Origin of the sequence: Phreatobacter stygius (assembly GCF_005144885.1) — a bacterium.
GTDB lineage: Bacteria > Pseudomonadota > Alphaproteobacteria > Rhizobiales > Phreatobacteraceae > Phreatobacter > Phreatobacter stygius.
In genome coordinates this window covers 6,051,459-6,498,608 of the sequence record NZ_CP039690.1, presented here as the reverse complement: position 1 = coordinate 6,498,608, position 447,150 = coordinate 6,051,459, and the positions used below count along the sequence as shown (strand labels likewise).

447 protein-coding genes, 3 tRNA genes, 7 pseudogenes and 1 riboswitch (1 of these 458 cut by a window edge) are annotated in these 447,150 nt (G+C 66.5%); of the genes and pseudogenes, 232 read left to right on the top strand and 225 right to left on the bottom strand.

What is annotated here, in order from left to right; genetic code table 11:
• The 12 genes from urtB to E8M01_RS30750 form a co-directional block, all read left to right on the top strand.
• A protein-coding gene (urtB, locus tag E8M01_RS30805) for an urea ABC transporter permease subunit UrtB (RefSeq protein WP_136963652.1) crosses the window boundary here: on the top strand, positions 1-816 show its 3' portion. It extends 54 nt beyond the left edge of the window; 816 of the gene's 870 nt are visible here — the last part of the coding sequence; its start codon lies beyond the left edge, outside the window; its stop codon occupies positions 814-816.
• A gap of 15 nt (positions 817-831) precedes the next feature.
• Positions 832-1,974 (top strand): urea ABC transporter permease subunit UrtC, encoded by a 1,143-nt coding sequence (urtC, locus tag E8M01_RS30800; RefSeq protein ID WP_136963651.1) that lies wholly within the window; start codon positions 832-834, stop codon positions 1,972-1,974.
• Positions 1,971-2,723 carry an urea ABC transporter ATP-binding protein UrtD gene (gene urtD / locus E8M01_RS30795; RefSeq protein ID WP_136963650.1) on the top strand — a complete coding sequence of 251 codons (753 nt, stop codon included), beginning with the start codon at positions 1,971-1,973 and terminating at the stop codon, positions 2,721-2,723. Before urtC ends, urtD begins: the two co-directional genes overlap by 4 nt.
• The gene (gene urtE, locus E8M01_RS30790; protein ID WP_136963649.1) at positions 2,716-3,411 is read left to right on the top strand and encodes an urea ABC transporter ATP-binding subunit UrtE; all 696 of its coding nucleotides are present in this window, start codon (positions 2,716-2,718) and stop codon (positions 3,409-3,411) included. The genes urtD and urtE overlap by 8 nt, the downstream gene beginning before the upstream one ends.
• A gap of 55 nt (positions 3,412-3,466) precedes the next feature.
• Entirely contained in the window at positions 3,467-4,504 is a 1,038-nt protein-coding gene (locus tag E8M01_RS30785) for an aliphatic amidase (protein WP_136963648.1), read from the top strand.
• Positions 4,505-4,584: 80 nt separating this feature from the next.
• Positions 4,585-5,394, top strand: coding sequence for a CbbQ/NirQ/NorQ/GpvN family protein (locus tag E8M01_RS30780; protein ID WP_246088492.1), 810 nt, complete (start codon positions 4,585-4,587; stop codon positions 5,392-5,394).
• A complete protein-coding gene (locus E8M01_RS30775; protein ID WP_136963646.1) occupies positions 5,391-7,658 on the top strand; it encodes a nitric oxide reductase activation protein NorD in 2,268 nt (755 codons plus the stop codon). The genes E8M01_RS30780 and E8M01_RS30775 overlap by 4 nt, the downstream gene beginning before the upstream one ends.
• Positions 7,659-7,716: 58 nt before the next feature.
• Complete coding sequence (locus E8M01_RS30770) at positions 7,717-9,048, top strand: purine-cytosine permease family protein (RefSeq protein ID WP_136963645.1); 1,332 nt, start codon at positions 7,717-7,719, stop codon at positions 9,046-9,048.
• Between the two features lie 60 nt (positions 9,049-9,108).
• Positions 9,109-10,128: an alpha/beta fold hydrolase gene (locus E8M01_RS30765; protein WP_136963644.1), complete on the top strand. Its 1,020-nt coding sequence runs from the start codon at positions 9,109-9,111 to the stop codon at positions 10,126-10,128.
• A gap of 194 nt (positions 10,129-10,322) precedes the next feature.
• Complete coding sequence (gene rimO / locus E8M01_RS30760) at positions 10,323-11,633, top strand: 30S ribosomal protein S12 methylthiotransferase RimO (protein ID WP_136963643.1); 1,311 nt, start codon at positions 10,323-10,325, stop codon at positions 11,631-11,633.
• Between the two features lie 203 nt (positions 11,634-11,836).
• Positions 11,837-12,511 (top strand): L,D-transpeptidase, encoded by a 675-nt coding sequence (locus E8M01_RS30755; protein ID WP_136963642.1) that lies wholly within the window; start codon positions 11,837-11,839, stop codon positions 12,509-12,511.
• A gap of 79 nt (positions 12,512-12,590) precedes the next feature.
• Positions 12,591-13,982 carry an amidase gene (locus tag E8M01_RS30750; protein ID WP_136963641.1) on the top strand — a complete coding sequence of 464 codons (1,392 nt, stop codon included), beginning with the start codon at positions 12,591-12,593 and terminating at the stop codon, positions 13,980-13,982.
• 99 nt (positions 13,983-14,081) lie between these two features.
• Here E8M01_RS30750 and lpdA read toward each other — a convergent pair whose 3' ends face one another.
• From lpdA to E8M01_RS30700, 10 genes are all read right to left on the bottom strand, one after another.
• Positions 14,082-15,521 carry a dihydrolipoyl dehydrogenase gene (lpdA, locus tag E8M01_RS30745; RefSeq protein WP_136963640.1) on the bottom strand — a complete coding sequence of 480 codons (1,440 nt, stop codon included), beginning with the start codon at positions 15,519-15,521 and terminating at the stop codon, positions 14,082-14,084.
• A 26-nt stretch (positions 15,522-15,547) separates the two neighbouring features.
• On the bottom strand, positions 15,548-16,042 hold the full coding sequence (locus tag E8M01_RS30740; protein WP_136963639.1) for a hypothetical protein: 495 nt from the start codon (positions 16,040-16,042) through the stop codon (positions 15,548-15,550).
• Entirely contained in the window at positions 16,042-16,467 is a 426-nt protein-coding gene (locus E8M01_RS30735) for a hypothetical protein (RefSeq protein ID WP_136963638.1), read from the bottom strand. The genes E8M01_RS30740 and E8M01_RS30735 overlap by 1 nt, the downstream gene beginning before the upstream one ends.
• 104 nt (positions 16,468-16,571) lie before the next feature.
• Positions 16,572-17,939 (bottom strand): pyruvate dehydrogenase complex dihydrolipoamide acetyltransferase, encoded by a 1,368-nt coding sequence (locus E8M01_RS30730; protein WP_136963637.1) that lies wholly within the window; start codon positions 17,937-17,939, stop codon positions 16,572-16,574.
• Between the two features lie 23 nt (positions 17,940-17,962).
• Complete coding sequence (locus E8M01_RS30725) at positions 17,963-18,256, bottom strand: DUF5076 domain-containing protein (RefSeq protein WP_136963636.1); 294 nt, start codon at positions 18,254-18,256, stop codon at positions 17,963-17,965.
• A gap of 13 nt (positions 18,257-18,269) precedes the next feature.
• A complete protein-coding gene (locus E8M01_RS30720; RefSeq protein ID WP_136963635.1) occupies positions 18,270-19,661 on the bottom strand; it encodes a pyruvate dehydrogenase complex E1 component subunit beta in 1,392 nt (463 codons plus the stop codon).
• A 30-nt stretch (positions 19,662-19,691) separates the two neighbouring features.
• A complete protein-coding gene (locus E8M01_RS30715; protein WP_136963634.1) occupies positions 19,692-19,985 on the bottom strand; it encodes a hypothetical protein in 294 nt (97 codons plus the stop codon).
• On the bottom strand, positions 19,982-21,031 hold the full coding sequence (pdhA, locus tag E8M01_RS30710; protein ID WP_136963633.1) for a pyruvate dehydrogenase (acetyl-transferring) E1 component subunit alpha: 1,050 nt from the start codon (positions 21,029-21,031) through the stop codon (positions 19,982-19,984). The genes E8M01_RS30715 and pdhA overlap by 4 nt, the downstream gene beginning before the upstream one ends.
• A gap of 194 nt (positions 21,032-21,225) precedes the next feature.
• Positions 21,226-21,543: an FtsB family cell division protein gene (locus E8M01_RS30705; RefSeq protein WP_136963632.1), complete on the bottom strand. Its 318-nt coding sequence runs from the start codon at positions 21,541-21,543 to the stop codon at positions 21,226-21,228.
• 34 nt (positions 21,544-21,577) lie between these two features.
• Positions 21,578-22,495 carry a DMT family transporter gene (locus E8M01_RS30700; RefSeq protein WP_136963631.1) on the bottom strand — a complete coding sequence of 306 codons (918 nt, stop codon included), beginning with the start codon at positions 22,493-22,495 and terminating at the stop codon, positions 21,578-21,580.
• Positions 22,496-22,749: 254 nt separating this feature from the next.
• On the opposite strand from E8M01_RS30700, the gene E8M01_RS30695 reads away from it, so the two are divergent.
• A complete protein-coding gene (locus tag E8M01_RS30695) occupies positions 22,750-23,409 on the top strand; it encodes a YbjN domain-containing protein (protein ID WP_170182140.1) in 660 nt (219 codons plus the stop codon).
• 99 nt (positions 23,410-23,508) lie between these two features.
• Here E8M01_RS30695 and eno read toward each other — a convergent pair whose 3' ends face one another.
• Positions 23,509-24,792, bottom strand: coding sequence for a phosphopyruvate hydratase (eno, locus tag E8M01_RS30690; protein WP_136963629.1), 1,284 nt, complete (start codon positions 24,790-24,792; stop codon positions 23,509-23,511).
• 128 nt (positions 24,793-24,920) lie between these two features.
• Between eno and queF the strand changes: the two genes are divergently transcribed.
• From queF to rpmG, 11 genes are all read left to right on the top strand, one after another.
• Positions 24,921-25,367, top strand: a complete 447-nt coding sequence (queF, locus tag E8M01_RS30685; protein WP_136963628.1) for a preQ(1) synthase — start codon at positions 24,921-24,923, stop codon at positions 25,365-25,367.
• 49 nt (positions 25,368-25,416) lie between these two features.
• Entirely contained in the window at positions 25,417-26,286 is an 870-nt protein-coding gene (locus E8M01_RS30680; RefSeq protein ID WP_136963627.1) for a hypothetical protein, read from the top strand.
• A gap of 51 nt (positions 26,287-26,337) precedes the next feature.
• Positions 26,338-27,999 (top strand): dicarboxylate--CoA ligase PimA, encoded by a 1,662-nt coding sequence (gene pimA / locus E8M01_RS30675; protein ID WP_136963626.1) that lies wholly within the window; start codon positions 26,338-26,340, stop codon positions 27,997-27,999.
• Between the two features lie 167 nt (positions 28,000-28,166).
• Entirely contained in the window at positions 28,167-29,144 is a 978-nt protein-coding gene (locus E8M01_RS30670) for a DMT family transporter (protein ID WP_136963625.1), read from the top strand.
• A gap of 83 nt (positions 29,145-29,227) precedes the next feature.
• Positions 29,228-30,817 carry an OpgD/OpgG family glucan biosynthesis protein gene (locus tag E8M01_RS30665; RefSeq protein ID WP_246088491.1) on the top strand — a complete coding sequence of 530 codons (1,590 nt, stop codon included), beginning with the start codon at positions 29,228-29,230 and terminating at the stop codon, positions 30,815-30,817.
• A complete protein-coding gene (mdoH, locus tag E8M01_RS30660) occupies positions 30,793-32,973 on the top strand; it encodes a glucans biosynthesis glucosyltransferase MdoH (protein WP_246088490.1) in 2,181 nt (726 codons plus the stop codon). The genes E8M01_RS30665 and mdoH overlap by 25 nt, the downstream gene beginning before the upstream one ends.
• A 173-nt stretch (positions 32,974-33,146) precedes the next feature.
• Positions 33,147-33,371 (top strand): hypothetical protein, encoded by a 225-nt coding sequence (locus tag E8M01_RS30655; protein ID WP_136963624.1) that lies wholly within the window; start codon positions 33,147-33,149, stop codon positions 33,369-33,371.
• A 53-nt stretch (positions 33,372-33,424) separates the two neighbouring features.
• A complete protein-coding gene (locus E8M01_RS30650) occupies positions 33,425-35,230 on the top strand; it encodes a NirA family protein (RefSeq protein WP_136963623.1) in 1,806 nt (601 codons plus the stop codon).
• On the top strand, positions 35,227-36,867 hold the full coding sequence (locus E8M01_RS30645; RefSeq protein WP_136963622.1) for a sulfite reductase subunit alpha: 1,641 nt from the start codon (positions 35,227-35,229) through the stop codon (positions 36,865-36,867). Before E8M01_RS30650 ends, E8M01_RS30645 begins: the two co-directional genes overlap by 4 nt.
• Positions 36,868-36,875: 8 nt before the next feature.
• Positions 36,876-38,375, top strand: a complete 1,500-nt coding sequence (gene cysG, locus E8M01_RS30640; RefSeq protein WP_246088489.1) for a siroheme synthase CysG — start codon at positions 36,876-36,878, stop codon at positions 38,373-38,375.
• A 109-nt stretch (positions 38,376-38,484) separates the two neighbouring features.
• A complete protein-coding gene (gene rpmG / locus E8M01_RS30635) occupies positions 38,485-38,652 on the top strand; it encodes a 50S ribosomal protein L33 (RefSeq protein WP_136963621.1) in 168 nt (55 codons plus the stop codon).
• 428 nt (positions 38,653-39,080) lie between these two features.
• Here the strand turns inward: rpmG and E8M01_RS30630 are convergent, their stop codons facing one another.
• Together E8M01_RS30630 and E8M01_RS30625 are read right to left on the bottom strand one after the other, a co-directional pair.
• The gene (locus E8M01_RS30630; protein WP_136963620.1) at positions 39,081-40,454 is read right to left on the bottom strand and encodes a PleD family two-component system response regulator; all 1,374 of its coding nucleotides are present in this window, start codon (positions 40,452-40,454) and stop codon (positions 39,081-39,083) included.
• Positions 40,455-40,473: 19 nt separating this feature from the next.
• The gene (locus E8M01_RS30625) at positions 40,474-40,845 is read right to left on the bottom strand and encodes a response regulator (protein ID WP_136963619.1); all 372 of its coding nucleotides are present in this window, start codon (positions 40,843-40,845) and stop codon (positions 40,474-40,476) included.
• 94 nt (positions 40,846-40,939) lie between these two features.
• On the opposite strand from E8M01_RS30625, the gene E8M01_RS30620 reads away from it, so the two are divergent.
• From E8M01_RS30620 to E8M01_RS30595, 6 genes are all read left to right on the top strand, one after another.
• Positions 40,940-41,242 carry a DUF3572 domain-containing protein gene (locus tag E8M01_RS30620; RefSeq protein WP_136963618.1) on the top strand — a complete coding sequence of 101 codons (303 nt, stop codon included), beginning with the start codon at positions 40,940-40,942 and terminating at the stop codon, positions 41,240-41,242.
• 81 nt (positions 41,243-41,323) lie between these two features.
• Positions 41,324-42,586, top strand: a complete 1,263-nt coding sequence (locus E8M01_RS30615; protein ID WP_136963617.1) for a DNA polymerase IV — start codon at positions 41,324-41,326, stop codon at positions 42,584-42,586.
• 563 nt (positions 42,587-43,149) lie between these two features.
• Positions 43,150-44,184, top strand: a complete 1,035-nt coding sequence (locus E8M01_RS30610; protein WP_136964911.1) for an alpha/beta hydrolase — start codon at positions 43,150-43,152, stop codon at positions 44,182-44,184.
• Between the two features lie 81 nt (positions 44,185-44,265).
• Entirely contained in the window at positions 44,266-45,360 is a 1,095-nt protein-coding gene (locus tag E8M01_RS30605; RefSeq protein WP_246088488.1) for an alpha/beta hydrolase, read from the top strand.
• Between the two features lie 152 nt (positions 45,361-45,512).
• The gene (locus tag E8M01_RS30600; protein ID WP_246088869.1) at positions 45,513-45,878 is read left to right on the top strand and encodes a carboxymuconolactone decarboxylase family protein; all 366 of its coding nucleotides are present in this window, start codon (positions 45,513-45,515) and stop codon (positions 45,876-45,878) included.
• Between the two features lie 77 nt (positions 45,879-45,955).
• On the top strand, positions 45,956-46,426 hold the full coding sequence (locus E8M01_RS30595; RefSeq protein ID WP_136963615.1) for a (R)-mandelonitrile lyase: 471 nt from the start codon (positions 45,956-45,958) through the stop codon (positions 46,424-46,426).
• Positions 46,427-46,577: 151 nt separating this feature from the next.
• Here the strand turns inward: E8M01_RS30595 and E8M01_RS30590 are convergent, their stop codons facing one another.
• Together E8M01_RS30590 and E8M01_RS30585 are read right to left on the bottom strand one after the other, a co-directional pair.
• Positions 46,578-47,474: a LysR family transcriptional regulator gene (locus tag E8M01_RS30590; protein ID WP_136963614.1), complete on the bottom strand. Its 897-nt coding sequence runs from the start codon at positions 47,472-47,474 to the stop codon at positions 46,578-46,580.
• 201 nt (positions 47,475-47,675) lie between these two features.
• The gene (locus E8M01_RS30585; RefSeq protein WP_170182138.1) at positions 47,676-48,506 is read right to left on the bottom strand and encodes a cell envelope integrity EipB family protein; all 831 of its coding nucleotides are present in this window, start codon (positions 48,504-48,506) and stop codon (positions 47,676-47,678) included.
• Between the two features lie 164 nt (positions 48,507-48,670).
• On the opposite strand from E8M01_RS30585, the gene E8M01_RS30580 reads away from it, so the two are divergent.
• The 3 genes from E8M01_RS30580 to E8M01_RS30570 are packed head-to-tail and all read left to right on the top strand — an operon-like array spanning position 48,671 to position 51,074.
• Entirely contained in the window at positions 48,671-49,129 is a 459-nt protein-coding gene (locus tag E8M01_RS30580) for a RidA family protein (RefSeq protein WP_136963612.1), read from the top strand.
• Positions 49,129-49,881 (top strand): glycerophosphodiester phosphodiesterase family protein, encoded by a 753-nt coding sequence (locus E8M01_RS30575; RefSeq protein WP_136963611.1) that lies wholly within the window; start codon positions 49,129-49,131, stop codon positions 49,879-49,881. Before E8M01_RS30580 ends, E8M01_RS30575 begins: the two co-directional genes overlap by 1 nt.
• An 11-nt stretch (positions 49,882-49,892) precedes the next feature.
• Positions 49,893-51,074 (top strand): GNAT family N-acetyltransferase, encoded by a 1,182-nt coding sequence (locus E8M01_RS30570; RefSeq protein WP_136963610.1) that lies wholly within the window; start codon positions 49,893-49,895, stop codon positions 51,072-51,074.
• 113 nt (positions 51,075-51,187) lie between these two features.
• Here the strand turns inward: E8M01_RS30570 and E8M01_RS30565 are convergent, their stop codons facing one another.
• Positions 51,188-51,679, bottom strand: coding sequence for a hypothetical protein (locus E8M01_RS30565; protein ID WP_136963609.1), 492 nt, complete (start codon positions 51,677-51,679; stop codon positions 51,188-51,190).
• Here E8M01_RS30565 and E8M01_RS30560 point away from each other — a divergent pair.
• From E8M01_RS30560 to E8M01_RS30545, 4 genes are all read left to right on the top strand, one after another.
• The gene (locus tag E8M01_RS30560) at positions 51,664-51,948 is read left to right on the top strand and encodes a hypothetical protein (RefSeq protein WP_136963608.1); all 285 of its coding nucleotides are present in this window, start codon (positions 51,664-51,666) and stop codon (positions 51,946-51,948) included. The genes E8M01_RS30565 and E8M01_RS30560 overlap by 16 nt on opposite strands.
• A 166-nt stretch (positions 51,949-52,114) precedes the next feature.
• Positions 52,115-52,387: a hypothetical protein gene (locus E8M01_RS30555; RefSeq protein WP_136963607.1), complete on the top strand. Its 273-nt coding sequence runs from the start codon at positions 52,115-52,117 to the stop codon at positions 52,385-52,387.
• A gap of 162 nt (positions 52,388-52,549) precedes the next feature.
• On the top strand, positions 52,550-52,879 hold the full coding sequence (locus tag E8M01_RS30550) for a hypothetical protein (protein WP_136963606.1): 330 nt from the start codon (positions 52,550-52,552) through the stop codon (positions 52,877-52,879).
• A gap of 78 nt (positions 52,880-52,957) precedes the next feature.
• Entirely contained in the window at positions 52,958-53,389 is a 432-nt protein-coding gene (locus tag E8M01_RS30545) for an HIT family protein (protein ID WP_136963605.1), read from the top strand.
• Between the two features lie 23 nt (positions 53,390-53,412).
• On the opposite strand, the gene E8M01_RS30540 is transcribed toward E8M01_RS30545, so the two are convergent.
• From E8M01_RS30540 to E8M01_RS30510, 7 genes and pseudogenes are all read right to left on the bottom strand, one after another.
• The gene (locus E8M01_RS30540; protein ID WP_136963604.1) at positions 53,413-53,763 is read right to left on the bottom strand and encodes an AzlD domain-containing protein; all 351 of its coding nucleotides are present in this window, start codon (positions 53,761-53,763) and stop codon (positions 53,413-53,415) included.
• Positions 53,760-54,503, bottom strand: coding sequence for an AzlC family ABC transporter permease (locus tag E8M01_RS30535; RefSeq protein WP_136963603.1), 744 nt, complete (start codon positions 54,501-54,503; stop codon positions 53,760-53,762). Before E8M01_RS30535 ends, E8M01_RS30540 begins: the two co-directional genes overlap by 4 nt.
• Positions 54,504-54,686: 183 nt before the next feature.
• Positions 54,687-57,164, bottom strand: a complete 2,478-nt coding sequence (gene clpA / locus E8M01_RS30530) for an ATP-dependent Clp protease ATP-binding subunit ClpA (protein ID WP_136963602.1) — start codon at positions 57,162-57,164, stop codon at positions 54,687-54,689.
• A 50-nt stretch (positions 57,165-57,214) separates the two neighbouring features.
• Positions 57,215-57,550, bottom strand: coding sequence for an ATP-dependent Clp protease adapter ClpS (gene clpS, locus E8M01_RS30525; RefSeq protein WP_136964909.1), 336 nt, complete (start codon positions 57,548-57,550; stop codon positions 57,215-57,217).
• 210 nt (positions 57,551-57,760) lie between these two features.
• Positions 57,761-58,348 (bottom strand): dihydrofolate reductase family protein, encoded by a 588-nt coding sequence (locus E8M01_RS30520; RefSeq protein WP_136963601.1) that lies wholly within the window; start codon positions 58,346-58,348, stop codon positions 57,761-57,763.
• Between the two features lies 1 nt (position 58,349).
• A pseudogene (gene mfd / locus E8M01_RS30515) lies at positions 58,350-61,867 on the bottom strand (transcription-repair coupling factor).
• On the bottom strand, positions 61,867-62,166 hold the full coding sequence (locus tag E8M01_RS30510) for an FAD assembly factor SdhE (protein WP_136963600.1): 300 nt from the start codon (positions 62,164-62,166) through the stop codon (positions 61,867-61,869). The pseudogene mfd and the gene E8M01_RS30510 overlap by 1 nt, the downstream one beginning before the upstream one ends.
• A 123-nt stretch (positions 62,167-62,289) precedes the next feature.
• Between E8M01_RS30510 and recG the strand changes: the two genes are divergently transcribed.
• The 5 genes from recG (at position 62,290) to E8M01_RS30485 (ending at position 67,276) form a co-directional block, all read left to right on the top strand.
• Positions 62,290-64,389 carry an ATP-dependent DNA helicase RecG gene (recG, locus tag E8M01_RS30505; protein WP_136963599.1) on the top strand — a complete coding sequence of 700 codons (2,100 nt, stop codon included), beginning with the start codon at positions 62,290-62,292 and terminating at the stop codon, positions 64,387-64,389.
• A gap of 6 nt (positions 64,390-64,395) precedes the next feature.
• Positions 64,396-64,758, top strand: a complete 363-nt coding sequence (locus tag E8M01_RS30500; RefSeq protein ID WP_211596677.1) for a YbaN family protein — start codon at positions 64,396-64,398, stop codon at positions 64,756-64,758.
• Positions 64,755-65,645, top strand: a complete 891-nt coding sequence (locus tag E8M01_RS30495; RefSeq protein ID WP_136963598.1) for a PfkB family carbohydrate kinase — start codon at positions 64,755-64,757, stop codon at positions 65,643-65,645. The genes E8M01_RS30500 and E8M01_RS30495 overlap by 4 nt, the downstream gene beginning before the upstream one ends.
• Positions 65,646-65,686: 41 nt before the next feature.
• Positions 65,687-66,430 (top strand): hypothetical protein, encoded by a 744-nt coding sequence (locus E8M01_RS30490; protein ID WP_136963597.1) that lies wholly within the window; start codon positions 65,687-65,689, stop codon positions 66,428-66,430.
• Positions 66,431-66,529: 99 nt separating this feature from the next.
• Positions 66,530-67,276 carry an SDR family oxidoreductase gene (locus E8M01_RS30485; RefSeq protein WP_136963596.1) on the top strand — a complete coding sequence of 249 codons (747 nt, stop codon included), beginning with the start codon at positions 66,530-66,532 and terminating at the stop codon, positions 67,274-67,276.
• 35 nt (positions 67,277-67,311) lie between these two features.
• Here E8M01_RS30485 and E8M01_RS30480 read toward each other — a convergent pair.
• Positions 67,312-67,386, bottom strand: a tRNA-Lys gene (locus E8M01_RS30480).
• Between the two features lie 380 nt (positions 67,387-67,766).
• On the opposite strand from E8M01_RS30480, the gene E8M01_RS30475 reads away from it, so the two are divergent.
• On the top strand, positions 67,767-68,726 hold the full coding sequence (locus E8M01_RS30475) for an MBL fold metallo-hydrolase (protein WP_170182137.1): 960 nt from the start codon (positions 67,767-67,769) through the stop codon (positions 68,724-68,726).
• 20 nt (positions 68,727-68,746) lie between these two features.
• Here E8M01_RS30475 and E8M01_RS30470 read toward each other — a convergent pair whose 3' ends face one another.
• From E8M01_RS30470 to E8M01_RS30460, 3 genes are read right to left on the bottom strand one after another with little or no spacing between them, the layout of a single operon-like run.
• A complete protein-coding gene (locus tag E8M01_RS30470) occupies positions 68,747-69,868 on the bottom strand; it encodes a YeeE/YedE family protein (protein WP_136963594.1) in 1,122 nt (373 codons plus the stop codon).
• Positions 69,869-69,916: 48 nt separating this feature from the next.
• Entirely contained in the window at positions 69,917-70,291 is a 375-nt protein-coding gene (locus tag E8M01_RS30465) for an ArsR/SmtB family transcription factor (RefSeq protein ID WP_136963593.1), read from the bottom strand.
• Positions 70,291-70,614, bottom strand: coding sequence for a thioredoxin fold domain-containing protein (locus E8M01_RS30460; protein WP_342778644.1), 324 nt, complete (start codon positions 70,612-70,614; stop codon positions 70,291-70,293). Before E8M01_RS30460 ends, E8M01_RS30465 begins: the two co-directional genes overlap by 1 nt.
• A 149-nt stretch (positions 70,615-70,763) precedes the next feature.
• Between E8M01_RS30460 and E8M01_RS30455 the strand changes: the two genes are divergently transcribed.
• Positions 70,764-71,504, top strand: a complete 741-nt coding sequence (locus tag E8M01_RS30455; RefSeq protein ID WP_246088486.1) for a cytochrome c biogenesis CcdA family protein — start codon at positions 70,764-70,766, stop codon at positions 71,502-71,504.
• Between the two features lie 53 nt (positions 71,505-71,557).
• Here the strand turns inward: E8M01_RS30455 and soxX are convergent, their stop codons facing one another.
• Positions 71,558-72,217 carry a sulfur oxidation c-type cytochrome SoxX gene (soxX, locus tag E8M01_RS30450; RefSeq protein ID WP_136963591.1) on the bottom strand — a complete coding sequence of 220 codons (660 nt, stop codon included), beginning with the start codon at positions 72,215-72,217 and terminating at the stop codon, positions 71,558-71,560.
• Positions 72,218-72,228: 11 nt separating this feature from the next.
• On the bottom strand, positions 72,229-73,041 hold the full coding sequence (gene soxA / locus E8M01_RS30445) for a sulfur oxidation c-type cytochrome SoxA (protein ID WP_136964907.1): 813 nt from the start codon (positions 73,039-73,041) through the stop codon (positions 72,229-72,231).
• A gap of 205 nt (positions 73,042-73,246) precedes the next feature.
• Here soxA and soxY point away from each other — a divergent pair, with 205 nt between their 5' ends.
• The 11 genes from soxY (at position 73,247) to E8M01_RS30390 (ending at position 81,647) form a co-directional block, all read left to right on the top strand.
• Positions 73,247-73,711: a thiosulfate oxidation carrier protein SoxY gene (gene soxY / locus E8M01_RS30440; RefSeq protein WP_136963590.1), complete on the top strand. Its 465-nt coding sequence runs from the start codon at positions 73,247-73,249 to the stop codon at positions 73,709-73,711.
• 85 nt (positions 73,712-73,796) lie between these two features.
• On the top strand, positions 73,797-74,069 hold the full coding sequence (gene soxZ / locus E8M01_RS30435) for a thiosulfate oxidation carrier complex protein SoxZ (protein ID WP_136964906.1): 273 nt from the start codon (positions 73,797-73,799) through the stop codon (positions 74,067-74,069).
• Positions 74,070-74,249: 180 nt separating this feature from the next.
• Positions 74,250-75,947: a thiosulfohydrolase SoxB gene (gene soxB, locus E8M01_RS30430; RefSeq protein ID WP_136963589.1), complete on the top strand. Its 1,698-nt coding sequence runs from the start codon at positions 74,250-74,252 to the stop codon at positions 75,945-75,947.
• Positions 75,948-75,976: 29 nt separating this feature from the next.
• A complete protein-coding gene (gene soxC, locus E8M01_RS30425; protein WP_136963588.1) occupies positions 75,977-77,266 on the top strand; it encodes a sulfite dehydrogenase in 1,290 nt (429 codons plus the stop codon).
• On the top strand, positions 77,250-77,960 hold the full coding sequence (locus E8M01_RS30420; protein WP_136963587.1) for a c-type cytochrome: 711 nt from the start codon (positions 77,250-77,252) through the stop codon (positions 77,958-77,960). Before soxC ends, E8M01_RS30420 begins: the two co-directional genes overlap by 17 nt.
• Positions 77,957-78,304: a c-type cytochrome gene (locus E8M01_RS30415; RefSeq protein WP_136963586.1), complete on the top strand. Its 348-nt coding sequence runs from the start codon at positions 77,957-77,959 to the stop codon at positions 78,302-78,304. The genes E8M01_RS30420 and E8M01_RS30415 overlap by 4 nt, the downstream gene beginning before the upstream one ends.
• A 48-nt stretch (positions 78,305-78,352) precedes the next feature.
• Positions 78,353-78,868 carry a DsrE family protein gene (locus E8M01_RS30410; protein WP_136963585.1) on the top strand — a complete coding sequence of 172 codons (516 nt, stop codon included), beginning with the start codon at positions 78,353-78,355 and terminating at the stop codon, positions 78,866-78,868.
• Between the two features lie 59 nt (positions 78,869-78,927).
• Positions 78,928-80,202, top strand: coding sequence for an NAD(P)/FAD-dependent oxidoreductase (locus E8M01_RS30405; RefSeq protein ID WP_136963584.1), 1,275 nt, complete (start codon positions 78,928-78,930; stop codon positions 80,200-80,202).
• 85 nt (positions 80,203-80,287) lie between these two features.
• The gene (locus tag E8M01_RS30400; RefSeq protein WP_342778643.1) at positions 80,288-80,698 is read left to right on the top strand and encodes a c-type cytochrome; all 411 of its coding nucleotides are present in this window, start codon (positions 80,288-80,290) and stop codon (positions 80,696-80,698) included.
• 78 nt (positions 80,699-80,776) lie between these two features.
• Complete coding sequence (locus tag E8M01_RS30395; RefSeq protein ID WP_136963582.1) at positions 80,777-81,037, top strand: ribbon-helix-helix domain-containing protein; 261 nt, start codon at positions 80,777-80,779, stop codon at positions 81,035-81,037.
• Positions 81,030-81,647 carry a DUF2585 domain-containing protein gene (locus tag E8M01_RS30390; RefSeq protein ID WP_425467686.1) on the top strand — a complete coding sequence of 206 codons (618 nt, stop codon included), beginning with the start codon at positions 81,030-81,032 and terminating at the stop codon, positions 81,645-81,647. The genes E8M01_RS30395 and E8M01_RS30390 overlap by 8 nt, the downstream gene beginning before the upstream one ends.
• A 10-nt stretch (positions 81,648-81,657) precedes the next feature.
• Here E8M01_RS30390 and E8M01_RS30385 read toward each other — a convergent pair whose 3' ends face one another.
• Positions 81,658-82,317, bottom strand: a complete 660-nt coding sequence (locus tag E8M01_RS30385; RefSeq protein ID WP_136963581.1) for a TetR/AcrR family transcriptional regulator — start codon at positions 82,315-82,317, stop codon at positions 81,658-81,660.
• Between the two features lie 139 nt (positions 82,318-82,456).
• Here E8M01_RS30385 and E8M01_RS30380 point away from each other — a divergent pair, with 139 nt between their 5' ends.
• A complete protein-coding gene (locus E8M01_RS30380) occupies positions 82,457-83,701 on the top strand; it encodes an HlyD family secretion protein (protein ID WP_136963580.1) in 1,245 nt (414 codons plus the stop codon).
• Positions 83,698-85,299, top strand: a complete 1,602-nt coding sequence (locus tag E8M01_RS30375; protein WP_136963579.1) for a DHA2 family efflux MFS transporter permease subunit — start codon at positions 83,698-83,700, stop codon at positions 85,297-85,299. Before E8M01_RS30380 ends, E8M01_RS30375 begins: the two co-directional genes overlap by 4 nt.
• Positions 85,300-85,686: 387 nt before the next feature.
• Here the strand turns inward: E8M01_RS30375 and E8M01_RS30370 are convergent, their stop codons facing one another.
• On the bottom strand, positions 85,687-86,739 hold the full coding sequence (locus E8M01_RS30370; RefSeq protein ID WP_136963578.1) for an Ldh family oxidoreductase: 1,053 nt from the start codon (positions 86,737-86,739) through the stop codon (positions 85,687-85,689).
• A 159-nt stretch (positions 86,740-86,898) separates the two neighbouring features.
• Here E8M01_RS30370 and E8M01_RS30365 point away from each other — a divergent pair, with 159 nt between their 5' ends.
• The 5 genes from E8M01_RS30365 (at position 86,899) to E8M01_RS30345 (ending at position 91,472) form a co-directional block, all read left to right on the top strand.
• The gene (locus tag E8M01_RS30365) at positions 86,899-87,768 is read left to right on the top strand and encodes a fumarate hydratase (RefSeq protein ID WP_136963577.1); all 870 of its coding nucleotides are present in this window, start codon (positions 86,899-86,901) and stop codon (positions 87,766-87,768) included.
• A gap of 2 nt (positions 87,769-87,770) precedes the next feature.
• Positions 87,771-88,391, top strand: a complete 621-nt coding sequence (locus E8M01_RS30360) for a fumarate hydratase C-terminal domain-containing protein (protein WP_246088485.1) — start codon at positions 87,771-87,773, stop codon at positions 88,389-88,391.
• A gap of 31 nt (positions 88,392-88,422) precedes the next feature.
• Positions 88,423-89,406 (top strand): NAD(P)H-quinone oxidoreductase, encoded by a 984-nt coding sequence (locus E8M01_RS30355; protein WP_136963576.1) that lies wholly within the window; start codon positions 88,423-88,425, stop codon positions 89,404-89,406.
• 196 nt (positions 89,407-89,602) lie between these two features.
• Entirely contained in the window at positions 89,603-90,394 is a 792-nt protein-coding gene (locus E8M01_RS30350; RefSeq protein WP_170182136.1) for a DNA-binding transcriptional regulator, read from the top strand.
• Between the two features lie 94 nt (positions 90,395-90,488).
• Complete coding sequence (locus E8M01_RS30345; protein ID WP_136963574.1) at positions 90,489-91,472, top strand: Bug family tripartite tricarboxylate transporter substrate binding protein; 984 nt, start codon at positions 90,489-90,491, stop codon at positions 91,470-91,472.
• A gap of 329 nt (positions 91,473-91,801) precedes the next feature.
• On the opposite strand, the gene E8M01_RS30340 is transcribed toward E8M01_RS30345, so the two are convergent.
• From E8M01_RS30340 to E8M01_RS30330, 3 genes are read right to left on the bottom strand one after another with little or no spacing between them, the layout of a single operon-like run.
• Positions 91,802-92,734, bottom strand: coding sequence for a DUF6282 family protein (locus E8M01_RS30340; RefSeq protein WP_246088484.1), 933 nt, complete (start codon positions 92,732-92,734; stop codon positions 91,802-91,804).
• A 17-nt stretch (positions 92,735-92,751) separates the two neighbouring features.
• Complete coding sequence (locus E8M01_RS30335; protein WP_136963573.1) at positions 92,752-93,663, bottom strand: cupin domain-containing protein; 912 nt, start codon at positions 93,661-93,663, stop codon at positions 92,752-92,754.
• A 46-nt stretch (positions 93,664-93,709) separates the two neighbouring features.
• Positions 93,710-94,492 carry an HpcH/HpaI aldolase family protein gene (locus E8M01_RS30330; RefSeq protein WP_136963572.1) on the bottom strand — a complete coding sequence of 261 codons (783 nt, stop codon included), beginning with the start codon at positions 94,490-94,492 and terminating at the stop codon, positions 93,710-93,712.
• A gap of 195 nt (positions 94,493-94,687) precedes the next feature.
• On the opposite strand from E8M01_RS30330, the gene E8M01_RS30325 reads away from it, so the two are divergent.
• Entirely contained in the window at positions 94,688-95,686 is a 999-nt protein-coding gene (locus E8M01_RS30325) for a Bug family tripartite tricarboxylate transporter substrate binding protein (protein ID WP_136963571.1), read from the top strand.
• A 75-nt stretch (positions 95,687-95,761) separates the two neighbouring features.
• Complete coding sequence (locus E8M01_RS30320; protein WP_136963570.1) at positions 95,762-96,274, top strand: DUF2937 family protein; 513 nt, start codon at positions 95,762-95,764, stop codon at positions 96,272-96,274.
• 2 nt (positions 96,275-96,276) lie between these two features.
• Here the strand turns inward: E8M01_RS30320 and E8M01_RS30315 are convergent, their stop codons facing one another.
• Positions 96,277-97,194 carry a LysR family transcriptional regulator gene (locus E8M01_RS30315; protein ID WP_136963569.1) on the bottom strand — a complete coding sequence of 306 codons (918 nt, stop codon included), beginning with the start codon at positions 97,192-97,194 and terminating at the stop codon, positions 96,277-96,279.
• Between the two features lie 148 nt (positions 97,195-97,342).
• Between E8M01_RS30315 and E8M01_RS30310 the strand changes: the two genes are divergently transcribed.
• A complete protein-coding gene (locus E8M01_RS30310; protein ID WP_136963568.1) occupies positions 97,343-97,783 on the top strand; it encodes a DoxX family protein in 441 nt (146 codons plus the stop codon).
• 47 nt (positions 97,784-97,830) lie between these two features.
• On the opposite strand, the gene E8M01_RS30305 is transcribed toward E8M01_RS30310, so the two are convergent.
• Positions 97,831-98,868, bottom strand: coding sequence for a LacI family DNA-binding transcriptional regulator (locus E8M01_RS30305; protein WP_136963567.1), 1,038 nt, complete (start codon positions 98,866-98,868; stop codon positions 97,831-97,833).
• A 133-nt stretch (positions 98,869-99,001) separates the two neighbouring features.
• Between E8M01_RS30305 and E8M01_RS30300 the strand changes: the two genes are divergently transcribed.
• Together E8M01_RS30300 and map are read left to right on the top strand one after the other, a co-directional pair.
• The gene (locus E8M01_RS30300) at positions 99,002-99,907 is read left to right on the top strand and encodes an NAD(P)-dependent oxidoreductase (RefSeq protein ID WP_136963566.1); all 906 of its coding nucleotides are present in this window, start codon (positions 99,002-99,004) and stop codon (positions 99,905-99,907) included.
• A 100-nt stretch (positions 99,908-100,007) separates the two neighbouring features.
• Positions 100,008-100,808 (top strand): type I methionyl aminopeptidase, encoded by an 801-nt coding sequence (gene map, locus E8M01_RS30295; protein ID WP_136964902.1) that lies wholly within the window; start codon positions 100,008-100,010, stop codon positions 100,806-100,808.
• Positions 100,809-100,827: 19 nt separating this feature from the next.
• Here the strand turns inward: map and E8M01_RS30290 are convergent, their stop codons facing one another.
• Positions 100,828-101,262: a hypothetical protein gene (locus tag E8M01_RS30290; RefSeq protein WP_136963565.1), complete on the bottom strand. Its 435-nt coding sequence runs from the start codon at positions 101,260-101,262 to the stop codon at positions 100,828-100,830.
• 174 nt (positions 101,263-101,436) lie between these two features.
• Between E8M01_RS30290 and E8M01_RS30285 the strand changes: the two genes are divergently transcribed.
• Positions 101,437-102,489, top strand: a complete 1,053-nt coding sequence (locus E8M01_RS30285; RefSeq protein ID WP_136963564.1) for an acyltransferase family protein — start codon at positions 101,437-101,439, stop codon at positions 102,487-102,489.
• 3 nt (positions 102,490-102,492) lie between these two features.
• On the opposite strand, the gene E8M01_RS30280 is transcribed toward E8M01_RS30285, so the two are convergent.
• Entirely contained in the window at positions 102,493-103,545 is a 1,053-nt protein-coding gene (locus E8M01_RS30280) for an acyltransferase family protein (RefSeq protein WP_136963563.1), read from the bottom strand.
• Positions 103,546-103,922: 377 nt separating this feature from the next.
• On the opposite strand from E8M01_RS30280, the gene E8M01_RS30275 reads away from it, so the two are divergent.
• The 3 genes from E8M01_RS30275 to E8M01_RS30265 are packed head-to-tail and all read left to right on the top strand — an operon-like array spanning position 103,923 to position 107,981.
• Complete coding sequence (locus E8M01_RS30275) at positions 103,923-105,254, top strand: O-antigen ligase family protein (RefSeq protein WP_136963562.1); 1,332 nt, start codon at positions 103,923-103,925, stop codon at positions 105,252-105,254.
• 4 nt (positions 105,255-105,258) lie between these two features.
• Positions 105,259-106,329, top strand: a complete 1,071-nt coding sequence (locus E8M01_RS30270) for an endo-1,4-beta-xylanase (protein ID WP_136963561.1) — start codon at positions 105,259-105,261, stop codon at positions 106,327-106,329.
• A gap of 47 nt (positions 106,330-106,376) precedes the next feature.
• Positions 106,377-107,981 carry a hypothetical protein gene (locus E8M01_RS30265; protein ID WP_136963560.1) on the top strand — a complete coding sequence of 535 codons (1,605 nt, stop codon included), beginning with the start codon at positions 106,377-106,379 and terminating at the stop codon, positions 107,979-107,981.
• Positions 107,982-107,997: 16 nt separating this feature from the next.
• Here the strand turns inward: E8M01_RS30265 and E8M01_RS30260 are convergent, their stop codons facing one another.
• From E8M01_RS30260 to E8M01_RS30245, 4 genes are all read right to left on the bottom strand, one after another.
• A complete protein-coding gene (locus E8M01_RS30260; protein WP_136963559.1) occupies positions 107,998-108,411 on the bottom strand; it encodes a GtrA family protein in 414 nt (137 codons plus the stop codon).
• A complete protein-coding gene (locus tag E8M01_RS30255) occupies positions 108,399-109,940 on the bottom strand; it encodes a UbiA family prenyltransferase (protein WP_170182135.1) in 1,542 nt (513 codons plus the stop codon). Before E8M01_RS30255 ends, E8M01_RS30260 begins: the two co-directional genes overlap by 13 nt.
• Before the next feature lie 159 nt (positions 109,941-110,099).
• Positions 110,100-111,224: a hypothetical protein gene (locus E8M01_RS30250; protein WP_136963557.1), complete on the bottom strand. Its 1,125-nt coding sequence runs from the start codon at positions 111,222-111,224 to the stop codon at positions 110,100-110,102.
• Positions 111,225-111,382: 158 nt separating this feature from the next.
• Positions 111,383-111,467: transfer RNA gene (locus E8M01_RS30245), tRNA-Tyr, on the bottom strand.
• A 142-nt stretch (positions 111,468-111,609) separates the two neighbouring features.
• Here E8M01_RS30245 and rlmB point away from each other — a divergent pair.
• Positions 111,610-112,443 (top strand): 23S rRNA (guanosine(2251)-2'-O)-methyltransferase RlmB, encoded by an 834-nt coding sequence (gene rlmB / locus E8M01_RS30240; RefSeq protein WP_136963556.1) that lies wholly within the window; start codon positions 111,610-111,612, stop codon positions 112,441-112,443.
• A 79-nt stretch (positions 112,444-112,522) separates the two neighbouring features.
• Here the strand turns inward: rlmB and E8M01_RS30235 are convergent, their stop codons facing one another.
• Entirely contained in the window at positions 112,523-112,981 is a 459-nt protein-coding gene (locus E8M01_RS30235; protein ID WP_136963555.1) for a hypothetical protein, read from the bottom strand.
• Between the two features lie 363 nt (positions 112,982-113,344).
• Between E8M01_RS30235 and E8M01_RS30230 the strand changes: the two genes are divergently transcribed.
• The 16 genes from E8M01_RS30230 to E8M01_RS30155 all read left to right on the top strand — a co-directional run bounded on the left by E8M01_RS30230 (position 113,345) and on the right by E8M01_RS30155 (position 125,969).
• On the top strand, positions 113,345-115,012 hold the full coding sequence (locus E8M01_RS30230) for an MFS transporter (protein ID WP_215908828.1): 1,668 nt from the start codon (positions 113,345-113,347) through the stop codon (positions 115,010-115,012).
• A gap of 328 nt (positions 115,013-115,340) precedes the next feature.
• On the top strand, positions 115,341-115,556 hold the full coding sequence (locus tag E8M01_RS30225) for a hypothetical protein (protein ID WP_136963554.1): 216 nt from the start codon (positions 115,341-115,343) through the stop codon (positions 115,554-115,556).
• 292 nt (positions 115,557-115,848) lie between these two features.
• Positions 115,849-116,073: a hypothetical protein gene (locus E8M01_RS30220; protein ID WP_136963052.1), complete on the top strand. Its 225-nt coding sequence runs from the start codon at positions 115,849-115,851 to the stop codon at positions 116,071-116,073.
• A gap of 89 nt (positions 116,074-116,162) precedes the next feature.
• Entirely contained in the window at positions 116,163-116,384 is a 222-nt protein-coding gene (locus tag E8M01_RS30215; RefSeq protein WP_136963553.1) for a hypothetical protein, read from the top strand.
• Positions 116,385-116,705: 321 nt separating this feature from the next.
• A complete protein-coding gene (locus E8M01_RS30210) occupies positions 116,706-116,948 on the top strand; it encodes a hypothetical protein (protein WP_136963552.1) in 243 nt (80 codons plus the stop codon).
• Positions 116,949-117,273: 325 nt separating this feature from the next.
• On the top strand, positions 117,274-117,501 hold the full coding sequence (locus E8M01_RS30205) for a hypothetical protein (RefSeq protein WP_136963551.1): 228 nt from the start codon (positions 117,274-117,276) through the stop codon (positions 117,499-117,501).
• An 89-nt stretch (positions 117,502-117,590) separates the two neighbouring features.
• On the top strand, positions 117,591-117,842 hold the full coding sequence (locus E8M01_RS30200; RefSeq protein WP_136963550.1) for a hypothetical protein: 252 nt from the start codon (positions 117,591-117,593) through the stop codon (positions 117,840-117,842).
• A 590-nt stretch (positions 117,843-118,432) separates the two neighbouring features.
• The gene (locus E8M01_RS30195) at positions 118,433-118,660 is read left to right on the top strand and encodes a hypothetical protein (RefSeq protein WP_136963549.1); all 228 of its coding nucleotides are present in this window, start codon (positions 118,433-118,435) and stop codon (positions 118,658-118,660) included.
• Positions 118,661-118,749: 89 nt separating this feature from the next.
• Entirely contained in the window at positions 118,750-119,001 is a 252-nt protein-coding gene (locus E8M01_RS30190; RefSeq protein WP_136963548.1) for a hypothetical protein, read from the top strand.
• Positions 119,002-119,201: 200 nt separating this feature from the next.
• Positions 119,202-119,277 (top strand) — tRNA-Thr (locus tag E8M01_RS30185).
• Between the two features lie 218 nt (positions 119,278-119,495).
• Positions 119,496-120,398: an MBL fold metallo-hydrolase gene (locus E8M01_RS30180; protein ID WP_246088483.1), complete on the top strand. Its 903-nt coding sequence runs from the start codon at positions 119,496-119,498 to the stop codon at positions 120,396-120,398.
• Positions 120,399-120,521: 123 nt separating this feature from the next.
• Positions 120,522-120,768, top strand: a riboswitch (cobalamin riboswitch).
• Between the two features lie 135 nt (positions 120,769-120,903).
• On the top strand, positions 120,904-122,940 hold the full coding sequence (locus E8M01_RS30175; protein ID WP_136963546.1) for a TonB-dependent receptor plug domain-containing protein: 2,037 nt from the start codon (positions 120,904-120,906) through the stop codon (positions 122,938-122,940).
• A 149-nt stretch (positions 122,941-123,089) separates the two neighbouring features.
• A complete protein-coding gene (locus E8M01_RS30170; RefSeq protein ID WP_211596676.1) occupies positions 123,090-123,836 on the top strand; it encodes an SDR family oxidoreductase in 747 nt (248 codons plus the stop codon).
• A gap of 152 nt (positions 123,837-123,988) precedes the next feature.
• Entirely contained in the window at positions 123,989-124,771 is a 783-nt protein-coding gene (locus E8M01_RS30165) for an NAD kinase (protein WP_136963545.1), read from the top strand.
• A gap of 71 nt (positions 124,772-124,842) precedes the next feature.
• Positions 124,843-125,388, top strand: a complete 546-nt coding sequence (locus tag E8M01_RS30160) for a response regulator (protein WP_136963544.1) — start codon at positions 124,843-124,845, stop codon at positions 125,386-125,388.
• Between the two features lie 11 nt (positions 125,389-125,399).
• Positions 125,400-125,969 carry an Hpt domain-containing protein gene (locus E8M01_RS30155; protein ID WP_136963543.1) on the top strand — a complete coding sequence of 190 codons (570 nt, stop codon included), beginning with the start codon at positions 125,400-125,402 and terminating at the stop codon, positions 125,967-125,969.
• Between the two features lie 36 nt (positions 125,970-126,005).
• Here E8M01_RS30155 and E8M01_RS36030 read toward each other — a convergent pair whose 3' ends face one another.
• From E8M01_RS36030 to E8M01_RS30140, 3 genes are all read right to left on the bottom strand, one after another.
• Complete coding sequence (locus tag E8M01_RS36030; RefSeq protein ID WP_425467756.1) at positions 126,006-126,164, bottom strand: YjiS-like domain-containing protein; 159 nt, start codon at positions 126,162-126,164, stop codon at positions 126,006-126,008.
• 395 nt (positions 126,165-126,559) lie between these two features.
• Positions 126,560-127,744: a DUF2336 domain-containing protein gene (locus tag E8M01_RS30145; protein ID WP_136963541.1), complete on the bottom strand. Its 1,185-nt coding sequence runs from the start codon at positions 127,742-127,744 to the stop codon at positions 126,560-126,562.
• 117 nt (positions 127,745-127,861) lie between these two features.
• Positions 127,862-128,875, bottom strand: a complete 1,014-nt coding sequence (locus E8M01_RS30140; protein ID WP_136963540.1) for a lytic transglycosylase domain-containing protein — start codon at positions 128,873-128,875, stop codon at positions 127,862-127,864.
• A gap of 159 nt (positions 128,876-129,034) precedes the next feature.
• On the opposite strand from E8M01_RS30140, the gene E8M01_RS30135 reads away from it, so the two are divergent.
• Together E8M01_RS30135 and E8M01_RS30130 are read left to right on the top strand one after the other, a co-directional pair.
• On the top strand, positions 129,035-129,529 hold the full coding sequence (locus E8M01_RS30135; protein ID WP_136963539.1) for a MaoC family dehydratase: 495 nt from the start codon (positions 129,035-129,037) through the stop codon (positions 129,527-129,529).
• A gap of 3 nt (positions 129,530-129,532) precedes the next feature.
• Positions 129,533-130,402 (top strand): HpcH/HpaI aldolase/citrate lyase family protein, encoded by an 870-nt coding sequence (locus E8M01_RS30130; RefSeq protein WP_136963538.1) that lies wholly within the window; start codon positions 129,533-129,535, stop codon positions 130,400-130,402.
• 281 nt (positions 130,403-130,683) lie between these two features.
• On the opposite strand, the gene E8M01_RS30125 is transcribed toward E8M01_RS30130, so the two are convergent.
• Both E8M01_RS30125 and E8M01_RS30120 read right to left on the bottom strand, forming a co-directional pair.
• Entirely contained in the window at positions 130,684-131,316 is a 633-nt protein-coding gene (locus tag E8M01_RS30125) for a flavin reductase family protein (RefSeq protein WP_136963537.1), read from the bottom strand.
• 4 nt (positions 131,317-131,320) lie between these two features.
• Positions 131,321-131,899: a nitroreductase family protein gene (locus E8M01_RS30120; protein ID WP_136963536.1), complete on the bottom strand. Its 579-nt coding sequence runs from the start codon at positions 131,897-131,899 to the stop codon at positions 131,321-131,323.
• A 473-nt stretch (positions 131,900-132,372) separates the two neighbouring features.
• Between E8M01_RS30120 and E8M01_RS30115 the strand changes: the two genes are divergently transcribed.
• Positions 132,373-133,149, top strand: a complete 777-nt coding sequence (locus E8M01_RS30115) for a hypothetical protein (protein WP_136963535.1) — start codon at positions 132,373-132,375, stop codon at positions 133,147-133,149.
• A gap of 593 nt (positions 133,150-133,742) precedes the next feature.
• Here the strand turns inward: E8M01_RS30115 and thrS are convergent.
• A complete protein-coding gene (thrS, locus tag E8M01_RS30110; protein ID WP_136963534.1) occupies positions 133,743-135,710 on the bottom strand; it encodes a threonine--tRNA ligase in 1,968 nt (655 codons plus the stop codon).
• Positions 135,711-135,961: 251 nt separating this feature from the next.
• On the opposite strand from thrS, the gene E8M01_RS30105 reads away from it, so the two are divergent.
• Complete coding sequence (locus E8M01_RS30105) at positions 135,962-136,687, top strand: hypothetical protein (RefSeq protein ID WP_136963533.1); 726 nt, start codon at positions 135,962-135,964, stop codon at positions 136,685-136,687.
• A 106-nt stretch (positions 136,688-136,793) separates the two neighbouring features.
• Here E8M01_RS30105 and yidD read toward each other — a convergent pair whose 3' ends face one another.
• Positions 136,794-137,165, bottom strand: coding sequence for a membrane protein insertion efficiency factor YidD (gene yidD / locus E8M01_RS30100; protein WP_136963532.1), 372 nt, complete (start codon positions 137,163-137,165; stop codon positions 136,794-136,796).
• Between the two features lie 44 nt (positions 137,166-137,209).
• Complete coding sequence (locus E8M01_RS30095; protein ID WP_136963531.1) at positions 137,210-137,659, bottom strand: iron-sulfur cluster assembly scaffold protein; 450 nt, start codon at positions 137,657-137,659, stop codon at positions 137,210-137,212.
• 274 nt (positions 137,660-137,933) lie between these two features.
• Here E8M01_RS30095 and folE point away from each other — a divergent pair, with 274 nt between their 5' ends.
• A complete protein-coding gene (gene folE, locus E8M01_RS30090; protein ID WP_136963530.1) occupies positions 137,934-138,566 on the top strand; it encodes a GTP cyclohydrolase I FolE in 633 nt (210 codons plus the stop codon).
• A gap of 130 nt (positions 138,567-138,696) precedes the next feature.
• Here the strand turns inward: folE and E8M01_RS30085 are convergent, their stop codons facing one another.
• Complete coding sequence (locus tag E8M01_RS30085) at positions 138,697-139,395, bottom strand: metal-dependent hydrolase (RefSeq protein WP_136963529.1); 699 nt, start codon at positions 139,393-139,395, stop codon at positions 138,697-138,699.
• A 92-nt stretch (positions 139,396-139,487) separates the two neighbouring features.
• Here E8M01_RS30085 and ruvX point away from each other — a divergent pair, with 92 nt between their 5' ends.
• Entirely contained in the window at positions 139,488-139,976 is a 489-nt protein-coding gene (ruvX, locus tag E8M01_RS30080) for a Holliday junction resolvase RuvX (RefSeq protein WP_136963528.1), read from the top strand.
• Between the two features lie 83 nt (positions 139,977-140,059).
• Here the strand turns inward: ruvX and E8M01_RS30075 are convergent, their stop codons facing one another.
• Complete coding sequence (locus E8M01_RS30075) at positions 140,060-140,302, bottom strand: FliM/FliN family flagellar motor switch protein (protein WP_136963527.1); 243 nt, start codon at positions 140,300-140,302, stop codon at positions 140,060-140,062.
• Positions 140,303-140,352: 50 nt separating this feature from the next.
• Between E8M01_RS30075 and lipB the strand changes: the two genes are divergently transcribed.
• The gene (gene lipB / locus E8M01_RS30070) at positions 140,353-141,060 is read left to right on the top strand and encodes a lipoyl(octanoyl) transferase LipB (RefSeq protein ID WP_246088482.1); all 708 of its coding nucleotides are present in this window, start codon (positions 140,353-140,355) and stop codon (positions 141,058-141,060) included.
• Between the two features lie 70 nt (positions 141,061-141,130).
• Here the strand turns inward: lipB and E8M01_RS30065 are convergent, their stop codons facing one another.
• The 4 genes from E8M01_RS30065 to E8M01_RS30050 form a co-directional block, all read right to left on the bottom strand.
• Positions 141,131-143,317 carry an SEL1-like repeat protein gene (locus tag E8M01_RS30065; protein WP_136963525.1) on the bottom strand — a complete coding sequence of 729 codons (2,187 nt, stop codon included), beginning with the start codon at positions 143,315-143,317 and terminating at the stop codon, positions 141,131-141,133.
• A gap of 292 nt (positions 143,318-143,609) precedes the next feature.
• Positions 143,610-143,894 (bottom strand): acylphosphatase, encoded by a 285-nt coding sequence (locus E8M01_RS30060; RefSeq protein ID WP_136963524.1) that lies wholly within the window; start codon positions 143,892-143,894, stop codon positions 143,610-143,612.
• Positions 143,879-145,126, bottom strand: coding sequence for an SAM-dependent methyltransferase (locus E8M01_RS30055; protein WP_136963523.1), 1,248 nt, complete (start codon positions 145,124-145,126; stop codon positions 143,879-143,881). Before E8M01_RS30055 ends, E8M01_RS30060 begins: the two co-directional genes overlap by 16 nt.
• A 48-nt stretch (positions 145,127-145,174) precedes the next feature.
• Entirely contained in the window at positions 145,175-145,612 is a 438-nt protein-coding gene (locus tag E8M01_RS30050) for a gamma-glutamylcyclotransferase family protein (protein WP_136963522.1), read from the bottom strand.
• Positions 145,613-145,782: 170 nt separating this feature from the next.
• On the opposite strand from E8M01_RS30050, the gene E8M01_RS30045 reads away from it, so the two are divergent.
• A complete protein-coding gene (locus E8M01_RS30045) occupies positions 145,783-146,709 on the top strand; it encodes an AEC family transporter (RefSeq protein ID WP_136963521.1) in 927 nt (308 codons plus the stop codon).
• 406 nt (positions 146,710-147,115) lie between these two features.
• Here E8M01_RS30045 and E8M01_RS30040 read toward each other — a convergent pair whose 3' ends face one another.
• The 7 genes from E8M01_RS30040 to E8M01_RS30010 form a co-directional block, all read right to left on the bottom strand.
• Complete coding sequence (locus tag E8M01_RS30040; protein ID WP_211596675.1) at positions 147,116-147,505, bottom strand: hypothetical protein; 390 nt, start codon at positions 147,503-147,505, stop codon at positions 147,116-147,118.
• A 184-nt stretch (positions 147,506-147,689) separates the two neighbouring features.
• Positions 147,690-148,094, bottom strand: a complete 405-nt coding sequence (gene acpS / locus E8M01_RS30035) for a holo-ACP synthase (RefSeq protein ID WP_136963520.1) — start codon at positions 148,092-148,094, stop codon at positions 147,690-147,692.
• 1 nt (position 148,095) lies between these two features.
• The gene (locus tag E8M01_RS30030; protein ID WP_136963519.1) at positions 148,096-148,545 is read right to left on the bottom strand and encodes a hypothetical protein; all 450 of its coding nucleotides are present in this window, start codon (positions 148,543-148,545) and stop codon (positions 148,096-148,098) included.
• Complete coding sequence (gene pyrE / locus E8M01_RS30025) at positions 148,542-149,135, bottom strand: orotate phosphoribosyltransferase (protein ID WP_136963518.1); 594 nt, start codon at positions 149,133-149,135, stop codon at positions 148,542-148,544. The genes E8M01_RS30030 and pyrE overlap by 4 nt, the downstream gene beginning before the upstream one ends.
• 370 nt (positions 149,136-149,505) lie before the next feature.
• The gene (locus tag E8M01_RS30020) at positions 149,506-151,683 is read right to left on the bottom strand and encodes a RelA/SpoT family protein (RefSeq protein ID WP_136963517.1); all 2,178 of its coding nucleotides are present in this window, start codon (positions 151,681-151,683) and stop codon (positions 149,506-149,508) included.
• Between the two features lie 198 nt (positions 151,684-151,881).
• A complete protein-coding gene (gene rpoZ, locus E8M01_RS30015) occupies positions 151,882-152,271 on the bottom strand; it encodes a DNA-directed RNA polymerase subunit omega (protein WP_136963516.1) in 390 nt (129 codons plus the stop codon).
• A 121-nt stretch (positions 152,272-152,392) separates the two neighbouring features.
• On the bottom strand, positions 152,393-152,812 hold the full coding sequence (locus tag E8M01_RS30010; protein ID WP_136963515.1) for a DUF1810 domain-containing protein: 420 nt from the start codon (positions 152,810-152,812) through the stop codon (positions 152,393-152,395).
• 285 nt (positions 152,813-153,097) lie between these two features.
• Here E8M01_RS30010 and E8M01_RS30005 point away from each other — a divergent pair, with 285 nt between their 5' ends.
• The 4 genes from E8M01_RS30005 (at position 153,098) to E8M01_RS29990 (ending at position 155,736) form a co-directional block, all read left to right on the top strand.
• The gene (locus E8M01_RS30005; RefSeq protein ID WP_136963514.1) at positions 153,098-153,757 is read left to right on the top strand and encodes a LabA-like NYN domain-containing protein; all 660 of its coding nucleotides are present in this window, start codon (positions 153,098-153,100) and stop codon (positions 153,755-153,757) included.
• 14 nt (positions 153,758-153,771) lie between these two features.
• Positions 153,772-154,410 (top strand): uracil-DNA glycosylase, encoded by a 639-nt coding sequence (locus E8M01_RS30000; RefSeq protein ID WP_136963513.1) that lies wholly within the window; start codon positions 153,772-153,774, stop codon positions 154,408-154,410.
• A 130-nt stretch (positions 154,411-154,540) separates the two neighbouring features.
• A complete protein-coding gene (locus E8M01_RS29995) occupies positions 154,541-154,852 on the top strand; it encodes a hypothetical protein (RefSeq protein WP_136963512.1) in 312 nt (103 codons plus the stop codon).
• A 167-nt stretch (positions 154,853-155,019) separates the two neighbouring features.
• Complete coding sequence (locus E8M01_RS29990; RefSeq protein ID WP_136963511.1) at positions 155,020-155,736, top strand: superoxide dismutase; 717 nt, start codon at positions 155,020-155,022, stop codon at positions 155,734-155,736.
• 88 nt (positions 155,737-155,824) lie between these two features.
• Here E8M01_RS29990 and E8M01_RS29985 read toward each other — a convergent pair whose 3' ends face one another.
• The 4 genes from E8M01_RS29985 to E8M01_RS29970 all read right to left on the bottom strand — a co-directional run bounded on the left by E8M01_RS29985 (position 155,825) and on the right by E8M01_RS29970 (position 158,765).
• Complete coding sequence (locus E8M01_RS29985) at positions 155,825-156,208, bottom strand: VOC family protein (RefSeq protein ID WP_136963510.1); 384 nt, start codon at positions 156,206-156,208, stop codon at positions 155,825-155,827.
• A gap of 22 nt (positions 156,209-156,230) precedes the next feature.
• Complete coding sequence (gene smpB, locus E8M01_RS29980) at positions 156,231-156,704, bottom strand: SsrA-binding protein SmpB (RefSeq protein WP_136963509.1); 474 nt, start codon at positions 156,702-156,704, stop codon at positions 156,231-156,233.
• The gene (gene dapA, locus E8M01_RS29975; protein ID WP_136963508.1) at positions 156,704-157,591 is read right to left on the bottom strand and encodes a 4-hydroxy-tetrahydrodipicolinate synthase; all 888 of its coding nucleotides are present in this window, start codon (positions 157,589-157,591) and stop codon (positions 156,704-156,706) included. Before dapA ends, smpB begins: the two co-directional genes overlap by 1 nt.
• Before the next feature lie 256 nt (positions 157,592-157,847).
• Positions 157,848-158,765, bottom strand: a complete 918-nt coding sequence (locus E8M01_RS29970) for a LysR family transcriptional regulator (RefSeq protein WP_215908963.1) — start codon at positions 158,763-158,765, stop codon at positions 157,848-157,850.
• 158 nt (positions 158,766-158,923) lie between these two features.
• On the opposite strand from E8M01_RS29970, the gene E8M01_RS29965 reads away from it, so the two are divergent.
• The 3 genes from E8M01_RS29965 (at position 158,924) to E8M01_RS29955 (ending at position 162,376) form a co-directional block, all read left to right on the top strand.
• Positions 158,924-159,520, top strand: coding sequence for a chromate transporter (locus E8M01_RS29965; protein ID WP_136963506.1), 597 nt, complete (start codon positions 158,924-158,926; stop codon positions 159,518-159,520).
• A complete protein-coding gene (locus E8M01_RS29960) occupies positions 159,517-160,047 on the top strand; it encodes a chromate transporter (protein ID WP_136963505.1) in 531 nt (176 codons plus the stop codon). Before E8M01_RS29965 ends, E8M01_RS29960 begins: the two co-directional genes overlap by 4 nt.
• Positions 160,048-160,207: 160 nt before the next feature.
• Entirely contained in the window at positions 160,208-162,376 is a 2,169-nt protein-coding gene (locus E8M01_RS29955; RefSeq protein ID WP_136963504.1) for a lytic transglycosylase domain-containing protein, read from the top strand.
• A gap of 14 nt (positions 162,377-162,390) precedes the next feature.
• Here E8M01_RS29955 and E8M01_RS29950 read toward each other — a convergent pair whose 3' ends face one another.
• Complete coding sequence (locus E8M01_RS29950; RefSeq protein WP_211596753.1) at positions 162,391-162,873, bottom strand: MarR family winged helix-turn-helix transcriptional regulator; 483 nt, start codon at positions 162,871-162,873, stop codon at positions 162,391-162,393.
• Between the two features lie 66 nt (positions 162,874-162,939).
• On the opposite strand from E8M01_RS29950, the gene E8M01_RS29945 reads away from it, so the two are divergent.
• Positions 162,940-163,401 carry a carboxymuconolactone decarboxylase family protein gene (locus E8M01_RS29945; RefSeq protein WP_136963502.1) on the top strand — a complete coding sequence of 154 codons (462 nt, stop codon included), beginning with the start codon at positions 162,940-162,942 and terminating at the stop codon, positions 163,399-163,401.
• A 79-nt stretch (positions 163,402-163,480) separates the two neighbouring features.
• Here E8M01_RS29945 and E8M01_RS29940 read toward each other — a convergent pair whose 3' ends face one another.
• A complete protein-coding gene (locus tag E8M01_RS29940; protein WP_136963501.1) occupies positions 163,481-165,073 on the bottom strand; it encodes an EAL domain-containing protein in 1,593 nt (530 codons plus the stop codon).
• A gap of 100 nt (positions 165,074-165,173) precedes the next feature.
• Positions 165,174-167,471, bottom strand: coding sequence for an NADP-dependent malic enzyme (locus tag E8M01_RS29935; protein WP_136963500.1), 2,298 nt, complete (start codon positions 167,469-167,471; stop codon positions 165,174-165,176).
• A gap of 191 nt (positions 167,472-167,662) precedes the next feature.
• On the opposite strand from E8M01_RS29935, the gene purM reads away from it, so the two are divergent.
• Both purM and purN read left to right on the top strand, forming a co-directional pair.
• Entirely contained in the window at positions 167,663-168,739 is a 1,077-nt protein-coding gene (purM, locus tag E8M01_RS29930) for a phosphoribosylformylglycinamidine cyclo-ligase (protein ID WP_246088480.1), read from the top strand.
• Positions 168,736-169,323, top strand: coding sequence for a phosphoribosylglycinamide formyltransferase (purN, locus tag E8M01_RS29925; protein WP_136963498.1), 588 nt, complete (start codon positions 168,736-168,738; stop codon positions 169,321-169,323). The genes purM and purN overlap by 4 nt, the downstream gene beginning before the upstream one ends.
• Before the next feature lie 327 nt (positions 169,324-169,650).
• On the opposite strand, the gene E8M01_RS29920 is transcribed toward purN, so the two are convergent.
• Together E8M01_RS29920 and ndk are read right to left on the bottom strand one after the other, a co-directional pair.
• Positions 169,651-171,756 carry a molybdopterin-containing oxidoreductase family protein gene (locus E8M01_RS29920; protein ID WP_136963497.1) on the bottom strand — a complete coding sequence of 702 codons (2,106 nt, stop codon included), beginning with the start codon at positions 171,754-171,756 and terminating at the stop codon, positions 169,651-169,653.
• A 132-nt stretch (positions 171,757-171,888) separates the two neighbouring features.
• Positions 171,889-172,314 (bottom strand): nucleoside-diphosphate kinase, encoded by a 426-nt coding sequence (gene ndk / locus E8M01_RS29915; RefSeq protein ID WP_136963496.1) that lies wholly within the window; start codon positions 172,312-172,314, stop codon positions 171,889-171,891.
• A gap of 266 nt (positions 172,315-172,580) precedes the next feature.
• On the opposite strand from ndk, the gene E8M01_RS29910 reads away from it, so the two are divergent.
• The gene (locus E8M01_RS29910) at positions 172,581-172,946 is read left to right on the top strand and encodes a hypothetical protein (protein WP_246088479.1); all 366 of its coding nucleotides are present in this window, start codon (positions 172,581-172,583) and stop codon (positions 172,944-172,946) included.
• 159 nt (positions 172,947-173,105) lie between these two features.
• Here E8M01_RS29910 and E8M01_RS29905 read toward each other — a convergent pair whose 3' ends face one another.
• Together E8M01_RS29905 and E8M01_RS29900 are read right to left on the bottom strand one after the other, a co-directional pair.
• On the bottom strand, positions 173,106-173,804 hold the full coding sequence (locus E8M01_RS29905) for an aquaporin (protein ID WP_136963495.1): 699 nt from the start codon (positions 173,802-173,804) through the stop codon (positions 173,106-173,108).
• 117 nt (positions 173,805-173,921) lie between these two features.
• The gene (locus E8M01_RS29900) at positions 173,922-174,320 is read right to left on the bottom strand and encodes a hypothetical protein (RefSeq protein ID WP_136963494.1); all 399 of its coding nucleotides are present in this window, start codon (positions 174,318-174,320) and stop codon (positions 173,922-173,924) included.
• Between the two features lie 297 nt (positions 174,321-174,617).
• Between E8M01_RS29900 and E8M01_RS29895 the strand changes: the two genes are divergently transcribed.
• Positions 174,618-176,558 (top strand): ABC-F family ATP-binding cassette domain-containing protein, encoded by a 1,941-nt coding sequence (locus tag E8M01_RS29895; RefSeq protein ID WP_136964898.1) that lies wholly within the window; start codon positions 174,618-174,620, stop codon positions 176,556-176,558.
• A 9-nt stretch (positions 176,559-176,567) separates the two neighbouring features.
• On the opposite strand, the gene E8M01_RS29890 is transcribed toward E8M01_RS29895, so the two are convergent.
• Positions 176,568-177,251 (bottom strand): helix-turn-helix transcriptional regulator, encoded by a 684-nt coding sequence (locus tag E8M01_RS29890; RefSeq protein WP_136963493.1) that lies wholly within the window; start codon positions 177,249-177,251, stop codon positions 176,568-176,570.
• Between the two features lie 89 nt (positions 177,252-177,340).
• On the opposite strand from E8M01_RS29890, the gene E8M01_RS29885 reads away from it, so the two are divergent.
• Positions 177,341-178,060 carry a glutathione S-transferase family protein gene (locus tag E8M01_RS29885; protein ID WP_136963492.1) on the top strand — a complete coding sequence of 240 codons (720 nt, stop codon included), beginning with the start codon at positions 177,341-177,343 and terminating at the stop codon, positions 178,058-178,060.
• A gap of 10 nt (positions 178,061-178,070) precedes the next feature.
• Here the strand turns inward: E8M01_RS29885 and E8M01_RS29880 are convergent, their stop codons facing one another.
• The 3 genes from E8M01_RS29880 to E8M01_RS29870 form a co-directional block, all read right to left on the bottom strand.
• The gene (locus E8M01_RS29880) at positions 178,071-179,243 is read right to left on the bottom strand and encodes an MFS transporter (protein ID WP_170182134.1); all 1,173 of its coding nucleotides are present in this window, start codon (positions 179,241-179,243) and stop codon (positions 178,071-178,073) included.
• Positions 179,240-179,692 (bottom strand): DNA polymerase III subunit chi, encoded by a 453-nt coding sequence (locus E8M01_RS29875; protein ID WP_136963490.1) that lies wholly within the window; start codon positions 179,690-179,692, stop codon positions 179,240-179,242. The genes E8M01_RS29880 and E8M01_RS29875 overlap by 4 nt, the downstream gene beginning before the upstream one ends.
• A gap of 146 nt (positions 179,693-179,838) precedes the next feature.
• Positions 179,839-181,335 carry a leucyl aminopeptidase gene (locus tag E8M01_RS29870; protein WP_136963489.1) on the bottom strand — a complete coding sequence of 499 codons (1,497 nt, stop codon included), beginning with the start codon at positions 181,333-181,335 and terminating at the stop codon, positions 179,839-179,841.
• A gap of 197 nt (positions 181,336-181,532) precedes the next feature.
• On the opposite strand from E8M01_RS29870, the gene lptF reads away from it, so the two are divergent.
• From lptF to rsmA, 6 genes are all read left to right on the top strand, one after another.
• Positions 181,533-182,711, top strand: a complete 1,179-nt coding sequence (gene lptF, locus E8M01_RS29865) for an LPS export ABC transporter permease LptF (protein WP_136963488.1) — start codon at positions 181,533-181,535, stop codon at positions 182,709-182,711.
• Positions 182,708-183,793, top strand: coding sequence for an LPS export ABC transporter permease LptG (lptG, locus tag E8M01_RS29860; RefSeq protein WP_136963487.1), 1,086 nt, complete (start codon positions 182,708-182,710; stop codon positions 183,791-183,793). The genes lptF and lptG overlap by 4 nt, the downstream gene beginning before the upstream one ends.
• Before the next feature lie 74 nt (positions 183,794-183,867).
• Positions 183,868-186,444, top strand: coding sequence for an LPS-assembly protein LptD (locus E8M01_RS29855; RefSeq protein WP_170182132.1), 2,577 nt, complete (start codon positions 183,868-183,870; stop codon positions 186,442-186,444).
• A gap of 82 nt (positions 186,445-186,526) precedes the next feature.
• Positions 186,527-187,471 (top strand): peptidylprolyl isomerase, encoded by a 945-nt coding sequence (locus tag E8M01_RS29850; RefSeq protein WP_136963485.1) that lies wholly within the window; start codon positions 186,527-186,529, stop codon positions 187,469-187,471.
• 176 nt (positions 187,472-187,647) lie between these two features.
• On the top strand, positions 187,648-188,667 hold the full coding sequence (gene pdxA / locus E8M01_RS29845; RefSeq protein ID WP_136963484.1) for a 4-hydroxythreonine-4-phosphate dehydrogenase PdxA: 1,020 nt from the start codon (positions 187,648-187,650) through the stop codon (positions 188,665-188,667).
• Positions 188,664-189,509 carry a 16S rRNA (adenine(1518)-N(6)/adenine(1519)-N(6))-dimethyltransferase RsmA gene (gene rsmA, locus E8M01_RS29840; RefSeq protein WP_136963483.1) on the top strand — a complete coding sequence of 282 codons (846 nt, stop codon included), beginning with the start codon at positions 188,664-188,666 and terminating at the stop codon, positions 189,507-189,509. Before pdxA ends, rsmA begins: the two co-directional genes overlap by 4 nt.
• Positions 189,510-189,828: 319 nt before the next feature.
• Here the strand turns inward: rsmA and gmk are convergent, their stop codons facing one another.
• The 7 genes from gmk to fabD all read right to left on the bottom strand — a co-directional run bounded on the left by gmk (position 189,829) and on the right by fabD (position 196,446).
• On the bottom strand, positions 189,829-190,512 hold the full coding sequence (gmk, locus tag E8M01_RS29835) for a guanylate kinase (RefSeq protein WP_136963482.1): 684 nt from the start codon (positions 190,510-190,512) through the stop codon (positions 189,829-189,831).
• 5 nt (positions 190,513-190,517) lie between these two features.
• Complete coding sequence (locus E8M01_RS29830) at positions 190,518-191,405, bottom strand: YicC/YloC family endoribonuclease (protein WP_136963481.1); 888 nt, start codon at positions 191,403-191,405, stop codon at positions 190,518-190,520.
• 141 nt (positions 191,406-191,546) lie between these two features.
• A complete protein-coding gene (mltG, locus tag E8M01_RS29825) occupies positions 191,547-192,746 on the bottom strand; it encodes an endolytic transglycosylase MltG (protein WP_136963480.1) in 1,200 nt (399 codons plus the stop codon).
• A 192-nt stretch (positions 192,747-192,938) separates the two neighbouring features.
• Complete coding sequence (fabF, locus tag E8M01_RS29820) at positions 192,939-194,198, bottom strand: beta-ketoacyl-ACP synthase II (protein WP_136963479.1); 1,260 nt, start codon at positions 194,196-194,198, stop codon at positions 192,939-192,941.
• Positions 194,199-194,314: 116 nt separating this feature from the next.
• Positions 194,315-194,554, bottom strand: coding sequence for an acyl carrier protein (locus E8M01_RS29815; protein ID WP_136963478.1), 240 nt, complete (start codon positions 194,552-194,554; stop codon positions 194,315-194,317).
• 198 nt (positions 194,555-194,752) lie between these two features.
• On the bottom strand, positions 194,753-195,490 hold the full coding sequence (gene fabG / locus E8M01_RS29810) for a 3-oxoacyl-[acyl-carrier-protein] reductase (RefSeq protein WP_136963477.1): 738 nt from the start codon (positions 195,488-195,490) through the stop codon (positions 194,753-194,755).
• 11 nt (positions 195,491-195,501) lie between these two features.
• On the bottom strand, positions 195,502-196,446 hold the full coding sequence (fabD, locus tag E8M01_RS29805; protein WP_136963476.1) for an ACP S-malonyltransferase: 945 nt from the start codon (positions 196,444-196,446) through the stop codon (positions 195,502-195,504).
• A 177-nt stretch (positions 196,447-196,623) separates the two neighbouring features.
• Between fabD and E8M01_RS29800 the strand changes: the two genes are divergently transcribed.
• From E8M01_RS29800 to rplI, 5 genes are all read left to right on the top strand, one after another.
• Positions 196,624-197,856, top strand: coding sequence for a GTP-binding protein (locus tag E8M01_RS29800; RefSeq protein ID WP_136963475.1), 1,233 nt, complete (start codon positions 196,624-196,626; stop codon positions 197,854-197,856).
• Positions 197,857-198,160: 304 nt separating this feature from the next.
• Complete coding sequence (gene rpsF / locus E8M01_RS29795) at positions 198,161-198,679, top strand: 30S ribosomal protein S6 (RefSeq protein WP_136963474.1); 519 nt, start codon at positions 198,161-198,163, stop codon at positions 198,677-198,679.
• 2 nt (positions 198,680-198,681) lie between these two features.
• The gene (rpsR, locus tag E8M01_RS29790; RefSeq protein ID WP_136963473.1) at positions 198,682-198,942 is read left to right on the top strand and encodes a 30S ribosomal protein S18; all 261 of its coding nucleotides are present in this window, start codon (positions 198,682-198,684) and stop codon (positions 198,940-198,942) included.
• Positions 198,943-199,108: 166 nt separating this feature from the next.
• A complete protein-coding gene (locus E8M01_RS29785) occupies positions 199,109-200,059 on the top strand; it encodes a DUF2232 domain-containing protein (RefSeq protein ID WP_136963472.1) in 951 nt (316 codons plus the stop codon).
• 30 nt (positions 200,060-200,089) lie between these two features.
• A complete protein-coding gene (gene rplI / locus E8M01_RS29780; protein WP_136963471.1) occupies positions 200,090-200,656 on the top strand; it encodes a 50S ribosomal protein L9 in 567 nt (188 codons plus the stop codon).
• Positions 200,657-200,782: 126 nt separating this feature from the next.
• Here the strand turns inward: rplI and E8M01_RS29775 are convergent, their stop codons facing one another.
• Complete coding sequence (locus tag E8M01_RS29775) at positions 200,783-201,622, bottom strand: outer membrane protein (RefSeq protein WP_136963470.1); 840 nt, start codon at positions 201,620-201,622, stop codon at positions 200,783-200,785.
• 344 nt (positions 201,623-201,966) lie between these two features.
• Between E8M01_RS29775 and E8M01_RS29770 the strand changes: the two genes are divergently transcribed.
• The 6 genes from E8M01_RS29770 to E8M01_RS29745 all read left to right on the top strand — a co-directional run bounded on the left by E8M01_RS29770 (position 201,967) and on the right by E8M01_RS29745 (position 209,717).
• Entirely contained in the window at positions 201,967-203,457 is a 1,491-nt protein-coding gene (locus tag E8M01_RS29770) for a replicative DNA helicase (RefSeq protein WP_136963469.1), read from the top strand.
• 16 nt (positions 203,458-203,473) lie between these two features.
• A complete protein-coding gene (gene alr, locus E8M01_RS29765; protein ID WP_342778639.1) occupies positions 203,474-204,592 on the top strand; it encodes an alanine racemase in 1,119 nt (372 codons plus the stop codon).
• Positions 204,593-204,612: 20 nt separating this feature from the next.
• On the top strand, positions 204,613-206,025 hold the full coding sequence (gene radA, locus E8M01_RS29760; RefSeq protein ID WP_136963468.1) for a DNA repair protein RadA: 1,413 nt from the start codon (positions 204,613-204,615) through the stop codon (positions 206,023-206,025).
• Positions 206,026-206,583: 558 nt separating this feature from the next.
• On the top strand, positions 206,584-207,192 hold the full coding sequence (locus E8M01_RS29755; RefSeq protein WP_136963467.1) for a CvpA family protein: 609 nt from the start codon (positions 206,584-206,586) through the stop codon (positions 207,190-207,192).
• Between the two features lie 239 nt (positions 207,193-207,431).
• On the top strand, positions 207,432-208,961 hold the full coding sequence (purF, locus tag E8M01_RS29750; RefSeq protein WP_136963466.1) for an amidophosphoribosyltransferase: 1,530 nt from the start codon (positions 207,432-207,434) through the stop codon (positions 208,959-208,961).
• 12 nt (positions 208,962-208,973) lie between these two features.
• Positions 208,974-209,717 carry an SDR family NAD(P)-dependent oxidoreductase gene (locus E8M01_RS29745; RefSeq protein WP_136963465.1) on the top strand — a complete coding sequence of 248 codons (744 nt, stop codon included), beginning with the start codon at positions 208,974-208,976 and terminating at the stop codon, positions 209,715-209,717.
• 199 nt (positions 209,718-209,916) lie between these two features.
• Here E8M01_RS29745 and E8M01_RS29740 read toward each other — a convergent pair whose 3' ends face one another.
• Entirely contained in the window at positions 209,917-210,294 is a 378-nt protein-coding gene (locus E8M01_RS29740) for a winged helix-turn-helix transcriptional regulator (RefSeq protein ID WP_136963464.1), read from the bottom strand.
• 106 nt (positions 210,295-210,400) lie between these two features.
• On the opposite strand from E8M01_RS29740, the gene E8M01_RS29735 reads away from it, so the two are divergent.
• Positions 210,401-211,012 (top strand): NAD(P)-dependent oxidoreductase, encoded by a 612-nt coding sequence (locus E8M01_RS29735; RefSeq protein ID WP_136963463.1) that lies wholly within the window; start codon positions 210,401-210,403, stop codon positions 211,010-211,012.
• 23 nt (positions 211,013-211,035) lie between these two features.
• Here the strand turns inward: E8M01_RS29735 and der are convergent, their stop codons facing one another.
• The 4 genes from der to E8M01_RS29715 form a co-directional block, all read right to left on the bottom strand.
• On the bottom strand, positions 211,036-212,412 hold the full coding sequence (gene der, locus E8M01_RS29730) for a ribosome biogenesis GTPase Der (protein WP_136963462.1): 1,377 nt from the start codon (positions 212,410-212,412) through the stop codon (positions 211,036-211,038).
• 9 nt (positions 212,413-212,421) lie between these two features.
• Complete coding sequence (locus tag E8M01_RS29725; RefSeq protein ID WP_136963461.1) at positions 212,422-212,733, bottom strand: hypothetical protein; 312 nt, start codon at positions 212,731-212,733, stop codon at positions 212,422-212,424.
• Between the two features lie 179 nt (positions 212,734-212,912).
• Positions 212,913-213,560 (bottom strand): tetratricopeptide repeat protein, encoded by a 648-nt coding sequence (locus E8M01_RS29720; RefSeq protein WP_136963460.1) that lies wholly within the window; start codon positions 213,558-213,560, stop codon positions 212,913-212,915.
• Positions 213,561-213,699: 139 nt separating this feature from the next.
• Positions 213,700-214,278: an NnrU family protein gene (locus tag E8M01_RS29715; RefSeq protein ID WP_136963459.1), complete on the bottom strand. Its 579-nt coding sequence runs from the start codon at positions 214,276-214,278 to the stop codon at positions 213,700-213,702.
• 154 nt (positions 214,279-214,432) lie between these two features.
• On the opposite strand from E8M01_RS29715, the gene E8M01_RS29710 reads away from it, so the two are divergent.
• Together E8M01_RS29710 and E8M01_RS29705 are read left to right on the top strand one after the other, a co-directional pair.
• Positions 214,433-215,035, top strand: coding sequence for a hypothetical protein (locus tag E8M01_RS29710; RefSeq protein ID WP_136963458.1), 603 nt, complete (start codon positions 214,433-214,435; stop codon positions 215,033-215,035).
• A 120-nt stretch (positions 215,036-215,155) separates the two neighbouring features.
• A complete protein-coding gene (locus E8M01_RS29705; protein WP_136963457.1) occupies positions 215,156-215,638 on the top strand; it encodes a hypothetical protein in 483 nt (160 codons plus the stop codon).
• On the opposite strand, the gene E8M01_RS29700 is transcribed toward E8M01_RS29705, so the two are convergent.
• From E8M01_RS29700 to E8M01_RS29690, 3 genes are all read right to left on the bottom strand, one after another.
• Positions 215,525-216,556 carry a DMT family transporter gene (locus E8M01_RS29700; protein ID WP_136963456.1) on the bottom strand — a complete coding sequence of 344 codons (1,032 nt, stop codon included), beginning with the start codon at positions 216,554-216,556 and terminating at the stop codon, positions 215,525-215,527. The two genes, E8M01_RS29705 and E8M01_RS29700, sit on opposite strands and share 114 nt — an antisense overlap.
• Positions 216,557-216,718: 162 nt before the next feature.
• Positions 216,719-217,549 (bottom strand): AraC family transcriptional regulator, encoded by an 831-nt coding sequence (locus E8M01_RS29695; protein WP_136963455.1) that lies wholly within the window; start codon positions 217,547-217,549, stop codon positions 216,719-216,721.
• A gap of 87 nt (positions 217,550-217,636) precedes the next feature.
• Positions 217,637-218,029, bottom strand: a complete 393-nt coding sequence (locus E8M01_RS29690) for a DUF3224 domain-containing protein (protein WP_136963454.1) — start codon at positions 218,027-218,029, stop codon at positions 217,637-217,639.
• Between the two features lie 71 nt (positions 218,030-218,100).
• Here E8M01_RS29690 and E8M01_RS29685 point away from each other — a divergent pair, with 71 nt between their 5' ends.
• A complete protein-coding gene (locus E8M01_RS29685) occupies positions 218,101-218,943 on the top strand; it encodes a helix-turn-helix domain-containing protein (protein ID WP_136963453.1) in 843 nt (280 codons plus the stop codon).
• Positions 218,944-218,991: 48 nt separating this feature from the next.
• Here E8M01_RS29685 and E8M01_RS29680 read toward each other — a convergent pair whose 3' ends face one another.
• The gene (locus E8M01_RS29680) at positions 218,992-219,948 is read right to left on the bottom strand and encodes a DMT family transporter (protein WP_136963452.1); all 957 of its coding nucleotides are present in this window, start codon (positions 219,946-219,948) and stop codon (positions 218,992-218,994) included.
• Positions 219,949-220,108: 160 nt separating this feature from the next.
• Between E8M01_RS29680 and E8M01_RS29675 the strand changes: the two genes are divergently transcribed.
• Both E8M01_RS29675 and E8M01_RS29670 read left to right on the top strand, forming a co-directional pair.
• Positions 220,109-220,966, top strand: a complete 858-nt coding sequence (locus E8M01_RS29675; protein WP_136963451.1) for a LysR family transcriptional regulator — start codon at positions 220,109-220,111, stop codon at positions 220,964-220,966.
• Between the two features lie 54 nt (positions 220,967-221,020).
• Entirely contained in the window at positions 221,021-221,494 is a 474-nt protein-coding gene (locus tag E8M01_RS29670; RefSeq protein WP_136963450.1) for an NUDIX hydrolase, read from the top strand.
• 67 nt (positions 221,495-221,561) lie between these two features.
• Here the strand turns inward: E8M01_RS29670 and E8M01_RS35800 are convergent, their stop codons facing one another.
• From E8M01_RS35800 to E8M01_RS29660, 3 genes are all read right to left on the bottom strand, one after another.
• Positions 221,562-222,053: a nitronate monooxygenase gene (locus E8M01_RS35800; protein ID WP_215908962.1), complete on the bottom strand. Its 492-nt coding sequence runs from the start codon at positions 222,051-222,053 to the stop codon at positions 221,562-221,564.
• Positions 222,020-222,568 carry a nitronate monooxygenase gene (locus E8M01_RS35795; RefSeq protein WP_215908827.1) on the bottom strand — a complete coding sequence of 183 codons (549 nt, stop codon included), beginning with the start codon at positions 222,566-222,568 and terminating at the stop codon, positions 222,020-222,022. The genes E8M01_RS35800 and E8M01_RS35795 overlap by 34 nt, the downstream gene beginning before the upstream one ends.
• 118 nt (positions 222,569-222,686) lie before the next feature.
• Complete coding sequence (locus E8M01_RS29660) at positions 222,687-223,019, bottom strand: winged helix-turn-helix transcriptional regulator (RefSeq protein ID WP_136963449.1); 333 nt, start codon at positions 223,017-223,019, stop codon at positions 222,687-222,689.
• 150 nt (positions 223,020-223,169) lie between these two features.
• On the opposite strand from E8M01_RS29660, the gene E8M01_RS29655 reads away from it, so the two are divergent.
• From E8M01_RS29655 to E8M01_RS29645, 3 genes are read left to right on the top strand one after another with little or no spacing between them, the layout of a single operon-like run.
• Positions 223,170-223,397 carry an NAD(P)-binding domain-containing protein gene (locus E8M01_RS29655; protein ID WP_215908826.1) on the top strand — a complete coding sequence of 76 codons (228 nt, stop codon included), beginning with the start codon at positions 223,170-223,172 and terminating at the stop codon, positions 223,395-223,397.
• Between the two features lie 57 nt (positions 223,398-223,454).
• A complete protein-coding gene (locus tag E8M01_RS29650; protein ID WP_136963448.1) occupies positions 223,455-223,901 on the top strand; it encodes a GFA family protein in 447 nt (148 codons plus the stop codon).
• A gap of 48 nt (positions 223,902-223,949) precedes the next feature.
• Positions 223,950-224,627, top strand: coding sequence for an alpha/beta hydrolase family protein (locus E8M01_RS29645; RefSeq protein WP_136963447.1), 678 nt, complete (start codon positions 223,950-223,952; stop codon positions 224,625-224,627).
• Here E8M01_RS29645 and E8M01_RS29640 read toward each other — a convergent pair.
• From E8M01_RS29640 to gcvA, 3 genes are all read right to left on the bottom strand, one after another.
• The gene (locus E8M01_RS29640; protein ID WP_136963446.1) at positions 224,619-224,978 is read right to left on the bottom strand and encodes an arsenate reductase; all 360 of its coding nucleotides are present in this window, start codon (positions 224,976-224,978) and stop codon (positions 224,619-224,621) included. The two genes, E8M01_RS29645 and E8M01_RS29640, sit on opposite strands and share 9 nt — an antisense overlap.
• 202 nt (positions 224,979-225,180) lie before the next feature.
• Entirely contained in the window at positions 225,181-225,786 is a 606-nt protein-coding gene (locus E8M01_RS29635; RefSeq protein ID WP_170182131.1) for a 2'-5' RNA ligase family protein, read from the bottom strand.
• Between the two features lie 86 nt (positions 225,787-225,872).
• Positions 225,873-226,766, bottom strand: a complete 894-nt coding sequence (gene gcvA / locus E8M01_RS29630; RefSeq protein ID WP_136963444.1) for a transcriptional regulator GcvA — start codon at positions 226,764-226,766, stop codon at positions 225,873-225,875.
• Between the two features lie 193 nt (positions 226,767-226,959).
• Here gcvA and E8M01_RS29625 point away from each other — a divergent pair, with 193 nt between their 5' ends.
• The 6 genes from E8M01_RS29625 (at position 226,960) to E8M01_RS29600 (ending at position 236,226) form a co-directional block, all read left to right on the top strand.
• A complete protein-coding gene (locus E8M01_RS29625; RefSeq protein ID WP_136963443.1) occupies positions 226,960-228,366 on the top strand; it encodes an amidase in 1,407 nt (468 codons plus the stop codon).
• 55 nt (positions 228,367-228,421) lie between these two features.
• On the top strand, positions 228,422-229,678 hold the full coding sequence (locus E8M01_RS29620; protein WP_215908825.1) for an MFS transporter: 1,257 nt from the start codon (positions 228,422-228,424) through the stop codon (positions 229,676-229,678).
• A gap of 134 nt (positions 229,679-229,812) precedes the next feature.
• Entirely contained in the window at positions 229,813-231,435 is a 1,623-nt protein-coding gene (locus E8M01_RS29615; RefSeq protein ID WP_136963441.1) for an acyl-CoA carboxylase subunit beta, read from the top strand.
• A gap of 195 nt (positions 231,436-231,630) precedes the next feature.
• Positions 231,631-233,607: an acetyl/propionyl/methylcrotonyl-CoA carboxylase subunit alpha gene (locus tag E8M01_RS29610; RefSeq protein ID WP_136963440.1), complete on the top strand. Its 1,977-nt coding sequence runs from the start codon at positions 231,631-231,633 to the stop codon at positions 233,605-233,607.
• A gap of 22 nt (positions 233,608-233,629) precedes the next feature.
• Positions 233,630-234,409 (top strand): enoyl-CoA hydratase/isomerase family protein, encoded by a 780-nt coding sequence (locus E8M01_RS29605; protein ID WP_136963439.1) that lies wholly within the window; start codon positions 233,630-233,632, stop codon positions 234,407-234,409.
• A gap of 11 nt (positions 234,410-234,420) precedes the next feature.
• Positions 234,421-236,226, top strand: coding sequence for an acyclic terpene utilization AtuA family protein (locus tag E8M01_RS29600; protein WP_136963438.1), 1,806 nt, complete (start codon positions 234,421-234,423; stop codon positions 236,224-236,226).
• 15 nt (positions 236,227-236,241) lie between these two features.
• Here E8M01_RS29600 and E8M01_RS29595 read toward each other — a convergent pair whose 3' ends face one another.
• The 3 genes and pseudogenes from E8M01_RS29595 to E8M01_RS29585 all read right to left on the bottom strand — a co-directional run.
• A complete protein-coding gene (locus E8M01_RS29595; RefSeq protein ID WP_136963437.1) occupies positions 236,242-236,886 on the bottom strand; it encodes a TetR/AcrR family transcriptional regulator in 645 nt (214 codons plus the stop codon).
• Between the two features lie 49 nt (positions 236,887-236,935).
• On the bottom strand, positions 236,936-237,799 hold the full coding sequence (locus tag E8M01_RS29590) for a helix-turn-helix domain-containing protein (RefSeq protein WP_136963436.1): 864 nt from the start codon (positions 237,797-237,799) through the stop codon (positions 236,936-236,938).
• Positions 237,800-237,961: 162 nt separating this feature from the next.
• A pseudogene (locus E8M01_RS29585) lies at positions 237,962-238,567 on the bottom strand (enoyl-CoA hydratase-related protein); the annotation flags it as partial.
• A 186-nt stretch (positions 238,568-238,753) separates the two neighbouring features.
• On the opposite strand from E8M01_RS29585, the gene E8M01_RS29580 reads away from it, so the two are divergent.
• A complete protein-coding gene (locus E8M01_RS29580; RefSeq protein ID WP_136958299.1) occupies positions 238,754-239,734 on the top strand; it encodes an IS110 family RNA-guided transposase in 981 nt (326 codons plus the stop codon).
• Between the two features lie 12 nt (positions 239,735-239,746).
• Here E8M01_RS29580 and E8M01_RS36025 read toward each other — a convergent pair.
• The 5 genes and pseudogenes from E8M01_RS36025 to E8M01_RS29555 form a co-directional block, all read right to left on the bottom strand.
• Positions 239,747-239,923 (bottom strand): annotated as a pseudogene (locus E8M01_RS36025) (enoyl-CoA hydratase-related protein); the annotation flags it as partial.
• 155 nt (positions 239,924-240,078) lie between these two features.
• Positions 240,079-241,455, bottom strand: a complete 1,377-nt coding sequence (locus E8M01_RS29570; protein ID WP_215908824.1) for an MFS transporter — start codon at positions 241,453-241,455, stop codon at positions 240,079-240,081.
• A 278-nt stretch (positions 241,456-241,733) separates the two neighbouring features.
• On the bottom strand, positions 241,734-243,329 hold the full coding sequence (locus E8M01_RS29565) for an AMP-binding protein (protein ID WP_136963433.1): 1,596 nt from the start codon (positions 243,327-243,329) through the stop codon (positions 241,734-241,736).
• A 608-nt stretch (positions 243,330-243,937) separates the two neighbouring features.
• Positions 243,938-245,533 (bottom strand): gamma-glutamyltransferase family protein, encoded by a 1,596-nt coding sequence (locus E8M01_RS29560; protein ID WP_136963432.1) that lies wholly within the window; start codon positions 245,531-245,533, stop codon positions 243,938-243,940.
• A 142-nt stretch (positions 245,534-245,675) separates the two neighbouring features.
• Entirely contained in the window at positions 245,676-246,641 is a 966-nt protein-coding gene (locus E8M01_RS29555) for a TorF family putative porin (protein WP_170182130.1), read from the bottom strand.
• A gap of 336 nt (positions 246,642-246,977) precedes the next feature.
• Between E8M01_RS29555 and E8M01_RS29550 the strand changes: the two genes are divergently transcribed.
• From E8M01_RS29550 to E8M01_RS29535, 5 genes are all read left to right on the top strand, one after another.
• Positions 246,978-247,808 carry a helix-turn-helix transcriptional regulator gene (locus E8M01_RS29550; RefSeq protein WP_136963430.1) on the top strand — a complete coding sequence of 277 codons (831 nt, stop codon included), beginning with the start codon at positions 246,978-246,980 and terminating at the stop codon, positions 247,806-247,808.
• Between the two features lie 117 nt (positions 247,809-247,925).
• Positions 247,926-248,276, top strand: coding sequence for a DUF1127 domain-containing protein (locus E8M01_RS29545; RefSeq protein WP_170182129.1), 351 nt, complete (start codon positions 247,926-247,928; stop codon positions 248,274-248,276).
• A gap of 246 nt (positions 248,277-248,522) precedes the next feature.
• The gene (locus E8M01_RS35185) at positions 248,523-248,681 is read left to right on the top strand and encodes a TRASH domain-containing protein (RefSeq protein WP_170182128.1); all 159 of its coding nucleotides are present in this window, start codon (positions 248,523-248,525) and stop codon (positions 248,679-248,681) included.
• Positions 248,682-248,684: 3 nt separating this feature from the next.
• Entirely contained in the window at positions 248,685-249,551 is an 867-nt protein-coding gene (locus E8M01_RS29540) for an alpha/beta fold hydrolase (protein ID WP_136963428.1), read from the top strand.
• A 190-nt stretch (positions 249,552-249,741) separates the two neighbouring features.
• The gene (locus E8M01_RS29535; RefSeq protein ID WP_136963427.1) at positions 249,742-250,665 is read left to right on the top strand and encodes a PLP-dependent cysteine synthase family protein; all 924 of its coding nucleotides are present in this window, start codon (positions 249,742-249,744) and stop codon (positions 250,663-250,665) included.
• A 24-nt stretch (positions 250,666-250,689) separates the two neighbouring features.
• On the opposite strand, the gene E8M01_RS29530 is transcribed toward E8M01_RS29535, so the two are convergent.
• Positions 250,690-251,985, bottom strand: coding sequence for an MFS transporter (locus tag E8M01_RS29530; protein ID WP_136963426.1), 1,296 nt, complete (start codon positions 251,983-251,985; stop codon positions 250,690-250,692).
• Between the two features lie 488 nt (positions 251,986-252,473).
• Here E8M01_RS29530 and E8M01_RS29525 point away from each other — a divergent pair, with 488 nt between their 5' ends.
• A complete protein-coding gene (locus E8M01_RS29525; protein ID WP_215908823.1) occupies positions 252,474-254,141 on the top strand; it encodes a sigma 54-interacting transcriptional regulator in 1,668 nt (555 codons plus the stop codon).
• A 273-nt stretch (positions 254,142-254,414) separates the two neighbouring features.
• Here E8M01_RS29525 and E8M01_RS29520 read toward each other — a convergent pair whose 3' ends face one another.
• The 13 genes from E8M01_RS29520 to E8M01_RS29460 form a co-directional block, all read right to left on the bottom strand.
• Complete coding sequence (locus E8M01_RS29520) at positions 254,415-258,047, bottom strand: hypothetical protein (RefSeq protein WP_136963425.1); 3,633 nt, start codon at positions 258,045-258,047, stop codon at positions 254,415-254,417.
• 108 nt (positions 258,048-258,155) lie between these two features.
• Positions 258,156-258,380: a hypothetical protein gene (locus E8M01_RS29515; RefSeq protein ID WP_136963424.1), complete on the bottom strand. Its 225-nt coding sequence runs from the start codon at positions 258,378-258,380 to the stop codon at positions 258,156-258,158.
• A 172-nt stretch (positions 258,381-258,552) separates the two neighbouring features.
• Complete coding sequence (locus E8M01_RS29510; protein WP_211596674.1) at positions 258,553-259,653, bottom strand: hypothetical protein; 1,101 nt, start codon at positions 259,651-259,653, stop codon at positions 258,553-258,555.
• 40 nt (positions 259,654-259,693) lie between these two features.
• The gene (locus E8M01_RS29505) at positions 259,694-260,044 is read right to left on the bottom strand and encodes a hypothetical protein (protein ID WP_136963423.1); all 351 of its coding nucleotides are present in this window, start codon (positions 260,042-260,044) and stop codon (positions 259,694-259,696) included.
• A gap of 44 nt (positions 260,045-260,088) precedes the next feature.
• Positions 260,089-260,565, bottom strand: coding sequence for a RebB family R body protein (locus E8M01_RS29500; protein WP_136963422.1), 477 nt, complete (start codon positions 260,563-260,565; stop codon positions 260,089-260,091).
• Positions 260,562-260,798, bottom strand: a complete 237-nt coding sequence (locus tag E8M01_RS29495; RefSeq protein ID WP_215908822.1) for a RebB family R body protein — start codon at positions 260,796-260,798, stop codon at positions 260,562-260,564. The genes E8M01_RS29500 and E8M01_RS29495 overlap by 4 nt, the downstream gene beginning before the upstream one ends.
• A 95-nt stretch (positions 260,799-260,893) precedes the next feature.
• The gene (locus tag E8M01_RS29490; RefSeq protein WP_136963421.1) at positions 260,894-261,157 is read right to left on the bottom strand and encodes a RebB family R body protein; all 264 of its coding nucleotides are present in this window, start codon (positions 261,155-261,157) and stop codon (positions 260,894-260,896) included.
• A gap of 67 nt (positions 261,158-261,224) precedes the next feature.
• Entirely contained in the window at positions 261,225-261,491 is a 267-nt protein-coding gene (locus E8M01_RS29485) for a RebB family R body protein (protein ID WP_136963420.1), read from the bottom strand.
• A gap of 147 nt (positions 261,492-261,638) precedes the next feature.
• The gene (locus E8M01_RS29480; RefSeq protein ID WP_136963419.1) at positions 261,639-261,908 is read right to left on the bottom strand and encodes a RebB family R body protein; all 270 of its coding nucleotides are present in this window, start codon (positions 261,906-261,908) and stop codon (positions 261,639-261,641) included.
• 73 nt (positions 261,909-261,981) lie between these two features.
• The gene (locus tag E8M01_RS29475) at positions 261,982-262,266 is read right to left on the bottom strand and encodes a RebB family R body protein (RefSeq protein WP_136963418.1); all 285 of its coding nucleotides are present in this window, start codon (positions 262,264-262,266) and stop codon (positions 261,982-261,984) included.
• A 580-nt stretch (positions 262,267-262,846) separates the two neighbouring features.
• Positions 262,847-263,740 (bottom strand): NAD-dependent epimerase/dehydratase family protein, encoded by an 894-nt coding sequence (locus E8M01_RS29470; RefSeq protein WP_136963417.1) that lies wholly within the window; start codon positions 263,738-263,740, stop codon positions 262,847-262,849.
• 21 nt (positions 263,741-263,761) lie between these two features.
• Positions 263,762-264,571, bottom strand: coding sequence for an alpha/beta fold hydrolase (locus tag E8M01_RS29465; protein ID WP_136964892.1), 810 nt, complete (start codon positions 264,569-264,571; stop codon positions 263,762-263,764).
• Between the two features lie 115 nt (positions 264,572-264,686).
• Complete coding sequence (locus E8M01_RS29460; protein WP_136963416.1) at positions 264,687-265,613, bottom strand: LysR family transcriptional regulator; 927 nt, start codon at positions 265,611-265,613, stop codon at positions 264,687-264,689.
• Between the two features lie 97 nt (positions 265,614-265,710).
• Between E8M01_RS29460 and E8M01_RS29455 the strand changes: the two genes are divergently transcribed.
• Entirely contained in the window at positions 265,711-266,520 is an 810-nt protein-coding gene (locus E8M01_RS29455; RefSeq protein WP_136963415.1) for an NAD(P)H-dependent oxidoreductase, read from the top strand.
• Between the two features lie 34 nt (positions 266,521-266,554).
• On the opposite strand, the gene E8M01_RS29450 is transcribed toward E8M01_RS29455, so the two are convergent.
• A complete protein-coding gene (locus E8M01_RS29450) occupies positions 266,555-267,382 on the bottom strand; it encodes a dienelactone hydrolase family protein (protein ID WP_136963414.1) in 828 nt (275 codons plus the stop codon).
• 122 nt (positions 267,383-267,504) lie between these two features.
• On the opposite strand from E8M01_RS29450, the gene E8M01_RS29445 reads away from it, so the two are divergent.
• Positions 267,505-268,437, top strand: a complete 933-nt coding sequence (locus E8M01_RS29445; RefSeq protein ID WP_136963413.1) for a GlxA family transcriptional regulator — start codon at positions 267,505-267,507, stop codon at positions 268,435-268,437.
• Between the two features lie 17 nt (positions 268,438-268,454).
• Here E8M01_RS29445 and E8M01_RS29440 read toward each other — a convergent pair whose 3' ends face one another.
• The 5 genes from E8M01_RS29440 to E8M01_RS29420 all read right to left on the bottom strand — a co-directional run bounded on the left by E8M01_RS29440 (position 268,455) and on the right by E8M01_RS29420 (position 273,079).
• The gene (locus E8M01_RS29440; protein WP_136963412.1) at positions 268,455-269,315 is read right to left on the bottom strand and encodes an alpha/beta fold hydrolase; all 861 of its coding nucleotides are present in this window, start codon (positions 269,313-269,315) and stop codon (positions 268,455-268,457) included.
• Positions 269,312-269,734, bottom strand: coding sequence for a helix-turn-helix domain-containing protein (locus tag E8M01_RS29435; RefSeq protein ID WP_136963411.1), 423 nt, complete (start codon positions 269,732-269,734; stop codon positions 269,312-269,314). Before E8M01_RS29435 ends, E8M01_RS29440 begins: the two co-directional genes overlap by 4 nt.
• A 182-nt stretch (positions 269,735-269,916) precedes the next feature.
• Positions 269,917-270,738, bottom strand: coding sequence for an acetoacetate decarboxylase family protein (locus E8M01_RS29430; RefSeq protein ID WP_170182127.1), 822 nt, complete (start codon positions 270,736-270,738; stop codon positions 269,917-269,919).
• A gap of 220 nt (positions 270,739-270,958) precedes the next feature.
• A complete protein-coding gene (locus E8M01_RS29425) occupies positions 270,959-272,107 on the bottom strand; it encodes an NAD(P)-binding domain-containing protein (RefSeq protein ID WP_136963409.1) in 1,149 nt (382 codons plus the stop codon).
• 30 nt (positions 272,108-272,137) lie between these two features.
• Positions 272,138-273,079, bottom strand: coding sequence for a LysR family transcriptional regulator (locus tag E8M01_RS29420; RefSeq protein WP_136963408.1), 942 nt, complete (start codon positions 273,077-273,079; stop codon positions 272,138-272,140).
• A gap of 96 nt (positions 273,080-273,175) precedes the next feature.
• Between E8M01_RS29420 and E8M01_RS29415 the strand changes: the two genes are divergently transcribed.
• From E8M01_RS29415 to E8M01_RS29395, 5 genes are all read left to right on the top strand, one after another.
• Complete coding sequence (locus E8M01_RS29415) at positions 273,176-273,766, top strand: DUF6506 family protein (RefSeq protein ID WP_215908821.1); 591 nt, start codon at positions 273,176-273,178, stop codon at positions 273,764-273,766.
• 115 nt (positions 273,767-273,881) lie between these two features.
• Positions 273,882-274,355, top strand: a complete 474-nt coding sequence (locus E8M01_RS29410) for an SRPBCC family protein (RefSeq protein WP_136963406.1) — start codon at positions 273,882-273,884, stop codon at positions 274,353-274,355.
• A gap of 280 nt (positions 274,356-274,635) precedes the next feature.
• Positions 274,636-275,628, top strand: coding sequence for an NADH-quinone oxidoreductase subunit NuoH (gene nuoH, locus E8M01_RS29405; protein ID WP_136963405.1), 993 nt, complete (start codon positions 274,636-274,638; stop codon positions 275,626-275,628).
• 19 nt (positions 275,629-275,647) lie between these two features.
• Entirely contained in the window at positions 275,648-276,214 is a 567-nt protein-coding gene (locus E8M01_RS29400; protein WP_136963404.1) for an NADH-quinone oxidoreductase subunit I, read from the top strand.
• Positions 276,215-276,259: 45 nt separating this feature from the next.
• A complete protein-coding gene (locus E8M01_RS29395; protein ID WP_136963403.1) occupies positions 276,260-276,700 on the top strand; it encodes a CBS domain-containing protein in 441 nt (146 codons plus the stop codon).
• 94 nt (positions 276,701-276,794) lie between these two features.
• On the opposite strand, the gene nuoG is transcribed toward E8M01_RS29395, so the two are convergent.
• The 16 genes from nuoG to E8M01_RS29315 form a co-directional block, all read right to left on the bottom strand.
• On the bottom strand, positions 276,795-279,392 hold the full coding sequence (gene nuoG / locus E8M01_RS29390) for an NADH-quinone oxidoreductase subunit NuoG (protein WP_136963402.1): 2,598 nt from the start codon (positions 279,390-279,392) through the stop codon (positions 276,795-276,797).
• 33 nt (positions 279,393-279,425) lie between these two features.
• A complete protein-coding gene (gene nuoF, locus E8M01_RS29385) occupies positions 279,426-280,691 on the bottom strand; it encodes an NADH-quinone oxidoreductase subunit NuoF (protein WP_136963401.1) in 1,266 nt (421 codons plus the stop codon).
• 4 nt (positions 280,692-280,695) lie between these two features.
• A complete protein-coding gene (nuoE, locus tag E8M01_RS29380) occupies positions 280,696-281,208 on the bottom strand; it encodes an NADH-quinone oxidoreductase subunit NuoE (RefSeq protein WP_136963400.1) in 513 nt (170 codons plus the stop codon).
• A gap of 18 nt (positions 281,209-281,226) precedes the next feature.
• Positions 281,227-282,441, bottom strand: a complete 1,215-nt coding sequence (gene nuoD, locus E8M01_RS29375) for an NADH dehydrogenase (quinone) subunit D (protein WP_136963399.1) — start codon at positions 282,439-282,441, stop codon at positions 281,227-281,229.
• A 30-nt stretch (positions 282,442-282,471) separates the two neighbouring features.
• Positions 282,472-283,008, bottom strand: a complete 537-nt coding sequence (locus E8M01_RS29370) for an NADH-quinone oxidoreductase subunit C (RefSeq protein WP_136964891.1) — start codon at positions 283,006-283,008, stop codon at positions 282,472-282,474.
• 20 nt (positions 283,009-283,028) lie between these two features.
• Positions 283,029-283,532 carry a NuoB/complex I 20 kDa subunit family protein gene (locus tag E8M01_RS29365; RefSeq protein ID WP_136963398.1) on the bottom strand — a complete coding sequence of 168 codons (504 nt, stop codon included), beginning with the start codon at positions 283,530-283,532 and terminating at the stop codon, positions 283,029-283,031.
• Positions 283,520-283,885 (bottom strand): NADH-quinone oxidoreductase subunit A, encoded by a 366-nt coding sequence (locus E8M01_RS29360; RefSeq protein WP_136963397.1) that lies wholly within the window; start codon positions 283,883-283,885, stop codon positions 283,520-283,522. Before E8M01_RS29360 ends, E8M01_RS29365 begins: the two co-directional genes overlap by 13 nt.
• A gap of 153 nt (positions 283,886-284,038) precedes the next feature.
• A complete protein-coding gene (locus E8M01_RS29355; protein WP_136963396.1) occupies positions 284,039-285,478 on the bottom strand; it encodes an NADH-quinone oxidoreductase subunit N in 1,440 nt (479 codons plus the stop codon).
• Positions 285,475-286,950: an NADH-quinone oxidoreductase subunit M gene (locus tag E8M01_RS29350; protein WP_136963395.1), complete on the bottom strand. Its 1,476-nt coding sequence runs from the start codon at positions 286,948-286,950 to the stop codon at positions 285,475-285,477. Before E8M01_RS29350 ends, E8M01_RS29355 begins: the two co-directional genes overlap by 4 nt.
• A gap of 275 nt (positions 286,951-287,225) precedes the next feature.
• Positions 287,226-288,986, bottom strand: coding sequence for a Na(+)/H(+) antiporter subunit D (locus E8M01_RS29345; protein ID WP_136963394.1), 1,761 nt, complete (start codon positions 288,984-288,986; stop codon positions 287,226-287,228).
• Positions 288,979-289,233 carry a hypothetical protein gene (locus E8M01_RS29340; RefSeq protein ID WP_136963393.1) on the bottom strand — a complete coding sequence of 85 codons (255 nt, stop codon included), beginning with the start codon at positions 289,231-289,233 and terminating at the stop codon, positions 288,979-288,981. The genes E8M01_RS29345 and E8M01_RS29340 overlap by 8 nt, the downstream gene beginning before the upstream one ends.
• Complete coding sequence (locus tag E8M01_RS29335; RefSeq protein WP_136963392.1) at positions 289,230-290,693, bottom strand: monovalent cation/H+ antiporter subunit D family protein; 1,464 nt, start codon at positions 290,691-290,693, stop codon at positions 289,230-289,232. Before E8M01_RS29335 ends, E8M01_RS29340 begins: the two co-directional genes overlap by 4 nt.
• Before the next feature lie 4 nt (positions 290,694-290,697).
• Positions 290,698-291,000 (bottom strand): NADH-quinone oxidoreductase subunit NuoK, encoded by a 303-nt coding sequence (nuoK, locus tag E8M01_RS29330; RefSeq protein WP_136963391.1) that lies wholly within the window; start codon positions 290,998-291,000, stop codon positions 290,698-290,700.
• Positions 291,000-291,500 carry an NADH-quinone oxidoreductase subunit J gene (locus E8M01_RS29325; RefSeq protein WP_136963390.1) on the bottom strand — a complete coding sequence of 167 codons (501 nt, stop codon included), beginning with the start codon at positions 291,498-291,500 and terminating at the stop codon, positions 291,000-291,002. The genes nuoK and E8M01_RS29325 overlap by 1 nt, the downstream gene beginning before the upstream one ends.
• Before the next feature lie 290 nt (positions 291,501-291,790).
• Positions 291,791-292,576, bottom strand: a complete 786-nt coding sequence (locus E8M01_RS29320; protein WP_136963389.1) for an SDR family NAD(P)-dependent oxidoreductase — start codon at positions 292,574-292,576, stop codon at positions 291,791-291,793.
• A 288-nt stretch (positions 292,577-292,864) separates the two neighbouring features.
• Positions 292,865-293,674: an alpha/beta fold hydrolase gene (locus E8M01_RS29315; RefSeq protein ID WP_136963388.1), complete on the bottom strand. Its 810-nt coding sequence runs from the start codon at positions 293,672-293,674 to the stop codon at positions 292,865-292,867.
• A 77-nt stretch (positions 293,675-293,751) separates the two neighbouring features.
• On the opposite strand from E8M01_RS29315, the gene E8M01_RS35355 reads away from it, so the two are divergent.
• Entirely contained in the window at positions 293,752-294,336 is a 585-nt protein-coding gene (locus E8M01_RS35355; protein WP_215908820.1) for a CGNR zinc finger domain-containing protein, read from the top strand.
• Between the two features lie 89 nt (positions 294,337-294,425).
• On the opposite strand, the gene E8M01_RS29305 is transcribed toward E8M01_RS35355, so the two are convergent.
• Positions 294,426-295,181 carry an ABC transporter permease gene (locus E8M01_RS29305; protein ID WP_136963387.1) on the bottom strand — a complete coding sequence of 252 codons (756 nt, stop codon included), beginning with the start codon at positions 295,179-295,181 and terminating at the stop codon, positions 294,426-294,428.
• Between the two features lie 12 nt (positions 295,182-295,193).
• Positions 295,194-296,180: an ATP-binding cassette domain-containing protein gene (locus E8M01_RS29300; protein ID WP_136963386.1), complete on the bottom strand. Its 987-nt coding sequence runs from the start codon at positions 296,178-296,180 to the stop codon at positions 295,194-295,196.
• Positions 296,181-296,361: 181 nt separating this feature from the next.
• Here E8M01_RS29300 and E8M01_RS29295 point away from each other — a divergent pair, with 181 nt between their 5' ends.
• The 7 genes and pseudogenes from E8M01_RS29295 (at position 296,362) to E8M01_RS29265 (ending at position 301,868) form a co-directional block, all read left to right on the top strand.
• Positions 296,362-297,141, top strand: a complete 780-nt coding sequence (locus E8M01_RS29295) for a TetR/AcrR family transcriptional regulator (protein WP_136963385.1) — start codon at positions 296,362-296,364, stop codon at positions 297,139-297,141.
• 276 nt (positions 297,142-297,417) lie between these two features.
• Complete coding sequence (locus E8M01_RS29290; protein ID WP_136963384.1) at positions 297,418-297,963, top strand: cupin domain-containing protein; 546 nt, start codon at positions 297,418-297,420, stop codon at positions 297,961-297,963.
• Between the two features lie 146 nt (positions 297,964-298,109).
• On the top strand, positions 298,110-298,574 hold the full coding sequence (locus E8M01_RS29285) for an RrF2 family transcriptional regulator (RefSeq protein ID WP_136963383.1): 465 nt from the start codon (positions 298,110-298,112) through the stop codon (positions 298,572-298,574).
• Positions 298,575-298,656: 82 nt separating this feature from the next.
• Positions 298,657-299,328, top strand: a complete 672-nt coding sequence (locus E8M01_RS29280) for a class I SAM-dependent methyltransferase (RefSeq protein ID WP_246088867.1) — start codon at positions 298,657-298,659, stop codon at positions 299,326-299,328.
• 39 nt (positions 299,329-299,367) lie between these two features.
• Positions 299,368-299,655, top strand: a pseudogene (locus tag E8M01_RS29275) (winged helix-turn-helix transcriptional regulator); the annotation flags it as partial.
• A gap of 117 nt (positions 299,656-299,772) precedes the next feature.
• Positions 299,773-300,405, top strand: coding sequence for a Vgb family protein (locus tag E8M01_RS29270; protein WP_136963381.1), 633 nt, complete (start codon positions 299,773-299,775; stop codon positions 300,403-300,405).
• Positions 300,406-300,710: 305 nt separating this feature from the next.
• Complete coding sequence (locus E8M01_RS29265) at positions 300,711-301,868, top strand: acyl-CoA dehydrogenase family protein (RefSeq protein WP_136963380.1); 1,158 nt, start codon at positions 300,711-300,713, stop codon at positions 301,866-301,868.
• 95 nt (positions 301,869-301,963) lie between these two features.
• Here E8M01_RS29265 and E8M01_RS29260 read toward each other — a convergent pair whose 3' ends face one another.
• From E8M01_RS29260 to E8M01_RS29250, 3 genes are all read right to left on the bottom strand, one after another.
• The gene (locus E8M01_RS29260; RefSeq protein ID WP_136963379.1) at positions 301,964-302,983 is read right to left on the bottom strand and encodes a fascin domain-containing protein; all 1,020 of its coding nucleotides are present in this window, start codon (positions 302,981-302,983) and stop codon (positions 301,964-301,966) included.
• Between the two features lie 213 nt (positions 302,984-303,196).
• Complete coding sequence (locus E8M01_RS29255; RefSeq protein WP_136963378.1) at positions 303,197-306,385, bottom strand: AfsR/SARP family transcriptional regulator; 3,189 nt, start codon at positions 306,383-306,385, stop codon at positions 303,197-303,199.
• 242 nt (positions 306,386-306,627) lie between these two features.
• Positions 306,628-307,473: an alpha/beta fold hydrolase gene (locus E8M01_RS29250; RefSeq protein WP_136963377.1), complete on the bottom strand. Its 846-nt coding sequence runs from the start codon at positions 307,471-307,473 to the stop codon at positions 306,628-306,630.
• Between the two features lie 133 nt (positions 307,474-307,606).
• Here E8M01_RS29250 and E8M01_RS29245 point away from each other — a divergent pair, with 133 nt between their 5' ends.
• Entirely contained in the window at positions 307,607-308,218 is a 612-nt protein-coding gene (locus E8M01_RS29245; protein WP_170182126.1) for a TetR/AcrR family transcriptional regulator, read from the top strand.
• A 57-nt stretch (positions 308,219-308,275) separates the two neighbouring features.
• Complete coding sequence (locus tag E8M01_RS29240) at positions 308,276-309,241, top strand: IS481 family transposase (RefSeq protein ID WP_136959355.1); 966 nt, start codon at positions 308,276-308,278, stop codon at positions 309,239-309,241.
• Between the two features lie 57 nt (positions 309,242-309,298).
• Here E8M01_RS29240 and E8M01_RS29235 read toward each other — a convergent pair whose 3' ends face one another.
• The 3 genes from E8M01_RS29235 to E8M01_RS29225 form a co-directional block, all read right to left on the bottom strand.
• Positions 309,299-310,012 carry a hypothetical protein gene (locus E8M01_RS29235; RefSeq protein WP_136963375.1) on the bottom strand — a complete coding sequence of 238 codons (714 nt, stop codon included), beginning with the start codon at positions 310,010-310,012 and terminating at the stop codon, positions 309,299-309,301.
• A 60-nt stretch (positions 310,013-310,072) separates the two neighbouring features.
• Positions 310,073-310,444, bottom strand: a complete 372-nt coding sequence (locus E8M01_RS29230; protein WP_215908818.1) for a RidA family protein — start codon at positions 310,442-310,444, stop codon at positions 310,073-310,075.
• A 126-nt stretch (positions 310,445-310,570) separates the two neighbouring features.
• Complete coding sequence (locus E8M01_RS29225) at positions 310,571-311,476, bottom strand: arginase family protein (protein WP_136963374.1); 906 nt, start codon at positions 311,474-311,476, stop codon at positions 310,571-310,573.
• Between the two features lie 209 nt (positions 311,477-311,685).
• Here E8M01_RS29225 and E8M01_RS29220 point away from each other — a divergent pair, with 209 nt between their 5' ends.
• From E8M01_RS29220 to E8M01_RS29205, 4 genes are all read left to right on the top strand, one after another.
• The gene (locus E8M01_RS29220) at positions 311,686-312,582 is read left to right on the top strand and encodes a LysR family transcriptional regulator (RefSeq protein ID WP_136964888.1); all 897 of its coding nucleotides are present in this window, start codon (positions 311,686-311,688) and stop codon (positions 312,580-312,582) included.
• A gap of 178 nt (positions 312,583-312,760) precedes the next feature.
• A complete protein-coding gene (locus tag E8M01_RS29215) occupies positions 312,761-313,075 on the top strand; it encodes an ArsR/SmtB family transcription factor (protein WP_136963373.1) in 315 nt (104 codons plus the stop codon).
• Positions 313,076-313,077: 2 nt separating this feature from the next.
• The gene (locus E8M01_RS29210; protein ID WP_136963372.1) at positions 313,078-313,542 is read left to right on the top strand and encodes an SRPBCC family protein; all 465 of its coding nucleotides are present in this window, start codon (positions 313,078-313,080) and stop codon (positions 313,540-313,542) included.
• Positions 313,543-313,587: 45 nt separating this feature from the next.
• A complete protein-coding gene (locus tag E8M01_RS29205; RefSeq protein ID WP_136963371.1) occupies positions 313,588-314,004 on the top strand; it encodes a GFA family protein in 417 nt (138 codons plus the stop codon).
• 46 nt (positions 314,005-314,050) lie between these two features.
• Here the strand turns inward: E8M01_RS29205 and E8M01_RS29200 are convergent, their stop codons facing one another.
• The 3 genes from E8M01_RS29200 to E8M01_RS36020 all read right to left on the bottom strand — a co-directional run bounded on the left by E8M01_RS29200 (position 314,051) and on the right by E8M01_RS36020 (position 316,840).
• Positions 314,051-315,544, bottom strand: a complete 1,494-nt coding sequence (locus tag E8M01_RS29200) for an amidohydrolase family protein (protein WP_136963370.1) — start codon at positions 315,542-315,544, stop codon at positions 314,051-314,053.
• A gap of 185 nt (positions 315,545-315,729) precedes the next feature.
• On the bottom strand, positions 315,730-316,362 hold the full coding sequence (locus tag E8M01_RS29195; RefSeq protein WP_136963369.1) for a glutathione S-transferase family protein: 633 nt from the start codon (positions 316,360-316,362) through the stop codon (positions 315,730-315,732).
• An 85-nt stretch (positions 316,363-316,447) separates the two neighbouring features.
• Positions 316,448-316,840: an FAD-dependent oxidoreductase gene (locus tag E8M01_RS36020; RefSeq protein ID WP_425467755.1), complete on the bottom strand. Its 393-nt coding sequence runs from the start codon at positions 316,838-316,840 to the stop codon at positions 316,448-316,450.
• Here E8M01_RS36020 and E8M01_RS29185 point away from each other — a divergent pair.
• From E8M01_RS29185 to recQ, 5 genes are all read left to right on the top strand, one after another.
• Positions 316,784-317,257 (top strand): ArsR/SmtB family transcription factor, encoded by a 474-nt coding sequence (locus E8M01_RS29185; protein WP_246088477.1) that lies wholly within the window; start codon positions 316,784-316,786, stop codon positions 317,255-317,257. The two genes, E8M01_RS36020 and E8M01_RS29185, sit on opposite strands and share 57 nt — an antisense overlap.
• Positions 317,254-317,703, top strand: a complete 450-nt coding sequence (locus E8M01_RS29180; RefSeq protein ID WP_136963366.1) for an SRPBCC family protein — start codon at positions 317,254-317,256, stop codon at positions 317,701-317,703. Before E8M01_RS29185 ends, E8M01_RS29180 begins: the two co-directional genes overlap by 4 nt.
• Entirely contained in the window at positions 317,691-318,329 is a 639-nt protein-coding gene (locus E8M01_RS29175; protein WP_136963365.1) for a glutathione S-transferase family protein, read from the top strand. The genes E8M01_RS29180 and E8M01_RS29175 overlap by 13 nt, the downstream gene beginning before the upstream one ends.
• 177 nt (positions 318,330-318,506) lie before the next feature.
• A complete protein-coding gene (locus tag E8M01_RS29170) occupies positions 318,507-318,749 on the top strand; it encodes a type II toxin-antitoxin system Phd/YefM family antitoxin (RefSeq protein WP_136963364.1) in 243 nt (80 codons plus the stop codon).
• A gap of 255 nt (positions 318,750-319,004) precedes the next feature.
• A complete protein-coding gene (gene recQ, locus E8M01_RS29165) occupies positions 319,005-320,864 on the top strand; it encodes a DNA helicase RecQ (protein ID WP_136963363.1) in 1,860 nt (619 codons plus the stop codon).
• Between the two features lie 43 nt (positions 320,865-320,907).
• On the opposite strand, the gene E8M01_RS29160 is transcribed toward recQ, so the two are convergent.
• Both E8M01_RS29160 and E8M01_RS29155 read right to left on the bottom strand, forming a co-directional pair.
• A complete protein-coding gene (locus tag E8M01_RS29160; protein WP_136963362.1) occupies positions 320,908-321,198 on the bottom strand; it encodes a type II toxin-antitoxin system RelE/ParE family toxin in 291 nt (96 codons plus the stop codon).
• Positions 321,191-321,436: a type II toxin-antitoxin system ParD family antitoxin gene (locus E8M01_RS29155; protein WP_136963361.1), complete on the bottom strand. Its 246-nt coding sequence runs from the start codon at positions 321,434-321,436 to the stop codon at positions 321,191-321,193. Before E8M01_RS29155 ends, E8M01_RS29160 begins: the two co-directional genes overlap by 8 nt.
• A 182-nt stretch (positions 321,437-321,618) precedes the next feature.
• Here E8M01_RS29155 and E8M01_RS29150 point away from each other — a divergent pair.
• A pseudogene (locus E8M01_RS29150) lies at positions 321,619-321,963 on the top strand (HRDC domain-containing protein); the annotation flags it as partial.
• A gap of 153 nt (positions 321,964-322,116) precedes the next feature.
• On the opposite strand, the gene E8M01_RS29145 reads toward E8M01_RS29150, so the two are convergent.
• Positions 322,117-322,485, bottom strand: coding sequence for a YciI family protein (locus E8M01_RS29145; RefSeq protein ID WP_136963360.1), 369 nt, complete (start codon positions 322,483-322,485; stop codon positions 322,117-322,119).
• Between the two features lie 304 nt (positions 322,486-322,789).
• On the opposite strand from E8M01_RS29145, the gene E8M01_RS29140 reads away from it, so the two are divergent.
• Together E8M01_RS29140 and E8M01_RS29135 are read left to right on the top strand one after the other, a co-directional pair.
• Positions 322,790-323,080, top strand: coding sequence for an autorepressor SdpR family transcription factor (locus E8M01_RS29140; protein ID WP_136963359.1), 291 nt, complete (start codon positions 322,790-322,792; stop codon positions 323,078-323,080).
• Positions 323,077-323,451: an ammonium transporter gene (locus E8M01_RS29135; protein ID WP_211596673.1), complete on the top strand. Its 375-nt coding sequence runs from the start codon at positions 323,077-323,079 to the stop codon at positions 323,449-323,451. The genes E8M01_RS29140 and E8M01_RS29135 overlap by 4 nt, the downstream gene beginning before the upstream one ends.
• A gap of 271 nt (positions 323,452-323,722) precedes the next feature.
• Here E8M01_RS29135 and E8M01_RS29130 read toward each other — a convergent pair whose 3' ends face one another.
• Together E8M01_RS29130 and E8M01_RS29125 are read right to left on the bottom strand one after the other, a co-directional pair.
• Positions 323,723-323,965, bottom strand: coding sequence for a helix-turn-helix domain-containing protein (locus E8M01_RS29130; RefSeq protein ID WP_246088476.1), 243 nt, complete (start codon positions 323,963-323,965; stop codon positions 323,723-323,725).
• Between the two features lie 99 nt (positions 323,966-324,064).
• On the bottom strand, positions 324,065-325,582 hold the full coding sequence (locus E8M01_RS29125) for an MFS transporter (RefSeq protein ID WP_136963358.1): 1,518 nt from the start codon (positions 325,580-325,582) through the stop codon (positions 324,065-324,067).
• A 161-nt stretch (positions 325,583-325,743) separates the two neighbouring features.
• On the opposite strand from E8M01_RS29125, the gene E8M01_RS29120 reads away from it, so the two are divergent.
• A complete protein-coding gene (locus tag E8M01_RS29120) occupies positions 325,744-326,664 on the top strand; it encodes a LysR family transcriptional regulator (protein ID WP_170182125.1) in 921 nt (306 codons plus the stop codon).
• A gap of 31 nt (positions 326,665-326,695) precedes the next feature.
• Here the strand turns inward: E8M01_RS29120 and E8M01_RS29115 are convergent, their stop codons facing one another.
• A complete protein-coding gene (locus tag E8M01_RS29115) occupies positions 326,696-327,685 on the bottom strand; it encodes a LysR family transcriptional regulator (protein WP_136963357.1) in 990 nt (329 codons plus the stop codon).
• Positions 327,686-327,747: 62 nt separating this feature from the next.
• On the opposite strand from E8M01_RS29115, the gene E8M01_RS29110 reads away from it, so the two are divergent.
• The 3 genes from E8M01_RS29110 to E8M01_RS29100 all read left to right on the top strand — a co-directional run bounded on the left by E8M01_RS29110 (position 327,748) and on the right by E8M01_RS29100 (position 330,621).
• On the top strand, positions 327,748-329,187 hold the full coding sequence (locus E8M01_RS29110) for an MFS transporter (RefSeq protein WP_136963356.1): 1,440 nt from the start codon (positions 327,748-327,750) through the stop codon (positions 329,185-329,187).
• Positions 329,188-329,320: 133 nt separating this feature from the next.
• Positions 329,321-330,037: a glutathione S-transferase family protein gene (locus tag E8M01_RS29105; protein ID WP_136963355.1), complete on the top strand. Its 717-nt coding sequence runs from the start codon at positions 329,321-329,323 to the stop codon at positions 330,035-330,037.
• 62 nt (positions 330,038-330,099) lie between these two features.
• Complete coding sequence (locus E8M01_RS29100; RefSeq protein ID WP_246088475.1) at positions 330,100-330,621, top strand: DUF1993 domain-containing protein; 522 nt, start codon at positions 330,100-330,102, stop codon at positions 330,619-330,621.
• 434 nt (positions 330,622-331,055) lie between these two features.
• Here E8M01_RS29100 and E8M01_RS29095 read toward each other — a convergent pair whose 3' ends face one another.
• Positions 331,056-331,460 carry an SRPBCC domain-containing protein gene (locus E8M01_RS29095; RefSeq protein ID WP_246088474.1) on the bottom strand — a complete coding sequence of 135 codons (405 nt, stop codon included), beginning with the start codon at positions 331,458-331,460 and terminating at the stop codon, positions 331,056-331,058.
• A 59-nt stretch (positions 331,461-331,519) separates the two neighbouring features.
• On the opposite strand from E8M01_RS29095, the gene E8M01_RS29090 reads away from it, so the two are divergent.
• Complete coding sequence (locus E8M01_RS29090; protein WP_136958310.1) at positions 331,520-332,719, top strand: IS256 family transposase; 1,200 nt, start codon at positions 331,520-331,522, stop codon at positions 332,717-332,719.
• 66 nt (positions 332,720-332,785) lie between these two features.
• Here E8M01_RS29090 and E8M01_RS35655 read toward each other — a convergent pair.
• From E8M01_RS35655 to E8M01_RS29060, 6 genes and pseudogenes are all read right to left on the bottom strand, one after another.
• Positions 332,786-332,932: pseudogene (locus tag E8M01_RS35655) on the bottom strand (ATPase); the annotation flags it as partial.
• Positions 332,916-333,272 (bottom strand): ArsR/SmtB family transcription factor, encoded by a 357-nt coding sequence (locus tag E8M01_RS29080; protein ID WP_136963354.1) that lies wholly within the window; start codon positions 333,270-333,272, stop codon positions 332,916-332,918. The pseudogene E8M01_RS35655 and the gene E8M01_RS29080, both read right to left, overlap by 17 nt.
• Before the next feature lie 715 nt (positions 333,273-333,987).
• The gene (guaA, locus tag E8M01_RS29075; RefSeq protein WP_136963353.1) at positions 333,988-335,538 is read right to left on the bottom strand and encodes a glutamine-hydrolyzing GMP synthase; all 1,551 of its coding nucleotides are present in this window, start codon (positions 335,536-335,538) and stop codon (positions 333,988-333,990) included.
• Positions 335,539-335,616: 78 nt separating this feature from the next.
• Positions 335,617-336,093, bottom strand: a complete 477-nt coding sequence (locus E8M01_RS29070; protein ID WP_170182124.1) for a CAP domain-containing protein — start codon at positions 336,091-336,093, stop codon at positions 335,617-335,619.
• A 301-nt stretch (positions 336,094-336,394) separates the two neighbouring features.
• Positions 336,395-337,711 (bottom strand): RsmB/NOP family class I SAM-dependent RNA methyltransferase, encoded by a 1,317-nt coding sequence (locus E8M01_RS29065; protein WP_136963351.1) that lies wholly within the window; start codon positions 337,709-337,711, stop codon positions 336,395-336,397.
• Positions 337,712-337,810: 99 nt separating this feature from the next.
• Positions 337,811-339,046: a GGDEF domain-containing protein gene (locus tag E8M01_RS29060; protein WP_136963350.1), complete on the bottom strand. Its 1,236-nt coding sequence runs from the start codon at positions 339,044-339,046 to the stop codon at positions 337,811-337,813.
• A gap of 282 nt (positions 339,047-339,328) precedes the next feature.
• Between E8M01_RS29060 and E8M01_RS29055 the strand changes: the two genes are divergently transcribed.
• Positions 339,329-339,673 carry a hypothetical protein gene (locus tag E8M01_RS29055; RefSeq protein WP_136963349.1) on the top strand — a complete coding sequence of 115 codons (345 nt, stop codon included), beginning with the start codon at positions 339,329-339,331 and terminating at the stop codon, positions 339,671-339,673.
• A 272-nt stretch (positions 339,674-339,945) separates the two neighbouring features.
• Positions 339,946-340,311 (top strand): hypothetical protein, encoded by a 366-nt coding sequence (locus E8M01_RS29050; protein WP_136963348.1) that lies wholly within the window; start codon positions 339,946-339,948, stop codon positions 340,309-340,311.
• Between the two features lie 78 nt (positions 340,312-340,389).
• On the opposite strand, the gene E8M01_RS29045 is transcribed toward E8M01_RS29050, so the two are convergent.
• Positions 340,390-340,818 carry an MAPEG family protein gene (locus E8M01_RS29045; protein ID WP_136963347.1) on the bottom strand — a complete coding sequence of 143 codons (429 nt, stop codon included), beginning with the start codon at positions 340,816-340,818 and terminating at the stop codon, positions 340,390-340,392.
• A gap of 183 nt (positions 340,819-341,001) precedes the next feature.
• On the opposite strand from E8M01_RS29045, the gene E8M01_RS29040 reads away from it, so the two are divergent.
• Together E8M01_RS29040 and E8M01_RS35180 are read left to right on the top strand one after the other, a co-directional pair.
• Entirely contained in the window at positions 341,002-341,547 is a 546-nt protein-coding gene (locus tag E8M01_RS29040; RefSeq protein ID WP_136963346.1) for a hypothetical protein, read from the top strand.
• A 163-nt stretch (positions 341,548-341,710) separates the two neighbouring features.
• The gene (locus tag E8M01_RS35180) at positions 341,711-341,860 is read left to right on the top strand and encodes a hypothetical protein (protein WP_170182123.1); all 150 of its coding nucleotides are present in this window, start codon (positions 341,711-341,713) and stop codon (positions 341,858-341,860) included.
• Between the two features lie 128 nt (positions 341,861-341,988).
• Here E8M01_RS35180 and guaB read toward each other — a convergent pair whose 3' ends face one another.
• Complete coding sequence (guaB, locus tag E8M01_RS29035; protein WP_136963345.1) at positions 341,989-343,482, bottom strand: IMP dehydrogenase; 1,494 nt, start codon at positions 343,480-343,482, stop codon at positions 341,989-341,991.
• Between the two features lie 424 nt (positions 343,483-343,906).
• Here guaB and E8M01_RS29030 point away from each other — a divergent pair, with 424 nt between their 5' ends.
• The 5 genes from E8M01_RS29030 to E8M01_RS29010 all read left to right on the top strand — a co-directional run bounded on the left by E8M01_RS29030 (position 343,907) and on the right by E8M01_RS29010 (position 347,402).
• Positions 343,907-344,374: a hypothetical protein gene (locus E8M01_RS29030; protein ID WP_136963344.1), complete on the top strand. Its 468-nt coding sequence runs from the start codon at positions 343,907-343,909 to the stop codon at positions 344,372-344,374.
• Between the two features lie 118 nt (positions 344,375-344,492).
• Complete coding sequence (locus tag E8M01_RS29025; protein WP_425467754.1) at positions 344,493-345,629, top strand: Mrp/NBP35 family ATP-binding protein; 1,137 nt, start codon at positions 344,493-344,495, stop codon at positions 345,627-345,629.
• A 5-nt stretch (positions 345,630-345,634) separates the two neighbouring features.
• Entirely contained in the window at positions 345,635-346,507 is an 873-nt protein-coding gene (gene fdhD / locus E8M01_RS29020; protein WP_136963342.1) for a formate dehydrogenase accessory sulfurtransferase FdhD, read from the top strand.
• A complete protein-coding gene (gene mobA / locus E8M01_RS29015) occupies positions 346,500-347,144 on the top strand; it encodes a molybdenum cofactor guanylyltransferase MobA (protein ID WP_246088473.1) in 645 nt (214 codons plus the stop codon). The genes fdhD and mobA overlap by 8 nt, the downstream gene beginning before the upstream one ends.
• A 69-nt stretch (positions 347,145-347,213) precedes the next feature.
• On the top strand, positions 347,214-347,402 hold the full coding sequence (locus E8M01_RS29010) for a hypothetical protein (RefSeq protein WP_136963340.1): 189 nt from the start codon (positions 347,214-347,216) through the stop codon (positions 347,400-347,402).
• 310 nt (positions 347,403-347,712) lie between these two features.
• Here the strand turns inward: E8M01_RS29010 and E8M01_RS29005 are convergent, their stop codons facing one another.
• The 12 genes from E8M01_RS29005 to E8M01_RS28950 form a co-directional block, all read right to left on the bottom strand.
• Positions 347,713-348,966: a molybdopterin molybdotransferase MoeA gene (locus E8M01_RS29005; protein ID WP_136963339.1), complete on the bottom strand. Its 1,254-nt coding sequence runs from the start codon at positions 348,964-348,966 to the stop codon at positions 347,713-347,715.
• A gap of 12 nt (positions 348,967-348,978) precedes the next feature.
• Positions 348,979-349,539 (bottom strand): molybdopterin-guanine dinucleotide biosynthesis protein B, encoded by a 561-nt coding sequence (mobB, locus tag E8M01_RS29000; RefSeq protein ID WP_136963338.1) that lies wholly within the window; start codon positions 349,537-349,539, stop codon positions 348,979-348,981.
• A gap of 129 nt (positions 349,540-349,668) precedes the next feature.
• Positions 349,669-350,694: a formate dehydrogenase subunit gamma gene (locus E8M01_RS28995; RefSeq protein WP_246088472.1), complete on the bottom strand. Its 1,026-nt coding sequence runs from the start codon at positions 350,692-350,694 to the stop codon at positions 349,669-349,671.
• Positions 350,695-350,811: 117 nt separating this feature from the next.
• A complete protein-coding gene (gene fdh3B / locus E8M01_RS28990; protein WP_136963336.1) occupies positions 350,812-351,408 on the bottom strand; it encodes a formate dehydrogenase FDH3 subunit beta in 597 nt (198 codons plus the stop codon).
• 15 nt (positions 351,409-351,423) lie between these two features.
• On the bottom strand, positions 351,424-354,375 hold the full coding sequence (locus tag E8M01_RS28985; protein WP_136963335.1) for a formate dehydrogenase subunit alpha: 2,952 nt from the start codon (positions 354,373-354,375) through the stop codon (positions 351,424-351,426).
• 10 nt (positions 354,376-354,385) lie between these two features.
• Entirely contained in the window at positions 354,386-354,622 is a 237-nt protein-coding gene (locus E8M01_RS28980; protein ID WP_136963334.1) for a twin-arginine translocation signal domain-containing protein, read from the bottom strand.
• Positions 354,623-354,661: 39 nt separating this feature from the next.
• On the bottom strand, positions 354,662-355,489 hold the full coding sequence (locus E8M01_RS28975; RefSeq protein ID WP_136963333.1) for a Cro/CI family transcriptional regulator: 828 nt from the start codon (positions 355,487-355,489) through the stop codon (positions 354,662-354,664).
• 131 nt (positions 355,490-355,620) lie between these two features.
• Positions 355,621-356,361 (bottom strand): DUF3306 domain-containing protein, encoded by a 741-nt coding sequence (locus tag E8M01_RS28970; protein WP_136963332.1) that lies wholly within the window; start codon positions 356,359-356,361, stop codon positions 355,621-355,623.
• On the bottom strand, positions 356,358-356,888 hold the full coding sequence (locus tag E8M01_RS28965; RefSeq protein ID WP_136963331.1) for a DUF3305 domain-containing protein: 531 nt from the start codon (positions 356,886-356,888) through the stop codon (positions 356,358-356,360). Before E8M01_RS28965 ends, E8M01_RS28970 begins: the two co-directional genes overlap by 4 nt.
• An 11-nt stretch (positions 356,889-356,899) precedes the next feature.
• Positions 356,900-357,937: a DUF6352 family protein gene (locus E8M01_RS28960; protein WP_246088471.1), complete on the bottom strand. Its 1,038-nt coding sequence runs from the start codon at positions 357,935-357,937 to the stop codon at positions 356,900-356,902.
• The gene (locus tag E8M01_RS28955) at positions 357,934-358,488 is read right to left on the bottom strand and encodes a DUF6505 family protein (RefSeq protein WP_136963330.1); all 555 of its coding nucleotides are present in this window, start codon (positions 358,486-358,488) and stop codon (positions 357,934-357,936) included. Before E8M01_RS28955 ends, E8M01_RS28960 begins: the two co-directional genes overlap by 4 nt.
• Positions 358,485-359,237, bottom strand: coding sequence for a biotin/lipoate--protein ligase family protein (locus E8M01_RS28950; protein WP_136963329.1), 753 nt, complete (start codon positions 359,235-359,237; stop codon positions 358,485-358,487). The genes E8M01_RS28955 and E8M01_RS28950 overlap by 4 nt, the downstream gene beginning before the upstream one ends.
• 152 nt (positions 359,238-359,389) lie before the next feature.
• Here E8M01_RS28950 and E8M01_RS28945 point away from each other — a divergent pair, with 152 nt between their 5' ends.
• On the top strand, positions 359,390-361,417 hold the full coding sequence (locus tag E8M01_RS28945; protein WP_136963328.1) for a 4Fe-4S binding protein: 2,028 nt from the start codon (positions 359,390-359,392) through the stop codon (positions 361,415-361,417).
• A gap of 6 nt (positions 361,418-361,423) precedes the next feature.
• Here E8M01_RS28945 and E8M01_RS28940 read toward each other — a convergent pair whose 3' ends face one another.
• Complete coding sequence (locus E8M01_RS28940; protein WP_136963327.1) at positions 361,424-362,713, bottom strand: c-type cytochrome; 1,290 nt, start codon at positions 362,711-362,713, stop codon at positions 361,424-361,426.
• 82 nt (positions 362,714-362,795) lie between these two features.
• Complete coding sequence (locus E8M01_RS28935) at positions 362,796-363,809, bottom strand: zinc-binding alcohol dehydrogenase family protein (RefSeq protein ID WP_136963326.1); 1,014 nt, start codon at positions 363,807-363,809, stop codon at positions 362,796-362,798.
• Between the two features lie 101 nt (positions 363,810-363,910).
• Between E8M01_RS28935 and E8M01_RS28930 the strand changes: the two genes are divergently transcribed.
• The 3 genes from E8M01_RS28930 (at position 363,911) to E8M01_RS28920 (ending at position 365,222) form a co-directional block, all read left to right on the top strand.
• Entirely contained in the window at positions 363,911-364,339 is a 429-nt protein-coding gene (locus E8M01_RS28930) for a winged helix-turn-helix transcriptional regulator (protein WP_136963325.1), read from the top strand.
• A complete protein-coding gene (locus E8M01_RS28925) occupies positions 364,336-364,563 on the top strand; it encodes a sulfurtransferase TusA family protein (protein ID WP_136963324.1) in 228 nt (75 codons plus the stop codon). Before E8M01_RS28930 ends, E8M01_RS28925 begins: the two co-directional genes overlap by 4 nt.
• Positions 364,564-364,694: 131 nt before the next feature.
• A complete protein-coding gene (locus E8M01_RS28920) occupies positions 364,695-365,222 on the top strand; it encodes a DUF2478 domain-containing protein (RefSeq protein ID WP_136963323.1) in 528 nt (175 codons plus the stop codon).
• A 180-nt stretch (positions 365,223-365,402) separates the two neighbouring features.
• Here the strand turns inward: E8M01_RS28920 and E8M01_RS28915 are convergent, their stop codons facing one another.
• From E8M01_RS28915 to E8M01_RS28900, 4 genes are all read right to left on the bottom strand, one after another.
• Positions 365,403-366,794: an FAD-binding oxidoreductase gene (locus tag E8M01_RS28915; protein ID WP_246088470.1), complete on the bottom strand. Its 1,392-nt coding sequence runs from the start codon at positions 366,792-366,794 to the stop codon at positions 365,403-365,405.
• An 88-nt stretch (positions 366,795-366,882) separates the two neighbouring features.
• On the bottom strand, positions 366,883-367,731 hold the full coding sequence (locus E8M01_RS28910) for a metallophosphoesterase family protein (protein ID WP_136963321.1): 849 nt from the start codon (positions 367,729-367,731) through the stop codon (positions 366,883-366,885).
• A gap of 85 nt (positions 367,732-367,816) precedes the next feature.
• Entirely contained in the window at positions 367,817-368,593 is a 777-nt protein-coding gene (locus tag E8M01_RS28905; protein WP_136963320.1) for an SDR family oxidoreductase, read from the bottom strand.
• A gap of 12 nt (positions 368,594-368,605) precedes the next feature.
• Complete coding sequence (locus E8M01_RS28900) at positions 368,606-369,364, bottom strand: GntR family transcriptional regulator (protein WP_136963319.1); 759 nt, start codon at positions 369,362-369,364, stop codon at positions 368,606-368,608.
• Positions 369,365-369,514: 150 nt separating this feature from the next.
• Here E8M01_RS28900 and E8M01_RS28895 point away from each other — a divergent pair, with 150 nt between their 5' ends.
• The 5 genes from E8M01_RS28895 (at position 369,515) to kce (ending at position 376,388) form a co-directional block, all read left to right on the top strand.
• The gene (locus E8M01_RS28895) at positions 369,515-370,771 is read left to right on the top strand and encodes an ABC transporter substrate-binding protein (protein WP_136963318.1); all 1,257 of its coding nucleotides are present in this window, start codon (positions 369,515-369,517) and stop codon (positions 370,769-370,771) included.
• A gap of 154 nt (positions 370,772-370,925) precedes the next feature.
• Complete coding sequence (locus E8M01_RS28890; protein WP_136964882.1) at positions 370,926-371,801, top strand: branched-chain amino acid ABC transporter permease; 876 nt, start codon at positions 370,926-370,928, stop codon at positions 371,799-371,801.
• A gap of 4 nt (positions 371,802-371,805) precedes the next feature.
• On the top strand, positions 371,806-374,325 hold the full coding sequence (locus E8M01_RS28885; RefSeq protein ID WP_136963317.1) for a branched-chain amino acid ABC transporter ATP-binding protein/permease: 2,520 nt from the start codon (positions 371,806-371,808) through the stop codon (positions 374,323-374,325).
• A gap of 178 nt (positions 374,326-374,503) precedes the next feature.
• Complete coding sequence (locus E8M01_RS28880; RefSeq protein ID WP_136963316.1) at positions 374,504-375,430, top strand: 3-hydroxyacyl-CoA dehydrogenase; 927 nt, start codon at positions 374,504-374,506, stop codon at positions 375,428-375,430.
• A gap of 25 nt (positions 375,431-375,455) precedes the next feature.
• On the top strand, positions 375,456-376,388 hold the full coding sequence (gene kce / locus E8M01_RS28875; protein ID WP_136963315.1) for a 3,5-dioxohexanoate:acetyl-CoA acetone transferase: 933 nt from the start codon (positions 375,456-375,458) through the stop codon (positions 376,386-376,388).
• A gap of 247 nt (positions 376,389-376,635) precedes the next feature.
• Here the strand turns inward: kce and E8M01_RS28870 are convergent, their stop codons facing one another.
• The 3 genes from E8M01_RS28870 to E8M01_RS28860 form a co-directional block, all read right to left on the bottom strand.
• A complete protein-coding gene (locus E8M01_RS28870) occupies positions 376,636-377,271 on the bottom strand; it encodes a hypothetical protein (protein ID WP_136963314.1) in 636 nt (211 codons plus the stop codon).
• Positions 377,268-379,235 (bottom strand): alkyl/aryl-sulfatase, encoded by a 1,968-nt coding sequence (locus E8M01_RS28865; RefSeq protein WP_425467753.1) that lies wholly within the window; start codon positions 379,233-379,235, stop codon positions 377,268-377,270. The genes E8M01_RS28870 and E8M01_RS28865 overlap by 4 nt, the downstream gene beginning before the upstream one ends.
• A 90-nt stretch (positions 379,236-379,325) precedes the next feature.
• Entirely contained in the window at positions 379,326-380,939 is a 1,614-nt protein-coding gene (locus E8M01_RS28860; RefSeq protein ID WP_136963312.1) for a GMC family oxidoreductase, read from the bottom strand.
• Between the two features lie 336 nt (positions 380,940-381,275).
• Here E8M01_RS28860 and E8M01_RS28855 point away from each other — a divergent pair, with 336 nt between their 5' ends.
• Positions 381,276-381,629 carry a VOC family protein gene (locus E8M01_RS28855; protein ID WP_136963311.1) on the top strand — a complete coding sequence of 118 codons (354 nt, stop codon included), beginning with the start codon at positions 381,276-381,278 and terminating at the stop codon, positions 381,627-381,629.
• A 66-nt stretch (positions 381,630-381,695) separates the two neighbouring features.
• A complete protein-coding gene (locus tag E8M01_RS28850; protein WP_136963310.1) occupies positions 381,696-382,019 on the top strand; it encodes an NIPSNAP family protein in 324 nt (107 codons plus the stop codon).
• A gap of 714 nt (positions 382,020-382,733) precedes the next feature.
• Here E8M01_RS28850 and hutX read toward each other — a convergent pair.
• From hutX to E8M01_RS28830, 4 genes are all read right to left on the bottom strand, one after another.
• Positions 382,734-383,255 carry a heme utilization cystosolic carrier protein HutX gene (hutX, locus tag E8M01_RS28845; protein WP_136963309.1) on the bottom strand — a complete coding sequence of 174 codons (522 nt, stop codon included), beginning with the start codon at positions 383,253-383,255 and terminating at the stop codon, positions 382,734-382,736.
• A 9-nt stretch (positions 383,256-383,264) separates the two neighbouring features.
• Positions 383,265-383,606 carry a heme-degrading protein HmuQ gene (gene hmuQ, locus E8M01_RS28840; protein ID WP_136963308.1) on the bottom strand — a complete coding sequence of 114 codons (342 nt, stop codon included), beginning with the start codon at positions 383,604-383,606 and terminating at the stop codon, positions 383,265-383,267.
• Positions 383,607-383,646: 40 nt separating this feature from the next.
• Positions 383,647-384,810: an energy transducer TonB gene (locus E8M01_RS28835; protein WP_136963307.1), complete on the bottom strand. Its 1,164-nt coding sequence runs from the start codon at positions 384,808-384,810 to the stop codon at positions 383,647-383,649.
• A gap of 196 nt (positions 384,811-385,006) precedes the next feature.
• Entirely contained in the window at positions 385,007-387,064 is a 2,058-nt protein-coding gene (locus tag E8M01_RS28830; RefSeq protein WP_246088469.1) for a TonB-dependent hemoglobin/transferrin/lactoferrin family receptor, read from the bottom strand.
• On the opposite strand from E8M01_RS28830, the gene E8M01_RS35175 reads away from it, so the two are divergent.
• The 5 genes from E8M01_RS35175 to E8M01_RS28810 all read left to right on the top strand — a co-directional run bounded on the left by E8M01_RS35175 (position 387,033) and on the right by E8M01_RS28810 (position 390,533).
• Positions 387,033-387,347, top strand: coding sequence for a hypothetical protein (locus tag E8M01_RS35175; RefSeq protein WP_170181692.1), 315 nt, complete (start codon positions 387,033-387,035; stop codon positions 387,345-387,347). The genes E8M01_RS28830 and E8M01_RS35175 overlap by 32 nt on opposite strands.
• Positions 387,348-387,482: 135 nt before the next feature.
• The gene (hemP, locus tag E8M01_RS28825; protein WP_136963305.1) at positions 387,483-387,674 is read left to right on the top strand and encodes a hemin uptake protein HemP; all 192 of its coding nucleotides are present in this window, start codon (positions 387,483-387,485) and stop codon (positions 387,672-387,674) included.
• Between the two features lie 41 nt (positions 387,675-387,715).
• The gene (locus E8M01_RS28820) at positions 387,716-388,621 is read left to right on the top strand and encodes a heme/hemin ABC transporter substrate-binding protein (RefSeq protein WP_246088468.1); all 906 of its coding nucleotides are present in this window, start codon (positions 387,716-387,718) and stop codon (positions 388,619-388,621) included.
• Positions 388,618-389,709: a FecCD family ABC transporter permease gene (locus E8M01_RS28815; protein ID WP_136963303.1), complete on the top strand. Its 1,092-nt coding sequence runs from the start codon at positions 388,618-388,620 to the stop codon at positions 389,707-389,709. The genes E8M01_RS28820 and E8M01_RS28815 overlap by 4 nt, the downstream gene beginning before the upstream one ends.
• Positions 389,706-390,533: a heme ABC transporter ATP-binding protein gene (locus E8M01_RS28810; RefSeq protein WP_136963302.1), complete on the top strand. Its 828-nt coding sequence runs from the start codon at positions 389,706-389,708 to the stop codon at positions 390,531-390,533. The genes E8M01_RS28815 and E8M01_RS28810 overlap by 4 nt, the downstream gene beginning before the upstream one ends.
• Here the strand turns inward: E8M01_RS28810 and E8M01_RS28805 are convergent.
• Positions 390,497-390,937 carry an RrF2 family transcriptional regulator gene (locus tag E8M01_RS28805; protein ID WP_136963301.1) on the bottom strand — a complete coding sequence of 147 codons (441 nt, stop codon included), beginning with the start codon at positions 390,935-390,937 and terminating at the stop codon, positions 390,497-390,499. The two genes, E8M01_RS28810 and E8M01_RS28805, sit on opposite strands and share 37 nt — an antisense overlap.
• Before the next feature lie 203 nt (positions 390,938-391,140).
• Here E8M01_RS28805 and E8M01_RS28800 point away from each other — a divergent pair, with 203 nt between their 5' ends.
• The 8 genes from E8M01_RS28800 (at position 391,141) to E8M01_RS28765 (ending at position 399,550) form a co-directional block, all read left to right on the top strand.
• The gene (locus E8M01_RS28800; protein ID WP_136963300.1) at positions 391,141-391,914 is read left to right on the top strand and encodes a FadR/GntR family transcriptional regulator; all 774 of its coding nucleotides are present in this window, start codon (positions 391,141-391,143) and stop codon (positions 391,912-391,914) included.
• A gap of 213 nt (positions 391,915-392,127) precedes the next feature.
• Positions 392,128-393,447, top strand: coding sequence for an ABC transporter substrate-binding protein (locus tag E8M01_RS28795; RefSeq protein WP_136963299.1), 1,320 nt, complete (start codon positions 392,128-392,130; stop codon positions 393,445-393,447).
• 30 nt (positions 393,448-393,477) lie between these two features.
• The gene (locus E8M01_RS28790) at positions 393,478-394,374 is read left to right on the top strand and encodes a branched-chain amino acid ABC transporter permease (RefSeq protein ID WP_136963298.1); all 897 of its coding nucleotides are present in this window, start codon (positions 393,478-393,480) and stop codon (positions 394,372-394,374) included.
• 3 nt (positions 394,375-394,377) lie between these two features.
• On the top strand, positions 394,378-395,391 hold the full coding sequence (locus E8M01_RS28785) for a branched-chain amino acid ABC transporter permease (protein WP_136963297.1): 1,014 nt from the start codon (positions 394,378-394,380) through the stop codon (positions 395,389-395,391).
• Entirely contained in the window at positions 395,388-396,149 is a 762-nt protein-coding gene (locus E8M01_RS28780; protein WP_136963296.1) for an ABC transporter ATP-binding protein, read from the top strand. The genes E8M01_RS28785 and E8M01_RS28780 overlap by 4 nt, the downstream gene beginning before the upstream one ends.
• Positions 396,146-396,820 carry an ABC transporter ATP-binding protein gene (locus E8M01_RS28775; protein WP_136963295.1) on the top strand — a complete coding sequence of 225 codons (675 nt, stop codon included), beginning with the start codon at positions 396,146-396,148 and terminating at the stop codon, positions 396,818-396,820. Before E8M01_RS28780 ends, E8M01_RS28775 begins: the two co-directional genes overlap by 4 nt.
• 1 nt (position 396,821) lies before the next feature.
• Positions 396,822-397,874, top strand: coding sequence for a phosphotransferase family protein (locus tag E8M01_RS28770; RefSeq protein ID WP_136963294.1), 1,053 nt, complete (start codon positions 396,822-396,824; stop codon positions 397,872-397,874).
• An 83-nt stretch (positions 397,875-397,957) separates the two neighbouring features.
• Entirely contained in the window at positions 397,958-399,550 is a 1,593-nt protein-coding gene (locus E8M01_RS28765) for a class I adenylate-forming enzyme family protein (protein WP_136963293.1), read from the top strand.
• 106 nt (positions 399,551-399,656) lie between these two features.
• Here E8M01_RS28765 and E8M01_RS28760 read toward each other — a convergent pair whose 3' ends face one another.
• The 5 genes from E8M01_RS28760 to E8M01_RS28740 form a co-directional block, all read right to left on the bottom strand.
• Positions 399,657-400,637, bottom strand: coding sequence for an IS110 family RNA-guided transposase (locus tag E8M01_RS28760; RefSeq protein ID WP_136958299.1), 981 nt, complete (start codon positions 400,635-400,637; stop codon positions 399,657-399,659).
• 345 nt (positions 400,638-400,982) lie between these two features.
• Positions 400,983-402,119, bottom strand: coding sequence for a serine hydrolase domain-containing protein (locus E8M01_RS28755; protein WP_136963292.1), 1,137 nt, complete (start codon positions 402,117-402,119; stop codon positions 400,983-400,985).
• Between the two features lie 124 nt (positions 402,120-402,243).
• A complete protein-coding gene (locus E8M01_RS28750) occupies positions 402,244-402,567 on the bottom strand; it encodes an AtuA-related protein (RefSeq protein ID WP_136963291.1) in 324 nt (107 codons plus the stop codon).
• Positions 402,567-403,907 (bottom strand): acyclic terpene utilization AtuA family protein, encoded by a 1,341-nt coding sequence (locus E8M01_RS28745; RefSeq protein ID WP_136963290.1) that lies wholly within the window; start codon positions 403,905-403,907, stop codon positions 402,567-402,569. Before E8M01_RS28745 ends, E8M01_RS28750 begins: the two co-directional genes overlap by 1 nt.
• 102 nt (positions 403,908-404,009) lie before the next feature.
• Entirely contained in the window at positions 404,010-405,359 is a 1,350-nt protein-coding gene (locus E8M01_RS28740; RefSeq protein ID WP_136963289.1) for a M20 family metallopeptidase, read from the bottom strand.
• A gap of 144 nt (positions 405,360-405,503) precedes the next feature.
• Here E8M01_RS28740 and E8M01_RS28735 point away from each other — a divergent pair, with 144 nt between their 5' ends.
• The 5 genes from E8M01_RS28735 to E8M01_RS28715 all read left to right on the top strand — a co-directional run bounded on the left by E8M01_RS28735 (position 405,504) and on the right by E8M01_RS28715 (position 410,871).
• Positions 405,504-407,087 (top strand): ABC transporter substrate-binding protein, encoded by a 1,584-nt coding sequence (locus E8M01_RS28735; RefSeq protein WP_136963288.1) that lies wholly within the window; start codon positions 405,504-405,506, stop codon positions 407,085-407,087.
• An 86-nt stretch (positions 407,088-407,173) separates the two neighbouring features.
• Positions 407,174-408,112: a MurR/RpiR family transcriptional regulator gene (locus E8M01_RS28730; protein ID WP_136963287.1), complete on the top strand. Its 939-nt coding sequence runs from the start codon at positions 407,174-407,176 to the stop codon at positions 408,110-408,112.
• A complete protein-coding gene (locus E8M01_RS28725) occupies positions 408,093-408,728 on the top strand; it encodes a cysteine hydrolase family protein (protein ID WP_136963286.1) in 636 nt (211 codons plus the stop codon). Before E8M01_RS28730 ends, E8M01_RS28725 begins: the two co-directional genes overlap by 20 nt.
• A 5-nt stretch (positions 408,729-408,733) precedes the next feature.
• Positions 408,734-410,059: a type I glutamate--ammonia ligase gene (locus E8M01_RS28720; protein WP_136963285.1), complete on the top strand. Its 1,326-nt coding sequence runs from the start codon at positions 408,734-408,736 to the stop codon at positions 410,057-410,059.
• Positions 410,059-410,871, top strand: coding sequence for an N-formylglutamate amidohydrolase (locus tag E8M01_RS28715; RefSeq protein ID WP_136963284.1), 813 nt, complete (start codon positions 410,059-410,061; stop codon positions 410,869-410,871). Before E8M01_RS28720 ends, E8M01_RS28715 begins: the two co-directional genes overlap by 1 nt.
• 89 nt (positions 410,872-410,960) lie before the next feature.
• On the opposite strand, the gene E8M01_RS28710 is transcribed toward E8M01_RS28715, so the two are convergent.
• Entirely contained in the window at positions 410,961-412,070 is a 1,110-nt protein-coding gene (locus tag E8M01_RS28710) for a saccharopine dehydrogenase family protein (protein ID WP_136963283.1), read from the bottom strand.
• Positions 412,071-412,294: 224 nt separating this feature from the next.
• On the opposite strand from E8M01_RS28710, the gene E8M01_RS28705 reads away from it, so the two are divergent.
• Positions 412,295-412,801: an Lrp/AsnC family transcriptional regulator gene (locus E8M01_RS28705; protein ID WP_136963282.1), complete on the top strand. Its 507-nt coding sequence runs from the start codon at positions 412,295-412,297 to the stop codon at positions 412,799-412,801.
• A gap of 27 nt (positions 412,802-412,828) precedes the next feature.
• A complete protein-coding gene (locus tag E8M01_RS28700; protein WP_136963281.1) occupies positions 412,829-413,353 on the top strand; it encodes a GNAT family N-acetyltransferase in 525 nt (174 codons plus the stop codon).
• Positions 413,354-413,633: 280 nt separating this feature from the next.
• Here the strand turns inward: E8M01_RS28700 and E8M01_RS28695 are convergent, their stop codons facing one another.
• A complete protein-coding gene (locus E8M01_RS28695) occupies positions 413,634-414,185 on the bottom strand; it encodes a cupin domain-containing protein (RefSeq protein WP_136963280.1) in 552 nt (183 codons plus the stop codon).
• Positions 414,186-414,336: 151 nt separating this feature from the next.
• Here E8M01_RS28695 and aptA point away from each other — a divergent pair, with 151 nt between their 5' ends.
• A complete protein-coding gene (gene aptA / locus E8M01_RS28690; protein ID WP_136963279.1) occupies positions 414,337-415,674 on the top strand; it encodes an omega-aminotransferase AptA in 1,338 nt (445 codons plus the stop codon).
• Positions 415,675-415,687: 13 nt separating this feature from the next.
• On the opposite strand, the gene E8M01_RS28685 is transcribed toward aptA, so the two are convergent.
• The 3 genes from E8M01_RS28685 to E8M01_RS28675 form a co-directional block, all read right to left on the bottom strand.
• Complete coding sequence (locus E8M01_RS28685) at positions 415,688-416,716, bottom strand: hypothetical protein (RefSeq protein WP_136963278.1); 1,029 nt, start codon at positions 416,714-416,716, stop codon at positions 415,688-415,690.
• Positions 416,717-416,812: 96 nt separating this feature from the next.
• The gene (gene trhA / locus E8M01_RS28680; protein ID WP_136963277.1) at positions 416,813-417,481 is read right to left on the bottom strand and encodes a PAQR family membrane homeostasis protein TrhA; all 669 of its coding nucleotides are present in this window, start codon (positions 417,479-417,481) and stop codon (positions 416,813-416,815) included.
• A 143-nt stretch (positions 417,482-417,624) separates the two neighbouring features.
• Positions 417,625-418,593 carry a glutathione S-transferase family protein gene (locus tag E8M01_RS28675; RefSeq protein ID WP_136963276.1) on the bottom strand — a complete coding sequence of 323 codons (969 nt, stop codon included), beginning with the start codon at positions 418,591-418,593 and terminating at the stop codon, positions 417,625-417,627.
• Between the two features lie 458 nt (positions 418,594-419,051).
• On the opposite strand from E8M01_RS28675, the gene E8M01_RS28670 reads away from it, so the two are divergent.
• The gene (locus E8M01_RS28670; RefSeq protein WP_136963275.1) at positions 419,052-420,023 is read left to right on the top strand and encodes a hypothetical protein; all 972 of its coding nucleotides are present in this window, start codon (positions 419,052-419,054) and stop codon (positions 420,021-420,023) included.
• 29 nt (positions 420,024-420,052) lie between these two features.
• On the opposite strand, the gene E8M01_RS28665 is transcribed toward E8M01_RS28670, so the two are convergent.
• Positions 420,053-421,792: a sugar porter family MFS transporter gene (locus E8M01_RS28665; RefSeq protein WP_246088467.1), complete on the bottom strand. Its 1,740-nt coding sequence runs from the start codon at positions 421,790-421,792 to the stop codon at positions 420,053-420,055.
• Here E8M01_RS28665 and E8M01_RS28660 point away from each other — a divergent pair.
• The 5 genes from E8M01_RS28660 to E8M01_RS28640 all read left to right on the top strand — a co-directional run bounded on the left by E8M01_RS28660 (position 421,712) and on the right by E8M01_RS28640 (position 427,111).
• Positions 421,712-422,899 (top strand): DegT/DnrJ/EryC1/StrS family aminotransferase, encoded by a 1,188-nt coding sequence (locus E8M01_RS28660; RefSeq protein ID WP_246088466.1) that lies wholly within the window; start codon positions 421,712-421,714, stop codon positions 422,897-422,899. The two genes, E8M01_RS28665 and E8M01_RS28660, sit on opposite strands and share 81 nt — an antisense overlap.
• Before the next feature lie 32 nt (positions 422,900-422,931).
• On the top strand, positions 422,932-424,356 hold the full coding sequence (locus tag E8M01_RS28655) for a sugar porter family MFS transporter (protein ID WP_136963273.1): 1,425 nt from the start codon (positions 422,932-422,934) through the stop codon (positions 424,354-424,356).
• A complete protein-coding gene (locus tag E8M01_RS28650; RefSeq protein WP_136963272.1) occupies positions 424,353-424,673 on the top strand; it encodes a hypothetical protein in 321 nt (106 codons plus the stop codon). Before E8M01_RS28655 ends, E8M01_RS28650 begins: the two co-directional genes overlap by 4 nt.
• Positions 424,663-426,294, top strand: a complete 1,632-nt coding sequence (locus E8M01_RS28645) for a GMC oxidoreductase (protein WP_136963271.1) — start codon at positions 424,663-424,665, stop codon at positions 426,292-426,294. Before E8M01_RS28650 ends, E8M01_RS28645 begins: the two co-directional genes overlap by 11 nt.
• 148 nt (positions 426,295-426,442) lie before the next feature.
• Positions 426,443-427,111, top strand: a complete 669-nt coding sequence (locus E8M01_RS28640) for a transposase (RefSeq protein ID WP_136963270.1) — start codon at positions 426,443-426,445, stop codon at positions 427,109-427,111.
• 107 nt (positions 427,112-427,218) lie between these two features.
• On the opposite strand, the gene E8M01_RS28635 is transcribed toward E8M01_RS28640, so the two are convergent.
• Positions 427,219-427,557, bottom strand: a complete 339-nt coding sequence (locus E8M01_RS28635; RefSeq protein WP_136958696.1) for an integrase core domain-containing protein — start codon at positions 427,555-427,557, stop codon at positions 427,219-427,221.
• Positions 427,558-427,714: 157 nt separating this feature from the next.
• Positions 427,715-428,868 (bottom strand): IS3 family transposase gene (locus E8M01_RS28630; RefSeq protein WP_136960587.1). Its coding sequence is split into 2 segments (ribosomal slippage): positions 427,715-428,610 and positions 428,610-428,868, totalling 1,155 coding nucleotides; the frame shifts between segments, so codons are not numbered across the junction.
• Positions 428,869-428,889: 21 nt separating this feature from the next.
• On the opposite strand from E8M01_RS28630, the gene E8M01_RS28625 reads away from it, so the two are divergent.
• Positions 428,890-430,170 (top strand): IS30 family transposase, encoded by a 1,281-nt coding sequence (locus E8M01_RS28625; protein WP_425467685.1) that lies wholly within the window; start codon positions 428,890-428,892, stop codon positions 430,168-430,170.
• Here the strand turns inward: E8M01_RS28625 and E8M01_RS28620 are convergent.
• From E8M01_RS28620 to E8M01_RS28600, 5 genes and pseudogenes are all read right to left on the bottom strand, one after another.
• On the bottom strand, positions 430,100-430,789 hold the full coding sequence (locus E8M01_RS28620) for an IS3 family transposase (protein ID WP_136958697.1): 690 nt from the start codon (positions 430,787-430,789) through the stop codon (positions 430,100-430,102). The two genes, E8M01_RS28625 and E8M01_RS28620, sit on opposite strands and share 71 nt — an antisense overlap.
• Positions 430,786-431,217: a transposase gene (locus E8M01_RS28615; protein ID WP_136958698.1), complete on the bottom strand. Its 432-nt coding sequence runs from the start codon at positions 431,215-431,217 to the stop codon at positions 430,786-430,788. Before E8M01_RS28615 ends, E8M01_RS28620 begins: the two co-directional genes overlap by 4 nt.
• A gap of 194 nt (positions 431,218-431,411) precedes the next feature.
• The gene (locus E8M01_RS28610) at positions 431,412-431,996 is read right to left on the bottom strand and encodes a hypothetical protein (protein WP_170182119.1); all 585 of its coding nucleotides are present in this window, start codon (positions 431,994-431,996) and stop codon (positions 431,412-431,414) included.
• A 168-nt stretch (positions 431,997-432,164) separates the two neighbouring features.
• Complete coding sequence (locus E8M01_RS28605) at positions 432,165-433,520, bottom strand: HlyD family type I secretion periplasmic adaptor subunit (RefSeq protein ID WP_136963266.1); 1,356 nt, start codon at positions 433,518-433,520, stop codon at positions 432,165-432,167.
• Positions 433,517-434,838 (bottom strand): annotated as a pseudogene (locus E8M01_RS28600) (type I secretion system permease/ATPase). Before E8M01_RS28600 ends, E8M01_RS28605 begins: the two are co-directional and overlap by 4 nt.
• A gap of 677 nt (positions 434,839-435,515) precedes the next feature.
• On the opposite strand from E8M01_RS28600, the gene E8M01_RS28595 reads away from it, so the two are divergent.
• Complete coding sequence (locus E8M01_RS28595) at positions 435,516-435,875, top strand: RidA family protein (protein WP_136963265.1); 360 nt, start codon at positions 435,516-435,518, stop codon at positions 435,873-435,875.
• Positions 435,876-436,131: 256 nt separating this feature from the next.
• On the opposite strand, the gene E8M01_RS28590 is transcribed toward E8M01_RS28595, so the two are convergent.
• The 8 genes from E8M01_RS28590 to E8M01_RS28555 all read right to left on the bottom strand — a co-directional run bounded on the left by E8M01_RS28590 (position 436,132) and on the right by E8M01_RS28555 (position 443,369).
• Positions 436,132-436,959 carry a polysaccharide deacetylase family protein gene (locus tag E8M01_RS28590; RefSeq protein ID WP_136963264.1) on the bottom strand — a complete coding sequence of 276 codons (828 nt, stop codon included), beginning with the start codon at positions 436,957-436,959 and terminating at the stop codon, positions 436,132-436,134.
• A 263-nt stretch (positions 436,960-437,222) separates the two neighbouring features.
• Positions 437,223-437,993, bottom strand: coding sequence for an SDR family NAD(P)-dependent oxidoreductase (locus tag E8M01_RS28585; RefSeq protein WP_281287809.1), 771 nt, complete (start codon positions 437,991-437,993; stop codon positions 437,223-437,225).
• Entirely contained in the window at positions 437,986-438,750 is a 765-nt protein-coding gene (locus tag E8M01_RS28580) for an SDR family NAD(P)-dependent oxidoreductase (protein ID WP_136963262.1), read from the bottom strand. Before E8M01_RS28580 ends, E8M01_RS28585 begins: the two co-directional genes overlap by 8 nt.
• Positions 438,743-439,462, bottom strand: coding sequence for an ABC transporter ATP-binding protein (locus E8M01_RS28575; RefSeq protein WP_136963261.1), 720 nt, complete (start codon positions 439,460-439,462; stop codon positions 438,743-438,745). The genes E8M01_RS28580 and E8M01_RS28575 overlap by 8 nt, the downstream gene beginning before the upstream one ends.
• Positions 439,449-440,258, bottom strand: a complete 810-nt coding sequence (locus E8M01_RS28570) for an ABC transporter ATP-binding protein (protein ID WP_136963260.1) — start codon at positions 440,256-440,258, stop codon at positions 439,449-439,451. The genes E8M01_RS28575 and E8M01_RS28570 overlap by 14 nt, the downstream gene beginning before the upstream one ends.
• A 2-nt stretch (positions 440,259-440,260) precedes the next feature.
• Positions 440,261-441,196: a branched-chain amino acid ABC transporter permease gene (locus tag E8M01_RS28565; protein WP_136963259.1), complete on the bottom strand. Its 936-nt coding sequence runs from the start codon at positions 441,194-441,196 to the stop codon at positions 440,261-440,263.
• Complete coding sequence (locus E8M01_RS28560; protein WP_215908817.1) at positions 441,193-442,074, bottom strand: branched-chain amino acid ABC transporter permease; 882 nt, start codon at positions 442,072-442,074, stop codon at positions 441,193-441,195. Before E8M01_RS28560 ends, E8M01_RS28565 begins: the two co-directional genes overlap by 4 nt.
• 137 nt (positions 442,075-442,211) lie before the next feature.
• Positions 442,212-443,369: an ABC transporter substrate-binding protein gene (locus tag E8M01_RS28555; RefSeq protein WP_136963258.1), complete on the bottom strand. Its 1,158-nt coding sequence runs from the start codon at positions 443,367-443,369 to the stop codon at positions 442,212-442,214.
• Between the two features lie 294 nt (positions 443,370-443,663).
• Between E8M01_RS28555 and E8M01_RS28550 the strand changes: the two genes are divergently transcribed.
• The gene (locus tag E8M01_RS28550; RefSeq protein WP_136963257.1) at positions 443,664-446,066 is read left to right on the top strand and encodes a penicillin acylase family protein; all 2,403 of its coding nucleotides are present in this window, start codon (positions 443,664-443,666) and stop codon (positions 446,064-446,066) included.
• Positions 446,067-446,287: 221 nt separating this feature from the next.
• On the opposite strand, the gene E8M01_RS28545 is transcribed toward E8M01_RS28550, so the two are convergent.
• Entirely contained in the window at positions 446,288-447,076 is a 789-nt protein-coding gene (locus E8M01_RS28545; RefSeq protein ID WP_136963256.1) for an IclR family transcriptional regulator, read from the bottom strand.
• Positions 447,077-447,150: the final 74 nt, after the last annotated feature.

Here is a 447,150-nt window from a genome sequence, read left to right as displayed (position 1 = left end):
CTTCTCGTCGCCCTGGGGTTGTCGATCATCTACGGCTCGATGGGCATCATCAATCTCGCCCATGGCGAGTTCGTCATGCTGGGCGCCTATGCCGCCTGGATGTTCCAGCAGCGTTTCGGGCTCGGGCTGATCGAAAGCCTGGCGCCGATCTTCCTGGTGGTCGCGGTCTTCGGCTTCGTCATCGAACGGGGCGTGCTGAGCTTTCTCAACAACCGCCCACTCGACACCATCCTCGCCACCTGGGGCATTGGCGTCATCCTGCAGCAGGCGGTGCGGCTCACCGCCGGCGGCGAGCTGCGCTACGTGCAGATGCCGGAGAGCCTGTCCGGCAGCGCCGAGATCTTCGGCACCTCGGTCTCGCTCTACCGGGTGTTTCTGCTGGTCGCGGCGCTCGCCCTGTTCGGGCTGACCTGGCTCCTGATCCAGCGCACCGCGACGGGCATGAAACTCCGGGCGATCATCCAGGATCGCGCCATGGCCTCGGCCTTCGGCGTCAATGCCCGGCGCGTCCACGGCCTCACCTTCGCTTATGGCGCGGGGCTTGCGGGCCTCGCCGGCGCGCTGGTCTCACCGTTGAAGAGCGTCTCGCCCGAGATGGGCACCGGCTATGTCGTCGATGCCTTCATGGTGGTGGTGCTCGGCGGCGTGCAGAGCCTGGTCGGCACCGTGTTCAGCGCCTTCATCCTGGGCGAGCTCTCCAGCGTCATCGCCTTCCTGCAGAACGACACCGTCGCCAAGACACTGGTGCTGGTCGCCATCGTCGTCCTCATCCGCTTCCGCCCCGAGGGTCTGTTCACGACCCGCCTGCGCACCTGAGAGAACCGACCGACCATGGCCTTCATGCAATCGACCACCCGTGCCCCGGGGCTTGGCCGGCAGATCGTTCCGATCGGCATCGTCTGCCTCATCGTCTTCCTGATGCCGCTCGTGCTCGACAATGATTTCCTGCTCGCCAAGCTCGCCCGCTATCTCGTCCTCGGCATGCTCGCCATGTCGCTGTCGCTGTCCTGGGGTTTCGCCGGCATCCTCAATCTCGGCCAGGCGATGAGCTTCGGCCTCGGCTCCTACGCGCTCGCCATGGCGCTGAAGCTCAAGACGGTGCCGGTGCATACCGGCGCCGAAGGCCTGCCGGACTTCATGGTCTGGAACAATGTCACCCGGCTGCCCTGGTTCTGGGTGCCGTTCGAATGGATGGGCGTGGCGCTGCTGGCCGGCGTGCTGGTGCCGGCGGCGCTCGCCGCCGGGCTCGGCTGGTTCATGTTCCGCGGCCGGGTCACCGGCGTCTATGTCGCCATCATCACGCTCGCCACCATGGTCGTGGTCAACCTCTTGATCATCGACCAGCAGGCCTGTACCGGCGGTTTCAACGGCATTACCGATCTCGCCCAGCTCCAGCTGTTCGGCATCACCTTCGACGCCTATGGCCGCTCGACCTATTATCTCGTCGCCGTCTGCCTGACCGCGAGCCTCTTGCTGGCGCTGGCCTTCACCCGCACCAAGGCCGGCCTGGTGATCCAGGCGGTGCGCGATCACGAAGCCCGCGTGCGCTATTTCGGCTATGACGTGGCGGCCTATAAGATCGTCGCCTTCGCCTTGTCGGCGGCGATCGCCGGCCTCGCCGGCATGCTCTACACGATCATCATGGAATTCGCCTCGCCGACCTTTCTCGGCGTGCCGCTGAGCCTGTCGGTCGTGGTCTGGTGCGCGGTTGGCGGCCGGCAGAGCCTGGTCGGAGCCTTTCTCGGCGCCGTGCTGGTCGCCGGCATGCAAGGCGTCCTGTCGGAATCCGCGACTTTCCTGGAGACCTGGACGCTCGTCATGGGCGTGCTGTTCGTGCTGGTCGTGCTGTTCCTGCCCAAGGGCCTGGCCGGGCTCGCCGAGGCGATCGGCGCGCGGCTCGACTGGCGCAGGCGCAGCCAAGCGCGGCCGGGCGCCACGCTCGCCTCCCGCGAACCGACGGAGGCAGGGCTGTGACCGGCTATCTCGAGCTGCGCGACGTGGCGGTCAGCTTCCAGGGCTTTCGCGCCATCGACGGCCTCAACCTGTCGATCCGCAAAGGCGAGCTGCGCTGCCTGATCGGCCCGAATGGCGCCGGCAAGACCACCGCGCTCGATCTCATCTGCGGCAAGATCAAGCCGACGGCCGGCGCGATCGTGCTCGGCGCGGTGGCGCTGCATGCGCTGGAGGAACACCAGATCGCGCGCGCCGGGGTCGGCCGCAAGTTCCAGGTGCCGAGCGTCTTCCATGAACTGAGCGTGCGCGAAAACCTCGAAGTCGCACGCGCCCGGCCGCCCGGCGTCTGGCGCAACCTGCTGCGCGGCAGCCGTGGCGGCGACACCGACGGGCTGGAGATCCTGGCCGACCTGCTCGGCCTGCGCGACGAGCTCGGCAAGCCGGCCGGCCACCTCTCCCATGGCCAGACCCAATGGCTCGAGATCGGCATGCTGATCGCCCAGGACGCCGAGCTGATCCTGATGGACGAGCCGACCGCCGGCATGACCGCGCAGGAAACCCGCAAGACCGCCGAGCTGTTCAACCGCCTGAAGGGCAAGCACACGCTGGTCGTGGTCGAGCACGACATGGGTTTCGTCAGGGCCATCGGCGGCACGATCTCGGTCATGCATCAGGGCCGGCTCTTGGCCGAAGGCAGCGCCGCCGAGATCGAGGCCGATACCGAGGTCCGCCGCGCCTATCTCGGCTCCGGAGGGATCAGCGATGCTTGAACTCACCAATGTCGATGCCTTCTACGGCAACAGCCGCGCCCTGCAGGGCGTCAACGTCCGGGTCGGCGCCGGCGAGTTCCTGTCGGTCCTCGGCCGCAACGGCGTCGGCAAGACCACGATGATGCGCGCCATTCTCGGCCTGATGGACCGGGTCACCGGCGAGCTCAGGCTCGACGGCCGCGACCTCGCGGGATTGCCGACCCATCTGCGGGCCAAGGCCGGCATCGCCTATGTGCCGCAGGGACGCGGCATCCTGCCCCGCTTCACCGTCCGCGAGAACCTGACGCTCGGCACCTTCGCCGCCCCGGCCGACAAGGCGGTGCTGGACGAGGAGGTGTTCGAGCTGTTCCCGGTGCTGAGGGATTTCCTCGGCCGCAACGGCGGCAATCTCTCCGGCGGCCAGCAGCAGCAGCTGGCGATCGCCCGCGCGCTGCAGGCCCGGCCGCGGATCATCCTGCTGGATGAACCGACCGAGGGCATCCAACCCAACATCGTCGAACAGATCGAGGAGGTGATCACCCGGCTCAACCGCGAGCGCGGCATCGCCGTCGTGCTGGTCGAGCAGAACGTCCGGTTCGCCCGGCGCGCGTCCACCCGCTTCGCCCTTCTGGAGAAGGGACGCGTCGTCGCCGAAGGCTCCGTCAGCGCGCTGACGGACGATCTCGTCCACCGCCACATGGCCGTCTAGGCACCCGCCCAGCGGTCGCGTGGCCATTCCAGGGAAATGACAGGGAGTTCAGGATATGTTGCACGGAGACATTTCCAGCAGCAAAGACACGGTCGGCGTCGCGGTCGTCAACTACAAGATGCCGCGCCTCCACAGCCGGGCGGAGGTTCTCGACAACGCCCGCAACATTGCCAGGATGCTGGAAGGCATGAAGGTCGGCCTGCCCGGCATGGACCTTGTCATCTTCCCGGAATATTCGACCCACGGGATCATGTACGACCCCAAGGAAATGTACGAGACGGCCTCCTCCATTCCCGGCGAGGAGACCGCGATCTTCGCCGACGCCTGCCGGCGGGCCAAGGTCTGGGGCGTGTTCTCGCTGACCGGCGAGCGCCATGAGGAACACCCGCACAAGGCGCCCTACAACACCCTGATCCTGATGAACGACAAGGGCGAGATCGTTCAGAAATACCGCAAGATCATGCCCTGGGTGCCGATCGAGGGCTGGTATCCGGGCGACTGCACCTATGTCTCGGATGGCCCGAAGGGCTTGAAGATCAGCCTGATCATCTGCGACGACGGCAATTATCCGGAGATCTGGCGTGATTGCGCCATGCGCGGCGCCGAGCTGATCATCCGCTGCCAGGGCTATATGTATCCGGCCAAGGAACAGCAGATCCTGATCTCGAAATCGATGGCCTGGGCCAACAACACCTATGTGGCTGTGGCCAATGCCGCCGGTTTCGACGGCGTCTATTCCTATTTCGGCCATTCCTCGATCATCGGCTTCGACGGCCGCACGCTCGGCGAATGCGGCACCGAGGAAAACGGCATCCAATATGCCCAGCTCTCGGTGTCGCTGATCCGCGACGCGCGGCGCAACATGCAGTCGCAGAACCACCTCTTCAAGCTGGTCCACCGCGGCTATACCGGCCTGATCAATTCCGGCGACGACACCCGCGGCCACGCGGTCTGTCCCTATAATTTCTACCGGAACTGGATCACCGATCCCGAAGGCACGCGCGAGATGGTCGAGGCGATGACCCGGCCGACGGTCGGCACCGAGGAATGCCCGATCGAGGGCATCCCCAACCAGAAGACCGCGCACCGCTGACATCAGCCGATCCGCCGGGACCGCCCCTCGCGGGCGGTCCCGGCCCCCTGCCCGTTTTCAGCCCCTGCCGGAGCCATGCCTTGCCAGAGCCGTCGCTCGACGACTTCCGCATCACCGACGAGCCGTTCTACCAGGCTGTCGGCACCGAAATCGCCCTGTTCCGGGCGGCCCATGACGCCCGCATGCCGGTGATGCTCAAGGGGCCGACCGGCTGCGGCAAGACCCGTTTCATCGAGCACATGGCCTGGCGCCTGAAGCGGCCGCTGGTGACGGTCGCCTGCCACGAGGACATGACCGCTTCCGACCTGGTCGGCCGCTGGCTGCTCGATCCCGACGGCACCGTCTGGCACGACGGCCCGCTGACGCTGGCGGTCCGGCAAGGCGCCATCTGCTATCTCGACGAGATCGTCGAGGCGCGCCAGGACACCACCGTCGTCATCCATCCGCTGACCGATGACCGGCGCATCCTGCCGCTGGAAAAACGCGGCATGCTGATCCGCGCCCATCCGGACTTCCAGCTCGTCATTTCCTACAACCCGGGCTACCAGAGCGCGGTCAAGGATCTCAAGGAATCGACCAAACAGCGTTTCGTGGCGCTCGATTTCGATTATCCCGAGGCGCCGGTCGAAGCCGCCATCGTCGCCCGTGAGGCCCGCGTCGCGCCCGATCTCGCCACGCTCCTGGTCGCCATCGCCGAGCGCAGCCGCCGGCTGAAAGGCCAGGGCCTGGACGAGGGAGCCTCGACCCGCATGCTGATCAGCGCGGCGCGGCTGATGGCGGGCGGCGTGGCGCTCGCCGGCGCCTGCGAGGCGGCGCTGGTCGTGCCGCTGACCGATGACGTGGAGATCCGCCGGGCCTTGCGCGACACCATCGCGGCCTGCACGCCATGACGCTGCTCGACGCCAGGGTCCAGGGCCGGGTCGCGCCATCGATAGCCGGCTATGAGACTTTGGGCGCGAGCTATGAACGCGCGGCCGAGGCGCTCGCCATCAACGACATGGCGGATCTCCGGTCCTGGCAAATGGCGGTGCAGCGTCTCGCCGACGCCAATCTGGGCGGCGCAACTCTCACCGCCTTCCTGGCACTCTCCGAGGCCTGGCCGGCCGACCGGTCGCCGGCAGCACTCGCGGCAATTGGCCAATCGGCCGCCACGATCGGCCGCCACGCCGGCAGCGCCGCGGCGCGAAGCGTCATCGCCGCCTTGCCGGTGGCCTGGCGCCACCTGCCGGAAGCGAGCGACCGGTCGGCCGTGCTCGCCAGCCTGGAAAGCCTGGCCGAGCTTGCCCCCGATTGCCTGGCCCTGGTGACCGGCAGGCTCGGCGCGCTGCTGGATGGCGCCGGGCCGCAAGGCTTCGACGCCTGGATCTCGGGCGGCTTGAGGGCCTGCGGCCATGATCGCCGCCAGCGCCGCGCCTATTTCGCGCTCGATTCGGCCCTGTCGCGACGGCTCTTCGGCCTCGGCCAGGACGCCGACCTCGCCCGGCTCGACCGCCGCCTGGCAGCCGGGCTCACGGCGCTCTTTGATGTGCGGGCACCGATCCGGCCGATCAAGGCGGTCGAGGACCTGCCGGTGCCGCGCCGCGCCTCGTTTGCCGGCGGGCTGCCGCGTCTGCCGGAGGCCTATCCGGGCCTGTCGGGCGCGACGACCGATGCGGTGTACCTGGCAGCGGTTGCCCATCTCGGCGCCCATCTCAGGCATTCGCGCGCGCGTTTTGCCGTCGCCGCGCTGAAGCCGGTGCAGATCGCCCTGGTCTCGCTGGTCGAGGATGCCAGGGTCGAGGCCCTGGCGCTCGCCGAAATGCCGGGCCTCGCGCGGCTGTGGCGGCCGTTCCACCACGCGCCATTAAAAGGTGAAACCGCTTCGGCGCTGCTCCAGCGGCTGGCCCGTGGGCTGTTCGACCCGACGCTGGCCGATGACCACGGCCTGGTGGCGAAGGGGCGCGCCATGTTCGCCGCGGCGCGCGGCCGGCTCGGCGACCCCGCCATCAGCCGGGAGATCGGATCGCTGCTCGGCAATGACCTCGGCCAGATGCGGGTGCAGTTCAATCCGCGCACCCATGTCGTCGAGCCGGTCTATCGCGACGACATGATGGGACTGTGGGATTTCGGCGACGAGGCCGAGGCGGTGATGGACGATCTCGCGCTCGCCGTCGACGCGGCCCGGCCGCGCCGGCAGGACGAGGAGACCGGCCGCAACCGCGACCAGCCGGCTGAAACCGACGACCGCCAGCGCGCCCGCCCGGCGGCCGCGGCGGCGGTCGAGGATGGCGTTCCGGTGGCGCACTATCCGGAATGGGACCATGCGCTCGGCCGCAGGCGGCCGGACTGGGTGACCGTGCTCGAATGCCCGGCGCCGATCACGCCGCCGGCGGCGTCCGGCGGGAGCGATCCGGCGGTCGCGGCGCGCGTCGCGGCGCTGGCGCGCGGCGCGGCGATCGGCCGGCGCCTGTGCCGGCGCGGCCTGCGTGAGGGCGACGGGCTCGACCTCGAGGCCTGTATCGCCGCGGCGGTGGCGCGCCGTGCCGGCCTGCCGCCGGAGGAACGGGTGTTTCACCGGGTGATGGCCGGGCCGCGCGATCTCGCCGTCGTGCTGCTGCTCGACCTGTCGGAATCAACCGCCGATCCGGGCCCCGACGGACGCTCGCTGCTTCAGGTCGAATGTGACGCGGCGGCCATCCTCGCCGAAGCGATCGAGGCGGCGGGCGATGCCATCGCGCTGCACGGTTTCCGCTCCGACGGCCGCGACAAGGTTCGCGCCTACAGGCTGAAGGATTTCGACGAGCCGATGGACGTGGTCATCGGCGCCCGCCTTGCCGGCCTCGCCAGCGGCCAGTCGACCCGGCTCGGCGCCGCCATCCGCCATGCCGGCACGCTGCTGGCGCCGCGCCGGGCGTTCCGGCGCGTGCTGGTGGTGCTGACCGACGGCGAGCCCGCCGACATCGACGTGCCGGATCCCGCCTACCTCGTCGAGGACGCCCGGGACGCGGTCCAGGGCCTGCGCCGCACGGGCATCGACGTCTTCGCCTTCGGCATCGGCCACGGCCCGTTCCGGGCGCTCGGCCGCATCGTCGGCGAGCGCCGGGCGTTGCGGGTGCCCGGCGTCGCGGCGCTGCCGGCGCGGGTGATGCAGCTCTATGTCGATCTCAAGAAATGAGACGACCAACAGGCAGCCAAAGAAGGGGAATTGGTCATGACAAACGGGAGCTTCCGCCATGAACAGCACTAGTCCGAAACAGGCGGGAATCGAGGCGGTCGAACGCCAGGTCGATCACATCCTGGGTGAAGAATACGAACATGAGCCGGTGCCGATGACGGCCCGGCGCAGCCTGTTCTCGGTGACCATGGTGTGGATCGGCTTTCCGATGATCATCACCGGCGCCATGACCGGCTCGCTCCTGGTCATCGGCATGGGTTTCAGCCGGGCGCTCTGGGCCATGGTGATCGGCAATCTCATCATGTTCGCCTATGTCGCGGCGCTCGGGCTGCTCGGCACGCGGCGCGGCACCAATTTCGCGCTGCTCGCCAGCATCGTCTTCGGCCGCAAGGGTTATGTCTTCGCCTCCGGCCTCTTGTCGACGCTGCTGCTCGGCTGGTACGCCGTGCAGACCGGCATTACCGGGGCGCTGGTCAGCAACGCCTATGGGCTGAATTACGTGCTGATGACCGTTGTCGCCGGAGTGCTCTATGTCGGCATCACCTTTGTCGGCGTGCGCGGCCTGCATTGGGTCGGCCTCGTCTCGGTGCCGCTGTTCGTCATCCTCGGCGTCTGGGTGGCGCTCGACGCGGTCGCGCAGACCAGCTGGAGCGCGGTGTTCGCTTATGGCGGCAAGGCCGGCGCCAGCATGTCGATGGGCGTCGGACTGACCGTCGTCATCGCGCTGTTCATCGATGCCGGCACGGTCTCGGCCGACTTCAATCGCTGGGCCAAGGACAGCCGAAGCTCGCTCATCGCGACCTTCAGCGCCTTTCCCTTCGCCAATCTGCTGGCCATGCTGGTCGGCGGCGTGACCACCGCGGCGCTCGCCGTGCCCAACGCCAATCCGTTCGGCGCCGACAACATGTTCGGCTACATGAACGGCAAGCAACTGGCCTGGCTGAGCCTGCTCGCCTTCATCTTTCTCTACATCAATCTCGGCTCGGTCTGCGCCCACTGCCTCTACAACGCGGCCACCGGCTGGTCGCGCATCCTGAACAGCCACATGCGGCTCGCCGCCGTGCTGCTCGGGGCGATCGGCATCGCGGTCGCCGCCGGCAATGTCTGGGCCTTCTTCATCGAATGGCTGTCGCTGCTCGGCATCCTTGTGCCACCGATCGGCGCGATCATCCTGGTCGATCAATATGTCTTCCGGCCGCGCTCGGAGATCGCCGAGGACTGGCGGCCGACCGCCTTCATCGCCTGGGCGGCCGGTTCGGCGGTCGCCGTCCTGGTCGAGACATCGGCGCCGCAATGGTCGACGGCGATCTCGGCCATGCTGGTCGCCGGCCTCGTCTATGCCGCCTTGTGCCTGCTCGCCGGCGAACGGCGCACCGCGCCGGCCAACTGACATGACCGGGCGCGGCAGGGCCTGCCGCGCCCATCACCTGAGCATCGGAGGAGATCGACCATGAGCGATTATCAGACCTATGACCTCGGCGACGTCCGGCTGCAGCGCGGCGCGACGCTGCGCGCCTGCAAGCTCGCCTACAAGACCTTCGGAACGCTGAACCCGGCCAAGGACAATGCCATCGTCTACCCGACCTGGTATTCCGGCCAGCACTACGACAATGAGTGGCTGGTCGGTCCGGGCAAGGCGCTCGATCCCGCGCGCTATTTCATCATCATTCCGAACATGCTGGGCAACGGCCTGTCGTCGTCGCCGAGCAACACGCCCGAGCCCTATGACGGGCCGCGCTTTCCCCAGGTGACGGCCTGCGACAATGTCCGGGCCCAGCACCGGCTGGTGACCGAAAAATTCGGTATCAGGACCTTGCCGCTGGTCACCGGCTGGTCAATGGGCGCGCTGCAGACCTTCCACTGGGGCGCGCTCTATCCCGATATGGTCCAGCGCATCGCGCCGTTCTGCGGCTCGGCCAAATGTTCGCGGCACAATGTCGTCTTCCTCGAAGGCGTCAAGGCGGCGCTGACCGCCGACGCCGCCTGGAACGAGGGCTGGTACGGTTCGGCCAAACCGGCGCGGGGCCTGCGCGCCATGGCGCGGGTCTATGCCGGCTGGGGCTTTTCCCAGGCCTTCTACCGCGAAGAGCTCGACCTCAAGACGCTCGGCTATTCTTCGCTCGAGGATTTCCTCGTGTCCTTCTGGGAAGGGTTTTTCCTGCCGAAGGACGCCAACAACCTGCTCGCCATGTTGTGGACCTGGCAGAATGGCGACATCAGCGACAACGAGCTCTACCGGGGCGACCTGAAAAAGGCGCTCGGCGCCATCACGGCCAAGGCCTATGTCATGCCGGGCGCGACCGACCTCTATTTCCCGCCCGAGGACAGCCAGTTCGAGGTTGCCCATATGCCCAACGCGACCTTCGTGCCGATCCCGTCGATCTGGGGCCATTTCGCCGGCGGGCCCGGCACCAGCCCCAAGGACGTCGACTTCGTCGATCAGAAGCTGCGGGACTTGCTGGCGCGCTGACGCCGGCCTGTTCCAAACTCGGCCGGCGTGCCCGAGGGCACGCCGGTTTCAGCCCTATGCCTTTGATCGGATTGCACTATCGGTTCGAGCAGGCGTGCCGGGACGGCGCCGCGCCAGGTGCCGGCTCTGCGCTGTCCCTTGTCCGAACCGGCGCTTTGGCCTATTGGCGCGCTTTGCTGGTGCCGAAAAGATCCATGAACGCTGCCCCGAAAATCTCCTTCGTCTCGCTCGGTTGTCCCAAGGCGCTCGTCGATTCCGAGCGGATCATCACGCGCCTGCGGGCCGAGGGCTATGAGCTGTCGCGCACCCACCAGGGCGCCGACCTGGTCGTGGTCAATACCTGCGGCTTCCTCGATTCGGCCAAGGCCGAGAGCCTGGCGGCGATCGGCGACGCGCTGAAGGACAATGGCCGGGTCATCGTGACCGGCTGCATGGGCGCCGAACCCGAACAGATTCGTGCCGCCCACCCCTCGGTGCTGGCGATCACCGGTCCGCAACAATATGAGAGCGTGCTGGCCGCGGTCCATGAGGCGGCGCCGCCGAGCCACGACCCGTTCCTCGACCTGGTGCCGCCGCAGGGCATCAAGCTGACGCCGCGGCACTACGCCTATCTGAAGATTTCCGAGGGCTGCAACAACCGCTGCACCTTCTGCATCATCCCGAAGCTGCGCGGCGACCTGGTCTCACGGCCGCTCGGCGATGTCATGCGCGAGGCCGAGAAGCTGGTCGCGGCGGGCGTCAAGGAACTGCTGGTTATCTCGCAGGACACCTCGGCCTATGGCATCGACGTCAAATATGCCGAGAGCCAGTGGCGCGACCGCACCTGGCGGACCAAGTTCCTCGACCTGTCGCAGGCGCTCGGCGAGCTCGGCGTCTGGGTGCGGATGCAATATGTCTACCCCTACCCGCATGTCGACGAGGTCATCCCCTTGATGGCCGAGGGCAAGATCCTTCCCTATATCGACATCCCCTTCCAACATGCCCATCCGGACGTGCTGCGCCGGATGAAGCGGCCGGCGCACCAGGAAAAGACCGCCGAGCGGATCCGCCGCTGGCGCGAGATCTGTCCGGAACTGACCATCCGCTCGACCTTCATCACCGGTTTTCCCGGCGAAACCGAAGACGAGTTCCAGTTCCTGCTCGACTGGCTCGACGAGGTCCAGCTCGACCGGGTCGGCTGCTTCAAATACGAGCCGGTGGCGGGCGCCACCTCCAACGCCCTTGCCGACCATGTGCCGCCCGATGTGATGGACCGGCGCTGGCACCGCTTCATGAAGAAGCAGGCGGAGATCTCGGCAAAGCGGCTGAAGAAGAAGGTCGGCACACGCCAGCAGGTGATCGTCGACGAGGCCGGCCCGACGGTGGTCAAGGCGCGGTCGAAGGGCGATGCCCCCGACATCGACGGCGCGGTCTATATTCACACCAAGCGCAAGCTCAACGTCGGTGAACTGGTCACGGTCAAGATCGACCGTGCCACCGAATACGACCTGCACGCCGCCCTCTGAGCCAGGCTCGCGCGGGGCCCGGTGCTTCCGTTGGGAGAGCCGTCATCCCGGCGTCGCAGGGTGCGATGCACAAAAGTCACACTCGCCCGGAACTCCAGGAAAAGTAACGAGAACGTCATACCGTCCGGCCAGGATGTTTGTTATCGACCCGACACTTGCGCATGACAGGAACATTTCGCAGATGTTCGGAGTTACAGAGGCCGATGATGATCGATAGACGCTTTTTCGTGGCGACAGCGCCATTTGTCCTTGCTGGCTGCGTCACGCAGCGCCAGGAGCTGGCGGACCCTGGCCCACGAATCGATCCGAGCTATCTGCAGATGTATGCGGCGATCGATACCGAGCCCTATCCGATCCCGGCCATCGACCTCAGCGAGGTCGACCCGCGTTTCCTGCGCCAGGAAGTGGCCTATCGCACGTCCGAGCAGCCGGGCACGGTCGTGGTCGATCCGACCGCCCGCTTCGCCTATCTGGTGATGGAAGGCGGCCGCGCGCTGCGTTACGGCGTCGGCGTCGGCAAGGAAGAGGGTTTCAACCTGACCGGCGTCGCCACCATTAGCCGCAAGGCCGAATGGCCGCGCTGGACGCCGACCCAGGACATGATCCGCCGCGAGCCGGAGCGTTACGGCCCGGTCGCCGCTGGCCTCGCCGGCGGTCCGTCCAACCCGCTCGGCCCCCGCGCGCTCTATCTCTATCGCGGCAACCGCGACACCTATTATCGCCTGCATGGCACGACCGAGCCCTGGACGATCGGCACCCAGGTGTCGTCGGGCTGCATCCGCTTCATGAACCAGGACATCATCGACCTCTACGCCCGCGTGCCGAGCGGCACGAAGGCTGTCGTGCTGCCCTCGCGTGGGGGTGCGGCGACGGCCTGATCGCCGGACAGCCCTGCATCCATAGGCCCTGGTTCCGCCCTCGCCTTTCCGCCAGCATGCTGGCGGAAACGAGGTGCGGATGGCTGTTGAACTCAATTCCTTGTCCGCCGTCGATCTGGTGCGCGCCTATCGCGCCCGCAGCCTGTCACCGGTCGAGGTGATCGAAGCCTCGCTGACGCGGCTCGGCACGGTCGACACAGCGCTCAACGCCTTCTGCCTGGTCGACGAAGCCGCCGGCCGGCGCATGGCGAGCGAGTCCGAGGCGCGCTGGCGTCGGGGCGAACCGCTGGGGCCGCTCGACGGCGTCCCGGTGGCGGTCAAGGACACCAATCACGTCACCGGCTGGCCGATGCGTTTCGGCTCGCGCACCATGCCCGACACCCCAAGCCAGTTCGATACCCCCGGCGTCGCCCGGCTGCGCGAGGCCGGCGCGGTGTTCTTCTGCAAGACCACCACGCCGGAATATGGCTGGAAGGGCATTACCCACGGGCCTTTGACCGGCATCACCCGCAATCCCTGGAACCCGGCCAAGACGCCGGGTGGTTCGAGCGGCGGCGCCGCGGTGGCGGTGGCGACCGGTGTCGCCCCGCTCGCCACCGGCGGCGACGGCGGCGGCTCGATCCGCATCCCCGCGTCCTTCACCGGCCTGTTCGGGCTCAAGGCGACCTTCGGACTGGTGCCGAATTTCGCCCATTCGCTCGGCACGCTCGGCGTCTTCGGCGGCTTGACGCGCACGGTCGCCGACAGCGCGCTGATGCTCACCGTGATCGGCCGGCCCGATGGCCGCGACGCCTTCGCCGTGCCGTTCCGCGACGTCGATTATGCCGACGGGCTGGACCGGGGCGTCGAGGGCCTGCGCATTGCCTATGCGCGCGACCTGGGTTTCCCTGATGTCGACGGCGAAGTGGCCGCCGCCGTCGCCGCCGGTGTCGGCGCTCTGTCGCGGGCGGGAGCGGCGGTCAGCGCGGTGTCGCTCGATCTCTCAGGCCTGCGCCGGGTGATGGGCGTGATATGGCGCAGCGGCTATGCCGGCGCGTTGCGCCACCTGACCGGGTCGCAATTGCAGATGCTGGAACCCGAGCTGCTCGAGCTCGTCGTCCAGGCGGGCCGGATCTCGGCCGCCGACCTGCAATGGGCGCAGGACGAGTGCCGGGCCTTGAGCAATCGCATGCAGGCCTTCCATGGCGAGCACGATCTCCTGGTGACGCCGACCATGCCGATCACCGCCTTCGACGCCGGCATCGACACGCCCGACCGTCAGGCCTTTCCGGAATGGTTCGACTGGACGCCCTTCACCTGGCCGTTCAACCTGAGCCGCCAGCCCGCGGCCTCCGTGCCCTGCGGTTTCACCACAGCCGGCCTGCCCGTTGGACTGCAGCTGGTCGGCCCGGCCTTCCGCGAAGACCTGGTGCTGAGGGCGAGCCGGGTGGTCGAACGCGACCTGCCGCAGAAGACGCTGGCCTGGGGCTAGACGCCGTCCGGCCCGAGCGTAGACCCGCTCCCACGAAGACGAGAGAGAGGGTTGAGGCGCCGCGCGCGCCGCCTCCCCCATTCGCCATTCGCCACTCGCTCAGGTGTGAATCACCCGGCCATAGGCGTCGAGCACGCTCTCATGCATCATTTCCGACAGGGTCGGATGCGGGAAGACCGTGTGCATGAGCTCTTCTTCCGTCGTCTCCAGGTTCATCGCCACGACATAACCCTGGATCAGTTCGGTGACCTCCGCGCCGACCATATGCGCGCCGAGCAGTTTGCCGGTCTTGGCGTCGAAGATCGTCTTGACCATGCCATCGGGCTCGCCCAGCGCGATCGCCTTGCCATTGCCGACAAACGGGAAGCGGCCGACCTTCAGCGTGTAGCCGGCCTCCTTGGCCTTGGCTTCGGTCAGGCCGACGGAAGCGATCTGCGGGTGGCAATAGGTGCAGCCGGGGATCTTGGCCTTGTCCATGGCATGGGTGGTGAGGCCCTTGATGGTCTCGACGCAGATGACGCCCTCGTGCTCCGCCTTGTGGGCGAGCATCGGCGGGCCGGCGACGTCGCCAATGGCGAAGATGCCGGGGACATTGGTCCGGCCATAGCCATCGGTGACCACCGTGCCGCGGTCGATCTTCACGCCGAGCGCCTCGAGCCCGAGATTTTCGATATTGCCGACCACCCCGACCGCCGAGATCAGCCGCTCGGCGACAAGCGTCTGCGTCTTGCCCTTGTCGTCCTCGATCGTCGCGGTGATGCCGTTGGCCGATTTGTCGACCTTGGTCACCTTGGTCGAGGTCAGGATCTTGATGCCCTGCTTCTCGAAGCGCTTGCGGGCGAGCGCGGCGATCTCGGCATCCTCGACCGGCAGCAGCTGGGGCAGCACCTCGACCACCGTCACCTCGGCGCCCATGGTGCGGTAGAACGAGGCGAATTCGATGCCGATGGCGCCCGACCCCATGACCACCAGGCTCTTCGGGAAGGTCGCCGGCACCATGGCGTCGAAATAGGTCCAGATCAGCTTGCCGTCGGGTTCGATGCCGGGCAGCACGCGCGGCCGCGCGCCGGTGGCGACGATGATGTTCTTGGCCTGATAGGTGCCGGCCGGCAGGATGCCCTTGGGCGGCGGCGTCTGCGGTTGGACGGCGGGTTTCGCCGGCGCGGAGACCGTCACCTTGCCGACCCCGGTGATCTTGGCCTCGCCCCAGATGACGTCGACCTTGTTCTTCTTCAGCAGGAAGCCGACGCCGTTGTTGAGCTGGCCGGAGACGCCGCGCGAGCGCTTGACCACGGCGGCCGGATCAAAGGTCATGGTGCCGTTCAGCGTCAGGCCATAATCCTTGGCGTGATTGGCGTAGTGGAAAATCTCGGCCGAGCGCAGCAGCGCCTTGGTCGGAATGCAGCCCCAGTTGAGGCAGATGCCGCCGAGATGTTCGCGTTCGACGACCGCAGTCTTCAAGCCGAGCTGGGCCGCGCGGATCGCCGCGACATAGCCGCCTGGGCCGCCGCCGATGACGATGATGTCGTAAGTGGACATGGGATGCCTTTCAGTCTGGCCGAAATTTAAAAGAAGGAGAGGCGCGCGGTCCTTGCGCAATCCTCGTTCATCTCGCCGAACAGCGTGTCGGCCTCGCCATAGGCCTTGTCGAAATCCACCCGCGGCTGCTTGTAGGTTTCGCGCGCAATGGCGAGCAGCTTCCAGGACAGCTGCGTGTAGCGCTCGCGCACGATGTCATCGCGGAAATTGGCGAGGAACGTGCCGAGCGCGCCGAACTTGAAGACCGCCGCCTCGACCTCGCGCTGGACCAGCGGATCGACCACCTCGGGGCCCCGGCCGTGATTGATCGCCGCCTCGTTCATCGCATAGGTGCGCATCTTGATCTGGAAATAGGCGTCGATGATATCGCGGCAGGTGCGCAGATATTCCGCGCGCAGCACGTTGCGCTGGACCACCTCGAGATTGCGGCCATGCGAATAGCTCTGATAGGCGGCGGCCCCGAGCGACAGGCCGGCCAGGCAAAGCGAGACGATGGGCAGTGCGTTGGTGGAGGACGCCATCAGCCGGACGCCTTTTCGAGGATTGGCCGGCCGCCGGCGACGCGCCGCGCGCGGCTGCGGATCAACCACCACTGGATGGCGATGGCCACCAGGCCGGACAGGCCGACCGAGCCGAACAGCGGCAGGTCGGTCCAGGCGAGCGCCAGACCGCCGGACCAGATGTCGTAGGCGATGATCGCGGCCGTCAGCGCGAGCAGGACGGCCGACAGGATGAGCGCGGTGACCGAGATGTTGCGTGGATCGAGCGCGCCGAGATAGACGATGGCGAAGACCACGATGGCGATCGAGGCGACCAGAGCCTCGGCCATGAAGGCCAGGATGAAGGTCTCGTCGCCCGCGGTCTTCTCGGCGATCCAGACGATGATCGCCGAGCCGGCGAGCAGCGAAAGCACGTAAGCGAGCAGGAAGGTCAGGAAGGTCTTCATGCTGCCTGCCCTCGCCTCCGCGTTAACGAGAACCACTCGACGTCATGGTGTCCTGAACCCATTCCGGGCCTGCTCGTCCGTCGGCGCCGGGCGAGCCCGATGGCCTACACCAGCATTCCCATGGGGTTCTCGATATAACCCTTGAACGCCTGCAGCAGTTCGGCGCCGAGCGCCCCGTCGACGGCGCGGTGATCGGTCGACAGCGTCACGCTCATGACGGTGGCCACCGCCGGCGCGCCGTTCTTGACGACGACGCGCTGTTCGCCGGCACCGACCGCCAGGATGGTCGCGTGCGGCGGGTTGATCACCGCGGCGAAGTCCTTGATGCCGAACATGCCGAGATTGGACACCGCCGAGGTGCCGCCCTGATATTCCTCGGGCTTCAGCTTGCGGATCTTGGCGCGGGCGGCCAGGTCCTTCATCTCGTTGGAAATGGTCGACAGCGTCTTGTGGCAGGCATCGCGGATCACCGGGGTGATCAGGCCGCCGGGGATCGACACGGCGACGCCGACATCGGCATGTTTGTGCTTCAGCATGGCGCCTTCGGTCCAGGTGACATTGGCGTCCGGCACGGCGCGCAGAGCCATGGCCAGCGCCTTGATCACCAGGTCGTTGACCGACAGCTTGTAGGCCGGCTTGCCGTCCTTGACGGGGGCGGCCTTGTTGAGCTGCTCGCGCAGCGCCAGCAGCGCGTCGAGTTCGGTGTCCAGCGTCAGGTAGAAATGCGGGATGGTCGACTTCGCCTCGACGAGCCGGCGGGCGATCACCCTGCGCATGTTGTCATGCGGGATCTCTTCGAAACTGCCGGGTTCGAACAGCTTCTTCACCGTCTCGTCGGACATGGAGGGGGCCGGTGCGGCTTTTGCCGGCGCGGCAGCGGCGGGCGCCGCGGCAGGCGCGGCTGCCGCCTTGGCGGTGCCGCCGGCGGCTGCCGCCTTGACGTCGCGCTCGATGATCCGGCCATGCGGGCCGGAGCCGAGCACCTGGGACAGGTCGATGCCTTCGAGCTTGGCAATGCGCTTGGCCAAGGGCGAAGCGAAGAGGCGGATGCCGGAGGCGGCCGCAGCCAGGCTTGCCGGCGCCGGCGGCAGCTTTTCAGCCGATGGCGCCGGGGCTGGAGCCGCCACCGGTGCGGCCGGTGCGGCCGGTGCCGCTGCGGCCTGAGCCGGCGCAGCCGCGGGCTTGGCAGCCGCGGCCCCTGCCCCGCTGCCGACGGTTTTCGGATCCTCGCCTTCGCCGGCGATGACCGCGATCAACTGGTTGACCGGCACGTCCTGGGTGCCCTCGGCCACGACGATCTTGGCGAGCACGCCTTCATCGACCGCCTCGACCTCCATGGTCGCCTTGTCGGTCTCGATCTCGGCGATCACGTCGCCCGCTTTGATCTTGTCGCCTTCCTTCTTCAACCACTTGGCAAGGTTGCCCTTTTCCATGGTCGGCGACAGGGCGGGCATCAGGATGTCGATGGGCATCGGGTCCTCCGGCTCAGGTCCGGTTAGCTGATGGCTGTGGTGGAGCCCGGATCCGACGGCGTGTCGAATTCGGCGTCCAGCATGTTGCGGATGCGCTCGAGGGTCAGGCTTTCGGCCGCCCCCGTTTCCATGGCGTAGATGCGGGCAACGTGGCGGGCGATGTCGGCCAGCGCGATGCCCCAGGCCTGCGGGTCGTCGAAGCTGCGGCGCAGCGAGATATGCAGGCCGCCCTCGACAATGCCGGCGCGCAGGATTTCGACACCGCCCCGGTCCAGGGCGGTCGGCGGAATCTCAAGCGCGTCGAAGGGCATGGTCATGCCCGGCTCCCGGTCAGCGGTAGGTGATCGCCTTGACCGCCTCGATCACGTCGGCGACCGTCGGCAGCGCGAGCTTTTCGAGATTGGCGGCATAGGGCATCGGCACGTCCTTGCCGGAGACCCGGGCTGGCGGCGCATCGAGATAGTCGAAGGCGCGCTCGACCACCCGGGCGGTGATTTCCGCGCCGATGCCGTTCTGCTGCCAGCCCTCTTCCACCGTCACCACGCGGCCGGTCTTCATCACCGAGGCGATGACCGTCTCGGTGTCGAGCGGGCGCAGGGTGCGCAGGTCGATCACCTCGGCGTCGATGCCGAGCTTCTCGAGCTCGGCGGCCGCCTTCAGCGCATAGCTCATGCCGATCGACCAGGAGACGATCGTCACGTCCTTGCCGGCCCGGGCAATGCGCGCCTTGCCGATCGGCAGCACGAAATCGTCGAGCTTGGGCACCTCGAAGGACTGGCCGTAGAGGATCTCGTTTTCCAGGAAGATGACCGGGTTCGGATCGCGGATCGCCGCTTTCAGCAGCCCCTTGAAGTCGGACGCGGTATAGGGCGCGACGACCTTCAGGCCCGGCAGGTGCGAATACCAGGCCGAATAGTCCTGGCTGTGCTGGGCGCCGACCCGGGCGGCGGCGCCGTTCGGTCCGCGGAACACGATCGGGCAGCCCATCTGTCCACCCGACATGTAAAGCGTCTTGGCGGCGGAATTGACGATATGGTCGATCGCCTGCATGGCGAAGTTGAAGGTCATGAATTCGACCACCGGCTTCAGGCCGGTGAAGGCGGCGCCGACGCCGACGCCGGCGAAACCGTGCTCGGTGATCGGCGTATCGATCACCCGGCGCGCGCCGAACTCCTGCAGCAACCCTTGCGTCACCTTATAGGCGCCCTGATATTCGGCGACCTCCTCGCCCATCACGAAGACGGCTTCGTCGGCGCGCATTTCCTCGGCCATGGCGTCGCGCAACGCCTCGCGTACCGTCATGGTGACCATTTCGGTGCCGGCCGGGATCTCGTCCGAAACCGGGGCCGCGGCAACCGGCGCCGGCGGCGCGGCCGGGCTGGTGACGACGGCGGGGGCCGCGACCGGAGCCGGCGCCCCGGCCGGCGGCGCTGCCGCCGGTTTGGCGGCTGCGGGAGCCGAGGCGGCGGCGGCATCTTCGCCATCGGCGAGCAGAACCGCGATCAACTCGTTGACCGGCACGTCCTGGGTGCCTTCGGGCACGACGATGCGGGCGAGGATGCCCTCGTCGACCGCCTCGACCTCCATGGTGGCCTTGTCGGTCTCGATCTCGGCGATCACGTCGCCCGGCTTGACCTTGTCGCCTTCATTCTTGGTCCACTTGGCGAGATTGCCCTTTTCCATCGTGGGCGAGAGCGCCGGCATGAGGATGTTGATGGGCATGGCAGGCTTCCGATCGGGGGTGAAAAGGGATCAGGATCGCGCCGTCGCGACGCCAACCACGAGGGCGGCGGCGAGGGCCGCGAAGAAGACGGCGAAGGCCTTGAAGAACAGCGTCAAATGGGCTCTTGCCTCGAGCGGCATGTGCTTCAGCGACCCGAGCCAGTTGACATAGCGGCTGAACCCGAGGGCGCGGAAGCTCTCGGACCGGTTGGCGACGATCCAGGCGCGGACGAAAGCCAGGGCGGCGACGATCCAGGCGGCCAGGGCCACCGTCGCGACAACCACCGTCAAGATTCCGGTCAGCGTCACCTTGACCACTCTCACTTCAGGATATCGGTCCACAGCTCGGACGGATCCGGCTCGGGGTCGTTGGTGGCGAATTCGGCGCTCTCGGCGACGATGTCGCGCACCGAGGCGTCGATCTTCTTCAACTCGTCCTCGGCGACCTTCCAGGTCTTCAAGAGCCGCTCGCGGACCTGCTCGATCGGATCATGCTCGGTGCGCATCTTCTGCACCTCGTCCTTGGTCCGGTATTTGGCCGGATCCGACATGGAATGGCCGCGATAACGGTAGGTCTGCATTTCCAGGATGTAGGGCCCCTTGCCGGCACGGCACCAGTCCATGGCGCGCAGGCCGGCGGCGTGGACCGCCCGGATATCCATGCCGTCGATCTGCTCGCCCGGAATGGAGAAGGACAGGCCGCGCTTGGAGAAGTCGGTCTGGGCCGAGGCGCGATTGACCGACGTGCCCATGGCATAGCGGTTGTTCTCGATGATGTAGATGACCGGCAGCTTCCATAGCGCGGCCATGTTGAAGCTCTCATAGACCTGGCCCTGATTGGCCGCGCCGTCGCCGAAATAGGTCAGCGAGACATTGTCATTGCCGCGGTAGCGGTTGGCGAAGGCCAGGCCCGTGCCGAGCGACACCTGGGCGCCGACAATGCCGTGGCCGCCGTAGAAATGCTTCTCGGCGGAGAACATGTGCATCGACCCGCCCTTGCCGCGCGAATAGCCGTTGCGCCGGCCGGTCAGCTCGGCCATCACGCCGTTGGCGCTCATGCCGGTGGCCAGCATATGGCCGTGGTCGCGATAGCCGGTGATCACCTGGTCGCCCTGCTTGGACGCCATCTGCATGCCGACCACGACCGCTTCCTGGCCGATATAGAGGTGGCAGAAGCCGCCGATCAGGCCCATGCCATACATCTGGCCGGCCTTTTCCTCGAAGCGGCGGATCAGCAGCATTTCGCGATAGGCGTCGAGCTCCTGCTCGCGTGTCCATGTCGGCTGCTGGGATTGTTTCTTGACCGGTCCGGATTTCGACGCCGTGGTCTTGGCGCCGGCTTTCACGCTCTTCGTCGCGGTCACGGCCATAGGGTTCCCCTGCGCATCAACTGTCAGACGACAGATAGCGCGGCCAGCGGCCCGAGGGAAGCGCGGCCGTCAGGCCATTGTGCAGTGCACAAACCATTGACGCGGCAAGGCAATCAAGGAGTTAACCGGATTTCGGTTCACAAGGCGTCATCAACCGATTTTAGGTTGATATGACGCAGGCGTGACCGGTTGGCTCAACGCCGCCGCTCGATCAGGATCAGTTCGCGCGGGTCGGCGAAATTGAGGATTTCGCGTGCCCGCTGGTCGAGCATGTCGGGATCCAGCGCCTCGGTGCGCATCAGCACCACCCGCCGGTCGACCTCGGCCTTTTCGCGCCGCAGCGCCTGAAGCTCGGTGTTGAGATCGGCGATCTCGGCCAGGAACTGTTGTTTGGCGCGAATGCCGTGATCGCCGTGATAGGCGTGAAAGCCGAAATAGGCGATCATCACCGCGGCCAGCGCGTAGAGCGCGGCAGCTTGCAGAATCCGGTGAAGTCTCGTGCGAATGACCATGGCCGGATCCTGCCCGAATCCGGTTTCGGGAGCGTTAATCGTTCCTGAATTTGGCGAGCCGGCGCACCATGGACGGCCAGGTCGCGGCGATCAGCAGGCCGAGGACGATGGCGACCACGCCGGTGGCGGCGAGCGGGCTCGGGATCTCGCCCAGCACGGGAATGCCGATCAGGGTGCCGAGCACCGGGATCATCGGCGGAAAGCGCGCCGCGGTGGCGACCCCGAGCGTCCGCGTGCCATAGGTCCAGAGCAGCAGGCCAATGGCGACGTTCATGATGCCCTGGTTGACGCCGTGGAAGACGATCGCGCTCCAGGGCGCCGCCGACAGGCCGGGGTTGAGCACCAGGAGATAGACCGGAAGATAGACCATCGACAGGACCGAGACGATCGAGGCACCGACGACCGAGGGCACCTGCCAGCGGCCGCAGAGCCAGGTGAACACGCCCCAGCCGAGGCCGGCCACCACGAAGATCAGGTCGCCGGCCAGCGTGCTCGCGCCCTCGGCCCCGGTCGAGCCGGCAATGGCGATGGCGGCGAGGCCCGACAGCACCACCGCGAAACCGAGCAGAACGCCGCCAGGGATCCGCGCACCCATGCCGAGATAGGCAAGCGTCGTCGCGGTCACCGCCACCATGCCGGGCTGGATCGCCGAGGCATGCGCCGCGGGCGAATAGATCAGGCCGATATTGGACAGCACCGTCAGCGGAAAGCCGCCGGTCAGCACCAGGGCAATCCCTTTGCCCCAGCCAAGACCCGCGCAATCGGCGACGCCGGCCCGGATGAAGAACGGCAGCATGACCGCGCCGGCGAAGATGAAACGCAGCGCCGCTATGTCATAGGCCGACAGATTGCTCGCCAGGCCGAAACGGACCGAGACGAACTGGCCGCCATAGATCGACACGGCGGTGGCCATGGCGATCAGGGCGAGCATGCGGGGGGACAAAGTCGACATTGCAGCGCAGCATTCGCCGATCGCCGCCCGGCTCACAAGGACGCATCGAGCAGGTCGGCCATGCCGGTCTCCGGCCGAGGCGATACGGCGCGCCCTGCTTGCCAGGACTTGGCTGCCGGGACTTGGCTGCCGGGACGATCCAGCGCAACATGGCGCGGATCGCCATGACATGTGGCGGAAATCACTTTGCACTAGACTCATTCGGGACGCACCCGCACGGCAAGCCGGCGCAGGCATCCCTCTGGAGCTCGATAATGACCAAACGCCCCCTGTTCTTCGCAACGCTCGCGGCGCTGGCCGCGCTGACCGTGATGGCCCCGACGGCCGATGCCCAGAAGCGGGCGAACCCGGAACGGGGTCAGGACAGCCAGGCCGCGCCGACCGGTTCGGTCGGCCGGATCACGCCGCAGCAGATGGCCGCCGTGCTGCGCAATCGCGGCTTCCAGGCCGAGGTCCTCAGCGAAAACAACCGGTCGCGGATCCGCACCATGATCGGCGGCCGCCGGGTCACGGTGTTCTTTTATGCCTGCAATGACGGCGGCTGCCAGTCGATCCAGTACCGCGCGCTCTACGAAAAGAACGATCGCTTCACACACGCCTTCGTCAACGCCTGGAACTACGAGAAACGTTTCGCCAAGACCTATCTCGACAGCGACAACGACCTGGTTCTCGAATGGGACGTCGATTTCGACGGCGGCGTCAATGTCGGTTTCATCTCGGAATCGGTGGCGACCTTCCAGACCATGATCAACGCCTTCGATCGGTTCACCCCGCGCGCCAGCAGCGGCGGATCCGCCGGCCGCTCGACCAGTCCTGGTCCGGCCCCTGCGCCTGCGCCCGCACCGGCGGATCCGAGCGCGCCGCCGTCGACCGGCGGCAAGGGCGGCGGCAACCCGACCGAACGGCGGACCTGAGCATTTTTCCGCGGTTCAGCCGAACCTCGGGCGTCAACTGAAAACGGCGGGCCATGGCCCGCCGTTTTTGCGTCATGCGGCGTGATCCGGGCCGATGGCTCAGCCCTTCGACTTCAGCGCGCCGCGGCCGGCATAATGCGCCTGCGGCCCGAGCTCTTCTTCGATGCGGATCAGCTGGTTGTATTTGGCGGTGCGATCGGAGCGGGCGAGCGAGCCGGTTTTGATCTGGCCGCAATTGGTGGCGACCGCGAGATCGGCAATGGTCGCGTCCTCGGTCTCGCCGGACCGGTGCGACATGACCGCGGTGTAGCTGTTGGAATGGGCCATGGCGACCGCCGCCAGGGTCTCGGTCAGCGTGCCGATCTGGTTGACCTTGACCAGGATGGAATTGCCCAGGCCCTGCTCGATGCCCATGGCGAGCCGCTTGGTATTGGTGACGAACAGGTCGTCGCCGACCAGCTGGCATTTGGCGCCGACCAGGTCGGTGAGGATCTTCCAGCCCTCGAAATCGTCCTCGGCCATGCCGTCCTCGATCGTCCGGATCGGATAGTCGGCGACCAGCTTGGCGAGATATTTGGCCTGGGCCTTGGGATCGCGCACCTTGCGCTCGCCCTCGTAGTGATAGGCGCCGTCCTTGAAGAACTCGGTGGCCGCGCAATCGAGGCCGATCACCACGTCGTCGCCGGCCTTGTAACCGGCCTTGTCGATGGCGGTCATGATGAAGTCGAGCGCCGCCTGCGCCGATTTCAGGTTCGGCGCGAAGCCGCCCTCGTCGCCGACATTGGTGTTGTGGCCGTCCTTCTTCAGCGCCGCCTTCAGCGTGTGGAAGATTTCCGAGCCGGTGCGGATGGCTTCCGCAACGGTGGGCGCGCCGACCGGCAGCACCATGAATTCCTGGAAGTCGATCGGGTTGTCGGCATGGGCGCCGCCATTGACGATGTTCATCATCGGCACCGGCAGGACATGGGCGAAGGAGCCGCCGACATATTTGTAGAGCGGCAGGTCACGCGACAGCGCGGCGGCCTTGGCGGTGGCCAGCGACACGCCGAGAATGGCATTGGCGCCGAGGCGGGCCTTGTTGGCCGTGCCGTCGAGCGCGATCATGATGTTGTCGATCTGCACCTGGTTGGTGGCATCGAGCCCGCCGAGCGCGTCGAAGATCTCGCCATTGACCGCGTCGAGCGCCTTGCGCACGCCCTTGCCGCCATAACGCGCCTTGTCGCCGTCGCGCAGCTCGACCGCCTCGTGGGCGCCGGTGGAGGCGCCCGACGGCACCGCGGCGCGGCCCTTGGAACCATCCTCGAGCACCACGTCGACCTCGACGGTCGGATTGCCACGGCTGTCGAGGATCTCACGGGCGATGATGTCGATGATGGCTGTCATTGCGGCCTCTCAGATGGCGGGTGACGGGGCGTCGGCGCGTTCTACAACAATGTCAGCCCCTTTCAAGACAGCGCGCGCACGTGTAGGACCCCGGCCAACGCATAGCCAGACTTCAAAGGAGGTCTCCGATGACCGATCTCATGCTCGGAAAGTCCGTGGCGATGCCGGCCTCGCCCGACGAGGCCGTGCTCGACCGGGTGCCCAATCCGCACCAGGACACCAATTACGTCACGCGCTTCACCGCGCCGGAATTCACCTCGCTCTGCCCGGTCACCGGCCAGCCGGATTTCGCCCATCTGGTCATCGACTTCGTCGCCGATGCCTGGCTGGTCGAATCGAAATCGCTGAAGCTCTACCTGTCGTCGTTCCGCAACCACGGCGCGTTCCACGAGGACTGCACGGTGGCCATCGGCAAGCGCCTGGTCGGCCTGCTCCAGCCGCGCTGGCTGCGCATCGGCGGCTATTGGTATCCGCGCGGCGGCATCCCGATCGACGTGTTCTGGCAGACCGGCGAAGTGCCCAAGGGGGTCTGGCTGCCGGACCAGGGCGTGGCGCCCTATCGCGGACGCGGCTGACGCTTCCTCTGCTACACTGGCGCGTGCGAATCGGGAAAGCCCGCGGGCCATGCTGCTGAGAGCCAAAAAAGCCAAGACCGACGATCCCGACGAGGTGAAGGCGGATGGCCTGACCGACGAGCCGCCGCAGCGGCTCCTGTCGCGGCTGGCGACCTGGGCCGGCGTCGCGCTGATCTGTTCGGGCGCCGCCATCATGGCGGCCCGCACCGAGGGCGGCAGCCAGCGCCTGGCGCGCCTGTTCGAGCCGGCGCCGCCGCCGGTGATCCAGCGCGCCGAAGCGCCGCGGCCGGCCGCCGCCGATCCGCTGATGCTCTATGAGACGCGCCGCCTTGCCGATGCCGTGCGCTCGCTCTCCGCCGAGCGCGAGGCCTTGGCCGAGCGGGTCGCGGCGATGGAGCGCTCGAGCAGCCAGGGCGACGTCACCGCTTCGATCCCGCAACGCGAGCCGCCGGCCGTGCAGGCAGCGCCACGCGAGCCCCAGCCGGTCCCGCGCGACCCTCAGCCGGCGGCCCGCGAGCCGCAAATCGCCAGCACGCCGACGCCGGTGCCGCGGCCGGGCGTGCGCCAGGTCGGTCCATCCGTCGAGGCCACCGCCTCGGTGCCCGCGCCGTCGCCTGCCGCCCAGGAATCGACCGCGATCCGCACCGAATTCGGCGTCGATCTCGCCGGCGAACTGTCGATGGACGCGCTCAGGTCGCGCTGGCAGCAGTTGCGCGCCCAGCACGGCCCCTTGCTCGAGGGGTTGCGGCCGCTCGTCGCCGTCCAGGACGGCGCCCGGCCAGGCACGGTCGACCTCAGGCTGGTGGCCGGCCCACTCGCCAATGCCAATGCCGCGACGCGGCTCTGCGCCTCGCTCGCCACCGCAGGAGTGAATTGCAAACCGGCGGTTTTCGACGGACAAAGGTTGGCGCTAAGGTAGAGCGGGTCCCGGTCGGCCGGAGAAAACCCGCCGGCGAGGGAGGACACGCGCATGGCATCCAGGCCGTTTGCTTGGGAGAAGTCTTATCCGGCCGGCGTGTCGTGGGACACGCCGATCAACATCACGACGCTGGGCGATCTCATCGACGGCGCGGTGAAAGCCCATGGCGAACGGACCGTCTTCGAATTTCGCGACCGATCGATCAGCTATGCCGATCTCGGCGCCCGCGCCGACCAGTTCGGCGCCGCGCTGAAGCGCGCCGGCATCGGCAGCGGCACCACGGTTGCGCTCTACCTGCCCAATACGCCGCATCATCCGATCAGCTTTTTCGGCGCCGCCAAGGCCGGCGTGCGCCTGGCCCATCTGAGCCCGCTCGATGCCGAGCGCGTGCTGGCCTACAAGCTGAAGGATGCCGGCGCCCGGGTGCTGGTGACGACCGACATCGCGCCCTTGTTCGGCATGGCGCTGAAACTGTTCGATGCCGGCCTGCTCGACCGGCTGATCGTCGCGGAAGACGCCACCTGGGGCCCGTCGGGCGTGCCGGTGCTGCCGATCCCGCCGAAACCCGGCATCACCACCTTCGCCCATTTCGTCGAGGGCGCCGTGCCGCCGGCCGCCTGGCCGATCGTCAAGCCGGATGACGTGGCGCTGCTGCAATATACCGGCGGCACCACCGGCATGCCCAAGGGCGCCATGCTGAGCCACGGCAACCTGACCGCCGCGGTGTCGATCTACGAGGCCTGGCAGCAGGCCTTGCCGAACGGCCGGCCGGAAGACGACAAGGTCATCCTGGTGCTGCCGCTGTTCCACATCTATGCGCTGACCAGCGTCATGCTGCGCCAGGTCGCGCGCGGCTCCTGCATGCTGCTGCGCATGCGCTTCGACGCCGAGCAGACGCTCGACGATATCGAGAAGCGGCGGGCCACGGTGTTTCCAGGCGTGCCGACCATGTGGATCGCACTGGTCAATCATCCGCGCTTCGCCAATACCGACCTGTCGTCGCTGGCCTATGCGGCGTCCGGCGGCGCGGCGCTGCCGGTCGAGATCGCCAGGCGCTTCGAGGGCCGCACCGGCATGCGGCTGACCGGCGGCTGGGGCATGACCGAAACCTCGCCGTCCGGCACCAATGTGCCGAATACCGGCGTGCCCAAGCCCGGCACGATCGGCCTGCCCTTGCCCGGCATCGAAATGGACGTGGCCGCCCTCGACGATCCGCACCGCGTGCTGAACACCGGCGAAATCGGCGAGCTCAGGATCAAGGGCCCGAACGTCACCCGCGGCTATTGGAACCGTCCGGAGGAAAGTGCGGCCTCGTTCGCCGACGGCTTTTTCCTCACCGGCGATATCGGCTACATGGACGAGGACGGCTTCTTCTTCATCGTCGACCGGAAGAAGGACATGATCATATCCGGCGGGTTCAACGTCTATCCGCAGATGATCGAGCAGGCGATCTATGAGCATCCGGCCGTTGCCGAGGTCATCGTCATCGGTGTCCCCGACGGCTATCGGGGCGAAGCGGCCAAGGCCTTCGTCTCGCTGCGCGACGGCGCCGAACCGTTCACGCTCGAGGAGCTCAGGGTCTTTCTCGCCGACAAGGTCGGCCGCCACGAAATGCCGGCCGGGCTCGAATTCCGCGACAGCCTGCCGAAAACCACCGTCGGCAAACTGTCGCGCGCCGAGCTGAGAAACGAGATCAAGGCCGCGACCGGCTGACGCCGGCGACCAGTTGACGTCGGCGACCAGTTGACGTCGGCGACCAGTTGACGTCGGCGACCTGGGCCGACCCGGCACGGGCCGCAGCCATGACCGGATCCGGCTTGCTGCTGGCCTGAAGGTCATGCTGAGTGCCGGCCCTGACCCCTGACTTCGCGGAGCGTTCCATGCCAGGCCCGGCCGAGACGCGACGCGCCTATCTGCTGCTCCTGGTCATGCCGCTGTTCTTCTCGTCGAACCTGGTGATCGCCCGCGGCATCGGCGACGCCGTGCCGCCGTTCACCCTGGCCTTGCTGCGCTGGGTCGTGGCGGTGCTGATCCTCCTGCCCTTCACCTGGTCGGCGCTGATCGCGCATCGCCTGGCGCTGAAAGCCAGCTGGCGGCGGATCGCGGTGCTCGGCTTCCTCGGCATGTGGGTCTGCGGCGCGCTGGTCTATATCGCGCTTGGCGCGACCACCGCCACCAACGGCACGCTGATCTACACGACCTCGCCGGTCATCGTGCTGCTGATCGAAACGCTCGTCTTCCGCAAGGCCTTGTCGCCCTGGCGCCTGGTCGGCGTGGTCCTGGCGCTGGCCGGCGTCGCGGTGATCGTGCTGAAGGGCGATCTCGGCGCGCTGCTCAAGCTCGAATTCAACCTCGGCGATCTCGGCATCGCCGCGGCCGCCGCGGGCTGGGCCATCTATTCGGTGGTGCTGAAGGACCAGAAGCTGGCGCGGCTTCCAACCCTTGCCCTGTTCGCCGCCATCGCGATTGCCGGCGTCATCACCCTCGTGCCCTTCGCGCTGTGGGAGACGCTTGGCCGCGGCGGCCTGCCGGCGACGCCAGGCGCCTGGGGCGCGGTGATCGCGCTGGCGCTGTTCTCGGCGGTTGGCGCCTTCTCGCTCTATCAATACGGGGTCAAGATGGTGGGGCCGACGATCACCTCCTGCTTCCTCTATCTGCTGCCGCTCTACGGCGTCGGCATGGCGGTGATTTTCCTCGGCGAAAGCCTGCATTCTTATCATTTTGCCGGCATGGCGCTGGTGCTTGTCGGCCTCGTCGCGGCGACGGTTCCGCTCGACCTGGTCGGCGCGCTGCGCCAATGGCTGGGTCTTGCCAATTCAGATGTGCCTCCACACAAGGGCCCCTCCTCAATGCCGTAATTTGGGCTATAACCGCCCCCACGTTGGATCGACCGTGCCGCCCCGGTGGATCTTCCGCGTCTCGCGACCAAAGCACCCCTGACATGCCTAGCCGCCGTGATTTTATCGAGACCTTGATGGCCGCCCCGGCGCTCGCCTTGCTCGCTCGCCCCGCTGCCGCACAGACACCACCGGCCCCGGCGCCCGCGCCCGCGCCGGCCCCATCGCCGTTGCAGGCCGCGACCGCCGCCGTCTCCGACGGCCAGCCGGTGTCGCGCCAGGCGCTGATCGACTATGCCCGCGAGGTGTCGAAGGCGCCCTATCAGCCGCCGCGCGCCGATATTCCGCGCGCGCTGACCCAATTGACGCTGGAGCAATATCGCCAGATCCAGTTCAAGCCGGACAAGCGGTTATGGGCCGGCGAGAATCGCGGCTTCGCCCTGGACCTGCTGGCGCCCGGCAATATCTTCACCACGCCGGTGGCGATCCGCACGGTCGAGAGCGGCATAATCAGGGACCAGCGCTTTTCCGCCGACCTGTTCGACTATGGCAGCGTGCCGCCGCTGCCGGCCGACGCCGCCCTGCCCTTCACCGGCTTTCAGGCCTTCGCGCCGCTGAACCGGCCGGAGCAGATGAACGAGGTGATGGCCTTCCAGGGCGCCAGCTTTTTTCGCGCCATTGCCCGCGGCCAGACCTTCGGGCTGCAGGCGCGCGGCCTGATGTTGAATGTCGCCGAGCCCCAAGGCGAGGAATTCCCGTCGTTCCGCGCCTTCTGGATCGAGCGGCCGGGCGCCGGATCGACCAATCTGGTGATTCACGCGCTGCTCGATTCCGACAGCGTCACCGGGCTCTACCGCTTCGCGCTGCGTCCCGGCGACATCACGGTCTGCGATACCGAGGTCACGCTGTTCCCGCGCGTCGATCTCGGCCATGTCGGCCTTGCCCCCCTGACCGCCAATTTCCTGTTCGCGCCGAATGACCGCACCAATGTCGACGACGTGCGCGGCGCCGTCCACGACATCAACGGCCTACAGATGTGGAACGGCAATGGCGAGTGGATCTGGCGGCCGATGCACAATCCCGACACGCTGCAGATCTCGGCCTTCGTCGACCAGAACCCCAGGGGGTTCGGCCTGTTGCAGCGCGACCGGCGATTCGAGGCCTTCAACGACCTCGACGCCCGGTTCGAGCGCCGGCCGAGCGTCTGGATCGAGCCGCTCGGCGACTGGGGCCAGGGCCAGGTCCAGCTGATGGAAATCCCTGTCAATGACGAGATGAACCGCAATATCCTGGCCTATTGGCGGCCGCGCCAGCCGCTGGCCAAGGGCGGTGAACATGCCTTTGCCTATCGCATGCATTGGTGCTGGTCGCCGCCGGAGCGGCCGGCTTTGCCCCATGTCGTCGCCACCCGCACGGGCCGGGCTCCGGCCGGCGGCCGGCGGCGGCGCTTCATGGTCGACTTCACGGCGGAGGAATTCGCCGATCCGACCCGCGGCGCCGGCCTGAAGCCCAACCTGACCAATCAACGTGGCCGGATCAGCAATGTCGACGGCCGGTTCGTGCCGGAACTGAGACTCTATCGAGTCGGTTTCGAACTTGACCCCGAGGCTGCTAATCAGGTCGAACTGAGGCTCGTCCTGGAACGCGACGGGCAAGCACAAAGCGAGACATGGCTCTATCGATGGACGCCCTGACGGATCAAACCAGCCTGCAGCAGATCGCCCGGGACAAGGGCGCCATGCCGCAGCCGGCACCGCTTGCCATGCCGGTGGCGCCTTTGCGTGCCTGGCGCAAGCAGGACCAGCGGCCGCTCGCGGCGCCGGACCGGTGGCGCACGCCGTGGTTTTCGCGCGTCATCACCTTTGGCGGCATGGCGGCGATTTCCGGCTTCGGCGGCTACCAGATGTACAAGGTGGTCGAAGCCGGCGGCGTGACGCTGCTCGAATGGCTGTTCATGATCCTGTTCGTGGTCAATTTCTCCTGGATCGCGCTCGCCTTCACCAGCGGCATCGTCGGCATGGGCAATCTCCTGCGCCATGGCATTACCCGAAAGCCGGTCCTGCCCGACAGGTTGACCGCGCGTACCGCCGTGGTCATGCCGATCTACAATGAGAGCCCTGGCCGCGTGTTCGGCACGGTGCAGGCCATTGCCGAGGACGTCATCAAGACCGGCCATGCCGCCTCGTTCGATTTCTTCTTCCTGTCCGACACCACCGACCCGGACATCTGGATCGCCGAGGAACGGGCCTTCGTGGCGCTGCGCGAGCGGCTTTCCGAGATTGGCATCCACTACCGGCATCGCCAGAAGAACACCGCGCGCAAGGCCGGCAATATCGCCGATTTCGTCACCACCTGGGGCGGCAACTACGCCCATATGCTGGTGCTCGACGCCGACAGCGTGATGACCGGCGAAACCATCGTGGCGCTGGCCGACGCCATGGAGAAGGACCCGGATGCCGGCATCATCCAGACCTTGCCGCGGCTGATCAACCGCAACACCCTGATCGCCCGGCTCCAGCAATTCGCCGCCGGCGTCTATGGCCCGCTCTGCGCGGCGGGGCTCGCCGTCTGGTCCGGCCGCGACGGCAATTATTGGGGTCACAACGCGATCATCCGCATGGAGGCCTTCGCCGGCTCCGCCGGCCTGCCGGACCTGCGCGGCAGGCCGCCCTTCGGCGGTCATATCCTGAGCCACGATTTCGTCGAGGCCGGGCTGATCCGCCGCCGCGGCTATGCGGTCTACATGCTGCCGCAGCTCGGTGGCTCCTATGAGGAAAGCCCGCCGTCGCTGATGGATCTGGCGATCCGCGACCGGCGCTGGTGCCAGGGCAACCTGCAGCATTCGCGCGTCATCCTGTCCAAGGGCCTGCATTGGGCGACGCGCCAGCACCTGGCCACCGGCATCATGAGCTACATGTCGAGCCCGCTCTGGCTGATCCAGCTCCTGGTCGGCCTGCTGCTCGCCTTGCAGGCGGCGTTCATCCGGCCGGAATATTTCACCAACCAGTTCACCCTGTTCCCGGCCTGGCCGGTGTTCGACGCCGAACGCGCCTTCAACCTGTTCATCTTCACCATGGTGATCCTGCTGGCGCCCAAGGTGTTCGGCTGGTTCGTCACCCTGCTCAACGGCCCGGCGCGGCGCGGCTCGGGCGGCGCGATCCGGTTGACCATTTCGGCGGTGCTGGAAATCATCCTGTCGGGCCTGCTCGCGCCGGTCATGATGCTGGTCCAGGCCGGCTCGGTGTTCTCGATCCTGTCCGGCCGCGACACCGGCTGGAAGACCCAGCGGCGCGACGACGGCTCGATCCCGCTGCGCTCGATCATCGCGCGGCATTGGCGCCATACGCTGCTCGGCGTGGTCGCCGCGATCGCCGCCTTTTCGATCTCGCCCTATATCTTCGCCTGGATGTCGCCGACCATTATCGGCCTGTGGCTGGCGGTGCCGACCTCATGGGCTTCGGCCTCGGCGAGCCTCGGCTGGGGTCTCAGGCGGCTCGGCCTGCTGCTCATTCCGGAAGAGACGAAGCCGCCGGAACTGGCCGAGCGGGCCCATCGGCTGGGCCTGGAATTCGACGCGCTGGGCCTGGAAGACCGCAAGGCGCTCGATCTCGTCCATGGCGACGACCGCTTCCGGGAGCTGCATCAGCAGATCATCCAGGTGCCGCCGCCGCGCGTTCGCGGCCGGATCGACACCGACCGGGTGATCGCCGAGGCCAAGCTCACCGACGCCCAGTCGCTTGATGACGCGCGGCAATGGCTGTCGGGCCGCGAGACCGTGCTGGTGCTGCACGACCGCGCCCTGATCGCCCTGCTCGCCGCCCTGCCCGAATCCGGCTCCAAGGCGGCCTGAACACGTGATGCCGCTCCACGGCGGTCACGACGGGTTGATTTTGTGCAGACAAGTCGTGGATGCCCGGGACAAGCCCGGGCAAGACGATGTGTTGACCTCACGGTGTGCTGGGCCATGGCGCAGGTCCTGCGCCGGGTTGATCCAGGGCCCGCCGCCGGGAAGAAGCGCTCGTCTTGGCCGGGCTTGTCCCGGCCATCCACGACTTAGGCCGCAAGGCCGATCGCCGTCTGGCTCTAGGTGCGCTGCACAAAAACCATGCAATAGGCCGCCACCAGTCTGGGCAGGACGTCGTCATCGATTCGCCGGCGCATGTGCAAAATGAACGCTATCACCTTGGTATCGTTCATCGATCCAATCAATTGAGCCGTCTGGCACCGGCCTTGCTTGGGACAGTCTGATCTTTCTAGGCCGCCAATGACGCCGGCCCCTCGCTTGTCCAAACGGGGATCGGATGTCTCAGGATTTCAGCGCTGATCAGAAGCGCTATCTCGAAGGATTCGTGGCCGGCGCCGCCGCGTCACGGGCGGTCGGAGGCCTTGGCGCCGCTCCGGCCCAGACCGGACCGGCCGGCGCGAGCGGGCCGGACGCGGAGCATATTGCCGCGCAGGATGCCCAGGTCGCCGCCGGCAAGAAGCTGGTCGACCAGGAGAAGTGGAAACGCGAGCAGCATCCTTTCGAGGCTTATCGCCGGCTCGCCCGGGAGACCGCGACCGGCAAGCTGCCGGCGCCCGCCGACAATTTCCGCTGGCGCTATTTCGGTCTGTTCAACGTCGCGCCGGCGCAGGACAGCTTCATGCTGCGCATGCGGCTGCCGAACGGCATCGTCAAGGCGCATCAGCTGGAGGGCGCGGCGGCGCTGGCCGCGCGGCATGGCGGCGGCTATCTGCACGTCACCACCCGCGCCAACCTGCAAATGCGCGAAATCGCGCCGGAAAGCGCCGAGCCGCTGCTGGAAGAGCTGATGGATCTCGGCATCGTCGCCAGGGGATCCGGCGCCGACAATATCCGCAATGTCACGGGTTCGCCGCTCGCCGGCATCGACGGGCAGGAATTGCTCGATACCCGGCCGCTCTGCCGGCAATGGCACTTTCACATCCTGTCCGACCGCACGCTCTATGGCCTGCCGCGCAAGTTCAACGTGTCGTTCGACGGCGCCGGGGTCTCGCCGGCGCTGGAAGAAACCAATGATATCGGGTTCCAGGCGGTCGATGTGGGCGACGGCGCAGGCGTCGCGCCCGGCATCTGGATGCGCATCGTGCTCGGCGGCATTTCCGGCCATTCCGACCTCGCCCGGCCAACCGGCGCCTTTTGCCGGCCGGACCAGGCAACCGCGATCGCGGACGCCATCGTGCGCGTCTTCATCGATCATGGCGACCGCTCGAACCGCAACAAGGCGCGGCTGAAATATGTGCTGGATGCCTGGGGTTTCGATCAATTCATCGCCGCCGTCGAGGCCAAGCTCGGCCGCAAGCTCGACCGGATCGACGAGGCCTGTATCGCGCCGCGCCCGCCGACCGATCGCTACGCCCATGTCGGCGTGCATGCCCAGAGGCAGGCTGGCCTCAACTGGATCGGCGTGGCGCTGCCGGTGGGCAAGCTGACCCGCGAACAGGCCAACGGCATTGCCGGCCTGGCGCGGGCCATGGGCGACGGCGATATCCGCCTCACCGTCTGGCAGAACCTGATCCTGTCGGGCGTGCCCGACGCCAAGGTCGCCGCGGCCGAGGCCGCGATCGCGGCCTTGGGATTGTCGACCCGGGTGACGCCGATCCGCGCCGGCCTGGTCGCCTGCACCGGCAATGCCGGCTGCAAGTTCGCGGCCTCCGACACCAAACGCCACGCCTTGGAGATCGCGGACCACGTCGAGGCCCATGTCGCGATCGACGTGCCGGTCAATATCCACCTGACCGGCTGCCATCACTCCTGCGCCCAGCATTATATCGGCGATATCGGCCTGATCGGCGCCAGGGTGGCGGTCAACGAGGATGGCGACACGGTCGAGGGCTACGACATCGCGGTCGGCGGCGGCTTTGCCGAGAATGCCCGCATCGGCCGCGTCCTGTGGAAGGCGGTAAAGGCGACCGATGCGCCGCGCCATGTCGAGGCGTTGCTCCAGACCTACCTGGCCCACCGGCACGATCCCCAAGAGAGTTTCCAGGCCTTTACCCTGCGCCATGACATGGCGGCGCTGGACGACCTGGTGGCGCCGGCGCTTGCAGGTTGCGCAGCCCAAGGCGCCAAGGAGGCCGCGGAATGACCGCCCAGCCCGTCACGCCGATCCTGTCGCTGATTCCCGACAATGCCCCGTTCTCGCCCGAGCAGCGGATATGGCTCTCCGGCTTCTTCTCGGCCGCGCTGGCGCCCGGCGGCGCCCCCGGCGCGGTCGCCATCGACACGCCGCCCGATGTCGCCGGTGCCGTGCTGGCCTCGAATGACGACGCACCGTGGCACGACCCGTCCATGGCGATCGAGGCACGCATGCAGCTCGCCGAGGGCAAGCCGATCGCGCCGCGCCTGATGGCCGCCATGGCGCAGCAGGACTGCGGCCAGTGCGGCTATAACTGCGCCGACTATGCCAATGCGCTGGCGGTGAAATCCGAGGAGCGGCTGAACCTCTGCGTGCCCGGCGGCAAGGAAACGCTGCGCATGCTGAAGGCCCTGTCGCCGGATATCGGGGCGGTCGCCGCACCCGGGAAAGCCAAGGCGGGCGCGCAGGCGGCCGGTGACGGTGACGCACCAGCACCGTCGAATGCGCCATCGAGTGCGCCGTCGAATGCCCCCCTCGGCCGCTCGCGCGAGGCGCCGGTCGAGGCGCGTTTCGTTTCGCGCAAAAGGCTCAATGCCGAGGGTTCGGAAAAGGAAACCTTCCACGTCGAGTTCGACCTGACCGACAGCGGTCTCGACTATGTCGTCGGCGATGCCTTCGGGCTGCTCGCCCGCAACGATCTCGGCCTGGTCGACCAGATCATCGCCATGCTCGGCGCCTCGCATGTCACGGAGGTGCGTGGCAAGGCGCTGCGCGACGTGCTGACCGAGGACGTCTCGCTGGCGCCGGCGCCGGACACGCTGTTCGAGCTCATCTCGTTCCTGACCGGCGGCGCCCAGCGCGCCCGGGCCCGGGCCCTGGCGACCGGCGAGGATCCGGACGGCGATGCCGCGACGCTGGACGTGCTGGCCGTGCTGCAGAAGTTTCCGGGCGTCAGGCCGCATCCGGAGGCCTTTGTCGAGGCGCTCGAGCCCTTGCAGCCCCGGCTCTATTCGATCTCGTCCTCGATCAAGGCCAATCCGGGCCGGGTCTCGCTGACCGTCGACGCGGTGCGTTATGTCGTCGGCAAGCGCCGCCGCATGGGTCTCGCCTCGACCTATCTCGGCTATCGGGCCGAACCCGGCCAGACGATGAAGGTCTATGTCCAGCGCGCCCACGCCTTCGCGCTTCCGGCCGACCCGGCGACGCCGGTGATCATGGTCGGCCCGGGCACCGGCGTGGCGCCGTTCCGGGCCTTCCTGCAGGATCGCTGGGCCGACAAGGCGGCCGGCCCCAACTGGCTGTTCTACGGTCACCAGCGCCAGGCGACCGACTTCTTCTATGCCGACGAGATGGCCGCGATGAAGAAGGCCGGCGTGCTGTCGCGCCTGTCGCTCGCCTGGTCGCGCGACGGCGCCGACAAGGTCTATGTCCAGGACCGCATGCGCGAGAACGGTGTCGAGCTGTGGCGCTGGCTTGCCGACGGCGCCCATTTCTACGTCTGCGGCGATGCCAAGCGCATGGCCCGCGACGTCGAGGCGGCGCTGGTCGACGTGGTGGCCAAGCATGGTGCGCGCTCGATCGACGAGGCGGTCAGCTTCGTCCAGGCCTTGAAGAAGGCCGGCCGCTACCAGGCCGACGTCTATTGAGGCCGCCGATGACCGCGCCGCGCCGCCCCGAACCGACACGTACAGGCCGCATGGCGCCGCTGGCGGTGCTGCCGGTGTTCCTGAAACTCAGCGGGCGCCGGGCCATCGTTGCCGGCGGCGACGCGGCGGCCGTCTGGAAGGCCGAATTGCTGGCCGCGGCCGGCGCCCATGTCACCGTCCATGCCGAAGCGCCGGGCCCTGACATGGTCGCCCTGGCGAGCGGCCGCCCGGCGGGCACCATGACGCTGCTCAGGCACAGCTGGACGCCCGATGTTTTCGCCGGCGCAAGTCTTGCGGTCGGCGCCATCGAGGACGAGGTCGAGGCGCGCGCCTTCCGGGATGCCGCCCGTGCCGCCGGCGTGCCGGTCAATGTCGTCGACAAGCCTGAACTCTGCGATGTCCAGTTCGGCGGCATCGTCAATCGTTCGCCACTGGTCATCGGCATCTCCACCGATGGCGCGGCGCCGGTCTTCGGCCAGGCGGTGCGGGCCCGGATCGAGGCGATCCTGCCGCAGGGACTGGCCCGCTGGGCGCTGGCGGCCAAGGCCTGGCGCCGGCAGGTGCAGGCAAGCCGCCTGCCCGTCCATGCCCGCCGGCGGTTCTGGGACCTGTTCTCTAGGGCCGCGCTGGACCGGCCCGATGCGACACCCGGCAGAGATCAGGCCGAGCACTTGTTCGAGGCCGCGGCCGCGGCGCTGACGGCGCCGGCCGGCCGGCTGATTCTGGTCGGCGCCGGGCCGGGAGACCCGGAACTCCTGACCATGAAGGCGGTGCGTGCGCTGCAATCGGCCGATGTCATCGTCCATGACGACCTGGTGGCGCCCGCCATCCTCGATGTCGCCCGCCGCGAGGCGCGCCGGATCAGCGCGGGAAAACGCGGGCACGGTCCCTCCTGCAATCAGGCCGAGATCAATGCGCTGGTGATCGGGCTGGCGCGCCAGGGCCAGCGCGTGATCCGGCTGAAATCGGGTGACCCGATGATTTTCGGGCGGGCCGGCGAAGAGATCGCCGCGGCGCGGGCCGCCGGCATTGCGGTGGAGGTGGTGCCGGGCATTACCGCGGCCCAGGGCGCGGCGGCCAGCCTCAGCCTATCGCTCACCCATCGCGAGCATGCCCGCCGGCTGCAATATGTGACGGGCCATGGCCGTGACGGCGGCCTGCCTGACGATCTCGACTGGCAGGCGCTGGTCGACCCGGCCGCCTCCACCGTCGTTTACATGGCCGGCAAGACCTGGGTCGATATGGCCGAGGCCCTGCTGCGCCAGGGGCTTCGGCCTGACATGCCGGCCGTTGCCGTGGTCAATGCGACCCGCGCCGACGAAATCGTCATCAGGGCCTCGGTTGCGACACTCGCCGCGCGTCTGGCGGCCGAGCGGTTTGCCGGACCTTTGCTCATTCTTTATGGCGAGGCCTTCGGTGCGGATGCGGTCGCCGGCGCTGCGGCGGCAGCCGCGATCCCGGGGTCCTTCACCTTGCCCTCGCGCGTCGCGGCAGCGCCTTTTTCTTGACAAGCCGGGTGCGACCTGTCACATCCGCGGCCAATCAGCCGACGGCGACGCGGCGGGCACGGGCCTGCTATTCCCATCGTTCGGCGACGCTTTTCTCGCGAGGACGAACATGGCCAAGGCTGCCACCATCAAGATCAAACTCGTGTCGACCGCGGATACCGGCTTCTTCTATGTCACCGAGAAGAACTCGCGTACCATGACCGACAAGCTGTCGAAGAAGAAGTACGACCCGGTCGTGCGCAAGCATGTCGAGTTCAAGGAAGCCAAGATCAAGTGATCGCGGGCCCTCCGGGCCTTTGGACTTCGTGAAAGCGCTCCGGTTTCGGGGCGCTTTTTGTTTGTGGGGCCGCCGGCGCGTTCAAGGGGCCGGGGCGTCGTTCCGCGACACATGACACCGGTATTCGCCCTGGGATTGTCGTGATGGCGAAGCCGCGGTGGCCGGCCGGGCAATGTCGACAGGGAGAGGCCATCCCTATCCTACCCGACCGGCCGACCCTACGGACCCAGGAAATGCGGCGGACCTGAGCACTCCGCAGGGTGTTGCAACCCAGCGTGACGGACCGCCTCTTCGCGTGTCTGGAAGAACGGATCCGATCTTGAGCAAGCCTAGCCGACGCGAGCCGCGGCTTCAATGCAACCGGGCGTCGGCGAGCCGTAAACCTCTTCTTAACCTAAAGAGACAGGGTTTACGGGCGGCCGATATCGTCAGGCGGCGTCGAGCACGACCCGGTTGCGGCCGTCACGCTTGGCCCGGTAGAGCGCCTGGTCGGCGCGCTTGACCAGGACATCCGGCCCCTCGTCGCTCGGCTGGCGCTGGGCCATGCCGATCGACACCGTGATGTCGATGGCGCGGGCGCCCTTCTGGATCGGAAACGGCTCGCCGGCGACCCGGGCGCGGATCCGCTCGGCGACGATCGAGGCGACGCCGGCATCGGTGTCCGGCATGATCACGACGAATTCCTCGCCGCCGAGGCGGCAGGCGAGATCGATGCCGCGGACGTTCTTGCGCACCCGCGCGGCGAATTCACGCAGCACCTCGTCGCCCGCGTCATGGCCGTGGGTGTCGTTGACCGATTTGAAGAAGTCGATGTCGAGGATCAGCACCGACAAGGGCTTGCCGCGCTGGGCGGCCTGTTCGACCAGCGTGCCGAGATGCCGTTCCATGTAGCGGCGGTTATGCAGCCCGGTCAGGCCGTCGGTGATCGCCATTTCCATCGACTGCTGGACATTGTCGCGCAGCCGCTCGGTGTAGCGCTTCTTGCGCACCTGGGTGCGGATCCGCGCCGACATCTCGTTGCGATCGATCGGCCGCATCAGATAGTCGTTCACGCCGATCTCGAGGCCGCGCATCAGGCGCGCATCGTCCTCCGGCTCGGCAATCACCAGGATCGGCAGGCCGCGGGTGCGGTCGAGCGAACGGATCTGCGAACAAAGCCTGAGCGGATCGAAATCGGCCAGGCTGAGCGACACCATGATCAGGTCGTAATCGCCTTCGGCTGCGCGGAACAAGGCTTCCTGGGCCCGCGATTCGACATCGACATGCTGCTGGTTGCGCAGCGCCTGGACGATGCGGTCGTACGAGGAGGCGCGGTCGTCGACCACCAGGATGCGGCCGTTGAGACCGGTGTCGGCGGCCGCCTCGACCAGCGGGTCGCTCATGCCGATTTCCCTTGAGGTCACCGCGCGCATGCGCAGCTCGTCCTGGATCATCTTCAGCCGGACCAGCGAGCGCACGCGCGTCACCAGGGCGAGGTCGTTGACCGGCTTGGTCAGGAAGTCGTCGGCGCCGGCCTCCAGGCCCTTGACCCGATCGGAGGGCTGGTCGAGCGCCGTCACCATGATGACCGGGATATGATGGGTCGCCGGATTGGCCTTCAGCCGGCGGCACACCTCGAAGCCGTCCATGTCGGGCATCATCACGTCGAGCAGCACGATGTCGCACTGCGCCCGTTCGCAGATCGACAGCGCCTCGGGGCCGGACATGGCGGTGATGACGTCGAAATATTCGGCTGAAAGGCGCGCCTCGAGCAGCTTCACATTCGCCAGGATGTCGTCAACTACAAGGACCCGCGCGGTCATGGTGTTGCTTCCTCGGCTGTCAGGCCGCTCCCAGGAAATGTCGGACGGTCTCGATGAACTTCGCAACCGAGATGGGCTTGGACAGATAGGCCTCGCAGCCGCCCGCCCGGATCCGCTCCTCGTCGCCCTTCATGGCGAAGGCGGTGACCGCGATGACGGGAATGTGCTTGATCGTCTCGTCTTCCTTGATCCAACGAGTGACATCCAGCCCGGAGACTTCAGGCAACTGGATATCCATCAGAATCAGATCGGGCTTGTGGCTGCGCGCCAGCGCCAGCGCCTCGGTGCCGTTGCGGGTCTGGATGGTCTGATAGCCGTTGGCTTCCAGAAGATCGTGGAAGAGCTTCATATTGAGCTCGTTGTCTTCCACGATCATGACGGTCTTGGACATCGAGGCACTCGCATCACGGGCCGGTTCGGCATGGTTGCCCGACCTTGCCGGATAGCAGACAAGCTAACCGGGATTCCTTTCAGAAAGGCAAACCATGACGCAACGTCGCGACGAAGGCGCCCGGGAGGCCGCGGAAGCGCTGGCCGTGCGGGCACTCGGCTTCCTGGCTGCCGAGCCGGAGCGGCTGGACCGCTTCCTGGCGCTTGCCGGCATCGACATCGCGGCGATTCGCGACGCCGCCGGCCAGCCCGGCTTCCTGGCGGCGATCATGGACTATCTGATGACCGATGAACCGCTGCTGCTGGCCTTCGCGGCGAACGAAGACCTGAAGCCGGAGGCGGTCGTCCGCGCCGCCCATGTGCTCGGCGTGGTGCCCTGGGAACGTGGTTACGCCTGAACCCTCGTCTCCGCTCTTGCCGCTGTTCCTCTTGCAGGGCTTGCCCTTGCAGGACTTGCGGCCGAGGCTCAGAATCACCCGATGGCCATTCTCGCGTTCTGCCGCGACTGTTTCACGGCGTCGGCGGCGCAGGCGGCGCGCTGTCCGGCCTGCGGGTCGCCGCGAATCGCCCGGCATGCCGAACTCGACAGCCTGTCGATCGCCCATATCGACTGCGACGCCTTCTACGCGGCGATCGAGAAGCGCGACAATCCGGCGCTTGCCGACAAGCCGCTGATCGTCGGCGGCGGCAAGCGCGGGGTCGTGTCGACCTGCTGCTATGTGGCGCGCATCCACGGCGTGCGCTCGGCCATGCCGATGTTCAAGGCGCTCGCGCTCTGTCCCGAAGCGGTGGTGGTCCCGCCCAACATGGAGAAATATGCCCGCGTCGGCCGCGAGGTCCGCGAGGCCATGCGCGCCTTGACGCCGCTGGTCGAGCCCTTGTCGATCGACGAGGCCTTTCTCGACCTGACCGGCACCGAGCGGCTGCATGGCGCGGCCCCGGCCCTGGTGCTGGCCCGTTTCGCCCAATCGGTGGAACGCGGCATCGGCATCACCATTTCGGTCGGGCTCTCGCATAACAAGTTCCTCGCCAAGATCGCCTCCGATCTCGACAAGCCCAGGGGCTTCGCCATTATCGGCCGGGCCGAAACCCTGGATTTCCTGGGCGCCAGGCCGGTGTCGCTGATCTGGGGGGTTGGCCGGGCCCTGCAGGAGACGCTCGAGCGCGATGGCCTGAAGCGGATCGCCGATCTCAGGCGCTTCGACGAGGCGGAGCTGATGCGCCGTTACGGCGCCATGGGCTTGCGCCTGGCGCGGCTCGCGCGCGGCGTCGACGACCGCAAGGTGTCGCCCGACGAAGAGACCAAGTCGGTCTCGGCGGAGACGACCTTCGATTTGGACATTCGCGACGCCCGCACGCTGGAGAAGCGGCTGTTTCCGCTGTGCGAGAAGGTGTCGGCCCGGATAAAGGCGCAAGGGTTTGCCGGCTCGACCGTGACGCTCAAGCTGAAAAGCGCCGATTTCAAGCTGCGCAGCCGGTCGCGGACGCTCGGTTCGCCCACCGTGCTGGCGGCGCGCCTGTTCGATGTCGGCCGCGACATGCTGATGAAGGAGGCCGACGGCACCGCCTATCGGCTGATCGGCATTGGCCTGTCCGATCTCACCAGCCTCGACAAGGCCGATCCGGCCGACCTGGTCGACACCTCGATCGCCCGCAACGTCAAGGTCGAAGGCGCGGTCGACGCGCTGCGCGCCAAGTTCGGCAAGGCGGCGGTGGTCAAGGGCATTACGCTGGACGACTAGAGCGAGTGGCGAGCGGCGAATGGCGAGTGGTGCGCGACGGCGGCGCATCAACCCTCGCCCGCGTCTTCGCGGGAGACGGTGGCCGCGTCGATGCCGGACGAGCATTTCGGGTGCAGGTGATGGGCGGGGTGCGATTCTAGACCCTCACCCGGCGCCTCATAGCGAGTGCGAACGCGAGATGCGTTCGCGCTCGCTATGCGCCGCCACCCTCTCCCGCAAGCGGGCGAGGGTTTGCGCGCACAGCGGTCGCAGCTTCGCCCACGCTCGGCCGCCCTGCCCGGCTCAACTCACCGGTGTCCACCAGTCGATCCTGGTCAGCCGCCGCCCAGCGAGGGCCATCGAAAGCGGCGCAACGCCGGCGCCAAGAGCCGTGCTGGCCGGCAGTCTCTGAAATGGCGGCAGACCGACGACATTCATTAGTGCATCTAATGAGGGTTATTGCATCTAGATGTCTAATCGAGGAATGCCCCTGAGGATAGCATGAGGTCTGTCTAGCGAAGAAAAAGGAACCGACCTTGAACGCCTGGAAGCGTCTGTCCACGCCGCTGCTTGTATCGGCATGCCTGTTTGCGCCGCCTGCAGCAACAGCCCAACAGGCGAGCCGGTCCGGGCCTCTTGTCATTCAGGAGCAAGGCAGCTTCGCGGTCGGCGGGACCGTATCGAGCACCCCGGGAACCTACGACAACAACACCCCAACGGCAGCAGGTCAGAGCCTGCACGGCGATCATCTCTACGCCTTCTATCAGGTGCCGCAGAACCCGCGGCCGCTGCCGATCGTCATGTTGCACGGTGCCTATCAATCAGCGCGGAGCTGGGAAACCACGCCGGATGGCCGGGAGGGCTTCCAGACCATCTTCCTGCGCCGCAATTTCTCGACCTACCTTGTCGATCAACCTCGCCGCGGCCGAGCCGGCAACAGCACCGTCGCCACGACGATCGAGCCTGCGCCTTATGATCAGCTCTTTTTCGACCAGTTCCGGATCGGAACCTGGCCCAACCATTTCGACGGCGTGCAATTCGACCGCAAGCCCGAGACGCTGAACCAGTTCTTCCGCTCGGTCACGCCCAATACCGGGCCATACGATGCCGGGGTTATCTCGGACGCGATCTCAGCCCTGTTCGACAAGATCGGCCCCGGCATTCTCTTCACGCATTCCCAGGCCGGCGGGCCGGGCTGGCTGACCGCGATCAAGAACCAGAACGTCAAGGCGATCGTCTCGTTCGAACCCGGCAGCGGCTTCGTCTTCCCGGCAGGCGAACTGCCCCCGGCGATGCCGAGCGCGGCGGGACCGCTGGCGCCGGAGCCGGTAGCGCCGGAGGATTTCCGGAAACTCACCCGGATCCCGATCCTGATCTATTACGGTGACAACATCCCCACCGAGCCGACCGCGCGCCGTGGCGAGGACAATTGGCGGGTGCGTCTGGCCATGGCCCGGCTGTGGGTTGATGCGGTCAACCGCCACGGCGGTGATGCCCGACTGGTGCACCTCCCGGCGATCGGCATTCGCGGCAACACCCACTTCATCTTCTCCGACCTGAACAATGCCGCGATCGCCGATCTGGTGTCGACGTTTCTCCGCGAGAAGAAGCTCGACTGACGCGCAGCGGCGCCGGGTGCGTCTGCATCCCCCTTTCGCACGCGCGGCACTGACAATTCACACCATACGAAGGAGTTCGCATTGGCCACCGAAGTCATCAACGAACAGCGACGCGAGTTCCTCGGAACCTCCGCTCTGGCTCTTTCGACAGTCGTCGTCGGAGCTTCAACCATGACCAGTTCAGCATCCGCCCAATCCACCGCTGCCAAGGAGCCGGCGGTCATCGGATATCCGAACCGGAAGGGCGTCACGATCGAGCGTGTCACCTATCCGGCCCGGAACATGGGGACGACGATCGTCGCCAACCTGTTCAAGCCCGCCGGCTTCAATACGAACCGCAAATATGCGGCGATCGTCGTGACCCATCCGTTCGGTGGCGTGAAGGAGCAGACTGCTGGTCTTTATGCCCAGCATCTCGCCGAACTGGGCTTTGTCACGCTCGCCTATGATGCTTCCTATCAGGGCGAAAGCGGCGGCGAGCCGCGCCTGATGGAAGTGCCAGCACAGCGCCTCGACGATATCAGTTGCGCGATCGACTTCCTGGTGAAGCATCCGCAGGTCGATGCCGGGCGGCTCGGGTCGCTCGGCATTTGCGCCGGGGGCGGCTACGCGATGTGCAATGCCCAGACCGAGATGCGGGTGCGGGCCGTCGCGACAGTCAGCATGTTCAACCTCGGCGAAGCCCGCCGCGAGGCGATGGGCAACCTGACCTACGAGCAGCGGATCGAGCGCCTGAAGCAGGCCAGCGCGGCACGGTCCCGCGAAGCCCGCGGCGAGCCCGTGACTTTGGTGCCGGTCGTACCTGAATCGCCTGCCGCGTTTACCGACAGGACGCCGGATCTCTATCGGCAGGGCTACGAATACTATGTCACGCCGCGGGCGAAGCATCCAAATTCGCCCAACCGTTACATGCTCTCCAGCCTGCCCTTGCAGATGGCCTTCTTCCCCTTCGATCAGGTCGAGACGATCACGCCGCGCCCGATCCTGATGATCGTGGGCGAGAAGGCCGACACCAAGTTCTGGAGCGATGAGGTGCTCGCGAAGGCGCAAGAGCCAAAGGAGCTCTTCGTCGTCAACGGCGCCACGCACATGGACATGTACGACAAGCCGCAATTCGTGACGCCGGCCGTCGCCAAGCTGAACGCGTTCTTCGGCCAGCACCTCGCCTTGGCCTGATCCGCCGCCTCATGCCGCTGGTTGGCCGGGACTGGGCATTCGCACGTCCGTTGCCAATTCAGGTCCAGACATTCAGGAGAGACACGTTGAACCATTTCGCCCGGAACCTGCTCATCGCCGGCGCTGTCCTGCTGACCGGAGGTCTATCCAATATGGTTCTCGCTCAAACGCAGGCGCCAGCCGCTTCCGCGACTGCCGCCGCCCAGCCGCAGTCGCGCGCGCAGCAATTGATGGGGGCCATCGCGCCCAAGCTGGCAGAGCTCACCGACAGCGTGCTCTATGGCGATATCTGGCAGCGGCCCCAACTCTCAAAGCGGGATCGCAGCCTGATCACGGTGGCCGCGCTGATCGCGTTGAATCGTCCCGACCAGCTTCGCTCCCACCTCGCGCTGGCGCGCCAGAATGGCGTGACCGAGGACGAACTGGTCGAGACGATCACCCATCTGGCCTTCTATGCGGGCTGGCCGAATGCAGTCTCGGCTGTCGCGGTGGCCAGGGACGTCTTCCAGAAAAACTGAAACCCGTCTTGGGACGGCAATGCGCGGACCCGCACCCGGTCGGCGATGTGGCGCCATCAGCATTTCAGGGGATTCGAATGAAGGCGATCACGCTCACTCTCTCCGCGCTCCTTGCCTTTGCTTCGGTGGCTCTGGCCCAACCTGAGCAGGCGGTCGTCGTCACCGGCGCCGGATCGCAGCCGTCCGGTACAGGCTCCGCCGACAATTTCACCGGTTCGGTGCGTGTCGATTCCCGGTTTCAGCGGAACGCGCCCGCGCGGATCGGCGGTGGCATCGTGACGTTCGAACCTGGAGCGCGCACCGCCTGGCACACGCACCCGCTGGGCCAGACCTTGATTGTCACGGCTGGGGTCGGCCTGGTTCAGCACTGGGGTGGCCCGATCCAGGAAATCCGGCCCGGCGACGTCGTGTGGATTCCGCCTGGCATCAAGCACTGGCATGGCGCCGCCGCCAGCACCGGCATGACGCATATCGCGATCGCCGAGGCGCTCGACGGCAAATCGGTCGACTGGATGGAACAGGTCTCGGACCAGCAGTACCGGCGCTGACGGCAGGCTCGAGCGAAGCCGTTGGCAGGCGCGACGGCAGGCCAAGGCCCGCATCGATCTTCAAATCCGAGCGAGGTCGTTGGTGAAGAGACTTGCCAAAGCCGTGACGCTTGCCGCCCCGGCCGCTGGCGCGGGATGGCGCCGGATGGCGCTAGCTTCCCCGGTAGCGGAGAATGTCCACCAAGAGGGTCAAGGCGGGCGAAGAGTGCCGCCGGCTCGGATAATAGAGGTGATAGCCGGGAAAATATGGGCACCAGTCTTCCAGCACGCGAACGAGCCGGCCCGCCGAGAGATAGGGCAGAACCTGGTCCTCCGGCAGGTAGGCGACGCCGAGTCCGTCGAGCGCCGAGTTCAGCCGCATGCCGAGATTGTTGAACACGAGCTGTCCTTCGCCGCGCACTTTCACCTCCCGGCCGTCCTTCTCCAGACCCCAGGGAAACAAGCCGCCATAAGTCGGAAGCCGTATGTTGATGCAGTTATGGGCTGTCAGGTCCTGCGGACTCAGCGGCGGCGGATATTTTTCGAAATAGGCCGGTGATCCGACCACCGCCATGCGCATGGCCGGACCGATGCGCACCGCGATCATGTCTTTTGCCACCTGCTCTCCCATGCGGACGCCCGCATCGTAGCCCTCCGCCACGATGTCGGTCAGGCCATAGTCGACGATGATCTCGACGTTGATATCGGGATGGTCCGGCAAGAACCGCTGCAGTGCCGGCTGGAGAATCGAAATAGCCGGATGCTCGCCGGCGGTAATCCGAACCGTGCCAGCGGGCTTCTCCCGCAGTTCGCCCAGCGCCACCAGCCTGGCTTCGATCTCCTCGAACCGGGGAGCAACAGTCTCCAGCAGGCGCTCGCCAGCCTCGGTCGGAGACACGCTGCGGGTTGTCCGCGTCAGCAGGCGCAGGCCGATCCGTTCCTCGAGCGCTTTGATGGTTTGGCTGAGCGCCGATTGCGACACGCCCAGCTTCGCCGCCGCCCGGGTAAAGCTCCGCTCCTTGGCCACGAGGGCGAAGGCGGCCAGATCATTGAAGTTTCCATAGGCCATTCAGACAAGCCATTCATTAGTCGATCTTATTATCGATTGCCGATTATCGCGCGCAATCGCAAGAGAGCGAATGGCGAATGGCGAATGGCGAATGGCGAATGGCGAATGGCGAATGGGGAGTGGGGATGCGTGAACCCTCTCCCACGAAGTCGTGGGCGAGGGTTTGCGCGCGGCCGCCGACGCTCTGCCGCCCTGCCCGGCTTACCGGCTGCAGGGGTTCTCGGTCAGCCAGTCGATCTTGGTCAGGGTGCCGCGCAGCGAGAACTCGCCGTAATTGACCACGAGTTGGCGCGACACGCCGTTTTCGTAGAGCTCGAAGGCGATCGAATAGGCCGGCGTCGCGCTTTCCTTGCCGGCCTCGAAATAGCTGATCGTCACCGGCCAGCGCGCCAGGCTCATCAGCCGCGGGTCGCGCGCCGCCGCCTCGATAGTGCTGCCGGCGCCCGGCTCGATGCGCCGGCCGATCACCGCGGTGGCGTTGTAGAGCTTCTCGCCGGTCTCGGCGCCGTCATAGACCTTCACCTCCAGGATCGACTGGCCGGCCCGCGCCGCGTCGATGATCCGCCTGAGATGCTCGGTCGGGAAGATGGTCTGCCCGTCGATTTCCGAATTGACCGGCCGCGGCTTGGTCACCGCGATCCGGATGGTGCCGGCGGCCCGGGTCGCATTGCCGTCGGTCTCGTCGCGTGGCGCGCCGTTCTCGGTCGAGCGCGAGGTGAAGCGGAAGCCGGTGCCGTCGCCTTCCTCGAAATTGGCGGTGCGCACGTCCATCACGACCTGATTGCCGTTGACCACCAGCTCGACCACCTGGCGAAAGCTGGTCGTATAACCCTCGCAGAGATTGCCGTTGGTCTCGAACAGGATGCGGCCGCGGGCGGTGTCGATGCCGCGCGTCGCGCGCCGGCCGTCGAGCGACAGATCATAGACGCCGCGATGCGGGGTCAGCACCGGTTCGGCGGCCTGCGCGGCCGGGACCGCCGCGCTGAACAGGAGGGCGGCAGCGGCGAACGCGAGCGGACGGATCGGGATCATCTGATGGCTCCAGGACTTAAAGGTCCGAATGCCCAGCATAGGAGGGCGGATCGGAGGCGACAACGCGGCGCGGGTGTGTTGCGTTTCAGCCGCCTTGCGCGGCTCAGCGCCTTGGGGCACGTTCCGGCGCCGTTCTCCTCGTTCCGAAATGCCAAGGATTCGCCATGTCGATCATCGGAAACCGCCTCGCCGAACTCGGGATCACCTTGCCGACCCCGGTCGCGCCGATCGCCAATTACGTGCCCTTCGTGCGCACCGGCAACACGCTTGTCGTGTCCGGCCAGATTTCGCTCGGGCCCAACGGGCTGATGGCCGGCAAGCTCGGCGGCGACGTCTCGATCGAGGACGGGCAGAAGGCGGCGCGCCAGGCCGCCATCAACGTGCTGGCCCAGATCCAGGCGGCGGTCGGCAATCTCGACAATGTCGTGCGCATCGTCAGGCTCGGCGGCTTCATCAATTGCACGCCGGACTTTTTCGACGCGCCCAAGGTCATGAACGGCGCCTCCGACCTGATGGTCGAGGTGTTCGGCGACAAGGGCCGGCATGCCCGCTCGACCGTCGGCGTCGCCGCCTTGCCGGTCAATGCGGCGGTCGAGGTGGAAGCGCTGGTCGAGGTCGCCTGATGGCGTCGCGCGACCTCGGCTGGTTGATCGCGCGTCCGATCGCCCATCGCGGCCTGCATGATGCCGCAAGCGGCGTGATCGAGAATTGCCCGAAAGCTTTTGCCGCGGCGATAGCGGGCCATTATGCCATCGAATGTGATGTCCAGCCGAGCGCGGATGGCGAGGCCGTGGTGTTCCACGACCAGACGCTGGACCGGCTGACGCTGGAGACCGGGCGGGTCGATGCGCGCCCGGTCGACGCCTTGAAAGCCGTCCGGTTCAAGGCCACCGACGACCGGATGCTGACGCTTTCCGAACTGTTCGACCAGGTGGCCGGCCAGGTGCCGCTGGTGGTCGAGATCAAATCGGAATTCGACGGCAAGCTCGCTCTGACCCGGCGCGTCGCGGCGCTCGCCGGCGGCTATCGCGGGCCGCTGGCCCTGATGTCGTTCGATCCGGCGGTGATCGCCTGGCTCAAGGACAATGCGCCGGACCTGACGCGCGGCATCGTCGCCGAATCCGACCATGACCGGCCGCACCTGACGCCGGCCGAGCGGACCATGAGGCGCGACCTGGCCGCGCTGGCGCATTTTCCGGCCACCGATCCGCATTTCCTGTCGTGGAAGATCGCCGACATGCCGAATGCGGCGACCGTGCTGTTCCGCAGCGCGCTGAAGCGGCCGGTGATCTGCTGGACGGTGCGCAGCGATGACGACCGTTTGAACGCCGCCAGATATGCGGACCAAGTGACGTTCGAGGGTTATCGGGCTTAAGATAGCAGCCGATGAGCGCCCCGCCCTTCACCATCCGCATCGTCTCGAGCCTGGCCGAGATTCCCGCAGCCGATTGGAATGCCTGCGCGGCGGATGAAACCGGCAGCGTGGATCCCTTTCTCGACCATGCCTTCTTCCTGTCGCTGGAGGAATCCGGCTCGGCCGTCCGGGCGACCGGCTGGCTTGGCCATCACCTGGTGCTCGAGGATGCGGCCGGCGTCATCCAGGGCGTCATGCCCTGCTACCTGAAGAGCCATTCGCGCGGCGAATATGTCTTCGACCAGGGTTGGGCCGAGGCCTATGAACAGGCCGGCGGCCGCTATTACCCGAAACTGCAGGTCAGCGTGCCGTTCACGCCGGCGACCGGCCGGCGCCTGCTGGTCCGGGCCGGCATGGACCAGCACCTGGCGCGCACCGCCCTGGCGCAAGGTGCTGCCCAGGTCGCGCTGCAGCGCGGCGTCTCGTCGCTGCACGTCACCTTCTGCATGAAGGACGAATGGGACCTTCTGGGCGCCGCCGGCTATCTGCAGCGCGCCGATACCCAGTTCCATTTCGAAAATGCCGGTTATGCCGATTTCGACGCCTTCCTGGCGGCCCTGTCGTCACGCAAGCGCAAGGTGATCCGGCGCGAGAGGCGCGAAGCGCTGGACGGACGCGGCATCACCATTCGCCGACTGACCGGGGCGGAGCTCACCGAAGCGGCCTGGGATGCCTTCTTCGCCTTTTACACCGATACCGGTTCGCGCAAATGGGGCCGACCTTACCTGACCCGCGCCTTCTTCTCGCTGATCGGCGAGCGGATGGCCGATCGCATCCTGCTGATCATGGCCGAACGCGACGGCCGCTATATCGCCGGCGCGATCAATTTCATTGGCCGCGACGTGCTCTATGGCCGCCATTGGGGCTGTATCGAGGAACATTCCTTCCTGCATTTCGAGGTCTGTTATTACCAGGCGATCGAGCACGCGATCGAGACCGGCCTGCAACGCGTGGAAGCCGGTGCGCAGGGCGAACACAAGCTGGCGCGCGGCTATCGGCCGGTCGAAACCCATTCGGCCCATTTCATCACCGACCGGGGCCTGCGCCGGGCGGTCGCCGACTACCTGGTGCGCGAGCGCGGTTATGTCGCCAGCGCCATCGACGAGCTCGCCGCCATGGCGCCGTTCCGCAAGGCCGAAGTCGAATCGGAGTGACAGCCGAGTCCGGGTGAACATCGAATTCGCGTGACGAGTCGATGCCGACTTTTCTGAACCGGAGCTAAACGCCGCGATATCGGCAGTTCAGATTGCCCCGCTCATTCTGCCTGTCAGTCGGGTCTTCCGACCACGTCATGACAAGGAGATTTCCCATGTTGGATCGTCGCGCTTTCTTCGCCACGCTGGTCGGTGGCGTTGCCGTCGCCGCCGTCGCCGGCAGCATGGCTGCCGAGGCTGCCGAGATCAGCATCCCGGTCAGCACGCCAGCCGCTCCGGTCGCCGCTGTCGCCGAGGCTGCAGCGCCTGCCGAAGCGCTCGAGATGCGCGGCCGCCATCGGCACTCGCACCGGCACTCGCACCGGCATTCCCGCCGCCATCGCCATCACCGCCGTCACGTGCACCGGTCGCGCCGGCATCGCCACTGATCGATGAAAGCCCGCCCGGGCGATCGCCTCTGAGCGTCCGGGCGGAACCAATTCGCGGATCGACACGTACTTAGGGAAATACCCCGGAGAGTTCCCCTGGGTCATTTTGAGGACCGACGTTTCGGGGGGCCGCGTCCCCCCGCCTTGGAGGAAACGAGATGATGCATCGTCGCTCATTTCTGTGGCTTCTGGCCGGCGGCGCCGTGGTCGCCGCGACCCAAGGGGCCGACGCACAGACAGCCTTGCCCAATCTGTCGGAAACGCCCGCAGATGGCCCCGCACCCCTGACGCCAGCCGCCGACGGTCCGGATCGGATCGCGAGCGAGCCGCGCGAGATGCAATATTGGTATTATCGTCGTCGCCGCTACTGGCGCCGCCGCTATTATTGGCGCCGTCGCTATTACTGGCGCCGCCGCCGCTACTGGCGCCGCCGCTACTACTGGTAAGAGCGCACCCCTCACTGGCCGGCGTCGCCATGTGCAGGCGCCGGCAACCATGATCAGGCATTTCCCGACACAGACGGGAAATATACCGATGTTAGCTCTTGCGGGTTCCGTAGCATCGCTCATGTAGCCGACGCTCTTTCCTTCCTCTCGTTCTGGAGACGCCCTTATGCTCGATCGACGTTCGTTCCTGGCGGTGTTGGCCGGCGGCATTGCGGTCGCAACGACCCAGCAAGCCGAGGCCCGCGGCGCTGTTCCGGCGCCGGCCGCCGCCGCGCCGGATCTCGCCGCGACCGCGACCGCGGCCGCTCCCGGCGACCGCGCAGCCCCCGCCGCCGGCGAACCCCGGGAAATGCAGTATTATTACCGTCGCCGGTACTACTACCGCCGCCCGGTCTACGTTTACCGCCGGCGCTATTACCGTCGCCGCTACTACTGGTAAGCAGCCAAGGCACCGGCCGGCGCCGCGTCTCGGACAGGCGCCGGCTATCATTTCCAGGACTTGCCCGTCACGGACGGGAAATATACCGATGTCAGGCCTCGCGGATTCCGTAGCATCGCGCGCGTCACGGAAACCCGTTCCTTTCATCCTGGAGATGCCCCTATGCTCGATCGTCGTTCGTTCCTGGCTGTTCTTGCCGGCGGCGTCGCCGTCGCAGCCGCTACGACAAGTGCGGAAGCAGCCCCGGTTCCGGCTGCGCTGACTGAACCTGCTCTCGATACGCCGCGGACCGTTGCCGGACTGCGTGAAGGCCTTGCCGCGACGACCGCCGAGCCGCGGGAGATGCAGTATTATTACCGTCGCCGCTACTATTACCGCCGCCCGGTCTATGTCGTGCGCCGCCCGGTCTATGTCGTGCGCCGGCCGCGCCTCGTGCGCCGCTGCGTCTGGACCGGCTATGGCCGCGTCTGCCGGGTGGTCCGGGTCTGGTAATTCACGTGTCCGCCGGTCGCTTGACGACACGGCGGCGGACTGCGACACCCTCGTACTCACCAGCGCGAGGGTGTTTTCATGTCGACGTCAGCCTATGATCCGAACAATATCTTCGCCAGGATCCTGCGTGGCGAACTGCCCGCCGAAAAGGTCTTCGAGACCGACAAGATCCTGGCCTTCATGGATATCATGCCGCGGGCCGACGGCCATGTTCTGGTGATTCCGAAGACGCCGGCGCGCAATATCCTGGACATCCAGCCGGACGACCTGGCCGAACTGGCCAAGGGTGCGCAAATGGTCGCCAAAGCGGTCAAGGTGGGCATGGCGGCCGATGGCCTGACCATCCAGCAGTTCAACGAAAGCTCCGGCGGGCAGGTTGTGTTTCACATCCATGTCCATGTTCTGCCGCGCTGGGAAGGCGTCGCTTTGCGCCCGCCCGGCACCATGGCGAAACCGGACGTGCTGGCGGAACACGCCGGGCGCATCCGCGCCGCATTCGCCGGCGGCTGAGCGCGGGCTATTTCAGGCTTGGGCTATTTCAGGCCCAGCCAATAGGCGGAGCCGACAATGATGACCTCGGCGGTTGCCACGCCCATCAGCACCGAACGGCGGGCGATCCAGTAGACCGCGACGCCGGCGATCATCGCGCCGGCCCGCCAGCTGAGCGGCATGCCCGCCAGGACGCCGGCGGGAAAGAACGCCAGTTTGGCGACGACGGCGGCGAGCGTCGCGGTCGCCACCGCCCGGACCCACAACAGCAGCTCGGAGCCTTCGCGCAGGCCGCGCCCGACCACCAGGCCGAGCCAGCGCCAGATTTCGCTCGGCAGGAAACCCGCCAGGATCAGCGCCAGGTAAGGGGTGAGATCGCTGCCGACCAGCGTCATGGCGCGAGCCGCGACCGGCGCAGGCGGGCCAGGCCATAAGCCAGCGTGCCGCCGCCGAGCCCCGCCCACAGGAGCTCCAGCCCGTCGCCGGCGAAGGACGCGAGCGGCAGCCCGGCAAAGCCGACGCCAATGGCGAGCTGATCGGACAGGACGCGCGACGTGGTGAACAGCGACAGCAGGAAGAAGATCGGCGTCAGAAACAGCAGGCCCGCGGCGAAAGCCTGGGGAATGATGCCGGCCAGGCCATAACCGGCGGCGGTCGCAAGCGTCGCCGAACACAACAGGCCGGTCGCCAGGCCGAGAAAGAAAGGCACCCTGCCCTCGGCGTCGATGTCGGGCAATAGCCTGAGGCCTTCGACCCAGATCGAGATGGCGACCATATGGGCGCAGAGCATCATGGTCAGCGGGTGGCGCTGCTTGCCGCCGCGCAGATAGGGCAGAAGCGACACCACCATCGGCAGAAGCCGCACCGAGGAGAGCCCGACGGTCAGCCCGACCGCCAGCCAGGTGCCACCGGTGCCGAGGCCGTTGACCAGGATCAGGTGGGCAGGACCTGCCCAGATCAGCAACGTCGCGAGCATGGCCCAGGCGAGCGGCATGCCGAAATCGGCGCAGACCGAACCGATGCCGATGAAGGTCGCCGCCAGGATCACCGCCGGCAAGGCCGCCGATTGCCTCAGGCCCCTGCGGTACCAGCCGGCAGGCGAGATCGGGATGGGACGGGGCGCGGTGGTTGTCATGAGGCGCGTCAAAGTCAGCGACGGTCATGCCGAAGGCAAGAGCCTGCAGCGCATGTGGGCCATTCAGCCGATGAACCTTTCGCCAAGGGCGGTCGTCCTTCAACCCACAAAAAGCCGCGCCTCAAACAAAAACCCCGGCCTGGACGGCCGGGGTTTCGATTGTCGCGACGTCTCGTCGAGAGGTCACTCGGTCTTGAGCGGCACCTTGGGCACCGAACCGGACGGGCGCTTCGGCTCGACCGGCACCGGCAGTCCGCCCGACCCGCCGCCCTTGGGCTTGCGCTTCGGCGCTGCCTTGGTGCCGCCGCGCTTGGCGCTGGCCCGCTTGACGATCGCCCGGACGTCGGGGGCCACCGGCTCGGGTTTCGGCGTCACCGGGCCCTGCGGGAAGTCGAAGCCGAGGACCGGGAAGCCCTCTTCGTCCTTCTCGACCACCACGCGGACGTGGCCGCCGCTCTTCAGCCGCCCGAACAGCAGATATTCGGCCAGCGGCTTCTTGATATATTCCTGGATGACGCGGGCCATCGGGCGGGCGCCCATCTGCTCGTCGTAACCACGCTCGATCAGCCATTCCTTCGCGTCGGGCGACAGCTCGATCGTCACCTGACGATCGGCGAGCTGGGCCTCCAGCTGCATGACGAACTTCTCGACGACATTGCCGATCACCTCGGACGACAGATGTCCGAAGGCGATCACCGCATCCAGGCGGTTGCGGAATTCCGGCGCGAACAGCCGGTTGATGGCTTCGGTATCGTCGCCGGTCCGCTTGGTGCGGGTGAAGCCGATGGCCGGCTTGGCCAGATCGGAAGCACCGGCATTGGTGGTCATGATCAGGATGACATTGCGGAAATCGACCGACTTGCCGTTGTGGTCGGTCAGTTTGCCGTGGTCCATGATCTGCAGCAGGATGTTGAACAGGTCCGGATGGGCCTTCTCGATCTCATCGAGCAGCAGCACGCAATATGGGTTCTGGTCGACGCCATCGGTGAGCAGGCCGCCCTGGTCGAAGCCGACATAGCCCGGAGGCGCGCCGATCAGCCGCGAGACGGTGTGGCGTTCCATATATTCCGACATGTCGAAGCGCAGCAGCTGGACGCCGAGCACCGAGGCCAATTGCTTGGCGACTTCGGTCTTGCCGACGCCGGTCGGGCCGGAGAACAGGTAATTGCCGATCGGCTTTTCCGGTTCCCGCAGGCCGGCACGGGCAAGCTTGATCGACGCCGACAGGGCCTCGATCGCCTTGTCCTGGCCGTAGACCACGCGCTTCAGCGTGTTCTCGATATTGCGCAGGATCTCGGCATCGTCCTTGGACACGGTCTTCGGCGGGATGCGCGCCATGGTGGCGATCGTCGCCTCGATTTCCTTCAGACCGATGACCTTCTTGCGCTTGGCCTCGGGCACCAGCATCTGGGCCGCGCCCGACTCGTCGATCACGTCGATCGCCTTGTCCGGCAGCTTGCGGTCATGGATATAGCGCGCGGAGAGCTCCACCGCGGCCTTGATCGCCTCGTTGGTGTAGCGCAGCCGGTGATAGGTCTCGAAAGCCGTCTTCAGGCCCTTCAGGATCTCGATCGTGTCCGGCACCGAAGGCTCGTTCACGTCGATCTTCTGGAAGCGGCGGACCAGCGCCCGGTCCTTCTCGAAATATTGCCGATATTCCTTGTAGGTGGTCGAGCCCATGCAGCGCAGCGTGCCCTGGGCGAGCGCCGGCTTCAAAAGGTTGGAGGCATCCATGGCGCCGCCCGAGGTCGCGCCGGCGCCGATGACGGTGTGGATCTCGTCGATGAACATGATCGCCTTGGGGTGGGCTTCCACCTCCTTGATGACCTGTTTCAAGCGTTCCTCGAAATCGCCGCGATAGCGCGTGCCGGCGAGCAGGGTGCCCATGTCGAGCGAAAACACGGTGGCATCGCGCAGGACGTCGGGCACGTCGTTCTCGACGATGCGCTTGGCCAGGCCCTCGGCAATGGCGGTCTTGCCGACGCCGGGGTCGCCGACGAACAGCGGATTGTTCTTCTGGCGCCGGCAGAGCACCTGGATGGTGCGGTTGATCTCGATGTCGCGGCCGATCAGCGGATCGATCCGGCCTTCGCGCGCCTTCTTGTTCAGGTTGACGCAATAGGTGTCGAGCGCGTCGCCCTTCTTCTTGTCGTCGGGCGACTTGTCCTTGGCCTCTTCCGGCTCGTCGGTGCCCTTGGGCAGGCGCGGCTCGGCGAGGCCGGCGCGCTTGGCGATGCCGTGCGAGATGTAATTGACCGCGTCGTAACGGGTCATGTCCTGCTCCTGCAGGAAATAGGCGGCATGGCTCTCGCGCTCGGCGAAGATCGCGACCAGCACATTGGCGCCGGTGACTTCTTCGCGGCCCGACGACTGGACATGGATCACGGCGCGCTGGATGACGCGCTGGAAGCCGGCGGTGGGCTTGGAATCCTCCGACCCGTCGGTGATCAGGTTTTCCAGTTCGGTATCGATATAGCCGAGCAGGCTCTTCTTCAGCTTGTCGAGATCGACGCTGCAGGCCTTCATCACGGCCGCGGCGTCCTGGTCCTCGACCAGCGCCAGCAGGAGATGCTCAAGCGTTGCATATTCGTGCCGGCGCTCGTTGGCGAGCGCCAGTGCCCGATGGAGTGATTGTTCGAGACTGCGTGAAAATGAGGGCAAGGGAACCTCTTAAAACATCAATGCGTCGACGGGCAGCACGCGAAACCGGCCTATTTCTTCTCCATCACGCATTGCAGCGGATGCTGATGCTTGCGTGCGAAGTCCATCACCTGGGTCACCTTGGTCTCGGCGACTTCATAGGTAAAGACGCCGCACTCTCCGACGCCGTGCTGGTGAACGTGCAACATGATGCGGGTCGCATCATCGCCGTTCTTGTTGAAGAATTTCTGCAGCACATGCACTACGAACTCCATCGGCGTGTAGTCGTCGTTCAGCAGCAGCACCCGGTAAAGGCTCGGCCGCTTGGTCTGCGGACGCGTCTTCGCAATGACCGAAGTGCCCGGCCCGCCCGGGTCCTGGTCTCGCTCGTCGCGTTTGCCGGCCATGGCGGTCGCAAGGTTTGCGGGCGCGGGCCGGAAGGGAAAGCCAGTGTGGATCAGCACTGCATCATTCGTCATGGTGGAGCTTGCATCTCGGCGGACCGAGACGCCCGAAATTATCCAGTCGATGGAACGGATGCCAGAATCATGCCGGTATGCCGACCCGAGACTATGCGGAAGACTGTGGGTAATAATAGGGACGCGACGCGCCGCCCGCTAGGGCGTCGATGGGCGCGTGGGTGCGGCGATGTCGCGCTGCCAGACCGCCATGGTCACGTCGGCTTCGGCATCGATCAGCGTTTCGGCTGAAACCCGGAGACCGTGACCGGCCAGCACGGCGCCGGGTGGACCTGCGGTAAAGCAGGGCCGGCCCTCGGGAATGCGTATGCCGCGGGCGGTCGACAGCACGAACCCGGCATAGCCGATATCGAGGAAGTGATCGAAGACACCGGTGCCGCCGGCCACCGCGACCGTTCCCTCGGCAATCCCCATGATCTCGAGCACATGATTAAAAGTCATGTGCCCGGGGTTCCAGAAATGCGCGCAGCGATCCGCCGGATCGGCCACCAGACCGGTCACCGCGCGGGTCAGCACCAGCCGGCGCCGGCCGGGATTGGGATGCAGCTGATGGCCATGCCGCCCGAGCACCACCAGTTCGGCGCGATCGAGGGCGGCCTGGAACAGGCGCCAGTCGGCATCGTTCATCAGCCGCCTGGGCATCGACCCGTCGGCCTCGGCGATCATGCCGTCGGCCGAGACGATGGCATGGCCTTCGATGGCGATCCTGACCGGTGCCGGTGTCATGTCACGCCGCCTGTCTGGTTTCGGCAATCTTCACGAGGTTGCGCAGGATCACCGTCGCGCCGCGCAGCCGGTCCTCCGGCTTCGGCCAATCACGGATGAAGACGATCTTCTGGTCCGGACGGACCTTGGCCAGCGACCCCTGCTCGCCAATATAGCGCACCAGCCCCCCGGATTGGAGAATTTCTGGTCGCGGAACGACAGGACGATGCCGCGTGGGCCGGCATCGACCTTGTCGACATTGGCCCGCCGGCACAAGGCCTTGACCACCGCCACCTTGACCAGATGCTGAACCTCGTCGGGCAAGGGCCCGAAACGGTCGATCATCTCGGCGGCGAAGGCGTCGATCTCCTGGTCGGTCTCGAGGTCGCCGAGGCGGCGATAGAGCGACAGGCGCAGGCTGAGATCCTCGACATAATGATCGGGGATCAGGATCGGCGTGCCGACCGTGATCTGCGGCGACCACTTGTCCTCCACCGCATCGTCGACCAGGCCGGACTTCATCATCGACACGGCCTCTTCCAGCATCTGCTGGTAGAGCTCGTAGCCGACCTCCTTGATATGGCCGGACTGGTCGTCGCCGAGCAGGTTGCCGGCGCCGCGGATGTCGAGATCGTGGGAGGCGAGCTGGAAGCCGGCGCCGAGCGTGTCGAGCGACTGCAGCACCTTCAGGCGGCGCTCGGCCTGCGGCGTGATCGGCTTGTTTTCGGGCAAGGTGAACAGCGCATAGGCGCGTGTCTTGGCCCGGCCGACCCGGCCGCGCAGCTGGTAGAGCTGGGCCAGGCCGAACATGTCGGCGCGCCAGATGATCAGGGTATTGGCGGTGGGAATGTCGAGCCCGGATTCGACGATCGTGGTCGAGACCAGGATGTCGATCTTGCCGTCATAGAAGGCGCCGATGCGATCCTCGAGCTCGGTCGGCGCCATCTGGCCATGGGCGATGATGAATTTCGCCTCCGGCACGTGTTCGCGCAGGAAGGCCTCGACCTCGCCGAGATCCTCGATGCGCGGGCAGACGAAGAAGGCCTGGCCGCCGCGATAGCGCTCGCGCAGCAGGGCCTCGCGGACGATCAGGGGGTCGAAGGGCGTCACGAAGGAGCGGACCGCCAGGCGATCGACCGGCGGGGTCGCAATGATCGACAGGTCGCGCACGCCGGTCATGGCGAGCTGCAGGGTGCGCGGGATCGGGGTTGCCGTCAGGGTCAGCACATGGACCTCGGCGCGCAACTGCTTCAGCCGCTCCTTGTGGCCGACGCCGAAATGCTGCTCCTCGTCGACGATGACCAGCCCCAGGTCCTTGAAGGCTATGGCCTTGCCGAGCAGCGCATGGGTGCCGACGACGATATCGACGGCGCCGTCGGTCAGGCCCTTCTTGGCGGCGGCGAGATCGGCCGAGCCGACCATGCGCGAGGCCTGGGCAATATTGATCGGCAAGCCCTTGAACCGTTCGGTGAAGGTCTTGAAATGCTGGCGGGCGAGCAGCGTGGTCGGCACCACCACCGCCACCTGCTTGCCGTTCATGACCGAGGCAAAGGCGGCACGCAGCGCCACCTCGGTCTTGCCGAAGCCGACATCGCCGCAGATCAGGCGATCCATCGGCTTGCCGGAACCGAGATCTTCCAGCACCGCGTCGATGGCGCCGGCCTGGTCGTCGGTCTCGTCATAAGGGAAGCGCGCGGCGAATTCGTCATAGGCGCCGTCGGGCGCCACCAGCTTCGGCGCCTCGCGCAGGGCGCGAGCGGCGGCGATCTTGATCAGCTCGCCGGCCATTTCCAGGATGCGCTTCTTCAGCCGGGCCTTGCGCGCCTGCCAGGCGCCGCCGCCGAGCTTGTCGAGCTGCGCCTCGGCATCTTCCGAGCCGTAACGGGACAGGAGCTCGATATTTTCGACCGGCAGGAACAGCTTGTCGCCGCCGGCATAATGGATCTCGACGCAGTCATGCGGAGCGCCCGCCGCCGTCACCGTGCGCAGGCCAATGAACCGGCCGATGCCGTGGTCGACATGGACAACCAGGTCGCCGGCCGACAGGCTGGTCGCCTCGGCGATGAAATCCTGGGCACGCTTGCGCTTCTTTTGCGCACGCACCAGCCGGTCGCCGAGAATGTCCTGTTCGCCGATGACGGCGATGTCGGGCGTCTCGAAGCCTTCCTCGATGCCGAGCACGGCGAGCGCGATCTCGTCGCCGCGCAGCGCCTGGGCGGCAGCCCAGCTCGCCACGGGACGGGCGGCCTTCAGGTCGTGATCGCCGAGAATCTGCAACAGGCGGTCGCGCGAGCCGTCCGACCAGGCCGCCACGACGACGCGCTTGCGGTCTTTGCGCAAGGCAGCGATATGGCCCACCACCGCGTCGAAGACATTGGCGTTCTCGTCGGCGCGCTCGGCCGCGAAGGAATGGCCGCGCCGCCCCTCGAGATCGATCAGAGCGCCGTCGGAGGCGCCGGCGAGCGCGAAGGCCGACAGCTTGACCACCGCCTCGCCATTGCGGCGGCGATCCCATTCATCCGCCGTCAGATAGAGCTGGTCGGGCGGCAAGGGCTTGTAGGTGACGCCGCCGGCATTGTGGTCGAGCGCCGTCTTGCGTGCATCGTAATAGTCGGCGACCGTCGTCAGGCGCTCCTTGGCGGCCTCCTCGACCAGGCCGTCCAGCACCACGCCGCTGCCGGGCAAATAGTCGAAGATCGTGTCCAGCCGGTCGTGGAACAGCGGCAGCCAATGCTCGACGCCGGGATGCCGGCGGCCCTCGGACACGGCCTCATAGAGCGCGTCGCCCTTGGTCGAGCCGCCGAAGGCGCGGACATAGGCCAGCCGGAACTTCACCATGGTCTCGGTGGTGATCTGCACCTCCGAGGTCGGCACCAGGTCGAGCCGCTTCAACTGGCCGGTGGTGCGCTGGGTCTCGGGATCGAAGGCGCGGATCGATTCCAGCGTATCGCCGAAGAAATCGAGCCGGATCGGCGCGTCGAGGCCCGGCGGATAAAGATCCAGAATGCCGCCGCGCACGGCATATTCGCCCACCTCGCGCACGGTGGAGGTGCGCATATAGCCGTTGTTCTCGAGCCAGGCCGACAGATTGGCCATGGACAGCACGTTGCCGGCCGCCGCCGACAGCGATTGCGCCGCCAGCAGGCCCTTGGCCGGCAGGCGCTGCAGCGCCGCGTTGATGGTGGTCAGCACGATGGCCGGCGTCGCCCGGCCGGTGATGCGGGCGAGCCTCGACAGCGTCAGCATGCGCCGCGCCATGATCGCCCCATTCGGCGAAGCGCGGTCATAGGGCTGGCAGTCCCAGGCCGGCAGTGTCAGGATTTCGATGCCGGGGGCGAAAAAGCCGAGCGCCGATTCCAGTGCCTGCATGCGCGGGCCGTCGCGGCAGACGACCACCAGTTCGGGCGAGGCCTGGTCGCCCTTGGCGTGCAACTGGCGCGCCAGATCGGCAATGACGAGCGCGTCGAAGCCCTGCGGCACGCCGGCGAGGGTCAGGCGGCCGCGCGAAGCAACGACGTCAGCGGGGGATCGTTTGGCCATCAGCCGCGCCAGGCTCCCTTGCCTTCCGAGTGGAATGTTTTCAGCGACCGGAAGACGCTCGTGTCGTAATTGGCCGGCGTCGACGCCTTGTCGGTCACCCAGGCGAACAGGTCGCGGTCCGGCACCTCGATCAGCCGCTCGTAATCGTCGAGCTCGGCCTCCGTCAGGGTGCCAATATGGACATCGGCGAAACGGCCCATGATCAGGTCCATCTCGCGCGTGCCGCGGTGCCAGGACCGAAACAGGATCTTGCGGCGGCGCGGATCGAGATCGGCGCTGGAACGGGTGGTTCCGGTCATGGGCAGGCTCCGGGGCGAAACGGCGAAAGCCGGGGACGCTTCTGCGCGCCGCCCGGTTCGGCCGTTGTCCTAGCAAAGCTCGCCCCCGCTGTCAGCGTCGGAAAGCCGCTATACATTGCCGCCATGCGTCCCACGCGACTCGACCCCCTGTTTGCCCCGATCGGCACGCTGAAAGGCGTCGGCCCGAAGCTCGAAGCGCTGTTCGCCAGGCTTCTCGACACCGACGGCCCGCCGCGCGTCGCCGATCTCCTGTTCCACCTGCCCTCCGGCCTGATCGACCGGCGGGCCCGGCCGACGCTCGCCGAGGCCCAGGCCGGCCAGATCGTCACGGTCGAGGTGAGCATCGACCGCCACCGCCCCGCCCCGCCAGGCAAATCGCGCGCGCCCTATCGGGTCCAGTGCTCCGACCATACCGGCGACCTGACGCTGGTCTGGTTCCATGCCCACCGCGCCCGGATCGAGGAGCTTTGCCCGGTCGGCGAGACGCGCATCGTCTCCGGCACGATCGAACTGTTCGACGGCATGCGCCAGATGGTCCACCCCGACCGGGTGGTGACGGCGGAACAGTTCGCCACCATGCCGCTGATCGAGCCGGTCTATCCGATGACCGAGGGTCTCGGCTCGGCGCTGATCCGGCGCGCCGGCGACGCGGCGCTGGCCAGGCTGCCGAAACTGCCGGAATGGCAGGACCGGCACCTCATCGACCGGCGGGCCTGGCCCGACTTCGGCACGGCGCTGCGGAGCGTCCACGCCCCGCGCGACCTGGACGATTTCGCGCCCGAGGGACCGGCCTGGTCCAGGCTTGCCTATGACGAATTGCTGGCCAACCAGCTGGCGCTCGGCCTGGTGCGCGCCAATCTGCGCCGTCCGGCCGGGCGGCGCAATGTCGGCGACGGCACGGTCCGGGCGCGCATCGAGGCGGGCCTGCCGTTCGAACTGACCGGCTCGCAGCGCCGCGCGGCCGCCGAGATCGCCTCGGACATGTCGGCCGAGACCCGCATGCTGCGCCTGCTGCAGGGCGATGTCGGGTCGGGCAAGACGGTGGTCGCGCTGATGGCCTGCGCGGCGGCGGCCGAGGTCGGCCGCCAGTCCGCCCTGATGGCACCAACCGAAATCCTCGCCCGCCAGCACGCCAAGACGCTGACCGCGCTGACCGGCCAATCCGGCCTGGAGATCGCGATCCTGACCGGCCGGGAAAAGGGCCAGGAGCGTGCGCGCATCCTGGCGCGGCTCGAATCGGGCGAGATCGCCATCGTCGTCGGCACCCATGCCCTGTTCCAGGACAGCGTGCGTTTCCGCGATCTCGGCCTCGCCGTGATCGACGAGCAGCACCGGTTCGGCGTGCATCAGCGGCTGGCGCTGGCCGCCAAGGGCGAGGCTGTCGATCTGCTTGTCATGACCGCGACGCCGATCCCGCGCACGCTGGTGCTGACCTATTTCGGCGACATGGATTCGTCCCAGCTGACCGAAAAGCCGGCCGGCCGGAAACCGGTCGACACCCGCATCATCGCGCTCGACCGGCTCGCCGAGGTGGTCGACGGCATCGGCCGGGCGCTCGACGCCGGACGGCAGGTCTATTGGGTCTGTCCGCTGGTCGCCGAGAGCGAGGAGACCGACATGGCCGCGGCCGAGGAGCGTTTCGCCACGCTTGGCCAGCGGTTCGGCGACAAGGTCGACCTGATCCACGGCCAGATGAAGGGCGCCGACAAGGATGCCGCGATGCTGCGCTTCCAGCGTGGCGACAGCCGGCTTTTGGTCGCCACCACGGTGATCGAGGTTGGCGTCGACGTGCCCCAGGCCTCGGTCATGGTGATCGATCATGCCGAGCGCTTCGGGCTCGCCCAGCTGCATCAATTGCGCGGACGGATCGGCCGCGGCGAGACCGCCTCGACCTGCATCCTGCTCTACAAGGGCCCGCTCGGCGAGGTCGCCCGCAAGCGGCTTGACATCATGCGCGAGACCGAGGACGGCTTCCGGATCGCCGAGGAAGACCTGAAACTGCGCGGCGAAGGCGATGTGCTGGGCACCAAGCAGTCGGGCATGCCGGGTTTTCGCCTCGCCCGGCTGGAACACCATGGCGGGCTCCTGGAAACCGCCCGCAACGACGCCAAGCTGGTCATCGAGACCGATCCGAAACTGACGACCGAGCGCGGCGAGGCGCTGCGCGACCTGCTCTATCTGTTCGGCCGCGACGAGGCGATCCGCCTCGTCAAGGCGGGTTAGGCCGCCATGGGCCAACCGTGGCGATATCTGATGATGGCGGCCGGCTGGGTCTGCGTCGCCATTGGCGTCGTCGGCGTCATCCTGCCGGGTATTCCCGGCACGCTCTTCCTGATCATCGCCGCCTGGCTGTTCGCCCGCTCCTCGCCGCGCTTCGAGCAGTGGCTGGTGACGCACCCCAAACTCGGTCCCGAAGTGGTCAAATGGCGGGCAAGCGGCGCCATCGCGCCGCGCGTCAAGGCGATCGCACTCGCCTCCATGGCCTTGTCCTGGGGCATCGTCTGGCTGACCGCACCGCCGATCGCCGTCGTCGTCTCGGGCCTGTGCCTGGCGGCATCCGCCCTCTATGTCGGCACGAGGCCGAGTTCATGACCCGTATCGTCTGCGCCGGCATCACCACGCTCGATTTCATCTACCAGCTCGACGCCATCCCGACCGCGGCGGTGAAATACCGCTCGCTGCACATGACCACATCGGGCGGCGGGCTGGCCGGCAATGCCGCCACCGCCTGTGCCCGGCTTGGCGCCGAGGTCACCCTGATCGCGCGGCTCGGCGACGACCCGCCGGCGCGAACCATGCGCGACGAGCTGGCCGCCGAGGGCATCGACTGTTCGTTGATCCGCGAATGTCGGGGATATCGCTCGCCGGTCTCGGCCGTGATGGTCGATCCGGCTGGCGAACGCATGGTGGTGAGCTATTCCGACCCGGATATTCCCGATGACACCGACTGGATTCCGGATGATCTCGGCCGGCGCGCGGACGCGATCTATGCCGAGACCCGCTGGATCGAGGCGGCCTTTGCCGTGCTGCCGCAGGCGCGCGCCGCCGGCCTTCCCTCGGTGCTCGATGCCGACCGGCGCCCGACCCGGCCCGAGGTCGTCGCGCTGGCAAGCCATGTCGGCTTTTCCGAAACGGCGCTGCGTGAGCTCACCGGCATCGACGACCTGCCGACGGCGCTCGCCCATGCCGCGCGCGATGCCGCCAATGTGCTGCTGGTCACCGACGGTCCGCGCGGCGCCTGGTTCATGGAGGGTGCCCGTGTCGTCCATGCCCCGGCCTTTGCGGTCAAGGCGGCGGATACGCTGGGCGCCGGCGACACCTGGCACGGCGCGCTGGCGGTCGCGCTCGCCGAACATCAGCCGCTCGCCAGCGCGGTTCGCTTCGCCAATGGCGCGGCGGCGCTGAAATGCCAACAATTCGGCGGCCGCCGCGGCATGCCTCGGCGAGCCGAGCTCGACGCATTCCTCGGTGGCGCATAGGCCGGATGCATCGCGGAAACGGTTCGGCTATGGTGCGCGCCGTGAAAGTTCATTTTCGGATTATCGTCCTGGCCATCCTGCTTGCCGCCGCCTCGCTCGGCGCGGTCGACGGAGGATTGTGCGCCAAGACCGGGTCGTTCATCAGCAAGCTGACCGAAGCCCAATCGCTGTTCCGTGCGACCACCACCAGCCTCAGGGCGGGCCGGACGGAAGAAGCCGATGCCAGCCTGAGGCGGCTGACGGCGCTGTGGACCGAGGCGACGATTGCCTATCGTGCCGACCCGCCGGCCCTGTTCGCCCGGGTCAACATGTTCCCGGAGGTTCTCGAGGGCGCCGGCGCGCGGCTGAAGCGGGCGAGCGATGCCTTGTCCGAGAACCGCGCGGAGGCGGCGCTCGAGGAACTGCTGCCGCTCCGGCGCGAATGGATCATGCTGCGCAAGTCGGCCGGGCTCTACGGCCTGGTCGAATGCCTGGATGAATCCAGCGATGCGCTGGACGCCTTCATGGTGATGAAGCGGACGCCACCCGACATGACCCGGGCGGAAGCCCGCGGCGACGTGCTGGCGAAGGCGGCAGTCTATCGCTGGGCGCTGAGGCGCTGCGACGCCTATGCCGCGACCGAAGTCATCACCGATGCGGAATATCGCCGCCTGGCCGACCCGATCGTCGCCGGCCTCGACGTGGTGGCGACCGCGGTCCGGCTGCGCGATGCCGCCCTGCTCGAGCGCATCCTGGTCGATCTCAAGACCTTCGACACGCAACTCTCCCAACGCTTCGGCGGATAGCTCGCCGGCTGGACACGGCCATCCGCACCGTGTCTCCTCTTGCCCTGACGCCAGCCGAAACGGCGGACCCAAAAAACGGCAAGACGGGAGAAGACGGACATGGCGAAGCGGCTTCAGGGCAAGATCGCGGTGGTGACGGCGGCAGGCCACGGCATTGGCCGCGCCATCGCGGAACTGTTCGTGGAGGAAGGCGCCACCGTCTATGCCACCGACCTCGACAAGGCCAAGCTCGAGGGCATCAAGCGGGCGAAGAAGCTGAAGCTGGACGCGCGCTCGACCAAGGCGGTCGAGGCGCTGGCCGCCAAGACCGGTCCGATCGACATCCTGGTCAATGCCGCCGGTTTCGTGCATCACGGCACCGTGCTCGACACCAGCGAGGACGACTGGGACTTTTCCTTCGACCTGAACGTCAAATCCATGCATCGGACGATCAAGGCCTTCCTGCCGGGCATGCTGGAAAAAGGCGCCGGCTCGATCGTCAATATTGCGTCCGGCGCCTCGTCGGTGCGGGGCGTGCCGAATCGTTACGCCTATGGCGCCAGCAAGGCCGCGGTGATCGGCCTGACCAAGTCGGTGGCGATCGATTTCATCCGCAAGGGCATCCGCGCCAATGCCATTTGCCCGGGCACCATCCAGTCGCCCTCGCTCGACGACCGCATCAAGGCCTTGTCGGCCTCTTCAGGCCAGTCGCTGGAGGCGACCCGCAAGGCGTTCATCGACCGCCAGCCGATCGGTCGGCTCGGCACGGCGGAAGAGATCGCCCTGCTGGCGCTCTATCTCGCTTCCGACGAAGCCAGCTACACGACCGGCCAGATCCACCTCGCCGACGGCGGCTTCGCGCTCTGAGTGGAGACCAGGCCTGCCGAAGGGAGGAAATTGGATGGTGAGCGGGGAGGGGATCGAACCCTCGACCACATGATTAAAAGTCACGTGCTCTACCGCTGAGCTACCCGCCCATCCGGCGGCGGGTTTGGCGGATCGCGCCCAGGAAGTCAACGCATGTCCGCCGAGATGCGCCATGTTTGATGTTGTTGGGGATGAAATTGGCCAACCAGAACAAGGTGGCAGGCGCCCTGCCCGTCCGGTTGATGACGAAAAGCACTAATGAAACAACCCTCTCCCGGAGGGAGAGGGTGGCGCCGCCAGGCGCCGGGTGAGGGGCGTAAGGAGTTAGAACTGCTGCCGATGCGCGTCGAGCATGCCGTCCGTTCGGAGATGGACGCCCCCTCACCCGGCAGCTGACGCTGCCACCCTCTCCCTCTGGGAGAGGGTTGATTCATTAGTGCTTTCGCTCTTTTGCGTGGATTCTGACGCCAGGCCAGGTTCGGAGACCGTTATGACACGCCGTGACGACGACACGCGATTCGGACCATCCACGCTCGATCGCCGTGCATTTCTCGGAGCCACTGCGCTTGCGGCGGCGGCGATCGCCCTGCCCTCGCCCGCCGCGGCGCAGGCGATCGCCTCGGCCCGCATCGGCGCGGCTTCGCTGCAGATCCTGTCGGACGGCGGCATCACGCTGCCGGTCTCGATGCTGGCGCGCGGCGTGCCGCCGGCCGACGTCCAGAAGGTCCTGGCCGCGGCGGGCCTTCCGGTCGACGCGACCCGCAATGGCCTCAACGTGCCCTTGCTGAGCCTTGGCGACGACCTCGTGCTGTTCGATTGCGGCGCCGGCCGCAATTTCCTTCCGACCACCGGCCTTTTGCCGAAGTCGATCGAGGCGGCCGGCATTGACCCGGCCAAGGTCACGCGGGTCTTGTTCACCCACGCCCATCCGGATCATCTCTGGGGCGCGCTCGACGAGTTCGACACGCCGGCTTTTCCGAATGCGACCTATCATATGGCCGCGGCCGAATGGGATTTCTGGGTCGATCCGCAGGTCTTCGCCAAGCTGCCGGAGGAGCGGCACGCCTTCGCCGCCGGCGCGCAGCGGGTCCTGAAGGCGCTCGAGCCGCAGCTGAAGCGGTTTCGCCCCGGCGAAGAGATCATCTCCGGCCTGGCTGCGATCGACACGCGAGGCCATACGCCGGGACATGTTTCCTTCGAGGTGCGCACCGGCTCCGACAGCCTCATGATCCTGGGCGATGCCCTCACCCACCCGGTGCTGTCGTTCCAGCATCCGGACTGGGCCACCGCCTTCGACCAGGAGCCGGAACGGGCCGCGGCGACGCGCAAGAGCCTGCTCGACCGGCTGGCCGGCGACAAGCTGCTGGTCTCGACCTATCACCTGCCGGCGGGCGGCCTCGGCCGGGTCGAGCGCCAGGGCAGCGCCTATCGTTTCGTTCCGGCGGCCTGAGGCGCGGACGTCGCGAAACGTTATTCGGCCGGTGGCCGGCGGCCTTCGCGCGCGGCGCCGAGGCTTGCCCAGACCGCGCGAACCCAGTCGACCACCGACCCCTCGACCAGGATGGCAATGCCGAGGCGCGCGCCGAGAATCATGCCGAGAACGGTGAGCGGCCAGGTCACCGCCATCAGTGATCCCGCGGTCAGCCCCTGCCCGATCGTGCAGCCGCCGGCGAGCACGCCGCCGAAACCCATCAGCACCGCGCCGGTCAGGTGCCGGCGCATCTCGTGCTGGTCGTCGAAGGCTTCCCAGCGAAACTCGCGCGCGGCGAGCGCCGACAGCCCGGCGCCGACCGCGACACCGGCGACGCTCATGACGCCGAAATCGGCGATCGTGCCCTCGCCGGTCATCAGGCCATAAAAGCCGCGCGCCACCGGCGACACGAAGGTCAGGCTCTGGACCCGCACCAGCCGGTCGAAGACATCGACGGCGACGCCGGTGGCGACCCAGCCGGCCACCACGCCGAGGCCGAGCACGATACCGGCGGTGACGAGCCGCGGCGCCCGCCACAGCCGGCGATCCCGGGCGACCAGCCAGATCAGGCCGAGAGCGACGGCAAAGGTCAGGCCGAAGCGGAGATCGACACCAGCAAAGCGGCCGAGCACATCGGGGGCGGAGCTCGCGACACCGCCCGGCATGGCCACCGAGACCGCCTCGACCCAGTCGATCCGCGGCCGCGCCAGCACGCCGCGCAGCGTCGCATAAGCCACCGCACCGAAGACCATGAGGGTGAACAGGCTGCGCAGGTCGCCGGAACCGAGCCGGATCAGCGAGCCGAAGGCGCAGGTGCCGACCAGCGCCATGCCGATGCCGAACAGGATGGCGCCGATCAAGGCGCCGAGCCAGGCGATCTGGCCCGGCACATAGGTGGTTTCGGTGGGTTCGAACAGGCCGAAGAGGACCAGCGTCTGGGTGCCGATCAGCGCCACGGCCAAAGCCAGGCCGAACACCTTCATCCGGCGCCAGTCGCGCCCGAGCAAGGCATCTTCGACGGCGCCGAACGAGCAAAGCCTGGCCCGCTGGACGGCCCAGCCTGCCGCCACGCCGACCAGAAAGCCCATCACGCCGACGGCGACGGCCGGCAGCCCGGTCATGCTTCCTCCCAGGGGCGCTTGCCCCGACGGGACCTTGCGGCCCGCTTGTTATTTGGCCGGCTTGGTGCCGCGCTCGCAGAAGATGTCGTAGATCACGCTGATGACGCGCCGGACGTTCTCATTGGCGATGCTGTAATAGACCGTCTTGCCGTCGCGCCGCGTGGTGACCATGTCGTCGAAGCGCAGCCGCGCCAATTGTTGCGACACGGTTGGCTGGCGCAGCGACAGGATGTTCTCCAGTTCGCCGACCGAGCGTTCCTTTTCCGCCAGCAGGCAGAGCAGCAGCAGCCGGCTTTCATGCGACAGCGCCTTCAGGAAGTCGCTCGCCTCGCGGGCATTGCGCATCAATTGCTCGAGCTCGACGGAATATTCCGCGCCGGAACGCAACTCGTCCTCGATCGCCTTCGATACAATCACGGTCATCAGCTGGGCTTTCCCTGGGATGCAGCGGCGGCCGGCGCTCGTCCCCTGTTGGTCTGCAAATCCCGAATCATCCTGGTGAACAAGCCCCAGAACATGCCTTCATCCATATAGCCGGTGATCCGGCCGATTTCGCGACCCTGGTCGACCAGCACGAAGGTCGGCGTGAACCGCACCGGCAAGGTCAGCGCGATGTCACGCGGCTGGCCATGGTCGAGATTGACCCGGCGCAGCGGCACAAGCTTGCCCTCGTCGGTTCGCCCATAATTGGGCGCCACCTCGCGGTCCCAGCGCAGGCACCAGGGGCAGCCCGAGCGTTCGAACATGACGAGTTCGGCCGCGCTCGCAGGCGCCGAGCCAAGCGCTGCGAGCCCGACAGCTGCGCTGAACCAAAAGGCACGGATGAATTGCCGCCAACCGCGTTTCATCGCTAAGATATAGACGCATTCGAATATATTTGCCAATGGAGGCCGGCGTGGCGCTCGACATCTCGTTTGCGGGCGCATTCCTCGCCGGTCTCCTGTCGTTTTTCTCGCCCTGCGTGCTGCCACTGGTGCCGGCCTATCTGTGTTTTCTGGCCGGCCTGTCGTTCGGCGAGCTGGAGGCGAGTTCGAGCGGCGCTGTCGCCAACCGCCGGCTGCTGATCGGCCGTGCCGGCGCCTTCGTGCTCGGCTTCGCCACCATCTTCATCCTGCTCGGCGCCACCGCCTCGGTCTTCGGCCAGGCGCTGACGCGCTGGTTCGACGGCCTCGCCGTGGTGGCCGGCCTCGGCCTCGTCGTCATCGGCGTGCATATGACCGGCCTCGTCCGGATCGGCGTCCTGATGCGCGAGGCGCGCACCGAGATCGAACGCCGGCCGGCCGGTTTGGCCGGCGCCTATGGCATTGGCCTGGCTTTCGGTTTCGGCTGGACGCCCTGCGTCGGCCCGGTGCTCGCCGCGATCCTGATGCTCTCGGCGGCAGCGGAGACGGTTGGCCAGGGCACCTTGCTGCTCGGCTTCTATGCCGCCGGCATGGGCGTGCCCTTCCTGCTGGCGGCGGCCTTTGCCGGGCCATTCCTCAGCTGGATCGCCCGGTTCCGGCCCTATCTCGTCCGGGCTCAGGCGGCGACCGGCGGCATCCTCGTCGCCACCGGCCTGTTGATCGCCACCGGCCAGATGGCGCGGGTCGGCGGCCTGCTGATCGAACTCTTCCCGGTCTTCAACCAGGTCGGCTGATTTGCAGGTCGGCTGATTTGCAAGTCGGCTGACGGGCTCGGCCAGCGCCGGCCTTATTTGTTGACCGGCGATTCGCGATCGAACAGATAGGCCAGCACGTCGCGGATCTGATCCACGCTGAGAAACTTGGTCGCGCCGAAACGCGGCATGTTGGAACAGGCGACCGCGGCCTGCGAATTGTAGATCTTGATATAGGCCTCGCGGATCAGCTCCGGGTCGTAATTGCGGTCCCGGCCATAAGCCGCAAGGCTCGGTCCGAGCGTGCCGAAGCTCAATTCTTTCGGATCCATCTGGTGGCAGGCGTAACAATTGCCGCCGGTCACGGTATTGGCGGGGTCGGAGAACTGCCCGCCCCGGCCGCTGTTCGCGACCTGGAAGCCGCGGCGCCAGTCGCCGAGGAAGCGGCCGTCCTGCGGCAGCACCACGGTGGCCCGTTCACGTGACTGGATGGCGTCGGCCTCGGGTCCGGACACCTGGTTGCGCCGCTCGGTGCAGGTGCGCTGGGTGGCGTCGAGTTCGACACGCGCCTGCCATTCGGCCGGGGCACGGGTGAAGGTGCCGCGGATGATCTGGTCGACACGGGCCGGGTCGACCGGGGCCGCCGGAGCGGCGGCGGTCTGGGCGAGCGCCGGCGCGGCCGAGAGCAGCAGGACGCCGAGGGCGACGGAGGCGAGGCGGACCGAGATAGGACGGATGGATCGATTGATGGTCATGGCGGCCTCGCTCAGCGCTTGATGGAGGGGACGTTGATTTCGCCCCCTGCCGCCTGGATGTTCAGATAGACCAGCAGCGCGGTGATGCCGTCGGAGGCATAATCGGGCTCCGGCCAGCGCTGCTGGCGAAAGCAATCCCACATGCGGTGCTGCATGGTCCTGAGCGCGCTCTGCGAGACGCGATAGGTCGGCCAGGAGCCAATGGCCTCCTGCGGTGCCTGACCGGGCCTGGAGAAATCCGGCAAGCCCTGCAGGCGGATGCGCTTGCCCGGTTCGCCGTGGCAGGTGGCGCAGGAAAAATCCATGACGCCGGCGCGGCGGTAGAACATCGCCTCGCCGACCGCCGCCATCTCGCGTTCCCTGGCATGGCCAAGCTGCGGCTGGATGGTCATGCCATTGGACTTGTTGGCGATGAAGGCGACCAGGTCCTCCATGTCGGAGGCGCGCCCGGGACCCGAGAAGCGGCGCTTGACGATGTCGCTGACGTCGAGGCCCTGGATCTTGTCCATGCACCAGAGCAGGCGCTGTTCGAGATCCATCACCCGGTCGGCATCGGCGAAATAGCGCGGCAGCCTGGCATAGGCGCCTTCGAGCTTGCCCGGCCCCTCGCCGAGGTCGCAGGTCTCAAGCGAGACATTGCGCGTGCCGCGGGCTTCGGCCCAGAGCCCCTCGCCGCGATCGACCGCGAGATAGCCGGGATTGGCCATCGGGTCGTTGATCATGGCGCGATAGCGCTCGATCTCCCGCTCGCTGGCGTCCTGCGCCGGCTGGGCCAATCCCAGCGTGACGAAGCCGCCCAGCGCGGCTGACACCAGGCCAGCCATTATCCACCCTGTACGGGCCATGGTTTCTCCTCCGCCGTCCCTCCGGCCGCCCTCTTCCACGGGGCGATCCGTCTCGTGATCGTCAGCTTAGAATGACCTTTACATTCACAAAAAACAATATCACGATATGTTTAAGCGTGCGGTCTGGAGATCGCGCCGTCAAGCCCGGTTGAACGGGACGTCTGAGGAAACCAAGGAGCACGGCATGGCGAGACTGTTCGCCTCCCAAACGAGACGCGCGGTTCTGCGCACGGCGGCTCTCGCCTTCGCCGCGGCGGCGCTGGCGCCGCGCCTTGCGATCGCCGATCCCAAGGCCGTCGAGGACGAGCTGAAGAAGCTTTATGCCGGCAAGCCGATGGCCGAGGGCCGGGTCAAGCTGGACGTGCCGCAGATCGCCGAGAACGGACTGGTGGTGCCGGTCACCGTCGAGGTCGAAAGCCCGATGACGGAAACCGATTACGTCAAGGCCGTCCACGTCTTTGCCGACGGCAATCCGCAGCCCGGCGTGTTCACCTTCCGCTTCTCGCCGGAATGCGGCCGGGCGGCGGCCTCCACCCGCATGCGGCTCGCCCAGACCCAGAACATCGTCTGCGTCGCCGAGATGTCGGACGGCTCGCTGTTCACCACCAAGGCCGAAGTGAAGGTCACCATCGGCGGCTGCGGCGGCTGAGCGCCCGGGCAAGGATTTAAGGAAACGCCATGTCCACCAAACCCACCCCCGAGTCCGCGTGCCCGGCCAGGCCAAGGCCGGCGACATGATCGAGATCAAGACGCTGATCTCGCATGAGATGGAAAGCGGCCAGCGCCGCGACAGCGCCGGCAAGCCGATCCCGCGCAAGATCATCAACAGCTTCACCGCCTCGTTCAACGGCAAGACGGTGTTCCAGGCCGACTGGCACCCGGCGATCTCGGCCAATCCCTATCAATCCTTCTTCTACAAGGTGAAGGAGAGCGGCGAGTTCAAATTCGTCTGGAAGGACGATGACGGCTCGGAATATAGCTCGACCAACAAGATCGCGGTCGCCTGATCGCGCGGCCTCATGCGCGGGTGGCTTCGCATCTCGCATGAGAAACGGTCCGCAAGGCCATGGACCGGATGGTATTTTCATTCGTATGGGATGAACGATCCGTCGGGTTTCGGTATCGAAGAAGGGCATCAAGCCCTCGGGCGCCGCGCGGTTGGCGCGGCCTGATCTAGGGATGAACAGATGATTTCGCGCAGGCAATTCCTGCAAGCGACGGCGGCTGCCCAGGCGCTGACCCTCGGATCGGGGCTCGGGCCGCTCGGCCGCGTCGCGGCCCAGCAGCGGCTGACGGAAGCCGACATCACGCGGTTCGATCCCTTGGGAACCGTCACCCTTGTCCATGTCACCGATATCCATGCGCAGCTGGTGCCGCTCTATTTCCGTGAGCCCTCGGTCAATCTCGGCGTCGGTGACGCCAAGGGCGTGCCGCCGCACCTGACCGACCAGGAATTCCGGGCGCATTTCAAGGTGGCGGCCGGCTCGGCCGATGCCCATGCGCTGACCAGCGACGATTTTGCCTCGCTCGCCCGCAATTATGGCCGGATGGGCGGCATGGATCGGGTGGCCCGCCTGATCAAGACGATCCGGGCCGAGCGTGGCGCCGACAAGGTGTTGCTGCTCGACGGCGGCGACACCTGGCAAGGCTCCTGGACCGCGCTGAAGACCCGGGGCCAGGACATGGTCGGCGTCATGGAGGCGCTCGGCGTCGACGCCATGACCTCGCACTGGGAATTCACCTATGGCGAAACCCGGGTGAAGGAGATCGCCGAGACCTCGAAGATCGCCTTCCTGGCCCAGAACATCCGCGACGGCGAATGGCAGGAGCCGGTGTTCGAGCCGCGCAAGATGTTCGAGAAAGGCGGCGCGAAGATCGCTGTCATCGGCCAGGCCTTCCCGCGCACGCCGATCGCCAATCCGCGCTGGATGATCCCGAAATGGGAGTTCGGCCTGCGCGAGGACGACCTGCAGAAACAGGTCGAGGAGGCCCGCGCTGACAGCGCCGACCTGATCGTGCTGCTCTCGCATAATGGTTTCGATGTCGACCGCAAGCTCGCCTCGCGGGTCAAGGGCATCGACATCATCCTGACCGCCCATACCCATGACGCCATGCCGGGGGTGGTCAAGGTTGGCGAGACCATCCTGGTGGCGACCGGCTCGCACGGCAAATTCGTCTCGCGCCTGGATATCGAAGTGAAGGACCGGCGGATGACCGGCTTTCGCTACAAGCTGATGCCGGTCTTTTCCGACGCCATCACGCCGGACGCGGAGATGGCCGCGGCGATCGAGGCGATCCGCAAGCCTTATGCGGCCGAGCTCGCCCGCGAAGTCGGCCGCACCGACAGCCTGTTGTTCCGGCGCGGCAATTTCAACGGCACGTTCGACGACCTGATCGCCCAGTCGATGCTGGCCGAGCGCGATGCCGAGATCGCGCTGTCGCCGGGCTTCCGTTGGGGCGGCACGCTGCTGCCGGGCGATCCGATCACCTTCGAGGCGATCAGCAACGCCACCGCCATGACCTATCCGGCCTGCTACCGGATGGAGATGACCGGCCAGCAGTTGAAGGACATCCTGGAGGATGTCGCCGACAACATTTTCCACCCGGACCCCTATTTCCAGGGCGGCGGCGACATGGTGCGGGTCGGCGGCGCCGGTTACGCCATCGATGTCGGCAAGCCTGCGGGGCAGCGCATTTCCGACATGACCCTGCTGAAGACCGGCAAGCCGCTGGAACCGGCCAAGGCCTATGTCGTCGCCGGCTGGGCCAGCGTCAACGAGGCGACCCAGGGTCCGCCGGTCTGGGAGATCGTCGAAAAATACGTGTCGCGGGTGCGCAATGTGTGCCTGGAACCCAATCGCGCGGTCAAGGTGACCGGCGCCTGAGGCGCCAGGTCGACGTCAAGGAGACAGGGATGAGCGGGCCACGAACCGTTTCGACCTTCAATCGGCGCGGCTTTCTCGGCGCGGCAGGCGTCGGCGCCGCAAGTCTGGGCACCGCAGGTCTCGCCGCATCCGGCACCGCCTTTGCCGCCCCTGCCCCGGATCCCGTCATCACCGAGGTGCAGGACTGGAACCGGACGCTCGGCGACGGCGTTCAGGCGCGGCCTTATGGCAAGCCGTCGGCTTTCGAGAAGGACGTGGTCCGCCGCGACGTCGAATGGCTGACGGCGAGCCGCGAATCCTCGGTCAATTTCACCCCGCTGCATGCGCTCGACGGCATCATCACGCCCTCGGGCCTCTGTTTCGAGCGCCATCACGGCGGTGTCGCCGAGATCGACCCGGCCAAGCACCGGCTGATGATCAACGGCCTGGTCGACAAGCCCATGGTGTTCACGCTCGACGACCTCAAACGGTTTCCGGGCCGGGTGAACCGGGCCTATTTCCTCGAATGCGCGGCCAATTCCGGCATGGAATGGCGCGGCGCCCAGCTCAATGGCTGCCAGTTCACCCACGGCATGGTCCATAATGTCTGGTATTCCGGCATCCCTTTGAAAACACTGCTCGACGAGGCGGGCCTGCGCGGCAATGCCAAGTGGCTGCTCGCCGAAGGCGCCGATGCCTCGGGCATGACCCGATCGATCCCGCTCGACAAGGCGCTCAGGGATTGCCTCGTCGTCTGGGGCATGAATGGCGAGATGTTGCGGCCCGAACAGGGTTATCCGCTGCGCCTCGTCGTACCCGGCTGGGAAGGCAATATGTGGATCAAGTGGCTGCGCCGGATCGAGGTCGGCGACCAGCCCTGGCACCACCGGGAGGAGACGTCGAAATATACCGACCTGCTCGCCGACGGCCGCTCGCGCCGCTTTACCTTCATCATGGATGCCAAGTCGGTGGTGACCAATCCCTCGCCCCAGGCGCCGCTCCGGCAGAAGGGGCCGAATGTCCTGACCGGGCTTGCCTGGTCCGGCCGCGGCGCGATCCGCCGGGTCGACGTGAGCCTCGACGGCGGCCGCAACTGGCGGACCGCGCGGATCGACGGGCCGGTCATGTCGATGTCGCTGACGCGCTTCTACGTCGATTTCGACTGGGACGGCCGCGAGATGATGATCCAGTCGCGCGCCATGGACGAAACCGGCTACGTGCAGCCGACCAAGGACGAGTTGCGCAAGGTGCGCGGCACCAACTCGATCTACCACAATAACGGCATTCAGACCTGGCTCGTGCGCTCGAACGGGGAGACTGAAAATGTCGAAATCGGCTAAGATCGCCCTCGGTCTGGCGCTGCTCGCGGGTCTCGGCACGGCAAGCGTGGTGCTCGCCCAGCAGCGGCCGGCGGCGCCAGCCCCGGCCGCGACACGTGCCGCACCCCCGGCCAAGGTCGGGCTCGGCCGCGAGGCGCATCCCGCCGAAGTCGCCGCCTGGGACACCGACATCCGCCCCGACGGCCAGGGCCTGCCGCCCGGCCGGGGCACGGTCAAACAGGGCGAAGAGGTCTACCTGCAGCAATGCGCCGCCTGCCATGGCGAGTTCGGCGAGGGCGCCGGCCGCTGGCCGGTGCTGGCCGGTGGGCGCGGATCGCTGGCCTCCGACAATCCGGAGAAAACCATAGGCTCGTTCTGGCCGTATCTGTCGACCACCTTCGATTATATCCGGCGCGCCATGCCCTATGGAAACGCCCAGTCGCTGTCCAATGACGAGGTCTATGCGCTGACCGCCTATCTGCTGCATCTGAACGATGTGGTGAAGGACGATTTCGAGCTCAGCCGCGACAATTTCACCAGCATCAGGCTGCCCAATGCCGGCGGCTTCTACGACGACGATCGCGAGACCACCGAGCGCCGGTTCTGGCAGGCCAATCCGTGCATGACCAATTGCCGGCCCGAGCCGCGCGTCACCGGCCGGGCGCGGGTGATCGACGTGACCCCCGACAGCCGCACCGGGCCGAGGGTGGAATGAGTGCAGCGCCGCGTCCCGTCCTTCAAGGCTTGCTGGCGGCAGCGACCGGCATCATCGCCTCGACCGCGGCGCTGGCGCAGGTGCCGCGGCCGGGTGACCGGGCGCTCGGCGAATATCTGGCGGGTGAATGTGTCACCTGTCACCAGGTCTCGGGCCGCGCCGGCGCCGGCATTCCCCCGATCATCGGCTGGCCGGCCGATCAGTTCGTCGCGGTCATGCAGTCCTACCGGGCGAAGGACCGCGACAACCCGATCATGCAGACGGTTGCCGGCCGGTTCTCGGACGACGAGATGGCGGCGCTCGCCGCCTATTTCGGCAGCCTCACGCCGCCGCAGACCAAATAACCGCCCGGGCCTCCGGGCGGCTTGGCGCAGACGACAAGGGAGACGGCCATGTCAGATGTCGATCGACGCGTGCTTCTCGGCGGAGCGGCGGTGGCGAGCGCCATGCTCACCTCGTCCCGAGCATCGGCGGCAACCCCGATGCTGCAGCTCGCCGACCTGAAGAAGGAAGCGGATGTCGCCTGTCTCTACCATTGCGATTTCGGCAAGCCGCCGCGCTTCGTCCAGATGCTGACCAATATCGGCAATCATTTTTCGGCCTATGGCGCCAATCCCTTCGACCTCCAGCTCGTCGTGGTGGCCCATGGCGCCGGCGTGAAGTTTTTCCTCGAGACCCTCGATGGCACGCCGTGGCGCGACGAGACGGCGGTCCTGCCTGCCTTCGAGCGCGTCGTGGCGCAGGCCAAGAACGGCCTGAAGGTCCACCTCTGCGACATCACGTTCCAGCGGCTCAATCTGGACCGGACTAAAGTGCGTGCCGCCGACTTCATGTCCTTCGTGCCGTCGGGCGTGGCGGCGGTCGGTGCATTGCAAAGCAAGGGCTACGCCTACCTGAAAGTGGGTTGAGTGCCTTCGACCGCGACGCCGGATGAACCGGCGCGCTTGATGCCAAGGGGAGAACGACCATGTCGATCAATCGCAGGCGAATGCTTCAATCGGCCGGTGCCTTCGGCCTTGCCGCGCTCGCGGCGCCACCGGTGTTCGGCCAGGCCAAGCCCCGCGTCGTGGTGGTCGGCGGCGGGCCGGGCGGCGTCACCGCGGCGAAATATATCGCCAAGGACAGCCAGGCCAGGATCGACGTCGTGCTGGTGGAGCCGCAGCGCCAGTTCACCACCTGCTTCCATTCCAACCTGTTTCTCGGCGGCTACCGGAGCTTTGAATCGATCACCCATGGCTATGACAAGGTGTCGGCGGCCAGCGGTTTCCGGATGAACCATCAAGCGGCGAGCCGGGTGGACCGCGACAAGAAGGAGGTCCTGCTCGCCGACGGGTCGCGGGTCGGCTACGACCGGCTCGTGCTGTCGCCCGGCATCGACCTGAAATATGATTCGGTGCCCGGCTGGGGCCGCGAGCATGAAGAGACCATGCCGCATGCCTGGCGGGCCGGCCCGCAGACCCAATTGCTCAGGCGGCGGCTCGAGGCGGTGCCCGCCAAGGGCGTGATCGTGATGATCGCCCCGCCCAATCCCTATCGCTGCCCGCCCGGCCCCTATGAGCGGGTGTCGATGATGGCGCATGTGCTGAAGGCCTCCGGCCGGGCCGACGCCAAGATCTACGTGCTCGACCCGAAGGAGACCTTCTCCAAGCAGGGCCTGTTCCAGGAAGGCTGGGAGAAGCACTATCCCGGCATGGTCGAATGGCTCGGCCCGAAGATCCATGACGGCATCAAGTCGGTCGATCCGAAAACCAACACCGTCGTCACCGGCTTCGAGACCTATCGCGACGTGGCGCTGGTCAATGTCATCCCGGCGCAGATGGCCGGCGCCATCGCCCGCGAGGCGGGGCTGGCCAATGCCTCGGGTTTCTGCCCGATCGACCCGGCCAGCATGCGCTCGACCATGGACCCGACCATCTATGTCGTCGGCGATGCCTGCATTCCCGGCGACATGCCGAAATCCGCCTTTTCCGCCAACAGCCAGGCCAAGGTCGCGGCGCTGATGGTGCGCGGCGAACTGACCGGCGCCAGCACCTTCCCGGCGCGCTATACCAATACCTGCTGGAGCCTGATCGAGACCGACGACACGGTGAAGGTCGGCGGCCGCTACGAGGCCAAGGACGGCAAGATCGCGGCGGTCGAGACCTTCATCTCGCAGACCGGCGAGAGCGCCGACCTGCGCAAGCAGACCCAGGCCGAAAACATGGGCTGGTATAGCGCCATCACCGCCGACATGTTCACCTGAACATCAGGTTTTCGCCTTACAACCGGCTCGCGGCGTGGCCGCGAGCCATGCCGTCCCATGATCGAACATACCTGCAGGATCTATGATGCGCATCGCCTTCCTCACCGGCCTCCTGACCCTGTCTTCAGCCTTGGCCGCCATGCCGGGCCTGGCCCTGGCGCAGGATGCCGCCGCCGGCGAGCGGGTCTTCGCCCAGTGCCGGGCCTGCCACCAGCTTGGTGAAACCGCCCGCAACGGCGTCGGGCCGCAGTTGAACGGCCTGATCGGCCGGACCGCGGGCTCGGTTGCCGGATATACCTATTCGGACGCCTATAAGCGCCCTGAGGTCGCCGCCAAGGTCTGGTCGGAGGAGAATTTCGCCGCCTATATCCGCGATCCCCGCAGCGTCACGCCGGGCACCCGCATGGTCTTCGCGGGGCTCAGGCAGGACAGCCAGGTCAGCAATCTGATCGCCTATCTCCGGCAGTTCGACGCCAGCGGCAAGCGCTCGCAATAGGTCGCCCCAAGGCGGTCGGGAGCGCCGGCGCGCATATTCGGCTTTGCCCGAACCGGCCTTTCCCGTACCATTCCGGGCGTGACCTCAGGAACCAATTCCCGGGAATCGAAGGGCCGCGGTCGACCACGCGTCGATGCGACGCCGATCGGCCTGAGGTTTCCCCCCGACCTGCTGGCCATTCTCGACGCCTATATCGCGCGGGAACGGCCGGGGGTCAGCCGGCCCGAGGCGCTGCGCTACATTTTCCGGGAATGGGCGATCGCCCACGACCATATGCCGGCGGATGGCTTTGGCATGGCGCTGGAGCTCGAAGACCTGAATGCGGAAAACGATGGCTGACAGTGCAGCGGCCGGCGGCGCCGGATTGTCCTCCGACAGAATGGCGGTGAGCCGCACCTGCCTGTTGATCGTGGCCGGCCTGATCCTTGGGCAAGTGCTGGCCCTCTACGCCATGGGCCGCACGCCGATCTGCACCTGCGGTTATGTCAAGCTGTGGCATGGCAACGTGCAGAGCGCGGAGAACTCGCAGCACCTGCTCGACTGGTATTCGTTCAGCCACATCCTGCATGGCTTCCTGTTCTATTTTCTGGTCTGGATGGTGTTCCCGCGCAGCTCGGTCTGCCAGCGGCTGGTGCTGTCGGTCGGTATCGAAGCGGCCTGGGAAATCGTCGAGAACACCAATCTGATCATCGACCGTTATCGGGCAACGGCGATTTCGCTCAATTATTACGGCGACAGCATCGTCAATTCGTTCGGCGACATGCTGTCGATGATCCTGGGCTTCGTGCTGGCCCGGCGGCTGCCGCTGAGCCTGCTGATCGCCGCCAGCGTGGTGATCGAGCTCGGGCTCGCCTACGGCATCCGGGACAATCTGACGCTCAACATCATCATGCTGATCCACCCGGTCGAGGCGATCTCGCAATGGCAGGCGGCGGCCGCGCCGCAATGAGGTCGGCGCGTCAGCCGCGCGGCGGATAGGCGCGCAGGAACATCGCGGTCGCCGACTGGACCGAGGCGCGCAGCTCGTCCTTCGAGACGATCGGTTCCAGGCCGAAGATGATCCGCCGGATCGGCTCGCTGATGCACAGGTCCAGGAACTGGCGCGCCGCCTGGACCGGATCGTCGAAGACGATGCGGCCGGCAGCGTCGAGATCGGCGAAATAGGCGGCAAGCCGCGCATTGCCGACTTTCGGCCCGGCGTCATAAAAGGCCCGGCCGATCTCCGGCAGACGTGGCGCCACGCCGATCACCATGCGGATCCGGGCGACCGATTCCGGTTCGCAGAGCGCGGTGGCGAGCCGCACGCCGAGCTCCTCGAGCTCGCGGGCGATCGACGGCGCGGTCCGGTCGAGATCGAACAGGCGCTCGGCCTGTTCGCGCCGCTCCAGCCCGACCAGCGATTCGAACAGATGCTCCTTGCCGGTGAAATAGGCGTAGATCGTGCCTTTCGACACGCCGGCGGCGCGGGTGATGTCGTTCATGCTGGCCGCTTCGAAGCCGCGGTCGAAGAAGACGCGGCGCGCGCCCTCGAGGATCTGGCGCCGCTTGGCGGTGTCCAGAACCTCCGGCGCGGCGTCCGTCCCGACCTCGCTGGCGCGCGGAATCACAGCATCACTCAAAGTTTAGGCCCTCGATCGAACCGAACGGTTCGGTTTAGTCTTGTAGAGCGCATTTATCAGGTGTAGGTCAAGGGCCGATCGAACCGAACGGTTCGGTCAGAATGACGCATGGCAAGCCGACGCATGATTGGAGATCAGCATGGCCGATGTTCGCGAAGACGCGGCCCCGGGCGGGCATGTTCAGGATCGTCGGGCGGCAGCGCCTGAAGCCGCCCCTGCCCCGCAAGGCGGACCGGCCGCGGCTTCGCCGCCGGCCAAGTCATCGCGCAAGCGGCTGGTTCTCGCCCTCGTCGCGGCAGCCGTCATCGGTGCCGCCGGCTGGTTCGGTTATGATTGGTATGTCGATGGCCGGTTCCTGGTGTCGACCGACGATGCCTATGTGAAGGCCGACACCACCGTGCTGGCCGCCAAAATCTCCGGTTATGTCGTCGAGGTGGCGGTCCGCGACAACGCCTCGGTTCATGCCGGCGAGGTGCTCGCCCGCATCGATGATGGCGATTATCGCCTGGCCGTCGAGGCGGCGGCGGCAAAAGTCGCGACCCAGGATTCGACGATCCAGCGGATCGAGGCCCAGCGTGCCGCCCAGGATGCCATGGTCGCCCAGGCGCGCGCGCAGCTCGCGGTGGCGCAGGCCGACACCCAGCGGACGGTCGCGGCACTTGCCCGCGCCCAGCGCCTGATCAGCCAGGAATTCGCCAGTCAGGCGGCGCTCGATACCGCCAAGGCCGATCGCGACCGCAACATCGCCCAGGTCGAGCAGGCCAAGGCGACGATATCGGGCGCCGAGGCGCAATCGACCGTGCTGCAGGCCCAGCGCACCGAGGCCGAGCGGCAGAAGGCCGAATTGCAGAATGCCCTCGACCGGGCCAGGCGCGATCTCGATTTCACCGTGGTCAGGGCGCCGGTCGACGGGGTGGTCGGCAATCGCGCCGTGCAGATCGGCCAGTTCGTCCAGCCGGGCACCCGCCTGTTGGCGCTGGTGGCGACCGCGTCGATCTATGTCGAAGCCAATCTGAAGGAGACCCAGCTCTCCCGCATCATGCTCGGCGATAGCGTCAACGTGTCGGTCGACGCTTTTTCCGGCAAGCCGATCCGCGGCCGGGTCGAGAGCATCGCGCCGGCATCGGGCGCGATCTTCTCGCTGCTGCCGCCGGAAAACGCCACCGGCAATTTCACCAAGATCGTCCAGCGCATTCCGGTCCGCATCATGCTCGATCCGGCGGCCATCGCCCATGGCCGGCTCAGGCCCGGCATGTCGGTCGTCGCCTCCATCAGGATCGGTACCGACCCGGAACCCGCGCGCGTCGGCGCTACCGACCAGGGTAGCCGCCGGACCCCTGCCCGCCTGGGCGCAACCGAGCAGAGCGGCCGCGGCCAGCCATGAGCTCGGTCTCGACCAGTGCTGTTTCGACCAGCGATGTCGCGCCGGCGCAACCGGCCGAAGAGCGAATCGAGATCGGCCGGCTGCTCGCCTTCATCGCCATGGTCTTCGGCATGTTCATGGCGATCCTGGACATCCAGATCGTCTCGGCCTCGCTCGCCGAGATCCAGGCCGGCCTGTCGGCCAGCGCCGACGAGATCTCCTGGGTCCAGACCTCCTATCTGATCGCCGAAGTGATCATGATCCCGCTGTCCGGCCTGTTGTCACGGGCCCTGTCGACGCGGGTGATCTTCACCATTTCGGCCGCCGGCTTCACGCTGATGAGCGTGATGTGCGCCATGTCGACCTCGATCACCGAGATGATCATCTGGCGCGCCCTGCAGGGTTTTCTCGGCGGCGCCATGATCCCGACGGTGTTCGCCACCGCCTTCACGATCTTTCCGCCATCCAAGCGCTCGATCGTCTCGCCCTTGATCGGCATGGTGGCGACGCTCGCCCCGACGATCGGACCCACGGTCGGCGGCTACCTGACCGATCTGTTCTCCTGGCACTGGCTGTTCCTGATCAATGTGCCGCCGGGCATCATCGTGACCATCGCGGTCTGGCGGCTGGTCGACTTCGACAAGCCGGACTTCTCGCTGCTCAACCGCTTCGACTGGACCGGCATGATCTCCATGGCCGTGTTCCTCGGCGGATTGGAATATGTGCTGGAGGAAGGCCCGACCAAGGACTGGTTCCAGGACGAGATCGTCCTGATCGTGTTCGTCTGCATGGCGGTCAGCTGCGTGGTGTTCTTCTGGCGGGCGTTTACCGCGCCGCAGCCGATCGTCGACCTCTCGACCTTCGCCAACCGCAATTTCTGGTCCGGCTGCCTCGCCTCCTTCGTCTGCGGCATCGGCCTTTATGGCCTCACCTATCTCTACCCGGTCTATCTGGCGCGGGTGCGCGGCTTCTCGGCCTTGATGATCGGCGAGACCATGTTCGTCACCGGCATCGCCATGTTCCTGTCGGCGCCGATCGTCGGCCGGCTGTCGACCCGCATGGACCTGCGTGTCATGATGGCGATCGGTTTCCTGATGTTCGCGCTCGGCACCTATCAGGTCTCCTTCGTCACCAAGGACTGGACCTTCGGCGAATTGCTGGTGCCGCAGATCCTGCGCGGCGCGGCGCTGATGATGTGCATGGTGCCGATCAACAACCTGTCGCTCGGCACGCTGCCGCTCGACCGCATGAAAAACGCCGCCGGTCTGTACAATCTGACGCGCAATCTCGGCGGCGCGGTTGGCCTCGCCTTGATCAACACCTTGCTGAACGACCGCACCGACCTGCATCTGCAGCGGCTGCACGAGCAGGTCGCCTGGGGCCGGACGCGGGCCGAGGAAACGCTGAACTCGCTGACCCAGGCGTTTCAGTCGCTCGGATCGGATGCCGAACTCGCGGCACTCAAGCAGCTCGCCACCATGGTCCGGCGCGAAGCCTTCGTCATGGCGATCGGCGACGTGTTCTTCGCGCTCACCGTGCTGTTCGTGCTGATGGTCGCGCTGGTGCCGATCATGCGCCGGCCGAAACCCGCACCAGCCGGAGGTGGTGGGGGGCATTAGTCCCGCTGCACAGTGATTATTGCCGTTTGACTGGATAGGCGCGGCGAGGCTTTTCGCGTGCTTTTCGCTGGGAACATCCAGCTGATCCGGGCTTGGTCGGCATTGCGCTGGTGGACCAGGCGGACATTGTCAATCGCGGTGACGCGCACCCCGATGGACCGCCCTCTATGAGCGATCGGGCTGAAGTCGTGGATGGCCGGGACAAGCCCGGCCAAGACGAGAATTGTCCTTGGAGCGACGGGCGCTGGATCGGCCAGGCGCCGAACCCGCCGTGGCCCGGCACACCGTGAGGTCAACACATCGTCCTGCCCGGGCTTGTCCCGGGCATCCCCGAATTTCTTGCACCAAAATCAATAATCACGGTGCGGTGGCCACCACACGCCACCGTCAACCAAGCTTCGCAAGCGTCGCCAGCACTGTCTCGTCGATATCGACGCTGTCCTGCTGGCGCTGTTCGGCCTCCCATTTACGCTGGCCCGGTGCGACGACCCGCTCGGCACCTGCGGCGCGCTTCGAGGCCAGGAGGCGCCCCCGCGCGGCCGCCGCACGCTGCGGCAGCGCCGCGCCCTGGCCGAACTGGCCGGCATGCATGGCAATGAACAGGAACGAGCAATCATTCGGCACGGCAACGTCGCCATAGAGCGGACGGACCTCCGCGCCTGAGGCGCCGCCGGACAGGAGGCCGCACATCAGGTCGATCATCAGGGCGAGCGCGAAACCCTTGGGCCCGCCGGTCGGCAGCAACATGCCCCTGATCGCGGCGTCAGGGTCGGTGGTGGCTTCACCATCGGCGGTGACGGCCCAGGTCGGCGGGATCGGCTGGCCGGCCCGCGCCGCCATGCGGATCTTGCCGAGCGCGCCCTCGCTGGTCGCCATGTCCATGACGATGGCTGGCTGATCCGCCGAGGGAATGCCGATCGCCAGCGGATTGTTGCCGACCAGCGGTTCAGCGCCGCCTGGCGCCGGCATCATCGGCTTGGTGTTGGACATGGCGATGCCGATACAATTGGCTTCGGCCGCCTGCCGGACATAGCGGCCGGCGGCGCCGAAATGAAAGCCGTGGCGCACCGCGACCGCACCGATGCCGAAGCTTTTGGCTTTCTCGACCGCCAGCGCCATGGCCTGTTCGGCGGCGAGATGGCCCAGCATGTGGCGGGCGTCGAGCACCGCGACCGCTCCCTGGTCGCTGACCAGCTCGGCCCGGTCGGCGGTCGAGACCGACCCGGCCTTCAACCGGTCGAGATAGAGCGGCAGATGCATCAGTCCATGCGAGCCGAGCCCTTGCTGCTCGGCCTCGACCAGCGCCTGAGCCATGGCCCGCGCGGCGGTCTCCGGCAGGCCGGCGGCCTGGAACAGGCCCGCGACATTCACCTTGAGTTCCGCCACGTCCACCCGGGCCTTGCCGGCAGCCGGCGCCGGCCGGTCGGTTGTCTTGGTCATCGTCGCGTCCCGTGGCTCAAATCCAGCCTGGACATTAGGGTGATCGGCGCCGGCGCATGGCAATGCCATCGCTCGTTTCGCCAGTCGAAACGAGCGGGCTTGCCGCGACCGTTCACCGTCATGCCGGCTATCCTTGCCGCCATCACGACGGGAGCGGCCATGGCGATCACCTATGATCTGGTGAAGGAGGTGACGGCGAACCTCTATGAGTGGTCGTTGAAGCGGATTCCGCAAAATTCCAAGGAGGCGCTCAGGCGCGCCCAGGAGACGGAATCGAGCGCCAGCGCCCGCAAGACGCTGGCCTTCATGCTCGACAGCGCCGAGGTTGCCGAGAAGACCGGCCGTTTCGTCTGTTCGGATGCCGGCATTCCCACCTATGTCGTCAGGATCGGCACCGGCGCGCGCATGCAAGGCGACATCAAGCGGGCGATCGTCGACGGCTTCGACCAGCTGGTGCAGACGATCGACCCGCCGATCCTGAAATTCGTCACCAATCCCTTGACCAATGAGCGCAGCTACAAGGGCAAGGACATGCCGATCGTGTCCTATGACCTGGTCGACGGGTCGGATGCCCTCGACATCACCTGCTCGCCCAAGGCGCTCGGCTCCGGCCGCTGGGCGGCGCTCGAAGTGTTCAGCTACCCGACCCTCGAGGTGATCGAGAAATACATCATGGACTGCGTGCTGAAGGCCGGCGGCCAGCATTGCCCGCCGGTCGTGATCGGGGTCGGCATTGGCGGCAGCTTCGATCACGCCGCCAAGATCGCCAAGGAGGCGAGCCTGCGCCCGTTCGGCCAGCGCAATCCCGAACCCATGGTCGCGGCGATGGAGGAACGCCTCCTGAAGGCGGTCAATGCCACCGGTTTCGGTCCGATGGGGGTTGGCGGCTCGACCACCGCCTTCGGCGTCCATGTCAATTATTCCTCCGGCCACGGCTTCACGCCGGTGGCGGTCTGCTTCAATTGCTGGATCAACCGGCGCACCCGCGCGCTGATCCACAATTCCGGCGCGGTCGAACGGATCGAATGACCATGGCTCTCGATATGGACCTGCCACGGCTGAACCTGCCGCTGACCCGCGAGGCGGCGCTCGGGCTGGCCGTCGGCGACCTCGTCCTGCTGGACGGCGACGTTGTCATCACCGCGGGCTTTCCGACCCACCAGCGCATGGTCGCCTGCCTCGACGCCGGCAAACCCCTGCCGCTCGATCTTGCCGGTGCCGCCTTCGTCCATATGGGCATCTGCTGCCGCGAGGACGGCGAGCGGCTGGAGCCGCTTTATGTCAATCCGACCACTTCGACCCGGTTCAACGCGCTGATGCCAACCATCATCAGGCGTTTCGGACTGACCGCGGTCGGCGGCAAGGGCGGGCTGTCGGCGGAAAGCGTCGCGGCCATGCGTGAGGTCGGCTGCGTCTATTTTTCCATTGTCGGCGGCGCCTCGGCGCTGTTGTCGGCGAGCGTCCAGGAGATCGTCGAGACCGCCTGGGACGACCTGATCATGCAGTTCCGCCTGACCCGCATCCGGGTCTCCGGTTTCGGCCCGGTGACGGTCGCCATCGATGCCCATGGCAACAGCCTCTATCAAAGCCTGCAGGCCTCGGCGGAAGCGCGCATGCCGGCGATCCTCTCATCGATCCGCCAGCACGACTGACCGGCCAGCCCCGCATCACAGGAGATGACCCATGAAGGTGATCGAGATCACGCGTCCGGGCGGCCCGGAGGTTCTGGCGATCGCCGAGCGGCCGAAACCGCGGGCGGTGCCCGGCGAGGTGCTGATCCGGGTCAAGGCGGCCGGCGTCAACCGGCCGGATATCCAGCAGCGCCGCGGCCTCTATCCGCCGCCGCCCGGCGCCACCGACCTGCCCGGCCTGGATGTCGCCGGCGTGGTCGAAGCGGTCGGCGACGGCGTCGCCTGGCCGAAGGTGGGTGACGCGGTCTGCGCGCTCGCCAATGGCGGCGGTTATGCCGAGTATTGCGCTGTGCCCGCGCCGCAATGCCTCACCATCCCCAAGGGATCGAGCTTTGTCGAAGCGGCAGCCTTGCCGGAGGTGTTCTTCACCGCCTGGAACAATGTCATCTGGCTCGGCCGGCTCGGCCAGGGCGAAACCCTGCTGGTGCAGGGCGGCACCAGCGGCGTCGGCATGGCGGCGATCCAGATCGCCAAGCTGTTGCGCGGCGCGCGCGTCATCGCCACCGCCGGCACCGAGGAGAAACGCGCCGTCTGCCGCGCGATCGGCGCCGATGCGGCGATCGACTACCGGGGCGACTGGCCGGCGGCGGTGCGCGCCGCCATTGGCGCCCACGCCGTCGACGTGGTGCTCGACGGCCAGGCCGGGCCCTATACCGAGAAACAGCTCGACCTGCTCGCCTTCGACGGCCGCGTCGTGCTGATCGCCAGCCATCTCGGCGAGATGGCCGAGGTCAATGTCCGCAACATCGTCCGGCGCCGGCTGACGCTGACCGGCTCGACGCTCAGGCCGCGCGATGCCGACTACAAGGGCCGGATCGCGGGCGAGCTGATGGACCAGGTCTGGCCGCTGATCGAGGCCGGCCGGCTGAAGAACCATGTCTGCGCCGTGTTCCCCTTCGCCGAGGTCGCCAAGGCCCATGCGCTGATGGATGCCGGCGAACAGATCGGCAAGGTGGTGCTGACGCTGGACGAATAGCGAATGGCGAATGGGGATGAGGCTGCGAACTCAGTGCGCGTAACCCCTCTCCCGCGAAGGCGCTGGCGAGGGTTCGCGCAGCCCTCTTCGCCAGGCCGCGCTTCCCCCACTCGCTATTCGCCATTCGCTACTCGCCATTCGCCCCGTCCCACCCTATGTCCTTTGCCATGGCGGTTGTGGCAGCGGAGGTCCGGACTTGTCGTCGTTTCCTCCGGTCCAGTCGGTGGTCCGTGCGTTCAATCTGCTGGTCGAGGTCAATCGCGCTGGCCTGACCACGGTCGGCGACCTGCATCGCCGGACCCGGCTGCCGAAGCCGACCATCGTGCGCCTGCTGGAAACGCTGGTGGCCGCCGGCTATGTCTACCGGGACGAGCGGCTGCGCGGCTATCAGGTGACCTCGCAGGTCGCCGAACTCAGCTCCGGCTTTCACGGCGCGCCCATGGTGATCGAGGCGGCACGGCCCTGGGCGGCGGCGCTGACGCAACAGATCAAATGGCCGACCGCGGTCTGCGTGCTCGATCATGACGCCGTGGTGGTGCGTTTCTCGACCATTCCCGACAGCCCGATCTCGCCGTTCCACGCCACCATCGGCTATCGGTTGAGCCTCGGCGCGCGGGCGCTCGGCCGGGCCTATCTCGCCTTCTGCCCCGACGCGGAGCGGCGCATCCTGATCGACCTGATGAAGGTCTCGCCCGATCCGGAGAACCATTTGTTGTCCGAAGACGAGCTCGAGCGCCTGATCGCGACGGCCCGGCGCAAGGGTTTCGCCGAACGCGACCTGGAGGTCGAGCCGCGCAGCTCGGCCACCGTCGCGGTGCCCCTGATGCTCGGCGAGCGCGTGCTCGGAACCTTCGGCATCACCTATTTCCGCTCCGCCGTGGCGACGCCCGAGGCGCGCGCCCGCCTGGTCTTTCCCTTGAAGGAAGCGGCGGCCGCGATCGAAGCCGAACTGCGGGAAAAAAGCGCCCCGTTTCGCCAGGAGAAATGAGGGGCGATTTTCTCCAGCAGCGATAGCCCGGCTGGCAGGGTCGAGGCCTACGAAGATCGACCCGATCGATCCAGCCAGGGCAAGGAAACGTTCGATGACCACCCTCTCGCGCCGCGCATTGACGGCATCGCTCGCTTCTCTTGCCGTCGGCGCCATCGGCCGTCCGGCTCTCGCGCAAGCCTGGCCGACGCGGCCGGTCACCATTCTCGTGCCGTTCCCGGCCGGCGCCTCCACCGACGTGGTGGCGCGGCTGATCGGGGAAAAACTGCGCCAGGATCTCGGCCAGGGTTTCGTGATCGAGAACAAGGTCGGCGCGGGCGGCAATATCGCCGCCGGCGGCGTCGCCCGGGCGGCGCCGGATGGCTATACGCTGTTCCTGTCGTCGTCCGGTCCGCTGTCGAGCAACAAGCTGCTCTACAAGTCGCTGAACTACGACCCGATCGCCGATTTCGAGCCGATCTCGCTGGTCGGCGACGTGCAATGCGTGGTCGCCACCCATACCTCGGTGCCGGCCAGGACGCTGGCCGAGCTGATCGCCTATGGCAAGGCCAATCCGGGCAAGCTGACCTTCGGCAGCCCCGGCTACGGCCTGATGGGCCATATCGCCGGCGAGCTGATCCAGCGCACCGCCGGGTTCCAGATGACCCACGTGCCTTATCGCGGCTCGGCGCCGCTGGCCAACGACCTGGTCGCCGGCAATGTCAATGTCGCGGTCGATTTCCTGCCGACCTATATCCCGCATATCCAGTCCGGTGCGATCCGCGGCCTCGCCGTGACCTCCGACAAGCGCGCGCCGCAGGTGCCGCAGACGCCGACTTTGGCCGAAGCCGGCATGAGCGGCATCAATGTCACCTCCTGGTTCGGCCTCGCCGGCCCGAAGGGCCTGCCGCAGGACATCGTCCGGCGCCTCACGACGATCGTCGGCGACTATGTCCGCACCCCGGAAGCGACCGCCAGGCTCGAGCTGATCGGCGTGCGCACCATTGGCGGCTCGCCGGATGACCTGCGCAAGGCGCAGGCCGGCGAGATCGCCAAGTGGGAAAGCGTGATCCGCAGCGCCGGCATCTCGCTCGAATAGGCCGCGCTCTCGTCTTCAAAACCAAAAAGCCGGCTCAGATCCTGAGCCGGCTTTTTGTATACTGCGGTTGAGCTCTTGTGGACGATTAATTTGCTGGTTCAGGCGGAACGCGCCCATCACTTTCCGGCGCGTTCTCTACGTCATCCCCGGCCGAGCGAAGCGAGGGGAAGGGGATCCAGGACTCGCAGGACCTCCCGTCAACACTGCGAAACCCCATGAACGCATGCGCCTGAGAGTGCAGCCTGTCGGCTCCTGGACCCCCTTCCCTCGCTTCGCTCGCCGGGGGTGACGTAAAGGTTTGCCCAGCCAAGCCGCGGACTTTCGTTCACCTAGTCGAGGTTCAACAGCTTGGCGGCATGGCCGCCGATCATCGCGCGGATATCGGCTTTCGACACCTGCAGGTCGAGCAGCGTGCCGACCACCTCGCGGAAACCCTCGACCGGACGTGGCGAGCCGACCAGGCCGAGATCCGAGGACAGCACGGTGCGGTCGACGCCGGCGACCTCGATCAGCCGGGCCAGTTGCTCGGGGCTGAACTTCTTCGAGCGGCCCTCGACGAACATGCAGATCGAGTGCTCCATATAGGCGCCGAGCGCCACCAGCCCGCGGATATCGTCTTCCGAACAGCCGACGATATAGGTCGGGTGGTTGACCAGCATCTTGCGGACGCCGCGCGACCGCGCCTCGTCGAACACCAGGAACAATTCGCTCGCCGAGAGGTGGCCGCCGGCGAGGATGATGTCGCCCTCGGCGATCAGGTCGAGGATCTGCTTGACCGGATCCGACACCTTGCCATTGGCGTCGAGCGCGGTCAGCGGGATCGGATCGAGCATTTTCTGCGCGGTTTTCGGGAAGGTCTTGGCCTGTCCCGAAGCCTGCATCGCGATGTGATTGGCCGCCGACAGGGTCGGCATCCAGATGATCTTGGCGCCGAGCTTGATGGCGTGATCGACCGCATGCGGGTTGAAGCCGCCCGAGGCATTGTTCAGCGCCAGGCCCGAATAGAGCTTCACGCCGGTCTCCGGGAACAGCTTTTCCAGCATGATCGCGTGGGCGGTGCCGAGATAGAAATGGTCCTTGTAGAGCAGCGCGCGGAACTTCGCTTCGGCGCAATCCATCAGCGCGTCGTGATGGTCGAGGATGCGCGGCATGGCCGCCGGGCCCGAATGGCAATGCAGGTCGATGGCACCGACCAGCAGGTCGCGGATCTCGTCGGCGCGCGGATGGGCGGGCCTATCGGTCTGAACGGGTGTGTCCGACATGGTGATGTCCTTTATTCTCAGGCCTTGGCCGGCATGGGATAGTCGTCGGCGTTCAGCACCCAGCCGGGTTTCTCGGAGAAATCGACCCGCGGCGGCGAGAAGATATCGATCATCTGGTTGAAGCCCGGCAGCACCGAGCGCGAGGTGTGGATCGAGGGCGGCGGGATGACGGTGAGCGAGGGCGCGGCCAAGAGCTCGTGCTGATCCTCGCGCCAGACATTCATGTCGGGCGTCCAGGGCCAGCGGATATCGTGGACGAAGGCGCCGTCGATGACATAGGAGCCCTGTTCGAAATCGTCGTGATGGTGCGGCGACAGCTTGGTGATGTCGCGCAGGCCGACCCGCGGATCGAGGAAGTTCACCATCAGCGTGGTGCAGCGGAAGATCCGGCCGAAGCGGCCCTGCTCGCCCTTGATCTCCAGGCTGTAATGGCGCACCCGCCATCCGGCCGGCGGTTCCGGCCAGGGCTGGAACGGCGGCAGGTTCGGATGCCGCGTGGCATAAGAGGCGGCGTTCGAGCACTTGGCGTTCAGATCGGCCGACTGGGTCGAGAACAGCAGCGCGATGCGCCCGCCCGTGGCCACCGTGACGGTCGAGTCGCCCGGCGGCACGAAAACGATTGAAAATCCTGGGATATCAATGGCTTCCGAGGGTGTCTTCACCTGCACGCGGGTCGCGGCGTCGGGAATGATGATGCAATATTCGTCGACCTGGCCCTGGCGCGCGAGCACGCCGCCGGCGGCCATTTCCGAATGGCCGACGATGAAATTCTGGCCGCGGGCATACCAGGTGCGGCCGAAATCACCCTGCTCCTGCGGTTCCTGGGCGTAGAAACGGGCATATTCGGCGCCGGCGAATTCGGATGCGGCCTTGGCCGAGGCCTTGGGCGCGGCCCCCAGCGTGGCGCGCGGGTCGGACGAATGGAACATTGTGGTATCTCCGGTTCAGCGTCGCGCGCGGGCGACCCAGGCAGGCTCAGGACTTGAGGCTCGCAAAGTCGCCGAGGGTCTGGGCCGCGGCTTTTTTCAGGAAACCCTGGTCGGATGAGACGATGAAGGCGCTGGCGCCCTGGCCCGCGAAACCCGTCGCCTCGGCGACGCCGTCGACCATGACGCAGACCGGTTTGCCGGCGGCCTTGGCGGCGGCGATGATGCGGGCGACCGCATCCTTGACATCAGGCGCATCGCGGTTCGGCGCGCCAAGCGCGACGGTCAGGTCACCGCGGCCGATGAACACCCCGTCAATGCCCTCGACCGCGAGGATCTGATCGATCTCGTCGAGCGCGCCCGGATCCTCGATCATGGCGATGACCGTGGTGGTGGCGTCGGCCGCGGCGACATGGTCCCACATCTTGACGCTGCCATAGCGCCCGGCACGCGGCGAAGCCGAGAAACCCCGCGCGCCGCCCTTGTAGCGGCAGGCCGCGGCGATCTCGCGCGCCTTGGCGGCGCTTGCGACATGCGGCACGAGAATGCCGACGGCGCCGCAATCGAGCACCGACAGGATGCCTTCGGGCGAGGCCGAGGGCACGCGCACGATGCCCGCCGTGCCGGAGGCCCGCGCGGCGAGCAGAGCGATGTCGGTCGCCATGCGGTCGAACGGGGCATGTTCCTCGTCGATGACGACAAAATCGAAGCCGAGATCGCCAATGATCTCGATGCCGTGGCTGGTCGGCGTCTTGATGAAGGTGCCGACAAGCGTTTCGCCTTTTGCGAAACGCGCACGGAACGTTTTGGGATCAGGCCGGGGCTCGTTCATGGGGGCTTTCATCATGGGGGCCATCGCTGCGGCACCTTGCTCCCAAAGTGGCGGCCAGGTCATCGGAACCCTCAGCCGTTTCGCAATACGAAATGACAGGGGTTAAGCCCCACGACCTGTCCTCGGGAACGCTATGACCTGAGGCCAAGATCAAATGCGGCGGGACCATCCGACCGTATCGGGAGAGACGCGCTCATGAACCGGTTTGTTGCCCGCGCGCTGCGGGCGGTTGCAGTCTTAACGGCCGTCGCGACCTTCGCCGTCCCCGCCGCCCGCGCGCAGGAGTCCCGGACGCCGGCCTGGCCGACCCGGCCGATCACGCTGGTCGTGCCGTTCACCGCCGGCACCGCTTCCGACGTGCTGGCCCGGTCCTTCGCCGAATATCTCAACAAGACCCTCGGCCAGCCGGTCATCATCGACAACAGAGGCGGCGCCGGCGGCAATATCGGCGGCGCGGCGGTCGCCAAGGCGCCGGCCGACGGCTACACCTTCCTGTTCGCGACGACCGGGCCGGCGGCGACCAACAAGCTGATGTATGGCAATATGCAGTTCGATCCGGAGCGCGATTTCGCGCCGGTGGCGCTGGTCGCCAAGCTGCCGATCATCATTGTCGCCAAACCCGGTTCGCCGATCACCGACCTCGCCTCGCTGATCGCCCATGCCAAGCGCAATCCCGGCAAGCTCTCGATCGGTTTCCCCGGCAATGGCACGCTCGGCCACATCACCGGGCTCTTGCTCGGCCGTGCCGGCGGGCTCGATTTCAACGCCGTGCAATATCGCGGCAGCGCCCAGATCGTCGCTGACCTGCTCGGCGGCCATATCGATATCGGCATGGATTCCATGGCGGCCTATGTCACCAATATCCAGAGCAACCAGCTCACCGCGCTGGCGATTGCCAGCGGTCGCCGCTGGCCGGGCCTGCCCAATGTGCCGACCGTCTCGGAGGCCGGCCTGCCCGGCTTCGAAGCCTCGGTCTGGTATGCCGTGATGGCACCATCGGGCACGCCGGCCGAGATCGTCACGCGATTTAATACCGAAGCCAATGCCTATCTGACCAGCGATGCGGCGCGCGAGATGTTCGCCAAGCTCGGCCTGGAGCCTTCGGGTGGTTCGCCCGACGATCTCAGGGCTTTCATCCGCGCCGAAATCGACAAGTGGGGCCCGATCGTGCGCGATGCCAATATCCGGTTCTGACCCGGCGTCTCACAGGCTTGCCATGGTCCGATGCGAGGCTAGGCTCGCAACCATGGCCAGCCTGGAGAGTCGCTCATGATCCTGCGCCGGATCGCCGTCTTCATCGCCCTCTTGAGCGGCATCCTGGCGTCGCAGCTGCCTGAATTCGCCCAGCAATACCGGCAGCGGCTGGGCGGCGCGATCGACGAGATCCGGCGCATGATCGGCGATTTCGATGCCGATGTCGCGCGGATGGGCCTCAGCCGCGATCAGGGCATCGAGCGGCTGAAGGTCAATGCCGACCAGTTGATCCGCCAGCGCGGCCAACATCTGGAAAGCGATATTGCCCGGGCCGACAAGCTCGAGCGGCAATTGCAGTCTTATGCCGAAGCCGGTCCGTTCCGCCGGCTCGGCCTGTTCGCCAGCGATTTCGAACCTGAAATCGCCAGGCGTGCTTTCGCCCAGTTCGAGCCGGCGGTGCCGGTCACCAGCGAAGGGCTGATCAGCGCGGCCGGGGGCTTTTTCGCCGGCTGGTTCTTGTGCCGGCTGGTGCTCGCGCCCTTGCAGCGGCGCAAGCGCAAGGCCGTACCGAACGCCGCCCGCGGCTGAGCTCAGCCGGCGGCCTGAAGCGGCTTGGTGCCTTCGATCACCGCCCGCCTTTTGCCGATCTCGGTGGCGACATGATCCATGAAGGTGCGCACGCGCGCGGTGTTGCGCAGGTCCGGATGGGTCAGGAGCCAGAGCGCGCCGGAATATTCGGTCCGCGGCTCGCTCAACGCCACGAGGTTTGGAAAGGTCTGGGCGATGAACCAGGGAATGACGCCGATGCCGGCGCCCTCCGCGACCGCCTCGGCAAGGCCCAGAACGGTGTTGATGCGCCAGCCGATGCGGTCTTCTCCGACATTCTGCGCCAGCCATTTCGCCGGCTTGAGATTGTGCAGGTTGTCGCCGAGCCCGACCCAGGAATGGGCCCGGTAGTCGGCGGGATCGAGGCTGGTGATGCCGAGGCTCTTGGCGGCAAAGATGCCCCAGGGAATATTGGCGACGCGGCGCCCGACCAGCGTCTCCGGCGGATCGTTGGTCGCCCGGATCGCCACGTCGGCATCGCGTCTCGACAGGTTGAGCTGCTCGTTGCCGACAACGATATCGAGCGTGATGCCCGGATTGAGCTTGCGGAACGAGGCGAAGATCGGGGTCAGGAGATGCACCAGCAGCGTGTCGTTGGTGGTCACCCGCAGGTCGCCCTGTGGCCTCAGGTCCTGGCCGGTCAGGCGCCGCTCGAAATCGACGATCTCATCGGCCATCTTGTTGGCGAGCTTGACCATTTCCTCGCCGGCCGGGGTCAGCGAATAACCGGTCCGGCTGCGCTCGAACAAGCGGGCGCCGAGCCGCTCCTCCATGGCGCCGAGGCGACGGAACACCGTCGACTGATTGACGCCGAGCAATTCGGCGGCGCCGGCCAGCGATCGCGCCAGCGAAACCGCCAGGACGGTCCGATAGTCGTCCCACGAAACGAGCGGTGGTGTCATCGTTACAAGTGCTCCCAAGCGCCCTTGCGTTGATGCAAGCAAATCCTTGCGATTGTGTCAATTTACTTGCAGCCATTGGATTGCCAATTTGTGACGGTCGCGGCCATCAGCCGCTTTTTCCTCGACCTTGCCTCGAAGGATTCCCGACGTGCTCGACAGTCGCACCGCCCCCTATGGCCTCTTCGCCCTGCGCCTTGCGCTGGGCTCCATGTGGATCGCCCATGCGCTCCTGAAATATCTGGTCTTCACGATGCCGGGTTTTGCCGGCTTTCTGGGTTCCCAGGGCTTTCCGGCGTTCCTCGCCTGGCCGATCTTTGCCGCCGAACTTGTCGGCGGATTGCTCATTCTGACCGGATTTTATGGCCGCCAGGTCTCGATCCTGCTGCTGCCGATCCTGGTCGGCGCCTTCCTGGTGCACCTGCCGAACGGCTGGCTGTTCACCGCCGCCAAGGGCGGCTGGGAATATCCGGCTTTCCTGATCCTGGCCTCGCTCGCCCACGGGCTGATCGGCGACGGCGCGCTGGCCCTCAGGTCGCGGCCGCTGCTGTTCTGGCAGGCCGAGACCAGGCCGGCGCTGCGCTCGGCGTGAGGCCGGACCGGCCCTGTCAAAAACCCGTGATGGATTGAGGCCGGACCCTATCCGACACTGGTCGTGCTGCCTCGCACCACCAGTGTCGGCTCGATGACTATGCGTTCCGGCGTCAGTGCCGGATTGACCATGCGCGCCAGCAGCCGCTCGCAGGCACGCCGGCCCATGTCGGCATGATGGTTCTTCACCGTGGTCAGGCCGGGCGCCCAGAGGGCCGCCTCCTTGACGTCGTCGCAGCCAACCACGGAAAAGTCGCGGCCGGCCTCGCGGTTGCGGTGGCGCAGGCCCAGCATGACGCCAAAGGCGGTCAGGTCGTTGAAGCAGACGGCGGCGGTCGGCGGGCTCGTCAGATCGAGCAGGCCGTGGACCGCGGCAAACCCCAGGTCGCGCGTGCCGAAGCCTTCGACCATCAAGGCGGCTTCCACCGCCATGCCATGCGCGGCGAGATAGGTTCGATAGGCGTTGCGGCGGTTGGCGCCGGTCGACATGGCATCGGTGCCGCCGATGATGGCGATGCGCCGGTGGCCGAGCGCGAACAGGTGGTCGAGGGCCGCCTCGGTGCCGAGCGCATCGTTCGAGCCGACAAAATCGAGCCCGACCCCTGATATCTCGCGCGACACCTGGACCAGGGGAATGCCGGCATCGGCGACGTCCCTCAGCGATGCCGCCCTGGCGCCGTTGGCCGGGCAGACGATCATGCCGTCGGGGCGATATTCCTTCAGCGTGCCGAGCACCCGGTCCTGCTTGACCGGATCGTCGGAATAGGTGCCGAGCAGCACGGTGTGGCCAGAGCCGGCGAGCGTTTCCTCGATCGCCGCCAGGAGCTCGCCGAAATAGGGATTGACGATGTCGTTGAAGCCGACCGCGATCATATTGGTGCGCGCGGTGCGCAGGCTGGCAGCGGAGCGGTTATAGACATAGCCGAGGCTGCGGGCGACCGCCTGGACCCTGTCGCGGGTCGCCGCCGCGACCAGCGGGCTCGACCGGAGGGACAGCGAGACGGTGGCCGTCGATACGCCGAGTTCGTCGGCGATATGCTGGAGCGTCACCCTGCCCCGCGCGGAGCCATCGGTTGAACCGGACATCGGACAGTCTCCCCCCAGGCTTCAATCTAAAGTTTGAATTCAAAGTTTGAAAGTGCATTTCAATCGTTTTACCCCTCGTCCGTTGGGCGGATCTGCGACTAGACTGCAAAAAGGGCCAAAGGGGAGCGTGGTGATGAGCAAGCAGCGGATCGGCTTCATCGGTGTTGGCCTGATGGGCCACGGCATGGCCAAGAACCTCGTCGAGAAGGGCTTTCCCCTGACGGTGACGGCGAACCGCAACCGCACGCCGGTGGAGGACCTGGTCCAGCGCGGCGCGACCGAAGTGACGACGGCGAAGGCGGTCGCCGAGGCCTCCGACATCGTGTTCATCTGCGTCACCGGCGCGCCTGAGGTCGATCAGGTGGTCAACGGTCCGGACGGGCTGCGCGCCGGGGCGGCCAAAGGCCTTTTCATCGTCGACTGCTCGACCTCGGAGCCGACCCTGACGCGCCGGCTCGCCGGCGAACTGGCCGGCATCGGCGTCACCTTCCTCGATGCGCCCCTGTCGCGCACGCCGAAAGAAGCCTTCGACGGCCAGCTCGATGTCATGGCCGGCGGCGCCGAGGCCGATCTCGCCCATGTCCGTCCTGCGATTGAAGCCTTTGCCGGCCGCATCGTCCATGTCGGGCCGGTCGGCGCCGGCCACACCATGAAGATCGTCAACAACTTCATCGCGATGGGTTATGCGGCGCTCTATTCCGAGGCGCTGACGGTGGCCAAGGCCAATGGCGTCGCGCCGGCGGCGGTGAATGCGGTCCTGTCGGGCGGGCGCATGGATTGCGGCTTCTACCAGACCTTCTTCAAATATGTCGTCGGGCGCGACGAGAACGCCCACAGGTTCAGCATTTCCAATGCGCATAAGGACATGCGCTATCTGGCCGCCATGGCGGAGGCCACCGGCATCGCCAATCCCCTGGGATCGGCGGTGAAGAATTATTTCGCCATGGCGGAAGCCCAGGGCAATGGCGGCAAATATGTGCCGATGCTGTCCGACGAGGTGGCACGTTTCAACGGCGTCGATCTCCTGGCGAAAGGCTGATCCCCGTCCGGCAGGCTTGCGCCACCGCGCGAATTCCCTATTTTCCGGGCAGATCAGGAATTCGCCAGTGGTTACCTATGTGGATGCCGGGACTGCGCCGATGCGCAAGAACGGCCAGATCAAGCTTTACGGGCCCGAGGCCTTCGAGGGCATGCGCGCGGCTGGCCGGCTGGTCGCCGAGTGCCTGGATATGCTGGTCGGCGAGGTCAATGTCGGGGTTGCGACCGACCGCATCGACCAGCTGGTGTTCGAATTCGCCATGGACCACCGCGCCTATCCGGCAACCCTCATGTATCGCGGTTACGAGCGGTCGACCTGCACCTCGATCAACCACGTGGTCTGCCACGGCATTCCCAACGACAAGCCGCTGCGCGACGGCGACATCGTCAATGTCGACGTCACCTTCGTGCTCGACGGCTGGCACGGCGACACCTCGCGCATGTATGCGGTCGGCGAGATCCCGCGCCGCGCCGAGCGGCTGATCGACGTGACCTACGAATCGCTGATGCTGGGTGTGGCCGCGGTGAAGCCCGGCAATACGGTCGGCGACATCGGCCACGCCATCCAGTCCTTCGTCGAACCGCAGCATATGAGCGTGGTGCGCGACTTCTGCGGCCATGGCCTTGGCCGGATGTTCCATGACGAGCCGAACATCGTCCATCTCGGCCGGCCGGGCGAGGGCAGCGTGCTGAAGCCGGGCATGTTCTTCACCATCGAGCCGATGATCAATCTCGGCCGGCCACATGTGAAAGTGCTGTCCGACGGCTGGACCGCGGTGACCCGCGACCGGTCGCTGTCGGCGCAGTTCGAACACACGGTGGCGGTGACCGAGACCGGCGTCGAGATCTTCACCCTGTCGCCCAAGGGCCTGGACAAGCCGCCCTACAAGAGCGCGGCCTGAGGTTTTTCAGACTTGGGGCTCAAAGCCGCCGGCCCTGGTCCTGCTCGGTCTCGCGCATGATGCCCATGAACCGCCGCCAGATGCGTTCGGCCAGGCTCAGCGCCCGGTCGACCTCCTGATCGCTCGGCAGGTTGAGCCCCTGGCCGTCAGTGCCGGGACGGCTGAGCGCGCTCGCGCCGCCGCGCTTCAGGGCGTCGTTTTCCGCCTTCAGGCGATCGATCTCGGCCTGCAGCGCGGCCCGGTCGTCGGCCACCAACCGGCAGGTGAAGGCGCCGTCCTGGCGGTTGCACAGCGAGATCTGGCCGGTGCGGCCGTCCAGGCGCAGCAGCCCGTCCGGCGTCTCGCGCAGCGTGAACCGGCCGGCATCGGCATCGCGCGGCGCGCCGGGTGCGGTTTGCGCGAAGGCCATGGCGGGCAGCAGGGCGAAACCAAGAGCGAGAACAACTGGGCGCATGGCAGCCTCCTTGACGAGGCCCGATCATTGGCGCGCTTCGTGACCGCAGCGTGGCGGCCGGCCGGGGCAAAGGGGCGCGGCCGCTCTCATCCAATTTAAACGGTTCCGCGTCGATAATGACGTGTTTCGTGACCTCTCGGGTTGCAAGGGATCATCGCCTGAGGAGGCGTCGGCATGGACGCGGCTTCGACCAAGGCTCCGGCCAGCCTGAATGACGGGACAGCGGACAGGCCGCAGGCCAGCGCCGTGCGGCCGCGCCTTCTGGATATCGACACCGCCAAGGGCATCGGCATCGTCCTGGTCGTGCTCGGCCACGTCGTCTCGCAGCAGACACCCGAAGGCCATGGCTGGTACCAGCAGCTCAAGACCGTGATCTATTTCTTCCACATGCCGTTCTTCATGTATCTGAGCGGCTATGTGCTGGGATATACGCTCAGCCCGGGCAAGGACAATGCGCTCGGCTTCATCCTGAAGCGCTGCGACCGGCTGCTGCTGCCGTTCTTCGCCTTCGGCCTGATCATCATCGCCGGCAAGATGGTGTTTTCGCAGTTCGTCTTCGTCGACAATACGCAGGACAGCCTCGCGGCCTATCTCGACGGATTGTTCATCCACACCGCCAGAAGCCCTGCCACCTCGGTCTGGTATCTCTACGCAGCCTTCATCTATTCAGCGATCTTTCGCCTGGTCGTGGTGCCCTTCCCGCGCCTCCTCCCGGCGCTCATCCTGGTCAGCGCCGCCTTCACCCAATTCGACGTCGAGAGCCTGTTCTACGCCGACCGGGTGCTGAAACATCTGGTGTTCTTCCTGATCGGCGTCTGGGTTGGCCAGCACCGGGAGGCCATGGACGACCTGCTGCGGCGCTACGGCGCAGCGCTGGTCGTGCTGTTCCCGGCGGCGCTGGCTTTGGCCTCATGGAGCACCAATCCGCCGACGGTGCTGGTCGCGGCCCTGGCCTCGATCCCGGCGCTTCACGGCCTGGCGCGCTGGCTTGCCGGCCAGGGTGACTGCGTCTTCCTGTTCTTCGGCCATTACACAATGGCGATCTATCTGTTCAACACCATGTGCATCGGCCTGGTGAAAGGCTTCGGCTTTCTCCTGGTCAAATGGGACGGCAACGCCTTCTACGGCTATTTCATCGTGCTGACGGCCGCCGGCCTCGGCCTGCCGATCGTCATCCGCTGGATCGCCGACCGCGTCTTGCCGCCGGTCGCCCGCTATCTGCACTGACGGTCAGCGGGCGGGCGCGGGGTCGATACGGACACGCTTCCGCCGTTTCAGCCGTCGCTGCAGAGGCTGTTCGACCAGCCGGTGAAAGACGATGCCGCCGGCGACGCAGAGGCCGAAGGTCGCGACCGCCAGGGCTGGCGCATCCAGGCCGTCAGGCGTCATGAGCCCCAGGCGCCGCCAGACGACCACCAGCAGCGAAATCGCCAGGCCGTGGGTGAGATAGATCGCATAAGATGCCTCGCCGATCAGGCCAGCCAGCGGGATCGTCGGCAAGGCGCCACGATCCTCGACCACGACGCCGCCGGCGACCAGACAGAAGGCCGGCACGCCCCAGACCAGGATGCGGTGCCAGCCGTCGGGGCCCTCGCCCGACATGGCGGCGAGACCGAAGCCGAAAAGGCCGAAAGCGACCAGCGCGTGCCCGGCCAGGCGGCCGAGCCGAAGCCCATGCAGGCGCAAATGGCCAAAGGCATAACCGGCCAGGAACTCGATCAGCAGCGGATCGGTATAGACCCTGGCCCAGGCCTTGGATGATGGGAACCAGTGACCGGCGGCGAGGAAAGCGACGAGGATCGCTGATATCGCGAGGAAGCGTTGCCGGAGCGGCAGGAACACCGCGATCAGCGCGACGACATAGAAGAAGGCTTCGTAATTCAGCGTCCAACCCTGATAGAGCATCGGAAAGACATCGCTGGTGCCCGGCTTGAAGGCCGGCAGCATCGCCAGCGACATGACCAGCCATTCGGAGGAGAACGGCAGCCGCGGAAACAGCGCGGGGGCGATCGCCACCGCCAGGGCGAGAACCAGCGTGCAGAGCCAATAGAGCGGCAGGATCCGCGCCGCCCGGTCATAGGCGAAGCCGAGTGGGGTCACGGTCGGGGAATTGGTCACCAGCGCAATGACGAAGCCGCTGATGACGAAGAAGACGTCGACCCCCGCCGACCCGACCGTCCAGGCCGGTCCGAGGACATGGAATGCCACCACCATCAGGGCGGCGGCGGCTCTGAGATATTGGATCGCGTTGAGCCGACCCCGCGCTTCGCTGGCAACCGTCATGAACTGACGACGAAACGAATGCCCGCGCCCGCGTTCAGCCGGTCGGCCGGCAACTGTCCCGGCGGCTCGGTCGGCGGCTTTCCTGGCAGGGTCATGGCTGGCGTCTCGTTTCGGATCAATGGAAGCGGCGCAGTAAACGCATCTGCCGCAACCAGCAAGATCGCGGCCAAATGCCGTGCCGGGGACAGTGAGCGCCAGTCGGCATTTGTCACAAGGCTCGGCTCGGCCCGAAGCCTTGCGAGAAATCCGGACCCGGCTTCACCATAGGGCAAGCTTTGGCTTGTCGTCCGGCGGGGGCGCGGCGTAAATGGTGTTGCTTCACCTCTAGACGTCGCTGTTCGACCGCGGTGGGTGCGCCTCGAGGGCAGACCGGATCGATGTCGCAAGTCACCGCCTCTCATGTCGATGGCAGCCAGGAGAGCTGGGCGCGGGTCGCGCGTGCCGGCCTGTTCGTCGCGGTCTGGTGCCTGGTCTGGATCGGCCTCGAGCCGTTCGGCGACCTCGGCAGCCAGGACCTGCTCGGCCTGACCACCGGCAATGATCTGTGGATCTATGTGACGTTCGGCCTGCTTGGCGCGATGATCGTCGGCGCGACGGTCGGCCGCTGGAAGCACTTCGTGACGGCACTGACCGATCGCCCGTTCATTTGGCTGGCTCTCTACATTGGCGTGAACATTGCGATCTCAACCGATTTCGCCTCGTCGCTGCGCCGCTACATCCTGTTCCTGACGGTTGCGCTGATCGCGGCGCTGGTCTGCCTCTTGCCGCGGGATCGCGACGAATTCGCCCGCCTGATCGTCGGCTGCGCCCTGTTCGTGACGATCCTGTCCTATGCCGGGGTGCTGCTGCTGCCGGAACTGGCGGTCCACCAGGCGACCGACCTGGTCGAGGCACGGCTTGCCGGCGACTGGCGCGGCGTGTTCGGCCACAAGAATCTCGCCGGCGGCGTGTTCTCGACCATGGTGTTCATCGGCATTTTCGCCGCGCGCATCGGGCTTGTCGTGCCGGGCATGACGCTGGCTTGCCTCGCCGGCCTCTTCGTCGTCCTGTCGGCCGCCAAGAGCTCGATCATCATCGTGGTCCTGACCCTGCTGGTTTCCACCGCCTGCGCCGGCATCAAATCGACCTTCGGCCGCGCCTTGATGGTGTTCACGCCGCTGGTCGTGCTGCTCTGCCTCGGCGTCGGTTCGGTCATCAGCCCGGCCATCGGCTCGATCGTCAGTGCCCTGCCCTTCGACGCGAGCTTTACCGGGCGTACCGACGTCTGGGCCTTCGCGCTGGAGAAATTCGCCGAGAAGCCGGTGACCGGCTACGGCTTCCTGTCGTTCTGGTCGCTCGAAAGCACCAAATTCGGCATCGAGGACAATGAGCAATGGGCGGGATCCGCTTCCAACGGCCATAACGGTTTCCTCGACACCGCGCTCAATCTCGGCGTCATCGGCCTTGTCCTGACCGTCATCGTGCTGGTCATCCAGCCGTTCCGGAACGACCTGAAAGCCAGGCGCCAGGGCGCCGACCCGATCATGACGACGCTGTTCTTCCAGCTCTGGCTGTTCAGCATCTACCTGTCCTGCATGGAGAGCTTCCTGTTTTCCCGCACCGATCCGGTCTGGTTCTCGTTGCTTGTGGCCGTCTTCGGCCTGCGGATGACCGCACGGTTTCGCGTCGTTGCGAACCAGCCGCCCTCTCCTCCCGGCGCCGGAGCCTGACCGCATGCCATCACAAGACCTCTCGCGCCGCGGGCTGATCGCAACCCTTGGCGCCGCGCCGCTCGCCGCGCTGCTCGGAACCCGGGCCGAGGCGCAGACGGTTGCCACCCGCAAATGGCAGGTGCCCTTTGGCGCCGCCCTGCGCAGCGGGCCGCTCGCCAACGAAGCCGATTACCGCAGCGTGTTTGCCGCCTATTGCGACCAGGTGGTGTCCGAGGGCGGCCTGAAATGGTTCGATCTCAGGCCGAGCATCGAGCGCTTCGACTTCTCCGAGGGCGACCGTTATCTCGCCTTCGCCCAGGCCAACCGGATGCTGTTGCGCGGCCATACGCTGGTCTGGCACGGCGCCTTGCCGCCTTGGGCCGAGGCGATCGACAGCGCGGCGATCGCCGAACGCGAAATGGTCCGCCATATCGAGACGGTGGTCGGCCATTATCGCGGCAAGATCGCCAATTGGGACGTGGTCAACGAGGCGATCGCCGACGACCCGAAGACGGCGCCGGGACTGCGCGACGGCCTGTGGCTGCGCCAGCTCGGTCCGCGCTATATCGCCCTGGCGTTTCGCACCGCCGCCAAGGCCGACCCGGGCGCCAAGCTGATCCTCAACGACTATGACATCGAATTCGTCGGCGATCGCTTCCGCCGCAAACGCGAAGCCTTCCTGCGGCTGATCCGGTCGCTGCGCGCCGACAATGTGCCGCTGCACGGCGTCGGGCTGCAGGGCCATCTGAGCGAGAACCAGATCGACCAGGCCGGGCTCACCGCTTTCGCCAGCGAGGTCAAGGCGATGGGGCTCGAATTCATGGTCACCGAGCTGGACGTGGTCGACAACAAGATGCCCGGGCCGCCGGAGCTGCGCGACATGGTCGTGGCTGCCCGCGTCCACGATTTCCTGGGTGCGATCTTCGCGGCGATCCGGCCGAGCGCCGTGCTGACCTGGGGCATCACCGACAAATACAGCTGGGTGCCGATCTACTTCAAACGCGGCGACGGCCTGCCCAACCGGCCGCTGCCGTTCGACGTCCACTACAAACCCAAACCGATGATGCAGGTCATCGAGCATTTCTGCCGTTGACGTGATCGAAGACGGCGGCTGGCTGCCGGCCGCCTCAAGGACATGACATGACCGCCAAAGCCGCGACCGCCGAATCCGCTCCCCTTTCGACACCCGCCGGCCTCGTCCTGATCGCCCTGGCAGTGGCCCTGGTGCTGGTTGCGCCGATCTGGCTGGTCGACATCGTTCCGACCCAGGACGGCCCGATCCATCTGACCCAGGCCGACATGATCGCCCGGTTCGGCTGGGGCGGCGTCTTGTCCGAACCGGCGCGGACCTTCTACGAATGGAACGCGCGGGTCGAACCCAATTACAGCGTCTATGCCATTCTGGCGGCGCTGATCCGGCTGACCGGCGATCCCCTGCTCGGCCAGTCGGTCTATCTCACGCTTTACGGGCTGTTCTCGGTCGTCGCGGCCTATTGGGCGACCCGCGCCGAAACCGACCGCCCGCTGCTGCCCTTCCTGCTGCTGCAGCCGATCGCCTTCGGCCTGTTCATCCATTTCGGTTTCTTCAACTACGCGCTCGGCCTGCCCGCCTTTCTGGCCTTCGCCGCGCTGTGGCGCGGCATTGGCGAGCGGCGCAACCTCTGGACCTTCCTGGCGCTGGCGCTGGCGCTGTTCGCGCTGGGCCTGACCCATCTTGCCACCCTGGTCGCGGCCTGCCTCCTGATGGCGGCCGGCGGGCTGGCGCGTGCCCTCGCCTCGGCCGGCGCCGAGACGATGCGGCTGACCGTCCGGCGGCTGATCGGCGACGGCGTCTGGTCGGTGGCGGCGGCCGTGCCGGCGCTCGCGCTCATCGTCGCCTTCCTGATCGCCTATCCCGCGGCAACGACGGATGCGGCCAATCTGCGCTATTCGATCTTCCAGGTGGTGCGCCGGCTGGTCGGCCTGACCTATCTGTTCAGCTATACGTGGTGGGAGGTGGTGGCGCTGGCGCCGCTGATCGCCGCCATGGCCTATGCCGCCGTCGTCGCGCTGAAACGCTGGCGCAGCGGCGACCTGGTCTGGCCGATCTTCATCCTGCTGGTGCTGCTGGTCTCGGCGCTCGATCTTCGCACCGCCCAGGGCGTGCCGCTGGCCGAGCGGCTGGCGCCCTATAGCTGGATCGGCGCGGCGCTGGCGATCGCCGCGCGCCAGCCCGGGCTGCGCGAGGCGCGCATCCTCTGCATCCTGGCATCGGTCGCGCTGGCCGCCCAGAGCGGCGTCAGGGCGCTGGCCTATCTCGGCTGGTCGGAGACGACCAGGGCGGTCCTGCAGGCCGGCGCCAGCCACCCCGGCCAGAGCTTCGCCGGCGCCGACCTCACCGACCTGTCGAGCGCCAATTTTTCCTGGCGGGTGCAGCCGGGCGCCCACATCCATCAGCTCGCGGCGCTCAGGTCGCAGGGCGTCGGCATGGGTTCGTCACTGCCGTCGATGCGCTTCTACGGCTATTACCCGCTGCGTTATGTGCCGGCTGAAGATTTCGTCTTCGCCCTGCCGGAATGGGAGGCCAAGCCCGGGCTCGGCTCGCTCGCGGCGTTCCGGGCGGCGCACAAGGGCGCGCCGCAGGTGCTGGTCATCATCGCGAAGGACGACAGCGGGCCGGCGCTGGCACGCTTCCATGGCTATCGGGATTGCGCGACAGCCGCCGGACCACGGCGTTCGGTGCTGGCCTGTTCGGGTTCGAACTGAGCGGGTCGACCGGGGATCACGCGCCGGTGGCGCGCGGCTTGAAGGTGAAGGAGCGGTGGCCGACAAAATTGGCCACGGCGCCGATCCCGATGGCCAGGCCATGGGCCGCCGCGTCGACCAGCCCGCCCGATCCCGCCAGGCCGGCCAGCGCGGTCCTGAGGCCAATGGCGACGCCGAACACCACGAGCGCGCTCAGCGCATTGACCAGGACGAAGCCGATGAGCTGGTCGGAGAGCGTCGCCTCGTGTTCGGTCCAGACTACCGTGCGGTAGAGCGTGAAGCCGACGACCATGCCGATGACATAGGCGAGCACCACCGCCGCCTCGAAGGGCATGACGGCCGACAGCGCGATGCGCGCGGCCCAGTTGACGAAGGCGGCGAAACCGCCGCAGGCCAGAAACCGGACGGCTTCGCCGTTCAGGCCGGCCATGGCAAGGCTCCGCCGAGATGGGCGGCCAGGAAGGCCGCCACGAGCGCCGCGCCGAGCATCAGGCTCGGCCGGTCGCGGATGGCGAAGGTGACCGGATCATCGTCCAGCACGCCGCGCTGCGACAGGAGCCAGATGCGCATCTGCCAGAGGAAGATGATGACCGGCGCGCACCACAAGAAGCCGGGCGCGGTGTAGTGGCCGGCCCGGAAGCCCTCGGCCATCAGGTAGAGGATCAGGATCAGCACCGAGCTTGCCACCGCGGCCAGGCCCATGCCGAGCAGCAACGGCTCGTCCAGCGCCTGATAGCCGCGGCCGCGCAGGCTGACGCCATGGATCTTCGCGCGCGTCAGTTCGGTATGCCGCTTGGCGCTGGACAGCGACAGGAACAGGGCGAAGGAGAAGACGAAAAGCCAGGGCGAAATGACCGCTCCGATGGCCACGACGCCGAGCAGCAGGCGCAAGGTGAACAGGCCGGCCAGCATCGAAACGTCGACGATCGGCACCTGTTTCAACCAGAGCGAATAGGCGAGCGTCACCACGACATAGAGAGCGGTGACCAGGACGACGCCAGGGCCGGCCAGCGCGGCCATGCCGAAGCCGAGCGCCATCAGCGCCGGCAGCGCGAGCAAGGCCGGCTTGATGCCGAGCGCACCGCTGGCGAGCGGCCGGTCGCGCTTCGACCAATGCTGGCGGTCGTGCGGCAGGTCGAACAGATCGTTGACCAGATAGGTCGCCGAAGCGACGAGGCCGAGCCCCAGGAAGGCGAGCGACGCCGCGATCCAGGCCTGCGGGGCGAACAAGGCGCCGGCGAGCGGGATCGGCGCGAAGACCAGAGCGTTCTTCGACCATTGTTTGAGGCGCAAGGCGCGGGCCCAGACGGCCGCCGCCGAGTGCTCCTTGGCCAGGATCTCGGTCGGCTTGTCCAGCACCTTGGCGCGGGCGACGACATTGTGACGGGCGCGCACCAGGATGACGGTCTCGGCGGCGGCGAAGACCGGCAGATCGGCCGCGCTGTCGCCGGCATAATCGAAACCCTCGGGGAACGCCTTGATCAAGGCCTCGGCCTTGGCCGGGCCCTTCAGGTTGGTTTTGGCGTTCGAGGCGATGACGTGACTGATGAACGGGAAGCGCTCGGCAATGCCGCGCGCCAGTTCTTCGGTGGCGGCGGTTGCCAGAACCACGGGCCGGCCCGCAGCGGCCGCGGCGCGGGCGAGCGCAACCACGCGCTGGTCGACCGGCAAGGTCGTGAGATCGAGGTTGGCCAGGCGCGCGACCCGCTGCTTCAGGACGGCGCGGCCCTGCAAGGCCCAGAGCAGGATCGAGAAGAGCGCGAGCGGGTTGCGCCTGAGCACCGCGACAATGCACTCCAGCAGCACGTCGGTTCGCAGCAAGGTGCCGTCGAGGTCGAGCACCAGGGGCCGGATTGGGCTGGAGGCGCTTTCGCGCGGCGTGGCGACGGGCCGGCCGGCCCCGCCGGAACGAGACTTTTCGTCTTGTTCCGGGACAATGCTTGTCGCGTGATGATACATGCCTGGCCTCCAACGCCTCTTGGCATCGGTGACCCGCAATCGTGGTGCCAGGCTTCCGACAGCCGGCATGTTTCGATTATCGCCGGGCGCTTCGGCCGCAGGCCGATGTCGGCATGCCCGGTGGGCCTGCGCGACATGCGACGCGTTTTCTGGCACTCGCTATGGCTGGTAGTGGGTGTTGCGATTGACCTCCCAATTATACTGGCCGTAGCTGTCGGCGTTGGTCATCGCCTGGTAAGCGTCCAGTTTTTCGCATTTCTTTCTGTCTTTGTGAAAGTAGGCCCTGTCCTCGATGTAATCGATATCGCCGTGCACGCCGCCGCAAAAATGCGCAAGCTCGTGGGTAATGGCGTAGATGATGGCCCCCTCGTGAGCGTTCAGAAGCGACCGCGAGAGATAGATCTGGTCGGCACGAAGGTTCGTCTCGTGCAGTGCGCTATGGCCATCGACACCTTGCAGGTAAAGAAATCCGCCGGCATAGGCCCAGGCGTATTGGACTTCACCCAGAGCCTCTTTCGGTCTGGTATCGAGAAAACCGAAAGCCGATTTCTGGTTCGGCCCCTTCGGAACATATCCGGATGCGGCCAGCATGGTCTGATAGGTCCGACGGATCATGTCGAGGTCGCGCCGCTTGTCGCTCGAGCGGTCCAGGTGGAAATGAAAGTTGAGGCGTGCCTCTTCCTTCGTGTTGTTGAACTGCGCGTTCGGCGTCATCCACGACAGCCTGACGAGATCGATCCGCGCCAGGGTGCGCACGAGATAGCTCGCGACAATGCCGAGCGAGGCAACCGCCTTGGCCTTGAGAAAATCATCGACCTCGGGCGCCGCGAGCTGATTGAGGCGATAGATCGTGCGTTGGGCCTTGTCGACAATGGTATCCGGCCGTTTGCCCGGAAACTGCTTCTCCTGGAATTTCTGAATGGCCAGGCGGGTCCGCGGCCCGCACAGACCGTCCTCCTGGAGCCTGCCGCTGCTGCCCGCGCTGGTCGGCCCGCCCTCCGCCATGGCGATCTTGTTGAGCAGCTGCTGGACAATCAGGACGTCGGGCTTGAGGTTGCCACGCAGACTGGCGCCGCGATTTTCGAGCGCGCCAACCGGCGCGGAGATGTCGCGATAGGCGTCGACCGAGACGACGTCGGTACAGGTGCCGGCTGCGCAATAGGCGAACGATCTGGTCATGAGCAGCCACCCAACAAACAGATTGTGCTTGATGTCGATCGGGAACAGCGGGTCAGGCTCGATCTTGAAACGATCGCCGCGGCATCGGCAAGAGCCCACATTCAACCGGAGCGTTTATGGTTTCTTGCGCTGCTACGCCAGAGACGTTTCAAACGACGTCGCCCCGGCCATGCAGAGGTCGATGGCAAGCGCGCTTGCGGACCGCGCGATGCGCGCCGCCGTCGGCGGCAACGCTTTGAAATGGATCGACATCTTGGGGTGGGTGGTGGGGGAAGTAGGACTCGAACCTACGAAGGCGTAGCCAGCGGATTTACAGTCCGCCCCCTTTGCCGCTCGGGACATTCCCCCGTCCCAGACCCTCGGACTGGCCGCGGGGTGTGGCGCGCTTGATAGGGATGGCTCCCTGCCCTGTCAACCTTGAAACGTCACGCGCCTGACATGAGATGCCGGCGGCAATTGCGCGCGACGCCGGGTCATGAGATGAGGACGCATGAATACGACGCCTCCGCGGGGCAACAAGAAGCCCTTCCGCCCCTTTTCGAAACCCGGACGCCCCTTCAAGGGACGCGGCGGCCGCGTGCTGCGCGAGGCAGCGCCCGAGTTCGAAACCGGCACGGTGCTGCTTTATGGCTGGCATACGGTGTCGGAAGCCCTGCGCAACAAGGGGCGCCGGATTCGCCTGCTGCTGGCGACCGAGAACGGCGCCAAGCGGCTGGACGAAGAAGGCATCGCGCATCAGGCGACGATCGTGCCGGTGCGCGAGATCGACAAGCGCCTGGCGGCGACCCCCGATGCGCTGCACCAGGGATTGTTCGCCGAGGCCGACGCGCTGGACCCGCCGGACCTGCGCACCATGCCGGCGGAGGGCGTGCTCCTGCTGCTCGACCAGGTCACCGACCCGCACAATGTCGGCGCCATCGTGCGGTCGGCCGCCGCCTTCGGCGTCAAGGCGATCGTCACCACCAACCGCCATTCGCCCGAAGCGACCGGCGTGCTCGCCAAGAGCGCCTCGGGCGGCCTCGAACACGTGCCCTTCGTCACCGTCACGAATCTGGCGCGGGCGATGCTGGAACTGCGCGACCGCGGTTTCCTGCTGGTCGGGCTGGACAGCGAGGGCGATGCCGACCTCGACCAGGTCAAGCTGCGCGAACCGGTGGCGCTGGTGCTCGGCGCCGAGGGCAAGGGCCTGCGGCAGCTGACGCGCGACACCTGCGACGCGCTGGCGCGTATCGACATGCCCGGCGCGATCAAGAGCCTCAATGTGTCGAACGCCACGGCGCTGGCGCTTTATGCCGTGACCACCCGGCTCGGCCTGCGCAGCTGACGCCGGCGGCCGGCACGATCCCGCGAGGCGAACCGGGCGCGCAACCCTAAGCGCGTTCGGCCAGTCCGATTGCGCAAGCTCAGCGGCGGCGGCGCGGCCGTGGCGCCTCCGCCGGCGGCATCTCGTCAAGCCCGATCACCCGGGCATCGGTGCCGGTCGGGTACCAGGGGCGAACCGGCAGCAGCGCCTGCTGCTGGCGCGGCGAGGTCACCGGATAGGCGCCGGAGCGCGGATAGACCGGATAGGCCGGGACGACCTGGCGCGGAAAAGTGTAGAGCGGCGGTTGATAGATCGGCAGCACCATGCCGTAGTCGACCACCGGTGGGCGCGGCACCACATAGGTGAAGGTTCCGGCGCGATAGGTTCTGACCCGCGGCCCGCAATTGCAGTCGATCGTGTGCCTGACGACTGCGACATCACCGTTGCGGCCATCGATGATGCTGGTCCGCCGGTAATATTGGGCATTCGCGGACTGTACAAATGATGCCGTCCCCAGGGCGACAGCTATCGCCGAAAGGATCATAGACCAAGGTCTCATGGCCCATCCCCGTGACTTGAATGCCGCATTGGCGTTAGTCTTAGCCTGACTCTAGGGCGTGGTGAAGCGAATCGACCGCAGGTTCGCAAACCTTCGTCCGACAGGGTGAATGTGAGCGGCAGACATGATCGGGATGGCTCTTTTCGAGCCTTTGAAGCCCGGCACGCTCGAACCTGTCCTCGCGGGGCGGACGGGTCAGGAGGAAACGGGACAGACGGCCCCCGAACCGTCTCGCCGAAGCGACCCGGCGCCCAGAGGATCGCCCATAAGTCCATATCGCCATCCGGCGCCCCTTCGACCCGCGAGCCCTGGTTCGCGGCAACGGTCGTGGTTTGCCTGGTGGCCCAGCTAGGGGATGAAACGATGTCGATGAGTTCAGCCGCGGGCACGGCCGCAGCGCCACGCCCAATGACCGCCGAGGAGAGGAAGGTCATCCTCGCCTCATCCACCGGAACGATCTTCGAGTGGTATGATTTCTATCTCGCCGGCGCTCTCGCCGCGAACATTTCGGCGAACTTCTTCTCGGGCGTGAACCCGACGGCCGGCTTCATCTTCACGCTGCTGAGCTTTGCCGCAGGCTTTGCCGTGCGCCCGTTCGGTGCGCTGTTCTTCGGCCGCCTGGGCGACCTGATCGGCCGGAAATATACCTTCCTCGTCACCATGACGATCATGGGTGTCGCGACCTTCGTGGTCGGCCTGCTGCCGGGTTACGCCTCGATCGGCATCCTCGCGCCGACCGCCTTCATCGCCTGCCGCCTGCTGCAGGGCCTGGCGCTCGGTGGTGAATATGGCGGTGCCGCGACCTATGTCGCCGAGCACTCGCCGCAGGGACGCCGTGGCTATTACACCTCGTGGATCCAGACGACCGCCACGGTCGGCCTGTTCCTGTCGCTGGTGGTCATTCTCGGCCTGCGTCTCAGCATGTCCGCGGAGAGTTTCGCATCCTGGGGCTGGCGCGTGCCGTTCCTCCTCTCGATCCTGCTGCTCGGCGTGTCGATCTGGATCCGGCTGCAGCTGAATGAATCGCCGGCCTTCAAGAAGATGAAGGAAGAAGGCACCGGTTCGAAGGCGCCGCTGACGGAAGCTTTCGGCAATTGGAAAAACGCCAAGATCGGCCTTCTCGCACTGTTCGGCGGCACCGCCGGCCAGGCCGCGGTCTGGTATTGCGGCCAGTTCTACGCGCTGTTCTTCCTGACCCAGACGCTGAAGATCGACGGCACGACGGCCAATGTGCTGATCGCCATGTCGTTGCTCCTCGGGACGCCGTTCTTCATCTTCTTCGGCTCGCTGTCCGACAAGATCGGCCGCAAACCGATCATCCTGGCCGGCTGCCTGATCGCCGCGGTCACCTATTTCCCGCTGTTCGGTCAGATCGCCAAGGTCGGCAATCCGACGCTTGCCGCCGCGGTGCAGAACGTCCAGGCGACGGTGTCGGCGGATCCCGCCACCTGCGGTTCGCTGTTCGACCCGGTCAACGTGCGGACCTTCACCCAGCCCTGCGACATCGCCCGCCAGAGCCTCGCCCGCGCCACCATCAAATACGAGCAGGTGAACGCACCGGCCGGTTCGCCGACCAAGGTGACGATCGGTGGCACCGAAGTGCCGGTCGACGCCAACTTCGCTCGCGGCATCGCCGCCGCCGCTCAGGCCGCCGGCTATCCCAAGCCGGATGACGCGGGCATCGCCAACATCGCCAAGACCGGCATGAACGGCCAGATGTGGGCGCTGACCGGCCTGCTGTTCATCCTGGTGCTCTATGTCACCATGGTCTACGGCCCGATCGCCGCCATGCTGGTCGAACTGTTCCCGACCCGCATCCGCTACACCGGCATGTCGCTGCCCTATCACATCGGCAATGGCTGGTTCGGTGGGTTCCTGCCGCCGATCTCCTTCGCCATCGTGGCGGCCACCGGCGACATCTATTCCGGCCTCTGGTACCCGATCATCATCGCCATGATGACCTTCGTCGTCGGCCTGTTCTTCGTGCCCGAGACCAAGGATCGCGACATCTTCACCTACGAAGAAAAATAAAGCCGGGCCCGACAGGGGTTCGATCTGGGAACGCCGGGGCTCACACCCCGGCGTTTCTTTTTGCCGTCACCGCAAAGGCGGCAGGATTGCGGATGACGTGCCGGCCTTGGTTCACAGCCGCGCGACTGGCGTTCACATTCGTGCGACCGCGCAATCACGCATTCGCGACCAGGATCCGCTTCATGCATTTTCCCGGATTCGTGATTGGCTCTGACTGGCTCCCGGACTTATCCCTGACGCGTCGACGGCGGACACCTCCCGCGACGACGACATGAACGCCCGGACGGCGTGTGTCCCTCCCCGCCGGGATTTCGAGCGGAGATCTGTCATGAAGAAGCTCCTCCTCGCTGCGACCCTGCTCGCGCCCTTTGCCATTATCGCTCCGGCGCTCGCCGACGACACGCTGGCCGGCACAGCCGACGCCTATATTCTGCAAGCGCCCGACGCGCCGGCTGCGACGCTCGCGCAATATCGGTCTCGCGCGGGCATGGGCTGGAGCGATCGCGAATCGGTGCCGTCATCGGCCTTCAATTCCGGCACCTGATGGCGGCCAGCGCCGGCATCGTGATTCGTTTGGTTCAACGCCGGGGTTCGGACCCCGGCGTTTTTTGTCGAACACAGCGGGTTCGATGCTTTCGCCTAAAATTGCATCAATGCACAAATGAAATGACTGATACGCTCATCTGCATGCGTTTTCTCCTTTTCGTGATTGGCACGTGATCGGCCGGGCTCCTATCTCCGGAATGTCGACGGCGGACACCTCCCGACGACAGCGAAACAAACATCCCGGATCTGGCGTGTCCCTCCCACCACCGGGTTTTCCAATGGAGACTGTCATGAAGAAGCTGATCCTTGCCGCCACCCTTTTCGCCCCGCTCGCCCTGGCCGCTCCGGCTCTTGCCGACGACAGCGCCGGGTTCGTCGAGACCCCTGCCGTTTCGACCTATGCCCCGAACCAGCCGCGTGAGTTCACCGCCCGCCACGGCCAGGTCTCGAACGCCGATCAGAGCCTGATCAGCCGCGAAGTCGTGCCGTCCTCGGCTTTCTCGTCCACGAACTGACCACCGACGCCGCTTGGCGCCTCGGCACACTCGAACAGTCCCGGCCTGAAGCGCTCACCGCCAGCCGGACAACACACATGGAGACCATCATGAAGAAGTTCATCCTTGCAGCGACCCTGGTCGCCCCGCTCGCCCTGGCCGCCCCGGCTTTCGCCGACGATACGGCCGGCTTCATCGCAACGCCTGGTGTTTCGACCACTGCGCCGAGCCAGCCGCGCGAGTTCACCGCTCGCCGCGGCCAGGTCTCGAATGCCGGCCAGAGCCTGATCAACCGCGAGGTGCCGTCCTCGGCCTTCTCGTCGGCGAACTGACCTGGTCCAGCCGACCGCGCCTGCAGGCCGGCACCAAGCCGGTCCTTCCCAACACCAACGCCGGGGCGCAAACCCCGGCGTTTTCTGCTTGAAAACACCCGGTTGCACCTGAGGTCGTCGAATCGCTCGCCGCGGCAGGGATCTGCGTCAACGCAAATCTAAACAGATCGTTGCGGCGCACCCATTGCGTTTTCCCATTTTTGTGATTGGCACGTGAGCGACCTCATTCCTATCTCCGCTTGGTCGTCGGCGGAGGCGGCAAACGAAAACCCCGGATCCGGCCTGTTCCTGCCATCACCGGGGGTCCCCATGGAGACTGTCATGAACAAGCTCATCCTCGTGGCGACCTTGATTGTGCCCCTCGCCGCCGCCCCAGCGCTCGCCGATGATGCCTCAGGTTTTGTCGGCACGCCGGAAACGACGACCTATATCACTGGCATACCTCGTGAATTTATTGCCAGCGCGTTCGCCGGCCATGGCCGGGGCACGGCCGTCGATCCGACAGCAAACGACCGAGCCCGGCGCGATGCCGTGCCGTCGTCGGCGTTCGGTTCGGCGAGCTGACCGGCACCGACGCGACCGCCTTGCTGGCACGCCACGCACTGGCCTCGCGTCGGCCGCTCTGTGTCGATTGACCCATCAACGGGATCGCCGACCCTTTTTAAGGTCGGCGTCGTTCGGCCATGATTCCACCAGAATTGCATCAGCGCATTCAAATTGACGTTGGAATGATTTTATAATTGCATTTTCTCAATTTCGTGATTGGCAAGTGATCGAGACACCCCCTATCTCAGCGATGTCGACGGCGGACACCTCCCGCCGACACCGAAACAAACATTCCGGACCTGGCGTGTCCCTCCCACCACCGGAATTTCCAATGGAGACTGTCATGAAGAAGCTCATCCTCGCCGCCGCCCTGCTCGCCCCGCTCGCCGTCGCTGCCCCGGCCTTCGCCCAGCAGGACGCCGCCGGTTTCATCGAGACCCCCTCGGTCACGACCTATGCCCCGAGCCAGCTGCGCGAATTTTCCGGCCGCCTGGCCCAGAACGACCGGGCTGCCGGCAGCCTGATCAACCGCGAAGCCGTGCCGTCCTCGGCCTTCTCGGCGGCGAACTGACCACCGGCGGACATCGTCCGCCGACCCCACACCCCACCTTCCGGCCTTCAAGGCGAATGCCGTCGCCGGGACATCCAATGGAGACTGTCATGAAGAAGTTCATCCTTGCCGCAGCGCTGCTCGCTCCGCTCGCCGTCGCGGCTCCCGCCTTCGCTCAGGGTGGCGGCGATGCGGCCGGTTTCATCGAAACCCCCTCGATCACCACCTATGCGCCGAACCAGCCGCGCGAATTCTCCTCGCAGCGTTCGCTCGGCGGCCAGACCGTCGGCGTCAGCAATGCCGAGCGCAACCTGATCCAGCGCGAAGTCGTGCCGTCCTCGGCCTTCTCTTCGTCGAACTGAATCTGGTCGACCTGACTTTGCGTGCGCGCTGGCTTCAAGCCGGTGCTTTCAAGACCAACGCCGGGGCCGCTCCACCCCGGCGTTTTCTTGTCCGACGTTTTCTTGTCGACCCCCGAACGTGCCGGCCGTCTTGCCTGATCCGCTCTCATGCATTCCATGAGCACGAATCATTCGAACAAAAATGCACCTCCGCAATTTGTTGTTTCGAGGCGCTGCAAACGAAACCATCACTTCGGCCGCGGTGATGAGCATGGATCGCTGCGATCAAGCGAATGGAACACCCCAAAGACGCTGGACAACCAGGTCACCTGGATCGATTCCAGCTCTGACCGCGTCATTTCTTGATGATGGAAGGACCAAAGGCGCGACCCGTCTCGGCCCCGTCGCCCAATTGTAAGAATTGCGACAATGCATTGATGAAACTACTGAGGCGCCTTGTCGCATGCATTTTCTCATTTTTGTGACTGGCAATTCGATCTGACCTCACCTATCTCAGCAATGTCGACGGCGGACACCTCCCGCCGACACCAAAACAAACATCCCGGGCTTGGCGTGTCCCTCCCCACCGGGATCTCAGTTGGATAACCGTTATGAAGAAGCTCATCCTTGCCGCGACCTTGGTCGCGCCGCTCGCCGTCGCCGCTCCGGCTTTTGCCCAGCAGGACGCCGCCGGTTTCATCGAGACCCCCTCGGTCACGACCTATGCCCCGAACCAGCCGCGTGAGTTCTCGGCGCGGGCCGGCCGCGTCTCGCAGGCCGACCAGAGCCTGATCAAGCGCGAAGCCGTGCCGTCCTCGGCCTTCTCTTCCTGGAACTGATCACCGGCGGACATGGTTCGCCGACCCCACACCCAACCGCCCGGCCCTCAAGGCCAATGCCGCCGCCGGGACATCCAATGGAGACTGTCATGAAGAAGTTCATCCTTGCCGCCGCGCTGCTCGCTCCGCTCGCCGTCGCGGCTCCCGCCTTCGCTCAGGGCATGAGCGACGCCGCCGGTTTCATCCAGACCCCCTCGGTCACCACCTATGCTCCGAACCAGCCGCGCGAGTTCACCTCGCCTCGCGCGTTCGGCGGCCAGGCCGTCGGCGTCAACAATGCCGAGCGCAGCCTGATCCAGCGCGAAGTCGTGCCGTCCTCGGCCTTCTCTTCGTCGAACTGAACAGGGTTCAACCAGACCTTGAGTGCGTGCCGGCCTGAAGCCGGTACTTCCAAGACCAACGCCGGGGCTCCTCCACCCCGGCGTTTTTTCATGTCTGGGGGAGCAGCGTTCAGCGCGGCGCTGTGAACGGCCGCGGTGCCATAATCGGCTCGGCACTCTTGCGCGCGGAGCCCCGCATTGCTAGGCCGATGCCGATATGGGCCGGCATAGCTCAGTTGGTAGAGCAACCGCCTTGTAAGCGGTAGGTCGCGAGTTCGAGTCCCGCTGCCGGCACCATTCCCTGACGGCGTTCCGCCGGCGCGGCCGAAACGCTTCACGAGGCCGTGATTTGCGCCGGCGAGCGCAGGTCTTTCCCAAGTCATTCGTGCAGATTAGCGTCGCAACGCCAACCCCTCGTTGCACCCGCTGCCGGAGACGCCACAATGATCACACGTCGTCATGCCCTAGCCGCCAGTGCGGTCGCGGTCGCCGCTCCCGCGATTGGAACCAGCGCCATGATCAGCCCAGCGCAAGCCCAGACCGCCGCTCCGGCCCAGGCGCCGGGCTTCTACCGCTACAAGGTCGGCGACATCACGGTCACCGCGATCAATGACGGTTTCGCCCTCAGGCCGCTCGACGGGTTCGTCCGCAATGCGCCGCTCGCCGATGTCCAGGACGCCATGCGCAAGTCGTTCCTGCCGACCGATGCGTTCCAGAACACTTTCACCACGCTGGTCGTGCAAACCGGCGGCAGGCTGGTGCTGATCGACACCGGCAATGGCGATTCGGGCGCGCCGACCAGCGGCGTCTGGATGCGCAATTTCCGCGCCGCCGGCTTCGATCCGGCCCAGGTCAATTCGATCGTCATCAGCCATTTCCACGGCGACCATATCAACGGCATCCGGCTGAAGGACGGCACCGCGGTCTTCGCCAATGCCGAGATCAACGTGCCGGCGCCGGAATGGGACTTCTGGATGTCGGACGAGCGCATGGGCCAGGCGCCGGATGGCGCGCGCGGCGGGTTCCAGAATGCCCGCCGGGTGTTCCAGCCGATCGCCGCGCAGGTGAAGCGCTTCACGCCGGGCGCGGAAGTGGCGCCGGGCATCACCTCGGTCGCGGCTCACGGCCATTCGCCCGGCCACACCATCTTCGGCATCGCCTCGGGCAATGCCAAATTGACCTACCTCGCCGACATCACCAGTCATCCCGCGCTGTTCGTGCGCAACCCCGACTGGTCGGCGATTTTCGACCAGGATGCCGACATGGCGCGGGCAACCCGCCGGCGCGTCCTCGACATGGTGTCGACCGAGCGGACCCAGGTGCATTTTTACCACGCGCCCTTCCCGGCCACCGGCTTCATCGCCAAGGACGGCAATGGCTTCCAGCTCGTGCCGGTGCAGTGGAGCCAGGCGGTCTGATCGCATTGGACCTCTGACACCAGCCCGGCTTTGAACAGCCCGGCTTTGAACAGCCCGCCTTGGCCGAACGCCAGGACGGGCTGTTTCTTTCCGACAATTGACAAAACCGTGACGAGCCCGCCTTTTAGCGGAACTCGCGACGGCGGCCATTGCTTGCAATGGCCACGGGAATGCGGTGAGCACCGGACCGACGACCAAACCTGCCCGGCAGGCCCCGTTCGACGTCCAGCGCAAATCCGCAGCTGCCCCCGCAACTGTGAGCGGCGAGCCGGTTCCTGAATGCCACTGACGGCCAGTTTCGGCCCTCGGGAAGGCGGAGCCCCGGCAACGACCCGCAAGCCAGGAGACCGGCCGCCGCGACGTCACTGTCCGAACGTGCGGGATGGCGCGTGCGGGGAGCGGGCAGCCGCTTTTTCGGTGACACCTGATGTCGCGGAGGGCCAATGGGGTCGCCTTCGAAGCTTGAGGCTTCCGCGATCCCGTGTCCCTTCCGCGGAGATCCGCCATGGCGCAACGCCTGATCCTCAGCCTCACCAGCCTTCTCGCCCTGCCGGCCTTGGCTCTGCCTGTCTTCGCTCTGCCAGCCTTGGCCCAGCAGGCCACGCAACCGGCCATCCCGCTGCCCGACATCATGGTCTATGGCGCCAGCACCGTGCCGGTCGAAGCGCCGCGCGTCGGTTCGGCGGTCACCGTGATCACCGCCGAAGACATGCGCAACCAGGGCGCCCAGACGCTGCCCGACGTGCTGCGGCTGGTGCCGGGTGTCGCCATCGGCCAGGGCGGTGGCCGCGGCGGCCTGAGCCAGGTCCGCATTCGCGGCGCCGAGGCGAATCATACCCTTGTCGTGGTCGATGGCGTGCCGATCAACGACGTGAACAATGGCGACAGCGACCTCGCCAACCTGCCGGTCGACACTATCGAGCGGATCGAGGTGGTGCGCGGACCGCAATCCGGCATCTGGGGGCCGAACGCCCAGTCCGGCGTCATCCTGATCACGACCAAGTCCGGCCGCGGACTGGCCAGGCCCGAGCTGACCGCCCGCCTCGAAGGCGGTTCGTTCGGCACGCTGCAAGGCTCGGCCTCGGTGCGCGGCGCGCAAGGACCGCTCTACGGCGCCCTGTCGGTCTCGGGCCTGCGTGCCGGCGGCTTCGTCGTCGCGCCCGGCACGACACGGCCGAACGGCTCCGAGATGGGGTCGTTCAGCGCCAAGCTCGGCGCCGACCTTTCCGACTGGTTCAATCTCGAGGCCACGCTCAGGATGGTCAGCCGCACCGGCTTCTACAACCCGGCCAACAGCGCCTTCGGACCGGGTTTTGCCACCGACCCCAATTACGGCTTTCTGGCCAATGGGTCCGGTCGGGGCACGACCAATGACCTGCAAGGCCGGATCGTCGGCACCGTCAGCCTGGCCGACGGCCGCTGGATCCAGAAATTTTCCGCCGACACGTCGCGCCAGAACACCAATGCCGCCGATGCCTATGTCAGTTCCTTCGGCTTTCTCGAACGCCAGGCCTTCTGGTCGCAGACCGAGCGCAACCGGGCGGAATACCGTTCGGCCTATACGTTCGAGACGCCCGGTTTTCTGGGCGCCCGCCACACGCTGGTCGGCGGCGCCGAGATCGTGCGCGAGCGCTTCCGCTATTATTACGAGAGCGACGGTTTCTTCGGCCCCTTCGTCAATGGCGGTTTCGCCGGAACGGGCCAGAGCCGCGAGCGCAAGGGCCTCTATGGCGAATACCTGCTCAGTCTTCCGACCGGCTTTGCCTTGTCGGCGGCGCTGCGCCAGGACTGGAATTCGTCGTTCCGCAATGCCGCGACCTGGCGGGTCACCGCCGCCCAGAGCTTCGACACCGGCACCAGGCTGCATGCCTCGCTCGGCAAGGGCGTGACCAATCCGACCTTCATCGAGCAGTTCGGTTTCACCAACACCTTTGTCGGTAATCCAAATCTCCGGCCGGAGCAGTCGATCGGCTGGGATGCCGGTATCGAGCAGCGCTGGTTCGGCGGCCGGCTGATCACCGACCTGACCTATTTCCGGGCCAATCTGGAAAACGAGATCGTCGGCTCCGGCACCACGGTCGAGAACCTGCCTTTCGCGACCTCGCGCCAGGGCGTCGAGGCCTCGGTCACGGCCAGGCCGCTCGACTGGCTGCGGATCAGCGCGTCCTACACCTATACCGATACGCGTTCGGCGGAGAACACGTTTGCGGGCTATGTGTTCAAGGAGGCGGCGCGCCGGCCGAAACATGCGGCAAGCCTGTCGGCCACCGCCGCCTTCGCCGGGGACCGGGGCAAGTTCACCGTGACGCTTGCCCATAACGGCACGATGCGCGACCGGTTCTTCGGGCCACTCGGGACAAGCGACGTCTATCTCAGGGCCTATACGCTGGTCGGCGCCCAGCTCTCCTACGACGTGACCCGGAACGCCACCGCCTATATCCGCGGCGAGAACGTTTTCGGCCAGCGTTATCAGGAGGTCTATGGCTACAATGCCGGCGGCGCGGCGGTTTATGCCGGCTTGCGCGTGCGCCTGGGCGACTGATCGCGGCATGGCCGGCCGGCTTGCCCGGATCCGAGCCCGTCGCATCCCTCCCCTTGGCCTGCCCATAGTCGACACGCACACGGGTTTCGGCCAGTGTGCGCGCCGACAAAAACCGCGCCGCAAGGGCGTTGATCGGGAGGATCCAAGACATGCCGCAGAAGATCGCCGTCGTCACCGGAGCAGGCTCCGGCATCGGGCGCGCCTCGGCGCTTGCACTGGCCGCCGCGGGCTATGCGGTGGTCGCCGCCGGAAGGCGCAAGGACGAGCTGGACAAGACGGTCGCCGCGGCCGGCGCCGGCACGGTCGTCGCGGTGCCGACCGATGTCTCCGACGAAGCCTCGGTTGCCGCCCTGTTCAAGGCGGTGAAGGACAGGTTCGGCCGCATCGACGTGCTGTTCAACAACGCCGGCATGGGCGCGCCGGCGATCCCGATGGATCAGCTCACCGTTGCCCAGTGGAAACAGGTGGTGGACGTCAACCTGACCGGCTCGTTCCTGTGTGCCCAGGAGGCCATGCGATTGATGCGCGTCCAGTCGCCTAAAGGCGGCCGGATCATCAATAACGGCTCGATCTCGGCCTATGCGCCGAGGCCCTATTCGGCGCCCTATACCGCCACCAAACACGCCATTCTCGGCCTCACCAAGTCGATCTCGCTCGAGGGCCGCGCCGACCAGATCGTCTGTTCGCAGATCGATGTCGGCAATGCCGCGACCGAAATGACCGAGCGGATGACCAATGGCGTGCTGCAGGCGGATTTCTCGGTCAAGGTCGAGCCGCGGATGAACGTCAAACATGTCGCCGATTCGGTCGTGCACATTGCCAACCTGCCGCTCGACGTCAACGTGCTGACCATGACCGTCATGGCCAACGACATGCCCTTCGTCGGCCGCGGCTGATCGCCCCCGCTCCGCCGTGACCCGCATCGGCGCCGCCCGGCGCCGGTGCCTGAGCGCCTCGACAAGGCTCGCGGCGCTCGTATAGACGAGATTGACATCTGGCGGTGCTACGCTCGCACTGCGCCAGCTCCTCTTCTGCATGACGGCCCGCCATGTCGGACCAACGTCCTGATCCGCCCAAGATCGCCTTCGTCGCCTCGCCGGCGCCGGAAGCCCAGGCGGCCTTCGCCAGCCTGGCGCAGCGTTATGGCTCGGTCGAGCCTGATGCGGCCGACGTGATCGTCACGCTCGGCGGCGACGGCCTGATGCTGCAGACCCTGCATCGGTTCATTTCGACGGGAAAGCCGATCTACGGCATGAACCGCGGCTCGGTCGGTTTCCTGATGAACGAATATATCGAGGCCGGGCTGGTCGAGCGGATCCAGGCGGCCGAGCGCTCGGTGATCCATCCGCTCGCCATGACCACCGTCGATGTCCATGGCGAAAGGCATGATGCCCTTGCCATCAATGACGTGGCGCTGCTCCGGCAAACCTCGCAGATCGCCAAGCTGCGCATCCTGGTCGACGGGCAGTTGCGCATGGACGAGCTGGCCGGCGACGGCGTGCTGGTGGCGACGCCCGCCGGTTCGACCGCCTACAACCTCTCCGCCAATGGTCCGATCCTGCCCTTGAACACCAACCTGCTGGCGATCACCCCGATCTCGCCGTTCCGGCCGAGGCGCTGGCGCGGCGCGCTGCTGCCCGACCGGGTGGCGGTGCGCATCGAAGTGATCGAGCCGACCCGCCGGCCGGTCAGCGCCACCGCCGACAATGACGAGGTGCGCGAGGTGGCCAGCGTCGATATCGCCATGGACCGCTCGCGCAGCATGGTGCTGCTGCATGATCCCGGCCATTCGCTGGACGAGCGCATCCTGCGCGAGCAGTTCGGCGAATAGAGCCTCGGACCACGCCGCGGGCGTTTCAGCCTTAACGCTTCGTTGAGCCGTGGCGGCTAAATTCGCCTGCGATGATCCGCATCGATTTCAACCGGTTGCGATTCCTTGTCATTGACGACAACGCGCATATGCGCCGCATCGTCAGGACCCTGCTGCATGGCTTCGGCGCGCGCGAGGTCTATGAGGCCGAGGACGGCGCGGCGGGGCTCGAGGGCTTCACCCATTACATGCCCGACATCGTCATCACCGACTGGTCGATGCCGATCTTCGACGGGCTCGAGCTGACCAGCATGATCCGCCAGCCCGGCGCCAACGCCAATCCCTATGTGGCGATCATCATGCTGACCGGCCATTCCGAAAAGAAACGCGTGCTGGAATCGCGCGACGCCGGCGTCACCGAATTCCTGGCCAAGCCGATTTCGGCCAAGGCGCTGTACCAGCGCATCCTGAATGTCGTGGTGAATCCGCGGCCGTTCATCAAGACCAAGACCTTTTTCGGCCCGGACCGCCGGCGCAACCACGGTTCCAGCTATGTCGGGCCGGAACGTCGCAAGAGCGACAAGAGCGAAACCATCCGGGTTCAGCCCTTGCTGGACAAGACCAAAAGTTCGGTGTGACGGACAGACCCATGAAGAAGCGCCCAGAGGCCAAGTTGGACGAGGCCAGCGTCAAGAGCTTCGGTGACTACGAGGTCATCGTCCCCAAACACAACCTGCGCACCTTTGTCCACAAGGTCGACGGGCCGGATGACGGTTTCGGCGGGATCGATCCGGAGGCGATCGAGCGCGCCGAAGCGGCCCTTGCCGAATTGTCGGTCGAGTTCGACGGCTGGATGGACAAGGAAGTGGCCCGGCTGACCAGCGCGCGCGATGCGGCGGCAGCCCAGGGTCTCGATGCCGCGACCCGCGCCGATCTGTTTTCGGCGGCCCATGACATCAAGGGCGAGGCCGCCACTTTCGGCTACCCGCTGGCGGCGCGCGTCGCCGACAGCCTGTCGCTGCTGCTGCAGGGGATCGACGACCCCGCCGAGGTGCCCTGGGCCTTGGCCAACCAGCATGTCGACGCGATCAGAGCCATCGTGCGCGAGACCGCCAAGGGGCTCGATCACCCGGTCGCCGCGGAACTGGTCGACCAGCTGGTCGCGGTGACGACCGAAAAGCTGATCGAGATCACCGGCGCGCCGCCACTGGTGCCGTGAGAGACCTGGATCGCGCATCGGGCCTTCAAAGGACTCTCACCGCATCGACATGAGGTTTCTCATCAATGCGGCGTCGACTTCCAAAACTGGCCGGTTGCCGCGTGCGACAGTCCGGTCGATGCCTGCATCTTCGAGTTGGGCATCAGACAGTTCTGCGAGGGTTCGCCGAGCGCGTGCCCGGGCATAGCGGCGCATGATGGCGTGAACGCCGGCCCTGACAGCCTGCCCGAAGCCGTTGGATGCCGTCCCGGTCGTACCAATCGTGGCGTAGTGTAGGTCTGACATCGCGCGTCTCCCCGGCTCTGGTCCGGCATCTTCGCGGCAAGCGGTTTTGCTCGGATCATGCCAAGACGTGAAACCCGCGATTGCGACTTCCAAATTTCGGCTCTGCGGATAGGACCCGTCTTCCCCGGCCGCCGCGTCATCGGAACCAATGAGGCTGCTACGGTCGTTGCTGGCCCGACTTTCAGGAGCGCTGAGCGGGCTCTGAGCTCATCAAGCGTCGCGCTGCGACCACTTCGAACTGGAGCGGTCGGGCGGTGCCGCACAAAGGGCGGCAAACCTTGATGCAGTGCTTCAGCCTGATGTGATCAGGCCGCGGCCGAAAGCGGGAAAGCCAGATCGTCGTCATCGCGCGCATCCCGGCCGGCGATCAGATCTTCGGTAAAGGCGCGGGCTTCGTCGCGCGCGGCTTCGGCGGCGAAACGGCGCAGCAGCGCCAGCAACTGATCGAGGTCGTTTGCCGCCAGCGGCGCATAGGCCGTCAGCACGCGCTCGACCATGCGCCGGCGCAATTGCGCGTCGCCGCCGCGGCCGGCGCCGTCGGCATGCCAGGCGTCGAGGGCCGCGCCGAAGGCCGGATAGGCCGCGGCCGGCAGGCCCGCCTTGTCGTAGAGGGCGCGAAAGCCGGCGCCGCGGCGGTCGTTGACGAGACCGGCGACCCGCCGGGCGGTGAGACCCGACAGTTCGGCCAGCGCCTCCTCGAACAGGCGGACGTGGCCGGACAGCAGGGCGCGCAGCACCAGCCCGGTGGTGAGCTGGCCGGATTGGCGCAGGTGCCGCGCCAGGGGGCGAAGGGCATCGCCACGGACCGCCGCGGCAATCACCACGGTGGCCTTTTCGGAGGCCTCCTTGACGATCCGCCCGGCACGCTCCCTGGCGAGCCAGGCCCGGTCCGAGACGAAAGCCGAGAGGGCTTCGGAGAGTTTGACCACCAGCGCCTGGCGGGCGCCGGCCGTCAGGTCGTCGCGGCGGAACAGCGCTTCGCGAATCTCGGCCTGGTCGCCGAAGCGTTCGACGATCCGGTCGATCGAGAAGGCCGGAACATCGGCGGCCTCGAGCGAGACCACGGCAAGACAGGCCTCCAGGCAACCGACCTCGGCGATCGCGGCCGCCACCGGCGCCGGCACCTCGCGCCTGCGGGCAACCGCATATTGCACCAGCGGCTCGCCGGTGCCGACGAGATCGACCAGCTCGGCATCGAGCAGCAGCGGCGAATGCCGCGCGACGATCGCGGCGATCTCCGGCTGGTCCTGCAACAGGCCGGCCAGCACGGTGTGCGGCGCGTCCTCCGAGGCCGCCAGCGCCTCGGCGAGCGCCCGGCGGACCAAGGGCGAGGGATCGTCGAGCAGCACGATCATCGCGGCCTCGGCGGCGGCACGGTCGCCCGGCGTCAGATCGGAATGGAGATAGGCGCGTGCCAGGGCGGAGGTGGCATCGGCCCTGTCGCCGGCTGGAGCGGTCTGGATCCAGCGGAGGAAGTGACGCACGATCATTGAGAAGCGCCTGCAGAGGCGAGAGCCCGACGCCCCCGCAGAGCAAAGCTAGCGCGCGGCCGCTTAATAAAGCGTTCACTATGAAATTTAACGGTTTTTCGACTTCGCGACGCTGCGTCAGCGATGTTCGGCGGTGCGCCTGAACTGGCTGAGATCGAGCGGGCCGCTGCGGCCGGCCGGTTCGGTGCGCACCGGCATGAAGGGGCCGCCGACCGGCGCCCGGCCATTGGCCGGTGCAACGGTCGAGACGGGGGCCGCAACCGGCGGCGCGACACTCGGCGCGCTGGTGCTGGTCTGCGCCAGGGCGGTCTCGGCGGTCACCGGTTCACGTGTCGAAGCGCCGCGGCCGAGCGAAGCCCAGGTGGCCGAGACGAAGGCATTGATCGGACCGGCTCCGGAGGCGAACATCGAGTGGAACGGCCGGTTCGGATTGGCGTTCATGCGCGGCACGGCCGACCAGGAGCCACGATCCGATTCGGTTTCCGGCGCGACCGCAGGGCTCGCGGCAGCCGGCTGAACCGTGGCGGCCGGGCTGGCGCCGGCAACCGCCGTGGTCTGGCCGGAGCTGAGCAGGCCATAGACCTCGGCGACGGTGCGCGGCCGGCCATTGTCGAAAAAGATCCGGCGATTGGCGCCGGCGGCGTCCGGAAAGGCCCGCGCCGCGATCGCCTGCGGATTGGTCTGGTTGAGGCCGATCAGGCGCGAGGCGCCGCCCGAGCCGAGGAAATGCGCCATGTAGAGCTCGCCTTCGGTCGGGTTGCGACCCGTGGCGGCGCGCAGATCGGCGGCATTGCGGTTGGTGAAGGCGCCGGCCATCAGGGCCGCGACCTTCGGATCGTCGCGCAGCGCCAGGATCTGCTGGCGGGTGGCGGCATCGGCGACCACCGGCTGGCCATTGCTGTTGGAACCGATCTGCGCGGCGTAGCGCTCGAGGCCGAGCTTGCGGCCTTCGTCGCGCACCATGGTCAGCCAGGTCGTGTCGATGAACTGGTAGAGGCCGCGGGCGCTGGAGGTGGGTGCCTGCGCCGAGGGCTGCAGGCTCGACTCGCGCTGCGCCGTGCGCAACAGATAATCGAACCCGGCGCCGGTGGTCTGGGCCGCCGACTGGATCGCCGAGACGACACGATTCACCCCGGCTTCCGTCGCGCTGGTCGGACGGCTCTGCGGATCGGCAGGTGAACGGAAAAGGAACATCTTGGCAGGACCCCGGAGGTGATACCTCCAGGTTCAATCCTGCGTCATTATGGTAAACGAAATCCTAATCCCCTCACCCGCGATGGCGCAGATCCCATGACCTCCACCGTTCTGATCACCGATGCTCAACGCCATCCGCGCGGCGGCATCTATTTCGACGACTTCGCCGTCGGCCAGCTCATCAAGCACCGCTTCACCCGTTCGGTGACGCAAATGGACAATGTGCTGTTCTCCAATCTGACGATGAATCCGCAGCCGTTGCATATCGACCGGCAGTTTTCGGCCGAATCGGAGTGGGGCAAGCCGTTGATGAACTCGCTGTTCACGCTCGGCCTGATGATCGGCATTTCGGTGCCCGACACCACCAATGGCACGCTGTTCGCCAATCTCGGCATGACCGATGTGAAGTTCCCCCACCCGCTGTTCGAGGACGACACCGTGCATTGCGAGAGCCAGGTGGTGGCCAAGCGCGAATCGAAATCGCGGCCGACCATGGGCGTGATCGAATTTCATCACCGCGCCTTCAACCAGAACGACAAGCTGGTGGCGGAATGCCTGCGCCAATCGCTCGTTCTCAAGCGCCCGGCCTGACCCATGCGCTCCATGCTGTTCGTGCCGGCCGATTCGGAAAAGAAGCTGGGCAAGAGCCTGGCGAGCGGCGCCGATGCGTTGATCCTGGATCTGGAAGATTCGGTCGCTGCCGCCAACAAGCCGCTGGCGCGCGATATCGCCCGGGCTTTCCTTTCAACCCATGCCGCCTCGACCGACCGGCCCTTGCTGATGGTCAGGGTCAATGCGCTGGATAGCGGGCTGACCGATGCCGATCTCGGCGCGGTGGTCGGCGCGAAGCCGGACGCGATCATGCTGCCGAAGGCCGAACGCGGCGCCGACGTCATCCATCTCGATGCCAAGCTGACCGCGCTCGAAGCGGTGCACGGGCTTGCCGAGGGGTCGATCAAGATCGTCGTGGTGGCAACCGAGACGGCCAAGGCGGTGTTCAACCTCGGCAGCTACCAGGGCGCCAGCCCGAGGCTGACCGGCCTCACCTGGGGCGCCGAGGACCTCTCCGCCGATATCGGCGCGGAGACCAACCGGGCCGCCGACGGCCGCCATACCGAGCCGTTCCGCATGGCCCGGTCGCTCTGCCTGTTCGGCGCGGTGGCGGCCGGCGCCCAGCCGATCGACACGGTGTTTCCGGCGTTCCGCGACAGCGAGGGCCTCAGGCGGGAATGCGAGGAGGCCCGTCGCGACGGCTTCACCGGCAAGATGGCGATCCATCCGGCGCAGGTGCCGGTGATCAACGCGGTGTTCACGCCGACCGCCGAGGCGATCGCCGAGGCCCAGGCGGTGATCGACGCCTTTGCCGCCAATCCGGCCGCAGGCGTGGTCAATATATCAGGTGAAATGTTCGACCGGCCGCACCTGACGCGGGCCGAGCGGCTCATCGCCCGCAGCAAGGGCTGAGAGGCGTCGACGACTTCCGCGGTCAAGGCATGCGTATGCTTCGCGGGAAAAGTCGTGGATGGCCGGGACAAGCCCGGCCAGGACGAAGCGGGCGGTGAGGACGGACACGAGCCCAGCCGGTGGCTCCGCCGAGAAGAACCGCAGGCGATCGATCGCTGGCGCGACGCCTCACACCGCGTCTTGGCCGGGCTTGTCCCGGCCACCCACGTCTTGTCCCGACCAAACAGACACATGCCTGCACCAAGCGCGGGCATGACGCGTCGCGCCCGCGCTTTGCAGGCTCAGCGCTTGCGCTCGTTGAAATTGCCACCGCCGGGCGGCCGGGTCATCTTGAACATCTGCTCCGGCCCGACCTGGAAATACTGGTCGTAGCCGGCGCGCATGATCGGCCGCATCGCGCCGGTGTCGACAATGCCGTCGCGGATGAAGGCATCGTCGATATAGATGCCGAGCACCTGGCCAATGATCAGGAAATAATTGGTGACGCCTTCCAGCGAGGTCAGCGGCACGGTCTGCAGATATTTGCATTCGAGCGCCGCCGGCGACGCCTTGACCCGGGGCGGCTTGACAAATTTCGAAGGCGCGGCTTCGAGGCCGGCAAAGGCCATTTCATCCTCGCCGCGCGGCAGCGGCGCCGAGGTGCGGTTCATTTCCTCGCGCAGGTCGAAGGTCGACAGCGAACAGGTGAATTCGCCGGTCTCCTCGATGAAGGCGCGGGCATCCTTCATGCCGCCGCCGCCGAAGGCGACCATGTGCGGCTTGTCGGAAATGGCGTTGAAGAAGGAATAGGGCGAACAATTGACCCGGCCGTCCCTGTCGAGCGCGGTGATCCAGCCGATCGGACGCGGCGCGACCACCGCCTTGAACGGATCATAAGGCAGGCCGTGATCGGCGGCGGTGACATTGTAATGCATGAGATCAGCCTTCGAAGTGCGAGATGATGCTGGCCATATCCGGTCGGACGCGGTCTTCGGCCTTGGCGGTGGGCGTGCCGATATGGACGAAACCGGCGATCTTTTCGGCGGCCGCAAGACCCAGCCGGTCCAGCACGCGCCGGTCATAGGCTGGCCATTCGGTCACCCAGTTGCCGCCGAAACCGAAGGCGGCGGCGGCATGCAGCAGGTTGAGGCCGACCGCGCCGGCCGACATCAGCTGTTCCCATTCCGGAATTTTGACATGCGGACCGGCGCGCGAGACGACGGCGACACAGACCGGCGCCCGGCTGAAACGGGCGGCGTCGGCTTCGAGTTTTTTGGCGTCGGCGGCCGGATCATCGGCCTTGGCGAGCTCGACCAGAAAGGCGCCGAGCCTGGCGCCGGCCGCCCGGTCGATGATGATGAAACGCCAGGGCGCCAGCTTGCCGTGATCGGGAACCCGGGCCGCTATGGCGAGCATGTCGGTCAAAGTGGCTGCGTCCGGCCCCGGCTCGGCCATCAGCGGGAACGGCACGGAACGGCGGGTCTTCAGATGAGCGATCAGATCTGCGGATGCGGGCATGGCTGCGGTTTCCTCGGGGTCAGCGCTCAACTAGGTCGGTTCGGCCGCCACGCCAAGACCTTATCCCGTTGACCGAGACGCTTTCCCCTTGCCTGCAGGGCTGATGCGCAGCAAAAAGGCCATAATGTCCGGAGAATGGTTCACGGGAAACGCGGACCCTAGAAATATCAGCCGATGCCACCGACCGCCAAGCGCCTGTGTTCGTCCTGTCTCGCCGCGGTGATCGCCACCACGGCGCCCCTGGGCGTGGCGGTGGCGCAGTCGCCGCGGCTCACCCAAGGGGCGGGATCCGGCGCGGCACCGCTGCAGACCGAGCTTGCGCCGCTGGCCTCCGAACCGCAGCGCCGGCGCCGGCATATCCCGGGCGGCGCCGCCACGCCGTTCTTCACCTTGCCGGACGGCGCCCTGCCCTTCGCCCCCAGGCGGGCACCAGTCCGCTGCAGCTGCAAGGCGCGCCGCCGCAGCCCAATATCGTGCCGCAATTCACCGACCGCACTCCGGTCAATTTCGACGCCCGCTACAAGCAGAACGGCCAGTTCGTCCGCGGCGGGCTGCACTGGCGGGTCTTCGCCGACCAGCCGGAGGCCAATGGCGCCATCGCGCTGATCACCGAATCGCGCGATGCCGCGCCGACTTTTGCGCTCAGGCCCGGCACCTATATCGTCCACACCGCGTTCGGCACGGTGGCCCAGGCCCAGAAGGTCGAGATCGGCACCGGCCCGTTCCGCCAGACCATGGTGCTGAACGCCGGCGCGCTGAAACTGGTCGGCAAGGTCGGCGAACGCGACATTCCCAATGCCCGGCTGGCTTTCGATATTTTTGCCGGTGGCCTGTTCGACGGCGGCGAGCCGCGCCTGGTCATGCGCCAGGCACCGGCCGGCGACCTGATCGCCCTGACCGAGGGCACCTATCACATCGTTTCGGTCTATGGCGACGCCAATGCCACCATCCGCGCCGATATCCGGATCCGGGCCGGACAGGTGACGGACGCGACCATCCATCACCGCGCCGCCAATGTCAGCCTGAGGCTGGTCAAGGAGCGCGAAGGCGGCGAGCCGATCGGCAATGCCGCCTGGACCGTGCTGACGCCCGGCGGCGACGTGATCAAGGAATCGATCGGCGCCTTCCCCTCCATGGTGCTGCAGGAGGGCGAATATCTCGCCATCGCCCGCTATGAGGGCCGCGTGTTCAACCGGAAATTCCAGGTCGAAGCGGGCAAGGACCTGGAGCTTCAGGTCGTCGCGCGGTAGGGTTTGGCACGTTGGTGCTGCGCATCAGGGGCCAGCGTCTCTTCCCTTGCAACAGGGATAGCCGTCCTTCGAGGGTCGCGCCGGAACCACGACCTTCACCTCTCCCCAGCGGGCTATCGGATTCACACATCTCGACAATCCATGTCTTGGCGCGGTGTTTCTCGCTTCGTCATGGCCGTGCTTGTCACGGCCATCCACGTCCTCCGCGGTCAAGGCAATGCGTGGATGGCCGGCACAAGGCCGGCCATGACGAAAAAGGACGGCGCATGCGCTATCCGTGGTTCTCGTGCGAAGCCTTGAGAGGTGGCGAATTCAGGCCGCTTTGAGAGATGTGTGAATGTCGTAGCCCCAGCGGGAGAGGGGGGTGGGGCGCTCGTCGAAGAGGCATCTTGCGAAGCGCATAAAGCCCTGTTGGGAAAGATCTATTCCCCCTCTCCCGGCGCTGGCGCGCCGACCTCTCCCCGCCGGGGCGAGGTGGGGCCGGTGGTTCCGGAGCGCGCGCCAGAAAGGACAACCGACCTTTCTGCGGAGATCCCGTTTCCCGCCCGCCAAAAGACAGGGGCCTTGGCTTTCACCAAGGCCCCTGAATTCGATCACGCCGCGCGGGCGCGCCGGACATCCGGCGGGGTCGCTTCATCGGTCAAGGTGGCGACGATCTGGTCGAGGCTGACGGTCTCCTGCGCCTGCGAGCCGAGCCGGCGGACCGAGACGGAGCGCTCGGCCGCCTCTTTCTTGCCGACCGCCAGGATCACCGGGACCTTGCCGAGCGAGTGCTCGCGCACCTTGTAGGAGATCTTCTCGTTGCGCAGGTCGGCATCGGCCCTCAGCCCGGCCTTGCGGCAGGCGGCGAGCACTTCCAGGCCGTAATCGTCGGCCTCCGAGGTGATCGGGCAGATGATCACCTGTTTCGGCGCGAACCAGAACGGGAAATGGCCGGCATAGTGCTCGATGAGAATGCCGATGAAACGCTCCATCGAACCGCAGATCGCCCGGTGGATCATGACCGGCGTGGTCTTTTCGCCATCGGGGCCAATATAGAAGGCGCCGAACCGTTCCGGCAGGTTGAAATCGACCTGGGTCGTGCCGCATTGCCATTCCCGGCCAATGGCGTCACGCAGCACATATTCGAATTTCGGCCCGTAGAAGGCGCCCTCGCCCGGATTGATCGCGGTCTTGATGCGGTTGCCGGACTGGTGCGCAATGGTCTTCAGCACCTCGCCCATGACCTCTTCGGCGCGATCCCACATGGCGTCGGTACCGACCCGCTTGTCGGGCCGGGTCGACAGCTTCACCACGATCTCGTCGAAGCCGAAATCGGCATAGGTGGTCAGGATCAGCTCGTTGATGCGGATACATTCCGCGGCCATCTGCTCGTCGGTGCAGAAGACATGGGCGTCGTCCTGGGTGAAACCGCGCACGCGCATCAGGCCATGCAGGGCGCCTGATGGTTCGTAGCGGTGAACGACGCCGAATTCCGCAAGTTTCATCGGTAGATCGCGGTAACTCTTCAAGCCATGCTTGAAGATCTGGACGTGGCCAGGGCAGTTCATCGGCTTGATCGCGAACCAGCGCTTGTCCTCGGCTTCGTCGCCGGCCGACTGGGCCGCGAACATGTTCTCGCGATACCACTCCCAATGGCCCGAGGTCTCCCACAACGACTTGTCGAGCAGCTGCGGCGCATTGACCTCCTGGTATTCCATCTCGTTGAGGCGGCGGCGCATATAGGCGACCAGGTTCTGGAACATGGTCCAGCCCTTGGCGTGCCAGAACACGACGCCCGGCCCCTCCTCCTGGAAGTGGAACAGGTCCATTTCGCGGCCGAGCTTGCGGTGGTCCCGCTTCTCGGCTTCCTCGAGCATGTGGGCATAAGCCTTCAGCTCGTCGTCGGTGCGCCAGGCCGTGGCATAGATGCGGGTCAGCATCGGGTTCTTGGCGTCGCCGCGCCAATAGGCACCCGCCACCCGCATCAGCTTGAAGGAATTGCCGATCTGGCCGGTCGAGGCCATGTGCGGGCCGCGGCAGAGATCGAACCAGCCGCCCTGGTCATAAAGCTTGATCTGCTGGTCGGCGGGGATCGCCTCGACCAGTTCGACCTTGAAGGCCTCGCCCTTGTCCCGGAAGATCCGGATCGCCTCTTCGCGCGACACGACGCGCTTGGTGAAGGGCTTGTTGGCGGCGATGATCTTGCGCATCTCGGCTTCGATCGCGCCGAAATCTTCCGGCGTGAACGGCTCGTTGCGGAAGAAGTCGTAATAGAAGCCGTTCTCGATCACCGGGCCAATGGTCACCTGGGTGCCCGGCCACAGCTTCTGCACCGCTTCCGCCATCACATGGGCGGCGTCGTGGCGGATCAGCTCGAGCGCCTCGGCGCTCTCGCGCGACAGGAATTCGATATTGGCGTCGCGCAGGATCGGATCGGAGAGGTCGGTGACCACCCCGTCGAGCTTCACGGCAATCGATCTTTTGGCAAGCGAAGGGGCAATGGCCTTGGCGACGTCGAGGCCGGTCGCACCGGCATCATAGGAACGTTTCGCGCCATCGGGGAAAGTCAGCACGGGCATGGAATTCTCCTCTCACTCCTGCCGACAGAGCAGGTAAGGGGGTGGACGATAGGGTGGATCCGTCAGCCGGACTTGCCGCACACAGGCGCGGCATACGGTCGACGAAGGAGGCTGGGATAGCGGAGCCCGGCGGCCAGGGCAATGCTTGGACGATCAATGCTTGGACGATCAATCCTTGGCCGATCAATCCTTGCGCGATCGATCGTTCTTCCCCCGGCCGGCGGCGACGGCTAGCCTTGGCGGCGATGCGCATGACCCTCGCCCTTCTCGCCGGTCTCGCGGCAAGCCTCTGGCCGGTGCCGCCGGCGCATGCCCAGCCGGCGCCCCCGCCGGCGACGCCGGGCGAGGCGCTATCGCCTGCCCCTGCCCCGCGCGCGGCCCAGCCGGCGATGACACCGATGACCTTTACCCGGATGACCGGCACGCCCGGCGCCTGCGGCCAGGGCTGTTCGGAATGGATCGCCGCCGAAGGCGTGATCCTGCCCGGCACGGTGGTGACCTTCGCCGCCCTGGTGCAGCAGCTCGGGACCGCCAGGCCGCCGATCGCCATCCATTCGGAAGGCGGCCTTGTCGACGTCTCGATGGCGCTCGGCCGGATCGTCAGGCGCGCCAGGCTCGACACGATCGTGGCGCGCACCGAACGGTCCGGCGAGACCCCGACGCTCGCCCTCGACGGCGTCTGTTACGGCTCCTGCCTCTACCTCCTGGTTGCCGGCGTGCAGCGGGCGGCAGCCCCCGGAGCGGTCATCTCGATCAGTCCGATCGACTTCCGCCATCCGGCCGGCGGCGCCTTGCCCGACGCGCTCCGGCAGAAACTGATCGCCGCGACCCTGGAGCGGGTGCGCGGCTATTTCGGCGACATGGGTCTCGATCCGGCGCTCGGCGGCCTGATGGACGGCGAACAGCACGATGCCTTCTATCCCGAACGGGGCATCCTGGAGGGTTATGGCATCATCACCCGCGATCAAGGTTTCTGATTGCGGGGGATCAAGGTTTCTGATCGCGAGGGGATCAAGGTTTCTGATCGCGGGGGGATCAAGGTTTCTGATCGCGGGGGGATCAAGGTTTCTGATCGCGGGGGGATCAAGGTTTCTGAGCGACGTCCACGGCTTCGCAGACCGGCCCGCCCCTGCGCCAGCGCCATTGACCGTAACGCCAGGGCAGAAACCAGCGTGCCCGGTCCGGCAGGACGAGCGGCGGGTTGTCGATGCCGGAAGTGCCAAGCGGATGGCAGCGGCAAAGCCTGGCAAAACCGGTCCAGCCGCCGGCCCAGAGGCCATGGCGCATGACCGCCTCGTCCATATAGGCCGAACAGCTGGGCATATGCCGGCACCAGCGGCCGACCAGCATGGAAATGCTCAGCTGGTAGCCGCGCAGCAGCCAATGGCCGGCCAGCCTCGGCCAGCGCCGCGGACGCTTGTCGTCAAACAGCCGGTCGAGATCGGAGCCGCTCATCGGCTGCCTCTTAGCATGGGCGCCGGCTGTCGGGGCTCACGGATCTATTCGGCGGCTTCGGGTGCCCGCGCCGCCTGGATCTTGCCGATCGCGTCGACCACCGCGTCGAAGGTCAGGAGTGTCGAGGCATGGCGGGCCTTGTAGTCGCGCACCGGCTCGAGCACCGCGATATCGGCCCATTTGCCCGAAGGCGGCTGACCGTTTTCCTTCAGCATGCGCCTGACCGCCTCACGCAAGTCCCGGAGTTCCGCGGCGCTGGAGCCGACGACATGGCGCGCCATGATCGAGGACGAGGCCTGGCCGAGCGCGCAGGCCTTCACCTCATGGGCGAAATCGGCGACCCGGTCGCCGTCCATGACGAGATCGACGGTCACCGTCGAACCGCAGAGCTTGGAATGGGCTGTGGCGCTCGCCTGCGGCTGCGCCAGGCGGCCGAGCCGCGGGATATCGGCGGCCAATTCCAGGATGCGCTTGTTGTAGATATCGTCGATCACGGCGGCGGTTCCCTGCGGCCGAAAGATGAACAACTGTTCATGGGCCGTTCAGATGCATCCATCATATATGCCTCGCGTGTAGACATGGAACCCCGGACCACACCGGGGCGTTGCACCGGCGCTATCGGGCATGCATTTCGTCCTACCCTGACCTCTTGATCCTCCAGCCAAGTTCTTGACCTTCCAGCCAAGTTCTTGATCTTCCAGAAAAGACAGCCTGCCCCGCACCGCCGCAAGAAAGCCGTTGGGAACGTCCCTCTACTGGAGTTGAGTCATGGATGCCGTCGTTACGACCCTTCCGGTTCACAAGGGTCCCGAGGCAAAGCGTCATCGCCGTCCGACACGAGAGGAAGCCGAAGCCGCTGTTCGTACCCTGATCGAATGGGTTGGTGAGGATCCCGATCGGGAAGGCCTGCTCGACACGCCGCGTCGCATGGTGAAATCCTGGGAGGATCTGTTTCGCGGCTATGGCCAGTCGGCCGCGGACGAGCTGGGGACGGTTTTCGAGGAAGTCGGCGGTTATGGCGATGTCGTGCTGGTGCGCGACATTCCGTTCTTTTCCCACTGCGAGCACCATATCGTGCCGATCCAGGGCAAGGCGCATATCGCCTATTACCCGCGCGACGGCGTCGTCGGCCTGTCCAAGCTCGCCCGCGTGGTCGATATCTTCGCCCGTCGCCTGCAGACGCAGGAGAACATGACGGCCGAGATCGTCGGCGCCATCGAGGAGAGCCTGCGTCCGCGCGGCATCGCCGTGCTGGTCGAGGCCGAGCACATGTGCATGTCGATGCGCGGCGTGCAGAAACAGGGCGTCTCGACCATCACGACAGGCTTTACCGGCCTGTTCAAGGCCGACGCCACCGAGCAGGTCCGGTTCATGACGATGATCCGGGGGTTCGGGGGGTAAAAAAGCGAATAGCGAGTGGCAAATAGCGAATGGGGATGAAGCCGCGAGCGCCGCGCGCGTAAACCCTCTCCCGCGAAGCCGTGGGCGAGGGTTGCGCGCAGCCCTACTCGCTACTCGCCCTTCGCTCTTCTCACAGCGTCAGGCTTTCCCCCACTTTCGGCACCGCCACCTTGGTCCTGGACCCGCCCATGGCGCCGACGAATTTGTCGGCGGTCTGGTCGATGATCGGGAAAGTGCCGTAGTGGCAGGGAACGACCGTGTCGAAATCGAAGAACTTGCGGCAGGCGAAGGCGGCGGCATCGCCGCCCATGGTGAAACGGTCGCCGACCGGCACCAGCGCCAGCGACGGCTTGTGATATTCGGCGATCAGCGCCATGTCCGGCATCATGTCGGTATCGCCCATGGCATAGAGGTTGGGCCTGCCCTTGACCTTGATCACCAGGCCGTTCGGATTGCCCAGCGCGTGGCTGATGCCGTCGTGAAAATCGCAGGACGAATGCAGTGCGTTGGTCAGCGACACCGTGAAGTCGCCCTGGTCGGTGGTGCCACCGCAGTTCATCGGGTCGAAGGTTTTCAGCCCCTTCGAGGCCAGCACCATGCACAGGTCGAAATTGGTCACCACCTTGGCGCCGGTTTCGGCCGCGATCGTCAGCGTATCGCCGACATGATCGGAGTGGCCATGGGTCAGCAGGACATGGGTCGCGCCGGCGATCGCCTCGGCGCGGTTGCCGGTGAATGACGGATTGCCGGTCAGGAACGGATCGATCAGCACGATCGACTGGCCGAACTCGAGCCGAAAGGCGGAATGGCCGAACCAGGTGAGTTTCATCAGGCGTCTCCTCATGCGGTAGGACTTCGTCCGGTTCGGCAGTATAGAGGCCGCACGGATGGTCACAACGCACGGCAAGGATGGGCAGCAGCATGGCGATCGTGGAACTGGCCGAGGTCCGGGCCCAGGTCGCCAGGGGGCAGCGGGTGATGGGGCTCGACCTCGGCACCAAGACGATCGGGCTGGCGCTATCGGACGTGAACTGGACGATCGCGACGCCCCTGGAGACGATCCGGCGGGTGAAATTCACCCCCGATGTCGCGGCGCTGCTGGCTTTGGCCGCCAAACACGATGTCGGCGCGCTGCTGATCGGCTTGCCGAAGAACATGGACGGCACCGAGGGGCCGCGGGCGCAATCAACCCGCTCCTTCGTGCGCAATCTGGTGCCGAAGACCACCTTGCCCATCGTGTTCTGGGACGAACGCATGTCGACCGCGGCGGTCACCCGCACCTTGCTCGAGGCCGATGCCTCGCGGGCGCGCCGCGCCGAGCTGGTCGACAAGATGGCCGCCGCCTTCATCCTGCAGGGCGCGCTCGACCGGCTGGGTTATGGCGAAATTGGCGAGGCGGATGGCGAATAGCGAGCGGGAAGGAGGCGCGCCCGGCGGCTCAGGGCTCTTCTTCCCCCATTCGCTATTCGCCATTCGCTATTCGCTCGTTCGCCCTAACGCAGCTCGACCGGGCGCGGCAGCATTTCGGTGATCTGGACGCCAATGCGGTTGCCGTTGATCACCACCTGGCCGCGGGCGATCGGCATGTCATTGGCCAGGATTTGCACCTCGTCGTCCTCCGTGGCATCGAGTTCGATGATGGCGCCACGGGCCATGCGCAGCATCTGGTGGATCGGCATTTTCGTCGTGCCGAGGACCACCGAGATGTCGAGCGATACAGTTTCGATTTGCGCCATGAATGCACCAGCAGGAGTGGCTGTTACCAGACCATGATCATGGTGAACGAGTGGTAAATACCCGCGAGGAATTAGTCGGCGCGCTGACGCCGGTCGACGGCGCGGCGCCGGTCGAATGGCTGATCGCGCCGGAGCCGGTCGCCTATGAGGATGCGCTGGCCGAAATGGACCGGCATGTCCAGGCGATCTCGGAAGGCCGGGCGGCCGAGCGCATCTGGCTGCTCGAACATCCGCCGCTCTATACCGCCGGCACCAGCGCCCGCGGCGCCGGCCTGATCGACGCCCGCTTTCCGGTGTTCGAGGCCGGCCGCGGCGGCCAGATGACCTATCACGGTCCCGGCCAGCGGGTCGCCTATGTCATGCTCGACCTGAACCGGCGCAAGCGCGACCTGCGCGTCTTCGTCGCGGCGCTGGAAGCCTGGATCATCGCGACGCTGGCCGGCTTCAACATCCGCGGCGAGCGGCGCGAGGACCGGGTCGGCGTCTGGGTGAGACGCCCGGACAAGGGCGCCGGCCACGAGGACAAGATCGCCGCCATCGGCATCCGCGTGAAGCGCTGGGTGACCCTGCATGGCATCTCGCTGAACGTCGAACCGGATCTCGACCATTTCGGCGGCATCGTCGCCTGCGGCATCGAGGACCCGCGCTACGGCATCACCAGCCTGGTCGACCTCGGCCTGCCGGTGACCATGGAAGAGGTCGACACGGTGCTGAGGCGCAGCTTCGAGGAGCGTTTCGGGGCGACGGTGGCGGTTTAGACGACGCGGTCGCATTCAGCGCCGTCACCTCTTTGCGGTGCGCCATCAAGGCGATGCCGGCCGGACTTGGTCACAAGCAACTGTTCGGCCGTTGTGCTTTGGCGCGCTCGAACCGGCCCTGATATGCCGTCGCCACGTTTCCGTCCTTGGGAATCCCGACCGCTGAATAGCTGCCGGTCGAATACATTCTGGCGAACGCATAGAAACCCGACGGACAACCCGCCTCCTCTGCCCTTCGGCAGATATTGATGATGTCCTGACTGGAAATCGGACTAATTTCATCTTCGAAAGCAGCGCCTTCCCTCAGGACACCAAAATAGATGAAGCACAACTGATTATCGGATTTGGTATAGTAGCGCCCCGTTTGGCGTTCGTGCACTTTGGTCGCTTCCAGGAACAACTCCGTCGCTCGCTTGAGGCGCTGCCCGGTCGACATTGATTGCCCGGCCCCGCCGGCGCCTTCTTGATAGAACCAGCCGAGATCATGTAGAGCGCCCGGAATCCGCGTTGGCTCGGCAAGCGCGGCATAGGTGAACGCCTGCTCAGGGTTGGCCGTGACGCCCTGGCCCCGAAAATACATGACCGACAAATAGCTCGCGGCCCAGGGGTTGCGATCCTTCTTGAAGGATGCGTCGCAATACCTGAATGCCAGCGCGTTCCGCTGCCCTTCCGGAACGCCCGGTGGTGTTGCGAAGCCCTCGAAAAGATGGGCGCAGGCCTCGCTTGCGGACCACGCGTCCCACGACGAGGGATCGGCATCCGGACGCAACTGCTGGAGGAGCACGCGCCACCCTTGCTCCGGATTCTTGCCTACGCCCAGGCCCCGGATCAGATTATAGGCGTAATCAAGACGCGCTGCCGGATAGTTCTTGTTGAATGCGGCGGACACGAAGCTGTGCATCTCTTCGAGGTCGCGTTTGGCGTCCGGCGAGCGCCCCGAATTGGCCCGGGCGCGCAAGGCGCGTCCAAGTTGATACTGAAAGCGTGCCTCATTGGGATATTTGGCATGGGCGTCCCGGCACGCGCTGAGCGCGTCGCTTGCCACTTCCTGCAATGGGAGGTCATGGCGCGCGGGGCCGCTATAGGGACTGTCCTTGTCCCAGGGAGCCTTGGCCAAGAAGTCACACGGGTTGGCCGCGATCGCCGGCGCGGAGGCCAAGAGGGGCACGATGTGCTGCCAGGACAGCCCGACACCGGTCAGCGCGCCAATGACGAGAAGGCCGAGAAGCATCACCGCGGGGGACCGGCCGACACGGTCCACCTGCCCGGGCTCCGCAGCCACGCGACGCGAAGGTGACCTGGCCGCCCTCGTCGCCGTGGGCGACGGCTCGTATGCCATCAGTGGGTCTGACGATCGGCCGACGGATGAGGCTCTCGATGCCGCCCCGCCTATGACGCTCGCCTCTCCTCCGGTGTTTGCCAGGATGACATCAATCTTGCCTTCAATACGCTCGCCACGTCGCTCGGCTTCCTGGTGCCGTCTTTCGGCATCGATCGAGGCCTGTTCGACGGTCGTAAGCAGTTTGTCGGTCTGCTGAGAGATCCCGGCAAGCCTTTCGGCCGTCCAGATTGCATGAAACGCCTTGTTTTCCCTCAGGCTCGCGACCCCGCCGTGCACGAAAATATCGAACCAGCCATCGCCCTGCACGCCAATGAATATGCTGCGGAAAAGCGGTGGCAGCTCGCCATCGTCGGTTCCGGTCTCCATGAGAAGTTCGGCGAGGACCGCTGCCTCGGCGTCTTTGCGCAACTCTTGTGCGTCAACCAGCGCTGCTTCCGGGGACTTTTTGCCGCCTGCGGCGAATGCCGCGTTGAACGCCGCCGGAAGCTCCGCAAACACCGTGCGTTCGAGGTCGGTCAGCGCGCCAGCGCCTGTCTTGGCTTCGAGCTTGGCTTCCTTCAGAAACCGGCGGGCCTCTCGGGAGAACCGTTCTGCCTTGGCGCTGCGTGAAGCGTCGCGATCGTCGCGCCAAGCCGAATCATAGCGCGTCAACACGCGATCGAGCGCCAGGAGGTGCGCTTGCCTCAAGGCCAGGAGAATGTGGTTGTTCTCGTTAATCTCCGGGCGCCGTCGAAAGATCGCGGTCAGCAGCCGTCGGTCTGTCTTGTCGGCGATCTCATGCAGGAAGTTTCCTGCGGCGCCAGTCATGAGGCTGCCGGCGATTGCCGCAACCCCGAGTGCGCTTGGGGAGCTCTCTGCCAGGAGCACCGCGCCGCCAATGCCGAAGACCAAGCACGAAAGGCTCTTCCGGATCATCTGTCGCTCAAGAGTATCGGAGAACTCTTCCGTAGCACATAACACGGAGTTGCTACCTTTGCGCGCGCAAATCGCGCACTCCCCGCGTGCTTCCGAGAACGGCTCCAGCGTCGTTGCTCTCCGCCTGCCGGTGACCGTGGAAGCGGTCGACACGCTGCTGAGCCGCAGCTTCGAGGCGCACTCTTGCAGCCTCGGTGACGGTTTGGTGGGGCGAATGGCGACTGAAGCGAAACGCCCCGCGCGCGTAAACCCTCTCCCGCGAAGACGCGGGAGGGTCGAGGCCGGCGCTCGTTCAGAGCGTCGGGCGGATATCGAAACCCTGGGTAAGCCCTTTGGCGTCGGCCTCCGCCACCTCGCGCCGGTCGATGCGGTCGACCTTGGCGCCGAGCGGGCCGTTCATCGCCTCGTTGATGGTGGCTTCGACCGCGGCCTCGTCGCCTGACAGCACCGCCTCGACGGTCTCGTCGCGGCGATTGCGCACCCAGCCCTGGACACCGCGCGCCGCGGCGTGGCGGCTCAGCCACTGGCGATAACCGACGCCCTGGACGCGGCCGGAAATGATCAGGTGGACGACCATGGCAGCCTCGTTTCGCGGGGCTTCAGCGCGGCTTCCGCCGCCGTGATGAAATCGCGCTGCACCGGCACCGCGTCGCGCGTGTCCGACAGCAGCAGCTGGTAGACCATGTTGGAGCCGTGCAGGAAGCCGAGCTCGACGGCAGCCAGGTAGAATTCCCACATGCGCGCGAAACGCTCGCCCTGCATGGCGACCACCTGGTCGCGCACGGCCTCGAAATTCTCGCGCCAGGCCTTGATGGTCCAATAATAATGCAGCCGCAGCACTTCGCAGTCGTCGACCCAGAGCCCGGTCCGTTCGGTCGAGGCGAAGACCTCCGAGAGCGCCGGAACATAACCGCCGGGGAAGATGTATTTGCGGATGAAGGGCGCCGTTGTGCCGGGCGGCGACATCCGGCCGATGGCGTGGATCATGGCATAGCCGCCATCGTTCAGGAGGCGTTTCACGGTCGAGAAATAGTCGTCGAAATGGCTGACGCCGACATGTTCCATCATGCCGACCGAGACGACCCGGTCGAAGCGGCCGGTGAGCTCGCGATAGTCCTTTTCGAAGAAGGTGACGCGGTCGGCGATGCCGGCCTTCTCGACCCGGTCCTTGGACGCCGCCAGCTGATCCGGCGAGACGTTGATGGCCGTGACGTGCACGTCGCAGACGGCGGCGAGATAGGTCGCAAGCCCGCCCCAGCCGGAGCCGATCTCGGCGACCGTCATGCCCGGTTCGAGCCGCAGCTTGGCCGCGATATGGCGCATCTTGGCGACCTGCGCATCCCTCAGCGAGACGTCCGGCCGCTCGAAATAGGCGCAGGAATAGCTCATGGTCTCGTCCAGCCAGAGCTCGTAGAAGGCCCTGGGATGGTCGTAGTGGCTCGACACATTGGCGGCGGCCTGGCCGACCTTGTTGGCCTGGTGCCGGCGCTTCAGCGCGCGCCAGACCTTGCGCAGGGCCTGCTGCACCGGATGCGAGCCCAAGCCCGTCCGGTTGACCGAGAACAGGGTCAGAAGGTCCAGCACCTTGCCGCCGTTCTCGATCGTCAGGCGGCCATCCATATAGGCTTCGGCCGAGGCCAGTTCCGGGTTGAAGAACAGCTCGCGCTGCACCTTGGCGTCATGCAGCTTCACCGTCACATCCGGCCCGCCGGTGCCGGAGCCGAAGCTCTCGCGCCCGCCATCGTGATGCAGAACGGTCAGGCGGCCGTTCTTGACGAAGCGCGAGAGAAGATGGGCAAGCATGCTCATGTCAGGCCTCAACCTCGAAAACCGGGCCCCGGCGGCGAAAGCCGGGACTCACCTGCGAAAACCGTTCCGCGCGAGGCGGTCCAGACGGGCGATATAGACCGGCGGCAGGTTCCAGGCGAGTGCCGAAGCCCTGACCGCGCGACGGAAATGGTCGCTGAGCGGGCGCTGGCCCTCGGCGATCGCGCCTGCGGCATAGACCAGGGCCATCACGGTCTGCCCGTTCAGGCGCACCGGCAGCATGCGCTTTCGATAGAGGCCCCGGTCGACGCATTCGTAGCGGTCGAGCACGGCGACGTGGCGGGCCGTCAGGCGCCAGACGACACCGTGGACCGACCGGCCGGGCGTGCCGCCGACCGCCACATAGCCTTCGCTGTTGATAAAGATCAGGTGGTGGTCGAGGCGCGCCACGCCGCACACACGGGCGCCGGGGCAGCGGCGCGCCATGTCGGCCTCATGCATGTTGGACCCGTAGGCGAAATAGAGCATGGCACCGCGGCAAGGGACGGCCGCAGCATAACGACAGCGGCAGGGCGCTGGCGAGACCGGAGCCTCCTTTGCCGGCAGGCGCCAGCCGCGGGCACCGCCATGCGCCGATGGCACTTGCCCTGCCCGCCCCGGCGTGATGCAAGTCGCCTCCCGCCACGGCCTGCCGCATCATGTCCCCGATCATCTCAAGCCTCGCCCCGGTCTTCCTGATCATCGTGCTCGGTGCGCTGCTGCGCACCCGCGGCCTGATGGACAGCGGCGGCTGGAACGGCCTGGAGCGGGCGACCTACTACGTCTTCTTTCCGGCCGTCATCATCATGACGCTGGCCAAGGCGGACCTCACCACCGTGCCGGTGATCGAGGTCGGCGTGGCGCTGATCGGGTCGATCCTGATCATGACCGGCCTGCTGCTGGCGGCGCGGCCGCTGCTCGCCCGGCTGTTCGACATGAACGGACCGGCCTTCACTTCGGTGTTCCAGGGCGCCACGCGGTGGAATTCCTTCGTGGCCATCGCCACCGCCGGCGCGTTGCACGCGACCGTCGGCCTGACGCTGACGGCAATAGCGGTCGCCGCGATGATCCCGCTGTTGAACGTGCTCGCGGTGATCATGCTGCAGCATTATGCCCAGGACCGGCCGGTGGTGCTCGGTCCGACGCTGAAGGCGATCGTCACCAATCCGTTCATCTGGTCCTCGGCCATTGGCATCGTGATCAACGCGCTGGGCCTGCCGGTGCCGGTGGTGCTCATGCGGTTCGGCGATATCCTGGGCTCGGCGGCGCTCGGTGCCGGCCTGCTGCTGGTCGGCGCCGGCCTCGACGTCAAGGCGGCGCTCAGGCCGCGGGCCCTGACCTGGCTCAGCTGCGCGCTGAAGCTCGTGCTGATGCCGACCATGGTCGGCGCCATCGCCATGGCGCTGGGCGTCTCCGGGGTGCCGTTGCAGGTGGCGGTGCTCTGCGCGGCCATGCCGACCGCTTCGGGCTCCTATATCCTGGCCCGCCACATGGGCGGCGACGCAACGCTGATGGCCGAGATCCTGACCGTCCAGACCCTGGTGGCGGTGGCGACCATTCCGCTGGCGCTCGCGCTGGTCAGTTAGGGCCTGATTGTCTCGAATTGAAGCGCGCGGCACCATGGTTTGCCGTCCGTCGAGGCTCGCTTCGCTCGCACCTCCAGCGCAAAAGCTCGCTTTTGCGTTGGGATGAGGAATGTAAGTGTATGGCATTGATGTTACTCATGAAGCTTGAATGGATGAGCGCATCTTGCACCGCCCTCTCGTCTTGGCCGGGCTTGTCCCGGCCATCCACGACTTGCCCCGCGAACGGATGAATGCGTGGATGCCCGGGACAAGCCCGGGCAAGACGATGTGTTGAGCTCGCGTCATCTTTTTCGACGGGCGCGCCCCCCGTGTCCGATCGATCGAGCACCCTCTCCAAACCCAAAAGAAAAAGGCGCGGCCTTGCGGCCGCGCCTCGTTCCGATCCGGGTTCAGAAGCCTGTCGGCCTCAATCCCAGTCATGCATGTTGCTGCCCGGCGTGTAGAAATTACGGGCCGGACGCTGGTAATAGACCCGCGGCGGCGCTTCGTCGTAATAATAGGCGCGCGGAGCCGGGGCGTAATAACCGCCACCGCCGTAATAGCTGCGGCGCGGGTAATAACCGTCGTCGTAGCGCTCGTAGCGGCGGCTGTTCTCGGATGCGATGGCCGCGCCGGCGGCGAGACCGATGATGCCGAGCGCGATGCCGGCGCCAACGGCGGCGCCGCGGTCACCGCGGTGATGGTGGCGGCGGTACTGGGCGGAAGCCGGCGTGACAGTCGCGGCAATACCCGCAGTGATCACGAGGCCAGCCACCAGGGACTTGAGGCCCCGGGATTTGAAAGCATTGGTCAGCATTGTCATGCCCCTTCTTGTTCGTCTGGAAGCTCCGTGGCGCGTCGCGCCTCGACTTCAAGCTCCCTTATCAAACGCTTCCGGAGATTAGATGTTCCCCTTTGAACCCCAGCTGAATGGACGGTGACGATATCGTGGCGCGTCCATGAACGGCTATTCATGAAGATTTCACAGGGTCTTGGACGTTTTACGCCGGTTCCGGCACGGCCGAAATGATCACGACCGCCTGCGCCATCGGATAGTCGTCGGTGATGGTCAGGTCGATCTGGGCACGATAGCCGGCCGGCGTCATCGCCTTCAGCCGGTCGAGCGCGCCATTGGTCAGCACCATGGTCGGCTTGCCCGAGGCCAGATTGGCCACCCCCATGTCGCGCCAGAACACGCCGCGCCGGATGCCTGTGCCGAGCGCCTTGGAGCAGGCCTCCTTGGCGGCGAAACGCTTGGCATAGGTGGCGGCGCGATGCATGCGGCCCTCGGCGCGGGCCCGCTCCAGATCGGTGAACAGGCGGTGGGTAAAGCGCTCGCCGTGGCGCTCCAGCGATTTTTCGATGCGCCGGATGTCGATCAGGTCGGAGCCGATCCCGAGAATCACTTTAGCGCCTCCTGAGCGCGAGACCGGTCATGACCAGGCCGCCGAGGCTCAGAACCAGCCCCAGAATCACCAGCGGGATGCGCTCCCTCGGCGGATCGTCGAGCACGACGACATCGTCGCAGGTCGTGCCCGGGACCAGGCTCAGCGTCTGGAACACCGGCTTGCCGTCCGGCGCGTGCCGGTATTGCGGCAGGTCGATGCGGCATTCCTGCACCATGGGGCCGATCTTCCGCTCGAAGACATAGGCCGGCACCGATACCGTATCGCGGGCGGAATGGGTCACCACCGACGAGACCCAGCGCGCCGTGACCATCTCGGAGCGGTCGGCACGCCAATAATGCACCAGCGGCCAGACATTGGGCAGGAGCACGACCAGGCCCAGCACGACCACGAACAGCCCGACCAGGAGCCTGGAGCGGGACGGCGCGAGGTCCTGGGCGATCCGGGTCAAGCCTTGGCTCCCTGGATGCCGCGCGAGCCGGGCTTGATCGGCGGCAGGGCCGCAAGTTCCGGCGGCAGGGCGTCGGCGGCGAAATCCGGCACGAACCAGGACAGGAGCGAGACCAGGGGCACGCCGACATCGACCTTGCCGCCGGACCGGTCGACCAGCACCGCCGCGCCGACCGTGACGCCGGGATGGCCCTCGATCGCGGTCAGGCATTCGCGGGTCGAAAGGCCCGTCGTGACGATATCCTCGACCACCAGCACACGGGCGCCCTTGGGGATTTCGAAGCCGCGGCGCAGCTTGAACTGGCCGTCCTCGCGCTCGACGAAGATCGCCTTGGCGCCGAGCTGGCGCGCCGTCTCGTAACCCGGCACGATGCCGCCGACCGCCGGCGAGACGACATAGTCGACCTTGCCGAAGCTCGCCTGCACCTTGGCGGCCAGCGCCGCGCAGAGCCGGGCTGTGCGCTCCGGGTCCATGAACACGAACATCTTCTGCAGGAAGACCGGGCTGCGCCGCCCGGAAGACAGGATGAAATGGCCTTCGAGAAGAGCGCCCGCGGCGCGGAATTCGGCGAGCACGTCGTCGGGTGTCATGGGCGTTTCAGCTTCCGTTTGAACTTCGGGGATCAACGCCGAACCGCCAGTCCTGTCAACCTCTGTTGGCACCGCGACGTGTCTTGCACCGGGCTTGGCTGCAAGACGCACGACGTCATCCCCGGCCGAGCGAAGCGAGGGGAAGGGATCCAGCGGCCACTTGGCGGCGCTTTCAGCGCATGAAATCAGTTCGCAGGTGATCTCATCCCAGGGATTTCGCGGCATTCGGGTTTCTGCTCTGCAAGCCCTGGCCCCTTCCCTCGCTTCGCTCGCCGGGGGTGACGTCGTGATATTGCGGCCGTCGTTCAGCCCGGCGGCGCTGGCAAGACCGGCCGCGGCGACCGGTCGGTGGCGAACCAACCGAACTCCCTCACTCGAACACGCGCAGCGCATCGGCGGCGATCGGCAGGCTCTTGATGCCGCCGATGATGGCGTTCAGATGTTTCAGGTCCCAGACTTCGACATCGATCATCACGTCGGTGTAGTCGGCGGTCTTGCGGTGCATGCGCAGGTTGTCGATATTGCCGTCATTGTCGGCGATCACCTGGGTGATGCGGGCGAGCGACCCCGGCTCGTTCCTGGATTTCACCGCGATGCGCACGGGATAGCGCGACGGCTTGTTCTCGTCGACGTCCCAGCGCACGTCGAGCCAGCGCTCCGGCTCGTTGTCATAGGCCGCCAGCGCCGGCGACTGGATCGGATAGATGGTGATCCCCTCGCCCGGGGTCATGATGCCGACGATGCGATCGCCCGGCACCGCGCCGCCATCGGCGGCGAAACGCACCGGCAGATCGAAGTTGATGCCGCGAATCGGGATCGCCCCTTCGGTCTCCGGCACCTGGAACTTCAGCGAATTGGCGCCGCCGACGCCGAACCAGTCCTCGGTCGGTTTCGGGCCGAGCGGGACCGGGCCCTTGAAATCCGGGTGCACCGCCTTCAAGACGTCGTCCGGCGGGATCTCGTCGCGGCCGACAGCCCAGTAGACGTCCTCGACGGAGGCACGCGCCAGCCGTTTCAGGCCCGGCTTGATCAATTCATCCGAGAACGGCTTGCCGGCGCGGGTGAACAGGTTCTGCACGATGCGCCGGCCGAGCTCGAGATATTGCGAACGGGTCGCCGCGCGCGTCGCGCGCCGGATCGCCGAACGGGCCCGGCCGGTGACCACGATGCTCTCCCAGGCCGGCGACGGCGTGGCATTGGGATCGGTGATGATCTCGACCTCGTCGCCGTTCTGCAGCTCGGTGACCAGCGGCCGCTCGACGCCGTTGATGCGGGCGCGCGAACAATGGTTGCCGATATCGGTGTGGACCGCATAAGCGAAGTCGATGCAGATCGCCTTGCGCGGCAGCGCGATCAGCCGGCCCTTGGGCGTGAAGCAATAGACCTGGTCGGAGAACAGCTCGAGCTTGGTGTGCTCGAGGAATTCCTCCGGGTTGGAGCCGTGAGCCAGGGTTTCGACGGTATAGCGCAGCCAGGCATAGGCCTTGCTCTCGTTCTCGAAACTGGTGAGCTCGGCGCCGTCCTTGTAGAGGGCATGGGCGGCAATGCCATATTCGGCCACGTCATGCATGGCGCGGGTGCGGATCTGCATCTCGACGCGCTGGCTGCCCGGGCCGATCACGGTGGTGTGGATCGACCGGTAGTCATTGGCCTTGGGCGTCGAGATATAGTCCTTGAAGCGCTGCGGCACGGCCGGCCAGGTGGTGTGGATGACGCCGATGGCGCGATAACAATCGGCCAGGCTTTCGACCACCACGCGGAAACCGACAATGTCGGACAGCTGCTCGAAGGAGACCGATTTGCGCTCCATCTTGCGGTAGATCGAATAGGGCTTCTTCTCGCGGCCCGAGACCTCGGCCGATATGCCCTGGTCGAAGAGCTTGCCGGTCAATTGGGTCTCGATCTCGGCGATCGCCTTGGCATTGGCCTCGCGCTGCCGGTCGAGCCTGGCGGTCAGCGCCGCATGGGCTTCCGGGTTGATCTGGCGGAACGACAGGTCCTCCAGCTCCTCGCGCATGTCGTGCATGCCCATGCGGCCGGCGAGCGGCGCATAGATGTCGAGGGTTTCCTGGGCGATTCGGTCGCGCTTGGCCGGCGGCACATAGTGCAGCGTGCGCATATTGTGCAGGCGGTCGGCGAGCTTGACCAGCAGCACCCTGACGTCGGAGGTGATGGCCAGCAGCAGCTTGCGCAGGTTCTCCGCCTGCACCGCCTGTTTGGAGACGAGGTCGAGCTTCTTCAGCTTGGTCAGGCCGTCGACCAGTTCGGCGATGTTCTCACCGAACTTCTCGCGGATATCCTCTTTCGTCGCGGCGGTATCCTCGATCGTGTCGTGCAACAGCGCCGCGACAATGGTGGCGTCGTCGAGCTTCAGGTCGGTGAGGATCGCCGCGACTTCCAGCGGGTGCGAAAAATACGGGTCGCCGGAGGCCCGCTTCTGGCTGCCGTGCGCCAGCATCGCATAGACATAAGCCCGATCGAGCAGGGCCTCGTCGGCCTTCGGGTTGTAACGCTTGACGCGGTCGACCAGCTCGTATTGCCGCATCATGGAGTGAACATTTGCCTCGGGTCGGAAAGCCGGCGGGAACGCCGGCAGATATGGATATCATCCCTCGGCATTGATCTCACAAGACAAAGTCTAAAAAAGCCGGAATCAGGGCAGGCCTGCGAGGCTCGTGCGACGAACACGAAAAAGGGCGGCCAATGGCCGCCCTCCGGGGGTCGTCTCGCCAATATGGCGCCGGGCTCACATGCCGTCGTCTTCGTCGGTGTCTTCCGGCGGCTTCAGGCCTTCGAGCCCGCGCAGCAGGTCCTCTTCGCTCATGCGGTCGAGCACGACATCGTCGTCGCGCTGGCTGCCGCCGGCCGAAGCGATCATCGGCACCGCATCCGGCTCCGGCTCGTCGACCTCGACATATTTCTGCAGCGAGTGGATCAGATCTTCCTTCAGATCGTCGGGCGAGACGGTCGCATCGGCGATCTCGCGCAGGGCGACGACGGGGTTCTTGTCGCGATCGCGATCGATCGTCAGCGGTGCGCCGGCGGCGAGCATGCGCGCGCGGTGGCTGGACAGCAGCACCAGCTCGAACCGGTTGTCGACCTTCTCAATGCAGTCTTCGACGGTGACGCGAGCCATCGGTTATCCTTTTGGGGGCGCCTTGCAATGAGGCGGATGTCCGGAAAGCTGGGCTGTATAGCCGTGTCGGGCCGCCGATACAAGTGTTGATGCCGGACCGAGGGATCCGAGGGCGGCTGGCTCATAACCGATCGAGCGTCGCCGGGTCGTGGGTTCCGCCGAAATATTTGGCCAGGGCCTGCGCGAACAGCGGTTCGGCCGGCACCGCATGGGCGAACAAGGTCATCGAGGAGCGGAATTTCAGATCATCGGGACTGCCGAAGATCTCATGGATGGTGCGGCCCTCGGCCCTGGTCACCAGCGCCGTGCAGGTCGTGAGCCGGGGCCCGAGCACCGGATGGGCGGCATAGGCCTCCGCTTCGGCGCGCGAGGCGAGCGCGAAGCGCTGCGCCATCGGGCTGAAGCCGAGGCCGGCGATCTGCGGGAAGATGAACCACATCCAGTGGCTGGTCTTGCGGGCCTGGCCCAGTTCAGCCAGGACCTGCGGATAGACCGGGTCCTGCGCCAGAACGAAATGCCGTAGCGGATCGGTCGCGATCACCAGCGTAACCCTCGAGATTGCGGATGTTGGAGACCGCCGGGACCGGCGTCCCGGTCCGCGGCCCCTGCCCGGTCTGCGCCAGGCCGGATAAGCCGAAGATTTTCCTCGTTATTGCCGTGGATTATGACAGTCCCATCTTGTCGGCGGTATGCTGCATGTTAAAGTCATTCCAGATTTGGCTAAAACTTGCCTCATCGTTTGTTGACGACCCCGTTTGCCGACGCGCGGCTTGCTTTTTCAATGGATCACCTGCCCCGCGCCGCATTGCCTCGAAGGACCGGATCCATGTCGCTCGGACAGGAACGCATTGCGCTCTTCATTGACGGCGCCAATCTCTATGCGACCGCCAAGACCATTGGTTTTGATATCGACTACAAACGGCTGCTGAAGGAATTCCAGAGCCGCGGTTATTTGCTGCGGGCCTATTATTATACGGCGCTGATCGAGGATCAGGAATATTCGTCGATCCGGCCGCTGATCGACTGGCTCGACTATAACGGCTTCACGGTCATCACCAAATCGGCCAAGGAATTCACCGATTCCATGGGGCGCCGGAAGGTGAAGGGCAATATGGACATCGAGCTCGCCGTCGATGCCATGGAGCTGGCACCGCGGGTCGACCATATCGTGCTGTTCTCCGGCGATGGCGACTTCCGTTCGCTGGTCGAGGCGCTGCAGCGCCGCGGCGTCAAGGTCTCGGTGGTGTCGACCGTGTCGGTGCAGCCGGCGATGATCGCCGACGAATTGCGCCGCCAGGCCGACGAGTTCATCGATCTCGCGCATCTGATCCCGCGGGTCGGCCGCGATCCCTCCGAGCGCGGCCAGCGCCAGACCGCCCAGGACATTCCGGGTTTCGTCCGTGACCGCCCGCGCCCGCCCCGGCCGCCGGTCGCCTCGACCAATCCGGCCGCGACCGGGCCGGACGACGACTTCGCCGACCGCTGAGCATCGACAAGCCCATGACAGCGCTTGGCCCCGGGCGTGACTGCCCGCTCTGCCCTCGCCTGGTCGGGTTCCGCGACAAGCAGCGCGCCGCCCATCCCGACTGGCACAATGCCCCGGTGCCGTCCTTCGGCACCGATGATGCACGCCTGCTGATCGTCGGCCTGGCGCCCGGCCTGCAGGGCGCCAACAAGACCGGCCGGCCGTTCACCGGCGATTGGGCCGGCGACCTGCTCTACGAGACGCTGATCGATTTCGGCTTCGCCACCGGCGTCTATGACGAGCGGCCGGATGACGGCCTGACGCTGGTCGATGCGCGGATCACCAATGCGGTGCGCTGCGTGCCGCCGGAAAACAAGCCGACGACCGAAGAGATCGCCACCTGCCGGCCGTTTCTGAGCGCCACCGTTGCCGCCATGCCCCGGCTCCAGGCCATCGTGGCGCTCGGCCGTATCGGTCATGACAGCGTGGTCAGGGCGCTCGGCGAACGGCCGTCGCGGGTTGGCTTCGGCCATGGCGCAACCCACAGGATCGGCCAGCTGACCCTGTTCGATAGCTATCACTGCTCGCGCTACAACACGAATACCGGCGTGCTGACGACGGCCATGTTCCGCGCGGTGTTCCAGGCCGTGCGCGGCCATCTCGACGCGGCCTGACCGGGCCATTTTCCCGGCGCGGCTTTGAACCTTTTCCCAGGTCCAGGACACCCATGGCCGGCCCCGCCCTGTGGCGGGTGGCCGTGGCCTCGCCGGCGCCCTCATGCCGGCCAAGGGAAAGTGCATCGCCATGACCAGCGACTTCAGGCGCATCCTGCGTGTCGCGATCTTCGCCGCAGCCGCCATCGGAACCTTTTTCTGGCTCGCCACCGCGGCGCGCGTGATGGCCATGCCGATCGGGCGCCGCGACGGCTTTGAAATGATCGGCGTCATGCTGGCCACCGCCTATTTCCTCGGCCTCGTCCTGCCCCTGCTGATTCTCGGCATCCTCGGTCGCTGGCTGGTCTTCGGCGGCATCCTCGCCGCCCTGGTGGTCGGCGTCGCCTCGGACACGCTCTGGCCGTGGTTCCCCTGGACGATCTTCGATCTGAGCCGCTCCTGACGGCAATTTCCGTTGCGTTAGTTTCGCTGCCGGATCAGGCTGCCGCCGTGGGGCCGGCCGCGGATGATCACGCGCTCGTGATCACCAGCGAAGCGTCCACTCGAAACACTTGCCGTGTTCCCTCTGCACCTGCCGGCTGGCGGGTTGAAAAAAAACGGGAGACTTCCATGCATCGCCGTCACGCTCTCAAGATCTTCGGCGCCGCCGCCCTCGGCGCGATCCTGCCGATCCCCGCGAGCCACAAGGTTTTCGCTCAGGCCGCGGCCGGCCCCTTTGCACTGCCGCCGCTCGGCTATGGCTATGACGCCCTGGAGCCGAATATCGACACGATGACCATGACCATCCATCACCAGCGCCACCACGGCGCCTTCATCGGCAACCTGAATACCTTTGCCGGCCAATATCCGGCCTTGAAACCCGATGCGATCGAGACCGTGCTGCGCGACCTCGCCGCGGCCCCCGACGCGATCCGCACCGGCATCCGCAACAATCTCGGCGGCCATTGGAACCACGTGCATTTCTGGGAGATCATGACGCCGGGCGGGGCCAAGGAACCGGGCACCGAACTGGCCACCGCCATCAACGGCGCTTTCGGCGATCTCGGCCAGTTCCGCCAGCGGTTCAATGCAGCCGCCGTCGGCCGCTTCGGCTCGGGCTGGGCCTGGCTGGTGGTCGACAAGGACAAGAAGCTCGCCGTGGTCTCGACGCCCAACCAGGACAATCCGCTGATGGACGGCGTCAAGGGCGTGGTGCTCGGCGTCGATGTCTGGGAACACGCCTATTATCTGAAATACCAGAACCGGCGCCCGGACTACGTGACGACCTGGTGGAACACGGTGAACTGGACCAAGGCCGGCGCGAATTTCACCAAGGCCATGGCGTAAGTTCAGCGGCCGTGGCGTCGGCCACGCTTGCAGGACGTCGGCGGTGCTCCCTCACCGCCGGCTTCTAAATTTGTCGAAGAAGCCAGCGCTATATGTTGTTATAGCTCATGAATTCCATCAGTGAGCCGTCCGGGTCGCGAAAATAGACACTGGTCCCGGGCCCCTTGGCGCCATGGCGCGCGACCGGCCCGAGTTCGACCTGGACGCCATGACGGCCAAGATGGGCGATGGCCCCGTCGATCGGTCCGTCCCAGACGAAACAGAGATCGGAATTGCCGGGCTGAACCGGCAGCCGCGCCACCGGTGTCGCCTCGACACCCGGGCCGTGGCAATTCAGCTGGGTGTCGCCGAAGCGATAGGCGAAGCCCGGCCCGCGCGGCACCACCTCGGCGCCGAGCACGTCGCGGTAGAAGGCGTTGGATGTCGCCCAGTCGCCGATATGGATCACGCAATGGTCGAGCTTGATCCACATCGGCTTTCCCTTCGGTCCGGGGCTATCCGCGATCGCGCATGATGCGCGCCTGGTCGCGCTGCCAGTCGCGCTTCTTCTCGCTCTCGCGCTTGTCGTGCAGCTTCTTGCCGCGGGCGAGCGCGATCTGCAGCTTGGCCCGGCCCTTCTCGTTGAAATAGAGCTTCAACGGAATGACGGTCATGCCTTCGCGCTGGACCCCGCCGATCAGCTTGGCGATTTCTTTCTTGTGCAGCAGCAGGCGGCGCGGCCGGCGCGGCTCGTGATTGAACCGGTTGGCCTGCAGATATTCCGGGATATTGCAGTTGAACAGGAAGAATTCTTCGCCCGACGGGCCGGCATAGCTCTCGGCAATGGTCGCCTTGGCGGCGCGCAACGACTTCACCTCGGTGCCGGTCAGCGACAGGCCGGCCTCGAAGGTCTCCATGATCTCGTAGTCGTAGCGACCGCGCCGGTTGTCCGCGATCAGCTTGATATTGGGGTCTTGCTTCGGCGCCATCAGTTCATCAGGCCGGCATGCACGAGCGCTGCCTTCAAGGTCTCCTTGGTGGCCGCGGTGACCGGCACCATGGGCAGCCGGGTCTCCTCCGACATGCGGCCGAGCAGGGCCAGCGCCGCCTTGGAAGGAGCCGGATTGGGCTCGACGAACAGCGCCTGGTGCAGCGGGAACAGCTTGTCCTGCAGCTTCAGCGCGGTCTTGTAGTCACCGGCCAGGCAGGCATTCTGGAAATCGGCGCAGAGCCTCGGCGCGACATTGGCGGTGACCGAAATACAGCCATGGCCGCCATGGGCCATATGGGCCAGCGCGGTGCCGTCCTCGCCCGAGAGCTGGATGAAGTCGGCACCGCAGACCTCGCGCTGCGCCGAAACGCGGTCGAGCTTGGCGGTCGCGTCCTTGACGCCGACGATGTTCTTGATCCGGGCCAGCCGCCCCATGGTCTCGACGGTCATGTCGATCACCGAACGCGGCGGGATGTTGTAGATCAGGATCGGCAGCGCGGTCGATTCGGCGATCGCCTTGAAGTGCTGGTAGAGCCCTTCCTGGTTCGGCTTGTTGTAATAGGGCGTGACATGCAGCAGCCCCTGCGCGCCGGCCCTTTCGGCGTGCTGCGAGAATTCGATGGCATCGACCGTGTTGTTCGATCCGGCACCCGCGATGACCGGCACCCGGCCACGCGCTTCCTCGATCGCCCAGACGATCACCTGCTTGTGCTCATCATGGGTCAGCGTCGGGCTCTCGCCCGTCGTGCCGACCGGCACGATGCCGTGGGAGCCTTCGGCGATCACCCAGTTCACATGGGCGCGGAACGCTTTCTCGTCGAGCTTGCCATTGGAGAATGGCGTGACGAGCGCGGGCATCGACCCCTTGAACAGAGCGGCAGACATGGAACGTTCTCCCGAACGTGGATGAGTTGGAACGACAAGACGCGGCCGAGCGCCACGCATGAAAGGTCGGACACAAAGCCTTGTGACGGCCCGGACGTCAAGCGCAGCGGTATTTCAGCATGACGGCAGCGGCTCGAAGACTCGGACGAACAGCCCAAGAGATACACAAGCGCCGCATAAAAATCCCATGAGGATTTCGTGACCCTCTCATCACCATGCCATATGCAAGCGGTCGGCGAGGCGCGCCGCCGTCGCTTCAGCCGCGGCCTGCGGCCATGTCCCTGACCTGCCCGATCAGGCGCCCGGTCGCCGCCGACAAGGCGCCGGCGCGATAGGCCAGGTGCAGCGGCGCGACCAGTTGCGGCGCGTCGGTCAGGCCGAGATAGGCAATGCCCTCGGTCTCCAGCCGGCGCATGGAGGCCGGAATGATCGAGACGCCGAGGCCCGCGGCGACCAGGCTGAGGGTCGAGGGCATGCGCGGTGCTTCCTGGCCGATACGAGGGCTGAAGCCGGCGGCGCGGCAGGCGGCGATGATCGCGTCATAGAGACCGGGCCCGGTCGGGCGCCGGTACAGAATGAAGGTCTCGCCGGCGAGATCGGCAAGCGCGATGCTGTCGCGCGGCCGGCCGCCCCGGCCCCGCGCCAGATGATGCTGCGACGGCAAGGCCGCGAGCATCGGCTCCTCCAGCAGCGGCTCGATGACGATGCCGGCGGCCTCGCCGGCCGGGGCGCGGACAAAGGCGGCGTCGAGCCGTTCCGCCCGCAAGGCTTCGACCAGCTCGACCGTGCCGCCCTCCTCGAGCAGCAGCGACACGTCAGGCGCGGCCTCGCCGAAGGCGCGGATGGCCGAGAGCACGAAGGGATGGAAGGCGGCCGAACTGGTGAAGCCGACGGCGACCCGGCCGGTCTCGCCGCGCGCGACCCGGCGGGCGGTTTCCAGGGCCCGTTCGAGCTGGGCGATGATGGAACGGGCATCGCCGAGCAGAGCCTGGCCGCTTTCGGTCAGTTGCATGCCGCGCGGCAGCCGATGGAACAGCACCACACCGATCTCCGCTTCCATGGCGCGGATTTGCTGGCTCAACGGCGGCTGCTGCATGCCGAGCCGCTCGGCGGCCCGCGTGACATGGCCTTCCTCGGCAACGGCGATGAAATAGCGGAGCTGGCGCAGATCGATCATTGGCATATCCCAGGGATATGGCAGGGCTTCCAAACATATATTGGACCTGAGCCCTCGGGAGAAGTAGGCCGATTGCGACAGATCCGGTCGCGACCAGCGGCGGCGGGCCGAGCCCTGCCCATTGGCCCGGCCGGTCGCGCAGTGGAACGATGGCCATGACGACAGGCGAAGCTCAAGCCGCGGTTCAACCGGGTCCGCCGACGATCGGCGCGCTGTTCCTGGGCTTTCTCGGTCTTGGCCTGACCGGCTTCGGCGGCGTCCTGCCGCTCGCCCGCACCATGATCGTCGAACGGCGCCAATGGCTGACGGCGGAGGAATTCACCGATCTTCTCGGGCTCTGCCAGTTTCTGCCCGGCGGCAATATCATCAATCTCTCGGTGGCGATCGGCCTGAAATTCCATGGCGCCAGGGGCGCTCTGGCATCGATCATCGGCTTGATCGCATTCCCCTCGGCCATCGTGGTCGGGCTCGGCGTGGTCTATGACCAGGTGCGCGCCGATCCGCATGTCCAGCACATGTTCGCGGGCCTGGCGGCGGCCGCCGCCGGCCTGCTCGTCTCCATGGCGATCAAGATCGCCCTGCCGCTGCGCAACCGGCCGGAAGCCATCGTCGTCGCGGTCCTCTGCTTCATGGCCATCGCGGTGCTGCGCCTGCCCCTGCTGCCGACCATGCTGACGCTGGCACCATTGAGCATTGCCGCGACCTGGGCGATGCGGCTTCGCGCCTCCGATCTCGGGAGGCCCAGGCGATGACCTCGGTTCTGCTCGCCCTTGCGGTCATCTTCACCCAGCTCTCGCTGCTCGCCTTCGGCGGCGGCAATACCGTGCTGCCCGAGATGCAGCGCCAGGTCGTCGATATCCATCACTGGATGTCGGCACGCGAATTCTCCGCCATGTTCGCGGTGGCGCAGGCGGCCCCCGGACCGAACATGATGATCGTCACGCTGGTCGGCTGGCATGTCGCCGGCTGGCAAGGCGTGCTGGTGACCTCGCTGGCGAAATTCGGCCCGTCCTCGATCGTCACCGGCATCGCCCTGGGCCTGTGGCAGCGCTTCAAGGGCAATCCCTGGCGCGCCACGGTACAGGCCGGGCTGGTGCCGATGACCGCCGGCCTGGTGTCGGCCAGCGCCGCCTTGATCACGCAAGCCTCCGACCATGAATGGGTCCTGGCGGCGATCACCGCCGCGGTCGCTTTCGTCACCTTCAAGACGCGCATCCACCCGCTCTGGGCGCTCGCCGCCGGGGCGCTGATCGGCTGGACCGGGCTCGGCCAGACCTGACCGCGCCGGGCCTGTCGTCAACCGCTGCTTAACCAGGTTCGGCGGAAGCCCCCCGTCCCGTTCAGCACTCGTCAAGGAAAACAAACGACAAACGATCACTCAATGGCCGTATTCTGCCTGTGCGGTGCGGCCGTCCAGTATTGCGTATCAGGACGGATCCATGGCGCCGACCGCTGTTTTCCTGCCGCGTCTCACCTTTCTGACCGGCGTTGCCCTTGGCGTCCTGATGCTTGCCGGCCCGGCCTTGGGCCAGGCCAGCGACGGTGATATTGCCCAGCACCTGCTGGAACGGCGCGCGTCCGAAGCCAATGACGGCGAGACCTCGATCGCCGAGCCGGCGGCCGCCGCGCAGCCGATCATCGAAGCGCGCGCCACGGCGCCGGCCGTCACCGGGTCGATCCCGCAGACCGAACGCGCCTGGCGTCCGCAAGGCGACAATGGCGGCCAGGTCGATGTCGCGGCGCTCGGACGGGTGATCGCGGCGGCCAAGGCTGGCCGGGTCGATCAGGCCACCGCCGGCCGCAACGCCTTGACCGACCCGATCTCGCGGGCCATCGCCGAATGGGCCATTCTCCGATCGAACGAAGGCGTTGGCTTTGCCAGGCTTTCGGCCTTCCTGCAGGCCAATCCGGGTTTTCCGGCGGCCCAGCGCATCCGGCTGCGCGCCGAGGGCGCGCTGCTCGAAGAGAATATCGACGGGGCGACGGTCCGGGCCTTCTATGCCACCCGCCAGCCGAACTCGGCCAAGGGCAAGATCGCGCTCGCCATCGCCCTGAAGCGCGGCGGCGACGCCGAACGCGGCAACCGGCTGGCGCGCGAGATCTGGCGCCGCGACGATCTCTCCGCCGATACCGAGCAGACCTTGCTCACCGCTTTCGGCCCGGTGCTCGGCGCCGCCGACCACAAGGCCCGGCTCGACCGCATGCTGCATGCCTCGCAGGACGGCACCGCGATGCGCGCGGCGCAGCGCCTCGGCGCCGGCCAGGTGGCGCTGGCGCGTGCCTTCCTGGCCATTGGCGCAAGGCGATCCAATGGCGGCGCCCTGCTCGCCCAGGTCCCGGAAACGCTGCATCGCGATCCCGCCTATCTGTTCGCCCGGGCGCAATGGCTGCGCCGCGAGGACCGGGCCCAGGAGGCGGCCGCCATCCTGATCGGCGCGCCGCGCGATCCGGCGCTGCTCGGCAGTCCCGAGGACTGGTGGACCGAACGGCGCGTCATGGTGCGCAAGCTGCTCGATGCCGGTGACGCCCGCACCGCCTATCGCGTCGCCTCCACCCATTCGGTCCGCGAGGGCTCGGCGCGGGTCGAAGCCGAGTTCCATTGCGGCTGGCTGGCGCTGCGCTTCCTCAACGATCCCGCGGCCGCGCTGCGCCATTTCGAAGCCGCGCGCCACGCCTCGCATACGCCGATGTCGCAGTCGCGCGCCTTCTATTGGGTGGCCCGCGCCCAGGAAGCCCTGGGCCATCAGGGCGAGGCGCGCCGGGCCTATGAGGCGGCAGCGCGGCATCCAACGCATTATTACGGGCAATTGGCGCGCGCCAAGCTCGGCATCAACGACCTGCCGATCCGGCGGCCGGCGGAAGCAGCCCCGGTCAGCGGCCCGTCGGCGCGGGCGCTGCGCATGCTCTACCAGCTCGGCGAGCAGGACCTTGCCCGCGCCATTCTGGCCGATCTCGGCCTGCGCGCCATGGACACCGGCCAGTTGCATGCGGCAGCCGAAGTGGCCGCCCGCAACAACGACGCCAAGGGCGTGCTGATCCTCGGCAAGCTCGCCAATAATCGCGGCCTGCCCTTCGACATCCACGCCTTCCCGACGATCGGCATTCCCAGCTATGCCCATGTCGGGCCGGAGGTCGACCGCGCCGTGGTCTTTGCCATCGCCCGGCAGGAATCGACCTTCGACCCGCGCGCCGTCAGCCATGCCGGCGCGCGCGGCCTGCTGCAACTCATGCCGGCAACGGCGCGGGCGACGGCCCGCACCTATGGCGTGGCTTTCGACCAGGGCCGGCTGATCACCGATCCCGCCTATAATGCGCGGATCGGGGCGGCCCATCTCGGCGAACTCGTGGCCGAGTTCAACGGCAGCTACATCATGACCTTCGCCGCCTATAATGCCGGGCGCGGCCGGGTGCGCGAATGGGTGCAGGCCTATGGCGATCCACGCGATCCGCGCGTCGATCCGATCGACTGGGTGGAGCGCATCCCGTTCACCGAAACCCGCAATTACGTGCAGCGCGTGATGGAAAACGTGCAGGTCTATCGGGCACGCCTCGGCGGCGGCTCCGGCCTGCGGATCGAGGCCGATCTCAGGCGCGGCCGGGCGAACTGAGGCCGCACCGGCCCTCAGCGTTTGCCCGCCTGCCGGTCGACCGCAACCGCCACCAGCCAGCGGCGGATGATCCGCTCGTCCGCCTCCGACAGGCCCTCCGACAGTCGCTGCTCGGTGTCCTGGACGCGTAGGCGGCAGCGCGCCAGCAGATCCTTGCCGGCGTCCGACAGGCTGAGCTCCTGGATCCGGCCGTGCACCGCATGGGCCTTGCGCGTGATGGCGCCGGCCCGTTCCAGATTGGCGACGATGACACTCAGCGTCTGCGGCGTCAGCATGGCCAGCCGGGCGAGATCGGCATTGGACAGGCCGGGATAGGCGCCGAGCATGGTCAGCACCAGGAATTGCGGCAGAGTGGCGTCGAGCTCGCCCAGCGCCCGCTCCATGCGCAACCGGTGCGCGGCATTGGCCTGGCGCAGCAGATAGCCGAGATAGCCCTCCTCGCCACGCTTGCCTTCGCCGACATCCGGCGGCGGGATCAGGTGCGAAGGCTTGTGCATCATATCAGCGCTCTTATATGTTGTTCGTGTTCTGACACTATTCCACCCCTGTCCAAAGAGCCAGTCATGTCCGCATCCGCTGCCCGCCTGACCCAAGCCCAGTTCATCAAGGCGGTTCCGAAGGCCTATGCCGCGCTGCGTACGCTGAACGCCGAGCTGAACGGCCTCGGCCTCGATCCGACGCTGGTCGAACTGGTCAAGATTCGCGCCTCGCAGATCAATGGTTGCGCCTACTGCGTGCACAGCCACCTGAGCGACGCGCGCAAGATCGGCGTGCCCCCGGCCAAGCTCGACCTGCTGGTGGCCTGGGCGGAAGCCGGCGTGCATTCGCCGCGCGAGCGGGCCGCGCTCGCCTGGGCCGAGGCGATCACCGGCCCGCCCGGGCCCGGCGCCACCGATGCGGCCTATGCCGCCGTCCGCGAACAGTTCGACGAGGCCGAGGTCGGCGCCTTGACCATGGTGATCGCCACGATCAACGCGCTGAACCGCATCGCCGCCTCCATGCGTTACGCACTGCCGGTGGCGTGAGGCTGGCGAGTGGCGATGACGCAAAACGCGCAGCGCGTAAACCCTCTCCCGCGAAGACGCGGGCGAGGATCAGCGTGCATCACCCCCGCAGGGTCATCCGCTTCGGTGGTTCGCTGGTGGTGGCGGGCTCCATGGCCTCGACCAGCTGAATGAAGGACGAGCCCGGCAGGGGCGGCGCGAAGACATACCCTTGCGCGCTGCGGACGCCGCGGCGGCGCAAGGCCTCGACCTGGGCGAAGGTCTCCACGCCCTCGGCGACCACGTCCATGTTCAGGTGCGCGGCCAGGTCGATCAGGCTGTCGACAATGGCGGTCGACTGGCGCTCGGCGCCGAGCGCATCGATGAACAGCTTGTCGATCTTCATGACGTCGACACCGAGCTTCAAGAGATAGCTCATGCCGCCATGGCCGGTGCCGACATCGTCGAGCGCGACCTTGACGCCCATGCCCTGGAACCGCGCGATGATTGCGCGCGCGGTGTCGATATCGTCGAGCGGGTCGCGTTCGGTGACCTCGAGCAGCACCTGCGAGAGCTGGATGGCAGACGCCCCGAAAATGGTGGCGACATCGGTGATGATGCCGTCATGCTTGAAATGGGCGGCGCAGAGATTGAAGCCGCATTTCAGCTTGGGGCGGGCCGAATAGGTCGGGCCGAGTTCCTGGGCGGCCTGGCGCATCAGGGCGAGCGTCAGCGGGAAGATGAAGCCGGATCGTTCGGCCTGGTCGATGAAGGCGCCGGGCGAGACGATGCTGCCGTCGGGTTTGCGCCAGCGCACCAGCACTTCGCAGCCGAGGATCCGGCCGGTGTCGATATCGAGGATCGGCTGGTAGTGCGGAATGAACTCGCCATTGTCGAGCGCGTCCTGCATCTCGGCCATGGGGTCGGCGTCGCGGCGGGCGGCGATCACGATGAGCGCGCCGACGACGAGGCCGAGAACCGCCGCCGCCGCGGTGGCCAGGCCAATGATCCAGAGCCGCGCCTGGCGCCAGTCGGCGCGCGACGCGGTGATCGCGATCTTGACCGGAAAGCGCGGCGAGACACTGTCGAGCCTGGCGTCGAACGGCCCGTTCCGGCCTTCGTTGCGGGAGATCAGCAAGGCCGAACCCTCGCTGAGATTGACCTCGATCCCGAGCCGGTCGCCCTGCCCGTTGACCTCCTGGAAGGGCGCGAACAGGCCGGCGGCGACCAGTCCGCCGAAGATGGCCCGCTCATGCTCGCGCCAGACCACCCGGAGCGCCCGCCCCTCGGAACCGAAGGCCACCACCGAGCCGAGCGAGATGCGCGGATCGCGCGTCGGCAACAGGTCCGACAGCGGCGAGATCCTGACGAGTTCGCCAATATTGTTGCAGAGCACCGCGCCATCCGGCGCCAGCACCGCGACTTCCTTCAGGACCGGTGATCCGAAAGCCAGGACGCGCAGCGCCTCGCGATCCCTCAGATTGCAGCTGTTGGCGCGCCTGAGCGCGGCTTCCTTCAACGTCACCACCGAACGGTCGATGGCGTTTTCGACGCGCTGGACCACCAGCACGGCGGTGCGCTGGAGATGGGCCTGCAGCTCGCGCTCGACATAGGCTTCGGCGCCGAAATAGACGGCGACAGGCAAAAGCACCGCGACGGCGGTCGCCGCGATCCAGATCAGGCCTTTCGCCCCCAAGCCCGCGGTCAAACCCACCCCACCGATCACTGCCGAATCCGCCGCGATTTGGCTGGATCGCACAAGGATATCGGCAGATTAGGCAGTGCGTCTTAATGCTCTGTTGACTGCCCTACGGTCAGCCGGCGGGTAATTTCGCGGCTTCCTGGGCCTCGACAACGGCCAGCGCCGTCATGTTGACGACGCCGCGCGCGGTGACCGACGAGGTCAGGATATGCGCGGGCTTGGCTGGGCCAACCAGGATCGGGCCCACCGGCAGGGCGTCGGCGAGCACCTTGATCACCTGGAAAGCCGTATTGGCCGCAGCCATATTGGGCATGATCAGCACATTGGCGACGCCGGTCAGCTTGGAATGCGGGAAGATGCGCTCGCGCAGTTCCGGCAGCAGCGCCGTGTCGGCATGCATTTCGCCGTCGACCTCGAGGCCGGGCGCCCGTTCCCAGATCAGCTTCAGCGCCTTCTGCAAGGTTTCGGCATCGGCATCGTCATGGCTGCCGAAATCGGAGTGGCAGACCAGGGCGATCTTCGGCTCCAGCCCGAATCGCCGGACATGCTCGGCGGCGGTGACCGCCATATTGGCGATCTGTTCCGGCGTCGGATGGGCGTTGACATGGGTGTCGGCAATGAACAGCGGCCCCTTCGAGGTGATCAGCAGCGATAGCGCGGCCAGTCCCTCGCAATCGTCGTCGAGCCCGATGACCTGGCGGATATGGCGCAGATGCGTGTTGAACCGGCCCTCGACGCCGCAGATCATGGCGTCGGCATCGCCGCGCGCCAGCGCCACCGTGGCGATCGCCGAATTGGACGTGCGCATGATGGTGCGCGCCGCATCCGGGGTCACGCCGCGCCGGCCGACGCGCTCGTGATAGGTCGCGACATAGTCGCGATAGCGCGGGTCCGACTGCGGGTCGACCAGTTCGAAATCCTTGCCCGGCCGGATCGACAGGCCGAAACGCTCGAGCCGCTGCTCGACCACCGCGGGACGGCCGATCAGGACCGGCAGGGCCAGCCCCTCCTCGACCACCACCTGGGCGGCGCGCAGGATCCGCTCGTCCTCGCCCTCGGCATAGATCACCCGCTTCGGCGCCTCGCGCGCCTTGTCGAAGACCGGCTTCATCAACAGGCCGGAGCGGAAGACGAAACGCGACAGCTCGGTCCGATAAGCATCGAAATCGGCGATCGGCCGGGTCGCGACGCCGGTATCCATGGCCGCCTTGGCGACCGCCGGCGCGATGCGCAGGATCAGCCGCGGATCGAACGGCGACGGGATCAGGCTGCCGGCGCCGAACGTGCCGACTTCGCCGCCATAGGCGCGCGCCACGACATCGGACGGTGCCTCGCGTGCAAGACCCGCGATGGCGCGGACGGCGGCGAGCTTCATCGGCTCGTTGATCGCGGTGGCGCCGCAATCGAGCGCGCCGCGGAAGATGTAGGGAAAACACAGGACGTTGTTGACCTGGTTCGGAAAATCCGACCGGCCGGTGCAGATCATGGCGTCGGGGCGCGCCTCGCGCGCCACGTCGGGCATGATCTCCGGGTTGGGATTGGCCAGCGCCATGATCAGCGGGCCCTTGCCCATGCGCTTGACCATGTCGGGTTTGAGCACGCCGGCCGCCGAGACGCCGAGGAAGATGTCGGCATCGCCAATGATATCGCCGAGGGTGCGGGCATTGGTGTCCTTGGCATAGACCTCCTTATAGGGGTCCATCAGCTTCTCGCGGCCCTTGTAGACGACCCCCTCGATATCGGAGACCCAGATATTGTCGGTCTTGGCGCCGAGCTCGACCAGCAGGTTGAGGCAGGCGATGGCCGCCGCACCCGCGCCCGAGGCGACGATCTTCACGTCCTCGATACGCTTGCCCATCAGCGCCAGCGCATTGGTGACGGCGGCGCCGACGATGATCGCCGTGCCGTGCTGGTCGTCGTGGAAGACCGGAATGCCCATGCGCTCGCGCAGGCGCCGCTCGATCTCGAAACATTCGGGCGCCTTGATGTCTTCGAGATTGATGCCGCCGAAGGTCGGCTCGAGCGCTGCGATGACATCGACCACGCGGTCGACCTCGCGCGCGTCGATCTCGATGTCGAACACGTCGATGCCGGCGAATTTCTTGAACAGGACCGCCTTGCCCTCCATCACCGGCTTGCCGGCGAGCGGGCCGATATCGCCGAGCCCGAGCACCGCGGTGCCGTTGGAGATGACCGCGACGAGATTGGCGCGAATGGTCAGTTCGGCGGCTTGCGCCGGGTCGGCGACGATCGCCTCGCAGGCGGCGGCCACGCCGGGGGAATAAGCCAGTGCCAGATCGCGCTGATTGCCCAAAGGCTTGGTGGCCTGGATCTCCAACTTCCCCGGCCGCGGCAGGCGATGATAGATCAGCGCGCCGGTCTTCAGATCGTCGGTAATTTCCTTGGACATGCACCCCTCCAATGACGCGGTCATGCGCTTCTGGTCTTGCCGGGTCAACCTTCCGATATTCAAGGCTGGCCGGAAAGCCGGCGTCGCCACGCAGGACCTTTGCCGAACAGGAAAAAGCCCATTCGGGCCGCTTCGCCGTTGCGAGCCGGGCCCGAGCGGGCTATCCGAACGGTTCAACGGGGATCAGCCACGTGACCGATAAGCCGAAAACCTCAAATGGCCTGACCTATGCGCAAGCCGGCGTCGATATCGATGCCGGCAACCGCCTGGTCGACATGATCAAGCCGCTGGTGCGCGCCACCGCGCGGCCGGGGGCGGACGCCGAGATCGGCGGGTTCGGCGGCCTGTTCGACCTGAAGGCGGCCGGGTTCAAGGATCCGGTGCTGGTCGCCGCCAATGACGGCGTCGGCACCAAGATCAAGATCGCCATCGAGGCCAACCGGCATGACACGATCGGCATCGATCTCGTCGCCATGTGTGTCAACGACCTGGTGGTCCAAGGCGCCGAGCCGCTGTTCTTCCTGGATTATTTCGCCACCGGCAAGCTGTCGCCGGAGGCCGCGGCCCAGGTGGTCAAGGGCATTGCGCTCGGCTGCCGGGAAGCCGGCTGCGCGCTGATCGGCGGCGAGACCGCCGAAATGCCCGGGCTTTATGCCGAGGGTGACTATGACCTCGCCGGCTTTTCGGTCGGCGCCGCCGAACGCGGTACGCTGCTGCCCAGGCCGGATGTCGGCGAAGGCGACGTCGTGCTGGGCCTGGCCTCGTCCGGCGTCCATTCCAACGGCTATTCGCTGGTGCGCAAGATCGCCGAGGTCTCGGGCCTGCGCTGGGATGCGCCGGCGCCCTTCGCCGAGGGACAATCGCTCGGTGAAGCCCTGCTGGTGCCAACCCGCATCTATGTCAAGAGCGTGCTCGCCGCGCACCGCTCGACCGGCGCGATCAAGGCGCTCGCCCATATTACCGGCGGCGGCTTCGTCGACAATATTCCGCGCGTTTTGCCCAAGGGGTTCGGCGTCGCGGTCGACCTGTCGGCCGTGCCGGTGCCGCCGGTGTTCGGCTGGCTCGCCAAGGTCGGCGGCCTCGACCAGGCCGAGATGGTCAGGACCTTCAATTGCGGCATCGGCATGGTGGTGGTGACGGCGCCGGCCGACGCGGAACGGCTCGCCGCAACCTTCCGTGAGGCCGGCGAGACGGTGGTCACGCTCGGCCGGGTGGTTGCCGCGGCGGAAGAGCCGCTGGTGACCTTCAGCGGAGCGCTGGCGCTGTGAGCCGCAAGCGCGTCGCGATCCTGATCTCCGGGCGCGGTTCCAACATGGCCGCGCTGATCGAGGCCGCCAAGGCCACGGATTATCCGGCCGAAATCGCGCTGGTTCTGTCCAATGTTCCCGGTGCCGGCGGCCTCGACCTCGCCGCGGCCAATGGCATTGCCACCGCGACCGTCGACCACAAGAGCTTCGGCCGCGATCGTGAAGCCTTCGAACGGGCGGTGCAGGCCGAGCTCGAAAGCCATGCCATCGACATCGTCTGCCTTGCCGGCTTCTTGCGCATTCTGACCCCCTGGCTGGTCGGCCAGTGGCAAGGGCGGATGATCAATATCCACCCAGCTCTTTTGCCGGCTTACAAAGGCCTCGACACCCATGCGCGCGCGCTCGCCGACGGCGTGACGCGGCATGGCGCGACGGTGCATTTCGTGGTGCCGGAAATGGATGCCGGACCGATCATCCTGCAGGGCGAAGTGCCGGTTCTGCCTGGTGATACCGCGGAAGCCCTGGGCAAACGGGTTCTGGCGGTCGAGCACCGGATCTATCCGGAGGCGCTCCGCATGATCGCGACCGAGTATAAGCTGGTCTGAGCTCCGGACTCTCCCGAGACGGCGACCGGGTCGCTGAAGCGATCCGTGAGGTGGAAATCGGCGGGCATTCAATTAGCCGGCTTTTTGATTCGCGGCAGATGCGACGAATTTGCACAGCGGTCGGCCGTCCTTCGAGGGTCGCTTCGCTCCCACCTCAGGATGAGGGAGGTGGAGTATCGCATTGATGTTCCTGGCGACACTCGCCCCTCAAAGAGCATCCGGCACCACCTCCGATGCCAAACCCAACAGACCTCATCCCGAGGTGGGAGCGAAGCGACCCTCGAAGGACGGCTAACCTCGATGCAGGGCTCGTCGTGCAGGCCTGCATCACCCGACCGGCCTGATCCAGGCCTTGTTGTCGTGGAAGGCGGCGCCGCCGAACGGCGCGACCGCATCGGCGCCGGTCAGCACATTGATGCCCTGGCCGTTCTCATGCGCCGAATTGGGCCAGAGCCCCTCGGCGATCAGGGTGCCCGGCCGGGTCTGGTCGGTGACCTTGGCATGCAGCACCAGCTGGCCGCGCTCATTGCCGAGTTCGACCTTGGCGCCCGGCGCGATCGACAGCCGTTCGGCGTCGACCGGATTGATCATCACTTCCGGCCGGCCTTCGCGCTTTCTAGAGGAGGGCGTCTCGGCGAAGGTCGAATTGAGGTAGCTGCGCGAGGGCGAGGTGGCGAGCTTGAACGGGTGCTCGGCATCCGGCTCCTCGGTCACCTCCCAATGGTCGGGCAATGACGGCATTTTGTCCCAGGGCCCGAGCGTGCCGATATTGGCGTTGGGCACATTCGGCCAGTCCGGCTTGAACTTGAACCTGCCGTCCCGGTAGGCGAAGCCGTTGATGTAATGCGCGTCCTCGAATTTCGGCTGGACGTCGCGGAAATTGGTGGTTTCCAGCTCGGCCAGCGTGCCCCAGCCGGAATGCTGCAGGGTCCAGTCGATGATTTCGCGCGGGCTCATGGTGAACCCCTGGTGTTCCGCGCCGAGCCGTCTCGCCAGCTCCGAGATCACCTGGTGATTCGACCGGCATTCGCCGGGCGCCTCGACCAGTTTCAGGCCGAGCATGATGTGCTGGTGGCCGCCGCCGGCATAGAGATCGTCATGTTCCATGAACATGGTGGCCGGCAGCACGATATCGGCCATCCTGGCCGTGTCGGTCATGAACTGCTCATGCACCACGGTGAACAGGTCGTCGCGGGCGAACCCCTTGATCACCTTGCTCTGGTCGGGCGCGACATTGACCGGATTGGTGTTCTGGATCAGCAGCGCGGTGACCGGTGGCCCGTCGCTGCCGTCCGGGCGCTTCAGGGCCTGGCGCTCGCCGGTGAGAATCGGCCCGATGCGCGACTGGTCGAGGATGCGGATCTTGGGATCGCGGGCATCCAGCCCCTCGATCAGCGATTTGCGCCAATGATAGATCGCGCCGTTGTTGTGGAAGGCCCCGCCCCCCTCGACGGCCCAGGCGCCGGTCACCGCCGCGATGCAGGACGCGGCATGCATGTTGACGGCGCCGTTGCGCTGGCGGCCGAAGCCGTAGCCGAGCCGGAAGAAGGTCTTCTTGTTCTCGCCGACCAGCCTGGCGAAGGTCTCGATCTCGTCGACGCTCAAGCCCGTGATGGCCGCGGCCCAAGCCGGCGTGCGCGTCCGCAGATGCTCCTCGAGCTCGACCGGCACGTCGGTATAGCGGGCGAGATAGTCCCGGTCGGCATGGCCGTCGCGGAACAGCACATGCATGACGGCGCAGGCGAGCGCGCCATCGGTGCCGGGCTTCACCACCAGGCTGAGATCGGCCTGTTTCATCGTATCGGTCTTGTAGACGTCGATGACCACCACCTTGGCGCCGCGGTCCTTGCGCGCCTTGATGGCATGGGTCATCACATTGACCTGGGTGGACACCGCATTGGTGCCCCAGATCACCACGACATCGGCCAGCGCCATTTCGCGCGGATCGACGCCGGCGAGCTTGCCGGTGCCGGCAATGAAGCCGGACCAGGCCATATTGGTGCAAATGGTCGAGAAGAAACCGGAATATTTCTTCACATGGCGCAGGCGGTTGATGCCGTCGCGCATGACGAAACCCATGGTGCCGGCATAATAATAGGGCCAGACCGTTTCCGAGCCATGGCGGGCTTCGGCCTCGAGCAGCCTGGCGGCGGTGATGTCGAGCGCCTCGTCCCAGGAAATACGCTGGAACTCGCCGGAGCCCTTGGGGCCCTTGCGGATCAACGGATGCAACAGCCGGTCGGGATGGTAGGTGCGCTCGGCATAACGCGCGACCTTGGCGCAGACGACGCCCGCCGTGTAGCTTTGCCTGGCATCGCCATGGACACGGCCAATGGTCCGGCCGTCGATCACTTCGATATCGAGCGAGCAGGCCGACGGGCAATCATGCGGGCAGGTCGACTGGCGGCGTTCGATACGCAGCGGCGCATTCATCGGGAGCTCCGGATCTGGCAAGCCCCTGACCGTGGATCGGCCTTGGGATCGATGACGAGCCTAAGCCATATCGCGGAAACGAAAAAGGCGGGCCCTGGGCCCGCCTTGACGCATGCTGTCCTGCGAAAAAGATCAACCCGAGATGATTTCGTTCTCGGAGAAGAACTGGGCGATCTCGAGCTTGGCGTTGTCGGCCGAGTCCGAACCGTGCACCGAGTTCTCGCCGACCGACAGCGCGAACTGCTTGCGAATGGTGCCCTCCGCGGCCTGGGCCGGATTGGTCGCGCCCATCACTTCGCGGTATTTGGCAATGGCGTTCTCGCCCTCCAGCACCTGCACCACGACCGGCGCCGAGACCATGAATTCGACGAGCTCGCCGAAGAACGGCCGCTCCTTGTGCACCGCATAGAAGCGGCGGGCCTCGGCCAGCGACATCTGAATGCGCTTCTGGGCGACGATCTTCAGGCCGGCGGCCTCGATCAGGGCATTGATCCCGCCGGTGAGGTTCCGCTGGGTGGCGTCCGGCTTGAGGATGGAGAAGGTGCGCTCGATGGCCATCGACTGTTCCTTGAAAAGATGGGGATTGGGATGAGGTTGGCGCGCTTCTAGCAGTGCCTTAACCCGCCCGCAACGTCTTGGGCCCGGCAACGTCTTGGGCCCGGCAACGTCTTGGGCTTCCCGACGGCGCTGCGATGAACCCAACATGAAGCGATGGATCAGAAGGCGTTCAGCGCGCGGCGGCTAGCTTCTCTCACAACGGCTGAGCGATGTCGCCAAGCCGCCGAATGAAGCCGCCTCTCGCGGCCGCCTTTTGGAGAACTATAATGCGCAAGCTCGCCCTCACCGCCATCGTCGGCCTTGCCGCCCTGACGGCAGTGGCGTTGACGCCATCCAAGGCTGACGCCCAGGTGTCCATCGGCATCGGTGTCGCCACTCCCGGGCCCTATGTCCCGGTCCAGTATTACGGCGGCGGCGGCGGTTGGGATCGCCCGCATCATCGCCACGGCGGCTGGGACCGCCCGCATCATCGCCACGGCGGTTGGGGCGATCGCCCGCATTACCGCCCGCATCACCACTATCGTCCCTACGGCTTCGGCGGCGGCTACGGCCCCCGGCGCTGCTGGGTCGAGCGGCGCTGGGTCGAGACCCCCTGGGGCGCCCGCCCGCGTGACGTTCGCATCTGCCGCTGAGGCACAAGAGTAGTCGCGCGGGTTGTGTCGCCCCACCCGGCCCGCGCGAAGTCGGCCCGTCGCCCCGGTTGATCCGGAGCGGCGGGCCTTCTTGTTGCATGGAGAACCCGCATCCGGACGGATGCGAGGTGGCGCGAAGCCGGACGCATCGCGCCCGGATCAGGCTTCCAGCGTCTTCGACTTGAACAGGGCGCCGGCGACCGCGCCGGCAAGGGTCGGCACGATCAGGAACATCCAGACCTGGGCGAAGGCGGTGCCGCCGACGAACAGGGCCGGCCCGAAGGACCGCGACGGATTGAGCGAATTGCCCGAGACCGGCACGAAGGCCAGATGCAGGATGGCCAGCGTCAGGCCGATGGCGAGGCCCGCGACCGGCGTCGCGCCGGCCTTCGAGGTGGCCCCCAGAATGACCACGACGAACAGGAACGTGGCGACGAATTCGGCGATGATCGCCGAGGTCATCGAATAACCCGACCAGCCGGTCTGGCCGAGGCCAGCGGTTGCGACGTCATAACCGCCGGTCTTGCCGGTCAGCGTGACATAGAGGATGGCCGCCCCCACGATCGCGCCGAGGAACTGCGCGATGATATAGCCGGGAACTTCCGAGGTCGGCATGCGTCCGGCGACCCAGGCGCCGACGGTGACCGCCGGATTGATGTGGCAGCCGGACACCGGGCCGATGCCATAGGCCATGGCGGTGACCGCCAGGCCGAACGCCAGGCCAATCGGCAGGATCGCAAGCGAGGCCAAGGGCTGGCCGCTGCCCAAGGCACCACCGAGGCCACCCAAGGTGATCGCGCCGCAACCGATGATCACCAAAGCTGCCGATCCGATGAATTCGGCAAGATACTTCTTCATAGAACCGTTCATAACTGGCCCTCTCCATTGCCCGACTCGTTTTTTGGTCAGGCAGACGGAGCTTAACACCAGTCAGAGGCGAGGAACGGTCGAATTCGGCGCAATTCGCGCGGATTGTCATCTGCGAATGGGGGTTGACGCGGCGATTGGCGTGGTTTCACGCCCCAATTCCTGTCCGTCACGCAGGAAGCGCAGCGTCACCGCGGTGGCGGCCTGGGTGATACCGGGAAAGTTGTAGCTGTAGCTGCGCTCGACCCGGCCGGCCGACCGGCCACACTGGGCTGTCGGTTCGCGCACCACCGTGACCTCGACCGCCAGCGTCCGCGTGGTGACCCCTTTGGCGATCGCCCGCACCAGCCGCGTGCAGTCGTCGGGCAGGTCGGCCTTGATGGCGAGCTGGACGACGCCGGATTTCCAATGCGCCTCGGTGGCGGTCGTCCGAATGGTCTGGGCGACGGCGTCAGGCGCCGAAACCAGCATCACGATGATGGCGCCGGCAGCAGGAAATGCACGCATGGCCTCAAGCTCCGTACGTGATGGATGGGCAGTTCAGGAAAAACATGCCGGCCGGATGACGCGGCGATGCGGCTCGAGCGCGCCGCTCCGTGCCCGTGCTGCGCCATGGCGAGGATGACCGGCAGCTGGTTGAAATGCCCGGCCGATGCGACCGCGTCGCGCCCCGCGCCTGCCTTTGCGTCCGGCCATCTTGGTCTCATCGGGAGGCCTGTCCCTGTCGAGTCCAGTCGCCGGAGATTAACATGCCGGCACACGCGCGTCTTGCGTGGAACCACGTCCTCCGTCACAAGCACCGCCATGTTGCAGATCAACGACCTTACCGTACGCGTGGCCGGCCGCGTTCTCCTCGACAAGGCCTCCGTCGCCTTGCCGCCCAATGCGCGCGTCGGCTTCCTCGGCCGCAACGGCACGGGCAAGACCACTTTGTTCAAGGTGATCACCGGCGAATACGGGGCCGACGAGGGCACGATCAAGCTGCCGTCGCGGGCGCGCATCGGCGGCGTCGCCCAGGAAGCGCCGGGCGGTCCGCAATCGCTCATCGACTTCGTGCTGCAGGCGGACAAGGAGCGTTCCAGCCTGCTCGCCGAAGCCGAGACCGCGACCGATCCGCATCGGATCGCCGAGATCCAGATGCGGCTCGTCGATATCGACGCCCATTCGGCGCCGGCGCGCGCGGCGGTGATCCTGGCCGGCCTCGGCTTCGATGCCGAGGCGCAGCTGCGCCCCTGTTCCGACTTCTCCGGCGGCTGGCGCATGCGCGTGGCGCTCGCCGCCGTGCTGTTCGCCGAGCCCGACCTGCTGCTGCTGGACGAGCCGACCAACTATCTGGATCTCGAAGGCACGCTCTGGCTGCAGGAATATCTGGCCACCTATCCGCACAGCGTGCTGCTGATCAGCCACGACCGCGACCTGCTCGATGCCTCCGTCGAGCACATCCTGCACCTCGACCAGCGCAAGCTGACGCTCTGGCGCGGCTCCTATTCGACCTTTGCCCGGTCGCGGGCGATCGAAATGGCGGTGCGCGAAAAGGCGATCCGCAAGCAGGAGGACCGGCGCGCCGACCTGCAGGCTTTCGTCGACCGCTTCCGCGCCAAGGCGAGCAAGGCGCGCCAGGCCCAGTCGCGCCTGAAGATGCTGGAAAAGATGGAGACGGTGACGGCGATCGTCGAGACCGACGTCGCGCCGTTCACCATTCCCCCGCCTGAGCGCAAGGCGTCGCCGCCGATCATCAATCTGGAAGGCGCGTCCGTCGGTTATACCGAGAACAAGCCGATCCTGAAGCGGCTCGACCTGCGGATCGACGACGACGACCGCATTGGCCTGCTCGGCTCGAACGGCAATGGCAAATCGACGTTCCTGAAGCTGATTTCCGATCGCCTGAAAGCCATGTCCGGGCGCGTGACTCGCGCCGACAAGCTGAAGATCGCCTATTTCGCCCAGCACCAGCTGGACGAATTGCGCCCGGAGGAGAATGTCTACCAGCACCTCCGGCGGCTGATGCCGAACGACGCCGAAGCCAAGGTGCGCGCCGCTTCCGCCCGCGCCGGCTTCTCGGGCGAGCGGTCCAACACCAAGGTCTCGGCGCTGTCGGGCGGCGAAAAGGCACGGCTCCTGTTCGCGCTTGCGGTGTTCGAGGGCCCTCACCTGCTGATCCTCGACGAACCGACCAACCATCTCGACATCGACAGCCGCGCGGCCCTGGTCGAGGCGCTCAACGGCTATCCCGGCGCCGTGATGATCGTGTCGCACGACCGCTATCTCCTGGAGGCGACGGTCGACCGGCTCTGGCTGGTCGCCGACGGCAGCGTGCAGCCGTTCGACGGCGACCTCGACGATTACCGCAAGATCGTCTTGAGCGGCGGCTCCGCGCAATCGGTCAAGCCCGGCAAGGGCACCGGCAAATCCGCGGAAAAGGCGTCGGCGGAAGCCGCCGAGCTGGCGGCCCAATCGGCCGCTCCGGCCGCCCCGGCGCCAGCCGTCGCGGTCGAAGCCAAGCCGCTCGGCAAGCTCGAAGCCAAGGCCATGGCCAAGAAGGTCGCCGAGATCGAGGCGTCGATGAAGCGCCTGCGCGACGATATCCAGAAGATCGACCGGATCCTGGCCCAGCCCGGCTATTTCAAGGCGCAGCCGAACAATGCCGCGGAAGCCTCCAGGATCCGCACCCAGCGGGTCGCGCAACTGGCGGAAGCCGAAGAGGCCTGGCTCGAGGCCAGCGCGGCGCTCGAGGCCGCGAGCTAGGGGCCGGTCTCATCCCTTGCCGAGCGTCTTGCGCCACTTGGCCCTGAGCTGGGTCGGCCGTTCCGGATGGCGCTCTTCGAGGAAGGTCGCGCTCAGCACACGATCGGTGCGGAAACTGCGGAAATCCTGGCGCGTCTCGCACCAGGCGACGACATGTTTGACCGCGTCGAAATAGCCGATGGCGACCGGCCAGATCTTGCGTTCGCTGACCCGGCCGTGTTCGTCGCCATAACCGATCAGCACCTTGCGGCCGGCATGGATGGCGGCGCGCACCTGCGCCATGTCGATGGCGTCGGGCGTCGCGGCCCAGACCGGCGGCGTGCGGGCGGCGGGCTCGAGCACATAGGAGCGCAGCCGCTCCGGCACGATGGCGGCGATCTTGGCGATCAGATCGTGCGCGGCGCGTGACAGTTCCGGGTCGCCGCGATGGGCCACCCATTGGGCGCCCAGCACGGCCGCCTCGATTTCCACCGATGTCAGCATCAGGGGCGGCAAATCGAAACCACCCTCCAGCACATAACCAATGCCCGCCTCGCCGCGGATCGGCACGCGCTGGCCCATCAGGGTGGCGATATCGCGATAGACCGTGCGCTTGGAGGTCTCCAGTTCGGCGGCGATCGCGTCCGCCGTCAGCGGTTTGCGGGTGCGCCGCAGGATCTGGATGATCTGGAACAGCCGGTCAGCGGGTCTCATGAAACGACAGCCCGTCGTGATGATGCTGACACCATGATGGCAGCAGGATGGCAGTAGGACAAGAGGGTGTTCCACATCAGGAGAAACCGATGATCACCCTGTTCGGCGGCGGCGCCCAGTTCGGCCTTCCCGAGGTCAGCCCCTATGTCACCAAGACCGAGGTTCAGCTCAAGATGGCGGGCCTGGCCTATGCCAAGGACTTCGCCATGCCCGAGGCCTCACCCAAGGGACAGCTGCCCTTCATTGCCGACAACGGCGCGCTGATCGCCGATTCGACCTTCATCCGCGCCCATATCGAAAAGACCTATGGCCACGACTTCGACGCGGGCCTCACCCCGGTCGAGCGGGCGCAGGCCTGGGCGATCGAGCGGATGCTGGAAAACCACCTGGGCTGGACGGCCTGTCCGGAGCGCTACCTGAACCCGGCGAATTTCGCCAAGGGTCCGGCCCGCTGGTTCGACCAGGCGCCGGAACCCATCCGCGCCAAGCTGCGCGAAGACCTCAAGGCGGCGGTCACCGCCAATCTCAACGCGGTCGGCATCCTCAGACATTCGCCGGCCGAGATCGTCGCGCTCGGCGAACGCTCGCTGGCCGCCCTGTCGCTCCTGCTCGGCGAGCGCGACCATCTGATGGCCGATCACCCGGTCGGCGTCGACGCGACGGCTTTCGCCATGCTGGCGCAGATTCTGACGCCGTTCTTCGACACGCCGCTGCGCCGTCGGGCCGAGGCCCATGCCAACCTGGTCGCCTATGTCGACCGGATGATGGCGCGCTATTACCCTGAGCATCCGTGGCGGCAGGCGGCGTGAGGCGCCGGCTTCAGCGAAACCGCCGGTACCAGGCGACGGTCAGGCCAACCGCCAGGACCAGGCCGGTGCTGGCGGTGGCGATCATGACCGGCGGATAGCCGAAGCGGGCGATCGCCAGGCTGGCCGGCAGGGCGATGAGGTAGATCGCGGCGAAAAACGTCGCATTGAACAGGGCCAGCGGCGTCGCCCGCGCTTCCGGCGGCGTGCCGTCGCAGATCCAGGCGGACAGAACCGGAAAGCCAATGGAATGGCCCATGCCGAAGACCAGGCCGGCGGCGATCGCCATCGGCAGGCTGTTGGCGAGTGCCGCAAGCGTCAGGCCGAGCGCCAGGACCACCGCCCCGCCGGCGACCACAAGGCGCCGGTCGATGGTTTCGAGCGGCCCGAGCAAGCCGAGCCGGACGATGAAGATCGACAGCGTGAAACTGGTGAAGAAGGCACCGATCGACAGGCCGCGCTCGAGCATGACCGGCGCCATGAAAGCGCTGACGAAACCGAACATCGCGCCGAACACGCAGGCCGCGATCATCGGCAGCGTGATCCGGCCCGACGACAAGAGCGCCCGCATGCCGCCGACCTGCGGCTCGGCTTTCTCGACCGGCCGCAAGGTCCACAGCAGCGGCAGGGCGAGAAGGCCCGGGAGCGAGCCGGCCAGGAAAAACGTGCGCGGGCCGAAGGCGTGGAACAGATATTCGGCCACCACCGGACCGAAGGCATAAGGCAGCGGCGCCATGGCCGAGAGCAGGCCGAACAGCTGGATGAAGCGATCCTGGGTCAGCCTGGTCGTGCCGTAGGTCATGACCGGCGCGTGGAACAGGGCAAAGCCGGCCCCCTGGACGATGCGCGAGGCAAAGGAGCCGGCGAAGGACTCATGGGTGAAATAGAGGCTGACGAGGCCGAAGGTGGTCAGAACGGCGCCGAGCCTGACCGTCGGCAGCAGGCCGAAACGGTTGGCGGCGGCCCCGGAAAACAGGCTCGCCAGCACCAGCGGCACGCCATAGACGCCGAGCAGGATGCCAATGTCGGCGTGGCTGAAACCGGCCTCCTGCCAGACGACGGCGAGGATCACCGCCTGCTGATTGGTCATCGCGGTCAGGAACACGATGGTTCCGAGGCGGATGAATTCGGAGCGCGCTTTCGGATCGACGAAGCCGGGTGGGGTCAGACGTGCCTCACCGGTCACGCCTTCTTCTCCCAGCGGCCGATATCGTTCTGCTGCCAATAGGTGCAGGCATGGCCGCCGCCCTTGGCCTCGCGCCATTGCTGACGCGCCAGATCGACGGCATCGGGATCATTGCCGTCGAACATCAGCACCAGCCGGTCGTAGCTCGCCACATCGGCGGGCAGCGCCGCGCCGTCGACCAGGAAGCGCACGGCCGCGCCATTGGCCCGGTCGGGCCTGGTGGTGATGAGGATCGGCTGGAGCGCGGCATCGGCCTCGCGGTCCGTGCCATGGGCAAGGAAGCTCTCGTCGGAGAAGGTCCAGAGCAGGCTGTCCAGCGCCTCGACGCGTTCGGGCGAGGCCGCTTCGACCACAACCTTCCAGCCGCGCTCGACCGATTTTTCGAGCAGCGTCGGCAGAACCTTTTCCAGGGGCTGGTTCTGCAGGTGGTAGAAGAAGACGTCGGTCACGTGGGTTCGGGCTCCGGATCTGCCGAGCATAGCCTGTCGTGGAACGGTCGTGACCCTCCGTCCCGACATGGCCAGCGGCCAGAATTGCCGCAGTGCACCAAACCCGCGCGACGGCCGGTGCGCCGGCCGCCGCGCCGGCGCCCAGGTCAGCTCTCGTAAGTGTCCTTGACGAAACGGTCGAGCAGCCTGACGCCCCAGCCACCGCCCCAGGAGCGGTTGAGGTCGGTCTTCGGCGAATTCATCGCCGTGCCCGCGACATCGAGATGGACCCACGGCGTGGTGTCGACGAAGCGCTGCAGGAACTGCGCCGCGGTGATCGCGCCGGCGAAACGGCCACCGGCATTTTTCATGTCGGCAAACTGGCTGTCCATGATCTTGTCGTATTCCGGCGTCAGCGGCATGCGCCAGACCTTTTCGCCGGTGGCCAGACCCGCCTCGCCCAGCGCCCTGGCCAGGTCGTCATTGTTGGAGAACAGTCCGGCATGCTCCTGCCCGAGCGCCACCATGATGGCGCCGGTCAAGGTCGCCAGATTGATCATGAATTTGGGCTTGAACCGGTCCTTGGCGTACCAGAGCACATCGGCCAGCACGAGCCGGCCTTCGGCATCGGTGTTGATGATCTCGATGGTCTGGCCCGACATCGAGGTGAGGATGTCGCCCGGGCGATAGGCATTGCCGTCGGGCATGTTCTCGACCACGCCGATCAGGCCGACGGCATTGACCTTGGCCTTGCGCGCGGCGAGCGCATGCATCAGGCCGACAACGACGGCGGCCCCGCCCATGTCGCCCTTCATGTCCTGCATGCCCTCGCCGGGCTTGATCGAAATGCCGCCGGTGTCGAAACACACGCCCTTGCCGATGAAGGCCAGCGGCGCTTCGCCGTCCTTGCCGCCGTCCCAGCGCATGACCACCAACTGGCTGTCGCGGGCCGAGCCCTGGCCGACCGCCAGGAGCGCGCCCATGCCGAGCTTCTTCATGTCCTTCTCGCCGAGCACCTCGACCTCGACGCCGAGATCGCCGAGCGCGCCGGCGCGGCGGGCAAATTCCGGCGGCGTCAGCACATTCGGCGGCTCGTTGACCAGGTCGCGGGCGACATCGACGCCGTCGGCCACCGCCTCGCGCGCCCGATAGGCTTTGCGCGCGGCCTTTTCGTCATCGACCAGCAAAGTGATATGGCGCTTCTTGGCGCCCTCGTCGCCGTCCTTCTTCTTGGTCTTGTAGCGGTCGAAGGCGTAGAAGCGCAGCCGGATGCCAAGCGCCAGATCGGCCGCCTGATCAGGGCTCAGAGCCCCCTGCCCGGTCTCGGCGATGATGGTTGCGTCGGTTGCCGCGTCCGGCAGCTTCGCGACGATCGTGCCGCCGAGCTTGATGATTTCAAGTTCTTTCCAGTCCGCCGGCTTGCCGACGCCGGCAACGATCAGCCGGGTCACCGGCAGCTTGTCGGGCGCCAGGATGTCGATGAACGAGCCGGCCTTGCCTTTAAAGCCATCGGCGGCGGCGGCGCGGGCCAGAATATCTCCGGCGGGTTTGACGAGGCTCGCGGTCCGGGCTCCCGGCGCAAGGTCGGGTCCGACAAGCACCACGGCGAGGCCCGAGGCCGGGCTGGACAAGGCGGCGAAGGTGATCTTGATGATATCTGGCATGAACCACAGCTTGGGGTCGGATGGGAATCAGGCGCAAGCGCATCACTTTGACACTATCTGGCAGATGTGGCGCGGGGGAGACGCATCAGCTGGAATCGAAGCCGCGAGCTTGCCGCGCCGTTGCCACGATCGCCTCTTAGGCGTCTTTGTCGAGAACATGCGGACCTTCATCCAACGGCCGCAAGCATGGGCCGGAAATGGAATCGCTCGAACGCTATATTTTCCGGCAGGCCGCGGTCGCCTTCGTGGGCGGCTTGTTCGTTCTCACCCTGGTGGTCTGGATTACCCAGGTGCTGCGCCAGCTCGACCTCGTCACCAATAGCGGCCAGACGATCGCGCTGTTCTTCCTGATGACCAGCCTCGGCATTCCCGTGCTGGTGACCCTGATCGCGCCGATCTCGCTGTTCATGGCGATCGTCCAGACCCTGAACAAGCTGAACGGCGATTCCGAACTGATCGTCATGGCGGCGGCCGGCGTTTCGCCGGTCCGGCTGATGCGGCCGTTCGTCATGCTCACCGTGCTGGTCTCGGTCATGGTCGGCGTTCTCGCGCTCTACCTCACGCCATCGTCGATCCGCTATTTCCGCCAGCTTCTCACCCAGGTGCAGGCAAACCTTTTGACCGCCATCGTCCGCCCCGGCCAGTTCACCCAGGCCGACCGCGGCCTCACCTTTCATATCCGCGATCGTGCGCCCGGCGGCGTGCTGCTCGGCATCGTCGTGTCCGACAGCCGCGACCCGGCCCTGCAGATGACCTATGTCGCCGAGCGCGGCGTCATCAGCGAACAACCGCAGGGCACGTTCTTCGTCCTGGAGCGCGGCAACCTGCAGCGCCGCGAAGTGAAGGACGGGTCGACCTCGATCGTCGTGTTCGACCGCTATGCCTTCGACCTGTCGCAACTGACCCAGGCCGCGGAAACCATTTATAGACCTTCGGAACGCTATACCTACGAACTGATAAACCCGGACCCCGCCGATCCCATGCTGGAGCGGTGGCAGGGCCGGTTCCGACAAGAGCTGCACGATCGTTTCAGCGCGCCGCTCTACCCACTGGCTCTGATGTGTATTGCGTTCGCCATGCTGGGACACGCACGTACCACGCGGCAAAGCCGCGGCGCGGCGATCGCTGCGGCGATCGTCGCGATGGCGCTCGTCCGCGGCATCGGCTTTGCCGTTTCCGGCATGGCGGCGACGCGCGCGTGGGCGGTGCCGTTCGTCTATGCCGTGCCGCTGTCCGGCATCGTCATCTTCGGCGCGATGGCGCTCGGCTGGTTCAGGCCGCGCGTGCCGGCCGCGATCAGCCGCGCCGTGAGCGATTTTTCCGACCGCATCGCCCAACGTTTCACCGAGCGCTTCGCCTCCGGGGGGCAGGCATGATCGGACGGACGTTTGCGACCTATATGACGCGAAAGTTCACCGGAGCGGTGACCGGCGCCTTTTTCGGCACGTTCGGCCTGGTGCTGATCGTCGATTTCGTCGAGCAGCTGAGGCGGGTCGAGGATTCGCGCCGGGCGCCGACCCAGCTGATCGCGCTCCTGGCGATCTATCGCGTGCCGGCCTTCATCGAAGTGGTGCTGCCATTCGCCGTGCTGGTCGGCGCGATGCTGTGTTTCCTCGGCCTGTCGCGCAAGCTGGAGCTGGTCGTCGCGCGCGCCGCCGGCCTGTCGGCCTGGCAGTTCCTGGCGCCGGCGCTGGCCGTGGCCGCCCTCATCGGCATCGCCGCCGCGACGCTCTACAATCCGATCGCTTCGGACTTCCGCGAGCGCGGCATGCAACTCGAATCGCAGCTGTTCGGCCGCGCCTATGGCGCCGATTCACGCAATGACTTCTGGCTGCGCCAGGCCACCAATGGCGGCCAGGTGGTGATGAATGCGGCCTCCGCGACGGAGCGCGGCCGACGGCTCTCCGGGGTCACCGCGCTGGTCTATGGCGCGGATAACGGGTTCCTCAGGCGGATCGATGCCGAGACCGCCGAACTGAACGACGGCTACTGGACCCTGCACAAGGCGCGGGTGACACCGGTGAACGTCGAACCCGAGAACCACGCGACCTATCGCCTGCCGACTCAGCTCACCCCCGAGCAGGTGCGGCAGAGCTTCGTGATGCCCGAGCAGGTGTCGTTCTGGGAGCTTCCACAGTTCATTGACCTGGCTCGCAAGTCGGGGCTGCCGAGCGCCCGATTCGAGCTGCAGTACCAACTTCTGCTCGCCAGACCGCTGCTCCTGATGGCCATGGTGCTGGTGGCTGCCGCAGCGTCCTTGCGGTTCGCGCGACTGGGTGGGCTCGGACGAACAATTCTAGGTGGCGTGGTCGCCGGATTTTTGCTTTACGTGGGCTCCGAACTCGCGGGGAACCTGGGGCGCTCCAATCTGGTGCCTCCCGTGCTCGCTGCGTGGTCGCCTGCATTCATCGGTGCGTTAATGGGTTTCATGGTGCTTTTGAAGCAGGAGGATGGCTGATGCGTCGCGCACCCAGCCTTCTTCCCGCCTTTCCGACCCGAATCGCCCGATCCGCCATTTATGTGTCGGTGAGCGTGGCTGCGCTTCTCGTCGCATGGGGTGGGTATGCGTCTCTGCGCGCCCAGACGGGCGAGCGGGCCGATACGTCACAGCTGATCATACCGGATCCGACGCGCGTCGATTTGCCGCAGCAGTCGCGCGCGCCGGGCGGCGGCTCGCTGGGCGCGGCGCTGCCCTCGCCGGCCCCGACCTTCTCGCAGACATCGCGCAACGTGCCGATGCATGTGAATGCCAACCAGCTCGTCTATGACGAGCGCTCGGAACGGGTCACGGCCCGCGGCCGGGTGCAGATCTATTACGACGGCCGCACGATCGAAGCCGACCAGGTCAGCTACGACCGGCGCAACAATCGCGTGCGTGCCACCGGCAATGTCCGGATCACCGAACCCTCGGGCGTCATCGCCCATGCCCAGGACATGGAGTTCGACCAGGACTTCCGGAACGGCTTCGTCCGCTCGCTCAACATGGAGACGCCGGACCGGCGTTATATCGGCGCGGCCAACGTCACCCGCGAGGGTGGTGAAACCACCACCTTCGAGCGCTCGACCTATACGGCCTGCGACTCCTGCCGCGACGACCCGTCCCGGCCACCGACATGGCAGATCAAATCGAAGCGGATCATCCACAGGGAATCCGAGCGGACGATCTATTTCGAGGACAGCCGGGTCGAGATCTTCGGCACGCCGATCGCCTATATTCCCTACATGTCTTCGCCGGACCCGTCGGTCCGCAAGGCGTCCGGCATCCTCATGCCCAATGTCACCGGCTCGAACCGGACCGGCATGGGCCTCGAAGTGCCGTATTTCTGGAACATCCAGCCGAACTACGATCTGCTGCTCGCGCCGCGCTACTACCAGCGGCAGGGCTTCATGCCGATCGCCGAGTGGCGGCACGGCTTCGAAAGCGGCAGCTACAGCATTCGCGGCGCCGGCATCTGGCAGCGCGATCCCTCGGTCTTCGTCTATAGCGATGGCGTCACGCCGGAAGTCGGCAATCGCGAGTTCCGTGGCGTCATATCGACCACCGGCAGCTTCCGCATCACCGATCGCTGGTCTTTCGGCTGGGATCTCAATCTCATGTCCGATACGGCGTTCCTGCGCGATTATTCGCTCACGCTGCCGGGACAGACCGAGGCGAATTCGAGGGTCTATCTGCGCGGCCAGGGCGAGCGGAGCTGGTTCGACCTGTCGGCCACCCGTTATGTCGGCATCACCGCGACCGACGTCGACAACAAGATCCTGCCGGTCACCCATCCGGTGCTCGATTATTTCCGGGTGCTCGACCAGTCGGTCCTGGGCGGCGAGTTCTCCTGGCGCGTCAACATCACCAGCCTGACGCGCGAGGCGGCCGATCTGTCCGCGCGCGATCCGCTGACGCCGATCACCTGCTTCGCCACCCAGCCAAAGACCGGCACCAACCTCCTCCTTCCGTCAAATTGCCTGGTCAACGGCATCGACGGCAATTATTCGCGCGCCTCGATCGAAGTCGCCTGGCGTCGTCGCATCATCGACGCATTCGGCCAGGTCTGGGAGCCCTTCGCTTCGCTGCGCGGCGATGTTCTCGGCTACCAGTTGCGTGACCACGGCAAGGTGCTCGGCTCGTTCACCAATCTTGTCGAAAATGACGGGCGAACCCTGGTTCGCTTCATGCCGACGGTTGGTCTGACCTATCGTTATCCGTTCATCGCGGCGACCGAATATGGCGTGACCACGGTGGAACCGATCATCCAGGTGATCGCGCGGCCGAACGAGCAGGCCATCGGCCGGATGCCGAACGAAGACGCGCAGAGCCTGGTGTTCGACGACACCAACCTGTTCTCGGCCAACAAGTTCTCGGGCTGGGACCGGGTCGAGGGCGGCGGCCGGCTGAACTACGGCCTGAACATCACGCACCGCTTCGTCAATGGCTCGTCCGTCAACGTCATGTTCGGCCAGTCGGCCCACCTGTTCGGCATCAATTCCTTCGCCTATGGCGACCCGAGCTTGACGCCGGCGGCTTATGACGTTGCGAGCGCCGGCGCCAATTCCGGCCTCGACAAGCCGCGCTCGGACTATGTCGGGCGGTTCACCTATCAAGTGAACCGGGATTTCCGGCTCCGGGCGAGCGGCCGTTTCGACGAGCATTCGCTCGGCGTTCAGCGCGGCGAGCTGGAGGCCACCGGCCGTGTCGGTCCGTTCGCCTTCACCGGCACCTATGCCTATCTGGCGCCCCAGCCTGTGCTTGGTTACCAGGTGCCGCGCAGCGGCGTCGGCGCGGCGGTGTCCTATACGGTGGCGGAAAACTGGACGCTCTATGCCGCCGGCCGTTATTCGTTCCAGCGCCAGAACCTGCTGGCGACGGCGACGAACGGCTTGTCGCTGGCCGAGACCAACAAGGTCGAAGGGATGACGCTCGGCGTCAACTATCTCGACGAGTGCTTCCAGTTCGGCGTCTTCTACTCGCGCGACTTCGCCGCCACCGTCGTGAGCAATGGCACGAGTTATGACACCCGCGACGTCCACCGCTTCATGTTCCGCTTCAATGTTCGCACCGTCGGCGACTTCACCGTGTCGCAGAACGTCTCGAACTGGTTCAACCCACCGACGCAATGATCGGCCATCGCCCTGATTGCGCCACCGTCTTGCGCGACGGAGAGCGTGGTTTCATCATCCCTGCGCTCAAGGAAGACCGCCCATGGACCTGAAGCGTCCATTGCTCAGCCTCGCACTTGTCGCCGGCCTCGCCGCCGGCGCGGTTTCGGCCGTCTCGCCCGCCGCGGCCCAGGAAGGCCGGGTGCTCGTCACCGTCAACGGCGTGCCGATCACCAGCTTCGACATTCCGCAGCGCCAGCGGCTGCTGCAGCTGCGTGAGCACCGCTCGGTCAGCCATCAGCAAGCGCTCGAGGACCTGATCAACGATCGGATCAAGTTCGCCGAGGCACGACGGTTCCGGGTCGAAGCCTCGGAAGCACAGGTCAATCAGGCCTATGCCCAGGTGGCCCAGCGCTCCGGCATCGATCCGCGCGGTTTCGATCAGGTGCTGCGGGCCCAAGGCATCGAACCCCGCGTCTACAAAGGCAAGCTCCGGGCCGACCTGTCCTGGTCGAATATCGTCGGCGCCCGTTTCGGCCGGACGATCTTCGTCACCGACACGCAGCTTGCCGACGGCCTTGCCCGGCGCCGGACCGGCGCCGACAAGCCAATGGAGTATCATTTCCGGCAGATCGTTCTGCTGGTGCCGGCAACCGCGCCGCCGGCGGTGGTGCAGCGGCGCCTGGCCGAAGCCAATGCGCTGCGCGGCCGGTTCAACAGCTGCGCGACCGATCTCGAGCAGGTCAACCGGATTCCGGATGCCGCCGTGCGCGACCAGGTCCGCCGGCTCAGCACCGATGTCAGCCCGGAATTCCGTCGTGTGCTGGACCAGACCGCGGCCGGCAAACTGACGCCGCCCAGCCGCTCGCAGCAGGGTGTCGAGCTGGTTGCGGTCTGTTCGAAGAACGAGGTCCGCGCCGATGACACGACCGCCCGCAACCAGGTCCGCGAGGAAATGACCACGACCGAGATGCAACGCATCGCGCGTGACTACCTGGCGCGGCTTCGGCGCGTCGCGGTGATCGAATACAGGAATGGCGGCCGCTAGAACGGTCGCACTCATCATCGAAAGGACGGGTGCCCCGCCCTTTCGTTCATCGCATTTTCTGCCCGCGAACCGCTCGTCTCGCCTGAAAGTGCCTGTTCCCTCCTGTTCTTTGCATTTTTTTCATGCGAACCGGTTCCCACTTTCGCTTGAAAATGCGCTGAGGCTCCGGTTCGACAATGCTGCCGCTTGCTGTGACCATGGGCGAACCGGCCGGAATCGGGCCGGATATAGCCCTGATGGCCTGGCGTGACCGGGCCGAGCACCGGCTGCCGCCCTTCTATGTCATCGGCGATCCCGAACTGATGGAGGCGCGAGCCGCCCGGCTCGGCATCGGTGTTCCCGTGGTCCAGGTCCTGCCCGAAGAAACGGTCGAGACCTTCGCCTTCGCCTTGCCGGTGGTGGCGGTCGAAGGCGCGGCCGCCGACCGGCCGGGCGAACCCTCGCCGGAAACCGCCGGGCTCGTGATCGAAGCCATCCGCGCCGGCGTCGAGCATATCCGGTCGCATCGCGCGCGCGCCATCATCACCAATCCGATCGCCAAATCGGTGCTGGCCGCTGCCGGTTTCAGCCATCCCGGCCATACCGAATTTCTCGGCGAGCTGTCGCGACCGTTCCGCGTCGGTCCGGTTCGGCCGGTCATGCTGATCTGGAGCGAAGCACTCGCCGTCGTGCCGGTGACCATTCACATCCCGCTGGCCGAAGTTGCCGAGCGGTTGACGCGCAATCTGATCGTCGAGACCGGCGCGGTGGTGGCCCATGATCTGCGGACCAGGTTCGGCATCGCCGCGCCGCGGCTGGCGATCTGCGGGCTCAATCCCCATGCCGGCGAAAACGGACTTCTCGGCCGCGAGGACGAAGAGATCGTCGCGCCGGCGGTGGCCGAGCTCAACCGCATCGGCATCGCGGCGACCGGCCCGCACCCGGCCGATACGCTGTTCCACCCCGAGGCGCGCAAGGGTTATGACGTGGCGCTCGGCATGTATCACGATCAGGTGCTGGTGCCGGTCAAGACGCTCGCCTTCGACGAGGGCGTCAATGTCACCCTCGGCCTGCCTTTCCTGCGCACCTCGCCCGACCACGGCACGGCGTTTTCGCTGGCCGGCACCGGCCACGCCCGGCCGTCGAGCCTGATCCATTCGATCCTGCTGGCGGGGCGGCTGACGGGCGCCCAGGCCTTTCAGACAACCATGCCATGAGCGCCATCGACGACCTGCCGCCGCTGCGCGAGGTGATCGCCCGGCACGGGTTGATGCCCAAGAAGTCGCTCGGCCAGAACTTTCTGTTCGATCTCAATCTGACCAGCCGCATCGCGCGCGCCTCGGGTCCGCTCGACGGCGTCACCGTGGTCGAGGTCGGCCCCGGTCCCGGCGGCCTGACCCGTGCCTTGCTCGCCAATGGCGCGGCGCGGGTCGTGGCGGTCGAGCGCGACCAGCGGTGCCTGCCGGCGCTGGCCGAGATCGCGGCCTATTATCCCGGCCGGCTGACGGTGATCGAGGGCGATGCCCTCGAGGTCGATCTCCGGCCGCATCTGGGCGACGGTCCCGCCCGCATCGTCGCCAACCTGCCCTATAACGTCGCGACCCCGCTCCTGACCGGCTGGCTGACCAGCGATCCCTGGCCGCCCTGGTTCCAGTCGCTGACGCTGATGTTCCAGAAAGAGGTCGCCCAGCGCATCGTCGCGGCACCGGCGGCGGACGCTTTTGGCCGCCTCGGCGTGCTCGCCGGCTGGCGCACGCAAGCCAGGATCGCCTTCGACGTCGGCCCCGGCGCCTTCGTGCCGCCGCCCAAGGTCACCTCGTCGGTGGTGCATCTCATTCCGCGCGCCGCGCCGCTGCCGGCCAGCGTGCGGATGCTGGAGCGGGTGACGGCGGCGGCCTTCGGCCAGCGGCGCAAGATGATCCGGCAAAGCCTGAAGGGGCTCGGCCGCGACCCGGCGGCGCTGATCGCCGCAGCCGGCCTGGATCCGACGGTCCGGGCCGAAGAACTGCCGATCGAGGCCTTCTGCACCCTGGCCCGCCTGTTCGAGGCGGGGGTCTGACAGGTCTTGCGGGGCCCTCCCTTCTGATCCCGAGCCGGGATGACGTGAGCCAACACGGTGTCATGCCCGACCTTGGGCGGCCAAGACGATGAGGGCAGTGACAGCGAGAGCGGGAACCCGGATCGCAGCGTCACACCGCCCGTGCAGCTCACACGTCGTCATGCCCGGGCTTGTCCCGGGCACCCACGCCTTCCCTCCGCCCAAGTCCCTGATATCCACGACTTGTCGTCTTTGGTTCCCAACAGCGGGGCCGAAAAAACTCGGATCGTCGGAACGTGTGCGAAGGCGAGCTGTCACGGCATGCTGCGAGACCCGCCAATCACCCCTTGGCGAGCGTAGCGAGATTGCCGGCGGCCAGGACCTTTTCGAGGTCACGGTCGAGCTCGGCGATCAAGGCTTCGATCTTCGGCCGCCGGTTCTGCTTCAGCCGCTCGGCGGCGAGGATCGCGCGCAGGCTCGAGAAAGCCCGCTCCAGGTCGTCATTGACCAGGATGTAGTCGAAGTCGCGCCAATGGGCGATCTCGTCCCTGGCGGTGGTTAGACGGCGCAGGATCGCCTTGTCCTCGTCGGTTGCCCGTCGCTTCAGCCGGGAGATCTGTTCGGCGACCGACGGCGGCAACAGGAAGACGGTCGCCATGTCCTCGCGCACCAGCTCGGACAATTGTCGGACGCCGGCGACATCGATGTCGAACAGCACGTCCTTGCCCGCCGACAATGCATCTTCCACCGCCTGGCGCGGCGTGCCGTAGAAATTGCCGTGCACCTCGGCCCATTCCAGCAACTCGCCGGCATCGCGCATCTGGCCGAAACGGCTCTTGTCGATGAAATGATAGTGGACGTGATCGATCTCGTCCTGGCGCCGCGGGCGCGTGGTCACCGAGACCGACAGCGCGATCTCGGTTTCGGTCTTCAGCAATTCCCGTGTCAGCGTCGACTTGCCGGCGCCCGAGGGCGAGGTCAGCACCAGCATCAGCCCACGGCGGGCCGTGATCGGGTCCGTCATCGGTGTCACTCCAGATTCTGAACCTGCTCGCGGAACTGCTCGACCACCGCCTTCAGCTCCAGGCCAATAGCGGTCAGCGAGACGTCATTGGCCTTCGAGCAGAGCGTATTGGTTTCGCGGTTGAATTCCTGCGCCAGAAAATCCAGCTTGCGGCCGACCGGACCGCCGGATGCCATCAGCTTGGCGGCGGCGGCCACATGGGCGTCCAGCCGGTCGAGCTCTTCGCGGATATCGGCCTTGCTGGCGAGCAGCAGAGCCTCCTGGTGCAACCGGTCGGGATCGAACGCCTTGCCGGTCTCCAGCACCGCGGCAATCGATTCGGCGAGCTTGGCCTTGATCGCTTCGGGCCGGCGCGCCGGATTGGTCTCGGCCTGCCGTTTCAGCTCGGCGATCTCGCCGAGGCGGTCGGTCAGCACGGCGCCAAGGGCCGCACCTTCGGCCTTGCGCATGACGACGAGGCCGGCGAGCGCCTGGTCCAGGCCAGCAAGCACCGCCGCATGCAGTTCGGCGCGCTCGTCCTCGGTCTCTTCCGGCTCGACCACGTCGACGACGCCCCGGATGCCGAGAATGCCGTCGACGGCCGGCGCACGGGCATCGATCCGTTCGGTGATCAGCTTGACCGCATCAAGCACCTGCGCCAGCACCAGTTCGTTGATGCGCACTTCGCTCGCGACGCCTTCGCGCTTGACCGACAGGCTGGCGAACAGGCTGCCGCGCGTCACCAGCGCCGCGATCTTCTGGCGAATGGCCGGCTCAGCCAGGTCGAAGCCCGGCGGCAGGCGCAGCTTGACGTCCAGGCCCTTGGAATTGACCGACTTGATTTCCCAGGCCCAGACCGCGGTGCCGATCGCGCCGTCGGAGCGGGCAAAACCCGTCATGCTCGAGAGAGCCATGGAATCCTCTGCAGTTGCCTCGCTGCCTTGGCGGTTAAGTGCCGCCAGCGCCAAGGTCAAGCGTTGCCCGCTCGACCGGCAGGCCGGACCGGCCAACCCAAGGCCGAGCCGGCAGGGCCGTTCTGCAACTGCGCGCGGGGATCAGCGCGGCGTGGCCGGCGGGTTGGGCGCGCCAGGCGTTGCCGTTCCGGTCGGCGGATCGGCGCTGACCCGGTCGCGCGACGGATCGGCCTGGCCACGCTCACGCTCCACCCTGCGCCAATTGGCGACGTTGCGGTTGTGCTGCTCGAGCGTCTCGGCGAAGACATGACCGCCGGTGCCGTCGGCGACGAAATAGACGTCGCGGCCACGCACCGGATTGACCACCGCCTCCATCGCCGCCCGGCCGGGATTGGCGATCGGTGTCGGCGGCAGGCCGTCGATCTGATAGGTGTTGTAAGGCGTCAGCCGCTGGATCTCGGACTGCTGGATGCCGCGGCCGAGCGTGCCGCGCCCACCGACCAGGCCATAGACGATGGTCGGATCGGACTGCAGCCGCATGCGCCGGTTCAGCCGGTTGATGAACACGCCGGCGACCCGCGGCCGCTCGTCGGCCTTGCCGGTTTCCTTCTCGACGATCGACGCCAGGATGACCATTTCCTCGATCGAACGGATCGGCAGGTCCGGCGCGCGGCGGCCCCAGATCTGCTGCACGGCACGGGCCTGCAAGGTCGCCATCTGATCGACGATCTGCTGGCGCGAGGTACCGCGGGTGAACTTGTAGGTGTCGGGCATCAGCGAGCCCTCGCGCGGGATCCGCGCGATCTCGCCGGTCAACACGTCATTGTCGCGCAGCCGGCCGACAATCTGCTCGGATGTCAGGCCCTCCGGCACGGTGATCCGATATTCGATCGCCTTGCCCTCGATGACGATGGCCATGGCCTCGGCCATCGAAACCCGCTTGGGGAAGAGATATTCACCCCATTTCAGGTCGCCACGGGCGCCATAGAGCTGCACCGCGGCGGTGAACAGCAGCGAGGACGAAATGACGCCGTTCTGCTCGAGCTTGGTGCCGATCTGGTCCGAGGTCGAGCCGCGCTCGATGAACACAGCGCGATCCTGCTCCAGCGGCCCGGGCGACACGAAGGCATGGCGGGCATAGCTGAAACCGACGAGGCCGCCGACCAGCAGCACGAGCGCCAGCGACAGGATCAGATTGCCGATGACCACCCACTGATTGCGGGCGCGCCGGGAAGCCGGCGGAGCCGGGGGTGCCGCCTCCGGCTCCAAAGCCGCACGGGGCGACTTGATGGCCGGACGGGAACCGTTCTGGACCGGGCCGAGCCCGGGGGAATCGCTCATCACGCTAGCTCTGAATCGATGCTGTCACATCACTAACCAACTGATGCGAAGCGAATGTGGCGAAAGACGGGTGAGGTCTCGGGGACGGGCCGAATAGGGCTGATGCAGCCAGATTCGGTCCGCTTCGAACGCAACCAATTCTACCGCATTTTGCCGCCCGGCAAACCGGCCGCCGGCCGGCGCGACGATTGGTCAGGCCGCGGCGCGGAAGATCAGCGAGGCATTGGTGCCGCCGAAGCCGAAGGAGTTCGACAGCACCGTCTCGATCGACCGCTTGCGGGCCTGGTGCGGCACCAGATCCATGACCGTCTCGACCGAGGGATTGTCCAGGTTCAGGGTCGGCGGGGCAATCTGGTCGCGAATCGCCAGGACCGAAAAGATCGCCTCGACGGCGCCGGCGGCGCCCAGCAGATGGCCGATCGACGACTTGGTCGACGACATCGAGATCTTCGAGGCGGCATTGCCGACGACACGTTCGACGGCGGCCAGTTCGATGCCGTCGGCCATGGTCGAGGTGCCGTGGGCATTGATGTAGTCGATATCGGCGGCCGCGATGCCGGCGCGCTTGATCGCCGCCTGCATGCAGCGATAGGCGCCGTCGCCATCCTCGGCCGGCGCGGTGATGTGATGGGCGTCGCCCGACAGGCCGTAGCCGATCACCTCGGCATAGATCTTGGCGCCGCGCGCCTTGGCGTGCTCATAGGCCTCGAGCACCACGACGCCTGCGCCCTCGCCCATGACGAAACCGTCGCGATCGCGGTCATAGGGCCTGGAGGCGCGGGTCGGCTCGTCGTTGAACGCGGTGCACAGCGCGCGGCAGGCCGAGAAACCGGCAAGCGACAGGCGGCTGACCGGCGATTCGGTGCCGCCGGCGACCATCACGTCGGCGTCGCCGAAAGCCACCAGGCGGGCCGCATCGCCAATGGCGTGGGCGCCGGTGGAGCAGGCGGTGACGACGGCATGATTCGGCCCCTTGAGGCCGTGCTGGATCGACACGTAGCCGCCAGCGAGATTGATCAGCCGGCCCGGGATGAAGAAGGGCGAAATCCGCCGGGGGCCCTTCTCTTTCAGGATCAGCGAGGCTTCGGCGATGCCATCGATGCCGCCAATGCCGGAACCGATGAGAACGCCGGTGGAAATCTGCTCGTCGCGGGTTTTCGGGTGCCAGCCGGCATCATCGAGCGCCTGGGTCGCGGCCGACATGGCGAAGATGATGAAGTCATCGACCTTGCGCTGCTCCTTCGGCTCCATCCAGTCGTCCGGATTGAACGTCGATTGGGTGCCGTCGCCGCGCGGAATCATACAGGCGATCTTGGCGGCGATGTCGGAAACGTCGAAGTGCTCGACCTTGCGCGCGGCATTGTCGCCTTTGACGAGCCTTGCCCAGGTCGTCTCGGCTCCGCATCCAAGCGGAGATACGACACCCACGCCGGTCACCACAACACGCCGCATCATCGCTTCACCTGTTCCCGTTTCCCACACCCGAGCTCCTGAACGAAAGGCCGGAGGCGTTCAACGCTCCCCGGCCCCTCGAACATCATTTGGTTAAAGTCCAACAGCCCGAAAAATCAGGCGTTGGCAGCTTTCTCGAGGAATTTCACCGCGTCGCCGACGGTGAGAATCGTCTCGGCAGCGTCGTCCGGAATCTCGACGCCAAATTCTTCTTCGAACGCCATGACGAGCTCGACGGTGTCGAGGCTGTCGGCACCCAGGTCGTCGATGAAGCTCGCGGCCGGGACCACTTTCTCGGCATCAACGCCGAGCTGCTCCACGACGATCTTCTTCACTCGGTCAGCGATATCGCTCATAAGTTTATCCTCGTTCCATCCGACGATAAGGCACCGCCCACGATGGGACGCGGTGTGCGGCATTCAAGATTGGTGATGGCGGGCCGCTCCGCCGTGAATCTGGATCATCTCGGGAAGGCCCCCTGCCCGAACCGTCAGGCTCTCTAACACAGGCCTAAAGGTTTTGCCAGCGCGCCTCCGAAACGCCAAAATAATGAATTATATCATGGCCATGCCGCCATTGACGTGGAGCGTCTGGCCGGTGACATAGGCCGCTTCCTCCGAGGCGAGATAGACAACGGCGGCGGCAATTTCATTCGCCTTGCCGAGCCGACCCGCCGGAACACGCGTCAGGATCGTCTCCTTCTGCTTGTCGTTGAGGGCATCCGTCATGGCCGTTTCGATGAAACCGGGGGCCACGCAGTTGACCGTCACGTTGCGGCTGGCGACCTCGGCCGCAAGCGCTTTCGACATGCCGATAAGGCCGGCTTTCGAGGCTGCATAATTGCCCTGGCCGGGATTGCCGGTGACCCCGACCACCGAGGTGATCGAGACGATCCGGCCCCAGCGCTTGCGCATCATCAGCTTGGTCGCGGCCCGGGTCAGGCGGAAGCTGGCAGTCAGGTTGACTGCGATCACCTGGTCCCACTCCTCGTCCTTCATCCGGATGAACAGGTTATCGCGGGTAATGCCGGCGTTATTCACAAGAATGTCGAGCCCGCCCATCGCCTTGTCGGCAGCCGGCACCAGCGCCTCGACCTCTTCGATCGACGACAGGTTGGTCGGCAGGACATGGGCGCGCGCACCAAGAGCCGCCGCCAGTTCGTCGAGTTTCTCCCGGCGCGTGCCGGACAGGGCAACGGTTGCGCCGCGCGCATGGAGCGCTGCCGCCACCGCGCCGCCGATGCCGCCGGTCGCACCGGTGACGAGCGCCGTCTTGCCAGTCAGATCGAACATGGGAGCACCTCTTATCCGCGCGAAGCCTTGAAGGCGGCGATATCGTCGGGCGAACCGATGGCGCTGCCGGTGGCGCCCTCGGCGATCCGCTTGACCAGGCCCGACAAGACCTTGCCGGCGCCGATCTCATAAAAGCTGGTGACGCCGAGCCCGGCCATGGTCGCCACGCATTCGCGCCAGCGCACCGTACCGGTGACCTGTTCGATCAGTCGCCGGGTGATCTCGGCGGGATCGGCGATCGGCTGGGCCAGGACATTGGCGACAACAGGCACCATCGGCGCCTTGGCCGGCACGCTGGCCAGCGCCGCCGCCATGGCGTCGGCGGCCGGCTGCATCAGCGCGCAATGAAAGGGGGCGGATACGGGCAGCGGAATGGCGCGTTTGGCGCCGCGTGCCTTGGCCAGTTCGCAGGCGCGCTCGACCGCCGCCTTGTGACCGGAAATCACCACCTGGCCGGCGCCATTGTCATTGGCCGCCTGACAGACCTCGGTCTCGGCCGCTTCCGCCGCGATCGCCACCACCGCGTCGAACTCCAGGCCGAGAATCGCTGCCATGGCACCGACGCCGACCGGGGTTGCCGCCTGCATGGCCTTGCCGCGGATGCGCAGGAGCCGCGCCGTGTCGCCGATCGAAAAACTGCCGGCCGCGGCCAGCGCCGAATATTCGCCGAGCGAGTGGCCCGCGACATAGGCGACGTCGCGCGACAGGTTCAGTCCGGCTTCGGCTTCCAGCACCCTGACGACGCCGAGCGACACCGCCATCAGCGCCGGCTGGGCATTCTCGGTCAATGTCAGCGTCTCGATCGGCCCGTCCCAGATCACCGCCGACAATTTCTCGCCGAGCGCATCATCCACCTCGGCGAACACCGCACGCGCCGCGGGAAAGGCGTCGGCCAGGGCCTTGCCCATGCCGACGGCCTGGCTGCCCTGGCCGGGAAAGGTGAAAGCAACGGTCATGAAACCCTCGCGCGCTGCGTCAAAGTCGCGGCGAACTCGCATCGGGTCGCTCAAGAGTCAAGCAAGCAGTCGCCCGAATGCCGGGAAAACCTGTCGATTGGACAAGGGCTTCGCCGGCCACTTGCCGGGGGCATCGTGATTAGGTTATGTTATAGTATTACATATATAGGAGCCTTCATGCTTGCCGGTCGTTCCGATCCTCGCCTGCCCGTCACCGTGCTTTCCGGCTTTCTGGGCGCCGGCAAGACCACTCTCTTGAACCATATTCTCAACAACCGTGAAGGCCGGCGCGTGGCGGTCATCGTCAACGACATGTCGGAGGTGAATATCGACGCCGACCTCGTCCGCGACGGCGGCGCCAACCTGTCGCGGACCGACGAAAAACTGGTCGAGATGACCAATGGCTGCATTTGCTGCACCTTGCGCGACGACCTCCTGAGCGAGGTCAGGCAGCTCGCCGAGAGCGGCAAATACGAGTACCTGCTGATCGAAGGCACCGGCATCGCCGAGCCGCTGCCGATCGCCGCCACCTTCTCGTTCCGCTCCGAGGACGGCGAGGCGCTGGAGGACATCGCCCGGCTCGACTGCATGGTCACCGTGGTCGACGCGATCAATCTCCTGAGGGATTTCGGCAGTCATGACGTCCTGGCCGATCGCGGCGAAACGGCCGATGAAGGCGACGAACGCACCTTGGCGGATCTCCTGACCGACCAGATCGAATTCGCCGACGTGGTGATCATCAACAAGATCTCCTCGGTCGACACCACCCAGCAGGCACTGGTCGAAAAGATCGTCCGCGCGCTCAATCCGGACGCGCGGGTCATCACGGCCGATTTCGCCGCGGTGGCACTGGCCGAGGTGCTCGACACCGGCCGCTTCGACAAGGACACGGCCGAGACCCATCCGCTCTGGGCCAAGGAGCTCTATGGTTTCAAGGACCACGTGCCGGAAACCGAGGAATATGGCATTTCATCCTTTGTCTATCGGGCCGCCAGGCCGTTCGATCCGGTGAACCTCGACGCCTTCCTGAAGGCGACCTGGCCTGGGCTGATCCGCGCCAAGGGCCATTTCTGGCTGGCGACGCGGCCGGACTGGTGCGGCGAACTGTCGATCGCCGGGGCGGTCTGCCGCACCTCCGCCATGGGCTTCTGGTGGATCGCGGTGCCGAAGGCGCGCTGGCCCGACAGCGACGAATGGCGGGCCATGCTGAAGCGCCACTGGCACCCGGTCTATGGCGACCGCCGCCAGGAACTGGTGTTCATCGGCGCGGGGCTCGATGAGGAGCGCATGCGCGCGGCGCTCGACGATTGCCTGGTCGGCCGCGCCTCCGACACCCGGTTCGATGCCGCCGAGCACGCCGACCGCGCCGATCCCTTCCCGGCCTGGCGCAGCCAGGCCCAGGCTGCGTGAGACGTTTTGCCTTGAGCGTCTCCGTTTTTCACCGCGTCATGGCCGTGCCTGTCACGGCCATCCACGTCTTCCCCGGTCAAGACCGCGCGTGAACGCTTTAGCCTTGAACGCTTTGGATTTTCGCGTATAAGGCCGCCTTCGCTTCGATCGGCTGGTGGCTGAACGGGTGGCAGGTTCGCCTGCAGGGGGTTCTTAGATCCCCCGTCATCCGGTGTCTCCGCCTTCGAGAATTCTGTCGGGCCTGTCCAGGGCTTGAGGGGCTTCGCGCCGAAGAAGCGTCATTTCGAACGAGGAGACAGGCCGAATGCCTCTCTATGAGCACGTGTTCCTGGCACGCCAGGACGTTACTGCGCAGCAAGCCGAAGCGCTTGCGACGCAGTACAAGGACGTTATCGAAGCCAATGGCGGCTCGGTTCCCAAGACCGAGTCCTGGGGGCTGAAGTCGATCGCCTTCCGCATCCGCAAGAACCGCAAGGCCCACTACACGCTGATGAACATCGACGCGCCGCATGCAGCGGTCGCCGAGATGGAGCGTCAGATGTCGATCAATGAAGACATCCTGCGCTTCATGACCGTCAAGGTCGAGGCTCTCGAAGAGGGCCAGTCGGCCATGCTGCAGAAGCGCGACCGCGATGACCGCGGCGAGCGCGGCTTCGGCGATCGTGGCTTCGGCGGCGGCGGCGGCTTCGGCGGTCGTGACCGTGGATTTGGCGGCGGCGGCGGTGGCGACCGCAGCGGTGGTGGCGGTGGCCCCCGTCGTTTCCGTGACCGTGACGGCAGCGATGTCGAACCGGTTGTCGAAGCTGTTGCGACGGAGGAGTGATCATGACGGCCGCATCGACGACATCGACCGGTGGTGGCGCGCGCCGCCCCTTCTTCCGCCGCCGCAAGACCTGCCCGTTCTCGGGCCCGAATGCGCCGGTCATCGACTACAAGGACGTGCGTCTGCTGCAGCGCTACATTTCCGAGCGCGGCAAGATCGTCCCGTCGCGCATCACGGCGGTGTCCGCCAAGAAGCAGCGCGAGCTCGCCCAGGCGATCAAGCGCTCGCGCTTCCTCGGCCTGCTGCCTTACGTGATCAAGTAATCAGAGGCGTGATTAAGTAATCACCCGATGAGACTGCCGGCGGGACGCCCCGCGCCCCGCCGGTTCGACTGAAGAACTATGTGATCGTCGGCCGGACGGATGACCCGTCGCGGCTGAAGTTGGGGTCAAGCCCCCTAACCCTCGGGATCGAGCGGGACAGCTGACGATGGGACCGACCCTCGCCATTGCCTTCGGCGCCGGACTGGCGTCCGCCCTCCTCTTCGCGACTCTCGCGTCGGGGAACCCGCTGGCTATCGTCCTGTTCTATTTCGCGGCCCTGCCCGTGCTGATCGCAGGCCTCGGCTGGGGCCATTATGCCGGCGGCTTTGCCAGTGCCATCGGCGCGCTCGCGCTGTCGCTGGCGCTGCGCTCGCAGCTCGGCCTGTTCTTCTTCTTTTCGATTGGCCTGCCGGCCTGGATCCTGACCTATCTGGCGCTCACCGTGCGGCCGCAGCCGACCGCGGCCGATCCGGCTGCGGTTCAATGGTGCCCGCCGGGCCTGCTGCTGTCGGTCATCGGCGTTTGCGCCGTCGCCTTGACCTTGTTCGGCATGGCCGTGCTGTTCGGGCTCGATTTCGACGCCTATCAGGCGTCGCTGCGGGCAGCGGTCGACCAGACGCTGCGCCAGATGACCTCGGCCGATGCCGAAACGCAGGCGACGCTCGCCGCCTTCATGACCGCCGCCGTGCCGGTGGCCGCCGCGATCGTCTGGACCTTCGTCACCGCGCTCAACCTGTTCGTCGCCGGCCGCATCGTGCGCGCCTCCGGCAGGCTTGCGCGGCCCTGGCCGGACCTGCCCTCGATGCGGCTGCCGCGCTGGATGGCCGGCGCCTTGCTCGCCGGGTCGCTGGCGTCTTTCGCGCCCGGGGTCATCGGCCATGTCGGCATCATCGTGATGGCGGTCGGCCTGGCGGTGTTCGCGCTCGCCGGTTTCGCGCTCGCCCATGACGTGACCCGCGGCTGGGGCATGCGCGGCTTCGCGCTCGGCCTGCTCTATGCGATCACCTTCATCATCGGCTGGCCGATGATCTTCGTGGCGCTCGCCGGTCTCGCCGACGTGCTTTTCAACCTGAGGGACAAGCGCCAGGCGCCGCCCTCGGCTCCCTCCAACACATGACATGCATCTGACAACACAAGGAGATTGAACATGGATGTGATTCTGCTGCAGCGCGTCGCCAAGCTCGGCCAGATGGGCGAAGTGGTGAAGGTGAAGCCGGGTTATGCCCGCAACTACCTTCTGACCCAGGGCAAGGCCCTGCGCGCCACCGAGACCAACCGCAAGAAGTTCGAGACCATGAAGGTCCAGCTCGAGGCCCATAACCTCGAACTGAAGAAGGATGCCGAGGCCATCGCGGCACGGCTGGACGGCACCACCTATGTGGTCATCCGCCAGGCTGGCGAGACCGGCCATCTCTACGGCTCGGTGTCGGCCCGCGATCTCTCCGAGGCGATCACCGCCGGCGGCGTGACGGTCGAGCGCTCGATGATTCAGCTCGACAGCCCGATCAAGGCCATCGGCCTGCACAAGGTGACGATCGCGCTGCATCCGGAAGTCGACGCCCATGTCACCGTCAACGTCGCCCGTTCGGTCGGCGAGGCCGAGCGCCAGACCCAGGGCGAGGACCTGACCCAGCGCGCCGAGGAGCCGACCTTCGAAACCTTCAATCCGGAAGATTTCCAGGACGGTGGCGAGGCTGGCCAGCCCGAGGCCTGAGCCGTCGGATCAAGCCGGCCGCCGGGTGGCGGCCGGTACCAAATGCAAAACGCCCGGCTGCGAAGCCGGGCGTTTTTCGTTTGGGCCGTCGGGCGCTGGACTGCGCCCTCGCCCCGAACTTTGGGATCAATAGCGCGCGATGATCGGTTCGACTGCCATCGGCGGCGCACCGAACAGGTAGCTCACGCCAACCCGGATGGCATGGGTTTCGATCCGGTTGTTGATGTCGGACGAATTCGGATTGATCGAGCAGGCCGCGGTGGCCAGGCAGCTCTTCGAGCCGTAATTGGTGTAGCGATATTCGAGACGGGCCGACCAGTTATAGGAGAACTTGTGCTCGATGCCGGCGCCGATGGTCCAGCCGAAACGCGTCGAGTTGTATTTCACGACATGGCCGACGAAGCCCTGGCAATCATCGAGAACGGTACAGGCCTTGAAGTTGGCGAAGGCAAGACCGCCGGTCATGTAGAACAGCGTCTTGTGATGGGTCCAGCCGAGACGGGCGCGGACCGAGCCTTGCCAGTTGGACTGGAGGCGCTGCTGATAATGGTTGCCGACGCCGAAATCCGGATTGGAATTGTACCAGGACGACTGGATCGCACCCATCGGGCCTTCGAAGTCGGCTTCGATGCCGAACAGCACTTGATTGAACAGGCGCTGATAGCCGGCATGGAGACCGTAGCTGAAGCGCGTATTGGCATAGTCGTAGTCGAAGTCGTAATGCATCACGCCATTGCCATCGGGCCGCTGCGCGCCGGTGGCGTCGCTATGCGAACCCCAATTGCGCTGCGACTGCAGGCCGACCTGACCGCCGATATAGAAGCCGCTCCATTTGTCGACATAGCTCGGAGCAGCAGCAATGACTTCCGAGCCTCGGAGCGCTGCTCCGCCGAGGTCGGCCGCCTGAGCCCCGACCGCTGTGAAGGCCGCTAGGGCGACCATGGGTAATGCGACACGCTTGAACATGGGAGCGCCCCTTCACGAATGAGTAACCGCTTGTGCGGATGGCAAAGGGATCGCATGGCAGAGTTAACGTTGGGTTTCCGTATTAGGTAAAAAGGTGATTTCGCCGCGACATCTATGGGGTCCGAGTCGATTTCTTGCCCAGGGCTTGCGCCACCGGGCGCGGCGGGCCGGGCGCGAACAAGCCGGCGGCGTGTCAACCGGCAAAGCGTTCGCCTTTCCGGACCTGTGAGAATCGGGGACATTGCGGTCTCACCGACCGCCGCCAAAAAACGCTTCGCGCGGGCTGGTCCCAAGCCTGCTAGAGACGGGGTCCCCTGAACTCTCCAGCCGAAGTCTGAAACGCAATGGCCGCCCTGCCCGCCCTGATGCCTGTCGGCTCCACCGACCTGACGTTTCGCCAGGCGCCACAGAACATGGAGGCCGAGCAGGCGCTGCTGGGCGCGATCCTGGTCAACAACGAGGCGTTCTACCGGGTTGCCGACTTCCTCGATTCGAAACATTTCTTCGACCCGCTGCACCAGAAGATCTACGAGACCACCGCCTCGCTGGTCCGCAGCGGCAAGCTCGCCACGCCGATCACGCTCAAGACCTTCCTCGATCCCAATATCGACATCGGCGGATTGACGATCGTCCAATATCTGGCGCGGCTGGCCGGTGAAGCCACCACCATCATCAATGCCGAGGATTATGGCCGCTCGATCTATGACCTGGCGATTCGCCGGGATCTGATCCAGATCGGCGAAGGCATGGTCAATGTCGCCTATGACGCGCCCGTCGACATGCCGCCGCGCACGCAGATCGAGGATGCCGAGCGCAACCTGTTCGCGCTGGCCGAGACCGGCCGCTATGACGGCGGCTTCCAGCGCTTCACCGACGCGGTGGCGCGGGCCCTCGACATGGCGGGCCAGGCCTACCAGCGCGACGGCCACCTCTCGGGCATTTCCACCGGCCTGCGCGACCTCGACAAGACGCTCGGCGGCATGCAGCCCTCCGACCTCGTCGTGCTGGCCGGCCGCCCGGCCATGGGCAAGACCGCGCTCGCCACCAATATCGCCTTCAATATCGCCAAGGCCTACAGGTTCGAGGTCGAGGCCGACGGCACGCACAAAACCACCAATGGCGGCATTGTCGGCTTCTTCTCGCTGGAAATGAGCTCCGACCAGCTCGCCACCCGTATCGTGGCCGAGCAGGCGCAGATTTCCTCCTACAAGATCCGCCGCGGCGACATCCAGGAAGACGAGTTCTACCGGCTGACCGAGGCGGCGCGCGAAATCCAGGCCATTCCGTTCTACATCGACGACACCGGCGGCCTGTCGATCTCGCAGCTGACCGCCCGCGCCCGCCGCCTGAAACGTCAGCGCGGCCTGGATTTCATGGTGGTCGACTATCTCCAGCTCCTGTCCGGTTCGTCGAAGAACAACCAGAACCGGGTGCAGGAACTGACCGAGATCACCACCGGCCTGAAGGCGCTGGCCAAGGAGCTGAACGTGCCGATCCTGGCGCTGTCGCAGCTGTCGCGCCAGGTCGAATCGCGCGACGACAAACGTCCGCAGCTCGCCGATCTTCGCGAATCGGGCTCGATCGAGCAGGACGCCGACGCCGTCATGTTCGTGTTCCGCGAGGAATATTATATTCAGAACCGCGAACCGAAACCGGGCACCGAAGAGCATATCAAGTGGCGCGACGAGATGGCCCGGCTGCACGGCAAGGCCGAGGTGATCATCGGCAAGCAGCGTCACGGCCCGACCGGCACGGTGACCTTGCAGTTCGAGGCGAACGTGACGCGGTTCTCGGATCTCGCCGAAGAGGACCACCTGCCCCAGAGGCTGGAATAAGGGCTGGAATAGCACCATGAGCGGCATGTCCGACGTTCCGGCCGACGAGGCCGGCGCACGCTTGACCGTCGATCTCGGCGCCCTCAAGCGCAATTACCAGGCGCTCGCCGCCATGACCGCCGGCGCGGAATGCGCCGCCGTGGTCAAGGCCGATGCCTATGGCATCGGCATCGAGGCGGCCGGTCCGGCGCTGGCCGCCGCCGGCGCCCGCACATTCTTCGTGGCTCATCTCTCGGAAGCCCGGCGGTTGCGCGCCGTGCTGCCGTCGGCCGCCATCTACGTCTTGAACGGCCTGTTCGGCGAGGCGCTCGCAACCTATGCCGACCACCAGCTGCGGCCGGTGCTCGGCAGCCGTGACGATATCGAGCGGTTCAGCGCCTTCTGCAGCCAGACGGCCAGGCGCTGGCCGGCCGCCATTCATGTCGATACCGGCATGAACCGGCTCGGCCTGGACCTGGCCGAGGCGGCGCTGCTGGCCGAGCCCGGACCTCATGCGCTGGCCTTCGAGCCGGCGCTGCTGATGAGCCATTTCGCCTGCGCCGACGAACCCGGCCACCCGCTGACGGCAAGGCAGGTCGACCGCTTCGCCCAGGTGCGCGGGCTGTTCCCGGGCGTGCCCGGCTCGCTCGCCAATTCCGCCGGCTGCACGATGAGCGCGGCGCGCCACGACCTCGCCCGGCCGGGCGTCGCGCTTTACGGCGCCCGCTACCGGGCCGACCGTGCGCCGCTCGAGCCGGTGGTCCGCCTGGACGCGCCGCTGGTGCAGGTGCGCGAGGTGCGCGCCGGCGACACGGTCGGTTACGGCGCGACCTGGAGCGCGTCGCGGCCGAGCCGCATCGGCATCGTCTCGGTCGGTTATGCCGACGGCTATCTGCGCTCAGCCGGCACCACCAACCATCAGGCCGGAGCCTATGCCAGGGTCAATGGCGTGACCTGCCGGCTCGCCGGGCGCGTCTCGATGGACCTGATCGCCATCGACGTGACCGATGCCGGCCAGGCGGCGCCTGGCGACACGGTGACCCTGATCGGCGACGGGATTGGCGTCGACGACGTCGCCGAGGCCGCCGGCACGATCGGCTACGAGGTGCTGACCAGCCTTGGGCGGCGCTATAACAGGCGCTATACCGGAGGCTGATTCCAGCTCCAGCAGGCTCCATGGCGCGCAACATCACGTCTTTCGTCTGTCAGTCCTGCGGTGCCAGCTATGGCCGCTGGCAGGGCAAATGCGAGAGCTGCGGCGCCTGGAACACGATCGCCGAGGAAAATGTCGGCACCGGCGTCGGCGGGACGCCGGCCAAAGGCTCGGCCAAGAAGGGCCGCACCTTCGCGCTGGCCGGCCTCGACGGCGTCGGCGATCAGGCACCGCGCACCGAAACCCAGGTCGGCGAACTCGACCGGGTGTTCGGCGGCGGACTGGTCAAGGGTTCGGTCATCCTGATCGGCGGCGATCCCGGCATCGGCAAGTCGACGCTGCTGATCCAGGCCTCGGCCCGGCTCGCCCGCATGGGCCACCGGGTCGTCTATATCTCCGGCGAAGAGGCGGTCGACCAGGTCCGGCTGCGCGCCGAGCGGCTCGGCCTGACCGCCTCGCCGGTCGAGCTCGCGGCCGAAACCAATGTCGAGGATATCGTCGCCACCCTGTCGGAAGGGCCGACGCCGCGGCTGGTGGTGATCGATTCGATCCAGACCATGTGGACCGACAAGGTCGAGAGCGCGCCGGGCACGGTCAGCCAGGTCCGCTCGGCCGCCCAGGTGTTGATCCGCTACGCCAAGAAGTCCGGCGCGGCGGTGATCCTGGTCGGCCATGTCACCAAGGACGGCCAGATCGCCGGCCCGCGCGTGGTCGAGCACATGGTCGACGCGGTGATGAGCTTCGAGGGCGAAGGCGGCCATCATTTCCGCATCCTGCGCGCAGTGAAGAACCGCTTCGGCCCGACCGACGAGATCGGCGTGTTCGAGATGACCGGCAAGGGCCTGCGCGAGGTGCCGAACCCGTCGGAACTGTTCCTCGCCGGCCGCGACCTCGGCGCGCCGGGAACCGCGGTCTTTGCCGGCATGGAGGGCACCAGGCCGGTGCTGGTCGAGATCCAGGCACTGGTCGCGCCCTCGACGCTGGGCACGCCGCGGCGCGCCGTGGTCGGCTGGGACCCGGCGCGGCTGTCCATGGTGCTGGCGGTGCTCGATGCCCATTGCGGCGTCCGGCTCGGCAGCCATGACGTCTACCTGAATGTCGCCGGTGGGCTGCGGATCGCCGAGCCGGCGGCCGATCTGGCGGTGGCGGCGGCCCTGGTGTCGTCGCTGACCGGCGCGGTGATGCCGGCCGACGCGGTCTATTTCGGCGAGGTCAGCCTGTCCGGCGCGGTCAGGCCGGTGGCGCAGGCCGCGGCGCGGCTGAAAGAGGCCAAGAAGCTCGGCTTCACCAGGGCCGTGGTGCCGGAAGTGGCGCGCGGCGAAGCCGGCGAGCCGGGGCTCGGCACCCAATCGGTCAACAACCTTTCGACGCTGGTCGCCGACATCGCCGCCTCCGGCGTCGGCGCGCGCAAACCCAAGGCCGTCGCGAACGAATAGGCGGCTCGGCTTTGAGATTACCGCTTCGAGGTCAGGGCGGCCGGGGCGCGGATCCGATGGGATCTGCGACGGGAGCGCCTGGGCTGAATGCGTGGATGGCCGTGACAAGCCCGGCCAAGACGAGAAGCGGCGTCGACGGAAGCACACCGGATCGCCGGTCGCGTAGACCAGCAGGCCAGGACAGCGCGAGCCCCACATCGTCTTGCCCGGGCTTGTCCCGGGCATCCACGACTTGCCGGCCTTGCGGCGGCCGCGGCGCAGGCCCGTAAGGATCCGTCACGGGAACAACCGGGCTGAATTCGTGGATGGCCGGGACGAGCCTGGCCAAGACGAGACGTGCCGGCCGGCTCACATGCGCTTGCCGGCACGGGTCCGGGATCAGCGGTCCATCGGAATGCCGGATGGACCTGCAACGCCACCGATCAGGCGGCTGGATTACCGGCGCGATTTGCCTGTGGTTGACGGGGTGACGGCAGCCGCATGCCTCGCTATAAGCGCGTGATCGCGCGGCCTGTTGCGACTCGCGTCAGTCATTTTGCTTGCCCGGAGCCCTCCCCGATGCCGGTCACCTATCTCGACATTGGCCTCGCCGTGATCATGCTGATTTCAGCTTTGCTCGCGATGGTCCGTGGCTTCGTCCGCGAGGTTCTGTCGATCGCCTCCTGGGGCCTGGCGGCGCTCGCCACGTGGTGGGCCTTCCCGCGGCTGCTGCCGCTCGCCCAGACCCAGGTGTCGAACGAACTGGCGGCCAAGGCGATCGTCATCGCCGGCGTGTTCCTGACCGTGCTGGTGGTCGTCTCGCTGATCACCATTCGCATCTCCGACGCCATTCTCGACTCCAAGATCGGCGTGCTCGACCGCACCCTCGGCTTTGCCTTCGGCCTGGCCCGCGGGCTGGTCATCGTGGTGGTCGCCTTCGCCTTCTTCACCTGGCTGGTGCCCAACACCAACCGGCCGGACTGGGTCGCCAAGGCCAAGTCTTACGCGCTGCTCGACAGCACCAAGGACTGGCTGATCGAGAAATTGCCGCAGGACATCGAAGGTTCGGATATTCTGCGCCGGCTGAACCGCTCGCAGCAGCCCGCCGCCGATGCCGCGGCGCCGCCGGCCGCACCGGGAACGGCTCCCGCGGCGCCGCCGGCCCAGCCGCAGCCGCGTCGCCCATAGGGCGATGACTTGGCGATAAAAGCCTGTTCGGGCGGCGCATGGCCGCCGTGCATGGGGTGGAAAGGACTTTCTAACCGGCGCATCGCCCCGCATATGACGTGACGGGGCGACGATCGGAGCCTTCGGGACGCTGATGCGATCGATCCGGATCGAATCGGGGCCCGTATTTCTGTTGGCCACGAGATCGAACCGGCGCCCGCTTCCGGGCCCCGGCGATGTCGTTCTTGGACGAGGACACCATGACGCGATCCCTGGAGGTGCGCCTCCACGAGGCGGACCTGGAGCATCAGCGCGAGGACTTCGACCCCCAGACCCTGGATGACGGGGCCTTCGACAGTGAAGCAGACCGGCTGCATGAGGAATGCGGCGTCTTCGGTGTCCACAACCATCCGGATGCCGCGGCGCTGACCGCGCTCGGCCTGCACGCCCTGCAGCATCGCGGCCAGGAGGCCGCCGGCATCGTGTCGTTCGACGGCGCCCGGTTCCATTCGGAACGTCGGCTCGGCCTGGTCGGCGACAATTTCTCCAAGCGCGAAGTGATCGAACGCCTGCCCGGCCAATCGGCCATTGGCCATACCCGCTATTCGACCACCGGCGGCACCATTCTGCGCAACGTCCAGCCGCTGTTCGCCGAGCTCGAGACCGGCGGTTTCGCGGTCTGCCACAACGGCAACCTGACCAATGGCCTGACTCTGCGCCGCCGGTTGATCGCCGACGGCGCGATCTACCAGGCGACATCGGACACCGAAGTCATCCTGCACCTGGTCGCCCGTTCCCGGCGCAACCGTTTCACCGACCGGTTCATCGACGCGCTCGGCCAGATCGAGGGCGGTTATGCCTTTGTCGGCATGACCAACAAGAAACTGATCGGTGCCCGCGACCCGCTCGGCATCCGGCCGCTGGTGATCGGCGAGCTCGGCGGCAAATATATCCTGACCTCCGAGACCTGCGCGCTCGACATCATCGGCGCACGCTTCGTGCGCGAGGTCGCCGTTGGCGAGGTCGTGGTCATTTCCGACCAGGGCCTGGAATCGATCATTCCGTTCCCGCAGCGCAAGCCGCGCCCGTGCATCTTCGAATATGTCTATTTCGCGCGGCCGGACTCGATCGTCGACGGCAAGAATGTCTATGGCCTGCGCAAGCAGATCGGCGCGACCCTGGCCAGCGAAGCGCCGGTCGAAGCCGATGTGGTGGTGCCGGTGCCCGATTCCGGCGTGCCGGCGGCGATCGGCTTCGCGCATCGGTCGGGCATCCCCTACGAGCTCGGCATCATCCGCAACCACTATGTCGGCCGCACCTTCATCCAGCCGACCCAGACGGTGCGTGAGCTCGGCGTGCGCCTGAAACATTCGGCCAACCGGGCGGTTGTCGAGGGCCAGCGCATCGTGCTGGTCGACGACAGCATCGTGCGCGGCACGACCTCGCGCAAGATCGTCCAGATGATGCGTGATGCCGGCGCCCGCGAGGTGCATTTCCGCATCGCCTCGCCGCCGATCAAGTTTCCCGACTATTACGGCATCGACATGCCGGACCAGGACAAGCTCCTGGCGGCGCGCATGTCGCTCGAGGAGATGAAGGTCTATCTCGGGGTCGATTCGCTCGCCTTCATCTCGATCGACGGGCTCTACCGGGCGCTCGGCGAACCGGGCCGCGACCCGGTGCAGCCGCAGTTCACCGACCACTATTTCACCGGCGACTACCCGACGCCGATCACCGACCTGGTCAGCGAAAGCGCCAAGCAGCTCTCGCTGCTCGCCGAAGCGAGCTGAGACGCCATTTCCATGACCGACAAGCCCCTTTCAGGCCGGGTGGCCTGCATCACCGGAGCCTCGCGCGGCATCGGGCGCGAGACCGCCCTGCTGCTCGCCGCGGCCGGCGCCCATGTGGTGGCCGTGGCGCGCACCCAGGGCGGCCTGGAGACGCTCGACGATGCGATCCGCCAGATCGGCGGATCGGCGACGCTGGTGCCCCTGGACGTCAAGGACGGCGATGGCCTGGATCGCCTCGGGCTCGCCATCCATGAGCGTTGGGGCAAGCTCGACGTGCTGGTGGCGAACGGCGCCATTCTCGGGCCGATCTCGCCGCTCGGCCATATCACGCCGAAGGAATGGGATCACACTGTCGCGGTTAACCTGACCGCGCAATGGCGCTTGATACGTTCGTTCGATCCGCTGCTGCAGCAATCCGATGCCGGCCGCGCGGTCTTCGTCTCGTCCGGCGCGTCGTGGCGCAACCGGCCGTTCTGGGGCCCCTATTCGGTGACCAAGGCAGCGCTCAATTCGCTGGCTTTGACCTATGCGGCGGAGACCGAGAACAGCCCGATCCGGGTCAACCTGTTCAATCCGGGCCCGATCCGCACCAGCATGCGGGCGCAGGCCATGCCCGGCGAGGACCCGGCGACGCTGGAGGGCCCGGAAGGCCCGGCGCGCGCCATTCTGGCGCTCTGCCTGCCCGACGTGACCGAAACCGGCAAGATCTACGACTATCCGACCAAGACGCTGAAAGCGTTCCAGGAACCGGCCTGAGGCGTGCGCAAAGCCTCGCCCGCTTGCGGGAGAGGGTGGCCGCGGAGCGGCCGGGTGAGGGTCTGAAAAGGGCCCGCCCATCATTTCGGTGCGCAATGCGCGTCGCGCATCGACGCAACCACCCTCACCCGCCGGCTCCGCCGGCACCCACACCCCAAGAAGACGTGGGCGAGGGTTGACGCGTGACGACGTGCTGGCCTCACGCCGCCTGCGACAAGCCCTCGGTCCCGTCGTAACGCTGCTGCGCCGCCACGACGTCGGCAAGGTGGGTTTCGGCCCAGAGGCGCAGGCTGTCGACCGCCGAATAGAGCGTCCGGCCGAGCTCGGTGATCGAATATTCCACGGTCACCGGCACGGTCGCGAAGGCCTTGCGGCCGACCAGGCCGTCGCGCTCCAGGCTCTTCAGCGTCTGCGACAGCATCTTCTGCGAGATGCCGTCGATCCGCCGGCGCAATTCGTTGAAGCGCAGGGGCTCGCTGGCGAGCAGGAGCAGGATCAGCACCGCCCATTTGTCGCCGACGCGGTCGAGCACCACGCGGGTCGGGCATTTGCCGTCGAAAACATTGGGGTCGCGCAAGACGGTTCCTCCGGGGTGACCACGTGACCTGAAAGTGCCTTCTTTACAGGTCGATGCTTCACGCGCACTTGGTATCCATCGGTTACTACCATATGGAGACCCTCCAATGAAAGTCGCTCTGATCGGCGCCTCCGGCAATGTCGGTTCCCGCCTCGTCGCCGAACTCGCCCGCCGCGGCCACAGCGTCACGGCCATCGCGCGCGACCCGTCCAGGATCGCCGCCGCCAGCGGCGTCACCGCCGTCAAGGCGGACGCGGATTCCCCGGAAGCGCTGGCCAGGGCGATCGCCGGCCATGACGCGGTGATCAGCAGCGTGCATTTCACCGCATCCGACCCGAACAAGCTGATCGCGGCGGTCAAGGCGGCCGGCGTGCCGCGCTACCTGGTGGTCGGCGGCGCCGGCAGCCTCGAGGTTGCGCCGGGTGCGCGCCTGGTCGACCAGCCGGCCTTTCCGGCCGCCCACAAGAGCGAAGCCCTGGCCGGCGGCGCCTTCCTCGAGCTGTTGAAGGCGGAACCGGCCCTCAACTGGACCTTCCTGTCGCCTTCGGCCCTGTTCGTCGCCGGCGAGCGCACCGGCAAGTTCCGGCTCGGCACCAACCAGCTGCTGGCCGACGCCGGCGGCAAGAGCTGGATTTCTTATGAGGACTATGCGGTCGCGCTGGTCGACGAACTGGAAACGCCGGCCCATCAGCGCCAGCGTTTCACCGTCGGCTACTGAAATACCGCCTCCCGATCCGGCCGCTAGTAGATCTTGCGGCCGGTGTCGGCATAGGGATTGTCGGTCTTCTTCAGGTGGAAGCGGATCGGCGTCCCCTGCATGTCGAAGCTCTCGCGCAGGCCGTTGACCAGGTAGCGCAGATAGCTCTCCGGCAAGGCTTCGGGGCGCGAGCAGAAGGCGACGAAGGTCGGTGGCCGCGTCTTCGCCTGGGTCATGTAACGCAGCTTGATACGCCGCCCGGAGACCGCCGGCGGCGGATGATGGTCGATCGTCTCCTGCAGCCAGCGAACCAGCTGGCTGGTCGAGATGCGCTTCTGCCACGGCACGCGGGCATCGATGATCGCCTGCATCAGCCGGTCCAGACCCTGGCCGGTTTCCGCCGAATTGGCGACCACCGGGCAGCCCTTGATCTGCGGCAGCCAATGGTCGGTCTCCTCGCGCAGCTTGGCGGCCTTGCCGCCCTTGTGCGGGATCAGGTCCCATTTGGTGAAGGCGAGCACGACAGCCCTGCCCTCCTTGGCCGCGAGATCGGCGATCCGCAGATCCTGATCCTCGAACGGCTTTTCGGCATCCATGCAGACAACCACGACCTGGGCGAAGCGGATGGCGCGCAGCGCATCGGCGACCGACAGCTTTTCCAGCTTGTCCTCGATACGCGCGCGCTTTCTCAAGCCTGCCGTATCGACCAGCCGGAACTTGCGCCCGCCCCAGTCCCAGTCCACCGCGATGGCGTCGCGGGTGATGCCGGCCTCGGGGCCGGTCAGCATGCGGTCCTCGCCGATCAGGGCATTGACCAGGGTCGACTTGCCGGCATTCGGCCGGCCGACAATGGCCACCGGGATCGGCTTGTTCGGATCGTCGACCTCGTCTTCGTCGTGCTCGACCGCGTCATCCTCATAGGTCGGCACGGGCATGTGGACGGCCAGCGCGTCATAGAGTTCCGACAGGCCCTCGCCATGTTCGGCCGACAGCGGCACCGGATCGCCGAGACCCAGGCCGAAGGCCTCGTAGGCGCCGGCCATGCCGACTTTGCCTTCGCTCTTGTTGGCGGCGAGGATGACCGGCTTGCCCGAACGGCGCACCAGATTGGCGAAGACGTGGTCATCCGGCGTCAGACCGACCCGGGCATCGACCATGAAGATCACCACATCGGCGAGCCGGATGGCCTCTTCCGTCTGGGCCCGCATGCGGGCTTCGAGCGTGCCGCCGTCGGCCTCTTCGAGCCCCGCGGTGTCGATGATGGTGAATTCGAGATCGCCGAGGCGGGCATCACCCTCGCGACGGTCGCGCGTCACGCCCGGCCGGTCGTCGACCAGCGCGATGCGTCGGCCGACCAGCCGGTTGAACAGCGTCGACTTGCCGACATTGGGTCGGCCGACAATGGCGAGGGTGAAAGCCATGACCGCCGATCAACCGGGATCTTGCGCGGCGGGGCGGCTGCCCCGGCGGCGGCGCGGCTGCTGCTCGGCCGGCGGCTGCTCGGCGGGCGGGGCCGGCGGCGCGACATCCGGCGGCGCATTGGCCGGCTGCGGGATGGACCGGTCGACGCCGGGCACGCCTTCCGGGAACACCGCCTGGCGGTCGCCCGGCAAGGGCGGCGCCCTGCGCTCGAACATGGCCGGGATGTCCTGCAGCGATTCGCAGGCCGTCAGCCCGAGACCGAGGGCGGCGAGCGCACCGGCGCGCAGGACGAGGCGTCGATCGAGGCGGGAGGAAGTCATATCTCTGGTCCGTTCGGCTCTTGAGGTCTGGACGCGCAAGCCCGTTACCGTCTCAAAAAATCGGAAAAGGGCACTATCTCAATATCTTGTCGCATTTTCTTCAAGCGAACCGGTGGCCACTTCGCTTGAAAATACCGTCGATCCCGGTGATGCAGGCATCCTCTGGTCAGGAATTGCGGCTATTTGGCGAGGCCCGCCATGACCGCGGCGATCAGTTCGGCACGGCCACGGACGCCCTGGGGCGTTTCCTGGTCGGCCTGGATCGCCTGAAGCCATTTGTCGGCCGCGGCCTTGTCGCCGGCACGCATGGCGGCCAGCGCCAGGAGTTCGCGCGCGGAATGGCGGAACGGCAATCCGGGAGCCGCCAGCGGTTCGACGCGGCGGGCGATCTCGGCCGGCGTCGCGGTATCGACCAGCAGGTAACCCGCCCGGATGCGCGCCACGTCCTGCAGGACCGGTCCGATCGCGGAATCGGCGGCAATCGCGTCGAAAGCCTTGACCGCCGCCTCCTTGTCGCGACCGGCAAGCTCGGTGGCCTGGCGGAACCGCGCCAGAATGCGATAGCCGGTCGGAGCGTCGGCCGCGATCGCGGCGAATTGCGCCTCGGCCTCGGCGGCATTGGTCCGCGACAGCCGCATGGCGGCCTCGAAGCGGCCGCCGGCAGCCGCCGATTGCTGCTCCTGGCGCCAGTCGTAGAAACGCCAGCCCCCGATGGCCAGAATCACGACCGCCGCGAGCGCGGCCATGAGCGGCCAATATTTCTTCCAGAATTCCTCGAACCTTGCGCGCCGCAGGTCCTCTTCGACTTCATCGAAAATATCGGCCATCGGATCATCCAAAGGGGCAGCACCGCGCTCCCGGAGGGGCGGCGGTCTGCCGAAGCGGCGCGGAACCTATCAACTCCCCCTCCCGACGCAAACGCCGCCTGGTCGGGATCGTGCGAAACGGCCCGCCTGCCGGTCGCGGTCAGCGAATCATCGCCGGCACGCCGATCAGCAGGGGGTGCAGCCAGATCATGAACACCACGGTGAGAGCCAGGCCGACGCCAATGGCGATGACGTCGCTCATGCCCCAGGGCGCCGGTGGCGGCTCGACCGCATCGGGGCGCGATTTGAGCGAGATGCGCGCGGCGACCGCCCAGGCGAGGAACGAACCGAACAGCAGCATCGAGGCCAGATCGCCATTGACCAGGAGATGGCCGAGCGCCCAGGCCTTGGCGGCCACCAGCAGCGGATGTTTCAGCGTCGACTTGATCTTGCCGTTCGGCCCGCCGGAGGCGACGGCGGCAATGAAGGCGACCGCCATCAGCAGCGCCGTGACATGGCCAAGCGCTGCCGGCGGCGACCAGACCTGGACGTAGCCCTGGGCGCGCGCGACGCCATAGCCATAGATGATCAGGCCCAGGCCGACGCCCGAGACGAGCGAATAGGCGCCCTTGTAGCCGCCCGCCCCCAGCCCTTCGATCAACTGGGCCCTGGGCGCCCTCAGCGTGGTGAAGGCATGGGCGCCCAGAAACAGCACAAGTCCCAGAATCAAGATCGACATCAGGTTTCCTTCCGCGCCTTTTTCGGCCGACGCCATGTGGTCGCCGCATTTGCGGAGCTAAACGAACCAATCAGCCCCCGCCCGTAACCTATCATCTGGCCAGCAAGCGGCGGAAGTGATAGCCGTTCTGCTGTCAACCAATCGATTGTAGCGAATGACCTCAGCCCCTTCGACCGAAAGCGAGCTTACCCCCCGCATCGATTCGGGTGCGGCGGCGACAGCGCTGGCGGATCGTCTCTACGACGCCGAGCAGGAGCGCGTGGTGGCGAAACGGCTGCAGGGTGGCCGATGGCGCGGTCTGGTGATGACCGCCGGGGCTGTCTGCATTGCCGCCGCCGCGGCTGCGGGTTTCACCTTCAGCAATTATCACATGCCGACCGGCAATGACGCCTGGGCCGCGACGCCGGTCGCGCCGCAACCGGCAGCGGCGCCCTCGCTCGCCTCCTCGAGTTCGGTTCCGGTGCGCCTCATCCAGCCCGACAGCGACCCGAACAAGCGCCAGGAGCGCGTCTCGGTGACGGCTCCGGACAGCCCAGCCGATCCGGCCGCCAGCCGGCCCAATGCCACGCCGCAGAACGGCCAGGACACCGGCTCCGACGGCGTCCGGCGGATTTCGCTGAGCTCGGGCCGGGTCGCCGATGCCGCGCCTCAGCCGGCCGCGTCCCAGCCCTCGGCGCCGGCCGCCGCCGCGACGGCGACCGAGATGACCATGCCCCTGGCGCCGGTGCCGAAGCCGCGGCCGGCGCGCGCGCGCTGAGCCGCGCAAGCGAACGCTTCGCCGGCAAGACACGCGGCCGGCAAGACACGCGGCCGGCAAGACACGCGACAGAAACGTCCTCCATCTAGAAGATCGATCCAGCCGGCAGGAAGGATCGTCATGCGCATATTCTGGTGGGGTCTTTTCGGTGCGACGGCCGGCCTGATCGTGGGCTATGTCGCAGCCGTCGCCATCGGCGTCGCTGCCATGCAATATTTCAAGGTGTCGGAACACGACGGCGGCGCCGCGATGACGCTGCTCTTTGCCGTCGGCCCGCTCGGCGGCCTCGTCTCGGCCCTGATCGGCGCGGTCTGGGCCGCAACCGCCACGCGGCGGCGCATGCGCCGTCGCACCGATGGGACACTTGGCGTACCAAAGCAGTGGAACCGCGCAACACGTGTCGCCCTGGGCGTCCTGATCGGGCTCACGGCTGGTTATGCCGCCGCCCGGGTGATCCTGCAGATCTTTTACATCGCGCAGAGATCCTCTTCATTCGCGACCTATGAGGCTGCGCTGGTGGCAGCCTGGATACCGATCGCCCTGGCGCTCGGCTGCGCGGCGCTCGGCGGCTATCTCGGCGCCAGCCGCGCCCGCAGCATCTGAATGTAGCCGGCCATCGGCGGACGGCCATGGCACCGTCGCCAGCGCAAAGCCGCCAAGAATCAGCGCGGCACCGGCGAGATGGAACGACCGGACCGGCTCGCCGAGCAAAGCGAAGGCGAGCAGCGCGGTGAACAGCGCGACCAGATGGAAGGACGCGCCGGTGATGCTCGGCCCAAGCATCGCGACGCAGCGGTTCCACAGCACGAAAGCCAGGAGCGAGGCGAAGACGCCGATATAGAGAACCGCGCCGAGCGACGCCGGATCGTGCGGGATGCGGGCGCCACCGGCCAGTTCCAGGGCCCAGAACGGCATCAGCACGACCAGCCCGGTCGCCATGGTCGCGGCCAGGAAGACCAGGGGGTCGAGGCTCGCCGGCTTGCGCCGGACAAGCACCGAATAGAGCGCGTAATTGGCGACCGCGAGCAGCACCAGCGGCTCGCCGGCGGAAAGCCCGATCGCGCCGAGATGAGCGAGGTCGCCGCGCGCGACGATCCACACCACGCCCAGGAAGGACAAGGCAATGCCGGCGAGCGTCACCGGCTTCACCCGCTCGACGCCGAGCACGAAGGCGGCGATCGGCACCATCAGTGGCAAGGTCGAGTTCAGGAAGGCGACGCTTGCCGCCGGCACGCTGTGCAGGGCCAGGTAACCGAGCGCGTTGTAGCCGGCGATGCCGAGGGCGCCGCAAGCCCAGACCAGCCCCCAGTGCCGGCGCAGCAGGTCCCTCTGCCGCCAGGCCTGCCCGATGACAAAGGGCGCCAGGATGGCGAGTGCGACCAGCCAACGCCCGACCGCCAGCGAGACCGGCGGAAAGGTCTCGGCAAAGGCGCGCCCGAGCACGAGATTGCCGGCCCAGAACAAAGGAGCCAGCGGCAGAAGCAGCAGCGGCCGCGCCCAGAGGCGGTCGAAAAACGTCATTGTCGAGCCATCATTGCCGCGCCATCCTTGCTGAGCCTTGGGGATCGCGCCTTTGAAGCGATCGACGGGAGGTCATGGCCGATGCCGGCCGGCCCTGCCTTCGATGGCGCAAAATGAACCGCCGGGCAGCCCGGGTTATTGGCAAAAATTGCCGATCGGGCGTCAGCCCCGCGCCGCACGAACCCATTGCAGCGGCGTGATGCCGTAACAACGCTTGAAATTGCGGGTCAGCGCGCTCTGGTCATAGAAGCCGGCCGCCAGCGCCGCTTCGACAATGGCCACGCCCCGGTCCAGGGCGGCGATGGCGACATGCAGGCGAAGCTGGGTCAGAAAGGCGTGCGGCGTCAGCCCGGTCGTCCGCTTGAACAGGCCGATCAATTGGAAGGGCGAGAGATCGACCTCGGCCGCCATGTCGTCGAGGCTGAGATCCTGGTCATGACGCTCGCGCATCATCTGCTGCACGGCCCGGATCTTCGCCTGGTCGCGCATGCCGGCCGGCAGGCGCACCACGCCGGCGCCGTGCCGGCGGAACAGTTCGCCGAGGCTGTCGACCAGGAGCTCGTTCTGCTCGAGCCCATCGTGACCGCCGTCGAGCGCGTGGTGAAGCGCGCGGAAACCTGCGATCAGGTCCTGGTCGCCGAACATGTTCTCCATGAAATAGGGCGTGCGCTCCAGCTGCAGCGCCCGTTTCACCGCGTCGATGGCGGGCGAAGTCAGATAGAGCCCGCGATAGGACCAGCGTTCGCTGCGGCCCATGCGGCCGGAATGAGGCTCGTCCGGGTTGAAGACGAGCAGCATGGACGACCTGGCTTCCTCGGTCCGGCCCCGGCTCTTGAATTCCGATCCGCCGGCTTCCGTCACCGCGATGACGAAGGCCGGGTGGCTATGGGGCGCATATTCGTGGGTGGTGAAGTCCGCGGCGAGACAGCTCAGCCCGGCGGTCGCCGGTACATGCCAGAAACGAGCACTGTTGCGGGTATCGACGCGCGGCAATCTCGGAGCTCCCTATGATCCCGGGAACTCTATCAAGATTGCGGCCGGCGGGCGACCGCCGCCGGCCATGACATGACGCAGGCAAGCCTAGGCGAGCTCGTATTCGAGCTCATAGCGGACCGTCTTGTCGTGCTCGGCAGCGTATTTGCCGGTGCCGGAAATGCCCTTCAGCCCGCCGGTTCCGGAGTCCTTGACGATCTGCCATTGCGAGGTCGCGACGCCATTCTGCCAGGTGCCGACTTCGTAGATGATGAAGCCGCCGCTCTTGCCGTCGAGCCTTCCGTCGACCAGCAGGTAGCCGGCATAGTGGACATTGGCCGGATCGGTATATTGCATCAGGAAGCTGTTCGGGGCCTTGGCGTCGATGTCGCCGTCGAGCACGCAGTCAGTGCTGACCGTCGTCGACTTCTGGCCATTCGCCTCGTGATAAGCCTTCTCGACCCAATTGTTGTGCTTGATGGTGCCTTTGGCCGTTGTCATGGTCAGTTCCTGCGGGGGTGTCGGGCGGTGATCGGCAAGCTAGTGCCGGGCGTTGCGAAGGAATTGTAGATTTGCGACAGACCCTCGATCGCACTGTCATTGGCCACGACCAGTCGCCGCCGCGTGGCCTGTTGAACAAGGCCAGGAGCCTGCAGAAATTCGAACTGGTGCGCCTGGCGCCGTCAGAAGATCTCGCGGCCTATATCGAGCATTTCTGGCTGGTGCTCTGGGATCTGCGCGGCGCCGGGCCCTATACCCAGGAAAACCTGCCGCACCCGACCCAGCATCTGGTCGTCGATCCCGTTGGCGGCACCGGCATATTCGGCCTGCAGAGAGCCAAGTTCACCTACACGCTGAAAGACGCCGGCGCGGTGATCGGCACCAAGTTCCGCCCCGGCCTGTTTCGCGGCTTTCTCGGCCGGTCGATGGACACGATCACCGACAAGGCCGTGCCGATCGGCGAGGTCTTCGATGTCTCCGACGCGACGCTCGACCAGCGCTTCGCCGCCCTCGCCGACCCGGCCGGCATGGCCGACGAGGTCGAGACGCTTTTGCGCCGGCGCATGCCCGCGCCCGATGCCCGCGCGCTGGAGGTCAGTGCCCAGGTGGCGCTGATCGCCGAGACGCGGGACCTCTGCTCAGTCTCGGCGCTGGCCCGCCGCTCGGGCGTCAGCGCGCGGACGTTGCAGCGCCAGTTCGAGAGCTATGTCGGGGTCGGGCCGAAATGGGTGATCGACCGCTACCGCATGATCGAGGCGGTGGAAGCGCTCAACCGCAACGAGGAGCTGAGCCTGACGGCGCTCGCCCATGCGCTGGGCTATTTCGATCAGGCGCATTTCTCCAAGGCGTTTCTCGCCTTGACCGGCAAGACGCCATCGCATTATCGGCGGCAGGCCGCCCCTGCCGGGCCTTGAGGAGACCTGGCGCCGACCGGTCGATGCCGGCGATGGCGCCTGACGCTCTCACCGCGGCTTCGGTTTGCGCAGCCCGATCAGCATGCCGCCGGTCACCAGCGCCACCCCGGCCAGGCTCGGACCGCTCGGGATTTCCGACAGGAGAAGATAGCCGCCGAGCGCGGTCAGGCCGGGCACGGCGGCCGTGAACAACGCGACGTCAGCCGCCCCCAGCAGCGCAACGGCGCGGGTATAGACAAAGATCGAGACGGCGCCGATGACGACGCCCTGGAAACCGGCCTGGACGAGAAGATCGCTCCAGGCGGCCTGGACGAGAAGATCGCTCCAGGCGGCCTGGGCGAGAAGATCGCTCCAGGCGGCCTGGAACAGCGTCCGGTTCGGCAAGACCGCATAGACCGGCAGGTAGATGATCGCCGAGATGACCGCGACGATCGCGGCGGCCTGAAGCGCCGGGATGTCCAGACGCTTCACATAGATGGCGTAGCTCGACCAGCAGAGCGACGCCAGGACGAGGCAGAGATCCCCTGCCAGCAGCGACCAGGACGCCTGCCCGAGCCCGTCCCACGCCATCGCGGCGATGCCGCAGGCGATCAGGACAAGGCCGCCTCCCCTGGGGCGCCCGCCGCTCCCGGATGCCCAGATCACCAGGGCGGTCGTCAGCGGCAAGGTGCCATGAAGCAGCACCGCGCCATGGGCCGCCGGCGCCAGCGCGAAACCGGAATAGGCGAGCAGCGCAAAGCCGAGCCCACCGAGCAAGGCCAAGGCAATGGCCTGAACCGGGCGCAAGCCCGCCAGGCCGGAACGCAGCACGATCGGCAGCAATACGAGGCCGCCGATACCGAAGCGAAACGCGGCAAGGTCGGTCAGCGGCAAGGCCGTGGAAAGCCCGAGCCGCGAGACCAGGACGAAGCCCGCGAACAGGGCGACGACGGTTGCCGCATAACCCAGACCAGGCCAGTTGGCCCCGCCGGAGCGCGATCCGTCCGGCGACAGGTCGATTGCCACGTCCAGCCCCTTCCTTGCTTCGGACGCGAAGGCTATCGGCGGCTCATGGATAAGGAAAATTGATAAAATGGATTCAGCCGGATAGAATTTGATGATGAATTAGTGCTCCTGAGGATGCGCAGATGCGATTTTCGATCGTCGTCGTGGCGGACCAGCCGGCATGAAGATCCAGCACCTGAGATTTTTCTGTGCCGTGGTCGAGTGCCGCGCGGTCACCGCGGCCGCGGAGCGGCTGCATGTCTCGCAACCGGCGATCTCGGCTGGCCTGAAGGCTCTGGAACAGGAACTGGGCGAGCCGCTGTTCGACCGCTCCGGCGGCAAGCGGCGGGTCATTCCGACGTCGCGGGCCCTGCGGTTCTACGACGATGCCAAGGACATTCTGTCGCGCTGCGATAGCGCCCGTGCGTCGTTCGCGGCCGCGCCGCCGCCGCCAGCCTTGCGCGTCGGAGTGCTGCGCACCCTGCCCTGCACCGCCGTCGCGGCGGTCGTGGCCGAGGCCATGGGGTCTTCCCGCCCGGCCTGGACGGTGCGCGAGGGCGATGCAGCCGAAATTGCCCGCTGGCTCAACCAGGGCCGCATCGATATCGCCTGGACCACGGTCGAGCACGCGACAGCGACGAGTGAGATCCTTTGGCGTGAACCCTTTGCCATTCTCGTGGCACGCCAGCACCGGCTGGCACTGCGACCAATGCCGCTGACGCTCGCGGATCTTTCGGGCGAGCCGTTCGTGCTGCGGACATCCTGCGAATTGCGCAGCGGCGCACTGCAGTCGTCGGGGCTCAGGTTCAAGGTGGTGGCACGGGCGAGCCGCGACGATCTCGCCTTGAACCTGGTGGCGCAGGGCCTCGGCGCCATCGTCGCACCGCGCAGCTTCGCCGGTTCCGATGTCGTGGCTCTGGTGATCGACGACCTCGCCCTGGCACGCGACATCGGACTTCGCTGGCGCTCCGGCCTGTCCGAAACGATCATCGGCGCGGTCAGGGACATGATCACCTTGCACGGCGGGCCGGCGCTCTGACCGCGGGCGACGTGTTATGGGCGTGGCAGCGCCTGCCGCAGGAGACCAACCGCCATGTCCGAGATTGCCGTCACGACAAGCCAAGGACCGGCCCAAGGACCGGCGCGCCCGATCGCGGCAACGATCGCGGTGGTCCTGCGCGATGATGCCGTCCTGCTGGTCCGGCGCGCCAATCCGCCGGATGCCGGCCGCTGGGGTTTTCCGGGCGGCAAGATCGAGGCTGGCGAGACGATCGCCCAGGCCGCGACACGCGAATTGCTGGAAGAAACCGCCGTCCAGGCGGAAGCGGAGGACGTGCTGACCGCAGTCGACGCCTTCGACCATGACGCGGCCGGGGCGCTGCGCCAGCATTTCATCCTGGTCGCCGTCCTCTGCCGCTGGACCGCCGGAGAACCGGTTGCCGGCGACGACGCGCTCGAGGCGCGATGGATCGCCATGACCGAGCTGGAGACAGCCGATCTGGCGCTCAGCTTCGGCGTCGCCGACGTCGCGCGCCAGGCAGTCGCACGGCGCGCGGCATCGGTGTGACGCGGCCGGCACCGCAATGGATGGCGCTATCGGGGGCGCGGATGGCGCGCCGCTGCAAACAGGCGCCTCAGGCGCCCGGCGCCCACATCGACGGCAGTGACGACGCGCCGGTTTCGAACCCGCGGGCAAGGTCCGTGACGATGGCCGATGCCGGTTCCGCCTCATGGACAAGGCCGACGCCTTCTCCGGCATAGAGCGCCATTGCGTCGACATCGCCCGCTATGTCGCGTGTCGGCGAGCTGAAGAAATAACGCGGGATGGCCGAGCCATCGGCGCGCCAGGCAATGGCTTCGCCTTCGCCCGGCCGGTCCGGCGCCGCGCGCCGTCCGGCGGCCTCCCAATCGCGCGTCGTCTGGTTCTTCAGGGTCCGAAGCGGTGCGTTGGGCCAGCCAATGTCGAAGAGCTCCGAGTAGAGGGTGTCGTCGCCGTCGGCGGCAAGGACCAGGTCCCGGTAGCGCGGGTGAATATTGGCCTCCAGGGCGGCCAGGAAGCGCGTCCCGACCCAGACCCCCGCCGCGCCGAGCGCTACCGCCGCGGCAACGCCACGACGATCGACGATGCCGCCCCCGCCAGGACCGGCAGTTCGCCAACCGCGTCGACGACTTGCGGCACCAGCGTCATCGTGGAGAGCTCACCCCGGACGTGACCGCCGGCCTCCCTGCCCTGGGCCACGATGAGATCGAAACCGGCATCGGCGGCCCGCCGCGCCTCGCCGATCGATCCGACAACCTGAATGGCGACAGCGCCGGCGGCTCTGACCCGCGGGACATAGCGCCCGCCGTCACCCCAGAAAAAGGAAATGACCGGCACTCCGTGGGCGAGCGCCGCGTCGAGCCGGTCCTCGATCGGGAAATCCAGCACGAAATTGGCGCCGTATGGCCGGCGCGTCAGCCCGTCCATCGTGGTGAACAGGCTGCGCAGCTGGTCCGGGCTGCGCCAGGTGCAGGCCAGATGCCCGAGCCCGCCGGCATTCGACACCGCAGCCGCCAGCTCCGGCGAGGCGATCGATCCGATCGGCGCCTGAAAGACCGGGCATGTCAGGCCGAGGCTGCGCAGGGGCGCGGGCAAGGTCATCTTGGCTCTCCAGGGGATGCGGGACCGGTATGGAGGATGCGAACGGCTTGCGCGGTTGGTCAATGCACGGAGAATAGCGTGACCCGATCGATCAAACGCAGCCGTCCGTGGCCCCCGGCTATTCCGCGGCGAGGCGTTGGGCGGCGAGGCCGGCGGCGTGCCTTTCGCCCCATTGGGTCAGCGCATGGACGGCCTCGTTCAGCGTCGCGCCGGTCTCGGTCAGCGAATATTCGACCCGCGGCGGCACCTGGTCGAAGACCTCACGGTGGATGATGCCGGCGGCCTCCATCTCGCGGAGCTGTTCGAACAGCACCTTTTCGCTGATACCGGACAGACGCCGGCGGAGCGCGCCGAAACGCACCGGCGCGGCGTGCAACTCCCACAGGATCCAGGCCTTCCACTTGCCACCGATGACGTTGAGCGCCGATCCCAAGCCACAGGTCTCGCGCATTTGCACCTTCACGGGCGTGTCTCCCCACCGGCAACGACGGAACCACTTACTTCAACGTAAGCACTTGATAACTCTATCGCTATTTCACATCTGTCGACCCTGGAGAGCGCCCTGGAGCGGCCCTCGCCACAGTTCATTTGGAGATCGCCCGTGACATCCGCAATCACCGTTCTCGGCACCGGGCGCATGGGCTCGGCGCTCGCCCGGGCTTTTCTCAGCCACGGCTTCAGCACACAGGTCTGGAACCGCACGGCGGCCAGATGCGCGCCGCTCGCCGCATGCGGGGCGACTGTCGCCGGACCAGCCGCTTTCGAAAGCGCCATCGCCGCCGGCCATATCGAGGATGACTTCGCGGCCCTGATGCCGTTCAGGCGGTGAGGCCGAGCCCGTCCACCCGCCTCGTCACCGTCGAGCCCAGATCACCAGGAGACCGAGATGACCCTTATCAATTCACCCGGCCACGCCCACGACCGTCCCGATGCTGCAAGGACTGCGTCCTGCGCCTGCGGTTCGTTCGGCCTCGCCGTCACCGGCGAGCCCGGCCATGTCTACACCTGCCATTGCCTGGACTGTCAGCGCGCCACCGGATCGGCCTTCGCCTGCCGCGCCTGGTTCAAAACCGAAGCGGTGACGCGGATCGACGGCGAGCACCGGACGTGGCGGCGCCTCGGCACCGGCGGCCGCTGGGTCGAGCATGTGTTCTGCCCGACCTGCGGATCGATCGTCTATGTCAGGGGCGAGGTCCTGCCCGATACGATTTTCATCTCGGTCGGGTGCTTCGCCGATCCATCCTTCGCAACGCCCACCGCCGCCTACTGGACCTCGCGCCAGCACCCCTGGTTCGCGCTGCCCGAGACCACCAGGAGCGTCGACGCGCAGTGACGGCAGCCGGCCGCTGTCAGCCGCCGCTTTTGCGGTTAAGCTGGCGTGATGACGACCGCCCAGACCATAACAATCGCCATTGACGGGACCGACAGCGTTTCGGGTCTCTGGCAGCGACCGCCGGACGCACGCGCCTGTCTCGTGCTCGCCCATGGCGCCGGCGCCGGCATGGCGCACAAGGCCATGGCGGCGCTGGCCGACGGGCTCGCCGAGCGCGGCATCGCCGTGCTGCGCTACCAGTTCCCCTCTATGGAACGCGGCTCGAAACGCCCTGACGCACCGGCGGTGGCCCATGCCGCGGTGCGCGCGGCGGTCGCCGAAGCCGACCGTCGCGCGCCGGACCTGCCGCTGTTCGCCGGCGGCAAGTCATTCGGCGGCCGGATGACCTCGCAGGCCCAGGCGCTCGTGCCGCTTGCCGGCGTGCGCGGTCTCGTCTTCTTCGCCTTTCCGCTGCATCCCGCCGGCAAGCCGTCGATCGAGCGGGCGCCCCATCTCTCGGATGTGGCGCTGCCCCTGCTGTTCCTGCAGGGAACCCGCGACGAACTGGCGCAATTGGACCTGCTGCAGCCGGTCGTCGCAAAACTCGGCGAGCGCGCGACGCTGGTGCTCGCCGAAGAGGCCGATCATGCCTTCCACGTCAAGGCCAGCACCGGCCGCAAGGACACGGACGTGCTCGCCGCCTTCCTGGAAGCGACCGCCGACTGGATGGCGGCGCGGCTAGGCTAGCGACGTCTCGTAGATGTCCGGCTTGAAGCCGACGATCAGCCGGTCGCCGAGATCGAGCACCGGGCGCTTGATCATCGAGGGCTGAGCCAGCATCAGCGCGATCGCCTTCTGCTCGGTGAGGCCGGCCTTGGCCTCCTCCGGCAGATTGCGGAAGGTGGTGCCGGCGCGGTTGAGCAGCACCTCCCAGCCGACCTGGCTCGCCCAAGCCTCCAGCCGCGGGCGCTCGATGCCGGCCTCCTTGTAGTCGTGGAAAGCGTGGGCGACGTCGCGGCCTTCCAGCCAGGTCCGCGCCTTCTTCATCGTGTCGCAGCTCTTGATGCCGTAGATCGTGATCGGCTTGGCCTTGGCCATCCCGCACCCCATGCGATTGCGTCTCGCGCCGTCAAACCATCGATCGCGACGCCGATCAAATGCCGGTTTCGGTGGATCCAGCTGCAGGCGGCATCCTGTTGAGACGACATCGGAAAAGACACGCGTGTCACCATGCGGCGGGGCACGTCTCGCCGGTCGCCGGCCTTCGACTTTTGTCGATTCGCGCTCGCCGCGTTCAGCGTCATCGACGCAATGGCCAGCGGCCGAGTTCCTCGTATTCGGCCTTGCCGTAGAGGTTGCGCACCAGCACGAAGTCGGTGACCGGCATGACGATGGGCGCTTCGAGAACCACGTCGGCGAAAGACCTGCTGTCATAGAGCAAGGTCATATGCGGCACGGCGCGCGTGTCGAAACCGGGCGGCAACCTCTGGCGTGCCAGCGCCTCGCCGATGGCCGCGCGCAAGGCGGTGAGCTGCGCCAGTCCCTCGCCGCAGAGCAGAACGACCGGGCGGCGCTTCTCGCTCCTGAAGCTCTGCAGGCGGTCGAAGGTCAGATCGAAAGGGGCCATTGCGACGGTCGATGCGGCTTGGCCCGCCCGGGCGATGACCTCGGGCGGCAAGCTTGAATAGGCGCCGATGTGATTGAGCGAGACGTGCAGGACCCTTGCCGGGCGCGGCTTGCCGTCGAGTTGATAGCGGCGCCGCTCTTCGACGGCAAAGGCGACGATGCCGGACGCCAAGGCGGTGGCGGGCTGAACCACGAAAAAGACCGTGTCCTCGCCGTGCTGACGGACCGTCCGTTCGGTTGGCGCCAGGCCGGGGCCCGGCGGTGGGCCGAGATCCAGCACGAGCTGGCCCGGGACATCATGGAATGATCCTTTCGACCCTCGCCCCATTGGCTCTTCGCCGTTCCCGGCGCCCTCACATCCCCAGTTTAGAGTTCGTTAGCCGCCTCACCGAGTATCCACGAACGAAACGCCGCGACCTTGCGCCTGGCGTGGCTGGCCTCGGGATAGACGAGGTAATAAGCGAAGGCCTCGAGCATCGCGACGTCGGCGAGCTTGACCAGCCGCCCCTCCGCGATGTCGGGCGCGACCATGGCGGCCGGCAGCAGGCCGGCGCCCTGCCCGGCCAGCACGGCTTTCAACAGCAGGCCGGAATCGTCGAAGGAGACGCCGCGCGGCGGGCGGATCTCGTCGATCCCCTGGGCCTGGAACCAGAGATGCCAGCCCTTGCGCTCGGCATCATGGACCAGCGGCCAGCGCGTCAACCCGGCCGGGTTCTCGGGCGCGCCGACCTCCGCAACCAGGGCCGGCGTCGCGACCGGCACGACCTCGACGGCAATGACGCGTTCGCTCCACAGCCCGGGATAACGGCCAAGACCGTGACGGACCGCGATATCGACGCCGTCACGGGCAAAATCCACCAGGGCGTTGCTGGTCACCACCTGAAGGTCGATGTCGGGATGGGCATCCTGAAACGCCTTCAGCCGCGGCACCAGCCAGGCGGCGGCGAAGAACGGCGTGACGCTGACGGTCAACAGGCTCGTCTCGGCCTCGACCGTGATGCGTTTCGAGGCTTCCGCGATCTGCCGGAAGGCGTTGCGCACCGGCGGCAGGTAGCCCTGGCCGGCATCGGTCAGGAAGATGCCGCGATTGACCCGCTGGAACAGCCGGACGCCGAGATGCAGCTCGAGCGTCTTGAGCATCTGGCTGACCGCGCCGGGCGTGACGCAGAGCTCGGCCGCGGCGTTCTTGACCGACAGATGCCGCGCCGTCGCCTCGAAGGAGCGCAACGCGTTGAGCGGCGGCAGCCGATGCCCGTCCATTTAGTTTTCCTAATCCGATAGGTGCAGATATTCTGGTTTGTGATGGGTTATTTCGCAGTGCATCATTGCCTTTCCATCGCAAGCCACGCGCCGCCTCCACCTCGCCCGAACGGACGTCAGCTTAGCTCATTTCAACCGAAAGCGAAACGTGTCCGGTCCCGGCGCGTTGCGCTTTCGACCATGGACATCGACCATGAATGCCACGACCACGGACCTGCATTATCTCGAGCTCACCGAACTGGCCGACCTGATCAGGGCGCGCGACGTCTCGGCCGTCGAGGTCACGCTGGCGCAGCTCGATCGCATCGCCGCGCTCGACCGCAGGCTCGGCAGCTACGCCCTGGTCATGGCCGATGTCGCGATGGCGCAGGCTGAGGCCGCGGACGCCGAAATCGCCGCCGGCCGCTATCGCGGACCGCTGCATGGCGTGCCGATCGCGGTGAAGGACCTGTGCTGGACCAAGGGCGTGCCGACCGCGGCCGGCATGGCGATCCACCGGGATTATCGCCCGGGCGAGGACGCGACCGTGGTCCAGCGGCTGAACCAGGCCGGCGCGGTGCTGCTCGGCAAGCTCGCGCTCACCGAGGGCGCCTATTCCGATCACCACCCGGACGTGACACCGCCGAACAACCCCTGGCATGCGGACTATTGGCCCGGCATATCGTCCAGCGGGCCGGGCGTCGCGACGGCGGCGGGCCTGTGTTTCGCTTCGATCGGCTCGGACACCGGCGGATCGATCCGCTGGCCGTCGGCCGCCAACGGCCTGACCGGGCTGAAGCCGAGCTGGGGCCGTGTCAGCCGCCATGGCGTGTTCGAACTGGCGGCAACGCTCGATCATGTCGGGCCAATGGCGCGCAGCGCAGCCGATGCCGGCGCCCTGCTCGGCGTCATCGCCGGCAGCGACCCGAAAGATCCGACGGCCCGGCATGCGCCGGTTCCCGACTATCTGGCGGCGTCCCGACAGGGCCTGCGGGGCTTGCGCATCGGTGTCGATGCCGCGTGGAACGGCGCGGGCGTGGACGAGACGGTCCAGGCCGTGCTGGCGAGCGCCATCGCGGCGTTCGGTTCGCTTGGCGCCGAGATCGTCGACCTGGCCTTTCCCGACGTGACCCAGGCGATCGCCGACTGGTCGCCGAATTGTGCGGTCGAGGCCGCCGTCGCCCATGAGGCGACCTATCCGGCGCGCAGAAGCGAATACGGCCCGGTGCTGGCTTCGGTGATCGAGGCCGGCCGTGCCCTGTCCGGTCCCGACTACCAGAAGATCCTGCTGCGGCGCCTGGACCTGCGCGGTCGCATCGCCGCGCTGTTCGGCACGATCGACCTCGTGCTGACGCCGGTGCATCCCTTCGCGCCGCCGTCGCTCGAGACGATCCGGACGCTCGGCGAACAGCCCGACCTGATCTCGGCCCTGCAGCGCTATACCTGCCCGTTCAACATGACCGGCCACCCGACCATCACCTTGCCCGGCGGCTTCACCAAAGCCGGCCTGCCCATCGCATTCCAGCTCGTTGCCGCCGATCTCGACGAAGCCACCCTCGTGCGCGCCGGCGCGGCGTTCCAGACCGTCACGTCCTGGCACCGTCGCCACCCGGTGCTCTGACATGCGCACGCCGGCTGCCAATCCTGCTATATCCATTCGCCCGAAGGAGACGGTCTTGAGCACTGAATCGGTCCCGTCCAATCCCCGGCTGTTCCACGGCTGGCTGGTGGTCGCAGGCGCCTTCGCCGTGACCTTTGTCGGTTTTGGCAGCGCCTATACGTTCAGCGCCTTCCTCGAATCCCTGCAGCGGGATTTTGCCGCCTCGCGCGGCTCGGTCTCGCTGGTGTTCTCGCTTGCCGGCTTCCTCTATTTCGGCCTCGGCATCGTCAGCGGCCCGCTCGCCGACCGCTGGGGCTCGCGCAGCCTGGCCATTATCGGCATGGTCCTGACCGGCCTCGGCCTGATCTTCGCCGGCATGGCCGGCAGCCTGACGCAGGTCTATCTCGCCTATGGGCTGGGCGTCGGGCTCGGCGTCGGCTGCTCCTATGTGCCGGCGGTCGGCGCGGTGCAGCGCTGGTTCGTCAAGCGCCGCGGATTTGCCTCGGGGCTCGCGGTCAGCGGCATCGGCGTCGGCACGCTGGTCATGCCGCCGCTCGCCGCAGTGCTCATCGAGGCGTTCGGCTGGCGCCAGGCCTATCTCGTGCTCGGCTGCCTCGCGGTGGTGGTCGGCGTCGGCATGGCGCTGCTGATCGAGAACGACCCGCGCGACCGCGGGCTCAGCCCCGACGGCGATCCGGTGCAGGCGGGAGTGCCGCTGGCGCAGCCGCAGGGCTTCTCGGTGCGTGAGGCCATCAGGTCAAGGCGGTTCATCGGCCTCTACGCGGCCTGCGTATTCTGCTCCTTCGGGCTGTTCGTGCCCTTCGTTCACCTGGTGCCCTATGCGCTCGACCACGGCGTCGCGCCGGCCTCGGCGGTCCTGCTGCTCGGCATGATCGGTGTCGGCAGCACGGCCGGACGGTTCTTTCTCGGCGGCCTCGCCGACCGCATGGGCCGCCAGCTCGCGCTGCTCGCCATGTTTGCCGGCATGGCCCTGGCGCTGGCCATCTGGGCGGTCTCGACCGGATTGTGGGCGCTCGCCGCCTTCGCTTTCGCTTATGGCGTCTTCTATGGCGGTTTCGTCGCGATCCTGCCGGCGCTCGTCATGGACTATTTCGGCGGACGCAATGTCAGCGGCATTATCGGCGTGCTCTATACCAGCGTCGCCTTCGGCACCCTGGTCGGCCCCAGCGCCGCCGGTTTCGCCTTCGACTTCAGCCGGAGCTACATGCTGCCGATCCTGGCCAGCATCTGCGCCAACATGGTCGCCGCCGGCATCATGGCGGCCTTGCCCAAGGCCAGCCTGCCGGTCAGGAGCGCCGGCCAGCCGTCATGACGGCATTCGCCGCGGGCGCACCACCCGCCGGGTGAGGCCAACGCCGCGCCATCGCGACCATCAGCCTGTCGACGCAAGCGCCCGCACGCGGCGACGGCCTAGCCTCCAGCCAAGCACAACGAGGCGTGGATGGCATGACCCACATCGAATCGACCATCTCGGCAAGCAGCGAGACATTCCAGGCCAACAGGGCCGGGATGCTGGACCTGCTCGGGCGCGTGCGCGCATTGGAGGAACGGACCCGCCGCGCCTCGGCGGCCGCCAAGGAGAAGTTCGAAAAGCGCCAGCAGTTGCTGCCGCGCGAGCGGGTCGCACTGCTGCTCGATCCGGGCGCACCGTTTCTCGAACTGTGCACGCTGACCGGCTACCGGCTCGACAACCCGGATCCGGACAAGAGCGTGCCCGGCGGCGGCGTCATCGCCGGGATCGGCATCGTCGCCGGTCGCCGCGTGATGGTCACCGCATCCGACTCCGGCATCGATGCCGGCGCGCTGCAGCCAAAGGGGCTGGACAAGCAGTTGCGCGTCCAGGAAGTCGCACTCGAAAACAAGCTGCCCTATGTCCAGCTGGTCGAAAGCGCCGGCGCCAACCTGATGACTTACAGGGTCGAGGAGTTCGTCAAGGGCGGCAATCTGTTCCGCAATCTTGCCCGGCTCTCCGCCGCCGGCCTGCCGGTCGTGACCGTCACCCACGGGTCGTCGACCGCTGGCGGCGCCTACCAGACCGGGCTTTCCGACTATGTGGTGATGGTGCGCGGACGCACGCGCGCCTTTCTGGCCGGACCGCCACTGCTGAAGGCCGCGACCGGTGAAATCGCCACGGAAGAAGAACTCGGCGGCGCCGAAATGCATGCGACGATCTCAGGTCTCGGCGATTACCTCGCCGAAGACGACCGGGACGCCATCCGCATCGCGCGCCAGATCATTGCCGGCATCGACTGGCACCGCGCCGGCCCAAGCGAACCAAAACACCAGGCAAAACCGCCACGCTACGATCGCGAGGAACTGCTCGGCATCATGCCGATGGACCATAAGCGGCCGATCAACATGAAGGAGGTGATCGCCCGCATCGTCGACGACTCGGCGTTTCTCGAGCTCGGCGCCGGCTACGGCAGCGCCACCGTCTGCGGCACGGCGCGGATAGAAGGCCTGCCGATCGGCATCATTACCAATAACGGGCCGATCGACCCGGCCGGCGCAATGAAGGCGACACATTTCATCCAGTCCTGTTGCCAGGCGCGCACCCCGATCCTCTATCTGAACAACACGACCGGTTTCATGGTCGGCCGGCACTATGAAGAAGCCGGCATGATCAAGCACGGCTCGAAAATGATCCAAGCGGTGACCAATGCGACGGTGCCGCAGATCACGCTGTTTTGCGGCGCCTCGTTCGGCGCCGGCAATTACGGCATGTGCGGCCGCGGCTTCCACCCGCGCTTCTGCTTCTCCTGGCCGAACGCCAAAACCGCCGTCATGGGCGGCGAGCAGGCCGCCCAGACCATGGCCAATGTCGCCGAAGCGGCCATGAAGCGGAAGGGCGGCGAGGTCGACCAGGAGCAGTTGGCCAAACTGAGCCAGCGGATCACGCAGAATTTCGACGGCCAGGTGGATGTCTTCGCCACCAGCGCGCAGGTGCTCGACGACGGTGTCATCGACCCCAGGGATACCCGCGCGATCCTCGCCCAGGTCTTGTCGATCTGCCTGGAAGCCGACCAGCGCGAACCGCAGAAGATGCAGTTTTCGGTCGCCCGGCCATAGGTCAGGCGGCGGGCGGCGCGGCCCTTCGACCACTATGCGCAAGACCTGCGAGACGCGATTTCATAACGTCGCCCGTCGGCCTTTCCAGCCGCGTTCATCGCAGATCCGGGCGGCCGGCATGGCGACTTCGATGCAGGTCACCCCGAAACAGATGGGCACCTTTGCCCGGCACGCCTGACGAGGTCTCGGTTGATCATGCTGACCCCTTTTCGCAAGATATTGATCGCCAACCGCGGTGAGATCGCGCTGCGCGTCATGCGCACCGCCAAGGCCATGGGCTTTCGCACCGTCGCCGTGTTCTCCGAGGCCGATCGCGACGGGCTGCATGTGCGCGGCGCCGACCAGGCCGTGGCGATCGGCGGCTCGCTTCCGGGGCAATCCTATCTCAACATCGAAAACATCATCGCCGCGGCCAGGCGCAGCGGTGCCGATGCGGTGCATCCGGGCTACGGCTTTCTCGCCGAAAATGCCGCCTTTGCGGCAGCCTGTCGTGACGCCGGACTGATCTTCATCGGCCCGTCGCCGGAAGCCATCGTCGCCATGGGCAACAAGGCCGGCGCCAAGCGGCTGATGCTGGCTGCCGGTGTGCCCTGCATCCCCGGCTATCAAGGCGAGGACCAGTCACCCGCAACCCTGAAGGCGGAGGCGGCAAAGATCGGTTTTCCGGTGATGATCAAGGCCTCGGCCGGCGGCGGCGGGCGCGGCATGCGCCTGGTCGAGACTTCAGGGCAATTCGACGGCGCATTGGCCAGCGCCCAATCGGAGGCGCAAGGCGCCTTCGGCAATCCCGAGGTCATCCTCGAAAAGGCGGTTGTCGATCCCCGCCATATCGAAATCCAGATCTTCGCCGACCGCCATGGCCATGCCATCCATCTCGGCGAACGCGACTGCTCGATCCAGCGCCGCCACCAGAAGGTTATCGAGGAGGCGCCATCGCCGGCGGTTTCGCCCGACTTGCGGGCGCAGATGGGTGCGGCCGCCGTCGCCGCCGCCAAGGCGATCGACTATGAGGGCGCCGGCACGCTGGAATTCCTGCTCGACAGCCAAGGCCGCTTCTACTTCATGGAAATGAATACCCGGCTGCAGGTCGAACACCCGGTCACCGAAGCGATCACCGGGCTCGATCTGGTCGAGCTGCAATTGCGGGTCGCCGGCGGCGAGGCATTGCCGGTGACCCAGGCCGACATCACCTTCCGCGGGCATGCGATCGAAGCCAGGCTCTGTGCCGAGAACACCACGCAAGGTTTCGTGCCGCAGAGCGGGCGGATCGCCTTGTGGCGCGCACCGCCGGCGTTGCGCGTCGAGCATGCGCTGGAATCCGGCGGCGAGATCTCGCCCTATTACGACTCGATGATCGCCAAGGTGATCAGTTTCGGCGAAACCCGCGAGGAAGCGCGCCGCAAGCTGGTTGGCGGCCTGGAAGACATGGTCGCGCTCGGCCTCCATACCAGCCAGAAGTTCCTGATCAACTGCCTGGAGCACCGAGTCTTCGCGGAAGGCGGAGCGACGACGGGTTTTGTCGGCGATCATGGCGAGGACCTGACCGGCGCGGTCACCCATGGCGAGCGCAGCCTGTCGCTTGCCGGCGTCCTGCTCTACGCGACCGCAACCGGGCACGGCATGTCCGAACTCGCGCACCGGCTGCCGGTGGCCTTCCGCTTCGAAATGGACGGCCAGCCCGCCATCGCCAACGTGTCCCTCGAGGCCGGAAACACCTTCCAGGTCGCCATCGGCGAGCATCGCCACGCGGTCCATATTCTCGCCCTGGATGGCGCTACGGTGCGGTTTGAAATCGACGGCGTCATCGAGACGGCAGCCTATGTCCGCGATGGTCTGCTGCTGCTTGTCGGGTATCGGGGCGCAGCCTTCCGCATCGACGATCTCACCCATGCCGCCGCTGCGGCGCATGACGGCCGAGCCCGCGACGGCAAGATCAAGGCCTTGATGAATGGCCGCGTCATGGCGGTGCAAGCAGCGGTCGGCGACCTGGTCCAGGCTGGCCAGCCGATCATCACGCTCGAGGCAATGAAGATGGAGCACGTCCATACCGCGCCGATCACCGGGCGGGTGGCAGCCATCCTGGCCGAACTCGGGGATCAGGTCTCGATCGGACGACTGGTTGCCGAGGTCGAGCCGGCCGACGCGGCGGTGGCCGCCGATGCCGTAAAATGAAACCAAGAAGCGGGAAGTCGAGATGAACACCCCTGCCCCAGTCCTGCATGAAAAGCGTGACGCCGCCTTCTGGATCACGCTCAATCGACCGGACAAGCGCAATGCGATCGACCGTGGCATCATCGACGGTGTCGCGGAAGGCTATCGCCTTGCCCATGCCGACCCCGAGGTGCGGGTCATCGTGATCACCGGTGCCGGCGACCAGGCGTTCTGCGCCGGCGGCGATCTGCAGCCCGGAAAGGGTTTCGTCTTCGACCACGCCAGCCCGACCGCGCCCTATGCCGATCTTCTGCGGCTCGGCTGGAACGCCAACCTGCCGGTGATCGCCCGCATCAATGGCGCCTGCATGGCGGGCGGAACCGGCTTGCTCGGCATGGCCGACATGGCGGTGAGCGTCGATACCGCCCAGTTCGGCCTGCCGGAGGTCAAGATCGGCGTCTTCCCGATGCAGATATTGAGCCTGCTGCAGACCCTGGTGCATCCGCGCATCCTCAGGGAATGGTGCCTCACGGGCGAGCCGTTCGACGCCAACACGGCGCTCGCCGCGGGCCTGGTCAATTACGTCGTTCCGGCCGGGGAACTGGATGCCAAGACCGACTGGCTGGTGCGCCGCGTCGCCGGCAAGTCGCCGACCGCCATCCGGCGCGGCAAATATGCGATGCGCGCGCTGGCTTCCATGAGCTTCGAGCAAAGCATCGCCTTCACCGAAGGCCAGCTCGCCATTCTCGCGCAGACCGAGGATGCGCAGGAAGGCCTCGCGGCCTTCAACGAGAAACGCAAACCGGTCTGGACCGGTCGCTGAAGGGTGCGCCAATGACCGCAACGACAGGCAAGACCATCCGTATCGGCGGCGCTTCCGGGTTCTGGGGCGACAGCTCCGTCGGCACGCCGCAGCTCGTCGGCAAGGGCGAGATCGACTACCTCGTCTTCGACTATCTCGCCGAGACGACAATGGCGATCCTCGCGGCGATGCGGGCCAAGCAGCCCGAGCTTGGTTATGCCACCGACTTCGTCGACATCGCCATGCGCGGCAGCCTCAGAGACATTGTCGCCAAGGGCATCAAGGTCGTCAGCAATGCCGGCGGCATCAATCCCAGGGGATGCGCCGCGGCGCTCGCGGCGCTGGCCGCCGAACTCGACGTCAAGCTCGTCATTGCCGTCGTCGAAGGCGACGACATCAGCCCGCTGCTGCCGGAACTGCGCGCCGCCGGCCAGCGTGACATGTTTTCCGGCGGCCCGCTGCCCGACAAGATCCTCAGCGCCAATGCCTATCTCGGCGCATTTCCGATCGCCGAGGCCCTGCGCCAAGGGGCCGATGTGGTGATCACCGGGCGCTGCGTCGACAGTGCCACCACACTCGGGCCGCTGATCCACGAGTTCGGCTGGACAACGGGCGATTACGACCTGCTTGCCGCCGGCAGCCTCGCCGGCCACATCATCGAGTGCGGCTGCCAGGCGACCGGCGGCCTGCATACCGATTGGGACCAGGTCGAGGATTGGGCCAATATCGGCTATCCGATCGTCGAATGCCGTGCCGACGGCCGCTTTGCCGTCAGCAAGCCGCCCGGCACCGGCGGGCTGATCACGCCCGCGGTGATCGCCGAACAATTGCTCTATGAGATCGGCGATCCGGCCGCCTACATGCTGCCGGACGTCGTCTGCGATTTCCGCGACGTGACGATCGAACGGACGGCCAAGGACCAGGTGCTGGTCAGCGGCACCAGGGGCCTGCCGCCAACCGGTTCCTACAAGGTGTCCGCCACCTATGCCGACGGTTATCGGACCGCCGGCACGATGATCATCATCGGGGTCGATGCCGTCGCCAAGGCGCGGCGCACCGGCGAGGCAATCCTGGAGCGCACCCGTTCGATCTTCCGCGCTCTCAACATCGCCGACTTCGGCGCGACCAATATCGAGGTGATCGGCGGCGAGACGCTTTACGGCCCGCATGCGCGCACCACGCAGGCGCGCGAGGTCATGATGCGCGTCACGGTCAGCCATCGCGACAGGAAGGCGCTGGAGATCTTCGGGCGGGAGATTGCCCCCGCCGGCACGTCCTGGGCGCCCGGCACGACGGGCCCGGCCGGCGCCCGTCCCAGCGCTTCACCGCTGATCAAGCAGGTCGCCTTCACGCTGCCGAAACGCCAGGTGGCGATCAGCCTGACCGTTGCCGGCAAAACCGCGCCGGTCGACGTGCCGCTGGACGGCGGCTACGCGGGCCCGGTGGCGCGAGAGCCCGAAACCGTCGCGAAACCGCGCGCGGTTCCGGGGGGCGTCGTGAGATTGCCGCTGGTCAGGCTCGCTTATGCCCGCAGCGGCGACAAAGGCGATATCTCCAATATCGGCGTGATCGCGCGCGATCCTAAATTCCTGCCGGTCATCCTCGACCAGGTCACGCCGGCGCGGGTCAAGGACTACTTTTCCCACCTGGTGAAGGGCCAGGTGCAGCGTTTCCCTGTCCCCGGCATCAATGCCGTGAATTTCCTGCTTCACGAGGCGCTCGAAGGCGGCGGTCCGGCTTCCATGCGCATGGATCCGCTCGGCAAGGGCATGGCGCAAATGCTGCTCGACATGGAGATCGAGGTTCCCGAAGCGATCATCGCCAAGCCGGCCGGCTGAGCCGGAGCCATGGCATCAGTCGGCCGCGACGAGGCTTGCCAGAATGCCGCCGAACTCGTCGAGGCCGAACGGTCCGGCCGGTTCATACCACCTGATCATCCCGATGATGGAAGCGTGGATGATCAGCTCGGCGGCGTGCGGATCGCAGCGCAGCCGCCCGCCGGCGTGGCAGGCATTCAGCACCTGTCTCCAGAAATCCCGGTATGTCCTGCGGAAAGCGAGGAATTCAGGCTTCGCGGTCTCCGGCACCTCGCGCCATTCATCGTAGAGAACGGTCTGAAAATCCCGATTGCGTTCGCCGATCGTGAAGGTGATCTCGAGCTCGATCAGCTCGCGCAACTGGGTCATCGGATCGGCCGGCCGGCCGACGATCCTCGCCGCCTCCCGGCAGTTCAAGATGGAGGCGGCCCGCATGATTTCCAGCAGGATCTCTTCCTTCGAGCGGAAATGATAAAACAGGCTGCCGGAGAGGATGCCGACGTCTTCGGCGATATCGCGCACCGTGGTGCTCTTGTAACCGCGCCGGCGAAACAGCGACGCGGCGACATCGAGGATGCGTTCGCGAGACCCGGCCGTTTCCTTCGCCTTGCCGCCGCGCCGTGCCGCGACCGGCCGGGCCCGGCGTGCGGCAGGACGCTCGCTATCGTCGATGCTCACCATGACACCGCAACTCCAATCGCTGATTCACGCGTCGATTTCGGTTCGGACATTACACATGAGACGACTTGGCTCGGGATAGCCGGATGACCGAGAGGCGCCGTCCTCCGGCCAGAATATCCTTGGGCCTCAGGCCGTAGATCTTGCGGATCGAATGGCTGAAATGGGTCGAGTCCGGGTAGCCGGCCTCCAGCGCGATGTCGGTCAGGTTGCCGCTGTCGCGAACCAGCGAAAGGAAACTGCGGGCCCGCTTCCAGGCACGGAAGCGGCGAAACGACGTGCCGACCTCCAAGGTGAAAAGATGGACAAAGCGCGAGAGCGACACCCCGGCGAGGCGTGCATAACCTTTGGCGCAGGCCAGGTCATGCGCCTCCCTTTGCATCATCGCCACCGCACGCGCTATGCGCGGATCCATCGATCGCCCAGGCAGGCTCGTGCCGAAGAAGACACAGTCGATTTCGGGGGTCGACGCGGCACATGTCGCCTTGCCATCGACCAGCGCCCGGAAAGCCGCACAGGTGACGGCACCGGCCTGGTCATCGCCGTCCATCGCCATCAGTTCCGCGGCCGCCGTCCTATCGATGCTTTCCGGCTCGACATGCAGGCTGCAGACGATCTTGTCGGTCGAAACCAGGTCATGTGCCTGATAGGGCGGGATCACGGCGAAACAGGTCGTCCGCCAATCGGAGCCCGCCGTGCGGATCAGGAAGGGAGCGCCGATCGAGGCATAGATCGCGATCGACCCGAGCGTCCGCTTCAGCGGCGATCCGATCAATCCGGCATAGACGACGCGCTCGGGCGTCACGATCATGCTGAGATTGTCGGGCGAGAGGATCGAGGTCAGATCGAACCGGCGCGGGCTGCGCGCGTCCATGCCCATGTCCATGCCCATGCCCATGTCCATGTCCATGTCCATGATTTTCCTCCTGCCGATCGCGCTTGGGCGCCGTTAATCTTGGCGACACCATAACGTGCGGCAATCAACCAAGCAAGCGCTTGGTTGACGCACATCTCCGACAGGCCGCAGGACGTCGATGGATGGGGCAAGACGGACCGCTGCTCGCCGCGGCGCGGCGCCTCACTTGCCAAATCTGGCCGGACGCCGCTCGAAAAATGCCGCGATGCCTTCGCGGAAATCGGCCATTGCCGCAGCCGCGATGAAGCCGTCGCGCTCGGCGTCCAATTGCATTTCGAAGGAAACCGTCGGAGCCTGGTGGACGAGCCGTTTCACTGTGGCGAAAGCGAAGGCCGGGCCCGCGGCTATTCGGCAGGCGAGCGCATCCACCTCCGCCGCCAAGCCGTCGACGGGTACGACGCGGTTGATCAGGCCCGCCGCCAGCGCCGCCTCGGCGTTCATCGGGTCGCCGAGCATGATCCATTCGAGCGCGCGGCGCTGGCCGAGAATGTGGGCGACCGACCAGGTCGTGCCGCCGTCGGGCGAGGTGCCAATGCGCGTATAGGCCGGGACGAAGCTGGCGTCGGCGGCGGCAACGACAAAGTCGCAGGCGAGTGCCAGCCCGAGCCCGCCGCCCGCCGCGGCTCCATTCACCCCGGCGATGACCGGCTGCGCCATGCGCCGGATGCAGCGGACGATGTCATGAAACGCTTCGATTCCCGTGCCGATCGTTGCCTGAGCACGGTCCGGATCGGCCTGGATGGTGCCGAGATCGGCACCGGCCATGAAGCTGCGGCCCTTGCATGTTTGCGGGACCGACTCAGCGCAGGCTGAGAGGTGCGTCGAGGCCGGTGGCCACCGGCCTCGACGCGGATGTCCGGGACCGTTTCACCCTTTGGCTCAGCACCGCGGGAGAGCATGGTCCGGCCGTCCTCTGGCTCTTGTCCTGAACAGATGCTGGGGAGGAAGTCCCGTATGCAAGGCAAGGAAGCGTCCAAACAAGAGACCGAAGGCAAGTCTACCGTGGGAATCGACGTCAGCAAGAGCTGGCTCGACATCCACGTTCTGCCCGGCGGGGAGACCCACCGTTTTGCCAATGCCGAGTTGGGCATCCGGCAGTTGAAGCGCTGGCTTCAGCGCTTTGATCTGGCGCTGGTCGTGGTCGAGGCGACCGGCAAGTGGCACCGCCAGGTTCGCCGAAGCCTGCATGCCTCGGGCGTGCCGGTTGCCGTGGTCGATCCTTATCGCGTGCGCATGTTCGCGCGTGCCACGGGCACCTTGGCCAAGACCGACCGGCTCGATGCCCGCGTGTTGGCCCTGTTCGCGCGGGCCATGAACCCGGCCCAGCGACCGCCGGCACCGGAAGCCCTCGATGCGCTCAATGAGTTGGTCAGCGCCCGCGATGCGGCCGTCGACGAACAGACAGCCCTCAAGAACCAGCGGCACGCGGTCACCGACAAGTTCCTGATCCGCCATCTCGCTCACCGTCTCACCCGGATCGCCAAGGCTATCGAAGCCATCGCCGGCGAGATCGCCAAACGCATCGCGGCCGATCCATGCCTGGCCAGACGCCACGACATTCTGATCTCGATCCCTTCGTTCGGCCCGGCGGTCGCCACGACCCTGGTGGCCGCCCTGACCGAGCTGGGGACCTGCAACATCAAACAGATCAGCCTGTTGGCGGGACTAGCCCCGATCGCCGATGATTCGGGTGAACGACAGGGCGTCCGCGTCATCTGGGGCGGACGCTCCCGGGTGCGCCGCGTTCTCTACCTGGCGGCGCTCTCGGCCACGCGCTGCAACGCCGACATGAAAAGTTTCCACGACCGCCTGATCGCCAAGGGCAAGAAGCCCAAATGCGCCCTCATCGCCGTGGCTCGAAAGCTCGTCGTCCTCGCCAACACCCTTATCGCTCAGGACCGCACTTGGGCCACTCACGCTCCAAAACAGGCTTGACCCGAAACACAGATGCTCTCCCGTCAGCGTGACGGCCTTGACCGAACGGTCCTGCTCGGCGCGCCTGAACGCGGCAAGCAGAGCTGCCGCCATCGCGGCATCGAGCGTGTTCAAGCGCTCCGGACGGTTGAGCCGGATCTTGGCAATTCCGTCCGCAACATCAAAAAGTACCGGGTCGTCCGTGCTCATTCGGTGTCTCCTTTGGCTGGCGAGATCGATCGGAGGCGTTCCGTGCCTTGCCATCAGGCCGACTGCCGGCGAGATGGCCCATCGGCTCACGCCGCCGTCGCCGCGAGATCAGGCGTTGTTCGCCCGCGCAAGCGGCGACCGCACTCCGTGGTGGCTCAGTTGCGCGTGGCCGGCGCGCCGGCCGCAACGGCCACCGCCACGACCGGCTTTGTCGTATCCTGGTCCTGCGTCGATGCGGAACGCCGGTGATTGATCAATGCCACCGCAACGGCGCCGACCAGGCCGACCGCCGCGATGACCATGAAGTTCTGCTGCAGCGACAGGTTCAACGAGACCAGCACGCCAATGCCGATCGGGCCTGCGATCGCACCGAAGCGCCCTATGCCCGAAGCGAAACCGACGCCGGTCGACCTGATCGCCGCCGGGTAGAACTGCGCCGTATAGGCATAGGCCAGGATCTGGGTGCCGAGCGTCGATGCGCCGACCACGGCGACCACCAGCAGCAACGGCTGGACGCCATAACCCAGCGCGGTCAAGGAAACGGCCGCGGTCAGGAAACCGCAGAACAGCACCCATTTGATGTTGAGCTTGTCCGAGAGCCAGCCGCCCCCGATCGCGCCGACAATCGCACCACTGTTGAACGCCAGCAGGAAATTCAGCGCGGAGCCCAGGCTGTAGCCGGCCATCGCCATCAATTTGACCAGCCAGGAACTGAGCGCGTAGAGCATGAACAGACAGGTGATGTAAGCAATCCAGAACATCGCCGTGCTGAAGCCGCGGCCCTCCTGGAACAGCCTCGCGACCGGGGCGCCCGCCGCCTTGTCCTCGTCGGGCACCAGGAACTCTTCCTGCGGTCCGAGCTTCAATCCCGGCCGGATCTTGCCGACGACCTCGCGCAGATGCGCGTCGTCCCGGTGCTTGATCAGGAACGGCAGGGATTCCGGCATATATTTCATGATGAACGGGATCAGCAGCACCGGCAGGCCGGCGGCGATGAACACCGTCTGCCACCCATAGGCGTCGATCAGTGTCTTGCCGAGCACGGCGGCAAGGATGCTGCCGACCGCGTAGCCACAGGTCATCACCGTGAAAATCATGCCGCGAACCTTCTTCGGCGAATATTCGGTGATCTGAGCGGCCGCGGCTGGAATGGCCCCGCCGATGCCAAGGCCAGCCAGGAACCGCATGACGCTGAAGGTAACGGGATCGCTGGTGAACCCGGCGGCCGCGGTGAAGACGCTGAAGAACAAGACGCTGAGCGAGAGGCCAACCCGGCGTCCGTATCGGTCGGCCACCCAGCCGAGACCCATTGCCCCGAACATCATGCCGAACAAGGCGGAACTCAGCATGAAGCCCGCCTGTGTCGCGTCGACGGCCATGTCCTTCATGATATTGGGCAGCGCAATGCCGCCAACGGCCAGGTCATAGCCGTCGAACACGATAATCACGAAACACCACACCAGAACCGTGGTGTGAAAGCGGTTCCAGGTCGCCTCGTCGGCCAGCCTGTGAACGTCGATGCGATGCACCATGGTGGTCCCTCTCCTTTTTCTGTTTCGCTCGATCTTGTCGTTGTCGATGCCGGTCGCCGGGCACGTGCCGGAACGTCTCTGACAACCCCGCCGCGCCGGCGCCTGCATTTGCCGAGCAGATCGGCGAAGGCATCGTCTCGGCACACAGCCCCTCAGAGCTGGGCTGGGTCGAGGCAAGGGGGTGCCGAGCACCGCCGGACCCGTTCGGATACGAGCGAAGCGTTCGTCAGTGCGCCGGTGTCGTCGTTTTGGTCAGTCTTCGAACCCGAAGGACACCTTCACGCCTTGCTGAAATAGTCGCCGAAACGCATGCGCAGTTCGGCCTTTTTGATCTTGCCGGTGCTGGTCATCGGCAGTTCGTCCACGAACAGCACGACCTTCGGAACCTGGAAGCTGCCGAGATGCCGCTTGCAGTGATCGAGCATGGCTTTCTCGTCCACCTCCCCGCCCGGCTTGAGCTTGACGACAGCCGCGATCGCCTCGCCCCAATAGGGATGCGGCAGGCCGATAGCCACGCCGAGCAGAACCGCCGAATGCGCCAGAAGCGCCTCCTCGATTTTGATCGAGGGCACGTTCTCGCCGCCGGTCTTGATCATGTCCTTCTTGCGGTCGAGGAACAGAACCTCGCCATGCTCGTCCATGAGCCCGAGGTCGCCCGTATGATGCCAGCCGAACTGCCGGGTTTCGGCTGTCGCCTCAGGGTTCTTGTAATAGCCGAGCATGACGTTCGGTCCGCGATGAACGATTTCGCCGGCCACGCCGCGCGGCAGGACGTTGCCGGCCTCGTCCATGATGGCGGTTTCGTCGATCAGCGCCGACTCGCCCCAATAATTGCCGAAACGGGCGAGCTGACGGTCGGGTTGGGCCGAGGTCGTGCACGGGTAGATCTCGGTCTGGCCGCCGAGCATGTAAAAGGTCGGACAGAACTCGTTGACCAGCCGGGTGATCAGCGACTGCGAGATCGGCGCCATCGCGTAGATGCATTTTCTGATGCTGCCGAGATCGTAGTTCGCGCGCCGGGGGTGATCCAGCATCGCCCCGTACATGACCGGCAGGCCGACGACGACCGTCAAACCTTCGCGCTCGATGGTTTGCAGCATCACCTCCGGGTCGAAACCCCGCATCAAGGCGATCTTGCCGCCGACCACAAAGAGCGTGACGATCATGATCTGCTGACCGCAGTGAAACATCGGCAACGCGCCTGTCGCGGATTCGTTGCGGTCAAAGCCCCATTCGATGGCGTTGCTCATGGCCGTCATGACGACAGAGAGATGGCTGTGCATGACGCCTTTCGGGCGCGAGGTGGTGCCGCTCGTGTACATGATGAGAGCCAGATCGCGCTCGTCGATGTCGACCTCCGGCGGCTCCGACGACTGGCCTTTCAGCACCTGCTCCAGCGTCGGCAAGTCAGGGTCGATGGCAACGCCGGCGAGACTGTTGATGATGAGCGGGAGCCGAAGTTCGGCCAGCATGGCGCTGCGCGCCGGCTGCGCGTAGAGATCGTCGTCGATGACGACCAGCGACACCCCGGCATGGGTCAGGATGTAATTCATGTCGTCGCGCGGCAGCATGGTGTTCATCGGCACCCAGACGAGCCCGGCCTTGTGGATGCCGAACAGGACAGCCGCAAACGCCGTCGAGTTGCCGAGGATCGTCGAGACCTTGTCGCCTTGCCTGAGGCCGCGCGACAGAAAATGGTTGGCGCAGCGATTGGCCATCTCGTCGAGCTCGCGATAGGTCGTGTGCTTGCCGGCGTCGGCCAACGCGACCTTGTCCGGAAATCGTCGCGCGGCGCGCTGCAGCACATCGCCGATTGCCACGCGACCGATCCGGCCGGCCCCCGGAACGCCTTCGATTTCGCTTGCACGTGCCATGACCATCCTCCCTTTGTCGCCGCGTCCACGGTTCTCGCGTCGGAGGCCGCCCATGCCCGGGCAATGCTTCGCCGGCGCCCCGGAGGCCCCCCGGGATCGACGCGTCCGCGTGCATCGTCCGACGACGTCGCGGTCTGGCACGACAGAAACCTGGTCGAACCAGTCGCGATTTCCGACATCAATTTCGGCAAAGATCGCGTGCCGGGCGCGCCCTGAGCCGTCAGCCAGCCTGGCCCGACATGATCGAGCGGCATTCAGGACGACGGCAATTTAGACGCTCTCCGACGGGTGCCACTTGCGTAAAGAGGCTGCCTGATCAGTTCGTCGGGCTCGCTGGCGAATATCGGACATCCGTGTCCGCTGCTCGGGCGACCGCGTCGAGGCCGGTTCATCACGCGTGCCTGCCCCCGGCCCTGCGGGCAAGCCGCCACGAAGCACAAGGGGCCACCGCTCGGGCGCCATGTCGCCCGGCTATTCCAAGGACGCAAGCCCGAGGCCGGCGCGGGACCGTTCGGGCGCCATGTCGCCCGGCTATTCCAAGGACGCAAGCCCGAGGCCGGCGCGGGACCGTCACCGCCCCCGCGCCAGCCTCGCGTCATGGCCTCCGCTCAAGGCGTGGCGACATAGCCGTCGCGCCGCGGATCGGCGGCGCCGGTGAAGAGACCGGTGGCGGGATCGACCGCGACCGCCTGCATGCCACCGACCTTCATGGTCCAGCCTTCGTCGAAAGCCTCGATCTCATGGCCGCGCGCCGCGAGGCCGGCGACCACCTCCGGCGCCACCCGGTTCTCGGTCTGGACGAAACGGCCGTCCCAGAGCCGCGCCCGCGGCGCCTCGATCGCCTCCTGCAGAGGCAGGCCGAAATCGACATGGTGGACGAAGGCCTGCGCCTGGGTCTGCAGGATGCCGTAGCTGCCCGGCGTACCGAGCGCCAGGACCGGCTTGCCGTCGCGCGTCGAGATCGACGGCGACATGCACATGAGCAGGTCGCCGCCCGGCCGCGAGCGGTTCGGGCTATCCGGCTGGACATCGGCCCAATAGAGGAAGTTGTTGAGGCAAAGGCCGGTGCCTGGCACCACGACGCCGCTGCCGAAGGGGCTGCCCAGGCTCTGGGTGATGCAGATCATGTTGCCTTCGCGGTCGGCGATCGAGAAGGAGGTGGTGTGGGCGGGGTCCTCGGCCGCCTGCGCCATCCATTGCTCCGTTGGCCCTGATATCGGCGCGCCGTCGCGAACCCGGGCGCGCAGCCGCTCGATCGAGGCATCCGACAGGAGCTCGGCAAGCTTGTCCGCCGGCGGATTGTTGTGGGCGATCCGCAGCCCGGCGGCGAGCCGGATGGCGCGATAGACCTGGTCGAGGTGATCGACGCCGTTATGGGCCGAGGCCTTGAAATCGAGGCCTTCGAGGATGCGCAGGGTCAGCAGGAACTGGAACCCTTCGCAGGGCGGCGGCGGCACGTGAACCGTCAGGTCGCGGTAGCGCGCCGGCAACGGCTCGCGCCAGACCGGCTTGAAATCGGCGAGGTCGGCCAGCGTCATCGCGCCGCCGAGGCTCGCCAGATGTGCGACGATGCGGGCGCCGAGCTCGCCGCCATAAAGATGTCCCGGACCCTTGGTGGCCAGGGCGCGCAAGGTGGCGCCGAGATCGGGCTGGCGCAGCACCGCGCCGACCGCCACGTCGCCGGCCGGCAGATAGGCCTTGGCCCAATTGTCGTAGAGCGCCGGATAGGCTTTCAGAAGCGGCGCCTGCTCGACGATCTCGGCGACGCCGAATTCGGCCAGGCCGAAACCGTCCTCGGCGAGCGCGATGGCCGGCGCGAAGATCTCCGACAGCGGCTTGCGGCCATAGGTCCGGACGAGCTCGCACCAGCCGGCGAGATTGCCCGGCGTGCCGACCGGCAGGGCGCCGCGCTCCAGCTCGGCGCGTTCGCGAAACCGGTCGACCGGAAAGGCCGAGGGGATCTTCGGCACGAAATCCAGCACGCGCACGCGCTTTTCGGCCGCGACCCACATGGTCGCCAGTCCCTCCCCGGCGAGGCTGGACATGAAGGGTTCGACGACGTTCAGCGCCGCCGCGGTCGCCGCCGCCGCATCGAAGGCATTGCCGCCATCAGCCAGCATGCGCGCGCCGGCCTGGGCCGCGTGAGGATGCGCCGCGGCCACCATGCCGTGAAGCGATGTGATTGTCGGTCGCAGTCCGTGCATTCCTTGATCCCCCGATGCCAAAGCGTCGAAGGCGATCATAACCAGCGGTTGCCGCGGCGCCTCTCCTTTGGCGGCAGAGCTCGCATGCGGCGACCGAACAAGGCCGAGGCAAAAAATGATGAGCCAGCGTGTCGGAACGCCGTCAGTTCAGCGCGAACCACAATTTCGCGACGACGGTCGCGCTGCACCAGCGCGAGGCGAGACCTTCAGGGTTGGTCACCGGGTCGATGCGTCCGCCGCGTGCGGCATTGGGGTCGCCGGTCAGGACGAAGCAGTTCTCCCTCGACAGGTTGGTGTCGTAATAGCGCAGGTCCAGGTTGACGCGCCCGTGGGTGAACGTCACTCCGGCGTTCCAAGTGAGGTAGGACGGGAACGGATAACCGCCTGATGCGGCCGGTTGATTGCCGAACCAGGAATAGCCGGCGCCGCCGGTCAGCGTCGCCGTGACGTCCGGCGGCAGCATGGCGCCCGGCAGGTCGACAGCCATGCCGAAGGCCGCATATTTGCTCCAGGAGCCGCTGTTCGAGACGTTTGGCGCATAAGCGAAGCCGGCGGCGACGCGCAGCACATCGCCGATCTTGGTGTCGGCACGCGCGATGACTTCCCAATAATTCATGTGGGTCGCCTCGATAACCTGCTTCTCATTGGGATAGAGAAAATAGTTCCAGCTGAAGTCGAACGCGATAGAGCCCAATTTCGGACGGAGGCCGCCGCTCACCGTGACTTCGGCAGCGGGCTGGCTCGGCATCCTGACGCTGGTGATGGTGGCGCCAACATAGGCCAGGCCGAAGGCGGCTTCGAAGGCGGCACCGAATGCCGGCTTTCGGTCGGAGAGCGTCGTGCCCCGGTAGATATAGTCGGAGGCAAAGCCGGCACGAAAACTGAACTCGACCGGGCCTGCGGCGCGGCCCGGCGCGGGACCCGCGCGGATCGGTGCTTCGGCCGCGGGGCCTCCGCGGGCGCCGAGACCGATGGAACCGACCGGACTGTAATCGGCCGTCTGGGCGCGCGCCGAACCGCCGATGGCGAGCCACACCGCGACCGGCGCAGCGATTACCGCCGCACGCCCGCCGGCACGACCGCGCCTGGCCAGAACCTCCGATCGCAAGCTGCACTCCTCCGGCGCCTTCGCCCGTCTTGATCCGCCGCTCGCTCCTCGCCCAAGGTTTTCACGTCGCGCGGCTGCTGTAAACGCGCGGCGGCGTTCGACCGGTCGGCGGAAGGCCGACGGCCGACGGGAGGAGGCAATGCGGTGCAATGGGCTCAGGTCGGACGCTTGTGCCGCTTTGGCCGAAATGCCAGGGCGATGCAGTCGCAGCAAGGCCCGGCCCGTGGCCGGACCGGGCCTGTCCGATCAATCGGCTTGTCTGATAGATCGGGTATCTGCCGCATGGTATCGTCGCGGACGCGTGCGCCGCGAACATCAGGCAGGACCGCACCACCCATGTCGGAATTGTCAGTCGAGCTCCTGCTGCAGACAGCGACCGTCACGATCCGGGACGTCGTCTGCCGTGGCGAATGCCGCCACCAGAGCGCCGAAGAATGCGCCGGCGCCACCCATCTGGTGTTCCCTTATCGCGGCGTCTACGTGCGCCATGTCGGCCGCAACGACGCGGTGGCCGAAGCCAATCAGGTGCTGTTCTTCAACGCGGCCGAGAGCTATCGCATCAGCCATCCTGTCGAAGGCGGCGACGCTTGCCTGTCGGTCTCGATCGACGAGCCCCTGCTGCGTGAGCTGGCGCCGAAGGAACAATTGCGCGAGGGCACCGTCCTGGCGTTTCGCCGCCAGCGCCGGCGCATCGATCCGCGCGCGCAGGCGCTGGTCGCCCTGCTCAGGCACAGCTTGCACCGCAAGGTCGTCGAAACCCTGGAAGCGGAAACCCTGGCGCTGACGCTGGTGCGGCGCTCGCTCGGCGAGCGGACGTCGCATGCGGCGAGCGCCAGTTTCGGCCTGCAGAAACTCGTCGACCGCGCCAAGCTGGTGCTGTCATCCGATCTGGCGCGGCGCTGGACGCTGGCTGAGATCGCCGCGGAGGTCGGCGTCTCGCCGGTCTACCTCACGCAGGTGTTCCAGCAGGTCGAGGCCATGCCGCTCTACCGCTACCAGCTGCGCCTGCGGCTGGCACGGGCGCTGCACCAGCTCAATCAATATGACGACCTGACCGCGCTCGGGCTGGATCTCGGCTTTTCCAGCCACAGCCATTTCAGCTCCGCCTTCCGGCAAGCCTATGGCCGGACGCCGGCGGAATTCCAGCGCTCGGTCCATCTGCGCTGACGGCAGCCCCCTGATCGCCGGGCGCCAGGCAGGTCGCTAAAGATTTCGACAGCGGCCGCCGCCGCCAGAATGGCCTCCTGTCTCCGCCCCGATATCGGGCCTGCAAGGAGACAGACCATGACCATGATTACCGCCACCCTCGCCTCCGCCCTTTTCGCGGCGGTCGCCGGCGCGCGTCGTCTGGTCGACGCGCTCACGTCCTGGCGTCAGTCGCGGCGGGATTACCGGGTGCTCTACGAGATGGACGACAGGACGCTCGGCGATCTCGGGCTGACGCGGAGCGACCTGCGCGACGCGACGGCGGTCGACTATTTCGACGATCCGACCTTGATCCTCGCCGCCCGCGCCATCGAGCGCAGCGGTCGACCGGTCGCCGCAAGCCCGGCTATTGCCGCCGGCCCGTCGATCAAAGCCGAGGCCTGCACCAGGACCGCAGTCGCGACGGGCACCGCGATCCCTTGCAATTGAGGCCTCGCCGCGGGGCAATTGCCCGTCGCCCGCCGTTTGTCCGGAGGGCGCGCTTGACCCCTCAGCCGCGCCATCCTGACGACCTCGAGCCGCCGTGGGTTTCACGGCGGCTCGTTTTTTTGGGGCTGGCTTGGACGGCGCGGCCGAGGGGCGAACAGATCGCTAAAGATTCTGACAGCGGCGGCGATCCCGCAATGCTCTGTCTATCCCGACCCGGAATGTCGGGCGTTCAAGGAGATCTGGATCATGACCGCGAAAACCTGTGCGGCCTGCGACTGCGAACTCGATGCCAATCCTATTCAAGTGAAGATCGGCGGCAATACCGTGGAGGTCTGTTGCGAGGAATGCGCCCAGGCGCTGAAAGAAGCCGACGGCGCGACGGGCCGGCAACCCGGAAAGGAATGAGTGATGCATTCCGATCGGGTTGCGGCACCAAAACGCAGCATCGCCACGCCTTCGGGCCGCATCAGCTACGCCGAAGCGGGCGTCGGTCCGGTCGCTTTGTTCGTGCATGGCGTGCTGCTCAACGGCCACCTGTGGCGGCATCAGCTGGCGGAACTTTCCGACCTGCGCCGCTGCATCGCGCTGGATCTGCTGGCGCATGGCGACACCGAGATCACGCCGGGCCAGGACGTGTCGGTGACCGCTTGCGCCACCATGGTGGGCGAGTTTCTCGACGCTCTCGGGATCGACCAGGTCGACCTCATTGGCAATGACAGCGGCGGCGGCATCGCGCAGATCTTCGCGGCGCTGAACCCGGCGCGCGTCCGCAGCCTGACGCTCACCGACTGCGACGCGCATGACAACTGGCCGCCGGAGGCGTTCAAGCCCTTCCTCGCCATGGCGGCGGCCGGTGGCCTGCCCGGCGCCCTCGGCGGCATGCTGGCGGACAAGCACGTCTACCGTTCGGCCGGGGGGCTGGGTCCGGCCTATCAACATCCCGATGAGGTGTCCGACGAGGCTATCGAAACCTATCTGCGACCGCTGGTCCGGACGGCGCAGCGCACCGACGACTTTCAACGCTTTCTGGCGGCGTTCGACAGCAAACACACGTTGGCCGTGGCAACGGCCCTGCGCAGGCTGACGGCGCCGACATTGATCGTCTGGGGCACGGACGACGTCTATTTCGACGTCAAATGGTCACGCTGGCTGGCCGAAGCGATCCCCGGCACACGCCGGCGCGTCGAACTCGACGGCGCAAGGCTGTTTTTCCCCGAGGAACGCGCGGCGGAGTTCAACCGGGAACTGCGCGCCCACTGGCTGGCCAAGGCGTAGATCGCCAACCTGCGAAAGCCCGGCCGCCACCAAGGCCGTCATGCCGCGAACCGGCCCGGTGGGGAACTCCCCGCCGGGTCGTTCCGTTTTGCAGTTGCTTCCGGATCGTCCCGGACGTATGTATCTACATCATATGTAGATACATGGATCGACGCCCGGCAAGGCCACGATCCCGACCGGAGCGGCCGTCATGATGGATTTGCGGCGCGACATCCTCGACTGCATCGGCGGCACATCGCTGCTCCCCTTGCGCAAGGTCGCGCCTCGGAACAGCGCGCGCATCCTGCTGAAACTGGAAAACGAGAACCCGACGGGCAGCATGAAGGACCGCATGGCGCTTGCCATGATCGCAGCGGCCGAGGCCGACGGACGTCTCGCGGCGGGCGGTTCGGTTGTCGAATATACCGGCGGCAGCACCGGCGTTTCCCTGTCGCTCGTCTGCGCGGTCAAGGGATATCCGCTGCATATCGTGACATCGGACGCCTTCGCCCAGGAAAAGCGCGATCACATGCAAATTCTGGGGGCAAGGCTCGAGATCGTGCCGAGCGAAAGCGGCCGCATGACCGCGACGCTGACCCGCGACATGATCGAGGCGGCCCGGGTGATCGCCGCGGACACCGGCGGCTTCTGGACCGACCAGATGAACAACACCGACCAGGTCGCCGCCTATCATGCCATGGCCGAGGAAATCTGGGTTCAGACCGGCGGGCGGATCGACGGCTTTGTCCAGAGCGTCGGCACCGCGGCCTCGTTGCGCGGCACGGGAGAGGCCCTGCGCCGCCATGACGACCGGATCCGGCTGGTCGCCGTGGAGCCCGCGGAATCCCCGGTTCTGTCCGAAGGCCGGACCGGCGCCCATAAGATCGACGGCATCGGTGCCGGCTATGTCGTGCCGCTCTGGCGCGCCGATATCGCGGACCAGATCGAACAGGTTTCCACCGACGAAGCCGCGGCCATGGCCATGCGGCTCGCCCGCGAAGAAGGCCTGTTCGCCGGCACCTCCACCGGCGCCAATGTCGTCGCCGCCTTGCGGCTGGCCGAAAGCCTGGGGCCCGACGCGACCATCGTCACCGTCATGTGCGATACCGGCATGAAATATCTCAGCCGGCGCTAGGACGGCCGCAACGGCCGCCGCCGCTCAGGCCGCTTTCGCGAGCGCCGGCATTTGCCCGGCAACGGCGCGAACCTTGCGCGGGGCCGCCATCCAGATCGCCGCGGCTGAAAGCGCGCTCAATCCGATGCCGATCAGGAAGGCCAGCGTATAATTGCCGAAGACGTCGTGCAGCACGCCGGTGAGCCAGGGCCCGGCCGCGCCGCCGCCCAGCGCGACAAACATCACGGTGCCGAAGATCGTGCCGAAATTCCGGCCCTGGAAGATTTCAGCGACGACCGCCCCCATGATCGAAGTCAGGCCATAGCCGAGAAAACCCTGGGCAAAGACCATCAGATAGAGCAGTGGCAAGGTCGGGCTATATTGCAGGGCGATCAGGATGGCGAAGCAGATCGCAAATCCGAGCGTCGAAATGGTCCAGACCCATTCCCGGCCGACCCGGTCGGAAAAATGCCCCAGCGCGATCTGTCCGGGTATGCCGATCAGGCTGACCAGGCCCAGCGCCCAGGCCGCCAATGTCGAGGAGAAGCCGATCTCGACCAGATATTTGGTCTGGTGCACCTGGACCGCATACCAGACATAAAGGCCGCAGAAATAGCCGAGCGCCAGCCACCAGAACCTGGTGGTCCTGACCGCGCGGGCGAGCGTCCAGTCGACCGCGGCCCAGGCCGGATCGACGACGTTCGAGGGTGGCGCGACCGCCGTGGCGCTCGCCGGACCATCGCCGTCGGGTTGGAGGCCCATGTCTTCGGGGCGCTTGCGCAGCAGGAAATTGAGCGGCGCCAGCACGACGAGTACTATGATACCCATGGTTGTACTGGCCGAGCGCCAACCGGCCTGGTCGATCACCAGCTGGACCCAGGGCAGCAAGGTGATCGAGCCGATGCCGACGCCGGCGAAGGCGAGGCCGACCGCCAGCCCGCGCCGCTTGACGAACCAGTTGGGCAGATAGAGCGACTGGCCGGAATATCCGAGGCAGACGCTGCCGCTGCCGACCAGGACGCCAATGGTGACGTAGAGGTGCCAGGGTTGCGTGGTCAGCGGCGCCAGCAGCAGGCCGGCCCCCATCAGGACGACGCCGATCTCCATCACCGTGCGCGGACCGGTGCGGTCCATCAGCTTGCCCATCAGCGGGCTCAAGACCGCCGAGACCAGGAAGCCGAACGAGAAGGCGCCGGCGGTAACGCCACGCTCCCAGCCGAATTCATCGATGATCGGCGAAAAGAACAAGGAGAAGGACGTGCGGGCATTCACGCCGATGCCCATGGTGATGAAGGTTACGGCGACAATGATCCAGCCGTAATAGAATGGCAGGCGGCGCATGTGGAATTCCTGGCGATCCGAGTCGCCTGATAGCAGCGGACGGCACTATGGCGGCTGCGTGCCACATGAGAAAGCGCGCCGGCGCTTATCCGCCAGTCGTGCCGACCGGCGCCGCGCAACCGCCCGCCTCCAGGGCGCGAGCTTGGTGCTTCCAAACCCCAACCCGCAGGTGCGCGCCAGCCGTGGCTAGACAGTATTGCCGAGACCAAATTCGGTTCATTGCCGGCGATTCATTGGCCAAGTACATCCCTCGGTTGTAGTATCACGAACCCTGTGCCATGGTGACTGTGCATTGCTGTCACTCCTCTACTGAGGGGTGAAACTCGACCTTACCTGTCATCCGATTGATCCATTCAGGGCGCGACGCGCGAGCTTGGCCCTGGCCATCAAGCCGGCCGGGTCGCGCGCCGTCACGTTGCTGAAGAAGTCCGACAGAACGTCGCGTCTTCACTGGAAACAGCCGTTGACTATCGTGATCGAGCATTCCGGTGAATGACCTGTTCCTCGGCGTCAACAGATCCTTTCGGACCTTGCCTGACCTGCTCGACAGCGTGATGCGCGCCCTCACCGAGCGCGCCGGCCTGGTCAGCGCGTCGGTGGTGCTACGCCAGGGCGGCGCGCTCGACGTGCGCCGCGAGGGCCGCACGATCGTCTCCGAATGGACCACCCGACCGCGGGCCGCCGCCCCGTCGGCGCCGCCGCCACGGACCCGATCGGTCGACGATGCCGTCCACGCGGCCGAATGGTTCGGCGTCGAGCGCCCCATCCCGCCCCCGCCCGCCGCGCGCGCGGTCCACGGCAAGGCCGGGCGTATCCTGCCGCTGGCCTATGCCGACACGCCGATCGGGGAATTGCAGCTGATCGGGCGCACCGCCGGCGACGCCAAGGGTCCGCCCCAACCCTGGCTGGCCGGCTTCGCGCGGCAGCTTGCCTTCCTGATCATGCGCTACGAAGTGGAGGTCTGGGCCAACCGGCGGCTCGGCGCCTCGATGCGGCTGGTCGGCATGGGCCGGGTGCTGCAGGACCTCGAGACCCACCTGGAGCGTGCCGCCCGCACCGACCTGCCGGTCCTGCTCACCGGCGAATTCGGCACCGAAAAGCCGCAACTGGCGGCAACGATCCACTATGGCAGCGCCCGGCGCGACCAGCCCTTCGTCGAGGTCAACTGCGCGGAGCCCCTCGGCTCGCCGGTCGAGTGGTTCGAAAAGGCGGCCGGCGGCACGGTGTTCCTCAGCGGGATCGACGAGTTGCCGCCGGCCTTGCAGAGACGCCTGCCCTTGACCATGCGTTCGTCGCTTGGCCAGTGGCTGGCCGATGCGGCGGCCCCCGACGTCCGGGTGATCGCCGCCAGCACCGCCGACCTGCGCGAGCGGGTGCGCGACGGCCGTTTCTCGCAGGCGCTGCTCGCCGAACTCGACTTCCTTTCGATCGCCGCGCCACCGCTGCGCGACCGGCCCGAGGACATGGAGGCGCTGGTGGCCGCGGCCTTCGAGCGGCGCGGCTTTTCCCCCGCCGACAAGCGCAGCGATGCGCTGCTGGCGGCCTGCCGCGCCTATGCCTGGCCGGAAAACCTGTTCGAGCTCGAACGGGTCGTGGCGCGACTGGCTGTCATGACCGACGGCCGGCCGATCGAACGCGACGACATCCTGCGCCATACCCCCTGGATCGCTTCGGCCCCGCCGCTGCGGCCGCGACCGCAGAAGGCCACCGCCTTCCAGGAGGCGCCGGCGCGGCCGTTCGAATACGCGCCGTCAGGCGGACTGGATCGCTGGGTGCATTGCGCGCTCAACAAGGACACGGCCGAGCTGGAGCGGCTGCACGACGCGCTGCGCAAGGCACTGCTCTATCTCGGCGACCACTACGCCGAACCGATTTCGCTGGGCCAGCTGGCGCGTCAGGCCCATGTCAGCCAGTCGCATCTGAGTTTCCTGTTCCGCAGCGCCCTGGACACCCAGTTCAAGACGCTGCTCGGCCGGATCCGAATCCACAAGGCCAAGGAGATCCTCGCCACCCAGATGCGCCGGCAGATCACCGACGTGGCGATGAGCGTCGGCTTCACCGATCTCAGCCATTTCGAGAAGAGCTTTCGGCGCATGGTCGGCCAGACCCCGCGCGAATTCCGCCGCGGCAGGGCCGGGGTGGATGGGGCGCGATGACGTTTGGAGGACCGCTCGCTGTGAGCGATTGGGTTGAAGTCGTGGATGGCCGGGACAAGCCCGGCCAAGACGAGGGCTGTTCCCTGGCAACGGCCTCTCGATCGACCCCGCGCGGGCCGTAGCCCAGTACACCGAGAGGTCAACACATCGTGCTGCCCGGGCTTGTCCCGGGCATCCACGAATTGTTCGCTCCGTACCGACCGGTCAAGGTCGCGGCGCAGCAGTATTATGCGTGACGCAATTCCTTGGCCTGAGGCGACAAACGGTCAGATCCTACTGCTGCAGGTAGTTGACCTGCGGATCGAGTTGCTGGACCACCGCCTGGCCTGCCTGGCTCTGCAGGATGTCGAGAACCTCGTCGACGTCCTGCGACGACATGTGGTGCACCACATTGATGCGCGCGGCCACCGGCGCCGGCACCGGCGCGGCCGACAGGTCGGTGTCCAGGGTAAGGCTCTGGTCGCCGGAATCATAGACCGTGAACGGCGTCGGGCAGCGCGCAAGCCCGGTGAACAGCGCCAGGACATTGCAGCGGTACGGGTTGAAATGCAGCCAGAGCTGCTGGAACGTCGCGTTGGCAGGCGGCGGGCGCTCTATCTGGTATTGCGGCGCGGTCAGGATCTGCACGGCTCGCGCCGTGACCATGGCCTGCACCTGGTCGCGGTTGAAATTGGCAAACTGTGCCGGCACATAACCGAGGATGGCGCGTTCCGCCGGACCGATATTGCCTGGCAGGGTCGAGAAGATGAGCGCCCGCAGCTGCCCCCAGATGGTCTGGCTGTTGCCATAGGCCGTGTAGAAGATCTGGCCGATCTCCCAGAAGGTGAAGAAGGCCGAGACGGCGTCGAGATCCCCCGGATTGCGCACGAGATAGCCGGCGATCTCCTCCTGCGTGGAATGCTGCACCTCCGGCAGGTGGCTGAGGCCGGTCACGCCGCGCGTGATCACCGTCATCTCGTCATTGATCTCGGCGCGGATCGCGTTGCGGTCGCGTGCCGCGAGATCGTCCTTGATCCGCCCCCAGAGATCCCTGGTCATGATCACTTCGGTGATGCTGTAGACGTTGGAATAGAGCACTCCGTCCTCGGCGCAGAGAGCCGCAAAGGTCGGCAGCAGCGCGGTGGAGACGCAGAAGTCGAGCACGAGGATGCGCGCGCGTAGGCCCGAGCGCCGCATCGGCTCGACGAGATAGGTCTGCAGGTCGGCGGCCGACCACTGGCCGAACTGGCCGGCGCCGCCGACGATGCCGCCGTGGTCCTGGTTGAGCACCAGGAGATCAAGCGTGCGGTCCTGGTCGCTTCTCGGCAAGGTGAGCGCCTGGCGCAAGGCCTCCCGGTTGCCGGTCATGGTGATCTTGTAGGCCGTGCCGTCCTGATAGTAGCTGGCCGGGTAATCGGCCTTCGGGCCGATGGCCATGGCCGCGCTGCTGATCATCAGATGCCGGCCGAAGGGTGCCGGCGGCGGCTCCGGGTTCTCCGCGCGCAGCAGGATTTCGGTGAGCGCGGCGGTGGTCTCCTTCAGCCGGGCGCGCGCCCCGAACTCCTCGACCGCCGCCGAGCGGCCGCGATATTCCATGATCAGGTCACGCAGGCCCAGCGTCGGATGATCCCAGATATAGGCCAGCAGCGGCCAGATGCCGGGCCTGGCGACACCGATCGTGATCACCAGCGGCGCATATTTGAACGGCTTGATCTCCACCTCGCTCGGCCAGAACAACCGCAGCGGGCCGGCCGGATCCATCGGCGCGACCTCGACGAAGGTGCCGGGATATTCGTCGAGATATTCGGTGACCAGCGGCGCGACCAATTGCATCACGATCGCGGGATTGGCCTCGGGGTTGTAGGCATAGATGCGCAGGGATGCGACATCGACGGGCTGGAGCTCGCCCGGCCGGGGGAACTTGGTGTAGTCGGCATGAAGGAAGGCGGCCAGGCTGCCGGTCACCGCGATCTGCGCCTCCAGCTCCTCTCCCGGCGAGAACACCGAGGCGGCGTAGATCGACTGGATGAACTTGCCGATGAGCGCCTGCTGCTCCTCCATGAACTTGCCGCGCGCCTCGAAATGGGCGCTCATCGCCTTGGAAATCCACTGCGCATAACCGACGGCGTCGGACAGCAGCCGATAGGCCGGTCGCCATTGCGCATAACCGCGGATGGCATCGTTGAGATCGGCGGGATATTGCGCGAGCTCAGCGGCATTGCCGAGGTTGCCGGCAAAAAGTCCGTCGAAACACGCGGCCAGGTTCGGATCGAGATCCAGGGCGTAGGCCCGGCAGAACTGGCTGAGAATGCAGATCAGGGCCCGCTTGACCGCCAGGTCGTGCACCTGATCGATCGCGGCCAGAGACTGGGCCAGCAGGTCGGCCGGAATGTGATGCCGTTCCTCCTGGATCGCCGCCTCGAGGCCCGCGTCGGGCAAGGTCAGGATGGTATAGAGGCGCTCGATGCGGGCGGGCGCCTTGCCCATCGACGGCGACAGGCCGGTGAACACCTCGCGCACCAGCATCAGATATTCGTTGATGTAGTAGAGATAGCCCGGATAGGGCATGCCGTCGGCGGCGATCAGCAGCTTGCCGTTCAACTGGGCCCATTGCTCCATCGCCTCGACGGTGTCGTTGCGCGGCAGGCCGACATCGATCAGTTCGGCCTTGCAGTTCATCCGATAGCGCTCGGCGATCTGCTCGTCGTCGGCAACCGGCGTGTCGGGGTCGAGAGGCTGAGGGCCGGGATCGACCACGACCGGGGCCGGCAGCGCGACGGTGTCGAGTTCATCCTGGAAGGTCGTCGCCTCGTGCTGCATCAGCACATAGAGCTCGCGCTTGAAGCCCTGCAGCGCCAGCAGCACCGCGTTCTGGATGTCCTGGAACAGTTGATACCATTGTGCCGCCGGCAGGTTCGGATTGATGACGATCTGGGTGTCCCAGTCGTTCTCGCCGGTCTGGGGTTGTCCTTCGAGATATTTGATCGCGCGCCCGCCCTTCAGGAAGAACAGGGTATTGCCCGAGGGATCGACGATCTGCATCAGCGCGTTCAATTCGAGCAGCTTGTCGCGCAGCCAGGTCGAAAGCCAGGGATGACCGTTGGCGATGAGCTTGGTCAGCTGTTTGCTCGCCGCCGTCGCATCGCCCGAGCGGATGATCTCGCTGGACTCGATCCGGTAGCGCACCAGGAGCCGGAACAGATAGAAGCCCTCGATGGCGTAGAACATCTGGACGGCCGAGACGCTCTTCTCGAAAGTCTCTTCGAGCGCCGCCGAACCCGTGTCGAGCTGCTTCCAGGCGGCCTCGAACTGCTGCCAGTTGGCGGCCCGGCGGATCCGCCGATCCAGGCCGGCGAACTCGCGGATCGCCGTGTCGAGGATCGGCGCGCCCCAGCGCCCTGATCCCGGAATGGTGAAGAACGAGCCCAATACGACGTCGAATTCACGCAGGACCAGGAGCAGCGACCGACGCACGTCCTCCGGATCGGCCTGGGCCTGAATGCTTTCGGCCAGGGGCCGCAAGGCCTTGCGGGCGTGCCGCAGGCGATCCTCCATGATCGGGAACCGCTCGCCGCGATACTCGCCGCCGCGCGGCACGCCGAGCAGCCGCGGGGGGCCGGCGTCGAACAGGAAGAACTCGCCCATCGCCCGGGACTCGACCTCCTTGCGCTGGTCGGGATCGACGATCCCGCGCACCGCGTCGTGGACGATGCCCTGGTATTCGTTCTCGAGCGCCTGCATCGGGTGCACGGCGGCCGCTTTCCAGATCAACGCCTGGTCCCGTTGATTGGCCAGCGCAATGGTCTGGCCCGGCATCGACGGGGCGATCTCGGCCACGTAGCGCAGGCAACTCCAGGCGGTGGCCGGCCCGTGCTGGCGCTTGGCAGGAGGAGCAACGACCTGGAACGGGCGCAAGCGCTTCGGCATCGGCTGTTCTCGCCTGGGCTGGATCACTGGCGTGCGGCACGTCCAGTCGCGACCGGGCCGCTGAACCGCCGACGAGGTTTCGCGTTGTGTCGCCGGGACGCGCGGCCGTTACTGCGTCTGGGCGATGATGTGGTCGGTGGCAGCCACCGCCTCGGTCGCCTTCAGCTGCGCGATGTCGACCGCTTTTTCCTGGGCGGCCTGGGCGGCATGAACCGCGCGCTCGGCGATCGCCTCGGCCTGGTCGACCACCCGCTCGATGGTGAGATCCGTGTGATGGACCGCGCGCTCGGCGATCGCCTCGGCGCGTTCGCCGCGCGAGCGCTCACCCGGCACCAGCCGGCCTCCCCCAGGGAGGCCTCGCGCACGGCTTCGGTCGCGACCGCCTCGGCCTCGCGCGCCCGGATCTGGGCGAGTTCGGCGATCTCCTCCGGCGGCAGGCTGCTGACGGGGATCACCCGCTCGATCGGGGCGCGACGGGCCAGTCTCGGCTTGCGGAGCTTGGGCATTAGACTTTCTCCATGGAGGCTTCGGCGCGGCCGTGACCCGCGCCCGTTGCCGGCTTGCGTTTGGGTTTGCGTCGGAAGCCGTTCAGGGTGATCAGGCCCGCCGAGGTCAGCTGAAGCTCCGCCTCGTGGTCGCTGCCTTCGATCGGAAAGATGCAGCTGGCGCCGTCCTGCGCCATCAGGCCGAAGGTCACCGGCACGGCGCGCAAGAGGTTCTGGGCGGCGCTGACGTAACCGCTGACGAAGACGTCGGGATCATCGGCGCCATTGTCCTCGAAAGTCGTGTTCTCGATGATCTGCTGGGCGCCGAGCGACAGCCGGGTGAAGCCGATGCGGCGGCCGGACGAGAGCCGGTCCTTGACCGCCTCGGCCACTTCGGCCGGGGCGACCAGCCCGCCGACCTGTGGGCAATCGAGATGGTCGAACAGCCGCGGCCCCAGGGCGGCGAGCGCGGTCTCGCACAGAAGCTGGCGATCCTCCGGCGAGGCGGCGCGCGCGCCAAGCTTCCCGGTGTACTGCAGGAAGAACTTGAAATAGTCGGCGAATTCGGACGGCGTGTGGCCCTGAGCCCTCGCAAAGGTCGCGGCCTCCTTCTGCAATTCGATGCCGGGCGGCGTCTTGTCGTCGGGCAAATGGAGCAGGTCGTAGATCGCCATCCGCCCCTCGTAGCCGAGGAACTGGAAGACCGGAGCGTCGCCGACGCCGAGATCGGCCAGGAAGCTGGCGGTCGGCGCCAGGTCCTCCTCGGTCAGCAGGGCATGGTCGGCGAGGATGCGCTTGAGCTGCACCGCCGCCTTGGCGCTCTTGTCGCCGTGCTCGATGCGCTGCAGCAGCCTGAGGTCGGCGGCGCCCAGCGTCATCAGCTTCACCGGGCTCACCGCCAGTCTCAGGTTCGGCAGCAAGGCCAGGCGCGCGGCGTGAAGGCCTTGCTGCACGCCGCTCACCAGCGCGGTCTCGTCGGGAAAATTGTAGGTGGTCGAGGATTCCAGCGCCGCCCAGTCGAACCACTGGGAGCCGCCATCGACGAACGCCAGGGCGAGCCGGGCGATGTCGGACAGATCGGCCCGGCGCATCAGCGCAGTGTCGGCCACGAGTAGGGTCATGTGTCTAACACTCCGCTGAACCGCCGGGACAGATTTTGAATCAACCTGAAGGGAAGCCCTTGAGCACCCCGGCGGCCGCCGCGCCGATGGCGCCGTAGTCCTCGGTGGCGCCCTTCATCAGTTGCTGGGCATGGGTCATCGCCTTGGCGTATCGGTCGTCTCCGGTGGCCAGGTACTGGGCCATGGCGACGCCGACGGCGGTGGTGGCGATGGTCGAGACGTTGCGCAGCGCGTCGGTGGCGTCCTGCACCGCGATCGCCGCCGACTGAGCGACGGACTGATAGGCCTTGCCCGCCCCGCTGGTCAGCACGACCTGCGGTCCCATGGTGGCCAGCTGCGCCTGATTGATGACGTCGATGACCTGTGCGTTGACGCTTGTCGGATCCGGCATGAAGCCTCCTTAAACCTGTGGTCGCACGCGGTTGCCGCGCAGCCTCACCCGCCCGGCGGCGGCGTGCTCGGCGCGGCATCCTTGGCTAGCTGCGCCAGGTCCGCCTGGGCCTGGGTGGCATCGGCGCCGGCGCCCTGGGCCTGGGCCTGCAGGATGCTGATCGCCGCCTCCCCTTCGGCGAAGGCGGCCGCGATCACCGCCGAGGTCGGCGGCAGGACCGGCGGCGGCCCCGGCAGCGGATTGACGACCGGCGGGTCGGGCGGTACCGGCGGCGTCGGCGCGGGAGCGATCGGAAACGGCGTCTGCAGCATCTTGGCGCAAGCCGCCGTGACCGCGGCCGAGCTGACCATGCCGCCGCCCTGCTGGCGGCCGACGGCGTTGTGCATGGCCATGCCGAGGGTCTCGACCATGACCGCATCGAGCATCCCGAATGCCTGGGACGGCGACTGGCCGCTCAGCAGCGTCACGACGCTGGCGACGGAGTCGACGACCCGGCTGTTGACTGTGCCTTCATCGCTCATGTGCCTGTAGCTCCCTTCGAGATGATCAGCGCCAGAACCTGAACCGTGGCGGCGTTGGCGATGACCTGCCCGCGCTGCTGATTGGCGACCGCATTGCCCATGGCGAGCGCGATGCTGTCGGCGCCGGCAAGGTAGGTCATTGCCATCGCCGCCGACGGGGCGAGGGCCACATTGAGCATCGCGCCCGTCGTGACCGAACCCGTCATGGCCGCGATGCCGGAACCCTCGGCCACGCTGACGTTCCTTCGCCTGGGACGGCGACCGCTGTCGGGATCGACCGGCGTCCGTCCGGCTGATGGCGCGAACGGACGTCGTCAACAGTCTCGCGCTAGTAGATCTTGTGGGTCGCCATGCCCGTGGAAGCCGTGTCCACGGTCAACAGCGTGGCGACGGCCTGAGCGGTCGACGCCTGCATGGTGACGTAGGACTGCTGCTGATTGTTGGTGGCATTGTGGGCGGCGTTGGAAAGGGCCTGGCTCGTGGTGACGAACAGGTTGCCCATCGCCATCGCCGGCGCGTCGCCCAGGACCTTGGTGTTGACCTGGGTGATGGAGTCGGTGATCTGGCTGTTGAGCGATGTCGGGAAAGCCATCGAAGATGCTCCTTGTCGTGCGGGGGGTTATGGCTGGATCAGGCGGCGCGAAGGCGCCGCCGGCTCGTCACCCGAGGATTTTCTTGGTCGCCACTCCCGTCGACGCGGTGCCGAGGGAATAGAGCAGCGCAACGCCCGTGGTGGTGGCGGCCTGGGCCGTCAGGTACATCTGCTGCTGGGCCATGGTGGCGTTGTGCGCCGCGTTGGCCAGAGCCTGGGCGGTGGCCTGGTAGAGATTGCCCATGGCGATGGCCGGCGAAGCGCCGAGCACCTGGACATTGGCCTGGGTCACGGAGTCCGTGATCTGATCATTGACGGCGGTCGGAAAGGCCATGGTTCGAAGTCCTTGGGCTCGAAGTCCTTGGGCGCGAAGTCCTTGGGCGCGAAGTCCTTGGGCGCGAAGTCCTTGGGGTCGTCACACCGGAAACACTGCGTCGCTGGCCCCGGGACCTTAAGTGCCTCGGGACCGGCGAGGACCGCGTCAGGAGGACAGGATGTCCTTGGTCGCCATGCCGGTGGCGGCGGTGTCGAGCGAGTAGAGTGTCGCCACGCCCATGGTGGTGGCGGCCTGGGCGGTGACATAGGACTGCTGCTGGGCATTGGTGGCGTTGTGCGCCGCGTTGGCCAGCGCCTGGGCGGTCGCCTGGTAGAGGTTGCCCATGGCGATGGCCGGGGCGTCGCCCAGCACCTTGGTGTTGGCCTGGGTGACCGAGTCGGTGATCTGGCTGTTGACAGCCGTCGGGAATGCCATGTGGACCTCCTATGATGCCTTCAGGCCGAGCAGCCAAAGGCCTGGGGTTAGCGTTTGCGGACGACGGTGCGGGCTAGAGACCGCGGACCGGCGGCGTGAGGATGTCCTTGGTGGCGACGCCGGTGGCGGCGGTGTCGAGCGAATACAGGGTCGCGACCCCCATCGTCGTCGCCGCCTGGCTGGTGACGTAGCTCTGCTGCTGGGCGTTGGCGGCGTTGTGCGCCGCATTCGACAGGGCCTGGGCGGTGGCCTGGTAGAGATTGCCCATGGCGATGGCCGGCGCGTCGCCCAACACCTTGACGTTGGCCTGCGTCACCGAGTCGGTGATCTGATCGTTGACAGCTGTGGGGAATGCCATTGCCTCTCCTCGCGTGCTGAGTGTGCCCCCGCCGATGCAGCCGGCGAGCCCCGGAAGCAACTTTCAGTTGCCGGCCCGGAACGCATTCACCCTAGGGACGGCGCCACGACGAAGATTGGCGTGAACGCTGCAAATACTCGCCTAGATTGCGAAAAACAGCCCCTGCCCGGCCGTTGCCGGCGGCACACCCGTCGCTTCGCCCGGGTTCGGCACGGCGCCGTCGTCCGTCCCGGCAGCCGTTGCCGCCCGGCGGGCTCAAGGAAATTGCCGGATCAGGCGAAATCGCGCATCCGGCGGAATCGACGGAACACCGCCGGATCGCCGAACCGGCATTTCCCCTGATGATGGGCATGCCGGACAGATGGCTTGGCGGAATTCGACATGGCCTGGACGCCGCCATCGCCGGCTGGAAGCCGGGCAAAGCTGCCTATCCCGCAAGGCGCGGCAGTCTAGCAAATCCGCCTGCCGGCGTCGCGGCCCGGCTTGGTGGCTTAGCGCCCTTGCCCGACCTCGGCGGCAGGCCGGCGCCGGTCGCGGCCCGACAACGCCCGTCGGTCCGGGCTCCCCTACCCTTGCGCGGTCAGGCCTCGCGCTCGATCCATTCGGTCAGCGAACCGTGCCTCGGTCGCCAGCCGAGTTCGCCGCGCGCCCGCACGCCCCTGACACGGCTGTTCGAGCCGAACGTATAGACGGCCTGGAGATAACCCCACTCGCCGGCCGCGTCTTCGACCGACCAGGCTTGCGGCGGCCCGAGGCCCAGCCGGCGGCTGATCGCTTCGGCAATGTGCCTGAACGATGCTTCGCCGTTTTCGACGAAATAGAACGAGCCCGCCGGCGCCTGCGCCAGGGCCGCGAGATAGAGATCCACGAGGTCGTCAATGTGGACGTTGGACCAGATATTGGCGCCCTGCCCGACATGACGGACGATGCCGCTGCGGCGCGCCTGGGCGATCAGCCGGGGCACCTGCACGCTGTCCCGGTGCAGGCCTTGGCCGACACCGTAGATCATCGTGTTGCACAGGACGGCCGACCGGACACCACGATCGGCGGCCGCGCGCACCAACCGATCGATGGCGGCCCGCGCCGCCTTGCCGGGCTCCGGCGTGAAGGGCGTATCGTCGTCGAGGATCATGTCCGAGGCAAAGTCGCCGCGGGCATTGTCGGCGACCACGCTGGAGCCGCTCGTGTGCAGCAGAGGCTTGCCCGATCCGGCAAGCCCCTCGATCAAGGCCTCCAGCGCAGCGCGATGGTCGCTGCTGGCGGCGTTGACCACGCCCGACGCGGCGCGCGCCTCGCGCGTCAGAAGCGCGGCATCATCAAGGTCGCCCAGCACCGGCGTCACCCCGGCCGCGGCCAGGAGCCCGGCCTTGTCCGCGCTGCGCACGAGGCCGCGGACCTCGCTGCCCTCGGCGATCAGCCGGGCGGCGATCGACCCGCCAATATAGCCCGTGGCTCCGGTCACGAAGATCGTCATGTCGAGATCACCGGTTTTGCCTCAAGGACTGATCTTGCCAAGGAATGCCAGCATTGCGGCGTTGAATTGTTGCGGCCGCTGCAGCGGCGCGAAATGGCTGACGTCGGGCAGCACCACCAGGTCCGCGCCGGGAATGGTCCGAGCCAGGTATTCCGCGTGTTCGGATGTGATGAATTCGTCATGCTCGCTTTGCACGATCCGCACCGGCACGCCGATGCCGGCCAGATCCGGCGCCGCATAATTGGGCTCCGTCCTCATCATCAATCCGACCGCCCCGACAAAGGCCTGGAACTGGTCCGACGTGGCGGAGAGCTCCGCATAATCCCTGGCATGGCGCGCAAAGCACCTGCCGACGACGGGGTTCGGCTCGGTCATCGCCCTGGTCCCGCTCGGATCCATGTTGCAGCCGAAGAAAAAGACGCCGGTTACCCGGGCCGGCGCCTGCATGGCGAGGATCAGGGCGGTGCAGGCGCCATCGCTCCAGCCGACGACCGCGGCTCGGTCCAGGTCCAAGGCATCCATCACGGCCAGGACATCGGAGGCCATCAACTGGTAAGTGAACGGCCTGATGTCGCGCGTGCTGTGGCCGTGGCCGCGGCTGTCGATGAGAACGGCGCGGTAGCCGGCGTTCAGCACGGCCGGCAGCTGATAGCCCCAATTGCCGCTATGGCCGAGGCCGCCATGCAGCATGATCACCGGCGGGCCGCTGCCATGGGCCGCGTACCAGATCCGCGCGCCATCATGTTCGAGCTCGCCTTGCAGATCGGCGACCGGCAAGGGCGCGGCGCCCTCCGCCGCGAACCTGACGAGGTCGTCGTCGCGGATCTCCATGCTGGTCCCCATCGGCCTGCCGTCCAGGGCTCAGATAGGAAGGCCGGCGCCCGGCACAACAGTCCCGCCGGCCGTCCTGGCCCGGCGCCATCCGGCCGAAGCCTGGCGCCGCCGGCTAGGGCCTGGGCTTGTCGATCCCGGGGATGGCGCCGATCTGCTCGGCGAGGAAGTCGATCAGCAGCCGGACCCGGGCAATGCCGGCGCGCTCCGGGACAATCAGCATGCTGAGCGGCACCGACGGCAGCGCATAGTCGGACAAGACCGCCTCGAGCCGGCCGGCCGCCAGGAGATCGTCGACCAGCCATCGATGGGCGGGCGCGATGCCGCGCCCGGCGACAAGCGCCTCGCGCGCGCCGAGCCCATGGTCGACCCGAAAGCGCCCGTGGAACGGCACGGCATGGGCGTCGCCGCCTGGCCCCAGCAAGGTGATGACATCGCTGCCGGCGACGTTCGACATCCTGATGGCCTCATGGCGCGCCAGATCCTGCGGGACGACCGGCCGGCCGCGCGCCGCCAGATAATCCGGCGCGGCCACCAGGAGGCGCCGGCTCTGGCCGAGAGCCCTGAGCTTCATCGAGCTGTCGGCGAGCGGGCCCAGGCGCAGCGCGATGTCGACACCCTCGCGGACAAGGTCGACGCGCTCGTCGGCAAGGCTGAGGTCGATCCCGATGTCGGGACAACGGTCCTGGAACGCGAAGATCAACCGGCTTACGTGCAAGACCCCGAAAGCCGCCGTGCAGGAAAGCCGGATCATGCCGGCCGGCGCGCCGCGCGTGCCGCGCGCCTCGTCGCCGGCCTGCTCGACGAGGCGCAGGATCTGGACGCTGTCGGCATAATAGCGGCTGCCTTCATCGGTCATCGCGACACGCCGGGTGGTCCTGGTGAGCAAGGGCACGCCGACGGCCTCCTCGAGCTCGCGCAAATGCCGCGTGACCGTCGACTGGCCGATGCCGAGTTCGCGCGCGACCGCCGACAGGCTGCCGCGCTCGGCGACGCGGATGAAGGTCCGCATCCGTTCGAGGGTGATGTCGGACCTATCCATTCTTCGGCACAATCCTATCCATTATCGACAGGTAGTGGATCATGCCGGCATTGGCTACCTGAAGGGTCGGTTTCTCCCACACAGGATCGCTGACCCCATGAAAGTTCTGCTCGTTTTCGCTCATCCCGAACCACGTTCGCTCAACGGCGCGCTGCGCGACGTCGCCATCAAGGAGCTCACGGCCCAGGGCCACGAGGTGCTGGTGTCGGATCTCTATGCCAGCGGCTGGAAATCCGAGGTCGATCGCGCCGACTTTCCCTCGCTCGCGCCGGACGCGCGGTTCACGCCGGTGAGGGCCTCGGGAGAGGCTTTTGCCGCGGATGCCTTGACCGACGACGTCCAGGCCGAGATTGAGAAGCTGCTATGGGCCGATGTCCTGATCCTGCAGTTTCCGCTCTGGTGGTACACCATGCCGGCGATCCTCAAGGGCTGGGTCGACCGGGTCTATGCCTATGGCTTCGCTTATGGCGTCGGCGAGCACAGCGACAGCCATTGGGGCGACCGCTTCGGTGAGGGAACGCTGGCCGGCAAGCGCGCCATGCTGCTGGTGACCACCGGCGGCTGGGAAGAGCATTACGCCGCCCGCGGGGTCAACGGGCCGATCGACGACCTCCTGTTCCCGATCAATCACGGCATCCTCTATTATCCCGGTTACGACGTGCTGCCGCCATTCGTCGCCTACCGGGTCGATCGGCTCGACGAGGCCGGCTTCGAGGCGACCGCCGAGCGCCTGCGCGAGAGGATGCGGACACTCGCGACCACACCGCCGATCGCCTATCGGCGGCAGAATGGCGGCGATTATCTGATCCCGAGCCTTCAGCTCCGTCCGGGCCTGGACGATCCGGGTGTGACCGGCTTCGCGCTGCACCTGAAAGGCGCCGCCGCGGCAGCGCCGGCGCAAGACTGACGCAGCCGAGCCAAGGCGGCCATGACCGCTGTCGTCACCTCTGCGGTGACGACAGCCTCCGCGTGAAGAACGCCAGGATTTCGTCGCGCGCCCCGATGGTCGGTTGACCCGCCTCGTCGATCAGATGCGCCGTCACCACGCTGTGCGGGCATGCGACATAACGCTGGAAGAACGGCGGCGGCTCACCATGGGCCGCGCTGTCGGGCAGCACGCGGGGGATGAAGCGGTCGCCGAGCGCCTCGGCGAAGGCGGCGAAGCGCTGCGTCCGGCAGAACTGATCGCCCTCGAAGCGATAGGCCAGGACCGTCAGATCGTCGCGCTCGAGGCGCCGGCGCACCGCCAGCAGTTCGTCACCGGCAATGCCGGTGCCGGCGGGATCATCCAAGGGCAACGACGGCTGCGACACGACCGGCGCCAGCACCGACGGCTCGAGCATCATGGTCAAAGCGAAATTGCCGGTGAAACACATGCCGATCGCGCCGACGCCAGGGCCGCCGCATTCCGCGTGCGCCTGTCGCGCCAGCGCCCGCAGCCACTGGGTCACCGGGCTCGACCCGGTACCGGCGAAGGCGCGGAATTCGGCGCTGACGCAGGCCCGCTTGAACACCGCCCCGCCCTCTTCCGCCGTCGGCACGGCGCCGTCACGGCCGAACAGCGAAGGCATGTAGGCGGTAAAGCCGGCATCCCGGACCCAGCGGCTGAACCGCGCGACATGCGGGCTGATGCCGGGCATTTCGGTCATGACGATCACCGCCGGGCCGGACCCGGTCACGTGCACCACCTTGGTGACGCCGTCGAGGGTGATCCGGCGCGGTTCGAAATCATCGAGTGGATCGTCTTGGTTCATGGTCGGCTGCGCCATCGGCCAGGCTCCTCATCATCCAAAGGGATCGACGCCGTCGGGCGTTTTCCGATCGCCGACATTTGCCCTTCGACGGTCCGCCAGCTAGTGTCGAAAATGACATTGATCGGGCTTTTTTTGACATGACGACGATTGCCGTTCTCGAACTCCATGGCTGCCTGGCGTCGAGCGCGGCGATCAGCCATGACGTGCTGGCAACCGCCAACCAGATCAGCGCGGCGGCAAGGCGCGCCTTGCCCTTCGAGGTCACGCGGGTGCGCTGCGGGCCGAGCCGGGCCAGCGGCGAAATGAGCGGCGCCGAACTGATCATCGTCCCCGGCCTTGGCGCCGGTTCGGCTGATGATCTCGAGGCGAAATTGCAAGGCCCGGCCTGCCGGCGCGCGGCCCGCATGCTGGTCGAGGCCTTCGACCGCGGCGCCATGCTCGCCGCGTCCTGCGCCAGCACTTTCCTGCTGGCCGAAGCCGGGCTGCTCGATGGCCGCAGGGCCACCACGACATGGTGGTTCGCGCCGGTGTTCCGGCGCCGCTACCCGAAAGTCGAGCTGGTCGCCGACCAGATGGTGGTGGCGGATTGGCCGATCGCCACCGGCGGCGCGGCAATGGCGCAAATGGACCTGATGCTGGCCGTGGTGGCGCAGTTCGCCGGCCCGAGCCTGGCCAAGGCCTGCGCCAACACTCTGCTGCTCGACGAGCGGCGGTCCCAGGCGCCGTTCATGGCGATGACCTATCTCGCCGGCCAGGACCCGAAGATCGCCAAGGCCGAAAGCTGGGTGCGCGAGAACATCGCCCGCGACTTCACCATGGAGGAGCTCGCCGCCGTCGTCGCCCTGGCGCCCCGGACCTTCGCCCGGCGCATCGCGGCGACCTGCGGCGTCCCGCCGATTCAGTTCGTGCAACGGATCAGGATCGAGACGGCACGCTATCTCCTGGAGACCACGCGCCTCTCCGTCGACGAGATCGCCCGCCAGGTCGGTTATGCCGAACCGTCGACGCTGCGCCGGCTGATGCGGCGCGACACCAAACACGCCCCCGGGCATTTTCGCCCGACAGGCTGAGCGCCGGGCGAAGCCCTTCAAGCAGGCCTGGCGATGCCCTCTTCGAGAAACGCCAAGATCGTGGCGGCCTGGTCGGGAATGTAGTGGCGGGCGTCAGGGTCGAACTTGACGCATGCGCTTGGTGCGAACCGCGCCAGCCGCCGGCATGTGTCGCCGGAATCGATCAGCACGTCGCGACCGCCGGCAATGACCAGGGTCGGCGGCAGCTTGCCCAGTTCGTCATCGGACAGGCGTGGAATTTGGACCATGCGCGGCCGCGCCGACCTGCCGATCAGCTGCACGAGGTCGACCAGCGGCCTGGCTTCGGGCGCGACCTCGCGCACGGGTCCCATGACCATCTCGCGGGTCTTGCGCACCCCCCAGGGGCCGAGCAGAAGCAGCGGCAGGACCTTGAGCAGGAAATTCTTCTGGCGGCCAATGCCCGCCGGGCACAGCAGCGCCAGCCGCGTGACCCGGCCAGGCCGCCTGGCCGCATGGTCGAGCGCCAGCCATCCGCCGAGCGACATGCCGACGATCATCACCTGGTCAAGGCCGAGTGCCGCGATGACGTCGTCGAGCCAAAGGGCATGCGCCTCGCCATCGAGTGGTGGTCGCGACGGCGCGCTGAGACCGGGCTCGCCGATCATGTCGATGGCGTAGACCCTGAAGCGGCGCGACCACGACAGGATATCGAACATGTAGACGCTCGAATTGGCCTGGGAGCCGTGGAACAGCAGCAGAGGTGGCGCCCCCTCGGGCCCGCATGCCACCACGAAAGTGTCGCCCGCCCGGGTCGGCACGGTGAATTGCCGGGCCGGCACCGGCCACGCCCCGAGCACTTCGCGGTATTTTTCCCTGACGGCGTGGCCTGCCGCGTCCGACTTGTAGATTGCGTTCATGTCGTGGGCCCGGCCAGTCGTTGCAAAAAGTCCAGCAGCACCGCGGCATCCTCCGGGGCGGCGATGATGACGACCTTGAGATGCCGGCGCGCCGGATCGTAGGCCGTGTCGAGATGAATCGGTTCGGGCCGTGCCGTTTGCGACATCAGCATGGCCTGCAAGGCCGTGGCGATCCGCGCGGCCTCGTCGACGGCCACGCCGGGAACATCGACAATGCTTGTCGCGCGCGGCCGGGGCCGGTCATCGCCCCGCGGCATCGCTGCGCCAACAAGCGCATCAAGATCGGAGCGCAGAATCCGATAGGCCTTGCCGACCCGGGTCGCCCGCAATCGGCCGTCGCGGATGAAGCGCAGGACAGTCTTGGGATGCAGTCGCAGCCGTTCCGCGGCGCGCTCGACGGTGAAGAGCTCCTCAGTCATAAATGCTCTCTATTCTTCCCAATTATGGGAGTCAATAGGAGCAATTAAGGACAATTCAGCGATTCAGCGCTGCGGTGCATCGCGGTCCAACCCGCTGGCCCGCCATGGCCGCGGCGTCCTGGCGGGTGGCGCCGGCAGACGATTTCGGCCAGGCCGATCGACAGGCGCCTTCCAGAGCCTGCCTAGACAAGCACCCGCTGATCACGGAAGGCCTTGCCGCCACGCGCCAGCGTCACCGAGCCGCCGCGCGGCTCGATCACCGGCAAGGCCGCCAGGGCGTTGACCACGTGATGCATGGTCGGCAGGTCGGCCCAGCTCGCCTGGTGAAAGCGCACGGAGCCGGCGCCGGCCTGGCGCCGCTCGACGCGCAGCTCCGGGTCGGCGATCGGCGAGAGCGTGACCTGGAAGAGATCCGCCTCGCCCCAATCGCCGGTGCGTGGAACATATTTGAGCATCAATGTTCCCTCCGATCCGGTGGTCTCCGGCTCCAGCGCTGCGTCGCCAAGATCGGCAACCGCCAGGTCGAGGAAGCGGAACCCCATCCAGTCGGCGGCGCAGAGCTGCGCGCCATCCCAGGATCGCGGCTCCTGGATCTCGGCATAAAGTTTCGGGTGGCCGATCTCGTCGCGGCCGGTGATGATCGGGTCGGCGAGATTTTCCCAGACCACCGCCAGGAACTTGCCGGTCGCCTGGTCCCGCCGGCCGGCAAAGGTCGCGGGCCAGCCGACATGAACCATCGTGTAACCTCGCCCGGCCAGCCAGTCGATTTCGGTCATGTGATGGAATTCGACGCTGACGACCGGCTCGCCGGCCAGCGTGAACCCCTCCGGGAGATGCCGCTCCAGCAGGGCGGCGTCGGTCAGGAAGCGCGCGCTGACCGAAAGCCGGCGCGTGCCGGGCCTTTGATGGGCCGCGACGGTCTCCGGCAGTTGGCGCGGTCCCGGCGCCGGGCCGAAATGGGTCGGCATGCGATAGATCCGGCCGGCTTCGAAACGGTAACTCACCGGAGGTCTCCCCGGACCATTGTCGCCCGCGTTGATCGCCTGCGGGATCCGCCAGCCCGAACCGCATCGGTCATGGTCATGGGACGTGCTCCACTGATCGTTTGGAGCCACGCTAACGAGGGTCGGGCGCCCCCATAAGGGCATCGGAGCTTATTTCAGTGATGCCGTTTTCGAATGGATCACGGCCGTTCGGGAGCCCACGGGGCCCTGAGGGCCAGCGTCAGGCGAGGCCGAGATGGGCCGTCAGCTCGCGCGCGGCGGCGGCGCCGGCCCGGTTGGCGCCAATGGTCGAAGCGGACGGGCCATAACCGACCAGATGGATGCGCGGATCCTTGGCCACCTGCGTCGCCAGCCGGCCGGACATGACGATGCCGCCGTTGTCCTCGCGGATCCGCAGCGGCGCCAGATGGTCGAGCGAGCTGCGAAACCCGGTGCACCAGAGGATGACGTCGACCTGCCGTTCGGTACCGTCGGCCCAGCGCACGCCCTGTTCGGTGATCTCGCTGAACATGGGCAGGCGGTCGAGCGCGCCGCGATCGCGGGCCGCCTTGAGCGCCGGTGTCAGGAAGATGCCGGTCACCGAGACGACGGAACCGGGCACCAGGCCGCGCCTGACCCGGTCTTCGACGGCGGCGACCGCGGCGCGGCCATCCTCCGGGGTGAACGCGCCCTCGCGAAATTGCGGTTCGCGACGGGTCACCCAGGTGGTGGCGGTGACGCGCGAAATCTCGTCGAGCAATTGCAATGCGGAGATGCCGCCGCCAACCACCAGGACATGTTTGCCGGCAAAGGCCTCCGCCGTCTGGTAGTCGCGCGTGTGCAATTGCCGGCCCTTGAACCGGTCGGCGCCCGGATAGTCGGGGATATAGGGTGTTTCCCAGGTGCCCGAGGCATTGATCAGGCCACGGGCCGAGAAGGTTTCGTGGTCGGTCTCGATCCGGAACCGCTCGCCGCGGTCGCAGACCACCTTGACCGCCACCGGCCGGTAGACCGGCAATGCGAACTTCCGTTCGTAGGCCGCATAATAGCTGGGAACGGCGACCGAGGCCTTGACCTCGGCCGCGCCGGTCTCGACCACGTCGGCAAAGGCCATGCCCGGCAGATCATGGACCCGGTTGACCGTGCTCAACGTCAGCGACGGCCAGCGATATTGCCATGCTCCGCCCGCCTCCGGAGACTTGTCGAGGATGAGGTAATTCCGGCGCGGCGCGAGGCCGAGATTGCGCAGGTGATAGGCCGACGAGAGCCCCGCCTGGCCCGCGCCAATCACCACGATGTCGATCTTGAAGGCTGCGCGGACATCGGTCCTGCCGGAGGAATTGTCGGCCTGCGGCGCCGGCGATGCGGGATCAGACTGGTCAATAGGCATTGCCAAACCTGAGACAGGGCAAACGGAAATTCAAGCCGGGCGCGACGGAGCGGGCCGCGTCCGGCGCCGGCCGAAATCATCCGAGAGCATGCGGCACAGGCCGGACGCCGCCGGCCCGAACGGCCGGTCGATGCGGCTGATGGCATAAAGCGTCAAGGGCGCGGGTTCGCCGGCCCGATGGGCGGCCAGCGCGACGCGCGCCAGCCGGCCGGCGCTGATATCGTCGGCGATGATCCAGAGCGGCAGGTTGCCCCAGCCGACCCCGGCGAGGATGAGCGCGTGTTTGGTGGCGAGATCGCCGACCCGATAGGTCTTTTGCGACAGCACCCCGAAATTCCGGCCCTGCGAGCGCGCCGACGGGTCGGATATGACGATCTGCAGGTGGCCGGAAAGGTCGACCGTCGTCCATGTCTCCCCCGCCTCTCGCCCGGCCAGCGGATGATCCGCGCGGCAGACAGCGATCATGCCGTCGATCTCGCCGATCACCTCGGAGGCGATATGGGCGTCCTGTTCGTCCGCGGCGGTCAGGCCGAGGTCGCAGCGGCCGTCCAGAACCATGGCCAGCGCCGAGGTCATCGGCGTGGTGTCCAGTTCCAGCCGCACGCTCGGAAATTGCAGGTGGAACCGGCTGACGACGCGGGCGACCTTGGGCAAGGACAGCAGCGGATCCAGCGCAACCCTGAGCCCGGCCTCGACGCCTTGATGAAAGCTGTTGGCGCGGGCGCGAAACGCATCGGCCCTGATCAGCAATGTCCTGGCCTCGGCCAGCAGTGTCGCGCCCGCTTCTGTCAGCACGGGGCGGTGCTGCGAACGATCGAACAACACCACCCGAAGCTCGGTTTCCAGATTGGCGATGGCGCTGCTCAGGCCGGATTGGGCCCGTCCCAGCGACCGGGCGGCCGCGCGAAACGACCCGCTATCGGCAATCGACACGAAGACGCGCAGTTGATCGAGCGTCAACGCATCCAACACGATCGCTTCTCCTGATCAATCTGATCGTTATTTGAGCAATTGCATGGATCATTGCGCCAACGCAATCTCGGCGCCGGAATGACCCTGGACGACGAGATGAACAGAGCGATCGTTTTTGAAGCCCCCGGCGCGAACCCCAAGCTGGACCGCATCGCGGGCAAAGGCGTGACCATCGTGCCGGTCGGTGATCTCACCACCCTGCCCGACGTGGCGGCTGGCCTGGCGCGCGACGGCATGGACCTGATCGAACTCTGCGGCGGCATATCGCCCCGCTGGCGACCGATCGTCAAGGCGGCCGCCGGCCCCCAGGTCCGGGTCAGCTCGGTGACCTTCGGCATCGAGTCGCTGGTCCCCGCCGCCCGGTTCAACCAGGCTTCCATCGACGGCCGCCCGCCGCGCGGAGCCTTCATCGTCATCCAGCCGGGCGCGGATCCGACCCAAGACCGGTTCATCCAGGCGTTTCCGCCGCAGCACACGACATTCGTTCCGGTGCCGGACGAGGCCGTGGCGGCGGCCATAGCGCGCGAACTGGTCGAGGATGGCGTCGGCTTGATCGAACTCTATGGCGGCTTCACCAGCGCGGGCGCGGCCGCGGTGATCGATGCCGTGGCCGGGCGCGCGCCGGTCGGCGTCGGCAGTTTCACGCTGGAAGCCACCTGCCCCGGGTCGATGATATCAGGCGGCTGAGCCCCATCACCGAAACTGTTCGTCGCGGCGGCGCGCCCTTCAGGGTGCACGCGCGCGCCAAACCCAATTCCCCCTTCGACCAAACGGGCCCGATCGCCCAAGCAGAGGACTTGCCATGACCGAACGATCCATCAATCACGCGAGCTTCGTCATCACCCGCCACTATCCGGCCGCGCCGGCGCAGGTGTTCCAGGCTTTCGCCGACACGGTCATCCGGCGGCGCTGGTTCATCGAAGGCGAAGGCTGGACGGTCGACGAATTCACCGCCGATTTCGCCGAAGGCGGCCGCGAGCGCAGCCGCTTCCGTTTCGGCGCGGATACGCCAATGAGCAATGACACGGTCTATCACGAGATCCTGCCGAACCAGCGGATCGTGTTCAGCTACGCGATGACGATCGGCGGCAAGCGCATTTCCGTCTCGCTGGCGACGATCGAGATCACCGCCGAGGGCACGGGCACGCGGCTCGTCTATACCGAGCAGGCTGCCTTCCTCGACGGCGCCGACCGGCCGGCCGATCGTGAGGCCGGCTCGCGCGAACTGCTGGAAGCGCTTGCGGCCGAACTCGGCCGTCAGCCGGCCGGCGCCTGAACCCGAAGCGATCCCGCCGCATGGCCGGCGCCGCGCGCCCCATCGTTCCTGGCGGGCAAGCGCGGCGCCGCCTCGAACGGTCGTTCCCACGCGCCCGCCTTGGAGCGACGCGACACGGACCATAGCCAGCGACGGTAAGATTGTGATATCATTGCACAAAGTGCGTCGCCGTTGGCGACGTGGCCGGTCCATGCAGCCTGAGGCTGCGCAGGAGGTGCGTGCATAGCCGGAGCCAGAGTGCGGTCGCGGGTCTCAACCCGTTGAACAAGTAGCCGCGGACATGGAACTTGTCGTCGCCCTTAGCCTGATCGTCGTCAAGGTCGCGCTTCTGATCGCGATCCTGCTGCTGATGCCCCTGCCGTTGACCTGGCTGGAGCGCAAGATCGCCGGGCACATCCAGCAGCGGATGGGACCGATGCGCGTGGGATGGCACGGGCTGCTGCAGCCTTTGGCCGACGGCATCAAGCTCCTGACCAAAGAGGACCAGATCCCGGCCGAGGCCGATCGCTTCTTGTTCAAACTGGCACCCATCCTGGCGCTCGCCCCGCCCTTCGTGGTGTTCGTCGCGATCCCCTTCGGCGAAACCGCCTCGGTCCTCGGTGCCGAGATCACGCTTTACGTCTCCAACATGAACGTGGCGCTGCTTTTCGTCTTCGCGGTCATCGGGATCGAGGTCTATGGGGTCATCTTCGGCGGCTGGGCCGCGAACAGCAAATACGCGGTCCTGGGCAGCCTCAGGACCTGCGCACAGATGATCAGCTACGAGATCCCGATGGGGTTCGCGGTCATCGGCGTGGTCATGCTGGCGCAATCCATGAGCCTGCTCGACATCGTGCGGGCGCAGGCCGATGTCTGGAACATCGTCTACCAGCCGGTCGGGTTCTTCGTGTTCTTCGTCGCAGGCCTCGCCGAGGCGCAGCGCATTCCTTTCGACCTGCCGGAAGCCGAAGGCGACCTGGGGGCCGGATTCCATACCGAATATAGCGGTATCCGCTTCGCGTTCTTCATGGTCAGCGAATACGCCATCATGCTGCTGGTGTCGGTCCTGGCAGTGATCCTGTTCTTCGGCGGCTGGAACGGCGTGCTGATCCCGTTGCCGCCGCTCCTCTGGTTCCTGCTCAAGGTCGCGTTCTTCATCTATGTGTTCATGTGGTTCCGCTTTACTTTCCCGCGCTACCGCTACGACCAGCTGATGGCGATCGGGTGGAAAGTCCTGCTGCCACTGTCACTGGCGAACATCCTTATTACTGGGGTTATTTTAGGGGCTGCATAGGCTCCGAAGCGAGGCGACGATGTCGCGCCATCAGGACACAATTGGAACCTGGATCGGCTGGGCGTTCTTCGCCGATCTGGCGGGCGCCCTGGCCCTGACCTTCGGCTACATGGTCTCCAGATCCGTGACCATGCAGTATCCGGACAAGGAAAAATGGCTGCCCTATCCGCGTTACCGCGGGCATCACTTCCTGAAGCGCGACGACGAGGGCGAGATCAAGTGCGTGGCCTGCGAACTGTGCGCGCGGATCTGTCCCTGCGACTGCATCGAGGTCGTCCCCTATGAGGACGAGAAGGGCAACCGGCGCCCGGCCAAATTCGAGATCGACATGGCCCGCTGCCTGTTCTGCGGGCTGTGCGAGGACGCCTGCCCTGCGGACGCCATCGCGCTTGGCCAACAGTATGAATTCTCGAGTTTTTCCTCGTCCGACCTGGTGATCGGGCGTGACGATCTGCTCGGCAAACCGGGCAAGGCGACGACCGGCGGCGGCGTGGTCGCCGCGCGCCTGAACACGGAAAAGGATGTGGTGGTCGAGACCAGCGAGCCCAAGGGATACGACTGGTGGCGGAACATCCGACGCATGTGAATGCGCGCCAGCTGTCGTGCCGGGGCGCGCGGAGAGGAGGCTCAGATGTTTGTCCGCGAAATCTTGGAGACCAAGACTGCCGGGGTCATCTCGGTCACGCCAGGTCAGACGATGGTGGAAGTCCTGCAGCTGTTCCGCGACAACAATATCGGCTTCGTGGTCGTCAGCCGTTCGCCCGGGAAATACCTGGGCACGCTGTCGGAGCGGGATTGTTGCAATGCGGTGGCCGAACACGGGGCCGAGGCGCCGAAGATGCGGGTCGCCGACATCATGAACCGCGGTGTGGCGACCTGTTCGACACAGGACAGGCTCCCCCTGGTGATGGCGATCATGACCAGGCGGCGCACGCGCCACGTCCTGGTCATGGATGGCAAGGCCCTTGTCGGCGTGGTCAGCATCGGCGACCTGGTCAAGCATCGGCTCGACGAATCCCTGCGCACCGAGCAGTTGCTGCACGATTACATCGCCGGAACCGCCTATCGTTGACGACACCGGCGCGGAGTGCCCCGGCGCGGCGTGCCGACGCAAGGTCAGCCCAGATGTCCCGACACCGGCTATGGGCGGCTGCCGGGGAATTTGGCTATGCTTGGACCAGATCCTCCGGCCCCTCTCCGGGGCCGGCGACAGTGGCGGTCTCGAAGGCCGCCTGCGCCTTTTGAACCTCCACCGGACAGGGGTATTCGCCCCGCCGCATCAGGCTGTTGAGACGCAGGGTTCGGTAGTTTTCGGGGATGAACACGAGGCCCCTGGGAAACCGCGTGTTGACCTTGAGCTGCGCCGTCAGTTCGCCCTGAGCGGATCGCACGACCACCTGATCGCGCTCCGAAAGGCCGAGCTGCGCGGCGTCCGGCGCGCTCATCTCGACATAGGGGTCATCTGCGACGGTATTCAGGATCTCCGAGCGTTCGGAAAGATATCCGTTGTGGAACAGGCAATTGCCAGTGACCAGCATGAGCCGCCCGGCGGCATCAGGGGCCGGCGGCGGCCCGAAGAACGCGCCGGCCGGTGGCGCCGGGGCCGCCTTGGTGAATGCGCCGTCGGTGCCGAGCCCGTCCTGCGTCAGCCCCTCGTAGGCCGCAACCAACAGGGCAATCTCGTCGAAGATTTCGCCTTGCGTCGACGGCCGCAGCGCCTGGTTGCGGAGCGCTGCGACGAAGTCGAAGATCACCAGATTGCCCCGCGCCTCGAAGGCGGGTTCGCGGAACTTGCGAACCTTCTGGGTCCGGCCCTCGTTGTTGGTGAACGTGCCGGATTCCTCGCCATAGCCCGCCGCGGGCAGGACGACATCGGCCAGGCCCACCGTGTCCGTGAGAAAGGTGTCCTGCACGATCAGGAGCTCGGCGGCACCAAGCGCCCGTTTCACGAAGCTCCGGTCGGGATAGGCCATCAGCGGGTCGCTCCCGACGATATAAAGCGCACCCATCCGCCCGCCGTCACAGAGCTCCAGCATGGCGTCAAGATCGGCGCCCGGTTCAGACGGGATCGTGGCGCCCCAGGCCCGTTCGAGAGTTGCGCGCGCCGCATCGTCGGCGACCGCGCGCAAGCCCGGCAGCGCCGCCGGCAGGACCCCCATGTCCCAGGCGCCCATCTGGTTGGCGCGGTCGAACAGGAACTGCATCGCCGGACCCTTGCCGAGCACGCGGAGAACCCGCAACAGGTTGCTGAGCTGCCGCAGCGTCGCGCACGCTTGGGGAGATCTCAGGAGGTCGACGCTGACCAGCACGGTGACGCTCCGGCCTTGCTCGAGCGCCGCGACCAGACGATCCGGCCCGTCACTGTCAGTGGTCGCCGCTGGTCCGCCTGATGTCGCGCCGATATCCTTGGAAATGTCGCCCGGCAAGGTCTGACCCGCCGCCGCCACCAGCCCGGCCACCACCGCGGCAAGGCTCGCCGCCTCACTGCCCGGCGGGACGCGAACGACCGCCCGGGCATCGGCGTCCAGGCGGGACGGCCGCGCCGAGAGCATGAGCAACCCGGTCTGCCGCCGCCGCGCGGCGTCCCGCAGCAGATATTCGGTGACCGGGTTTTCGTCGGTCACGTTGCCACCGACGACAAACACGCAGTCGTTGCCGATCACCTCCTCCAGCGGCGCGCGGGTATAGAAGCCCGCCAGCAACGGGCCGAGCGTATCCGACGGCGTGGACCAGCGCGACGCACAGTCGATATTGTTGGTCCGGAACACCGTCCGCATCAGCTTCTGGAACTGATAAAGCATCTCGTTGGGCAGGCGCGCCGAGGCCAGCCCGCCCGCAGCCTTGCTCTCGACGGCCGACAGCCGCCGGCGCAGATAATCTCCCGCTTCGTCCCAGGAAACCGGGACCAGGGCGCCATCGCGACGGATCATTGGCCGCTTGATCCGGTCCCGGCTGCCGACGAAGTCGAGGCCGAAGCGGCCTCGCACGCAAAGCGTTTCGCGGTTGACCCCGTGCTCCTCCTTCGAGCGGACCCGCATGAACTCGCCCTTGCGCGTGCCGACGGTCAGCTGGCAGCCGGTGCCGCAATGCGGGCAGACCGTATCGGTCTCGTTGAGATCCCAGGGCCGCGCCTTGTAGCGATAGGGGAAACTCATCAGCGCGCCGACCGGGCAGACCTCGACGCAATTGCCGCACTGGTCGCAACTCGCGAGACTGCCCTCGAAGCCGGTGACGGCGGTGTCCATGCCCTTTTCGACGGTGCCCAAGGCGACCGCGCCGACGACCTCCTCGCACATCCGGACGCAGCGCTGGCACTGGATGCAGCGGTTGACGTTCATGATGATGACCGGGCTGAGACGGATGTCCGCGGAGTGGAACACACGTTTGGCATCGCGGAACCGGCTTTCGCGGGGCCCGTAGGCCATCACCAGGTCCTGAAGCTCGCATTCGCCACCCTTGTCGCAGATCGGGCAGTCGAGGGGATGGTTGGCGAGCAGCATGTCGAGCATGGAAGACCGCGTTTCGTCGATCAGCGGCGTGTTCGCCCGCACCACCATGCCGTCGGTGACCGCGGTGGCGCAGGAGGGCTGCAACCGCCGCTGCCCCTCGATCTCCACCAGGCACATGCGGCAGGAGGCCAGCGCCGGCAGCCGCTTCAGATAGCAGAAGGTCGGGATATCGATGCCCAGACGCTCGGCAGCCTGCAGCACCGTCGAGCCCGCCTCCACTTCCAGCGTTTGTTCATTGATGGTGACCTTGACCATGGCGTCCTCGCGGCCCGCTCGCTTACGCGCTGCTCAGTGAAACGGGCACCTCCGCTCCTTGATATGGGCGACGAATTCATCCTCGAAATGCGCCAGCGCCGCCCGCAGCCCGACAGCCGCGCCGTCGCCCAGCGCGCAGAACGAGTTGCCGAAAATGCCCTTGCAGAGTGCCTCCAGCTGTTCCAGATCACCCGGCTCACCCTGCCCCGCCTCGACCCGGCGCAGCACTTTCACGGCCCAGTTCAGCCCTTCGCGGCACGGCGTGCATTTGCCGCAGGACTCGTGGTGGAAGAACTCGATGATCCGGGTGGCGACCTTGACCATGCAGGTCGAGTCGTCGATCACGATCACCCCGGCCGAGCCGAGCATCGAGCCGGCGGCGGCCAGCGAGTCGAAGTCCATGCCAACGTCCAGCCCGCGCTCCGGGATCAGTGGCGCCGAGACCCCGCCGGGGATCACCGCCTTGATCTTGCGCCCCGGCGGTGGCCCGCCGGCGCAGTCCTCGACCAGTTCGCGCAGCGGAATGCCCATCGGCAGCTCGTAAAGGCCGGGTTTCCGCACCTGTCCGCTGAGGCAATAGAGCTTCGGGCCGGGGCTCTTGTACGGGCCGATGCCGCGGAACCAGTCTGGCCCCCGCGCCACGATATGCGGCACGCAGGCCAGCGTCTCGACGTTGTTGATCACGGTCGGGCTGGCGTAGAGCCCTTCGACCGCCGGAAACGGCGGTTTCAGGCGCGGCTGCGCCCGCTTGCCCTGGAGCGAGTCGAGCATCGCCGTCTCTTCGCCGCAGATATAGGCGCCGGCGCCGCAATGGATGTGCACGACGAAACTGAAATCCGAGCCCAGGATCCGCGTTCCCAGATAACCCCTCGCCTGAGCCTCGGCGATCGCCTGCTCCAGCCGCCGGATCGCCAGCCCGTATTCCCCGCGGATGTAGAGATAGGCGGTTTCCGCCCCGATCGCGTAGGCGCTGATCGCCATGCCCTCGATCAGTTGGTGCGGGTCACGCTCCATGATGAACCGGTCCTTGAAGGTGCCCGGCTCGCTCTCATCGGCGTTGCAGCACAGGTATTTCGGCTTGCCGGCCCGCTTCGGCACGAAGCTCCATTTCATCCCGGTCGGGAATCCGGCCCCGCCGCGGCCGCGCAGGTTGGATTGCTTGACGAGATCGATGACCTCGTCGGGCGTGTGCTCGCGCAACGCCTTCCCCAGCGCCTGGTAGCCGCCGCCGGCTTCATAGGTCGTGAGCAGATGGCCATCCGGGACGTCGACGTTCCTGAGCAGGACCGGTTCGAACATGGCGTCACTCTCCTGGCGGCGCTGCGGCAGCGAGATCGGCGCCAGTCGCCTGCCTCGCCGTCGCGCGCAGCCTGTCCAAGAGGGCGTCGACCCGCGCGATGTCGAGGTCGCCGTGATAGTCGTCGCCAACCTGCATCACCGGGGCCATCTCGCAAGCGCCGAGGCATTCGACGGTCGAAAGCGTGAACAGCCCGTCCGGGGTCGTGCCGCCCTTCTTGATCCCCAGCACCGCCTCGAGATGCCTGAGCAGGTCCTCGGACCGGCGCAGCATGCAGGAGACGTTGTCGCAGAGTTCCAGGTGGAACCGACCCACCGGCTCGGTATGGAACAGGGTGTAGAAGGTCGCCAGCTCGTAGACCCAGATCCGCTCGACACCGAGGATGTCGGCGACCTCTTCCAACACCGGGCCGGGAAGATGGCCATGTTGCTTCTGCGCGATCACAAGCGCGGGCATGATCGCCGAGCGCTGGTCGGGATAGCGCGCCGCCGCCGCCTCGATTTTTTCGCGCATGGTCATCGCGTCCAAATCCCTCGGCTACTTGTCCACCTCGGCCATCACGGGGTCGAGGCTGCCGAGCACGGCGATCATGTCCGCCAGGTAGCGGGCATTGCTGACCCCGAACAGGGCCTGAAGATTGACGAACGACGGTGCTCGCACCTTCATGCGGAACGGTTTTGGCGACCCGTCGCTGATGATGTAGAACCCGAGCTCGCCCTTTGGCGCCTCGATCGCCGAGTAGACCTCGCCCTTCGGCACCTTGAAGCCATAGGCCGACAGGTCGAAATGCTGGATCAGGGCCTCCATCGAGCAGTGCACCCGGTCCTTGTCGACCGGGAAAGCGATTGTCGGCATGTCGATCTGGAATGGCCCCTCGGGCATCTGGTCGAGGCACTGTTCGATGATCCGGACGCTCTCGCGCATCTCCTCGACCCGGCATCGCCAGCGCGCGTAGCAATCGCCCTCATCGCGGGTAATGACGTTGAAAGCCAGCCGGTCGTAGATCTCGTAGGGCTCGTCGCGGCGGATGTCCCAATCGACGCCCGAGGCCCGCAGGTTCGGGCCACTCAGGCCAAGATCGATGCCGTCCTCGGCGGAGATCACGCCGATCCCCTGGGTGCGCTTCAGGAACACCCGGTTGTTGTCGACCAGCCGCTCATAGTCGCGGATGCGGTTCGGGAAGATCTCACAGAACTCCCTGATCTTGGGGAAGAACCCGTCCGGCAGGTCCTCGCGCACACCGCCGACCCGGCAGAAGGAGGTGTGCATGCGTGCCCCGCTGATCATCTCCAGCAGGTCCATGATCATTTCGCGCTCGCGCATGGCGTAAAGCAACGCGGTCATGGCGCCCAGGTCCATCGGCAGCGCGCCGGTGATCATCAGATGACCGGAGATCCGCGCCAGTTCGGCCATCAGCACGCGGATATATTGCGCCCGGATCGGCGCTTCGATGCCCAGGAGCTTCTCCACCGCCAGCGCGAAGGCCAGGTTGTTCGACGGCGGGCAGAGGTAGTCGAGCCGGTCGGTCAGCGGAAAAATCTGGGTGTAGGTGAAGCTCTCGGCCAGTTTTTCGGTGCCGCGGTGGAGGTAGCCGACATGCGGGTCGACGCGCGCGACATATTCGCCGTCCAGCTCAAGGACGAGCCGCAGCACCCCATGGGTGCTGGGATGCTGCGGGCCGAGGTTGAGAAGCACCTCCCGGGTGTCGGGCGCGTCGCCTTCCTGCCTGCTCAGCTCGGTAACCTCGGTCATCTCAAATCCCCGGCGTGGAAGGCCTCCCCCTTATGGAATGTCCCTGGTGGCGAGGTCGGGCTGCGTCGGCGGCGGGCCTTCGGCGCCAAACGGGTTCAGCTCGTCCTTGTAGCCCCGGAGCGGAAAATCCTTGCGCTGCGGGAAGCCCTCGAACCCTTCCCACATATAGATCCGGCGCAGGTCGGGGTGGCCCTCGAAGCTGATCCCGTACATGTCCCAGGCCTCGCGCTCATGCCAGTTGGCGGTGCGCCATACCCCGGTCACCGACGGGACCCGCGGCGGGTCGCCGAGGCGGCACTTGATCCGGACGCGCCATTTGTTCGGCAGCGAATAGAGGTGGTACACCGCCTCGTAGCGCGGCGCCTCGGGGTAATGATCGACGCCGCAGATGTCGGACAGGAAATTGAACCGCAGCGCCGGGTGCTCCTTCAGAAACCGGCAGAGCGCGACGATCATTTCAGGCGGCGCGGCGAAGGCATGGACGCCATGCGCGAAGCCGAGATCCTCGATGGCGCCGGCGAAGCGCTCGGCGATCAGCTTGCGGTTGAAGGGCGTCTCCACGCTCATCTCCACGCTCATCTCCACGCTCATGGCGCCGCCATCCGGTCCAGACGCGTGCCCGCCAGCGCGCGGGATTTCTTGATCTTCTCCTGGAGCAGCAGGAAGCCATGCATCAGCGCCTCGGGCCGCGGCGGGCAGCCGGGCACATGCACGTCCACCGGCACGAAGGTCTCCGCCCCCTGCACCACGGCATAGGTGTTGTAGACCCCGCCCGAGATCGCGCAGGTGCCCATTGCGATGACCCAGCGCGGCTCCGGCATCTGGTCATAGAGCCGACGCACGACGGGCGCGAATTTCCGCGTCACGGTGCCGGCGATGATCATCACGTCGGACTGGCGCGGTGACGGCCGAAACACCACGCCGAACCGGTCGAGATCGTAGCGCGCGCACCCCGCCGCGATCATCTCGATGGCGCAGCAGGCAATGCCGAAGGTCTCGGGCCACAACGCCGACCTTCGGCCCCAGTTGATCACGCTGTCGGCCGTGGTGAACAGCACGCTGTCTCGGATGATGTTGTCTACGCTTCCCATTCCAGCGCCCCCTTCAGCCAGGCATAGGCGAAGCCCACGAGCAGCAGCAGCATGAAGACGAACATCTCGACATAGCCGACCAGCCCGATCTCCTTCAGGACGACGGCCCAGGGAAACAGGAACATCGTCTCGACGTCGAAGACCACCAGCAGGATCGCGAGAATGAAGAACTGCACCCTGAAGCGTCCCCCGGCGGCCTCGCCCGCCGGGTCCATGCCGCATTCATAGGGGATGTTCTTCGCGGGATAGGGATTGGACGGGCGCAGCAGCGAGGAGACAAAGAGCGTCGCGGCCGCCACCAGAACAATTCCGGCAACCATGAAAAGAACCGGCAGGAATTCCATTCCAGTCATGTCGCATTGCCCCGATCACCACCGCGGGCTTTGCTCAGGCCGTAACCGCCCCTCTACGGGACCGGTGATGCAGGCCCCCGGGAACGACTTGGGCATTCCTTATCTTGCACTGCCAGAATATTCGGTCGGCCGGATCTTTGCAAATTCAATCGATCAGCCGCCAAACACGGAACCTTGAGCAAGCCTCAGAAACCACGCGGGAAATAGACCGATGCCGATGGTGCCGGCGGCGGTGACGGCGAGCGTGGCGCGGACCGAGGGTGTCAGCGCCGGGTCGAAGGCGCGCTCCGGTTCGCGCATGTAGATCACCATGACGATGCGGATGTAGAAGTAGGCGGCGACGGCGCTCAGCAGCACTGCGATCACCGCCAGCACGACGAAGCCCCGCTCGACGAGCGCAACCAGCACGTAGAACTTGGCGAAGAACCCGGCCGTCGGCGGAAGGCCAGCCAGCGAGAACAGATAGAGCAGCGTCAGAAGCGCCAAGCCGCGATGCGACCTGGCGAAACCGGCATAGTCGTTGATGACCTCGCCCGAAAAATCGCCGTTCCGCATCATGATGACGATGCCGAAGATGCCGAGATTCATGAACGTGTAGATCAGCAGGTAGAGCATCACGCTGGCGATCCCGTCCGCACCGCCGGCCACTACGCCGAACAGGGCGAACCCGGCATGGGCGATGCTGGAATAGGCCAGGAGGCGCTTGAAATTGTCCTGCACCAGGGCGACGAAACTGCCGAGCGCCATCGTCACCACCGCGATGACCGCGACGATGATCCAGGCGTCCGAGGCTGCGACCAGCGGATTGAGGAAGACCCGCAGGATCACCGCGAAGCCCGCCGCCTTGGGGGCCACCGACATGAAGGCGGTGATCGTCGTCGGGGCGCCTTCATAAGCGTCCGGCACCCACATATGGAACGGTACCGCGCCGACCTTGAAGACCAGCCCGGCGACGATGAAGACCACCGCCAGCAGCAACCCGGGATCGAGCGGATTGCCGGTCACCGCCGCAGCCATGCCGTCCAGCTGCGTCGTGCCGGTGAGCCCGTAGACCAGCGAGACGCCGTAGAGGAAAATCCCGGTCGAGACCGAGCCGAGGATGACGTATTTCAGCGCCGCTTCGTTCGACCGCCGCTGCTGCCGCAGGAAGCCGGTCAGCACATAGGTGCAGAGCACCGTCAGTTCGAGGCCGACATAGATCGACAGGAGGTCGGTCGCGGAGGCCATGATCATCATTCCGGACAGCGCGAAGAGCAGCAGGACATAGTATTCGCTGATCCCGATCTCTTCGATCTCGGCATATCTCGGCGAAAGCAGGAATGTCAGGACGGTGGCCAGGTAGAACACGGCCTTGAAGAAGACCGCGAAGCGGTCGGCGATGAACATGCCCGCATAGGCCGGCCGGACCTCGCCGGCCAGCATTGCTGTCGCCAAGGCCGCGATCAGCACGACCGCGATGGAAGCCCAGACCACGAAATGCCCCTGCCCCTTGCGTGCAACCTGTCCCAGGATCAGCAGGATGCAGGCCCCGGCGATCACCACGATCTCGGGCAGGCTCGCGAGGGCCGACTGGACAAGCGCGGTGGCGGTCATTGGCCGCCCCCCTTGCTGTGCACCTGCGTCAGCACATGCTTCACCGAGGCGTCGATGATGCCGAGAAAGGGTTTCGGATAGAGCCCGACCCAGAGCACCAGGACGGCGAGCGGCAGGATCGCCGCCAGTTCGCGGGCGTTCACGTCGCGGATCTTGAACCCTGCGCCAAGGCGGGCCGGACCGAGCGCGACTTTCCCGTACATGCCAAGCAGATAGGCCGCGCCCAGCAATGCCCCCACAACGGCGGCCGCGCCAACGGCCGGGTTGGCCGCAAACGCGCCCGACAGCACCAGCAACTCGCCGACGAACGAATTCGTTCCCGGCAGCGCCATCGACGACAGGGTGAACAGCGCAAGAAACGCCGTATAGACCGGCGCCGCCTGCATCAGCCCGCCATAGTCCGCGATGCTGCGGGTATGGGTCCGCTCGTAGATCAGGCCCACGAACAGGAACAGCGCGCCCGTCGTGACGCCATGGTTGAACATTTGCAGGATGGCGCCCTCCAGCCCGCGGAGGTTCAGCGCGAAAATCCCGAGCGTCACGAAGCCCATGTGGCTGATGCTGGAATAGGCGACCAGCTTCTTCAGGTCGTCCTGCGCCAGGGCCAGCAAGCCGCCATAGATGATAGCAAGCGCCGAAAGGACCAGCATCAACGGCGCATAATACACCGACGCCGCCGGCAGCATCGGCAGCGAGAACCGCAGGAAGCCGTAGGCGCCCATCTTCAGGAGCACGGCGGCGAGAATGATGCTGCCGGCGGTGGGCGCCTGCACATGGGCGTCCGGCAGCCAGGTATGGACCGGGACCATCGGCACCTTGACCGCAAAGGCGATCAGGAAGGCGAAGAACAGCCAGGACTGGACCTGAAACGGCAAGTCATGCGCCGTCAGGGCGAGGATGTCGAACGTCCTGCCGCCGTGGAAATAGAGCACGATGACGCCGACCAGGAACAGCAGGCTGCCCGCCAGCGTGTAGAGGAAGAACTTGAGCGCCGCATAGACCCGGCCGTCGCCGCCCCAGACCCCGATGATCATGTACATCGGGATCAGCATCGCCTCCCAGAAGACGTAGAACAGGAACAGGTCGAGCGCGCAGAACACCCCCAGCATCAGCGCCTGCATCACCAGCAGACTGACCATGAACTCCTTCACCTTGCGGTCGATCGCGACCCACGAGGCGAGCACGCAGATCCAGCCGAACAGCGCCGTCAGGAACACGAAGAGCGCGCTGATCCCGTCGATGCCGAGCGCGTAAGTGATGCCGAGCGCCGGCACCCAGGGGCGGGTCTCGGTGAACTGCATCGCGTGGGTCGTGGTGTCGAAACCGGCCAGCATCGCGATGCACAGCGCGAAGTCGAGGACGGTGACACCCAGCGCCGTCCACCGCACCGCATCGTCGTTGCGGAGAAACATCAGAACCCCGGCCCCGACGGCGGGCAGGAACACGATGAGGCTCAGCAGCGGAAAGCCCATCGCGCCTCCTAGGGTCCGGACTCAATGAGGATGGGGCTCACGACGCGAGGAATTTTGGCCGGATGGCAGGAGGCTTGCCGACGCAAGCCTCCCGGCTTGCTAGGCAAGACGACGCACCAGCCGACCAAAAGGACCGCGCCGCTTCGCGGTGAGGCGAAAATGGCCGATGGCTGTGTCGAAGCGCTTGCCCGATGGAAAACATCGGGCTGCGCACTTCTCCTTGCCCTCAACCATTTTGGCCTCATCGTGAACCCCATCCTTATTGAGTCCGGACCCTACCGCCACACCACGGCGAACACGGCGGTGGCCGCGATCACACCGGCGATCATCGCCAGCGCGTAATGGGTCACGACGCCGGTCTGGAGCCGCCGCAACACCCCGCCGCCGTTAAGGATCGCCCGGGCGACGCCGTTGACGACGGCGTCCACACCGTTGAGATCGATCCGCAAACCGGCCCGTGCCATCCGGTGCAGCAAGGGCAGCGCCACGGTCTCGGACACGTCGCTCACCGCCTTCTCGTAGCGCGCCAGCGGCTTTTCGGCGAACCACATGAAATGCCGCGCGCCCTTGCGGTAGAACCAGTCGGTGTCGATGCTGATCGTGTTCTCGGGATCGAGCGCCCTGAGGAACAGCACGAATCCCAAGGCGGTGAACATCAGCAGGCCGAGGCTCTCGGTGACATGGACGCCGGTATAGGGCTCGAAGTCGACCGGATGGGGCAGCAGCGCGTAAAGCGGCTGGGGGAACACCCCGATCGCGATGCAGAGGATCGCCGCGATGGCCATCGCAACCAGCATGTTGCGGGGCGGCTCCGGCGCCGCCAGCCCCTGGTCCTTGCCGAAGAACATGTAATACGGGAGCTTGAGCCCGGTGTGCAGGAACGTCCCCGACGACGCCATGGTCAGCGCCAGCACCACCCACGCGCGGTGATCCTGGCCGGCGGCGGCGACCACCATCGACTTGGTGACGAAGCCCGAGTAGAACGGAAATGCCGAGATCGCGAAGGCGCCGATCATGTAGAGCGCGACCGTCAGCGGCATGGTCCGGTAGAGCCCGCCGAGCTCGGTGAGCTTGCGACGCCCGGTGACGTAGATCACTGCGCCAGCCCCCATGAAGAGGAGCGCCTTGTAGAGGATATGGGCGAAGGCATGGCCGGTGGCCCCGTTCACCGCCAGCTCGGTTCCGATGCCGATGCCCGCCACCATGTAGCCCACCTGGCTGATGATGTGATAGGCGAGCAGCCGCCGGCAGTCGTTCTCCAGCACCGCATAGATGACGCCGTAAAGCGCCATCGCGGTGCCGAGCCAGACCAGAAGTTCGGTGCCCGGAAACGCCCGCGCCAGCACATAGACGGCAGTCTTGGTGGTGAAGGCGCTCATGAACACCGCCCCGGTGACGGTTGCCTCCGGATAGGCGTCGGTCAGCCAGGCGTTGAGCGGCGGCACCGCGGCGTTGAGCATGAACCCGGCCAGGATCAGGTAGGCGGCGACGCCCATGCCCCCCTCGATCGGGCCGAAGAGCAGCGAACCGGTGGTGAGCCCATGGAGCATGACACCGCCGAGCAGGACGACGCCGCCGCTGACATGGACCATCAGATAGCGGAAACCGGCGCGGATCGCCGGACCGCTGCGCTGGGCGAAGACCAGATAGGCGGAGGCAAACGCCATGCTTTCCCAGAACAGGAACAGGGTCAGGTAGTCGCCGGCGAAGACCACACCGAGGGCGCTGCCGACGTAGACGAAGGCCGCCACATGCTGGCCGGCGCGCCTCAGGTGCAGCGCGTAGATCATGCCGATCAGCGCCATGATGGTGAAAACGGCCGCGAAGACGACGCTCAGCTTGTCGACCTTGGCAATCAGGATGTCCTGACCGATGAACCGCGTCGCGCCGTAGCTGCCCGACTGCATCGTGAGCACGGCCAGGATCGCCAGCGCCGGAATCAGCAGCAGATAGGCCTTTCGGATCGATCCGTTCAGGAAGGGGATCGGCAGCGCACCCAGAATGAACAGCAGGGCGGGATGGACGAAGTCAGTCATAATAGTCCTCGCGCCGCATCAGCCCGGCCCGATGACCGAGGAACTTCGAAACGAAGATCAGCAGCACGCAGGAGCCGAAGCCGTAGACGGCCGACCAGCCCGGCAGGCGGTCCCACAGGTATTCGGCGTGTTCACGGGCGACCAGAAAGTCGGCGATGACGATCAGGCCGAGCGCCAGATAGAACAGCCGGCGGCGTTGCATCGCATGGGTCGCGTCACCAAAAAAAAAGACGACGCGCTTGATCATCTGACCACGCCTTCCGCCAGGGCGAGGAAATAGCCGGGGAAGATGCCCATCAGCACCGACAGGATGGCGGTCGCGACCAGCGGGATCGTCACCATCGGAATTTCACGAACCGTCTGAGGGCTGTCCGCCGCCTCCGTCCCGAAAAAGGCGACATAGCTGACCGGCAGGAAATAGGCGGCGTTGAGGACCGAACTCACCAGGAGCACGATCAGGAACGCGATCTCGCCCGCCTGCAGCGAGCCCAGCGCCAGATACCACTTGCTGACGAAGCCCGCGGTCGGCGGCGTCCCGATCATGCTGAGCGAGGCGACGAAGAACGCCCCCATCGTCCAGGGCAGCCTGCGGCCGATGCCGGCCATGTCGCTGATGTTTCGCTTGCCGGATGCGCAATAGATCGACCCGGCGCAGAAAAACAGCGTGATCTTGGAGAAGGCATGCGCTGCGATGTGGATGATCCCGCCGACCATCGCGACCGGCGACGACAGGACCGCACCCAGGACGATGTAGGAGAGCTGGCTGACCGTCGAATAGGCGAGCCTCGCCTTCAGGTCGTCCCGCGTCAGGGCGTAGACCGAGGCCATCAGGATCGTGAACGAGACCAGATAGGCTGTGGCAATGCCCAATCCCAGGCTGTCCATCAGCCCGATGCCGAAGACGTGGAACACCACCCGCAGCACGCAGAATACGCCCATCTTGACCACGGCCACCGCGTGCAAGAGCGCGCTGACCGGTGTCGGCGCCACCATCGCGGCGGGCAGCCAGGCGTGCATCGGCATGACCGCGGCCTTGGCGAAGCCGAAGAGATAGCAGAAATAGACGACCGTCAGCAGCGCCGCCGGGGCATCGACCCGTGCCAGCAGCCCCCCTGCCACGAAGTCGAGCGACCCGGCCATGTGGTAGGTCAGCGCCAGCGCGGCGAGCAGCACGCTTTTCGACGCGCCCATCAAATAGACGAGGTACTTGCGGCTGCCCGTCCATCCCTGTTCGTCCTCATGGTGATAGACGAGCGGATAGGTCACCAGGCTGAGCACTTCGTAGAAGATCACCAGCGTGAACAGATTGGCGGCGAAGGCGCCCCCGACGGCCGCCGCAAGGCTGGCGGCGAAACAGGCGAAGAACCGGGTCTGCGCGTGCTCGTTCAAATGCCGCATGTAGCCGATGGAATAGATCGCCGCCACGATCCATAAGAGCGACGAGACGGTGGCAAACACCATGCCGAGCGCATCGACCCGGAACGCGAAGTCGATCCCCGGCAGAATCTCGAACAGGCGCAAATCGACCGTCCCGCCCGCCAGCACCGTGGGCGCCATCGAGGCGATGATCGCGAACATGGCGAACGCCGCCAACGGCGAGACGACATCGCGGAGTTTCTCGCGGTGGTTCAGAAGGAGAACTGCAAGTGCCGCCAGACCTGCTACCGCGATGGCAAGCAGCGGCCGGATCGACATCACCGGTTCCAAGCCGCTATCCTTTCATCATGGTTACGTCGTCGACCTTGAGAGTGGATTTGTTCCTCACGAGGGCGACCAAGATGCCGAGTGCGACGGCAACCTCCGCCGCGGTGATTGCGATGACGAAGATCGCGAAGATCTGCCCGCGCAAGTCGCCGTAGTAATGCCCGAAAGCGATGAAGTTGATGTTGACCGAGTTGAGCAGCAGCTCCAGCGACATCAGCACGACCAGGATGTTGCGCCGAAGCAAAACGCCTGCCGCTCCGATCACGAACAGCACCACGCCCAGCACGATAGGCCACCAGAGCGGCACCATCACCTCGGCTCCTTCTGCGCCAGCACGATGGCGCCGACCACGGCCACCAGCAGGATGACGGAGGCGGCTTCAAATGGCAGGAGATAGTCGGTGAACAACGTCGTGCTGAGCTGCCTGATCTGATCGCCGGAGCGCATGGCGACGGGCTCCGTGACCGAAAAGCGGTCGCTCCAGAGCACCAGCACGAGCATCTCGACGCCAAGCAGGACGAGCAGCACCAGGGCCGGCAGGTTGCCGCCCGGCAAGAACCGTTGCAACACCGCTTCGCGCACGTCGATCATCATGATCACAAATACGAACAGGACCATGATCGCGCCGACATAGACGAAGATCTGGATGACCGCGAGCAACGGCGCCTCGAGCAGAACGAAGATTGCCGAGATCTGCAGGAAACACGCCATCAGCGCCAATGCGCTGTGCACCGGATTACGCGCCAGGACCACCGTCAGAGCCGCGATCACCGACGCCGCAGCGAACAGAAGAAAGAACCCCTGAGCCATCGACGCCCCTCCGACGCCAACTGTCACTCGGCGTGACACGGCCGGACTTGAGATCGCTGCGCACTTCAGTTGACGAATTGTGCCCTAGTCTTGGATTTTTCTCAAGATTATCTTAGCTTGGCGCCAGGTTGGCAGTCCGCCAGCGCCACGATCAAAGATCTTCTTCTTCACGATCCGGACGGGTTGCGGAGGACGCACCGCAGCGTGTGGCAGGACGTGCGCGAGGCCGAGACAGACGAAGCTCCGACCTCGGCGCCGGCTCGCCCAAATGACGTCTCCGGGGTTCGAGTTCAGATCGGCTTGCCGGCATAAGGCATCGAGGCGGTGAGGCCGCCATCGACGGGAATGGCCTGGCCGTTCACGTAAGAAGCCTCGTCGCTCACCAGGAACAGGCCCATGGCGGCGAGCTCATGGGGCTGGCCGGCCCGTTTCAGCGGATTGAGCTGGCCGATCTTGTCTTCGCTGCCGCGTTCCTTCGCGCCGTCGAAGATCGGCTTGGTCATGCCGGTCTCGATCAGGCCGGGGCAGATCGCATTGATGCGCACGCCGGTGCCGGAGAGCGAATAGGCTGTTGTCTGCACCAGGCTGATGACGCCGGCTTTGCTCGCCGCATAGGGATGGCCGCTGGCGCCGGATTTCAGGCCGGCGACCGAGGCCGTGCAGACGATGGCGCCGCGGCGTTGCCGGACCATATGCGGGATCGCATGTTTGACTGCCAGGAACGGCCCGATCAGGTTGATCCTGAGGATCTCCTGCCAGTGTTCCGGCGTCTGCTCGGCGAGCGGCACCAGGCCGCCACTGATACCGGCATTGGCCCAGATGGCATCGAGCCCGCCATAGGCCGAGACCGCCTTGGCGATGAAGGCGGCAACCTCCGGCTCGGAGCCGGCATCGGCGATCACCGCTTCCGCGGTGCCGCCGGCCTTGCGGACCTCCGCGACGGTGTCCTCGACCGCTTCGCTCCGATCCACCGCGATCAGCCTGGCGCCTTCGGCGGTAAACAGCAGCGCCGCCGCGCGGCCGATACCGCTGCCCGCGCCGGTGATGATGACTGACTTCCCCTCGAGACGGCGCATGGGATCTCCTTGTGCTCGTTCAGGCCGAGCTCTCCGCCGCCCGGCTTCGGCGCGACAAGCGGACCGACCCTCTTGTCCGCGGCATGTCTTGCCCATGGAGGCAGCCAGGCGGCGGGGCGTCAATCCGGCGTTTGACCAGGGCCATCACGGCCAGGCAGCGCGGCCAGGGCCGGCCGCATTGCGGACGTCATCACCTCTTCGTCCTCTGATGGCCCTGCACCACCGATCCGAGCCGGCGAATGCGACACTGGCGTGATCCGGCGCTTCGATCGTCCCGCCGGTCGCAAGTCACAGCCCCTTGAACAAGGCGGCGACGATGGCTTCCGGCGCGTCCTCCTGGACCAGATGCCCGGCATCGGGGACCCCGGTCAGCGCGCCGCCGGTCAGCTTCGACGCCAAGCGCTCGCCCTGAGCGATGGGAATCCAGCGGTCCTGTTCACCCCAGAGGATCTCGACCGGCCAATCCATCGGTCCGTAAGAGGGCTCGATGTCTTCGAGATAGCGGTCGTTCATCTGCGCGACCTGGCGATAGAAGGCCGGCCGGCCGGTCTCGCCCTGCCATGGCGCCATGTAGATCGCCATCGCCTCGTCGGTCAGCGGATCGCGGGCAGCCCCTTGAATATAGACCCGCAGCAAGGCGTCATGGGCATAGTCCGGCAGGCCGGCGAAGGCCTGCTCATGCGCGGCGACGTGGCGGAAGAACGGTGAACCGGACGGCGGCAGCGCCACGGGGTTCACCAGGGTCAGACGGTGATAACGGCAGGCGTGGAGGTAATGCGCCCGCAGCGCGGTCATGCCGCCGAAATCATGCGCCAGGATCTCAGGGGTTTCGAGGCCCCATTCGCGCAACAAGGCGGCGAAGAGCACGGTCTGGACGGCCGGCGAAACGTCCTGGCCATCGCCCTGCTCCGATTGTCCGTAGCCCAGGAGATCGAAGACGAAGACGCGCCGCCGGCTCGCCGCCAGCGGCGCGATCCGACGCCATACCTGCGCGGAAAACGGCGTGCCATGGATCATGACGAGCGGCGGCCCGTCGCCCATGCTGCCCCAGGCGACGCTTTGGCCGCGGAACCTGAAACGGCGGTCGAGTGTCAGCATTGCTCGGCCCCTGTATAACCGTTAATATCAATATAATGGTTATACCCGCATCGGGTTGCTGGCAATCGGAGAACGGCGTGACGCATTGGCGGACAGACGATCTCGTCGGCGGCGACGTGATCCTCGATTTCGTGAACACGGTCGGCGACACCGGCAAGAGCCGGGAGATGGAACGGCTGGCGTCCTGGCCGGACGCCGTCGGCTGGGCCGGCTTCGTCGGTCTCATCGACCCGGCCGAGGCTGGGGGCTTGCGTGCCGCCGGGGACGGGACCGCGGCGCTGGCCGGCTTGAGGGCCTTGCGCGAGACCGTCTATGCGGTCTTGAGCGCCCGGGCGGCGGGAGTGGACCCGGATGACGGCTCGCTCAAGGCCGTGGAAGCCGCCATTCGGGAGACCCTGGCGGTGTCGCGCCTGTCGAGCGACGGCGGCACGGCGGTCTGGCGGCTGATGCCGGCGCCTTGCGACCCCGACCTCATACGTCACCGCCTGGCGTTGCGGCTGCTGCACCTGCTGGGCGGGCCGGAACTGCCGCGCCTGCGCGAATGCACGCGCTGTCCCTGGCTGTTTCTCGACCATGGCCGGGGTCGCGGCCGGAGTTGGTGCCGCATGTCGACCTGCGGCAACCGGGCCAAGGCCGAACGCTACAGGGCATCGCGGGTCTAGCGCGGCGGCCTCGAGCACCGCCATCCGCGTTGACCGGGGCCTGACGCCTTCGGCGGCCGACTGCCGGGGGCTGTCCTTGGCGGCCGAAGCTACAGCGAGGCCTTCCTGATCTGGCTGACCCCGACCGCCAGCCCGACCACGGCCACACCGGCGGCGACCAGCGCGCCGTGGAGCACCGCCGGCGTCATCACCTCGCCCATGAACAGCGCCCGCTCGGCCTCGACCAGATAGGTCAGCGGGTTGAAGCGGCTGGCGAGATAGAGCCATTGCGGTGCGGTGCTCATCGGCAAGAGCACGCCGCCGAGCAGCATCATCGGCAGGGCGACCGAGTGGCTGACCAGATAGAACAGGCTGCCATTATCCTTGCTGGCCATGGCCAGGGCATAGGACAGCGATGCCACCCCGACGCCAAACACCATCAGAAGGACGAGACCCATGATCATGGGCGGCACATGGAGCACGAGGCCGAACGGCGCCGCAACCCCGATCAGGACCACCGCCTGCACCACGAGCGGGGTGAGCTCCTTCAGCGACCGCCCGACCATGATGCCGGGCCGACTCATCGGGGTGGCCAGGAACCGCTCGAAACTGCCGCGCATCAGTTCTTCGGTCAGCGCCCAGCCGCAGGACACGGTGCTGAACAGCACCAGCATGACCACCATGCCGGGCACGAACCATTGCAGGGGGCTGGCGCCGTCCGGGCCGGGCACGTCGCCCAGCAGCGGCACGAACAGCCCGAGATAAAGCAGCGGCTGCGCCAGGCCGAAGACGATGTAGTACCAGCTCCGCAAGGTCGGGCCGATCTCGCGGCGGAACGAGATGGACGTATCGGTGATGAAGGACATGGGACTTCTCGCTCACGAGGATCGGGAGACGGCCATCCCGGCACCGACGGCGGCCTCCCTCAGGGAGCGGCCGGTGAGGCCGAGGAACACGTCGTCCAGCGTCGGCCGGTCCACCCGGGCGCTGGCCGTTTCGATGCCGGACTGGTGGAGGCGACGGAGGAATTCCGGCAGCGCCGCCTCCCCGTCCCGCAGCGTCACGGCCACGGCGCGGCCGTTGACCTGGGCGTCGCGCATTGCCGGCAGGGTCCGGGCGATCGCCGTGGCGGCGGCGGTCTGATCCTCGCGCAGCAGGCTGACATGCAGGGTGTCGCCGGCGAGGTCGGCTTTGAGGCGGGCCGGCGTGTCGTCGGCGATCATCACGCCCTTGTCGATCACCATGACCCGCTCGGCCATGGTGTCGGCCTCCTCCAGGTAGTGGGTCGTCAGGAAGATCGTCATCCCCGACTGCTTGCGGATGCGGCTGATGTGCTCCCACAGATTGGCCCGCGAATGCGGGTCCAGCCCGGTCGACGGCTCGTCCAGGAACAGGATTGGCGGCGTGTGCATCAGCCCGAGCGCCACATCGAGCCGGCGCTTCTGCCCGCCCGAGAGCGACGCGCAGTTCCGGTCGGCAAGCCCGTCCAGCTCGAGCATGCCGATGAGCTCGTCTGCGCGTGCCCTGGCCGCGGCGGAGGTCATGCGCTGGGCCCGCCCCTGCGTCACCAGTTCGTCGCGCACCCGATGATAGGGGCCCGAACCCGTGCCCTGGCCGACATAACCGATCTTGAGGCGCACGCCCGCGGGGTCCGACGCCACGTCATGTCCGCCGACAGTGGCACTGCCCGCGGTCAGCGGCAGCAGCGTCGTCAGCATCCGCACCGCGGTGGATTTGCCCGCGCCGTTGGGTCCGAGAAAGGCCACCAGCTCGCCTTCCGCCACGTCCAGGCCGAGGCCGCGCACCGCCTCCACCAGCCCGGACTTCGTCTTGAAATTGCGGGTCAGGGCCCGGGCGTGGATCATGGCCTATCTCCTTCTTCGTCCTTTGCGTACAAGGGAAAAGCCTGGATCACGGGGACCGGGCAGCAAGCCGACCTCGACATCCGGCTCGGTGTCTGGCGGCACGAATCCTACAACTCCGTGCGCCGTACGAGGTTTAGTTCAAAACATCGTACGGCGTAAATAGTTATTTTCCGGAGACGAGATGGCCGAAGAAATCGCCGGCCGCGGCGACCTCATCAAGGCATTGGAACTGATGTGGGGCCGTGCGGCGCCCCGCCGCCGCGGGCCGAAGGCCAAGGTGGAGATGCGCGATCTCGTCGCCGCGGCCGTCCACATCGCCGATACCGAGGGGATCACGGCCGTCTCCACCCGGCGGGTCGCCGAGGCGGTGGGCATCTCGCCCATGAGCTTCTACACGCATATTCCCGACAAGGCGGTGTTGCTCGACCTCATGCTCGACGCGGTGGCGGCCCCCGCCGAAGGCCATGATCGCCGGTCAAGCTTCGATCCGGCGCAGTGGCGCGCCAATATCGGCTTCGTCGCCCGCGAATTCCGCACCTTCCTGCTGCGCCATCCCTGGGTGCTGCAGGTCAGCACGCATCGGCCGGGGGTGGGCCCCAATACCATCCGGTCCTACGACCATTTCCTCGCCGCCTTCGACGGGCTGGGGCTCGACGAGGTGGAGATGGACCTCTCGGTCACCATGATCGCGCATTATGTGCATGGCGCGGTGCGCGACGTGGCCCGCGCCCGCATGGTCAAGGCGGAGACCGGGATGAGCGACGAGGAGTGGTGGCACACCATCGCCCCCTTCCTCGAAACGGTCGATTTTTCGGCCTATCCGACCGCCAACCGGGTCGGGCCGGTGGTTGGCGAACTCTATGGCCTGGGCGACCCGGAACAGGCATTCGCCTTCGGCCTCGAGCGCCTGCTCGACGGCATCGGCGTGCTGATCGCGCGGAAGAATGCGAGCCCAGGTTAAGGTGGCCCGGGAGGTCGAGACCGCGCCCGGCGTCACACTGCCAGATTGTGAGGTGGAGTATGTTGTCGCGCCCGCCGCCATGCCACGAGCCGGAGGGCGCGACCTTGGCTGCCAGAGACCATGTCGATGGGCCGATATCGCCTGAACGCGCCAAGGCAAGCCGCACCGGCTGGCCGATCATCGTGCGAAACCTGAAGGCCTGTCTCGCATGGCATTCTAGGATGCGGCCGCCCACTTCTGCCCGGAGGCGACCTGCATCACACCAGGAGACCCGGCATGACCGATCGCACCCATCCAAGCTCGCCGCCGGGCCTCGCCATCCCGGCCGATGACCCCAGCCGCGTGTTGACCGTCGCCGATCCCGACGGCGCCGACAGGCCCCACGTCTCGGTCGCCGGCGGCACCTACACGATCCTGGTATCGGGCGCCCAGACCGCCGGCCGCTATTGCCTGATCGACATGCTCGTGCCCGCCGGCGGCGGGCCGCCGCCGCACCGCCACGACTTCGAGGAAATGTTCACCCTGCTCGAAGGCGAGCTGGAATTTGCCTTTCGCGGCAAGTCGCAGACCGTGCGCGCGGGCTCGACCGTCAATGTGCCGGCCAATGCCCCGCATGCCTTCAGGAACGTGTCGGGCGAGACGGCCCATATGCTCTGCATGTGCACGCCGGCGGGACAGGACGAATTCTTCCTGGCGGCCGGTTTTCCCGTGGCAAGCCGGACATCGCCGCCCCCGCAGCCGACCCCGGAACAGCGCGCCGAGAAGGCCAAGCTTATCGAAACGCTCCTGCCGAAATACCGGACCGAAATGGTGAGGGCGTGAGGCCCTTCACGCCGGATCGGGCGAAGGCGCTGCTCGGCGCGGGATGACCGTCGCGCGCCGACGCCACTGGCGCCGAGCCAATGCCGGACCGCCCCAAGTCCAGCGGAGGCCTTGACTTTTCATCATCACGCAACATATCAAGTTGCATGAAACGTGATAGTCGATTGTCCGGCGTGCTCCACGTCCTGCTGCACATGGCGGAGCATGATGCCCCTGTCACCTCCGAGGTTCTCGCCAAGGCGATGGCCACCAATCCGGTGGTGATCCGCAGGATCATGGCGGGCCTCAGGGACCACGGTTATGTGCACTCGGAACGGGGGCATGGCGGCGGCTGGACGCTGGCCTGCGAATTGTCTGATGTGACATTGCGCGACATCTACACCGCGCTCGGCAACCCCTCGCTTCTCGCCATCGGCAACCGGACCGAGGCGCCCGGCTGCCTGGTCGAACAGGCGGTCAATGCCGCCCTCAATCAGGCCTTTCAGGATGCCGAGGCCTTGCTCGTTTCGCGCCTCGGCGACGTGACGCTGGCCATGCTGAGCGCCGATTTTCACGACCGCCTGGTTGCCCGTGGCGGATCGCATGACCTGGCGACCGTCCATGGATCATGACGCGATCAGCATTGACGGCGGCACGGCGGCGGATCGCCATGCCCGGCCCGGAGCGGCCGGAGCCGGCGGCGCGAACGATCTTCTGGCCCACTTTTCCGATCCCCATTCCGTCGCCCGCTATGCCGAAGGGCCGCCGCGCTTCGTGCCCGGCTTCACCGACCTGCATCGCATGACGCGGCTTTTGCTGACCGAACGCGCGCCTGATGATGCCCGCGTGCTGGTGCTCGGCGCCGGCGGCGGGCTGGAGTTGAAGGCCTTTGCCGAGGCTGAGCCGCACTGGACCTTCGACGGCGTCGATCCGGCCGCCGAAATGCTCGGGCTGGCCGGGCGCACGCTCGGGCCGCTTGCCGCGCGGGTCCGGCTGCACCAGGGCTATATCGACGATGCGCCGGAAGGCCCGTTCGACGCGGCCACGTGCCTGCTGACCCTGCATTTCCTGGCACCTGACGAACGCCGGCGCACGGCAGCCGAAATCCGACGCCGCCTCAAGCCCGGCGCGCCCTTCGTGGCGGCCCATTCCAGCTTCCCGCAGGATGACGGCGAGCGGGCGCTCTGGCTGTCGCGATACGCCGCCTTTGCGGTTGCTTCGGGCGCCGATCCCGACCAGGCCCGGACCGCTCGCGCGGCGATCGACACACGTCTGAACCTGCTCAGTCCCGCGCATGACGAGGCGATCCTGCGCGACGCCGGCTTCTCGAACGTCAGCCTGTTCTACGCCGCCTTCACCTGGCGCGGCTGGGTTGCCTATGCCTGACGTCCCCAGCCTTCGACAGGATCGGCAGGCGCCCGCCGGATCGCCCATGGCATCCTGGACACGGTCCCGGCGTCCGACGGCAGCCCCTATCAGGACCATGTGCTGACCGAGAAGGGCCGCGGCCTGTTTCCCGTGCTGGTCGCGCTGCGGCAGTGGGGCGAGGACTTCTTCTTCGAGCCCGACGAGGCTCACGTCCTGCTGGTCGATCGGAAGCGCGGCCTTCCCGTGCGACGACTGGAGCTTCGTTCCCAGGACGGGCGCGTGCTGGGACCGGAGGACACGCTGGTGCACGGCATTCCCGGGCAGATGGCCGATGGGCGCCAATAGAGCGGCCCCGTCCCTGCCCGGATTCACGACCACTTTGTTACTCCCTGGCCCATTGCCGAGCGACTAGGGTCCGTCATCGATAAGGGACTGAGGTCCGTCACCGATAGGGATCGAGCCATGAAACAATCACCTGCCGAAATCCTCCGCGAATATGGCCCCTTGCCCGGCGTCAGCCAGGTCCATGGGGTAACCTTTGACGGCCAGAACGTCTGGTTTGCCTCCGGGGACAAGCTGAACGCCTTCGATCCGGCCGATGGCAAGGCGGTGCGCGCGATCGATGTCGCCGCCCATGCCGGAACCGCCTTCGACGGACGGCACCTGTTTCAGATCGCCGAGGATCGCATCCAGAAGATCGACCCGACGACCGGCCAGGTGCTCGCCACGATCCCGACGCCCGGCGGCGGTGGCGACTCGGGCCTCACCTGGGCCGAGGGCACGCTCTGGGTGGGCCAATATCGGGACCGGAAGATCCATCAGATCGATCCGGAGACCGGGGCCATCCTGCGCACCATCGAGTCCAAGCGTTTCGTCACCGGCGTCACCTGGGTCGACGGCGAGCTCTGGCACGGCACCTGGGAAAATGACGAAAGCGATCTGCGGCGGCTGGACCCGCGCACCGGAGAGGTCCTGGAGCGGCTCGAGATGCCGGCCGGAATGGGCGTGTCGGGGCTCGAGTCCGACGGTGGCGATCGGTTCTTCTGCGGCGGCGGCAACAGCGGCACGGTGCGCGCGGTCCGCCGGCCGAGGTGACGCCTCCGCTGAGCCTCCGCGGCCGGGCGCGGCATCGCGGTTCGGCGATGCCCCTCAAGATGCGGCGTCCCGGGTGGTGCGCGATGGCGCACGCACCAATCGAGACGGGCCGTTCCGTCACGATACCGATGATGCCCGGCCCACTGCGTTTCTTGATCCAGAAGGCGCCTGCGCGACGCCTTCGGACCGCGCCTTCGGTTCGGCCGCCAGCCATCGGCAAACCCCCGTCGGCATAGCCTATCGTCTGGTTGTGAATGCCCGCGGCCCTTTCTAGGGTTTCAACTCCCGGAAGAGGTCACCTGACGATGGATTTGCAGCATCTCGAATGGCCGTTCCTGAGCCCCGGGCACCGCAGTTTGGCCGCTGACTATCTGGCCTGGACCACGCCCCATCTCGCCGGGCTCGCGGGCGACGAGGGAGGTGACGGACGCGCGGCCAGGCAGATCTATGAAATGCTGGCCGGCGCCGGATGGCTCACGCGGACCTTGCCGGCGTCGACGGATCGAGCCAGTCCCAAGCTGGATTTGAGATCCCTCTGCATTCTGCGGGAGCTCAGCGCCTATTCGTCGGCGATCGCAGATGTCGCGCTATCGGAACCCTGGCTCGGCATCCTGCCCATCGCCCTGTTCGGCTCGCCCGCGCTGCGGGAGCTCTATCTGCCCCGCTATCTCAGCGGAAACCTTCTTCCGGCCTTCGCCTTGTCCGAGCCCGGAGCGGGATCCGACGCCGCGTCGATCACGACCAGCGCGCGTCGCGACGGCAATGGCTATGTCTTGAACGGCCGCAAGACCTGGACGTCCAATTGCGGCCTTGCCGACCTCTATGTCGTCTTCGCTCGCCTGGAGGAGACCGGCGGGATCGCCGCCTTCGCCGTCGACGGCAATGATCCGGCGATCAGATTGGAAGAGCGCATCGACGTCATGCCGCCGCATACCGTCGGCACCTGGACGCTCGACGGCTGCCGTGTTTCGCGAGATCGGCTGATCGGAGAAGCCGGACAGGGCTACAAGATCGCGATGGCGGTTCTTGAACTGTTTCGGCCAACGGTTGGCGCCGCCGCTCTGGGCTTTGCCCGCCGCGCCATGGACGAAGCGGTCGAGCGCAGTGTCGGCCGGACGGCTTTCGGCAAGCCGATATCGGAACATCAATTGGTTCAGGCGAAACTGGCGCAAATGGCCGTCGGCGTCGATGCTTCCGGGCTTCTGGTCTATCGCGCCGCCTGGGAGCACGACGAAGGGCGCCGGCTGACGCCACGATCGGCAGCCGTCGCCAAGCTGTTCTCGACCGAAACGAGTTTTCAGATCGTCGACCAGGCGCTGCAGATTTTCGGCGGAATGGGTGTCGTCAAGGGCACGACCGTGGAGCGGCTGTTCCGCCATGTCCGCGCCTTCAGGATCTTCGACGGCACCAGCGAGATCCAGCACCTGATCATTGCCCGGGATGTCTTGAAAGGCCGCGCGTAGCCCGTGGCGCGCCGGCAGGTCCTCCACGCCGCGGCCCGGGAACGGCGGCGGCAAGCGGGGCGACGGCAGACCGTCGCCCCAGCCGATGTCCGGCGTCACTGAACGCTGACGTAGGTGCCTCGCGCAAAGGTCTTCAGGGCGAAACAGCCATCGGGCTGATATTCCATCCAGAACTGCTCCCACTCCCCGACGGCGGTCCGGTTCCAGTTGCAGAACGAACCATCGCCCCCGCCCTGCTCGGCGACGAGATAATGCCCACCGAGCGCGCGCAGGCTGACGGTACCGTTGGGGTTGTGGACGAGCGTGGCGGTTTCCCACGGACCGATCGCGGTGCGATTGGCATAGACCGGGCCGCCGCCGCCGTTCTCGGCGCAGAAATAGCCTCGCCGCGTGCCGATCGCGATATCGGTCGAGGTGGGATCGTTCGGGTTGGCTGCAACAAGCAAGAGCTTCTCCCATGGACCTACGACCTGGCGATCGGCATGGACGTCTCCGGGCCGAGGGCTGTCGGAGAGCAGCGCGTCGCCGAGCCATCCGGCCAGGCCACCGAGCACGACACCGGCCGGTCCGACCGCGAGCAAGGTAATGCCCGCGCCAAGACCGGCTCCGACAACGCCACCAGGCAAGCCGGTCACTTCTTGCAGCTTGTCCTTGATGCCTTTCAGCATTTCTACGGGCGAAAAAAACGCCGGCGTCACCGTGACAAATTGCGTCGCGATGATGCCGGCCACGTTGACCCCATGGTTGAGGCCGATCGCGTCCACCGTCGAGATCAGGCTGAACATGGTCTCCATGATTATGTTGAAGGGCGGAACATAGCGGGTGCAGAATGCCCTGACGTCCTGTCGCATCTCCTCGACGTCACGGTGAGACATGCTGATCTGCCAGACGCCGCCGACGATCTGAACGTTGGTCGGTCGAATGCGTTGAGCACCGTTGCCGTTGCCGTTGAGGCGAGAACTGACGATGGGGGATTCCCGTTCATACAGATGTCCCGGATTGAACAGGTCGGTCACCATCGTCCTGCGGCCAGTGATCCTTTCGACGTTTGCCAGGAATTGCGGGTCCTGGTGCAATGCCTCATTGAGCGATAGTCTTCTGAAGTCGGTTCCCATGGTGTTACCTCGTCCTGTTGATCGCTTCCGCAGACGCGCCGTCGGCCACGGCATGGCCCCGATCGAAGCGACACATTCGACACGGATGCCGGTTCGCGTCTCGGCCGAGCACAGCGCGAAGGCCAGGTTGGCTCACCCAACCCGCGATGCCGCACTGTCCGGATGCGAACCGCGCGCAACCTGGCGCCGGCGTCCCTACGGATGGCTTACGGCTCAACGGGCGCCGGGTGCCGATCCGAATTTTCGCGCGATGGCTTCGACGATCGGCGACGGCTCCAGATCCCCGGCGGTCTTGAGCACCCTCAGATAGCGTCGATAGTCCTCGACCGCGCCCGCGAGGTCGCCTTGCATCAAGCGGAGCTCGATCAGCGCGCCGTGCAGGCGATCGGAATCGGGATAGTGCTGGAGTGCCCGCAGACAAACCGCTCTCGCCTCGACAACCGTCCCCTCGCCTTCGCGCAGTTTGCCAAGCCGGATGGCAAGGTCGACGAAGTCATCGCGCACCCGGTCAGCGGCAGCGATCGCCCAGATCGGTTCGTCATGTCCAAAAAAGAGCGGGCCGGGAAAGCTGGCCAGCAGCTGTTCGAGCGTCCGTTCCGAAACGCTGCCGCCGGCAGCGTGGACGTCCCTGACCTGCTTTTCCCAATCCGCCAGATCGACCCACACCATATCCGGGACAAGCCGCAATCGTCCTTCGCGCAAGGTGACGAGATCCGCTCGCCCCAGCAGCTTGCGCAGCCGATGCAAGGCCTGCTCGAAGGCAGCATTGGCCTGCCCGCCATCAAGGTCCGGCCAAAGCCGGTCCTGCAAGGTTCCGATCGCGCAGACATGGCCGCGCGACAGGGCGAGAACACGGAGTATGTCGAGCGCGCGCGTCGGCGGCTTGGGACCAAGATCAAGCTCTGCGCCGTCTCGCTCGATCCGGAACCCGCCGAGTATGCGCACCCGCAGCGGCCACGGCCAACCTGCCGGGCGATGCGCCGGCGGTGTCAGGCGGCGCTCCGCGACGAGGGAGCGGCAGAACGCGATCTCGATGCCGGTTTCGATGGCATCGGCGAGAAGGTCCGACAGCAGGTCGGGCAGGTTCAGCAGGATGGCGCGCCAGTCAGCGGTGCGCAGTTCGGCAAAGAGGGCGCGCAAGTGCCCTTCATAGGCCGGATCGCCTTGCCATTTCGCGCCGAGCGCCTCGGCGGCCATCATGCACAGCCGTGTGCGCAGCTGCGATCCGCCCTGCAGCCGCGGAGCCAAGTCCGCGAGCAGGCCGATTGCGTCTCGACACCGGCGGTCGGCCAGCAGGACCTGAAACTTGGTGATGTAGTGAGGCAGCCTTTCGATGAGCGGTTCGTCGCCCGCCTCGATCGCTTCCATGAAGCGATCGCAGTCGCGATAGGCCTCGGCGAAGTTTCCCTGCAGCGTGTGCAATGCGGCGCGGCAATCGGCGACGACCGCGACCTGCGTCGTGTAGCGGCTGTCGGCGATCTCGGCGAGCCGCGTCACCAAACTCCTGAATTCGGAGAAGTCATTGCGCAGTTTCATCTGCAGTTGCAGGTGGTAGAGCGCCCCGAATTCAACGCCTTTGAGCGCTTCGCCCTCGCCGATGGCGATCGCGGCGCGCAGGGCGTCCTCCGCCGTCGCATAGGGAAATCCGCGACGCGAATAGCGATAGTAGCGCCCGCTGGCGGCGCCGAATGCAACCAGCCACAGACCAAGGTGCCAGCCGAGCACATCGGGTTTGGCGATATCATCGACGACGTGATCGACCGCCCGTTCGAAGATGTCGGCCCTGCCCCTGCCGACCGCATGTTCGATCAGGGCTTCGCTGGCCTGCAGGCGCAGCCCGCTGGGGAACCGTCGTCCGGGATCGCCCAGCCTGTCCAGAAGCACCTCCGCCAGACGCTGGCCGGCATCGTTGTCATGGCCATCAGCGAAGTCGTGGGCCCGCAACAAGCCGATCAACGCCAGGAGATCCTCTTCGGGCGGCAGCGCGGGAAGGTCGCGCGCGGCAATGGCGACGGCCCGCGAGGTCCAGACGGCAAGGCCGTGATGGGTCCGCCAGCTGTCGGTCTTGACCAGCACGGCCCGCGCGACGGTGAGACACAGGCCGCGCTCATCATGGTCCTCGCCGAACGCCTGCCAGGCCAGTTCGAGCCAGCGCTCGGCCACGGCGTCATCGGCGAGATGAGCGACACCCGCCCAATAGAACAACCACCCGGTCAGCTCCGCCGGCGGCAGCCTCTGCAGCCACGCGATGATCGTGGCGCGGCGCCCGGTGGCGATCAGCCCCTCGGCGTGTCGCAGCAGCAGGTCGCGCGCCAGCAGCCAGGACCTGGCGTCCAGAGCCAGCGTGATCGCTTCGTCCGGCCGCTCCGCGTCGGACAGAAGCCGGGCTGCCCTGGTCCGCAGCATGCGTCGCTCCGGCTCCGACAACCGCTGCTCGAAGCGCCGATGCAGGAAGTCGCGCAGCAGGTCGTGCAGATGAAAGGTTTCCCCCTGCCCCTCGGCCCGCGTGACGAGGAATTGCCGCGCGTAGAGCCGATCAAGCAATTGTCCGGCTTCCGCCGATCCGGTCACCGCGTTGGCCAAACCGACCGTGATCTCGGGCAATAGATTGAGGGTGAGCAGGTTGTCCTGGTCGGAAACCGGCAGCGCATCGAAGAAATGGCCGCCAAGTGCGGCGAAATGCGAGGGACCTGCCTGGGTGGCCGCGCTGCCGTGACCGGCAGCACCACCACGATCGGCCAGAAGAACAAGACCGACCGCCCAGCCTCGCGCACTGCCGATATCGATTTGCGCGGCACGTTGTTTGAGCCTGAGCTGGACCAGGCTGCGCGCCTCGGGGTCGGAAAATTCCAGCACGGATTGATCGACGACGGTCAATGCGCGGCTATGCGACAGCTCGGAGAGCCCTTCATTCGGCAGCATCCGCGAGAGACAGACACAGCGCAGGGAGCGGGGAAGCGTTCCGATCATCGTGCCGATGATATCGCCGAATTCAGGTGTCTCGACGGTGTGAAGATCGTCGAACACGAGCAGCGTCCCCGGCCGCAGCCGCGCGAAATATTGCCGAAAGAACACGCGCGCGAAGTCGCGTGGATGTTCGGCATATTCCACACCAAAAATCGGCATTGCGAGCGAAGCTGCCGGCGTCGGCAAGGACTGAGCCAGGTAGCTGAAGAACCGCGCGAGGTCCCGGTCGCCTTGATCGGCACGAAACCAGACATGGGGCGCTCGCACGCTCGCCAGGTAGTCGATCATGGCGGTCGTCTTGCCATAGCCCGCCGGAGCGGCGATCCAGCAGGCGCCATCCCGTAACGCGCGATCGATTGCCTCGGTGACACGGGCGCGTCGAACAATGTCGTCCGTCGTCGGTGCCGCCAGCTTGGCCGACACATGGGCACTCAAGAGCGATCCCCACCTTGCTTCACGCGATCACAGAACTCCGCCTCCAGCCACCGGATAATAATACGAACAAGGTTGCACCGCGGCGACGAATTCGCGTCGGCCTTGTCCTACGGCGGATCGCCGTCAGGAACCGGTTGCAAAAGTCGGTAGGATTGCTCCGAGACTAGTCCCGGATCGCCCGAAGGTCGCGTTTCCCCCGGGCGCGGTGGCTGGCACACTGGCCGCGCCATCGTCGGCCAGGTTCACGCCGCAAGGAATGCCTCCAGGCGTTCGGCCGTCTCGGCGGGCCGTTCCTCCGGCAGCCAATGATTGCAGTCCGCGATGCTGCCGCCGGTGACGTCCAGCGCGAACTCCCGCATCATGGCGACCATCTCGGGCCCCCAGCGCCGGTCGCCGCCGAGTGCCAGCACCGGAATGCGCAAGGGATCGCGTTTCCAGGCGAGCGCATTGTCATGGTCGCGCGGAAAGGCCCGGTACCACTCCAGCCCGCCGCGGGTCCGGCCGGGCTGGGCAAACGCCTTGGCGAAGAGTTCGATATCGCCGGCATCGTGCGCGCCGTGGTCGAAAGCGCGATCGGAGATGAAGGTCGAGACATAGTCATATTCCCGGCCATAGATCAGCCGCTCGGGCAGATTGAGCTTCATGTGAAAGGCGAAATGCCAGACGCGCGGGTCGGAGAACAAGGCGTCCCAGCGGCTCCAGCCCGGCACGGGGACATCGAGCACCGCCAGATGGGTCACGGCGTCGCGATGGGTCGCGGCGAGCGCGACCCCGACCATGCCGCCGATATCGTGGCCGCAGACCGCATAGCGCTCATGGCCGAGCGCCGTCATCACGCCATGGACGTCGGCGGCCAGGCTCGCCTTGTCGTAGCCGCCCTGTGGGCAGTCGGAATGGCCGGCACCGCGCAGGTCGAGCGCGATCACCCGGTGCCGGCGCGCCAGCAGCGGCATCATCTTGCGCCATTCCCACCAGGTCTGCGGAAAGCCGTGGAGGAGCACGACCGGCGGCCCCTCGCCTCCCGTCACCACGTGCAGGTCGACATCGCGCGCGCGAACCATCTGGTGCCGGAAACCGGTCAAAGTCATGAGCTCTCTCCTTCGCGAACGCGGTTTTCCGCAGCGGCCGCCTACGGCTCCTGCCGGCATCTCAGAATATTTCCGACAGGTCGGTTAATAATTATTTTTGACAGATCGGTCGGAAGCTTTCATGACGATGCCCATGACAGGATCTGGCAAGCCCCGACTGGCCGGGCGGCCGCGCGTCGTCGAGCGCGACGAGGCGCTGCAGCGCGCCAAGGACCTCTTCTGGTCGCTCGGTTATCAGCGGGCGTCGCTGCCGGAGCTCGAGCGCGCGACAGGACTGCAGAGAGGCAGCCTCTACGCGCTGTTCTCGGACAAGCGCGAGCTGTTCCTCGAGGCGCTCGATCTCTACGGCCGCGAGGGGCTGGCGACGATGGATGCGACCATGCCGGCGGGGGCAAGGCGCGCGGATATTCTGGCCTGGATCAGGGTGCATGCCGCCCGGGCGCATGGGCCGGCCGGCGTCAGGGGCTGCTTTCTGGTCGAAACAACAGTCGAAATGGGGCCACACGACCCGGTCATCGCGGAGCGCGCCGCGGCCATCTTCGCCGCGATGCTGAAGCGGCTCGAGCGGGCGCTCGCCGGCGCCGGCGATGCCCAGGTGCCGGACCCGGAAGCCGCGGCGCGCACCTTGCTCGCCGGCCTGGAAGGCCTGCGCGTGTTCGGCAAGGCCGGGCAGAGCGAGGATGAGGTAGCGCGCGCGGTCGGGGTTCTCGCGGCAACACTGGTGCCGCCGAAACCGGCAAGCTAGGTGTTTGATCCCGGGCTTTGATGGTGCAATCTCGATGCAGGAATCGAGGGACGCGCTATGGGCCAGGTTCTCCACGGGAGCGCCACGACGACTGAGGCGGTCCGTCGAGCGATACAACATAGTCAAGAGAGCCTGAGGGCTCTGTCTAAGCGCTACGGGATTAACCAGAAGACGGTCGCGAAGTGGAAGAAGCGGACCTCGGTGACCGATGTGCCGACCGGGCCGAAGAACCCGACTTCGACAGTGCTGACGATTGAGGAAGAGGCCGTGATCGTCGCCTTCCGGAAGCATACTTTGCTGCCGCTCGACGACTGCCTCTATGCGCTACAGCCGACGATCCCGACGCTGACGCGGTCATCCCTGCACCGCTGCCTGCAGCGTCACGGGATCAGCCGCCTGCCCGAGGTCGAAGGCGAGAAGCCGGCGAAGACGAAGTTCAAATCCTATCCGATCGGCTTCTTCCACATCGATATCGCCGAGGTGCAGACCGCTGAGGGCAAGCTGTACCTCTATGTCGCCATCGATCGCACGAGCAAATTCGCCGTCGTACAGATCGTCAGGAAGACGGGGCGGACCTCCGCGTCAGCCTTCCTCTCGGCCTTGATCGAGGCCGTCCCCTACAAGATCCATACCGTTCTCACCGACAACGGCATCCAGTTCACCTTCCCGCCACGGTATGCCGATGGTCCGACGGCGCGCTACGTGACGCACATGTTCGGCATGCGCTGCCAGGAGAACGGCATCGAGCACCGCCTCACCAAGGTGAAGCACCCTTGGACGAACGGCCAGGTCGAGCGCATGAACCGCACCATCAAAGAAGCCACCGTCAAGCGTTACCACTACGACAGCCACCGGCAGTTCGAAGCGCATCTCGCCGACTTCGTCAGCGCCTACAATTTCGGGCGGAGGCTGAAGACCCTCAAGGGCCTCACACCCTACGAATTCATCTGCAAACTCTGGACAACAGAGCCTCAACGATTCAGGCTCGATCCACTCCATCAAATGCCGGGACTAAACAGCTAGGTCGCTCGGGCGGAATGCTCCGCGCCGGCGGGCCCGAGCCGTTCACAGGCCCTGCCCTCACCCGGCGAGCGTTTCAACCCGCCCGCCGGCCAGCACCATCAGAATCTTTTCGAAACGGGTCGAAATGGCGAGCTGGGAACCGACATGCCGATAGGCCTCGATATGCGGCAGTCCATCGTCATGGGCGACAACCAGCCATCGATCACCCGCGAAGGTCGCCGGCGGGCGCCTCGCCGCTGCCGCGCCGATATGCTGGAGCAATGATTGCGTCAGCTCCAGGAGAACGGCCGGATCTGAGCCGGGATTGTGCACAAAACCGATCAGCTTCGACAGGCCCGCCGGGACGCCCTTCACCAGGCGAATCCGGACCTGGTTTCCATGGACCATATCGTCGACCTCGACCGGCGCGGACCGGCGCGCGAGGCAGGACCGGATCCGGTCCTCCAGCGCGGCAGCCGTCCTCGCGGCGAGCCGTATGGGGGCGGTGATCGTCACGATCACCGCCTCGCCTTCCGGCACGGCCTGGCTCAGGCCAGCCTGCAGACGTCCGATCGTCCGGAGCACGACCCTGTCGAACCGCAAGCGAGGTTTCGTCGGGTCGCCCGGTCCGGCGAACCCTGGTTCGATCACCGCGACCTCGACGGCAATTCGCGTCCCGGCAATCGTCAGATAGGCGTCGGGCGCATTTCCGTCGCCCGTTTCCCAGGTCGCGGAGAAGTGGCTTGCGACAGCCGCGACGGCGGCCTGTTCCCGCTTGCGCAACGCGCTCATGCCCCCTCGCTCCAGAGCCCGGCAACGACATCAGCGCGCCATCGCGCCCTGCTCCGATCACTATCGCACGGCGATCGCTTCGACTTCGACAAGGTACTGCGGTGCAGTGAGTGCCTTGACGATCACCAGTGTCACAGCCGGCGGAGGCGACGGCGATCGGGCGCTGTAGACGGCCATGAAGCCGGAGAGATCGGTCTCGTCGGTGAGATAGACGGTGAGCTTGGCAACGTCCGTCATCGTCATGGCCGCGGCGGACAGCACCAGGCGCAGATTCTCAAAAACCGCCTCCGCCTTTGCCGCGATGCCATCGGCCCGGGCGGCGCCGACCGCCACCTGTCCGGACACGTAGAGCGTCCGGGCCCCTGTCGCCACCATGCCCTGGCTATAGGTCGGCATGGGCGGAACGCCGGGCCTGTTGACGGCTTCAAGCATGGTGGCCTCCAGTTTTCAGGTTGCTCGACAGGGCGACGATGCGGCCAGGGCCGCTTTCGTCGGCGCCAGCCCGTCGCTGAGGTCGCCGGCCGCTGTCGCCTTGGCCGGCGGCAGCGGAGCTGGATGTCAGCGCGGCGGCGATCCGAGGAGCGGCAGTTTCGAAAGCATCGTCTTCAAAGCGAGCGAATCCCAGGGAAGGTGTTCGGTGATCCCCAGGCCGACCACGTCGACAACCCGGGAAACATCAGCGAAAAGCCTGACGATCTCGTCCATCGTCATCCTGCCGCGGGGAATGCCGTCATGCACCGATGAGGACGGGTCCGGATTCGCGAACAGCAAAGATCGGAACAGCGTCGGGTCGAGAATATCGAGATCGAAGTGGATCGCCAGGTGTTTGGCGTTGATCGACCTGAGCCAGTCCAGGACCGGTTCGCTGGTGTTCGCGAGATCGGACGGGCTTGCGCTGCGCAGTTTCAGCCGTTCGAAGAATGCCGCCTCCATCTCGCGTATCTCCGCAAGGCTCTCCAGGGTGTCCTGACGACCGGCGAACATCACATTCTGTGGCCTGATCGGCCGCTTCACCGCTTTGACGAAGTCGGCATCGCCTTCGCCCAACAGATTGCCCATCACCATGGCATGGGCGTTGCCGTACTCCTTGGGCGTCATCACATCCGGGTGAGTGTCGACCCAGAGGATCGCCAGATCACCGTCATACCGCTCGTTGAGATAAGCGAAGGGTGCAAGATCAACGAGGCAGTCGCCACCGAGCACGACCAGCCGATCGGGCTGATGCTTGTCGATCAACCGCCGGGCGTCACTCAGCTGAGCGAGCAGCGCGCCACGTCCGACGATGCCGCCCTCGGCCTCGAGCGGCTTTCCGTCGGGTTGAGAGACGCTCACCTGCTCGACCGGCCCGGTGGCCTCGGGCGCAAGCCAGGAGAGCAATTGCGCGCCGAAAACATAAGGCGGGTTGTTGCCGCCCTGCCACTGGGGAAAGAGCAGACGCAATGTCGTGGTGCCGGTGCTCGTCATCGGAATGTCCTTGTCGGATCGGGTGATCGCCACGAACGACCGGATCGAAGGTCAGAGACGGTCGCGCTCCCCGCGCGCAGCAAGGCGGCGGGAAGCCGCGCATCGTTCGTGACGACGGCCCGGCGTTGAGTGCTATATGGCGCGTCTATTGACGAATGGGCGTCTACACAGATGCGACGACGTTTCCTGATGATCGTTGGAACGAGATGGTGCTGCGCGCGAATCTGAACGAGGTCCTGGTCTTCCTGGCCGTCGTCGACGCGGGAAGTTTCGTCGCCGGGGGTCAGGCGATGGGACTGACGCGATCGGCGGCTGGCAAGGCCGTCGGCCGGCTGGAAGACAGGTTGGGCACCCGCCTGCTGAACCGCACGACGCGGACCTTGAGCCTCACGGCGGAAGGCCGGGTGTTCTACGATCGCGGCTTGCGGATCCTCGCGGCGGTCGACGACGCGGAGGCCAGCGTGACCGGGCATGCCGGCACGCCGCGCGGACTTCTGAGGCTCACCGTTCCCGATGCCTTTGGGCGGCTGATCATTCTTCCGCTGCTGGCAAGATATCTGGAAGCCTGGCCGGAGCTGCAGGTCGAGGTCAGCTTCACCGATCGGCGCGCCGATATCGTCGAGGAGGGCTTCGATCTGGCGGTGCGGATCGGCGGCTCGAACTCGGATTCGCGGCTGGTGTCCCGCGTCGTCGCCCGCTACCGGGCCGTGCTCTGCGCCGCGCCGTCCTACGTCGCCACGCGCGGCGAACCGGCTGACATCGATGAACTCGAACGACACGACCATCTCATCTTCCGCAGTCGCGGCCGGAGCCATAGCTGGCGTTTCCGCAGCAGCGACGGGTCCTGGGTCAAGGCCCAGGGTGGCAGTCGGCTGAGGCTGGATAGTGGGGAAGCGCTGCGCGACGCCGCCGTCGCCGGGCTCGGCGTCGCCTTGCTTCCGGAATTCCTCGTGGCCGGGGACCTGGCCGCAGGTCGCCTCCAGCATCTGCTGCCCGGTGTCGACGCCGGAGACATGGAGATCGTGACGATCTATCCGAGCAGACGTTTGCTGGAACCCCGCGTCAGGCGCTTCATCGATCTCATGGTCGAGGAGCTTGGACGCTGACGCCGTGAACGCGCACGCAACTCGCTCATGCGCCCCCTCCGGAGCTCCCTGGCCATAGCGCGGGCGCGTCGTTCTCAACGACCGCACACGACAAACCGACGGGTGATCACGGCAGGATGCGCCTCGCTTGACATGCAGGTAAATGCCTGCCTATTGTACCCACACACGAGAAAGACCAATGGACGCTGACAAGGTTTTCAAGGCGCTGGGTGACCCGACCCGCAGGAAGCTGCTCGACCTTCTGTGCGAGAAGAACGGGCAGACGCTCGGCCAGCTCTGCGAGAACCTCGACATGGCCCGGCAGTCCGCCACCCAGCACCTCGGGATTCTCGAAGACGCCAATCTCGTGAACGCGGTCAGGCGCGGACGGGAGAAGCTGCATTTCATCAACCCCGTGCCGCTCCACGAGGTCTACGAGCGGTGGGTGCGCAAGTTCGAACGCCAGCGGCTCAGCCTGCTGCATGAGCTGAAGCAGGAACTCGAAGGGAAATGACGATGACCAAAGAGACGACCAGCTTTGTCTACGTGACCTATATTCTCTCGACCCCGGAAAAGGTGTTCGAGGCCATCACGAAACCGGACGTGGCAAGGCGCTACTGGGGCCACGAGAACGTCTCCGACTGGAATCCCGGATCGGAATGGCAACATGTCCGCGCCAATGACGAGCGGACTGTCGAGCTCGTCGGCAAAGTCGTCGAGATCGCGCCGCCGACCCGTCTCGTCATCACCTGGGCGGGTGCTTCGCAGGCCGCCGATCCGGCCAGCTACAGCCGGGTGACGTTCGCGATCGAGGAATACGACACCATGGTCCGGCTGACCGTCACCCATGACGAACTCGAAGCCGGCAGCGGGATGGCGAAAGGCGTCAAGCAAGGTTGGCCGGCCGTCCTCTCCAGCCTGAAATCCTTCCTGGAAACCGGCCGCGGCATTGACCTTTCCGCCAAGCCAAAATCGGCCTGATCCCTTGCGGTGCCGATCAACAAACCTGCCAGCGGGAGAATGACGATGACCAGGACCTTTGCCGGCGGATGCGCCTGCGGCGCGATCCGCTACGAGACGAGCAGCGAACCCATCTTCGAGAACCACTGCCAATGCCGCGATTGCCAGAAACGAAGCGGCACGGGGCACGGATCCTATCTGACCTTTCCCCGGCGAGCCCTTGTGACCATTACGGGTGAAGCGAATACCTGGCGGGTCGCGGGCGACAGCGGCAACGAAAAGGTCCACGCCTTCTGCCCGACCTGTGGAACGCCGGTCTATCTGACATTCGCCGCAATGCCGGACCTGATTGCGATCGCCGCGACCAGCCTTGACGACCCTGGCCAATTCAACCCGCAGGTGGTCACATACGCCATTCGCGGCCATGCCTGGGACACGCTCGATCCCTCGTTGCGGACATTCCAGAAAATGCCGGCGAGCTAAGGTCAGGGCCTCTTTCGGGCGCGAGACGCGTGACTTTCGCGCCCTGTCAGGCCTCGACGGCGATCGGCCGGCGCACCGGTTGGCCGGGACGCGCCGTCACGTCCATGATGCCGTTGCTGATCACCGCCTGCCCGCTGACCAGAAGGTGCTTCACGCCCTCGGCCGGACGGTTCATCGCCGAGAATTCGGCCCGGTCGGTCAGCGTCTCGAAATCGAACACGACGACGTCGGCATCCGCGCCCGGCTGCAGCCGCCCCTTGGCGCGCATGGCGGGCGTGCTCGCCGCCAGGATCTCCGCCGGGATCAGCGTGCACTTGCGGATGCCTTCGATCAGCGAAACCGCCTGGCGCTCCCGCACCCACTGGCGCAGGAAACGGGTGAAGGTTCCGGCCGAGCGCGGATGCGAGGTGGCGTCCTCGGGCAGCGGCCAGGCATCGCCGGTATAGGTCGTGGCGTCCGACAGGCTCCAGGGCATGGCGTCGGAGGCGATCGCGCCGCCCGGATAGAGCACCGACAGATCGAGCATGTGACGGTGGCGTTCGTTGTTCTCGGTGTCGAGCACGTGCCAGAGCACCAGCGTGGATGGCTCCTCCGCCTGCGCCGCCAGCAGTTCCTGCCGGTCGCGGAAGCGCCGTCCATCGGCCACGCGCTGCACCGAATCGTAACCGGTGCCGTTGCGCGCCTCGAATTCGGGATCGCTGAAGAAGGCCGCCGCCAGCACGGTGGACCCCGTGCCATAGGGATAGGCCTCGACGGTGATCGGCAGGCCCTGCGCCTGCGCCTTCATCACCAGTTCGGCGCAACGTTCCACGTCGGTCTTGCTGGAGCTGTTGAAATGGCAGATGTGCATATGCGCGCCGGTCGCGCCGGCATAACCGATCAGGCGGATATAGGCCTCGACGGCGCTCTTCGGGTCGATGCGCGACATGTAGGCGATATGCGTGAAGGTCGGGACGCCCTCGGCCGCCGCAAGCTGGCACACCGCCGTCAGCTCCTGGACACCGGCGCCGGGGGCATAGGCATTCAGGATGCCGATGCCGATGCCGCCTTCGTTCAGGCCCTGCGCGATGCGCGCGACGATCCCGGCCTGCTCGGTGGCGCTGGCGATATTGTTCATCCAGCGCGGGTCCCGCGTGGCGCGGCCGAAGGCCTCCAGGGACGATTCCTCGTTGATGCCGACCATGGCTCCGATCCGGGCGAAGGCCCAGTTGGTGGAGGCGCCATAGTTCAGGATCCGCCCCTGCTCCGCCTGGCGCCGATACCAGGAGGCGACCGGCATCACGCCGGCCTCCAGATCCAGCGTCGTGGTGACGCCATCGAAGGCCTGCATGCGGTCGGCGGGAATGGACTGGCCATGCGCGTGCAGGTCGATGAAGCCGGGCGCGACGACCAGGCCGGTCGCATCGATGACCAGCTCGGCCGCGCCGAGCCCGGTCCCGACAGCGACGATCTTGCCATCGAGAACGGCCACGTCGGCCTCGGCATCGATCCCGCTTTCAGGATCCACCACCCGGCCGCCCCGGATCACCAAACCGCTCATGATGCCACTCCGCATGCCAAACCCTGCGCCTTCGCGCGGCGCTCGCCTATCTCTCGCCGATGGACGTCGAAATCAACCGGCCCTGGGCCGTTGCGCAGCAGCCCGAGACTTCAACCGTAACCCGTTGCCCCCGATTTGGCTGGCGCAGCGGAACGGTTCAGTCCAGCGCTGTCCCGACAATTCCATCAGGCAACGGGCTGGGCGCCTGCGAGGGCTTCGGCGATCCGCTGCGGCGCCTTGGGACGCGTATACATCCGCGCAAGGTAGGCTTTGAGATTTGGACAGCCGTCGATCAACCCATTTTCATTGCCCCAGTCCAGAACATAGGCGGTGATGCAATCGGCAATGGTTATGCTGTCGCCGACGATGAACTCACGCCCATCCATGTGACGATCAAGGATTGCTGCCATCCCCACGAACTCCTCGCCGGCGAGAACGATATCTTCCGGCAGGCGCTTGTCTTCGTCATATAAAAAGGTGTGTTTGGCGATCCGCCACAGCGGCTGTTCGAGCTCGGTCACCGCAAACAGCGACCAGCGATAGGCCTGCGCCCGCGCCGTCAGGTCGGCGGGCATGAGCCCCTTGGCACCATATTTCTCGGCCAGATAGATGACGATCGCGGCGGATTCCGTGAGGACAAGGTCACCGTCGACCAGAACCGGAATTTTTCCGGCGGGATTGAGCCGCAGGAAGTCGGGGTGAAGGGTTTCGCCGGCCATGACATCGACCGGCACAAACTCGAATTCCGCATCAAGTTCCTGAAGGGCCCACAGTGCGCGAAGCGAGCGCGTCGGACCGAATCCATAGAGTTTCATCATCTTGGTTTCCCCAGTCTCGAACAGACACCGGCGTCACGGCGTTGACAGACAAGCCAGAGGTGCGAAGCAGAAGGTTTCTGCCACCCTATGCTGTCAGAACGGAGGCCATGAGTGACTGTTGCGAAGCGCAGGGACGACCTTGGCGTTCTCGACCAGCCCGCCATTGCTCCCAGGCGATCTGGGCGGTCACGCCGAGGCGCCGGACGGGATCTGGAGGCAGCCAGTTCGGGCCCTTCTGCCTGAGGCGATCACGCAGCAGGGACGAGGGCGATCCGCTTGCGAATTCGGCCAATAATTTGCCGTGGATCGTGCCTCTGACGACGCCTGCGCCGCCGCATCCAACCGACGCATAGAGCCCCGGCCTGGCCTGTCCGAAATAGAAACCGCCATTATGGGTGACCGCCGTCAGCCCGGCCCAGACATGCTCGAAGTCATGCGTCCGCAGCTGGGGAAACCGGCGCCGATAGAGCCTGGTCAGCAGCGTGCGAACGTCGCTCGGGTCGAGCTCCCGCTCACATGGTTGACTCCGCCAGTGACAAGAGCAACACTTCGCTACATGGTGAAGTATCAAGCATCAGCCATGGACCGCACGTTCGCAGCGCTCGCCGATCCGACCCGGCGCGGCATCCTGTTGCGGCTGAAGGAGGAACCGGGGCTTTCGGTGAGCGAGCTGGCCCGGCCGTTTTCGCTGAAGCTTCCCGGAATGATGAAACATCTCGATGTCCTGTCCGATGCGGGATTGATCACGCGGTCAAAAGCCGGCCGCACCGTGTCGGTCCATCTTTCGGTCGGGCCGATGCGGGAGGCCATGGCGTGGCTCAAACGTTATGAACGCCTCTGGACGGTAAGCCTCGATCGGCTTGTGACGCTGGTCGAAGAGGATGGCGAGCGATGACCAAGAGCCTGCCGAGCCTGACCATCATCCGCAGGATCAAGGCCCCGCCCGCCAAGGTCTGGGCGGCGATCACGCAGCCCGAACTGATGATGCAGTGGTGGGGGCCCGATGCGGGGCCGACGCTGAGCGCCGAGGCGGACGTGCGGCCCGGCGGTCGCTTTAGCGTCGTGTTCCGCTTGCTGAATGGCGAGGAGCACAATCCCACTGGGATCTATCAGGAGGTCATCCCTGAGAAGACGCTGGTTTTCACCTGGGAATGGCCGGGAATGCCGGAACGGGAATCGCTGGTCACGTTTCGACTCAAGCCCTTTGACGGCGGCACCGAACTGACCCTGATCCACGCGCAACTGCCCGACGAAGAGGTGCTGAGAAGTCACGAGGCGGGCTGGAATGGCCTCCTCGACAAGCTGCCGGCTTTCCTGGGAGGTGGCGCATGGGCGACCTGATCCTGACCACCTTCGATTGGGTTCCTCAAACGCCGCGCGGCTATGTGCGTGACATCAGGGTGCGTTGGGCGCTGGAAGAGGCCGGGCTGGCCTATCGGGTCGAGAGCGTGCCATTTGGCAATCGGACTGCCGCGCATTTCGCCCACCAGCCCTTCGGCCAGGTGCCGTGGCTGACCGATGGCGACATCTCGATCTTCGAGAGCGGCGCGATCCTGCTTCATCTGGGCGAGCGGAGCGGCGCGCTGATGCCGGCCGATCCGCGCGGTCGCAGTGCGGCCATGGAATGGCTGTTCGCGGCGCTCAATTCGGTCGAGGCGGCGAGCCTGCCCTGGTCCATCCTCATCTTCTCCGGCGTTACCGCTGAAACGCCGGGACGACAGCAATTCGACGCGTTCCTCGAGGCCCGGCTGAAACACATGGAGGCGGTGCTGGCAGGACGCGAATGGCTCGCCGGGACCTTCACGATAGCCGACATCCTCATGGCGGATGTGCTGCGCCTGGTCGACCGGTTCGACGGGCTGGCGAACTATCCCGCCTGTCGCGACTATGTCGCCCGCGCCACGGCCCGCCCGTGCTTTGCGAAGGCCCACGCCGACCAGCTGGCGCATTTTGCCGCGGCAGACTGAGCAGAACCGGCGCCAGGAGCTGACGGCCGTCGAACCATCCCGAGCCGGTCGGCCCTACCGGCAGCAGCACGGCAAAGGTCCTGCGGCGAGCCTGAGCATCCCACGACAATTTCCGCCCAACTGGAACTGCCAACGCCGATGCGCCTATATGGCCATCGCCATGGTCAGGAGCGTGATATGGACGCAATCAGTCTGGCGGAGGCCAAGGCCCATCTGAGCGAGCTCGTCTGCCGCGTCGAGGCAGGTGAATCGATCGACATCACCCGGCGCGGCGAGCCGGTCGCGCGGCTGACGGCCGTGGCCAGGCCGCGCAAACAGATCGACGCGGCTCTGCTCCAGGCTCTGACGGCAACCATGGCGCCGCAGGCCGGGAGCGCCGCCAATCTGGTGCGGTCGATGCGGGATGGCGATCGCTTCTGATGCTCTATCTCGCCACTTCGCTGATCGTCGCCGCGTTTTCCAGCAAGGCGACGACCGCGCGCGTCCAAGCGTGACTGGCGGAGCGGGATCCGGCAGAGCTTCTGATCCGCGACCGGACCATCACCGCCCTCCCCTTGCTCCCGCTCTATCCTGCGCCTCGGTCCGATATGATCCACGAGAGCCTTTCCGGCAAAGGCTCGCGATCGGCGGTCGACCTGTGGCATAGAGCGGGTCGTCCTACGCAAAAGCGATTCCATGCTGGCGACCCGAGGCCTGATCGATCCGCCGTCTGGCCATGAAGGCGCGGCAAACCCGCTTGCCGTGCTCAAGCGGGTCTACGGTTATTCCGCGTTTCGCGGCAAGCAGGCCGCTGTCGTCGAACGGGTCATTGCCGGCGGCGATGCCGTCGTGCTGTTTCCGACCGGCGCCGGCAAGTCGCTCTGCTTCCAGATCCCAGCCCTTTGCCGCGAGGGCGTCGGCATTGTCGTCTCCCCGCTGATCGCATTGATGCGCGACCAGGTGGAGGCGCTGAAGCAGTTGGGCGTTCGGGCCGCAGCCCTCAACTCGTCGCTGACCCGCGAAGAGTTCGTCGAGGTCCGCCGGGCCATTGCCAAGGGCGATCTCGATCTCCTCTACGTCACGCCGGAGCGGATCGTGACGCCCGCCTTCAAGGACATGATCGGCAAAGCCGAGATCGCATTGTTTGCGATCGACGAGGCGCATTGCGTCTCCCAATGGGGCCACGACTTCCGGCCGGAATACCGCGAACTCGGTCATCTCGCCGAGGCTTATCCGGGCGTGCCGCGTTTGGCCCTGACGGCAACGGCCGATCCGCACACCCGCGAAGACATCATCGACCGGCTGCACCTGCGCGGCGCGGAGGTTTTCACCACCTCGTTCGATCGCCCCAACATCGCCTATGAGATCGTCGAACGCGACCAGCCGCGCCAGCAGCTGCTGCGCTTTCTGGCGCGCCACAAGGGGTCGAGCGGCATCGTCTACTGCCTGTCGCGCGCCAAGGTCGACGACACGGCCGAATGGCTGAACGCCCAAGGCATCCGCGCGCGCGCCTATCATGCCGGCATGGACCGGACCTTGCGCGACGCCAGCCAGGACGCCTTCCTCCGGGAGGAGAACCTTTGCCTGGTCGCTACCGTCGCCTTCGGCATGGGCATCGACAAGCCGAACGTGCGCTACGTCGCCCATCTCGACCTGCCGGGCTCGATCGAGGCCTATTACCAGGAAACCGGCCGCGCCGGGCGCGACGGACTGCCCTCCGATGCCTGGATGGCCTATGGCATGGCGGATGTCATTCAACGGGGCCGGATGATCGACGAAGGCGGTTCGGCCGACGACGTCAAGCGCGTCGAGCGCGCCAAGCTCAATGCGCTGCTGGCCATCTGCGAAACGCCGGGCTGCCGCCGCCAGTCGATCCTCGCCCATTTCGGCGAGGCGCATCAAGGCCAATGCGGCAATTGCGACACCTGCCTCAAGCCGGTCGAGACCTGGGACGGGACGGAGGCCGCGATCAAGGCGCTGGCCGCGATCTACCGGACCGGCGAACGTTTCGGCGCCGGCCACCTGATCGACGTGCTCACCGGCAGCCGCAACGAAAAGACCATCCGCTTCGGCCATGCCGACATGCCGGTCTTTGGTGCCGGCAAGGATATTCCGCCGAAAACCTGGCAGTCGGTCTACCGCCAGCTGCTCGCCGCCGGCCTCGTCGCCGTCGATCACGCAGCCTTCGGCGCCCTGAAGCTGGAGCCGGAGGCGCGCGCCGTGTTCAAGCGCGAGCGCGAGGTGCGCTTCCGCAAGGATCGCCCGACGGCCGGAAAGGCGTCGAGATCAGCTCCGTCGCGTTCGGCGAGCGGCAAATCCGCGCTTGATGGTTCCGACATGGCGCTGTTCGAGGCGCTGCGCGCCGCACGCCTTGATATCGCCCGGGAGCTCTCGGTTCCGCCTTACGTCGTCTTCCCGGACACGACCTTGATCGCCTTCGCCACCGACCGCCCGTCGAGCCGCGACGCGCTGCTCGGCATTTCCGGCGTCGGACAGTCGAAGCTGCAGCGTTATGGCGATGCGTTCCTGAAGGTGATCCGGGAGCATCAAACCTAGGCGGGCTGCGGCGTGGGCTTCGCTTGGCGCCCCGGCTGTGGCTTCAAAGGTGACGGGCCTGGTCCATGCGCTGATGCAGGATGCGAATGATTGCGATCCCGTAGCTTGTCTGCCGAAAATAGATGACATGCAGCTCGACATTGCGTCGGCGATAGCCTGGTCTAATAGCAGCACAGTCCTGGGATTGCTGGGGCGCCCCCGCCAAACTGGCGCAGGCTGCTTCGATAAGGTCGGTATAGCGCAGCGCCTGGGGCAGGCCCCATTGCTTCACGGTGTAATCGAAGATCCCATCAAGATCGCGCTGCGCTCTCGGACTGAGCCGATACTCAGCCATGTTGTGCGGCTTTGCGCCGCTTGAAGGCCGCAAAGTCGAATTGCTCCGGCTCGCCGCTATGCTCGCCCTCTATGAGAGCCTGGCGGATTGTCTCGATTTCGAAACTGCGTTCCTGCTCACGCCGGATCAGGTCGCGGATCGCCTCGCTATCGTTGGTGTAGTGGCCGGCAGCGATTTGCGAGGCGATCCACGCATCCTGCTGCTCGGTCAGGGTGATGGTCTTGCGCACGGTTCCCATCGCGCCCTCCACGTGGCTATCGAGGCATGCAAATCATACTATTGGTGCAATTTAGTGCATCGCTGGGGTGCCGGCAAGAACCCGCTGCGCGGCCAGCGACCCATGACGGCGCTCACGCGCCGCCCCGGTCCCGGAAACCCCAGCGCAGGATGCCCATCGCCTCCGCCTCGTCGTGGAAATTGGCGCGCGCCGTATTCAAGCGCGAGCGCGAGGTTCGCTTCTGCAAGGATCGCCCGACCGCAGGAAAGGCGTCGAGATCAGCTCCGTCGCGTTCGGCGAGCGGCAAATCCGCGCGGGAGGGTTCCGACATGGCGCTGTTCGAGGCGCTCCGCGCCGCGCGCCTTGATATCGCCCGGGGGCTCGCGGTCCCCCCTTACGTCGTCTTCCCGGACACGACGTTGGTCGCATTCGCCACCGACCGCCCGTCGAGCCGCGACGCCCTGCTCGGCATCTCCGGCGTCGGACAATCGAAGCTGGAGCGCTATGGCGATGCGTTCGTGAAGGTGATCCGGGACCATCAAGCATAGGCTCGCTGCAGCGTGACCTGCGCTTGTGAGCCTGCAGCGGGTTCAAAGAGTGGGAGTAGCGGCGGAATAGCTCCGCCGATTCTGGCACTTCAGTTGCCGCAAAGCGTCTCGCGCGTCCGGTCATGGATTTCCGTGACCTCAAGCGTCAGGGCCTCATTGCCAATCCGCCATCTCGTAGAGCGGCCGGATTTCGATCTCGCTCGGTCCCGGCATGGGATTGGGGCAGCGCTTCACCCAGGCAACCGCCTCGTCCATGTCCTTGACCTCCCAGAGCCAGAAGCCGGCGACCAGCTCCTTGGTTTCGGCGAAAGGCCCGTCGATGACCGTGCGGCCGGCACCATCGAAGGCAATACGCTTGCCGTGCGAGGAGGGCTTCAGCCCGTCGGCGTCGCGCAGGATGCCGGCCGCTTGAAGCTCGTCGTTAAAGCGGCCCATCGCCTCCATCATCGCCATCGCCTCGGGCGTGCGGACAAAGCCCTTTTCGCTGTCTTCGGTCGCCTTCACCAACACCATCACACGCATCGTCCGTCTCCTCGTTCGAGCCGGCTCCATTGGCCTGCCATCGAGACGACGAACGGGATTTTCGGAAATCGACAGAGGCTTGCGAATTTTCTTCGGCGGTCGAGGCGCAGGGCGCGATTGGCGGCGGCGAGGTCAGGGATCGCGATGGCGCGATGACCGAGATCGGGCGCGAAGCGGACCCAGCCAATTCGCGCGCTACTCTGCGCTATTGTCGCCGAGGGTATCCGCCTCGCTCTCTGCGGCATTCGGCTCAGCTCGAATGATCGCTATCGCATTATTTCGAGAATTAGCTAATCATCGAACCATGAGTCAGGTATTCAGAGCCCTTTCCGACCCCACCCGCCGGCGGGTGCTGCAGCTCCTCCGTAAGGGGCCAATGAGCGCCGGCGAGATCAGCGACCAGTTCAACGTCGCCAAGCCGACGATGTCGGCGCACTTCGCAGTGCTGAAGGAGGCCGACCTGGTTCACGCCGAGAAGGTCGGGAGGTCCATCATTTATCACCTGAAACTGTCGGTGCTCGAAGAGGTGCTGCTGGGCTTCGTCCATTCGTTCGGCGCGGAGGCGCCGAAACCCAAAGGAGAGACCGCGAAATGAACAAGGAATTGATCGGAAGCCTCGCTTGGGGCGTGGGCATCGTCATCCTGGCGCTGGGCGCCAGCTTCGCGCACAGCCAAGGCTATATCGACCACGACACGACAACCCGGATCGTGATCTGCGCGACGGGACTGATGATCGCCTGGTTCGGCAACCGCATGCCCAAGCAATTCACCCCCAGCGCCGACGCCCGTAAGGTCGTCCGGTTGGGGGGCTGGTCCATGGCGATCAGCGGCCTGATCTACGCCGGCCTGTGGGCCTTCGCTCCGATTCCGATCGCAGTCATCGGCGGCTGCGGTGCGGTCGCGGCCGGAATAGCGGTAACACTCGGCTATTGCCTGTCGCTGCGGGCCAAGACGAAAACCGGCTAATCCCGATTGCCTTCGAGGTTCGCCAGCCTTGGGACTCCATTCTTCGATCCTTCCGCACAGCTAACCACCGGTAAGACATCATAGCTAGGCGATGCAGCTCGGTTGAGTTGAGAGTCGCACTGGTTCCGCCGTTTCCCTGTCTTTGTACGCCACAATACGATGACCACATTTCGGTTGTTGTCATGCCCTGAATTCTGCCTCTTCTACTCATCCCCGATCCAGGGCCCCACATCGCGGGCCCCCACGAGAACGGCGACGACGTGGTGGCCACTCACCAGAAATCGGAGGCGATCCTCCTGCAAATGTTTGGCTGAGCCCCTTGCCGGCCACGCGCAAAAAGCGGAGTACCCGGTCGCCGTTCCAGCAATTGCGTCCCGCGGCTGAGCGTCGATTGCGACAGATTCAGCCAATCTGCCGCGCGTCGAAAGCTGCCATACTCGGCAACGAGCATCGGATATTTCAGGTCGCGGAGATCAAACACGAGATCAGGCAAGCGTGCCACTTTCTCGGGCATGGTGGCGACAACGCTGCACTGACACGACGTCTGCCATCGCCGCGGGAAGCACGGCTGGCGTTGGGCCGTCGATGTGGCCTGCCGCGATCAGCTTCGCGACTACTCGGAATACTTGAGGTTCGTCTTTCGAGACGACCCCGTGTTGAAGATAAGGTAACTCAAGCCCGCCATGATCCAGGCACCGATGCCGCCATAGACCATCGCCCACCCGAAGCCATTGGCAAGGGCCCGATGCACGATATCTGCCGCCAAATTTGATTGCGTGACGACGCTGCCCGCGGCCACTCGCTCAGCGAGATTGCGGAGTTCTGCAGCGCTCATGCTCGGCAACGCCTGCTGCAGAGACAACAGCACGCCGCTTGCGAGAATGAAGCCCATCAGGGCTATGCTGACTGCGAGAGTGACCATTCGAGCGCTCATATCGATACCCGACGCCATGCCGGCTCGATCGCTCGACACCGAACCGGTGGTGGTGTTGGTCACGGGCGTATTGGTAATACCGAGGCCGATCCCGGCGAGGAGACATCCGGGCAGCATCGTCAGCCAGGTCGGGTGCGCAACACCACTGCCCAACCGCATAACCAGGAAACCAAGACCGATGGTGAAGAGCCCAGCCGGGATGATGAGACCGGGCCGGTAGCGCAGCAGCAGACGCTCGGCAAACGGTGGCACCAACAGGGTCGGCAACGTGTAGGCGAGCAACGCGAAGCCGGACGTGACGCTGTCATACCCCATGCCGAACTGAAACCAGATCGGCAGGTAGATCATGAAGGGCCAATAGCTCAGGTTCATCCCCGACGAGCCCATGATCGCGCCGGAGAACGGGCGGATCCGGAACACCGAGAAGTCGAACATCGGCCGAGAGCTGATCTTCTCGGCGACGAGGAAGCCGATGAAACTGACAACCGAGAACGCCAGGATTCCGAGGCCGGCCGTACTGGTGAAACCAAAATCAGGGCCTTGAGTGATATAGAAAGCGAGAGAGAAAACAGCGAGCGACAGCGTTACGATGCCCGCGATATCGAGGCGGCCGGCGCCGGGATCCTTCGATTCATGAACGCCGGTGAGTGTGAGAACGAAGGCCACGAGCGCGAACAGCACATGGATCAAGAAGACCCATTCCCAGCTCGAGAGCGCGACGATTGCCCCACCGATGACAGGTCCGAAACCGAGGCCTATTCCGAAGATGACGCCCCACCAGCCCCAAGCGACAGCGCGTTCACGGCCCTCCTGAAATTCGTGAGACAAGACTGCAATCTGCGCAATGAGCATCGCGCCGCCGCTCATCCCCTGCAGAAATCGTGCGATGATGAGGGTGGAGATATCTTCGGCCAGCCCGCAAACAAGCGAGCTCAGTCCGAATGCGGCAACCGCGATCAAAAACAGCCTCTTGCGCCCATAGCGATCTGCAAGAGTGCCGGTTGCCATCAAAACGGTCGTGACCGCGATCGTGTAGGCATTCATCACCCACTGGAGCTGCTTGAAGTCAGCGTGGAGTACCTTTTCCAACGTCGGCAAGATCGACGGGATACTGGAAATCTCGAGCCCGAACATCAGGCAGCTAAGACAGACCGCGAATAAGACGATTACACCGCGACGGGTGAGTACATTCAGCATTGCTCCGCCTCTCGACTTTTGGCCGGCAGTTGGCGAGCCTGCGAGGGCTAGAGGCCGGGCAGCCGGCCCGTGTTGCGCGTCTCGGCGACGTTAGGTGGCGATTGTCCATTTTAGAATTGCATGACTGGCAATTTCAGACACAACAAAGCAAGATAGATACCATGACGACGCTCGATGTTGACGCCGTGAAGGCGTTTGTGACCATTGCTGACCTCAGGAGTTTTACCCGCGCTGCGGACGAGCTCGGCACGACGCAGGGCGCCATCAGCGTGAAGCTGAAGAGGTTGGAAGATCGGCTCGGTCAAAAGTTGATCGAACGAACTCCGAGGTCGGTTCGGCTGTCTGCACAGGGAGCCCTGTTCCTCGAATCTGCGCGTGAGTTCCTGGCCGCCCATGATCGCGCTGTTGCTGGGCTTTCATCGGTTCGCCGCCGCTTCTCTCTCGGCATCGCGACACATGTTGGTGGGCCGGAACTCCCGACCTTGCTTGCGCGGCTGAACGCTCACGATCCCGCACTCACCATCGAGGTTCGGCTTGATGACTCGCGCGATCTGCTCGACGCGTTCGATCGGGGCGACATCGATGCGGCGATCGTCCGGAGGGAGGGTGACCGCCGCGATGGCGAGGTCCTGGCCCCAGAGCATTTCGGCTGGTTCGCGACACCTGAATTTGTCCATCGCAGCGGCGAGCCGCTTCGTCTCGCGGCATCTTCACCGACATGCGGCATTCGTAATCTCACCAATCAGGCGCTCGATTCCGCAGGCATAGCGTGGACTGAAGTGTTTCTAGGGTGTGGTGCCTTCGCCGTTGCCGAAGCAGTCTCGGCAGGATTGGCAACTTCGGTGTTTTCGTGCCGGCTCGTACCCGCCGGCACCATCGAGGTCAGCAGAAAGTTCGCGCTCCCGCCGATACCGCCATCAGAAATAGTGCTGCTCTCGACGCTTTCGGACGTGACATCGCGCAAGGCCCTTAGAACTCTTGCTGCTGCCTTCCGCGAGCATCGTCCTCCTGTGGCCTTCGCCGCCGCCAGACCTGAGCCGCCTCATGTCCACAGCTCCCGGGCACTCAGCAGCGCTTCTTGAACCCGGCCTCCTTGTCGCTCTCGATGAGCGGCTATGTCGCTTTCAGTTGACCGCGATCGCGCGACAGCGAGGCGTTGGCGCGTCGTCCCTCAAAAAGCGGACGCTCCGAGGCGAATGCCTTCGCCAGAAAATCCAGCGTCGCGCGGATGCGGGCGGTGCGTCTGAGATCCTCGTGGGTGAGCAGCCAGAGCGCCGATCGCGGCTCCGCCATCGTCTTCGGTGTGAGGCGACGCAGCCCGGGCGCCGGATCGCCGAGATAACAGGGGAGCAAAGCGAGCCCCAGCCCGGCGAGCGCCGCGTCCCGCAGCGCAGGAAGAGCGTCGACGCGGCAGGTGATATGCGCCGCGCGGAGGTTTTGGTGTATCCAGCGGCCGATCACCGTGCTCGCCAGCGCATCATCGAGCGCGATCCAATCGTGAGCCGACAGGTCTTTGTCTGCGTGACGGGACAGATAGGCTCGCGACCCATAAATCGCATGGGCAATGTCCGCCACACGCCGCCCCACCAGGATCTCGGGAGGCTCGGCCGTGGGCCGGATCGCGATCTCGGCCTCTCGGCGGGTGAGGTTCGCCATCACATTGGAGATGGCGACTTCGACCTGAATCTCCGGATGGACCGCGCGCATCGCCGGCAAGTGGCGCATCAGGATCGTGCCGAGCGTGTCCGTCGTGGTGATCCGCACGACGCCCGAAGGTCTTAGGTCTTGGCCAGAAAGCTTTCGCTCGAGCGTCAGGACTTCGTCTTCAACGCGGGCTGCGGCCTGCGCCGCTGTTTCACCAGCTGGTGTCGGCACATAGCCGTCGCGGAAGCGCTCGAACAAGCGAGCGCCGATCTGTTCTTCCATCGTGCCGAGGCGACGAAACACCGTCGAGTGGGTCACGCCCAGTCGTCGGGCGGCTCCGGAGAGGGTGCCTTCCCTGGAGATCGCGAGAACAACGCTGAGATCGTCCCAATTCATCGCCTGTCCATTTTTGCGAATTCCGCTCGCAATAATCGATAATTTATAATCACAAACGGACATGGCACAAAGCCTCGTCGACATCACTGCGCGCCGCGCCGAATGGCCGATAGAGGAGTTCGAGGGTGAGCCAAATTGCCGAACCGCTGGATCTTCAACAAGGCGATCGCGCCGAGGCAGACCCTTGCCGATGGTTTGCGCTACCGGTGTTGCTCACGGGAGCTTTTCTTCCGATCCTTGACTTCAATGTCGTCAACCTGGCGCTCCCGGCCATTCGCCAGGATCTCGGTGCCACGCCGAGCGAGGTGCAATTCGTCATCTCCGCCTACGCCGCGACCTATGCCGTGTTCCTGATCACCGGCGCGCGGCTCGGAGATCTGTTCGGTCGCCGGCGCCTGTTCCTCTTCGGTGTCGCCGGGTTCACGATTGCCTCGCTGCTGTGCGGCCTCTCCCCGTCTCCGGCCTTTCTCGTCGCGGCGCGAATTCTCCAGGGCCTGACGGCAACGGCGATGGCGCCGCAAGTGCTCGCCTCGATCCGCGTGCTCTTTCCGGCCGCAGAGCAAGGGCGTGCTCTCGGCTTCTACGGCGCCACCTTCGGCCTGGCGAACATTTGTGGCCAGGTGCTCGGCGGCGTCCTGGTTTCGTCTCACCCCTTTGGGTTGGCCTGGCAGGCGATCTTCCTGATCAATGTGCCGATCGGCCTGGCCGCGTTCGTTGGTGGGGTGCTGTTCCTTCGTGACTCGCGTGCACCGCACGCGCAAAAGCTCGATGTCGGCGGCGTCATCCTTCTGTCTTTGACCCTCGCCCTGCTGGTCTACCCGTTGGTCGAAGGGCGGGAAACCGGGTGGCCCCGATGGATCATTGCGATGCTCGTGGCCTCACCCTTCGCTCTCGCGGCGTTCGTCGGTTACGAAGCACGCCTCGCCGCGCGCGGTGGCAATCCGCTCGTTGCCCTTTCACTGTTGCGCAACGCGGGCTTCGTCATCGGGCTCATCATGGCCTTGGCGTTCTATATGTTGTCGTCATTCTATCTGACGTTTGCGGTCTATCTGCAGAGCGGGCTGCACGAGACCCCGTTGGCGGCGGGCCTCGCCACCTTGCCCTTTGCCGCGGGCTTCTTTGTCGCCTCCCTTGTGTCGTCCTTCGTCATGCAGTTGCTCGGCGTGCGGGCACTGACACTGGGATTTGCGCTCCAGGTTCTCGGCTTCGGCGTCGTCATGCTTTCGGTCGCAAAGGTTCTCCCGCATAGCCTGGAACTCGGTTTGGTTTGCGCCGGCCTCGGCTTCGGGACTGTCATGCCGTCGGTGATCAAGGCCGTGATCGGCAGCCTCGATCCGCAACATGCCGGCCTGGCGTCCGGGATGATGATCTCCACCTTCCAGATCGGGGCTGCGCTCGGTGTCGCGATCATCGGCGGCGTCTTCTACAGCGCCCTTGGCGCCGAGCAGGATCCGGCTGCCTACGCGCATGCCTTCGTGCTCGCCCTCGGATGCAACGTGGCGCTTCTCGCGCTCGGCGGCTTGCTGTCCCTGTGGCTGCCCTCCGAGCGCCAAGCCGCCGTCTGAGATCATTCATGGCCAGCGAGGCAGTGATGAAGCTGATGGTCAATGGAACGCGCCGCGGCATCGTTCCCGAGCTTCCCGCGACAAACCGCCTGACCGCCGCGTCAGCTCATTCGATACGGAGGAGCGATTGACGATGACCGCTCCCAGCCCAGTGAAGGCGCCTGCCACCAGGCACCGGCTCTACTACTCTCCGGGGACCTGCGCGTTGGCGCCTCACATTGTTCTGGAGGAGATCGGCGAGCCATACGAGTTGCATCTGATTTCGGCCTCGGGACCGCGCGACGGCGAGATGACATCGAAACCGGAATGGAAGGCAATCAATCCGAAGGCCCGCGTGCCGGCATTGCTGGGCGTTCCAGGCCGCATCGGCGGCGCCGAGAACCTTCTGACCGAGGTGCCCGCCATCCTGATCTACCTGGCGAGGACGGGTCCGTCCGCCCAGCTGCTTCCGTCGGACCCCGCTGGCGAAGCCAGGTGCATCGAATGGATGAACTGGCTGTCCGGCAACGTGCATACGATAGCCTTCGCCCAGATCTGGCGACCGCACCGGTTTACCACCGGCGAGGAGGGGTTTGCGGCGGTGAGGACTAGCGGCCGGGACAACATCACTGAATCCTTTGCCTACATCGAAAAGCTTCTCGCCGACGGCCGAGGTTGGGCAATCCCGGAGGGATACACGGTCGTCGATGCCTATCTCCTCGTCTTCTACTACTGGGGCCGCTGCCGCATCGGGCTGGATATGGGGACCCTCTGCCCAGCTTGGACGCGCCTGAGCGAACTGGTTGCAAGAAGGCCGGCAGTGCAGCGCGCGCTCAAGACGCATCAGATCACGATTTTCGAGACGGAATGAGATTTGCGCAGTTGCGCGCGACGCGATCGCTGCGAGCAGCGCCTACTATGAGGAGGCACTCCATGTTGGAAGCCGAGCGGATGACCGCCCCGTTCTATGCTGCGTCGGTTCCAGTGTTCCGGCACAGCCTCGGCGTACTCGCCGAGCTCCTGCGCAAGGCCGAGACCCATGCACGCGAGCAGGGTTCAGATCCGGAGAAGTTCCTCGAGGCGCGTCTTGCGCCCGACATGCTCCCGCTGATGGGCCAGGTGCAACGGGCCAGCGATCACGCCAAAGGCGCCGCAGCCCGGCTAGCGGGGTTTGATCCTCCACCCTATGCCGATGACGAAGGCGGTCTCGCCGAGGCGCATGCGCGCATCACCAAGACGCTGGGCTACGTCATAAGTTTGCCGGCAGAATCGTTCGAAGATGCCGGGCGGCGCACGATCACCTTGCCGTTCGACACGTTGCAGATGTCAGCATCCCAATATCTCTATAACTTTGCGCTTCCGAGCTTCTTCTTTCACGTCACCACGGCGTACGCGATCCTTCGGCACCATGGCGTTCCGCTCGGCAAGAGCGACTTCATCGGCAACCTCGGTTAAGGCCGGAGGCGCCTTGCACTCCAATGGGAACGCCTGCCGGGTTGGCGGCCTATTTCGAGGCACAAGGCAGCTCTCCCGGCCTCATAGCATCGAGCGAAGGCGCGATGCGTTCGCACGCGCCATGGGCGACCTCTGCCCGCCGGGGCTACCGGATTCCCACATCTCGACAATCCGTGTCGTGGCGCGGCGTTGCTCGCTTCCTCATGGCCGTGCCTGTCACGGCCATCCACGTCTTCCGCGGTCAAGGCCATGCGTGAATGGCCGGCACGAGGCCGCGGCTGTCCTCCTCTAGCCTCGTTGGATACCATGAGTTGCTGGTCGGCCATTCGTCCCTGCCCTGCCTGTCCGCTTCGCGCCCCCGCCCCGGCCGGAAAGGCCGGTGGAGGCACGTCCCGAGAGCGGACGTTTCCCCGAGGCGGGTTTCCCGACCCGCGCTACTCGCCTTTGCTGGAAAGCAATGCGTCGAGCTGCTCCAGCTGCTCCGGCAATGCGGCAGCCGCGCCCTGTAGTGCTTCCTCAAGCGCCTCCTTGGACGGATAGACCTCGTGGAAATTCAGCAGCGTCTTCCCGCCCTGGTCCTCGAAGGTCACGGTCGTGACCGCGCCCGCTTCGCCTTCGTCGTTGGTCCAGACGATGCGCTCGTTCGGCACCACCTCGAGATACCTGCCGTAGAAGGCCATGGTGTCCGAACCGCCGGCGTCGAATTCCAGCCGATATTTGCCGCCGGTACGGACGTCCATTTCGCACGATACGAGCGAAACGCCGGATACCGATTTTGGCACCCACCAGCGCTGGAACAGGTCGTGTCCCGACTGGTGGTGTAACTGACGGGTGGTCATCGGCGGTTGCCGGTTAGGTTTGGGTTGCGACGACCAACCCCGAACCGAGAGATCCACCGATGACCGACGAGATGATGAACCTGCGCGGGCTGCTGGAGAAGAGCCCCGACGCCGATTTGCTGCGCGAGATGATCGGCTTTGCCGCCGGGCGGCTGATGGAGCTTGAGGTCAGCGGCCTTGCCGGCGCCGGCTTCGGCGAGAAGAGCCCGGACCGCCTGGCCCAGCGCAATGGCTATCGCGAGCGGGATTGGGAGACCCGCGCCGGCACGGTCGAGCTGCGCATCCCGAGGCTACGCAAAGGCTCCTACTTTCCGGGCTTTCTGGAGCCGCGCCGGCTGGCCGAGAAGGCGCTGACCGCGGTGATCCAGGAGGCTTACATCCAGGGCATCTCGACCCGCTCGGTCGATGACCTGGTCAAGGCGATGGGCATGAGCGGCATCTCGAAGAGCCAAGTCAGCCGGCTCTGCGAGGAAATCGACCAGCGCGTCCATGCGTTCCTCGACCGGCCGATCGAGGGCGACTGGCCCTATCTGTGGATCGACGCGACCTATGTGAAGGTCCGCCAGGCCGGCCGGATTGTCTCGGTGGCGGTGATCGTGGCGGTCGGTGTAAGCGGCGACGGTCGGCGCGAGGTGCTGGGCATGGATATCGGCCCCTCCGAGGCAGAGACGTTCTGGACGGCGTTCTTGCGCAAACTGGCCAGACGCGGCCTGCGCGGCGTAAAACTCGTCGTCTCCGACAGCCACGAAGGCATCAAGGCGGCGGTCTCCAAGGTGCTCACCGCGACCTGGCAGCGCTGCCGCGTGCACTTCATGAGGAATGCGCTCGCCCATGCCGGCCGCAGCGGGCGGCGCGTTGTCTCAGCCTTCATCGCCACCGCCTTCGCCCAGAACGATGCCGCCGCCGCCAGCCAGCAATGGCGCCGGGTCGCCGACCAGCTCAGGCCAACGGTGCCGAAACTGGCGGCTCTGATGGATACCGCCGAGACCGACGTGCTGGCCTATATGACCTTCCCGACGCAACATCGGGCGAAGCTCCACAGCACCAATCCGCTGGAGCGCGTCAACGGCGAGATCAAGCGCAGGACCGAGGTGGTCGGCATCTTCCCCAACGAGGCCGCCATCGCCCGGCTCGTCGGCGCGATCCTGCTCGAACAGAACGATGAATGGGCCGTCCAGCGGGCCCGCTACATGACCCTGGAAACCATGGCCGGCCTGAGCGATGATCCTAGTGTCGGCCTGCCAGCCGTGGCAGCCTGACCAGCCCGGCCTATGCCGGCGATCGTGGGGCCTTGCGCCAGCTACACCACGCTACGGGACATGACCCTGGAACAGCTCGGGCTGGCTCCACGCCCTGTAAACCGTGCTCGGCGGCGCATTGAATGTCCGCGTTACGACGAGTTCGCGATCCCCTCTGCGCTCGACCGACGTGCGGTTCTGCGCACCACCTGCACTGTCAACTTGCTGATTCATCGCTTCCCTCCTGTTTCATTTCGCTGATGATTTCGTCCAATGCTTCGAAGCGGGCCTCGAAGAGCTTGCGATGCGCCTCGATCCACTCGGCCTCCGCCTCGAGGCCGCGTTTCCCAAGCTTGCAGGTTCTCACCCGTCCGACCTTCTGCGTGACGACGAGCCCCGCCCGCTCGAGAACCTGGACGTGCTTCTTCATGCCGGTCAGCGTCATCTGGAACTTATCCGCGAGACTGGTGATCGACGCGTCCCCTCGCCCAAGCTGATCGATGATCCCGCGGCGGGTCGCGTCGGACAGCGCCGCAAACGAGAGATCGAGGGGAGGGCTTACATACTGAACCATCTAGTTCAGTGTCTAACCTGCTCGCGCAGGAAGCGCAAGCGTCCCGCACTTTCCCTGCCGTAGACCGGTCATTCGAGGTCATGCACCGCGGCGGCGGCAGCAGAAATCGTCTGCTGCGGGTCAAAAGCGGACCTTCGAGCCGCTGATGAACGAATGTCAGCTTTCAGCGCCTGCTCCCCGAAAGCAGTCCGCCGGCCAACGGCCCCTTTCGGAGGTTCAACCGCAGCACATGGTTTGCTGGCCGGCCCTACTTGACCGAGGAGGCTACGGGCACTCCACGGGGATGACCCAGATTCACGCAAACCGCGCGTTTGGCCTCTTGGGATCGCCTCTGATCAAGAGCTGACGGGGCCTGAACGAAACGCATCGTGAACCAAAGTACCGTCAGCGCGGAAACATATTCCAAAGGCGACTTTTTCTCACAATTTCAAAGTGTTAATCGAGAAAAAAGGACCGTCGGAACTTGAATGCGGGTGACGGTACTTTTCTCGCGCGCACGACTCCGCGCGAAAAATACCGCCGAACGTACCGTCAGATTGACCCGCCGCCTTATGTCCAACACGGCCCCGGTTTGCAGAAATTCATACAAATCAGTAGCTTAGGAAGCCGATGACGTGAGTTGACGATGTGAGGTCGATGGTGAATAGAACAAGACGCAAATCGTTGTTTTTTCTGCGAAAAACGACGATTGAGCCCTCCAGAGCACGCCTCCCCCTCACTCCCACTCGATCGTCCCTGGCGGCTTCGACGTCACGTCATAAACTACCCGGTTAATCCCCCGCACCTCGTTGATGATGCGGGTCGCGGCGCGTCCGAGGAAGTTCATGTCGAAGGCGTAGAAATCGGCGGTCATGCCGTCGACCGAGGTGACGGCGCGCAGTGCGCAGACATGGTCATAGGTGCGGCCGTCGCCCATCACGCCAACGGTTTTCACCGGCAGCAGCACGGCGAAGGCCTGCCAGATGATGTCGTAGAGGCCGGCCTTGCGGATCTCGTCGAGATAGATCGCGTCGGCCTGGCGCAGGATGTCGAGCTTTTCGCGGGTGATCTCGCCGGGAATGCGGATGGCGAGGCCCGGGCCCGGGAACGGATGGCGGCCGACGAAGCTTGCCGGCAGGCCGAGCTCGCGGCCGAGTGCCCTCACCTCGTCCTTGAACAGTTCGCGCAAGGGCTCGACCAGCTGCATGTTCATGCGCTCGGGCAGGCCGCCGACATTGTGGTGGCTCTTGATGGTGACCGAGGGGCCGCCGGAGAACGAGATGCTCTCGATCACGTCGGGATAGAGCGTGCCCTGGGCCAGGAAGTCGGCGCCGCCGACCGCCTTGGCCTCCTTCTCGAAGACCTCGATGAACAGGCGGCCAATGGTCTTGCGCTTGGTCTCGGGATCGGTGACGCCCGCGAGCTCGCCGAGGAACTGGTCGGCGGCGTCCACATGCACGAGCGGGATGTTGTAATGGTCGCGGAACAGGCCAACCACCTCCTTGGCCTCGTCCTGGCGCATCAGGCCATGGTCGACGAAGACGCAGGTGAGCTGGCTGCCGATGGCTTCGTGGATCAGCACCGCGGCAACCGAGGAATCGACCCCGCCGGACAGGCCGCAAATCACCTTGCCGCGGCCGACCTGGGCGCGGATGCGGGCAATGGCCTCCTGGCGGAAGGCGCCCATGGACCAGTCGCCGGTGGCGCCGGCAATGTTCTTCACGAAATTCCGGATCAGCTTGGCGCCGTCGGGCGTGTGCACCACTTCCGGGTGGAACTGCACGGCGTAATAATTGCGCGCCTCGTCGGCGATGGCCGCGAAGGGGGCGTTCTCCGAGGTCGCGACGACTTCGAAGCCCTCAGGGATCTCGGTGACCCGGTCGCCATGGCTCATCCAGACCTGGTGCCGGCTGCCCGGTTCCCAGACACCCTCGAACAGCCTGGTGGTCTTCTTCACATCCAGGAAGGCGCGGCCGAATTCGCGGTGATGGCCAGCCTCGACCTTGCCGCCGAGCTGTTCGGCCATGGTCTGCTCGCCGTAACAGATGCCGAAGACCGGCAGCTTGTCGTCGAAGATCAGCTGCGGCGCGCGCGGTGAAAAGTCCTCGGTGACGGAAGCCGGACTGCCCGAGAGGATCACGCCCTTCGGCTTCAAGGTCTTGTAGGCCTTCTCGGCGTTCTGGAACGGATGGATCTCGCAATAGACGCCAGCCTCGCGTACGCGGCGGGCGATCAGCTGGGTCACCTGGGAGCCGAAGTCGATGATCAGGATGGTGTCGTGCGTCATCGGTATCGGTTACGACCAAGCAAAGCGGCGCGCAACCCCCGAGCCGTGCGATCCCCCAGCGCATGCCGCTAAAGCGCCTCAGCGTGCCAGGACCAGGGTCCAGAACGGCCGCCGGTCCGGGCCGACGGCGCGGGCGAAACCGGCGCGGGTCATCAGGCGGTTGAGCATATTGGCATTGTGGGCATAAGACGCCCGCCAGCCGGCCACCGCCTCGGCCGCGCTCGAATAACCATAGCCAATGTTTTCAGCGGAATCGCCAATGCCGTGACGGCGCATGCGCGCCTGGAAGCCACCGCCGAGATCATGCGACAGGGTGCCGGCGGCGGCCATGGCGCGCGATTGTTCGGCCGCCGCGGCATTGAGCTTCGGATCGAGCCGGAGCGGCCCCATCCAGGACGCGGCGCGATAGGCGTTGATCATCTGGATGGCCGATGCGGCTTCGCGTGTCGGGGCTTGCTGGGTGGAAGCCTGGCGTGTCGGGGCGGCGGCTTGGGCCGCGACGGGGAGACCGAAAAGGCTGGCGGCAAGGGCCGGAACGATGAAGCGAAACGCCATGGGCAGGTTCCCTGATCGAAGCACCGGAGGAGAGAATGCCGGGAAAGCCATGCCAATTGGTCAATTCTGCAGCCAGGATTTGACCGACGCGGGTCGAGCATCAACCCTCGCCCGCTTGCGGGAGAGGGTGGCGCCGTCAGGCGCCGAGTGAGGGTTTGAAGAGGGCCGGCCCATCAATTCGAACCGGAATGCGCTGTCAGCATTGACGCAGCCACCCTCACCCGGCCGCTCCGCGGCCACCCTCTCCCACGAAGACGTGGGCGAGGGTTGATGCGCGGGCCGCGCGGCATCATCCCCTTCCCTATTCGCTATTCGCTATTCGCCGCTCCAGGATCGCCAGGTAGAAGCCATCCGTGCCGGTCCTGAGCGGCGTCAGTTGCAGGCCGAGACCGGCGGGCGAGACGAGGTCGTCGCGTTCCGACAGGCTATCCGGCGCCAGCGCCAGCACCTCCTGGGGATCGACGGAAACGAAATCGGCGTGGGCGGCGAGGAAGGCGGCCACCCGCTCGTCGTTCTCGCAGGGCAGCACCGAACAGGTGACATAAGCGATGCGGCCGCCGCGTTTGACCAGCGGTTCGGCCCGCGACAGCACGAAATCCTGGTCCTTCATGCGCTCGGCCAGCGCGCCCGGACGCACCCGCCATTTGGTGTCGGGGTTGCGCCGCCAGGTGCCGATGCCGGTGCACGGCGCATCGACCAGCACGAGATCGATCTTGCCGTCGAGATCGGCCAGCGGTTCGTCGGCCCGGCCCTTCGGCGTGCGCACCTGGACATTGCGGGCACCCGCCCGGGTCAGCCGGTCGTGGATCGGCGCCAGCCGGCGCGCATCGGCGTCGGTTGCGTAGATCTGGCCGGAATTGTCCATCAGGGCAGCGAGCTCGAGGGTCTTGCCGCCGCCGCCGGCGCAGAGATCGACCACCTGCATATTGGGCCCGGCGCCGGCCAGCATGGCGACCAGCTGTGAGCCCTCGTCCTGGATCTCGAACAAACCTTTTAGAAATTCCGGCGTCACCTGCAGCGTCGGGCCGCGGCCGTCCTCGCCGGCCGAGAAGCGGAGGCCGGTCGGCGCATGCGGGGTGATCTCGGGCCCGAGATGCGCCAGGGCCGGGATGATCCTGGCGCGCTCGGCCTTCAGCGTATTGACCCGGATATCGATCGGCGCGCGGGCGGACAGCGCCTGCATCTCGGCAACGGTCGCCTCGCCGAAGACCGCCTCCAGCTCGTCGGTCAGCCATTCCGGGAAATCGCCGGCGATGGCCGGCGGCGCATCGTCGAGCTTGAGCGCCTCGAGACGTCTGGCCTCCTCGTCCGAGAGCGGTTCCGGCGCGAAACGGTCGCCGGTACAGAGCGCCGCTATGGCCGCGCGATCGAGGCCGCGAGCCAGCGCCAGCGCGCCGAGCAGCATGGCGCGCGGGCCCTCGTCGCCCATCACATGGGCGCTGGAGGCGCGCCGGCGCAGCGCGTCATAAACCAGGCTGGCGATCGCCGCGCGGTCCTTGGACCCGGCGAAACGATGCGCCAGGCCCCAATCCTTCAAGGCGTCGGAGGCCGGCCGGCGGCGGGCGATGATATCGGCCAGAACCTCGATGGCGGCGGACAGGCGGGCGGACGGGATCACGGCGGCTCCTTGGAAGGCCGTGGTGGTAGCCGCTGGCGGCGGTCGAGGGCAAGGAGAAACGGGATCGAACCCCGATCGAGGCCCCGATTGGCGCGCCGGTCAGGCCGCCTGCGCCGGTTTGCCCTCGGGCAGCCGGCCCGGCAAGGCCGGCCGGATCCGGTTGCGGCCGGCGGCCTTGGCCTCGTAAAGCGCGGCATCGGCCGCAACGATGGCGGCGGTCAGGCTTGCCGCATCACCGAGCGAACCGGTGCCGACGCCGACACTCAGCGTGACGCAGCCGACCTCCGAACGCGCATGCGGAACGCCGAGGCGCTCGACCGCCCGGCGCATCCGTTCGGCCGCTCTGATGCCGTCGATGAGATCGGCGTCGGGCAGAATGGCGACAAATTCCTCGCCGCCGTAGCGGCCGAGAATATCGGCGTTGTCGCGCAAGGCGCCGCGCACCGCCGCGCCGATCAGGGTCAGGCAGCGGTCGCCGGCGGGATGGCCATACTGGTCGTTGAAACCCTTGAAATGGTCGACATCGATCATCAGCACGGCGAAGGGACGCAAGGCCGCCGGTGATCCGGCGAACAGCGCCGCGACCCGGTTGTCGACGCCGCGGCGATTGGCGAGGCCGGTCAGCGCATCGACATGGGACATGCGGGTCAGGTCGTCGGCGGTCCGCTGCAGGCTCTCGGCGGCGAGATTGTCCTTCAGGCGCAGGAGATAAAGCCGCCTGAGGTCGCGCTCGATGTAATAATTGGCGATCAGCGTCACGCCAATGGTCACCAGCAGGCCGAATGAGGCCGTGACGCTCGCGGCCGCCGGCATGTCCGGGTGCAGCACGCAGGCCAGCCCATGGGCGATCACGATGGTCGCCGAGACGGTCAGCGCATAACCGAAGGACGGCCGCATGGCCGAATTCGCATACATGACGACCAGCACGACGAAATATTGGTAGTGGCTGGCCAGCGGGCTGTGCGAGGCCATGAACACCCAGAGGATGCCGGCGACGATGGTCAGCGGAATGCTCAATATCATGAGGTTGCGCTGGCGCGGCGTCAGAGCGCGGCGGAACAACGCCGCGGCGACGATGAGCCAGGGCGTGACCAGCATGAGATGCACGATCAGGCTGAGCCCGATCGTGTCGGGCACCAGCAGGGCGTCGCCAACCAGGAAGACGTTGTAGACGACGACCGTCCGGATCGCGACGGCGGCGAGCACCCGGGCACGGCGCGGCGCGGTATCGGCTTCGAAGCGCTGTTCGATCTTGTCTGGAAATGCCAGATCCCAGCGCCTGACCGATGCCGCTTTCGCAATATCGTCGGCCGTGATCTTCCGCTGGCTCGTCATAGCCCGACCGCCTGTCCACGTCCGCCCCGCCTGAGAGACTGGGCGGCAAGCGTGAACGCAGGGCTAATTCGGTTGTAGAAATACGGTCAATTGTCGCGATTTGCCGGGGAAATGGTTGACCGTTCCCTTTCCGATAGGTGAGCACCGGCGCCGCCCGGCGATTGGCCTCGCCGAGGCCGGCAGGACCGGCGGCGATTTATTTAAAAGTCCCATGAACCTTCGGGCCACCCCGCGTCACCCATGAGCACGAGGGCGACCTCACGAACCCAAGGATCAAGTCTCATGACCTCTCTCAAGACACTCGCTCTCGCCGCCACCGCCATTGCCGGCCTGGGATTGTTTGCCATTGGTGATGCCGAGGCTCGCGGTTTCCGCGGCGGCGGCGGTGGTTTCCGCGGCGGCGGCTTTCATGGCGGCGGCCTGCGCCATGGCGGACATTTCCATGGTCACCGTCATTTCCACGGTCACCGTCACTTCGGTCACCGTCATGGCCACTGGCGCGGCGGCCGCTGGATCGGCCTCGGCCTGGTCGGCGGCGCGGTGATCGCGTCCGATTGCTACCGTTACCGCTGGGTCGACACGCCCTACGGCCTGGTCCGGCGCACCGTCAACATCTGCGGCTATTGAACAGTTTCTCGCCTGGCATTCCTCCCGTTCCCCGCCTTGGCCCCGGTCGCAAGACCGGGGTTTTTTCTTGGTCGGATTCTTGGTCGGATGCTTGGTCGGCTTCTTGGCTGATTTCCTGGTCTTGGCATGACCCGCCCCGACCGCAAGCCGCCGGCCGGCCGCGAAGCTCCCGGCTGAAAATATTGTCGCGGCCCTCGAACCTTTCGGCCGCACGAGGTGACCCAAGGGCATGGGGCAAATTCCAAGCCCACCAACCCTAAGGGATCACCACCATGACCTCGCTCAAGACCCTCGCTCTCGCCGCCACCGCCATGGCCGGCCTCGGACTGTTTTCCATGGACAACGCGGAAGCCCGCGGCTTCGGCCGCCATGGTGGCGGCTTCCACGGTGGCGGCCATCGCCATGGCGGCCTGCATTTCGGTGGCGGACACCATTTCGGCGGCCGGCATTTCCACCACGGCCACCGTCACCACGGCCACCGTCACCACGGCCACCGTCACCACGGCCGCTGGATCGGTGCCGGTATCGGCCTCGGCCTGGTCGGCGGCGCGGTGCTCGCCTCCGACTGCTACCGCTACCGCTGGGTCGACACGCCCTATGGCCTGGTCCGCCGGACCGTCAACGTCTGCGGTTATTGATCCGCCATCGGCGAGCCCGTGGCTCGTCCCTGCTCAGGCCCCGGTCGCCAAGACCGGGGCCGTTGCGCGTTCAGGCGATCACAAAGCCGCGATCAGCACGCCGGCCAGCATCAGGATGAGGATCAGCGCGCCGAGCGTGAAGATCGGCGCGCGATAACGCATGTTGTTCGAGCCGATATGAACGAAGGCATGGGCGAGCCGGCTGGCGACATAGGCCCAGGCCAGGCCGGTCATCAGCGGTCCGGTGGCGCCGACATGGATCGCCATGATCACCAGGACATAAAAAAGCACCGGCGTTTCGAACTGATTGGAGAAATTATTGGCGGCCTGCCTGGCCTTGGCCGGGAAGGCATCGCCCGACAGCGCGATCTCGCCGAGGCGCACCTCCCGGTTGATCAGCGCGCGGCGGCGAAAGAAGCCCATGACGAAGAGCACGCCCAAGGTCAGCCCGACCTGCGCCAAGAGCGGCCAGACGAGCGACAAGCCATTCGGATTCATCAGCCCCATTGCCGTTTTCCCCCATTGCCGCCGCCATTTAGCCGGGCGGCTCCACCATCAGGAACCGATCACGCGGCGCCGGCCTTGGTCAAGGAAATACCTGAATTGGCTCGCGTTATATCCTTGAGGACAGCGCGGTTCGGTTCGCAGCCTCCCTCGGGGTGAGACCCCGGATTTGTTGGAGACCATGTCATGCCTATCATGATGAATACCCGCCCAGTGGTGACGGCGACGATCGGTGCGCTGGCCCTGGGCTTCGTGCTGGCGATGCCGACAAGCGATGCGCGCGCCGGCGAGCAGACGCGCGACCGGACTGCGACCGGATCGACCGCGGATCAGGCCCCGGTCGAAATGCAGCGCCGCGGCTTCGGTGGCGGCGGCCGGGGCTTTGCCGGTGGCGGCCGCGGTTTCGGCGGCGGCCAGGGCTTTGCCGGCCGCGGCATCCGCCCCGGCGCCTTTACCGGCGTCGGCCCGGGCGGTTTCGCCGTCCGACCCGGTGGTGGTGGCTGGGGCGGCAGGCCCGGCGGTTATTATCGCCCGGGCTGGCACGGTGGCTATCGTTACGGCGGCTGGTATGGTCCCGGCCCCTGGGCGGGCGCGGCCGCGGCCGGCCTGATCCTCGGCGGCGCGGCGATCGCCTCCTCGCCCTATTATTACGACGACTGCTGGATCGAGCGGCGCTGGGTGACGCGCTGGGACGGTTACGCCGTGCCCCGCGACGTCCGCGTCTGCCGCTGACGGCACAGGGCCCTTGTCAGCCCTCAGGTGATCCGGCCTTGCCGGGTCACCCTTTTGTTGCCGCCGCCGCGAGGGGCCGCGGACCGCCCTGGTCTGCGTCTCGCCGTCTGGACCATCTCGTCATCAAGACCATCTCGTCATCAAGACCTTGGGAGCTCGGCCGATGATCGTTGCCCGCATGACCTTGGCAAGCCTGGCCCTTCTGGCTTTGGCCGCCTGCGCGACACCGCCGCCGCCGCAGGTCGACGAAACCCGCACCCAGCGCCAGGTGCGCGACCCCAAGACGGAACTCGAGCGCGGGCCTCGCCGCTAGGGCGTGACGATTTCGCATTGAAGCGTTGGGCCTCGAAGGACGGCCTTGCTTTGTGCAAAGCACCTCACCCCGCGAAACCCGCGCATCGGCCGATGCGCGGCGCCAGCGTCGAGCCATGAACTGGCCGCTCAGACCCGCCCGCCATTCGGATAGTTCGGGCTTTCCCGGGTGATGGTCACGTCGTGGACATGGCTTTCGCGCAGGCCCGCGCCGGAGATCCGGACGAATTGCGAATGGTTGCGGAAGTCCTCGAGGTTCTTCGCGCCGGTATAACCCATGGCGGCGCGCAGGCCGCCGACCAGCTGGTGAACCACGGTGCCGACCTGGCCCTTGTAGGGCACCTGCCCCTCGATGCCCTCGGGCACCAGCTTCAGGCTGTCCTTGACCTCGGCCTGGAAGTAACGGTCGGCCGAGCCGCGCGCCATGGCGCCGACCGAACCCATGCCGCGATAGCTCTTGTAGGAGCGGCCCTGCCACAGATAGACCTCGCCCGGCGCCTCGTCGGTGCCGGCGAGCAGCCCGCCGATCATGGCGACTTCGGCGCCGGCCGCCAAAGCCTTGGCAAGGTCGCCCGAGAATTTGATGCCGCCATCCGCAATCACCGGAATGCCGGCGGCCTGGGCCACCTCGACGCTCTCCATGATGGCGGTGAGCTGTGGCACGCCGACGCCGGCGACGATGCGCGTGGTGCAGATCGACCCCGGGCCGATGCCGACCTTGACGGCGTCGGCGCCGACATCGATCAGCGCCTTGGTGGCCGCGGCGGTGGCGACATTGCCGGCCAGGATCTGCACCTTGTTCGACAGCCGCTTGATGCGCGCGACCTGGTCGAGGACCTTTTGCGAATGGCCGTGGGCGGTATCGACCACGACCAGGTCGACGCCGGCATCGATCAGCAGTTCGGTGCGCTGAAAGCCGGCATCGCCAATGGTGGTGGCCGCGGCGACGCGCAGCCGGCCCTGCTCGTCCTTGCAGGCATGCGGATTGGCGACCTGCTTCTCCATGTCCTTGACGGTGATCAGGCCGACGCAACGGTAATGCTCGTCGACGACCAGCAGCTTTTCGATGCGGAACTGGTGCAAGAGCCGCTTGGCCTCGTCCTGGGTGACGCCCTCGCGCACCGTGACCAGGCGCTCCTTGGTCATCAGCTCCGAGACCGGCTGGTCCGGGTTCGAGGCAAAACGCACGTCGCGGTTGGTCAGGATGCCGGCGAGCTTGCCGGCCTTGCCGTTCGGCCCGCGCTCGACCACCGGCACGCCTGATATGCCGTGCTTCTTCATCAGGGCGAGCGCTTCGGCCAGCGTCGCCTCGGGGTGAATGGTGATCGGGTTCAGCACCATGCCGCTTTCGAAACGCTTCACCTGGCGGACATGGTCGGCCTGGACATCGGCTTCGAGATTGCGGTGGACGACGCCGATGCCGCCGGCCTGGGCCATGGCGATGGCCATGCGGGCTTCGGTCACCGTGTCCATGGCGGATGAGATGATCGGAATATTCAGGCCGATGGTCTTGGTCAGGCGGGTGCGGACATCGACATCCGCCGGCAGGACGTCCGACAGGCCGGGCCGGAGCAGCACGTCGTCGAAGGTGAGCGCTTCATCGAGGCTGGAAAAGACGGCCATTGCCAACTCCTGGAGAGAAAGCCATCTCGGCCCTCACGAATCGGGAGGGGCGCGGCCGGCTTGGTTTCGGATTGGCGGAAGTTGCTACCACGCCTCGATGACGGCTCCAAGGCTTGAATCACGCAATCGAGCCCTTTGTTTCACGCAGTCAAGGCTCTGGGCGAAAGAACCAACGCTTTGGTCGAGACGTCAGGCCCGGGTCCCTTCGTCGCCGGCATCCGATCCGGGCCGGCCAACGCAAGACCAGCCGGATCAGCGGATGCCCCGCTCACGGATTTGTTGGCATGGCCGCCGGTCCGGGCACTGGCGGGAGGCTTCGGTCGTGACGATATCGGGGGTGGTGCATCCAAGCGGCCCGGCCGCGGGTTTGAACCTTTGGCGACGACAATGCGACCCAAGCATGAGCCGTCGCCTGGAGCCTGTCATGACCGTCGTCCCGCGTTTCCTCACCCATGCCACGCTGATCGCCGGACCCACCGCGATGTTTCTGGCGGCCTGCACCCTGCTGCTGATGATGACCAGCCCGGGCCGAGCCGAGCCCAGCGAGCCGCGCCGCATCGAAATCCGCGGCGGCGAAAGCATCGAAGTGCCCGGTGCCGACGGCCGCGTCATCACGCTGCGCTTCACCCGCGTCATCAATGACGGGCGCTGCGCGGCGGCGACCTGCGCGCGCACCGGTTCGCCTGTGGTCGAAATCCAGGCGCTGGGCACCAGCGCGCGGACGCCGACCTTCCGGCTGTCGCCGGCGGCCCATCTCGCCGCACCCTTCGTGCCGGTGCAGGGCCGGTTCGTCGCCTTCGGCGAATTGGTCAGCCCGCCGCGCGAACTGACGACGGCCGGCCGGCCGACGCCGCTCGGCGACTACGTGCTGCGGCTGACCGTCACGCCTTAGGACGACACCACTGCATCGGCGCCCGGCGCCGCACACCCGTCCCACGCTTCTGCCCTTGCGGCCGCGGCCCTTCCGCCGTCCTGGCCGATGTCCTATGTGACAGAAGGCATGTGAGGGCATCATGGTCACCGAACAACAGGTCGCGCGCGCACTCGAACAGGTGAGGCTGCCCGCCAGCGGACAGACGCTCACGGCTTCCGGGCGCCTGTCCGATATCGTCGTCACCGGCGACAAGGTGATGGTGGCGATCGCCATCGACGTGACCGAAGCCGCCGCCATGGAACCGGTCAGGCTCGCAGCCCAATCGGCGATCAGCGGGCTGCCGGGCGTTGCCCAGGTTTTCGTCTCGCTGACCGCCGACCGGCCGCAGGCCCGCAACACGCCGCCATCGACCCAGCCGCATGTCCCGCCGGGCCGGCCGCAACAGGCGCCCTCCCCCAAGGCGACGCTGATCCAGGGCGTCAAGCACGTGATCGCCATCGCCTCCGGCAAGGGCGGCGTCGGCAAGTCGACCACCGCCTGCAACCTGGCGCTGGCACTGGCGAGCCAGGGCCTGAAGATCGGCATTCTCGATGCCGATATCTACGGCCCGTCGCTGCCGAAACTGTTCGGCCTGCACGGCAAGCCGCGGGTGATCCAGGGCCGGACCTTGGCGCCGCTCGAAGGCTTCGGCGTCAAGGTCATGTCGATCGGCTTCATGGTGGAAGAAGAGACGCCGATGATCTGGCGTGGCCCCATGGTGATGAGCGCGATCACCCAGATGTTGCGGGAGGTTGCCTGGGGCGAGCTCGACGTGCTGGTGGTCGACATGCCGCCCGGCACCGGCGACGCGCAGCTGACCATGGCGCAGGCAACCCCGCTGGCCGGTGCGGTGATCGTCTCGACGCCGCAGGACCTCGCCTTGATCGATGCCCGGCGCGGCGTCGCCATGTTCCGCAAGACCGAAGTGCCGATCCTCGGCATCGTCGAGAACATGAGCTATTTCATCGCGCCCGATACCGGCGCGCGTTACGACATTTTCGGCCATGGCGGAGCCAGGCGCGAGGCCGACCGGCTGGGCGTGCCGTTCCTCGGCGAGGTGCCGCTCGACATGAACCTGCGCGAGCGCTCCGACAGCGGCCAGCCGATCGTCGCGACCGAACCCGACGGGCCGCAATCGAGGGTCTATCAGGAGATGGCCCGGCTGGTCTGGGCGAGCCTTGCCGGCGACGGCCCGGTGAAGTCGAAGGCGCCGCCCCGGATCGTCTTCGAGTGATCGTGATGGCAGGTCCCCTGATCGTTCCGAACCCCGAGGATCCGAGACTCACCGAAAGGGTCGCCGGCGTCGACGAGCGCGGCCGGGCGATCGAGACCTCGGTGACGGTCGAGCGGCCGCTGACGCTCTATCTGAACGCCCAGGAGATCGTCACCATGATGACGATCGGCGATTACCCGGATTACCTGGCGATCGGCTATCTCCTGAACCAGAACATGCTGAAAGCCACCGACGTGGTGACCGGCGTCGACTATGACGAAGACCTCGAAGTGGTGGTGGTGCGCACCGACACCGACACCAATTTCGAGGACAAGCTCCGCAAGCGGACGCAGACCTCGGGCTGCGCCCAGGGCACGGCTTTCGGCGACCTGATGGAAGCGCTGGCCGAGATCAAGCTGCCGGCGACCCAGTTCAAGACGTCCTGGCTCTATCGCCTGACCAATGCCATCAACACCATGCCGTCGCTCTACCTGACCGCCGGCGCGATCCATGGCTGCGTCCTCTGCAAAGAGGACAAGCCCTTGGTCTATATGGAAGATGTCGGCCGGCACAATGCCGTCGACAAGATCGCCGGCTGGATGTACCGGCACGGCGAGAGCGGTGGCGACAAGCTGTTCTACACGACCGGGCGGCTGACCTCGGAAATGGTCATCAAGACCGTGCGCATGGGCATTCCGATCCTGGTGTCGCGCTCCGGCTTCACCGCCTGGGGCGTCGCGCTGGCGCGCCAATGCGGCCTGACGCTGATCGGCCGGGCGCGCGGCAAGCGTTTCGTCGCGCTCGCCGGCGAGGACCGCATCGTGTTCGACCAGGACCTGTCCTATGTCGAGGAGGAAAGCGCCCGGCATCACCGGAAAGGCTCCGGCGGCGATGACTGAACGGTCCAAACCTGGCTATCCCGCAACCCTCGGCGTCCTCTTGGCCGGTGGGCTCGCCCGGCGCATGGGCGGTGGCGACAAGCCGCTGAAGACGGTCGGCGGCCGGACCATTCTCGATCGGGTCGTCGAACGCCTGGCGCCGCAATGCGACGGGCTGATCGTCAATGCCAATGGCGACCCGGACCGTTTCGGTTTTCTGGGATTTCCAGTGGTCGCCGACGACGTGCCGGGCTTTGCCGGACCGCTTGCCGGCATCCTGGCGGCGCTCGACTGGACGGCCGCCCACCGGCCCGACATCGCATGGGTCCTGTCGGTTGCGACCGACGCACCGTTCCTGCCGCGTGATCTGGTGAGCCGGCTTCATATTGCGCGCCAGGAGGCCGGCGTGCCGCTCGCCTGCGCCCAATCGGGCGAGCAGACCCATCCGGTCATCGGGCTCTGGCGGGTCGATCTCAGGGCTGATCTGCGCCATGCCCTCGTGGTCGAGGACATGCGCAAGATCGACCGCTGGACCGCCCGCCACGGCGTCGCGGCCGCGCTCTGGCCGCTTGTGCCTTACGACCCGTTCTTCAACGCCAATACGCCCGAGGACCTGGCCGAGGCGGATGCGATCGCGCTGCGTCACCACGACGCTTGAAATGATCCGGCGAACTGCTAGAATCTGTCGACAAAACAAGGGCTTCGGCGCCCGTTCGGGGAGGCTTTCATGAAGGTCATGCTGTTGGGTTTCCTCGTGGCCATCGTGCTCGCGACCGGTGCCGGCATGCTTCTGAACGCGACCGTGCAGACGACGGCCGACGCACGTTATACCGGCGCCGGCGCGCAGCTGCGCCACAACGAGGCCGGCAACAACCTGGTCGGCCGCGACTGGTCGGGTATTTCCAAGCCGAACTGAGCCGTTTTGGCCGATCAGCGCGCGATCATTTCGAATTGAAGCACCCCTGCGATTTGCATAGAGGTTAGCCGTCCTTCGAGGCTCGCCGCGCTCGCACCTTCAGCGCAAAAGCGAAGCTTTTGTCGCGGGGATGAGGGATGTTTGTGTACTGCATTGATGTTGCAGATGAAACACGAACGCGAAGGCGCATCTTTCACCGCCACAACTGCGATTCCCCGCATCCCTCGTCCTGAGGTGCGAGCGCCCTTGCGCGAGCCCTCGAAGGACGGCAAACCTTTGTGCAGAGCGCTTCAACCGAAGCGATCAGGCCCTACCGCAGCAGCGCATAAGCCAGGAAACCGGCCATGTCGCCGGCCTTTAGCTCGGTCACCTCTTCCGGCAACTCGACCAGCCCGTCGGTCTCGGTCAGCGAGGTGATGACGCCAGCGCCCTCGCGCGGGTGTTTGGCGGCTTCGACGACGCCGTCGGCGCCTCGCCGCAAGGCCACGCGGACATATTCGCGCCGGCCCTGTTTCTTTTTGTAGGCAAAGCTCACCCGCACCGGCAGGGCCAAGGGCGCCTCGGGCACGCCGCCGCCGAGCGCCGTCAGGAACGGCCTGACCACATGGGCGAAGGTGACGAAGACCGCCACCGGATTGCCCGGCAGTCCGATGAAGGCCGTGCCGTCGACGACACCCATGGCGACCGGCCGGCCCGGCTTGATGGCGAGCCGCCAGAAGGTCAGGCTGCCGGCCTGTTCGACCGCCGCCTTGACGTGATCTTCGTCGCCGGTCGAGACGCCGCCCGAGGTCAGGATCAGGTCATGGCCGCGGGCGGCCTTGGCCAGTGCCGCGGCAACCGTCGCCCGGTCGTCGCCGAGAATGCCGAGATCAGTGACCTCGGCGCCCAGCCGGCGCAGCAAGGCCTGCAGGGTGAAACGGTTGGAATCATAAAGCTGGGCTTCGGCGAGCGGCTGTCCCGGCGACACGATCTCGTCGCCGGTGGAAAAGACGGCGACCTTCACCCGCCGGCGCACATCGAGATGGGTAATGCCAAGGGCTGCCGCCAGCGCCACCGCCTCGGGCGTGATGCGCCGTCCGGCCGCCAGCGCCAGTTGGCCGCGCGGCAGGTCCTCGCCGGCCGGCCGGCAATTGGCACCCGGCTTCAGGCCCTTGGGCAGGATGACCCGGTCGCCGTCGAGCCTGACGTCCTCCTGCATGAACACCGTGTCGGTGCCGGCGGGCATGGGCGCGCCGGTGAAGATGCGCACCGCCTCCCCGGCCTTAGCCGGCCGGCCGAGCGCGGCACCGGCCGCGACCTTGCCGCCGATCGGCAAGACCGTGTCGGCGGCGCCATCGAGATCGACGAAGCGCACGGCATAACCGTCGACGGCCGAATTGAAAAAGGGCGGCAGATCGACGCCCGCCACCAGGTCGGCCGCGAGAATCCGGCCATCGGCGTCGAGCAAGGCCAGGCGTTCGGTCTCGGCGACCGGCGTGAGATTGGCGGCGACCTTGGCGATCGCGTCAGCAACCGACAGCAGTGCGCCGCCAAAGGCGAAATGATCGGAGGAAAGTTGCGCCATGGTCCAGGCTTATCACGGGTCGCGGCGGCGCGGGAGATGAGGCCGGCCGGCGCCATCGAGCGTCGCCAGCACGGCGGCGATCGGCTCGGCCGCGGCCAGCAGCAGTTCGGCGGCAGCCGCCACGTCATCGAGATCGGCGACAGGACCGGTGAAGTCCGGGGCCGGTCCATCGGCGACGATCCCGCTGATATTGGCGAGCTCGCCGAACAGCCAGGGCTTGTCATTGGCGGCCCGATGGACCTCGACCTTGGGATGGCCATAACTCTTGAAGCCTTCGACGATGACCAGGTCGCAGGGCGACAGCTTGCGCAGCAGTTCGGCCAGCGTTAGCTCGTCTTCGCCGCGCAATTCGTGGATCAGCGCGTAACGATGGGCCGAGGCGACCAGCACCTCGCTCGCGCCGGCGGCGCGATGGGCGTGCGAATCCTTGCCCGGCTGATCGATATCGAAGGCATGGTGCGCATGTTTCAGGGTCGCGACCTTGAGGCCGCGCGCGGTCAACAGCTGGAGGACCTTGACCAGCAGGGTCGTCTTGCCCGCGCCGCTCCATCCGGCAAGCCCAATGACCTTCATGATGCTCCGCTTGCGTCCAGCCGATCGACGGTTGCCTCCGCCAGCAATGCATATTCGTCCGGCGAAGCGAAACCGCAAACGAAAACGCCCGGCCGGAGCCGGGCGCGCGAGACAGTTCGGATCGTGCCGCTATTCGGCGGGATGGACAACCGCGTGCGGGTGCAGCTTGCCCTTGTCGGCCTCTTCCTGAACCCAGAGCGAATGATGCTCCTTGGCCCAGTTGAGATCGACCTCGCCTGTGGTCATGGCTTCGGCGGCACCCTGCATGCCGAGCGTGCCGATATAGATATGGGCGAGGATCACGGCGATCAGCAGCACGCCGGCGAGCCCATGCACGATGTTCCAGAACTGCAGCGCCAGGACACCGCCGGCGGTATAGGGGAACAACAGATAGATGCCGGACAGCGACAGCGCCGCGCCGCCGATCATGACGGCCCAGAAGATGCCCTTCTGGCCGGCATTAAACTTGCGCGCCGGCGGGTGGGCGCCGTTGGCGAGCATGCCGCCGCCCTGCCTGATCCATTGCAGGTCGACGCGGCTCGGAATGTTGTGGCCAACCCAGGTCAGGAACATCACGGCAAGCCCGAGCATGAACGGCCAGGCCAGGTAGTTATGGGCATATTTGGCCCATTGCGCGGTGACCGCGAAGGCGTCCTCGCCGAGCAGCGGCAGCAGCAGGAACTTGCCGACCGTCACATTTAGCCCGGACAGGCCGAGAATGATGAAGCAGCCGGCGACCATCCAGTGCACCAGGCGCTCGAAGCTGGAAAACCGCAAGATCTTGAAGCCCGACAGGCCCTTCTCGACCTTGATCGTGCCGCGCACCAGGTAGAACAGCGCCAGCAAGGCCAGCATGCCGAGGATGGCGATGCCGGCGATCCAGTGCATGGCGCCCTGGTGGAACACCCGCCAGGCCTGGCCCTGGGGCTGGATCAGGACCTGTGAATCGAGGTTCGGAATGGTGCCGCGCCCGGATACCGTGGTGCCGGTGCCCGGCGTTCCCGCCCGCAACTGCTCCATCAGCTGGCGCTCATTGACCGACAGGGCCGTCGGGTTGACCGCGGTCGGCTGGGGTGGTGCCGGCTGGGCCATCACCGGCGCCGCCAGGCCCAAGGCGACCAGGACGACGAAGGCGGCGGCGAGAGACCGAAGCATGGAGCGCATCGGATGATCCTCTCTCGGACTTGGCGTCCGATGGGAGCGCCCGTGACGGCGCCCGATTTCGTTCTTTGCGAAACCGGCGGCGGGTCGCCCCATCGCCGGCGAGTCCCATCAGATCGTGATGGTTTCCTTGTAAGCCGTCTGCCAGCCCCAGGCGCCCGAGCCATAACCGCGCTTGAGCACCCGTTCCTTGTAGATGGTGGTGATCATGTCGCTGTCGCCGGCGAGCAGCGCCTTGGTCGAACACATCTCGGCGCAGATCGGCAACTTGCCTTCGGCCAGGCGGTTCGCGCCATATTGGGCATATTCGGCGGCCGAGTTGTCGGCGAGCGGACCGCCGGCGCAATAGGTGCATTTGTCCATCTTGCCGCGCGAGCCGAAATTGCCGACGCGCGGATATTGCGGCGCGCCGAACGGACAGGCGTAGAAGCAGTAGCCGCAGCCGATGCACAATTCCTTCGAATGCAGCACCACGGCATCGGCCGTGGTGTAGAAGCAGTCGACCGGACAGACCGCCGCGCAAGGCGCGTCGGTGCAATGCATGCAGGCCATGGAGATCGAGCGCTCGCCCGGCCGGCCGTCATTGATGGTGACGACGCGCCTTCGGTTGATGCCCCAGGGCACGTCGTGTTCGTTCTTGCAGGCGGTGACGCAGGCGTTGCATTCGATGCAACGGTCGGCGTCGCAGAGGAATTTCATGCGGGCCATGGTTCGGTCCTCCCCTTACGCCGCTGCGATCTGACACAGGGTGGCCTTGCCTTCGTGCATGCCCGTCACCGGGTCATAACCGTAGGTGGTCACCGTGTTGACGCTCTCGCCCAGCACGATCGGATCGGTGCCGGCGGGATAATTGCCGCGCTGGTCGGCGCCCTGGTACCAGCCGCCGAAATGGAACGGCATCCAGGCGACGCCCGGTCCGACCCGTTCGGTGACCAACGCCTTGACCCGGGCGCGGCCGCCCTCCGGGCCGCTGACCCAGACCCATTGGCCGTCCTGGATACCGCGCGCCGAGGCTTCACGCGGATTGACCTCGACGAACATGTCCTGCTGCAGCTCGGCGAGCCATTTGTTGGAGCGGGTTTCCTCGCCGCCGCCTTCATATTCGACGATCCGGCCGGAGGTGAGGATGATCGGGAACGACCGGGCGATGCCCTTGTCCACCGCGCCCTTCTGATAGGTCGTGTGCAGATTGGGCATGCGCAGCGTGCGTTCGTCGGCACGCGCCGGATATTTCGCCACCAGTTCGGGCCGCGGCGTATAGATCGGCTCGCGATGCACCGGCACGGGGTCCGGCAGGTTCCAGGCGATCGCCCGGGCCTTGCCATTGCCGAAGGGCGAGACCCCCTTGTCCAGGCAGACACGCTGGATGCCGCCGGAGAGGTCGTTGCTCCAGCTGACCGCGCCGGCATTGGCGCCGCCCTGGGTCTCGATCTGGGTTTTTTCCGCCGGCGTCAGGTCGGCGTCCCAGCCGAGCCGCTGGAAGATGGCATAGGTGAATTCCGGGTAGCCGTCCTGGATCGGCGAGTCCTTCGGCCAGGAGTTCTGCGCCAGCAGGGTCTCACCGTTGCGCTCCAGGCCGAAGCGCGGCCGGAAGCAGCCGCCGCCGTCCTTGATGGCGAGATTGGTGTTGTAGAGAATGTGGGTGCCGGGATGGCGCACCTCGGGCTTGCCCCAGCAGGGCCATGGCAGGCCGTAATAGTCGCCGCCGATATCGGCGAGTTCTTTCGGCGCGCGCAGCGTGACGATGTCGAACTTGCCCTGGTTGGCCATATGGGCCTTCAGGCGCTCCGGCGACTGGCCGGTATAGCCGGTCGACCAGCCGCCGCGGTTGATCTCGCGCAACAGCGACTCGGCCTCGGGCTCGTCTCCGAACTTGCCCTTCACCATAGTGATGTTCTTGAACATTTCCTGGGCGAAGCCGAGCTTCTGAGCGAGCTTGTAGATGACCCAATAGTCATTGGCGGATTCGAAGATCGGTTCGACGATCTTCTCGCCCCATTGCAGCGAGCGGTTCGACGCCGTGCGCGAGCCGCTGCATTCGAAACTGGTGCAGATCGGCAGGATATAGGTGCCGTTCTTGCGTCCACCCAGCGAGATGAAATTGGTCGGGTGCGGATCGCCGACGACCAGGAGCTCGAGCTTCTCCAGGCCCTCCACCGCGCCGGGGATGCGCGGGATGGTGTTGCCGCCATGCCCCATGACGATCATGGCCTTGAGGTTGTCCTTCTGGTCGACCTGCTCGGCCGGCAGCGTGGTCGCGTCGAACCAGCGGGTCGAGGGCAGGCCCGAGGTCTCCATGTTCTGCTTGGCCGTGCGCGCGGCGCGGCCGGCCTTGGCCGGCACCTCGTCGAAACGGCTGACGAAATAGTCGTAAGGCACCTCCCAGACGCGCGCCCAATGGCGCCAGCCGCCTTCGACCAGGCCATAATAGAGCGGCAGGTTGCCGACATCGAGGCCGAGATCTGTCGCGCCTTGCACATTGGTGTGGCCGCGGAAGATATTGGCGCCGGCGCCGGGACTGCCGACATTGCCGGTGGCCAGCAGCAGTGTGCAACTGGCGCGGACATTGGCGGTCCCGACGGTGTGCTGCGTCTGGCCCATGGCCCAGATCAACGTCGCGGGCTTTTGCTTGGCCAGCATCTCGGCGACGCGCTTCAATTGCGCACCGGTCGCGCCCGATATCCGCTCCACTTCATCAGGAGTGTACTTGGCCACCTCCTTGCGGACTTCATCCATGCCGTAGACGCGGTTCTGGAGGAACTCCTTATCTTCCCAGCCATTCTGGAAGACATGCCACAACATGCCCCAGAGCACCGCGATGTCGGTGCCCGAACGGATCCGGATATATTCGGTGGCATGCGCCGCGGTGCGGGTCATGCGCGGATCGATGACGATCATGTTGGCGCGGTTGATCTCCTTGCCGGAGAGCACGTGCTGCATGGCGACAGGATGGGCTTCCGCCGGATTGCCGCCCATGATGACCATGGTCTTGGAGTTGCGGATATCGTTGTAGGAATTGGTCTGGGCGCCATAACCCCAGGTGTTGGCAACACCTGCAACCGTCGTGGAGTGGCAGATGCGCGCCTGGTGGTCGACGTTGTTGGTGCCCCAGAAGGCCGCGAACTTGCGGAATAGGTAGGCGGCCTCGTTGGTATATTTGGCCGAACCGAGCAGATAGACCGAATCGGCGCCGGACTTGGCGCGGATGGCGTTCATCTTGTCGCCGATTTCGTTGAACGCCTGATCCCAGCCGATCTTCTGCCAGACGCCGTCGACCAGCTTCAGCGGATATTTGACGCGCCGCTCGCCATGAACGATCTCGCGCACCGAGGCGCCCTTGGCGCAATGGGTGCCGCGATTGATCGGGCTCTCCCAGGCCGGCTCCTGGCCGGTCCAGACGCCATTCTGCACCTCGGCGCGGACGGTACAGCCGACCGAGCAATGGGTGCAGATATTCTGGCGGACGATGATCGGCACGCCCGGCTGAGGCGCGCTGATGGCCTCCGCCTTGCGGACAGCGCCGAGCGTCAGCGAACCGACGGCGGCAGCGCCCGCAACGGCGATGCCGGAGCGGGCGAGAAAGGTGCGGCGGTCCATGACGCCGGAGGTCAGTCCGGCGGCGAGCCCATTGAGCCTCGAACGGGTGGCGTCGGCGCTTTTGCGTTTGATCAACATGGCGCGCCCCTCAATAGCGATTGGTGCGATAGAAATTCTGCACGTCAGCGGCGTTCGGCTGGTAACGCGCCTTGCGCCGCTCATCCCGGCTTTCGCGGCCGGAGGCCGGCGCCTGGGCTTCGGCCGGCTGGCTCGCCACCACCGCGGTCGCGGCGAGAGCGGATGCGCCAGTCATGGCTTTCAAGAAGTCGCGCCGGCCGGCCGTCAGCCCGGTGCCGCCGCTCTTGTCTTTGCTCTGACCCGACATTGCCCGTCCTCCATCGCGAATTTACGCCCGCACGCGCCGTCAGGCCGCGAAGGCGAAAGCTTCCGTTTCGATATCCATGAACAGCCGGCCGACCGCGCCGACGGCGCTGTAGAACGGCTTGTTCCGAACCATTTCCAGATCGGCGAAGAAACGCTGCGCCCAAGGTTTCACATGGGCCTCGAAAAACGCCTTCTCGCCGTCATATCCGTCGCCGAACCGGCGCAACGCCAGGCCGGCCATGACGTCGCAGAGGAGCCCGATATGGTCCTCGGGCTCCTTGGAACTGTCGTCGCGCACGACGCCGAGCGCGACGAAGGCGGCGCGCACCTCGGCCAGCGGCCGCTCGTGCAGGAACCCGGTGAGGTAATAGGACCCGTAGGGCAGCAGTTCGCCGCGTCCGACGCCAATGAACAGGTCAAAGAACTCGCAGTTCACCGCGTCGACCGTGGTGACGCGCGCAGCCTCGGCCAGCGCCAGATGGGCCATGCCGAGCGGCGATGCATCGCCTTTCAGGGCCGCGACCTTGGCCAGCACGTCGGCGGTCGGGACCTTGAACAGGAGCAGCGCGAGCAGGCCATATTCGGCGGCCCTCAGCCGGTCCATCTCGTCGGTCTCGGGCGCCGCACGGGCCTCCGCCTCGGCAAGCGCCTGTTCCATGGCCGCCTTGATGCTCGACCGCGCTTCCGGATAGAGGTCGGGGCGAAGCTGGTGCCGGCCGATGCCGGTCAGCGTCTCCACGGCAATCACACGCTCCGGCGGTATGCGCTGCCAGTTCGATACGGACGGTTGCGAAATGCCCAGAGCTCTCGCCAGGGCCCCGACCCCGCCGACCGCCTTGATTGCCGCCTCCAAGCCGCCGTCACGCATTCCCGCGATCGTCTTTCCGTTTGCCGGCCAGACCGCCAGACCCACCCATGCGGGTGGTCGAAGCCATGCCGGGATACCACCCTAGAATAGCTCCAAGCTATGAGTGAATGCAACGGAACGGCCGTGGCACGTCAACCCGGCAAAGCGCCGCCGTGACGGCGCCGGACCGGCTCCGTTTCCGGGTTTTCCGGCGATTTCTCTGGCATCGCAGCATGAACGACGGGTGCATGGTTTTGCCCGTTTTCGCCGGTTTTGCTCACCGCGCTCGGCTCGCCGGACGCGCCGCCGCTTTCCGGCAGCGCGGCCAGGTCATCCTGCGCCATCAGCTGCTGCACTGCGGCAAGATCCTGCGGGGCTGGCGTCCCGGCCAAGGCCGCCTGCGACATATTGTCAGAGGCTATGGGGTCCTGGCCTGTTTTGGCCCCGGATTCGCTTGGGGCGCCGGATTCGCCCGGCGTCCCGGCCAGGACGCGGTCGAACCCGTCGAGCACCGCCCGCACCTGATCGGCGCCCGCGGTCAGCGGCCCGAAGCCCGAAATGGCGCCCGGGGTGTTGTAGTCATAGGCATAGTCGAGCGCCTCGCCGACGAAATCGCGGATCGCCGGATCGATGCTCCACATCCGCCGCAAGGCCTGGTTGCGCAGGTCCAGGGGCACGCCGGGACGCATGAAGGCGGAGAGATCCTGGCCTGCCACCAGATCCTGGATGGCGGGCAATTCGGCAATCAGATCCTCGAGCGCCTTGGCGGCCTCGCCGGCGGACGGCGCGGTCTGCGGTTCGCCCGGCGTTACCGCTTCGACGGCCGGTTCGGGCGCGCGCTTCCGCCGCGACCAGCGCGACAGGAAACCTTCGTCGTCGCCCGGCCCGGTCATTGGCCGTCTCCGGGGCCGGGATCGCGCCGGAACTTGCCCGGCTGGCCGATGCCGCGGCTGCCCATGCTGTCTGGATCCTGCCGGTCGCGCTTGCGCTTGAAGAACGGCTCTTCGACATGATGGGCTTCGAAAAAGGCCGAAAGCTCGACCATCACCTCATGCGGCATCGGCACCGCCTCGACCCGATCGGTGACCGTGTCGACAAAGGCTTCGCCTTCATAGGGGTCGGCGGTGACCGCCGCGACCTGCCACCGGCCTTCGGCATCCTCGCGCAGGGCCACCCAGATCGACGGCCGCCCGGAGACGAGATTGTCGCGATAATGCGCGGTCTCGCCGGAGTGAAAGCTCAGTTCGGCGGGCCCGGCATACCAGCTCTCGGTCTCGCCTTCGCGGCCAATGAAGGTCCAGGGCTCGACCGCCGGCACGCCGGGCAGCACCGCGGCCGGCGCCCATTCATGATCGACCCAGGGATTGCTGAGCTTCTTCTTGGCGACGACGACGCCGATCGCGATGTGGTGGACCGCCATGTCAGGCCCCTCTATGCGGCCGCAGCGCCGAGCGGCAGCCCGGCAATCAGGTTCTGCGGCTTGATCCGCAGGATCATGTCTTCGGTCAGGGCCATGATCAGATAGACCGGCTTTCCGGCCAAACGAGGGTCGACCCGCGCCTGATCGCCAAAATTCAGCTTGAACAGCCCGCAAACCCGCGCCTGCGCCGTCGGATCGACCGTCTCGCCCTGCCACAGCCGGTTGCCGATGCCGGTCGCCTCGGCGTCGAGCCCGACGAACCAGCGCCAGTCGGCGTCTTCGATCCGCTCGACCGGCGTAACCGTCGCGGTCATGCCGAGGAGATGGCCGATCCAGCTTTCGATGACGCGCGCCAGCGCCTCCCGGGCGCGCGGATTGCCGCCGAGGTTCATCACCATGGAAAAGGCGTCGGAACACGACCAGTAGTCGCCGGCATTGTCGTCGGTCATGACGTCGAGACCGGCCAGGGCGTCGCCGCCGAACATCGCGGTCAAGGGCGACGACTGCATCAAGGTCCGGCGTTCGGCCTCGAACCCCTCGATCAGCTCGGCATCGGCGATGAGCAGGGTGTCGTCGCGGAGCGACCCCTTCTGCGCCCGGAAGAAGCACTCGGCGGCCCGCAGGACGAAGGGATCCTCGCAGCCATCGAGCGCGTTGCGCAGGATCAGGTGGGTCAGCTGGTTGAGGAAGAGCGGCGGAACCGCGCTCGCCTGTCTTCGGATGATGCCGAGATAGGCCGCCTCGACGCTCGGCGCGGCGATCAGCCGGTCGCGGAAGCCGATCATGAAGCTCCAGTTCTCGCGGGCATCGTCGTCCTGGATCGCCTCGATCATGGCCTTTGTCACCGCCCGGCGCGGTTCGGCCATGAGCATGGCGTGGAGTTCACGCTCGGCGGCGCAAGCCTCCTCCGGCGGCACCAGCTCGGGCCGGGCGAGATAGGCCAGGATCAGTTCATCGGTGATCGCGAGCCCGCCGCCATCGGTGCGCCGGGTCATGTGATGGCCCGACGAGACCCAGAATTCCCTCGAGGTCGCGGTGTCCATGGTCATGCGCGCTTGTCCATCATGCCGATCAGATCCACCTCGTCCGCGACAGCATCGTCATCCACCACCTCGTGGAAGCTGAAGGCGCGCGCCTGGGCATGCAGGCCGTCGGCGCCGACGGCACCTTCACGGGCTTTCAGCGTGCGGAACGCCTCGCGAATCTCGCCAGCCTCGAACAGCCGGTGCAGGGCCACCAGGGTGTTCGGTTCATGATCGGCGAGCGAGGCCGAAAAAGCGATCTCTTCCTCGGCGGCGGCGCGCGCGCTGGCAAGGTCGGGGGCGCCGAGTTCCCGGTGGATGTGGCTGGCAAGCGCCTCGACCGCGCCGCTGCGTTCGTCGTCGCGCGCCTCCTGGACGACGACGAGGGTGGAAAAGCCGAAACTGTCGACGCCGAGGAAGCCGGAGCGGAAGGCCGCGCGCTCTTTGCCCTCGAAGCCGGCGACATCGCGGCCCCAGAACAGGAATGTACCGGTCACCGCCCATTCACCGGGTTCGGCCGCGCGCGGAAACACGAAGGTATCCGAAGGGTCGAGCCGGATGGTGCGCAAGAGTTTCATAACTTCGGCGCTCCGGTCTTGCGGTCGAGCCAGGAGACCGGGCCAAGCGCGCCGAGCCAGTCGCGCCGGGTCTCGGCCTGGCCGAGCGGGCCGCGGGTCAGGAGATCACCATTGCCGTCGAGGCCGCGAACATCGCCCGGCCGGTCTTTTGCGAGGCGCGCGAGATAGTCGGCGCCGATCCGGCTGAAGCCGTCATGCTGCCAGAGATCGACCTGGCGCAGGAAGAAGCGCGCGAAGCTCTCGACAATGACGGAGGGGCCGATGCCGTCGGCTCCGTCTTCGTCGAGCGCCGCGGCGTTCGGCACGCGGCCGGGCTCGACGACATCGACAAAGGCGATGCGGATGACGGAGGAAAAGACCAGCCAGGCGGGCGTCTGGTCCTCGGCGCAGGCTTTCGGCCAGCCGATCCGGCCGCCGCCGACCAGGCCGCCATCGAAACGGATCGTATCGGGCCAGTCGAAGGTCACGGCGCGTTCCGGCGGGCAATGGGCGGCGAGCGCATCGGCCACCGCGTTCATGCCCATGAAGAAGGCCTTGCGCGCCAGGCTCAGCGGCTCCTCGGGCTCGAGCACCACGGCGAATTCGGCAACGTCGAAACGCCGGACCCAGACCAGCGTGCCGGCCCCCTCCACTTTCGCCGTCCGGCAGGCATGGCCGAAGGCGTCGCCCGATTCGCGCAGGGGCACCAGCCGGAAACCCGGCGGCAGATCGAGCGCCATCGGCGTCTTGATCGCGATCAGAGGGGACATGACGACACTTCGGCGGTTCCTCGAGACCTGTTGGATCTGGTTCTTTTGACCTGTTCCAATATATGAGTCCCTATGGCCAACAGAAAGGGACGCGCGACGCATTGATGCCGGCGCGACGACGTCCTGCTCCAGGGCCGCCCAAGGAGACCTCTATGCAAGCCGGCCGGACCATTCTCGTCTGCTCCTGCGAGGAGACCATGCCGCTGCATGGCGAGGCGGTCGCCAAGGCGTGCAAGGCCAAGGTGCGCTCGGCCGACCAGCTGTGCCGGAAGCAGCTCGACCTGTTCAAGGCGGTGCTTGGCCAGGCGAGCGACGTGACGGTCGGCTGCACCCAGGAGGCGCCGCTGTTCGAGGAGACCGCGGCCGATCTCGGCTTTGCCGGCAAGCTGGCCTTCGCCAATGTGCGCGAGCAGGCCGGCTGGTCGACGCAAGGCGCCGATGCCGGCGCCAAGACCGCAGCCTTGCTGGCGGCGGCGGCCGAGGAGATGCCGCTGATCCCGGTGGTGACGCTCGAATCGAAGGGCGTCGCCTTGGTCTATGGCCGCGACGAAACGGCGATCATGGTGGCGCGCCGGCTCGCCGACACGCTCGACGTCACGGTCCTGCTGACCAGGCCCGGCGAGGTGGCGCCCGCCGCGACCACCGAATTCCCCGTGGTGAAGGGCACGATCAGCGCCGCCAAGGGCCATCTCGGCGCCTTCGACCTGGTGGTCGACGACTATGCCCTGCCCTTGCCGTCGTCGCGCCGGAGCTATCTCTGGCAGGCGCCGCGCCAGGACGCCGTGTCGACATCCGATATCGTGCTGGACCTGACCGGCGGCACGGCGCTGTTCCCGGGCGGCGAACTCAGGCCGGGTTACCTGCGCGCCGATCCGGCCGACCGGGCCGCGGTCGAGCGGCTGATCGGTGACGCGCGCGGTCTCGTCGGCACGTTCGACAAGCCGAAATTCATCACCTTCCACGACGATCTCTGCGCCCATTCACGCAACCGGATCACCGGCTGCACCCGGTGCCTCGATCTCTGCCCGACCGGCGCGATCACGCCGAACGGCGATGCGGTGGCGATCGATGCGGCGATCTGCGCCGGCTGCGGCGCCTGCGCGGCCGCCTGCCCGACCGGTGCGGCGGCCTATGCCCTGCCGCCGGTCGACGGCCTGATGCGCCGCCTGCGCACGCTCCTGACCACCTATCGAGCCGCCGGCGGCAGCCATGGCGTCGTGCTGCTGCATGATGCCGATCACGGCCAGCCGCTGATCGATGCCCTGGCACGCTTCGGCGACGGCCTGCCGGCCCATGTCATGCCGCTGGCGGTCAACGAGATCACCCAGGTCGGCCCGGAACTTCTGGCCGCGGCCTTCGCTTATGGCGCGGCGGGCGTCAGCCTGCTCGGCCGCGCCCGGCCGAAACATGATCCGGCCGGGCTTCACCAGGTCCTGGCGACCGCCAATGCCATGCTGGCCGGCCTCGGCTACGGCCGGGACCTCGCCACGCTGATCGAGACCGACGACCCCGATGGCCTCGCCGCAGCCCTTGGCGGTGCATCGGAGGCGACGGTCGCGCCACAGCCTTCGAGCTTCACGCCGCTCGGCAGCAAGCGCGGCCTGCTGGAATTGTCGTTCCGCGAATTGCACCGGGCAGCTCCGGCGCCGGTCGACGTCGTGGCGCTCGCCAAGGGGGCGCCCTTCGGCAAGGCCGAGGTCGATCCCGCCGCCTGCACGCTGTGCCATGCCTGTGTCTCGGCCTGTCCGACCGGCGCGCTGACCGACAATCCGGACCAGCCGATGCTGCGCTTCACCGAAAGCCTCTGCGTGCAGTGCGGATTGTGCGAGCAGACCTGTCCCGAGGACGCCATCACGCTGAAACCGCAGGTCGATTTCGTCGCCTGGAGCGAGCCGCGCCGGGTGGTGAAAGAGGAACAGCCGTTCCACTGCACCCAATGCGGCAAGGCTTTCGGCACCAAGTCGACGATCGACCGGATCGCCGCCAAGCTGGAGGGGCATTGGATGTTTTCCGGCGACAACGCCCATCGCCGCGCCGCCCTGTTCATGTGCGAAGACTGCCGCGTCGAGAAAGTGGTCAACGAGAGTTTCGACCCCTATGGCGCGCCGTCGCGGCCGCGCGTGCGCACCGCGGAGGATTATCTGCGCGAGCTTGCCGAGGGTCGCGACAAGTTGAACTGATGGCGCTCAGCGCCTGGCGGTGACCCGCGCGATGAAATCGACCAGGGCCTGGCGGTCGTCGGGATCGGCGACGATCTGCTCGGGCATTTTTGTGCCCGGCGTATAGGCATTGGGGCCGATTTCGAACAGCCGCGCGATCGTCGCCTCGCTCCAGACGATGTCCAGGGCGCGAAAGGCCGGCGAATAGACGTAGCCGGGCGCCGTGCCGATACGCCGGCCGATGACACCATAAAGCGAGGGGCCGGCACGGTTGCCGCCGTCAGGCTCGAGCGTATGGCAGGCGACGCAGGCACGGAACACCTCGGCGCCCCGGTCGCCATTGTAGCGGGCCAGGGCGTCCTGGGGCCGGATCATCGCGACCGGGCCAATATGTTCCCCCGTCGTCACATCCCAGCGGCGGACCAGCCGGTCGCCGCCGCCGGTCAGCAGTTCCTGCCCACCCGGCCGGAAGGCGACCGACCAGACCGGCAGGCCCGGCCCGACCAGCATCCGCTCGACACGCCCGGCATCACCCGCCGCCTGGCGCTCGATCAGCGCCACCGAGCCACGAATGCCGGCGGCGGCCAGCCTTTTGCCGTCGGCCGAGAGCGCGAGCGCCACGAGCGGCGCCTCGGAGGCAATGATTTCGCCCCGTTTCACCCCGTCAGGCGAAAAGACATGAACGCGGCCATCGGCGCAGGCCGCGAAGATTTCGCCGCCAGCCGCGATGGCGAGGGCATTGACCGGGACGCCGACATCGACCGCGCGCGCGGCTCCGCCGCCGAGCGGCGTGATGCGCAAGGTCAGGTCATGGCTGCCGGTGACCAGGCTTCGCCCGTCCGGGGTGAAGGCCGCCGCGTTGAGCGGGCCCTTGTGGCCGGCAATGACCTGGGGCTCGCCTGATGCGATCGGGGTGACCCTTGCCGTGCCGTCCCAGGAGGCCGACGCGATGCGCTGGCCGTCAGGCGAGACGGCCAGCGCCGCGATCGGTCCGGAATGGCCCTGGATCACCCGGATGGGCTCGGCGCGGCCGATTTGCCAGATGGCGACCCGGCCCTCTTCGCCGGCGGTCGCGAAGCGCCCGTCGGGCAGCGCCGCCACCGCATTCACCGCGCCATCGTGATAGCGCAGCACCTGCAATGCCGCCCCGGTCTCGATCGACCACAGGATCGCCGAGGTGTCGAACGAGCCCGATAGCGCGACCTGGCCGTCGGCGGTCACGGCGAGAGCCCTGACCGGGCCGCCATGACCGCGCATTTCCTGCGCTGCGGCTGGTAGTGCGGCGATCATGCACAACAGGGCGAGGATCCGAACCATGCCGTAGTCTAGCAACCGGCCGATATTTTGCCATGGCCCGCGCGGCCGGCAACGCGCCGCCGCCCTAAGCGGCGGGACCGGATCAGAACCCGGCCAGCACCACCTTGCCACGCGCCTTGCCGCTTTCGATATGGGCATGCGCCCGCTTGAGATTGGCCGCCGAGATGGCGCCGAACGTTTCGGTCAGGGTGGTCCGGATCTCGCCGGCATCGACCAGCCGCGCGGCCTCGGTCAGCAGGTCATGCTGGGCCTGCATATCGGCGGTGCCGAACAGCGAGCGCGTGAACATCAATTCCCAGTGAAACGAGACGCTCTTCTGCATGAGCGGCATCACGTCGAGCCGGTCGACCCTGTCGATGACCGCGAGCCGTCCCTGCGGCGCGATGAAGGCCGCGATCTCCGCGATATATTCGTCGCTATGGGTGGTCGAGAATACCAGGCCGGGCGCGCCCAGCCCGAGAGCCTCGACCTGGCTCGCCAGCGGCCTGGCGTGATCGATGACGTGGTGGGCGCCGAGTTCCCGCGCCCAGGCCTGGGTTTCCGGTCGCGAGGCCGTGGCAATGACGGTCAGGTCGGTCAGCTTGCGGGCGAGCTGGACGGCGATCGAACCGACGCCGCCGGCGCCGCCGATGATCACAATCGCCTTGGCGGCCCCTGGCACGGGACGCCTGACATCGAGCCGGTCGAACAGCGCTTCCCAGGCGGTGATGGTGGTCAGCGGCAAGGCCGCGGCGGCGGCGAAATCGAGCGAAGCCGGCTTGCGGCCGACGATCCGTTCGTCGACCAGATGAAATTCGGCATTGGTCCCGGCCCGGTCGATGGCACCGGCGTAGAAGACCTCGTCGCCGACCTTGAACAGCCGCGCCTCCGGACCAGCCCCGACAACGACACCGGCCGCATCCCAGCCGAGCACCTTGGTGGCGCCGGCCTCCGGCGTGACCCTGACGCGCACCTTGGTGTCGACCGGATTGACCGAGACGGCCTTGATCTCGACAAGCAAGTCCCGGCCCGCAGGCTCGGGCTTCGGCAAGTCGACGTCGATCAGTGAGGCTTCGGCCTCGATCGGCAGGCTCTCGCGATATCCGACGGCACGCATGGCAGGTCTCCTTCGTGTTCTGCTGGAGACCAAATGCGCCATAGCTTGCATGGCCGCAAGAACGCACATAAAACGCATATAGTGTCGAAAAGGATACTGTGATGCCGCGAACCCGCCACAAGAATCTCGGGCAATGGCCCGGCTGTCCGGTCGAGGGCGTGCTCGACCTGATCGACGGCAAGTGGAAGGGCGTGATCCTGTATCACCTATTGAACGGCACGTTACGTTTCAATGAAATCCGCAAGAAACTGCCGACTGTTACCCAGCGCATGCTGACCAATCAGCTGCGCGAGCTGGAGGCTGACGGCTTCGTCGTGCGCACGGTGTTCGCCCAGGTGCCGCCGCGGGTGGACTATTCGCTGTCGGAGCTTGGCCGCAGCCTCGATCCGGTGATCGGCGCGCTGAAGGCCTGGGGCGATGCCCATCTCGACAAGATGGGTTATTGCGCTCCCGTGGCGGCCGCCAAGGCACCGGCGGCGAAGGCGCCCGCCGCAAAGCCGGCGACGGCCAAGAGCCGGGTGGCCGCGTGACCGAGACGGCGCTTGATCTGCGCGGGCTGAAATGCCCGCTGCCCGCCCTGAAGACCCGCAAGGCACTGACCCGCATCGCGCAAGGCGACAAGCTGGTGGTGACCTGCACCGACCCGATGGCGGCGATCGACATTCCGAACCTGATCCGCGAGACCGGCGACAGCCTGGAAGCGCAGGAGAAGCACGAAGCGACGCTGGTCTTTCACATCCGCAAGCAGGCCTGAGTTCAACAAAGCTTGAATGCCTGACGTCCTGAACCTTTGACCTCGGCCAGCGCCTTCGCCAAGCTCTTCCAGACCGAAACGCTGTCCCAGACCGAAACGATGTTCCAGACCGAAACGATCGGAACCACGCCATGTCCATGCTCGCCGCCGTGATCTACGGCCCCGATGACGACTGCGACCAGATGCTGGCCGACTTCGCCCACGGCCTGGCGGCCGGCGGCGTGGCGGTCGCCGGGCTCGTGCAGATCAATGGCCGCGACGCCTCCTGCGCCGAAATGGACATGGAGCTGGAAGACCTCGACACCGGCCGGCGCATCAATATCTGCCAGGACCTCGGGTCCGGCAGTTCGGACAGCTGCCGGCTGGATCCGACCGGGCTTGCCGAAGCCGCCGGGGCGCTAAAGGCCGCGCTCGACAAGCCGCTCGACCTGGTGGTCATCAACAAGTTCGGCCGGATGGAAAGCGAAGGCCAGGGCCTGGTCGCCGAGATCGGCGAAGCGGTCGCCACCGGCCGGCCGCTGATCATTGGCGTCCCCCGCCGTTTCGCCGGGGCCTGGGACGCCTTCGCCGGCGGCCTCGACGAAAAGGTCGCGTGCCGCGCCGAAGCGCTGGCAGCCTGGTGGGCGGCCGCGCGCAGCCCGGCGCTGGCGGCGGAATAGCTGGTGGCTGATGGCGAATGGCGAATGGGGATGAAGCCAAACGCGTAGCGCATTGGCGCAACCACCCTCACCCGGCCGCTGACGCGGCCACCCTCACCCGCGAAGACGCGGGCGAGGGTTCGCGCGGCCCGCTGCGTCGGGCTGACGCCTTCCCCATTCGCTATTCGCCACTCGCCCGGCTCACGCCGCCTTTGGCGGCAAGACCTTGCCCGGATTGAAGATGCCGTCGGGGTCGAGCGCGTCCTTGATCAGATGCATCACGTCGATGGCGTCGCCGTGTTCGGCGCGCATGAACTTCATCTTGCCGATGCCGACGCCGTGCTCGCCGGTGCAGGTGCCGCCGAGCTTCAGCGCCAGATGGACCATCCGGTCGTTGATCGCGCTGGCCAGTTCGAATTCGGCGGGGTCGTCGCGGTCGAGCTGCATGCTCAGATGGAAATTGCCGTCGCCGACATGGCCGACCATGGCGGTGAAGAACGGCGCCTGGGCGCAATGCTTGCGGGTCTCGCGGATCACCTCGGCGAGCGCCGAGATCGGCACGCAGACATCGGTGCCCCAGCCGCGGGTGCCCGGACGGATGGCGCGCAGCGCCCAGTGAATATCGTGGCGGGCCTGCCAGAGCTTGCCGCGCTCGTCGGCATCGGTCGACCAGCGCCAGCTCGAGGCGCCCTCGCCGCGCGCCAGGTCCTCGACGATAGCAGCCTGTTCCTCGACGCTCGACTGGCTGCCGGCGAATTCGAAGAACAGGGTCGGCGCAACCGGCAGGTCGAGCTTGGAATAATTGTTCACCGCCTCGATGGCGCGGTCGTCGAGCAATTCCATGCGCGAGATCGGCAAGCCCATCTGGATGGTCTGGATCACCGTGTCGATGGCCGCTTCCACCGTCGGGAAGGCGCAGATCGCCGCCGCCATCACCTCGGGGATGCCGTAGAGCCTGACGGTGATCTCGGTGATGATGCCGAGCGTGCCTTCGGAGCCGACAAAAATGCCGGTCAGGTCGTAACCGGCCGAGGATTTCTTGGCACGCGAGCGGGTTCTGATGATCCGACCGTCGGCGAGCACCACGGTGAGGTTGACGACATTCTCGCGCATCGTGCCGTAGCGCACCGCATTGGTGCCGGAAGCTCGCGTCGCCGACATGCCGCCAATGGTGGCGTCCGCTCCCGGATCGATCGGGAAGAACAGGCCGGTATCGCGCAAATGGGCATTCAGCTGCTTGCGCGTGACGCCGGCTTGGACAGTCGCGTCAAGATCTTCCGGCCGGACGCTCAGGATCTGATTCATGCCGGTCAGGTCGATCGAAATGCCGCCTTGCAGCGGGATCAGCGCGCCTTCGAGCGACGAGCCCGCGCCATAAGCGACGATCGGCGTCTTGTTGATGGCGCAAAGCTTGACGATCGCCGAGACCTCTTCCGTGCTCTCCGGCCGGCAGACCGCGTCGGGCAGTTGCGGCGTGTGGGAGGATTCGTCGCGGCCGTGCTGGGCCCGGTCGGATTCCGATGTCGAGACACGATTGCCGAGCAGCGCCTTCAGGGCTTCGAGCAGGGCGGGCGCAAGGGCAGAGGCGGACATCGACAAGGCTCCGGGAACAAGGACTGAGATCAAAGACATCAAGCTTCAGGCAAAGCCAACCGGCAAATCGCATAGGCGCTGTGCACGGTCAGGCGACAAGGCGGGCCTCGACCTGCCAGTCGAAGCCCTCGGCGCCCCGGCTGATGGTGACCAGGTTGAACGAGGCCGGGTCGTCGCCGTGACGGCCGGTGGCGGAAGCCGAGGCCGCGCCGATCATCGCGACGGTGTGGCCGTCCCGGCTCCATTCCGCGCGGCTCGCCTTGTGCAAATGGCCGTGCAGGACGACGGGGCAGCGATGCCGGGCCAGCAGGTCGAGCAAGGCCGGCGCATCGCGCAGGCGCTTCAGCCGCGACAGCCCGGGCGCATGAGGCGGGTGATGCAGCGCGATCACGGGCAGAAAGCGCTGGCGATCGAGGCCGGTAAGGACTGCCGCGAGCCGGCCGAGCTGCGCCGCGCCCAATTCGCCTTCGGCCGAGAACAGCCAGGTCGGCTTGCCCGAGCAGAGCGTGACGAGCGCCGCGTCGCCAACCAGGTCGAGGCGCGGGAAATGGTCACGCAGGTCGCCGGTCGCGGCCACCGGCGGCAGCCAGTCGGCCATGGCGCCACGGCTACGGACGGACGCCTCGGTCGTGTAGAGATCGTGATTGCCGGGTCCCCAGGACACTTGCGCCGGCGCGCCGAAACGCGTGAGCGCCGCATGGGCCGCCTGCCACTCCCGGTCGAGCCCGAGTTCGATCAGGTCACCGGTCACAACCACATGGTCGGGTTCTGCCGCATGCACCGCCGCGGCGGCGCGCCCGACGAGAGCGCCGTCATGGGATCCAGGCTGGCGGGCCCAGTTGATCCAGCCGAGCACGGGTTTCAGCCGCCAGGGCCAGGCCGCCGGAAAGGGCACCGGCCCGAGATGCAGGTCGGAGATATGGGCAAAAACGGTCAAGGCTGATTCGCAACATGCTGGCGGGAGCCGGAACCGGCACTGTCACCCGCCACGCCCTTGCTTGTCACGGCCGCCCTGCCCGGCTTCAGCTCAGCATCAGCGTATCGCCGCAGATCGACAGGGCCTGGCCTGAGATGGTCTTGCCGCGCGGCGAGGCGCAGAAGACGATCTGATCAGCGAGTTGGCGTGGCGTGACCATGGTCTTGAGCGCGGTATAGGCCAGCGCCTGCTCCTCGATTTCAGTCCTGGAGACGCCCTTGGCCTGGGCCTTGGCCTCGAACACCCGGCGGATGCGGTCGCCCTCGACCAGGCCCGGCAGGATGGCGTTGACCCGGATGCCGAATTCGCCGAGCTCGATCGACAGCGACTTGGTGAAGCCGACCACCGCCCATTTCGCCGCCGCATAAGGCGTGCGCAGGCCGAAGCCGAGCCGGCCGGCGACCGAAGACAGGTTGATGATCGAGGCGTTGGCGCTCTGCTTCAGATGTGGCACCGCGAGCCGGACGCAATTGAACTGGCCGGTGATGCAGACATCGAGGCAGCGATCCCAGTCTTCCGGATTGATCTCCTCGACCCGGCCGGTCGGTCCGGCAATGCCGGCATTGTTGACCAGGACATCCAGCCCGCCCAGCTTGGCAATGGCGGTCTCGAACAGGCCGCTGACCTGGCTCCGGTCGGCAATGTCGCAACGGCTGGCCGACACGGCCGGATCGGTCGTGGCCAAGGCCGCGATCGCCTCGCTGTCGACATCGCAGACATGGACGCGTGCGCCTTCTTCGACGAAGGCACGCGCGATCTCGCGGCCGATGCCATTGGCGCCCGCCGTCACCAGGACGCGCAAGCCCTTGATGCCCAAATCCATGGACCCTTCTCCCTATGCCATTTTGTGGTCTGGAAATCCGCCGGCCATGATGCCGGCAAGGCCGCCGACGGCAGCACCGGTCAGCCCGCCGCGGGCAATGATGAACTCCGATGCGCCCTTGATGTCGCCCGCTATAGCCTGGCGCGCGGCCGCGCCGTCGCCGGCCCGGATCGCCGCCAGGGCATCGGCATGGAAACGCACGGCACCGCCGGTGGCGATCCGTTCCGGATTGGCCCGCAGATCGAGATTGATCACCGGGCCGGCCTTCAGCCAGAGCCCGCCGATGATCTCGAACAGCGTCGGCAGGCCGCTCGCGGCGTAGACGGCGAAATGAAAATCCTTGTTGAGCCCGACCGCATCGGGAAGATCGGGATCGGGCTGGCAACTGAGCGTCCGGAAGGCTGCTTCCGCCGCCGCGATGCGGGCGAGATCGGCCGACGTCGCCGCCATGGCCGCCCGCTCGGCGGCAAAACCCTCGATTTCGATGCGCACCGCCGACAATTCGCGGAACTGGCCGATCGACAGGATCGGCACGCGCACGGCGCGGTTCGGCGCCACTTCCAGCGCCCGATCGGCGACCAGCCGGCTCACCGCCTCGCGCACCGGCATCATGCTGACGCCCAGCGCTTCGGCGGTGGCGCGCAGCGACAGTTTCTCGCCCGGCGCCAGGCGCCCGGCCATCAGCAGTTCGCGCATGTGGCCGTAGACCTGATCGCCAAGCGTCAGCCGTTCGATCGGGCCAATGGTGGTGAGGGCTTCAACCGCGCTCATCATGTCGCTTAAGGGGCTGGACAAAGCGTTCCAATTGCGAAACCATAACTGTGATCACAGATCACGGCAAGCTGATAGAGCGGCCGTGGGCGAGGCCCGGACAACGGACCCGCCAGGACTTGGGCAGGTTAAACCTAAGGGAGACATTCCATGCCGCTCGATCTGAGCCTTTCGCGTCGCAAGCTTCTGAAGACCTCCGCCGGCGCCGCCGCGCTCGGCATCGTCGGCGCGCCGGCGATCAGCTACGCCCAGGCCGAAGCCATCAAGATCGGCCATATCACACCGCGCACCGGCTTTCTCGGTCCGCTCGGCGAATATGCCGTGCAGGCGGTGCAGCTCGCCGCCGACGAGATCAATGCCGGCGGCGGCGTGATGGGCCGCAAGATCGAGCTGGTCCTGGACGACAGCCCGAACCCGCAGCAGGCTTCCGCCAAGGCCGAGCGGCTGATCCAGCGCGACAAGGTGGCGGCCCTGCTCGGCGAGATTTCCTCGGCCTCGGCGCTCGCCATCGGCCAGGTCGTGCAGCGCGAGAAGGTGCTGTTCATCAATACCGGCGCCAATTCCGATGCGCTGCGCGGCTCCGACTGCCAGCGCTTCATGTTCCATATCGAGGCGCAGAACTCGATGTATGTGAAGGCGGTCGGCCGCTCGCTGGTCCGCGACGGCCTGGTCCGGGGCAAGAAATGGTATTCGCTGACCGCCGACTATGCCTTCGGCCATGACCTCCTGCGGGTCGCAAAGCGCTATATGAACGAGAATGGCGGCAACCATGGCGGCGACGACCTGATCCCGACCGATCTCGCCGACTTCTCGCCCTTCCTCTTGAAGATCCGCACGGCGCGCCCCGACGTGGTGATCCTCAACCTCGCGGGAACCCAGATCACCAATTTCCTCAAGCAATATGCCGAATTCGGCCTGGCCTTCCCGGTCGCCGGCTTCGGTTTCGATACCGCGCTCGCCTGGGGCGCCGGGCCCGGCAATTTCGGCGGCATCTGGCCGGTGGTCTGGCACCACCTGGTCGATACGCCCAACACCAAAAAATTCGTCGCCGCCTTCACCACGCGCTGGAAGCGGCCGCCGGAAAACCAGGCCTGGGGCGATTATTGCTCGCTGAAAGTGGTCGCCCAGGCGATGGCCGAGACCAAGACGACGGAAGCCGCCAAGATCGTCGAACATTTCGAGAAGGGCGCGAAGTTCGACCTCCTGAAGACCCGCGAGGGCTATTTCCGGGCGAGCGACCATCAGATGATGATGGAAATGTATGCGATCACCGCCCTGCCCCAGGCCCAGGTGAAGAACCAGTGGGACATCTTCACCTCGTCGCCGCCGGTGCCCGGCCCCGACGAGAGCCTGGAGGCGATCGCCGCGACGGCCGAGGAGAACCAGTGCACCTTCAAGGCGGCATGATCAGGCTCTGATGTCTCAGGCGGGCGCCGACGCGCCTGCCTGAGGCCCGAGGGCGACCGTCGCCGGCGCTGCCGGCCTCGCGCCCCTCGCCCGCTGCCGATCCCAGTTCGATGCCTCTGGCCCAGCGCCAGCGGCTTCCTCCGAGGCTCCCGTGATCGATTTCATCCCGCTCCTGTCGCAGATCCTCAACGGGCTCCAGAACGGCGCCTATTACGTGATGATCGCGCTCGGCCTCTCGATGATCTTCTCGCTCGGAGGCATCGTGAATCTCGCCCACGGCGCCTTCTATGCGATCGGCGCCTACCTGACGGTGACGCTCGCCCCGCAGATCGGCTTCGGCGGCGCGATGATCGCCTCGCCCTTGCTGGTGGCGCTGATCGGCATGGTGGTCGAACGCTACCTGCTCCGCCGCTTCTATACCGGCGATCCGATCCTCGGCCTGCTGCTCACCTTCGGGCTTGCCATGGTCGCCGAGCAGAGCCTTCGGATCATCTATGGCGCGGCCCCGGTGCCCTTCTCCATTCCCCAGGCGCTGCGCGGCCAGGTGTTCATCGGCGAGTTCGTCTATTCGCGCTACCGGCTGATGATCTTAGGCATAGCCGCGGCCTGCGTGCTCGGTCTCTGGCTGCTCCTGTCGCGCACCGCCTTCGGCAAGGTGGTGCGCGCCGGCGTGCAGAACCCCGACATGGTCGGCGCGCTCGGCATTTCGCTCAAACCCTATATGACCGCCGTGGTGATGATCGGCGTCGGCCTGGCGGCGCTGGCCGGCGTGCTGGTGGCGCCGATCGCCGGCGTCCATCCGGCCATGGGCCAGGAGATCATCACCTTCGCCTTCGTGGTGGTGGTGATCGGCGGCCTCGGCTCGTTCTGGGGCGTGGTGGCGGCCGCGGTCATTGTCGGCGTCACCCGTGGCGTTGCCGCCCATTTCTATCCCGCCGCGACGGAAGCCTCCGTCTACCTGCTCATGGTGCTCGTCCTGCTGCTCCGTCCGCGCGGCCTGTTCGGCGAACGCATCCAGAAATTCGAGTGACGTGATGTCTTCGGAAGTTCGCTCCCTTCTCGCCGCGGCGGCAGCCCTCCTCGTCCTGCCCTTCGCCATGCTCGCCATCGGCCTGACGCTGACCTCGGCGACCGACGTGGTGATCTTCGCCATTGCCGCCATGGCCTTGAACATCCTGGTCGGCCACACCGGCCTCGTGTCGTTCGGCCATGGCGCCTTTTTCGGCATGGGCGCCTATGCGGCGGTGCTGGCCCAGCGCCATTTCCTGGCCGGCCAGTTGCTGCTGCCGGCGCTGTTCGCGATCCTGTTCGTCGGTGTCGTCTCGCTGCTCGCCGGGCTGTTGATCCTGCGCCGGCGCGGCGTCTATTTCTCGCTGCTGACGCTGGCGCTGACCGCGGTCATGTACACCGTCTCGTTCCGCTGGACCGAGCTGACCGGCGGCGAAAACGGCATTGGCGGCGTGGTCAGGCCGAATTACGGCGTGCTCGATTTCAACAGTCCCTGGGCCTTCTACTGTCTCGTCGCCCTGCTCGGCTTTGCCGTCGTGCTGGTGCTGCAGCGTTTCCACAATGCGCCGGTCGGCAGCGTGCTGGTGGCGATCCGGGAGAACGAGACCCGCGCCCGTTTCGTCGGTTACGACACCGACCGCTACAAGCTGATCGCCTTCACCATCTCGGCGACGCTCACCGGCTTTGCCGGGGTGCTGTCGGCCTTCCATCATCGCTTCACCTCGGCCGACCCGATCGCCATCCAATTTTCCGGCGAATTGCTGGCCATGGTGGTGATCGGCGGCATGCGCAGCTTCTTAGGACCCGCGCTCGGCGCGCTGTTCTTCATGCTGTCGCGCGAATATCTGTCGCTGTTCACCTCAAGCTGGCTGTTGTTCTTCGGCCTGATGTTCGTCGGCTTCATCGTGTTCTCGCCGACCGGCCTGATCGGGGTCGCCGAACGCCTGATGGCGCCGTTCCGCAAAAAATTCGAGACCGATGCCGCCATGGCGGCCCGGCGTGTCGAAGCGGTCGGCCCGGTGCCGCACGAATTCGTCCACGAGGGCACGGGCAATGGTCCGGTGCTGGAGATCAAGGGCATCGTCAAGAGTTTCGGCGGCATCCGCGCCGTGCGTGGCATCGACTTCACGGTGAAGGATCGGACCCTGCATGCGCTGATCGGGCCGAACGGCGCCGGCAAGACCACCGCCTTCAACCTGATCTCCGGCCTGTTCCCGCCCGACAAGGGCACGGTGACGCTCGACGGCCGGCAGATCGGAGGCCTGACCCCGCAGGCGATCACGGCCGCCGGTGTCGGCCGCTCGTTCCAGATCACCAATCTGTTCGGCGGCCTGACGATCGAGGAGAATGTCAGGCTGGCGATCCAGGCGCGCCATTCCGGCCGGTTCGGCGTCTGGGCCCGGGCGACCGCCTTGCCGGGCGTTGCCGCCGACACCACCACCTTGATGCGTTATCTCGGCCTTGCCGGCATCGAACAGGCGGAGGCCGGCTCGCTGTCTTATGGCGGCCAGCGGCTGGTCGACATGGCGCTGGCCCTGGCGACGCGGCCGCGCATCCTGCTCCTGGACGAGCCGCTGGCGGGGCTTGCCAGCGCCGAGCGGCGGCGGGTCGGCGACATCATCAAGACCATCTCGGCCGATATTCCGGTGCTGCTGGTCGAGCATGACATCGACCGGGTGTTCCAGATCGCCGACCACGTCACGGTCATGAACGACGGCGACGTGCTGATCGACGGCACGGTGGAACAGGCGCGCTCGAGCGAGCGGGTGCAGGCGGTCTATCTCGGCTCGGGCACCCATGCGATCACCGCGAAAGAGCGGGTGTCGGCGGCGACCGACACGGCGCTTTTGGTATTGCGCGACATCAACACCTTCTACGGCAAGAGCCATATCCTCAACGATGTCTCGATCGACGTCGCCGAGGGCGAGATCATTGCCCTGCTCGGCCGCAACGGCGCCGGCAAGTCGACGCTCCTGAAGACCATTACCGGCATTGCGCCGCCGGCCTCCGGCACGATCGTGCTGGCCGGCGAAGCGTTGGCCGGGCTGAGCTCCGACCGTATCGCCCGGCGCGGCGTCGGTTACGTGCCGCAGGGCCGCGGCCTGTTCGCCGGCATGTCGGTGAAGGACAATCTGATGCTCGGCAGCCTGAAGCGGCTGACCGGCGCCGGGCGGCATTGGGACGAAGACCGCGTGCTCAGCTTCTTCCCACGCCTCAGGGAGCGCTGGACCACCCCGGCCGATTTCCTGTCCGGCGGCGAGCAGCAAATGGTCGCGGTTGCGCGCGCCCTGGTCGGCGACACCCGCGTGCTGCTGCTCGACGAGCCTTTCGAGGGCCTGTCGCCGGCGATCACCGAGGAGCTGTTCGAGGCCTTCGACAAGCTGCGCCACGAGGTCGCGATCGTCATCGTCGACCATCATCTCGACTTGGCGCTGGCCCTGTCCGACCGGACCGTGGCGCTGGAGCGCGGCGCGGTGACCTGGACCGGCGCCTCGAAAAACCTGCGCGAAGACCAGGACCTGCGCCGCAAGGTGTTGTGGCTTTGAGGCCGTCCAGGGCACCGCCATTCGTCATGCCCGGCCCTGGGCCGGGCATCCACGCATTCAGCGATTGCCAGCAAGTCGTGGATGGCCGGGACGAGCCCGGCCATGACGGAGAGAGCCCGGCTGTGACGATTGGCGGCCGGTCCAATGATCTCATCGCATTGATGCACTGGGGAAGCTGATGCCGAAAGTCGCCATTGTCGGAGCCGGCCTGATCGGCCGCGCCTGGGCCACCGTGTTCTCGAGCCATGGCTGGACCACCGCCCTCTATGATCCGGCCCCCGGCGCGGCCAAGGCCGCCAAGGGCCATATCGCCCGGAACCTGAAGGAATTGGCGGATCTCGGCCTGGTCGCCGACGCCAAGGGCTCGGCCGCCAACCTGGTCGTCGCCGAGGATCTCGCCGGCGCGCTGAAAGGCGTCGCCTTCGTCCAGGAAAGCGGCCCGGAAACGGTTGCCGCCAAACAGCAGATCCATGGCGAGATCGACAGGCTCGCGCCGGCCTCGGCGATCGTCGCGTCGTCGACCTCGGTGCTGGTCTCCTCGCTCTGGGCTAGAGAGTTGAAGCACCGTTCACGCGTGCTGGTGGCCCATCCGGTCAATCCGCCCCATCTCGTGCCGATCGTCGAGCTCTGCCCGGCGCCCTGGACCGATCGACAGGTGGTCGAGAAGGCCCGCAAGATCTACGAGAAGATCGGCCAGGTGCCGATCACCGTGAAGAAGGAAATCGACGGCTTCGTGCTGAACCGCCTGCAGGCGGTGCTGCTGGCCGAAGCCTATCAGCTGGTCGGCGACGGCATCGTCAGCCCCGAAGATCTCGACAAGACGATCAAGGACGGGCTCGGCCTGCGCTGGGCCTTCATGGGGCCGTTCGAGACGATCGAACTCAACGCGCCCGCCGGCATCCCCGATTACGACAAGCGCTATGCGGAAAATCTGGGGCGGCTCACCGGCCGGGACGCCTTCTCCAAACGCAATGCAAAGGCCATCATGGCCGAATGGACCGGCGAACAGTCGCCTGAGCGCATCGCGCGTCTTTCGCGCTGGCGCGACGGACGGCTCGCGGCGCTCAAGGCGCACAAACGTGCGGCCAAAAAGAAACCCGACTGATCACAACTCGCATCGGAGCGCGCTCATGGCGAAGTCCAAAAAAGTCATCATCACCTGTGCCATCACCGGCTCGATCCATACGCCGAGCATGTCGCCGCACCTGCCGGTGACCGCGCAGGAGATTGCCGACGCGGCGATCGGCGCCGCCAAGGCGGGCGCTTCCATCGTCCACCTGCATGCGCGCGACCCGAAGGACGGCCGGCCGGACCAGAGCCTGGAGGCCTATGCGCCGTTCCTGAAGGTGATCAAGCAGGCGTCCGACGTGGTGGTCAACATCACCACCGGCGGCGCCATGACCATGACGGTCGAAGAGCGCGTCAAGCCGGCGGCGAGCTATGCCCCCGAGGTCGCCAGCCTCAACATGGGCACGATGAATTTCGGCCTCTATCCCATGCTGGAGCGTTTCAAGGACTTCAAGCACGACTGGGAAAAAGCCTATCTCGAAGGCTCGCGCGCCGGCATGTTCAAGAACACGCTGGCCGATATCGAATATATCCTGAAGACCTGCGCCGATAACGGCACGCGTTTCGAGGTCGAGTGCTACGACATCGGCCACCTCTACACGCTCCGGCATTTCGCCGACCGCGGCATCATCAAGCCGCCGTTCTTCATCCAGTCGGTGTTCGGCATCCTCGGCGGCATCGGCCCGCATTACGAGGACGTGGTGATGATGAAGCGCACCGCCGACCGGCTGTTCGGCGACCAATATCACTGGTCGGTGCTGGGCGCCGGGCGCAATCAGATGCCGATCGCCGCGATGTCGCTGGCCATGGGCGGCAATGTCCGCGTCGGCCTGGAGGATTCGCTCTGGATCGGCCCCGGCAAGCTCGCCGAGTCGAATGCCGCCCAGGTCACCAAGGTGCGCCAAATCATCGAGGGCCTCGGCCTCGACGTGGCGAGCCCGGACGAGGCCCGCGAGATCCTGGCGCTGAAGGGTGGCGACAAGGTCAATTTCTGATCGGATAGCTCCGGCGCGGCGGATAGCGCCGCGCCGGACGCGCGACCCCTCGCCCGCTTGCGGGAGAGGGTGGCCGCGTCAGCGGCCGGGTGAGGGCCTGAAGAGGGCCGGCCCATCGATTCGACATAAAATGCACGTCGCGCATCGACGCAACCACCCTCACCCGGCCGCTCCGCGGCCACCCTCTCCCACGAAGACGTGGGCGAGGGTTCATGCGCGTGCCGACGCAGCCTGAACAGCTGATGGCTCAAGGCGTTGTCGGTCGACCGGCAGCGCCTCGCCACGGCAATCTCTGACGCAAATCGGCCGTCGCGGCTCCGGGCGCGGCGGCTTTTTCGTCGAACCGGGCAAGCTGGAGCCCGATCGCATCGACAGCGCCGCGGCTGGCGTCGAGGACGAGCAGCCCATGATCGAGCGCCGCGCGCGCCGTCATTCGGCCGTCGACCAGCCGCTCCAGCACGGCCCCATGGGTGACCAGGACCGCTTCGCCCGGGCGCGGGCCGTCGATATGGATCTCGACCACAAGGCCCGCCGGCGACGGTGTCAGCCGGGCCCATAGACCGGAATCGGCAAGGTGCAGGGCGAACCCCTGCTGATCGCCCGGCCCGGTCAGGCTCAGGCTACGGGCCAGTGCATGGATGCGGGCGGTGGTCGGCCAGAGGCCGGCCGAACCCCCGACGAGCGGCCCAGTGGCGCTCGCCGGCAGAACCTCGTCGAGCACGGCCTGCCGCGTGGCGACCGCAACCGCCATGGCGAGGGGATGCGAGACCCCGAAATTGCCGTCGAACACACCGTCGAAACCGCAGGGGTAGGCCGGCGCGGCACCGGTCGCCAGAATCAGGCTGGTGACAAGCGCGGCGGCGAGGCGGCGGCGCGGGATCATGGCGTCGCCGCGCGCGGTTCGACGATGGGAAAGAACGGCGAGAACTCGTCGAGCATGGCGGCGAGCTCGCCGAATTTCATCGGATTGCCCGAGAACGTCACCTCGCCGGCCGCGATCGCCGCCGGAAAGGTCTTCTGCCGGAGCAGGATGGCGTCGAAACTCGCCCGCGTCAGGGTGAACGCGCAATCGGCGTCGGGCGCCAGCCGCCCCGGCCGGTTGGTCAGGGTCGAATTCTCCAGGTTCAGCACGAAGGTCTGGCCGGTATCGGAAAAGGTCCAGTTGATGACGATGCGTTTGGCCTCGGCCTTCTCGGCATTGAGACGCACGGCGATATAGTCGAACAGGAGGTCGAGCGGGATGGCGCCGAGCATCTCGGCGGTCACCGTCGAGCCGCCGGCGCGGCGCATGATGCCGGAGCGAAGCTCCATCGCGCCCATCAGATAGGCGTTGCGCCAGGTGCCGGCCTCGGCCTGGTAGCCGAGCTGTTCGAGCGCCGCCGCGCCGAGCTCGCGCGCCTCGCGATTGCCCGGTTCGGCAAAGACCACCTGGTTCATGACGCTGGCGACCCAGCGATATTGGCCGGCCTTGAAATCGTCGCGGGCCCGCGCGATCACGGCGGCTGCGCCGCCCATATAGTCGATGGTCTTCTTGGCCGATTCCACCGGCGGCAAAGGCTGCAGATTGGCGGGATTGGCGTCGTACCAGCCGAGATAACGCTGGTAGATCGCCTTGGCATTGTGGCTGAGCGTGCCGTAATAGCCGCGCACCGACCATTCGCTGGCGAGGCTCTGGGGCATGCGCAACGTCTCGGCGATCTCGGCCGGGGTAAGCCCATGATTGAGCAGCCGGACGCTCTGGTCGTGGATGAACTTGTAGATGTCGCGCTGCTTCTTGAGGAACACAGCGGCACGCTCCGCGCCCCAGACCGGCCAATTGTGCTGGGCGATCAGGACATCGGTCCTGTCGCCGTAGCGCTCGAGCGCGTCGGCGATATAGCGCGACCAGGCGCGGGCATCGCGCACTTCGGCGCCGCGGATCGTGTAGAGATTGTGCATGGTGCCGGAGGTCAGTTCGGCCATGTTCAGCACGCGGAACTGGGGGAAATAGAGCGTCATCTCGGCCGGCGCCTCGGTGCCCGGCGTCAGGTGGAATTCGATCTCGACGCCGTCGATGGTGCGCGTCTCGTAGTCCTGCTTGATCTCATCCGTCGGCGCGATCAGCGTGAACGAGCCGCGCGCCACCGTCCGGCCAAGGCCGGTATCGACCTGGCCGCGTGGCCCCGGCGGGATCATCGAGCCGAACTGGTACCAGGCGCGCCGGCTCATGGCATTGCCGGCGATCAGATTCTCGGCAACCGCATGGTCCATGAACTTGTCGGGCGCGATGACCTTGACCCGCCCTGCCCTGACCTCCTCGTCGGTGACGATGCCCTTCACCCCGGCGAAATGGTCGGCATGGCTGTGGGTATAGACGACGGCGACCACCGGGCGGCGCGGCCGATGGGCGAAATAGAGGTCGAGCGCGGCCTTGGCGGTCTCGGTCGCCAGCAGCGGGTCGATGACGATCAGGCCGGTGTCGCCCTCGACCACGGTCATGTTCGAGATGTCGTAGCCGCGCAATTGATAGACCCGGTCGGCGGCCTTGAAGAGGCCGTGGATATTGTTGAGCTGGGCCTGGCGCCAGAGGCTCGGATTGACGGTGGCCGGCGCCTCGCCGTTCAAGAAGTCATAAGGTTTCATCGACCAGGCGGTGAGACCGCCCGCACCCGCCGGGCCGGCGATCGTGCCGTCAGGGATGGCCGCGATGAAGCCGCGCCGGGCGCTGTCGAAATCGGCCCGGTCGGCAAAGTTGAGCGCCCTGAGAACCGCTTCGTTGGCGGCCCGTGTCGCCGGTTCGGCATCGCGCTGCAGGGCGACGGCCGGAGGTGCTGCCGGCTGCTGGGCCAGGCCCATGCCCATGCCCATGCCCAGGGCCGAAAGGCCCAGGATCAGTGCGGCGGCGAGGCTGCTCGATCGTCCTTGAGCCATGGTTCTCTCCCCCATTTTTCCCGGTATTCAGGCTCGGATCAGGTCAGCGGCCTTTTCGCCGATCATCACCGACGGCGCATTGGTATTGCCGCCGATCAGCGTCGGCATGATCGAGGCATCGACGACACGCAGCGCCTCGACGCCACGCACCCTGAGCGTCGGATCGACCACCGCCATGGCGTCGACCCCCATCTTGCAGGTGCCGACCGGGTGATAGACCGTATCGACGCGCCGGCGCAGGGCATCGGCGATCTGCTCGTCGGTCTCGATATCAGCGGTGAACATGTTCCTGGTCGCCTGGGCCGCCAGAGGCGGCGCGTCCATGATCCGGCGGGTAACCTTGAAACCCTCGACCATGGCCGCGACATCGTCGGGATGATCGAGGAAAGCCGGATCGATCAGCGGTGCGGCCAGGGGATCGGGACTGGTGAGCCCGACATGCCCGACGCTTTTGGGCCTGAGCAGGCAGACATGGCAGGAAAAGCCGTGGCCGAGATGCTGCTTGCGGGCGTGGTCGTCGACCACCCCAACGACAAAATGCAGCTGGATATCGGGCGCCGGGAGATCCGGCCGGGTCTTCAGGAAGCCGCCGGCTTCGGCGAAATTGGAGGTGAGCAGGCCGCGCCGCTCGCGCCGGTAACGGAAGATCTCCTTGGTGAGCCTGACCGAGCCGACCGCCGACAGGCCGAGCAGGTCCTGGTTTTTCGACTTGTAGGCGAAGATGAAATCCGGATGGTCCTGCAGGTTCCGCCCGACACCGGGCACCTCGGCGACGACGGGAATGCCGAAACGGCCAAGCGCGGCGGCCTCGCCAATGCCTGACAGCAGAAGCAGTTGCGGCGACTGGAAGGCGCCGGCCGAAACGATCACCTCGCGGCGGGCGCGGACGATGCGCGTCTCGTTGCCGACGCGGTATTCGACACCGACGGCGCGTTTGCCTTCGAACAGGATGCGGGTGGTGCGGGCGCGGCGACGGACATCGAGATTCGGGCGCTTGCCGATATGCGGCAGCAGGTAACCGCGCGCGGCGCTCCAGCGTTCACCGTTCTTCTGCGTCACCTGATAGAAACCGACGCCTTCCTGATCCTCGCCATTGAAGTCGTCGGTGATCCGGTGCTGCAGGTGCCGGCAGGCCTCGAGGAAGATCTGCGGGAACGGATTGTCGGTGCGCAGGTCGGAAACGGCGAGCGGGCCGTCGCGGCCGTGCAGCGTGCCGTCGAGCCGCTCATTGGCCTCGGACTTGATGAAATAGGGCAGCACGTCGGCATAAGACCAGCCGGTATTGCCGAGATCAGCCCAATGGTCATAGTCCCACCTGTTGCCGCGGATATAGACCATGGCATTGATCGCCGAGGAGCCGCCGAGCCCGCGACCGCGCGGCTGGTAGCCAATGCGGCCGCCGAGCCCCTTCTGCGGCACGGTCGCAAAACCCCAGTTGTTGATGCGGGTCGGCAGCATGGCGATCACGCCCGCCGGCGTCGTGACGACCGGGCTGGCGCCGCCGCCGCTGCCGGCTTCGAGCAGGACCACCTTGGTCGCGGGATCTTCGGTCAGCCGGCCGGCCAGCACCGACCCGGACGAGCCGCCGCCAACCACGACAAAATCCGCAAGACCGCCATTAGCGAGGCCTTCGTCCGACATGCGTCCCTCCCCTGAACCGGCCGGCCGGAGACGACGCCCCCGGACCGCGCCCGGCGCGGAGGGGTGAGGCATCGCTTCGGCGGTCTAGACGTCGCGTTCCCTCGGGTCCCGGGTCGAGGCCATGGTGTGGCTCCGCCCGTTATTGTCCGGGACCTCGGTTCCCATGAAAGGCGGTAAAGGGGGCCAAGCGCAAGCACCAGCACATGCGGCTTGCCGGTCGATCACGGCTTTGCCGCTGGACTTGGCCTCCCGACGCGTCGAAAAGGTCTGCGGCGGCGGGCCGATCGGCCGAAGCGGCCGCCGCGGCAGCGCGCCTCAACTCAGGGAGAACCCACTGTGCTTCGCGCGATCCGCACCGTCATGGTCTTCATCGACGACCCCGAGGCATCCGCGTCCTGGTGGGCCGCCCGCTTCGAAACCGAGGTGCAGCGCGATGTCGATGGCCCGAACCTCTATGCCTGGCTCGACCTCGACGGCATGGAGTTGGGTTTCCACCCGGCTTCCCCCAGAAACCCCCATGGCGGCAGCACCGTGCCGTATTGGGCGGTCGATGATCTCGCAGCCGAGCGCCAGCGTTTCCTCGATGCCGGCTGCAGCCATCACCGAGGCCCGCTTGATGTCGCCGCCGGACGCCGGGTCTGCCAGCTCGTCGACCCCTTCGGTATGATTTTCGGGCTTGATGGGCCCTGATGAGACATTTGCGACCTTCGATCGCCGCCACCCACGCCCCTGCCCGCCACCGCCTCGGAGTCCACCATGATCACCTGCCATATCCGCTACGTCGTCGACCAGGACAAGCTCACGGAGTTCGAGACCTATTGCCGGATGTGGCTGGAGCTGCTGCCCCGCTTCGGCGGCATCCATCACGGCTATTTCCTGCCGTCGGAGGGCGAGAGCGACATCGCCTTGGGGATCTTCAGCTTCGAGAGTTTCGCTGCCTATGAGAAATACCGGCAGGCGGCCGCTCTTGATCCCGACGTCGCCAAAGCCATGGCCTATTACAGGGAAACCCGCTGTTTCCTGCGCTACGAGCGCTCGTTCTTCCGGCCGGTCATGGGCGAGCCGCTTTTTGCGAGCTGAGGCATTCACCCATCTCGCAAAAAAGGCCTGCACTTGTCGATCAGGAGACTGGCACGACGGGATACGTCAGAGCTCCACCCAAACCTCCCCCCGGCGGGGCTACGACATTCACACATCTCTCAAAGGGGCCTGAATTCGCCACCTCTCAAGACTTCGCACGAGAACCACGGATAGCGCATGCGCCGTCCTTTTTCGTCATGGCCGGCCTTGTGCCGGCCATCCACGCATTGCCTTGACCGCGGAGGACGTGGATGGCCGTGACAAGCACGGCCATGACGAAGCGAGAAACACCGCGCCAAGACATGGATTGTCGAGATGTGTGAATCCGGTAGCCCCGGCGGGGAGAGGTCGGCGCGCATAGCGAGTGCGAACGCATCTCGCGTTCGCTCGATGCTATTGCGCCGGGAGAGGGGAAATAGATTTTTCCGAACAAGGCTTTACGCCTTTCGCATAATGCCTCTTCGACGAGCGCCTCGCCGCCTCTCCCGACCTTTCGCCGTAGCAATGAGCGAACGCGAGATGCGTTCTCTCAATGCTAGGCAAGGTCGACCTCTCCCCGCCGGGGCGAGGTGAAGGTGGTGGTTCCAGCCCAAAATTTGGACCTCCACGGTGCCGACGACGCCTCGGACTGCGTAAACTCAAGACCTGCACGCATAAGAAAACCGCGCCCGCATGACTACGGACGCGGTTTCATTGATATCCCAACGCGGCCGCTCAGGCGTAGCGGGCCCGCAACTGCTCGAAACGGGCGGTCTGTTCGGGCAGCAGTTCCCGCTTGTCGTCGCGCCGCACGAAGACCTTGAACATGGCCTCGCCCGCCTCGTTGTAGAACTGGATCGAGCAGGAACGCCGGCCGTGGAACACCCGGTCGACAAAGCCGATCTCGCGGCAGTTGTCGGCCTTGATGTGGCCGCCGATCGGGCTGTCGCCATGAACGTTGAACCAGCCATGCCCGGCACTGCCGGCCGGCAAGGTGCCGTGGCATTCGAGCACGATGTCAGGCGTGTTGACGATGAACAGGATCTCGCCCCAGCCGGTCATGTCCTGCCAGATGTCGCCGAAGGCTTCGGCCGGCGCGAACACCGCTTCGGCGGCCGGCAACATGGCCAGCACGTCGCGCGAGGCGACGCCGTGCTGGCGCGCCACGGCCTCGATCACGCCATCGGGCTTGGCGGCGAGCGCGGCACGCGCTGCGGCCAGCCGATCGTCGGATGAGGCCAATGCTTGGGCGGTCATGTCAGGTCCTCACTCGGCCGCCGCGCTGGCGATCGGACGGTTGTCGTCGATCAGCACCGCCTCGAAGCCTTCGAATTCCGGATGGCCGATCGATAGCGGCTTGCCCTGGCCGGCGCGGGCGTGGGACTTGCGGAACTGCTCGGACTGGGTCCAGCCGGTGAACTGCTCCTTGGTCGCCCACACGGTGTGCGAGGCGTAGAGCGTGTGATCGTCGCGCTCGGGGCCCTTGAGCAGGGAAAACTCGATAAAGCCGGGCAGCTCGTTCAGGTATGACTGGCGCGAACGCCAGACCTGCTCGAATTCAGCCTCCTCACCCTTGATCACCTTGAAGCGATTCATCGCGATATACATGGTTTGTCTCCTGAAGCTCTCGACAATCTTATAGTGGATCTCACCGGAGATCGTAGCGGATTCCCGCGGTGAAACTCATCGTCATCGGCCCGCCTTCCGGCATGGCCGGGAAAGGCACCGCGCGGCGCAACATGGCAACCGTCGCCTGATCGAGAATGGCGGCGCCCGACGACCCGGCAAGCGACGACGCGGCCAACTGGCCGCCGCGCGACAGCGTGAAGGCGATGACCGCACGGCCGACAATGCCGCGCTCGCGGGCCTGGTCCGGATAGACCTTGAAGCGGGCGAGATGGGCGAGCACGCGCTGGCGATAATTGGCCACCGCCGCGGCGCTGGCCTGCGAACCGCCCGAACTGGCATTGCCGACGGCGGCCTGGCTGTTGCGCATGCCGGTGCCCTCACCTGCCGGCGCCGACCGGCGGGCGGCGGCCTGGACCGGCTGCGGCGGGCGCCGCTCGGTCACCGGCTCGCGGCGCGGCGGTGTCACCTGGACGCGGACCGGCCGCTGCTCGCGCCGAACCACCGGCGGCGGTTCGCGCCGAATGACCGGCTGGGTCACCGGTGTCGGCGGCGTCGGGGCCGGCGTCACCAATGCTTGAACTGGCGCCACTTCGGTCGTGGTCGCGACCGGCACCGGATCGGGCTGGACCACCGGCGGCGGCGCCTCGGCCACCTGTTGCGGTTGCGGCGTTTCAGGCGGCGGTGGCGCTTCGGCCTGCTCGGTCACCGGCTGCGGCGCTTCCGGCGGCGGCTCGACCGTCGTCTCGACCGGCCGGGGCGGCGGCGGCTCGGCCGCCGTCTCGGTCGGCGGCGCCTCGACCGGTTGCGTCTCGGTCGTGGCGCTCTCGCTTGGCGTGGCCTCGGTGCCGCTGGCGGTGTCCTGGGCCGAGGCGGCACCGGCTTCGGCTGCGACGATCTCGACCGCGACGCCGTCTTCGCCGGTCGCCGGCACGTCGGCCGCTTGCAGGCCGAGATAGAGCGCGATCGCCAGGGCTCCGGCATGCAGGCAGAGCGAGGCGACGAGCGACAACGAGACGCGCCGGCGAAGCTTGTCGGCGACGGCTGGAATGGCGTTGGGATCGCCGGCCGAGACGGCCGGCGGCTCCGGCGGCGCGCCGCCGGTATCGGCCTGGAGGCCTTCCAGCATCACCGCCGGCGCGGCATCACGCGCAACGGTGTCACGGCTGACCGTGAGCGGGGGCATCACGAGCGCCCGGGCTTCCGGTAGGTCCGGGACGGGTGCAAAGAGCAACAGCGGCTCGTCGAGACAGGGCGACGGCAGCGGCCGCGACGACGGCGTCGCCAGAATGGGCTCGGACCGGTCATGCTTGGCAGCACGAGGCCGGGGAAGCTGAGCTCCCCGGCCGACTGCCTGGCGCGCGGTCGATGCCCGCCGCATGTCAGAACCTCGCCGAGACGTTCATGGTGAAGGAACGGCCGGGAGCCCGGAACAGCTCCAGATTGGCGTTGTTGCTAGCGATACCGGCCACGTCGATGGCGCTGAAATAGCGGGCATTGGCGATGTTCATGATGCCGGCGTTGAGCGTCACGTTGCGGTTGATCTCATAGCGGCCGAGCAGATCGAAGGTGGCATAGGCGCCAGGCTTGTAGGTTGTCACGCCCGGCTGCTGGCTGGTCGAGTCGACCAGGGTCTTCGCCGCGGCGGCCTTCATGCGCGCTTCGACACCCCAGCCCGTGCCGCTGTCGTAGCGCAGGCCCGCGACGCCGGTGAGCGGGTCGACCGAGTTGATCGGCTGGTGAGTGATCGTGTTGATGCCGCGGGCATAGGCAACGGCGCCGGTCAGCGACCACTCCGGATTGATCCGCCACTCGCCTCTGGCCTCGAAGCCGTAAATGACCACCGAAGAGACGTTCTGATACTGGAACGTCTGGAACCCGGTCGGCGATGTCCGCACCAGCACCGTGTCGATGAAGTCGTGGTAGAGATTGTAGAAAGCCGACACCTGGAAGCTCGAGCCATTGGCGAAGCGCGCCCTGAGGCCGCCCTCGAAGCCGTCGCTGGTCTCCGGCTTCAGGTTCATGTTCGGCAGGATCTCGTAACGCTGCACCTGGTTGGAGAAGGCGAAATTGGCGTTGTCATAAGGCGGCGCCCGGAAGCCGCGGGCATATTGGGCGAACAGCCGATAGGTGTCGTTCAGATCATAGGTCGCGCCGAGCTTCGGCGAGACCGCGAAGGCCGAGACGTTGCCGATCGCAAATCCAGGATTTGAATTGTAGAAGGCGGCATCCGGACGCGGTGTCAGGTGGTAATAGTCGAAGCGGATCGCCGGAATGATCCGGAGCGCGCCGAACTGCGCGGTGTCCTGAACATAAAACGCGGCTTGCGTGCTCTGGGTGTCGGGGAAATTCTTGTTCGGGAAGGTTTCGCCGGCGATCGGCCCCGGGATCGGCAGGCCGGTGACCAGATTGAACTGGCTGCGGGCGCGCGGCCGGGAGGTCATGGTGAAATCGACGGTCGCGCCATAGACGACCTGATGGTCCCAGCCGCCGAGCTGGCGCTGCGCCGAGAACTGGATATTGGTGCCGAGCACCACCTGCCGAAAATCGAAATCCGAGACGCGCAACTGGTTGGCCGGAGCCGGCGCCGGCGCCGGAACGCTGCGGCGGTACTGGTCCTGATGCTCCTGCCGGTCGAGATCGGTCCAATAGACCATGGCGGTCACCTGGTCGGCGATCGCCCAGGACAGTTGCTGGGTCCAGTCGAGGCTCAGACGGAACCGCTTGTTGGTGTCATGGGCATAGGACTGGGCGACGCTGGTCGACAGGTCGGTCAAAAGATTGGTGCCGACGCCGCGCCACAGCGCCTCGCCGGTCAGGCGCCAACGCCCCGAATCCGGCGTTTCGTAAATGATCTTGGCGAGCAGATTGTTGGATTGATAGTTCTGCGGATTGGCTCTCCGGGTCGCCGAATTGATCAGCGTTTCCGTGCCGTCGCGCCGGGTGTACATCAGCAAGGCCTGCCACGGCCCCTGCCGGGCGGCGCCGGTAAAGGTCTCGGCGAAGCTGCGGTCGACGCTGTTGAAGCTCAGCTTGGTGCCGGCATACCAGTCGCGACCGACCTCGCGCAGATAGTCTTCCGGATCCTTGGTGACATAGGAGACCACGCCGCCGATGGCGTCGCTGCCATAGAGCGCCGAGGCCGGGCCCCGGATGATCTCGACCCGCTTGAGGCTGTCGAAATCGACGAAGTCGCGGGTATAGAGACCGGCGCCCGCATTCGAGCCGGGATAATCGGGCACGCGCACGCCGTCGATCTCCTGGCGCACCCGGTTGTCGCCGATGCCGCGGATCCAATAGCTGGACGACCCGGCGCGGGTCGGATTGTTGCCGACCGCGAGACCTGGTTCGTTGCGCACCGCGTCACGCGGATTCTGGATCAGCTGCCGGTCGATCTGGCGGTCGGTGATGACGGTCACCGTTCCCGCGGAATTGTTCACCGTCGACGGCGCGCGCTCGGCGCTGACGGTGATCTCGTCGAGCGCCGACGGAGTTGCCGCCGCGCCCTGCTGCACGGCCGCCGCAGGAGGCTGCTGCGCCTGGGCGCCCCCGATTCCGGCCGCCAAAACCATCAAAGAAACCGACGCCATGGAAACCGAAGCCATGAGCGCCGCGCGCCTGTTACCGCTGACCATTGTCCGAACCGCAAGCCTGTTGGAATTGTTGGCTGGCTGGCTCGACGCCGAAGCGTCCGGCTGGCTGGCGTTTTCTGCGCTGCGGTAAGTCCGCTTTGTGCGCCCCTTGACGCTTGGTACTTAAGCTGACTACCAATGTCAACAATACCTCCTGGACGCGCAGATTTGAATGCTTCCAAGGAGTTATCGTCATTTATTATAGTTCTAAACTAGGTGCTTCTTCATGATTTCCGGCCTCCCCCGACCGCCGCATGGCAATCAGCCCGATGCGTCGCTTTCGGCGTCATCCGACGCGATTCCGACCGTCGAACTGACCGCCATCCTGGGGACCGGCCGGGAAGCCGTGATCCTGCACAAGGGCGAGCGCTATCGCCTGCGCGTCACCGCCAACGACAAGCTGATCCTGACCAAATGAGCCGTGTCATGCCTTCGACGTCGCCTTCGAGGCCTGTTGACGTGAGCCGCCGTTCGCTTGTCGCGGCATCCGGACTGACCGCGGCAATTCTCGCGGGTTCGCTTGTCCCGGCGCTCGGCAGCCTCACCGCCCTCGCCCAGGCAGCGCCGCAGCGGATCGTCGCGGCCGGCGGCGTGATCACCGAAATCCTCTATGCGCTGGGCCTGCAGGACCAGATCGTCGGCGTCGACACGACCAGCCTGCACCCGCCCCAGGCGCTGAAGGACAAACCCAATGTCGGTTATGTCCGGGCCCTGTCGGCCGAAGGCGTGCTGTCGCTCAAACCGACCCTGGTGATCGCCATCGACGGCGCCGGTCCGCCCGACACCATCAAGCTGATCGCCGAGGCCGGCATCCGGGTCGAGCGGCTCGGCGAGGATCTCACCCCCAAAGGCATCGTCGAGCGCATCCGCGCGGTCGGGCGCCTGGCCAATGCCACGCCCCAAGCCGACACGCTCGCCGATGCCATCGACAAGCGTTTCCAGGCGCTGGCGCGCGAGCGCGAAGCCCTGGCCGCGCGCAAGCGCGTGCTGTTCGTGCTGTCGCTGCAGAACGGCCGGGTCGTGGTCGGTGGCCGCCACAGCGGCGCCGATGCGATCATCACGCTGGCCGGCGCGGTCAATGCCGCCGAGGCGGTCGATGGCTACAAGCCGCTGACCGACGAAGGGGTCATTGCGGCCGCTCCCGACGTCGTGCTGGTGATGCAGCGCGGCGACCATGCCCTGTCGCCGAGCGATGTCTTCGGCCTGCCGGCCTTCGCCGCGACACCGGCCGCGCGCAACCGGTCGCTGGTTTCGATGGACGGGCTCTATCTCCTCGGGTTCGGCCCGCGCACGCCCGAGGCGGCCCATGACCTGATGGCCGCCGCCTATGGCCTCGGCGAAGCCGCCGGGGGACGTCGACAGTGAGCCTGGCTGCCGAGGCAGGTGCGGTCCCTGCCCTGTTCGCCCGTCAACGTCGCAGACTGGCGATCGCCACCCTCCTGTTCATCGCGCTGTTCCTGGCGCTCGCGGTGCTATCGCTCGGCACCGGCGCGGTGGCCATTCCGCCGGCGCGTGTCGTCGCGGTGATACGCGGCTGGTTCACCGGCGACACCGAGATCGTCGGCAGCCGCGAAGCGCTGGTCGTGTTCAGCATCCGCCTGCCGCGGCTTGTCCTCGGCGCCCTGATCGGCGCGGCGCTGGCGGTCTCGGGCACGCTGATGCAGGGGCTGTTCCGCAATCCCCTGGCCGATCCCGGCCTGGTCGGTGTGTCCTCGGGCGCCGCCCTTGCCGCCGCCTCGACGATCGTGCTCGGCGACCGGCTCCTGGGCACGGCGCAGTTCCAGTTGCCCTTCGCGCTGCTGCCGCTCGGCGCCTTTCTCGGCGGCCTGGCCAGCACGCTGATCCTCTATGCCATCGCCACCCGCGAAGGCCGCACGTCGGTGGCGATCATGCTGCTCGCCGGCGTCGCGCTCGGCGCCTTCGCCGGTGCGCTGACCGGGCTTCTGTCCTTCATCAGCGACGACCGGCAATTGCGCGACCTGACCTTCTGGTCGCTCGGCTCGCTCAGCGGCGCGAGCTGGACCAAGGTCATGGTGATCGGGCCATTGATCCTGCCGGTGCTGTTCGCCGTGCCGGTGCTGGCGCGCGGGCTCAATGCCCTGCTGCTCGGCGAGGCCGAGGCTTTCCACCTGGGCATTCCGGTGCAGCGGCTGAAGAACGCCGCGATCCTGATGGTCGCGGTGGCGGTCGGTGCCGGCGTCGCGGCTTCAGGCGTCATCGGTTTCGTCGGCATTGTCGTGCCGCACCTGCTGCGCCTGCTGTTCGGCCCGGATCACCGCATGCTGCTGCCCTTTTCAGCCCTGCTCGGCGCAACCCTGCTGACCGGCGCGGACCTGCTGGCGCGGGTTCTGGTGGCGCCGGCCGAGCTGCCGATCGGCATCCTGACCGCCGCCATCGGCGCGCCGTTCTTCCTCTGGCTGCTGCTGCGCCGCGACCGGAGCCTCGACGCATGAGCGTGATCCTCGAGGCCACCGGCGTCGGCATCACGGTGGGCAAGCGCCGGCTGGTCGACGGCGTCTCGCTGACGCTGTCGTCCGGCGAGCTCATGGTGGTGGTCGGCCCGAACGGCGCCGGCAAGACCACCCTGATGAAGCTGCTCACCGGTGAACTCGCGCCGACCGAGGGCGAAATCCGGCTCGACCGGGACAGGCTCGGCGACCTGCCGGCCTGGCGGCTTGCCGGAAAACGCGCGGTCATGGCGCAGGCGACCCGCCTCGCCTTTCCCTTCACCGTGGTGGAGGTGGTGCGCATCGGCATCGACAGCGTCGGCCGGTCGCTGCCGCGCGCCGAACGCGAGCGGCTGATCGCTGAGGCGCTGCGCTCGGCCGATATCGAAGATCTGGCCGCGCGCAACTACCAGACACTGTCGGGCGGCGAGCAGCAGCGCGTGCAGTTCGCCCGCACCTTCGCCCAGTTGAAGGCCGGCCGGCGCGGCGCGGCCAACCAGGTCATGTTCCTCGACGAACCGGTGGCGAGCCTCGATCTGGCCCATCAGATCGCCCTGATGGAAGCGGCCGTCGGCCTGGTCGACGACGGCGTCGCCGTCATTGCCGTGCTGCACGACCTCAATCTCGCCGCGACCTTTGCCGACCGCATCCTGGTGATGCATCGCGGCCGGGCCCATGCCGTGGGCAAACCGGCCGAGGTCATCACCCGCGACCTGGTCGCCACGATCTTCGGGGTCGATCTGGTCAGCGACGCGGTGCCGCCCGGCGCCTTGCCGGTGGTTCTGCCGCAGAATTACGCGCGCAGCCGCGCCACCCGCGGCGGATCCTGATCGCCGCGCTGACGCGCCAGAAGGCGCGGCTCGATCTCGGCGAGAGTCGTTTCCTCGAGCGGCTGGAAGAAGCCGCGATGGGCACGGAACATCAATTTCGCCACGGGATCGCTGGCCTCGTCGGTCATCAGGAAATTGGCCGGGCAATCCTTCGGCTCGAAGGCGCGCACGATCTCCGCCACCTTCACCTCATGCGACGGCCGGGCGAGCCTGAGCCCGCCATAGCGGCCGCGCTCGGCTTCGGTCAGGCCGGCACGGGCCAGGGCATGCGCGGTCTTCTGCACGTTGAGGAAGGTGATGCCGGTCGCCTCGGCGAGGTCAGCGGCTTTGACGGCATGCGGCCAGCGGGCCGAAAGTTCCGCCATCAGTCTGATCGCATCGAGGGTACGCTGATTGAGCCACATGACCGATGATCTAACCGATTGGCGCGCCGGATCAAACGTTCATGTCGTCGCATGAAGGCCTGAGCGCAAGACCGGCCCGACCCGCCGGGCGGTTTCGGGCGTGGCGGCGAACGGCCTGGCCGGCATTCCGACCGCCGCCGTCAGCGAGATTGACGCCGGCAAGCTGTTTGATAAGATGTCCTTTGTCGGACAAACGGATAAATATGACCAGCGAAACGGACCGGTTCGAGCGTATCCAGACGGCGCCCGCCTATCAGATGGTGGCGGAAGCGATCGAGCAGCAGATCCTGTCCGGTCGCCTGCAGCCCGGCGACCCGCTCGGCACGGAGGCCGACCTCGTGCGCCAGTTCAAGGTCAATCGCTCGACCGTGCGCGAAGGCATCCGGCTGCTCGAACAGGGTGGCCTGATCCGCCGCGACCAGAGCCGCCGGCTGCATGTCAGCCTGCCCCGCTACAACCGCCTGGCGACCCGCGTCAGCCGCGCGCTGGTGCTGCACCAGGTGACCTTTCGCGAGCTGTGGGAAGCCTCGATGAGCCTGGAGACGGCCACCGTCGAGGCCGCCGCCGCCCGCGCGACGCCGGAAGACCTTCAGGAGCTCGAGGACAATCTCGCCCGCATGGCAGCTGCCAGGGATAGCCAGGCGCATGCCGAGATCGACAGCGAATTCCACGCGCTGATCGCCCGCGTCTCGAAGAACCGCGTGCTGCAGCTCGCCCGCGAACCGGCTGGCCTCCTGTTCACGCCGACGCTGAAGATGATCCTCGACACGGTGGACGCCGCCGGCCCGCGCAATCTCGAAGCCCATCGCCATATCGTCGAGGCCTGCCGGGCGCGCGACGTCGTCGTCGCCCGCGACTGGATGCGCCGGCACATCACCGACTGGCGGCGCGGCTTCGAGATCGCCGGCAAGTCGCTGGACGATCCGATCGAGCGCACCTTCGCCGACCACCTGGGGCTCGGCGGCGCCTATTCTTGAGACAACATGACGGCCACGGCCGCCTCTGCCGGCCGACAGGCTTGACGACGCAGCCTTGCCTGTTTCACTGTTCGATTGTCCGACAAAGTCGGCTTGCCAACTGGCTCCCCTTTTTGGGCCAGGCTGGCGACCCAAGACAGCCACAAGAGACGGCCACAAGGCCGCGCCCCTGAGGAAACCGCCACCGCACCCCGCGTGCCCAAGGAGCTCTTTATGTCCAACACGTCATTGAACGGCGGTCGACGGCTCGGCCGGACCGCACTTTTCGCCGCCGCGATCACCGGCTTGCTGGCCGGGGCCGCGCAAGCCCAGGAAACCTTCCGGATCGGCATCGTCACCTTCCTGTCGGGACAAGCCGCCGAGAGCTTCGGCGTGCCGGCCCGCCACGGCGCCGATTTCGTCATCGACCAGCTCAATCGCGGCGCGGCGCCCGCGCCCTATAACCGCGTCGGCTTCGGCGGCCTGCGCATCGAGCCGATCATCATCGACGAGAATGGCGGCGCGACCAAACAGGTCCAGGAGCTGCGCAACCTCTATCAGCGCGAGAATGTCGATGCCGTCGTCGGTTATATCGGCTCGGGCGATTGCCTGGCGGTGGCGCCGGTCGCCGAGGAACTGAAGAAATTCCTGATCCTGTTCGATTGCGGCACGCCGCGCATCTTCGAGGATGCCAGCTACAAATATGTGTTCCGCACGGCCGCCCACGCCACCCAGGACAATGTGGCGCTCGCCCGCTACATGCGCTCGCGCAACATCAGCGCCGCCTCCTACAGCCTGATCAACCAGGACTATGCCTGGGGCCAGGATTCGCGTGGCGACTTCATGGCGACCATGGCGCAGCTCTACCCGCAGGCCAAGGCCGAGGCCGACCTGCTGCCGGCCTTCGGGTCCGGCCAATATGGCACGGAGATCTCGGCGCTCGGCCGCGCCGGCTCCAACGTCGTCTATTCCAGCCTCTGGGGCGGCGACCTGCAGGCCTTCATCCTGCAGGGTGGCCCGCGTGGCATTTTCCAGCGCAGCCAGCTGGTGCTGAGCGCCGCCGACCACGTGCTGCAGGCGCTCGGCGACAAGATGCCGAACGGCGCGATCATCGGCGCGCGCGGCGCCTATGGCCTGATGGCGCCCGATACGGCGCTGAACCGCTGGTTCTTTGCCGGCTATAGCCAGGCCCGCAACGGCACCTATCCGGTCCAGGCCTCCTATCGCATGACCCAGGCGCTGCTCGGCCTGAAGGCGGCGGTCGAAAAGGCCATGGCCAGCAATGGCGGCAAGAAGCCGACGTCGGAAGAGCTGGCGGCGGCCATGGAAAACCTCGAATGGGATACGCCCGGCGGCCTCATCCAGATGCGCCTCGGCAATGGCCATCAGGCGATCCAGGCCATGGCGATCGGCCGCACCCGTTATGACGCGGCACGCCGCATGGTGACGATCGAGGATATCCAGCGCTTTCCGGCCGAATGCGTGAACCCGCCGGCCAATATGCGCAGCCTCGACTGGATCAAGGCCGGTTTCCCCGGCGCCAAGTGCGATTGACCGACCTTTAGCCCGCGGGAGGCAAGACCGGTGCAACTGGCGCTCACCATCCTGATGGACGGCCTGATCTACGCGTCATGGCTGTTCGTCGTGGCCCTCGGGCTGACCCTGGTCTTCGGCGTGCTGAAGATCCTCAATATCGCTCACGGCAGCCTCTATGCCGTGGGCGCCTATGCCTCGGCGAGCGCGGTTGGCCTGGTCGCCTCGCTCGGCTGGGCGCCCGGCCTGTCGCTGCTCGCCATGCTCGTCGCCGCGATCGGCGTTGCCCTGCTGGTCGGGCCCTTGCTGGAGCGCGGCCTGCTCCGGCTGTTCTACGGCCGCGACGAGGTGGTGCTGCTGCTCGTCACCTATGCCCTGTTCCTGATCCTGGAAGACGCGGTCAAGCTGATCTGGGGCGTCAATCCCTATTACGTCTCCGAGCCCTATCAGCTGTTCGGCAACGTCGCCTTCGGCCCGCTGTTCTATGTCGGCTACGACTTCGCGCTGATCGGGCTCGCGATCATCTGCGGGCTTGCCGTCTGGTTCGGCCTCAACCGCACGGTGTCCGGCAAGATCGTGCTGGCGGTGATCCATAGCCGCGAGATGAGCGGCAGCATGGGCGTCAATGTCGACCGGGTGCAGTGGATCGCCTTCACGGTCGGCGTGTTCCTGGCAGCGCTCGGCGGCGCCTTCACCGCGCCGATGATCTCGGTTCAGCCCGGCATCAGCGTCAGCGTCATCATCGTCAGCTTCGCCGTGGTGATCATTGGCGGCCTCGGGTCGATCGAGGGGGCCGCGATCGGCGCCATCGTCGTCGGGCTGGCGCGCGCGGCTGCCGTCCATCTCATGCCCGAAGCCGAATTGTTCAGCATCTACCTGGTCATGGCGGCGGTGCTGATCTTCCGGCCGGAAGGTCTCTTTCAGCGGGCGGCCGCCAGGAAGATCTAGATCATGACGCGCACCCAACTCTCTCTTGCCGCGGCCGGCACGATCATAGGCCTCGTGCTGCTCGGCCTGGTCCTGCCCAACTGGCTGCAATTCCTGGCCACCATGGCCGCCTCGCACGGCATCGTGTCGCTCGGCATCCTCCTGATCATGCGCGGCGGCCTGGTGTCGTTCGGCCAGGGCATGGTCTTCGCCCTGGGCGGTTATGCCGTGGCGCTCTGCGTCATCAAGCTCGGCATCACCGACGCGCTGCTGCTATTGGTCATCGGCGGCGCGGTCGCCGGCCTGATCGGCGCGGTCACCGGCCCCTTGCTCGCCCGCTACAGCGGCATCTTTTTCGGCATGCTGACGCTGGCGCTGTCCATGGTGCTCTACGGCATCCTGATCAAATCGACGGCGCTCGGCGGGTCTGACGGCTTCAACATCCCGCGCCCGAGCCTGTTCGGCCGCCGTCTCGAAGGTCCCTCGGGCGATTATGCGCTCTATGTGCTGGCGATCCTGACCACCGGCCTTGCCTCCTGGGCAACCGCCATGCACATCCGCTCGGCGCGCGGCCTGGTGACCCAGGCGATCCAGGCCAATCCGCTGCGCGTCGAATATCTCGGCACCTCGGTACAGTCGGTCATGGCGACCAATTTCGCCTTGGCCGCGGTGCTCGGCGGCCTCGGCGGGGCGCTCACCGTGTTGGCGCTCGGCCATATCGAGCCGACCTTCGCCTTCTGGACCCAGTCGGGCGAATTCGTCTTCGTGGCGATCCTGGCCGGCTCGAAGAGCGTCATTGCCATCTTCGTCGCCTCGCTGGCGCTGGAACTGGTGCGCTCCTTCTCCAGCCTCTATTTCCCCAATACCTGGCAAATGGCGCTCGGCCTGTTCCTGCTCGCCATCATCCTGTTCCTGCCCAACGGCATCGGTTCGCTCTGGACGACGCGGGCGGCGTCCCGGCGGGCGGCCGAGGAACCGACGGAACCGGCGCGGGAAGCGACCCGCCAGCCAGCCAGCGCGCGCGAGGGCACGTCATGACGACCTCAGCCAGACCCGTGCTGTCGGCCCGCGACATCGGCAAGAGCTTCGGCGCGGTGGTGGCCGCGGCCGAGGTGACCATCGAAGTGCCGGCCGGCCAGCGGCTGAGCCTGATCGGCTCCAACGGCGCGGGCAAGACCACCTTCGTCAACATGGTCACCGGCTATCTCAGGCCCGATCGCGGCGCCATCGAACTCGACGGCGAACCGATCCTCGGCCTGGCGCCGCGGCTGATTTCGCGCAAGGGCATCTGCCGGTCGTTCCAGATCCCGCAGCTCTGCGTCGAGCTGACCGCGCTGCAGAACATGCTGGTCGCCTGCGCCGCGGCGGATGCCGGCGGATTGTCGTTCTGGCGCGATCCCGGCGCCGGCGGCCATCAGGAACGCGCCCTCGACCTTATCAGGCGCTTCGGCCTGCACGGCTTCGCCGACCGGCTGGTGAGCGAACTGCCGGGCGGTGTACGCAAGCTGCTCGACATCGCCATGGCGCTCGCCCGCAAGCCGCGCCTGCTCTTGCTGGACGAACCGACATCGGGGGTCAGCGCCGAAGAGAAGTTCCCGGCCATGGACCGGGTGATGGAAGCGATTTCGGGCGAGGCCGCGACCGTCGTCTTCGTCGAGCACGACATGGACATCGTGCGGGCTTATGCCGACCGGGTCATCGCCTTCTACAGCGGCCGGGTGATCGCCGACGGCACGCCCGACACGGTGCTGCGCGACGCCGAGGTCCGGCGTTATGTCACGGGAGGCACGGCATGAGCGGCGAGAACGCTTTCCTGACGGTCGAGGACCTGCATGTCACCATCCAGTCCATGCAGGCCCTGCGCGGCTTCTCGCTCGCGGTTCCGGCCGGCCGCATGGTCGGCGTGATCGGCCGCAACGGCGCCGGCAAGACCACGCTGATGCGCGCGATCATGGGCCATCTGGCCGTGGCGCGCGGCCGGATCCATTTCGACGGCCGGGACCTCGGCCCCATGCCGCCCCATGGCCGGGCGCCGCTCGGCATCGGCTACATGCCGGAAGACCGCCAGCTGGTGCCGGAACTGACGGTGGAAGAGAACATCCTGCTGCCGATCTGGGTGTCGAAATCGCTCCATGGGCCCGACCGGCTCGCCTTCGTCTTCGACATGATGCCGGAGGTTGCCGCCATGCGCGACCGCAAGGCGCTGCTGCTCTCGGGCGGCCAGCAGAAACTGGTGGCGCTCTGCCGGGCGCTCGCCGTCGGCACCCGGCTCCTGCTGCTGGACGAGCCGTTCGAGGGTGTCGCCCCGGCGCTGTCGCAGCGCCTGGCCGAGGTCATTTCGGGCCTCAAGGGCACGGCGCTCAGCGTGGTCATCGCGCAATCCGACCTCAACCATTCGCAATCCCTGTTCGACCATGAGTATGTCATCGAGCGCGGCGCCAACGGCGCGGTCGGCCGTGCGGCCTGAGATGAGCGCGACCGACACAGTGGCCTCGGCGCCGGATCATCAGGCGGAGTTCGATGCCGCCCGCCTCGACGCCTGGCTCCGCCTGGCCGTGCCGGATTGCCGGGGCCCGATGCGCCTCGAACGGATCGGCGGCGGCCAGTCGAACCCGACCTTCTTCGTCAGCTACGACAATCGCCAGCTGGTCATGCGCAAGCAGCCTGCCGGCCCGGTGCTGCCGTCGGCCCATGCGGTCGACCGGGAATACCGGATCATGCGGGCGCTCAGCCTGACCGACGTGCCGGTGCCCGAGATGCTCGCCTTCTGCGACGACCGCGCCGTGGTCGGCACGCCGTTCTTCGTGATGGCGCGGGTCGAGGGCCGGGTGTTCCATGACTGCGCCCTGCCCGGCGTCGCGCAGCCTGAGCGCCGCGCCATTTATTTCGCCATGGCGGAAACGCTCGCCCGCCTGCAGAAGGTCGACATCGCCGCGGTGGGGCTTGCCGATTACGGCCGTCCGGGGGGCTTCTTTCCACGCCAGATCGCTCGCTGGACCAGCCAATGGCAGCTGTCGAAAACCCGCGACAACAGCGATATCGAGCGGCTGATCGCCTGGCTGCCGGCGCATCTGCCGGAAGGCGACGAGACCACCATCAGCCATGGCGATTTCCGCCTCGGCAACCTGATGTTTCATCCAAGCGAACCGCGCGTCGTCGCCGTGCTCGACTGGGAGCTGTCGACGCTTGGCCACCCGCTCGCCGATGCGGCGTTTTCCTGTCTCGCCTGGCACACCAGGCCGGCCTGGTTCAACGGCGTGCTCGGCCTCGATATCGAAGCGCTCGGCATTCCCAGCATGGCCTGTTATCTCGACCGCTATCGGGGCGCGGCGGGACGCCTATCCGATGTCGAAACCTTCCACCTGGTCTTTTCGCTGTTCCGCTTTGCGGTCATTCTCGAAGGCATCGCGGCGCGCGCCAAGGCCGGCAATGCCGCGGCCAGCAACGCCGCCGAGGTCGGCGACCTCTCGGCGAGCTTTGCCGGCCGCGCTGTCGAACTGATCGAGGCGAACGGCCCGTGACGGAAGCGGCGAGGCTGGACCTCAGCCGCTTCCAGGGCCCATTCTCAAGCGCGTTGCGGCGCGCGCAGACAGGACGCAATGCCATGGCATGGCTCGACGGCTCGTCAATTCTGATCCGGCGCGAAGCCCATTTCGGCGATCGTGTCATCGCCTGTTTCGCCGAGCGGCCGGCCGGCCTGTTCGCCATGTTCGTCGATGCCGTCGACCGGAACCCGACGGGCGAAGCCGTGGTCTGCGGCGAGGAACGGCTGAGCTACCGGACACTCGATGCCAAGGTCGCGACCTTGGCCGCGGCGCTGGCGGGACGCGGGATCGGCGTCGGCGACCGCGTCGCGCTGCTCGTCGGCAATCGCAGCGAGTTCGTCACGATCCTGCTCGCGGTGATGCGGCTCGGCGCCATCGCCGTGCCCATGGGCATCCGGCTGCAGACACCGGAAATCGCCTATGTGCTCGAGGATTGCGGCGCGCGCCTGCTGATCCACGAGGCCGATCTCACCGATCGCCTGCCCGCCGCGGCCGAGGTGCCGAGGCTCGAGGCGCGGATCGCCACCGGCGCCGGTTTCGCCGCGCTGCTGGCGAGCGGCGAAGGCCGTGCCGCCGGTCCGGCCGCGACGACCGGCGAAGAGGAGACCGCCGTCATCCTCTATACGTCGGGCACCACCGGCCGGCCGAAAGGCGCGATGCTGACCCATCTCAACATCGTCCATTCCGCCATGGTCTATGCCTATTGCATGAACCTCGGCACGGACGACCGTTCGGCCGCCGCCGTGCCGCTCAGCCATGTCACCGGTCTCATTGCCAATGTCGCCGCCATGCTGCGCGCCGCCGGCACCCTGGTGATCGTGCCGGTGTTCAAGGCCGCGGACTATCTTGATCTATCCGCACGCGAACGGGTCACCCAGACCATCCTGGTGCCGGCCATGTATAATCTCTGCCTGATGCAGCCGGATTTCGACCGCTACGACCTGTCGTCCTGGCGCATCGGCGGTTATGGCGGCGCGCCGATGCCGACGCCGACGATCGAAAAGCTCGCCGAGAAACTGCCCGGCCTCAAGCTGATCAATGCCTATGGCGCGACCGAGACGACCTCGCCGACCACGATGATGCCGCCGGAGTTCACCGCCTCACGCGGCGACAGCGTGGGATTTGCCGTGCCTTGCGCCGAGGTCATCGTGGTCGACGAGGCCGGCCGCGAAGTGCCGGCCGGCGAGACCGGCGAGATCTGGATCCGGGGGCCGTCGGTGGTGAAGGGTTATTGGAACAATCCGGTCGCCACCGCCGCGGGTTTCACCGGCGGCTATTGGCATTCCGGCGACATCGGCGCGATCGACGCCCAGGGCTTCATCCAGGTGCTCGACCGCAAGAAGGACATGATCAATCGCGGCGGCTACAAGATCTTCACCGCCGAGGTCGAGACCGTGCTGGTGGCGGCCGACGGCGTCATCGAATGCGCCGTGGTGGCGGTGCCCTGCCCGGTGCTCGGCGAACGCGTCCACGCCTTCGTGGTGACCGATCCCGCGCTGTCGCCAACGGTGGAAGCGCTGAAGCGCTACTGCGCCGAACGGCTGTCCGACTACAAGGTGCCGGAAAGCCTGACGCTGACCACCGATCCCTTGCCGCGCAACGCCAATGGCAAGGTGATCAAGCGGGCGCTGCGCGAGGCGTTGAAGGGGTGAATAGCGAATAGCGAATGGCGAATGGCGAATGGCGAATGGGGATGAAGCGAAACGCATCGTGCGCGTAAACCCTCGCCCGCTTGCGGGAGAGCATCTGTGTTTCGGGTCAAGCCTGTTTTGGAGCGTGAGTGGCCCAAGTGCGGTCCTGAGCGATAAGGGTGTTGGCGAGGACGACGAGCTTTCGAGCCACGGCGATGAGGGCGCATTTGGGCTTCTTGCCCTTGGCGATCAGGCGGTCGTGGAAACTTTTCATGTCGGCGTTGCAGCGCGTGGCCGAGAGCGCCGCCAGGTAGAGAACGCGGCGCACCCGGGAGCGTCCGCCCCAGATGACGCGGACGCCCTGTCGTTCACCCGAATCATCGGCGATCGGGGCTAGTCCCGCCAACAGGCTGATCTGTTTGATGTTGCAGGTCCCCAGCTCGGTCAGGGCGGCCACCAGGGTCGTGGCGACCGCCGGGCCGAACGAAGGGATCGAGATCAGAATGTCGTGGCGTCTGGCCAGGCATGGATCGGCCGCGATGCGTTTGGCGATCTCGCCGGCGATGGCTTCGATAGCCTTGGCGATCCGGGTGAGACGGTGAGCGAGATGGCGGATCAGGAACTTGTCGGTGACCGCGTGCCGCTGGTTCTTGAGGGCTGTCTGTTCGTCGACGGCCGCATCGCGGGCGCTGACCAACTCATTGAGCGCATCGAGGGCTTCCGGTGCCGGCGGTCGCTGGGCCGGGTTCATGGCCCGCGCGAACAGGGCCAACACGCGGGCATCGAGCCGGTCGGTCTTGGCCAAGGTGCCCGTGGCACGCGCGAACATGCGCACGCGATAAGGATCGACCACGGCAACCGGCACGCCCGAGGCATGCAGGCTTCGGCGAACCTGGCGGTGCCACTTGCCGGTCGCCTCGACCACGACCAGCGCCAGATCAAAGCGCTGAAGCCAGCGCTTCAACTGCCGGATGCCCAACTCGGCATTGGCAAAACGGTGGGTCTCCCCGCCGGGCAGAACGTGGATGTCGAGCCAGCTCTTGCTGACGTCGATTCCCACGGTAGACTTGCCTTCGGTCTCTTGTTTGGACGCTTCCTTGCCTTGCATACGGGACTTCCTCCCCAGCATCTGTTCAGGACAAGAGCCAGAGGACGGCCGGACCATGCTCTCCCGCGGTGCTGAGCCAAAGGGTGAAACGGTCCCGGACATCCGCGTCGAGGCCGGTGGCCACCGGCCTCGACGCACCTCTCAGCCTGCGCTGAGTCGGTCCCGCAAACATGCAAGGGTGGCGCCGTCAGGCGCCGGGTGAGGGTCCAATTCAACACCCATCCGTCATTTTTGTTGGCGGGAATGCACTGACAGCATCGACGCAACCACCCTCACCCGGCCGCTCCGCGGCCACCCTCTCCCGCGAAGACGCGGGCGAGGGTTGGTGTGAACCCCTTACCCGCCCTATTTCACCGCCGCCATCAACCGCGAGAAGAATCCGTCGAAGGCGGATTTGTCGATCCAGCGCAGCACCACGACCAGATCGTGATCCGGGTCGACCCAGATCGCATTGGTGCCGGCGCCGAGCGCGAAGAAGGCCGAGGCCGGGACGTCGGGCTTGGCCGCCGCGCCCTTGTTCAGCCACCAGAGATAGCCGTAATTGTCCAGCGTCGGCGACGGCGTCAGCATCGCCTTGACCCAGGCTTCCGACAGGATCTGCCTGCCGTTCCAGCTGCCGCCGCGCGCCACCATCAGGCCGAGCCGGGCATGGTCGCGCGCGCCGATGAACAGGCCGCCGCCCCAATGGCCGCCACCCGGCACCGACTGGATTGTCCGGCCATCGATATCGACCAGGGAATTGCGGTAGCCGTGCCATTGCCAGTCGGGCGAAGCGCCGATCGGGTCCATGACACGCTCGCGCAGGACATCGGGCAAGGGCCGGCGGAAGCGCTGGAGCAGGCAATAGCTGAGCAGGTTCACCCGGACGTCGTTATATTCGTAGTGGCTGCCGGCCGGCTTCAGGTCGCGCTTCTGACCCTTGCGGCTGTTGTCGGCGCCGGCGCCGATCTGCCTGTTATGGTCCACCTGGTCGGACTTTTCGAAGATCTCACCCTGCCATTCGCTCGATTGCTGCAGCAGGTGGCGCCAGGTGATCGGCGCATTGTGGGCGCTGTCGAAAAACCGGTCCTTGACGGTCGCATTGACCGGCTCGTCGACGTTGGTGATCAGGCCGTCGTCGAAAGCGAGCCCGGCCACCACGGCGATGTAGCTCTTGGCGATCGAAAAGGTCATGTCGGTGCGCTGGGTGTCGCCCCATTCGGCAACCAGGCGGCCGCCCTTCAGGATCAGGCCCGCCGGACCGCCACGCTCGCGCACCGGACCGGCGATCTCGCTCCACGGCCCGGTCTCGTTCCATTCGACCAGGCCGACATAACGCCCGTCGGGATAATAGAGGCTGCGCGGCCAGGGGCTTTCGCTCGCCTTGGCGAAGTCGACCGCGGCGGCGAGCCTCGCCGGATCGAAACCGGCGTCGGCGGGAGCAAGACCGGTCCATTCGCCACCATCGGCGCCGGGAACGTAGGGGCTCGAATGACTGGTCATGCACGTCTCCAAGAAGGCGGTTGGGGGACAGGGCCCGTTCGCCGCCAGTCCTAGCAAAGGCGCGCGCGCCGAGCGAACGCGGCGGGCGAATGGCGGCCCGCCGCCTGGCGCGGATCGCCCGACGTCAACGGCGCTCCGACTGCCGGTCCGGGACATCCAGGTCCAAGAGCGACGAACTCAACGACTTGCCATGCGCGTCGAGCGACAGCGAGCGGGTGACACCGCCGCCGAGCGCTTCCTGCATCACGAAGTTGAGCGCGCCGATGCCCGGCAGTTCGTAGCGGGTGACCTCGCCGTCGACAATGTCGGCGAAATGCGCCTTCACCCGCGCGGCGGTCACATGTTCCAGGAGAAAGGCATAGTCGCCCGGCTCATAGGCGAAAACGGCGATATTGGAGACATTGCCTTTGTCGCCGGCACGGGCATGGGCGAGTTCGCGCAGCTTCATCAGGCGACCTCATAGGCAATGCGGGTTTCGACCAGCTCGCGCGGGATCAGGGTGGAGGCCGCGGCGATCACCTCGCGCGCCGATTTGGTCGCGCCACCGCCGCCGGCCGGACCGTTGAGCCACAGGCTCTCGACCTCGTTGCCGATGCGGACGGCGTCGCGCAGGGAGCCGGTGCGGCCGGCGACGCGCAGCCGCACCTCCGCCGGCTCCGGCCCGGAACCGACGGCTGCGCCACGATGCACGGCGTCGATACCGATCAGGTCGAGGCGCAACTCGTCGATCACGACACCGGTCAGTTTCAGGCGCTCTTCGACGATGCGCGAGGCCAGCTCCGCACGGGCGCGGGCGCCAGGGCCGGCATAGGAGATCTGGCCCTCACCGATGAAACTGTCGCGATAACCGATGGTCACCTTCAGCGTCTCGGTGCGCGGATGGCCTTTGCCGCCTGAGATCGCCACCCGGTCCGGCCCGACACTGGTGAAACCGACACCGGAAAAATCGGCGACGACATCAGGCTGATAATAGGCTGCGGGGTCGTGAACCTCATAGAGCAGCTGTTCCTTGCAGGTGCGCAGGTCGATCGCCCCGCCCGACCCTTCGACCTTGGTCAGCACGGCGGAACCGTCGGCCATGACTTCGGCCAGGGGAAAGCCGATGCGCGCCAGGTTCGCCACGTCCTTGTAGCCGGGATCGGCGAAATAGCCGCCGGTGACCTGGGCGCCGCATTCCAGCAGGTGGCCGATGACCGTGCCCTTGCCGAGCCGGTCCCAATCGTCCGGCTCCCAGCCGAATTCGAACACCAGGGGCGCGGTGAACAGGGCGGGGTCGCTGACCCGCCCGGTCAGCACGATGTCGGCGCCCTCGCCCAGGGCTTCGACGATGCCGCCGATGCCCATATAGGCATTGGCCGAGACGATGCGCCCGGCCAAGTCCGCCACGCGTCCCCTGCGCTCGACCAACGGCAGGTCGAGCCCGTCAATGAGCGTCGTGACATCGTCACCCTCGACCGCGGCGATCGTCAGGCCGGTCAGGCCCAGGTCGCGGGCGATGCGCGCGACCGCCTTGGCCGCGCCGCGTGGATTGGCTGCGCCCATGTTGGAGATGATCTTGATGCCGCGGGCATGGGCCGCCGGCAGCACGGCCTGAAACCGGTCGGCGAGCAAAGGATCGTAACCGGCTTCGGGATCCCGCAGCCGGGCTTCCTGGGCCAAAGCGATGGTCCGCTCGGCCAGGCATTCGAAGACGAGATAGTCGAGCCGTCCGTGCTCGGCGAGTTCGACCGCCGGTTCGATCCGGTCGCCGGCGAACCCTGCGCCGGCGCCAATCCTGATGGTCTTCATGGCCGATCGGTTCCCACTGCTGCCTGCCGCGCCGGCGGATGCTCGGCCAGAGCCGCGGCGAAAGCAATCGGCCGGCGAGACGAGCAGCGTCCCGCCGGATGATCAATCCTTCACGCCGCAGAAGCGGATGATGCTGTCGGCGACGACAGCGGCGGTGTCGCGCACCGTCGACAGCAGCACGAATTCGTCCGGCCCGTGCTGGCCGCCGCCGGTCGGGCCATAGACCACCGCCGGGATGCCTTTTGCCGCATAATGGGCGGCGTCGGTGACGCCCAGCATGCCGGCGATCTCCGGCTGCCGGCCAGTGGCAATGATGCTGGCTTCGACCGCCCGGGTCAGCGGGTGGTCGAGCGGCGTGTTGACCGGCGGGAAATGCAGCTTGCCGAGCTCCCAGCGCACTTCCGGGGGATGATCCCTGAGCCAGGGATCGGTCTTGGCGAAATGGGCGATCCAGTCCTCGAACTCCCGGCGGATGTCGGCGGACCGCTCATGCGGCAGAAATTTCATGTCGAAATCGATGACGCAGAGATCGGGCACCATGGCGGGATTGCCGAGCAGCGCCGGCAGGCCGTCAGGCCCCTCGCCGCAGCCCGAGATCATGACGCCGGGGCTGATCGTGTTCATGCCGGCGGGCATGCCGGGGAAGCGGCGGGAAATGCCCCATTGGGTCTCGAGCTCGCGCACGGCGGCGAGCAGGCGCGCGCCGAGCTCGATGGCGTTGACGCTCTTCACCGGCACGCTGGCGCCAGCCTCGGAGGGATAGATCGAGGCGAAGCGACGGGCCGAATGGCCGCTCAAGCCCCGCAAGGTGACGCGCACCCATTCGAGCCCGCCGGCCCAGGGCCGCAGCACGCCGCCGCTCGGCTCGGTGATCAGCACGCCGGCGAGGCCGGGACTTGCCGCCGCCGCAGCCATTGCGCCCTCGCCGCCGGCCTCCTCGTCGACGACGGCGTGGAACTCCAGCCGCCCTTCCAGGGTGATGCCGGCGGCGGCGATCGCCCGGCAGGCGACGATGGCAGCGGCAAGCCCGGCCTTCATGTCGCAGGAGCCGCGTCCGTAGAGCCTGTCGCCGACGATCTCGGCGCCATAAGCCTCGAAGCTCCATTGCCCGAGATCGCCATGGGGCACCACGTCGACATGGCCGCACAGCGCCAGGCTGCGGGCGTCGCTACCGGTCCATTTGCCGATCAGGTTCGGCCGGCCGGGCAAGGGAAAGCTGCGCGCGGTCGAGAAGCCGAGTGCTTTCAGCTCGGCCTCGATGACGTCCTGGACCGCGCTTTCGCGGTTGAAGGCCGGGTCGACCTGGAATTTCGGATTGACCGAGGGCACCCGCACCAGCCGCGCCAGCAGGTCGGTCAGATAGTCCGCCTGGTCGGCGACGGCGCGGCGCAGCCGGGCGCTCAGCTCGGGATGAAGCTCGCTCGCGGCTTCGGCGCTTTTGGTCTCGGTCATGGTGCGGCCTCCCTCGGCATTGTCGATTTCATTACATTATTGCCACACACAGAATGTCATGCAATGAATATGACATTGCCGCGCCATGCGGACAGAAGGGCTCAGCCCCGCATAAACGATCAGGCCAAGAGGGGTCATCGCACCATGGATCGACGTCGGTTCCTGCATGTTTCATCCGCCGGCCTCGCGGCCATGGCCGCGCCACGGCTCGCCTTGGGCGCCGGCCAGCGGGTGCTGAAATTCGTGCCGCATGCCGATCTCTCGGTCATCGACCCGACCTGGAACAACGCCTATGTCACCCGCAACCACGGCTACATGGTGTTCGACACGCTGTTCGGTCAGGACGGCAATTTCCAGCCGCAGCCGCAGATGCTGGACGGCTTTTCGACCGAGGATGACGGCAAGCGCTGGGTGCTGAAGCTGCGCGACGGCCTGACCTTCCATGACGGCTCGAAGGTTCTGGCGCGCGACTGCGTGGCGAGCCTGGCGCGCTGGGGCAAACGCGACGATTTCGGCAAGAGCCTGTTCGCGGCGACCGAGGAGCTGTCGGCCACCGACGACCGGACGATCGTGTTCCGGTTGAAGCGGCCCTATCCGCTGCTGCCCATGGCGCTCGGCAAGACCGGCCTGATGATGGCGGCGATCATGCCGGAGCGCATCGCCAAGGGCGATCCGGACAAGCCGATCACCGAACTGGTCGGCAGCGGCCCCTACCGCTTCAAGGCCGATGAGCGGGTGGCCGGCGACCGTGTGGTCTATGAGCGCTTCGAGGGCTATGTGCCGCGCGCCTCCGGCGCGCCGGAGGGGACCGCCGGCCCGAAAATCACCCAGTTCGACCGGGTCGAATGGAAAATCATCGCCGATGCCTCGACCGCCGGCGCGGCGCTGCGCACCGGCGAGATCCACTGGTGGGAACTGCCGGGCGCCGACATGGTGCCGCTGATGCGCCGCACCCGCGGCGTCAAGGTCGAGACACTCGACCCCTCGGGTTATGTCGCGGCGCTGCGCATCAACCACGCCCATGCGCCGTCAGCCAATGCGGCGATCCGCCGGGCGATGACCCGCGCCATCTCGCAGCGCGACGTGGTGATGGCCATGGCCGGCACCGATCCGAGCCTGTGGCGCGAGAATGTCGGCTATTTCTGTCCCGGCACGACCTTCGCCAACGATGCCGGCCTGGAGGCGATGTCCTCGCCGCGCGACCCGGAGGCGGTCAAGCGCGCCCTGGGCGAGGCCGGTTATGGCGGCGAAAAGATCGTGCTGATGGTGCCCGAGGACCTGCAGATCAACGCCCTGCCGTCCGCGGTCATCGCCGACAACCTGTCCAAGGCCGGATTCAATATCGATTATGTCTCAATGGATTGGGGGACTTTGGTGCAGCGGCGCATCAAGAAGGATCCGCCGGCCCAGGGCGGCTGGGGCGCCTATGTCGTGCTGAATTCCGGCACCGACCAGTTGAACCCCGCGGTGCATGCGGCGCTGCGCGGCAATGGCGCGGCGCTGAACGGCTGGTGCGACAGCCCCGGCATCGAAAAGGAGCGTGACGCCTGGATGGCCGCGCCCGACGCGGCCGGGCAGCTGGCCGCGGCCAAGCGCCTGCAAGCCCAGGCCTTCACCGATGTGCCCTATATCCCGCTCGGCCAGGTGGCTCAGCTGACCGCTTTCCGCGCCGATCTGACCGGCATGGTCAAGGGCATGCCGGTGTTCTGGAACATCAAGCGCGGCTGAGCCGCCACGACCGCGGCCGGCGGCGCTTCGCCGCCGGCCTGCGACGCCCTAGACTGGGTTTCCCCGAAGGATCACCCAAAATCCGCATGACGATCCGCGACCGCCTCATCGATCCAGCGCTTGCCCTGACGCCATCCGAGCGGAAGCTGGTGCGCGTCATCCTGGCCAATTATCCGGTCGCCGGCCTCGGCACGGTGGCGACGCTCGCCGAACGCGCCGATGTCAGCGACCCGACCGTGGTCCGGTTCTCGACCAAGCTCGGCTTTGCGAGTTTCACCGCCTTCCAGGAGGCTCTGCTGGGCGAGGTCGAGCAGCGGCTGCGCTCGCCGCTGATGCTGATGGAGGTGCGCCAGGGCCGCGACGACAGCCACCCGATGCGCAGTTATTCCCAGGCCATGGCCGGCAGCCTGACCAGCGATGGCGAAGCCCTGTCGCCGCTCGAATTCGACCGCGCGCTCGACCTGCTGATCCAGGCCAAGGGCCGCCTCATCCTGCTCGGCGGCCGTTTCAGCGGCTATCTCGCCGGAATCATGGAGGCGCATCTCAGGCAGATGCGTTCCGGCACCTTGCTGCTGTCGGGTCCTGGAACCGACCTCATCGACCGGCTGGCCGATCTGACCGCACGCGATGTGCTCGTGGTCTTCGACTACCGGCGTTACCAGTCCGACGTGGTGACCTTTGCCCGCCAGGCCAAGGAGCGGGGCCTGAAGATCGTGCTGTTCACCGACCGCTGGGGCTCGCCCATCGCCGACGAGGCCGATGTGGTGCTGGCCGCCGAGGTCGAGGCGCCGTCGCTGTTCGACACCATGGTGCCGGCCCTGGCGCAGGTCGAGGCCGTCGTCACCGCCATGGTCGAGCGCATCGGCAAGCCGGCGCTGCAACGCATCGAGGCGCTGGAACAGGTGCGTGGCGCCAACAAGGTGACCGTGGACAGGGATCCGCAGGCCCGAGATTCGCAGGTCCGAGATTCGCAAGCCAAGGATTCGCAGGTAAGGAGAAGTTCCGATGACCCCGACACGGCGTGACGCCGACTATGTCAGCGGCGAGACCGCCGTGCTGTTCGTCGACATGCAGAAGGTCTTCGCCGAACCCGGCCGGGATCCCTCGCACCCGGAGCGCGGGCCGGACCATGAGTTCTACCGGACACTTCGCCAGACGGTGATCCCGAACCAGCAGCGCATCCTGGCCGCCGCGCGCGCCGCCGGCGTCGAGGTGCTGCACACGGTGATCGAAGCCTTGACCAGGGACGGCCGCGATCGCTCGCTCGACCACAAGCTCTCCGACATCCTGGTGCCCAAGGGCCATCCCGACGGCGCGGTCATCGACGAGCTTCGGCCCACCGACGACGAGATCATCCTGCCCAAGACCTCGTCCGGCGTCTTCAACTCGACCAATATCGACTATGTCCTTGGCAATCTCGGCATCCGCTACCTCGTTGTCGCCGGCATCGTCACCGATCAATGCGTCGACATGGCGGTGCGCGACGCCGCCGACCGGGGTTATTGCGTCACCCTGCCCCATGACGCCTGCGCCACCTATACCCGCGAGCGCCACGAGGCGGCGCTGAGGGCCTTCGGCGGCTATTGCTGGGTGACCGAGACCGACACGGTCGTCGCCCGCCTTCAGGCCATGGTCCGGTGACCGCGATGAAAACTGTCGAGCCCGCCGCCCTCGTCACCCTGGTGACGACAGACTATTCCGGCATCACCCGCGGCCGTTCGGTGCGGGCCTCGGCTTTCGCCGCCGATCCCGGACTGACGGTCGGCTGGGTGCCGGCCAATCAGTCGCTGACCCCGCTCGATGTGATCGCGCCCGACGGCCCCTGGGGTTCGGATGGCGACCTGCGCCTGATGCCCGACCGCGCGGCGCGCCATGCCGTGCTGCTGCCCGGTGCCGCAACGCCGCTCGACATGGTCATGAGCGATGTCGTCGAGCTCGACGGCGCGCCATGGGCCGCCTGCCCGCGCGCCTTCCTGAAAGCCGCGCTCGACGATCTCCGGGCCGAGGCCGGGCTGACGCTTGCCGGTGCCTTCGAACACGAGTTCCAGGTGCTCGGCGAGCCCTTCCCGGCGGCACCGGCCTTTTCGCTTGCCGCCTTGCGGCGGGCCGATCCGCTCGGGCCCGTGGTGCTGGCGGCACTCGGCGAGGCCGGGCTGGAGCCCGACACCTTCATCGCCGAATATGGCAAGGACCAGTTCGAGGTGACCGTCGGGCCGGCGCGCGGCGTCGCGGTCGCCGACCAGGCGGTGGCGCTGCGCGAGATCGTGCGCGAGGTGGCCCGCCTGGCCGGCCTCGCCACGACCTTCGCGCCGAAGACTGCACCTGACGCCGTCGGCAACGGCGTGCATATCCATATGAGCCTGCTCGACGGCAGCGGCCGCAATGCGCTGTTCGATCCCGCCCGCCCGGGGCGCCTCTCGGTCGTCGGCGGCGCTTTTGCCGCCGGCATCGTCAGGCACATGCCGGCGATCGTCGCGATCACCGCGCCGAGCGTCGCCTCCTATCTCCGGCTGAAGCCGCATAACTGGAGCTCGAGCTATACCTGGCTCGGCGACCAGGACCGCGAGGCGAGCCTGCGCATCTGCCCGACCCCGACGCTCGGCGGCAAGGACCCGGCGAAAAGCTTCAACATGGAGTTCCGCGCCGCCGATGCGACCGCCTCGCCACATCTCGCGCTCGGCATGCTGGTGCGCGCCGGCCTGGAGGGCATCCGGGCGCAATCACCGACGCCACCCATCTTTGCCGGCGATCCCGCGGCCTTGACCGAGGCCGAGCGCCGGACGCTCGGGCTCTACCGCCTGCCGGAAAGCCTCGAGGCGGCGCTTGGTGTGCTCGAGGCCGATCCCGTCGCCAGCGGCTTCTTCGCGCCCAAGGCGCTTTCGACCTATCTCGGCATGAAACGCACCGAGATCGCGCTGACGGCGAATCTGGACCCGGTGGCGCTGTGCAGGCGTTACGCGGAGATCTATTGATGATCGCCGCCAAACCTTTACCCGGCACGGCTTCGCCGGGTGCCGATTTGCCGAGCACTCCCGCCGCGGCGCCGCCGGTCGTGACGGTGCTGAACCCGGAGGGCCGTTCAGCGATCGTGCTGGTCTGCGAGCATGCCTCCAACTTCATCCCGGCCGACTATGACGACCTCGGCCTGCCGGTCGCCGAACTTCAGCGCCACATCGCCTGGGACATCGGCGCCGAAGCCGTCACCCGGCGGCTGTCCCGGCTCCTGGACGCGCCCGCCGTGATTGCCGGATGGTCGCGCCTGCTGATCGACGGCAACCGACCGCTCGGGACGCCGAGCAGCATTCCCGAGATCAGCGAGGCGACCGTCGTGCCGGGCAATCGCGCGCTCTCCGCCGACCAGCGGGCGGCCCGCGCGACGCGTTTCTTCAAGCCGTTCCACGACCGGCTCGCGGCTTTCCTGGACCAGCGCCTGCTGGCCGGGCTTGAGACCCGCCTGGTGGCGATCCATTCCTTCACGCCGGCCTTCCTCGGCGTCGCCAGGCCCTGGCATGCCGGCATCCTGTTCGACCATTCCGACGCCTGGGGCCGGCAACTGGTCGCAGCCCTCGATCGTCCGGACCGGCCGGTCGTCGCCAACGAGCCCTACCGGATCGAGCCCGATACCGACTATCTCGCGCCGGTTCATGGCCAGGGCCGCGGGCTGGAAACGGTGCTCGTCGAGCTCCGCCAGGATCTGGTGGCGAGCGTCGAAGGCCAGGATTACTGGGCGGGAGAATTGGCAGGGGTGCTGAAGGAAGCGCCGCCGACGCGGAAAAAACGCTGACTTATCAACCCTCTCCCTTTGGGAGAGGGTTGATTTATCTCTGCTTTTTCCGGCCATCGCATTGATACGCGGCGCCATTCCGAGCGCCCTCACTCCGCCGCCATCGGCAAGACCGGCGCATCGGCGAGCGCGATCCAGTCGGCCGGCGCATAGACCCGGCCGAAACGATTGGCGAAAAAGCCGCCGAGATCGATGTCCTCCTGCCGGACGAAACCACGATCCGGCAATTCGCCCTCGGCGAGCAGGTCGAGCACGGCGCAGATGCCGGCCGCCGTGGTCAGCTGGATGGCGCTCAGGCGGCCGTCGCCGCTGATGCGATTGGCATAACTTTCCTGGACCAGGCGACCGTCGCGGTGGCCCGAGACCGTGACGATGATGACAACCACATCCTGCAAGGTCGACGGCAGCGCGCCCTCGAGAATGTCCTTCAGAAGCTCGCGCCGCTCGCTGAGCCTGAGGTCCCGGAGCAGCAGTTTCATGACCGCGGCATGGCCGGGATAACGGATGGTCCGGTAGTTCAGTTCGCGGACCCGGCCGGCATAGGTCTCGCACAGCGTGCCGAGCCCGCCCGAGGTGTTGAAGGCCTCGTAGGCGACGCCGTCGAAGGTGAACTCCTCGCGCTCCTCCAAAGGCGGCACCTGGCGCAGGACACCGTCGACGATCGCCTCGCACGGCTCGCAATATTCGTTGATGACGCCGTCGGTGCTCCAGGTCAGGCTGTAGCCGAGTGCATTGGCCGGAAAGCGTGGCAGCGCGCCAACCCTGAGCTTGATGCTGTCGAGCTTGTCGAAGCGGCGGGCGATGTCGGCGGCAATGATCGAGACGGCGCCGGGTGCCAGGCCGCATTGGGGAATGAAGGCGGATTTGGCGCCCGCGGCCAGCTGTCTCACCCGCCGGGTGCTGGCGACATCCTCGGTCAGGTCGAGGTAGTGGACCCCGGCGGCGGCGGCCGCCTCGGCAATGGCAATGGTGAGATGAAAGGGCGCGGCGCTCAGCACCGCGAACTTGCCCTCGAGCAGGGCCACGGTCGCGGCCCGGTCGGCGACGTCGAGCCTGACACGGGTGATCGCCTGATCGGGCCGCCCGGCCCCCGGTGCCTCGCGGTCGGCGAGCGTCACCTGATAATCGCCCGAGCGGGCGAGATGATCGGCAATGGTCGAACCGATCTTGCCGGCTCCGATGACGACGACATGTTTCATGCTGGTCCCCTCAACTCACCACAAGAGGATCGCCGGGCCTGCCGGCGGCTGCCAGAGGCAGAGCTCCGGCAGGTGGCGGCCGATCCGGCAATTTGCCGGGCCCGGCGATCACTTTGCCGGATTGCGCTTGACCTGACGCCGCCGATAAGGGGATGGAAGGGGGCGAGTGATAAGCTCAGGGAGATGGGCTTCATGGCGCGAATCGGCAAGGTGGTGGCGGCCTGATGACCTGGCTGGGCAAGGTTCTGGACGAAATCGACCGGCGCCTGGTGGCGCTGCTGCAGTCCAATGCCCGACAATCGACCATGGCGCTGGCCAAGCGCCTGGGGGTTGCCCGCAGCACCGTGCATGACCGCCTGCAGCGGCTGGAAAAGGCCGGCGCCATTCTCGGCTATTCGGTGGTGCTGGCCCGTGACGTGACCGGCAGCAGCGCCCAGTCGATCGTGCTTCTGTCGATCTCGCAAAAGCTGCAGCGCGGCGTGATCGAGGCGCTCGGCCGCCTGCCGGAGATCAAGCTCTGCCACACGATGAGCGGCGAATATGACCTGTTCCTGCTGATCGAGACGCCGCAGCTCGAGGACCTCGACGCGGTCATCGACGAGGTCACCTCGATTCCCGGCGTGACCCGCTCGCAATCCTTCATCCTGCTCGCCAAGAAATTCGACCGGCTGGCCGACCGGGCGCCGCTGACCCAGCCGGTGGGCCTGCCGTCGATCCGTCCGGCCGATTGACTTGAGCCAAGGCTCGGGGAGCCCGTCATGACCAAGCCCACCGACGCCGCGCCGGACCTCGCGATCGCATGGTGCGCCGAGCCGGCCCTGGCCGACGCGATCGCCGCATTTTTCGTTGGCCATGTCGATGCCGCCTATATCTCGCACCAGGAGCTGCAGGAAGGCCGCGCCGTCGCGCCGGGCCAGTGGCATGCCGAACTCGACCGGATCATCCGCGACGAGGTGCAGGCGATCCTCGCCGGCCCCGGCCAGGACCGGGCGATCGCGATCGCCCGTGCCGGCGGTGCCATGGTCGGCCTGGCGCTGGTATCGTTCCGCCCCGTCGAGAAGGCCCCGGGCCGCTATGCCGTGGTCGACGATCTCATCGTTTCGCCCGCGGCGCGCGGCCTCGGTCTCGGCCGCCACCTGGTCGACTGGATCGCCGCGGAAGCCCGCGCCCGCGGCGCCACGCGGCTGTTCCTGGAAAGCGGCATTCACAACGACCGGGCCCATGCCTTTTTCGAGAAGCAAGGCTTTGCCAGGCTGTCGACGGTGATGTTGCGGGAGTTGTGAGGGGCGAATGGCGAATGGCGAATGGGGATGAAGCGAAAAGCGCAGCGCGCATAAACCCTCGCCCGCTTGCGGGAGAGGGTGGCCGAAGGCCGGGTGAGGGTTCCAAATCGCCGCCCTACCCATCATTTCGACCCGGAATGCACCTCTTGCATTGACGCAACCACCCTCACCCGGCCGCTCCGCGGCCACCCTCACCCTAAGAAGGCGTGGGAGAGGGTTCGCGCAGCCCTGCTCATTGGGCTGGGCTTCCCCATTCGCTACTCGCTGTCAGCCATTCGCCTCAAAACGTCGGCGGCGTGCAGGCGCTGACGAGTTCGCAGGGGACCGGTCCGACACAGCGGAAACGATGTGGCCGGCGGCTCTCGAAATAATAGGCATCGCCCGGGCCTAAGATCTTGCGCTCGTCGTCGACGGTCACTTCGAGATGGCCCGACAGCACGATGCCGCCCTCCTCGCCATCATGGACCAGCGGGATCTGGCCGGTGCCGGATCCCGGTTCGTAGCGTTCCCGCAGGATCTGCAGGGCGCGGCCGAACATGACCTCGCCGACCTGGCGATAAGAGATCGCGCCCTTGCCGATCTCGGTGAGCTGGTCGGCGCTGTAGAAGACCTGGCGCGGCCGGTCCGGCTCGATGGCGAAGAACTCGGAGAGGCCGATCGGGATGCCGTCGAGGATGCGTTTCAGCGCGCCCACGGACGGATTGGTCGTGTTGGATTCGATCAGCGAGATGGTCGAATTGGTCACGCCGGCACGTTTGGCGAGCTCGCGCTGCGAGAGATTGTTGGCAAGCCGCACGAAACGCAGCCGGCTGCCGAGATCGATCGCGGTCATGGGGTGATGGTCCCGGGTGTTGCAAGTGTTCTGAATAGCGCAAATCAGGCAACACGTCCTTCACAAAATCAAGGCCTTGGCGCAAATCAGAAAAGGACTTGTTGCGGCATCGCGATCGTGTGTTCCCTCCTCCACCCAGGAGGAGCCCCCGATGAACGCCCAGACGCCGACCAACAGCGCCAGCCTCGAGAACTATTGGATGCCGTTCACCGCCAACCGCCAGTTCAAGGCGGCGCCGCGCCTGCTCGCTTCCGCCGAAGGCATGAACTACACCAGCATCGACGGCCGGACCGTGCTGGACGGCACCGCCGGGCTCTGGTGCGTCAATGCCGGCCATGGCCGCAAGCGCATCACCGCAGCGGTCGAGAAACAGCTCTCGACGCTCGATTTCGCGCCGTCGTTCCAGATGGGCCATCCGATCGCCTTTGATTTCGCCGAAAAGCTCAGCCAGGTGTCGCCGGGCGGGCCGGAGGCTGGCCTCGACCGGGTGTTCTTCACCGGCTCCGGTTCGGAATCGGTCGACACCGCCTTGAAGATCGCGCTCGCCTATCAGCGCGCCATCGGCCAGGGCACGCGCACCCGCCTGATCGGCCGCGAGCGCGGCTATCACGGCGTCGGCTTCGGCGGCATTTCGGTCGGCGGCATCGTCTCGAACCGCCGGGTGTTCCCGCAGCTGCCGGGCACCGACCACCTGCGCCACACCCATGACCTTGCCCGCAACGCCTATGCCAAGGGCGAACCGGAGCACGGCGCCGAGCTTGCCGACGACCTGGAACGGCTGGTGGCGCTGCATGGCGCCGAGACCATCGCGGCGGTCATCGTCGAGCCGGTTGCCGGGTCCACCGGCGTGCTGATCCCGCCCAAGGGTTATCTGCAGCGGCTGCGCGCGATCTGCGACCGCCACGGCATCCTGTTGATCTTCGACGAGGTGATCACCGGTTTCGGCCGGCTCGGCACGCCTTTCGCCGTCGACTATTTCGGTGTGGTGCCGGATCTCGTCACGACAGCCAAGGGCCTGACCAATGGCGCGATCCCGATGGGCGCGGTGTTTGCGAGCCGCACCGTCCATGACGCGTTGATGCACGGTCCGGACGGCCAGATCGAACTGTTCCACGGCTATACCTATTCCGGCCATCCGGTCGGCTGCGCCGCCGGCATCGCGACGCTGGAGATCTATCGCGAGGAAGGCCTGCTGACCCGCGGCGCCGAGCTCGCCGGCGCCTGGCAGGACGCCATGCACAGCCTGAGGGGCCTGCCGCATGTCATCGACGTCAGGACCATCGGCATCATTGCCGGCATCGAACTCGCCTCCCGCCCGGACGCCATCGGCAAACGTGCCTATGACGTCTTCGTCGACTGTTTCGAAAAGGGCCTGTTAATCCGGGTCACCGGCGACATCATTGCCTTCTCGCCGCCGCTGATCCTGGAGCAGAAGGATATCGAGCGGATCGTCGCGGTGCTGGGCGAGGCGCTGAAACGGGTGGCGTGAGCAGAGGTCACGCCTAGTTGTCGAGCAACGCCTCGGCATGCCCCTTGGCGATGACGAAGGCGGCCTGCCTGCCTTTGTCGAGCGACGGCTCAAGGCCGTCCCAGACCAGCGATCGGCCAAGCGCCTCGATCTCCGGGCGGCAGGCATCGAGGCTTGCCGCCAGCGCCGTGTCGCGCGGCACCATGCGGCCGTCCATTCCGGCACGCATGGCGCCCGCCAGGCACTGCTGCAGGGGCGGCAAGGCCGGACCGGAATTGGGATAACGCGCGGTCAGCTCCTCCTGGCTCAATGCCCCATCGGGCCTTGTGGCGGGCGGCGCGGCCTGGCGCGGCGCGCCAGGCACCGCCGGAGCCGGCGCACGGGTGGCGGGCGCGGTCGCCGGGGCTGAAGCGGCCAGATCGGAGCGCCGCGCGATGATCGCCGCGATGAGCCGGTCACGCACCCGCTCCTCGAGATAACGCTCGTCTTCCGCTGACACCCGACCGCCCCCCAAGGCACCCGACAGGGCTTCGATCGCGGCGCCCAGCTTGGCGTGGCAAACGGACATGGCCCCCCTGGCAATGGATTCGGCCGGCTCATTGCTGCGCAGCATCCGTTCCGCGGCGGCGAAGGCGCAGTCGAAAAACTCGTCGCGGGCCCGCTCGCCTTGCGCTTGTTGAAGCTGGCTGCTGATCTGATCGATCTCGGCCTTCAGTCTTGTCCGCACGGCCCGTTCGAGATCCGCCTCGTAAGGCCCCCGCATGAAGGCGCCGCCGCTGCCCGGACCATAGATCCGGTCATGAGCGATGGACATCGCCGCGAGTTGATCGATGCATCGCGACTTGGCGCGGGCCAGCAAGGGCGGCAGATTGCCGGCGAGCACGGCCCGGGTAAATTCGCGATCCTCGCGCGCCGCGCGACTGATGCAATCGGTCGCGTCGCGGACAAAGGGCAGAACCTGCCGGCGCCGGTCGGCATCGCCTTGGGCGTCGGCTGCGCCGGCGAACACCACGGTGGACACCCCGCAGAACAGGCCCAGGAAAACACGTATGGCGCGCAGCATCGCCATCCCCTCCACCCAAATGCCCATTTCCTAACATGGAGCTCCGGCGGATTGGAAGAGGCCGTTTCCGATTTGTTCACACGGCCTGAAACGCGTTCAGGCGGCGAAAACCACGCCGCTGACGACAGCGCCATATTGGCAGGCGGCGGCGGTCAGCACGAAGCCGTGCCAGATGGCGTTCTGGAACCGCAGGCGGCGCCAGACGTGGAAGATAACGCCGACCGAATAGAGCAGACCGCCGGTGACGAGCAGGCAGGCGGCCGGTGTCGACAAAACCGCGAAGACCTGGTCGACCACGACGACAGCGCTCCAGCCGAGCGCCAGGTAGAGCCCGACGGCGAGCCGGTCGAACCGGCCGGGCGCGGCGAGCTTGATGGCGGCGCCGATCAGCGCCACCACCCAGACGCCGGCGAGCACGCCATAGCTGAGCGTGGTGCCGAGCCGGATCATGAAGGGCGTGTAGGTGCCGGCGATCAACAGATAGATCGCGGCATGGTCGAAGCGCCGGAGCAGCCATTTGGTCGGCGATACCGGCCACATGTTGTAGGCCGCGGAACAGCCGATCACCGCCATCAGCGAGGCTGCGTAGACCGCCAGCGCGACGATCGTCGCAGGCTCGACATGGAAGACCGCGAGCCCGATGAGCAGGGCCGCGGCGATCACGGCGAAGACCGCGCCAATGATGTGGACCACCCCGTCGGCGACGAGTTCGTGCCGGTCATAATGCCAGGTGAGGCCGAACGGCCGGCCGTCTTCGAAGGTCATGGTCCAAGTCCGTGCCGACAAGTCCGTGCCGATAGGTTCAAGCGGACCATGCCCCGGACCCGCGGCAACAGCATGACCGAACCGTCCGCCCGATCAAGGATCTTGCGGTTGAACCTGCTGGATCGCGCAATCCCCGGCTTTGGTCAGCGGCTCGGCGGCGCCTCGAAATCCAGGATCGGTCCCTTCGGAACGATACCGGTCGGATTGATGCGCCGGTGGCTCGCGTAATAGTGCTGCATGATATGGTCGAAATCGACCGTGCCGCGGATGCCGGGCATCTGGAACAGCTCGCGCACATAGGACCAGAGCGCGGGATAATCGATCAACCGCCTGAGATTGCATTTGAAATGGCCGACATAGACGGGATCGAAACGGACCAGCGTGGTGAACAGGCGCCAGTCGGCCTCCGTCAGCCTGTCGCCGGTTAGATAGCGTGAGCGCGACAGGATGCCTTCCAGCCAGTCGAGCGTGTCGAACAGCGGCCCGATCGCCTCGTCATAGGCCGCTTGCGTGCCGGCGAAACCGGCTCGGTAGACGCCATTGTTGAGGGTTGTGTAGATCCGCTCGTTCAGCGCGTCGATCTCGGGCCGGAGTGCTGCGGGATAGAAATCTCCGGGCGCGGCGCCGAGGCCGTCGAAAGCCCCGTTGAACATGCGGATGATCTCGGAGGATTCGTTGCTGACGACGGTCTTCTTCTGCTTGTCCCAGAGCACGGGCACGGAGACCCGACCGGTATAGCCGGGCGCGGCCGCTGCATAGATCTGGTGGAGATAGTCGGCGCCGATGATCGGATCGGCTGTGACGCCGGGGCCGGGCGCGAAGGTCCAGCCGTTCTCGGCCATCAGCCAATGGGTGACCGACAGGCTGACCAGGTTCTGCAGGCCCTTCAGCTCGCGGACGATGGTGGTGCGATGCGCCCAGGGGCAGGCACGCGCGACGATCAGGTGATAGCGCCCGGCTTCCGCCTTGAAACCACCCTCGCCGCTCGGCCCGGGCGAACCATCCGCGGTGATCCAGTTGCGAAAACCGGCTGCGGCGCGCCGCATGCGGCCCTCGGCGTCCAGGGTCCGGCTGTCGTCATCGTGCCAGACGCCATCGATCAACAGGCCCATGCGTAGTCTCCCGGTCGGCTACCGCAGCCGCTAGGGTTCATGTAGTCGCGCAGGCGGCTGCCGCATCTTGCATTTCTGCAGTGCTGGACTTCAGCGGCGGTTTTGACCGAGGCGCCCCTGCGCGCCGGGCGTGAACCGGCGGCGGCACCAGGCCGCTCCCGCGTGGCGTAGACACATTCCGCAATGCGTGGACAGATTTTGCGACAAAGCGACGGAAGCCGTCCGATTGCCCGGACAGTGCACCTTTCTCGTTGCGGCGTTCCGGCCAAAACAATGCAACCGTCATCATGACGGGCGCGACGCGCGCAACTCCGCAGGCCAAGCCCAGCGGCCTGCCGAACGAGACATCCCTGGGGGAGGCAATGAACCAACATTGGCGAGACGCGTCGAATGGCCAGAGAGCCGACGACACGGCCCTGTCACCGTCGACGCGAGCGGGATCAGGGGCGGAGCTCGCCATGAAGCTGCGACTGACGTCGCTTGCCCTGGGCTGCTCGACCAGCAAGGAGCTCTGCGCACGTTTTGCGGCCGTCAATCCGGAGACGGCGTTCACCGTGCAGAACGCCTATAAGTGGGTGCGAGGCAAAGCGACACCGCGGCTGTCGAGCGTCTATGACGATTGGGCACGCATTCTCGGCGGCGGGCTTGCCGCCTCCTTCGTCGCGGCCTCTTCCTTCGACGAGTTCGCCCAGACGATCCGCGGACACCTTCCCGTCCCGGACGCCGCGCTCGCCAAGCTGCGCCTGGATCACCCGACGCCGCCGCCCCTGACACCGCCGGTGGGCGAGGCCTCCGCCAGAACGGTGGTGCGGCAGCCATCATGGCGGCCGAACCATTGGCTGGCCGGGTGCTACCTGGTCATTTCGCTGTCCTGGTCACAGGCGGAGATGGGCAACCTCATACTCGGCCGCGCGGAGATCACGCCCGCCGATGGCGACGACTTCGCCGTCCGCTACACCGAGAGCCTGTTCGGCCAAGACATCACGATGAGCGGCCCGATGCTTTGCGACGGCCGCACGGCGCAGGCGGCATTGCGCTGCAGCTTGAGCCTCAGGACCTATTTTCTCGCGCTCCGTGCGCCCTCCCCACCGGCCAATGTCGTCGGCGGCATCCTCAGCGGCGCAGCCCTCCACGACTTCGAGGCACGTTCGATGGCCGGGCGCGTCGTCCTGATCCGCGATCATCTGGACCGACGCGATCCGCCCCTGCGGCAAGGTTATCTCGCGGCATCGCCGGCTCTCCTGGACGAGCAGATCGGCCATCTCGGCTACGTCGACCCCCCCGGGCGCATGGCCGCGACAACGCAACTGCTCGCCCTCATCCAGGCGACACCGGTGCAGGGCCTGCTCGAGATGCCGCCCGATGCCCTGGGGGCGCTCGGCCTGGACTTCGATCGCATCGCCCCCGGCGGAACACGCGCCAGCCCCTGACGGCCGCGTGCCTGGCGCTGGTCTCGACCTCAACGCGCGGCACCGCCGCCGGCGCCCTTTCCGATGGCGCGCAAGGCGACGCCGGCGAGGACATCCTGCTCGATCATTTCGAGCGAGCGGCCGCGCGTCTCCGGCACGAAGCGAATGCAGACGCCGAACGCCACCAGGCAAACGACCAGGAACAGGCCGATCACGCCGGCCAGGCCGATCCATTCGACCAGCGAGAGAAAGGTGAGCGCGACCAGCATGTTGAACAGCCAGCTCGTCGCCGAAGCCACGGCGATGCCGGTTTCGCGAATGGCGGACGGAAACAGCTCCGCCATGAGCACATAGGGCAGCGCTCCCAGGCTCATCGCGAAGGCCATGATATAGACGCCGAGACCGGCGAGGCCGACCCAGGGCCAGTCGCTTAAGGCCGCGGCCACCACCGCCGCCAGGCCGACGGCCATCACGGCGGAGCCGACGATCAGCAAGGGGCGGCGGCCGACGCGGTCGACGAGGAGCAGCGCCGCCAGGGTCGCAGCAAAGTTGAGCAGGCCGAGGCCGAAGGTCGCGGCCAGCGCCGCGGTTCCGGCCGAGAAGCCCAGGCTCTGGAAGATGCGCGGTGCGTAATAGAGAATGCCGTCGATCCCGCTGAGGTTCTGCAGCACGAACAGGGCGCTGCACAGGACGAGCACGGCGCGCGTGCTGCCGAGCGGGATGACCGACCGCACCGTCGCGCTGCGCCCGGCCGCCGGACAAGGCACTTGCGCCATGTCGGCCTCGAGATCCAGCATCCTGGCCGCACGGTCGTCGACCACGCGCCCCCTGGACCGCAGCCAGCGCGGGCTCTCCGGCAGGATCATGACCACCACGAGGCCAAAGGCCGCCGGCACGATCCCGAGCCCCAGGATCACGCCCCAGGAGGCCCCGGTGAGCCCAAGCGGCGTTCCGTAGGCGATGAGAATGCCCGTGGTGATGGCGAGCTGGAACAGCGCGACAACGGCACCGCGGCGGCGCGCCGGCGTGATTTCGGCGGCATACATGGGCGTGACCATCGACGACAGCCCGATCGACAGGCCGACCAGAACCCTTGCCGCGATCAGCCAGCCATAGGGCGGCGTGGCCAGCGTGATGACGAAGCCGGTGCCGGCGAGGATGAAGGCGATCAGCAGCGCCAGGCGCCGCCCATGCCTGGCCGACAACGGTCCGGCGACGACGGCACCAATAAAACTGGCCCCTGGAAGGCACGCCACCAGCAACTGCTCCTGGATGACGTCGATCGTGAACTGTTCTTTGAGGTGATCGAGCACGCCGGCGATCGAGGCCGTGCTGTATCCGAACAGAATTCCAGAAAATGCCACCATGAGCATCACTAGAACCATCGCAATTGCGCGCATGTTTTCCACTTTCTTCCGACATCTTCCAGCATCAGCTGATAATGCTGATATCGGCATCACACAGATAGCTGTAAGACTATTTCCGGCTGCGATATAGTTCACGCCGCCAGGTATTCCCAAATATTTTTGGGAGCCGTCGAAATGAACAGTGAGTATAGAACGATGGCCACGGACGATTCCGCCACGCTCAACCCTCAGCACCTGCGCCCCAATCGACTTGCGATCGATGGTGGAACACCGGTCCGCGCGGAGCCGCTGCCCTGGGAGCTGCCGGGTGCGCAGTGGATCGGCGAGGAGGAACGGGAACTGGTGGAACGTGTCGTCCTGGCGCGAAGCCCGTTCCGCTTTTACGGCCCCGACCCGCAGCATATGGTCGATACGTTGGAGCAAGAATGGTGCGCCATGTTCGGCCACCGCCACGCGCTCGGGGTGTCGTCGGGCACGGCCGCACTCGCCATCGCGGTTTCCGCCCTGGACATCGGCCCGGGCGATGAAGTGCTCATCCCCGGCTATCTCTGGGTGAGCTGCGTGGCGGCGGTGGTGCGCGCCGGCGCGATCCCGCGGCTGGTCGATATCGACGAGACGTTCTGCATCGATCCCGTCGATCTCAGACGCAAGATCGGCCCGCACAGCCGCGCCGTGCTCTGTGTCCATATGAGCGGCGCGCCCGGCCATATCGAGGAGATCGCGGCGATCTGCCGCGAGCATGGCCTGAAGCTGATCGAGGATTGCGCGCAGGCTGCCGGCGGCAGCCAGAACGGGCGCGCGGTCGGCCGGTTCGGCGATATCGGGATCTTCAGCTTCCAGCTCAACAAGAACATGACGTCAGGCGATGGCGGCCTGATCGTCTGCGAAGACGACGCCCTGTTCCGGCGGATCGTCGCCCTGCACGATCTCGGCTATCCGCGTACCGCAGCGGGGCGTCTCGACACCTCGGACGAGGCCTGCCAGCTCTGGGGCATGGGCGCCCGCATGTCCGAGCTCGCCGGCGCCATGGCGCTCGGCCAGATGCGCAAATTACCCGCCATCACCGCGGCGATGCGCTCGGCCAAATGGCGGATCAGGGGGGCCCTGGCGGGCGTTCCGGGGCTTGAATTCCGCAATGTGCCGGATCCATCAGGCGATACCGGCCCGGTCCTGTTCATGCTGCTGCGCGACGAGGCGACCGCCGCGCGCTTCGTCGCGGCGCTGCGTGCCGAAGGCATTGTCGGTCCGCCCGGCAGCCTTGTCTGCATTTCCACCCGCGAATGGGGACTGCATTGGTATTCGAACATCCCCAGCCTGGTGAACCGCCGCTCCAATGCCCGTGACGGCTTCCCCTGGTCGCACCCCGCGAACGCCTTCGCGGCGGACTATCATTACGGCCACGGCGCCCTGCCGGCCTGCGACGCGTTCCACGCCAGGGGCGCGCTGATCACGATCGGCTCGGTCCTGACCGAGGCCGACGTGACCGACATCATCCTGGCCATCCGCAAGGTCGCAAGCACTCTCCAGTAGTCCGCCGGCTCACCAACAATGGAGAGGCACGCATGATCTATTTCGTCGCCGCGATCGCCGGAATTGCCGGCTTCCTGTTCGGCTTTGACGAGGGCGTCATTGCCGGCTCCCTCCACCTGCTGCGCGGGGAATTCAACATCACCCCCTTCAGCGAGGGGCTGATGACCGCGGCCGTGCCCCTAGGGGCGCTGTTCGGCGCCCTGGTCGCAGGCCGGGCGGTCGAGACATCAGGGCGCCGGGCGCTCCTGCTCGTCGCCGCCGTCCTGTTCGCGGTGGGCGCCCTCCTGTCGGCGCTGATCGTCGCCGTGTGGATGCTGAGCGTCGCGCGCCTGCTGCTCGGCATCGCGGTCGGCATCGCGGCACTTGTCGCCCCCCTCTATATCGCCGAGAGCGCGCCTCCGGCCCGGCGCGGCATGCTGGTGTCGATCTACCAGCTGGCCATCACGCTGGGCATCCTGGGCGCCTATCTCGTCGGTTATGCCTTCTCCGAGTCCTGGCGGACGATGTTCCTGTTCGGCGCCCTGCCCGGCATCGCCTTGTTCGTCGGCATGTTCGTCCTGCCGGATACGCCGCGCTGGCTGGCGATGAAGGGCCGCTCCGCGGAGGCCGGCGCGGCGATTGCCCGGATCCGCGCCGTCGCACCCGAGAGCCCGGTGGTAACGGCCGAACTGGCGGAGATCGCCCGCATCGCCGAGGCCGACCAGCACAAGGGAACCTGGTCCGACCTGTTCGGCCCGGTGATCCGCCCGGCCCTGGTCGTCGGCATCGGATTGTTCCTGCTGCAGCAGCTGAGCGGCATCAATGCGGTGATCTATTATGCCCCCGTCGTCTTCCGCGAAGCCGGTTTCGGCTCGGCATCGACACAATTGCTGGCGACCGTCGGCATCGGCATCGTCAATGTCGCGATGACCGTCGTCGGCATGCTGTTGATCGACCGTATCGGGCGCCGCAGGCTTCTGCTCATCGGATTTGCCGGCACCACACTGAGCCTCGGCATGATCGCCATCGCCGCGGCGACCGACGCGGCCGCGCTCGACGTTCTCGCGCTGATTGGCCTGGTGCTCTACATCGCCGCCTTCGCCGCCAGCATCGGCCCGCTGCCCTGGGTCATGATGTCGGAGATCTTTCCCTTGAACGTCCGCGGCATCGGCATGAGCGTCGCCTCGCTGGCCAATTGGACGTTCAACTTCATCGTCGTCTTCTCCTTCCCCCTGCTCGTTTCCTCCATTGGCCTCGGCGGCGTCTTCGCCATCTACGCGGTGGCCTGCGCGGCCGGCATCCTCTTCACGCTGCGCCGCGTGCCTGAAACCAATGGCGTGGCGCTCGAAGAGATCGAGCGCCATCTCCGGTCCGGCCGGCCGTTCCGCGAGCTTGGAACGCAGCCGCCGGAGCCGGGCCATGGCGGCCTGCAGCCGAGCTATGCCGCGGCCGGCGCGGACAAGGCGGCCAGCCGATGAACGCGGCCCCGACCGTCGAACACCACGATGCCGAAGCGCTGCTCGAGGCGATCATCGCCCTCAGCCCCTACCGCCGCGTGCTGGCACCGCTGCAGGTCGATATCACGCGCATCGCGCTGGCCAACCGGCAGATCAGCGGCGCGCTGGCGGCCGTGATCGGCCGCTCCGGTTTCACCGCCGGCGCGACCCTCCGCCGGCGCGACCTCGGGCCCGAGGCACGGACCTTCGCGGCCTTCCTCGACCATATCCACTTCGCCTCGCCACCGTTCCTCAAGTCGGTCGGCGAATGGCCCGTCGGAGGCCGCCGTGGCGAATGACATGGACTGCGACGTCTGCATCGTCGGCACCGGCGCCGGCGGGGGCCTTCTCGCCCACACGCTCGCCAAGGCGGGCTTGCACGTGGTTTCGCTGGAACAGGGCGACATGCTCGCCGCCGACTATTTCCGCACCGTGGCGCCGGCGGGGCCGGCGCGGGACTTCGGCATCGGCCCGGACACGGTCTGGCCGAGCGACCCGCATGACAGCCTGTTCGTGCACCCGCTGTTCGCCGACGGCAGCACCGGCTCGACCAGCCGCCCTGATGGTGGCTTCCGCCATTTCCAGATCCTGGCGGTCAACGGCCTGCAGAATCTCTGGAACGGCGTCAGCGTCCGCTTCTCGGAGGCCGATTTCGCCGGCTGGCCGATCGACTATGCCGCGCTGGCCGGCGACTATGCCGCCGTCGAGCGCCTGATCACCGTCTGCGGCACGACCGAGAACATCCCGGAACTGCCCGACGGCCATTTTGTTGCCCCCAAGCCCCTGCGGCCGGCCGACCGGATGATCGTCGGCGCGGTGCGGTCGCTGAACGAGCCCTATTCGCACGCCATTGCCAATCGCAAGGCGATCAATACCCGGCCGGGAATGGCCAATTCATGTACTTCGACCGGCATCTGCACCTCGGGCTGTCCGACCGGGGCGATGTACAAGTTCTCGACCCATCTCCTGCCGGAACTGGCCCTGCTGCCCAACTACGAATTGCGGACCCATGCCAAGGTGGCCCGGCTGACGCGCGACACCGGATCGCGCCGTGTCTCGGGCGTCGACTATGTCGATACCCGCAGCGGCGAACAGCGCACGCTGCGCGCCAGGATCGTCGTGCTCGCCGCCGGTGCGCTGGAGAGCCCGCGCATCCTGTTCAATTCCGCTGACGAGGCGTCGCCGACGGGCTTGGGCAATCGCAACGGTCAGCTCGGACGCGGCCTGCAGGACAATCCGAAAGCGGTGCTGTCGACCTCGCTCTGGCGCCTGTGGGGCAAGCGGCGCGACTACGACATCGGCTATGGCGACCTGTTGATCCTGTTGTCGCGGGGACGGCTGCCGGACGGATCGTCCTTCCCGTTCATCGGCCATGCCATTCACGGCATTCCCGATGTTCCGCACTACCTCACCGGTCTCGCGCCGTTTCCGGCCTTCGCGAAGACGCCCTTGGCACGGGCCATGTTCAACAGCTACGTCACGCTCGGCCTGTTCTGCGCGGGCGAAGCCACGCCTGGAAACCTGGTGCGGCCGGGAACCACATTCGACCGCTACGGCATCCGCCAGGTTCACGTCGATTTCACCGTGCCGCCGAAAGCCGAGCTGCAGATGCAGTCCATGATGGATTGGGGCAAAAAGGTCCTGCGCAGGGCCTCGTCGACACTCGTCCACGCCAGCCGCGACAATAGCGGAACCGGCATTCATTATGCCGGCACCACCGCGCTGTCGGGCGATCCCTCGGCGGGTGTCGTCGACGCCAACCTGCGGAGCCACGACCTCGACAATCTCTTCATCTGCGACGGCGGGGTCATTCCCCTGCTGCCCGACAAGCACCTGACCCTGACGATCATGGCGCTGTCCCATCGTCTCGGTCAGCACATCGTGCAAAGGGTCCGTGCGCAGGATTTTCAGGCGGCTTGAGGGGGCTGGGCCGCGACGCCCCAGCGCACTGCGGTCGAATAGCAGGATGGGCGCACGGTGCCAGGCCCGGACGCCCGTCCAAGCGGCCGCCTCATTACGGTGACACGTACCTATTTCCCTTTTCTGTGGATCATGCCAACCTTACGGCATGTCCCGCCTCGCCCGCATCGTCGCCCCGGGTCTTCCACATCACGTGACGCAGCGCGGCAATCGGCGCCAACGCGTGTTCTTTGAGCCCGATGACTACGCGCTTTACCGCGATCTCCTAGCGCAAGCATGCAGGAAGGCAGATGTCGCGGTCTGGGGCTACTGCCTGATGCCCAATCATGTTCACCTCATTCTCGTGCCGGATGCGTCAACCGGCCTAGCGCGCGCACTTAGCGAGACCCATCGACGCTATACCGCCTATGTCAACGCCCGGGCGCGGCAGACCGGACACCTGTTCCAAGGGCGTTTCGGTTCGGTCGCGCTGGACGAGGACCATCTCATGGCGGCGGCTCGTTATGTATCGCTCAATCCGGTACGAGCTGGGCTTGTGGCAAGCGCCCAGGACTGGCCGTGGTCGAGCGTGCGGGCCCACCTCGACGGACGGAGCGACGGCCTCGTCGACATCCACCCACTCCTCAATCGTGTCGGCCGCTTCGCCGATCTGATCGAGAGCGAAACCGATCCCGCACAGACTGCCGCGTTGCGCGCCGCCGAAACGATCGGTCGCCCGGTCGGCTCCAGCGCCTTCCTGCGGGACTTGGCCGCCCGCCTCGGCCGCCAGATCGAACCGAAAAAACGCGGCAGAAGGCCCAGGACAGCGGACGAATAAATAGGGTTTTAGGTACGTGTCACCGTAATTCGAGGGCCCGATAATTGGAGTGCACCCCTTCAATGAGACAGTCGAATTTAAGTGACAGTGGGCATGGGTTGGGGAGTTCAGTCGGATCGAGGGATGGAAAGGTCAGCTTCGAATTCGGTTGGGGGTTTGTAGGCAAGAGCGGAATGGAGCCTCTGGCGATTATAGGTTGTCTCCAGGAACGCGCCGATATTGCGCCTGGCTTCGTCGATTGAGGAATAGGTGTTTGCGTTGACCTCCTCCTTCTTCAGGGTCTTGAAGAAGCTTTCGGCTTTGGCGTTGTCGTAGGGATTGCCGGGCGCGCTCATGCTGAGACGGACAGCATGGTCATGGAGGCGCTTGGTGTAGTCGGCGCTGGCATATTGGGCGGATTCAAACGGTCGTCGCAACACTCTGAAGTTGGAGGTTGCGATGAGCATCCGAAAGCGGCGATCGGCACGGTCTGGACGAGCGCCATTACCTTCACCAGGACGGCCGCCTTTGGCGGGGCGCGATGAACAGATTCGATTCTGGCGGGCGATCGCCGCGGGGCTGAGCAGCGAAGATTGGCCTGCTGCCGGTTCCGTGGACACGTTCCTAAGCTAAATTCGCTTGGTTTTCGAACTCCATCGGACTGAGATAGCCGAGCGTCGAATGACGCCGGCGTGGATTGTAGAAGCGTTCGATGTAATCGAACACGTCAGCCTTGGCCTGATCGCGCGTGCGGTAGACCTTGCGAGCCGTACGCTCGGTCTTGAGCGAGGAGAAGAAGCTCTCCATTGCGGCGTTATCCCAGACGTTTCCGGAGCGGCTCATCGAACAGATGACGCCATTATCGGCCATCAGACGCTGGAACGGCGCGCTGGTGTATTGGCTGCCCCGGTCGGAGTGATGCAGCAGGGCGTCGGGCTTGCCCCGGCGCCAGATCGCCATCATGAGCGCATCGGTGACGAGTTGTGCCATCATCGACGCGTTCATGGACCAGCCAACCACCCGCCGCGAGAAGAGGTCGACAACCGCGGCCACGTAGAGCCAGCCTTCGGCCGTCCAGACATAGGTGAAGTCTGCCACCCACTTCTGGTTCGGCGCCGATGCCTGGAACTGGCGATCGAGCAGGTTTGACGCGATGCCGACGCTGACCCGCTCCCCCGTATCAGGGGGAAGGCCACGGCGCCGCGGCCGAGCGCGAAGAGCTTGACCGTGCATCAGACGTTCGATCCGGTGGAGCCCGCAGGAAACGCCATCGGCGAGAACGTCATGCCAGACCCGGCGAGCACCATAGGTTCTGTCGCTGGCAACGAAGCTCGCTCGCACCTTCGCGCCGATCGCCTCATCGTCCTTGGCCCGCTGGCTCGGGGACCTTGTGAGCCAGGCGTAGAAGCCAGAACGCGAGACCCCGAGCGCCTCACACAACCATGCCGTCGGCCAGATCCCCCGATGTTTCGCGACGAACCCGAATTTCATATCGAGTCCTTCGCGAAGTAGGCCGCGGCTTTTTTTAGGATATCTCGTTCGGCCTTGAGCTTGGCAACCTCGCGTCTCAGCCGCTCGATCTCCAACTGCTCGGGCTTCATCTGGCCCTGGCCGGGGAACGCCTGCTGCGGATCGGCCACAAAATCCTTGGCCCATTTGCGCAGCACGTTCTCATGCACATCCAGGTCGCGCGCCGCTTGCGCGACCGCAACCCCGCGCTCCTTGATCAGCTTCACAGCCTCGAGCTTGAACTCCCGGCTGAACTTTCGTCGTTGCATAGGCCACCTCCGGCTTCACAGTTGACACCCAAACTCGGTGTCCGTGAAACCGGCAGCAGGCCAGATGCTGCTCTCGAAGCCGGAGTGTCGCAGCCTGTAGGAACCAGATGGTTCCGAAAGGCGGGCGGTATGCCACCAGCAATGTTCAGATCCTCGGCAAAGCCGCCTGGTCGTTACCTGTCATTGGTGGAGCGTGAAGAGGTCGCACTTCTTAGGGTGCAGGGCCATTCCATGCAGGAGATCGGGCGCCGCCTGAGGCGAGCCGCCTCGACAATCTCCCGTGAACTGCGGCGCAACGCAGCCACGCGCAGCGGCGGGTTGGAGTATCGGGCGACGACTGCCCAGTGGCATGCGGATCGATCGGCCCGTCGGCCCAAACCGACCAAGCTTGCGCTCAACACAACCTTGCGCACCTATGTGGAGGAGAGACTTGCCGGCGTCGTCGTGGCTCCGAGCGGCGTTTCCGTTCCAGGTCCTGCCGTTCCGTGGAAGGGCCGCCGGCATGGCCCGCGAAAGGATCGGCGATGGGCAAGGGCCTGGAGTCCGGAGCAGATTGCCCGGCGCTTGCCGATCGACTTCCCGGACGACAAGACGATGCGTATCAGCCACGAAGCCATCTATCAGGCCCTCTTCGTTCAGGGCCGGGGGGTGCTGCGCCGCGAACTGACGGCCTGCTTGCGAACAGGACGCGTGTTGCGGGTGCCAAGGGCGCGCGTCCGCAGGCGAGGCAAGGGCTTTGTCTCGCCCGAGATCATGATCAGTCAACGCCCCGTCGAAGCAGCCGATCGAGCGGTGCCTGGCCACTGGGAGGGAGACCTCATCCTCGGTCTTGGCAGCTCGGCGATCGGCACGCTGGTCGAGCGCACAACGCGCTTCACGATGCTGCTGCATCTGCCCCGCCTCGCGGGGCACGGCGAAGCTCCTCGCACGAAGAACGGGCCAGCGCTCGCGGGACACGGAGCTGAGGCCGTGCGCGATGCGATCGCGCGCACCATCATCACCTTGCCCGAAGAACTGCGTCGCTCGCTGACGTGGGATCAGGGAGCCGAAATGGCCCAGCACGATCGTCTCAAAATCGATGCGGGTGTCCAGGTCTACTTCTGCGATCCGCAAAGCCCATGGCAGCGCGGCACCAACGAGAACACCAATGGGCTGCTGCGTCAGTACTTCCCGAAAGGCACCGACCTGAGCATCCACAGCGCCGATGAGATTGCCGCCGTGGCAGCGGTCCTCAATGCCCGACCGAGAAAGACGCTGGGCTGGAAAACGCCGGCAGAGGCGCTTGACGCGTTACTGCCATGAGTGAACACAATCGGTGTTGCGACGACCGTTTGAATCCGCCTTGGACGCCTCTGTCGGAATGATGGATCAGGCTGTCGGGCGGCGGCTTGCGGTGGCGAAGGGCCATGTCGAGGGCTGCGAGAGCCAACTCGGCGCGCAAGTGCTCATCCAGCGCCCAGCCGACGACGCGGCGGGAGAAGGCGTCGAGGATGACGGCCAGATAGACGAAGGCTTCGGCCAGGCGGACATAGGTGATATCCGCCACCCAGATCTGATCGAGCCCCGTGGGGATGAGCGATCGGATCAGGTTAGGCGCGATGCGAAAGCCATGATGGCTGTCGGTGGTTCTGGGCACGAAGGCCTTGGTGCGCAGGGCGAGCAGATTGTCCTCGCGCATGAGGCGCAGCACCCGCTTGGCGTTCACCTCGATGCCCTGGCGCTTGAGCGTCGCGGTCATGGGACGGTAGCCATAGTGCTTGTGCGCGAGGGCGATGCGATGGATGGCGTCGCGCAGATCGGCGTCGGCTCTGGCCGGGGCTTTGCGCTCGAGGAAGCGATAATAGCCGGCGCGAGACACACGGCCGAGACGGCAGAGCTGGTCGATGACGGCGGCGCCTTGCAGGGTGCTGCTCCCGGTCATGGCTTGGATGACCGCGTAGAGCCGGGCACGGACGGTTCGGGCGTCTTGTCCGCGTCCAAGGCCTGCAAGGCACGTTGAAAAAAATCGAGGCCCGCCTGCTGCCGGCCAATGATGCGTTCGAGTTCGCCGATGCGGGCCTGTGCGTTGGCCAGGGCCTGCGCCTGATCGGGCGGAGACGGTTTGGCGGGCGCAGCCAGAGCGGCCGCCAGGCGCCGCGCGCGCAGACCAGGCTTGGGGCCGCGCTTGTGGCAGAGCCCGCTGGCCCCTTCCGCCCGCCACAACGCCCGCCAGCCATAGAGCACCTTGCGGCTGATGCCGAGGCCGCGAGCGACCGCCGCCAGCGTCTCGCCGGCTTCAAGCCGAGACATCGCCGCCTGCTTGAACGAAGGCGGGAAACTGCGTGTGGGAGTCCTGGGCTTGTCGGGCATTCAGCCTCCGAGCGCCCATGTCACCCTAATTCATTTGTCTCACAAATGGGGTGCAGTCCAGAATAGGCAAAATAGGGAATTAGGTACGTGTCACCGTAATTCCGTAATTCCAATCGCTGTATTCGAGAGCAGCCTCTGCAAATACCCATAGTCGATGAATACGGCGGTCTTCGACATCGGTCAGCTCCCCGGCACTATTTCTTGGCCCACGGACCGGCCTCCTGCCGGGCCTGTATTATGACGTCCCTTCGCAGCTTAATGGCCTCCTGAAGGGGATCGGCAGCGCTTGCAACAAAATCGAGCGATTGCGATACACTTACTAGTTCTGGCGTATATAGATAGGGCCCAGTCTCTTCGATCTCCGGGTCCTGCTCTCTTAGATGGTCTTTCGCCCTGCTCCAGAAACCCGGACTCTCTTTTTCAAAGGCATTCTTTGCTTGCTCGATTTGCGCTTGCGTAAATTCATCGACATGAGGCGCCGCTCCAATGTGAGACCATTCGGCTGGCAGGCCTAGTTCCGCGCAAAATTTGCAAACGACCGAATCCAGCAGTACCCACAGTACTCTTTGCGGATATTTTGCAGACCGTACAAACGACAAGTCTTCGAACGCCCGCTCCATTCGAGCCGACAATTTAAACCCCTCTGATTGATTACGATCAAGGCAGGCAAGGTATAATCTAAAATCCTTCCCGATGCCGGGATGCATACGCTCCGCTGCGGCAAGCGCCTCGGCGATTTGTTCCTTTGTGAAATGCTCTACAACACAACTACCGTGCATAATGGCACCTCTGCATATCTTGGTGGGTCGGATTGCATGGTCCAGCTGACCTGGTGACCTTCCTTGGTTTCTCTTCCAACCCATGAAACAAGTCGCAGGACCGCGGCGACGCCACTTCATGGCCAGGGGAGGTTACCAAGGCTCTCTTCTTGTAAGATGACACCAAATTCAATACTCCCGAAAGGCCCGCATCACCTGATCGGTCAGCGGCTTCATCAGATAGGAAAACGTCGTCCGGTCCCCGGTCCTGACAAACGCCTCCGCCGGCATGCCGGGGATGATCTTCAGGCCCTGGAGCTTCGCCAGCTCTCCCTCATCCACCGCGACACGGGCGGTGTAGAAGGTGATTTGCGACTGCTGGTCGCGCGCGACATCGGCTGAGAGGCGCACCACCTTGCCTTCGACTTCCGGGGTGGTTCGCTGCGGGAAGGCGGTCAGGCGGATGAAGGCGGACTGGCCAATGACGACATGGTTGATGTCGTTCGGCTGGATGCGGATCTCGATGACCAGGGCATCGTCGCCCGGCACGATCTGCATGATCGGCTGGCCGGCCTGCACCACGCCACCAAGGGTGTGATAGGCGAGCTGGTGGACATAACCGGTCTGGGGCGCGCGGATGTCGATGCGTTTCAGCTGGTCGTCGGCCGCGATGCGCCGCTCCACCAGTTCACCGATCTTGCCCTGCACTTCGCGCAGGTCGGTTGAGACCTCGCGCCTGAGCTCCTGCTCGATCTGCAGGATCTGCAGCTCGGCCTCGGCGATCCGGCCTTCGGCGCGGGCGCGCTCGGCGACGAACTGGCCGACCTCGCCGGCGAGCCGGGCCGCCTCGCGCTCCAGCTCGACCATGCGGGTGCGCGGCACCAGGTTGCGCTGGAACAGGCCGCCGACATCGACCAGCTCGCGCTGGATCAGCTCGACCTGCTTGCGCCTTGCGGCTTCCTGCGATTGCAGGCCGAGGATCTCCTCGCGGATCTGGGCAATGCGTTCGGCCAGTTGTTTGCGCTGGCCGTCGCGGGCGGCGAGGCGCGCCGAGAACAAGCGCCCCTCGCCCTCGAAGGCCCTGACCACGTCGCGGTCGTCGGCGACCGGTCGCAGCTCGTCCGGCAGGGCGAAGGCGAGACCATCGCGCTCGGCCTCCAGCCGGCCGCGGCGCGAATAGGATTCGTTCAGCTGCTTGACCACGACAGCCAGATTGGCGCGGGTGACGGTGTCGTCGAGCCGGATGACCAGGTCGCCTTCCTTGACCCGCGAGCCGTCGCGCACGCGGATCTCGCCAATGACGCCACCGGTCGGGTGCTGCACGGTCTTGACGTTGGAATCGACCACGACCGTGCCGGCCGAGACCACCGCGCCGGCGAGCGGCACGGTGGCGGCGAGAATGCCGCTGCCGCCAACCAATAGCGTGACCACCAGCAGGCCGAAACGAACCAGCTGGCGGATCGCGCGATCCTGCTCGGCCGCCTCCGAGGCCTTGGCCGGCAGGGCGTCGGCATCGGGCAAGGCGATGGGTGCGGGACCAGTCATGGCGACCTTGTTCCCTTCGTCGGGGCGAGCACCTTGTTCAACACCTCGTCCTTCGGCCCGAAGGCAGCGACACGGCCATCCTTCATGACAGCGACCATGTCGACCGTCGTGATGGCGCTCGGCCGGTGCGCCACCACGATGGCAATGCCGCCACTGTCGCGGATGTGGCGGATCGCCTGGGTGACCGCCGCCTCGCCCTCGGCATCGAGATTGGCATTGGGTTCGTCGAGCACCACCAGAAAGGGATTGCCGTAGAGCGCGCGGGCGAGCGCCACCCGCTGGCGCTGACCGCCAGAGAGCGCAATGCCGCCCTCGCCAATGCGCGTCTCATAGCCGGCGGGGAGCTTGCGGATGACGTCGTCGGCGCCGGTGGCGCGGGCCGCCTCGACGATCGCCTGCGGATCGGCATCGGGCTGGAAGCGGGCGATATTCTCGGCGACCGTGCCGTCGAACAGACCGATATCCTGGGCGAGATAACCAATGAAGCCGCCGCGCGCATCGGCGCTCCATTGCGAGAGTTCGGCGCCGTCGAGCCGGAGCGCCCCCTGAGCGGCAGCCAGGAGCCGGCGAGTACACGCGCCAGCGTCGACTTGCCCGAGGCCGATGGCCCGATAATGCCGAGCGCCTGGCCGGCCAGCAGCGAAAAAGAAATGCCCTGGATGATCGGCTCCTGCGAGCCGGGCGCTGCGGCAAAGACCTGGTCCACCGTCAGCATGCGTTTCGGCGCCGGCAGCGCCATGGGCTCGGCCCCATCGCCGAGTGCGGCCATGGTCTTGCGCAGCCGCGCCAGGGCCTGGCGTGCCGCCACGAACCCTTTCCAATGGGCCACCGCCAGCTCGATCGGCGCCAGCGCCCGGCCCATCAGGATCGAGGCGGCGATCATGACGCCGCCGGAGACCTGGCCCAAAATGACCAGATAGGCACCGAGGCCAAGCATGGCCGACTGCATGAACATGCGGAAGATGCGCGAGATCGCGCCGTAATGGGTGACGACGTCGGAGGCGGCTTCATTGGCCTCCAGGAAACGGCCATTGGTCGTCTGGTAGCGGCGGACCAGCGCCTTCTGCATGCCCATGGCGACAATGGTCTCGGCGTTGCGCTTGACGCCCTCGGCAATGCCGCTGCGCGCCGCCGCCTCGCGCGAGACGATCGCGGTCGGCTCCTTGGTCGCCCGGTCGGTGAGCAGGGTGACGGCCAGGAGCACGACGCAGGCGACCAGCGCGGTCAGGCCGATCCAGACATGCAGCAGAAAGCACAGGCCCAAGAAGATCGGCACCCAGGGCAGGTCGAAAAAGGTCGTCGGCCCGAGGCCCGACATGAAGCCCCTGACGGCATCGAGATCGCGCCCCGGTTGCAACGCGTCCTGGCGCGACCCGGCGCGCACCGGGATCAGCACCATCAGGTCGAAAATGCGCGGCGCCAGGCGCCGGTCGATCGCCGCCCCGATGCGGGTCAAGATGCGCTGCCTGACGACGTCGAGCAGCCCCCTGGACCAGGAAAACGACGAGCAGCATGGCGGTCAGCCCGACCAGGGTCGGCACGCTGCGGCTCGCCAGCACCCGGTCATAGACCTGCAGCATATAGATCGAGCCGGCGAGCATCAGCATGTTCATCACGCCGGAGAACAGGCCAACCCAGGCGAGCGACTTGCGATAGCCCGACAGCACCTCCGCCAGGGGATCGTTCCGCGAGGCGGATAACGGAAGACCGCGCATGAATGCCTGCATTGCCGACCGCGAAGCCCCGGTCGATTCGCGTCATTAGATCATGTCCCAATTCTGCAATCCAGATGACGTCAATGACGGTTGAACAACCTTCCACAGATCGATTCAAAGTTGACGAAACAGGGTCGATTGGCCGGCACTCTCAGCGACTTCAGGCCAATCATCGCTACCGGCCTTGTCAGGCTGGCCATGCTCCGGCACATGCGGTGAAGCAGACAGCCATCGGCACGGATGGCCCAATGAGCTCACCAACAACCAGGGAATTCCGACCATGCCGATCGAGCGCGTAGGACTGACGCAGCGCTGGTGCGACGCCGCCATCTTCAACGGCATCGTGTTTCTTGCCGGCCATGTCGCGGAGAAGACCGCGGGCGACACGCTGGCCCGCCAGACCGAGGAGGTGCTGGCGCTGCTCGAAGAGACGCTCGAGAGCGCCGGCTGCACCAAGGAGGGCATCTTGAGCGTGCAGATCTTTGTGACCGACATCGCGAAAATCGGCGAAATGAACGCGGTCTGGGACAGGTGGGTGGCGCCGGGCCATGCGCCGGCGCGGGCGACGGTGGAGGCGAAGCTCGCCTCGCCCGGCTACGCGATCGAGATCACCGCGGTGGCGGCGAAGAAGGGGCTCTGAGCGCGCCGGCGCTCAACGCAAGCACGCCCGGCGCGAAGGCCGGGCGTGCGAAGGGTGGCGTTGCGGGCGGCTCATGCCGCCGCTCGGCCGGTCAGAGCCCGTTTGAAAATTCCGTCCAAGCAATTCGCCGCCGCTCGTCATCCCCGGGCTTGGCCCGGGGACCCACGCATTCACAACAGAACAAGTCGTGGATGGCCGGGACAAGCCCGGCCAAGACGACGTGAGACCTCGCTGGAACGCGTTCTCAAACGGCCTCTCAGGCCTTTTCGTATTCGGCGACCCAGGCTTCCGCCACTTCGGTGCCGGTGGCGAACCAGACGTCCGGGAAGGTGCGGATGAAGGCGATGAGCTCGCGCAACAGCGCAATGCGGCTCGGCCGGCCGACGATCTGCGGGTGGAAGATGATGTCGTAGAGGCCGCCCCATTTGTAGATTTCGCGGAACTCTTCCTTGTAGACGTCGAGCATATGCGCATTGGTGAAGATCGGCCGGGGGCTCTTCACCGAGAACAGCGCATAGGGCGCGTCGTCAAGGCTCCAGTGCCAGGGCAGTTCGACCGGGCCCTTGGAGCCGTCGGGCAGGATGTGGCGATAGGGGTTGATGTCGTCCATCAGCGAGGAGTTGTAGAGGAAGTTGTGTTTCTGCAAGAGCTTGAACAGGCCGGCCGAGACCTCGCCGGCGGGCGAGCGATAACCCTTGGGCACCACGCCGACAGTGCGCTTCAGCGCCTCAAGGCCCTTTTCCATTTCTTCGACTTCCGCCGCCGGATCATCGCTCACCCAGCGGTGGGAATAGCTGTGATGGCCAACCTCGTGGCCGGCTTTCAGGATCATCTCGACCCGCCCGGTATGGTTCTCGGCGGTCCAGCCGGGCACGAAGAAGGTGCCCTTCAGGCCTTCCTCTTCCAGCGTGTCGAGGATCTTCGGCACACCGACCTTGGCGCCATATTTGCCCTGGCTCAGCACGCCCGGGCGGTTGGCATTGTCAGGGTCGCGCGAGGTCCACAGCGTCTCCGCGTCGAAGTCGAAGGTCAGCATGACGGCGCAGCGCGCACCGTTGGGCCATTTGACGCTCATATCGTGCATGGGAGGGTCCTTTCAGGGCGAGTGGCTGATGGCGAGTGGCGAATGGGGATGAAGCGAAGCGTGTCGCGCGTGAACCCTCGCCCGCTTGCGGGAGAGGGTGGGCCGGAGGCCCGGGTGAGGGTTTGAAGAGGGCCGCCGATCATTTCCAGGGGAATGCACTGATAGCATTGACGCAACCACCCTCACCCGGCCGCTCCGCGGCCACCCTCTCCCGCGAAGGCGCGGGCGAGGGTTCATGCGCGCCCTTCCCCACTCCCCACTCGCTATTCGCTATTCGCCTCAGGCGGCGTATGGCGCGCGGCGGTGTAGCCGCCGTCGACGGGGATGACCGCGCCGGCGACGAAGGAGGCGTCGTCGGAGGCGAGGAAGGCGATGACGGCGGCCTGTTCCTCCGGCGTGCCGACCCGGCCGACCGGGGTCGGCTGAACCTGCAGGCGGATATAGTGCGGGTCCTTCAGGCGCTGGGCGGTCATCGGCGTCTCGACGACGCCGGGCGCCACCGCATTGACCAGGATGCCGTCGGGGGCGAGCTCGCCGGCGAGCTGGCGGGTGAAATGGGCGACGCCCGCCTTGGCGACCGCATAGGCCGTGGTGCCGGGATAACCGACCAGGCCGAAGATCGAGGAAATGTTGACGATGCGCCCACCAGGCTTCGGCAGATGCGGAACGATGGCACGGGTCACCCGCAGCATGGAATTCAGGTTGGTGTCGATGATCCGGTCGATCAGCGCGTCGTCGGAATCGACCAGCCGCCTGGAGCCGCCAATGCCGGCATTGTTGACCAGGATGTCGATGCGCCCGAAGGCTTTCAGCGCGGCCTGGACGATCGCCTCGCCGGCATCACGCGCGGTGATGTCGACAACCAGCGCCTCGGCGCCGATCGCGCTCGCCGTGCCGTTGACCTCGGCGATGACGTCGACCAGCAGCACGCGCGCGCCGTCGGCTACGAAACGCCGGGCGGTGGCGGCACCAATGCCGCGGGCGGCACCGGTGACGATGGCAACTTTGCCGGCAAAGCGTTTTGGATCAGGCAACGCGGCCTCCGTCGACTGGCAGCGCGACGCCGGTGGTGAAACCGGCGGCATCGCTCAAGAGATAAAGCACGGCTGAAGCCACCTCGTCGGCGGTGCCGAAGCGGTTCATCGGGTGCTGGGCCTTTTGGAAGGCCTCGGCCTCGGCCTGCGCCTCAGCGTCGCCGGCCTGGGCAATCGAGGCATAGGCCATGGCCGTGTCGATGGTGCCGGGGCAGACGCAATTGACCCGGATGTTCTCGAGCGCGTGGTTTTTGGCGAGGCTGCGGGTCAGCATGGTCACCGCGCCCTTGGACGCCGAATAGACCGAGAGCCGGGGCGAGCCGACAAGGCCGGCGGTGGAAGAAAACAGCACCACCGAGCCGCGGCCGACCTCGCGCATTTGCGGGATGAAATGTTTGGCGGCGAGCCAGCTGCCCTTCACATTGATGGCGAAGACCCGGTCGAATTCGGCCTCGTCGACATCGATGGCGATCTTGGCCGGGCCGACGACACCAGCGGCAACCGCCAGCAATTCGACCGGGCCGAGTTCGGCCCGCGCGACCTTCGCGGCGCGCTCGACATCGGCGGCGGAGGCGGCATCACCGGTGACCGAAACCGAGCCGGGGCAAAGCGCGGCGGTCTCTTTCAAGCCTTGCGGGTCACGGTCGAACAGGAGCACGCGCGCGCCCTCCTTCGCCAGCATGGCGGCGGCGGCGCGGCCAAGCCCGCCGGCGGCGCCGGTGACAGCTGCGATGCGGCCCTGGAAACGATCAGTCATGGTCTTTCCCACCGAGGTAGAATTCCTGCAGCTCTTCCATGGCGACGCCCTCGCCGACCGCCCGCTCATAAGCAATGCGGCCGCCGCGGATGACATAGATGTAGTCGGCGATATCGAGCGCCATGCCGACATTCTGCTCGACCAGCAGCAAGGTCAGGCCGAGCTCGCGCAACGACAGGATGGCCTCGGCGATCTCCTCGACCACGCGCGGAGCGAGCGCGGCCGAGGGTTCGTCGAGCAGCAGCATGGTCGGCCGCGCCATCAGCGAGCGGCCGATCGACAACATCTGGCGTTCGCCGCCCGACAACATGCCGGCATAAACCTTGCGGCGCTCGCGCAGGCGCTTGAAGCGCTGGTAGACGCTCTCCAGGTCCTCGGCGATCTCGTTGCGGTGCTTGCGCCGGTGATAGGCGCCCATCAGCAGGTTTTCCTCAACGCTCATGCCGGCGAAGACTTCCTTGCCCTGGGGCACCAGGGAGAGGCCGAGCGCCGAGCGCTGTTCGGCCGGCACCGGGTCGATATCTCGCCCCTCGAGCAGGATCTGGCCTTCCTGGACCTTCACCAGCCCGGCGATCGCCTTCAGCGTGGTCGATTTGCCGGTGCCGTTGCCGCCGAGCAGCGCCACCAGGCCGCCCTTCGGCACATGCAGGCTGACACCGTGGAGAATGCGGGTGCGGCCATAACCCGCGACAATGGAGTCAAGCTTGAGCACGGCGCTTCCATCCCGATCCGATATAGGCTTCGACGACGACCGGATCCTTCACCACCGCTTCGGGAAGCCCCTCGGCGATCTTCACGCCGGAATCCAGCACGACGACCTCGTCGCAGAGATCGCGCACGACCCGCATGACATGCTCGACCAGCAGGATGCTCATGCCGAACTCGTCGCGCATGCGGCGGATCAGCGTGATCAGCCGGTCGACATTGGGCGGCGACAGGCCGGCGGCCGGCTCGTCGAGCACGAACAAGGTCGGCTCGCTCATCATGCCGCGGGCAAGCTCGACCATGCGCTGCTGGCCAATGGACAGTGCCGAGACCGGATGCGGCGCGAATTTTTCCAGGTCGAACCAGGCGAGCAATTCACGCGCCCGCGCCCTGACCGCCTGCTCTTCCTCTATCGCCCGGCGGCGCAGGGTGACCGTGTCGATGAGGCTCGACTTCATCCGGATGTGATGGGCGAGCAAGAGGTTCTCTTCGACGCTCAGCGAATGGAACAGCCTGAGCATCTGGAACGAGCGCGCCATGCCGGCACGCGCACGCTTGTAGGACGGCTCGCCGGTGATCACCTCGCCGTTGAAGCGGAACTCGCCGAGGTCGGGCTTCAGCTCGCCGGTGACCAGGTTGACCATGGTCGACTTGCCCGAGCCGTTCGGCCCGATCAGGCCGACGATGCGGCCCTTGCCGACGGTGAGGCTGACATCGCTGACGGCGACGACGCCGCCGAAACGCCTGGTGATGTTTTTGGCTTCGAGAATGGGGGCCTCGAGAAGGGGCGTGACCTTGTCCATGATCAGCCCTCCCGCAGCCGCTTGATGCGGCCGACAATGCCCTCGGGCAGCACGGTGATGGTGATCACCAGCAGCACGCCGAAGATGAACATCTTGTATTCGGCGAAACGACCGAGGAATTCCGGCATGGAGGTCAAGAGCGCCGCGCCGATCATCGGGCCGATGAAGGTGCCCTTGCCGCCGACCACCATCATCGCCACCACGGTCGCCGAGATCCAGATGGTGAAATCGTCAGGCGTGACGCCGCGCAAGGCGTGCGCCGTGACCACGCCGGCGGCACCTGCCATGGCCGCGGACGCGACGAAGGCGGTGAGCTTGGCGCGCGTCGTATCGAGGCCGACGGCGGCTGCCAGCGTCTCGTCGTCGCGAATGGCGATCCATTCGCGGCCGAGCCGGGAATGGACGAAACGCCAGGCAATGGTCAGCGCGACGACCGCGACGGCGAGCGCCAGCCAATAATAGGACCTGAGGCTGGCGATCTCGAACAGGGTGACGCCGAAGATCGTGACCGGGCCGACCGGCGGCACGCTGAGGCCGGTCTGGCCGCCGGTGAACGAGGTCCATTGCGAGATGGTGAGATAGACGATGGTCTGGAAGGCAATGGTCACGATGGCCAGGAAGTGGCCCTTGAGGCGCAGCGCCGGCACGCCCAGGATCAGGCCGAACAGGCCGGCGACGCAGATGCCGGCCGGCAGGTTGACCCAGAAACTGGTGCCGAGGTCGCGCGACATGATGGCGGTGGTATAGGCGCCGATGCCGTAGAACGCCCCTTGCGCGAAGGAAAACTGGCCGCAATAGCCGGAGACCAGGTCGAGGCCGACCGCCAGGACCACGTAGAACAGGATGATCATGAGGACATTGACCTCATAACCGCCGAGCCCGAACGGGGCTGCGGCCAGCAGGGCAATCGCGACGAGAGCCAAAGCCAAATTCTTCATGACCGCTCCACCGCCTTGCCGAACAGGCCCTGCGGACGGAACAGCAGCACGGCGATGACCAAAACGAAGCCGATGATGTCGCGCATGCTGTTGGCGATATAGGCCGAGGTGAAGGACTCGGCGACGCCGAGCAACAGGCCGGCGGCGGCGGCGCCCGCGACATTGCCCATGCCGCCGAGGATGACCACGGTGAAGGCCTTCAGCGCGATCATGTTGCCGACCAGCGGGTGAACCAGGAAGACCGAAGACATCAGCAGGCCGGCGACGCCGGCGAGCGCCGCCCCGACCATGAAGGTGACCACGGCGACGCGCTCGACCCGGACGCCGCAGAGCCTGGCAACGGTTGCGTGCTGCGACATGGCGCGCAGGCTGCGGCCGGTCCAGGTGTAGCGCAGCACCAGGTAGAGCGCGGTGATCAGCACGACCATGGAGATCGGGATCAACAGGCGCTGCAAGGGCAGGAACACCGGGCCGATCTCGACCGGCACGTTGGAGAGGTTGGTGCGCAGCAGCTGGGGCTGCGGCCCGAGCGTCAGCAGCGCCGCGTTCTGCAGCGCGACCGCCAGGCCGAAGGACGAGATGATCGAACTCGTCGCATCGCGGTTCTTCATGGGCTTGTGCAGGATCGCTTCCGCCCCGAAGCCGAGCGCCGCCGAAAAGACCAGCACGAAACCGAGCGCCAGCCAGATCGGCACGCCGAACAGGGTGACGGCGGTGATGCCGGCATAGGCGCCGAGCATGTAGAACTCGCCATGGGCGAAGTTCACCACGCCCAGGATGCCGAAGATCAGGGTGAGGCCCACCGCGACCAGCACATAGGTGCTGCCGATGACCACGCCATTGGCGAGATATTGCAGGAATAGGTCGATATCGAACACGTGCGTGGTCCTCGGGCGGTGCCTCGCGCCGACAGGCGGAGGAGCGCCCTGCCCCAAAAAAATCAGGCCTTGCCGTCACGCCTGATGGCACCGGCCTGGTCAGGCGGTGCCATCGGCGCCCTGGCGGCTTTCAGGCCTCAGCCGGTCGGCGACAGCGAACGCCGGCCGTTGCGGACGATGGCGAGGAAGCAGCGGAAATCGACGCTGCCCTTGGCGTTGAAGGCGGCCGTGGTGCCGGCCGGTCCTTGCGCGATGGCGAAATCCTTCATGCCGGACTTCAGCATCTTCTGGATCTCGGCGCCGTCGGCCTTGCCGACCCGGCGCATCGCCTCGATGGCGATCGAGGTGGAATCGAAGCCGAGCGAATTGAAGGTATTGGCCTCGGCCTTGTGCTTGGCGCGGAAGCGGTCACCGAAGGCGCGGCCAACCTCGTTCGGCGTGGTGCTTTCGTAGAGCGTCGCGACCGCGAAACCTTCCGACGCCGGACCGGCGAGACGGATGAAATCGTCCGACAGCATCGAACCGGAACCGATGAACTGGGTGCGCAGGCCAACTTCCGCCGCCTGGCGGACGATATTGGCGCCGTCGCCGGCCCAGCCGCCGATATAGACGGCTTCAGGGCGCAGCGTGCGCAGCTTGGTGAGCATGGACGAGAAGTCCTGCTCGCCGGCATTGTAGCTTTCCTTGGAGACGATGGTGCCGCCCTCGGCGCCGGCCACCTTGGTGACCTGCTCGGCCAGCGTCACGCCGTAATTGGTATTGTCGTGGATGATCGCGATCTTGGTCTTCTTCAAGACCCGGATGATGTCCTGCGCGGTGCCCTCGCCCTGGCCATTGCTGTCGGGCCAGGAGCGGAAGAACCAGGGATCGCCGGGCGGGTTCTCGTCGGTCGCGACCGCGCCGGTCGAGCCGCCCGAGAGCATCGGCACCTTGTATTCACGGGCGACCTTGGCGCCGGCCGAGGCGACCGCAGTGGCATAGGTGCCGATAATGAAGGGCACCTTCTCGCGCTCGATCAGCTTGCGCACGGCGGTGACGCCCTTGGTCGAATTGCTCTCGTCGTCTTCCATGACGAGCTCGATCTTGCGGCCGAACACGCCGCCCCGGGCATTGGCCTCCTCCACCGCGAACTGCAGGCCGAGGATGATCTGATGGCCCTCGATGCTGGCCGGGCCGGACAGCGGCAGCATGCCGCCGATCTTGATCGGGCCGGTGTCCTGGGCCCTGACGATAGCCGGAGCGGCAACGCTCGCCCCCAGAATGGTGAGCATGTGACGGCGAGACAGTGGCGCCATGATCGTAGCCTCGGTTGGGAAGTTTATATTGTCTAACGATACGGTTATATTGATAACCTGCTACGGACCCAGGTACCTGTCAAACCCCTTTTTCTTGCTGCAGCGCACAAATCATGGGCAGCGGCGGGATGATTTCCAGGCAACCGGATGGCCCTTGCACCCGATTGCGATCTGCGACAATCATATCAACTAACAAGTCGATCGTATCTTTCCTCGATACGATAATGCGCCCTGCCGGCTTTTCGCACGCGGTTCAGCACGCTCGCGGACAGCCATCCAAGCCCAGGAAATGATATGTCCAAGCCGACCCATACCGTCACGGATGACGAGATCATCGCCATCGAGGGCCTTGCCGGCCAAGCCGAGATCCTGGTGGATCGCTGGGGCATTCCGCATTTGCGTGCCGACAACCAGGCCGACCTGTTCTTCCTGCAGGGCTTCAACGCCGCCCGCGACCGGCTCTGGCAGATCGATCTCTGGCGCAAGCGCGGGCTCGGCCTGCTCGCCCGCGACTTCGGGCCCGGATATCTCGCCCAGGACCAGGCTTCGCGCGCCTTCCTGTTCCGCGGCGACATGGCCAAGGAATGGGTCAGCTATGCGCCGGACGCTCAGGAGATCTTCCAGTCCTTCGTCAAGGGCATCAACGCCTATGTCGCGCTGACCGAGCGCGAGCCGGAACGCCTGCCGCCGGAATTCGCGCTGGCCAAGACCAGGCCCGAGCGCTGGCAGGCCGAGGACGTGGTGCGCATCCGCAGCCACGCGCTGACCCGCAATGCGCTGTCCGAAGTGCTGCGCGCCAGCATCGTTTCGGCCTATGGCGAGGCCACCGACCTCCTGCGCAAGAACCTCGAACCGCCTGTGGTCCCCGGCAATGCCGGCGGGATCGACCTGGCCGAGGTGCCGGTCGAGGTGCTGGACCTGTTCAAGCTGGCGACCGCCGGTGTGACCTTTTCCGACGCGCGGCTCGCCGCCAAACTCGACGAGGCCGACCATTGGGTGAAGCTGAACGAGCTCGCCGAGGTGGTCAGCGAACATACTTGGACCGGTTCGAACAACTGGGCCGTGGCGCCCGAGCGGACCGACACCGGCCGGCCGGTCATGGCCGGCGACCCGCACCGCACCCATGCCGTGCCGTCGCTGCGCTATCTGGTCCACCTGACCGCGCCCGGCCTCGACGTGATCGGCGCCGGCGAGCCGGCGGTGCCGGGCATTTCCATGGGCCATAACGGCACCATTGCCTTCACCCAGACGATCTTCGGTTCGGACCAGGAAGACATCTATGTCTACGAGACCGAGCCCGGAAACCCCGACCGCTACCGCTATGACGGCGCATGGGTCGACATGGAGATCGTCGAGGAGCGCTTCCAGGTCAAAGGCGCCGCCGACCAGCTGCGCCAGCTCCGCTTCACCCGCCACGGCCCAGTGATCTTCGCCGATGCCGGCAAGCGCCAGGCCTTCGCCATCCGCTCGGTCTGGTTCGAGCCGGGGGCCGCCGCCTATCTCGGCGGCCTGTCGTCGATGCGAGCCAAGACCTTGCCGGAATTCCGCTCGGCGATCCGCCGCTTCGCCACGCCCTCGCTCAACCACATCTATGCCGACATCCAGGGCACGATCGCCTGGCTGCCCTTCGGCATGACGCCGGTCCGGCGCAACTGGGACGGGCTCTTGCCGATCCCAGGCGACGGCCGGTTCGAATGGGACGGTTTCGTCGATCTCGACGACATGCCGCAGACGGTCAATCCGCCCTCAGGGTTTGTCGCGTCAGCCAATGAAGCGAACATGCCGGCGGCCTGGGACCACGACAAGACGCGGGTCGGTTACGAATGGCTGGAGAACAGCCGCGCGTTGCGCCTCGAAGAGGTGCTCGGCAAGCCCGGCAAACATTCGGTGACCGCCTCGCTGGCGCTGCAGGCCGACGTCATGTCCATGCCGGCCCGGCGTCTGCAGAGGCTGGTCAAGGCGATCGTCGCCGGCTCGGATACCGATCTCGCCGCCGCGCAGGCCATGCTCGTCGCCTGGGACAATGCTCTGCATGTGAACTCGGCCGCCGGCGCGCTCTCCGAACTCTGGTTCACCAGGCACCTGAAGCCGGCGCTGCTGACCCTCTTCGTGCCCGACCCGAAGCTGCGCGCGCTGATGGCGCCGGGCGACGTCGAGGGCATGCTGCAGGCGCTCGAACAGCCGGGCGCGCAGTTCGGCGCCGACCCTGCCGCCGGCCGCGACCGGATGATCGCGGAAACGCTTCGCATGGCCTATCGCGACGGCCTCGTCCGGCTCGGCCCGGCTCCCGAGGCCTGGCAATGGGGCCAGCTGCATCACGGCTATTTCGAGCACCCGTTGAGCGCCATTGCCGGACCGGAGGCGGCCAAAAGCCTGGACGTCGGCCCCCTGCCCAAGGGCGGCAGCGGCTCCACCGTCATGCATGCCGCCTACCGGCCCCAGGATTTCCGCGTCACCACAGGCGCCTCGGTGCGCTTCGTGCTGGATGTCGGCAATTGGGACGCGAGTTTCTGCATGAATGCGCCGGGCCAGTCCGGCGACAGCCGCTCGCCGCATTACCGCGACCTCGCGGTGCAATGGGCCAAGGGCGATTACGTGCCCTTCGTCTATTCACGCGCCGCGGTCGATGCCGCGACGGTGCAGCGGATCGCGCTGAGGCCAGCCGCGGCGGGTCGGGAAGCGGCTGCAGCAGGCTGAGCGGTTCCTGCGGCAGCCCGAACCCGAGGGATGCGCACGAGAATCTCGACGTCATCCCCGGCCGAGCGAAGCGAGGGGAAGGGGATCCAGGGGTTGCAGGGCTGAACCGCGATGCTGCGAAATCCCTCGACCGACATGCGCCGAAAGCGCGGCCTGTCGGCCTCTGGACCCCCTTCCCTCGCTTCGCTCGCCGGGGGTGACGTAGAGCGCCGTCCGCGCCTTCAGGTGCTGAGCGCGCGGGCGGCTTCGATGGCGAGCGGCGCGAAGCGCTTGCGGAAATCCTCCACCGACCATTCGCTGAGCGAACCGGCGATATGGACCGCGCCGACCGGCCGCCCGCCATTGTCGCGGATCGCCGCGGCCAGCACGATCTCGCCGATCAGCGCCTCTTCGACCGCGTAGGAATAGCCTTCGAGGCGGATTTCGCGAATCTTGTCCCAGACCTTGTCGATGTCGGTGATGGTCTTTTGCGTCATCGGCCGCCGCTCCGAACGGTCGAGAATGTCCTGCACCTGGTCATCCGGCAGCAGCGCCAGGCAGGCCCGCCCGCCCGACGAGGTGAAGGTCGGGATGCGCCGACCGGCGAGGGTTGCATAAAAGGTCTCGCGCTTGCTCTGCAGGCGGATGGCATAGACCACCGAGAGGTCATCGAACTTGCTGTCGAACAGGCTGAGGTCGACCCGCTCGCCGGCGAGCTTGCGCAGGTCCATGAGAACAGGCGTCGCCCGCTCGATCAGCGGATTGGAGCGCAGATAGTCGAAGGACCGGTCGAGGAACAGCCGGCCGAGGGTGAGACCGCCATCGTCGGCGCGTTCCAGATAACCACGGCTCAGCAGCGTCTGGCCAATGCGCTGGGCGGCACTCTTGTTGACCCCGGCGCTCGCCGCGATCTCACCGAGCGATTTCGGCTTGGGGCTCTGGGCATAAGCCTCCAGCACGTCGAGGGCGCGGGCGACCGATTGCAGAAACAGCCGCTCGTCGACCGGTGAAAGACGCCCGTTCTTGGTCATGGCCTGGCCCAGATTGCTGTTGCGGCCGGCGCGCGCATCAGGGCGATGAGCGCGTGAAGCCGATTTGTTGGGCA

Excerpts from the sequence above, each read along its gene's own strand:
- E8M01_RS30540 (WP_136963604.1), bottom strand. The coding sequence starts at position 53,763 with ATGACGCTGGTCGGCAGCGATCTCACCCCTTACCTGGCGCTGATCCTG.
- E8M01_RS29725 (WP_136963461.1), bottom strand. The coding sequence starts at position 212,733 with ATGACTTCCTCCCGCCTCGATCGACGCCTCGTCCTGCGCGCCGGTGCG.
- purF (WP_136963466.1), top strand. The coding sequence starts at position 207,432 with ATGACGCGATCCCTGGAGGTGCGCCTCCACGAGGCGGACCTGGAGCAT.
- E8M01_RS29755 (WP_136963467.1), top strand. The coding sequence starts at position 206,584 with ATGCCGGTCACCTATCTCGACATTGGCCTCGCCGTGATCATGCTGATT.
- E8M01_RS28805 (WP_136963301.1), bottom strand. The coding sequence starts at position 390,937 with ATGTGGCTCAATCAGCGTACCCTCGATGCGATCAGACTGATGGCGGAA.
- E8M01_RS30300 (WP_136963566.1), top strand. The coding sequence starts at position 99,002 with ATGAGCAAGCAGCGGATCGGCTTCATCGGTGTTGGCCTGATGGGCCAC.
- E8M01_RS29945 (WP_136963502.1), top strand. The coding sequence starts at position 162,940 with ATGTCCGCATCCGCTGCCCGCCTGACCCAAGCCCAGTTCATCAAGGCG.
- E8M01_RS29250 (WP_136963377.1), bottom strand. The coding sequence starts at position 307,473 with ATGACTTTGACCGGTTTCCGGCACCAGATGGTTCGCGCGCGCGATGTC.
- E8M01_RS29195 (WP_136963369.1), bottom strand. The coding sequence starts at position 316,362 with ATGATGAAACTCTATGGATTCGGTCCGACGCGCTCGCTTCGCGCACTG.
- E8M01_RS29505 (WP_136963423.1), bottom strand. The coding sequence starts at position 260,044 with ATGCCGGATCCGACAAGCGTCAACGCACAGGTCATCGACGTCATCAAT.
- E8M01_RS30560 (WP_136963608.1), top strand. The coding sequence starts at position 51,664 with ATGCATCGTCGCTCATTTCTGTGGCTTCTGGCCGGCGGCGCCGTGGTC.
- E8M01_RS28775 (WP_136963295.1), top strand. The coding sequence starts at position 396,146 with ATGAGCGGCGAGAACGCTTTCCTGACGGTCGAGGACCTGCATGTCACC.
- E8M01_RS30595 (WP_136963615.1), top strand. The coding sequence starts at position 45,956 with ATGAAGGCGATCACGCTCACTCTCTCCGCGCTCCTTGCCTTTGCTTCG.
- rpsF (WP_136963474.1), top strand. The coding sequence starts at position 198,161 with ATGCCTCTCTATGAGCACGTGTTCCTGGCACGCCAGGACGTTACTGCG.
- E8M01_RS30720 (WP_136963635.1), bottom strand. The coding sequence starts at position 19,661 with ATGCCCATCAACATCCTCATGCCGGCGCTCTCGCCCACGATGGAAAAG.
- E8M01_RS28750 (WP_136963291.1), bottom strand. The coding sequence starts at position 402,567 with ATGAAGCTGCGCGAACTCGCCCATGCCCGTGCCGGCGACAAAGGCAAT.
- E8M01_RS28785 (WP_136963297.1), top strand. The coding sequence starts at position 394,378 with ATGACGCGCACCCAACTCTCTCTTGCCGCGGCCGGCACGATCATAGGC.
- E8M01_RS29535 (WP_136963427.1), top strand. The coding sequence starts at position 249,742 with ATGATGGATTTGCGGCGCGACATCCTCGACTGCATCGGCGGCACATCG.
- E8M01_RS29605 (WP_136963439.1), top strand. The coding sequence starts at position 233,630 with ATGAACACCCCTGCCCCAGTCCTGCATGAAAAGCGTGACGCCGCCTTC.
- guaB (WP_136963345.1), bottom strand. The coding sequence starts at position 343,482 with ATGGCCGTCTTTTCCAGCCTCGATGAAGCGCTCACCTTCGACGACGTG.
- E8M01_RS28885 (WP_136963317.1), top strand. The coding sequence starts at position 371,806 with ATGTCTTCGGAAGTTCGCTCCCTTCTCGCCGCGGCGGCAGCCCTCCTC.
- E8M01_RS30555 (WP_136963607.1), top strand. The coding sequence starts at position 52,115 with ATGCTCGATCGACGTTCGTTCCTGGCGGTGTTGGCCGGCGGCATTGCG.
- E8M01_RS28735 (WP_136963288.1), top strand. The coding sequence starts at position 405,504 with ATGGATCGACGTCGGTTCCTGCATGTTTCATCCGCCGGCCTCGCGGCC.
- E8M01_RS30360 (WP_246088485.1), top strand. The coding sequence starts at position 87,771 with ATGGCTCTCGATATGGACCTGCCACGGCTGAACCTGCCGCTGACCCGC.
- E8M01_RS30520 (WP_136963601.1), bottom strand. The coding sequence starts at position 58,348 with ATGACACCGGCACCGGTCAGGATCGCCATCGAAGGCCATGCCATCGTC.
- E8M01_RS30510 (WP_136963600.1), bottom strand. The coding sequence starts at position 62,166 with ATGACCGGAACCACCCGTTCCAGCGCCGATCTCGATCCGCGCCGCCGC.
- ruvX (WP_136963528.1), top strand. The coding sequence starts at position 139,488 with ATGGCGATCGTGGAACTGGCCGAGGTCCGGGCCCAGGTCGCCAGGGGG.
- guaA (WP_136963353.1), bottom strand. The coding sequence starts at position 335,538 with ATGACGCACGACACCATCCTGATCATCGACTTCGGCTCCCAGGTGACC.
- lpdA (WP_136963640.1), bottom strand. The coding sequence starts at position 15,521 with ATGTCCACTTACGACATCATCGTCATCGGCGGCGGCCCAGGCGGCTAT.
- E8M01_RS28565 (WP_136963259.1), bottom strand. The coding sequence starts at position 441,196 with ATGAAGAATTTGGCTTTGGCTCTCGTCGCGATTGCCCTGCTGGCCGCA.
- E8M01_RS30575 (WP_136963611.1), top strand. The coding sequence starts at position 49,129 with ATGGCGTCGCGCGACCTCGGCTGGTTGATCGCGCGTCCGATCGCCCAT.
- recQ (WP_136963363.1), top strand. The coding sequence starts at position 319,005 with ATGCTGGCGACCCGAGGCCTGATCGATCCGCCGTCTGGCCATGAAGGC.
- E8M01_RS28900 (WP_136963319.1), bottom strand. The coding sequence starts at position 369,364 with ATGAGCGCGGTTGAAGCCCTCACCACCATTGGCCCGATCGAACGGCTG.
- thrS (WP_136963534.1), bottom strand. The coding sequence starts at position 135,710 with ATGCCCGTGCTGACTTTCCCCGATGGCGCGAAACGTTCCTATGATGCC.
- E8M01_RS28930 (WP_136963325.1), top strand. The coding sequence starts at position 363,911 with ATGCCGCGAACCCGCCACAAGAATCTCGGGCAATGGCCCGGCTGTCCG.
- hmuQ (WP_136963308.1), bottom strand. The coding sequence starts at position 383,606 with ATGTATATCGCGATGAATCGCTTCAAGGTGATCAAGGGTGAGGAGGCT.
- E8M01_RS28770 (WP_136963294.1), top strand. The coding sequence starts at position 396,822 with ATGAGCGCGACCGACACAGTGGCCTCGGCGCCGGATCATCAGGCGGAG.
- E8M01_RS29950 (WP_211596753.1), bottom strand. The coding sequence starts at position 162,873 with ATGCACAAGCCTTCGCACCTGATCCCGCCGCCGGATGTCGGCGAAGGC.
- E8M01_RS29710 (WP_136963458.1), top strand. The coding sequence starts at position 214,433 with ATGACCTCAGCCCCTTCGACCGAAAGCGAGCTTACCCCCCGCATCGAT.
- E8M01_RS30615 (WP_136963617.1), top strand. The coding sequence starts at position 41,324 with ATGGCCATTCTCGCGTTCTGCCGCGACTGTTTCACGGCGTCGGCGGCG.
- E8M01_RS30370 (WP_136963578.1), bottom strand. The coding sequence starts at position 86,739 with ATGACCAAGACAACCGACCGGCCGGCGCCGGCTGCCGGCAAGGCCCGG.
- E8M01_RS29545 (WP_170182129.1), top strand. The coding sequence starts at position 247,926 with ATGACCATGATTACCGCCACCCTCGCCTCCGCCCTTTTCGCGGCGGTC.
- E8M01_RS29435 (WP_136963411.1), bottom strand. The coding sequence starts at position 269,734 with ATGACTGAGGAGCTCTTCACCGTCGAGCGCGCCGCGGAACGGCTGCGA.
- fabG (WP_136963477.1), bottom strand. The coding sequence starts at position 195,490 with ATGTTCGATCTGACTGGCAAGACGGCGCTCGTCACCGGTGCGACCGGC.
- E8M01_RS28955 (WP_136963330.1), bottom strand. The coding sequence starts at position 358,488 with ATGAAACTCTTGCGCACCATCCGGCTCGACCCTTCGGATACCTTCGTG.
- E8M01_RS30730 (WP_136963637.1), bottom strand. The coding sequence starts at position 17,939 with ATGCCCATCGACATCCTGATGCCCGCCCTGTCGCCGACCATGGAAAAG.
- E8M01_RS29090 (WP_136958310.1), top strand. The coding sequence starts at position 331,520 with ATGACCGACGAGATGATGAACCTGCGCGGGCTGCTGGAGAAGAGCCCC.
- E8M01_RS28740 (WP_136963289.1), bottom strand. The coding sequence starts at position 405,359 with ATGACCGAGACCAAAAGCGCCGAAGCCGCGAGCGAGCTTCATCCCGAG.
- fabF (WP_136963479.1), bottom strand. The coding sequence starts at position 194,198 with ATGCGGCGTGTTGTGGTGACCGGCGTGGGTGTCGTATCTCCGCTTGGA.
- E8M01_RS28725 (WP_136963286.1), top strand. The coding sequence starts at position 408,093 with ATGACCCCGACACGGCGTGACGCCGACTATGTCAGCGGCGAGACCGCC.
- E8M01_RS29590 (WP_136963436.1), bottom strand. The coding sequence starts at position 237,799 with ATGGACATGGACATGGACATGGGCATGGGCATGGACATGGGCATGGAC.
- E8M01_RS29615 (WP_136963441.1), top strand. The coding sequence starts at position 229,813 with ATGACCCACATCGAATCGACCATCTCGGCAAGCAGCGAGACATTCCAG.
- E8M01_RS29565 (WP_136963433.1), bottom strand. The coding sequence starts at position 243,329 with ATGGCACGTGCAAGCGAAATCGAAGGCGTTCCGGGGGCCGGCCGGATC.
- E8M01_RS28880 (WP_136963316.1), top strand. The coding sequence starts at position 374,504 with ATGCCGAAAGTCGCCATTGTCGGAGCCGGCCTGATCGGCCGCGCCTGG.
- E8M01_RS29295 (WP_136963385.1), top strand. The coding sequence starts at position 296,362 with ATGGCCGAAGAAATCGCCGGCCGCGGCGACCTCATCAAGGCATTGGAA.
- hutX (WP_136963309.1), bottom strand. The coding sequence starts at position 383,255 with ATGACCGCCCAAGCATTGGCCTCATCCGACGATCGGCTGGCCGCAGCG.
- E8M01_RS29650 (WP_136963448.1), top strand. The coding sequence starts at position 223,455 with ATGACCCTTATCAATTCACCCGGCCACGCCCACGACCGTCCCGATGCT.
- E8M01_RS29905 (WP_136963495.1), bottom strand. The coding sequence starts at position 173,804 with ATGAAGAAGTATCTTGCCGAATTCATCGGATCGGCAGCTTTGGTGATC.
- E8M01_RS29240 (WP_136959355.1), top strand. The coding sequence starts at position 308,276 with ATGGGCCAGGTTCTCCACGGGAGCGCCACGACGACTGAGGCGGTCCGT.
- E8M01_RS28800 (WP_136963300.1), top strand. The coding sequence starts at position 391,141 with ATGACCAGCGAAACGGACCGGTTCGAGCGTATCCAGACGGCGCCCGCC.
- E8M01_RS29175 (WP_136963365.1), top strand. The coding sequence starts at position 317,691 with ATGGGCGACCTGATCCTGACCACCTTCGATTGGGTTCCTCAAACGCCG.
- E8M01_RS29130 (WP_246088476.1), bottom strand. The coding sequence starts at position 323,965 with ATGCCCGAGAAAGTGGCACGCTTGCCTGATCTCGTGTTTGATCTCCGC.
- E8M01_RS28550 (WP_136963257.1), top strand. The coding sequence starts at position 443,664 with ATGTCCAAGCCGACCCATACCGTCACGGATGACGAGATCATCGCCATC.
- E8M01_RS28935 (WP_136963326.1), bottom strand. The coding sequence starts at position 363,809 with ATGCGTGCCGTCGGATATCGCGAGAGCCTGCCGATCGAGGCCGAAGCC.
- map (WP_136964902.1), top strand. The coding sequence starts at position 100,008 with ATGCGCAAGAACGGCCAGATCAAGCTTTACGGGCCCGAGGCCTTCGAG.
- E8M01_RS30130 (WP_136963538.1), top strand. The coding sequence starts at position 129,533 with ATGCGCTCCATGCTGTTCGTGCCGGCCGATTCGGAAAAGAAGCTGGGC.
- fdhD (WP_136963342.1), top strand. The coding sequence starts at position 345,635 with ATGGCAGGTCCCCTGATCGTTCCGAACCCCGAGGATCCGAGACTCACC.
- E8M01_RS30620 (WP_136963618.1), top strand. The coding sequence starts at position 40,940 with ATGACGCAACGTCGCGACGAAGGCGCCCGGGAGGCCGCGGAAGCGCTG.
- E8M01_RS30190 (WP_136963548.1), top strand. The coding sequence starts at position 118,750 with ATGAAGAAGTTCATCCTTGCCGCCGCGCTGCTCGCTCCGCTCGCCGTC.
- E8M01_RS29660 (WP_136963449.1), bottom strand. The coding sequence starts at position 223,019 with ATGCGCGAGACCTGTGGCTTGGGATCGGCGCTCAACGTCATCGGTGGC.
- E8M01_RS29595 (WP_136963437.1), bottom strand. The coding sequence starts at position 236,886 with ATGGTGAGCATCGACGATAGCGAGCGTCCTGCCGCACGCCGGGCCCGG.
- E8M01_RS29550 (WP_136963430.1), top strand. The coding sequence starts at position 246,978 with ATGTCGGAATTGTCAGTCGAGCTCCTGCTGCAGACAGCGACCGTCACG.
- E8M01_RS29180 (WP_136963366.1), top strand. The coding sequence starts at position 317,254 with ATGACCAAGAGCCTGCCGAGCCTGACCATCATCCGCAGGATCAAGGCC.
- E8M01_RS29395 (WP_136963403.1), top strand. The coding sequence starts at position 276,260 with ATGTTTGTCCGCGAAATCTTGGAGACCAAGACTGCCGGGGTCATCTCG.
- E8M01_RS29235 (WP_136963375.1), bottom strand. The coding sequence starts at position 310,012 with ATGAGCGCGTTGCGCAAGCGGGAACAGGCCGCCGTCGCGGCTGTCGCA.
- trhA (WP_136963277.1), bottom strand. The coding sequence starts at position 417,481 with ATGACCTTCGAAGACGGCCGGCCGTTCGGCCTCACCTGGCATTATGAC.
- E8M01_RS28715 (WP_136963284.1), top strand. The coding sequence starts at position 410,059 with ATGATCGCCGCCAAACCTTTACCCGGCACGGCTTCGCCGGGTGCCGAT.
- E8M01_RS28570 (WP_136963260.1), bottom strand. The coding sequence starts at position 440,258 with ATGGACAAGGTCACGCCCCTTCTCGAGGCCCCCATTCTCGAAGCCAAA.
- E8M01_RS29670 (WP_136963450.1), top strand. The coding sequence starts at position 221,021 with ATGTCCGAGATTGCCGTCACGACAAGCCAAGGACCGGCCCAAGGACCG.
- E8M01_RS29560 (WP_136963432.1), bottom strand. The coding sequence starts at position 245,533 with ATGCACGGACTGCGACCGACAATCACATCGCTTCACGGCATGGTGGCC.
- E8M01_RS28730 (WP_136963287.1), top strand. The coding sequence starts at position 407,174 with ATGACGATCCGCGACCGCCTCATCGATCCAGCGCTTGCCCTGACGCCA.
- E8M01_RS28755 (WP_136963292.1), bottom strand. The coding sequence starts at position 402,119 with ATGACCAGTCATTCGAGCCCCTACGTTCCCGGCGCCGATGGTGGCGAA.
- E8M01_RS29290 (WP_136963384.1), top strand. The coding sequence starts at position 297,418 with ATGACCGATCGCACCCATCCAAGCTCGCCGCCGGGCCTCGCCATCCCG.
- E8M01_RS30765 (WP_136963644.1), top strand. The coding sequence starts at position 9,109 with ATGAGCGATTATCAGACCTATGACCTCGGCGACGTCCGGCTGCAGCGC.
- rimO (WP_136963643.1), top strand. The coding sequence starts at position 10,323 with ATGAACGCTGCCCCGAAAATCTCCTTCGTCTCGCTCGGTTGTCCCAAG.
- E8M01_RS29045 (WP_136963347.1), bottom strand. The coding sequence starts at position 340,818 with ATGGGGCTGATGAATCCGAATGGCTTGTCGCTCGTCTGGCCGCTCTTG.
- E8M01_RS29485 (WP_136963420.1), bottom strand. The coding sequence starts at position 261,491 with ATGGCCTTTCCGACCGCCGTCAATGATCAGATCACGGACTCCGTGACC.
- E8M01_RS28965 (WP_136963331.1), bottom strand. The coding sequence starts at position 356,888 with ATGGCGGTCCACCACATCGCGATCGGCGTCGTCGTCGCCAAGAAGAAG.
- E8M01_RS30695 (WP_170182140.1), top strand. The coding sequence starts at position 22,750 with ATGACCAAACGCCCCCTGTTCTTCGCAACGCTCGCGGCGCTGGCCGCG.
- E8M01_RS30600 (WP_246088869.1), top strand. The coding sequence starts at position 45,513 with ATGGTTCTCGCTCAAACGCAGGCGCCAGCCGCTTCCGCGACTGCCGCC.
- E8M01_RS28980 (WP_136963334.1), bottom strand. The coding sequence starts at position 354,622 with ATGTCGGGTCAGAGCAAAGACAAGAGCGGCGGCACCGGGCTGACGGCC.
- E8M01_RS29910 (WP_246088479.1), top strand. The coding sequence starts at position 172,581 with ATGCGCAAGCTCGCCCTCACCGCCATCGTCGGCCTTGCCGCCCTGACG.
- E8M01_RS28650 (WP_136963272.1), top strand. The coding sequence starts at position 424,353 with ATGAACGCGGCCCCGACCGTCGAACACCACGATGCCGAAGCGCTGCTC.
- kce (WP_136963315.1), top strand. The coding sequence starts at position 375,456 with ATGGCGAAGTCCAAAAAAGTCATCATCACCTGTGCCATCACCGGCTCG.
- E8M01_RS29885 (WP_136963492.1), top strand. The coding sequence starts at position 177,341 with ATGATCACCCTGTTCGGCGGCGGCGCCCAGTTCGGCCTTCCCGAGGTC.
- E8M01_RS30420 (WP_136963587.1), top strand. The coding sequence starts at position 77,250 with ATGTCGAAATCGGCTAAGATCGCCCTCGGTCTGGCGCTGCTCGCGGGT.
- E8M01_RS30380 (WP_136963580.1), top strand. The coding sequence starts at position 82,457 with ATGGCCGATGTTCGCGAAGACGCGGCCCCGGGCGGGCATGTTCAGGAT.
- E8M01_RS28615 (WP_136958698.1), bottom strand. The coding sequence starts at position 431,217 with ATGCCCGACAAGCCCAGGACTCCCACACGCAGTTTCCCGCCTTCGTTC.
- clpS (WP_136964909.1), bottom strand. The coding sequence starts at position 57,550 with ATGGCCGGCAAACGCGACGAGCGAGACCAGGACCCGGGCGGGCCGGGC.
- recG (WP_136963599.1), top strand. The coding sequence starts at position 62,290 with ATGCGTCCCACGCGACTCGACCCCCTGTTTGCCCCGATCGGCACGCTG.
- E8M01_RS29100 (WP_246088475.1), top strand. The coding sequence starts at position 330,100 with ATGTTGGAAGCCGAGCGGATGACCGCCCCGTTCTATGCTGCGTCGGTT.
- E8M01_RS29500 (WP_136963422.1), bottom strand. The coding sequence starts at position 260,565 with ATGAGCGATGAAGGCACAGTCAACAGCCGGGTCGTCGACTCCGTCGCC.
- smpB (WP_136963509.1), bottom strand. The coding sequence starts at position 156,704 with ATGGCGCCGAAGCAAGACCCCAATATCAAGCTGATCGCGGACAACCGG.
- E8M01_RS29960 (WP_136963505.1), top strand. The coding sequence starts at position 159,517 with ATGACCTCGGTTCTGCTCGCCCTTGCGGTCATCTTCACCCAGCTCTCG.
- E8M01_RS29890 (WP_136963493.1), bottom strand. The coding sequence starts at position 177,251 with ATGAGACCCGCTGACCGGCTGTTCCAGATCATCCAGATCCTGCGGCGC.
- E8M01_RS29870 (WP_136963489.1), bottom strand. The coding sequence starts at position 181,335 with ATGCCAGATATCATCAAGATCACCTTCGCCGCCTTGTCCAGCCCGGCC.
- E8M01_RS29800 (WP_136963475.1), top strand. The coding sequence starts at position 196,624 with ATGCTTGCCGGTCGTTCCGATCCTCGCCTGCCCGTCACCGTGCTTTCC.
- E8M01_RS29470 (WP_136963417.1), bottom strand. The coding sequence starts at position 263,740 with ATGACGATCTTCGTGACCGGAGCCACGGGCTATATTGGCGGGTCGATC.
- E8M01_RS28720 (WP_136963285.1), top strand. The coding sequence starts at position 408,734 with ATGAAAACTGTCGAGCCCGCCGCCCTCGTCACCCTGGTGACGACAGAC.
- E8M01_RS30485 (WP_136963596.1), top strand. The coding sequence starts at position 66,530 with ATGGCGAAGCGGCTTCAGGGCAAGATCGCGGTGGTGACGGCGGCAGGC.
- E8M01_RS29050 (WP_136963348.1), top strand. The coding sequence starts at position 339,946 with ATGACCTCGCTCAAGACCCTCGCTCTCGCCGCCACCGCCATGGCCGGC.
- pimA (WP_136963626.1), top strand. The coding sequence starts at position 26,338 with ATGGCATCCAGGCCGTTTGCTTGGGAGAAGTCTTATCCGGCCGGCGTG.
- soxC (WP_136963588.1), top strand. The coding sequence starts at position 75,977 with ATGAGCGGGCCACGAACCGTTTCGACCTTCAATCGGCGCGGCTTTCTC.
- E8M01_RS29745 (WP_136963465.1), top strand. The coding sequence starts at position 208,974 with ATGACCGACAAGCCCCTTTCAGGCCGGGTGGCCTGCATCACCGGAGCC.
- E8M01_RS28960 (WP_246088471.1), bottom strand. The coding sequence starts at position 357,937 with ATGACCATGGACACCGCGACCTCGAGGGAATTCTGGGTCTCGTCGGGC.
- E8M01_RS30645 (WP_136963622.1), top strand. The coding sequence starts at position 35,227 with ATGACCGCCCAGCCCGTCACGCCGATCCTGTCGCTGATTCCCGACAAT.
- E8M01_RS28915 (WP_246088470.1), bottom strand. The coding sequence starts at position 366,794 with ATGTCCGCCTCTGCCCTTGCGCCCGCCCTGCTCGAAGCCCTGAAGGCG.
- mobB (WP_136963338.1), bottom strand. The coding sequence starts at position 349,539 with ATGAAGGTCATTGGGCTTGCCGGATGGAGCGGCGCGGGCAAGACGACC.
- der (WP_136963462.1), bottom strand. The coding sequence starts at position 212,412 with ATGGCTTTCACCCTCGCCATTGTCGGCCGACCCAATGTCGGCAAGTCG.
- folE (WP_136963530.1), top strand. The coding sequence starts at position 137,934 with ATGGATGCCGTCGTTACGACCCTTCCGGTTCACAAGGGTCCCGAGGCA.
- E8M01_RS29460 (WP_136963416.1), bottom strand. The coding sequence starts at position 265,613 with ATGGATAGGTCCGACATCACCCTCGAACGGATGCGGACCTTCATCCGC.
- soxZ (WP_136964906.1), top strand. The coding sequence starts at position 73,797 with ATGATCGAGATCAAGACGCTGATCTCGCATGAGATGGAAAGCGGCCAG.
- E8M01_RS28605 (WP_136963266.1), bottom strand. The coding sequence starts at position 433,520 with ATGACTGGTCCCGCACCCATCGCCTTGCCCGATGCCGACGCCCTGCCG.
- E8M01_RS29610 (WP_136963440.1), top strand. The coding sequence starts at position 231,631 with ATGCTGACCCCTTTTCGCAAGATATTGATCGCCAACCGCGGTGAGATC.
- E8M01_RS29965 (WP_136963506.1), top strand. The coding sequence starts at position 158,924 with ATGACGACAGGCGAAGCTCAAGCCGCGGTTCAACCGGGTCCGCCGACG.
- E8M01_RS30230 (WP_215908828.1), top strand. The coding sequence starts at position 113,345 with ATGTCGATGAGTTCAGCCGCGGGCACGGCCGCAGCGCCACGCCCAATG.
- E8M01_RS29425 (WP_136963409.1), bottom strand. The coding sequence starts at position 272,107 with ATGCCTATTGACCAGTCTGATCCCGCATCGCCGGCGCCGCAGGCCGAC.
- E8M01_RS29440 (WP_136963412.1), bottom strand. The coding sequence starts at position 269,315 with ATGAACGCAATCTACAAGTCGGACGCGGCAGGCCACGCCGTCAGGGAA.
- E8M01_RS29115 (WP_136963357.1), bottom strand. The coding sequence starts at position 327,685 with ATGTCCGTTTGTGATTATAAATTATCGATTATTGCGAGCGGAATTCGC.
- E8M01_RS29580 (WP_136958299.1), top strand. The coding sequence starts at position 238,754 with ATGCAAGGCAAGGAAGCGTCCAAACAAGAGACCGAAGGCAAGTCTACC.
- E8M01_RS28555 (WP_136963258.1), bottom strand. The coding sequence starts at position 443,369 with ATGGCGCCACTGTCTCGCCGTCACATGCTCACCATTCTGGGGGCGAGC.
- E8M01_RS29705 (WP_136963457.1), top strand. The coding sequence starts at position 215,156 with ATGCGCATATTCTGGTGGGGTCTTTTCGGTGCGACGGCCGGCCTGATC.
- soxB (WP_136963589.1), top strand. The coding sequence starts at position 74,250 with ATGATTTCGCGCAGGCAATTCCTGCAAGCGACGGCGGCTGCCCAGGCG.
- E8M01_RS30105 (WP_136963533.1), top strand. The coding sequence starts at position 135,962 with ATGACCCTCGCCCTTCTCGCCGGTCTCGCGGCAAGCCTCTGGCCGGTG.
- E8M01_RS29785 (WP_136963472.1), top strand. The coding sequence starts at position 199,109 with ATGGGACCGACCCTCGCCATTGCCTTCGGCGCCGGACTGGCGTCCGCC.
- lptF (WP_136963488.1), top strand. The coding sequence starts at position 181,533 with ATGGAATCGCTCGAACGCTATATTTTCCGGCAGGCCGCGGTCGCCTTC.
- E8M01_RS30670 (WP_136963625.1), top strand. The coding sequence starts at position 28,167 with ATGCCAGGCCCGGCCGAGACGCGACGCGCCTATCTGCTGCTCCTGGTC.
- E8M01_RS30285 (WP_136963564.1), top strand. The coding sequence starts at position 101,437 with ATGGACGCGGCTTCGACCAAGGCTCCGGCCAGCCTGAATGACGGGACA.
- E8M01_RS29700 (WP_136963456.1), bottom strand. The coding sequence starts at position 216,556 with ATGACGTTTTTCGACCGCCTCTGGGCGCGGCCGCTGCTGCTTCTGCCG.
- gcvA (WP_136963444.1), bottom strand. The coding sequence starts at position 226,766 with ATGGACGGGCATCGGCTGCCGCCGCTCAACGCGTTGCGCTCCTTCGAG.
- E8M01_RS30465 (WP_136963593.1), bottom strand. The coding sequence starts at position 70,291 with ATGACCGTGATTGTATCGAAGGCGATCGAGGACGAGTTGCGTTCCGGC.
- E8M01_RS29265 (WP_136963380.1), top strand. The coding sequence starts at position 300,711 with ATGGATTTGCAGCATCTCGAATGGCCGTTCCTGAGCCCCGGGCACCGC.
- E8M01_RS30405 (WP_136963584.1), top strand. The coding sequence starts at position 78,928 with ATGTCGATCAATCGCAGGCGAATGCTTCAATCGGCCGGTGCCTTCGGC.
- E8M01_RS28685 (WP_136963278.1), bottom strand. The coding sequence starts at position 416,716 with ATGCTGCGCGCCATACGTGTTTTCCTGGGCCTGTTCTGCGGGGTGTCC.
- nuoG (WP_136963402.1), bottom strand. The coding sequence starts at position 279,392 with ATGGTCAAGGTCACCATCAATGAACAAACGCTGGAAGTGGAGGCGGGC.
- E8M01_RS28795 (WP_136963299.1), top strand. The coding sequence starts at position 392,128 with ATGTCCAACACGTCATTGAACGGCGGTCGACGGCTCGGCCGGACCGCA.
- pdhA (WP_136963633.1), bottom strand. The coding sequence starts at position 21,031 with ATGGCCGTGACCGCGACGAAGAGCGTGAAAGCCGGCGCCAAGACCACG.
- E8M01_RS29145 (WP_136963360.1), bottom strand. The coding sequence starts at position 322,485 with ATGCGTGTGATGGTGTTGGTGAAGGCGACCGAAGACAGCGAAAAGGGC.
- E8M01_RS28850 (WP_136963310.1), top strand. The coding sequence starts at position 381,696 with ATGATCACCTGCCATATCCGCTACGTCGTCGACCAGGACAAGCTCACG.
- E8M01_RS29270 (WP_136963381.1), top strand. The coding sequence starts at position 299,773 with ATGAAACAATCACCTGCCGAAATCCTCCGCGAATATGGCCCCTTGCCC.
- E8M01_RS29600 (WP_136963438.1), top strand. The coding sequence starts at position 234,421 with ATGACCGCAACGACAGGCAAGACCATCCGTATCGGCGGCGCTTCCGGG.
- E8M01_RS30345 (WP_136963574.1), top strand. The coding sequence starts at position 90,489 with ATGACCACCCTCTCGCGCCGCGCATTGACGGCATCGCTCGCTTCTCTT.
- E8M01_RS30535 (WP_136963603.1), bottom strand. The coding sequence starts at position 54,503 with ATGACAACCACCGCGCCCCGTCCCATCCCGATCTCGCCTGCCGGCTGG.
- E8M01_RS29170 (WP_136963364.1), top strand. The coding sequence starts at position 318,507 with ATGGACGCAATCAGTCTGGCGGAGGCCAAGGCCCATCTGAGCGAGCTC.
- E8M01_RS30205 (WP_136963551.1), top strand. The coding sequence starts at position 117,274 with ATGAAGAAGCTCATCCTCGCCGCCGCCCTGCTCGCCCCGCTCGCCGTC.
- E8M01_RS29315 (WP_136963388.1), bottom strand. The coding sequence starts at position 293,674 with ATGCTGACACTCGACCGCCGTTTCAGGTTCCGCGGCCAAAGCGTCGCC.
- E8M01_RS28920 (WP_136963323.1), top strand. The coding sequence starts at position 364,695 with ATGTCCATGCTCGCCGCCGTGATCTACGGCCCCGATGACGACTGCGAC.
- nuoE (WP_136963400.1), bottom strand. The coding sequence starts at position 281,208 with ATGACCATGCGCGAAAAAATCGAGGCGGCGGCGGCGCGCTATCCCGAC.
- nuoF (WP_136963401.1), bottom strand. The coding sequence starts at position 280,691 with ATGTTCGAACCGGTCCTGCTCAGGAACGTCGACGTCCCGGATGGCCAT.
- E8M01_RS30320 (WP_136963570.1), top strand. The coding sequence starts at position 95,762 with ATGATCCTGCGCCGGATCGCCGTCTTCATCGCCCTCTTGAGCGGCATC.
- E8M01_RS30000 (WP_136963513.1), top strand. The coding sequence starts at position 153,772 with ATGACAGCGCTTGGCCCCGGGCGTGACTGCCCGCTCTGCCCTCGCCTG.
- pyrE (WP_136963518.1), bottom strand. The coding sequence starts at position 149,135 with ATGACACCCGACGACGTGCTCGCCGAATTCCGCGCCGCGGGCGCTCTT.
- E8M01_RS28610 (WP_170182119.1), bottom strand. The coding sequence starts at position 431,996 with ATGCACGGTAGTTGTGTTGTAGAGCATTTCACAAAGGAACAAATCGCC.
- E8M01_RS30290 (WP_136963565.1), bottom strand. The coding sequence starts at position 101,262 with ATGCGCCCAGTTGTTCTCGCTCTTGGTTTCGCCCTGCTGCCCGCCATG.
- E8M01_RS28975 (WP_136963333.1), bottom strand. The coding sequence starts at position 355,489 with ATGCGTGACGGCGGCTTGGAGGCGGCAATCAAGGCGGTCGGCGGGGTC.
- E8M01_RS28765 (WP_136963293.1), top strand. The coding sequence starts at position 397,958 with ATGGCATGGCTCGACGGCTCGTCAATTCTGATCCGGCGCGAAGCCCAT.
- E8M01_RS30325 (WP_136963571.1), top strand. The coding sequence starts at position 94,688 with ATGAACCGGTTTGTTGCCCGCGCGCTGCGGGCGGTTGCAGTCTTAACG.
- E8M01_RS29325 (WP_136963390.1), bottom strand. The coding sequence starts at position 291,500 with ATGGCTCAGGGGTTCTTTCTTCTGTTCGCTGCGGCGTCGGTGATCGCG.
- E8M01_RS29070 (WP_170182124.1), bottom strand. The coding sequence starts at position 336,093 with ATGGCGTTTCGCTTCATCGTTCCGGCCCTTGCCGCCAGCCTTTTCGGT.
- E8M01_RS28635 (WP_136958696.1), bottom strand. The coding sequence starts at position 427,557 with ATGCTCATCGCAACCTCCAACTTCAGAGTGTTGCGACGACCGTTTGAA.
- E8M01_RS30065 (WP_136963525.1), bottom strand. The coding sequence starts at position 143,317 with ATGATCCGGAAGAGCCTTTCGTGCTTGGTCTTCGGCATTGGCGGCGCG.
- E8M01_RS30280 (WP_136963563.1), bottom strand. The coding sequence starts at position 103,545 with ATGACGGTTGCCAGCGAAGCGCGGGGTCGGCTCAACGCGATCCAATAT.
- E8M01_RS28695 (WP_136963280.1), bottom strand. The coding sequence starts at position 414,185 with ATGACCGCGATCGATCTCGGCAGCCGGCTGCGTTTCGTGCGGCTTGCC.
- radA (WP_136963468.1), top strand. The coding sequence starts at position 204,613 with ATGGCGCGCAACATCACGTCTTTCGTCTGTCAGTCCTGCGGTGCCAGC.
- E8M01_RS28810 (WP_136963302.1), top strand. The coding sequence starts at position 389,706 with ATGAGCGTGATCCTCGAGGCCACCGGCGTCGGCATCACGGTGGGCAAG.
- E8M01_RS30265 (WP_136963560.1), top strand. The coding sequence starts at position 106,377 with ATGACCGCCAAAGCCGCGACCGCCGAATCCGCTCCCCTTTCGACACCC.
- E8M01_RS28860 (WP_136963312.1), bottom strand. The coding sequence starts at position 380,939 with ATGTCGGACGAAGGCCTCGCTAATGGCGGTCTTGCGGATTTTGTCGTG.
- E8M01_RS30355 (WP_136963576.1), top strand. The coding sequence starts at position 88,423 with ATGAAGGTGATCGAGATCACGCGTCCGGGCGGCCCGGAGGTTCTGGCG.
- E8M01_RS29465 (WP_136964892.1), bottom strand. The coding sequence starts at position 264,571 with ATGGAGATCCGCGACGACGACCTCGTCAGGTTCGCGGCGGAGGGCGCC.
- E8M01_RS30365 (WP_136963577.1), top strand. The coding sequence starts at position 86,899 with ATGGCGATCACCTATGATCTGGTGAAGGAGGTGACGGCGAACCTCTAT.
- E8M01_RS30400 (WP_342778643.1), top strand. The coding sequence starts at position 80,288 with ATGCGCATCGCCTTCCTCACCGGCCTCCTGACCCTGTCTTCAGCCTTG.
- rpsR (WP_136963473.1), top strand. The coding sequence starts at position 198,682 with ATGACGGCCGCATCGACGACATCGACCGGTGGTGGCGCGCGCCGCCCC.
- E8M01_RS30705 (WP_136963632.1), bottom strand. The coding sequence starts at position 21,543 with ATGGTCATTCGCACGAGACTTCACCGGATTCTGCAAGCTGCCGCGCTC.
- E8M01_RS30460 (WP_342778644.1), bottom strand. The coding sequence starts at position 70,614 with ATGTTCGAACGCTCGGGCTGCCCCTGGTGCCTGCGCTGGGACCGCGAG.
- E8M01_RS30470 (WP_136963594.1), bottom strand. The coding sequence starts at position 69,868 with ATGACCGGGCTGCCGGCCGTCGCCGTCGGCGTGATGGGCTTTCTGGTC.
- E8M01_RS30075 (WP_136963527.1), bottom strand. The coding sequence starts at position 140,302 with ATGGCGCAAATCGAAACTGTATCGCTCGACATCTCGGTGGTCCTCGGC.
- E8M01_RS28835 (WP_136963307.1), bottom strand. The coding sequence starts at position 384,810 with ATGCCCCCGCTCACGGTCAGCCGTGACACCGTTGCGCGTGATGCCGCG.
- ndk (WP_136963496.1), bottom strand. The coding sequence starts at position 172,314 with ATGGCCATCGAGCGCACCTTCTCCATCCTCAAGCCGGACGCCACCCAG.
- E8M01_RS28700 (WP_136963281.1), top strand. The coding sequence starts at position 412,829 with ATGACCAAGCCCACCGACGCCGCGCCGGACCTCGCGATCGCATGGTGC.
- E8M01_RS30055 (WP_136963523.1), bottom strand. The coding sequence starts at position 145,126 with ATGAGCATGCTTGCCCATCTTCTCTCGCGCTTCGTCAAGAACGGCCGC.
- E8M01_RS28675 (WP_136963276.1), bottom strand. The coding sequence starts at position 418,593 with ATGGGCCTGTTGATCGATGGCGTCTGGCACGATGACGACAGCCGGACC.
- E8M01_RS30005 (WP_136963514.1), top strand. The coding sequence starts at position 153,098 with ATGTCGCTCGGACAGGAACGCATTGCGCTCTTCATTGACGGCGCCAAT.
- E8M01_RS30680 (WP_136963627.1), top strand. The coding sequence starts at position 25,417 with ATGCTGCTGAGAGCCAAAAAAGCCAAGACCGACGATCCCGACGAGGTG.
- E8M01_RS30375 (WP_136963579.1), top strand. The coding sequence starts at position 83,698 with ATGAGCTCGGTCTCGACCAGTGCTGTTTCGACCAGCGATGTCGCGCCG.
- E8M01_RS29355 (WP_136963396.1), bottom strand. The coding sequence starts at position 285,478 with ATGACCGCCACCGCGCTTGTCCAGTCGGCCCTCGCGAGCCTGCCCGAG.
- E8M01_RS29300 (WP_136963386.1), bottom strand. The coding sequence starts at position 296,180 with ATGATCCACGCCCGGGCCCTGACCCGCAATTTCAAGACGAAGTCCGGG.
- E8M01_RS30180 (WP_246088483.1), top strand. The coding sequence starts at position 119,496 with ATGATCAGCCCAGCGCAAGCCCAGACCGCCGCTCCGGCCCAGGCGCCG.
- rlmB (WP_136963556.1), top strand. The coding sequence starts at position 111,610 with ATGAATACGACGCCTCCGCGGGGCAACAAGAAGCCCTTCCGCCCCTTT.
- E8M01_RS29060 (WP_136963350.1), bottom strand. The coding sequence starts at position 339,046 with ATGACGAGCCAGCGGAAGATCACGGCCGACGATATTGCGAAAGCGGCA.
- E8M01_RS35180 (WP_170182123.1), top strand. The coding sequence starts at position 341,711 with ATGATCGTTGCCCGCATGACCTTGGCAAGCCTGGCCCTTCTGGCTTTG.
- E8M01_RS29920 (WP_136963497.1), bottom strand. The coding sequence starts at position 171,756 with ATGAATGCGCCGCTGCGTATCGAACGCCGCCAGTCGACCTGCCCGCAT.
- E8M01_RS30545 (WP_136963605.1), top strand. The coding sequence starts at position 52,958 with ATGTCGACGTCAGCCTATGATCCGAACAATATCTTCGCCAGGATCCTG.
- E8M01_RS29285 (WP_136963383.1), top strand. The coding sequence starts at position 298,110 with ATGAAACGTGATAGTCGATTGTCCGGCGTGCTCCACGTCCTGCTGCAC.
- E8M01_RS28705 (WP_136963282.1), top strand. The coding sequence starts at position 412,295 with ATGACCTGGCTGGGCAAGGTTCTGGACGAAATCGACCGGCGCCTGGTG.
- E8M01_RS29155 (WP_136963361.1), bottom strand. The coding sequence starts at position 321,436 with ATGGGAACCGTGCGCAAGACCATCACCCTGACCGAGCAGCAGGATGCG.
- E8M01_RS30590 (WP_136963614.1), bottom strand. The coding sequence starts at position 47,474 with ATGGCCTATGGAAACTTCAATGATCTGGCCGCCTTCGCCCTCGTGGCC.
- E8M01_RS30750 (WP_136963641.1), top strand. The coding sequence starts at position 12,591 with ATGGCTGTTGAACTCAATTCCTTGTCCGCCGTCGATCTGGTGCGCGCC.
- E8M01_RS30550 (WP_136963606.1), top strand. The coding sequence starts at position 52,550 with ATGCTCGATCGTCGTTCGTTCCTGGCTGTTCTTGCCGGCGGCGTCGCC.
- E8M01_RS35185 (WP_170182128.1), top strand. The coding sequence starts at position 248,523 with ATGACCGCGAAAACCTGTGCGGCCTGCGACTGCGAACTCGATGCCAAT.
- E8M01_RS30020 (WP_136963517.1), bottom strand. The coding sequence starts at position 151,683 with ATGATGCGGCAATACGAGCTGGTCGACCGCGTCAAGCGTTACAACCCG.
- E8M01_RS30665 (WP_246088491.1), top strand. The coding sequence starts at position 29,228 with ATGCCTAGCCGCCGTGATTTTATCGAGACCTTGATGGCCGCCCCGGCG.
- E8M01_RS30335 (WP_136963573.1), bottom strand. The coding sequence starts at position 93,663 with ATGTTCCATTCGTCCGACCCGCGCGCCACGCTGGGGGCCGCGCCCAAG.
- alr (WP_342778639.1), top strand. The coding sequence starts at position 203,474 with ATGAGCGGCATGTCCGACGTTCCGGCCGACGAGGCCGGCGCACGCTTG.
- E8M01_RS28655 (WP_136963273.1), top strand. The coding sequence starts at position 422,932 with ATGATCTATTTCGTCGCCGCGATCGCCGGAATTGCCGGCTTCCTGTTC.
- E8M01_RS30160 (WP_136963544.1), top strand. The coding sequence starts at position 124,843 with ATGATCCGCATCGATTTCAACCGGTTGCGATTCCTTGTCATTGACGAC.
- E8M01_RS28640 (WP_136963270.1), top strand. The coding sequence starts at position 426,443 with ATGTCCCGCCTCGCCCGCATCGTCGCCCCGGGTCTTCCACATCACGTG.
- E8M01_RS29410 (WP_136963406.1), top strand. The coding sequence starts at position 273,882 with ATGACCGAACGATCCATCAATCACGCGAGCTTCGTCATCACCCGCCAC.
- rpmG (WP_136963621.1), top strand. The coding sequence starts at position 38,485 with ATGGCCAAGGCTGCCACCATCAAGATCAAACTCGTGTCGACCGCGGAT.
- E8M01_RS29830 (WP_136963481.1), bottom strand. The coding sequence starts at position 191,405 with ATGGCTCTCTCGAGCATGACGGGTTTTGCCCGCTCCGACGGCGCGATC.
- E8M01_RS30040 (WP_211596675.1), bottom strand. The coding sequence starts at position 147,505 with ATGCTGACCAATGCTTTCAAATCCCGGGGCCTCAAGTCCCTGGTGGCT.
- E8M01_RS29815 (WP_136963478.1), bottom strand. The coding sequence starts at position 194,554 with ATGAGCGATATCGCTGACCGAGTGAAGAAGATCGTCGTGGAGCAGCTC.
- E8M01_RS30260 (WP_136963559.1), bottom strand. The coding sequence starts at position 108,411 with ATGGCCGGCCTGAACGGCGAAGCCGTCCGGTTTCTGGCCTGCGGCGGT.
- aptA (WP_136963279.1), top strand. The coding sequence starts at position 414,337 with ATGAACGCCCAGACGCCGACCAACAGCGCCAGCCTCGAGAACTATTGG.
- E8M01_RS30785 (WP_136963648.1), top strand. The coding sequence starts at position 3,467 with ATGTTGCACGGAGACATTTCCAGCAGCAAAGACACGGTCGGCGTCGCG.
- E8M01_RS29985 (WP_136963510.1), bottom strand. The coding sequence starts at position 156,208 with ATGTGGATCAAGCTCGACCATTGCGTGATCCATATCGGCGACTGGGCG.
- E8M01_RS29040 (WP_136963346.1), top strand. The coding sequence starts at position 341,002 with ATGCCTATCATGATGAATACCCGCCCAGTGGTGACGGCGACGATCGGT.
- E8M01_RS29230 (WP_215908818.1), bottom strand. The coding sequence starts at position 310,444 with ATGCTTGAAGCCGTCAACAGGCCCGGCGTTCCGCCCATGCCGACCTAT.
- E8M01_RS29540 (WP_136963428.1), top strand. The coding sequence starts at position 248,685 with ATGCATTCCGATCGGGTTGCGGCACCAAAACGCAGCATCGCCACGCCT.
- mltG (WP_136963480.1), bottom strand. The coding sequence starts at position 192,746 with ATGAGCGATTCCCCCGGGCTCGGCCCGGTCCAGAACGGTTCCCGTCCG.
- E8M01_RS30755 (WP_136963642.1), top strand. The coding sequence starts at position 11,837 with ATGATGATCGATAGACGCTTTTTCGTGGCGACAGCGCCATTTGTCCTT.
- E8M01_RS35175 (WP_170181692.1), top strand. The coding sequence starts at position 387,033 with ATGACGGTCACCGTTCCCGCGGAATTGTTCACCGTCGACGGCGCGCGC.
- E8M01_RS29350 (WP_136963395.1), bottom strand. The coding sequence starts at position 286,950 with ATGGGCTTTCCGCTGCTGAGCCTCATCGTGTTCCTGCCCGCCGTCGGG.
- E8M01_RS29105 (WP_136963355.1), top strand. The coding sequence starts at position 329,321 with ATGACCGCTCCCAGCCCAGTGAAGGCGCCTGCCACCAGGCACCGGCTC.
- E8M01_RS28985 (WP_136963335.1), bottom strand. The coding sequence starts at position 354,375 with ATGTTGATCAAACGCAAAAGCGCCGACGCCACCCGTTCGAGGCTCAAT.
- soxX (WP_136963591.1), bottom strand. The coding sequence starts at position 72,217 with ATGACCATCAATCGATCCATCCGTCCTATCTCGGTCCGCCTCGCCTCC.
- E8M01_RS29895 (WP_136964898.1), top strand. The coding sequence starts at position 174,618 with ATGTTGCAGATCAACGACCTTACCGTACGCGTGGCCGGCCGCGTTCTC.
- E8M01_RS29510 (WP_211596674.1), bottom strand. The coding sequence starts at position 259,653 with ATGACCCTACTCGTGGCCGACACTGCGCTGATGCGCCGGGCCGATCTG.
- E8M01_RS29990 (WP_136963511.1), top strand. The coding sequence starts at position 155,020 with ATGCATCGCCGTCACGCTCTCAAGATCTTCGGCGCCGCCGCCCTCGGC.
- E8M01_RS30495 (WP_136963598.1), top strand. The coding sequence starts at position 64,755 with ATGACCCGTATCGTCTGCGCCGGCATCACCACGCTCGATTTCATCTAC.
- E8M01_RS29125 (WP_136963358.1), bottom strand. The coding sequence starts at position 325,582 with ATGCTGAATGTACTCACCCGTCGCGGTGTAATCGTCTTATTCGCGGTC.
- E8M01_RS28865 (WP_425467753.1), bottom strand. The coding sequence starts at position 379,235 with ATGGGCATGGGCATGGGCCTGGCCCAGCAGCCGGCAGCACCTCCGGCC.
- urtE (WP_136963649.1), top strand. The coding sequence starts at position 2,716 with ATGCTTGAACTCACCAATGTCGATGCCTTCTACGGCAACAGCCGCGCC.
- E8M01_RS29480 (WP_136963419.1), bottom strand. The coding sequence starts at position 261,908 with ATGGCATTCCCGACGGCTGTCAACAGCCAGATCACCGACTCGGTCACC.
- E8M01_RS29030 (WP_136963344.1), top strand. The coding sequence starts at position 343,907 with ATGACCGTCGTCCCGCGTTTCCTCACCCATGCCACGCTGATCGCCGGA.
- E8M01_RS30225 (WP_136963554.1), top strand. The coding sequence starts at position 115,341 with ATGAAGAAGCTCCTCCTCGCTGCGACCCTGCTCGCGCCCTTTGCCATT.
- gmk (WP_136963482.1), bottom strand. The coding sequence starts at position 190,512 with ATGACGGACCCGATCACGGCCCGCCGTGGGCTGATGCTGGTGCTGACC.
- yidD (WP_136963532.1), bottom strand. The coding sequence starts at position 137,165 with ATGAGCGGCTCCGATCTCGACCGGCTGTTTGACGACAAGCGTCCGCGG.
- E8M01_RS28970 (WP_136963332.1), bottom strand. The coding sequence starts at position 356,361 with ATGACCGGGCCGGGCGACGACGAAGGTTTCCTGTCGCGCTGGTCGCGG.
- E8M01_RS28670 (WP_136963275.1), top strand. The coding sequence starts at position 419,052 with ATGAAGCTGCGACTGACGTCGCTTGCCCTGGGCTGCTCGACCAGCAAG.
- E8M01_RS29345 (WP_136963394.1), bottom strand. The coding sequence starts at position 288,986 with ATGACTGACTTCGTCCATCCCGCCCTGCTGTTCATTCTGGGTGCGCTG.
- E8M01_RS30215 (WP_136963553.1), top strand. The coding sequence starts at position 116,163 with ATGAAGAAGTTCATCCTTGCAGCGACCCTGGTCGCCCCGCTCGCCCTG.
- E8M01_RS30740 (WP_136963639.1), bottom strand. The coding sequence starts at position 16,042 with ATGGCGTCCTCCACCAACGCACTGCCCATCGTCTCGCTTTGCCTGGCC.
- E8M01_RS28580 (WP_136963262.1), bottom strand. The coding sequence starts at position 438,750 with ATGACTGATCGTTTCCAGGGCCGCATCGCAGCTGTCACCGGCGCCGCC.
- E8M01_RS28710 (WP_136963283.1), bottom strand. The coding sequence starts at position 412,070 with ATGAAACATGTCGTCGTCATCGGAGCCGGCAAGATCGGTTCGACCATT.
- eno (WP_136963629.1), bottom strand. The coding sequence starts at position 24,792 with ATGACAGCCATCATCGACATCATCGCCCGTGAGATCCTCGACAGCCGT.
- queF (WP_136963628.1), top strand. The coding sequence starts at position 24,921 with ATGACCGATCTCATGCTCGGAAAGTCCGTGGCGATGCCGGCCTCGCCC.
- E8M01_RS30175 (WP_136963546.1), top strand. The coding sequence starts at position 120,904 with ATGGCGCAACGCCTGATCCTCAGCCTCACCAGCCTTCTCGCCCTGCCG.
- E8M01_RS28940 (WP_136963327.1), bottom strand. The coding sequence starts at position 362,713 with ATGGTTCGGATCCTCGCCCTGTTGTGCATGATCGCCGCACTACCAGCC.
- E8M01_RS30085 (WP_136963529.1), bottom strand. The coding sequence starts at position 139,395 with ATGAAACTCACCTGGTTCGGCCATTCCGCCTTTCGGCTCGAGTTCGGC.
- soxA (WP_136964907.1), bottom strand. The coding sequence starts at position 73,041 with ATGGCTGGCCTGGTGTCAGCCGCGCTGGGCGGCTTCGTCACGCTGGGA.
- E8M01_RS28780 (WP_136963296.1), top strand. The coding sequence starts at position 395,388 with ATGACGACCTCAGCCAGACCCGTGCTGTCGGCCCGCGACATCGGCAAG.
- E8M01_RS29055 (WP_136963349.1), top strand. The coding sequence starts at position 339,329 with ATGACCTCTCTCAAGACACTCGCTCTCGCCGCCACCGCCATTGCCGGC.
- E8M01_RS29365 (WP_136963398.1), bottom strand. The coding sequence starts at position 283,532 with ATGGGAAGCGTAGACAACATCATCCGAGACAGCGTGCTGTTCACCACG.
- E8M01_RS30585 (WP_170182138.1), bottom strand. The coding sequence starts at position 48,506 with ATGATCCCGATCCGTCCGCTCGCGTTCGCCGCTGCCGCCCTCCTGTTC.
- E8M01_RS29215 (WP_136963373.1), top strand. The coding sequence starts at position 312,761 with ATGGACGCTGACAAGGTTTTCAAGGCGCTGGGTGACCCGACCCGCAGG.
- E8M01_RS29140 (WP_136963359.1), top strand. The coding sequence starts at position 322,790 with ATGAGTCAGGTATTCAGAGCCCTTTCCGACCCCACCCGCCGGCGGGTG.
- E8M01_RS30390 (WP_425467686.1), top strand. The coding sequence starts at position 81,030 with ATGGCTGACAGTGCAGCGGCCGGCGGCGCCGGATTGTCCTCCGACAGA.
- E8M01_RS30475 (WP_170182137.1), top strand. The coding sequence starts at position 67,767 with ATGACACGCCGTGACGACGACACGCGATTCGGACCATCCACGCTCGAT.
- E8M01_RS29305 (WP_136963387.1), bottom strand. The coding sequence starts at position 295,181 with ATGTCCTTCATCACCGATACGTCCATCTCGTTCCGCCGCGAGATCGGC.
- E8M01_RS30270 (WP_136963561.1), top strand. The coding sequence starts at position 105,259 with ATGCCATCACAAGACCTCTCGCGCCGCGGGCTGATCGCAACCCTTGGC.
- E8M01_RS30735 (WP_136963638.1), bottom strand. The coding sequence starts at position 16,467 with ATGAAGACCTTCCTGACCTTCCTGCTCGCTTACGTGCTTTCGCTGCTC.
- E8M01_RS30155 (WP_136963543.1), top strand. The coding sequence starts at position 125,400 with ATGAAGAAGCGCCCAGAGGCCAAGTTGGACGAGGCCAGCGTCAAGAGC.
- E8M01_RS29445 (WP_136963413.1), top strand. The coding sequence starts at position 267,505 with ATGACGACGATTGCCGTTCTCGAACTCCATGGCTGCCTGGCGTCGAGC.
- E8M01_RS29080 (WP_136963354.1), bottom strand. The coding sequence starts at position 333,272 with ATGGTTCAGTATGTAAGCCCTCCCCTCGATCTCTCGTTTGCGGCGCTG.
- E8M01_RS29320 (WP_136963389.1), bottom strand. The coding sequence starts at position 292,576 with ATGCGCCGTCTCGAGGGGAAGTCAGTCATCATCACCGGCGCGGGCAGC.
- E8M01_RS29450 (WP_136963414.1), bottom strand. The coding sequence starts at position 267,382 with ATGGCGCAGCCGACCATGAACCAAGACGATCCACTCGATGATTTCGAA.
- rsmA (WP_136963483.1), top strand. The coding sequence starts at position 188,664 with ATGAGCGCCATCGACGACCTGCCGCCGCTGCGCGAGGTGATCGCCCGG.
- E8M01_RS30060 (WP_136963524.1), bottom strand. The coding sequence starts at position 143,894 with ATGGTCGTCCACCTGATCATTTCCGGCCGCGTCCAGGGCGTCGGTTAT.
- E8M01_RS29530 (WP_136963426.1), bottom strand. The coding sequence starts at position 251,985 with ATGCGCCGCCTGCCATTCTATTACGGCTGGATCATTGTCGCCGTAACC.
- E8M01_RS29475 (WP_136963418.1), bottom strand. The coding sequence starts at position 262,266 with ATGGCATTCCCCACAGCTGTCAACGATCAGATCACCGACTCGGTGACG.
- E8M01_RS29245 (WP_170182126.1), top strand. The coding sequence starts at position 307,607 with ATGACAGGATCTGGCAAGCCCCGACTGGCCGGGCGGCCGCGCGTCGTC.
- E8M01_RS29490 (WP_136963421.1), bottom strand. The coding sequence starts at position 261,157 with ATGGCTTTCCCGACATCGCTCAACAGCCAGATCACCGACTCCATCACC.
- E8M01_RS30770 (WP_136963645.1), top strand. The coding sequence starts at position 7,717 with ATGAACAGCACTAGTCCGAAACAGGCGGGAATCGAGGCGGTCGAACGC.
- soxY (WP_136963590.1), top strand. The coding sequence starts at position 73,247 with ATGGCGAGACTGTTCGCCTCCCAAACGAGACGCGCGGTTCTGCGCACG.
- E8M01_RS29360 (WP_136963397.1), bottom strand. The coding sequence starts at position 283,885 with ATGACTGGAATGGAATTCCTGCCGGTTCTTTTCATGGTTGCCGGAATT.
- E8M01_RS30050 (WP_136963522.1), bottom strand. The coding sequence starts at position 145,612 with ATGCTCTATTTCGCCTACGGGTCCAACATGCATGAGGCCGACATGGCG.
- E8M01_RS29260 (WP_136963379.1), bottom strand. The coding sequence starts at position 302,983 with ATGGGAACCGACTTCAGAAGACTATCGCTCAATGAGGCATTGCACCAG.
- E8M01_RS30220 (WP_136963052.1), top strand. The coding sequence starts at position 115,849 with ATGAAGAAGCTGATCCTTGCCGCCACCCTTTTCGCCCCGCTCGCCCTG.
- E8M01_RS30255 (WP_170182135.1), bottom strand. The coding sequence starts at position 109,940 with ATGTATCATCACGCGACAAGCATTGTCCCGGAACAAGACGAAAAGTCT.
- E8M01_RS29160 (WP_136963362.1), bottom strand. The coding sequence starts at position 321,198 with ATGGCTGAGTATCGGCTCAGTCCGAGAGCGCAGCGCGATCTTGATGGG.
- E8M01_RS30330 (WP_136963572.1), bottom strand. The coding sequence starts at position 94,492 with ATGAACGAGCCCCGGCCTGATCCCAAAACGTTCCGTGCGCGTTTCGCA.
- E8M01_RS30125 (WP_136963537.1), bottom strand. The coding sequence starts at position 131,316 with ATGCATTACAATGTCACCGCCGCCGATCACGGCCTGCCTTATGATCCG.
- E8M01_RS29715 (WP_136963459.1), bottom strand. The coding sequence starts at position 214,278 with ATGTCGATCTTGATTCTGGGACTTGTGCTGTTTCTGGGCGCCCATGCC.
- E8M01_RS29675 (WP_136963451.1), top strand. The coding sequence starts at position 220,109 with ATGAAGATCCAGCACCTGAGATTTTTCTGTGCCGTGGTCGAGTGCCGC.
- E8M01_RS29570 (WP_215908824.1), bottom strand. The coding sequence starts at position 241,455 with ATGGTGCATCGCATCGACGTTCACAGGCTGGCCGACGAGGCGACCTGG.
- E8M01_RS29995 (WP_136963512.1), top strand. The coding sequence starts at position 154,541 with ATGACCAGCGACTTCAGGCGCATCCTGCGTGTCGCGATCTTCGCCGCA.
- E8M01_RS28950 (WP_136963329.1), bottom strand. The coding sequence starts at position 359,237 with ATGTCCCCTCTGATCGCGATCAAGACGCCGATGGCGCTCGATCTGCCG.
- E8M01_RS29095 (WP_246088474.1), bottom strand. The coding sequence starts at position 331,460 with ATGACCACCCGTCAGTTACACCACCAGTCGGGACACGACCTGTTCCAG.
- mdoH (WP_246088490.1), top strand. The coding sequence starts at position 30,793 with ATGGCTCTATCGATGGACGCCCTGACGGATCAAACCAGCCTGCAGCAG.
- E8M01_RS29205 (WP_136963371.1), top strand. The coding sequence starts at position 313,588 with ATGACCAGGACCTTTGCCGGCGGATGCGCCTGCGGCGCGATCCGCTAC.
- hemP (WP_136963305.1), top strand. The coding sequence starts at position 387,483 with ATGATTTCCGGCCTCCCCCGACCGCCGCATGGCAATCAGCCCGATGCG.
- E8M01_RS30120 (WP_136963536.1), bottom strand. The coding sequence starts at position 131,899 with ATGCCCGCATCCGCAGATCTGATCGCTCATCTGAAGACCCGCCGTTCC.
- E8M01_RS30315 (WP_136963569.1), bottom strand. The coding sequence starts at position 97,194 with ATGACACCACCGCTCGTTTCGTGGGACGACTATCGGACCGTCCTGGCG.
- E8M01_RS28545 (WP_136963256.1), bottom strand. The coding sequence starts at position 447,076 with ATGACCAAGAACGGGCGTCTTTCACCGGTCGACGAGCGGCTGTTTCTG.
- E8M01_RS30195 (WP_136963549.1), top strand. The coding sequence starts at position 118,433 with ATGAAGAAGCTCATCCTTGCCGCGACCTTGGTCGCGCCGCTCGCCGTC.
- E8M01_RS30650 (WP_136963623.1), top strand. The coding sequence starts at position 33,425 with ATGTCTCAGGATTTCAGCGCTGATCAGAAGCGCTATCTCGAAGGATTC.
- dapA (WP_136963508.1), bottom strand. The coding sequence starts at position 157,591 with ATGTCTGCCGCTCTGTTCAAGGGGTCGATGCCCGCGCTCGTCACGCCA.
- E8M01_RS30410 (WP_136963585.1), top strand. The coding sequence starts at position 78,353 with ATGTCAGATGTCGATCGACGCGTGCTTCTCGGCGGAGCGGCGGTGGCG.
- E8M01_RS28620 (WP_136958697.1), bottom strand. The coding sequence starts at position 430,789 with ATGACCGGGAGCAGCACCCTGCAAGGCGCCGCCGTCATCGACCAGCTC.
- E8M01_RS29520 (WP_136963425.1), bottom strand. The coding sequence starts at position 258,047 with ATGCCGAAGCGCTTGCGCCCGTTCCAGGTCGTTGCTCCTCCTGCCAAG.
- rplI (WP_136963471.1), top strand. The coding sequence starts at position 200,090 with ATGGATGTGATTCTGCTGCAGCGCGTCGCCAAGCTCGGCCAGATGGGC.
- E8M01_RS29770 (WP_136963469.1), top strand. The coding sequence starts at position 201,967 with ATGGCCGCCCTGCCCGCCCTGATGCCTGTCGGCTCCACCGACCTGACG.
- E8M01_RS30565 (WP_136963609.1), bottom strand. The coding sequence starts at position 51,679 with ATGAGCGACGATGCATCATCTCGTTTCCTCCAAGGCGGGGGGACGCGG.
- E8M01_RS28895 (WP_136963318.1), top strand. The coding sequence starts at position 369,515 with ATGCCGCTCGATCTGAGCCTTTCGCGTCGCAAGCTTCTGAAGACCTCC.
- E8M01_RS30570 (WP_136963610.1), top strand. The coding sequence starts at position 49,893 with ATGAGCGCCCCGCCCTTCACCATCCGCATCGTCTCGAGCCTGGCCGAG.
- E8M01_RS28590 (WP_136963264.1), bottom strand. The coding sequence starts at position 436,959 with ATGCACGATATGAGCGTCAAATGGCCCAACGGTGCGCGCTGCGCCGTC.
- E8M01_RS29850 (WP_136963485.1), top strand. The coding sequence starts at position 186,527 with ATGGACCTGAAGCGTCCATTGCTCAGCCTCGCACTTGTCGCCGGCCTC.
- E8M01_RS29400 (WP_136963404.1), top strand. The coding sequence starts at position 275,648 with ATGTCGCGCCATCAGGACACAATTGGAACCTGGATCGGCTGGGCGTTC.
- E8M01_RS30165 (WP_136963545.1), top strand. The coding sequence starts at position 123,989 with ATGTCGGACCAACGTCCTGATCCGCCCAAGATCGCCTTCGTCGCCTCG.
- E8M01_RS29735 (WP_136963463.1), top strand. The coding sequence starts at position 210,401 with ATGAAAGTCGCTCTGATCGGCGCCTCCGGCAATGTCGGTTCCCGCCTC.
- lptG (WP_136963487.1), top strand. The coding sequence starts at position 182,708 with ATGATCGGACGGACGTTTGCGACCTATATGACGCGAAAGTTCACCGGA.
- E8M01_RS30045 (WP_136963521.1), top strand. The coding sequence starts at position 145,783 with ATGTCCCCGATCATCTCAAGCCTCGCCCCGGTCTTCCTGATCATCGTG.
- E8M01_RS30235 (WP_136963555.1), bottom strand. The coding sequence starts at position 112,981 with ATGAGACCTTGGTCTATGATCCTTTCGGCGATAGCTGTCGCCCTGGGG.
- E8M01_RS30200 (WP_136963550.1), top strand. The coding sequence starts at position 117,591 with ATGAAGAAGTTCATCCTTGCCGCAGCGCTGCTCGCTCCGCTCGCCGTC.
- E8M01_RS29720 (WP_136963460.1), bottom strand. The coding sequence starts at position 213,560 with ATGGCCGATATTTTCGATGAAGTCGAAGAGGACCTGCGGCGCGCAAGG.
- E8M01_RS28870 (WP_136963314.1), bottom strand. The coding sequence starts at position 377,271 with ATGATCCCGCGCCGCCGCCTCGCCGCCGCGCTTGTCACCAGCCTGATT.
- E8M01_RS29775 (WP_136963470.1), bottom strand. The coding sequence starts at position 201,622 with ATGTTCAAGCGTGTCGCATTACCCATGGTCGCCCTAGCGGCCTTCACA.
- E8M01_RS29005 (WP_136963339.1), bottom strand. The coding sequence starts at position 348,966 with ATGGCGCAACTTTCCTCCGATCATTTCGCCTTTGGCGGCGCACTGCTG.
- E8M01_RS29185 (WP_246088477.1), top strand. The coding sequence starts at position 316,784 with ATGCTCGAAGTCATGCGTCCGCAGCTGGGGAAACCGGCGCCGATAGAG.
- E8M01_RS28745 (WP_136963290.1), bottom strand. The coding sequence starts at position 403,907 with ATGAAGACCATCAGGATTGGCGCCGGCGCAGGGTTCGCCGGCGACCGG.
- E8M01_RS36030 (WP_425467756.1), bottom strand. The coding sequence starts at position 126,164 with ATGCGCCGCTATGCCCGGGCACGCGCTCGGCGAACCCTCGCAGAACTG.
- E8M01_RS28945 (WP_136963328.1), top strand. The coding sequence starts at position 359,390 with ATGCAAGCCGGCCGGACCATTCTCGTCTGCTCCTGCGAGGAGACCATG.
- E8M01_RS30340 (WP_246088484.1), bottom strand. The coding sequence starts at position 92,734 with ATGTCGGACACACCCGTTCAGACCGATAGGCCCGCCCATCCGCGCGCC.
- E8M01_RS29200 (WP_136963370.1), bottom strand. The coding sequence starts at position 315,544 with ATGAGCGGTTTGGTGATCCGGGGCGGCCGGGTGGTGGATCCTGAAAGC.
- E8M01_RS29640 (WP_136963446.1), bottom strand. The coding sequence starts at position 224,978 with ATGGCCAAGGCCAAGCCGATCACGATCTACGGCATCAAGAGCTGCGAC.
- nuoK (WP_136963391.1), bottom strand. The coding sequence starts at position 291,000 with ATGGTGCCGCTCTGGTGGCCTATCGTGCTGGGCGTGGTGCTGTTCGTG.
- cysG (WP_246088489.1), top strand. The coding sequence starts at position 36,876 with ATGACCGCGCCGCGCCGCCCCGAACCGACACGTACAGGCCGCATGGCG.
- E8M01_RS29935 (WP_136963500.1), bottom strand. The coding sequence starts at position 167,471 with ATGTCCAAGGAAATTACCGACGATCTGAAGACCGGCGCGCTGATCTAT.
- urtC (WP_136963651.1), top strand. The coding sequence starts at position 832 with ATGGCCTTCATGCAATCGACCACCCGTGCCCCGGGGCTTGGCCGGCAG.
- E8M01_RS30210 (WP_136963552.1), top strand. The coding sequence starts at position 116,706 with ATGAACAAGCTCATCCTCGTGGCGACCTTGATTGTGCCCCTCGCCGCC.
- E8M01_RS29455 (WP_136963415.1), top strand. The coding sequence starts at position 265,711 with ATGAAAGTTCTGCTCGTTTTCGCTCATCCCGAACCACGTTCGCTCAAC.
- mobA (WP_246088473.1), top strand. The coding sequence starts at position 346,500 with ATGACTGAACGGTCCAAACCTGGCTATCCCGCAACCCTCGGCGTCCTC.
- E8M01_RS29210 (WP_136963372.1), top strand. The coding sequence starts at position 313,078 with ATGACCAAAGAGACGACCAGCTTTGTCTACGTGACCTATATTCTCTCG.
- E8M01_RS30725 (WP_136963636.1), bottom strand. The coding sequence starts at position 18,256 with ATGACCATGCCCTTCGACGCGCTTGAGATTCCGCCGACCGCCCTGGAC.
- E8M01_RS29625 (WP_136963443.1), top strand. The coding sequence starts at position 226,960 with ATGAATGCCACGACCACGGACCTGCATTATCTCGAGCTCACCGAACTG.
- fdh3B (WP_136963336.1), bottom strand. The coding sequence starts at position 351,408 with ATGGCCCGCATGAAATTCCTCTGCGACGCCGACCGTTGCATCGAATGC.
- E8M01_RS28595 (WP_136963265.1), top strand. The coding sequence starts at position 435,516 with ATGCCGATCGAGCGCGTAGGACTGACGCAGCGCTGGTGCGACGCCGCC.
- E8M01_RS29340 (WP_136963393.1), bottom strand. The coding sequence starts at position 289,233 with ATGATCAAGCGCGTCGTCTTTTTTTTTGGTGACGCGACCCATGCGATG.
- E8M01_RS30305 (WP_136963567.1), bottom strand. The coding sequence starts at position 98,868 with ATGTCCGGTTCAACCGATGGCTCCGCGCGGGGCAGGGTGACGCTCCAG.
- E8M01_RS30415 (WP_136963586.1), top strand. The coding sequence starts at position 77,957 with ATGAGTGCAGCGCCGCGTCCCGTCCTTCAAGGCTTGCTGGCGGCAGCG.
- E8M01_RS29120 (WP_170182125.1), top strand. The coding sequence starts at position 325,744 with ATGACGACGCTCGATGTTGACGCCGTGAAGGCGTTTGTGACCATTGCT.
- E8M01_RS35795 (WP_215908827.1), bottom strand. The coding sequence starts at position 222,568 with ATGACCTTGCCCGCGCCCCTGCGCAGCCTCGGCCTGACATGCCCGGTC.
- E8M01_RS30625 (WP_136963619.1), bottom strand. The coding sequence starts at position 40,845 with ATGTCCAAGACCGTCATGATCGTGGAAGACAACGAGCTCAATATGAAG.
- rpoZ (WP_136963516.1), bottom strand. The coding sequence starts at position 152,271 with ATGGCTCGCGTCACCGTCGAAGACTGCATTGAGAAGGTCGACAACCGG.
- E8M01_RS30630 (WP_136963620.1), bottom strand. The coding sequence starts at position 40,454 with ATGACCGCGCGGGTCCTTGTAGTTGACGACATCCTGGCGAATGTGAAG.
- E8M01_RS29900 (WP_136963494.1), bottom strand. The coding sequence starts at position 174,320 with ATGCGTGCATTTCCTGCTGCCGGCGCCATCATCGTGATGCTGGTTTCG.
- E8M01_RS28905 (WP_136963320.1), bottom strand. The coding sequence starts at position 368,593 with ATGGATTTGGGCATCAAGGGCTTGCGCGTCCTGGTGACGGCGGGCGCC.
- E8M01_RS29010 (WP_136963340.1), top strand. The coding sequence starts at position 347,214 with ATGAAGGTCATGCTGTTGGGTTTCCTCGTGGCCATCGTGCTCGCGACC.
- E8M01_RS29370 (WP_136964891.1), bottom strand. The coding sequence starts at position 283,008 with ATGAGCGTGGAGACGCCCTTCAACCGCAAGCTGATCGCCGAGCGCTTC.
- E8M01_RS30170 (WP_211596676.1), top strand. The coding sequence starts at position 123,090 with ATGCCGCAGAAGATCGCCGTCGTCACCGGAGCAGGCTCCGGCATCGGG.
- E8M01_RS29645 (WP_136963447.1), top strand. The coding sequence starts at position 223,950 with ATGACGACCGCCCAGACCATAACAATCGCCATTGACGGGACCGACAGC.
- E8M01_RS30500 (WP_211596677.1), top strand. The coding sequence starts at position 64,396 with ATGGGCCAACCGTGGCGATATCTGATGATGGCGGCCGGCTGGGTCTGC.
- E8M01_RS28995 (WP_246088472.1), bottom strand. The coding sequence starts at position 350,694 with ATGCTTCGGTCTCTCGCCGCCGCCTTCGTCGTCCTGGTCGCCTTGGGC.
- E8M01_RS29135 (WP_211596673.1), top strand. The coding sequence starts at position 323,077 with ATGAACAAGGAATTGATCGGAAGCCTCGCTTGGGGCGTGGGCATCGTC.
- E8M01_RS30700 (WP_136963631.1), bottom strand. The coding sequence starts at position 22,495 with ATGTCGACTTTGTCCCCCCGCATGCTCGCCCTGATCGCCATGGCCACC.
- E8M01_RS29415 (WP_215908821.1), top strand. The coding sequence starts at position 273,176 with ATGAACAGAGCGATCGTTTTTGAAGCCCCCGGCGCGAACCCCAAGCTG.
- E8M01_RS28760 (WP_136958299.1), bottom strand. The coding sequence starts at position 400,637 with ATGCAAGGCAAGGAAGCGTCCAAACAAGAGACCGAAGGCAAGTCTACC.
- E8M01_RS29690 (WP_136963454.1), bottom strand. The coding sequence starts at position 218,029 with ATGACAACGGCCAAAGGCACCATCAAGCACAACAATTGGGTCGAGAAG.
- E8M01_RS29225 (WP_136963374.1), bottom strand. The coding sequence starts at position 311,476 with ATGACGAGCACCGGCACCACGACATTGCGTCTGCTCTTTCCCCAGTGG.
- nuoD (WP_136963399.1), bottom strand. The coding sequence starts at position 282,441 with ATGACCGAGGTTACCGAGCTGAGCAGGCAGGAAGGCGACGCGCCCGAC.
- nuoH (WP_136963405.1), top strand. The coding sequence starts at position 274,636 with ATGGAACTTGTCGTCGCCCTTAGCCTGATCGTCGTCAAGGTCGCGCTT.
- E8M01_RS30135 (WP_136963539.1), top strand. The coding sequence starts at position 129,035 with ATGACCTCCACCGTTCTGATCACCGATGCTCAACGCCATCCGCGCGGC.
- E8M01_RS29955 (WP_136963504.1), top strand. The coding sequence starts at position 160,208 with ATGGCGCCGACCGCTGTTTTCCTGCCGCGTCTCACCTTTCTGACCGGC.
- E8M01_RS30275 (WP_136963562.1), top strand. The coding sequence starts at position 103,923 with ATGTCGCAAGTCACCGCCTCTCATGTCGATGGCAGCCAGGAGAGCTGG.
- pdxA (WP_136963484.1), top strand. The coding sequence starts at position 187,648 with ATGCTGCCGCTTGCTGTGACCATGGGCGAACCGGCCGGAATCGGGCCG.
- fabD (WP_136963476.1), bottom strand. The coding sequence starts at position 196,446 with ATGACCGTTGCTTTCACCTTTCCCGGCCAGGGCAGCCAGGCCGTCGGC.
- E8M01_RS30775 (WP_136963646.1), top strand. The coding sequence starts at position 5,391 with ATGACGCTGCTCGACGCCAGGGTCCAGGGCCGGGTCGCGCCATCGATA.
- E8M01_RS30145 (WP_136963541.1), bottom strand. The coding sequence starts at position 127,744 with ATGATCGTGCGTCACTTCCTCCGCTGGATCCAGACCGCTCCAGCCGGC.
- E8M01_RS30580 (WP_136963612.1), top strand. The coding sequence starts at position 48,671 with ATGTCGATCATCGGAAACCGCCTCGCCGAACTCGGGATCACCTTGCCG.